Here is a 351,728-nt window from a genome sequence, read left to right on the forward strand (position 1 = left end):
CCTTCGCCGCACTGGGCGGGTTCCTGTTCCTGTCCACGCTCTACCTCCAGAACGAGCGGGGTCTGAGCGCCCTGGACGCCGGGCTGTGGATGCTGCCGATGGCCGTGCCGACGTTCCTGTGCGCGCCGCTGTCGGGGCGGCTGGTCGGCACCCGCGGGCCGCGGACACCGCTGGCGGTCGCCGGGGCGGCGATGACGGCGAGCGCGGTGATGTTCGCCCTCGGCGCGGAGACCTCGGACGCGGGGCTGTTCACCGGCTACGCGCTGTTCGGCATCGGCTTCGGCTTCGTGAACGCGCCGATCACCGACACGGCGGTGTCGGGCATGCCCAGGGCCCAGGCGGGCGTGGCCGCCGCGGTGGCCTCCACCAGCCGCCAGCTCGGGCAGACGCTGGGTGTGGCGGTCGTCGGAGCGGTCCTGGCCGCGGGCGCCTCGGCGCACCGGGACACGTTCGTCTCGGCGGCCCGCCCCTGCTGGTGGATCCTCGTCGCCTGCGGAGCCGCGGTGCTCGTGCTGGGCGCGGTGACCAGCGGGAGCTGGGCCCGGCGGACGGCGGAACGGACCGCCGAGCGGCTGGAGACGGCGGAGATCCGCGAGGTGCTGCGGGCGTGAGGCCGCACGGAGCGGTCCGGGAGACACCCGGACGGCAGACCCTCCTGCCCGCCCGGCCGGCCTGGGCGTACGGCCCGGGGAGAGACCGGGACGAGGAGGAGGCGCAGCCGCCGTGCCCGGCGACCGCTGCGAGATCGTCGTCGGCACCGGAGAACCGCCGGACGGACCGCCTCCGGGAGGCGCCTTGGGGAGGCGCCTTGGGAGGTGACCGCCGCATTTCTCGGCGCGGGCGGGGAGGGCGCCGTGTTCCACCGCCGCCGCGGCCTCCGGCTGCCGCCGGTGCCGCCCGGCCGGCGGCACGGCCGGGGCCGGACGGCCGTGCCGCCCCACGGCGACGGCGTCAGGGGCCGGTTCGTGGCGCGGGCGGCCCGACGGGCCCGGCGGCCCCGCGGGCTCGGTCCTCCCGGTCGAGGGCGATCTCCCGCAGCCGCTCCAGCCGCTCGCGGCTGACCTCGTCGGCGGGGACGTACGTCACCATCCGGGGCCCCACCTCCGGGCTGAGCCACAGATCGGTGTGGTCGACGGCGATCAGCCCGACATGGCGGTTGAGGAACTCCTTGCGCTTGGTGCGGTGCGCGACCACCTCGTGCCGGTCCCACACCTCGCAGAACTCCTCGGACTCCGTCCGCAGCCGCTTGAGCAGCATCTTCCAGGCCGGCTCCCCGAGATGCCCGGCCATCGCGGCGCGGAACCGCGCGGCCATCAGCCGCTGGGCCTCCGCGAGATGCACGATCGACGAGCGCCAGTCGTCGTTCGTGTACGACAGGACCAGGCAGTTGCGGTCCTGGGGCGGCACCGTGTCCAGGTCGCACAGCAGCAGCCCGTACGTGCGGTTGTGGGCGAGGATGTCGTACCGGCTGTTCTGCAGACACGCCGGGAACGGCTCCAGCTGCTCCAGCACCGCGCGCATGGCGGGCGTCACCGAGGGGCAGGGTGTGGCCGGTGCCGGGTCGACCGCCGCGGCCAGCTGGAACAGGTGGGCGCGTTCGCCGGGGTCGAGCAGCAGGGTGCGGGCGAGCGCGTCGAGGACCTGGACGGAGACCTGGATGGGCCGCGCCTGTTCGAGCCAGGTGTACCAGGTGACACCGACCGCCGAGAGCTGGGCGACCTCCTCGCGGCGCAGCCCCGGGGTGCGGCGCCGGCGGCCGCGCGGCAGGCCGACCTGCTCGGGGGCGATGTGCTCGCGCCGGTGGCGCAGGAAGGCGGCGAGCTCGTGGCGGCGGATCTCGGCGTCCGCCGGGCGCGGCGCCGCCCACCCGGGTGCCTGCGTGTCCTGGGCCATGGTGGTCATGGTCCCATCGTGCCGGGGCGGGAATCCTGTTTCCAGGTAGTCCTTGTACCAGGACAAGGACACTCTGGTACCAGGCTGGGCGAGGGAGCAGGCTCGACGGCGTGACCGAAACCATGACTTCACGTCAGGTCCGTTCGCCGGTGGGGGACCCCGCGCTGAGCGATCTCGGACTGTTCACGGTGCTGCTCGGCGCGGCACTGCCTCTCGTCGACTTCTTCATCGTCAATGTCGCCCTGCCGGACATGGGCCGTGACCTCGCCGCGGGCGAGGCCGTCCTGGAACTCGTCGTCGCCGGGTACGGGCTCGCGTACGCCGTGCTGCTCGTGCTCGGCGGCCGGCTCGGCGACCTGTTCGGCCGGCGCAGGCTGTTCCTCGGCGGTATGGCCGCGTTCGGGGTGACCTCGCTCGCGTGCGGGCTCGCTCCCGACGCCTGGAGCCTGGTGGCGGCCCGGATCGCGCAGGGCGCGGCGTGCGCCGTGATGCTGCCGCAGGTGCTGGCCACCGTGCAGGCGACCACGTCCGGGCCGCGCCGGGCCCGCGCGATGAGCCTGTACGGCGCGACGGCCGGGCTGTCCATGGTGGCCGGGCAGATCCTCGGCGGGCTGCTGGTCGCCGCGGACGTGGCCGGCCTGGGCTGGCGCACGGTGTTCCTGGTGAACGTACCGGTGGTGCTGGCCGGTCTGGCGCTGGCCGTGCGCACGGTGCCGGAGACCCGTTCGCAGCGCCCGGAGCCGGTGGACGGACCCGGCACGGTGCTGCTCGCGGTGTCCCTGCTGACGCTGCTGGCCCCGCTGACCGAGGGCAGGGCGGCGGGCTGGCCGCTGTGGACGTGGCTGTCGCTGGCCGCGTTCCCGTTCGCGGCCGCGGCGTTCTACGTGGTCGAGCGCCGGGCGGACCGGCGGGGGCGGACGCCGCTGGTGCCGCCGAGCCTGTTCGCGCTGACGTCGCTGCGGCGCGGGCTGGTGATGATCCTGCCCTTCTCGATCGGGTTCAGCGGGTTCATGTTCGTGGTCGCGATCGCGTTGCAGCGGGGAGCGGGCCTCGGGCCGGTCGCGGCGGGGCTGGCGCTGGCGCCGCTGGCGGTGTCGTTCTTCTTCGTCTCGCTCGCCGGGCCCCGGCTGGTGGCCCGGTACGGCACACGTGTGGTGACCGCCGGTGCGGTGCTCCAGGCGGTGGGCATCGGGCTGCTGACGCTGGCGTTCTGGCGGACCTGGCCGGAGCCGGGCCTTCTGGCGCTGCTGCCGGGCGGGATCGTCGCGGGGGCGGGGCAGGCGATGCAGCTGCCCGTCGTCTTCCGGATCGTGCTGTCCGAGGTGCCGCCGGCCCGGGCGGGGGTGGGCGGCGGCGTGATGACCACCACCCAGCAGGCGGCGCTGGCGCTCGGGGTGGCCACGCTCGGCTCGCTGTTCCTGTCGCTGGTCCCCTCGATGGGCATGCGCGACGCCCTGGTCGTCACGCTGCTGGTGCAGCTGGCCGGCATCGCGGTCACGGGCCTGCTGAGCCTGCGGCTGCCGAGGACGGTCGACTGAGGCGCCGGCCCCGCCTGTGACACGGCTGCGGCCAAAGGCGCGGCTTCCGTCACAGCCGCGGGTCCGCGGTCTCCTCCCTCAGGGGCGCAGGCCGCGCAGCACCAGGGCGACGACCGCGTCGAACTCGGCCTCGACGCCCGGCGCTTCCCAGTCCTGGGCGTAACAGGGGTCGTGGAAGCGGCCGGTGGCGTGGAAGACGGCGGCGGCGGTGGCGGCCGGGTCCGCGGCGGCGAAGGTGCCGTCGGCGGTGCCCGCCTCGACGATCCGGGTGAGCTGGCCGGTGAGGTCGGCGACGTGCTCGCCCACCGCGGCCCCGTTCTCCGCGGTCAGCACCATGTACGTGGCGAACAGTTCGGGGTCGTCGCCCGCCTTGCGGCGCTTGGCCGTGAACAGCGCCAGCAGCCAGTCGCGCAGCCGGGCCGCCGGGGCACGGTCCTCGGCGACGATCGCCGACAGGGTCTCGGAGGTGCGGTCCAGCCACCGCTTGGTGACCGCCTCGCGCAGCGCGGCCTTGGTGCGGAAGTGCCGGTAGACGCTGCCGTGGCTGACGCCGAGCGCACGGGCCACGTCCACCACGGTGGCCTTGGCCGGTCCGTGCCGGCGCAGCACCTCCTCGGTCGCCTCCAGGATGCGCTCGGCGGTCAGGGTCTCGCTGGTCGCTGCCATGGTCTAGACGGTACCCGGCGCCGTCACCTGGTCCCGAGGTGAGCCATCTGCGCGGCCGGGTAGCGCTCGCCCGCCGCCGCGCCGGCCGGCACGGCCTTCTCGATCGCGGCGAGGTCGGCGGCCTCCAGTGTCACGTCGAGCGCGCCCAGCGACTCGGTCAGCCGCTCGCGGGTGCGGGCGCCGACCAGCGGCACGATGTCCTCGCCGCGCGAGAGCACCCAGGCGATGGCGATCTGCGCGACGCTGACGCCCTTGTGCCCGGCGATCTCGCGCAGGGCCTCGACGAGGTCCAGGTTGTGCCGCAGGTTCTCGCCCTGGAAGCGCGGCGACACGGCACGGAAGTCGCCCGCGCCGAGCTGCCGGCCGGCGGTGAAGTGGCCGGAGATCAGGCCGCGGGAGAGGACGCCGTACGCCGTGACGGCGATGCCCAGTTCACGGGTGACGGGCAGGACCGACTCCTCGATGCCGCGGGAGATCAGCGAGTACTCGATCTGGAGGTCGGAGATCGGGGCGGTGGCCGCGGCCCTGCGGACGGTGTCGGCGCCGACCTCGCTGAGGCCGATGTGGCGGACGTAGCCCTTCTGGACCAGTTCGGCGACGGCGCCGACCGTCTCCTCGATCGGCACGTCCGGGTCGAGGCGGGCGATGCGGTAGACGTCGATGTGGTCGACGCCCAGGCGCTGGAGCGAGTAGGCGGCGAAGTTCCGCACCGCGGCCGGGCGGCCGTCGTAGCCGCTCCAGCCGCCGTCGGGGTCGCGCAGGGCGCCGAACTTCACGCTGAGCAGGGCCTGTTCGCGCGCGGAGGCCGGCGCGGCGCGCAGGGCCTCGCCGATCAGCAGTTCGTTGTGGCCCATGCCGTAGAAGTCGCCCGTGTCGAGCAGGGTCAGGCCGGAGTCCAGGGCGGCGTGGATCGTCGCGATCGATTCGGCCCGGTCCGCCTCGCCGTACAGCGCGGACATGCCCATGCAGCCGAGGCCGAGGGCGGAGACCTGGGGGCCGGTGGTGCCGAGGGTGCGTGTCTGGATCGTCATGACCTCCACCCTGTCATGACAGCTGACAGATTTCAATATCTGTCATTCGATACTTGTCAGCGCAACATGCACCGACGGCATCCCGGACGCCACGACCCTGGTCCAGACCTCTTGACGAAAGGTCTGGACCAGAGCATCGTCAGGGGCGAGCTCTTGTCATGCCTGCAACACCTCACCGACCCCACCGGGAGGCCCCGCATGATCCGCCGCACCGTGCGCCTGCTGGCCGCGGCCCTCGCCACCGCCTGTCTCGCCCCGCTCTCCGTCGCCCTCGCCCCCACCGCGGCGGCCGCCGAGACCTGCGCCGTGAAACCCAAGCCCGCGGGCAAGGTCCTCCAGGGCTACTGGGAGAACTGGGACGGCGCCGCCAACGGGGTCCACCCGCCCTTCGGCTGGACCCCGATCACCGACTCCCGCATCGCCGCCCACGGCTACAACGTGATCAACGCGGCCTTCCCCGTCATCCGCTCCGACGGCACCGCGCTGTGGGAGAACGGCATGGACACCGGCGTGAAGGTCGCCACCCCCTCGGAGATGTGCGCGGCCAAAGCCGCCGGGCAGACGATCCTGCTCTCCATAGGCGGCGCCACGGCCGGCATCGACCTCAACTCGACCGCCGTGGCCGACCGTTTCGTCGCGACGATCGTCCCGATCCTGCAGCGCCACAACTTCGACGGCATCGACATCGACATCGAGACCGGCCTGGTGGGCAGCGGCAACATCAACCAGCTGTCCACGTCACAGGCCAACCTGATCCGCATCATCGACGGGATCCTCGCCCGGATGCCGGCCGGCTTCGGCCTCACCATGGCCCCGGAGACGGCGTACGTGACCGGGGGCAGCGTCGTCTACGGCTCGATCTGGGGCGCCTACCTGCCCGTCATCAAGAAGTACGCCGACAACGGCCGCCTGTGGTGGCTGAACATGCAGTACTACAACGGCAGCATGTACGGCTGCTCCGGCGACTCCTACTCCGCCGGCACCGTCCAGGGCTTCACCGCCCAGACCGACTGCCTCAACCGGGGTCTGGTCGTCCAGGGCACGACGATCAGGGTGCCCTACGACAAGCAGGTCCCCGGCCTGCCCGCCCAGCCCGGCGCGGGCGGCGGACACATGTCCCCGAGCCTGGTCGCCCAGGCATGGCGGCACTACGGCACGGCCCTCAAGGGGCTGATGACCTGGTCGGTCAACTGGGACGGCTCGAAGAACTGGACCTTCGGCGACAACGTCAAGGCGCTCCAGGGCCGTTGACCGGTCCGGCGCGGCGCACCCCGAGCACGTCGAGCAGGGCGCGCGTGGCAGGGCTCGGGTTGAACCGGCTCCATGCCAGGCACTCGATCCGGCGCGGCCCGTCCGTCACCGGGACCAGCGCCAGGGCGGGGTCGCCCGCGGCCAGCGGCCGGACGAAGGCCGAGGGCAGCAGGGCGACCCCGAGCCCGCGCGCGGTCAGCCGTGTGATCAGCTCGACGACCCCCACCTCGTACGCCACGTCCCGCACCAGCCCCGCCGCGGCGAACGCCTGGTCGGACTGGGCCCGTGCGGGCGTGTCCCGCATGAAGTCCACGAACGTCTCCCCGGCGATGTCCGCCAGCGCCACCCGCGGGGCGCCCGCGAGCCGGTGTCCGGCCGGCACCACCAGCACATGCTCGTCGTGGTCGAGCACCAGCGACTCCACCCCGGCGGGCCGCTGGTCCTGCGGCAGGCCGAGGAAGGCGATGTCCAGCTCGCCGTCGCGGATCGCCGTCACCAGGTCGTCGCTGCGCCCGGAGCGCAGCGCCACCCGCACCTCGGGATAGCGGGCGCGGTACCGCTGGAGCAGTTCGGGCACGTCCACGGCGGCCGCGGTCACGATCACCCCGACGGCCAGTCTGCCGCGCACCACGCCCGCCGCCGCCGCGGCGTCCGCCATCGCCCGGTCGGCGGCCTCCAGGCACTCCCGGGCCCGCGCGACGAACGCCTCCCCGGCAGGGGTCGGCTCGACCCGGCGGCTGGACCGGGCGAACAGCCGCACCCCCAGCTCCCGTTCCAGACCGGCGATCCGGTGGCTCAGCGACGACTGCACCACGGAGCACCGTTCGGCCGCCCTGGTGAAGTTGCGGGTCTCGGCGACGGCGACGGCGTACCGCATCTGCTGAAGATCCACTCATCCATCGTCCTTGTTCATGGCTGTCATCGCAAGCATGCTTTGCGGCCATGGCCGGAGCGAGCCGAGACTGCGTCCCATGCAGAACTCCTCCGCGCGGTACGCGGCGACCGTCGCGCTGACCGCACTCGCTCCGGCCTCGTGGGGCACGACGTACGCCGTGACCACCCGGCTGCTGCCGCCCGGGCATCCGCTGTTCGCCGCGGTGATGCGGGCGCTGCCCGCCGGGCTGCTCGCGCTGGCGATCACCCGGGCGCTGCCGCGGGGCTCGTGGTGGTGGAAGGCCGCCGTGCTCGGCACCCTCAACATCGGCGCGCTGTTCCCCCTGCTGTTCGTGGCCGCCGAACGCCTGCCCGGCGGGGTCGCCGGCACCCTGAGCGCCGTCCAGCCGCTGCTGGTCGCCGGGCTGGCCGTCGCGGTGCTGCGCACCCGCCCCACGGTGTGGACCCTGGCCTGGGGCGTGCTCGGTGTCGTGGGGGTCGGGCTCGTCGTCCTCGGCCCCCAGGCCCGGCTGGACGCGGTCGGCGTCCTGGCGGGGCTGGGCGGCACGGCGGGCATGGCGGCCGGTGTCGTCCTCACCAAGCGCTGGGGCCGCCCGGCCGGAGCCGGTCCGCTGACCCTGGCGGGCTGGCAGCTGACCGCCGGCGGACTGGTGCTGCTGCCGCTGACGGCCCTGGCCGAGGGAGCGCCGCCGGCGGTCGACGCCGAGGCGGCCGTGGGCCATCTGTGGCTGGGCGGCATGGGCGGACTGGTCGCGTTCACGCTCTGGTTCCGCGGGATCGGCCGGCTCCCGGTCCGCGCGTCCGCCCCGCTGGTGCTGCTCTCCCCGCTGGTCGCGACCGTCGCGGGACTCGCGCTCGGCGAGACCCTCGGCCCGCTCCAGGTGCTCGGTTTCGCCCTCGCCCTGGCCGCACTGCTGGCCGCGCAGTTCACCGCACCCGATCTGTCACGCCTGTTCACAAGGAGAACCGGACCCATGACCACCGCAATGACCGTCACCGTGCTCGGCGCCACCGGCATGGTCGGCAGCCGCGTCACCGCCGAGGCGAGCGCCCGCGGCCACCGGGTCCGCGCCCTGGCGCGCAAGCCGGCCGCCGGCCGTCCGGACGTGACGGCGGTCCCGGTCGACGCGAGCGACCCGGACGCCCTCCGTGAGGCCCTGGCGGGCTCCGACGCCGTCGTGGTCGCCGTCCGCACCGACCCCGTCGACCAGGAGTTCCTGGTCGGTACGACCGTCGCGGTGCTGGAGCTGGCGAAGGAGGCGGGCATACGCGTCGTGGTGGTCGGAGGCGCCGGGGCGCTGCGCAGCCCGGACGGCCCCGGACTGCTGGTCGCCGACGACCCGGCCTACGTCCCCGCCGGGATCAGGCCGGTCGCCGCGGCGGGAGTGGCCCAGCTCAGGGCCTGCGAGGCGCACGGCGGCCGGCACTGGGTCTATCTGGGTCCGCCCGCCCTGCTGGAGCCCGGCGAGCGGACCGGCGGCTACCGGCGCGGCACCGACACCCTGCTGACCTCGGCCGACGGACGGTCCTGGATCAGCGCGGAGGACCTGGCGGTGGCGGTGGTGGACGAGCTGGAGACCCCGGGCGAGGAGCGGCTGGTCACGGTCGTGCACCGCGGGTGAGGAACGAGAGGTGCCGGGCCCCCGTGCGGGGACCCGGCACCTTCGTGCGCCGCGGAGATCAGCAGCCGATCAGACGCGCGGCCAGGTAGCCCTCGATCTGGTCCAGGGACACCCGCTCCTGCTTCATCGAGTCACGCTCACGCACGGTCACGGCGTTGTCGTCCAGCGTGTCGAAGTCGACGGTCACGCAGAACGGCGTACCGATCTCGTCCTGACGGCGGTAGCGGCGGCCGATGGCGCCGGCGTCGTCGAAGTCGATGTTCCAGTTCTGGCGCAGCGCCTGGGCGAGACCCTTGGCCTTCGGCGACAGCTCCGGGTTGCGGGACAGCGGCAGCACGGCCACCTTCACCGGGGCGAGGCGGTGGTCCAGCCGCAGCACGGTCCGCTTCTCCAGCTTGCCCTTGGCGTTGGGCGCCTCGTCCTCGACGTACGCGTCGAGCAGGAAGGCCAGCATGGTGCGGCCGACACCGGCCGCGGGCTCGATGACGTACGGAGTCCAGCGCTCGCCGGCCTCCTGGTCGAAGTAGGACAGGTCCTGGCCGGAAGCCTTGGAGTGCGCGCCGAGGTCGTAGTCGGTGCGGTTGGCGACACCCTCCAGCTCGCCCCACTCGCTGCCGCCGAACTGGAAGCGGTACTCGATGTCGGCGGTGCGCTTGGAGTAGTGGGAGAGCTTCTCCTGCGGGTGCTCGTACCAGCGCATGTTCTCTTCACGCATGCCCAGGCCGGTGTACCAGTTCCAGCGCTGCTCCATCCAGTACTCCTGCCACTTCTCGTCCTCGCCCGGCTTGACGAAGAACTCCATCTCCATCTGCTCGAACTCGCGGGTGCGGAAGATGAAGTTGCCGGGCGTGATCTCGTTGCGGAAGGACTTGCCCATCTGGGCGATACCGAACGGGGGCTTGCGGCGCGAGGTGGTCTGCACCTGGGCGAAGTTGGTGAAGATGCCCTGGGCGGTCTCGGGACGCAGGTAGGCGACGGAGCCGGAGTCCTGGGTCGGGCCGAGGTGGGTGGAGAGCAGACCGGAGAACTGCTTGGGCTCGGTGAACTGGCCCTTGTTGCCGCAGTTCGGGCAGTTGATGTCGGCCAGGCCGTTCTCGGGGGCGCGGCCCTTCTTCTCCTCGTACGCCTCCTCCAGGTGGTCCGCGCGGAACCGCTTGTGGCAGGAGGTGCACTCGGTGAGGGGGTCGGAGAACGTGGCGACGTGGCCGGAGGCGACCCAGACCTCGGGGGCGAGGATCACGGAGGAGTCGATACCGACGACGTCCTCGCGCGAGGTCACCATGTAGCGCCACCACTGGCGCTTGATGTTCTCCTTGAGCTCGACACCCAGCGGCCCGTAGTCCCAGGCGGCGCGCTGACCGCCGTAGATCTCACTGCAAGGGAAAACGAAGCCACGGCGCTTGCTCAGGCTGACGATGGTGTCGATCTTGTCGGCGGCCACGGTGCTCTCTTCATTACGACGACGGGCGACGAAGCGAGGTGCTTCCAGCGAATGCTTCAGGTTACCGGCGCAGCCTGCCCCTCGACCAAATCGGTCCGGCTTGCGGTCCGCTCGAAGGGCTTGTTGACAATGGTTTCCATCGTTGCTGAAAATGAGTGTCATGAACGTGCGACGACACCACATATCCGGGATCGCGATCGCGGCGGCCACCGCCCTCGGTCTCGGCGCCCTGTCCGCCTGCTCCACCGACAGCGCGGCCGCGGGCAACACGGACAAGTTCGACGTCGTCGCGTCGTTCTACCCGATGGAGTTCCTGGCCGAGCGCATAGGCGGCGCCCATGTGCACGTCACCACGCTCACCGAACCCGGCCAGGAACCGCACGACCTCGACATCAGCGCCCGCCAGCGCGGCCTGCTGGAGGAGTCCGACGCGGCCCTCTGGCTCTCCGGCCTCCAGCCCGCCGTCGACGAGGCGGTCGGACAGTCCTCGGTCGGCACGAAGATCGACGCGGCGGAGCTCACCGAGCTGCGGCACGCCGAGGGCGAGGACGGCCACGACCACGGCGACGACCACGGGGACCACGACCACGAGGGCGGCCTCGACCCCCATGTGTGGACCGACCCGGTCAAGTACGCCGAGATCGCCGAGGGCGTCGGCAAGGCGTTCGAGAAGGCCGACCCGGACCACGCCGCGGACTACCGCAGGAACACCGCCGCCCTGGTCGCGGAGCTCGGCCGGCTGAACACCGACATCGCGGACGGCCTGAAGAACACCCGGAGCAAGGTCTTCTTCACCAACCACGCCTCCTTCGGCTACTTCGCCGAGCGCTACGGCCTGACCCAGGAGGCCGTCTCCGGGCTCGACCCGGAGAGCGAGCCCAGCCCGGCCCGGATCAAGGAACTCCACGAGGAGGCCGAGGCCGACGGCGTCACCACCGTCTTCTACGAGACCCTGGTCTCGGGGAAGACCGCGAAGACGCTCGCGTCCGACGCGGGCCTCAGGACCGACGTCCTCGACCCGGTCGAGGGCATCACCGACCAGTCCCGCGGCGACGACTACGTCCAGGTCATGCGGGCCAACCTCAAGGCCCTGCAGACCGCGCTGGGCACCAAGTGAGCTTCACGGAGGACACCATGGGCGCGCACACCGAGCCCGTCATATCCCTGCGGGGCGTCCGCGCCGAACTGGGGTCACGCACCGTCCTGCGCGGCATCGACCTCACCGTGCACCGCGGCGAGGTCGTCGCCCTGCTCGGCGCGAACGGCTCGGGCAAGTCGACCGCCGTGCGCAGCGTCATCGGCCAGGTGCCGGTCGCGTCCGGCGAGATCGAGCTGTTCGGCACCCCGCGCCGCCGCTTCCGCGACTGGGCGCGCGTCGGCTACGTGCCGCAGCGCACCACCGCCGCGGGCGGCGTGCCCGCCACCGTCACCGAGGTCGTCTCCGCCGGCCGGCTCTCCCGTGCCCGCCTCGGCGTCCTGCGCCGGGCCGACCACGCCGCCGTACGCCACGCCCTGGAGCTCGTCGGCATGGCCGACCGGGCCAAGGACCCCGTCGACGCCCTCTCCGGCGGCCAGCACCAGCGGGTGCTGATCGCCCGCGCCCTGGCCTCCGAACCCGAGCTTCTGATCATGGACGAGCCCATGGCGGGCGTCGACCTCGCCAGCCAGGAGGTCCTCGCCGAGACCCTGCGCGGCCAGGTCGCCTCCGGCGCCACCGTGCTGCTCGTGCTGCACGAACTGGGCCCGCTGGAGCCCCTCATCGACCGGGCGGTCGTCCTGCGCGACGGCTGCGTCCTGCACGACGGACCCCCGCCCGAGGCCGTCGGCCAGCACGCGCTGCCCGGCCACGACCACGTCCACCCGCACGCGTCCCACGACGCCGGGCCGATCCGCACGGGACTGCTGAGCTGATGGAATTCCTGAACTACGCCTTCATGCAGCGGGCCCTGATCGCCGCCGTCCTCGTCGGCATCACCGCCCCCGCGATCGGCATCTACCTGGTGCAGCGCCGCCAGGCCCTCATGGGCGACGGCATCGGCCATGTCGCCATGACCGGCGTCGGCCTCGGCTTCATGCTCTCCTGGTCGCCGGTGTGGATGGCCACCCTCGTCTCCGTCGCCGGCGCCGTCCTCATGGAACTGATCCGCTGGTACGGCAGGACCCGCGGCGACATCGCCCTCGCCATGCTCTTCTACGGCGGCATGGCCGGCGGCGTGATGCTGATCAACCTCGCGCCCGGCGGCGCCAACGCCAACCTGATGTCGTTCCTGTTCGGCTCGCTGTCCACGGTGTCAGAGTCCGACGTGACCGCCATCTGCGTCCTGGCCGGGTTCGTGATCCTCACCACGCTGCTGCTGCGCCGCCAGCTCTTCGCCGTCAGCCAGGACGAGGAGTTCGCGCGGGTCACCGGGCTGCCGGTGCGCGCGCTGAACCTGCTCGTCGCCGTCACCGCCGCGGTCACCGTCACCGTCGCCATGCGCGTGGTCGGACTGCTGCTGGTGTCCGCGCTGATGGTGGTCCCGGTGGCCGCCGCCCAGCAGATCAGCCGCAGCTTCGCCGCGACCTTCGCCCTCGCCGTCGCCCTCGGGGTCACCGTGACCATCGGCGGCACCGTGACCTCGTACTACCAGGACGTACCGCCCGGCGCGACCATCGTGCTGCTGGCCATCGCCGCCTTCGTCGCCCTCACCGCGCTGGCCGCCCCGCTGGCCCGGCGCAGGGCCCGCGCGGCCGCCGCCGCACTGCCCGACGGGGACCCTGCGGAGTGCTTGATTCCGGCCGGAAGGGGCCCGGAGAAGGAAGTCGGCGTCTGACCGCCCTGGGTGCGGGCTGGCACAATGGCCCGGCAAGGCGAGACGTGAGGAGGCAACCGGTGACGACCGCTGGACCGCCCGTGAAGGGCCGCTCCACCCGGCAGCGTGCCGCGGTGGCGGCCGCCCTCGACGAGGTCGACGAGTTCCGCAGCGCGCAGGATCTGCACGACATGCTCAAGCACAAGGGCGACTCCGTCGGGCTCACCACGGTCTACCGCACCCTGCAGTCCCTCGCCGAGGCCGGCGAGGTCGACGTCCTGCGCACCTCCGACGGCGAGTCCGTCTACCGCCGCTGCTCCAGCGGCGAGCACCACCACCACCTCGTCTGCCGCTCCTGCGGCAAGGCCGTCGAGGTCGAGGGCCCGGCCGTGGAGACCTGGGCGGAGGCCATCGCCGCGGAGCACGGCTACGTGAACGTGGCGCACACGGTGGAGATCTTCGGCACCTGCGCCGACTGCGCGGCGAACGTGTGACGGCCGGGGGGCTCCGCGAGCCCCCCGCCGCTCCTTCTCCCGCGGAGATCCATCAGAAGGGCCCTAACCCTGGTCGCCCTCCATGGCCGCCAGCTCCTCGTTCGGGATGGCGCCGCCGAACCGCCGGTCCCGGGAGGCGAACTCCAGACAGGCCCGCCACAGGTCACGCCGGTCGAAGTCCGGCCACAGGACGTCCTGGAAGACCATCTCGGCGTAGGCGCTCTGCCACAGCAGGTAGTTGGACGTACGCTGCTCGCCGCTCGGCCGCAGGAAGAGATCCACGTCCGGCATGTCCGGGTAGTACAGGTACTTGGCGAGGGTCTTCTCGTTGACCTTCGACGGGTCGAGCCGGCCCGCCTTCACGTCCTGGGCGAGGGCCTGCGCCGCGTCCGCGATCTCCGCGCGGCCGCCGTAGTTCATGCAGAAGTACAGCGTGAGCCTGGTGTTGTCCTTGGTCTGCTCCTGGGCGATCTGGAGCTCCTTGGCGACCGACTTCCACAGCTTGGGCATCCGGCCCACCCAGCGCACCCGGATCCCCAGCTCGTCGAGCTGGTCGCGGGTCTTGCGGATGAAGTCCCGGTTGAAGTTCATCAGGAAGCGCACCTCGTCCGGCGAGCGCTTCCAGTTCTCGGTGGAGAACGCGTACAGCGAGATGGCCCCGACACCCATCTCGATCGCCCCCTGGAGGACGTCCAGCACGCGCTCGGCACCGACCTTGTGCCCCTCGGTGCGCGGCAGCCCGCGTTCCTTGGCCCAGCGGCCGTTCCCGTCCATCACGATCGCCACGTGGTTCGGGACCAGCTCACCGGGGAGCTTCGGCGGCCGCGCGCCGGACGGGTGCGGCTCCGGCGTCCTGTACTCACGGCGCTGGCGCCCCAGGAACCCGCGTACGACCATGTGCTTCTCGTCTCTCTCTTACTTTTCCACGTATCGAAGGGAACGCAGCCCGCGTTCCATGTGCCAGTGCAGATAGGCGGACACCAGCCCGCTTCCCTCCCGGACGTGACGCGGCTCGCAGGCGTCCGCGGTCTCCCAGTCCCCCGTGAGCAGCGCGCCGAGCAGTTCGAGCGTCTGCGGCGACGGTACGACGCTACCCGGCACCCGGCAGTCGGCACACACGGAGCCCCCGGAGGCGACGGAGAAGAACCGGTTGGGACCGGGCATGCCGCACTTCGCGCAGTCGCCGAAGCTGGGGGCGTAGCCGTTGACGGCGAGGGAGCGCAGCAGGAAGGCGTCGAGGACGAGGTGGGGCGCGTGCTCCCCGCGCGCGAGGGTCCGCAGCGCGCCGACCAGCAGCAGATACTGCTGCACCGCGGGCTCGCCCTCGTGGTCGGTGAACCGCTCGGCGGTCTCCAGCATCGCCGTCCCCGCGGTGTAGCGCGCGTAGTCGGTGACGATCCCGCTGCCGTACGGCGCGATGGTCTCGCTCTGGGTGCACAGCGGCAGCCCGCGCCCGATCAGCTCGCTGCCCCGCGCGAAGAACTGCACGTCGACGTGCGAGAAGGGTTCGAGACGGGCCCCGAACTTGGACTTGGTCCGCCGCACGCCCCGGGCCACGGCCCGCACCCGCCCGTGCCCCCGGGTGAGCAGCGTGATGATCCGGTCCGCCTCACCCAGCTTCTGGGTGCGCAGCACGATGCCGTCGTCGCGGAACAGGCTCATGCCGCCATTCTCTCGTACCCGTCCCCCTCCCCGTCCCCCGCGAGACCCAGCTCACTCGGGAAGCTCCCCGCCCGCGGGCGAAGGGGGGAGCCGCGGGGCGGGGGGCGCGGGCCGGGCCGGGGGGGCGCGGGCCGGCGTGCGGGGGAGGAACCAGGGGCGCCCCCGAGGGCCGTACTCGGGTAAACCCCCCTGGAAACAGGGCCGTTGCCCGGATGTGGCGGGCCGACGGGAGCGGCGAGGCTCGGAGCATGACGAAGCCGACTCGCACCACCCGTGTCCTCAGCCTCTCGGCGACCGCCGCCGCGGCGGCACTCGTGCTCGGTCTCACCCCCGCGGCGACGGCCTCCCCGGCCCCCGCCGCACCCACGACGGCCCTCCGCTGGGCCCCGTGCGACGGTCCCGGTCTCGACCCCCGCCAGCAGTGCGCCGACCTCCTCGTGCCGATGGACTACGCGGACCCGCGGGGGAAGAAGATCCGCATCGCCGTCTCCCGGCTGCCCGGCGAGAACCCCTCCGCCCGGCGCGGCGCGCTGCTGCTGATCCCGGGCGGGCCCGGCGGGACGAGCCTCGACCAGCCGTCGGAGAAGGCCCGGGTCCTGCCCAAGGAGGTCCGGGACGCCTACGACCTGATCGGGTTCGCGCCCCGGGGCATGGCCCCGTCCACGGCGGTGAGCTGCGGCCTCGCCCCCTCCGACCTCGCGGCGACCAAGCTGCGGCCCTGGCCCGGGCCCGACGGCTCGGTCGCGGGGAACATGGACAGTGCGCGCCGTATGTCGCAGGCGTGCGCGCGCAACGGCGGCGAGCTGATCCGGCACATCAGCACGGCGAACGAGGCCCGTGACCTCGACCGTGTCCGGGCCGCGCTCGGCGAGCGGCGGATCTCGGCGTGGGGCGTGTCGTACGGCACCTATGTCGGCGCGGTCTACGGCCGGCTGTTCCCGGGCCGCACGGACCGGTTCGTCCTGGACAGCAGCGGCAACCCCGACCACACCCGGGTCGGCCGCGCCTGGCTCGCCGGGTTCGAGCGGGGTGTGGAGGACACCTTCCCGGAGTTCGCGCGGTACGCCTCGGCGCCCGGCACCCCGCACCGTGTGGCGAGCACCCCCGCCGGGGTCCGGCGCGTCCTCCTGGAGCTGGCGGCCCGGCTGGACCGGGAGCCGCTCCCGTGGCCCGGCGCCAACCCGCCGGTGCTGGACGGCAACGAGCTGCGCCAGGCGATGCTGAACGCCTTCTACGACCCCGACGGCTTCCCCGCCCTCGCCGAGCTGATCGACGCCGCCCGCACGGGGAAGGTCCCGCCCGCTCCGCAGGCCCCGCCGCAGGACGTGATGCAGAACGTGACCGCGGTCGCCATGGGCACGATATGCAACGACGTCGCCTTCCCTGCCTCGGCCGCCGCGTACCAGGAGGAGGTCGACACCAGCCGGGCCGCGTTCCCGCTCACCGCGGGCATGCCCCGCTCCCCGATGGCGTGCGCGGCCTGGCCGTTCGCGCCGCAGGAGCCGCCGGTGCGGATCACCGACGAGGGCCGCTCGTCGTTCCTGCTCGTGCAGAACGAGCGGGATGTCGCCACCCCCCTCAGCGGGGCCCGCGCGATGCGTGCCGCCCTCGGCCGGCGGGCCGTGATGGTGACGGTGAACTCCACCGGCCACGACGCCTACCTCGGCAACGGCAACGCGTGCGGAGACGCGGCGGTCTCCCGCTTCCTGGCCACGGGCAGGCGTCCGGCCGCCGACCTGTACTGCCGCTGAGCCGCGCCGGGGCCTACCTCCCGAACCTCTCCGCGTAGCGCCGCTGCCAGGGTGTCTCCACCGCGCGGCGGTCGTAGTGGGCGCGGACGTACGCCACGGCGTCCTCGGGCGGTACGCCGTCCAGGACGGCGAGACAGGCCAGGGCCGTACCGGTGCGGCCCCGGCCGCCGCCGCAGGCGAGTTCGACGCGCTCGACGGCGGCCCGTTCCCACGCCTCGGCGAGCACGGCGCGGGCGGCCTCGCGGTCGGCCGGGAGGCGGAAGTCGGGCCAGCGCAGCCAGCGGCTCTCCCAGGGGACCTCGGGCGGGCGCCGGCCCAGCAGATAGACCCCGTGGGCGGGCGGCGGCGCCCCGGGGTCGAGCGGCCGGCGCAGCCCCCGTCCCCGTACGAGCCGGCCCGACGGCAGCCGCAGCACCCCGGCGGCACCCGCCTCCCAGGTCTCCCCCATGTCCGCACCTCCTCCGGGCCGCCGCGCGCGGACCCGGCTGCCATCCAAGCGCATCGCCCCCTTCCCCGGGCAACCGAATCCGTCGGACAGGTGGTCTGGAGGGCGAGGAGGAAGGAGCCTGATGCAGGCCGAACAAGAGGACCGGTTCCAGGAGTTCGTCCGGGCGCGCTGGTCGCATCTCGTCCGCACGGCGTATCTGCTCACCGGGGACGCCCATCTGGCCGAGGACCTGACGCAGACGGCGCTGGCGAAGGCGTACCGCTCATGGCGGCGGGTCTCGCGCAGCGACCACCCGGAGGCGTACGTCCGCAGGATGCTGGTCACCTGCAACAGCGACCGGTTCCGCAAGCGGCGGGTGCGTGAGGCGCTGACCGCGATGCCGCCGGAGCGGGCGGCCGGTGAGGACGCGGTGTCGCGGGCGGACGAGCGCGGCACGCTGCTGCGGGCGCTGGCCGAACTGCCGTCCCGGCAGCGGGCGGTGGTCGTCCTGCGCTACTGGGAGGACCTGTCGGAGGCGGAGGTGGCCGACACGCTCGGCTGCTCGCCCGGCACGGTCAAGAGCCAGGCGTCCAAGGGCCTGGCGAAATTGCGTGTGTATCCGGGGCTCGCCCAGGTCGTGGACCGGCCGGAGGCGAGACGTACGTCGACAGCGGGGCTGGGAGGCAACAGGTGAACCACGAGGAGCGAAGCGGGGACGGGCACGGCTTCGAGGAGCAGATGCGCGAACTGCTCACGGAGGACGCCTGCGCGCTCAGGCCGTCGGCGGTGCCGTACGCGGCGATCCGCCGGCAGGGGATCGCCGAGCGGCGGCGGCGTCTGGCGACGGCCGGGGCGGCGCTGGTCGCGCTGGCCGCGGCTCCGGTGGGGGCGTACGCGCTGAACGGTCCGGACGGCGGGGGCGGCGACACCGCGGCGCCCCGGCCCCCCGTCGCCGCGACGGTGTCCGGGAACCCGGCGAAGAGCCCGGCGGGTGCCCCCAAGGGGCCGGGACGCCCGGCGACGGAGGGGCAGTTGCTCGACGGCATCACCTACGAACAGGCGGCGTCCGCGCTGCGGGACTGCATCGCCCTGGACAAGGCGTACCGGGTGAAGGGGTCCCCGCGGCAGGACCTGGGCAGGGCTTCCGACTACCGCCTGCTGCTGGGGATGCGCAGCACCGGGGACAGCAACGCCCCGGGCGACGGCTTCTTCGTCGTGGGGGTGAAGGAACAGCCGCGGTCGTTCCGGCTGATCTGCAGCATCAGGGAGGGAGCCGCCTCCGGCGTCAACAGCGGCACGGTGGACGTCGTGCCGGGCGCGGGGCCGGTGGCGCCGGACATGAACGGCCGGAAGCTGTACTCGCAGTCGATCCTCGGGAACGGCGACTGGAAGCTGCCGTTCCGCTGGGGCTCCATCGGCACGGTGGAGGAGTCGGTGGACCGGGTGACCGTGTCCTACGGCGGCCGCACCAGCGAGGCGGCGCTGGACCACGGCTGGTTCGCCGCCACCGGCGAGCTGACCGAGCAGGTCACGAAGGCCCCGCGGATCAAGGGCTACGGCAAGGGCGGTGAACTCGTCTACGACTCCGACCAGGACCCGTCGTACGAGAAGACCGTCTCCTGAGGACACCCGGACCGGCCGGGGGCGGCGCCGTACAGGGGTCGGCGCCGGACCCGGCCGGTCCGGTCCGGAACGGGGACCGCCGCCCGGGCCGCCCGGACGGCGGTCCCCCGCCCCTCACACCGCTCCCGGTGTCACCAGCCCCGACTCGTACGCCACGATGACCAGCTGGGCCCGGTCGCGGGCGCCCAGCTTGCCCATGATGCGGCTGACATGGGTCTTCGCGGTCAGCGGGCTCAGCCCGAGGGACTCGCCGATCTCGGTGTTGTTCAGCCCCCGGGCGACCAGCGTGAGCACCTCGCGCTCACGGTCCGACAGGCACTCGGGACCGCCCTCGGCGGGGGGCGCGGTGGCGCTGCGCAGGAAGCGGGCGATGAGCCGGGCGGTCGGGCCGGGCGAGAGCAGGGCGTCACCGCCGGCCACCGTGCGGATGGCGTCCAGGAGTTCGGCGGGACGGGTGTCCTTGACCAGGAACCCGGAGGCTCCGGCGCGCAGGGCCTCGACGATGTTCTCGTCGCTGTCGTACGTGGTCAGCACGAGCACCTTCACCCCGGCCAGATCCTCGTCGGAGGCGATCAGCCGGGTGGCCTCGATGCCGTCGAGGTCGGGCATGCGGATGTCCATCACCACCAGGTCGGCGCGTTCGCTGCGGGCCAGTTCGAGAGCCTGGCGGCCGGTGCCGGCCTGTCCCACGACGGCCATGTCCTGAGCGGACTCGACGAGCATCGCGAACGCGGCCCGTACGAGGGTCTGGTCGTCGGCGAGCAGTACACGGATGGTCACGGGGTTCCTCCCAGCGGCAGTACGGCACTGACCTCGAAGCCCTGGCCGGGCAGCGGGCCGGCGTCCAGGGTGCCGCCGACGCTGCGCGCCCGCTCGCGCATGCCGACGAGCCCGAAGCCGGGCGTGCCCCCGGCGGTGCCGGCCCCGTCGTCGGTGACGGTGACCCGCAGGGCGCCCTCCCCGGCGCGGACCCCGACGCGGATGCCGAGGCCGTCGCGCCCGCCGTGCCGTACGGCGTTGGTGAGCGCCTCCTGCACGATCCGGTAGGCGGCTGCGCCGACGGCGGGCGGCACCTCGTCGGAGGTGACCGTCAGCTCGACCCTGGCGCCGGCGACCCGGGCGGCCTCGGCGAGGCCGTCCAGGCCGGGCAGCCCGGGCAGCGGGTCGCGGGTGTCGGGACTGCCGTGCTCGCGGAGCACCTCCAGGGTGGTGCGCAGCTCGCCGCGGGCGGTGCGGCAGGTCTCGGCGATGTCGTCCAGGCAGGTGGCGACGGCTGTGCGGTCCAGACGGCCGGGGTCGGCGTTCAGGACGTGCGCGGCGACAGAGGTCTGCACACCGATCAGGGTGATGCTGTGGGCGAGCAGGTCGTGCAGGTCGCGGGCGATGCGCAGCCGTTCCTCGGCGACCCGGCGGCGGGCCTCCTCCTCACGGGTGCGTTCGGCGCGTTCGGCGCGTTCGACGACGGCGGCGATGTACTGCCGGTAGAAGCGCACGTCGATGCCGACGAAGACCACGGCGATCACCCAGCCGGAGATCCGCAGCAGCTCCACGCCCTGGTGGTGGTTGACGATCAGCATGATCGTCACCGTCACGGCCAGGACCGCGCCGCAGGTCACGAGGGTGAACAGCGGGCGGCAGGTGACGGCGACGGTGTAGAGGGCGACGTACGCGGCCGGGGTGGGGGCCGCGTGGTTGAAGTCGAGGGCGTGGTACGGCCCGACCAGCACGACCACCGCGGCGAGCACGAGCAGCGGTCGGCGCCGCCGCCACACGATCGGCACCTGCGCGGCGAGCAGCAGGGTCCAGCCGAGGGCGTCGGGCCGTCGTCCCTCGTCGGTGAGGAGGGCGAGGGCGACGGCGTGGAGGGCGGTGGCGAGGGCGAGCAGGATGTCGTTGCGGACGGCGTGCGGGGCGGTCCGCGGGTCGCGGTTGACCGCCGCCATGATCCGTTCGCCTATGCGGGGTCTCGGGGCTGTCTGGGGCACGGGCTCATCCTCCGTGAGGAGGGCGCCCCTCCGGCAGGGAGGGGCGCCCTCGGGGCCGCACGGGCGCGTGGGGGTCACACGCGTTCCGGCTGCCGGACCTCCGGTGCGGGCTGCGGCGCCCGGGACATCGGGCCGGGCCACCACACCTTGCGTCCGAGGGCGACGCTCGCGCTGGTGACCAGGTAGGTGCGGACGAGGAAGGTGTCGAGGAGCACGCCGACGGCGATGACGAAGCCGAGTTCGACGAGCTGGACGAGGCCCATGTTCATCAGCACGCCGAAGGTCGCGGCGAGGACCAGGCCCGCGGAGGCGATGACCCCGCCGGTGGTGCGCAGGGCGGTGAGCGCGGCCGTGACGGGTTCGGCGCCGCTCAGGGACTCCTCGCGCATCCGGTGCATGAGGAAGATGCCGTAGTCGACGCCGAGGGCGACCAGGAACACGAAGGACAGCAGCCCGAGCCCCGGGTCGGTGCCCTCGAAGCCGAGCAGCGGCCCGAACACCAGGCCGCCGAGGCCGAGGGCGGCACCCCACACCGCGACCACGGCGACGACCAGGAGGAGCGGGGCGACCAGGGAGCGCAGCAGGGCGATCAGGATGAGCAAAACGGAGACGAGGACGATCGGCACGACGACCTTGCGGTCGCGGGCGTTGGTGTCCTTCAGGTCGATCTGCTGGGCGCTGGGGCCGCCGACGTAGGAGCCGTCGAGCTTGTCGCGCAGGGCTTCGATCGTGCGGGTCTCACCGGCGCTCTGCGGCGGCGCGGAGGCGAACACGGAGATCTCGGTCCAGCCGCCGCCGGTGCGTCCGGCCCGGGCGCTGCCGACGCCGTCGGTGGCGCGGACCGCGGCGAGGGCCTCGTCGGCGCGGCCGGCGGGGCTCATGACGGTGATGGGCTGGCTGGAGCTCTCCGGGTAGGCATCGGCCAGGGTCTGCAGGGCGGACACGGACTCCGGCCGGTCGACGAAGGAGTCCTCCTGCTTGACCGTGCCGGGCAGGTTGAGGGCGCCGAGGGCGAGCGCGCCGAGCAGGGCCGCGCCGGAGGCGAGGACGGTCACCGGCCGGCGGCCGGCGGAGCTGCCCATGGCGGCGAACAGCGAGCGGCGGGCCTTGGGGGCGGAGCCGAGGGCGGGGACGAGCGGCCAGAACACCCGGCGGCCGAGCAGGACCAGGATCGCGGGCAGCAGGGTCAGCATGGCGACCAGCGCGCACAGCACGCCGACGGTGCCGAGGGGGCCCATGCCGCGGTTGGAGTTGAGGTCGGCGGCGAGCAGGCACAGCAGTCCGGCGGCGACGGTGCCGGAGGAGGCCAGCACGGCGGGCCCGCAGCCGCGCAGGGCGGCCGTCATGGCGTCGTAGGGCCGTTCGAAGCGGCGCAGTTCCTCGCGGTAGCGGGAGACCAGGAGCAGGGCGTAGTCGGTGCCGGCGCCGAAGACGAGGATCGTCATGATGCCGGAGCTCTGCCCGGAGACGGAGGTGCCGAAGACGCTGTTGAGGCCGTAGGCGACACCCATGGAGAGGTAGTCGGCGATGCCGGCGACGACGAGCGGGACCAGCCACAGCACGGGGCTGCGGTAGATGAGGATCAGCAGGACGGCGACGACACCGACGGTGGTGTAGAGCAGGGGGCCGCCGAGGGAGTCGTAGACCTTGGCGGCGTCGGCGCTCAGTGCGCCGGGGCCGCCGACCTCGACGGTGAGGCCGCCGCCGGAGCGGGCGGTGTCGCGCACGTCGGCGACGAACGCGTTGCGCAGGTCCTCGTCGTCGCCGGGTTCGTTGGTGGTGACCGCGTACATGAGCGTGCTGCCGTCCTCGGACGGCACGCCCTGCGGGGCGGCGGTCAGTTCGTGCTCGCCGGCGATGGCGGCGACCTGCCGGCCGGCGGTGGCGCGGTCGGCCGTGGTGAGGCCGCCGTCGCGCTGGTACACGAGGACGAGCTGGGTGGTCTCGCCGCCCGGCAGCCGCTCCTGGAGCACGGCCACCTGGGTGGAGTCGGCGCTCGCGGGCAGATAGTCGGTGATGCGGTCGCGCTGCACGTCGGCGAGTTTCGCGGCGAACGGCGACGCGACGGCGAGCACGCCGACCCACAGCGCGAGCATCACCCACGGAACGGCTCGTCGCCTCGTCTGTGTCTTTCCGGCCCCCATGGATCGGGCCCTCCCTCCGGCACGGATGTCTGGATGCGGTTCCAGACTCCCGGCCGCGGGCCGCCGGATCGTCGGACGGGAGACCGAGTTCGGGGGTACTGCCCGGGGTGGCGCGGAGGGCGGATTACTCCCGTGGGAGTAACCAGGGCGGGCCCGGGCCCGGGCGGGGGCGGGGCCCGGGGTCAGGCGGCGGAGCCCGGGGTCAGGCGGCGGAGCCCGGGGTCAGGCGGCGGAGCCCGGGGTCAGGCGGCGGGGCCCGGGGTCAGGCGGCGGGGCCCGGGGTCAGGACGGTGTGCCCGCGGCCGCCAGCAGGCGGGTCACGTCGTCGGCCGTGATGGTCAGGGCGGAGCCGACCGTCGCGAGCACCTCCCGTTCGGCGGCGGTGTACGGACCGTCCGCGAGGGCGATCCGGGCGCCCTGGAGCAGGATCGCCTCACGGCCGGGCGGGGCGAGGTGGGGGGCCAGCGGGTCGAGGGCCTCGTGGAGCTCTATGGCCAGCCCGGGCCCGCAGGGAGCGCCGTACATCCGGCCGGTGTCCGCGGCGAGGGCCTCCACCAGCGCGTTGAGCTGTTCCTCCGTGCAGTCGTCGAACCCGGCCCGGCGGACGGCTCCGGCGGCGGCGGTCAGGGCGAGCCGGGCACGGGGTCCGCCGCCCGCGGCGAGGACCGCGAGGGCGACGGTGTGCACGGCGTCGCGGAGCATCGCGGAGAAGCGGCTGGTGGTGGGGTGGTCGAGGACGTCCGTGCCGTAGTGGCGCCGGCAGTCGGCGCATTCGACGGCCGGCCCGGTCTCGCCGCGCGGGAGCACGGGCACGCCCAGCAGGGTGAAGCGGCGGCGTCCGGTGAGCCGCTGGTAGTTGCGGTCGCCGCCGCAGCCGGGGCAGAAGAAATGCCCGTCGCCGACGGCGGTCCACGCGGTACGGATGCCCAGGATGGGCGCAGCCTTGTGGGCCCGGCCGTCTCGTCCCCGTCCTGGCAGCACGTCGCACCTCCGTAACCTCGCGGCAACATCGCCGCGCTGGCGTGATGTTAGCCACATTGCGGAGGCGGAGTCAGCACCCCGAACGAGACCTTTCCGTGATCTCGGGGCCTGCTTGGCCGGTATCCGACGGTGCCCCGCCCGCCGGAGGTCCGGCGGACGGGGCACTTCGGGCCGGTCGGAGCGGTCAGCGGGCCGCCCGGTTCACGGCGGAGACGACCGCCTTCAGCGAGGCGCGCGTGGTGTTGGCGTCGATGCCGATGCCCCACAGGACCTTGCCGTCGATCACGCACTCGATGTACGAGGCGGCCTGCGCGGAGGCGCCCTCGCTCATGGTGTGCTCCTGGTAGTCCAGCAGGCGGGCGTCGACGCCGATGCCCTGCAGCGCGTGGAAGAAGGCGGAGATCGGACCGTTGCCGGTGCCGACCAGGGTGGTCTCGCCGCCGTCGACCTCGGCCTCCACGGTCAGCGTGTCCACGCCGTCCTTGTCGGTGGTGGACTGGCCGGCCTTCAGCTGGATGCGGCCCCACGGGTTGTCCGGGTTCGGCAGGTACTCGTCCTGGAAGACCGCCCAGATGTCGCCGCCGGTGACCTCGCCGCCCTCGGCGTCCGTCTTGGCCTGGATCAGCTTCGAGAACTCGATCTGCATCCGGCGCGGCAGGTCCAGCTTGTGGTCGTTCTTCAGGACGTAGGCGATGCCGCCCTTGCCGGACTGCGAGTTGACCCGGATGACCGCCTCGTAGGAGCGGCCGACGTCCTTGGGGTCGATCGGCAGGTACGGGACCGCCCACTCGATGTCGTCGACGGTGACGCCCTTGGCCCGGGCCTCGTCCTCCATCGCGTCGAAGCCCTTCTTGATGGCGTCCTGGTGGGAGCCGGAGAAGGACGTGTAGACCAGGTCGCCCACGTACGGGTGGCGCGGGTGGACCTCCATCTGGTTGCAGTACTCCCACGTGCGACGGATCTCGTCGATGTCGGAGAAGTCGATCTGCGGGTCGACGCCCTGGGAGAACAGGTTCATGCCCAGGGTGACCAGGTCGACGTTGCCGGTGCGCTCGCCCTGTCCGAACAGGCAGCCCTCGACGCGGTCGGCGCCGGCCATCAGCGCCAGCTCGGCGGCGGCGACGGCGGTGCCGCGGTCGTTGTGGGGGTGGACCGACAGGACGACGTGCTCGCGGCGCGACAGGTTGCGGTGCATCCACTCGAAGCGGTCCGCGTGGGTGGAGGGCGTGGAACGCTCCACGGTGGCGGGCAGGTTGAGGATGATCTCGCGGCCCGGCCCCGGCTGGTAGGTGTCCATCACCGCCTCGCAGACCTCCAGCGCGAAGTCCAGCTCGGTGTCGGTGAAGATCTCGGGGCTGTACTGGTAGCCGAACTCGGTCTCGTCGCCCAGCAGTTTCTCGGCGTACTCCATCACCAGGCGGGTGCCGTCGACGGCGATCTGCTTGATGTCGTCCTTGGAGCCGCGGAAGACGACCCGGCGGAAGACCGGGGCGGTGGCGTTGTACAGGTGGACCGTGGCACGCCGGGCGCCCTTCAGGGACTCCACGGTCCGCTCGATCAGGTCCTCGCGGGCCTGGGTCAGTACGGAGATGGTGACGTCGTCGGGGATCGCGCCGGGCTCCTCGATGATGGAGCGCACGAAGTCGAAGTCGGTCTGGCCGGAGGCGGGGAAGCCGACCTCGATCTCCTTGTAGCCCATCTTGACCAGCTGGTCGAACATCCGGCGCTTGCGCTCGGGCGACATCGGGTCGATCAGGGCCTGGTTGCCGTCGCGCAGGTCCGTGGAGAGCCAGCGGGGGGCGGTGGTGATCCGCTGGTTCGGCCAGGTGCGGTCCGCGATGTCGACCTGGTCGTAACGGCCGTACTTGTGGATCGGCATGGAGGTGGGCTGCTGGCGGTTGGCCATGATGCGTAGGGCTCCTCTGGATGTCCGGAAGGACGGCCGACGACGCAACGCCAAAGCTCCGCGGGGAGGGGGTCGGCCTCGACTACAGGCCCTCGCCGCGGCAGCTAAGGAGAAGCAGCCCGAAACGCATGATGCGCAGCATGCTAGCCGAGCCGCCCCGGATGCGGAGGTCCGTATCAGTATGCGGGATACGGGAGCCATATCGGACAAAAAGTGCGCCATACCACTCCGGGCGGCCGATCCGGGCCGCTCGCGGGGCCTTTTCATCAATCATGGTTGCGGGTGGTGACAGCGGCGTGACTCAGTGCAAGGGTGCCCGGCATGACGACGAACGGGGGCTTCGAGCCCGTCTTCTGCACCATCGTCCCGCCCCATGTCCTCGACAAGCTCGCGCAGGCCGAGGATCCCGCGCTCGCCGGGCCCGCCCGCCGGACCCTCCAGCGCGACGCCTTCGAGCGCACCCAGCGCCGCCTGACCACGGTGATCGGCGCCCCGGCCCCGGCCGCGGCCGCCCTCGCCGGGCCCGGCAGCCCGAACCGCACGATCTACGACGCCCGGCACCGCACCGACCTGCCCGGGAAGAAGGTCCGCGCCGAGGGCGACGAGCCCGGCAGGGACGCCACCGTCAACCGCGCGTACGCCGGTCTCGGCGCCACCTACGAGCTGTTCCTGAGCGCCTTCGAACGCGACTCGATCGACGGCTCGGGCCTGCCGATGGACGCCACCGTCCACTACGAGAAGGACTACAACAACGCCTTCTGGAACGGCGAGCAGATGGTGTTCGGCGACGGGGACGGGGAGATCTTCCTCGACTTCACCCTCCCCATCGACGTCATCGGCCACGAACTCGCCCACGGCGTCACCCAGTACACGGCGAACCTCGCCTACTTCGGCCAGTCCGGCGCCCTCAACGAGTCGCTGTCGGACGTCTTCGGCTCGCTGATCAAGCAGCACACCCTCGGCCAGACCGCCGCCGAGGCCGACTGGCTCATCGGCGCGGGCCTGCTCGCCCCGCGGGTGACCGGCACGGCCCTGCGCTCGATGAAGGAGCCGGGCTCGGCGTACGACGACGACGTCCTCGGCAAGGACCCGCAGCCCGGCACGATGGACGACTACGTCCACACCGGCCGGGACAACGGCGGCGTGCACATCAACTCCGGCATCCCCAACCACGCGTTCTACCTGGCGGCCACCGCCCTCGGCGGCCACGCCTGGGAACGCGCGGGCCGGGTCTGGTACGACGTGCTGACCGGCGGCGAACTCACGGAGGACGCCCTGTTCACGGACTTCGCCGGCCTCACCGTCAAGGCGGCCAGGGCCCGCTTCGGCGAGGGCGACGAACTCACGGCCGTCACCAAGGCATGGGAACAGGTGGGCGTGCGCACGCTGTAGTTCCGTACTAGACAGGACCTCATGCGGATTCAGGTGAGACGCACGGGAGGCTTCGCGGGCATCGAGCGGCACGCCGAGGTGGACACCTCGGGACGCCCCGACGCCGCGGAGTGGCAGGCCCTGGCCGGGCGCGTGCTCGCGGACGGCCGGGGCACGCCCCCGATCGGTGTGCCCGACGGGTTCTCCTACGAGATCACGGTGGACGGCACGACCGTGCACTGCGCGGACCCGGGGCTGACCGAGGACCAGCGCACGCTCGTCACGAGGGTGCTCAAGGAAGGCGCGTGACCGGTCGCCGCCGACCCGTTGACTTCCGTTACCGCGGGTACGGATGATCCGGCGCATGGCGACTGAAGCGCGCGACCCGATCCCCCCGTTCCCGGCCGGTTTCCTGTGGGGCGTGTCCACCTCGGCCCACCAGATCGAGGGCGCGGCGGACCTGCGCACCCCGTCCGTCTGGGACACCTTCACGGCCGGGCCGGGACGGGTGAAGGACGGCTCCACGGCCGCGGTGGCCTGCGACCACTACCACCGCTACCGGGAGGACGTGGCGCTGCTGGCCGGGCTGGGCGTGGACGCCTACCGTTTCTCGGTCTCCTGGCCCCGGGTGCTCGCCGACGGCGGCCTCGGCTTCTACGACCGGCTGGTGGACGAGCTGTGCGCGGCGGGGATCCGCCCGGTGCCGACGCTGTTCCACTGGGACCTGCCGGCCGGGCTGGACTGGCTGGAGCGGGACACGGCCGCACGGTTCGCGGAGCACGTGTCGGTCGTGGCCGGGCGGCTCGGCGACCGCGTGGACAAGTGGATCACCCTCAACGAGCCCGCCGAGCACACCCTGCTGGGCCATGCGCTCGGCGTCCACGCCCCCGGCAGGCAGCTCCTCTTCGACGCCCTCCCGGTCGCCCACCACCAGCTCCTCGCCCACGGCCTGGCCGTACGGGCGCTGCGCGCGGCCGGCGCCGCGGACATCGGCATCGCCAACTCCCACGGCCCGACCTGGCCGGCCTCGAAGGAGCAGGCCGACGTCGAGGCGGCGGACCTCTACGACCTGCTGCTCAACCGGCTGTTCGCCGACCCGCTGCTGCTGGGCGCCTACCCCGACGGCCTCGGCGAGCTGATGCCCGGCGACGTCCCCGCCGACCTCAAGATCATCTCCGAGCCCCTGGACTGGTACGGCGTCAACTACTACGCGCCGGCCCGGGTGGGCGCCCCGCAGGGCACCGAGACCTCTTTCGGGGGCGTCCGGATGCCCGCCGAACTCCCCTTCTCCCTGCGCGAGATCGAGGGCGTCCCCACGACCGCCTTCGGCTGGCCGGTCGTCCCGGAGGGCCTGACCGAGCTGCTCACCGGCTTCCACGACCGCTACGGCGACCGGCTCCCGCCCGTCGTCGTCACCGAGAACGGCTGCTCGTACGACGGACTCGACGACCAGGCGCGCATCACCTACCTGGACGGCCACCTCCGCGCCCTGCACCGGGCCGTCGAGGCGGGTGTCGACGTACGCGGGTACTTCGTGTGGTCGCTGCTGGACAACTTCGAGTGGGCGGAGGGCTACACGCAGCGGTTCGGCCTGGTGCACGTCGACCCCGAGACCCAGGAACGCACCCCTAAGGCGTCGTACACCTGGTTCGCGGACATGCTGGGGCAGCAGCGCCTCTAGGGGCGCGGGGAACCACGACGGCGCCGCGGGCCGCCGCCGCACACCGGCCGGGACGGCAAAGGGCGCTACAGCGCCCCCGCCTCGCGCGCCGCGTACACGGACGGGAACAGCGGCCGGAACCCCAGCTCCCGCCGGAGGCGTTCGGTCGAGGTGATCCCGGCCCACGGGTCGGGATCGGCCCGCTCGTACAGCGCGTCCGGCACCTCGGCCCCGTTGAGCAGATGCAGCTCCACCGCCGTGACAGGACTGTCGTCGGCGATGTTGTACACCCGGCCGTCCACGCCCGGCGCGTGCAGCAGCCGCAGCAGCGCCTGCGCCACGTCGGCGTGGTGCACCATCTGGAGCCGCTGGGCCGCGGCCCAGTTCGCGGCCCACCTCAGCGACTGCGCGAGATGCGGATCGCCCTCGCCGTAGACGAAGGTGAGCCGGCCGATCCGCACCCCGGGCCCCTCCAGGGCGAGCAGCCCCTGCTCGGCCTCCAGTTTGGACGCCGTGTAGGCGCCCCACATCTCCCCGCCCGGCTCGCCGGGGTCGTCCTCGGTCAGCGGCCGCCCGCGTCCGGTCCCGTACACCAGTCCGGTGCTCACCTGCACGAACCGCCGTACGCCGGAGGCTGCCGCGGCCCGGCCCAGCGCCAGCGCGGCGTCGCGGTTGACCGCCCACGCCTCCTCGTCGGGCACGCCCCGGAACGCGGCGGCCGCGTTCACCACGGCGTCCGTCCCGGCCACCGCCCTGCCGAGCGCCTCCTCGTCCCGCAGGTCGCCGAGGACGACCTCGGCACCGAGCGCGGCGAAGGGTTCGCCGCGCTCCTGGTCGCGCACCAGGACGCGGACCCTCTCCCCCGGCCGGGACTGGGCGATCAGCCGGGGCACGAAACGCCGTCCGACCTGTCCTGTCGCACCGGTCACCAATGTCAGCACGATGTGCTCCTCTCGTCGCCCACCAGCCTCGGGCGGGCGGCCGGACGGCGGGAGAGACCTCTTGATCAGGGGATCGGCAGTGCCTGGATAAGCGGCCCGGCGTGCCGCAGGCTGGAGGGGTGGACCGCGCCGAACTCGCCGATTTCCTGCGCCGCAGCCGCGGCCGTCTCTCCCCCGCCGACGTGGGGCTGGCGGCGGGTGCCCGCCGCCGCACGCCCGGACTGCGCCGGGAGGAGGTGGCGTCCCTGGCCGGGATGTCGGTGGACTACTACACGCGCCTGGAGCAGTCGCGGGGGCCGCGGCCGTCCCGGCAGATGCTGACGGCGCTGGCGCGGGCGCTCAGGCTGGGCGAGGACGAGCGCGACCATCTGTTCCATCTGACCGGCGAGGAGCCGCCGCGCCGGGACACGGCGTCGGCGTACGTGCGTCCGGGGCTGCTGCTGATCCTGGACCGGCTGCACGACAGCCCGGCGCAGGTGGTGACGGACACCGGGGACGTGCTCGCGCAGAACGCGCTGTCCAAGGCGCTGACGGGGGACGCGGACGGGCGGCCGCCGCGCGAGCGCAATCTGGTCCGCCGTTTCTTCCTGGATCCGGCCACGCGTGAGCTGTTTCCCGAGGAGGACAGGCCGGATCTGGCGCGCGCCCATGTCGCGAGCCTCAGGGCGGTGACGGCGGCCCATCCCGGCGACCGGGAGGCGGCCGCGCTGGTGACCGGGCTGCGGTCCCGCAGCCCGGAGTTCGCCCGGCTGTGGGAGCGGCACGAGGTCGCGGTACGGCGGTCCTCGACGAAGCGGTTCCGGCACCCGGTGGTCGGTCTGCTGGAGCTGGAGTGCGAGACCCTGCTCAGCCCCGACCACCGTCAGTGGCTCGTCGTCCACACGGCCCGCCCGGGCACCGAGGCCCACGACCGGCTGCGGCTGCTGGGCGTCATCGGCCTCCAGGACATGTCGGCCGGACGGCCCTGAGCGGCACGGAGGTCCGGCGGTCCGGCCGGCGCGGAGGCCGAGCCGGCGCGGAGGCCGAGCCGGCCGGGCCGCTTCGGATCCGGTCCTCAGAACCCCAGCCGGCGCAGCTGCTTCGGGTCGCGCTGCCAGTCCTTGGCGACCTTGACGTGCAGGTCCAGGAAGACCGGTGTCCCGAGGAGGGCCTCGATCTGCTTGCGGGACTTGATGCCGACGTCCTTCAGGCGCTTGCCCTTGGGGCCGATGATGATGCCCTTCTGGCTGGGGCGCTCGATGTAGACATTGGCGTGGATGTCGAGGAGCGGCTTGTCGGCGGGGCGGTCCTCGCGCGGGAGCATCTCCTCCACCACCACGGCGATGGAGTGCGGCAGCTCGTCACGGACGCCCTCCAGCGCGGCCTCCCGGATCAGCTCCGCGATCATGATCTGCTCGGGCTCGTCGGTGAGGTCGCCCTCGGGGTAGAGGGCGGGGCCCTCGGGCAGCATCGGGATCAGCAGGTCCGCCAGCAGGTCGACCTGCTTGTTCGCGGTCGCCGACACCGGGACGATCTGCGCCCACTCGATGCCCAGCTCCTTGCCCAGCTGGTCGACGGCGATCAGCTGCTCGGCGAGGGTCTTGGAGTCGACGAGGTCCGTCTTGGTGACGATGGCGACCTTCGGGGACTTCCTGATCCCCGCCAGCTCCTTGGCGATGAAGCGGTCACCGGGGCCGATCTTCTCGTTCGCCGGGAGGCAGAAGCCGATCACGTCGACCTCGGCCCAGGTCGTACGGACCACGTCGTTCAGCCGTTCGCCCAGCAGGGTGCGCGGCTTGTGCAGGCCGGGGGTGTCGACCAGGATCAGCTGGGCGTCCGGCCGGTGCACGATGCCCCGCACGGTGTGCCGGGTGGTCTGCGGCTGGTCGGCGGTGATCGCCACCTTCTGCCCGACCAGAGCGTTCGTGAGGGTGGACTTGCCCGCGTTGGGGCGGCCCACGAAGCACGCGAAACCGGCCCGGTGGACCGCTTCGGCCGGCTGTTCGGATGACTGGGTGCGAACGCTCATGCCGCCCATTCTCCCTGATCCCCGGAGCCCCGCCGCACCAGGCGCCGCACGGTGAGTTCCCGGAAACCCGGCGGCAACGAAACGTCACGGAAACACACCCGTACGCGACCGGAAACCGCAAGCGGTGAATCTCTGACGCAACCCCCCACCCGTTGGAGACGACCGTGACTCTTGCCGCAGCGCACGTCGACACCGGCGACACCGCCTGGCTGCTCGCCGCGACCGCCCTGGTTCTGCTGATGACCCCGGGGCTGGCCCTGTTCTACGGCGGCATGGTCCGCACGAAGAGCGTCCTCAACATGCTGATGATGAGTTTCGTGTCGATCGCGCTGGTCACCGTGGTGTGGCTGGCGGCCGGCTACTCGCTCGCCTTCGGCGAGGACACGGGCGGCGGTCTCCTCGGCGGCCTGGACCATCTCGGCATGTCCGGCATCACACCGGACAGCGTGCAGGGCACGGTCCCGACCCTGCTGTTCGCCACGTTCCAGCTCACCTTCGCGGTCGTCACGGCGGCTCTGGTCAGCGGCGCGGTCGCGGACCGGACGAAGTTCGGGGCGTGGCTGGTGTTCGTGCCGGTGTGGACGCTGCTGGTATACGTTCCGGTCGCCCACTGGACGTGGGGGCCTGGCGGCTGGATTCTCGACGGTCTGGGCGCGCTGGACTTCGCGGGCGGTCTGCCCGTGGAGATCACCTCCGGTGCCTCCGGTCTCGCGCTGTGTCTGGTGCTGGGCCCGCGTCTGGGCTTCAAGAAGGACGCGATGCGCCCGCACAACCTGCCGATGGTCGTGCTCGGCGCGGGTCTGCTGTGGTTCGGCTGGTTCGGCTTCAACGCGGGCTCGGCGCTCGGCGCGAACGGCCTCGCGGCGGCCGTGTTCCTCAACACCCTCGCCGCCGGCTGCACCGGCCTGCTGGGCTGGCTCTTCGTCGAGCAGAAGCGCGACGGCCACCCCACCACCCTGGGCGCCGCCTCCGGCGCGGTCGCCGGCCTGGTCGCCATCACCCCGTCCTGCGGCTCGGTGTCCCTGCTCGGCGCGCTCGTCGTCGGACTCGCCGCGGGTGCCGTCTGCTCCTACGCCGTGAGCTGGAAGTTCCGGCTGAACTTCGACGACTCGCTGGACGTGGTGGGGGTGCATCTGGTCGGCGGGATCATCGGCACGCTGCTCATCGGCGTCTTCGCGGTGGACTCCATGACCGGCGGCCCGGAGGGCCTGCTGTACGGGGGCGGGTTCGGGCAGCTCGGCAGGCAGCTGGTGGCCGTCGCCGCGGTCGGGGCGTACGCCTTCGCCGTCACCTACGGGATCGGCAAGCTCATCGACAGGGTGCTGGGCTTCCGGGCGAGCGAGGAGCAGGAGCACACCGGCCTGGACCTTACGGTGCACGCGGAGACCGCATACGATCACGGCGTCCTGGGCCACGGAGCCCCGGTCACCCACTCCGTCGCCCCCACCGCCCAGAAGGTCAGGCCCCAGGGATGAAGCTCATCACCGCGATTGTGAAGCCGTACCGCCTCGACGAGGTGAAGACCGCCCTCCAGGAGCTGGGCGTCCAGGGCCTGACCGTCACCGAGGCGAGCGGCTACGGCCGGCAGCACGGCCACACCGAGGTCTACCGCGGCGCCGAGTACCAGGTCGACCTGGTACCCAAGGTCCGCATCGAGGTCGTCGTCGAGGACGCGGCCGCCGACGACGTCATCGACGCGATCGTGAAGGCCGCCCACACCGGCAAGATCGGCGACGGCAAGGTCTGGGCCCTGCCGGTGGAGACGGTCGTGAGGGTCCGCACCGGCGAACGAGGCCCGGACGCCCTCTGACCACCACACGCCCCCGGCCCCGCGCCCACGGAACTCGCTCAAGCACCAAGACACCCAGGGGCGCGGGGAACTGCGCGACCAGCCACCACGAACCCGCACCCGGTCACCGCCCGAAACCCCACCCCCCAGGGGCGCGGGGAACTGCGCAAACAACCGCCACGAACCCGCACCCGGTCACCACCCGAGGCCCCGCCACCGCCCCGCTCACTCCACGGTGAGAACCGCCCGCACCGTCCCGTCGGCCCCCGCGACCAGCACCGGCGTCCCGGCCCCGCCGAGATCCCGCACCGCGGCCACGTCCGCGTCCGGCACGGACTCCGCCCCGGTCACGACCGCCGCCGCCTCCAGGGACCTCGCCCCGGACGCCACCGCCATCGCGACGGCGGTCCGCAGCGCGCTGAGCTTCAGCGAATCCAGCTCCACCGTCCCGGCGACATACGTACGGCCGGTGTCGTCACGCACGGCCGCGCCCTCGGGCACACCGTTGCGGGCCCGGGCCGAGCGCGCCAGGGTGACGATCTTGCGGTCCTCGGGGTCGAGCGCGTTGCTGTCGGTCATGCACACGAGGATACGTACGCACCCGGACCCCGCCCCGCCACGGGGTACGTCATCCGGGCGGGCGGAACGCTAGGGCCGGTCGAGGCGGAGCCGGTCGGCCCGTGGCAGGCCCGCGACGACCAGGTCGTACGAGTCCTCGACGAGCTCCCGGACCAGACGGTCGGGAAGCTCGCCGTCGGCGGTGACGGTGTTCCAGTGGCGCTTGTTCATGTGGTAGCCGGGGACGACCAGCCCCGGGTGCCGCTCCCGCAGCCGGACGGCGTCGTCGGGGTCGCACTTGAGGTTGACCGTCAGGGGCCGCGCGCCCAGGTCGCTGAGGGCGAAGAGCTTGCCCTGGACCTTGAAGACGGAGATCTCCGGCCGGAACGGGAAGTCCTCCACGGCCGCGTTGAACGACAGGCAGAAGGCGCGCAGCTCCTGGGGCGTCACTCGGGTTCCGTCTCCTCGGTGGGGTCGGCGGGTCCGACCGGCTCGACCAGCACGGTCGCGATCCTGTTGCGGCGGCCCGCCGACGCCTCCGCGGTCAGCCGCAGTTCCCGGCCGTCGGGGAGGCCGACCACGGCGGAGGCACCGGCGATGGGGACCCGGCCGAGGGCCTTGGCGAGCAGGCCGCCGACGGTCTCGACGTCCTCGTCGTCGTACTCCTCCAGGCCGTACAGCTCGCCGAGGTCGGTGATGTCGAGGCGGGCGGTGACGCGGTGGCGGTCCTCGCCGAGGTCCTCGACGGGCGGCAGTTCCCGGTCGTACTCGTCGGTGATCTCACCGACGATCTCCTCCAGGATGTCCTCGATGGTGACGATTCCGGCGGTGCCGCCGTACTCGTCGATGACGACGGCGACGTGGTTGCGCTCCTTCTGCATCTCCCGCAGCAGGTCGCCGGCGTTCTTGGTGTCGGGCACGAAGAACGCGGGCCGCATCGCGGTGGAGACCAGCTCGGACTCGGCGTCGCGGTTGATGTGCGTCTTCCTGGCCATGTCCTTCAGGTACACGATCCCGACGATGTCGTCCTCGCTCTCGCCGGTCACCGGTATCCGGGAGAAACCGGAGCGCAGGGCGAGGGTGAGGGCCTGCCGGATCGTCTTGAACCGCTCGATGACGACCAGGTCGGTGCGCGGGACCATCACCTCGCGCACCAGGGTGTCGCCGAGCTCGAAGACGGAGTGCACCATGCGCCGTTCGTCGTCCTCGATGAGCGACTCCTGCTCGGCGAGGTCCACCAGCGCCCGCAGTTCCGCCTCGGAGGCGAAGGGGCCGCGGCGGAAGCCCTTGCCGGGGGTGAGGGCGTTGCCGAGGAGGATCAGCAGCGACGGGATCGGGCCCATGACCCGGGCGAGGGGCAGCAGGACGTACGCCGCGGCGGTGGCCGTGTTCAGCGGGTGCTGGCGGCCGATGGTGCGCGGGGAGACGCCGACGGCGACGTACGACACGAGGACCATGACCGCGATGGCGACCAGCAGGGCCTGGGCGGTGGAGGAGAACTCCTCCAGGCAGGCGTACGTGACGAGAGCCGCGGCGGCCATCTCGCAGGCGACGCGGACCAGGAGCGCCACATTGAGGTAGCGGGTGGGGTCGGCCGCCACCTGCGCGAGTTTCGCGCTGCCGCGGCGGCCGGACTTCACCGCCTCGTCGGCGCGGAAGCTGGAGACCCGCGCGATGCCGGCCTCCGCGCAGGCGGCGAGCCATGCGACGACGACGAGGAGGATCGCGCCGAGGACGAGTTGCGGACTCATGGCCGCCCTAGGAGACGGTCGGGGCCGGGGACGGGCCGGTCAGGCCCCTCTCCTGCCGCCAGCCGTCCACGATGGCCGCCTGGAGGCCGAACATCTCGGCCTTCTCGTCCGGTTCCTCGTGGTCGTAGCCGAGCAGGTGCAGCACACCGTGGACGGTGAGGAGCTGGAGCTCCTCGTCCATGGTGTGCTGCGTCTCCGCCTCGGCGCCCTGCCTGGTGGCGACCTCCGGGCACAGCACGATGTCGCCGAGCAGGCCCTGCGGGGGCTCGTCGTCGTCCTTGGAGGGCGGGCGCAGCTCGTCCATGGGGAACGACATGACATCGGTGGGCCCGGGCAGGTCCATCCACTGGATGTGCAGCTGTTCCATGGCATCGGCGTCCACGACGATCACCGAGAGCTCGGAGAGCGGGTGGATGCGCATCCGTGCGAGTGCGTAGCGGGCGATGTCGAGGATCGCCTGCTCGTCGACCTCGGTTCCGGATTCGTTGTTGACGTCGATCGACATGGTCCTGCTCGGTCTACTTCCCCTTGTGCCCGGCCTTGCCCCGGCCGCCCTTGTGCGTGCCGTTCTCCGTGCCGTGCTGGCTGTCGTACTGCTCGTACGCGTCGACGATACGGCCCACCAGCTTGTGCCGGACGACATCCTGCGACGACAGCCGGGAGAAGTGGACGTCCTCGACGCCGTCCAGGATGTCCTGGACCTGACGCAGGCCCGACTTGGTGCCGTTGGGCAGGTCGACCTGGGTCACGTCACCCGTGATCACGATCTTCGAGTCGAAGCCGAGGCGGGTGAGGAACATCTTCATCTGTTCGGGGCTGGTGTTCTGGGCCTCGTCGAGAATGATGAAGGCGTCGTTGAGGGTACGGCCGCGCATGTAGGCGAGCGGCGCGACCTCGATCGTCCCGGCGGCCATCAGCCTCGGGATGGAGTCGGGGTCGAGCATGTCGTGCAGCGCGTCGTAGAGCGGGCGCAGGTAGGGGTCGATCTTCTCGTAGAGCGTGCCCGGCAGGAAGCCGAGGCGCTCTCCGGCCTCGACGGCCGGACGGGTCAGGATGATGCGGTTGACCTGCTTGGACTGAAGGGCCTGCACCGCCTTGGCCATGGCGAGATAGGTCTTGCCGGTGCCCGCGGGGCCGATGCCGAAGACGATCGTGTGCTTGTCGATCGCGTCGACGTAGCGCTTCTGGTTGAGCGTCTTGGGGCGGATGGTGCGCCCGCGCGAGGAAAGGATGTTCTGGGTGAGAACCGAGGCCGGGGTCTCCTCCGGGCCTTCGCCGTTCTCGCTCGCCCTCAGCATGGCGATCGAGCGTTCCACTGCGTCCTCCGTCATCGGCTGTCCGGTGCGGAGCACCAGCATCATCTCGTCGAACAGGCGCTGTATCAGGGCGACTTCCGCAGGCTCGCCGACCGCGCTGATCTCGTTTCCCCGGACGTGGATGTCGGCCGCCGGGAAGGCCTTCTCGATCACGCGCAGGAGGGAGTCGCCGGACCCCAGCAAGGTGACCATCGGGTGCTGGGCGGGGACGGTGAACTGCGCTCGTGCCTGCCCCTGCGCAGGGCTGTGAGCTGTGGGTGTCTGAGTCATGGGCCGGCTCTGTAGGCCTGCGTTTCCTCCTCTTCACGGCCGCGTGGCTGAGGGCGGCCTCGCGTCTCCCAGGGTACGACGGTGGACCGTCGACGCCGTAGGGCTTTTCGCGGGCCGGCTCCTACGTGGATCTGCCGAAGCCGATCGTGGGGACGGCCCGGCGCAGGGGCCAGGGGCGCACGCAGTCCCCGGGGACCAGCGGGTCCAGGAACGCGTACCGCCGCAGCGCCGCCGGGTCCTGTCCCTCCAGGGACTGGACCTTGCGCCACCAGGCGGCGACCTCGCTCCAGCCGGGTGCCGACAGCGAGCCGCCGAACTCCTGCACGGACAGTGCCGCCGTCAGCCCGGCGAAGGCCAGCCGGTCCGCGAGGGGCCACCCGGCGAGGGTCCCGGTGACGTACCCGGCGACGAAGACGTCGCCCGCGCCGGTGGGGTCCAGTGCCTCGACGGCGATCGCGGGCACCTCCGCGGTCTCCCCCGTGCGACCGTCCACCGCGTAGGCGCCCTCCGCGCCCAGCGTCACCACGGCGACCGGCACGTGCTCGGTCAGGGCCCGGGCGGCCGCGCGCGGACAGCGGGTGCGCGTGTACCGCATGGCCTCCTCCGCGTTCGGCAGGAACGCCTCGCAGTGCTCCAGGTCGGCCAGCCCGGCGAGGTCCCACCGCCCGGTGTCGTCCCAGCCGACGTCGGCGAACAGCCGGGACCCCTTCGCCGCGGCCTCGGCGACCCAGGGAGCGCGCCGGCCCGGGGTGAGGGAGACGACCGCCGCGCGGGCCCGGGGCGGGCAGTCCGGTGCGGGCTCCTCGGGCGGGGGCTCGTGGCCGTGGGAGACCATCGTGCGCTCGCCCTCGTAGGCCATGGACACGGTGACCGGGGAGTGCCAGCCGGGCACGGTCCGCGACGGCCCGAGGTCGATGCCCTCGCCCTGTTCGAGGGCGTCCCAGCAGTACTCGCCGTAGTGGTCGTCGCCGAACGCCGCCGCGAGGGAGGTGCGCAGACCGAGCCGGGCCAGGGCGGTGGCCATGTTGGCGACGCCGCCGGGGCTGGAGCCCATGCCGCGGGCCCAGGACTCGGTGCCGCGCACGGGCGCGGAGTCGAGCCCGGTGAAGATGATGTCGAGGAAGACGGTGCCGGTGAGGTAGACGTCCCACGGAGGATCGGCGGGCGTGCGCAGCCCGGCGAGCGGGTCGACCTGGGACCGGCGCTGCGGGCCCTCTCCGATGGACACCTCGGACGCGATCACGGTGACGCTCCCTGACGCATGGTGCGGATTCACGCCAGTGTGCACCACTGCGGGCGGAAGAGGTCGGCGCTCGCGGCACCGCGGGTCCGCGCCGTCTGCGTCGTGGCACCCGGTGGCACGTGCCGTGGGGCGGGCCCCCTACCAGCGCGGCACCGCCGGTGTCACCCACCCCGGGTCGGCGGCACGCATCGCCGCCGCGTCGTCGCGCTCGCGCAGCCCGCCGTCGTCTTCGAGCCACCGCCGGTGCAGGAAGGCCAGCCGGTCGCGGTCGAGCTCGACACCGAGGCCGGGGGCGTCGGAGACGGTGACGCGGCCGCCGGTGAAGGGGATGCGTTCGGTGAGGACGTCCTCGGTCTGCCAGGGGTAGTGGGAGTCGCAGGCGTGGTGCAGCGCGGGCACGGTCGCGGCGACCTGGGTCATGGCGGCGAGGCTGATGCCGAGGTGGGTGTTGGAGTGCATGGACACGCCGACGCCGAAGGTGCGGCACACGGCGGCCAGGTGCTGGGTGTTGCGCAGCCCGCCCCAGTAGTGGTGGTCGGACAGCACGATCCGCACGGCGCCGCGGGTGAACGCCTCGGGGATCTCGCCGAAGGTCGTCACGCACATGTTGGTCGCGAGCGGCACATCGGTGCGGGCGGCGACCTCGGCCATCGCGGCGGTGCCGAGGGCCGGGTCCTCCAGGTACTCCAGGACGTCCCGCAGCGCGTCGGCGACCTTCACGGACGTCTCCACCGACCAGGCCCCGTTGGGGTCGAGGCGCAGCGGCCGCCCGGGGAACGCCTCCGCGAGGGCGCGTACGGCGGCGATCTCCTCGTCGGGCGGGAGGACGCCGCCCTTGAGCTTGAACGAGGTGAAGCCGTGGCGTTCGGTGAAGCGGCGGGCCTGTTCGACGATCCCGGCGGGGTCGAGGGCGGCGCCCCAGTCGTCGCGCTCGGCGGCGACGCCCTCCGGGTGCGCGGCCCACCGGTAGAAGAGGTAGGCGCTGTACTCGACGGAGTCGCGCAGTCTGCCGCCCAGCAGGGCGTGCACGGGCAGTCCGAGGACCTTGCCGAGCGCGTCGAGGCAGGCGACCTCGAAGGCGGACACGACGGACAGGCGCAGCTTGTCGGCGGTCTGGACGCCGCGGAGCCCGCCGACGTCGACGGCGTCGTCGACGCGTGAGGCATCCACCGCGACCTCGTCCACGAGTGTGAACAGTCCGTTGAGGTCGTCGACCCGCCGGCCGGTCAGCCGCGCGGCGAGCGGCCGGGCGAGCTCCAGGTACTTGGTGTCGCCGTAGGTCTCCCCGACACCGGTCGTGCCGTCGTCCGTCACCACTTCCACGATCAGGCGGGGGGTGTACGGCTGATGGACGCCCTGGGTGTTGAGCAGCGGCGGGTCGGCGACCAGGACAGGCGTCAGCCGGACCTCGGCGACGATCGGGGCGTGGGGCACGGGGCGCCTCCCAGAGGTTCACATACAGGAACTTCAGACGTGTCACTGAATTGCGTTCGCGCTCTTACCCGTCGGACCGCCCGGCAAACCGGAGTGTGCCCCAGATCACGTCATCCGCCCTCCCGTCGGGTCGCCCCCACTTGATACAAATTGCCCGCGCGTTCCTGTCCGTCGACGGTCGGCGCCCCCTTCCCCCTTTTTTTGTGCCGCTTCTTTCGCATGCCCCGGGAACGCCCGTGTCCGTCCCCCGCACCACACCCTGGCCCGTGCTCGCCCTGTTCACGGCCGGGTATCTCGCCCCGTACCTGCTGCCGACGGTCGTCGGCCGGCTCGACGCCCATCTGCCCGTGACGGCCACCGAGGCCGGCGCCATCGGCAGCGCGCTGCTGCTGAGTTCGGCGACGGCCGGCTTCCTGCTGGCCTCGCTCGTCGAGCGGATCGGCGCCCGCGCCCTCGCCCGCGTCGGACTGGCGCTCGCCGTGCTCGGATACGGCGGTGCCGCACTGACGCACACCGTGGCGGCCGTGGTCGCCGGGGCGGTCGTCGGCGGGTTCGGGTCCGGCGCCGTCACCGCGGTCGCCGCGACCCGGATCGCCGCCGAGAGAGACCCGCACCGCGCCTCCACGCTCGGACTGCTGGGCGTCTCCGCGCTCGCGGGCACGGTCTACCTGACGGTCCCGCATCTGGGACCGGGGCATGGGCAGCCGCTCGCGGCGATCGCGCTGACCGCGCTCGCCGTCTGGCCCCTCAGCGGCCGGCTGCCCGCCGCCGGAGCCGCCCGGCACACCCGGCGCGAACGCACCCCGCTCCCCCGTCCGCGCGCCGGGCTCGTCCTCGTCGCCGCGATGCCGTGCTGGTCGCTCGCGCAGAACGCCCTGTGGGGCGTCAGCGGCCGTATCGGCCTGACCCAGGCCCACCTCACCGAGGCGGCCGTCGGGGCGGTGTTCGCCGTCGCGCTCGGCGCGGGTCTGCTCGGGGTGCTCGGCGCCGGGGCGCTCGGGCCGCGGTTCGGCCGCGCGTGGCCCATCGGCGGGGGCACGCTGCTGATCGCCGGGTGCATCGCGGTGAGCGCGTCCGCCACCGATCTGACGGGCTTCGCGGGCGGCGAGATCGCCTGGAACACCTGCTACCCGATCGTCCTGTCGTACCTGATCGGTCTGGCCGCCTCGCTGGACCCGCGCGGCCGCTGGGCCGTGCTCGTCGGCTCGGCGTCCTCGCTCGGCACGGCCGCGGGCCCGCTGACCGGCAGCGTCCTGTCGGCGCAGGCCGGATTCCCCGCGATGGGCGCGATCCTCGCGGCGGGCCTGGCGGTCGTCGCCGTGCCGATGACGGCGGTCGCCCTGCGGGCGGGCCGGCAGCCGCTCCCGGTCGTCGAGATCCCCCTGGAGACCCCCGCCCCGCGGACCGCCGGAGCCACCCGCGGACGGACCACGACGGCCGCCTAGAACACGGCGGCCGTCCGGAACCCGGCGGCCGTCTAGAACCCGGCGGCCGTCTAGAACTCGTACGCCTCCACCTCGGCGAGGCAGCGTGCGCGGCGGTCCTCGTCGTCCTCCAGGAAGGAGGCGAGGAAGGAGTTGCGGGCCAGCTCGCGCAGCCGCTCCTCGGACAGGCCCAGTTCACGGCGCACGGCGTCGAAGTTGTCCCCGGCGTAGCCGCCGAAGTAGGCGGGGTCGTCGGAGTTCACCGTGCACAGCAGGCCGGCGTCCAGCATCGCGGGCAGCGGGTGCCCGGCAAGGGCGTCCACCGCACGCAGCCGGACGTTGGACAGCGGGCACAGCGTCAGCGGGATCCGCTCGCGGACCAGCCGGGCCACCAGCTCCGGGTCCTCCATGCAGCGCAGCCCGTGGTCGACTCGCTCCACGCCGAGCACGTCCAGCGCCTCGGTGATGTAGGCGGGCGGGCCCTCCTCACCGGCGTGCGCCACCCGCCGCAGCCCGAGCGCGGCGGCGGCCTCGTACACCGCGCGGAACTTCACCGGAGGATGGCCGGCCTCGGCCGAGTCCAGCCCCACGCCGGTGATCCGGTGCAGATACGGCTTCGCCTCGTCCAGTGTCCGCAGCGCCGACCCGGCGGACTCGTCCCGCAGGAAGCACATGATCAGCCGGGTCGAGACACCGTGGTTCTCCTCGCTGCGGCCCAGCGCCCGCCACAGGCCCTCGACGACCGTGCCCATGGGGACGCCGCGCGCGAGGTGGGCCTGCGGGTCGAAGAAGATCTCCGCGTGCCGTACGCCCTGCGCGGCGGCACGGGCGAGGTAGGCGTTCGCGAGGTCCGCGAAGTCCTGCTCGGTGCGCAGCACCGCCGTCAGCGCGTAGTAGAGGTCCAGGAAGGACTGGAGGCCGTCGAAACGGTAGGCCGCGCGGAGCGCCTCGGTGTCCTCGTACGGCAGGGCGACGCCGTTGCGGACGGCGAGCTCGAAGGCCAGCTCGGGTTCAAGAGTGCCTTCGATATGGAGGTGCAGTTCGGCTTTGGGGAGGGGCATCACGGCATCGTACGACCGGTTCGCCATTGTTTCGCAAACGGCATGATCATCTGCGCTTGGGCAGCGGCACCCGCAGCAGATCGTGCGCCACGGTCAGCTCGCCCTCGAACCCGGCCGCACGCGCCTGCCGTTCGAACTCCTCCGGGTCGGAGTAGCGCTGGCTGAAGTGGGTGAGCACCAGATGCCGTACGCCGCCGTCCCGGGCCACGCGCGCGGCCTGACCGGCGGTCAGATGGCCGTGGTCCTGGGCGAGCCGCTCGTCCTCGTCGAGGAACGTCGACTCGATGACCAGCAGGTCGCAGTCCTCGGCGAGCGCGTACGCCCCCTCGCACAGCCGGGTGTCCATGACGAACGCGAACCGCTGCCCGCGGCGCACCTCGCTGACCTCCTCCAGCGCGACTCCGCGCAGGACTCCGTCGCGCTGGATGCGGCCGACGTCCGGACCCTTGATGCCGTGCGCGGCGAGCCGCCCGGGCAGCATGCGGCGGCCGTCGGGCTCGACGAGCCGGTAGCCGAAGGACTCCACGGGGTGGGAGAGCCTGCGGGTCTCCAGCACATAGTCCCGCGTGGCCGCGATCACGCCGTCCCCGGTGACGGGGGCCTCGGTCAGCGGCACGGTCTCGCGGTAGGCGGTGGAGTACCGGAGCCGGTCGAAGAAGTGCTGTCCGGAGCCCGGGTAGTGCGCGGTGACCTCGTGCGGCACCTGGTCGAGGTTGATGCGCTGGATCACCCCGGCGAGCCCCAGGGAGTGGTCGCCGTGGAAATGCGTGACACAGATCCGGTTCAGGTCGTGGGCCGCGACCCCGGCGCGCAGCATCTGGCGCTGCGTGCCCTCGCCGGGGTCGAACAGGAGGCCCTCGCCGTCCCAGCGCAGCAGATACCCGTTGTGGTTGCGCTGCCGGGTCGGGACCTGACTGGCGGTGCCGAGGACCACGAATTCACGTACGGACACGGTGACTTCGCCGATCTAGCCGGGAGGCCACTGCAGACCGCGGCCGCCCAGGACATGGGCGTGGGCGTGCCACACCGTCTGCCCGGCGCCGCTGCCCGTGTTGAAGACGATGCGGTAGCTGTCCAGCTCCTCCGCGTCGGCGACGGCCTGCGCCTCGCGCAGCACGTCGGCGGCGATCTCCGGTTCCGCGGCGGCGAGCCGGGCGGCGTCGGCGTGGTGGACCTTGGGGATCACCAGGACGTGCGTGGGCGCCTGGGGGTTTATGTCCCGGAAGGCGACCGTGGTGTCCGTCTCACGGACGATCGTCGCGGGGACGTGCTTCGCGACGATCTTGCAGAACAGGCAGTCTTCCTGGGGTTCGCCCGCCATCCGGGTGCCTCCTCGTTCCGGTGATCTCTCTCGGGTCGCATCGTATCGCCGTCGTCCGCGGCACCGTCCTGCCCGGCCGCGTCCCAGGGCGTCATCCGACGGCCGGCGGCGTCTTCGCGGGCTGCTGCTCCAGGGCCTCCAGGGCGATCCTGATCGCCTCGTCGAGCTGGGTGTCCCGGCCCGCCGCCCAGTCCTGGGGGCGCTGCACCACCTCCACGTCCGGGTCGACGCCGTGGTTCTCCACCCCCCAGCCCGGACCCTCCAGCCAGAACGCGTACTTGGGCTGGGTGATCAGCGTGCCGTCGACCAGGCGGTAGCGGTTGTCGATGCCGACCACACCGCCCCAGGTGCGGACACCGACCACCGGGCCGAGGCCGAGCGCCTTGATCGCGGCGTTGACGATGTCGCCGTCGGAGCCGGAGAACTCGTTGGCGACGGCGACGACCGGACCGCGCGGGGCGTCCTGCGGGTAGCTGTAGGGCCGCATGCCGCGGGGGACGGCCCAGCCGACGATCCGGCGGGCCAGTTTCTCCACGACGAGCTGGGAGGTGTGGCCGCCCCGGTTCTCCCGCACGTCGACGACGAGGCCCTCGCGTGCCACCTCCACCCGCAGGTCGCGGTGGATCTGCGCCCAGCCGGGGGCCTGCATGTCGGGGACGTGGAGATAGCCGAGGCGGCCGCCGGAGGCCCGGTGGACATGGGCGCGGCGGTCGGCGACCCAGTCGTGGTAGCGCAGCGGCTCCTCGTCGGCGAGGGGGACGACCACGACATGGCGGGGGTCGCCGCCGCCGGACGGGGAGACGGTCAGTTCCACCGGCTGGTCCGCCGTCCCCACGAGCAGCGGTCCGGGGCCGGTGACCGGGTCGACGCTCTGCCCGGCCACGGCGACGATCGCGTCCCCCGGGCGGACGGCGACGCCGGGTGCGGCGAGCGGGGAGCGGGCGTCGGGGTCGGAGGTCTCGGTGGGCAGCACCCGGTCGACGCGCCAGGTGCCGTCCTCGTGGCGGGACAGGTCGGCGCCCAGCAGGCCCTGCCGGTCACCGCCGCCGAAGGCGCCGTGCGGGACGACGTAGGCGTGGGAGGTGCCGAGTTCGCCGTGCAGCTCCCACAGCAGGTCCACGAGGTCGTCGTGGGTGGCGACGCGGTCGACGAGAGGGCGGTAGCGGCCGAGGACGGCGTCCCAGTCGACGCCGTTCATGTCCTCGCGCCAGAACTGGTCCCGCATGATCCGGCCGGTCTCGTCGAACATCTGGCGCCATTCGGCGGCCGGGTCGATCACCCGGCGGACGCGGCCGAGGTCGACGGTGACGTTGCTGTCGCTGTCCGCGTCGGAGGAGGCCCTGCGGTCGCTGGGCACGACCCGCAGCCGGTCGCCCGTGCGGAGCAGGACCCGCTTGCCGTCGCCGCTGACCTCGAAGTGGTCGGCGTCGGCGGCGAGATGCTCGATGCGCTGCTGGGCGAGGTCGTAGCGCTCCAGCTCGGTGTGCGGGTCGGGCGAGTCGGGTGTGGCCCGGGAGGCGCCGAGCACTCCGCGCACGGGGTGGCGCAGCCACAGGACACCGTCCTTGGCGGCCCGCAGGTTGGAGTGGCGGGCGGCCTCGACCGGGAAGGGCACGATGCGGTCGGCGAGGCCGTCGAGGTCGACACGGGTGCTCGGGGTGCCCTCGCTGTCGGGTGTCTCGTCCTTGTCGGAGACCTCGAAGGGACGGCCGTGCCGCTGCGGGCCGAACGGCGAGGGCGTCGTCGCGGCGAGCGTGATCAGGTGCGGGCGCGAGCCGGTGACGAAGGCGAGGTCGAAGACGTGCTCGTCGTAGACCGGGTCGAAGGAGCGGTTGGACAGGAACGCCAGGTGCCTGCCGTCGAGGGTGAAGGCGGGCGAGTGGTCCTGGAAGCGCAGCGGGGTCGCCTCGGTGACGGTGAGGTCGGTGGTGTTGGCGAGCTTGAGGTGGCACAGCGGGTGCGGGCCGGGGTGGGACCAGGCGAGCCAGCCGGAGTCGGGCGAGAAGGTGAGGCCGGAGACGTCGCCGTGCTCGCTGCGGTCCAGCTCGCGGACCTCGCCGCTGTCGCGTTCGACGAGCAGGACGCGTCCGTCGTGCGAGGCGACCGCGGCCCGGGAGCCGTCGGGTGCCATGGCGAGGTCGAGGACCCGGCCGAGCCGGCCGGCGGCGATCCGGCGCGGGGTGACTGCGGGCGCGACTCCGGTGGCGGGCGCGAACTCCAGGGCGTCCTCGCCCTCGGCGTCCGTGACCCACACCGCCCACTCCTCGCCCTCGACCCGGAAGGCGCGGGGCAGCCGGGCCCGTACGCCGGGCTCTGCGGCGAGCGCGCGGACGGGCCCGGAGCGGTGGGTGACCCAGTGGACGGCGCCGCGCACGGCGACCGCGCTGCCGCGGGCCGTGTGGTCGGGGGAGGCGGACCCGAACCAGCGGGAGGCGTCCACCGGGTGCGGCCTGCGGTCGGTGCGCTGACCGCCCAGCCGGATGTCCAGGCGGCGCGGCTCGGCCCCCTCCAGGTCGTCCAGCAGCCACAGTTCACCGGCGCTCGCGTACACCACCCGGTGGCCGTCGCTCGTGGCGTGACGGGCGTAGAAGCCGTCGAGCGGGGTGTGGCGGCGCAGGTCGGAGCCGTCGGCGAGGGAGGAGTAGAGGGCTCCGGTGCCCTCGTGGTCGGACAGGAACGCGATGCGCCCGCCCGCCCAGCAGGGCTGCTCGATGTTGCCGTCCAGGGCTTCGTGCAGCCGGACGAACTCGCCGTCGCCGTCGGGGTCGATCCACAGTCTGCCCGCGGTGCCGCCCCGGTAGCGCTTCCAGTAGGCGGCCTCGCGGCCCATCGGCCCGGACAGCAGCACGGTGGCCGGGCCGAACGCCACGTCCCCGACCGGGCCGTGGGGCAGGGTCGTCGCCGGGCTGCCGTCGAGCGGGACCGCGTGCGCCCAGGTGCGGCGCAGGGTGGCCTGGCCGTGGGTGCTGACGGCGAGGACCCGGCCGTCGGGGGTCCAGCCGCGCACCTGGGTCTTCCAGCTCCCCCAGTGCGTCAGCCGCTCGGCGGGGCCGCCGGAGGCCGGGGCGACATGCACCTCGGGGGCGCCGTCACGGGTGGAGGTCCAGGCGACCGTGGCGCCGTCGGGCGAGATGCGCGGGGTGCTCACGGGCACGTTGTCGGCGCTGACCCGCCAGGCCCGGCCGCCGTCGAGCGGCGCGAGCCAGACGTCGTCCTCGGCCGTGAAGGCCACCGACTCGCCGTGCAGGTGCGGGAAGCGGAGGTACGCCGGTATGGCGGAGGTCTGCGTCACGCGATCAAGCCTATGCAGCCGGGGCTCGCGGGGCCGGGGGTTCGGATCACTTGCCCTCGACCGGACGGCACTGCGGGTAGCGGTCGCACCAGACGGTCTCGGTGACGGTCACCGTGACCCCGGGGCGCGGCACTCCCGCCGGCGGAGCGCCGGTCGCGTCGCAGTTGCCGAGCCCCTGGACGTGGAACCACTCCTTGCCGTCGATCTTCGCGGTGAGATCGCCGCGCACGCACGCGCCGTCGACGGCCCGGGTGACCTTGCCGGCCACCGTGATGTCCTTGCCGTCGCCGGTCTCGCCCTGGCAGTCGACGGTCGCGACGTCGTCGGCCGTCGCGGACGGGGACGCACCGCCGCCGTCGACGCGCGCGGTGCAGGTCAGCCAGCGCACGTCCGCCTTCCGGCGCTCCAGTTCACCGGTCGCCAGCTGGTCGGTGGTGTACGCCACCGTCGCCGTGCTCAGCCCGCCGACCGGGTCGCAGGCCGCCGCGCCGGCCGCGGACAGCACCGCGAGCGCCAGCGCGGCCGTCACCCGCCGCCCTCGCCGTCCCGGTGCTCCGCGCCCCGCGGGCCGCGCCTGCCGTCCGTTCCAAATCCGCCGCAATGCCCCCATGGAGGGCAGCGTCCCACTGTCCCGGCCGTCGCGGTAGACCGCATACGGTCACTCCTGTGCGGCCCGGCCCCGGTTCAGCCGCGCAGCAGCAGCCATTCCTGAAGCTCCACCAGGTTGCCCTCGGGGTCCTTGAGATGGGCGACCCGCATGCGGTCGGACAGGGGCGCCGGGCCGTGCAGCAGCTCCGCGCCGCGGCCGGTGATCTGCTCGCAGTACGCGTCGAGGTCGTCCACCCGCAGCACGACCAGGGAGCGGTGCCCGGCCGCCGGCTCGCCCAGCTCGCCCAGCACCGCGGCCATCATGGCCCGGTCCTGGAGCGCGATGCCCGCCGAACCGGTGGCGGGGCTGAACTTCTCGTACGGGCCGTCGGCCGCGCCGGACTGCGGCTTGAGGCCGAGGACGTCGGCGTAGAAGCGGTAGCAGGCGCCGAAGTCGGTGACCAGCAGCCTGACCTGTGCGAGCTCCACGGTGTTCCCTCTGTTCGTCAGGACCAGCGGCCGGTGCGTCCCAGCAGCAGGGCCGCGGCCGCCGTTCCCGCGGTCGATGTCCTCAGCACCGTACGCCCCAGGACGTACGCCTTCGCGCCCGCCTCTCCGAAGAGTGCCAACTCCTCCGGGGAGATGCCTCCTTCGGGGCCGACGACCAGCACGATCTCGCCCTCGGCGGGGAGTTCGGCGGTGGCGAGACGCTCCTGGCCGCTCTCGTGGAGCACGGCGGCGAAGTCGGCTTCGGCGAGAAGTGCGGCAACCTGCTTGCTCGTCGCGGCGTCCGCGACCTCCGGGAAGCGCACCCGGCGGGACTGCTTGCCGGCCTCGCGGGCGGTGGCCCGCCACTTGGCGAGCGCCTTCAGCCCGCGCTCGCCCTTCCACTGGGTGATGCAGCGGGAGGCGGCCCACGGCACGATCGCGTCGACGCCGGTCTCCGTCATCGTCTCCACGGCGAGTTCGCCGCGGTCGCCCTTGGGCAGTGCCTGGACGACGGTGATACGGGGCTGCTCGGCCGGCTCCTCCTCGACGGAGCGCAGCTCCACCACGAGCCGGTCCTTGCCCTCGGCGGCCCTGACCACGCCCTGCGCCCAGCGCCCGCGGCCGTCGGTGAGGACGACGTCCTCGCCGGGCCGCAGCCGCTTCACGGAGACGGCGTGCCTTCCCTCGGGGCCGTCGAGCACGAACTCGCGTCCGTGGTGGCCGAGTTGTTCGACGACGAACACCGGAGCCGTCATCAGAGTGCACCTCCTTGTGCCGGGTTCTCCGACAACGCTGTCCTCGCGGCGGCGAGTTCGCCGGCCAGCACCTCCACCAGCTGCCCCGCGGGCAGCTCGCGCGCCATGCGGTGCCCCTGTCCCGCCCACAGCGCCATGCCCTGGGCGTCACCTGCCTTCGCGGCCGCCTTGCGCAGCGGCGCGGTGAGGTGGTGGACGTCGGGGTAGGCGGCGGGCGCGTACGGGCCGTGCTCGCGCAGGAAGCGGTTCACCAGACCGCGTGCCGGGCGGCCGGAGAACGCGCGGGTGAGCTCGGTGCGCACGAACAGCGGGTTGGTCAGGGCCTCCTTGTGCACGGCGGGCGCGCCGGACTCGGGAGTGGCGAGGAACGCGGTGCCGAGCTGGGCGGCGCTCGCGCCCGCGGCGAGCACTGCGGCGATCTGGCTGCCGCGCATGATGCCCCCGGCGGCGACGATCGGCAGGGCGACGGCCTCGCGGACCTGGGCGACCAGGGACAGCACCCCGATGCCGCAGCCGTCCGTCTCGGACAGGTCGCGGTGGGTGCCCTGGTGGCCGCCGGCCTCGACGCCCTGCACGATCACCGCGTCGGCACCGGCCCGTTCGACCGCGAGGGCCTCGTCGACGGTGGTCGCGGTGACGAGGGTGAGGGTGCCGGCGCGGCGCAGGGCCTGGAGGGCCTCGGGGGTGGGCACGCCGAAGTGGAAGGAGACCGCGGGTACCGGGTTGTCGAGGAGGACGGCGAGCTTGGCGTCGTAGCCGTCGTCACGGCCGCTGTCCGGGTCGCCCAGCTCGGTCTCGTACCAGGCGGCCTCGCCGGCGAGCTGGTGGGCGTAGACGCCGACCGCGGCGGGGTCCGCGTGGTCGGGCTGGGGCATGAAGAGGTTCACGCCGAAGGGCCGGGAGGTCAGCCCGCGCAGCTGCTTGATCTCCTGGTACATGCCGTCCGCCGTCTTGTACCCGGCGGCCAGGAACCCCAGCCCGCCGGCCTCGGACACGGCGGCGGCGAGCTGCGGCACGGAGCCGCCGCCCGCCATGGGGGCCTGCACGATCGGGTACGGGAGAAATCCGGTCAGCGCGGAGGACATGAGCGCATGTTGTCACGTCCTCCGAACAAGTCCGAATCGGCCCTTCCGCACGGCATAGGCCGTTGGCACGGGTGACTTCGCCCGCTTGTGAACGTGCCTGCCCGGGGGTGATTCCCGGGTCCCCGGCAGCGGGCCCGGCACGTGTCAGCGGCCGCTGAACGCGCCCTTCGGCCGCGGGAACAGCCCCTGCCGTCCCGGCCTGCCGTGCCGGCCCGGGGGACGCGCCCCCGGATCCCCGGCAGCAGGCCGGCACGCGTCAGCGGCCGTTGAACGCGTCCTTCAGCCGCGAGAACAGCCCCTGCTGCCCCGGCTGGAACTGGCCCGTCGGGCGTTCCTCGCCGCGCAGTTTGGCCAGCTCGCGCAGCAGGCGTTCCTGCTCCGGGTCGAGCTTGGTCGGGGTCTGCACCTCGACGTGGACGATCAGGTCGCCCCGGCCGCCGCCGCGCAGATGCGTGACGCCCCGGTTGTGCAGCGGGATCGACTGGCCGGACTGGGTGCCGGGCCGGATGTCGACCTCCTCCATGCCGTCCAGCGTCTCCAGCGGCACCTTGGTGCCGAGGGCCGCCGCCGTCATCGGGATCGTCACCGTGCAGTGCAGGTCGTCGCCGCGCCGCTGGAACATCGCGTGCGGCAGCTCGTGGATCTCGACGTACAGGTCGCCGGCCGGACCGCCGCCGGGGCCGACCTCGCCCTCGCCCGCGAGCTGGATGCGCGTGCCGTTGTCCACACCCGCCGGGATCTTCACCGTGAGGGTGCGCCGGGAGCGGACCCGGCCGTCGCCCGCGCACTCCGGGCACGGCGTCGGCACGACGGTGCCGAAGCCCTGGCACTGAGGGCAGGGCCGCGAGGTCATGACCTGGCCCAGGAACGACCGGGTGACCTGCGAGACCTCACCGCGGCCGCGGCACATGTCACAGGTCTGCGCGGAGGTGCCCGGCGCGGCGCCCTCGCCGTTGCAGGTGTTGCAGACGACGGCCGTGTCGACCTGGATGTCCTTGGTCGTGCCGAACGCGGCCTCGTCGAGCTCGACGTCGATCCGGATCATCGCGTCCTGGCCGCGCCGGGTGCGCGAGCGCGGCCCGCGCTGCGACGCCGTGCCGAAGAACGCGTCCATGATGTCGGAGAAGTTGCCGAAGCCACCCGCGCCGAAGCCGCCCGCGCCGGCCCCGCCGGCCTGCGAGAGCGGGTCGCCCCCGAGGTCGTAGACCTGCTTCTTCTGCGGGTCCGACAGCACCTCGTAAGCGGCGTTGATCTCCTTGAACCGCTCCTGGGTCTTCGGATCCGGGTTGACGTCCGGGTGCAGCTCGCGCGCGAGCCGCCGGAAGGCCTTCTTGATCTCTTCCTGCGACGCGTCGCGACGCACGCCGAGCACGGCGTAGTAGTCCGTGGCCACTTACGACTCCGCCAGGATCTGTCCGACGTAACGTGCCACTGCGCGTACCGCTCCCATCGTTCCCGGGTAATCCATGCGGGTCGGTCCGACCACGCCGAGCTTGGCGACTGCCTCGCCGCCCGAACCGTAGCCCACCGAGACCACCGACGTGGAGTTGAGTCCCTCATAGGCGTTCTCGTGACCGATGCGCACGGTCATGCCCGAATCTCCCGCCTCGCCCAGGAGCTTGAGGAGCACGACCTGCTCCTCCAGTGCCTCCAGGACGGGACGGATGGTGAGGGGGAAGTCATGTCCGAAGCGGGTGAGATTGGCGGTGCCGCCGATCATCAGCCGTTCCTCGGTCTGTTCGACGAGCGTCTCCAGGAGGGTGGAGAGCACCGTGTGCACCGTGCCGCGGTCCTCCGGTTCGAACGCCTCGGGGAGATCCTGCACCAGCTGCGGCACATCCGTGAAGCGCCGGCCCGCGACCCGGCTGTTCAGCCGCGCCCGCAGGTCCGCCAGCGAGTTCTCGCCGAACGGCGCCGGGCAGTCGACCATCCGCTGCTCGACCCGGCCGGTGTCGGTGATCAGCACCAGCATCACCCGGGCCGGGGCCATCGACAGCAGCTCCACGTGCCGCACGGTGGACCGGGTCAGCGACGGGTACTGCACGACCGCGACCTGCCGCGTGAGCTGCGCGAGCAGCCGCACGGTGCGGGCCACGACGTCGTCGAGGTCGACGGCGCCGTCGAGGAAGTTCTGGATGGCACGCCGCTCCGGCGCGGTCAGCGGCTTGACCTCGGCGAGCTTGTCGACGAACAGCCGGTAGCCCTTGTCGGTCGGGATCCGCCCGGCGCTGGTGTGCGGCTGCGCGATGTAGCCCTCGTCCTCCAGGGCCGCCATGTCGTTGCGCACGGTCGCCGGGGAGACGCCCAGGCTGTGCCGCTCGGTGAGCGCCTTGGAGCCGACCGGCTCCTCGGTGCCGACATAGTCCTGGACGATGGCGCGCAGCACCTGGAGCCTTCGTTCACTGAGCATCGCGCACACCTCCAGAATTCGGTCGCCCTGGCCGTCCGGCCGCTCCCCTGGCACTCTGCGCATACGAGTGCCAGCCTTACCGGCCCAGTGTACGGCCGTCGGGTGGGCCTCCGGCAAGACAGGTCCTTCGCCGCCGTGCCGTGAGCGGGGGTCACCGCTAGCGTCGCCGTATGACGGTGACTTGGGAAGACCTGGGGTGGGAGCGGCTTGCGGCCGGGGTCGGCCGGTGCCGTCTTCCCGTGTGGGACTGCACCGCCGGGCTGGTCGTCGGGGACGGCGCCGCCCTGCTGATCGACGCGGGTTCGAGCCTGCGCGAGGGGGCCGCGCTGCGCACGCGGGCGGAATGGTTGTCCGGCTCGGGTGTGACTCATCTCGCGCTCACCCATCCCCACTTCGACCATGTCTTCGGCGCGGCGGCGTTCCCCGGCGCGGAGGTGTTCGGCGCGGTGGGCGCGGCCGGGGCCCTGACGGGGGCACACGCGCGTGAGGCGCTGCGGGCGGACGCGGTCGGCAACGGTCTGGACGAGGGCGCGGCGCGCGAGGCGGCGGACGCCCTGGTGGAACCGCGCCACCACGTCTCGGGCGAGTGGACGCTCGACCTGGGCGGCGGGCGGCAGGTCCTGCTGGCCAACGTCGGTCCCGGTCACACCGCCCACGACCTCGTGGTCCTCGTCCCCGGCTCCCCCGAGACGGTCTTCTGCGGCGACCTGGTCGAGGAGTCCGGCGAGCCCCAGGCTGGTCCGGACGCCGTGCCCTCGCGCTGGCCGGACGCCCTGGACCGGCTGCTGGCCCTCGGCGGGGAGGACGCGCTGTACGTGCCCGGCCACGGATCGGTGGTGGACGCCGGGTTCGTACGACGGCAGCGCGACGAGCTGGCGAAGCGCTTCGGCGTGTCGCCCTGACGGGCCCCGCGTTTCTCCTATCGTCATCCGAATGCGCGAGTACTCCACCGACCTGACTCCTCCCTGGAAGAAACCGCGCCCCGTGCAGGAGGTGGCGGCGGAGCCGGGTCTGGTGGTCGAGGAGCCCGGCACCGGCTTCTGCGGCGCGGTGATCCGCTGCGAGGCGGGCACGGTCACCCTGGAGGACCGCTTCGGCAGGCACCGGGTGTTCCCGCTGGAGCCGGGCGGCTTCCTGCTGGAGGGGCGTCCGGTCACGCTCGTACGGCCGCCGTCGGGGCCGGTACGTCCCTCCCGCACGGCGTCCGGCTCGGTGGCGGTGCCCGGCGCCCGGGCCCGGGTGGCGAGGGCGGGCCGCATCTACGTCGAGGGCCGGCACGACGCCGAGCTGGTCGAGAAGGTGTGGGGCGACGACCTGCGCGTCGAGGGCGTGGTGGTCGAGTACCTGGAGGGTGTGGACGACCTGCCGTCGATCGTGGCGGACTTCGCGCCGGGCCCCGACGCCCGCCTGGGCGTGCTGGTGGACCATCTGGTCCCCGGCTCCAAGGAGTGGCGCATCGCGCGGGAGGTCACCAGCGAGCACGCGCTGGTCGTGGGCCACCCGTACATCGACGTCTGGGAGGCCGTGAAGCCGTCCTCGCTGGGCATCCCGGGCTGGCCGAGGGTGCCGCACGGGCAGGACTGGAAGACGGGCGTGTGCCGGGCCCTGGGCTGGCCCTCGGACAACACGGGCGCGGTGTGGCAGGCGATCCTGAGACGGGTGGGGTCCTACAAGGACCTGGAGCCGGAGCTGCTGGGGCGGGTGGAGGAGCTGATCGACTTCGTCACGGCGCAGCGCTGAGCGGCGGAAGGGTTCCGAACCGGCTCGTGTCGAGATCGATGTCGATGATCGGCAGCGGCACCGGATCTCCGAACTTACGGGTACGCCCGCTCTGGTAGTCCGCCGTCGGGCCTGTGCCGACAGGTTCCGTCATCACCAGGCATGTGGCCTTGAAAGGGTCGATCAGCAGGTAGACGGGCACACCCCCGGCAGCGTAGATCGACCGCTTCTCCACGTAGTCCCGATGCACGCTGGTCCTCGAGACGACCTCGACGAGCATGGTGACGGCCGGGGACGGCACGAGGCGCCCGGGACCGTCGTCGGCGCCGATCTCCAGAACGACCAGATCGGGTTGAGGTTCGCTCTCCTCACGGGGGAAGGCGACGTCCTGCGTCTGGAGCCGCTCCCACCGGTCGGAGGGGATCTGGTCCTGCACGGACTGCACGATGCGGTTGTGGACCTTGTCGGGTCCGGCCATCATCACGATTTCCCCCCGGATGAGCTCAGCCTTGAAGCCCTCGGGAACCACAAGGTTCTCGAAGACGTCGTGCACCCGGCGATCATCCACAGCGGTCATCTCCGTGGCCCTCCGAATCCGCCGCGTCCTTTGGGCGGCAGCCTACGAACCAGGTTAGGGACCGAACCTCCGTTCCGCGGCGATTCACCCGCCGGGGTGATTCAGTCCACCAGGTCCCGTACGACCGCGTCGGCCAGCAGCCGCCCCCGCAGGGTCAGCACCGCGCGGCCCTCGTCGTACGGCCCCGGCTGGAGCAGTCCGTCGGACAGGGCGCGGCGGGCGGCACGCAGACCGTCCGCCTTCAGCAGGGACAGCGGTACGCCCTCGCGCAGCCTCAGCTCCAGCAGGATCCGCTCGACCCTGCGGTCCTCGTCCGTCAGCAGCTCGCGGCCGGCTCCCGGGGAGCGGCCCTCGGCGAGCGCCGCGGCGTAGGCGCCGGGGTGCTTGACGTTCCACCAGCGCACGCCGCCGACGTGGGAGTGCGCCCCCGGGCCCGCGCCCCACCAGTCGGCGCCGCGCCAGTACAGCTCGTTGTGCAGACAGCGGCCCGCCTCGGAGGCCGCCCAGTTGGAGACCTCGTACCAGTCGAAGCCGGCCGCCGACAGGGCCTCCTCCGCGATCAGGTACCGGTCGGCGTGGACGTCGTCGTCGGTCATGGGGACCTCGCCCCGGCGGATCCGGCGCGCGAGCTGCGTGCCCTCCTCGACGATCAGGGCGTACGCGCTGACGTGGTCCGGCCCGGCCCCCAGCGCCGCCTCCAGGGAGGCCCGCCAGTCGTCGTCGGACTCCCCCGGGGTGCCGTAGATCAGGTCGAGGTTGACGTGCTCGAAGCCCGCCGCGCGCGCCTCCGCGACGCATGCCTCGGGCCGGCCCGGGGTGTGGGTGCGGTCGAGGACCTTCAGCACATGCCGCCTGGCGCTCTGCATGCCGAAGGAGATCCGGTTGAAGCCGCCCGCACGGAGGGTGTCCAGGTACTCCGGGCCGACCGACTCCGGGTTGGCCTCCGTCGTCACCTCGGCGCCGGGCGCCAGGCCGAACTCCTCGCGGACGGCCTCCAGCATCCGTACGAGGTCGTCCGCGGCCAGCAGGGTCGGCGTGCCGCCGCCGACGAAGACCGTGCGGACCTCGCGGGGGTCGTCGCCGAGCACCTTGCGCGCCAGGCGGATCTCGTCGATCAGGGTCTCGGCGTAGTTGTCGCGGGAGGCGAGCACACCGCCGGTGCCGCGCAGCTCGGTCGCGGTGTAGGTGTTGAAGTCGCAGTAGCCGCAGCGGGTCGCGCAGTACGGGACGTGCAGGTAGAAGCCGAGAGGCCGGTCGGCGGCCCCGGCGAGCGCGGCTGCGGGCAGCGCGCCGTCGGCGGGGACGGGCTCGCCGTCGGGGAGTGCGGAAGGCATGTCCTCCAGTGTCCCTCATGCCCGGGCCTGCCCTGTCCGGGCCGGTCAGGGCAGGGCAGGCCGGTCAGGGCAGGCCGGTCAGGGCAGGCCGGTCAGGGCAGGCCGGTCAGGGCAGGCCGGGCGGTCGGGTCCGGGCCGGTCAGGGCAGGCCGGGCGGTCGGGTCCGGGCCGGTCAGGGCAGGCCGGGGCGGTCGGGTCCGGGCCGGTCAGGGCAGGCCCGGGCGGTCGGGTCGGGTCTCGATCGCCTCGGTCCGCCCGGCCCCGGTCTCCTCGGCCTGGAGCACCAGCAGGGCGAGGTCGTCCTCCGGGGGACGGCCGCCGAAGTCGTGCACGAGCCGGCGGATGCGTTCCGCGATCAGCTCGGCCTCCAGGCCCGCGCAGCCGGCGAGCGCGGCCGCGAGTCCGTCGCCGTCGTCGAACTGCCGGGAGCCGTCGCGGCGCTCGGTGACCCCGTCGGTGACGCACAGCAGGCTGTCACCGGGCCACAGCTCGAAGGTCTCGCTGGTGTACGTCTCGTCCTCGACGACGCCGAGCAGGGTCTGCGGCCGCGCGGCGGTGCGGACGCTGCCGTCGGGGCCGAGCAGCAGGGGCAGCGGATGGCCCGCGGAGGCCAGGGTGCAGCGCACCCCGCCGCCCCGCAGGGGCACGAGCTCGCCGAAGAGGAGGGACAGGAAGCGGGTCTGCGGGCCGTCGCCGGGCGCGGCCGGGCCGACCAGGGCGCGCGCGGCGGCGTCGGCGGCCTCGGTGGCGTCGTCGAGGAGGAGCTGGTTGAGACGGTCCAGGACGTCGGCGACGCGGTAGCCCTCGCGGGCCAGCAGCCGCAGCCAGGGCCGGGCCAGGCCGATGACGACGGCGGCCTCGGGGCCCTTGCCCTGGACGTCGCCGACGGCGAAGCACCAGCGGCCGTCGCCGGCCGGGAAGAGGTCGTAGAAGTCACCGCTCGGCCCGCCCTTGTCGCACGGCTCGTACACGAGCGCGCTGCGCACCCCGGGGATCGCGGCGACCGCGCCGGGCAGCAGTCCGCGCTGGAGGACGGCGCTGATGGTGGCCTGGCGGGCGTACTGGCGGGCCGCGCCGATCGCGAGGGCGACGCGCCGGGCGAGGTCCTCCACGAGGCCGGTGATCTCGTCGGGGAAGCGCAGGACGCCGGTGCGGCCGATGACGAGGGTGCCCAGCGGGCGTCCGCCGGCGATCAGCCGGTAGGCGAGCGCCGAGCCGTGCGGGGTGCCGGGGGCGAGGGCCGCGGCGGGCCACGGGTAGGCCACGGGCCCGGAGCGCAGGCCGCCGCCCGGGCGGGGCGGTTCCTTCTCCAGGACGCGGCGCAGTTCCTCGGCCCGGTCCTCGCTGCCGTGCCAGACCCGGCCGAGCCGGGGTCCGGGCAGGCCGCCGCCCTCGCTCCAGCCGCGTCCGGTGAGCTCGTCCTCCAGCCAGACCGCGCACCAGTCGGCGAGCCGCGGCACGATCAGCTGGCCGGTGAGCGCGACCACCAGATCCTCGTCGAGCTGTCCGGCGAGCAGATCGGACGCCTCGGCGAGGAAGGACAGCGCGCCCCGTCCGAGCCAGTCGCCCTCACGGTCCGCGCGCTGCGGCTCCGGGGCGAGCAGGGCGGCGGCGTCGAGCGCCGTGCCGGGATCGCAGCCCGTGTCCTCCCCGGCGGTCAGCCGCGCCCACACCGTCTTGGCGTCCCCGCGGTAGGTGACGCCCCACGCCTCGGCGAGGCCGGCGACCAGCCGCAGGCCCCGGCCGTGCTCCCGGGTCTCGGCGGGAGTGCCGCGCGGCGGGCGCACCGGGTGCCGGTCGGTGACCTCGACGACGAGGGCCGCGTCGTCCGGTTCCAGCCGGCAGTGCAGCTCGATGTCCGTCCCCGCGTGCACCACGGCGTTGGTGACGAGTTCGCTGACGACGACCAGCGCGTCCCCGGCCGCCCGCTCGCCGAACTCCTCGGCCCCCGGCAGTCCGCGTTCCTCCCATTCCCGGAACGCGCCCCGGGCCAGCGCCCGCGCCGTTCCCGGCGCGAGGGGGCCGCCGCCGAGCGTCGTACGGAAGCGCGCGCGGGCATCGGAGGCAACGGTTTCCCGTTGCACCGGAATGGCCCCCATGAACGGCTCCCGAGCGGTCGGACGACGACACCTGTATCGACCGCCAGCGTGACAGAAAGGGCTCGCTCATAAGCGCCGTGTCACCGATTCCGGCCACGCCTGCCGATATCCGTGCTACGGTGCCGCGCCCTTCCTCCTCGGGGCTCTTCCCGGGGGCTCCGCCCGGGGCGCCTGCCGCTACGCCTCGCGGGTCCCGGCGTACATCTCGTCCAGCAGGTGCTGGTACTCCCGCTCCACCACCGGCCGCTTCAGCTTGAGGCTCGGTGTGATCTCGCCGTGCTCGACGTCGAGGTCCCGCGGCAGCAGCCGGAACTTCTTGATGGTCTGCCAGCGCTGGAGCCCGGAGTTGAGCTCCTGGATGTACCCCTCGACCATCTCCACCGTGGCGGGCGCCGCCACGATCTCGGCGTACGGCCTGCCCTCCAGGCCGTGGTCCGCGGCCCAGCCGGCGATCGCGGCCTCGTCGAGCGCGATGAGCGCCGTGCAGAAGTTCCGGTCGGCGCCGTGGACGAGGATGTTGGAGACGAACGGACAGACCGCCTTGAACTGTCCCTCGATCTCCGTCGGCGCGACGTACTTGCCGCCGGAGGTCTTGAACAGGTCCTTCTTGCGGTCGGTGATGCGCAGGTAGCCGTCCGGGGACAGCTCGCCGATGTCGCCGGTGTGGAACCAGCCGTCGGCCTCCAGGACCTCGGCGGTCTTGTCCGGCAGCCCGTGGTAGCCCTCCATGATGCCGGGGCCGCGCAGCAGGATCTCGCCGTCGTCGGCGATGCGCACCTCGGTCCCGGGCAGCGGCTTGCCGACCGTGCCGGTGCGGTACGCCTCGCCGGGGTTGACGAAGGACGCCGCCGACGACTCGGTGAGGCCGTAGCCCTCCAGGATGTGGATGCCCGCGCCGGAGAAGAAGTAGCCGATCTCGGGGGCGAGGGCGACCGAGCCGGACACGCACGCCCGCAGCCTGCCGCCGAACGCCTCCCGGAGCTTGGCGTAGACGAGGGTGTCGGCGACCTTGTGCTTGGCCGCGAGGCCGAACGGGGCACTGGCGGTGCCGGTGCGGCGGAAGTTGTCCTGGGTGACCTTGGCGTACTCGCGGGCGACACCGGCCGCCCACTGGAAGATCTTGTACTTGGCCGCGCCGCCCGCGCGGGCCTTGGCGGCGACGCCGTTGTAGACCTTCTCGAAGATGCGGGGCACGGCCGCCATGTAGGTCGGCTGGACGATCGGCAGATTCTCGATGATCTTGTCGACGCGGCCGTCGACGGCGGTGACGTGGCCGACCTCGATCTGCCCGGAGGTGAGCACCTTGCCGAAGACATGCGCGAGCGGCAGCCACAGGTACTGCACGTCGTCCGGCCCGACCAGGCCGGTCGAGGCGATCGCCTTGGCCATGTACGACCAGTTGTCGTGCGGCAGCCGCACACCCTTGGGGCGGCCGGTGGTGCCGGAGGTGTAGATGAGGGTGGCGAGCTGGTCCTTGGTGATCGCCGCGACCCGCTTCTTGATCAGCTCCGGGTCCTTCTCCAGCCGGGCGGCACCGCGGCTCTCCAGCTCGGCCAGCGACAGGATCCAGTCGCCGGTCTCCACGCCCTCGGTGTCGATCACCACGACATGGGTGAGCTCGGGCAGCTCGGCGCGCTTCTCCCGGGCCTTGGCGAGCTGCTCGGCGTTCTCCGCGATCAGCACCCGGCTGCCGGAGTCGGCGAGGATGTACGCGGCCTCGTCGGCGTTGGTCTGCGGGTAGACGGTCGTGGTGGCCGCTCCGGCGCACATGATGCCGAGGTCGGCCAGCAGCCACTCCACGCGGGTGCCGGCGGCGAGGGCGACGCGCTCCTCGGGCTGGAGACCCAGCTCGACGAGTCCGGCCGCGACGGCGTAGACCCGTTCGGCGGCCTGGGCCCAGCTCAGCGACTTCCATTCGTCGGGGCCCTGCCCGGAGGCGGCGGGTACGGGGTACCGGTACGCCTCGGCATCCGGCGTTGCCGCGACGCGCTCCAGGAAGAGGCCCGCGACGGACGGCGGACGGTTCTCGATCAGGGTCTGTGTGTCGCTCACGACATCCTCCGGGGCCCGCGACGATGCGGCTGGCTCAGGGCGGCTTGCGCCGACACTGGGGGGCTGTTTTCACTCACGAGCCGTTGTTTAACTCGCGAGTAACTATCGAGCAGGGACAGAGTAAAGGCCGACCGGCCCCCGCGTAAGGGCCCGCACCCTGTCACTTCCCACCGACATCGAGCCGTGACATGCGAAGGGGCCCGCCGCGCTCCCGCACGACGGACCCCTTCGTACCCCATTTACCGGGGCCCGGCAGTGTGACCCGCGGTCACTTCTTGCCCTTGGCCGACCCCGCGCTCTCGTCGCTGGACAGGACCGCGATGAAGGCTTCCTGCGGGACCTCCACGGAACCCACCATCTTCATCCGCTTCTTGCCCTCCTTCTGCTTCTCCAGCAGCTTCCGCTTACGGGAGATGTCACCGCCGTAGCACTTGGCGAGGACGTCCTTGCGGATGGCGCGGATGGTCTCGCGGGCGATGACCCGGGAGCCGATGGCAGCCTGGATCGGCACCTCGAACGCCTGCCGCGGGATCAGCTCGCGCAGCTTGGCGACGAGCCGCACCCCGTACGCGTACGCGGCGTCCTTGTGGGTGATCGCCGAGAAGGCGTCCACCTTGTCGCCGTGCAGCAGGATGTCGACCTTGACCAGGCTGGAGGTCTGCTCGCCGGTGGGCTCGTAGTCCAGGGAGGCGTAGCCGCGGGTCTTGGACTTCAGCTGGTCGAAGAAGTCGAAGACGATCTCCGCGAGGGGGAGGGTGTAGCGGATCTCCACCCGGTCCTCGGAGAGGTAGTCCATGCCGAGCAGGGTGCCGCGCCGGGTCTGGCACAGCTCCATGATCGAACCGATGAACTCGGTCGGGGCGAGGATCGTGGCGCGTACGACGGGCTCGTACACCTCGTTGATCTTGCCCTCGGGGAACTCGCTCGGGTTGGTGACGGTGTGCTCGGTGCCGTCCTCCATGACCACGCGGTAGACCACGTTGGGCGCGGTGGCGATCAGGTCGAGGCCGAACTCGCGCTCCAGCCGCTCACGGATCACGTCGAGGTGCAGCAGTCCCAGGAAGCCGACGCGGAAGCCGAAGCCGAGCGCGGCGGAGGTCTCCGGCTCGTAGACGAGCGCGGCGTCGTTGAGCTGGAGCTTGTCCAGGGCGTCGCGCAGCTCGGGGTAGTCGGAGCCGTCGAGCGGATACAGACCGGAGAAGACCATCGGCTTCGGGTCCTTGTAGCCGCCGAGCGCCTCGGTGGCGCCCTTGTGCTGGCTGGTGACGGTGTCACCGACCTTCGACTGGCGGACGTCCTTCACGCCGGTGATCAGATAGCCCACCTCGCCGACGCCCAGGCCGTCGGCCGGAAGCATCTCGGGCGAGTTGGTGCCGATCTCCAGCAGCTCGTGGGTCGCGCCCGTCGACATCATCCGGATCCGCTCACGCTTGTTGAGCTGACCGTCGATGACACGGACGTACGTGACCACACCCCGGTAGGAGTCGTAGACCGAGTCGAAGATCATCGCGCGGGCGGGGGCGTCCTTGACGCCGACCGGCGCGGGGATCTCGGCGACCACCTTGTCGAGCAGGGCGTCGACACCGAGGCCGGTCTTCGCGGAGACCTTGAGAACGTCGCTCGGGTCGCAGCCGACCAGGTTCGCCAGCTCCTCGGCGAACTTCTCGGGCTGCGCGGCCGGCAGGTCGATCTTGTTGAGCACCGGGATGATCGTGAGGTCGTTCTCCATCGCCAGGTACAGGTTGGCGAGGGTCTGTGCCTCGATGCCCTGGGCGGCGTCGACGAGGAGGACGGTCCCCTCACAGGCGGCGAGCGACCGTGAGACCTCGTAGGTGAAGTCGACGTGCCCGGGGGTGTCGATCATGTTGAGGATGTGCGTCTGGCTCTTGTCGTGAGTGGGAGCCCACGGCAGACGCACGGCCTGGGACTTGATCGTGATGCCGCGCTCGCGCTCGATGTCCATGCGGTCGAGGTACTGAGCGCGCATCTGCCGCTGCTCGACCACGCCGGTCAGCTGGAGCATCCGGTCGGCGAGCGTGGACTTGCCGTGGTCGATGTGCGCGATGATGCAGAAGTTGCGGATCAGAGCCGGGTCGGTACGGCTCGGCTCGGGCACATTGTTAGGGGTCGCGGGCACGCAGGGTCCTGTCTCTTGAGGCGCCTTATGCCTCGGGTCGGATCGATACGTAGCCTCCATGGTCCCACGGGTGGAGAGCGAAAGCCGGTTTGGGCCACCTGGAGGGCCGCTGGTACTCTGGGTGGCTGTGCCTCATGCCCTCTCAGCGCGAGGCACGACCCCAAGTAATCACCTGGTACGGGTCCCGGACATCTCCTGCCCGGAGCACTCCTGGCCCCGCACCTGAACCTGAAAAGGCTCATTCGTGGCGAACATCAAGTCCCAGATCAAGCGGATCAAGACCAACGAGAAGGCCCGGCTGCGCAACAAGGCCGTCAAGTCCTCCCTGAAGACCGCGATCCGCAAGGCCCGTGAGGCCGCTGCCGCGGGCGACGTCGAGAAGGCCACCGAGTACCAGCGCGCCGCTGCGCGTCAGCTCGACAAGGCCGTCTCCAAGGGCGTCATCCACAAGAACCAGGCCGCCAACAAGAAGTCGGCGCTTGCTTCCAAGGTCGCGTCCCTCAAGGGCTGACACTTGATTTGACCGCCGGGAGGAATCAGGGCGGGCCCTCTCTCATCCGCCCCCGACCGGTGCCCCGAGCCTGTACGCGGCCTGCGTTCGCCACGCGGGTACGGGCTCAGACAGCTTGAACCGAAGGCCCCGGTGTCCTTCCTTCCCCAGGACGGACACCGGGGCCTTCGCTGTGCCCGTCACGACCAGAAGTCGTCGGCCTTCTGCATGTCCGCGACACACTCGTCGAGGTCGCTGATCTTGTCCCCGACGATCCGGAAGACGATGCCGCCCATCTCGTCGATGTGCTTGCCGGCCCGGTCCGCGGTGAAGTGGTGCACGGTCATCGCATGTCCACGGCCGTCCACGAAGATGTGGCGCAGCTCGACCCGGAACGAGCCGCCCGTCTCCGAGGCCAGCCGGGCGTAGTAGTCGCCGAGGACCGAGTCGATGCCCTTGAAGTCCCCGGAGAGCGGGTGCGAGCCGGGCACATGGTGGGTGCAGTCCGCCGTCATCATGCTGCGCAGCGCGTCCATGTCCCCGCGCTGGAACGCCTCGTAACCTTCTCGGACAAGCTTGGCGTGCGGGTGTTCAGCCATGGCGATCGCCACCTTTCCCTGTTCGGCGATGGGTGGCTGACACGCACGATTCTCCTCTTCGCGGGAGTCAGCGTCCTCTGGAACGGGCGGCCCGCGCGATGATCACCACGGCCTTCTCCAGCGCGTACTCGGGGTCGTCACCGCCGCCCTTCACCCCGGCGTCCGCCTCGGCGACCGCCCGCAGCGCGACCGCCACCCCGTCCGCCGTCCAGCCGCGCATCTGCTGCCGGACCCGGTCGATCTTCCAGGGCGGCATCCCCAGCTCACGGGCGAGGTCGGCGGGCCGGCCGCCCCGGGCCGACGCCAGCTTCCCGATCGCCCTCACCCCCTGCGCGAGCGCGCTGGTGATCAGCACCGGGGCCACGCCGGTCGCCAGCGACCATCGCAGCGCCTCCAGCGCCTCCGCGGCCCGCCCCTCCACCGCCCGGTCGGCGACGGTGAAGCTCGACGCCTCGGCGCGGCCCGTGTAGTACCGGCCGACGACCGCCTCGTCGATGGTCCCCTCGACATCGGAGATCAGCTGCGACACGGCGGACGCCAGCTCCCGCAGATCGCTTCCGATGGCGTCGACCAGCGCCTGGCACGCCTCGGGCGTGGCAGACCGCCCCTGTGCCCGGAACTCCTGCCGTACGAAGGCCAGCCGGTCCGCCGGCTTGGTCATCTTCGGGCAGGCCACCTCACGCGCCCCGGCCTTGCGCGCGGCGTCCAGCAGGCCCTTGCCCTTGGCCCCGCCCGCGTGCAGCAGCACCAGCGTGATCTCCTCGGCGGGCGCTCCGAGGTACGCCTTCACGTCCTTGATCGTGTCGGCGGACAGGTCCTGCGCGTTGCGTACGACCACGACCTTGCGCTCCGCGAAGAGCGAGGGGCTGGTCAGCTCGGCGAGCGTGCCGGGCTGCAGCTGGTCCGGCGTCAGATCACGGACGTCCGTGTCGGCGTCGGCGGCTCTGGCGGCGGCCACCACCTGCTGCACGGCGCGGTCGAGCAGCAGGTCCTCCTGCCCCACGGCGAGCGTCAGAGGGGCGAGAGGGTCGTCATTCGCAGAGTTCCTGGCCATCGGGACAAGCATGGCACGGGCCACTGACAACGGGAGAGCTGCGCCGGGGGCACGAGGTTTCGGGGCGGGAAGCCCCGGGGCGGGAAGCCCCGGGACGGGAAACTACGGGACGGGAAACTACGGGACGGGAAACTACGGGGCGGGAAACTACGGGGCGGGAAACTACGGGGCGGGAAACTACGGGGCGGGAAACTACGGCTCCTCGCGCCAGCCGTCCCACTCGCCCGCGAACTCGTCCAGCTCCCGGGGGGCGAGCCGTCCCTCGTCGTCGTGCAGGAGCACCAGCCACTGGGCGTCCTCGGCGTCGTCCTCCCCGGCCAGCGCGTCCCGCACCAGCCGGGGTTCCTCGTCGACCCCGAACCGCTCCCTGAGTGCCTCGGCGGCCTCCTCCGCGGCATCCCGGTCGGGCAGCACCAGCACATGTCTCACATCGCTCACGGCCCCATTTTCCGGCACCCCCGGCCGTGCCCCGGCACAGGCCCCGTCCGCAGCCTCCTCACTCGGCCCGACGTACCTCGGGCACTCTGTCCAGCTCGATCCCGAACCGCTCCCGGTAGACCGCGAGCACCTCCTCGTCCGTCACCAGCTCCCGTACGTCCCGCGTGCCGTCGGGCGCCGTCGCCGTCAGGCTCCGCCCGCTGAGCGTGATCCGCCCTCCGTCCTCCGTGACCCGTGAACACACCAGTGACTGCCGGAAGTGCGACTGCGGCGAGGTGCTGTGCCACCACGCCCCGATCACGAAGTCCCCGAACAGCCGGGGCCTGGTCTCCAGCCGGTACTCCGCCCCACCGTTTTTGACGACGTCCAGGTCCGCGAAGCCGGCCCCGCCGCCGCCCGCGCCCGCGGCGTCCGGCCCCGCCTCGACGATCCGGAAGACCCCGCCGGGGTCCCTCTGTTCGTCGCGCGACCCCAGCTCCAGGGGCAGATGGCTGTGCGCGCCGAACCCCACGTCCGCCAGCCACTCGCCCCCGTCCACCGTCCCCACCCGCAGCGCGAGATGGTCGTAGGGGATCCCCGGGCGCCCTTCCTTCCCGTACACCCGTGCCGCGAGGTACGTCACCTCGAACCCCAGTGCGGCCAGCAACGCCCCGAAGGCCCCGTTGAGTTCGTAGCAGAACCCTCCCCTGCGCGCGCCCACCACCTTGTCCAGCAGCCTCTTCTCCTCCAGTCCGATCCCCTCGCCGAGATGTATCGCCAGGTTCTCGAAGGGCACGGTCCGCAGATGCCGCAGATGCAGATCACGCAGGACGTCGGCAGTGGGCCGTGCCGGGCGCTCGGCCCCGATACGGCGGAGATAGGCATCGATCTGTGCGGAGTTCATGCCCTCAGTCTCGCGCCACCCTCATCTCCTCCCCCTCACCGGCCACCGCCACCGAACCGCCCCGGTCCGTCCTCAGCACCACCGCGCCCTGATCCTGCAGCGCGGCGACCGTGCCCGGGGCCGGATGCCCGTAAGGGTTGTCCGCCCCGGCCGACACGAGCGCGAGCCTCGGTGCCACCCGGCGTATCAGGTCCGGGTCCTGGTACGCAGACCCGTGATGGGCGACCTTCAGCACATCCACGCCCTCCAGCAGCCCAGCCGCCGGCGACCGTGACAACGCCCGCTGGGCAGGCGGTTCGAGATCCCCGAGCAGCAGCATCCGCAGCCCCGCCGACCGGACGAACAACGTCACACTCGCGTCGTTCGGCCCCTCCGGCACGAACGGCGGCGCCCCAGGTGACACGGCCCCGCCGCGCGGCCCCGCAGGTGCTGCCGGACCGGTGCGCGGCCCCACGGACGCCACCGGACCGGTGTGCCGCGCTGCGGGTGCCGCCGGCCGTGGCGGCCACACCACCTCCCATGTCAGGTCACCGCTGCGCCGCCGCTCGCCCGCCACCGCCCGTGTGACCGGGACACGCCGCGCGGCCGCCTCCCCGCGCACGAACCGCACCTGCCCGACCGGCTCCTCGAACCCCGTCGTCTGGATCTCCCCCACGGCACGGCCCCGCAGCACGCCCGGCAGCCCCGCCACATGGTCGGCATGGAAATGGGTCAGCACCACCAGAGGCACCTTCGTGACGCCGAGCGCCCGCAGACAGCGGTCGACCGGCTCCGGATCGGGCCCCGCGTCCACCACCACCCCGCTCCCCGCACCGGCCGCCAGCACCAGCGCGTCGCCCTGACCCACGTCGCACATCGCCAGCCGCCAGCCCGGCGGCGGCCAGCCGGTGATCACCCTGCCCAACGGCGGCGGCTGCACCACCACGAGCAACAGCAGCGCCCCGCACACGGCACACAGCCACGGCCGGACCAGCAACCGTCTGCCCACGACCAGGACCGTCGCCGTGACCAGCACGAGCAGTGCCGCCCCCGCCCAGCCGCCCGGCCAGTCCACTCCCCCGCCGGGCAGGGCCGCCCCGGCCCGGGCCACGTCCGCGATCCACCCCACGGGCCACCCCGCCAGCCAGGCCAGGAACCCGGCCACCGGCATCGCGGCCGGTGCCACCGCCAACGCGGCGAAGCCCAGGACCGTCGCAGGCGCCACCGCGAACTCCGCGAAGAGGTTGCACGGCACCGCCACCAGGCTGACCCGCGCCGACAGCACCACCACGACCGGCGCGCACAGGGCCTGCGCCGCCCCGGCCGCCGCCAGCCCCTCGGCCAGCCGTGCGGGGACCCCGCGCCGCCGCAGCGCCGCGCTCCAGTGCGGTGCGACCGTCAGCAGGGCTCCCGTGGCCAGCACCGACAGCAGGAACCCGTAACTGCGCGCCAGCCAGGGGTCGAACAGCACCAGCAGCAGCACGGCCGTCGCCAGAGCCGGGATCAGCGATCTGCGGCGCCCGGTGACCAGGGCCAGCAGAGCGACCGCTCCACAGGCCGCGGCCCGCAGCACGCTCGGGTCCGGCCGGCACACCACGACGAACCCCAGCGTGAGCACCCCTCCCAGCAGCGCCGTGGTCCGCAGCGGGATGCCCAGGCGCGGGGCGACACCGCGGCGCTCGGCCCGCTGGGCCAGGCCGGGCGGGCCGAGAAGCAGGGCCAGCACGATCGTGAGGTTGCTCCCGGACACCGCCAGCAAGTGCGCCAGGTCGGTCTCCTTGAACGCCTCGTCCAGCTCCGGCGTGATCCGTGAGGTGTCCCCGACGACGAGCCCGGGCAGCAGCGCCCGCGCGTCCGCCGGAAGCTCCTCGCTGGCCTCGCGCAGCCCCGCCCGCAGCCGGCCCGCCAGACGCTGGGTCCCGGACGGTCGTCTCGTCACCTCCAAAGGCGCGGTCCCCCGCACTCTCAGCACTCCCGCGATCCGGTCACCGCCCACGACAGCCGGGGCCAGCCGGCCCGTCACCCGCAGCCGCGTCGAGGGCAGGACCTCCAGCCACGGCGACGCCCTCGGCTCTCCCGCGTCCGCCTCCGGTCCGGTGCCGCGCTCCCCCTCGTCGGCCATCACGAGCACGGGAGTCCTGGTCACCGACACCGACGCCACGCCCGCACGCCGTACCCGGCGCACCTCCGCCGGCACCAGCACGACGCCGGGCGCCATGCGGTTCCCCCTGACCCGCGGGCGGGAGAGCCGGGGATCGGCGGTGACCTCGACCTCCGCGGTCACCGTGGCGAACTCCCGTACCAGGCCCGGCACGGGCCCGCGCCTCGGATCGGCCCCGTGCAGCCCCGTCGAGGCGGCAGCCGCGGCGACACAGAGCAGCACGGCGGCCACCGCCCCGAACGACCACGCCCGTGAGCCGGACGTCCGCTCCGGCCCTTTGACGCCCCGGCCGCGTCGCCGCATGCCCTGGTCCGAGGCTCCCTCGGCTCTCCTCCGGGTTCCCGTCCTTCGCCCCCATGACGTCAGCAGCACCCCGGCCGCCGCGAGACAGGCGATCGTCACGGCGACGACCCACTGCGGCGGCGCGTCGATCAGGAGCGCGGCTGTCGCCCAGGCGGCGAGCGCGGGCGGCACGAGCCGCAGGTCGGCCGGTGCCTCCTGCCGGGGGTGGGCGGCTCCGAGGCGCCCGCCCGACGCGGTGTGCACCGCAGGACGCGCGTCCGGGGCCGGAGCGGCGGGATCCCCGCGCCCCCGCGCGGGTCCCGCGCCCGAAGTCCCTGGGACGTCCTGACCGGTGTTCATGGCCGTACCAGGTTCCGCAGATCGGCGAACCGGCGCTCGCCGATGCCGTCGACCTCGCGCAACTCGTCGACAGAGCGGAAGCCTCCGTGCTGTGTGCGGTAGTCGACGATGTGCTGCGCGAGCACGGGCCCGACACCGGGCAGCACGTCCAACTGCTCGACCGTGGCCGTGCTCAGGGACACCGGCACCGTGGGACCGGCGGGTGCCCCGGGACCGGCGGGCCCCGGAGGCCCGGGTGCGGCGCCGCCGGGAGAGCCGCCCCCGCCCGGACCCGTCGGCTCACCGACGATCACCTGCTCGCCGTCCATCAGGAAGCGGGCGCGGTTGAGGCCGTCGACGTTCGCGCCGGGCCTCACCCCTCCCGCCGCCCTCAGCGCGTCCGCGACCCGTGATCCGGCCGGCAGCCGGTGAATGCCGGGCTCACGGACCTTGCCGCTGACATCGACCACGATCTCGGCGGACGGCACGGCGGTCGCGCCGGTACCGACCGGTGGAGAGTCGGGTCCGGTGGAGGCGCCCGCTCCCTGCTCCTCGTAGGAACCGGCCGCGCGCACGATCTCGGGAGCCCTGACCGACTGCGTACGCCCGCTCCAGAAGTGCTGCACGGCCAGTCCCCCGGCCACGACCAGCACCATCGCGAGTGCGGCCACGCTCCGGCGCTCCAGCCCGCACCTGGCCTGCAGCCACAGGGGCATCCGCTCCCGCAGCGCGATCCCGAACCGGCCCTGCCGGGCATCGCCGTGGAGGCCGGGAGCCCCCTCGGCATCTCCGACCGGGCCCTGCCGGGCCTCGGCGCCTCGGTCCGGAGTGCCCGTCCGTTCGTCGCTCCGGCCGTCCTCGGCGCCGGATCCTCCTCCAGGCCCCGCCCTGACGGCTCCCTGCACCGGCGGGCCGGCACCCGCCTCCCTCAGTGGTGTCGGCCGCCCGGCGAACAGCGACTCCGCACGGCGGCGGAGTTCGTCGGCGGGCCTGTTCCCCTGTCCCTGCACAAGCCTGTGCCTGTGTCCGTGCAGGGCGGCCCTGCGGCGGTGACGGGCACGGCTGTCCGAGGACGGTCCCCGGCCGGGGCCGCTGGTCGCGGACGGTGTACGCGGATGTGATCGAAGTGCCATGCGTCGAGGATCACGCAGGGCCAGAGCCTGTGACGGTCCCGCTCAAGTTCCGTGGACCGTTCACCGGTTGTGGACAACTCCGCCACCCGAACGGGTGCACCGCCCCGGCACAGCCGGGCCGACCACAACGCGGAGGCGGTGGAGGCGGAGGCGCGGCAGAGCCACGGCGACGGTGGCGGAAGAGCCGGTCAGCCCGCCTTCTCAGCGCGCCGAGACCACGACTCCCAGCAGACCGGGCCCCGTGTGCGCCCCGATCACGGCTCCGACCTCGCTGACATGCAGGTCGACCAGCCCGGGCACATGCTTCCGCAGCCGGTCCGCGAGAGCGGCGGCCCGTTCGGGGGCGGCGAGATGGTGCACGGCGATGTCGACCTGTCCGGCGCCGGCCCGGTCGACGACGATCTCCTCCAGCCGGGCGATCGCCTTGGACGCCGTACGGACCTTCTCAAGCGGGCCGATCCGGCCGCCTTCGAGCTGGAGCAGCGGCTTCACGGCGAGCGCGGAGCCGAAGAGCGCCTGGGCGGCGCCGATCCGGCCACCGCGGCGCAGAAAGTCGAGGGTGTCGACGTAGAAGTAGGCGGAGGTGCCGGCGGCCCGCTTCTCCGCGGCCGCGGCGGCGTCGTCCACCGTGCCGCCCGACTCCGCGGTCTCGGCCGCGGTCAGCGCGCAGAAGCCGAGCGCCATCGCGACCATCCCGGTGTCCACCACCCGCACCGGGACGGGCGCCTCGCGGGCCGCGAGAACCGCCGCGTCATAGGTGCCGGACAGCTCCGCGGACAGATGGAGCGAGATGATGCCGGTCGCGCCGGACTCGGCGACCTTGCGGTAGTGCTGCGCGAACAGCTCGGGGTTGGGCCGCGACGTCGTGACGGGGCGTCGCTTCTGCAGCGCCTGTGCCACGGAGCGGGTGGAGAACTCGGTGCCCTCTTCGAGCACCTGGTCGCCGAGCACCACGCTCAGCGGGACCGCGGTGATGCCATGACGCTCCATCGTCCGCTGCGGCAGGTAGGCCGTTGAATCAGTGACGATCGCGACATGGCGGGACATGAGCTGGAGGTTACCTGGCGTAGCGCCCGTGCGGCAGTCCGGCCCTGTCCCCAGGGCCTGTGTGGCGGCCTCAGGTGGTGCTCTCGGGGCGGGGCTTCTTCTGCCAGGAGTGGGTGAGGCGCTGTCCGGGCGGGGTGATGGCCTGCCGTGCCGGTTCCTCCGCGGGCTGCTGTCGTGCTTCTTCCGGCCGGGTCCCACCGGCTGCCGCGCCCTCGGTGTGCGGCGCGTCGGACCATGCCGGCGGGGGCGTCGCGGACTCCGTCGTCGTCCAGTGCCGCAGGGCTCCCGCCTCCAGGTCGATCTGGGTGCTCAGGGAGTCCAGATCGTCCTCGGCGAAACGGCGGGCCCGGTCGCGGGCGGCCCAGCGCAGGGAGTCGGCCGAGCTGACGATGCGCTCGGTGCGTTCGCGCAGCGCGGGCAGGCGCTCCCCGAGCGTGGTCCGGTCCGGCTCCGACTCCAGACGCCTGAGCTCGGCGTCCAGCTCGTGGCCGTGTGCGCTGAGGCGGTCGAAGAGGCCGAGGGACTCCTTCAGGGACTCGTCCTCGGCCACCCCCGCGTGCAGCGCGTCCTGGGTCGCGCGCATCGAGGTGCGCAGGGACAGCCGGAGCTGGGCGATCTCACCCGCCGGGCCCGGCCGGCCGAGGGACTTGGCCCGCAGGGTGTGGTCCTCGACCGTGCGGCGGGCCTGGGTGAGGGTGCGGTCCACGCCGCGCTTGGCGGCACCGACCGCCTTCACCGTGGCGTAGGCGCCCGCCGCCAGGAAGAGCGCGAAAAGCAGGACGACGACTGCGATCACTGCTTCCACGACGCGCCTCCTCGGACCTTGCGCGGCACGCTCCGCGCCGCACTTCAAACGGTAAACGCTACGGGCAGGCCCGGAGTTCCAGAAGAACCCCGAACCTGCCCGTAGGGGACTACCCGGAGCCGGCCTCGAAGGCCGCCCCGGAACCCCGCTCACCGGCACGGACGCCCTGCCCCGTACCGGTCAGGCGACACCGATCAGGCGACAGCGGCCACGCGACACCGGTCACGCCGTGACGATGTTCACCAGCTTCGGCGCCCGCACGATCACCTTGCGGATGCCGGCCCCGCCCAGCGCGGCGACGACCTTCTCGTCGGCCAGCGCCACCTTCTCCAGCTCGTCCTCGGAGATGGTCGGCGGAACCTCCAGGCGGGCCTTGACCTTGCCCTTGACCTGGACGACACAGGTGACCGTCTCGTCGACCACGTACGCGGGGTCCGCCACGGGGAAGTCCCGGTGCACGACCGAGTCGGCGTGGCCCAGCTTGCGCCACAGCTCCTCGGCGATGTGCGGGGCCAGCGGCGCGACCAGCAGCACCAGTGCCTCGGCCACCGACCGCGGCACGGCCGCGCCGGCCTTGGTCAGGTGGTTGTTCAGCTCGGTGATCTTGGCGATGGCGGTGTTGAAGCGCATGCCCTCCAGGTCGCCGCGCACCCCGTCGATCGCCTTGTGCAGGGCACGCAGCGTGTCCTCGTCGGCCTCGGCGTCGACGACGGTGACCTCACCGCTGTCCTCGCCGACGATGTTGCGCCACAGCCGCTGCAGCAGCCGGAACTGGCCGACCACCGCGCGCGTGTCCCAGGGGCGCGACACGTCCAGCGGGCCCATCGCCATCTCGTACAGGCGCAGGGTGTCCGCGCCGTACTCGGCGCAGATCGCCTCCGGAGTGACCGCGTTCTTCAGGGACTTGCCCATCTTGCCCAGCAGTCGGGAGACCTTCTCGCCCTGGTGGTAGAAGGCGCCGTCGCGCTCCTCGATCTCGGCGGCGGGCACCGCGATGCCACGGCTGTCGCGGTAGACGTACGCCTGGATCATGCCCTGGTTGAACAGCTTGTGGAACGGCTCGGCCGAGGAGACATGGCCCAGGTCGAACAGGATCTTCGACCAGAAGCGCGCGTACAGCAGGTGCAGCACGGCGTGCTCGGCGCCGCCGACGTACAGGTCGACACCGCCGTGCGGCCGGCCCTCGCGCGGGCCCATCCAGTACTGCTCGATCGCCGGGTCGACCAGCTCCCGCTCGTTGTGCGGGTCCAGGTAGCGGAACTCGTACCAGCAGGAACCGGCCCAGTTGGGCATGGTGTTGGTCTCGCGGCGGTACTTGCGGGGACCGTCGCCCAGGTCCAGGGTGACGTTCACCCAGTCCTCGTTGCGCGACAGGGGCGTCTCGGGCTCGGTGTCGGCGTCGTCCGGGTCGAAGGTGCGCGGGGAGTAGTCCTCGACCTCCGGCAGCTCCAGCGGCAGCATCGACTCGGGCAGCGCGTGGGCGACGCCGTCCTCGTCGTAGACGATCGGGAAGGGCTCGCCCCAGTACCGCTGGCGGCTGAACAGCCAGTCGCGCAGCCGGAAGTTGACGGTGCCTTCGCCGATGCCCCGGCCCGCCAGCCAGTCGGTGATGCGCGCCTTGGCCTCGACGACGCCCAGGCCGTCCAGGGAGATGTCGTCGTGGGTGGAGTTGACGATCTTCGCGTCGTACGACACGAAGGCGTCGTCCCATGCGGCGGTGTCGGTGCCCCGGCCGTCGGTGGGCTCGACGACGCACTGGATCGGCAGCTCGAAGGCGCGCGCGAACTCGAAGTCACGCGCGTCGTGGCCGGGGACGGCCATGATCGCGCCGGTGCCGTAGCCCATCAGGACGTAGTCGGCGATGAAGACCGGGACCTTCTCGCCGTTGACCGGGTTGGTCGCGTAGGTGCCGATGAAGACGCCGGTCTTGTCCTTGGCCTCGGCCTGCCGCTCCACGTCGGACTTGGAGGCGGCCTGCGCGCGGTAGGCGGCGACGGCCTCGCCCGGGGTGGCGTGGCCGCCGGTCCACACGTCGTGGGTGCCCTCGGGCCAGGCGGCCGGGGTGAACTTCTCCACCAGCGGGTGCTCGGGCGCCAGCACCATGTAGGTCGCGCCGAACAGGGTGTCGGGACGGGTGGTGAAGACGGTGATGCGCTCGCCGTCGATCGGGAAGTCGACGCGGGCGCCCTCGGAGCGGCCGATCCAGTTGCGCTGCTGCAGCTTGATGGCCTCGGGCCAGTCCAGCTCCTCCAGGTCCTCCAGCAGGCGGTCCGCGTAGGCGGTGATACGCATGTTCCACTGGCGCAGCTTGGCCTTGAAGACGGGGTAGTTGCCCCGCTCGGAGCGGCCGTCGGCGGTGACCTCCTCGTTGGCCAGCACGGTGCCCAGGCCGGGGCACCAGTTGACCGGGGACTCGGAGGCGTAGGCCAGGCGGAACTCGCCCAGGACGTCGGAACGCTCGGCGGCGGTCAGCTCGCTCCACGGGCGCGTGTGGCCGGGCACGGCGCGCTCACCGGACTCGAACCGGGCGATCAGCTCGGAGATCGGGCGGGCCCTGCGGGCCTCGTCGTCGTACCAGGAGTCGAAGATCTGCAGGAAGATCCACTGGGTCCACTTGTAGTAGTCCGGGTCGATCGTGGCGAACGACCGGCGCTTGTCGTGGCCCAGGCCCAGCCGGCGCAGCTGGGACTTCATGTTGTTGATGGCGGCTTCGGTGGTGATCCGCGGGTGCTCACCGGTCTGGACGGCGTGCTGCTCCGCGGGCAGGCCGAAGGCGTCGAAGCCCAGGGTGTGCAGGACGTTGTGCCCGGTCATCCGCTGGAAGCGGGCGGTGACGTCGGTGGCGATGTAGCCCAGGGGGTGCCCGACGTGCAGGCCCGCACCCGACGGGTACGGGAACATGTCCATGATGAACTTCTTGGGCTTGGCGACCAGCTCGGGGTCGCCCGCCAGGTCACCGCTCGGGTTCGGCGCCTCATAGGTGCCGTCGGCGTCCCAGAAGTCCTGCCAGCGTGCCTCGATCTCCGCGGCCATGACGGCCGTGTAGCGGTGCGGCGCTGCCACCTCGGCTGCAGCGGGGTTCGTCTCGCTCATGATCCTCAAAGCTCCATCGATCGTCTCTGCCAGCGGAAATGAAAAATCCCCTCGCACAGGAGGGGACGCCGCGCCGATTCCGGCCACTGTCTTCACCCGTGGCCGGGACTGATCAGCGCGGCTCGCTAAGCAGAAGGCGTACGGCACGCATGGCGTCAGGGTACCGCAGCGCCCGAGCCGGTCGCGACGAGAGGGAAACACGTTCCGCTTACACCACGTCACGCACAGGCGCCACCGCAAGCGCTCACTGGGACCAACATCACACCGGAGAAAGTTGAACCAAGGTCAAAAGTTACTTCGCGTAACGGACGCTAAGGGGGCAACACAACGAGCCGATTGTCCTTTGGTAACAACGCAATAACTCAAACCTGGTACTCGCCGGTATGACGCGACCTAGAGTTCGGCAGCGGGACCGCTTTCCCGAACCGCTCGGAGTTGCCCCCATGAACCCTCGACGTAGTACCACCTCGCTCCCCAAAGCCGGACGCTCGGCCTACGGGGCGGCGACGGCTGCCGTCCTATTCCTCATACCCGTGATCGTGCTGGTCGGAGGTGACCAGGTCCGGGACTTCCTCAATTTCGGCGCCGGCGTGCTGTCCCTCGTGTCGCTCAGCTGCTCGGTGATCTGGGGACTCGTCGCACAGGACCGCATCTTCCTGAACACGCGCCAGCGGATCGTCGGCCAGGCGGTGCACCGGAGCACCGCGGTCGCCTCGATCGCCTTCCTGCTGCTGCATGTCAGCACCAAGCTCGCCCTCGACCACGTCGACCTGGTCGCCGCGGTGATCCCCTTCTCGCTCGGCGTCACCGGCAGCGCGGGCCTCATCGGCCTGGGTTCCCTGGCCGGACTTCTGATGATCTTCGTGGGCATCACAGGTGCCCTGCGGAGCGCCTTCGCCTCCCCCGCCCCGGTCGCGGCCCGCTGGCGGGCCATGCACATGCTGGCCTACCCGGCCTGGTGCGCCGCCCTGCTGCACGGCCTCTACGCGGGGCGCGAGGCCAAGCCGATCTTCATCATCCTCTACGGCCTGTCCCTCACGGGCGTGATCGTCGCCCTCGCCCTGCGTGCCGCGCCGCGCCAGTTCAAGCGCAAGATCGCCGACCGGATCGCCGCGGTGCTCGGCACGGAGGGTCCGGGCCGCGAGGAGCCGCCCGCGGGCCGGGGCCGGACGACGGAGTCCGCGCTGCCGGGTTACGGGAACCGCGACGCGAAGCCGCCGCGGCCGCGCACGGCGCCCGAGCAGTACGAGGCCCCCGCCGAGCGCACCCAGGGCTTCGCGGCCGCCTACCGGGCCGTCACGCGACCGCCGCAGGAGGAACAGGCGTTCGCCGCGGCCGAGACCGCGCGGATGAACATCCCCGACTACCAGGGCGCGGACTTCCAGGGCACCCAGTCGCTCCCGCGCACGGAGGGCGTCTCCTCGACCTCCGGCACCTGGCCTGTCCCGTCCCCGCCGCCGGTCGGCGAGGCCCCGCCGTCGGCCTACGACCCGCTCACGGACACGGGATACACCATCCCCACCTATGGCAATCCGGGCACCGAAGGCTACGGGTCCAGTGACGTGTACGACACCAATGAGTCGAACGGCTCCTACGGCACGTACAACCCGAATGACACGTACAACAGCGGTCCCGCCACAGAACCATTCCCCGGTGCCTCCTACGACTACGAGGCACCGGGTTCGGGCGAACCTTGGAACACGCCTTCCGGAGGCTTTAAGTGAACGAGGCCCTGCCCGACGTCCCGGAAGTCCGCGTCGTCGGACTTCCACAGCTCACGTCTGGCTTCGACCTTGTCGAAAGGCTCGACCTGCCCATGCACCTCAAGGTGCACGGGCCGCTCGAGCCCATGGGCGGCGAGCAGCTCGCCCAGCTCGCCGAACGCATCAACCTCAAGGGCCGCGGCGGCGCGGGTTTCCCCTTCAGCAAGAAGCTGCGGTCGGTCGCCGAGTCGGCGATCCGCCGCGGCGTACGTCCGGTCGTCGTCGTCAACGGCAGTGAGGACGAACCGGCCTGCCGCAAGGACACGGTGCTGATCAACCGTGCCCCGCACCTGATCCTGGACGGTGCGCTGCTGTGCGCCGAGGCGCTCGGCGCCCGCACGCTCGTCATCGGGGTCACCCGCGAGTCCACCCAGCGCTCGATGGAGGCCGCGCTCGCCGAGCGCGGCCTGAGCAACGGGCGGAGGTCGGCGCTGCGCGCACGCGTGCAGCGCAATCCCGTGCGCATGGTCACCGGCGCCGCCGCCTCGCTGATCCGGTCCGTCGACGGCGGCCCGGCGGTCCCGCCGGGCCGCAAGATCAGCGCCTCGCAGAGCGGCGTGGGCGGCGCGCCCACCCTGCTGTCGAACGCCGAGACGTTCGCCCAGCTGGCCATCGCCGCCCGCATCGGCCCGGAGCGCTACGGCAACACGGGCCTGTACGACGAGCCGGGCACCGTCATGCTGACGGTCTCCGGCGCGGTCGCGCGCCCGATGGTGATCGAGGTCCCCACGGGCGTGCCGCTGCGCTACGTCCTGCAGCTGGCCGGCGCCCCGCCGGTCCCGCAGGGCGTGCTGACCGGCGGCTACCACGGCAAGTGGATCGACGCGGCGACCGTGAACGAGGCGATCGTCTCGCGCAACTCCCTGGACGCGGTGGGCGGTTCGCTGGGCGCCGGCGCCATCCTGCCGATCAGCCAGGAGACCTGCCCGCTGGGTGAGTCGCTGCGCGTGGCGCAGTGGCTGGCGGAGGAGAGCGCGGGCCAGTGCGGCCCTTGCTACCTCGGCCTGCCGGCCGCCGCGCGCGGGATGGAGGAGATCCTCAACGGCGGCGGACCCGCCGCCCTGGAGGCGGTGAAGCAGGTCGCCAAGAGCGTGAAGCGGCGCGGCGCGTGCTCGCACCCGGACGGCTCCGCGATGTTCCTGGAGTCGACCATCAAGGCGTTCACCGACGACCTCGCGGCGCACGTCCTCGGAAACGGCTGCGGAAGGCCCGTGGAAGGCGTTCTGCCGCTCTTCGAGGGCGGCAGGGCCCCTACGGGCATCCCCGGCGGCGCGGAGGCCGAGGAGACCGGCCCCAGCCGTCAGAAGATCTTCGTCGACTGGACGCTGTGCCGCGGCCACGGCCTGTGCGCGGACATCCTGCCGGAGGTCTTCGAGCTGGGCGCCGACGGCTTCCCCACCGTCGCCCAGGCATCGGTGCCCCGAGCCGCCGAGGCCAAGGCTCTACGCGCGGTGCGTCGCTGCCCCGCGCTGGCCCTGCGCCTCGAAGAGGACACCCGCTCGCAGCAGCCGGCCCGCAACAACCTGCCGGTCCTGTCGCAGGGCCGCGGACGGCGGGCCCTCGGCCGCTGAGCCCTCGGGCTCAGCGGCCGGGGCCTGCCCCGGCCCGTCCCTAGAAAACGAAAGATCCCGCCGGACCATTTCGGTCCGGCGGGATCTTGTCTGTGGAGCTAAGGAGAATTGAACTCCTGACCTCCTGCATGCCATGCAGGCGCTCTACCAACTGAGCTATAGCCCCTTGCGGTGTGCCGTCCGCTTCGTTTTCCCTTTCGGGCCCCCTCGCGGCGACACAGAGAACATTACACGGTCCCCCCGGTGGAACACCAAATCGTTTCCGCCCTGCGGCGTTACATCCCTCGATGTCCGATCCGCCCGGAGCGGCCCGACCCGGGATCGGCAGATCCCGGTGTCAGGCCGTGACGAACGAATAGAACCGTTTGAGCGTGCAGTGCTCCTCCAGAAGCCGGCCGTAGATCGGCTCGCCCTCCAGCTCACGGTAGGTCTCGATCGGGTCGCCTTTTATGATCAGCGCCCGCGCGCATTCCTCGCACCAGTACTGGTAGTCGGGATTCACCGGTTCCATGTCCCGGACGATCGGCGTACCGCTCCCGCACCAGTCGCACTTTCGCCTGTGTGCACCCATCGATCAGCTCCAGCTGTGGCCGCAGGCCGTGCACACGTACGAGATCCCGCCGTTGTCGCCGAGCACTTGGGCCACATGCGCGGAACCGCAGGAAGGGCAGCTGAGCCGGGTGGCCGTGTTCCGTGTCAACGCTGCTTCGCCGAGGAGGTGGTCGACCTCCTCGAGGATGCTCGCAGGCATCACCACTCCCTCCCGTCGGGCCGCGCCCCCTTCCGGCCGTTTGATTCTGCCACGGCCGGACCGATACGGTCAGCGACGCCGTGGTACCAGTCCGGCCACAGCACCCATAAAAGCGGTTCCGGCCAGCGCGCACATGCACACCCACAGCGCTTCTGCAGAGGTATACGCCCCCGGGGCCCCGAGTGACTCAAGCCGGTTCAGGAACAGTGTGCCGAAGGCCGCGACGCCGACGAGCTGACCGAGCTGGGTGACGGTGGCCAGCAGTCCGCTGGCGTCCGCGGCGTCCTCGGGCCGCACCGTGGACAGCGCCCGGGTCAGGGTCGGGCTGTAGGCGAGCGCGAGACCCACGCCCACGGCGGCGTACGCCACGAACACCACCGCTCCCCCGTCCCCGCCGCCCTTGAGCGCCCAGCCCGCCCCGGCCAGAGCGGCCGTGGTGAGCACGAACCCCGCCGGGACGAGCGCCCGCCGGAGGGAGGCGGGCCACCTGCTCCAGGTCAGCCCGACCGCACCGAAGACGACGGCGGTCGGCGCGAACGTGAGCCCCGCCCGCAGCGCGCCCTGTCCGAGGCCGCCCTGGAGATGCAGGGTGAGGGTGAACAGGAAACCGGCGTTGACGGCCATCACCGCCAGGATCCGTACGACGGCCAGGGCCATGCCCGGACGCCGCAGCACCCGCGGCGCGATCAGCGGGGCGCCGCCATGCCGGGCGAGCCGCACCTCGTAGCCGCAGAACAGCGCGAAGAGCACCGCGGCGGCGGCGAGCGACAGCCAGGACCACAGCGGCCAGTCCGTCTCCTGCCCCAGCACCAGCGGCACCGTGAACAGCGACACGGCCGCGCCCAGCAGCACCAGGCCGGGCACGTCGAGGGGGCGCACCCGCTCCTCGGCCGGGGCCTGGCCCCGCGGCAGGACCCGCCGGCCGGCGAACAGCAGGGCCACGCCCACCGGGACGTTCACCAGGAACACCGGCCGCCAGCCGGTGCCGAACAGGTCGGCGCTGACCAGCACGCCCCCGAGGATCTGGCCTGATGCCGCGCCGACCGCGAGGACGGCCGAGTAGGCGCCGAGCGCCCGCACCCGGGCCTCGCCGGTGAACGTCCGCTGGATCAGGCTCAGCACCTGCGGGATCATCAGCGCCGACCCGGCGCCCTGCACCAGCCGGAAGGCGATGAGCTGGCCCGCCCCCTGGGCCAGGCCGCAGGCGAGCGAGGCGGCCGTGAAGAGGGCCAGCCCCATGAGGTGGACGCGGCCGTGGCCCATCCGGTCGCCGAGCCGGGCGCCGGTGATGAGCAGCACGGAATAGGTGACGGTGTATCCGGCTATCACCAACTGCAGTTCGGCGCCGGAGGCGTCGAGGTCGGAACTGATCGTCGGGGCCGCGACGTTCACGATGAAGACGTCGAGCAGAGCCATGAACATGGCCACGAGCACGACAGCGAGCAGCGGCCGGGGGCCGTTGTCAGCGCCGGGCGCTTTACTGGACGCAGGAGTTGAGGCGGGCGGCGAAGCCGGACCCGTGTGCGGAGTCGTCGTCATGCCTGGAGCCTGACGACCCTTCGATACGGGTGCCGAGAGCCCGCCGATGCTGGTACTGGCAGCACCTGGCAAGGCCGGGCGCTGCGGGCCGACGATGGACGCGTACCGACGGGGGTCGTGACGATGGGGGACGTGACGGTGGGGAACGCGACAGCGGGAAACGGCACGAAGGGACACCCGGCGAGGGCGCGCTCGGGAGGGATGCCGGGGCCGGTGACGGCGGACACGGCGGCGGGGGCCGCACAGCGCCGCCGGCCCGAGCTCGCGGCCTTTCTGCGCGGCAGGCGTGCCCGGGTGACTCCGGCCGACGTGGGGATGCCACCGGGCCTGCGACGTCGCACCCCGGGGCTGCGCCGCGAGGAGGTCGCCCAGCTCTCGGGGGTGGGTGTGACCTGGTACACCTGGCTGGAGCAGGGCCGGCCGATCAACGCCTCGGCGCAGGTCCTGGACGCGGTGGCCCGCACCCTGCGGCTGGACGCGCCGGAGCGGGAGCATCTGTACCACCTGGCCGAAGTGCCGTACACGCCCGCGCCGGAGGCGATGACACGGGCCGTGGGCCCCGAGATCCAGGGCATCCTCGACGCCCTCGACCCGCGCCCCGCGGTGGTCTACAACGCGCGCTACGACGTCCTGGCCACCAACACCACCTATCTCCAGCTGTTCTTCGCCGACCGGCCTCGGCCCGACCGGCCGAACGCGCTGTGGACGCTGTTCCAGGAGCCCGAGGAGACCTGCCCGGTGCTGTTCCGGGAGGAGGAGCTGCCCTTCATGGTGGCCACGCTGAGGGCGGCCTACGGGACCCACGCCGGGGAGCCCGCCTGGGAGGACTTCATACGCCGGCTGTCGGCGGCCAGCCCGCTCTTCACCCGGCTGTGGGAGTCCGGTGACGTACGGCAGCCCGGGCAGCGTGTGAAGACGTTCCGGCACTCGCTGGCGGGCACCTTGCGGATGACGTCGCAGTCGTTGTCGATCGACGGGATACCGGAGTGCCGGATCGTCGTCTACACACCGGACGACGAGGAGACGGTCCGCGGCATGGCGCTGCTGCGGGAGCGGTGCCGGGAGGGGCAATGAAAAAATCCCGCCCCCTGACCGGGGACGGGATCTCATCCACTGTTCTTTGACAACTCGACAGAGTGTCGTTCTGTGGAGCTAAGGAGAATTGAACTCCTGACCTCCTGCATGCCATGCAGGCGCTCTACCAACTGAGCTATAGCCCCTTGCGTTCTTCCCGCTCGGCGGGGCGAACAAGAAGAACTTTAGCCTGCGACCTGCCGGAAAGTGAAATCCGGGTCTCCGGAGGGGTCGCGGGCCGTGGTGCGCGGGCTCAGTCGTCGTCGCCGAGGACCGGCTCGGGCAGGGTGCCGGCGTTGTGCTCCAGCAGGCGCCAGCCGCGGGCGCCCTCGCCGAGGACGGACCAGCAGCAGTTGGAGAGGCCGCCCAGGCTCTCCCAGTTGCGGGCCTCCAGGCCGAGGAGACGGCCGATGGTGGTCCGGATGGTGCCGCCGTGGCTGACGACGACGAGCGTGCCGTCCTCGGGCAGCTTCTCGGCGTGCCGCAGCACGACGGGGGCGGCGCGGTCGGCGACCTCGGTCTCCAGTTCGCCGCCGCCACGGCGGACCGGCTCACCGCGCTTCCAGGCGGCGTAGTCGGTGCCGTGCCGGGTGATGATCTCGTCGTGCGTCAGCCCCTGCCAGACACCCGCGTACGTCTCGCGCAGGCCCTCGTCCTTGGAGACGTCCAGGCCGGTGAGCACAGCGAGCTCGGCGGCCGTGTCCGCGGCCCGCTTCAGGTCGGAGGCGATGATCGCGTCGGGGCGCAGGGAGGCCAGCAGCCGGGCGGCGCGGCGGGCCTGGGCCACACCGGCCTCGGTCAGGTCGACGTCCGTGGTGCCCTGGAAGCGGCGCTCCACGTTCCAGGAGGTCTGGCCGTGCCGCCAGAGGATGATGCGACGGCCGCGGCCGGGCGTCCGGTCGGGTCCGGCACCCGGTGCGGTCATCGCCACTCACCGCCTGTCTCGGCCACGTCCTCGGCGGCCTGCAGCTTGGCGTGCTCCTCGGCCTTGCCGCGGGTGGCCTTGGCGTCGGCGGGCAGCTCGATCTCGGGGCAGTCCTTCCACAGCCGCTCCAGGGCGTAGAAGACGCGCTCCTCGCTGTGCTGGACGTGCACGACGATGTCGACGTAGTCGAGCAGGATCCAGCGGGACTCGCGGTCGCCCTCACGGCGCACCGGCTTGGCGCCGAGTTCCTTCAGGAGCCGCTCCTCGATCTCGTCGACGATCGACTTGACCTGGCGGTCGTTGGGTGCGGACGCCAGCAGGAAGGCGTCCGTGATCGACAGCACGTCGCTGACGTCATAGGCGATGACGTCGTGGGCGAGCTTGTCGGCGGCCGCCTGGGCGGCGATGTTGATGAGCTCGATGGAACGGTCGGTGGCGGTCACTACATGGCTTTCCGTCGGCGGTCACTGGACATCAAGGGTCTCACGGACCACCGACGGCACCCCACGCGAATAAATCCGGCCCTCCCGCCCGGCGCCGTGTCCGACGGCGCCGGGAGGTGGTTCTGCCGTCTAGGACGCCGACGCCGGGGTGTAGTCCTGGCCGAGGATCACCGTGACGTCCGCGTTGGCGGAGACGTCTCCCTTGGCGACGGAGCCCGCCGGCAGGCCGAGCGTCTTGGCGACCTCCGTGGCGTTCTCCTTGTCCGCGGCGTCGGAGTACAGGACCTGGGACTCGCTCTCGGTGGCGGAGGCCGTGCCGCCCGCCAGGAAGGTGAATCCACCGTTCAGCAGGACCACACGGGCGTTCTCGGTGCGGTCCTTCTCCCCGGTGGCGTTCTGGACGGAGACCCGGACGGCGGCGTCGGCTGCGGGGCTCTTCGCGGTGCCTCCGAGGACGTCCTTGACCACACCGGCGCTGGCCTGCGCGTTCAGTGTGCCGTCGTCCTGGACGGGCAGCATGGCGGTCTTGTAGTCGCCGCCCTTGGCCAGGTCGGAGAGCCTGGCGAGGAAGGTGCCGAGATCCTTGTCGGTGAGCGAGGGGTCGAGGATCTGCGCCAGGGTCTGCACGGTGATGGTCGCGGCCTGCGCGTCGGACGAGATCTTGCGCAGCACCCCCTGCATGACCTGGCCGAACCGCTGGAGCTGGGCGTTCTCGGCCTCTCCGGAGGCACGGTGGGTGGCGTAGGCGACCGCCATCTTGCCGCTGAGGGTCTGGCCCGAGCCCTTGTTGACGAGGGGGGCCTGGCCCTTGGACTTGGCGGCCGGGTCGGGCACGTCGGTGTCGGTGTCGACCTCGATGTTGCCGACCAGGTCGACGAGGTTCTGCAGGTAGGGCGTGTCCAGCCGCCAGGTGCCCTGGATCTGCGTGCCGAGGACGGTGTCCAGGGCCTCGCGGGTGCCGGAGGAGCCGTCGTCGTCGACCGACTTGGCGAGCGTCGTCGCGGCGCCGTCGTCCGAGGTCACGGAGAGGGAGTTGGGCAGCAGGACGGTGGTGCCCTGCTGGGTGGTGGTGTTGTCGACGAGCAGCGCCGTGGAGGTGCCGCCCTTCTTGGTGTTGTGCAGGTGGACGACGATCACGTCCCGCTTCTGCGCCGCCGTGGTGGTACCGCCGCCGCTGCCGCCGTCCGAGGAGGACACGCCGGGCAGTTTCCCGGCGTACCAGAGGTAGCCGACCCCGCCGACCGCGACGAGCGCGAGCGCCACGACGAGGGCTATGACGCGGCTGCGGGCGCGGCGCTTGGCCTCCTCCCGGCGCTCGGTGCGGTTCTCGGTGAACGCCAGCCAGTCGATGACGTCCTCGGAGTCGCCGTCGGGCTCCTCGACGAAGGCGAACTGCTCGGTGTGGTAGGCGCGGTCGTCGCCGTCGCTCTGATCGGCGCCCTCGGCCGCCCAGGCGCCGGCGCCCTGGTCCCACCGGTCTCCGCCGTCGGCGCCGTGGCCCGGCTGCGCGGGGGCGGCCGGCTCCTGGACGGGGGCCGCCTGCTGCGGGATGTAGGGGGTCTGCTCCGCGCCCCGGGGCTGACGGGCCTCGGCCGCGGTCCGGCCGTACGGGTCGTAGGTGCTGTCGGGCGCCTGGCCCGCGGCCGTGCCGTAGGGGTCGTACGGGTCGTAGGACGGGACCGGCGCCTGCCGGCCCGTGTCGTAGGCGTCGTACGGCGGCACGGGCTGCTGGACGCCCGTCGCGTACGGGTCGTAACCGTAGCCCTGCTGTGCGTAGGGGTCGTAGGTCTGCCCGGGACCCTGCGGCGACTGGGCGACCTGCTGGTACACAGGTTGGCCGTACTCGTCGTACCCGACGAGCTCGTACTGGTCGCCCCCGTGGCCAGCGTCGTATCGGTCGTTCACCGGTGCCCCTCTCGGCTCACTCGCCGCGGTACAGCTCTCGTTTGGCGATGTAGCGCACGACCCCGTCCGGCACCAGGTACCAGACCGGGTCGCCCTTCGCGACTCTCGCACGGCAGTCCGTGGAGGAGATGGCGAGGGCGGGCACCTCGACGAAGGAGACGCCGCCCTCCGGGAGGCCGGGGTCCGCGAGATGGTGGCCCGGCCGGGTGACGCCGATGAAGTGCGACAGGGAGAACAGCTCCTCCGTGTCGCGCCAGGTGAGGATCTGACCGAGGGCGTCGGCGCCGGTGATGAAGAACAGGTCCGTGTCCGGGTTGAGCGCGCGCAGGTCGCGGAGGGTGTCCACGGTGTAGGTGGGGCCGCCGCGGTCGATGTCGATACGGCTGACGGAGAACTGCGGGTTCTCTGCCGTCGCGATGACCGTCATCAGATAGCGGTCCTCGGCCGGGGAGACCGCGCGGTGGGTCTTCTGCCAGGGCTGCCCGGTGGGCACGAACACCACCTCGTCGAGGTGGAACTGCGCGGCGACCTCGCTGGCCGCCACGAGGTGCCCGTGGTGGATCGGGTCGAAGGTTCCGCCCATGACACCGAGCCGGCGCTTGCCGGTGCGGGCCGGGTCCTGCCCGGGGACGTCCGTGTGTCCGTGCTCCGGGTGGTGCCGGGTGTCCGGGGCGTCGGCCGCTTCGTGCGCCGGACCGGTAGGCATGTCCTGCTCTCCCATGCGTGCAGACCCTACCGGCCCGGCCTGTGGGCGTCGGCCGGCGGTTCCCTGCCGGCTGCTGTGCGGGCTCGGGCCGGGTTCAGCGGTCGCGGTTGAAGCGGGTGGTGATCCACAGAAGGAGCAGCAGGATGATGAACGCGCCGCCTCCGGTGACCAGGGGGTTGAGGCTGTCGTGGTTGCCACCGTGCTCCTCGCCCTCGGCGGCGAGGGTGACCAGCTGGGCGGCAGCGCTGTGGAAGCTCATCTTCGGCAGGACCTATCCGGTGTGGGCGGGATAAAGATGTCGGCCCATCGTAAGCGGGCGGCTCCGCGCGGCTCACGCCGACTCCGCCGTTGGGGACGTGCGGGGGAACCCCTAGGGGGAAGGTGGGGGTCGCCGGGTGCGCGGGGAGGAACTTCGAGGCGCCGTCAGTCGTCCTTCTGTCTGTAGCCCCGCAGCAGGAACCAGGCGGTCAGCGCAGAGCCCACGACCATCACGACCAGTACGACCCGGAGCAGATTTCCCGCTCCTTGCTGCTCCGCGGCAACGACGGCCTGGGCGGACCAGGCGGCTGCGGGACTGTGCTCCATGGCGCTGGGCTCCGTTCGCTGTACTGCCCGACCACGGTAACCCGGCCTAGGCTGGGCCCTGCTTCGGGGGCACGGAGGGTGCGGCACCCATGAAGGGCGCGGCGCTCCCCGGCAGGGACAGACACTCATACGTACATGGGGGACGACATGTCCGACGACAGCCGGAAGCACAACGGACACGAGCGCGTGCCGAGCAGGCAGCGCAGGCGCTTTCCGGGGATCTCCTCGCGTGCGTACGAACATCCTGCGGACCGCTCCGCGCTGGTGGCGCTGCGCAAGCTGAGCGGCTTCGACACCGTCTTCAAGGCACTCAGCGGGCTGCTGCCCGAGAGGAGCCTGAGGCTGCTGTTCCTGTCCGACTCCGTGAGGGTGTCGGACCGGCAGTTCACGCATCTCAACGACATGCTGCGGGACGCCTGTTACATCCTGGACCTGGAGAAGGTCCCGCCGATGTACGTCAATCAGGACCCGCAGCCCAACGCGATGTGCATCGGCCTGGACGAGCCGATCATCGTGGTCACCACCGGCCTGGTCGAGCTGCTCGACGAGGAGGAGATGCGGGCGGTGATCGGCCATGAGGTCGGCCACGCGCTGTCCGGGCACTCGGTCTACCGGACGATCCTGCTGTTCCTGACGAACCTGGCGCTGCGGGTGGCGTGGATCCCGCTGGGCAATGTGGCGATCATGGCGATCGTGACGGCGCTGCGCGAGTGGTTCCGCAAGTCGGAGCTGTCCGCCGACCGGGCCGGTCTGCTGGTGGGCCAGGACCTCCAGGCGTCGATGCGCGGGCTGATGAAGCTGGCCGGCGGCAATCATCTGCACGAGATGAACGTGGACGCGTTCCTGGAGCAGGCCGACGAGTACGAGGCCGGGGGCGACCTGCGCGACTCGGTGCTGAAGATCCTCAACATGCTGCCGCGCTCCCACCCGTTCCCGACCGTGCGCGCCGCCGAGCTGAAGAAGTGGGCGGCCAGCCGGGACTACCAGCGGATCATGGACGGGCACTACCCGCGGCGCAGCGAGGACAAGGACACCTCGGTCACGGACTCCTTCCGTGAGTCGGCCGCCAGCTACGCGGGGCATGTGAAGGGCTCCAAGGACCCGCTGATGAAGCTGGTCGCCGACATCGCCGGTGGCGCCGGGGACCTGGGCAGCAGGGTGCGCCGCGGCTTCGGCGGCTTCGGCACCCCGGGGAGCTCCTCGGACGGCTCCTCCGGCGGCTCAGGGGGTTCGGCCTCCTCCTCCGACGACTCCGGTCCGTCGGGCCCCGGCGGCTCCTCGGACACCCCGCCGAAGGACCGGCCCCCGCACGACGGGAGCTGAGCCCACGGGCCGGTGCACGGGCTCCTGGGCCGCTTTTGCCGGCCCGGGCCTCACACCTTCGGCTGGGCCTCCTGCGCCAGCGTGCCGCACAGCGCGGTGACCGCGTCGTTGGCGTACGGGTTGGTGCCGGCGGGGCCGCCCTCCTTGGCCGTCCGGCCGGCGAGGAGGGGGCGCAGATGGTTGGTGGAGTCCTCGGCGCAGGAGAGCGGTCCGGCCTGGACGGAGGAGAGCACCAGGTGGGCCTGGTGGAGGCGCAGGTCGTCGCGGTCGAAGCGGAAGCGCAGCTCACGCCGCACGGTGAACAGCGATGCCTCGGTGCCGTTCCCGGCTCCGACCGGCCGCAGGGCGTACACGAAGGTGTGGTCGGCGGTGACCTCCAGCGTGGACGAGTCCACCTCCGCGGCGTGGAGGGTGCCTCGCACCCGGATCCCCTGGTCGGCGAGCTGGGTGGCGGAGGGGTCGAAGCGGACCAGCCACCCGGTGGGGGTGTGGAGGCCGTCGGCGGCGGGGTGCGCGAAGCTCTCGTCGAACTGGGGCAGTTGATCGGGCGCGAGCAGCACCCGCACGGGTCGGACCTGCTGCCCGGTGAGGACGTCGGGATAGAGAGAGGAGCGGACGATGTAGTCCTTGGCGGTCGTCAGGGCGGAGACGACCTGTCCGTCGGAGAAGTGGGCGGTGCGCCGGGAGGCGGGCAGCGGGATGCCCTCGGCCCCGACACGGTAGGGGGCGGCGGGACTGCGGGCGAACAGGTCGGCCGGGTCGGCGGCGCCGGGCACCTTGCCGGAAGGGGCGAGGGGGACGACGGTCATCCGCAGGGGTTCGGCGGGCGGCGAGGCGGTGCGGGACGACTGATAGGGGTGGCGTACGCCCATGTAGATCGCGGTGCCGAAGGCCAGGGCGATCAGCAGGACCAGGAGGAGTGCCTGCCGGGACAGGCCGCGGTGCAGCGGCGGACGGCTGCGGACGGCGGGCGCGTGGTCGGCCATGCGCTCCTGCGCGGAGAATTCCTGGAGGCGGGCAGCCCGGACGAACGACTCGTCGAACACGACGGATCGGTACTCGTCGTCCGCACCGCCAGGGGCACCGTCGGGTGTCCCCTCCGGCGGGTCTCCAGGCCCTCCCATACCTTCAGGGTAGGTCTCCGGAAGGCCCGGTAAACGCCCTGGTGCACGACAAGTTCTGACAGCTTCTCACCCGTTCGGCCGAGGCCGTGGCGGTCGGCCGGAGGGGGTGCGGGGCCCGTCCGCGGCCGGGCACGGCGGCCTGGATCAGGGGGTTCGGGGGAACGCCGAGACGGCCGGCCGGGAGAAGTCGGCGGAGGCCGACGGAGTGGCTGTGCCGCCCTGCTCCAATCCGGTGGATGCGGGCGCGGGGACCTGGTCCTGGCGGCTGGAGGAGGCCCCCCGGTACACCGCTGCGAACGCCAGTGCGACCATGCCGACACCCATCACGAGGGCGAGCACCCAGGCGACGGGACGGTGCCAGCGGGCGGCTCTGCCGTAAGGGCCGACGAGGCCGTAGCGGCTGTCGAGGATGTCCGGGTCGTCCAGATCGTCGAGGTCCGGATCATGGCTGAATCCGGCGCGACCGCCGGGGCCGTAGCCGTCGTCGTAGTGCTCGCCTCCGGCGTGGGCGCGGCGGGCTTCGGCCTCGGCGGCCTCGGCTCTGGCCTGCGCGGCGGCCAGGAGACGTTCGACGGCGGTCGGCTCATGCACCTGGGCCGCGCGTACGAACGCCTCGTCGAAGACCACGGAGTCGAACTCTTCGTCCGACACTCCGCGGTCGTGGTCGTCGTCGGGCTCCCGGCCGTCCGGAAACGGCGTGCCCCCCACGTCCTCCGGCACGGATCCAGAGTAGACCTGGGGGGTCAATTTGGGCAGACGGTACGGAAATTATCCGCTGTGTGAGACGCCTCAGCGGCGTACGTGCCCGTCGCCGGTGACGATGTACTTCGTGCTGGTCAGCTCGGGGAGGCCCATCGGGCCGCGGGCGTGCAGCTTCTGGGTGGAGATGCCGATCTCGGCACCGAAGCCGAACTGGCCTCCGTCGGTGAAGCGGGTGGAGGCGTTGACGGCGACCGTGGTGGAGTCGACCAGCTGGGTGAACCGGCGGGCGGCCTGCTGGGAGGTGGTGACGATGGCCTCGGTGTGGCCGGAGGTCCACAGCCGGATGTGCTCGACGGCCCTGTCCAGAGAGTCGACCACCGCGGCGGCGATGTCGTAGGACAGGTACTCGGTCTCCCAGTCCTCCGGCGTGGCCTCGACCACGGTGGCGCGGGAGTCCTTGGCGTGGGCCATCACCCGTTCGTCGGCGTGCACGGTCACCCCGGCGTCGGCGAGGGCGTCCAGGGCACGGGGCAGGAACTCGGCGGCGATGTCCTGGTGGACCAGCAGGGTCTCGGCGGCGTTGCAGACGCCGACGCGCTGGGCCTTGGAGTTGATCAGGATGTCGACGGCCATGTCGAGGTCGGCCTGGGCGTCGACGTAGACGTGGCAGTTGCCGGTGCCGGTCTCGATGACCGGGACGACGGACTCCTGGACGACGGTGTTGATCAGGGAGGCGCCGCCGCGCGGGATCAGCACGTCGACCAGACCGCGGGCGCGCATCAGCTCACGCACGCTGTCACGGCTCTCGCCGGGCACGAGCTGGACGGCGTCGGCGGGCAGGCCGGCCCCGCCGACGGCGTCGCGCAGCACCCTCACGAGGGCGGTGTTCGACTGGTAGGCGGAGGAGGAGCCGCGCAGCAGGACGGCGTTGCCGGACTTCAGGCAGAGGGCGGCGGCGTCGACGGTGACGTTCGGGCGGCCCTCGTAGATGATCCCGACGACGCCCAGCGGGACGCGGACCTGGCGCAGGTCGATGCCGTTGGGCAGGGTGGAGCCGCGGACGATCTCGCCGACCGGGTCGGGCAGGCCGGCGACGTGCCGCACGTCGGCGGCGATGGCGCGCACCCGCTCCGGGGTGAGCGTGAGCCGGTCGATCATGCCCTCGCTCATGCCGCTCTCACGGGCCTTGGCGAGGTCCAGGGCGTTGGCCTCGACGATCTCGCTCGTGCGGACCTCCAGCGCGTCCGCGACGGCGAGCAGCGCGTCGTCCTTCTCGGCCCGCGGCAGCGGCGCGAGCGTGGCGGCGGCGCCCTTGGCCCGGTAGGCGGCCTGGGTGACCGGGGACATGGAGTCGTACGGGGAGAGCGTGGTCATGCAGAAAGGGTAGTGCGCCGACGACGCCGTTCCACGGCTCGTCCACAGCACGAGACACGCCGTCCACGCCTCCGCGGGCCGCCCCCGCATGCCCCGCGGGGGCGCGAGGAACCGCGCCACCGGCCGCGGACGGCCGACACCCGGCCACCCGGCACCCGGTGTCCCGGCCGCCCGACCCCGGCGGCCCGACACCCCGGCGCCCCGACACCCCGGCGCCCCGGCCGTCCGGCCCCGGCACCCGGCACCCGGCGCACCAGCCGTCCGACCGCCGGCGGCCACCGGCATCGACATCCAGCCTCCGGCTCCCGGCTCCCGGCATCGCCCGCGCGGCACGCCCGGCCGGCACCGCCCGCACGCTCAGTAGGGATGCACTCCCACCGGCGTGGCCGGCGGGGGTCCGTACCCTTCCGAGACCCGCTGGTGGTACGTGTCGCGGTCGATGACCTCCAGGCCGACGATCTCCCACGGCGGCAGCCCGGCGGTCTGCCGGTGCTCGCCCCACAGGCGCAGGGCGACGGCCGCGGCGTCGTGCAGATCGCGGGCCTCCTCCCAGTACCGGATCTCGGCGTGGTCGTCGGCGTACCGGCTGGTCAGCAGGAACGGGTGGTCGTGCGCGAGCTGTTCCAGCGCCCGGCGCACCTCGTGCAGCGGGGCCGCCTCGCCGGAGACGCTGAGGGTGATGTGCCACAGCCGGGGCAGATCCACCGGCTCCTCCGCCTCGTACCGCTCGCCGGCCGCCACACTCGTCAGGGCACGCTCCTCGCCGGCCGCGCGGGTCGCCGCCGCCCCAGGGCGCACTCGTCTCACGACGGCCTCCTTCTCCGCAGTCCCGTGCCCGGACGCCGCCCGGCGGGGACCGAGCGGGCCCCGGCAGGCCCATGCCGCGTCCGGGCGCGAATCTGCTCCCAGGACACGTCCCTGTGACAAAGTTGAGCAGGCCGCAAGCCTCTGTGGGGCGGTTTTACGGAACGTCCCCCGCCGGGGGCGGACGTTTCGGGCCTTTACGGGTGCAGGATGACGAGGTCGTCCCTGTGTACGACCTCGCGTTCGTACGCGGGTCCCAGCTCGGCCGCCAGCTCGTGCGTGGACCGCCCGATCAGGCGGGGGATCTCCCTGGCGTCGAAGTTGACGAGTCCGCGGGCGACCGGGTGTCCGGTGCCGTCGCGCAGCTCGACGGGGTCCCCGGCGCTGAAGTCGCCCTCGACCCCGGCGATACCGGCGGGCAGCAGCGACTTGCGGCGCTCCACCACGGCCCGTACGGCCCCGTCGTCGAGGGTGAGCGCGCCCTGCGGGGCGGAGGCGTGCTGGAGCCACAGCAGCCGGTCGGCGGAACGCTTGCCCGTGGGGTGGAAGTAGGTGCCGGTGTCCTTGCCGGTGAGGGCGTCGGCGGCGTGGACGGCGCTGGTCAGGACGACGGGGATGCCGGCCGCGGCGGCGATGGAGGCCGCCTCGATCTTGGTGACCATGCCGCCGGTGCCGACTCCGGCCTTGCCGGCGCTGCCGATCTCGACGTGCGCCAGGTCGGCGGGGCCGCGCACCTCGGCGATCCGTGAGGTGCCGGGCCTGCTGGGGTCGCCGTCGTAGACGCCGTCGACGTCGGACAGCAGCACCAGCAGATCGGCCCGCACCAGGTGTGCCACCAGGGCGGCGAGCCGGTCGTTGTCGCCGAAGCGGATCTCGTCGGTGGCCACGGTGTCGTTCTCGTTGACGATGGGCAGCGCGCCCATCGCGAGAAGCTTGTCGAGGGTCCGGGAGGCGTTGCGGTGGTGGGCGCGGCGGCTCATGTCGTCTGAGGTGAGCAGCACCTGGCCGACGCGGATGCCGTAGCGGGCGCAGGAGGCGGTGTAGCGGGCGACCAGCAGGCCCTGGCCGACGCTCGCGGCGGCCTGCTGCCGGGCGAGGTCCTTGGGGCGGCGGCGCAGTCCCAGCGGGGCGAGCCCGGCGGCGATGGCGCCGGAGGAGACCAGGACGATCTCCCTCTCTCCCCCGCTGCGGCTCTTGGCGAGGACGTCCACGAGCGCGTCGACGCGGTCGGCGTCGAGTCCGCCGGAGGCGGTGGTCAGCGACGAGGAGCCCACCTTGACGACGATCCTGTGGGCCTCACTCACGGCCTGCCTTGCCCCTGACACTCGCTGTCCGTCCCCTCGCATGGCTCTCGATGCCTCTCGACGAGCTGCCGATGACCTGTCGATGACTCCCGACGGCTCTCGCGCCGCTCTCCGGCTGTCCGGCTCTGTCCGCCCGCAATGTACGCGAAGGAGATCGCCGCACGCGCGGGCGTTTCAGCTCCCGGAACCACGCCCGGTCGCGGCCGGCCGTCCGGTCGGCCGCGACCGTCAGCCCGCGGCCGGGCCGTTCGCCTCGTGCTGGCCGGGAACGGCCTCGGCCAGCTCCGAGGCGGGCTCCGGTTCCGCCGCGGCGGCTCTCGCCGACTGCCCGAGGTTGCGGGACTCCGCCTTCAGGGCGAGGTTCGCGATCGCGGTGTTGAACCGGTCGATGGACTTCGGCTCGTCGGGACCGAGCAGATACCGCTTGAGCTCGTCACGCTCCCCGGCCAGCGGATCGGCCACCGGGTCGCGTACGGCGTCCAGCAGCCCGCTCAGCTCGGTGGCGCCGTTGGTGAGGATCACCGCGGCGCGCACGGCCGTGTTCTGCCGCCTGAACTCCTCCGCGCCGAGGCCGGCCGAGTCCGTGACGGCGTACGGCTTGCCGCTGGCGATGAAGTCGGAGACGACGGAGGAGATGTCGGAGACCATCGCGTCGGAGACGTTGAAGCAGTCGTACAGAGGCGGCTCGGCGCCCGTGATGACGCGGTGCTCCCAGGCGGGGAAGGCACGCCAGTGGGCGTCGTTCCACTCGGTGCGCAGCCGGGCGATCTCCTCGTGCTTCTCGACGTCGACGAGTCCCTCGCGGGTGGCCTCGGCCTCGTCGCGGGTCTCGGCGCTGCCCGTCAGCTCGGCCAGCCGGGCCTCGATGCGGACCAGCTCGGCCCGGGCGAGCGCCAGGGCGTCCGCGTCGGCGGTGAAGTCCTCGCCGGCGGCGCGTTCGGCGGCGGCCTGCTCGACCAGGGCGGTGATGCGCTGGTGGGCGGCCTTGGCCTGGGCGCTGACCGTGCCGGTGAAGGGGTGCGGCTTGTACAGGACACGGACCGGGGGGTCGGCCTGCACCAGCGCCTTGACGATGTTCTCGCCGGCCAGCACGAGCGAGGTGTTGCCGGGGTTGTCGTCCCAGCCCTCCCAGGTGGGCGCGTAGAGCACCGTGGGACAGCGTCCGTCCGCGGATCCGCCGCGGGCGTCGGCGGGCACGGCCTGTCCGGTCCGGATGGGCGCCAGCTGCGGGCGGCCGACCTCCACGATGTCCTCGTCGCGTACGCCGACGTCCGCTATGGCGTAGCGGTCGCGACCGGCCCGGCCCGCCGTCCACACCTCGTCGTAGACCTTGCTGAAGGGGTTGACGCTGGCGAGCTTGTCGCTGTCGCCGTGGCCGATGAAGACGTGCTTCATGGTGGGGACGCGCAGCATGTGGATGTTCTTGCCGACGTTCGCCGCGTACAGCGCGACCCGGACGGTGGACAGGTCCATGTTCATCAGGTGCACTCCGCCGGGCACGCAGACGACCGGCACGGTGGTGGGCGCGAGGCGTTCCATCATCGTGCGCTCGCGCAGGATGATCAGCGGGGTGGAGTCGAGCTGCTCCATGGTCTCCAGCCACATGTTGACCTGGTAGGCGGAGTCCTTGGAGCCGGAGAAGTAGAGCACCGTCTCGGGGCGGTGGGCGTGCAGCCAGTCGTCGACGGCCGCCAGCACCTTGTCGGCGCTCGGGGGGATCCTGTCGCCGCGCACGTACGGCATGAGCGCGAGGTCGTAGGCGGCGGCGAGGACGAGGGTGAGGGTGATGCCGACGAAGCCGACGAGGTCGCTGCCGGTACCGGCGCTGAGCAGTATCCCGACGACCGCGAACAGATCGAGATGGAGGACCTTCTCGGCCGACCGGTGCAGCAGGAGGCGCGGCGGGGCGTCGGGGATGCGGACGCGCGCGGCGAGGTCGACGTTGCGGGTGGCGACCGGCAGCCGGCGGCGGTTGCGGATCAGTGTGACCAGCGCTCCGTGCGGCGCCTGGAGACCGTAGAACGCGATGAAGCAGGCGACCGCACTGTAGAAGATCACACTGTCCGACAGGGACAGCCGGGCCAGCAGCAGGACGAGCAGCAGCTGCCTGATCAGGAAGCGGATCGACAGACCTGCCCGCACCTTGCTGAGGCGGTTGATCAGATAGCTGCCCTTGTGGTGCAGATAGTGGTCCGCCAGGTACGTCACGGCGGCCGCGGCCACGAAGGCGGGCACGCTCGGGACGAGCGCGGCCACCATGAGTGCCGGGAAGCCCAGCATCAGGAGGACCGCCGCGGCCAGCTCGGCCGCGCTGCCGACCCTGGCTACGCGAATAGCGGTGGTTATCACGGAGAACCTGCTCTGTGGGGTACCTGTGGTGTAAATCCTGCAAGCATCGACGGAGGCCGACAGCCCCCGCAAACATCGGAAAAGCATCAAGTGCACTTTCCCGAAATTTACGGATTCAGGCCCCTGCGAATACTCCCCGAACGGACATCACAGAGGCCTGAATGAAAGAAGGCTAATTGATCTCGATTATGACATGCCGTCCTGCCGGTCGAGGACGCTGGCCAGCGCCTGCTCGAATCCTGATGCCTCGCCCGCGGAGGCGGTCGGATCCTGCTGGCGCACGTCGATGACATGTCCGGTCAGTTCGGACAGCAGCACGTCGAGCGAGGTGCGGGCGACGGCCTCGGAGGAGAGCAGACTGCCCGACGGCTCCTGTCCGAAAGCCTTGGTGCGCATCGGCGTGGCGGTGCGCTCGGGGTTGATGCAGTTGACGCGCACCCCGTCGGTGGCCCACTCGTCCGCCAGGGCCTGGGTGAGATTCACCATGGCGGCCTTGGTGGAGGAGTACAGGCTGTACTCGGCACGGCCGCGGGTGTAGCTGCTGGAGGTGTACAGCAGCAGCTGCCCCTTGGTCTCGGCGAGGTACTTGTACGCCGACCGTGCGATCTGCACCGGGGCGAGATAGTTGACCTTCAGGGCCTCCTGGATGGTGGCGTTGTCGGTCTCGGCGAGTTTGCCGATGCGCAGCACACCGGCGGTGTTGACGACGTAGTCGACGCGGCCGGTCTCGGCGTACGCCCGGGACAGGGCGTCGTCCACCTCCTCCGGGTTCTCCACATGGGTCCCGGTGGTGGAGCGGCCCAGGGCGTAGACCGTGGCGCCGTAGCTCTCCGCGAGCTCGGCGATGTCGTGGCCGATGCCGTAGGAGCCCCCGAAGACCACCACGGTCCGGCCGGTCAGCAGTTCCCGGTAGGCGTCCTCGCCGTTCTGCTCGGGCGCGGCGGTGGAGCCGAGCTGGAAGAGCTTGTCGGCGATGAAGACGTCGACCGGCTGGGTGACCTTCATGTTGTACTCGTCGCCCGCGACGACGTGGATGGGCACGTCCGGCAGGTACTTCAGCACGACGGAGCAGTCGTCGGTGGCCTGGAAGTGGGGGTCGCCGGCGGCGATCTCGTAGGCGTGGCGGATGGTGGACAGCTTGAACGCCTGCGGGGTCTGGCCGCGGCGCAGCCGGGAGCGGTCCGGGATCTCGGTGATGAACTCGCCGTCCTCGCCGTGGGTGCGGGTCACGATGATGGTGTCCGCGGAGGGGATGGCGACGTCGACGGCCTGGTAGCGCTCCAGCGCGGCGACGCAGTCGTCGATGACGCGCTGCGACAGCAGCGGGCGTACGGCGTCGTGGAACAGGACGTTGGCGTCCTCGCCCTCGGCCAGTCCCTCGCTCAGGGCCTCGATGGCGCGCTCGGTCGTCTCGTTGCGGGTGGCGCCGCCCTCGATGACCCTGCGGACCTTGCCGAATCCGGCCCTGGCGACGATCCGCTCGACGTCGGGCACGTAGCCGGGCGCCATCAGCACGATGACGTCGTCGATCGAATCGGCCTTCTCGAAAGAGGTCAGGGTGTGCTCGATGACTGCCTTGCCTGCGATCTTCAGCAGCTGCTTGGGGATCGACAGACCCACGCGCTGACCGGTACCACCGGCCAGGACCACTGCGGTCGTACGGGGTTTGGCTGGGGGCTGGGACACAGGTGACCTACCTCGGGGCGACAGAGACTTCGAAATCGTCCCACTCTCCGTCACCGCGATGCAAGGCGGGTGTCCTTCACCTCATATGCGCGCGCAACCTGTCATTCACCTTGCACTCGCGGTGATTGACGGATCATTCCCGGACGGACCCATGAAATTGCTGTGAGTCACTCCACAGCAATGTTCGATTACACCGATCGGCCCAGTCGGCGGCGGCCGTACGGGTCTTCACATCGTGGCGTAAGGGTTCATATGCGTCAGCCCGTTCGTTGCGTACATGGCGAGAATGTCGTTGCGTACATGCCGAGAAATACGGCACGAACGGAGGGCCTATGCCACGGAATTCACGACCTCGATTCCGCGGTTTTACGGCGCTCCGTCTCACACCACCCGCACGCCGGGCCTCCCCGCGTCCACCCGCAGCCGGGCGAGCGTGCCCGACGCGGACCGGGGGCTGCGCACGGTGTCGACGACACGCACCCGGGCGTCGATGCCGTCGCGGCGGACGTCGAACAGGTGGTGGCCGCGACGGGCGTCGATCAGCTTCCAGTGCGGGTTGTCCGCCAGCCGCGGGCCCCACTCACGGCGGAAGGCGTCCTGGTCCTGGTCACCGCCGCTGGAGACGGAGGTGCCGACGAACTCGGCTCCGACGACCGGGGAGGCCGGATCCGCGAAGTCCGCCCTGAGCTCGCTGACCATGGTCAGATGCCGGTCCCCGGTGAGCACCACCGGGTTGCGCACACCGCGGAACGCCTTCAGGAACTCGTTGCGTTCGGCCTGGTAGCCGTCCCAGGCGTCGTAGAACCACTGCTTGCCCTCGCCGGCCAGCAGATCGGTCTCCGCCATCATGATCTGCGAGGCGATCAGGTTCCAGCGGGCCGGGGAGTCGCGCAGCCCCTCCAGCAGCCACCGCTTCTGCCGCGCGCCGAGCAGGGTCAGCGCCGGATCCCGGGCGCCGGCCTGACTGACGGCCTGGTCGCTGCGGTACTGCCGGGTGTCGAGCACGTCGAGCCGGGCGAGCCGGCCGAACTCCAGCCGGCGGTGCATCCGGATGTGCGGACCGTCCGGGATCGCGGCCGCCCGCACCGGCATGTGCTCGTAGTACGCCCGGCAGGCCGCGGTGAGCCGGGCCACGAAGGCGTCGTGGGTCTGCCTGTCGGGGTCCTGCGGGATCTCGCCGGCGAAGTCGTTGTCCACCTCGTGGTCGTCGAAGGTCACCACGAAGGGCGCGTTCGCGTGCATGGCCGCGAGATCCGGGTCGCTGCGGTACTGGGCGTACCGGTTGCGGTACTGGGCGTACCGGTTGCGGTACTGGGCGTACCGGTTGCGGTACTGGGTCAGGGTGTACGGCTCGCCGCTCCCCTCGTGCCGCCGTACGGCCGTCGCCGAGGGCGCCGACTCGTAGATGTAGTCGCCGACGAAGAGGACGACGTCCGGGTCCTGCGCCAGCATGTCGGCGTACGGGGTGAAGTACCCGTGCTGCCAGTTCTGGCACGGGGCCAGGGCCAGACGCAGGGCACCGCCCGCGGCGTACGGGTGCGGTGCGGTGCGGGTGCGGCCGACGGGCGAGATCCGGCCTCCGGCGCGGAAGCGGAACCAGTACGTACGGCCCGGGCACAGGCCCCGCACGTCGACGTGGACGCTGTGCCCGAGCTCGGGCCGGGCGTACGCCGTGCCGCGCCGCACCCGCCGGGCGAACCTCTCGCCCTCGGCGACCTCCCACAGCACCGGCACGGTCCGCTCGGGCATGCCGCCGCCGTCGAGGGGCTCGGGGGCGAGCCGGGTCCACAGGACCACCCCGTCCGGCAGCGGATCGCCGGAGGCCACGCCCAGGCCGAACACCCCCTCGGGCAGCGGGGCTTCGGCCCGCGCCGCGGCCGGCAGCCACAACTGGGCGGAGGCGGAGGCGCCCAGCACGGCGGTGCCCGCGGTCAGAAAGCGGCGCCGGTCGTGCGACCCGGGCCCGGTGACACGGTTCATTTCGGCTGGCTCCCTCGTCCTGTCCACCTCTTGGACTGCCGGGAAGTTCCCACAGGAGTGCGGTACGGCCGCCGAACACGCATGGACAAGGGCATGACAAATACGACAACAAAGGCGGGCGGCCCGTGACATGCACGGACCGCCCGCCGGAACCGCTCGGCGCCGGGCTGTCTAGAACGGCTCGAAGTCGTCGAACTCCTGCTGCGCGTCGTCCCGTTCGGCCTGCTTGTCGCGGCGTCGATGCACCGCGGGCCGCTGCTCCTCGAAGCGGTGGTCCTCACCGCGCCGGCCCAGCATCTCCGCGCCGGCGGTGACGGACGGCTCCCAGTCGAAGACGACCGCGTTCTCCTCGGGGCCGATCGCGACGCCGTCGCCGCCCCGGGCGCCCGCCTTCATCAGCTGGTCCTCGACACCGAGGCGGTTGAGCCGGTCGGCGAGGTAGCCGACGGCCTCGTCGTTGTTGAAGTCGGTCTGCCGCACCCAGCGCTCGGGCTTCTCGCCGCGCACCCGGAACAGCGGCTCCCCGCCGATCTCCTCGCGCGTCACGGTGAAGCCCGCGTCGTCCACGGCCTTGGGCCGGATGACGATCCGGGTCGCCTCCTCCTTCGGCTTGGCGGCACGCGCCTGGGCGACCAGGTCGGCCAGCGCGAACGACAGCTCCCGCAGACCGGTGTGCGCCACCGCCGACACCTCGAAGACGCGGTAGCCGCGCGCCTCCAGGTCCGGCCGCACCATCTCGGCGAGGTCCTTGCCGTCCGGCACGTCGATCTTGTTCATCACGACGATCCGCGGCCGGTTGTCCAGGCCGCCGTACTGCTTCAGCTCCGCCTCGATGATGTCCAGGTCGGAGACCGGGTCACGGTCGGACTCCAGCGTCGCGGTGTCCAGGACGTGCACCAGCACCGAGCAGCGCTCCACGTGCCGCAGGAACTCCAGGCCCAGGCCCTTGCCCTGGCTGGCGCCCGGGATGAGACCGGGTACGTCGGCGATGGTGTAGACGGTGTTGCCGGCCGTCACCACACCGAGGTTCGGCACGAGCGTCGTGAAGGGATAGTCCGCGATCTTCGGCTTGGCCGCGCTCAGCACGGAGATCAGCGAGGACTTGCCCGCGCTCGGGTAGCCCACCAGGGCCACGTCGGCGACCGTCTTCAGCTCCAGCACGATGTCCTGGAGGTCGCCCGGCTCACCGAGCAGCGCGAAGCCCGGCGCCTTGCGGCGGGCGGAGGCCAGCGCGGCGTTGCCGAGCCCGCCCCGGCCGCCCTGCGCGGCGACGAACGAGGTGCCGTGGCCGACCAGGTCGGCGAGGACGTTGCCCTGCTTGTCGAGCACGACGGTGCCGTCCGGCACGGTCAGGACCAGGTCCTGGCCGTCCTTGCCGGAGCGGTTGCCGCCCTCGCCGGGCTTGCCGTTGGTGGCCTTGCGGTGCGGGGAGTGGTGGTATTCGAGCAGAGTCGTCACCGACTGGTCGACGGTCAGGGTGACGTCACCGCCACGCCCGCCGTTGCCGCCGTCGGGGCCGCCGAGCGGCTTGAACTTCTCGCGGTGGACGGAGGCACAGCCGTGACCTCCGTTACCCGCGGCGACATGCAGTTCGACGCGGTCCACGAAGGTGGTCATGGTTCGGTGCCTCCAGGTTCGTACGGAATGTCTCTTGCTTAACACGCGAAAGGCGGACCCGCCTTCCCGATCGGGAAGTGAGGTCCGCCTCGCGGAACGTCCGGTCGGAGCCGGGAGCCGGGCTTCGCAGCCCGGGCCCCTGTCAGGCTCCGTGGCCTCGAATCAGAGGATTCAGGCGACCGGGACGATGTTCACGACCTTGCGGCCGCGGTGGGTACCGAACTGCACCGCACCGGCCTGCAGGGCGAACAGCGTGTCGTCGCCGCCACGGCCGACGCCCGCACCCGGGTGGAAGTGCGTGCCGCGCTGACGGATCAGGATCTCACCGGCGCTCACGACCTGACCGCCGAAGCGCTTCACGCCGAGCCGCTGGGCGTTCGAGTCGCGACCGTTCCGGGTGGACGATGCGCCCTTCTTGTGTGCCATTGCTCAGTCCCTCTTTACTTCGCGGCCGTCGGGATGGACGTGACCTTGATCGCCGTGTACTGCTGGCGGTGACCCTGGCGACGGCGGTAGCCCGTCTTGTTCTTGTAGCGCAGAATGTCGATCTTCTGGCCCTTGTGGTGGTCCACGACCTCGGCCTGGACCTTGATGCCGGCCAGCACCCACGGGTCGCTGGTCACGGCCTCGCCGTCGACAACGAGCAGGGTCGAGAGCTCGACCGTGTCGCCAACCTTGGCGGTGGAAATCTTGTCAACCTCGACGACGTCGCCGACAGCAACCTTGTGCTGGCGACCGCCGCTGCGCACGATGGCGTACACGCGGATCTCTCTTTCGCTCGGAACGGCACCCCGCAGGCCAGCCGTCCGGCGCACGACGCGGACGACCTCTCCCGACCACCGTGTGCTCGGGAGGAAGAGGTTTACGGGGATGTGGCGCGCTCATGTGACACGCCGACGGTCAAGGTTACGGGGCCGTGGCCGAGAGGGTCAAACCGGGCCGGGCCCCGCGGGAGTGCGGTCGGTCACGCCGGACCGGTGCCGCGCGATCCGGGACCCCGACGACAGGCCCCGGCGGTCGTGCCGCCGGGCGGGCACCTCCGAAGAGGCACCCGCCCGGCGGCCTGACGCGCTCAGCCCTCGTCGGTGGAGGCCGTGACGGTGGGCTGCGCCTGCTGCGCCGCCGCCGCGGTCTTCTTCGACGTGGTCTTCTTCGCGGCGGTCGACTTGGCCGCCGCCTTCTTGGCCGTCACCTTCTTGGCGACGGTCTTCTTCGCCGCCGTCTTCTTGGTGGCGGCCTTCTTGGCCGTGGCCTTCTTCGCCGTCTTGCGGGCGGCCGCCTTCTTGGCCGGAGCGGCTTCCTCGGCCTCGGTGACCTCGACGGGCTCGGCCTCGGTGACCTCCGCCGCCGGAGCCTCGGCCTCGGCGGCCGGGGCCTCGGCCGCGGGGACGACCACGACGGCCGCCTCCTCGGACGCGGTCGGCGCGGTGGCCTTGCGCACGGCCCGGCGCCGCGGACGGGCCGGGGCGCTCTCGGCGGGCGTCTCGGCGGCCGGTGCGGCCTCCTCGACGGCCGCGGGGACCTCCGGCTGCGGCTCCGGCGTCACCGGCGCCGTGCTCTCGCCGACCGTGACCACGGCGGCCTCGGCACCCGCGGGCGACCCGGCCGGCGCGGACACCTTGCGGGTGGCGCGGCGACGGGTGCGGCCCTTGGGCGCGGCCTCCGCGGCGGGAGCGGCGTGCAGGACGGGGTCCTCGGCGGCGGCCGGGTCGGCCTGGACCGCGGCGGCGGACTGCGCCTGCACCGGTCGCTCGGCCTCCTCGGCGAGGGTCACCTGCTGGGCGGTGGGCACGACGGCCTCCGCCTCGGCGGCGGCCTCGCGCTCCGCACGGCGGGCGTCGGACCTGGAGCCGCTCTCCGCCCTGGGCGCACCGGCCGGGGCGGACGCCCGGCGGCCGGCCCGGCGGCGGGAGCGGCCGCGGGACGCGGCGGCCTCCGCCTCGGCGACGCTGCTGTACAGCTCCTCGTCCGGCGCGAACTCGGGCGCGGGCAGCGCGACCGGCTCGGCCGTCTCCATGGCGACCTCGGCCTCGGTCTCCGCCTCCTGCTCGGCGGTCACCGCGGGCTCGGCGGCCACGGTCTCGTGCTCGTGCTCGTGGTCGGCGGCACCGGCGCGGCCGCGCTTGCGGCGCTTGCCGCCGCCACCGGCGGCGGTCGCCTGTTCCATGTGCACGATGACACCGCGGCCGTTGCAGTGGACGCAGGTCTCCGAGAACGACTCCAGCAGGCCCTGGCCGACCCGCTTACGGGTCATCTGCACCAGGCCCAGCGAGGTCACCTCGGCCACCTGGTGCTTCGTGCGGTCGCGGCCCAGGCACTCCAGCAGACGGCGCAGCACCAGGTCGCGGTTGGACTCCAGGACCATGTCGATGAAGTCGATGACCACGATGCCGCCGAGGTCGCGCAGCCGCAGCTGGCGCACGATCTCCTCGGCCGCCTCCAGGTTGTTCCTGGTCACGGTCTCTTCGAGGTTGCCGCCCTGACCGGTGAACTTTCCGGTGTTCACGTCGACCACGATCATGGCCTCGGTCTTGTCGATCACCAGCGAGCCACCGCTGGGCAGCCAGACCTTGCGGTCCAGCGCCTTGGCGAGCTGCTCGTCGATCCGGTACGTCGCGAAGACGTCGACCTCGGAGGTCCACCTGGACAGCCGGTCGGCCAGGTCCGGGGCCACGTGCGAGACATAGCCGTGGATCGTCGACCACGCCTCGTCGCCGCTGACGACGACCTTGGAGAAGTCCTCGTTGAAGATGTCGCGCACGACCCGGACGGTCATGTCCGGCTCGCCGTACAGAAGGGTCGGGGCGTTGCCGCTCTTGGCCTTCTTCTGGATGTCCTCCCACTGCGCCTGGAGCCGCTCGACGTCACGGCGCAGCTCGTCCTCGCTCGCGCCCTCGGCGGCGGTGCGCACGATGACGCCCGCGTCCTCGGGGACGATCTTCTTGAGGATCGTCTTCAGCCGGGCCCGCTCGGTGTCGGGGAGCTTGCGGCTGATACCGGTCATCGAGCCCTCGGGCACGTAGACCAGGTAGCGGCCGGGCAGCGAGACCTGCGAGGTCAGACGCGCGCCCTTGTGCCCGATCGGGTCCTTGGTGACCTGGACGAGCACGGACTGGCCGGACTTCAGCGCGGACTCGATACGGCGGGGGCCGTTGGCCAGGCCCAGCGCCTCGAAGTTGACCTCACCGGCGTAGAGCACGGCGTTGCGGCCCTTGCCGATGTCGATGAAGGCGGCCTCCATCGACGGCAGCACGTTCTGGACCTTGCCCAGGTAGACGTTGCCGACGTACGAGGTCGACTGCTCCTTGTTGACGTAGTGCTCGACGAGCACGTTGTCCTCAAGAACGCCGATCTGCGTGCGGTCGCCGTGCTGGCGGACGACCATCACCCGCTCGACGGCCTCGCGGCGGGCGAGGAACTCCGCCTCGGTGATGATCGGAACGCGGCGGCGGCCCTGCTCGCGGCCTTCGCGGCGACGCTGCTTCTTGGCCTCCAGACGGGTCGAGCCCTTGATGGACTGCACCTCGTCCGACGGCTCGGCGGGCTTGCGCGGCTCGCGGACCTTGACGACGGTGCGCTCCGGGTCGCCCTCGCCGGGCTCGCTGTCGGCGGAGCTGTCCCCGGCGCGACGACGACGGCGGCGACGGCGACGGCTGGAGGAGCTGGACCCGCCGGTCTCGTCGTCCTCGGCGTCCTCCTCCTCCTGCTCGGCGGTGTCCTCGGTGTCCTGCGCGGCCTGCTCGGCGGCGAGCTCCTCGGACTCGTCGGCGGAGTCGGCGTCGGCGGACTCACCACGGCGGCGGCGACGGCCTCCGCGGCGACGGCGACGACGGGAACCGGTGTCCTCGGCGTCCTCCTCGCCCTCGGCGAAGTCGTCGGCGGACTCCTCGGCGTCCTCGTCCTCGGCGACGGTCTCCGCCGCGCCGTCGGCGGCGACGGCGGTCTCAGGGGCGGCCGCGGGAGCGGTCTGCGGGGCGGCTTCGCTCTCCTCGCCGTACCCGAAGCCGGCGGACGCCTTGCGGCGGCGACGGCGGCGTGTGCCGGCCGGCTCCTCGGCGATCTCCTCGGGCTCGGCGGCCTCGGCCTCCTCCGCGGCCTCGGCGGCCGCTTGGGCGGCGGCACGCTCCGGCGTCTGGAACTTCGGCTCGGTGAAGACGGGCGCCTGGAACACGGCCACGGCGGGCCGCGCACGGCGGCGCGTCCCGGGCTCGGGCTCCGCCTCGGCGGCGGGCGCGGCGGCCTGGGCGGGCTCGGAGAAGCCGGTCGCGGCCTTGCGGACGACCCGGCGACGGCGACGCGGCGCGGCGGCGTCCTCCTGGCCCTGCTCGGCGACGGCCTCGGCCTTGGCCTTGGCCTTGACCTCGGTGGCGGGAGCGGTCTCGGCGACGGGCGCCTCGGGCGTCTCCACAGCCACGGGAGTCTCGGCGGTCGCACCGGAGTCCGCGGCCTCGGCGGACGCGGGCACCTCGGCCGTCTCCGCCGGGGCGGAGACACGCCGGGTCGCACGCCGACGGGTGCGGCGCGGGGCCTCCTCGGCGGCCGGCGTCTCGGCGGCGTCGGCCTCGACGGCCGCGGCAGGCTCCTCGACGGCGGGCGCGGGGGCCTCGGCGGCGGCTTCCGTGGGCTCGACCACCTCGGCGGTCTGCGGGGCACCGGCGGGCGCGGAGGCCCGGCGGGTGGCACGGCGACGCGGACGAGCCGCCGGAGCGGCCTCCTCGACAGCGGCCTCCTCGACGGCAGCGGGTTCCTCGACGGCGGGCGCGGCCTCTTCGGCGGCCTCCGGCGTCACGGCCGTCTCCTCGGTCTGCGGGGCACCGGCGGGCGCGGAGGCCCGGCGGGTGGCACGGCGACGCGGACGAGCCGCCGGAGCGGCCTCCTCGACGGCAGGCTCCTCGGCCACGGGCGCGGGGGCCTCGGCGGCGGCTTCCGTGGGCTCGACCACCTCGGCGGTCTGCGGGGCACCGGCGGGCGCGGAGGCCCGGCGGGTGGCACGGCGACGCGGACGAGCCGCCGGAGCGGCCTCCTCGACAGCGGGCTCCTCGGCCTCGGTCTCCGTGGCGGCCGGTACGGCCTGTGCGACGGTCTCCACCGGCGCGTCGGAGGTGCCGGACGGCGGACCCGCCGGGCGGGAAGCGGCACGGCGCCGACGACGCGGCGGCAGGGTGTCGCTCGGGGTGTTCTGTTCGGAACCCTCGGTGGGTTCGGTCGGTTCGAGCATGCGGGCGTATCTCCCGTCAGGCTCCCGGGCGCCGCGCATGGTCCGGCGGGGTGCCGGTGACGTCCGCGGCTCGCGCGGTGCGCGTGGGCCGCCGTCCGGGGCGCGGGCGCCGCACGGGAGCTCTCTGTGTCCTGTCTCGCCGGTTCCGTACGCCTTGTCGCGTACGGCCTGGCGAAAGTCTTCTGGTGGGTGCGCTGCCCGACCCAGGTGGCTCCCGAGTACGAGGGCGGCGCTTTCGACGTCCGTCCCTTCGCGGGACCTTCCTTACGCCGGCTCCTTCGCGGCGGCAGTCGCCGCGGCCGGTTGGGCCGCTGCTGCCTCGCGGTCGGGAGCGAGCGGGTCGGTCACCGAGCCGGTCTCTTCATCGAACAGCCCCTGCGCCAGCCTGGTCACCGCAGCGGGGACCGGCGGCGCCAGGTCGGCCACGGCGCGAAGACCGGACAGGACGTCGTCGGGTCGAACGGCAGGCGTCACGTGCCGAACAACCAGCCGCAGTATCGCACAGGGCTGGCCGGTCGGCCTATCAGCCGGCGAACTGTGTGTTTCCGCACTCTCCGCCACGCTCTCCAGAGCGACGACGGCCGAGCGGGCGTCGAAGGTACGGACGCCGTTCTTGGTCATCCTCTGGACCTCGACGGTCTCGGCCCCGTTGAAGGCGGCCGCCGCGCGGCTCGCGTCGGCGGGATCCACGCCGACCAGGCGCAGTTCCCACACCGAGGCCGTGAGCCGGTCGGCGAGCCCCGACGTGCGGACCTCGACCGCGTCGACGATGTCGAGCCCCGGGGGCAGCGACTCGTCGAGCAGGGCGCGCAGCTGTTCCGGGTCGCGCGCTGCGGTGAGCGCGATCTCCAGATACTCCGCCTCACTGCCCGTGCCGGTGGGTGCGGCATTGGCGTAGGACACCTTCGGGTGCGGCGTGAAACCGGCCGAATAGGCCATGGGGACCTCGGCGCGGCGCAGCGCACGCTCGAAAGCGCGCTGGAAGTCGCGGTGGCTGGTGAACCTCAGGCGGCCGCGCTTGGTGTAGCGCAGTCGGATGCGCTGCACCGCGGGTGCGGGCGGCGGGCCTTCGGGCTGTCGCTTGCCCAGTGTCCTAGTCCTTCGTGAGAGCGGTCGTACTTCTACCAAGAGTACGTGTCTCGCGGCCGCCAGGTTCCCGCCGGGCCACTTCCTGTGGCTCCCGCGGTTCCCCGAACAGCATGCGCCGGAAGTCCGCGCGCGCCTGCCGGGCGGATTCCCGCGCGGCCGTGAGGGCCTGGCGCGTGGCCCGGCCCACGGCGCGGGCGGCTTCGGCGGCGGGCCGCAGCACGGTGTCCCGTACGGCGTGCCCGACAGGGGTGAGGACCGTGCGGTAGACCCATCGCACCGGGTCGACGAGGATCCACCGGAAGAGGGTGGCGAGGAACCGGCCGACGGCGCGCGAGAGGTGCCCCGCGATCCGCCAGGCGTGCCCCAGGGCGTCGCCGATCTCCCGTCCGACGACCGCCAGGAAGCGGCCCACGGGGACGAGGAGATACCGCCACACACCGACCGCGGGCAGCACGAACAGCACCCGGGTGATCCAGTACAGGACGAACCCGATCCCGGTGACGCACCTCCCGACGGCCCAGGCCACCCCGCGCGCGCACCAGGCGAGCGCCTGCCCGACGGGCGCGAGCACCCAGGTGTACAGCCACACCGCGGGGACGACGACCAGGTACCGCGCGAGCCGGGCCAGGGCCGTCCAGACGCCCGTCCCGAGGGCGCCGAGCACCCGCCCGGTGCCGCGCAGCAGCCACATCACGGCGTGCCCGACGGGCGTCAGCACGCGCGCGTACACCCAGCCGAGCCCGGCCCCGACCCCTCGGGCCGTCCAGCCGAGCCCTGCCCCGATCCCCCGGCAGACCCAGGCGATCGCGTGTCCGGCCGGTGTGAGCACGTACGTGTACAGCCACACCGCGGGTACGACGAGCAGGACATGTCCCAGCAGACCGAGCGCCTTGCCCACGGGTACGACGACGTACCGCCACAGTCCCACGAACGGCCACACGAACACGGCCCGCCCCACCCACAGCAGGGCTCGTCCGGCCGGGCGCAGCACCGTGTCGCGCAGCACGCGCCCGCCGACGACGAGCGCGTCCCACACCATGCGGACCGGCACGACCAGCACGAGCACGACGATCCGCACGGGGATGCGGACGGCGGCGACGAGGCATCCCTCCGGTTGCCGGGGCTCGGGCAACGGCTTCTGCGTTTCCATGTCCGCAAGGACGCGACGGCGGGTGCCGTGGATTCACCCCACGGGTTGCGATGCCGTCACAGCGCGCCGCCCACGGCCGCACGACCTGCCGCCCCGCCGATTCTCCGGACTCCCGGCGCTCCGTGCCGCGACGGGTCCGGCCGCCGCCAGAAATCCCGCCGGGAATTCCAGCGATTAGCACAAGAATTTCTCCGGTCCGGCACCGTCGGTGGTTGCTTGTACGGGCTACCCGCGCCCGATAAATTCACCGGCCGACCCTTTTCCCCGGAGAAAAGAAAAAGCCATGAAATCGGTCTGCTTGAACATGATCGTCAAGGATGAGGCGCATGTGATCCGGCGCTGCCTCGAATCCGTGCGTCCTCTGGTCGACACCTGGGTGGTCCTTGACACGGGTTCGACCGACGGGACCCAGGACGTCGTCCGCGACGCCCTCGCCGACCTGCCCGGCTCGCTGTACGAGAGCCCCTGGAAAGGATTCGGGGCGAGCCGTACGGAGGCGATCGAACGGGCCCGGGACCGCGCGCGCCATCTGCTGTTCATCGACGCCGACGACGTGCTGGAGACCGACCCCGGTTTCACCTGGCCGGACCTGACCCACGACTGCTACGACATCGAGGTGCACCACGGCCCCGTGGTGCACCGGCGCCCGGCGATGGTGTCGACCCGGCTGCCCTGGCGCTACACCGGCGTGCTGCACGAGTACCTGGAGTGCGACACGCCGTTCAGCCGGGCACCCCTCGACGGCGTCCGCACGGTCGTCAAGGGCGGCGGGGGGCGGTCGCAGGGCAGCGTGCGCTCGAAGTACCTGCGGGACGCCGCGATCCTGAAGGACGGGCTCGCCGAGGAACCCGGAAACGCCCGGTACGCCTTCTATCTCGCCCAGAGCTGGCGCGACGCCGGTGAACCGGCGAAGGCGCTCGCCGCCTACGACCGCCGCACGGAGATGGCCGGATTCGACGAGGAGACGTTCTGCGCCCGGCTCTACGCGGCCCGGCTCGCCGTGACGCTGAGGCGCAGGGCGCCCGAGGTGACGGCCCGCTTCCTGGACGCCCACGCGTATCGGCCCACCCGGGCCGAACCGCTCGGCGAACTCGCCCGTCTCTGCCGTGTCCAGGGCGAACGCTGGCCGCTCGCCTACCTGTTCGCACAGCGCGCGACACAGATCCCGCTGCCCGACGACATCCTCTTCGTGGAACACGGCTGGTACGACTGGCAGTCCCTGGACGAACTGGCGGTGGCGGCCTACTGGATGGGTGCCTACCGCGAATCACTGGAGGCGTGCGAAGAGCTCCTGGACGGCGGAAGGCTCCCCGAGGCCCACCACGAACGGGTCGTCGCCAACCGCGACTTCGCCCGCGCCCGTCTCTCCGTCGGGGCCCCCCGCCCCCAGCCGGCCTGAGAACGGGCCTGCCTGCCGGGCGGCAGGCAGGAAGAAGGGGCCCTTCCCGGCCGGGAAGGGCCCCTCACCTCGGTGCGGGTGTCCGCTCAGTGCGTGTGTCCGCTCGCTGCGGGTGCCGCGTTCTTCACGGTCAGCGGCAGCAGCTTCTTGCCGGTCGGGCCGATCTGGATGTGGGTGTCCATGGCGGGGCAGACACCGCAGTCGAAGCAGGGGGTCCAGCGGCAGTCCTCGACCTCGGTCTCGTCGAGGGCGTCCTGCCAGTCCTCCCACAGCCAGTCCTTGTCGAGGCCCGAGTCGAGGTGGTCCCAGGGCAGGACCTCCTCGTAGGTGCGCTCGCGGGTGGTGTACCAGTCGACGTCGACGCCGAAGGGCTCCAGGGCCTTGTCGGCGCAGGCCATCCAGCGGTCGTAGGAGAAGTGCTCGCGCCAGCCGTCGAAGCGGCCGCCGTCGTCGAAGACCGCGCGGATGACCGCGCCGATCCGGCGGTCGCCGCGGGAGAGCAGGCCCTCGACGATGCCGGGCTTGCCGTCGTGGTAGCGGAAGCCGATGGAGCGGCCGTACTTCTTGTCGCCGCGGATCTTGTCGCGCAGCTTCTCCAGACGCGCGTCCGTCTCCTCCGCCGACAGCTGCGGCGCCCACTGGAACGGGGTGTGCGGCTTGGGCACGAACCCGCCGATCGACACCGTGCAGCGGATGTCGTTGGAACGGGAGACCTCGCGGCCCTTGGCGATGACGTTCATCGCCATGTCGGCGATCTGGAGGACGTCCTCGTCGGTCTCGGTCGGCAGGCCGCACATGAAGTACAGCTTCACCTGGCGCCAGCCGTTGCCGTACGCCGTCGCGACCGTCCTGATCAGGTCCTCCTCCGAGACCATCTTGTTGATGACCTTGCGCATGCGCTCCGAGCCGCCCTCGGGCGCGAAGGTCAGACCGGACCGGCGGCCGTTGCGGGTCAGCTCGTTCGCCAGGTCGACGTTGAAGGCGTCCACGCGGGTCGACGGGAGGGACAGACCGATCTTGTCCTCCTCGTACCGGTCCGCGAGGCCCTTGGCGACCTCACCGATCTCCGAGTGGTCCGCGGAGGACAGCGACAGCAGGCCGACCTCCTCGAAGCCGGTCGCCTTCAGGCCCTTCTCGACCATGTCGCCGATGCCCGTGATCGAGCGCTCGCGCACCGGACGGGTGATCATGCCCGCCTGGCAGAAGCGGCAGCCGCGGGTGCAGCCGCGGAAGATCTCCACCGACATGCGCTCGTGGACGGTCTCGGCCAGGGGGACCAGCGGCTGCTTGGGGTACGGCCACTCGTCCAGGTCCATGACGGTGTGCTTGGACACACGCCACGGCACACCCGACTTGTTGGGCACCACACGGGCGATACGGCCGTCCGGGAGGTACTCCACGTCGTAGAACGCGGGGATGTACACCGCGCCGGTCCTCGCCAGCCGGAAGAGGACCTCCTCGCGGCCGCCGGGACGGCCCTCGGCCTTCCACTCGCGGATGATCCTCGTCATGTCGAGCACGGCCTGCTCGCCGTCGCCGATGACGGCGGCGTCGATGAAGTCGGCGATCGGCTCGGGGTTGAAGGCCGCGTGGCCGCCGGCCAGCACGATCGGGTCGTCCAGCCCGCGGTCCTTGGACTCCAGCGGGATGCCCGCCAGGTCCAGCGCCGTCAGCATGTTGGTGTAGCCCAGCTCCGTGGAGAAGGACAGACCGAACACGTCGAACGCCTTCACCGGGCGGTGGCTGTCCACCGTGAACTGCGGGACGGCGTGCTCCCGCATCAGCGCCTCCAGGTCCGGCCACACGCTGTACGTGCGCTCGGCGAGGACGCCCTCCTGCTCGTTGAGCACCTCGTAGAGGATCATGACGCCCTGGTTGGGCAGCCCGACCTCGTAGGCGTCGGGGTACATCAGCGCCCAGCGGACGTCACAGCTCTCCCACTCCTTGACGGTGGAATTGAGCTCGCCGCCCACGTACTGGATCGGCTTCTGCACATGCGGCAGCAGGGCTTCGAGCTGCGGGAAAACCGACTCGGCAGACATCACGGAGGACCTTCGTGAGCAGGACTGAACTGACAGGGGTGACCATCTAGCCTAACGCGACCGTCACCGCGCCCCGCACGCTCAGATCCGCGCGGCCTTCCTCGCCGCGGCCCAGGCTCCCGGCAACTCCGCCTCGTCCAGCGCCGCCCGCAGCTCCTCCCGCCCGTACAGCACCCCGTATGTGAACCCGCTCTCCCCCGCCGTCTGCGCGTGAACCGCCAGCTCACGCAGGGCTCCACGGGCCATCACGCTGTCCTGGTGGTCGCCGAGGAGGTTCTGAAGCGACTTCATCGACCGTGCCAGCTCCGCCGCCGGGTCCCCGAGCGGCACGGTCGCCGTCTCCGCCGAGTACCTCGTCCGCTTGGCCTTCTTGCGTGCCTCGTGCAGCGCGAGATCGCGCTCCTGGCCGGGAGGCAGGTCCAGGGCCTGCTCCACCAGGCCGGACAGCTTCGCCAGATCCTTGCGGACCGCCTTGGCGATCACCTTCCGCGGATCCCCCGCCGCCGCCTTCCGCAGCGGCGGGGTGTCGATCAGCGCGTCCAGCGTGCCGAGCAGCGCCAGATACCGCTTCCCGTCGAGTACGGCGATCAGCCGTCTGCGGGATCCGCCGCGCCGGGCGTTGCTCCAGGTCCGCAGCCGGGTGCGCACCGGCCCCGCGACCAGATTGCGGGGCAGTTCGCCGAGGGCGCCGGTGATCCGCCCGGTCAGCACCTCCTGGTCGCGGTCGACGCCCAGCTCCCCCGCGAGCCATTTCAGTTCCTCGCCGACCGGGTCGGTCAGCGAGCGGTCGAGGACCGAGCCGAAGGAGCGCAGGGCGCTGCGCATGCGCCGGGTCGCGACGCGCATGGAGTGCACCGAGTCGTCCATGTCACGCCGTACCGCCGGATCGAGCGTGACGATCGCGTCCCGCTGGGCGCGCAGATACTCCAGGACGTGGTCACCGGCCGTCTCCGGCCCGGCCGGGCCCCGCTTCCCCTTGCGCCCGCTCTTCTTCTTCCCGGGGGCGGGCCCGGTCTTGGCGGGGGCGGTCTCCGCGAGCGCCCGGGCCAGCTTGGAGGAGGACGCCGACGGACGGACACCCGCCTTGCGCAACCGTTTCTCCACCTGGTCGAGGAAGACCGGGTCCCCGCCGTCGGCGAGTTCCACCTCGATCTCGGTCCACTGGGCCTGTCCGCCGCTCCCGTCGAGCCGCTCCGCGTACACGGCGTCCACGCCGACCTCGGCGAGCAGCCGGCCGTCGGCGTCGGTGAGGTCGCGCAGATCGCGGTCGGAGCGCAGCCGGACCACGGGTCCCAGCGCGGTGTCCCGGACCCGTGAGCGGACCAGCCCCGCCAGCGCGCGGGGCACGGTGTCGGACAGCGGGGCCCGGATCTCGTCCCGCACACCCGGCGCGACCGGGAACTTCAGATGCCAGCCGGCGTCGGAGCCGCCCGTGCGTCTGCGCAGCGTGATCGACGACGCGGCCAGACGCCCGTCGGCCGTGTCGTAGTAGGTGGCGTCCAGGTGTGCGACACCTTTGTCGATCACGGCCGCGACACCGGCGACGCCGGTGAGGTCGGGCAGCCCGCTGTCGTCGGACTCGTACTTCCGCTCGATCTCACGCTTGGTGTCCGCCATGCCCCGAATGTAATGGGCGCCACGGCAGGACAACAGAGCCCAACGGGTTCTGGAACTCCGGGGAAACAGGCCGGGCGGGTCAGGCCGACAGCGGCCGTTGCACCCGGATCGACTGCAGCAGTCCCACCGCCACCCACACCGCGAACATCGACGAACCGCCGTACGACACGAACGGCAGCGGCAGACCGGTGACCGGCATGATCCCGAGGGTCATGCCGATGTTCTCGAATGCCTGGAAGGCGAACCAGGCCACGATGCCCGCGGCCACGATCGTGCCGTACAGCTCGGTCGTCTCCCGCGCTATCCGGCAGGCCCGCCACAGCACCACACCGAGCAGCACGATGATCAGGCCGCCGCCGACGAAGCCCAGTTCCTCACCGGCGACCGTGAAGACGAAGTCGGTCTGCTGTTCGGGCACGAACTGGCCGGTGGTCTGCGAGCCGTGGAAGAGCCCGGAGCCGGTCAGCCCGCCGGAACCGATGGCGATGCGGGCCTGGTTGGTGTTGTAGCCGACGCCCGCCGGGTCCAGATCGGGGTTGGCGAACGCGGCGAAGCGGTTGATCTGGTACTCGTCGAGGATCCCGAGCTGCCACACCGCCAGCGCCCCCAGCGTGCCCGTGCCCAGCAGGCCGAACACCCAGCGGTTGGAGGCACCGGAGGCCAGCAGCACACCCAGCACGATGATCACCATGACCATGACCGAGCCGAGGTCGGGCATGAGCAGCACGACCGCCATCGGGACGGCGGCCAGCCCCAGCGCCTGGAGGACGGTGCGGTGGTCGGGGTAGGGCTTGTCGCCCGCGTCGACCCTGGCCGCCAGCAGCATCGCCATGCCCAGGATGATCGTGATCTTCACGAACTCCGAGGGCTGGACGGAGAAGCCGCCGCCGAGCACGATCCAGGAGTGCGCGCCGTTGACCGTGGAGCCCAGCGGGGTGAGCACCAGCAGGATCAGGAACACCGAGGCGCCGTAGAGGATGGGCACGGCCGTGCGCAGCGTGCGATGGCCGAGCCAGACGGTGCCGATCATCAGGGCGAACCCGATGCCGGTGTTCATGATGTGCCGCAGCAGGAAGTAGTACGGGTCGCCCTGGTTGATCTCGGTGCGGTTGCGGGTGGCCGAGAAGACCAGCAGCGAGCCGATCAGCGACAGCGCGAGCGCGGCCAGCAGTATCGGCCAGTCCAGCCGGCGGGCGAGCGAGTCCCGGGCGAACAGACGTGTCCAGCCGGCCCGCTCGGGTCCGTAGCCGGAGACCTGGAAGCTGTTGACGCCGCTCATGTGCACTTCCTCCGGCCGGGGCGGCGGGTACGCCGTCGGCGCCGTGTCTCTCGGTTGTCCGCCTCCGGGCTCGCGACCGTGCCCGCGGTCTGCTGCGGGTCGGCGGGGGCGGTGCCGTCGTCGGTCGGGGCGGCGGAGGCGTTCTCGACCGTGTCCCCGGCGGGCTTCTGGTACGCCTGCTGGTCCTTCGCCGGGTCCTTGGAGACCTTCGGGGCGGTGATGGAGCCGTCCGGCCGGATCGTCGGCAGGTTCTTCTGCGGCGTGGGCAGCAGGGCGTTCTTCCGGCTGATGACGCCGTCGTCGGAGATGCCGTAGAGAGCGTCGTATATGTTGCGCACGGCCGGTCCGGAGGCTCCGGAGCCCGTACCACCCTGGGAGATCGTCATCACGATCGCGTAGTCCTTGGTGTACGTGGCGAACCAGGAGGTCGTCTGCTTGCCGTAGACCTCGGCCGTACCGGTCTTGGCGTGCATGGGGATCTTGTCCTGGGGCCAGCCGCCGAACCGCCAGGCGGCCGTACCGCGCGTGGCCACGCCCGCGAGGGCTTCGTCCATCTGGGCGAGGGTCGCCCGGTTCACCGGCAGTCTGCCGTGCGACTTGGGCTTGATCGGGGTGACCTGCTTGCCGTCGGCGCTGATGACGGCCTTGCCGACCGTCGGGTCGTACAGCGTGCCGCCGTTGGAGATGGCCCCGTAGATCGTCGCCATCTGGATCGGCGTCACCAGGGTGTCGCCCTGGCCGATGGAGTAGTTGATCTCGTCACCGGCGCGCATCTTGTTGCCTTCGAGGCAGTTCTCGTAGGAGATGCGCTCGACGTAGTCGCCGTCCTTCTTGCCGGTCTTGCACCAGGCGTCCTTGTTGGCCTTCCAGTAGTCCTGCTTCCACCGGCGGTCCGGGACCCGGCCGGTGACCTCGTTGGGCAGGTCGACGCCCGTCTCGGCGCCCAGGCCGAACTGGTGGGCGGCTCTGAAGAACCAGTCCTTGGGCTTCTTCTTCGGGTCGATGCCGCCGTCCTTCTGCCACTGGGAGTGAGCCAGCCGGTAGTAGACGGTGTCGCAGGAGACCTCCAGGGCCCGGCCGAGGTCGATCGCGCCGTGGTTCTGGGACTCGAAGTTCTTGAAGACCTGACCGCCGACCGAGTAGGAGCTGGAGCACTCGTAGCGGCCGTCGAAGTCGTAGCCGGCCTGGACCGCGGCGGCCGTGGAGACCACCTTGAAGATCGATCCGGGTGCCGCCTGACCCTGGATGGCCCGGTTGAGCAGCGGATAGTTGGAGTTCTTGCCGGTGAGAGCGGCGTAGTCCTTGGCGGAGATGCCACCGACCCAGGCGTTCGGGTCGTAGGTCGGGTTGGACGCCATGGCGACGATCCGGCCGGTCCTTGCCTCCATCACCACGACCGCGCCCGCGTCGGCCTTGTAACGCTCCTGGGTGTTGCGGTCCCACTCCAGGCGGGCCGCCTTCATCGCCTCGTTCAGCTCGTACTCGGCGACGCGCTGCACCCGGGCGTCGATGCTGGTGACCAGGTGGGAGCCGGCCTGAGCGGCGTCCGACTCGGCCTGGCCGATGACCCGGCCGAGGTTGTCGACCTCGTAGCGGGTGACGCCCGCCTTGCCGCGCAGCGCCTTGTCGTACTCGCGCTCCAGGCCGGAACGGCCGACCTGGTCGGAGCGCAGGTAGGGCGAGTCGGTGTCCTTGGCCTGCTGGAGCTCCTGGTCGGTGACCGGGGAGAGGTAGCCGAGGACCTGCGCGGTGTTGGACTTGCCGGGCGCGGGGTAGCGGCGCACGGCCATCGGCTCGGCGGTGATGCCGGGGAAGTCCTCGGCGCGCTCACGGATCTGCAGGGCCTGGCGCGGGGTGGCCTCGTCGGTGATGGGGATGGGCTGGTACGGCGAGCCGTTCCAGCAGGGCTGGGGCGTCTCGGCGTCGCACAGCCGGACCTTCCCCTTGACCTCCTTCGGCTGCATGCCGAGGACGCCGGCGAGCTTGGTGAGGACGGCGTCCCCGTCGTCCGGCATCTTCAGCAGCTCGGTACGGGAGGCGGAGACCACCAGCCGGGTCTCGTTGTCCGCGAGGGGCACTCCGCGGGCGTCCAGGATCGAGCCGCGCACGGCGGGCTGGACGACCTGCTGGACGTGGTTGCCCGAGGCTTCCTTGGCGTATGCCTCGCCCTCACGGATCTGGAGATACCACAGCCGGCCGCCCAGTGTGCCGAGCAGGGAGAGGACGAGGATCTGGATGACGACGAGCCGGATCTGGACGCGTGGGGTCCGCCCGGTCTCGGGAATGTTGGTCACTGCTGTCTCCCCCTCTCAGCGTGTGCCTGCGGATTCCGGTGTGCGTACGAGTGATGAACGAGGGGCCGGCCCGGCCGGGTTCCGGCCCGCTTCCCCCGTCCGGGTGAACTCCGCTGCCGTCACAGCCGCTTGACCCCCTTGATGCGTCCGGCCCGCGCCGTGCGCGCCCGGGCCGCCTTCACCTTCAGTCCGCCCAGGCCCCCGCGCTGGCTGCCGATGCGCAGCCCGGTGCCGGAGGACAGCCAGCCGGAGGAGATGTCGGCCGACTTGGCGGAGGAGCCCGCCTCGGCGAGCGGGTCGTTGTCGGCACGCCGGGCCAGCGCCATGATGCCGGGCACCACGAACGGCGCGAGCAGCAGGTCGTACACGGCGGCCGTGAACAGCAGTCCGGGCAGGCCGACATGGCGGGCGGCGGTGTCACCGACGAGGGCGCCGACACCGGCGTACAGCAGGGTCGTGCCGACCGCGGCGGCGGCCACCACCGCCAGCGAGCCGGTCGCGGACTTCAGCCTGCCGTTCTCCGGTCTGACCAGACCGGCCAGATAGCCGATGACGCACAGCACGAGGGCGTAGCGGCCTGCCGCGTGGTCCGCGGGCGGCGCCAGGTCGGACAGCAGGCCCGCGCCGAAGCCGACGAGGGCGCCGCCGACGTGACCGTAGACCAGGGCCAGGCCCAGGACGATCAGGAGCACCAGGTCGGGCACCGCGCCGGGCAGGTGCAGCCGGGCCAGCACGCTCACCTGGAGGACCAGGGCCACGACCACCAGCACGGAGGAGAGCAGGATCCGGTTGAATCGCATCGAGTTCGGCTCCCCTACTGCTGCTGCTCTTGCTGGAACTGGCCGTCGGCGGGCGCCGACGGGGTGACCGTGACCGTCACGGTCGGCCTCGGAGTGGGCTTCGGCTTGGCGGGGAGCACGGTGTCGCGCGGATCCCGGTGGGGGGCCTGGACGACGACGCCGACGATGTCGAGCTTGCTGAAACCGACGTACGGCGTGACGTACAGGGTGCGGGTCAGACCACCGCCGGAGGGGTCGACGCGGGAGACGACACCGACGGGGACACCGGGCACGAAGGGCCGGTCGGCCTGGGAGCCGAAGGTCACCAGCCGGTCGCCCTTCTTGATGGCGGCCTTGCCGTTGAGGAGTTCGACGCGCAGCGGGCGGTCGCCCTGCCCCGAGGCGAAGCCGAGCTCGTCGCTGCCCTCCATCCGGGTGCCGACGGTGAAGTCGGGGTCGTTGGCGAGCAGCACGGTGGAGGCGTTCGGCCCGACGGTGGTGACACGGCCGACGAGACCGTCGCCGTTGAGGACCGTCATGTCGCGCTTGATGCCGTCGTTCGCGCCGACGTCGATGGTGATGGTCCAGGAGAAGCCCTGGGCCGCGCCTATGGCGATGACCTCCGCGCCCTTGATGCCGTACCGGCCCTCGCCGGCCACCTTCAGCATCCGGTCGAGCTGGCGGAGGCGGCTGCGGTTGCGGTCGTCGCTGCCCAGCTCGGCCTTGAGGGCGGCGTTCTCCTTCTCCAGTTCGGCGATACGGTCGTGCCGTTCGCCGGAGTCGCGGACGGCGGAGACGGCGTTGCCGACCGGGTCCACCGCGGACGCGACACCGTTCTCGATCGGGCCGAAGACGGAGGCCGCGGCGCGGCGGGCACCGTCGACCGGTGAGTCCTCCCCGCCGCGGATGTCCACCGTGATCAACGCGAACGCGATCGCGATCAGCAGCACCAGGAGCAGCCGGCTCTCTCGTGTGTCCCTCACGTGCGGCGGCCGTGCCCTTCATCAGTCGTCATTCGGGTAGCCCCTGGGAATTCCGAGGGGCTCGTTTTGTGGCAGCTTATGCCTCTATATCAACGATCCGCCGTACGAGAGGAGGTCATCTCGTACGGCGGAATCGAAGAGTTGCTTCATCTGCGCGGCTGGGCGTCCAGAACCTGCTGGAGCGCCTCGAACTCCTCGACGCACTTGCCGGAGCCGAGCGCCACGCTGTCCAGCGGGTCCTCGGCGATGTGGATCGGCATGCCGGTCTCCCGGCGCAGCCGCTCGTCGAGGCCGCGCAGCAGGGCGCCGCCGCCGGTCAGAACGATTCCGCGGTCCATGATGTCGCCGGACAGCTCCGGCGGGCACTTGTCCAGCGTCGTCTTCACGGCGTCGACGATGGCGTTGACGGGCTCCTCGATCGCCTTGCGCACCTCGGCGGCGGAGATCACGACGGTCTTGGGCAGACCGGAGACGAGGTCCCGGCCGCGGATCTCGGTGTGCTCGTCGGTGTCGAGGTCGTACGCCGAACCGATCGTGATCTTGATCTGCTCGGCCGTGCGCTCGCCCAGCAGGAGCGAGTACTCCTTCTTGATGTGCTGGATGATCGCGTTGTCCAGTTCGTCGCCCGCGACGCGGATGGACTGGGCGGTGACGATGCCGCCCAGGGAGATGACCGCGACCTCCGTGGTGCCGCCGCCGATGTCCACCACCATGTTGCCCGTGGCCTCGTGGACCGGCAGACCGGAGCCGATGGCCGCGGCCATGGGCTCCTCGATGATGTGCACCTGACGGGCGCCGGCCTGGGACGACGCCTCGATCACGGCGCGGCGCTCGACACCCGTGATGCCCGAGGGCACACAGACGACGACCCGCGGACGGGCCAGATAACGCCGCTTGTGGATCTTCAGGATGAAGTAGCGGAGCATTCGCTCGGTGATCTCGAAGTCGGCGATCACGCCGTCCTTCAGCGGGCGTACGGCAACGATGTTCCCGGGGGTGCGCCCGATCATCTTCTTCGCCTCGGCGCCGACCGCGAGAATCCCGCCCGTGTTGGTGTTGATCGCGACGACGGACGGCTCGTTGAGGACGATGCCGCGACCCCTGACGTACACCAGCGTGTTGGCGGTCCCGAGGTCGACAGCCATGTCACGGCCGATGAACGACATTGAGTTCCCCATCAGGATTCGTCTGGCCTTCCCACGAGCTTTTGAGGGCTTTTCAGGTAGGCGCGGTGGGTGCTGTGACGTGAAGTGCTTCCATCGTAGACGTGCCTTCACGGACCCTGGGTGAGGGTCTTCGCCATTGTCAGCAGATGATGTGTGGGTTCGCTTCTGGAGACGTGCGTTCGGGGAGACTCGTTCCCTCGATCGCCGCTCGCATGCCGGGGAAGTCCGGAGGTCGGCCCCCGGACTTCACTACGGCTTGCGGCGAAGAGTACGCGCTTACGCGCGGCCGGGGAAGAAGATCTTCACCTCGCGTTCGGCGGACTCCTCGGAGTCCGACGCGTGGATCAGGTTCTCCCGGACGATCACGCCGAAGTCGCCCCGGACGGAGCCGGGCGCGGCGGCGATCGGGTCGGTCGGGCCGGCCAGCTGGCGCACGCCCTCGATGACCCGCTCACCCTCGACGATCAGCGCGACGACGGGGCCGGAGGCCATGAACACCATCAGCGGCTCGTAGAACGGCTTGCCCTTGTGCTCGCCGTAGTGCTGCTCCAGCGTGTCCTGGTCCAGCTCGCGCAGTTCGAGCGCGGTGATCGACCAGCCGGCCTTGCGCTCGATACGGCTGATGATCTCGCCGGTCAGGCCACGACGGACGGCGTCGGGCTTGAGGAGGACGAGGGTGCGCTGGGTCACGGCAGGACTCCTTCTACCTACAGGTGTGCGGTGGCACGAGGCTACAGGGCCGTCGCGGGCACCTGTTACGCAGCGTCAGCCTCGGCGGTCCGCACCGCCGCCGCCGGGCGGCCCGGGCCGAGCAGGGCCGGGCCGCCCGGCGGTCGGGCGGCCGGGCGGTTGGGCGGCCGGGCGGTTGGGCGGCCGGGCGGCCCGGCAGTCGGGCGGCCCGGCAGTCGGATGGCCCGGCAGTCGGGCGGCCCGGCAGTCGGATGGCCCGGCAGTCGGGCGGCCCGGCAGTCGGATGGCCCGGCAGTCGGGCGGCCCGGCGGTCAGGCGGAGCCGGCGGTCAGGCGGAGCCGGCCTGAGCCGCGAATCTCGCCTTCGCCTCGTCGACCTTCCGGCCGAAGTGCACCGACGCCCACCACAGCGCCGCGAACATCGCGCCGAGGAAGAACATGATCGGCACGACGAACCCGGCCGCGATCAGGCCCAGCTGCAGCGCCCAGCCGAGCGCCACGCCGCCCGGCCTGGTCACCAGACCGCACAGCAGCAGGCACAGGAACATGGCGATGCCGCAGACCGTCCACACCGTGCCCATGGACAGGTCCGCGTCCTTCATCGCGACCAGCCCGGCGAAGCCGATCACGAAGAACTCACCGATCAGGGTCGAGGAGCAGAGCGTACGCATGTCGCAGGTCAGCCCTTCCCGAGAAGCAGGCGGGCCTCACCCACCGTGATGACGGAACCGGTGACCAGCACGCCGCCGCCCGCGAACTCGCCCTCCTCCTCGGCCAGCGTGATCGCGGCCTCCAGGGCGTCCGGCAGCCGCGGCTCGACCTGGACCCGCTCCTCGCCGAAGACCTCCACGGCGATCGCGGCCAGCTCGTCGGCGTCCATGGCGCGGTGGGTGGAGTTCTGGGTGACGACGATCTCGGCGAAGACCGGCTCGAACGCCTCCAGCAGCCCCCGCACGTTCTTGTCGCCGCTCGCCCCGACCACACCGATCAGCCGGCTGAAGTCGAACGCCTCCCCGATCGCCTCGGCGGTCACCCGGGCACCGGCCGGGTTGTGCGCGGCGTCCAGCACGACCGTCGGCGAGCGCCGCACGACCTCCATCCGGCCCGGTGAGGACACGGCCGCGAACGCCTTGCGCACGGTGTCGATGTCCAGCGGCTCGGCCCGCAGCGCACCGACGCCGAAGAACGCCTCGACCGCGGCCAGCGCCACGGCGGCGTTGTGCGCCTGGTGCGCGCCGTGCAGCGGCAGATACACCTCGGTGTACTCGCCGCCGAGCCCGCGCAGGGTGAGCATCTGTCCGCCGACGGCGACCTGACGGGAGACGACCCCGAACTCCAGGCCCTCGCGGGCGACGGTGGCGTCCACCTCGACGGCCTTCTTCAGCAGCACCTGTGCCGCGTCCACCGGCTGCTGGGACATGATCACGCCGGCGCCCTGCTTGATGATGCCGGCCTTCTCCCCCGCGATCTCGCCGGGTGTCTCGCCGAGCCGGTCGGTGTGGTCCAGGTCGATCGGCGTGACGACGGCCACGTCCGCGTCGATGACGTTCGTCGCGTCCCACGAGCCGCCCATGCCGACCTCGACGACGGCCACGTCGACCGGCGCGTCCGCGAAGGCGGCGTACGCCATGGCGGTGAGCACCTCGAAGAACGACAGGCGGTACTCCTGCTGGGCGTCGACCATCTCGACGTACGGCTTGATGTCGTTGTACGTCTCGATGAACCGCTCGGCCTGGATCGGGGCGCCGTCCAGGCTGATGCGCTCGGTGATCGACTGCACGTGCGGGGAGGTGTAGCGGCCGGTGCGCAGGTCGAAGGCGCCGAGGAGGGCCTCGATCATGCGGGCCGTCGACGTCTTGCCGTTGGTGCCCGTGATGTGGATCGAGGGGTACGCCCGCTGCGGCTCGCCCAGGACGTCCATCAGCGCGGCGATGCGGCTGACGGAGGGCTCCAGCTTGGTCTCGCCCCAGCGGGTCGCGAGGTCGGCCTCGACCTCGCGCAGGGCCTTGTCGACCTCGGGGTCCTCGGGGCGTGCCGGGACGTCGCCCTGCGGGGGGCCGCCCTGGGTGCGCAGGGTGCGGCTGCCTGCCTCGATGACGGCGAGGTCGGGGTCGCGGTCCGTCTCGGCCGAGACGATCTCGTCGAAGGAGTCGAGGGGGTCGGGCTGGTCGTGGGTGGGGTCGCTCACGGGGCCAGTCTACGGAGCGGGGGTGACAAAGCGTGCGCCGGAGGTGGGGGGTGGCCCGTACCGTCCGGCGGGCGCGGGGAACGCCGTGGCTCGTCGCCCGTTCCCCGCGCCCCTCGGGGCACTACTGCTGAGGCAGCTTGTCCAGCTGGCTCTGGATCCGGGCGATGTCCTCGTCCGCCTTGGCCAGGCGGGTGCGGATCTTGTCCACCACCTGATCGGGTGCCTTCGCCAGGAAAGCCTCATTGCCCAGCTTGGCCACGGCCTGCTGACGCTCCTTCTCCGCCGCCGCGAGGTCCTTCGCGAGGCGCTTGCGCTCCGCGGCCACGTCGATGGTGCCGGAGAGGTCCAGCGCCACCTCCGCGCCGCCGATCGGCAGGGTCGCCGTCGCCGTGAAGGAGTCGCCCTCCGGCTGCAGACGCAGCAGCTGGCGGATGGCGGCCTCGTGCGGGGCGAGGGCGGTGCCGTCGAGGGTGAGGCGGGCCGGGACGCGCTGGCCGGGCTGGAGGCCCTGGTCGGCGCGGAAGCGGCGGACCTCGGTGACGACCTGCTGGAGGTTCTCGATCTCCGCCTCGGCGGCGTCGTCGCGGAAGCCGCTGTCGGCGGGCCAGTCGGCGACGACGACGGACTCGCGGCCGGTCAGCGTGGTCCACAGCGTCTCGGTGACGAACGGCATCACCGGGTGCAGCAGACGCATCAGGACGTCCAGGACCTCGCCGAGGACCCGGCCGGAGACCTCGGCGCCCTCGCCGCCCGCCATGAACGTGGTCTTGGACAGCTCGACGTACCAGTCGAAGACCTCGTCCCACGCGAAGTGGTACAGCGCCTCGCTGAGCTTGGCGAACTGGAAGTCGTCGTAGTACGCGTCGACCTGCGCGACCGTCTTGTTCAGCCGGGACAGGATCCAGCGGTCGGTGGCCGACAGCCGCTCGGCCGACGGCAGTTCGCCCTCGACCGTCGCGCCGTTCATCAGCGCGAAGCGGGTCGCGTTCCAGATCTTGTTGGCGAAGTTCCGGGACGCCTGGACCCAGTCCTCGCCGATGGGCACGTCGGTGCCCGGGTTGGCGCCCTTGGCCAGGGTGAAGCGGACGGCGTCGGAGCCGTACTTGTCCATCCAGTCCAGCGGGTCGACCACGTTGCCGAAGGACTTCGACATCTTCTTGCCGCGCTCGTCGCGGACCAGGCCGGTCAGGGCGATGGTCCTGAACGGGGCCTCGCCGTCCATGGCGTACAGGCCGAACATCATCATCCGGGCGACCCAGAAGAAGATGATGTCGTGGCCGGTGAGCAGGACGTCGGTGGAGTAGAACTTCTCCAGGTCCGGGGTCTTCTCCGGCCAGCCGAGGGTGGAGAACGGCCACAGGCCGGAGGAGAACCAGGTGTCGAGGACGTCGGTGTCCTGGTGCCAGCCCTCGCCCGCCGGCGGCTGCTCGTCGGGGCCGACGCAGACGATCTCGCCGTCGGGGCCGTACCAGATCGGGATGCGGTGACCCCACCACAGCTGGCGCGAGATGCACCAGTCGTTCATGTTGTCGACCCAGTCGAAGTAGCGCTTCGACATGTCGGCCGGGTGGATGGCGACCCGGCCGTCGCGGACCGCGTCGCCGGCGGCCTGGGCGAGCGGGGCGACCTTGACCCACCACTGCATGGACAGCCGCGGCTCGACCGTGGTCCTGCAGCGCGAGCAGTGGCCGACGGAGTGCATGTACGGGCGCTTCTCGGCGACGATCCGGCCCTGGGCGCGCAGGGCGCCGACGACGGCCGAGCGGGCCTCGAAGCGGTCCTGGCCGAGGAAGGGGCCGTGGACGGTGATGATGCCGTGCTCGTCCATGATCGTCAGGGAGGGCAGGCCGTGGCGCTGGCCGATGGCGAAGTCGTTCGGGTCGTGCGCCGGGGTCACCTTGACGGCGCCGGTGCCGAACTCCGGGTCGACGTGCGTGTCGGCGACGACCGGGATGGTGCGGTCGGTCAGCGGGAGCTTGATCTGCTTGCCGACGAGGTGCTTGTAGCGCTCGTCGTCGGGGTGGACGGCGACGGCGGTGTCACCGAGCATCGTCTCCGCGCGGGTGGTCGCGACGACGAGGGAGTCATCACCCTCGCCGTAGCGGATGGAGACCAGCTCACCGGCGTCCTCCTGGTACTCCACCTCGATGTCGGAGATGGCGGTCAGGCAGCGCGGACACCAGTTGATGATGCGCTCGGCGCGGTAGATCAGCTCGTCGTCGTAGAGCTTCTTGAAGATGGTCTGGACGGCCTTGGACAGACCCTCGTCCATGGTGAACCGCTCGCGGGACCAGTCGACGCCGTCGCCGAGGCGGCGCATCTGGCCGAGGATCCTGCCGCCGTACTCCTCCTTCCACTGCCAGACGCGCGAGACGAACTCCTCGCGGCCCAGGTCGTGGCGGGACTTGCCCTCCTCGGCGAGCTGCTGCTCGACCTTGTTCTGGGTGGCGATGCCGGCGTGGTCCATGCCCGGCAGCCACAGCGACTCGTAGCCCTGCATGCGCTTGCGGCGGGTGAGGGCGTCCATGAGCGTGTGCTGGAAGGCGTGGCCCAGGTGGAGCGAACCGGTGACGTTCGGCGGCGGGATGACGATGGTGTACGCGGGCTTGTCGCTCTGCGCGTCCGCCGTGAAGTAACCCTTTTCTACCCAGCGCTCGTACAGCGGCCCCTCTACCTCGGCCGGCGCGTACTGGGTCGGCAGTTCGGTGGTGGGCGCTGGTGGCTGCTGCTGAGTGTTCTCGGTCACGGGCTCAGTTTAGAGGTGTCACGGGCCCGTCCCGAAACGCGATTCCTTTGTAACGGTGCGGACCCCGCCGCCGTGCATGCGGCATGTCTGCGTCAGGATGTCCGAAACGCATAAGCATCTGGAGGGGAACCCCGTAATGAGCTACAACCAGCCGGGCCCGTACGGCGGGCAGCCTCAGCAGCCGGGCCCGTACGGCGGGCAGCCTCAGCAGCCGGGCCCTTACGGCCAGCAGCCGCAGGCTCCGCAGCCCGGCTACGGGTACCCCCAGCAGCCGGCTCCGCCGCAGCCGGGTTACGGCTACCCGCAGCAGCCGGTGCCTCCGCAGCAGGGCTACGGCCAGCAGCCCCCGTACGGCCAGGCTCCCTACGGCGCTCCCCAGCCTCCGGTGCCGGGCGGCGGCAAGAAGAAGACGGGCCTGATCATCGGCGCGGTCGCGGTCGTCGCGGCGATCGCGGTCGGCGCGTACTTCGTCCTCTCGGGCAGCGGCAGCGGCGGCTCCGACGTCGCGGACGACGGCCCGCACAAGCTCACCACGCCTGCGACCGTCATGAACGACGAGTACAAGAAGGACAAGGGCGACTCCGACTCCATGACGAAGGACGACATCAAGGACGCCGAGAAGTGGGGGGTGAAGAACCCCACCGATGTCAGCGCCAACTACGTGTCGGGCAACGAGGACAACCCGCTCTCCCAGAAGATGCTCAGCTTCGGTGGCGTCTACGGGGAGATCGAGGACCCCGAGAAGGTCGTCGACGCCTTCCTCGCGTACATGAAGAACGACGCGAACGAGGAAGACGACGAGATGCAGGTCACCATGGTCGGTGAACCCAAGGCGTACGACAACGCGAAGGGCGCGGTCCTGAAGTGCCAGGACGCCAAGATGGAGCCCAAGGAGAAGGGCGAGGGCCCCAGCACGATGTACCTGACCTACTGTGCCTGGGGAGACCACAGCACCCTCGGCCTGGTGGCTCCCATCGACCTCGCCAACCTGGCGTCCGAGAAGAAGTCCGACCCTGCGGCCGCGGCCGACCTCACGGCCAAGTTCCGCGAGGAGGTCCGCGTCAAGGCCTGACGACGGCGCCACGCAACGGGGCGGGGCTTCCCGGTCGAGGCCGACCGGGAAGCCCCGCCCCTTCTTGCCCGCTCAGGCGCGGTAGCAGGCTTCGAGCGTGTGGGGCCCCTGACGTTGATCGCGATGAGGCGGGTCTGACACGTGATCCTGTCCGCGAGCGACTCCACGTTCGCGCAGGCCGACCTGACCCGCGGACCGATTGCATAGTCCTTGCTCCTGAGGTACTCGACGCAGGCGATCTGATCCGCCGGGCGGGTGCGGCTGTCACCAGCGGTACCACTCCGGCAGCCGCGACCACACTGAGCGCCGTGACGGCACACCTGATCTTCATCGGTGTTCCTCCCGTTTTCATGCTCGATCGCACGAACTTTTGATCGAATCGGTCGGGAGTCACCAGATCATTCGGCATGGAGCAGCGCCATGGACCACTGGGTCTTTGGCGTGATCACCACGGGGAATGGCTCAGAGGAGGGACGCGAAGGGGCCCGGCACTCGTGGTGAGTGCCGGGCCCCTGTGCTGTCGTGGGTGCGGAGCCCCTACGCCGACTTCGCCTCGCCCGAGCCGCGGCCGCGGGAGTCCCTCGGGATCAGGGTCGGGTTGACGTTGGAGCGGACGACGTCGGCGGTGATGACGACGCGGGCGACGTCCTTGCGGGACGGGACCTCGTACATCACCGACATCAGGACCTCCTCCATGATGGCGCGCAGGCCGCGCGCGCCGGTCTGGCGGAGGATGGCCTGGTCGGCGATGGCCTCCAGGGCCTCACGCTCGAAGTCCAGCTCCACGCCGTCGAGTTCGAAGAGGCGCTGGTACTGCTTGACCAGGGCGTTGCGGGGCTCCACCAGGATCTGGAGCAGGGCCTCGCGGTCGAGGTTGTGGACCGAGGTGATGACCGGGAGACGGCCGATGAACTCCGGGATCATGCCGAACTTCACCAGGTCCTCGGGCATGACGTCCTCGAACTGGTCCTTGGCCTCCAGCTCGCGCTTGGAGCGGATCGTCGCGCCGAAGCCGATGCCCTTGGCGCCGGCCCGGGACTCGATGATCTTCTCCAGCCCCGCGAAGGCACCGCCCACGATGAACAGGACGTTCGTCGTGTCGATCTGGATGAACTCCTGGTGCGGGTGCTTGCGGCCGCCCTGCGGCGGGACCGAGGCCGTGGTGCCCTCCAGGATCTTCAGCAGGGCCTGCTGGACGCCCTCGCCGCTCACGTCACGCGTGATCGACGGGTTTTCACTCTTCCGTGCGACCTTGTCGATCTCGTCGATGTAGATGATCCCGGTCTCGGCCTTCTTGACGTCGTAGTCGGCCGCCTGGATCAGCTTCAGCAGGATGTTCTCGACGTCCTCGCCCACATACCCGGCCTCCGTCAGCGCCGTCGCGTCGGCGATGGCGAACGGGACGTTCAGCATGCGCGCCAGGGTCTGCGCGAGGAGGGTCTTGCCCGAGCCCGTGGGGCCGAGCAGCAGAATGTTGGACTTGGCCAGCTCGATCGCGTCGTCACGCCCGCTGCCGCCGCCGTTCTCGCCGGCCTGGACGCGCTTGTAGTGGTTGTAGACCGCCACGGACAGGGCCTTCTTGGCGGCCTCCTGGCCGACCACATAGCCCTCGAGGAACTCGTAGATCTCGCGGGGCTTGGGGAGTTCCTCCCAGCGCACCTCGCTGGTCTCCGCGAGTTCTTCCTCGATGATCTCGTTGCAGAGATCGATGCACTCGTCGCAGATGTACACACCAGGGCCTGCGATGAGCTTCTTGACCTGCTTCTGGCTCTTGCCGCAGAACGAGCACTTGAGCAGATCGCCGCCGTCACCGATGCGTGCCACGGTGTGCTTCCCCTTCGCCTGGGAGACGCCTGGACGCTTTCGCCTCCAGCGGCTCCTGGTGCTGCCTTATTCCGACGGTACCTTGCCGGGCCCCCCGTTCGGGCCCCCCTTGGCAGGGTTCACTTTGACGTGCACCTTTCGCGCACCGGGTGAAACCGTGCCAAGGGGCGGCAGACGATACTCCTGTGCCCGCGTCAGCGGACAGCGGCGTTGTTCATCTTCCGGGTGGAGATGATCTGGTCGATCAGGCCGTAGGACAGCGCGTCCTCGGCCGTGAGGATCTTGTCGCGCTCGATGTCCTCGCGGATCTTCTCGATCGGCGTGGTGGAGTGCTTCGCCAGCATGTCCTCCAGCTGGGAGCGCATCCGCAGGATCTCGTTCGCGGCGATCTCCAGGTCCGAGACCTGACCGCGGCCGGTCTCGCTGTACGGCTGGTGGATCAGCACGCGCGCGTTCGGCAGGGCCATGCGCTTGCCGGGCGTACCGGCGGCCAGCAGGATCGCCGCGGCGGAGGCCGCCTGGCCCATGCAGACCGTCTGGATGTCCGGCTTCACGAACTGCATCGTGTCGTAGATCGCAGTCAGCGCGGTGAAGGAACCACCGGGGCTGTTGATGTAGACCGAGATGTCACGGTCGGGGTCCATCGACTCCAGGCACAGCAGCTGCGCCATGACGTCGTTGGCGGAGGCGTCGTCGATCTGGACGCCGAGGAAGATCACGCGCTCCTCGAAGAGCTTCGCGTACGGGTCGTACTCGCGGATGCCCTGCGAGGTGCGCTCCACGAAGCGCGGGATCACGTAGCGGGACTCGGCGGCCGGACCGGTGTACTGGGCGCGTGCGCGGTCGTACAGGCCGCTGCCGGGGAAGTCGTTCACTGTCTGTCTCCTAGGGGCTGGGCGGTCGGCTGGAGGGCTCTGGGAGGCTCGGGGGCCCTGGCGGGCCTCAGGCCGCCCCGGTGCCGCCGCCGCCCGGCATACCGGCGGCCGTGGGGATGACGTCGTCGATGAGGCCGTACTCCTTGGCCTCGAACGCGTCGAACCAGCGGTCGCGGTCCGAGTCGCGGGTGATCTGCTCGACCGACTGGCCGGTGTGCTGCGAGGTGAGCTCGGCCATGCGCTTCTTGGTGTGCAGCAGCCGCTCGGCGTGGATCTTGATGTCAGAGGCCGAACCGGCCAGACCCGCGGACGGCTGGTGGATCAGGATCTCGGCGTTCGGCAGCGCGAAACGCTTGCCGGGGGTGCCCGCGCTGAGCAGGAACTGACCCATCGAGGCCGCGAGGCCCATGGCGATCGTCACCACGTCGTTCTTGATGAACTGCATGGTGTCGTAGATCGCCATACCGGCCGTGATCGAGCCGCCGGGGCTGTTGATGTACAGGTAGATGTCCTTGTCCGGGTCGGCGGCAAGGAGCAGCAGCTGCGCGGTGATCTTGTTGGCGATGTCGTCGTCGACCGGCTGGCCGAGGAAGATGATCCGCTCGTTGAGCAGCCGGTTGTAGACCTGGTCGCCGAGGCCACCGCCGATGGAAGGCTCGCCGGCGGCGGAGGGCATCAGATTCGTCACGTATCCACCTGCTCGTCTTGCGACGGCGCCGGGCCGTCTCACGTGTACTACGTATTCATGGACCCTAACGCCGCAGCCCTCCCGGGGAATCCCGGTAAGGGGGGTGTTCGCCGGGGGCGTAGCGGGGTGTGATCCGGGGGTAGGCGAACGGACCCCGAGTTCGAAGTACTCGGGGTCCGTTGCGGGTGATCAGCGGGTGATCAGAGGCCGGCCGGAGCCGGCCGGAGGTGCCGTGCGGCTCAGGCCTCCGGCTTCTCCTCGGCCTCGGGGGTCTCGGTGCCCTCGGCGGCCTCGACGACCTCGGTGGCGGCCTCGACCTCGTCCTCGTCGTCGAGGTCGATGACCTCGCCGTTGGTGTCCTTGACCGTGGCGGCCTCGACGACGACGGCCAGGGCCTTGCCGCGGGCGACCTCACCGACGAGGAGCGGGACCTGGCCCTGCTCGACGACGGCCTGGGCGAACTGGTCGGGGGACATGCCGGAGGAGGCGGCACGGCGCATCAGGTGCTCGGTCAGCTCGTCCTGGTTGACGTTGAGCTTCTCGGTCTTGACCAGCTCGTCGAGGACGAACTGGGTCTTGATGCCCTTGACCGCGGCGTCGCGGGTCTCGGTCTCGAACTCCTCGGCGGTCTTGCCCTGGATCTCCAGGTACTTGTCGAGGGTGAGGCCCATCTGGCCGAGCTGGTGGTGCTCCAGGTTGTGCTTGCGGGTGTTGATCTCGTCCTCGAGCAGCTTCTCGGGGACGGGCACCTCGACGAGCTCCAGCAGCTTCTCCAGGACGCGCTCCTGGGCCTGCGTGGCCTGGTCGAACTGCTTCATGTTCTCCAGGCGCTTGCGGCTGTCGCCCTTGAGCTCGTCCAGGGTGTCGAACTCGGAGGCGAGCTGCGCGAAGTCGTCGTCCAGCTCGGGCAGCTCGCGGGCGGCGACCTGGGTGACCTTGACGGTGACCTCGGCCTCCTTGCCCGCCGCGGAGCCTCCCTTGAGCTCGGAGGTGAAGGTCGCCTCGGCGCCCGCCTCCAGGCCCTTGACGGCGTCGTCGATGCCTTCCAGCAGCTCGCCGGAGCCGATGGTGTAGGAGACGCCGTCGGCCACGCCGTCGGCGAGGACCTCGCCGTCGACCTTGGCCTGCAGGTCGATCGTGACGACGTCGCCGTCCTCGGCGGCGCGCTCGACCGGGGAGGTGGAGGCGAAGCGCTCGCGCAGCTGCTGCACGGACTTCTCGACGTCCTCGTCGGTGACCTCGACGGCGTCGACCTCGACCTCGATGCCGGAGTAGTCCGGGATCTCGAGGGCGGGACGGATGTCGACCTCGGCGGTGAAGTTCAGCGTGTCGCCGTCCTTCAGCTCGGTGATGTCGACCTCGGGCTGACCCAGGACGGAGAGCTCGGCCTCGTTGACGGCGGCGGTGTAGAACTTCGGCAGCGCGTCGTTGACGGCCTCCTCCAGCACGGCGCCACGGCCGAACCGCTGGTCGATCACCCGGGCGGGGATCTTGCCCTTGCGGAAGCCCTTCACCGTGACCTGCTGGTTGATCTTCTTGTACGCCGCGTCGAGGCTGTCCTTGAGCTCCTCGAAGGGCACCTCGACAGTGAGCCGAACCCGGGTCGGGTTCAGGTTCTCAACGGCGCTCTTCACGGTTCGGTCTCCTTGATGGCTGACTTCTGGATTCTGCCGGAGCCAGACGGTTCCGGCGGATTTCGCCGCCCGGAGGACATCGTGAGAGACATACGGGCGCGCAGCTTGCATAGTAACCGCAGGGGCCGAACGTCCCAAAAGGCGATCACCTGAGGCGATCGGGTGAGTGGTCGGGGTGGCGGGATTTGAACCCACGGCCTTCCGCTCCCAAAGCGGACGCGCTACCAAGCTGCGCCACACCCCGTCTGGTGCGACACGTAGGGTACATGCCCGCAGGCAGGGGGGCGGCCGGATTCCGCATGCGTCTCACGGTCCACCACGCCGGGCCGGAAAAGGGGGTGTGCGGCCGGGGGGCGCGACCCGCTACGATGCGTGCAGTGCCGCGGTCCTCCGGACCTGCGGCGCGTGCCGTGCGGGCGTAGCTCAATGGTAGAGCCCTAGTCTTCCAAACTAGCTACGCGGGTTCGATTCCCGTCGCCCGCTCCATATGGCTCAGGGCCGGTCCGAGGAGGATTCCTCGGACCGGCCCTGAGGCGTTCTCCCGGGAATTTCACCGCCCCGGGTCGGGCGTCACAGTTCGTTGACGTCGACGGTGTAGACCGACCGGGCGCCGTAGGGGACGTAGAGGGCGTCGCCGACGAGCAGGGGGGCCGCTCCCGTGAAGAGGAAGCCCATCTCCGTGACGGCGTCGTCGTAGCCGGGGCGGGTCGCCTCGACCTCGCCGGTGCGGATGTCCATGGAGGCCATGCGCCCGCTGGAGGACGCGACGTAGACATGGCGGGCGGACACGGCCGGCGGGCCGGGGTGCTCGACGGTGGAGTTGTTCTCCCACAGCCGCCGGCCGGTGTGCGGCGAGAACGCACGCACGGTGCCGCTGCTCCAGGTGAGGTACACCGTGCCGCCGGCGACGTGGACGCGGTACCCGTCGGGCGGGGCGGGCGACAGCCGGGTGGAGGTGACCGCGCGGGTGCCGGGGTCCAGCAGGGTGAGCACCGGCTCCTGGCCGCCCTGGTCGTCCTCGTGGGCCAGCACGAGACCGCCCCCGGACTCGCCCAGGAGCCGGATCCGGCCTTCGACGTCGGTCTTCCAGCGGGCCTCGCCGGTGGCGGGGTCGAGGCGGACCACCTCGGTGCGGGCGGCGTCGCCCTTGTCCCAGTCGTGCTGCACGAACAGGTACGGCGCCCCGGCCGCGGCCTCCAGCGTGTAGTCGGTGGCCGGCCCGCGGCGCTTCCAGCGGACCTCGCCGTCGTCGGCGTCGACCAGCGCGTACTGTCCGGCGTCGTCGCCGTAGAGCGTGAGGACGCCCTCGGGGACGACCGCGGTGTTCGCCGCCTGGGGCGCGATCGCCCACTCGCCCTCGCCCGTCACGGTCGTCCAGTTCACCCTGCCGGTGGCGGGGTCGAGCGACTGCAGGGTGTAGCGGGCCGGTGTCCCGGGCTCGTCGGACGCGGGGTCGTCGGCGCCGTAGACGAGGACGGCGCCCCGGTGGAGGCCGAGGACGGCGCCGCCCTGGCCCCGGCCCTCGTCGTTCGGGGTGGGGTCGATGTACCGGGACCAGGCCCGCTTCCCGTCGGACAGGTTCCAGCCGGCGGCCGTCAGGTCGTCCCCGGCGCACACCAGGGTCCTGTCGGTGGCGGCGCAGCTGCCGAAGGGGAATCCGGCGCCGGCCGGCTGGTCCGCGGCCCTGGCCCGCCACGGTCTCCAGCCCTCGGGCAGATCGCTCGCGGCCGTCTCGGCGCCGGGCCGGGCCGTACCCTGCCCGCCCTGGGAGGGCAGGGACAGGAGACTCACGGCGACGGCCGCCAGGACGACCGCCGCCGCGCCCCAGCCCAGCAGCCCGGGCCGGCCGCGCAGCCGGTTCCGCGCGGGCGCCGGCGCACCGGGCTCCTGCGGCTCCTGCGGGAGAGCGTTCGGGGCATCGGGGGTCCGTACGGCGTCCGTCCCGGCGGGGCCCTTGGGGACGGTCTCGGAGTCCGGCCACTCCGCCAGGGGCGGCGCGGGCCACTCGCGCGGGGCGGACGACGGGGACGCGGTGCGGGGGACGTCGGACCGCCCTCGCGGGGACGGCGCAGCGTGTCCGCCGAGCTTCGTCAGCAGCTCGTGGGCCGTCGGCCGGGACGTGGGCTCCTTCTCCAGGCACAGACGGATGCACGGGAGCAACTCGTCCGGTACGCCGTCCAGTTCAGGGTCGCCCTCGACCACGCGGACGGCCGTCTCGTACGGGCTCGCGCTGTCGAAGGGCCCGCGGCCCGTCGCGGCGTAGGCGAGGACCGCGCCCAGGGAGAAGACGTCGGCGGCGGGGCCCACGTGGTGCGGGGCGGAGAGCTGCTCGGGGGACATGAAGGGCGGAGTGCCCATGACGCGGCCGGTCTGGGTGAGGGCGTCGGAGGCGGCTATCTCGGCGGCGCGGGAGATGCCGAAGTCGATGACGCGGGGCCCGTCCTCGGCGAGCATCACGTTGGCGGGCTTGAGGTCGCGGTGGACGACGCCGGCGCGGTGGATGTCGCGCAGTGCCTCCGCGAGGCCCGCGGCGAGTTCGCGCAGCCTGGGAAGGGGCAGCGGGCCGTGCTCGCGGACGTGGTGGCCCAGGGTCTCGCCCGGGATGTGGAGCGTGGCCATCCAGGGGCGCGGCGCGTCGGCGTCGGCGTCCACCACGGGGGCCGTGAAGGCTCCGCTGACCTGGCGCGCGGCGGACAGTTCGCGGCGGAAACGGGTGCGGAACTCGTCGTCGTCGGCGTACTGGTCGTGCACGACCTTGACCGCGAGGCGCCGTCCGGAGGCGGAGCGGGCGAGGTAGACCACGCCCATGCCGCCGGAGCCGAGGCGGTCCTCGATGAGGTAGCCGCCCACCTCCGCCGGGTCCGAATCGCGCAGCGCCATCCCCGTGCCGTCCCCCGTTCCGCGTCGCCCGGCGATCCGGACGAGCGTAACCCCACCGGCCTGCGGCCTCGTCGGCCGCACCGGTGTCAGAAACTGATGGAGTTGATCGTCTCCGCTATCGAGTCGAGGAAGCGGTTGATCGACGGGGCCATCCCGGTCGAGGCGAGGAAGAAGCCGAAGAGCACGGCCACGATGGCGGGCCCGGCCTTGATCGACCCCCCTCGCATGAGCACCACCAGGATGATCGCCAACAGCAGCACCACCGACAGCGAAATGGCCACGACTGATCACACCCCTGGGTTCGGTCCGTACTCCTGCCGGAGGCACTGCCCTGTGCGCTCCGGCCTGAACCATCGTGCCACCAACCCGCCCGCCTCATGCCTCTCGTGACGCACCATCGGCGGCTCCGGTCGCTCCCGGGGCCACCCGCCGCGCCGCGCACGGGAATTCGAGCGCCTACCCGGAGGAGGAATTCTCACACCTTCCTACTCACATCATTTCCATACGCACGTTTCCCCTTCCACCCACCTCCCCCACATCGGGCACACAGGAATTCGAATTCGCCTGCATCGTCCGGAAGTTGAGTCACTATGGGGGGTTTAGTCCGCATCAATACGGACACTTCGGACCTAAGTCGGGGTACTCGGTGCGAAATTGGGCTCTGACATCAGGTGTTTTACGGAATCGCAAGAACGACGCTAGGCTGCCTCAGATGTTCCACGCTGTGACGACCCCGCTCCGAACGCACGGACACAACAGAACATCCCTTCCCCCACACCGCGACGCGTTCTTCGACAACGCCAAGTATCTGGCGATCGTGCTGGTGGCCATGGGCCACGCCTGGGAGCCGCTCAAGCACGACAGCCGCGTCCTGGAGGGCGTGTACACCCTGGTGTACGCGTTCCACATGCCGGCGTTCATCATCGTCTCCGGCTATTTCTCCCGCGGCTTCGACATGCGCCCCGACCGCCTCAGACGGCTGGTCACCGGGGTCCTCGTGCCGTACCTGGTCTTCGAGACCGCCTACTCGCTCTTCAGGCGCTTCGCCGGTGACGACCCCTCCCGGCCCGTCTCGTTGCTGGATCCCTGGTACCTCACCTGGTTCCTGATCGCCCTGTTCGTGTGGCGGCTGACGACCCCGCTGTGGAAGCAGATCCGCCACCCCCTGCCGCTGGCCCTCGGCATCGCCGCGCTCGCGTCCGTCACCCCCGAGATCGGCGACGACCTCGACCTCCAGCGCGTGCTCCAGTTCCTTCCGTACTTCGTGCTGGGCCTCTGCCTGAAGCCGGAGCACTTCCGAGGGGTCCGCCGGCGCGCGGTGCGGATCGCGGCGGTGCCGGTGTTCGCCGCCGCGTCCGCCGTGGCCTGGTGGAGCGTGCCGCGCATGAACACCGGGTGGTTCTACCATCGCGACTCCGCGCAGGAACTGGGCGCGCCCTGGTGGTGCGGACCGGTCATGGTGCTCGCCCTGTTCGGCTGCTCCCTGCTGCTGACGGCCTGCTTCTTCGCCTGGGTGCCCGGGCGCCCGATGTGGTTCACGGCACTCGGCGCGGGCACGCTCTGCGGCTATCTGCTGCACGGCTTCGTCACCAAGTCCGCCGAGTTCTGGGGCTGGTACGACGCTGCGTGGCTGCGCGGGCCGCTCGGCGCGGTCTGGGTGACGCTCCTCGCGGGCGCGGTCGTCACACTGCTGTGCACGCCGCCCGTGCGACGGGTCTTCCGGTGCGTGACGGAGCCGGGGATGGAGTGGGCGTTCAGGCGGGACGCCGCCGAGGCGGCCCGGGAACGGGAGCGGGCCCCTGAACGGGACCGCGGCCCGGAACGTGAGCAGGATCCCGGGCGGGAGCAGGAGCGTAAGCGGGACCCCGCACCGGAGCGGGAGAGGGAACCCGAGCGGGTCCGGGCGTGACGCCCGCCCGGGCAGAGGCTCACAGCCCCAGGAGCCCGCGCATCCTGGTGTACTTGGCGGTCAGCCGGGCCCGGGTCGCCTCGTCCAGGACCGCGAGCCGCGCCGGGTCCGCGTTGTGCGCCAGGTCGGCCCGCTTGACCAGCAGCGCGCCCGGGGTGGCGAGGATGCGTCCGGCGTACTCCTCGGGGCTCTCCCCCGCCCGCTTGGTGACCGCGAGCACGATGGCCTTCGTCCGGCCGCTCAGGGAGGCACCGGCCAGCCACCGCTGCGAGAGCGCGTCGTCCTCCACGGCGTCGTGCAGCCAGGCCGCGGCGATCTGGTCGGCGTCGCCGCCGAGTTCGCGCACCCCCCGTGCGACGGCGGCCAGATGCTCGGCGTAGGGCCGGCCCGCCTTGTCGGTCTGGCCCTCGTGCGCCGCGCGGGCGAGGGCCTCGACCTCGGTGAGCGTCAGCATGCGGCGTTCCCCTCAGCCGGCGGTCTGGGCCGTGGGGCCCTCGCGGCAGATCAGCAGCAGGGCCCGGTCGTCGTTGACGTCCTTGGCGACGGCCTCGATCAGATGCCAGGCGGCGCCCCGGAAACCGGCGGCCACATAGCGGTCGGCCTCGCCGGTGAGACGGTCGATGCCCTCGACGATGTCGCGGTCGGAGGTCTCCACCAGGCCGTCGGTGAACAGCATCAGCACGTCCCCGGGGCGCAGCACGCCCTTGACGGGGTCGAACTGGGCGCCGTCGTACACCCCGAGGAGGGGGCCCTCGGCGGCCTTCTCCTCCCAGCGGCCGCTGCCGGCGCTGAGCCGGAGGCCCGGCGGGTGCCCCGCGGAGTACAGCTCGTAGTCGCCGGAGTCGAGGTCGAGGACGAGATGGATGGAGGTCGCGAAGCCCTCCTCCCAGTCCTGGCGCAGCAGATAGCCGTTGGCGGCCGGGAGGAAGGCGTGCGGGGGCAGCGAGCCGAGCAGCCCGCCGAAGGCACCGGACAGCAGCAGGGCGCGGGAGCCCGCGTCCATGCCCTTGCCGGAGACGTCGGTGAGGACGACCTCCAGGGTGCGCCCGCCGTTGGTGCGGGCCGCGACGACGAAGTCACCGGAGAACGACTGGCCCCCGGCGGGGCGCAGCGCCATCTCGTGGTGCCAGCCCCGGGGCAGCTTGGGCAGCCTGCTCTGGGTGCGGATGCGCTCGCGCAGGTCGAAGAGCATGGTGCCGCCGCGCCGCCAGGGCACGCCGACCCTGCTGCGGAACTGCGCGATGAGCAGGCCGAAGAACCCGCAGGCGGCGACCACGAGGACGACGCCGGGGGTCACCCGGGCGGGACCGTCGGTGTACGGGCCGAGCTGGACCGACTCCACGATCAGGGCGGTGGCCGCGGCCGCGTACAGCCCGAGCAGGCTCGCCGGGCGCAGCAGCACCCCGCCGGCGACGATGGGCAGGACCAGCGCGACCGGGGAGCACCACACGGGGTCGGCGAGGGTGGCGGACGCGATCAGCGGCACGGTCAGCAGCAGACCGGCCAGCGCGACCCAGTCGGAGCCGTCGCCGCGGAAGTAGTCGACGGCGCTTCTGCGCAGGCCGACGCGGACCCGGTGCCACTGCATCCGCAACCGGGCCGGGAACGTCTCGGCGGCCGTGCGCCGCTGTCGTCCTGCTGCCATTAGTCCGGGACCCTATCCACCCGACCGGCCGCATGGCACGGGAGGTCCCACTTGTCCCCCGTCCGAGACCGGACTCCGCCGTCGCCCTCAGTGAACTCCACCGGCGGCACGGCCGTGACGTGACAGGGGAAATTGGCTGGCTCGTCCCGCATTGCGCTGGTAGGGATGGATCCATGGCGACTGACTACGCGGGCACGCGCCCGGAGCCGGTGATACGGGAGCTGCGGCAGGATGAGTGGGCTCCGTGGTACGACAATCTGATCCGTGCCTTCGGCGCGCAGCCGGAGCCTTCCGAGGAACGGGAGCTGTGGGAGGCGCTGACCGAGCGTTCCCGGTCCCTGGGCGCCTGGGACGGGCCGGACTGTGTGGGCACGGCCGGGGCGTTCTCGTTCCGGCTGACGGTACCGGGCGGCGCCTCGGTGCCGACGGCGGGCATCACGATGGTGAGCGTGGCCGCGACGCACCGGCGGCGCGGGCTGCTGACGGCCATGATGCGGCGGCAGCTGGACGACATCCGTTCCTGGGGCGAGCCGCTGGCGGCGCTGACGGCGTCCGAGCCGGACATCTACGGCCGGTTCGGGTACGCCGCGGCGACGTTCGGACTGCACGGCGAGATCGACACGAGCCGGGTGCGGCTGTCCGTGCCGGCCGGGACGGACGGCGTACGGCTGCGGTACGCGGCGCTGGCCGAGGTGCTCGACGTGTGCGAGGCGGTGTACGCGCGTACGGTGTCCGGGCGGCCGGGGATGCTCGCCCGGCGGCCCGGCTGGGAGCGGCTCGGGGTGCTGGACGCGCAGGAGCACCGGGACGGGGCGTCGCCGCTCCAGTGCGTGGTGGCCGAGCGGGACGGCGAGGTCACCGGATACGCGCGGTTCCGTACGAAGCTGGGCTGGAGTCCGTCGGGGCACGACGGGACGGTGACGCTGTCGGATCTGGCCGGGGCGGACCCGGTGACCGAGGCGGCGCTGTGGCGGTTCCTGTTCGGGATCGACCTGATGTCGAAGCTGGTGGTGCGGGGGCGGCCGGTCGACGAGGCGTGGCAGCACCAGGTGTCCGACCTCCGGCGGTGCCTGCTGCGGCTGCGGGACTCGCTGCATGTGCGGCTGGTGGAGGTCGGCGCGGCGCTGGAGGCGCGGACGTACCAGGCGCCCGTGGACGTGGTGTTCGAGGTGGACGACCCGTTCTGCCCCTGGAACGCCGGTCGTTGGCGGCTGACGGGCGACGCGAAGGGCGCGGTGTGCCGGCCCACGGCGGATCCGGCCGATCTCACCCTGTCCGTGCGGGAGCTGGGCGCGGCCTATCTCGGCGGGGTGAGCCTCTCGGCGCTGGGCGCGGCGGGGCGGGTGCGTGAGCTGCGCGAGGGCGCGCTGACGGAGGCGGCGGTGGCGTTCGGCTCCCCTGTGGCGCCGTGGCTGCCGCACGGGTTCTAGTTCCAGGGCCTGTCCGACCGTTCCCGTCTGCCGCGCGACGCGAATCGCCAGACAGGCCCCGGCGGCTGCCGTCCGCCCGGGGCCCCGGTCAGCTCCGCTGGCAGCCGGGGCACCAGAACAGGTTGCGGGCGGCGAGGTCGGCGGTGCGGATCCCGCTTCCGCAGATGTGGCACGGGAGGTTCGCCCGGCGGTAGACGTACACCTCGCCGCCGTGGTCGTCGACGCGCGGCGGGCGGCCCATCGCCTCCGGGGTGTGCTCGGGGCGGACGGTGTCGATGCGGTTGAGCCGGACGCCCTCGCGCATCAGGGCGACGAGGTCGGCCCAGATCGCGTCCCACTCGGCGGAGGTGAGGTCCTTGCCGGCCCGGTAGGGGTCGATGCCGTGGCGGAAGAGGACCTCGGCGCGGTAGACGTTGCCGACCCCGGCGACGACCTTCTGGTCCATGAGCAGCGCGGCGATCGTCGTACGGCTGCGGGAGATCCTGCGGAACGCGGCCTGCGGGTCGGCGTCCTCGCGCAGCGGGTCGGGGCCGAGGCGTCCGTGTATCGCGTGCTTCTCGCCGTCCGTGATCAGGGCGCAGGTGGTGGGGCCGCGCAGATCGACGTACGACGTGCTGTTCGCCAGGCGCAGCCGGACGGTGTCCGTGGGCGGCGGGGCGGGCGTGCCGCCGAAGTCCACCTTGCCGAAGAGGCCGAGGTGGATGTGGATCCAGGACCCGGCGAACCCCAGGAAGAGGTGTTTGCCGTGGGCGTCGGTGCCGTGCAGGACGCCGCCGTCGAGCAGGGCGGCGGCGTCGCTGAACTTGCCCTGGGGGCTGGTCACCCGGGGGGCGGTGCCGGAGAAGGCGGCTGCGTAGTCCTTGGCCAGCCGGTGGATCGTGTGCCCTTCCGGCACGGTGCCCTGCCTTCCTACTGCTGCGGGTGGTGCGCCGGGATCGGGGGCAGGTCGCCCGTCGCCTCGTACGCCGCGAGCATGTCGATGCGGCGGGCGTGCCGCTCGTCCCCGGAGAACGGCGTGTTCAGGAACGTCTCGACGAACTTGGTGGCCTCGTCCTGGGTGTGCATGCGCGCACCCACGGAGAGGACGTTGGCGTCGTTGTGGGTGCGGCCGAGCTCCGCCGTCTCCTCGCTCCAGGCGAGGACGGCACGCACGCCCTTGACCTTGTTGGCGGCGATCTGCTCGCCGTTGCCGGATCCGCCGATCACGATGCCGAGGGCGTCGGGGTCGGCGGCGGCGCGCTCCGCGGCGCGGAGGCAGAAGGGCGGGTAGTCGTCCTGGGCGTCGTAGATGTGGGGGCCGCAGTCGACGGGCTCATGGCCCGCCGCCTTGAGCCACTCGACGAGGTGGTTCTTGAGTTCGAAGCCCGCATGGTCAGAGCCGAGATACACGCGCATGGGAGGAGTGTGCCATGCGCGAAGGGGTGGCGGCGGAGCGGGTCGCGGCGGACAGAGCCGGGACCCAGACGTGTGACCAAGACTACAGAACCTCAGGAAAACCTCAAGTAACGATATGGATTCAAAGGTTCACGAATCTCTTTGCCTCCGTTTCACTGGACCAGCTCGTGAACCACTCCTCCCCGGAGTACGAGAAACCGCTCCCCACGGCGCAAAGGAAATCCATCCAATGACCTCGCAGCCGAACCCGTCGAAGACCGCGAACGGCGATCCCGGTACCGGACTCCACGCGGGCCTGAAGAACCGGCATCTGTCGATGATCGCCATCGGCGGTGTGATCGGTGCCGGACTGTTCGTCGGCTCCAGCTCCGGCATCGCGACCGCGGGCCCCGGCATCCTGCTGTCCTACGCCCTCGTCGGCACGCTCGTGGTGCTGGTGATGCGCATGCTCGGCGAGATGTCCGCGGCCAACCCGACGTCCGGCTCCTTCTCCGCGCACGCCGACCGGGCGCTCGGCCGCTGGGCCGGGTTCTCCATCGGCTGGCTGTACTGGTTCTTCTGGGTCGTCGTGCTCGCGGTCGAGGCGACCGCCGGCGCCGCGATCCTGGAAGGATGGATCCCCGCCGTGCCGCAGTGGGCGTGGGCGCTGATCGTGATGGTGGTGCTGACCGCCACCAACCTGGTGTCCGTCGGTTCCTACGGCGAGTTCGAGTTCTGGTTCGCCGGGATCAAGGTCGTCGCGATCGCCGCGTTCATCGTGGTGGGCGGCCTCGCCGTCTTCGGTGTACTTCCTGGGGTCGACAGCGACAAGGCGGGGCTGTCCAACCTCACCGAGCAGGGCGGCTTCCTGCCGCACGGGCCGGGCGCCGTCCTGACCGGTGTGCTGCTGGTCGTCTTCTCCTTCATGGGCAGCGAGATCGCGACGCTGGCCGCCGGTGAGTCGGAGGACCCGCAGCGCGCGGTCACCAAGTCCACCAACAGCATCATCTGGCGTATCGGCGTCTTCTACCTGGGCTCGATCCTGGTCGTGGTGTCGCTGCTGCCGTGGAACGACCCGTCCATCAAGGAGGACGGCTCCTACGTCGCCGCGCTGGACTCGCTCGGTATCGCGCACGCCGGTCAGATCATGAACTTCATCGTGCTGACCTCGGTGCTGTCCTGTCTGAACTCCGGTCTCTACACCGCCTCCCGCATGGCCTTCTCGCTGAGCCAGCGCGGCGACGCGCCGAAGGCGTTCTCCAGGACCACGGCCAACGGCGTGCCGCGCGTGGCGATCCTGGTCTCCGTGGTGTTCGGCTTCGTCGCGGTGTTCTTCAACTACAAGTTCCCCGACTCCGTCTTCCTCTTCCTGGTCAACTCCTCCGGTGCGGTCGCCCTGTTCGTGTGGCTGGTGATCTGCTTCTCGCAGCTGCGCATGCGGAAGATCATCCAGGCCGAGGCGCCGGAGAAGCTCGTCGTGAAGATGTGGCTGTACCCGTACCTGACCTGGGCCGCGGCCGCGCTGATCGTCTTCGTCCTCGGCTACATGCTCACCGACACCGAGCACGACGGCCGCGAGACCGTCCTGCTGTCGCTGATGGTCGCCGCGATCGTGCTGGTGATCGCCGTGGTCCGGCAGAAGCTGGGCGCCGGCGCTCCGGCCGCCGTGCAGCCGGGCGCCCCGGCCGAGCGGGCCGAGGACGCCGACGAGGTCAGCGTCGGCTGATCCCGGCCGACGCTGTCCAGGGGCCTCGCGGTGTCGTGCCGCGGGGCCCCTTCCGCGTCCGGCGGCCCTCGCTCACAGGACGGTGAAGCTCTCCCTGACCCTGTCGTACGTCGCCAGCGCCCGGTCCTCGACGGCCGGCCGGTACCACGTGTTCACCTGGTACGACGTGCCGTCCGCGTCGAAGCCGAGCAGCCGGGCGTGCCAGGCGGCGCCCTCCAGGGTGAAGGTGTACTCCCAGACCACGGCCGGGTGGTCCCGGAACGTCGTCTCCTCCAGGCGGATCTTGCGGTAGTCCCGGCCCTGGCGGGCGTTCTGCTCCGAGGTCCGCCAGGTCTCCATCAGGTCGCCGCGGGCGAGGGAGGACTTGGCCACCAGTTCCTGGGACCCGTCGGGCGAGGTGTAGTGCACCTCGGCCCCGGTCTTCACATCGCGCCGCCATCCCCGGGGCGGGGCCCACGCGTAGCCTCCGGCCTCCTGGTGGGCGCCGGGGGGCAGGCTGGGCGGACGGGCCGTGCCCTGCACGGTGGGCGCGGTGCTGCTGCTGCTGCTGCCGCCGGGGCCTGCGGCCCGCCGGCCGTCGGGCGGATCACCGGGGGCGGCGGTGAGCACGACGGCGACGACGACACCGGTCGCGACGACCCCGGCGACGGCGGCCGGCACGGTGCGCCACCGCCCCGGAGCACGCCCCCCGTCCCCGGCCGCCCGCAGAACCGGCCCCGACGGCGAGGAGTCCCCGGACCGCCGCGGCCCGCCCGGCGACAGCCGAGCTCCGTCCGCGGACGGCGAGGCGGGCCCCGGCCGGGCGGTCGGCCCGGGCTGCACGGCGGCTCCCGACCCGAAGGCCGCACCCGGCGCGGAAGCCGCCCCTGGCCGGGGGTCCGGGCCAGGACAGAGGTCCGGGCCAGGACGGAGGTCCGCGCCCGGCGCGGAAGCCACCCCTGGCGGGAAGTCCGAGCCAGGACGAGGATCCGCGCCAGGACGGAGGGCCGCGTCAGGACGGAGGTCCGCGCCCGGCGCGGAAGCCACCCCTGGCGGGAAGCCCGAGCCAGGACGGAGGTCCGCGTCAGGACGGAGGTCCGCGCCCGGCGCGGAAGCCACCCCTGGCGGGAAGTCCGAGCCAGGACGAGGATCCGCGCCAGGACGGAGGGCCGCGCCCGGCGCGGAAGCCGCCCCTGGCGGGAGGTCCGGGCCGGAACGGGGGGCCGCGCCAGGACGGAGGGCCGGGCCAGGATCGGGGGCCGCGTCAGGACGAGAGGTCCCGTCCGGCCGGGCGGGTGCCTCCGGCCGGGCGGGTGCCTCCGGCCATGCGGCGGGCCCCGGTTGCCGGGCCGCCTCCGGCCGGACAGGCGGTGTCGGCCCGGCGGCCGGTCCCGGCCGCAAGGCCCCGCCCGGCTCGGCAGGCGCCCCCGGCGGCGTGGACGGCTCCGGCGGCGAAGGCGGACTCGACGGCGAGGGCGACCCCGGTCCGGGGCGGGGGTCCGGCACCGGGTGCGGGACCCCGCCGGGCCGGGAAGGCGCCCCGTTCCCCGCAAGGGGCCCCTGCGGGGACACCGCTCCCCGCTGCGGGCCCGCCTCCGGCGGCGAAGGCGGCCCGGGCCGGGAAGGCGGCCCCGCCTGTGCGGCCCTCTCCGGCGGGGAGGCCGGACCCGGCTGCGCAGACGCCTTCGGCCAGGAGGCCGGGCCCGACGGAGAGGCCGGTTCCGGGTGCGCCGCCTCCTCCGGGTGCAAAGCGCCGTCCGGCCGGGTGGCCTGTCCCGGCGGAGGGAGCGGCTGCGGGTGAGGGATCCCGGCCGGGAAGGGAGGCGGTCCCGGCCGGCGGGGTGCCGGGGGCTGCTCGGGGCGGACGAGGGGACGGAGTGCCGCCTCCACGGCGTCCAGGTCCGGACGGTCCTGCGGTGTCTTGGCCAGCAGGGCGGCGAGGACGGGCCGCAACGGCCCCGCGGCGGCCGGGATCTCGGGCTCCTCGTACAGCACCGCGTGCAGGGTGGCGAGGGTCGTGTCGCGGGAGAAGGGGGAGCGACCGGTGCGGGCGGCCGAGAGGGTCGCGCCGAGGGACCACAGGTCGGAGGGCGGACCCTGCGGCCGGCCGGAGACCCGCTCGGGCGCCATGTAGTCGGGCGAGCCGACGAGCATGCCGACCATGGTGAGCGCCTTGGCGTCCTGGATCGCCGCGATGCCGAAGTCGGTGAGGACGACCCGCTGTCCGGCCGCCTCGACGATGACGTTGCCCGGTTTGATGTCGCGGTGCAGCACCCCGCGCTCGTGCACCTGGCGCAGGGCGGCGACGAGACCCAGCCCGACCCGGGCCGTCTCACGCACGGTCAGCGGGCCGTCCTCGCAGGTGATCCGCTCCAGGGACCGGCCGCTCACCAGCTCCATGACGATCCACAGATGTCCGCCCTCGTCCACCACGTCGTAGACCCGCACGACGTTGGGATGGTCGATGCGTGCCGTGGCCCGCGCCTCGCGCAGGGTGCGCTCACGGCGGGTGCGGGCGTCCTCCGCGTCGTCGCCCCGGCCGTCGATGCGGATCTCCTTGACCGCGACCGTCCGGTCGAGCATTTCGTCGGCGGCCCGCCACACCCGCCCCATTCCGCCCTGCCCGATGCTTTCGGCAAGCCGGTAGCGCCCGTTGACCAGCAGTCCCGCGCGCCCCATATCTCCCGGCAATTCGCTGCACCCCCTCAACGAAGCCCCGAACACCCCCCATTGAAACACAACGGTCACACATGGAGGCATATCCGCAGAGGCCGGAGAAATCTTGTGGTACCTCTTCGAGTACGCCGAATTCAGGCGCAGGCAAGGGGGGCGAACATGAGTTCTCGTCGCACGGCCGCGATCACGGGGTCGCTGGTCACGGCATCTTTCTCGGTGGTGATGATCCTTTCCTTCACCGCCTCCGCGGACGACCAGGGGCCCGCGAGCAGTAAAGGGGGAAAGGCGGTCGACCCGGCGCCGAAAGGCGTCGAACTGACGACCTCACTGCCCGAACGCATCTCCGTCGCGAACAGTTCGGGAAAGACCGGACTCACTGCCACGGTCAAGAACGAGGGCACCGTGGAAAGCGGCGACATCAGGCTTCTGGTCGTCGGATTCGACGGGCTTGAGGTGAAGGGAGTGAAAGGCTGTTCAGAAATTCCCGAGGGAGATCTTCCCGAAGGCTCGAACAGCGGTTTCAGCTGCGCCGTCGGCACGCTCGCCGCGGGGAGTTCGAAGTCCTACGCCGTCGAGGCGACGTACGACCTGGGCAGGCAGGGGAAGATCTGCCTGCCCGTGCAGACGGCCGACGGGAGCAGGACCTTCTGGCAGCAGGGGCCCGTGCCGTTCGGCACGGCCAACCCCTCGCCGAACGCCCCCGCCACCCCGCTGCTCCTCGGCACCGACAACCAGCCGGTGGCGCCCGGCGGCGACGAACTGCCGCGGACGGGAGCGCCTTTGCGCGAGGCCCTGCCCCTCGGGGCGGCGGGCGCGGCCCTGCTCGCGGCCGGCGCGGCCGGGATCCGGTGGACCCGGCGGCCCCGGACGGCGCCCGGGGACGGATGAGGCCGGGCGCGGGCTCCCCGTCCGGATGCAGGCGACCGGGCACGGGCCGCCCGGCGCACGCGGGGGCGGCGTCCTCGCCCCCGCCCGGCGCATGAGGGGCCCGACGGCCGACGCGGCCACGCGCACCGCCCGGATCGAGGCGGGCGATCGCGGCGAGGGGCTGTCCGGCGCCCGGACGCACGAGAGGCTCGCCGGGCTGGAGTCGCGGTACGACCCGGCGAGCCTCTTCGGCGGACGGCCGGGGGTCAGCGCTTGACGAGCTTCCAGGCGGTGGGCAGCAGGCCCATCGCCAGGGCGGCCTTGAGCGCGTCGCCGATCAGGAACGGCGTGAGGCCCGCGGCGATCGCCGCGGAGGCGGACATGCCGGTGGCCAGGGCCAGGTAGGGCACACCGACGGCGTAGATGATCGCCTCGCCGAGCAGCATCGCGCCGGCCGCCCGCAGCATGGTGCGGTCGGCGCCGCGGCGGGCCAGCGCGCCCACGACGGTGGAGGCGAGGATCATGCCGAGGATGTACCCGAAGGAGGGGGCGGTGCCGCCGGAGGTGCCGCCGGCGAACCACGGCACACCCGCGATGCCGGCCAGCGCGTACAGCGCGAGGGACAGGAAGCCGCGGCTCGCGCCGAGGCTGGTGCCCACGAGCAGCGCGGCGAAGGTCTGGCCGGTCACGGGGACGACGGAGCCCGGGACGGGCACCGAGATCTGGGCGGCGAGACCGGTGAGCGCGGCGCCGCCGACGACCAGCGCGATGTCACGGACGCGGGCGGAGCCGAGCGTCGAGGGGAGCAGGTCGGCGAGGACCTGCCCGGGGCGGGCGGGGGCGGCAGCGGTGCTCATGGGGACTCCGCGGGGTGAGGGCAGTTCGGGACACGGCGACGCTATCCCAGCGGACCTGGGCCGATCACCGTCAGCGATCGACAAACGCCGGATCATGGACTTGGTGGGCTCCCGACAAAGAAACCGGCCCGGCGTGACATCGATCACTGAGGTGACGGCTGTCCGGTCACAGGAGGGGTGATCCGGTTGCCTGTAGGGTCCCACCAAACGGATCCGGGACCCTGGCCGTACCCGGCGGGCAGGGCCTACCCTTCCAGGCATGGTCGCCCAGGCCCGGAACCTCACGTCGCGTCGCTACGTCGACCTGCGACGGCAGGGCACTGCCACCTGTCGCCCCCTCGGGTGAGGCGGCGGCAGCGGCTTCGGCGTCTCCTCGCCCGGTTCACGGCACAGTGTCGGACCGGCCCCTGAGGAACTGTCATGCCCCGTACCGCGGTCTCCCCTCCCTCCGTCCTCGCCTCCCCCGTGCCCCGCGCCGCCGACAGCGACCGGCGGCGCACCAGCGCCAGCGTCGTCCTGCGGTCCGTGCTGGAGCACGGGCCGGTGGCGCGCAGCACCATCGCCCGGCTGACCGGGCTCTCCCCGGCGTCGGTGACGGACTACTGCGCCCGGTTCGCCGAACTGGGCCTCGTCCGCGAGTCCGCGGAGCCCCGGCGGGCCGGCGGGGTGGGACGTCCGCATGTGCCCGTCGACCTGGACGTGTCCCGGTTCGTGGTGGGCGGGGTGCACATCGCCGTCCCGTACACCACGGTCGCGCTGCTGGACCTGCGCGGCCGGGTGCTGGCCGAGCGGCGGCTCCCGCACGAGGACACCGAGCCGTCCCGGGTGCTGGCGCGGGCCGCCTCGGGACTGGCCGCGCTGCTCGCCGGGGCGCCGGGCGGCCGGCCGCTGGGCATCGGGGTGGCGGTGGGCGGCTGGGTGGACCGGCAGGAGGGCACGGTCGTCGACCATCCCCTGCTGGGCTGGCGGGAGGTGGCGGTGCGGGAGCGGCTGACCGCGCTGACCGGGCTGCCGGTGCGGGTGGACGGGCACGCCCGTGCGCTGGTCGACGGCGAGCGGCTGTTCGGGCGGGCGCGCGGCAGCCGCAGTCTGCTGCATCTGTTCGCGGGCAACGTGGTGGACGCGGCGTTCGCCACCCATGACGAGGTGCATCACGGGCCGCGCTCGCAGGCCGGGGCGATCGCCCATCTGCCGCTGCCCGGGGGCACGGAGCGCTGCGACTGCGGCCGGACCGGCTGCCTCCAGGCCGAGTTGAGCGAGCGGACGCTGTGCCGCAGGGCACGCGCGGCGGGGGTCGTCGACGGGGTGAACCCGATGCGTGTCGTCGCCGCGGCGGCGGCCGGCGACGAGCGGGCCGCCGCGCTGCTGGTGCACCGGGCCCGGCTGACGGGACGGGCGGCCGGGCTGCTGCTCGACGTGCTCAACCCGGAGACCGTCGTGGTCACCGAGGTCGGGGTGATCCATCGCGCGGACTGCCTGACCGCCCTGCGCGAGGAGGTGGGGCCGCTGCGCGCGGCGGCCGTCCTCCCGACGAGTTTCCCGGATTCCGTTCTGGCGGTGGCGGGCGGTTCCGTGGTGCTCGACGCGCTTTACCGGGATCCGCTGACCCTGTCACCTGAGCTGAATTAATTCAGAAACTCCGAATGTTGACAGCGACCCCGATGGGCAAGGAACATGCTGGTCATGAGCGTTCGCCTGCACTGTTGTGCCCATTGTTGCTGACACGTTGCCCCGTGTGAAGCGCTCATTTCCTGCTGTTTGAATTTCCTTTTCCGGGCCGTCCGCGCCCGTGATTTCTCCTGCATTCCTCGCTCTATGCGCCAGGGAGTCCCGCCATGTCTTCTCCGCCGCTGTCCGGTCTCGACCGCCGTCTCTTCCTCACCTCCGTGCTCGGTGCCGCCGCCGCGGTCGCCGGGCTGAGCGGCTGCGCGGAGAGCAGCGCCGCCACCTCGTCGAAGGGCGCCTCCACGGCCCCGCTCGCCGACAAGGTCCCGGCGGGCACGAGCCTGAAGGTCGGTTCCTTCCAGGGCACCCAGCAGCTCCAGTTCGAGCTGGCGAAACTGGGTCGGCTGCCGTTCGAGGTGTCCGACTGGGTCAATGTCAGCGCGGGGCCCGATGTCATCAACGCGTTCCGCTCCGACTCCCTGGACCTCGCCAACAACGCGGGCATCCCGCCGATCCAGGCGCACTACCAGGGCTTCGACGCGAAGATCGTCGCGATCAACATCACCCGCAGGCCCAACTACGTCTTCGCCACCAAACCGGGCAGCGACATCCGCTCGGTGGCGGACTTCGAGGGCCGCAGGCTCGCCTTCTCCCAGGGCCAGGCCCAGGGCGTCGTGCTGCTGCGGGCGCTGAAGAAGGCCGGCCTCGCCTACGACGACGTGGAGCTGGTGCCGCTGACCAGCAACCAGTTCCTCACCGCCCTGCAGTCGGGCCAGGTGGACATCGCCCCGCTCGGCAACACCCAGTCGCCCGCCTACCTCGCCCAGTACGAGTCCAAGGGCGCGCGGGTCATCACCACGGACGTGGTCGACCTGCTCAACCTGCTGTGGGCGCCGGCCTCCGTGCTGAACGACCCGGCGAAGGCCGCCGCGGTCGCCGCGTACATCCCGTTCTGGGCGAAGGGTGCGGTGTGGACGTACGAGAACCCCGACATCTGGAACGAGGAGTTCTACGTGAAGACGCAGAACCTCACGCTCCCGCAGGCGCGCAGCATCAGCGAGCTGGCCAACAAGCCGCTGTTCCCGCCGAGCTGGGCCGAGGCGATCCGCTGGGAGCAGGAGACCGCCGATCTGCTGGCGGAGGGCGGGTTCGTGAAGAAGTTCGACGTGTCCTCGCTCTTCGACCACCGCTTCGAGGCCATCGCCGCGCGGTCCGTACCCGCGGAGTACCGGAGGTGAGCGCCGTGACCACGACCACGACCGCGCCCGTCGTCACCGAGGCGCCCCGGGCGGCACGGCGGAAACGCCGCAGTCTCGCGCCCGGCAGGCGGCTGCCCGCCACCCGGCTGATCGGCCCGCTGGTGCTGCTGGCGCTGTGGGCCGCGGCCTCCGCCGCCGGACAGCTGGACCCGAACGCGATCCCGGCGCCCTGGACGGTGGTGGAGACCGGCGCCCATCTGTGGACCGACGGCACCCTGACCACGGACGTCCTGACCTCGCTGCAGCGGGCGGCCTCCGGCTTCGCCATCGGGCTCACCGCCGGGGTCGTGCTGGCACTGGTGTCCGGGCTGAGCCGGACCGGCGAGGCGCTGATCGACGGGACCGTGAACCTCAACCGGGCGATCCCCACCCTCGGTCTGATCCCGCTGTTCATCCTCTGGCTGGGCATCGGCGAGACCTTCAAGATCGCCATCATCGCGATCGTCGTCTACATCCCGATCTACCTCAACACGCACGCCGCACTGTCCGGCATCGACAGCCGGTTCGTGGAGCTGGCCGAGGTGCAGGGCCTCAGCCGGCTCCGGTTCGTCCGCCAGATCGTCGTGCCCGGCGCGCTGCCCGGCTTCTTCGTGGGACTCCGGCTCGGTGTGACCGGCTCCTGGCTCGGCCTGGTGGTGCTGGAGCAGATCAACGCCACCAGCGGACTCGGCTACATGATGTTCCAGGCCCAGAACTACGGCCAGTCGGACGTCATCCTCGTCGGCCTGGTCGTCTACGGGATCTTCGGCCTCGCCTCCGACAGTGCGGTCCGCCTCATCGAACGGAGGGTGCTGTCATGGCGACGCACACTGAGCAGCTGACCCGCCCGGCCGTCCGGCTGCGCGGCCTGACCCGGTCGTTCGGCGGACGCACGGTCCTCGACGGCATCGACCTGGACATCCCGTCCGGCCAGTTCATCGCCCTGCTCGGGCACTCCGGCTCGGGCAAGTCCACGCTGCTGCGGGCCGTCGCGGGCCTGGACCACGACGTCACCGGCAGCGGGCAGCTCACCGCCCCGGAGCGGATCTCCGTGGTGTTCCAGGACTCCCGGCTGCTGCCCTGGCGCCGGGTGCTGGACAACGTCCTGCTCGGCCTGGACGGCCCCGACGCGGCGGACCAGGGGCGCGCCGCGCTGGAGGAGGTCGGGCTGAAGGGGCGCGAACGGGCCTGGCCCAACGAGCTGTCCGGCGGCGAGGCGCAGCGTGCGGCGCTCGCCCGGTCGCTGGTGCGCGAGCCCGAACTGCTGCTGGCCGACGAGCCGTTCGGGGCGCTCGACGCGCTCACCCGCATCCGGATGCACGGCCTGCTGCGGGAGCTGTGGGAGCGCCACAGACCCTCGGTGCTGCTGGTGACGCACGACGTGGACGAGGCGATCGTGCTCGCCGACCGGGTCCTCGTGCTGGACGGCGGCCGGATCGGCCTCGACCTGACCATCGACCGCGCGCATCCGCGGTCGTACCGCGATCCGCGGCTCGGCGAGTACCGGGAGCGGCTGCTGGCCGCCCTGGGTGTGACGGAGGACCATTCATGACCAGGCAGCTGCACCTCAACGCGTTCCTGATGAGCACCGGCCACCACGAGGCGTCCTGGCGGCTGCCGGAGAGCGATCCGCACGCCCATGTGGACCTGGCGCACTACGTACGTCTCGCGCGGATCGCCGAGCGCGGCACCTTCGACTCGCTGTTCCTCGCCGACGGCCCGCATCTGTGGGGCAGTGTGGCGCAGCGGCCGGCGGGGGCCCTGGAGCCGCTGACGCTGCTGACCGCGCTGGCGACGGCCACCGAGCACATCGGTCTGATCGCCACCGCGTCGACGTCCTACAACTCGCCCTACAACCTGGCCCGCCGGTTCGCCTCCCTGGACATCGTCAGCGGCGGCCGGGCCGGCTGGAACGTCGTCACCACCGCCGGCGCGGACGCGGCCCGCAACTTCGGCCTGGACGCCGAGCCCGCGCACGCCGAACGCTACGCACGCGCCGCCGAGTTCCTCGATGTGGCGCTGAAGCTGTGGGACAGCTGGGAGGACGACGCGATCGTCGCCGACAAGGCGGCGGGCGTGTGGGGCGACGACGCCCGGATCCATCCGCCCCGCCACAAGGGGACCTACTTCAGTGTGGAGGGCGCCCTCAACGTGCCGCGCTCGCCGCAGGGTTACCCGCTGCTGGTGCAGGCGGGCTCCTCGGAGGACGGCAAGGACTTCGCGGCCCGCTACGCGGAGGCGGTGTTCACCGCGCAGCAGACGATCGAGGACGCGCGGGCCTTCTACGGCGACCTCAAGTCCCGCACGGCGGCGGCCGGCCGCGACCCGGAGCACATCAAGGTGCTGCCCGGCATCGTCCCGGTGGTCGGCTCCACCGAGGCCGAGGCACGGGCCCAGGAGCAGGTGCTGGAGGACCACATCGTGCACACGCACGGCGTGGCCAACCTGGAGCGGCTGCTGAACCTGCCCGCCGGGACCCTGGAGCTGGACGGCCGGCTGCCCGGCGACCTGCCCCCGGACACCGCGATCGAGGGCGCCCGCAGCCGCTACACGCTCGTGGTGGAGCTGGCCCGGCGCGACCGGCTCACCGTGCGGCAGCTGATCGGGCGGCTCGGCGGCGGACGCGGCCACCTCACCTTCGCGGGGACGCCCGAGCAGGTCGCCGACACCATCGAGACCTGGTTCACGCAGGGCGCCGCCGACGGCTTCAACATCATGCCCGCGGTCCTGCCCTCCGGGCTGGACACTTTCGTCGACCACGTCGTGCCGGTCCTGCGCGGGCGCGGTCTGCTGCGCACCGCGTACGGACCCCGCCGGACCCTGCGCGAGCGCTACGGCCTGCCGCGCCCCGCCAACCAGCACACCCTCGCTCCCACTCCCGTCTGAGAGGAACCGTCGCCATGAGCATCGAGATCCGCAAGGTCACCGCCCGTATCGGCGCCGAGGTCACCGGCGTCGACATCACCCGGCCCCTCGACGAGGACACCGTCGCCGCGCTGCGGGACGCGCTGAACGTCCACAAGGCGCTGGTGTTCGACGCCCGCGGCCTGGACGACGAGGGCCAGCAGGCGTTCGCCCGGCAGTTCGGCGAGCTGACCACGGCCCATCCGACCGTGCCGGCCGTGGAGGGCGCACCGAACGTGCTGCCCGTGGACAGCGAGGGCGGCCGCGCCGCCAACCACTGGCACACCGACGTCACCTTCGTCCTCAACCCGCCGCAGGCCAGCACCCTGCGCAGCATCACGGTCCCGCCGTACGGCGGCGAGACGCTGATCGCGAACGCGGCGGCGGCCTACCGGGACCTGCCGGAGCCGCTGCGGCGGCTGGCGGACTCGCTGTGGGCGGAGCACACCAACGACTACGACTACGCCGTGCCCGCGGAGGAGGTCGACGAGGAGCAGGCCGCCCGGCGTGCCCAGTTCACGTCGATCAAGTACCGCACCGCGCACCCGGTGGTGCGGGTGCACCCCCTGACCGGGGAGCGGGGTCTGTTCATCGGCGGGTTCGCGCAGCGGATCGTCGGTCTGTCGGCGGCCGAGTCCCGCAAGATCCTCGACCTGTTCCAGGCGTACGTGGTGCGGCCGGAGAACCTGCTGCGGCACCGCTGGTCGCCGGAGCAGCTCGTGCTGTTCGACAACCGCATCACCCAGCACTACGCCGTCGACAACTACGACGGCCTGCCGCGGCGGCTGCACCGGGTGACGGTCGCCGGTGACGTGCCGGTCGGCATCGAGGGCAAGGAGAGCTGGTCGGTCGAGGGGGACGCGGCGCACTACACGCCCGTCGCCGGGTAACCGCACCGGCACGGTCCGCGTCGGGCGCGTCCGGAATGTGGTCGGCCTCCCCCGCTGGGCGGGGAGGCCGACCACACTGTGGACGTTTTTTCCGTTGTTCCCGTCTCACCCCATGGACGTGCCGCTCCCATGCCCAGCAACACCTCCGCCGGGACACCGCCGAAGGCGGACGCCCCGAACCCGGACGCCCAGGCCCCGTTGACGCACGGTCTGAAGCAGCGTCATCTGTCGATGATCGCCCTCGGCGGTGTCATCGGCGCCGGTCTGTTCGTCGGCTCCGGCTCGGGCATCGCCGCCGCCGGTCCCTCGATCGTCCTCGCCTACACCCTCTCCGGCCTGCTGGTGATGCTGGTGATGCGGATGCTCGGCGAGATGTCCGCCGCCCATCCGTCCTCCGGTTCCTTCTCCGCGCACGCCGAGCGGGCCTTCGGGCCCTGGGCGGGCTTCACCGCGGGCTGGTCGTTCTGGGTGCTGCTGTGCACCGCGGTCGGCCTGGAGGGCATCGGCGCCGCGAAGATCGTCACGGGCTGGCTGCCGGGCACCCCGGAGTGGGCGTGGGTGGCGCTGTTCATGATGGTCTTCTGCGGGGCGAACCTCGCCGCGGTGAAGAACTTCGGCGAGTTCGAGTTCTGGTTCGCCGCGCTGAAGGTCGGCGCGATCAGCCTGTTCCTGGTGCTCGGGGTGCTCGCGATCGCGGGCGTGCTGCCCGGCACCGACTCCCCCGGCACCTCGAACCTCACCGACCTGCTGCCCGGCGGCGGCGAGGGCCTGGTGATCGGACTGCTCGCGTCCGTGTTCGCGTACGGCGGTCTGGAGACGGTCACCATCGCCGCGGCCGAGTCCGAGGACCCGGTGCGGGGCGTGGCGAGCGCGGTCCGCACGGCGATGTGGCGGATCGCCCTGTTCTACATCGGCTCGATGGCCGTCATCGTGACGCTGGTGCCCTGGGACTCGAAGGCGGTCGTGGAGAAGGGCCCCTACGTGGCCGCCCTGGACACCCTCGGCGTGCCCGGCGCCGGTGAGCTGATGAACGTCGTCGTGCTGGTCGCCCTGCTGTCCGCGATGAACGCCAACATCTACGGCTCCTCCCGCATCGCCTACTCGCTGGTGCAGCGCGGCCAGGGCCCGAAGGCGCTCGCGAAGGTGTCCGGCGGGGTGCCCCGGACCGCGGTGCTGGTCTCCTGCGTGTTCGGCTTCGGCTGCGTGGCGCTCAACTACTGGCGGCCCGACGACGTCTTCTCCTGGCTGCTGAACATGATCGGCGGGGTGATCCTGGTCGTCTGGTTCTTCATCGCCGCCTCGCAGTTGAAGCTGCGCCGCCGGCTGGAGCGGGAGACGCCCGGGAAGCTGGTCGTGCGGATGTGGGCGTTCCCGGTCCTGACCTGGGTGGCGCTGGCGGCCATGACGGGCGTGTTCGTGCTGATGGCCCGTGAGCCGGACACCCGTGTGCAGCTGTACTCCACCGGCGCGATGACGCTGGCCCTGGCGGTCGCGGGCCGTGTCCGGCAGCGCCGGCGCAGCTGACCGACGCGCCGCCGAGAAGCCCCCGTGTGATCCGCACGGGGGCTTTTTGCTGCTAGCTTGTTATTGCGAATAAGTTGCAATAACAGTTCGGAGGGGGCCTCCATGCCCGTCTACACGCTGCCGGAACTGCCGTACGACTACGCGGCGCTGGCTCCCGTGATCAGCCCGGAGATCATCGAGCTGCACCACGACAAGCACCACGCGGCCTATGTGAAGGGCGCCAACGACACCCTGGAGCAGCTCGCCGAGGCGCGGGACAAGGAGCAGTGGGCGGCGCTGAACGGGCTGGAGAAGAACCTGGCCTTCCATCTGTCCGGCCACGTCCTGCACTCGATCTACTGGCGGAACATGACGGGCGACGGCGGCGGCGAGCCGCTGGAGAAGGACGGCGTGGGCGAACTGGCCGACGCGATCGCCGAGTCCTTCGGCTCGTTCGCCGCGTTCAAGGCACAGCTGTCCAAGGCGTCGGCGACCACCCAGGGCTCCGGCTGGGGCGTCCTCGCGTACGAGCCGGTCAGCGGGCGGCTGATCGTCGAGCAGGTCTACGACCACCAGGGCAACGTCGGCCAGGGCTCCGTCCCGATCCTGGTCTTCGATGCCTGGGAGCACGCCTTCTACCTCCAGTACAGGAACCAGAAGGCCGACTTCGTCGAGGCCATGTGGCAGGTCGTGAACTGGCAGGACGTCGCCCGCCGGTACACGGCCGCCGCGTCCCGCGCGGACGTGCTGCTGCTCGGTTCCTGAGTCCCCGCGCACCATGACGTCCTGCTCGTGATCGTCTTCTCACCGCTGACCGGGCAGGCGCGAAAAGAGGAAGGGGCCTCCCGCGAGGACGTGACTCGCGGGAGGCCCCTTCCGCACGGCTCAGAGGTTGCTGAAGTCCGGGCCCTTGGTGCGGCTGCGCTTCAGCTCGTAGAAGCCCGGCACCGAGGCGACCGCCAGGGTGCCGTCCCAGAGGCGGGCCGCCTCCTCGCCCTTGGGGGCCGGGGTGACGACCGGGCCGAAGAAGGCGATCTGCTCGCCGTCGGGGCCGGGCACGGCGATGACCGGGGTGCCCACGTCCTGGCCGACCTTCTCGATGCCCTCCTTGTGGGAGGCGCGCAGCTCGGCGTCGAAGTCGAAGTCCTTCTGCTCGGCGTACTCGATGAGGTCGGCCGGCAGACCCACCTCCGCCAGCGCGGCGGCGATCGCCTCCGGGGTCGGGCCCTCGCCGTTGTTGTGGAAACGGGTGCCGAGCGCGGTGTACAGCGGGCCGAGGACGTCGTCGCCGTGCTTCTGCCAGGCCGCGGTGACCACGCGCACCGGCTTCCACGCCTTGGTCGCGAGCATGTCCCGGTACTCCTCGGGCAGCTCGTCGAGCCGGTTCTCGTTGAGCACCGCCAGGCTCATGATGTGCCAGCGGACCTCGATGTTCCGGACCTTCTCCACCTCCAGCACCCAGCGGGACGTCATCCACGCCCAGGGGCACAGGGGATCGAACCAGAAGTCGACGGGGGTCTTCTCGGCCGCGCTCGCGGTCTCGGACATGGCTCTCCTAGGGATACGGGTCTCAGCCCTTCGCAACACCAGGCCCGGGTACCCCATTCCCGGCTGTCCGCTGTCAGGTGCACATGGCAGGATCGGTCCTGTTCAGCATCCGAGACGACGTGAGTTCCGTCACGACCCGAGGGAGTGCCGCCCGTGCCCGGTGAGAATCTGTCCCGCGACGAGGCCCGGGAGCGGGCCGCACTGCTGTCCGTCGACGGCTACGACGTGTCGCTCGACCTGCGTTCCGCGGTGGGCGAGCACACCGGGGACGGACCGCGGACCTTCCGGTCGGTCACCACCCTGCGGTTCCGCTGCGCCGAGCCGGGCGCGAGCAGCTTCGCGGACCTGATCGCCCCGGCGGTGACGGCGGTCTCCCTCAACGGCCGCGACCTGGACCCGGGCGCGGTCTTCGACGGCTCCCGGATCCTGCTGGAGGACCTGGCCGCCGACAACGAGCTGGTCGTGGACGCCCGCTGCGCCTACTCCCGCACCGGCGAGGGCCTGCACCGCTTCGTCGACCCGGAGGACGGCGAGGTGTACCTGTACACCCAGTACGAGCCGGCCGACTCCCGCCGGGTGTTCGCCAACTTCGAGCAGCCCGACCTCAAGGCGCCCTTCCGCTTCGAGGTGCGCGCGCCCGAGGGCTGGACGGTGTGGAGCAACGGCGCGGGCCGGCAGACGGACGGTGTCTGGCGGTTCGCCGAGACCAAGCCGATCTCGACGTACATCACCTGTGTGGTGGCGGGGCCCTACCACTACGTCACCGACTCCTACACCCGCACGTTCGACGACGGCACGACGCTGGAGATCCCGCTCGGCGCGATGTGCCGCAAGGGTCTCGCGCCGCACTTCGACGCGGACGACGTGTTCCTGGTGACCAAGCAGGGCCTGGACTTCTTCCACGACCACTTCGACTACCCGTACCCGTTCGGCAAGTACGACCAGGCGTTCGTGCCGGAGTACAACCTCGGCGCGATGGAGAACCCCGGCCTGGTGACCTTCCGCGAGGAGTACATCTTCCGCGGCAAGGTGACGCAGACGTCCTACGAGGCGCGGGCCAACGTCATCCTGCACGAGATGGCGCACATGTGGTTCGGCGACCTGGTCACCATGGAGTGGTGGGACGACCTGTGGCTGAAGGAGTCCTTCGCGGACTTCATGGGCTCCTTCTCGCTGGTGGGCGCCACCCGGTTCACCGACGGCTGGATCACCTTCGCCAACCGCCGCAAGGCATGGGCCTACCGCGCGGACCAGCTGCCGTCCACGCACCCGATCACGGCCGACATCCGCGACCTCCAGGACGCCAAGCTCAACTTCGACGGCATCACGTACGCCAAGGGCGCGTCGGTGCTCAAGCAGCTCGTGGCGTACGTCGGCCAGGACGCGTTCCTGGAGGGCGCGCGGCGCTACTTCAAGCGGCACGCGTACGGCAACACCCGCCTCGGCGACCTGCTGGCGGCGCTGGAGGAGACCAGCGGGCGCGACATGGGCACCTGGGCGCGCGCCTGGCTCCAGACGGCCGGGGTGAACTCGCTGACCCCGCAGGTGCTGCTCACCGCCGAGGGCCGGATCGACGAGCTGGCCGTGGTGCAGGAGGCGGCCGAGTCGCACCCCGAGCTGCGGCCGCACCGGGTGGCCATCGGTCTGTACCGGCGCAGCGAGGGCCCCGGGGGCCCGGTGCTGGAGCGGTACGCGCGGGCCGAGACGGACGTCGACGGACCGCGCACGGTGGTGGCGGAGCTGGCGGGTGCCGAGGCGCCGGACCTGGTGCTGGTCAACGACGACGACCTGACGTACTGCAAGACCCGGTTCGACGAGACCTCGCTGGCGGCGCTGCGCCGCGGGCTCGGGCACATGACCGATCCGCTGGCGCGGGCCCTGTGCTGGTCGGCGCTGTGGAACATGACACGGGACGCGCTGCTGCCCGCGCGGGAGTTCATCGGCCTGGTGCTGGAGTTCGCGGGCCGGGAGACCGACATCGGTGTGCTCCAGATGCTGCACGCGTGGGCGGAGTCGGCGGCGGTGCACTACGTCGCGCCCGAACACCGCGAGGAGGCCGGACGGGAGCTGTGCCAGGGTGCCTCGGTCCAGCTGCACTCGGCCGAGCCGGGCAGCGAGCACCAGCTGGCGTGGGCGCGGTTCTTCGCGCACACGGCGGACGTCCCGGCCGCCTTCGAGCTGCTGGCCTCCCTGCTGGACGGCACGGTGTCCCTGCCGGGTCTGGAGGTCGACCAGGAGCTGAGGTGGGCGTTCCTGGAGGCGCTCGCGGTGCACGCGGCGGCCGGGGAGAAGGAGCTGGCCGCGGAGCTCGCACGGGACGACACCGCCTCGGGCAGGCGGCATCAGGTGCGGTGCCTGGCCTCGCGTCCGCAGGCCGCGGTCAAGGCGCAGGCATGGGCGCAGGTCGTGGAGTCGGACGAGCTGTCCAACGCCCTGGTGGAGGCGACGATCGCGGGGTTCGAGCAGGCGTCCCAGCGGCATCTGACGGCGCCGTACGTGGAGAAGTACTTCGCGGCGATCGAGCGGGTGTGGGACGAGCGGTCGATCCAGATCGGCATGGACGTGGTGCGGGGGCTGTTCCCCTCGCTCCAGGACTCCGCCGGGACACTGGCCGCGACGGACGCGTGGCTGGCCGCCCACGAGGACGCGGCTCCGGCGCTGCGGCGCCTCGTGCTGGAGTCCCGGGACGATCTCGCCCGCGCGCTGCGCGGACAGGCGTGCGACGCCGCCGCGGCCGGCTGACCGTTACCGAACCCGGGTGAGCGGACCCGTGACCCCTGGCCCCTCCCGAAGGGACCAGGGGTTTTCCACGTCTACTCGGCATCCGAACACCCGTCCTTTAGTGCAGGCTTGTCCAGGTTTGTCGACAGACGTGTAACAGGGGTTCAAGGAGGGACCGGACACGGGAATCCCCCCGGCATGAACCACAACACCCCGCTCTCCCCCCGCCCCCTGCGTCACCTCGCCGAGGTGCACCGCCGTGTGCTGAGCACGGCCCAGCTGCGCGCCCACGGGGTCACGGCCGCAGAGGCGAGCGAGCAGTGCCGGGCCGGCGGCCCCTGGCAGCAGATCCTTCCGGGGGTGTTCCTGCTCCGCCCCGGCCCGCCGACCAGCGAGGAGCGGCTGCACGCGGTGCTGCTGTACGCGGCGCGGGAGGTTCCGCCGGCCGGAGTGCCGGCGCAGCCCGGCCCGGACGAGCCGCACCGCCCCGGCTACACGGAGGCGATGATCACCGGCCTGGCGGCGCTGAACCTGCACGGCTTCGCCGCCGCGCCGCCGCTGCTGTCGCTGGAGCGGATCGAGGTGCTGGTGCCGCGGCTGCGCCGGCTGCGGTCGACGGGCTGCGCCCGCATCGTGCGCACCCCGGCCCTGCCCGCCCCGTGCGTGCGCACCGGGCTGCCGGTGGCGCCCGTGGCGCGGGCGCTGGCGGACGCGGTGGCCGGGCTCTCGGACGCGGTCACGGTCCGGCGGCTGCTGACGGAGGCGGTGCGCGGCGGCCACTGCGAGGCGGCTTCGGTGGTGCGCGAGCTGACCCGGGCCAGGCTGCTGGGCCGGCCGCACGTGGTGGACGCGGTGGACTCGCTGCTGGCGGAGGGGCGGGCCATCACGGAGGAACGGCTGTACCGGATGGTGCGCGAGCACGGTCTGCCCGACCCGGCGTGGAACGTGGACCTGCGGCTGCCGGGCGGCCCGCACCTCGGCGGGGTGGACGCCTACTGGCCGGAACAGGCGGTCGCGGTCGAGCTGGACACCCGGGCGCCCCGCCAGGACGACGACGCGATGTGGTCGGAGTACGTCCGCAAGCGCGAGCATCTGGAGCGGCTCGGGATCACCGTCGTGCACATCACGCCGAGGAAGCTGCGGGAGACGGCGGAGCAGCAGGCGGCCGTGGTCCGTACGGCGCTGATGGCGTCCGGTGACCGCGATCCGGCCGCGTACGTCGTGGTGCTCCCCCGGTAGCGGGGTGCCGGGGACCGCGCCAGGAGGGGAGAGGAGGGGCCGCCGGACGACCGGCGGCCCCTCCTGCTGTCATCGCCCGGTCACCGCTCCTGCCCGTCCTTGCAGTACTCCGCCTCGATCACGGCCTGGCTGTCGCCCGCCCAGTCGCTGTTGAAGTTGAAGGCGAGCGAGTGCCGGCCGTCGGCGGTGGTCACGGCCTCCGAGGCGGAGCCGTGGATGCCGCCGCCGTGGCCCCAGACATGGACGCCGCAGCTGAGTTCACGGTCGATCAGACCGAGGCCGTAGCCCGCGCCGGGGGCCCCCTCGATCTTCACGGTGGTCTTCATCTCCTTCAGCTGCTCCGGCGGCAGCAGCCGTCCGCCGAGCAGGGCCCGGTAGAAGCGGCCCAGGTCCGCCGAGTCGGAGATCATCTCCCCGGCCGACCAGGCGAGCGAGGGATTGAGTGCGGTGACGTCGTACGTCGGTCCGGTCGTCTGCGTGGACAGCTTGCCGTAGGCGCGGCTGCTGGGCTTCGGGACGGTGACGCGGGTGCCGGGGACCGATGTGGCGGTCAGCCGCAGGGGCGCGATGACGCGGTCGCGGACCTCGGCGGCGTAGGGGCGGCCCGTCACCTTCTCGACGATCATCCCGGCGAGGACGTAGTTGGTGTTGGAGTAGCTCCAGTCGGTGCCGGGCGTGAAGTCGGGCGCGTGGCGCATGGCCACGGCGACGAGACCGGCCGGGGTCTGGGTGTCGTAGCGGTGCGCGAAGAAGCCGTCCTTGGCGAAGTAGGTGCGGGCGAAGTCCTCGTCGGAGGTGACGTCGAAGACGCCGCTGGTGTGGTTGAGCAGCTGGCGGACGGTGATCCTGGAGCCGTCGTGGCCGTTGCCGCGCACCACGCCGGGCAGCCACCGGTCGACCTTGTCGTCGAGCGACAGCCGGCCCTCGGCCTCCAGCTGGAGGAGCACCGTGGCCACGAAGGTCTTGGTGATGCTGCCGACGCGGTAGCGGTCCGCCACGGAGCGCGGGGCGCCGGTGCGCAGGTCGCCGACGCCCGCGGTGGCCCGCCAGGTGCCGCGCCCGTCCTTCGCGGTGGCGGTGACCCCGGGAACGCCGTCCTTCACCGCGGCGCGCATCGCCTCGTAGGCCGCCCTGTGCCCGTGCTGCGGCGCGGGCGCGGCCAGGGCCGGGCCGGCCAGGGCCGCGGACACCGCGGCGGCCGTGACCGCGAACAGTGCCGTGCGGGACCGTCGTACTCGTACCGTCATGTCCGTTTCCCCCTTCGCACCCGCACGCCGGAGCGGGCGGTGTGTCGGTCCGGTCGGGGGGAAGAACTCCCGGCGGGTCACGAAGGTTGCCCTGTCTGGGCCTGGTTGAGCACGATTCAGCCCTTCTTCGGCAGCACTCGGTGTCTCACCGTAGAGGGCGCCGGGCCGTTCCGCGAGAACCCGGCGAAGCCTCCCGGATCACCGCGCCGGGTCCGGGCCGGCCGGGGAGCGGGAGGGCCCGGACCAGCGCAGGGGTACGGCCGAAGGTGTCTCGATCACCTCCTTCAGCGTGAAGCGGACCGTGCGCTCGCCGTCGGCGGCGATGTCGGTGCGGGCCTCGCCGGTGATCCTCAGCGCCGTGCCCTCGGTCCAGTCCAGCAGGAGCAGGCCCGCACGCGGGTCGGCGGCGAGGTTGCCGAGGGTGAGGAACATGGAGTTGCCCGGATAGTCCCGCCAGGCCAGCTCGCGCGGGGAGACGACCTCGACGAAGCCGGGGTCGCCGCCGCGGTGGCTGACGTCGGCGCCGTCCTCGTGCACGCTGGCCACGAAGAAGGTGTCGGCCGCCGCGACGAACGCCCGCTGCCCCTCGGTCAGTTCGGCGCCGGACCGGGAGGAGCCGGGCGCACGGCCGGGCACGATCTCGTAGGAGTCTCTTCTCCGCAGGTACTTGGGGCAGTTGGAGAAGACACGGTCGGCGTCGACGGCGATGCCGCGCTCCGAGGGGCGGACCCGGCCGTTCAGGCGCATCCGGCGGCGGGTGCGCGGATCGAGCGCGAGGGTGCCGACGGGGGTGCCGGGGGCGGTGAGGGCCGTCGCGAGCGGGTCGTCCGGGTGCGGCCGGCCCGCGACGGAGACGCTGTGCGGGCCGGTGGCCCGGACGAAGCCGGGCGGGCCGGTGAGCGGGGAGGCCCAGACCGCGCCGGTCACCGGGTCGGCGGCACCGGCGATCAGCAGCGGCTGGAGCTCCAGGAAGGCCGCGGCCACCGGCTTGATGCCGGGCCCGACGGAGCGGCCGACGTGGTCGGCGAGGCCGCGCACCCCCAGGCGGTCCTGAAGGGCGCGCGAGGCGGCGTGGTAGAGGGCCATGGCTCTAGAAGAAGCCGCAGGTCGGGGCGGACGCGACGGGCGCGGGGGCCTCCTCGGCGCCGCTCGGCGCGGAGATCTCCAGCCGGGTGCCGTCCGGGTCGTGGAAGAAGATGCCGCCCGAGGAGGAGCCCTCCCGGTGGGCGACCACGCCGTCGTAGGCGAACTCGACGCCGTAGGTCTTCAGGGCCGTCTCGTACGCGCGGACCCGGTCGACGGACTCCGCCTCGAAGGCGAGGTGGTGCAGTCCGGCGCGGCCGGCGTCGAAGGGCTCGCCCGCCTGCTGCCAGAGGGTGAGCAGGAGCTTCTCGCCGTCGCCGAGGAAGGCGTACCGCCGGTCGTCCTCCTTGCCCTCGCCGAGCACCGCGAAGCCGAGGACGTCCCGGTAGAAGGCGAGCGAGCGGTCGAGGTCGGTGACGTTCAGGCCGATGTGGCCGGTGCGCAGGGCGGTGACGGTCATGGCTTCCCCTCCAGCTGACTGGTTTCCGCCGCGGAGACGTGGCCCGCGACATGGAATCTAACCTGTGACTGCCACGTTAAAGGTTAGGCTCGAAGGGTGTCAACCAGTCACGTACTCTTGAGCGGTTAGCTCGAAGGGAGCCTTCCGATGTCCGCAGACCCCCGCCCCCTGACCGGCGAGCCGCTCGCCCTGGATCTGCTGAACACCACCTGGATGCGCGAGGGCGTGCTGCAGAACCTGCTCGACGGCACCGACGGCCTCGCGGTGTGGCTGACGGCCAACGGGCTCCAGGACCGCTTCACCGCCGACGCGGCGACCCTGCGGCACACCCTGCGCGCCAGGGACGCGATCCGGGCCGCGGTGGACGGCTCCCTCGCCGAGAGCGCCGCGGCCGTGGACGAGGTGCTCGCGCACGGGCGCATCCGGCCCGTCCTCACCGCGGACGGCCCCGGCGAGCAGGCGGAGTTCACCGACCCCGCCTGGGGGCCGGCCTGGCTCGCCGCCCGCAACTATCTGGAGCTGCTCACCGCCGCCCCGGACCGCATCCGCGCCTGCGCGCACGAGAACTGCGTGCTGCACTTCTTCGACACCTCGCGCAACGGCACCCGCCGCTGGTGCCGGATGTCGGTGTGCGGCAACCGCGCGAAGGCGTCCCGCCACTACGCCAAGGGCCGCGAGGACTGACCCGGACACGGAAAGGAGAGGGCGGACCCCGTCACGGGGTCCGCCCTCTCCTTTCCGTGTCCCTGTGCGACGCCGGTACCGGCCGGTCAGTCCTTGGCCCGGACACCGCCGATGTTGATCTCCTCGCAGCTGCGCTCGATGAACTCCCCGACCGTGACGCTCGCCTCGCGGGCGTCCTCCTCGTCCTCGGGGTCGAAGTGGTCGTACCAGTCGAGCAGGGTGTCGAAGTCGCCGCGGACGCCGTCCGGGGCGGCCTCCCGGACGTCCTCCAGGATGTGGTGCTTCTCGTGGAGCGTCAGGTCGTGGCCGACCTGCAGGTCCAGCGGGCTCGCCGCCTCGCAGAAGGCGGCCTGGGCCTTCGCGTCGGCGAAGTCGTCCGCCGTCGCCCACCGGTGGCCCAGCAGACCCACGCCGAGGACCGCGACGACCGACGCGACGGCCACCCGCAGACCCGTGCGCCGTGTCATCACGTTCCTGCCTTGATCGCGTTCAGGTCGTGGGAGTCGAACTTGACGTAGGCGGTCTCGACGGTGCTGCGCATGCAGGAGTTGTTGTCCGTGTCGTTGCTCTTCGAGCGGTGGCCCAGGTCACCGGTGTGGCCGAACTCGTGGCAGCCCATGACGAGCCATTCCCAGTCGGTGTGGTACATCGCGGTGTTGAACTGGATGGTCAGGACGTCGCAGGACGTGAACAGCGCGTTCCAGTCCTTGCAGCGGGTCTGGCCCGCCCAGTCCACGCCGGTGGTCTTGTAGTCGTGGACCTCGATGTCGCCGCCGCCCCAGGACGTGGTGATGACGCTGCGTTCGAGCTGCTGCTTGCCCCACTCCATGGCCCCCTGGCCCTTCGTGGTCAGGTTGAAGCCCTTCACCGCCTGGCTGCGGTTGTCGGGGTCGAACCCGTCGTCGTCGTGACCGGCGTGGGCCGGCGAGGACAGGGAGGCGGCCAGCAGCACTCCCGCAACCGCCGTCCAGGACGAGCGTGTCAGACGTGGCATCTTCTTCTCCCGGAGTTCGTCAGTCGGAGGAGGGGTAGGGCGTGGGCTCCGAGCCGTCGCCGGTGCCCAGGTCGGTGGGCTCCGCCGTCGGCGTGGCGATCGGCGCGCTCTCGTATCCGGTGGGCCCGGCCACGGGCATCTGCGCGGGGGCGGGCAGATCCTCGGGCGGGTTCTTCGTGTCGTAGATGCGCCGGAGGTAGAACGGCAGCGAGAACGCGTCGTAGCTCGCGAGGTCCTGCGCCAGGGGCGAGTCCGGCTCCGCAGAGGTGTGGAAGAAGCCCCATTCGTCGATCTCCGCGCGGCCTTCCGTGGAAATCACGTTCCAGCGCAGCGGGTCGTCCGTCCGCGCCAGGAAGAACAGATACTCCTTGCCGACCTCGCTCCAGGAATAGTTGTTGACCTGGTAGCCGTCACCACTGGCGTCCCAGCCCCATTCCTCGACCTTGATGGGATTCGGGAACTTGTACCAGTTGTTGCGCGAATACGCCTCGGTGACCTGGAGCGTGACGTCCCTGGCCTGGGTGGCCGCACTCTCCTCGCCCGGCTCGGCGGTCTCCTCCGCACCCACGATGCGCCCCGGGTTCACCGCGGTCACCTTCGCCCGCACCACGGCGACCGAGGTCATCGCCATCTGCCCGACACTGTCGAACTCCACGATCTCGACGGCGTGGGCGACGACTTCGGGCTGCTTGTCGAGTTTTCTCCCCCCGGCCTCCGCCGGGAGCATGGCCACCCCGCCGACGACGCCGCCCGCGACGGCCAGGACCGCCAGCGCGGCCGCCCAGACTCTCCCTCTGCGGACAGGTGATTCCGGCATTTGTTCGCCCCTCCGACCGACCCGACACACCAAGATCAACTGAGCGCGCATCCTATGGTTTTGACGCGAGCACGGCAAGAAGAAAAGGGGCCGCCCTTTACCGGAGTCTCATATTCCGATCCCCCGCGGCCACGACGGGCGGCGACCGCACGGAGGCATCCCGCCACCGGCCGCGCGACGAGGGCCTCCGGCCACAACGGGAGCTAAGGGGACCAACCTCCGCACACCGCATAGCGGGTTTTCCCCATACATCCATTTCGGTTCGGCCAACTCTCCCCAAAAGCCCTTCCCTTACGAAAGGCTGAGCGACCGTCCGGGACCGCATTCCGGACTCCTCTGTCCTTTACGTGCAAGGGATGCCGATGACCAACACCCCCCGGCGCGAGTCGATATCGGCCACCAGACGCACGGCTCGCATAGCCGTCGCCGCAGGTCTGGTGGCCGCGCTGTGCGCGCCGATCCCGGTGGCCTTCGCCGACGACTCGAGCCCGCTCGCCGCCGACTCCGGTGTCAAATCCGCCCAGGCCAAGCTCGGTTCGGACGACGCCGACCTGCTGGCCGAGGCCAAGGCGGACGGCGACAAGACCGTCACGCTGATGGTCGCCACCGCGCCCGGCCAGACCGAGCAGGTCGCCGGCCAGCTGGACTCCCTCGACGGCGGCCTGGTCGGCCGCACCGACGACAGGCTCGGCTACGTCCGGGCCACCGTCCCCACCGCCAAGGCGGACGCGGCCATCTCCGCCGCGGCCAAGCTCTCCTCCGTGCACGGCATCGACCTGCGCCAGGAGATCGCGCTGGACGACCCGACGCCTGCCGCCGACAAGGCCAAGGGCGCCCCCGCCGCGACGGCGGGCAGCTACCCGGCCCCGGGGAAGAAGACCCCGGCCGAGAACCCGTACAACCCGTCCTTCGAGACGGGCGCGGTCGACTTCGTCGAGGACCACCCCAAGGCCGACGGCCGCGGAGTCACCATCGGCATCCTGGACTCGGGCGTCGACCTCGGCCACCCGGCCCTGCAGAAGACCACCACCGGCGAGCGCAAGATCGTCGACTGGGTGACCGCCACCGACCCGGTCAACGACCAGGACCTCACCTGGCGCCGGATGAACACCCCGGTCAGCGGCCCCGCCTTCACCGTCGCGGGCGCCGACTGGAAGGCCCCGGCGGGCAGCTACCAGTTCAACCTGTTCCGCGAGTCCTACACCGCGGGCGGCGACGCCAAGGGCGACGCCAACCGCGACGGCGACACCACCGACGTCTGGGGCGTGCTCTACGACGCGGCCGCCGGCACCGTGCGGGTCGACCTGGACAACAACAACGACTTCAGCGACGACGAGGCGATGAAGCCGTACAAGGACGGCTTCCAGATCGGCTGGTTCGGCACCGACGACCCGGCGACCGACGTCGCCGAGCGTCAGCCGTTCGTGGTCGAGATCCGCAAGGACGTCGTCTACAACGCGGCCGGCGCCAAGGCCGACTACGTCAACATCGGCGTGATCGAGTCCGAGCACGGCACCCACGTGGCCGGCATCACCGCCGCCCACGGCCTGTTCGGCGGCCGGATGAACGGCGCGGCCCCCGGCGCGAAGATCGTCTCCTCGCGCGCCTGCACCTGGACCGGCGGCTGCACCAACGTCGCGCTCACCGAGGGCATGATCGACCTCGTCACCAAGCGCGGTGTCGACATCGTCAACATGTCCATCGGCGGTCTGCCGGCGCTCAACGACGGCAACAACGCCCGCGCCGAGCTGTACACCCGCCTGATCGACACCTACGGCGTCCAGCTGGTGATCTCCGCGGGCAACTCCGGCCCCGGCACCAACACCATCGGCGACCCCGGTCTGGCCGACAAGGTCATCTCGGTCGGCGCGTCCATCTCCAAGGAGACCTGGGCCGCCAACTACGGCTCGGCCGTGGAGACCAGGTACGCCATGCTGCCCTTCTCCTCGCGCGGCCCGCGTGAGGACGGCGGCTTCACGCCGACCCTGGTCGCCCCGGGTGCCTCGATCAACACCACCCAGACCTGGCTGCCCGGCGGCCCGGTCACCGAGGCGGGCTACCAGCTCCCGGCCGGCTACTCCATGCTCCAGGGCACCTCGATGGCCTCCCCGCAGGCCGCCGGCGCCTCCGCGCTGCTGCTGTCCGCCGCCAAGCGCAAGGGCGTCGAGCTGACCCCGGCCACCCTGCGCACCGCGCTGACCTCGACCGCCGACCACATCCCCGGTGTGCAGGCGTACGCCGAGGGCGCGGGTCTGATCAACATCCCGGACGCCTGGGACGCGATCCTGGACGGCGCCACCGCCCACCAGTACACGGTCAAGGCGCCGGTCGACACCGCGATCGACCAGTTCCTGAAGACCCCGGGCTTCGGCACCGGTCTCTACGACCGTGAGGGCGGCCTGAAGGCCGGCCAGAAGAAGACGTACGAGATCACCCTGACCCGTACGACGGGCGAGGACCGCGCGATCCGCCACGAGCTCCACTTCGAGAACAACGCGGACCGCACCTTCCGGATCGTCGGCTCCGACGAGATCCGGCTGCCGCTGAACCAGCCGGTCACCGTCAAGGTCGAGGCCGCCCCCCGCTCCGCCGGTCTCAAGAGCGCCATCCTGGAGCTCGACGACCCGCGCACCGAGGGCATCGACCGCCAGATCCTGTCCACGGTCGTGGTCTCGGCGCCGCTGAACCACACCTACTCGGCGTCCTCCTCGGTCCAGCGCAACGCCCACAAGTCGTACTTCGTGACGGTGCCCGAGGGCGCGAAGGCGCTGGAGGTCGCGATCGGCGGTCTGTCCGGCAAGAGCCAGACCCGCTTCGTCGCCATCCACCCCTACGGCGTCCCGTCGGACAACACCGGCACCCCGTACTGCTACAACAACTACCTCGACGGCAACGGCTGCAAGCCGGACGTGCGTTCCTACGCCGACCCGCAGCCGGGCGTCTGGGAGATCGAGGTCGAGTCCCGGCGCACGTCGCCGCTGCTGGACAACCCGTTCAAGCTGGACGTCGCCGTCCTCGGCGCGGCCTTCGACCCGGAGACCGTGACCCTTCCCGAGGCCAAGGTCGGCACGCCCGCCCCCGCCTCCTGGAAGGTGACGAACAAGTTCGCCGCCCTCGACGGCAAGCTGGTCGGCGGCCCGCTGGGCTCGTCCAAGTCCACGCGTCCCGCCATCAAGCAGGGCGAGCTGCACGTCACCACGGTGGAGGTGCCCGCGGGCGCCGCCTCGCTGGACGTCGCCATCGGCAATGTCTCCGACGCCGCCGCCGACCTGGACCTGGCCGTCTACGACGCGGCCGGCACCAAGGTCGCCAGCTCCGCCGACGGTGACTCGGAGGAGGCCGTCTCCGTCAAGAACCCGGTGGCGGGCACCTACCGCATCGAGGTCGACGGCTACTCCGTCCCGGCCGGCACCACCGGGTACGACTACCTGGACGTGTTCTTCTCCAGCGCGCTCGGCTCGGTCTCGGTGGACGCCACCGACCCGGTCCGGCTCGGCACGGGCGCCTCGGCGACCTTCACGGGCAAGGTCACCGCGGCCGCCGCGGCCCCCGAGGGACGTGCGTTCTTCGGCCAGGTCTCGCTGGTCAACGCACGCGGCACCGTCGCGGGCCTCGGCCAGGTGAAGATCGAGAAGGTCACGCCGTAACACCTGTGGCACGACCGGGGGCGGGCGTCCGTGACGGGCGCCCGCCCCTTTCCCGTCCTTCGGCCGCGGGAAGCGCGGCCCCGGGTCAGCCGGTGCCGGAGCAGGTGAGGTCCCGCGCGCCCGCCAGGGACCGCTCGACCGTCCGCCGCCCCTGGTCGAGGGCGTCACGGCCCGTTCCGGACCCGCCCTCGGTCCAGGGGTCGCCGGCCCGGTAGGTCTGCGGCGGCTCGCCGGACTCGCCGGACACCAGGACCAGCATGCGCGCCCCGGTCGTGTAGTAGTCCGGGACACCGGGCCCCTCGTCGGTGAAGACCAGGCGCTCCTTCTTCTCCGCCGGTCTGTAGGACCGCTCCACGTCGAGAACGATCCTGAACCGGTCGCCCCCGCCCAGCCGCCGGACGTCCGCCACGGTGCCCTCGGCGATGTCACGGGAACAGGCGATCAGCCCCTCCTCGGTGAGCAGGGCGTCGCCCCCGCCGTCCAGGCTCCCGTTGTGGGCCACGAGATACGCCGCCCCGGTCCCCAGCAGCGCCACGGCCACGGACGCGGCGAGGACGAGCGCACCCAGCCGGCGCCGCCTGCGCGACCGCCCGGAGCGCTCCGGCTGCTCCTGCCCCTGCTCCTGTTGCTCCGGCTGCTGCTCCTGCTGCTCCTGCTGCTCCTGCTCCGGCTGCCGGTCCTGCGGCCCCTGCCCCGGCTGCCGTTCCCGCCGGTCCCGCGGCTCCGGTCGCCGGGGCGCGGCGGCGCTGCGGACCAGTCCGTCGCCGATCCACCGCAACTGCTCCCGCACGACGGCCATGTCCCGCTCCGCGGCCGCATGCCGCTCGGCGGCCGCTCCGTCCTTCCCGCGAGCGGGCTCGCCCAGCAGGACCGCCATCAGCTCGTCGTCCTCGTCCATCCTCACACCGTCTCTTCCGCGCACAGCCGCTGCCGCAGGAACTTCGCCGCCGCGTAGAGCCGGCTCTTGACCGTGCCCAGCGGGACACCGAGCTGCTCGGCGATCTGCGGCACCGACAGATCGGCGTAGTAGCGCAGGACCAGCACCTGCCGCTGCGCCGCGGGCAGGGCGTCGAGGCCCTCGGCGACCGTGAGGGCCACCAGGCCGTTCTCCGGGCCGTCGGCGACCAGCGTGTCCGGCGCGGTCAGCAGGGTCAGCCGTTCGCTGACCCGTTCCTGCCGGTGCCTGCCGCGGTGCCAGTCCACGGCGAGGTTCGAGGCGACGGCCGCCGCCCACGCGCCCACGTCACGCGGCGGTTCCTCGCCCCGTGCCCGGCGCTCCAGCAGTCTCAGCCGCACCTGCTGGAGCCCGTCCTGGAGGTCGTCCTGGGGAACTCCGCCGAGGGCCAGTACGGCACGGACCCGGTCCGCCTGCACCGCGTCCAGCGGATCGCTGTCCGCGTCCCCGAGACTCCTCGTCGGCACCGTGTTCCTCTCGATCGTGTTTCTCCTATGACGCGGGAGCCGCACGGATCGTTCGATCACCGTCAGGGACGGTCGCAGGCGAGGTCGCGGGACTCCGGCAGCGCCTCGCCGATCCAGGCGCGGCTGCTCGCCACGTCCTGCGTGCCGACGCTCCAGATGTCCGGCGAGGCGGCACCCCCCGGGATGCTGACGAGGGCGTGGTCGCCCTCGCGCAGACGGGGGTCGACGTCACGGTCCATGACGAAGGTGACCTCCGGCCGCCCGCCGCGCTCCGGCTTGAGGTAGCGGGTGACGCGCAGGGTGATCCGGTCCCGGGCGGCGCCGGGGACGGGGTCCACGGCCGTCACGTCGCCCTCGGCGATGAGCCGGGCGCAGGCGACGTACCCGGGGGCGGAGAGGTCCTCGGCGGCACCGGGGCCGGACTTCTCGTCCGCCGCGGCGCTGCTCGCCGTGCCGGAGTCCGCGGCCCCGTCGCCCGCTCCCGACCCCGCCACGAGCCAGCCCAGGAGGGAGAACACGCCCACCGCGCACGCCACCCCCACGGCGCGCACCCCGAGGACGAAGGGCCGGCGGCGGCGCACGGGGACCCGGACCGGGACCGGCTCGGGTGCGGTTTCGGATACGGATGCGGATACGGATGCGGATGCGGATGCGGCCTCGGGTGCGGGTTCGCCGAGGGCATGGCCGATCAGGCCCAGGTGCTCGCGCAGCAGCGCCACATCGGCCTCGGCCGAACGGTGTTCGGCCATGAAGGCGGCGTCCGCGCGGACCTCGTCCGGCAGTTGCTCGCCGGCGATGACGGCCATCAGCGGATCGGGGCCTTCTCCGTCGATGCCTCCGAAGGCCCCGTGGCCGTCGTAGCCGTCGTAGCCGTCATGTTCGACGGACACGTCACACCACCTCGTCCTCGTGCAGCCGGGCGCGCAGGGCCCGGACCGCCGTGTGCAGCCTGCTCTTGACCGTGCCCTCGGGGATGCCCAGTTCCTCGGCGATCCCGCGCACGGGCAGATCGGCGTAGAAGCGCAGGACGATCACCTGACGCTGGGCGTCGGGCAGTTCGTCCAGGCCCCGGGCGACGGCGAGGGAGAGCAGGCTGGTGTCCTCGCCGGAGGGGAGGTCCGTCTGCCGCAGGGACGCCAGCCGCTCCCCGAGCCGCTCCTGGCGGCGCTTGGCCCGGTGCCAGTCCATCGCGAGGTTGGAAGCCACCACGGCCGCCCACGCGGACACGTCCCGGGGCGCCTCCCGCCCGCTCGCCGCCCGTTCCAGCAGCCGCAGACGGACCTGCTGCACCCCGTCCATCAGGTCCGTCTGCGGCACCCCGCCGAGCGCGAGCACGGCTCGCACCCTGCGTTCCTGGGCCGCGTCCAGCGGATCGGCCACAGCGTGGTCCGCCCCCTGGACGCGGCGGGCCTTTCTGCGCAGCACAGCGCCCCCTCTTCTCGCCGCGTTTCCTCTACGACGCGCGAGGGGGCGGGAACGTTCGGACCGGTCGGCGGAATGTTTTCCTCACTTCCTCCCCGCTGTCAGCATGATCCCCATGACGCACCTCACCAAGGGGGCCAACGCCCCTGTCCCCGCCGCTCTCCTGGGAGTCGCGGTCGGCCGCGACGCCGTCCCCGGGGCTCCGTCCGTGGCGGCCTCGGCCCTGCTCCTGGACGCCACCGGCCGGGTACGGGGCGACGCCGACCTCGTTCTCCACCGCAGGCCGCTGCACCGGTCGGGCGCGGTGCGTCACCTCGGATCCGGTCCGGGCGAGGGCCGGTTCACCGAGTGGCTGGAGCTTGATCTGCCGGCCGTGGAGCCCGAGGTCCGGCGCGTGGTGATCGCGGGCTCCTGCGACGGGGGCACCTTCGGGGAGATATCCGGACTGCACGTGCGGGCCGTCGCCGTCGACGGCACCGTCGCCGCCCACTACGCGGTGACCGGCGCCTCCAGCGAGACGGCCTTCGTCCTCGGCGAGTTCTACCGGCGCGACGGGGCGTGGAAGTTCCGCGCGGTGGGCCAGGGCTACGACTCGGGGCCGGCCGGGCTCGCGGCCGACTTCGGGGTGGACCCCGGGGCGGCGGCGTCCTCGGGCCCGGTCCCGCTGACGGGCGTGGCGAAGGCCGGCTCGGCCCCGCCGGGAGTGCCCTCGGGACCGGCCGGGGCCGGGGCGCCCGCCGTGCCCGCCGTGCCCGCCGTGCCCGCCGTGCCGGAGCGGGCCGTGGGCGGGCTCTCGAAGACCCGGTCCGACGCGGCGCGGCCCGCCGCGGAACCGGCCCCGGCCCCGGAACCGACCCTGGAATCGGCCCCGGTCCTGGAACCGGCTCCCGCAGAGCCCGCCGCCCGGGAGGAGTCCCCGTTCCACGGCCCCGGCTTCTTCGACTTCGAGCCGTACACGGTCTCCGGCGCCGGATCGGACACCGGCGTCGAGAAGGTCATGGTCACGGTGGACATCCCGTTCCCGCCGGAGTGCGCGCCCGTGATCATGGAGGCGCAGGTGGCGGAGGGCCGGCACCAGTCGATCTACGTCCAGATGCCCGGTCGGGCCGACCACGTCTTCGGCCACGATCTGCCCGACCGGCGCGGCAGCACCCTGTTCGTGCCGCCCCGCAAGGGCGGCCCGGTGAAGCTGATCGTGCGCAGCAACGGGGAGTGGACGCTCACCGTGCGCCCCCTGTCGACGGCCCGCGGGATCGGCCCCGGGACGGTACGGGGGCGCGGCCCCGAGGTCTTCGCCTACGGAGGCGGCACCGAGGCCGAGGTGAAGATCCGGGTCAGGGACCGCGAGAAGCAGTGGTTCAGCCTGAACTACTACAAGGCCGACGACAGCACCCCCCTCAAGAAGGACCGGTACCTCCACGCCGGCGACGGCAGGATCAAGAAGACCGTGCGGATTCCCGAGGGCCCGCTCCTGCTCGTCGTGGAGCACGGCGTCAACGAGTGGGACCTCACCCTCGACCCGCTGCCCGCCCGCGCGCCGGAGCCGGAACCGAAGGCCCCCGCGCCCCGCCGCGCCGAGCGGACGGGCCCACGGCCCTTCCACGACGCGGAGACGGGCCGCAGGACCGGTGTCTACGCGGGACGGGGCACGCAGACCGTCACCCTGGTCAACCCGCGGCCGGGCCGGCCGGCGCTGGTGCGGTACGCCTTCGAGGGCGAGGTGAGACGCCTGATGCTCGCGGTGGTCGGCATCGACGCCTACGGCGACGAGGACGAGTGGCTCAACGGCGTGCACCACGGCGTGCGGGGCGTGCGCATGCTGTTCGCCCGGGGAGAGGCCGAGCAGACCCTGCGGGTGGAGCACGGGGGCGGGTGGAGCCTGACCCTGCTGCCCGAGGAGGAGGCGCCGCTGCTCACCGGCCCGGCCGAGGGCCAGGGCTCCAGCGTGCTGCGCTGGCCCGGGCCGCCCACGCTGATGACGCTCCAGCGGACGTCCACCCGCGGAAAGATCCACCCGCTGGCCGCGGACGCCATGAACCACCCCCTCGGCAAGCGGGCCTCGATCGCCGACACGGTCGGCCGGGGCCGGCCCGTGACGGGGCCGGTGTGGGTGGACCCGGGCGGGACCTGCTTCGTGACCGTGACCACGGCCGAGCACACGACCTGGCGGCTGGAACCGGTCCCCCTCGACGCGGCCCCCGTGCTCGGCGCGCGCACCGAGGGCGGCTGGTACGGAGTCGTACGTCACACCGGACCCGAGACGGAGCTGTCGGTCGCCTCGACGAAGGACGGGACACAGATCTACGAACTGGACGAAAACCTGTTCCCGATCCGGAAAATCACCGGATCTTCCGGCCCGTACCGTGTCCGGAGCGCGATCCTCCAGGTCCGCTCGCACGGCGAGTGGGTGCTCGGGCTGCGCCCGTGACAGGAGTGGCGGTCCACCCCTCGGGCAAACGATTGGACATATACGCCCCGGTCCCCCGCATGATGGAAGAGTCCCGGCCGTCTGGGCGCACACAGGCACGTCACGCAGAGGAGTCCCCGTGAAGGTAGGAATCGTCGGAGCCACCGGCCAGGTCGGCACGGTCATGCGCAGGATCCTCGCGGAGCGGGACTTCCCCCTCGACGAGCTGCGCCTGTTCGCCTCGGCCCGCTCGGCGGGGACGGTCCTGGACGGTGTCACGGTGGAGGACGCCGCGACGGCCGACTACTCCGGCCTGGACATCGTCCTTTTCTCGGCGGGCGGCGCGACCTCGAAGGCGCTGGCCGAGAAGGTCGCCTCGCAGGGCGCGGTCGTGATCGACAACTCCTCGGCGTGGCGCAAGGACCCCGAGGTGCCGCTGGTGGTCTCCGAGGTCAACCCGCACGCGATCGCCGACCGCCCCAAGGGCATCATCGCCAACCCGAACTGCACCACCATGGCCGCCATGCCCGTGCTGCGCCCGCTGCACGAGGAGGCCGGTCTGGAGGCGCTGGTCGTCGCCACCTACCAGGCGGTCTCCGGCTCCGGCGTGGCCGGTGTCGCCGAGCTGCACGGACAGGCGCTGAAGGTGATCGCCGACGCCGACAAGCTCACCCACGACGGCGCGGCCGTCGACTTCCCGGAGCCGGGTGTCTACAAGCGGCCCATCGCCTTCAACGTCCTCCCCCTCGCGGGCTCGGTCGTGGACGACGGCCTGAACGAGACCGACGAGGAGCAGAAGCTCCGCAACGAGTCCCGCAAGATCCTGGAGATCCCGGAGCTGAAGGTCTCCGGCACCTGTGTGCGCGTGCCGGTGTTCTCCGGCCACTCCCTCCAGGTCAACGCCCGTTTCGCCCGCCCGATCAGCCCCGAGCGCGCCGCCGAGCTGCTCGGCGGCGCCCCCGGTGTGGCCCTCAGCGACATCCCGACGCCGCTCCAGGCCGCCGGCCAGGACCCGTCGTACGTCGGCCGCATCCGCAGGGACGAGACCGTCGAGCACGGCCTCGCCCTGTTCATCTCCAACGACAACCTCCGCAAGGGCGCCGCGCTGAACGCCGTCCAGATCGCGGAGCTGGTCGCCGCCGAACTGAAGGCGGCCCGCGCCTAGGGGCTGTCGGGCCCCGGGGGTCCGCAGGTCCTAAAGTCTGCGGACCTCGTAGAGGAAGCAGCCGTACTCGACGGCCCGGACGTGGACCAGTGCCACGGCCGGGTCGTCGAACGCTTCCCGGAGGGCCTTCTCGAAGCCGCTCTCCACGAGCCGTCCGCCCAGGATGCGGCCGTCGGCGGAGTAGCGCCGCAGCACCCGGCGGGCCTGGGTGAAGGGCAGGTTCCCGCCCTCGAAACCCGTGCACTCCCCGGCGTGGACGAAGACCGGGCCCTGCTCGTCGTACGCGCCCGGGTCCACGCCCGTCTCCGCCGCCCAGCGCCGCAGCGGGGCGTACGCGACCAGCGCGATCCGCTCCCCCGGGCGGCTTCTGCGCAGACAGCAGCGCAGCGGCGCGCCTCCCTCCTCGTCCGTCACGGGAACCGTCTCGCGCCCCGCGTCGTCGGCGGAGCACAGTTCCTTCAGGACCGATGCCTCCACGGGCCGTGCGCTGTAGGTCGTCATGTACCCAGCGTCACCGCGAGGCGCCTCGCGCACCGGCGGAATCCGGACATCGTGCTCCCCGTGTCCCTGTGCCGGCGGCTGTGCGGTTCACCCGGCAGAGGGTTTCCCCTCGCCTCGCCCGGGACGGGCCTCGGCCAGCCCGGATCGGCCCACGCGCATGGAAGGATGGCCGGACCGACACATACGAGGTGGACCGAGGAGATGACCGCGTGCCTGGCACAAACCTGACTCGCGAAGAGGCGCAGCAGCGGGCGGAGCTGCTCACCGTTGACTCGTACGAGATCGATCTCGACCTCTCCGGCGCGCAGGAGGGCGGCACCTACCGGTCCGTGACCACGGTGCGCTTCGACGTCGCCCGTGACGGGGCGGAGTCGTTCATCGACCTGGTGGCGCCCGCCGTCCACGAGGTCACGCTCAACGGCGACGTGCTGGACCCGGCCGAGGTCTTCGCGGACTCCCGGATCGCGCTGCCCGGTCTGCTCCGGGGCCGCAACGTCCTGCGGGTGGCCGCGGACTGCGCCTACACCAACACCGGCGAGGGCCTGCACCGCTTCGTCGACCCGGTCGACGACCAGGCGTACCTGTACACGCAGTTCGAGGTGCCGGACGCCCGGCGGGTGTTCGCGTCCTTCGAGCAGCCCGACCTGAAGGCCACCTTCCAGTTCACGGTGAAGGCGCCCGAGGGCTGGACGGTCGTCTCCAACTCGCCGACGCCGGAGCCGGCGGACAACGTCTGGGTCTTCGCGCCGACGCCGCGGATCTCGTCGTACATCACGGCGCTGATCGTGGGCCCGTACCACTCGGTGCACAGCGTGTACGAGAAGGACGGCCAGAGCGTGCCGCTGGGCATCTACTGCCGCCCGTCCCTCGCGGAGCACCTGGACTCGGACGCCATCTTCGAGGTGACCCGGCAGGGCTTCGAGTGGTTCCAGGAGAAGTTCGACTACGCGTACCCGTTCGAGAAGTACGACCAGCTGTTCGTGCCGGAGTTCAACGCGGGCGCGATGGAGAACGCGGGCGCGGTGACCATCCGTGACCAGTACGTCTTCCGCTCCAAGGTGACGGACGCGGCGTACGAGCTGCGCGCGGAGACCATCCTGCACGAGCTGGCCCACATGTGGTTCGGCGACCTGGTCACCATGGAGTGGTGGAACGACCTGTGGCTGAACGAGTCGTTCGCCACGTACACCTCCATCGCCTGCCAGGCGTACCACCCCGAGTCGCGCTGGCCGCACTCGTGGACGACGTTCGCGAACTCCATGAAGACGTGGGCGTACCGCCAGGACCAGCTGCCCTCCACGCACCCGATCATGGCCGAGATCCGTGACCTGGACGACGTGCTGGTCAACTTCGACGGCATCACCTACGCCAAGGGCGCCTCGGTGCTCAAGCAGCTCGTCGCCTACGTCGGCATGGACGAGTTCTTCACCGGCGTGCAGACCTACTTCAAGCGCCACGCGTTCGGCAACACCCGGCTCAGCGACCTGCTGACCGCGCTGGAGGAGACCTCCGGCCGCGATCTGAAGACCTGGTCGAAGAAGTGGCTGGAGACGGCCGGCATCAACATCCTGCGCCCGGAGATCTCCACGGACGCCGACGGGGTCGTCACCTCCTTCGCGATCCGCCAGGAGGCCCCGGCCCTCCCGGCCGGCGCGCAGGGCGAGCCGGTGCTGCGCCCGCACCGCGTCGCGGTCGGCCTGTACGACGTGAACGAGGCGGGCAAGCTGGTGCGCACCGACCGCGTCGAGCTGGACGTGGACGGCGAACTGACCGCGGTGGCGGAGCTGGTGGGCCGGGCGCGCCCGGCCGTCGTGCTGCTCAACGACGACGACCTGTCCTACGCCAAGGTCCGCCTGGACGCGCAGTCGCTGGCCTTCGTCACCGAGCACCTCGGCGACTTCGAGGCGTCCCTGCCGCGTGCCCTGTGCTGGGCGTCGGCCTGGGACATGACCCGTGACGCGGAGCTGGCCTCCCGCGACTACCTGTCCCTGGTGCTGTCCGGCATCGGCAAGGAGTCGGACATCGGTGTGGTGCAGTCGCTGCACCGCCAGGTGAAGCTGGCGATCGACCTGTACGCGGACCCGGCCGCCCGGGAGGCGCTGCTGACCCGCTGGACGGACGCCACGCTGGCCCATCTGCGCTCGGCCGAGCCGGGCGGGGACCACCAGCTGGCCTGGGCGCGTGCCTTCGCGGCGACGGCCCGCACCCCGGAGCAGCTGGACCTGCTGGAGGCTCTGCTGGACGGCTCCCAGACGGTCGAGGGCCTGGTCGTGGACACCGAGCTGCGCTGGACGTTCGTCCAGCGGCTCGCGGCGGTGGGCCGGTTCGACGAGACGGAGATCGCGGGCGAGTACGAGCGGGACAGGACGGCCGCCGGCGAGCGGCACGCCGCGACCGCCCGTGCCGCGCGTCCGACCGCGGAGGCCAAGGCGGAAGCCTGGGCGTCGGTCGTGGAGTCCGACAAGCTGCCCAACGCCGTGCAGGAGGCGGTGATCGCCGGCTTCGTGCAGACCGACCAGCGTGAGCTGCTCGCGCCCTACACCGAGCGCTTCTTCGCCTCGGTGAAGGACGTGTGGGAGTCCCGCTCGCACGAGATGGCCCAGCAGATCGCGGTCGGCCTGTACCCGGCGGTCCAGGTCTCGCAGGACACCCTGGAGCGCACGGACGCGTGGCTGGCGTCCGCCGAGCCGGGCGCCGCGCTGCGCCGTCTGGTCTCGGAGTCCCGCTCGGGCGTCGAGCGCGCCCTGCGCGCCCAGGCGGCGGACGCGGCCGCCACCGCGTAACCCCTTCGGAGGGCGCCCGGCCCCGGTCACCGACCGGGGCCGGGCGCCCTCCGTCGTGCCGGGGTCGTGCGCCGCGGCCCCGGAGTCGCCGTCATGGTCGGGGGGCGTCCCCACGGGTCCGGTACGCGTTCGTGCCCGGCTGACCGCGGGAGCCGGGCCGCGCGCCGTCGGCCGGGCCGCGCGAGGCGGCGGGACCGCCGAGCGGGGCGGGAGCGAGTCCGCGGACGGATGCCGGCCGGCTGGATCTACCGCCGCAGCGCGGCCTTCGTCATGGCCGCCGGAGGCTTTTGGTCGTTCTTCCCGGCGGGACCGGACGGTCGCGGGGTGCGCGCGGACCGTCCCGCGCCGAGCTGTCCGGTGATCGTCGCCCCGAACGCCAGTGCCATGCCCGCCAGTTGCACCGGGGTGAGCGCCTGGCCGAGCGCCGCCCAGCCGACGACCGCGGCGGTCAGCGGGGAGAGCGGGCCGAGGAAGGTGACCTGGGTGGCGCTCAGCCGGCCGATGCCGCGGAACCACAGCCAGTACGACACCGCCGTGTTGCCCAGCGCGAGGTAGAGGTAGCCGCCGATCGCGGGGCCGTCCAGCGCGGGCGGGGCACCTTCGACGAACAGGGCGAGCGGGGCGATGAGCAGGCCGCCGGCGGTCAGCTGCCAGCCGGTCAGGGCGAGCGGGCCCACGCCCTCGGGGCGGCCCCACCTCTTGGTGAGCACCGTGCCGGCGGACATCGACGCGGTCGAGGCGACGGCCGCCAGCACACCGACGGGATCCAGCGCCCCGGCCGCCTTCAGCACGACCAGGCTGACGCCGGACGCCGCCGCGATCCCGGCGAGCACCGCGCGCAGCGTGGCCCGCTGCCCGAGCAGCACCGCCGAGAGCCCGACCACGAACAGCGGGCCGGCCGACCCGACGACCGCGGCCATGCCGCCCGGCAGCCGGTAGGCCGACAGGAACAGCAGCGGGAAGAACGCCCCGATGTTCAGCGCGCCCAGCACCGCGGCCTTCCCCCACCAGGCGCCGCGCGGCAGCACCCGGGCGAGGGCCAGCAGGAGCAGCCCGGCGGGCAGGGCCCGCACGAGGCCGGTGAACAGGGGGCGGTCGGCGGGCAGGAACTCGGTGGTGACGGCGTAGGTGGTGCCCCAGGAGACCGGGGCGAGCGCGGTGAGCAGAACGGTCGCGGACCGCTTCATGACGGGTGGTCCTTCCTGTGCGGCGGGAAGTCGGGGTCAGACGGTGACCGGTGCGGCACCGGCGGCACCGGCGGCACCGGCGGCACCGGCGGCACCGGCGGCACCGGCGGCACCGGCGGCGGGCTTCGCCGCCGCGGGGCCGGCGGCGACCGTGACCGGTGCCGGCCGGACCGCCTCCGCGGGCAGCCGGCGCTCGGCGCGGACCAGCAGGGCGGCGGCGACGGCCGAGGTGACGATCAGGACGGCCCAGGGGGCGCGGCCGTCGAGGGCGAGCAGGGCGGTGAACAGCGAGGGCGCCACGGCCTTCGCCAGCGACCAGGACATCTGGTAAGCCGCCATGTACCGGCCGCGCACCGCCTCGGGGGCCGCCGACACCGCCAGCACCTCGGCGGCCGGGCTGTGGATCAGTTCACCCAGGGTGTAGACGACGACCACCACCGCCAGCGCGGCACCCAGCACGGTGTCGTCGGCGGGCCGTACGGTGCCCAGCACGATGTTCGCGGCGAACGCGGCGGCGAAGAGGGCGCCGCCCAGCGCCGCGGCCCGGGTGCGCCGGGCGCCGGTCCGCCGGACGCGGGAGCCGACGTACACCCCGGCGGCCGCGCACAGCACGGTGTTGACGGTGAAGGCGGACCCGGTGAGGACGTCGGGGCCGTTCAGCCACTGGACGATGAAGAGCGGGAAGAGCACCGACAGGGCCGAGTAGTTGAGCGCGTTGAGGAAGTTGGCGCCGGTGACGACCAGGAAGGGCCGGTCGGCCAGCACGAGCCGGTAGCCGGCACCGGACCGGGGCGCGGGGCCCTCCCCGGTGGAGCGCACCGGCTTCAGCGGGCGGACCAGCAGCGCGGCGAGCGCGAACGTCAGGGCGTTGCCCCAGGCCGCGTAGGTGTAGCCGACCGGGCCCGCGAGGGCGACGACCACGGTGGCCAGCAGGGCTCCGGCACCGTTGCCGCCGTTCTGGAGCGCGCGCGTGGCGGCCTGGAGCCGGTCACGCGCCTCACCGCGGGCGATCTCGCCGATCAGCGACTGGTTGACGGCCGGGAAGGCCCGGTCGGCGGCCGCGGTGACCAGGGCGACCGCGGCGAAGGCGGCCGGGGAGTCCGCGAAGGGGTACAGCGCGAAGCCCACCACCCGCACCGCGTACAGCGCGTACAGCATCCGCTTGGCGCCGTACCGGTCGATCGCCGCCCCGGCCAGCGGGAGCGCGCCGAGCCCGGCCAGCCCGGTGATCGTGAGGACCGCGCCGACGGCGGCGAAGGACAGCCCGGTGACGTGATGGAAGAACACCAGGGTGAAGGGGATGTACAGGCCCGTTCCGACGCCGTTGACGGCGGCGGCGACGGGCAGCGCCCACTCCCCCGGTACGCGCTGGTCCTTGTGACGCATGTCGGCCCCCTGCGACGGTCCGGCGCGAGACCCGCCGGAATGACTTGACGGAAAGTAGCTTAGCTCTAAGCAACTCTCAGTCAAGCTACTTTCCCCTAAGCAACTTCCTGCCCATCTACTTTCTCGTGAGCCACTTTCTTGCAGCCCACCGAGCGGAAGCGGATACTCCTGCCATGAACCCGAACCCCGACCCCCAGGACCGTCCCCGGGACGCGGTCGACGCGATCATCGGCCAGTGGGCGGCCGTCCGGCCCGACCTCGACACCAGGGCGATGGAGGTCTTCGGCCGCATCTACCGGCTCTCCCGTGCCATGGGCGACCGGATGGAGAAGAGGTACGGACAGTTCGGGATCTCCCGCGGCGAGTTCGACGTCCTCGCCACCCTGCGCCGCGCCGGCGAGCCCTACACCCTCTCGCCGCGCCGGCTGTCCTCCACCCTCATGCTCACCACCGGCGGCATGACCGGCCGGCTGGACAAGCTGGAGCGGGCCGGCCTGCTGCGCCGCTCCCCCGACCCGCACGACCGCCGCGGCCTCCAGGTCACCCTCACCGAGCAGGGCCTCACCCTGATCGACCAGGCGGTCGGCGCGGGCCTCGACCTCCAGACCGAGGCGCTGTCCGCCCTGGACGACGCCGAGGCGGAACGCCTGGCCGGCCTGCTGCGCAAGCTGCTCGCGGGCACGCAGGACAGCCGGGACTAGCGGGATCAGGAGGACTCGTGACGGACTGGGAGATGCGGCCGGCCACGGCGGCGGACGTCGAGGCGGTGGCCGAGCTGCGGGCCGTGGTCATGCGGCCCGACCTGGAAAGACTCGGCCGCTACGACGACCACCGCGTCCGGCAGCGGCTGCGCGACGGCTTCGAGCCCGCGCACACCTGGACGATCGAGGCCGCCGGCGCCTTCGCCGGCTGTGTGGCCCTGCGCCCGGCCGGCGACGCCCACTGGCTGGAGCACTTCTACCTCGACCCCGCCCTGCACGGCCGTGGCGTCGGCACGGCCGTCCTGCACACCCTGCTGGACCGCTGCGACCGCGCGGGCACGCGCGTGCGGCTGAACGTCCTCAGCGGCAGCGCGGCCCGGCGGCTCTACGAGCGCGCGGGGTTCGTGACGGAGAGCGAGGACCCGGTGGACGTCTTCATGGTCCGCGAGCCGGCCTGAACCGCGCTCGGCCCACGCGGGCGGCGAGAGCGGCCTCGGTCTCCTCCGGGGCCGCCCGGCCCCCCGCCCGGACGACGTACCCGTCCGGCCGCACCGGCGGCGTCGTACGGCGGTCGCTCGACCGGCGCTCCGGCGCTCCACGGCCGGCAGGCGGTGCAAGCGGGAGGGCGGAGCGGGCCGGCGGGGCCGGAGCCGGAGCCGGCGACGGTCACGGCGGGGCCGGAGCCGACGACGGTCACGGCGGGGCCGGAGCCGGAGCCGGCGACGGTCACGGCGGGGCCGGGGGCGGTGCCGGCGACGGTCACGGCGGGGGCGGTGCCGGCGACGGTCACGGCGGGGGCGGTGCCGGCGACGGTCACGGCGGGGCCGGGGGCGGTGCCGGAGGCCCCGCGGCAAGAGGCCGGGAAGGACCGAGGGCGCCGGTCCCTGCCGTGCGTACGGCGGGAGCGGCGCCCTCGGGAAGAGCGGGTGGCAGGTCGGGTCAGGCTCGGGCCTTGGCCTTGGGCTTGGTGACCCGGTAGGCGGACCGGTCCAGGACCATCACGAGGCCCACGATCGCCGCGAAGATGGCGATCGGGAGGATCACGAACAGGCCCAGCGTCTCGATGACGCTCAGGCCCGTGCCGGGGTCGTCACCGTCGTCACGCGTCAGCGCGAGCGCGGGGGACGACATGAGCAGCATCATCAGCGTCGTACCGGCGGCCAGGGCGCCGGCGCGCAGGGCGTTCTTCTTGTCCACGGTGCCAAACTAGCGAACGCCGGTCGGGGCCGCGCGCCCGGGGGTCCGTTATGAGGACCGGACCCCGTCGCGTGCCCCTCCCGCCCTCACTCCCCCGGCCGCCGGATCCCCTCCCGCAGCACCTCGGCCAGGGCGCGCAGCCGCTGTGACCCGGCCAGTTCCTCCAGGGGCACCGGCCGCCCCGCCGCGTCGGCGACGGGCAGACGCCAGTTGGGGTACTCGTCCCAGGTGCCGGGCAGGTTCTGCGGGCGCCGGTCGCCGACGCCGTCCGGCAGCCAGACGCCGACCAGCCGGGCGGGTGTGCTCAGCAGGAAGCGGTGGACGGCCCGGACCTCGGCCTCCTCCGACGAGACCGTCCCCGCCTCCTCCGCCGAGACCGTCCCCGCCTCCTCCGCCGAGACCGTCCCCGCCTCCTCCGCCGGGACCGTCCCTGCCTCCTCCGCCGGGACGGCTCCGGTCCCCTGCGGCCCGCCGCCGTCCAGCAGGCCCAGCCGGGTGAGCACCGCCAGCCACTGGGCGACGTCGGTGGCGGCCTCGTCCCGTTCGTCGGCCAGCGGCCGGGCCAGCAGCCCCAGCCGGTCGCGGAGTTCGACGTGCTCACCCGTGAGGCGGGCGGCGGTGGGCGGCAGATCGTGCGTGGTGGCGGTGGCCAGACAGTCCGCCCGCCAGGCCGAGGGAGGCAGCGGCAGCCCGTCCCCGTCCCAGTCCCGCTCGAACCACAGCACCGACGTCCCCAGCACCCCCCGTTCGCGCAGCGCCTCCCGCACACCCGGCTCGACGGTCCCGAGGTCCTCCCCGATGACCACCGCGCCCGCGCGGGACGCCTCCAGCACGAGCACCGCGAGCATGGCCTCGGCGTCGTAGCGGATGTACGTGCCCTCGGTGGGCGGCAGCCCCTGCGGCACCCACCACAGCCGGAACAGGCCCATCACATGGTCGATGCGCAGGGCGCCCGCGTACCGGAAGAGGGCTCTGAGCAGGGCCCGGAAGGGCGCGTAGCCGGACGCGGCCAGCCGGTCGGGCCGCCACGGGGGCAGCCCCCAGTCCTGGCCGCGGGCGTTGAAGGCGTCGGGCGGGGCCCCCACCGACATGCCGGCGGCGAAGAACTCCCCGAGCGCCCAGGCGTCGGCTCCCCCGGGATGCACCCCCACGGCGAGGTCGTGCACGATCCCGACCTCCATCCCCGCCTCGCGTGCGACGCGCTGCGCGGCGACGAGCTGGGTGTCCGTCAGCCAGGCCAGCCAGGTGTGGAAGTCCACCCGGTCCCGCAGTTCGGTCCGGGCGCGCGCGGTGCCGGCCGAGCGGGGATCCCGCAGCGCCTCGGGCCACAGCTGCACGTCACCGCCGTACACCTCGGCGAGCGCGTTCCAGGTGGCGTGGTCCTCCAGGGCGGGCCCCTGCCCGGCCAGGAAGTCGCGGTAGGCGGCGGCCCGTCCGGGTCCGAGCGGCACGGCGTGGACGAGTTCCAGGGCCTCGCGCTTGAGCTCCCACACGGCGTCCCGGTCGATCAGCGCGCCCTTGTCCAGCACGGACTCCCTGAGCCGGGCGGCCCGTTCGAGCAGGCCGGCGATCCGCTCACGGTCCTCGACATGGGCGAACTCGGGGACGTTCTCGACGCGCAGATGCACGGGGTCGGGGAAGCGGCGGGAGGAGGGCCGGTAGGGCGAGGGGTCGGTCGGCGTACCGGGCACGGCCGCGTGCAGCGGGTTGACCTGGACGAACCCCGCTCCGAGCGTCCGCCCGGCCCAGGCGGTCAGCTCCTCCAGGTCCCCGAGGTCGCCCATCCCCCAGGACCGTCGCGACAGCAGGGAGTAGAGCTGCACGAGCAGGCCGTACGACCGCCCGGAGGGCGCCGTCAGCCGGGCTGGGGCGACGATCAGCCACGCCTCGGCGGCACGCCCGTCGGCGGCGTCGGCCGTCAGCCGGTGCACCCCGCACGGAAGTCCCGCGAGCCCGTCCCCGGCCGGTCCGGCGTCGCCGGGTGCCTCGAACGTCCGCTCCCGGCCGTCCTCCGTCCCGATCCGCAGACGCGTCCCCGGCGGGAGCGCGGTGACGGCCTCGGGCGGGGCGCCGCCCTGCCAGGCGACCACGGCCGGCGGGAGCAGCCGTGCGGCGCGTTCCCGCTCGCGGGCGGCGAGGGCGGCGCGTACGGCCTGCGGTGTGTCCGCGTCGACGCCGAGGGCGGCGAGCGCCCGGGTGACGGCGACGGGCGAGGCCGTCACCGTGCGGTCGGGGGAGGGACGGTAGGAGGTGGCGACGCCGTGCAGTTCGGCGAGTCGGGCCAGCTCCTCGTCCAGGGGCCGGTCCGGGCTGGATGCGGTCATCTACGGCCTCGTGGAGTGGGCGTCCGGGACGGCGAGCGGCGGTTCGCTGGTGAGGGGTTCGGCGTCGGGCAGCGGGGGTTCGCTGGTCAGCGGGGTCTGGGAGCAGACGCTCTCGGCGGAGAACACACGCACGGGCTCGGCGGTGGGCTCCGCCGGGCGTTTGGACGGGGCCGGGAGCAGAAGGTACGCGGATGCGGCCACGGGGGGCCTCCTTGGTCCATAGCGGGACATGGGACTAACGCTTGCCCTACCCAGCGGACACGACCGCAGACGTCACGGACGACGACTACCGCGTGTCGCCCCCCCCTCCCCGCCCCCTCCCCGCGCCGGCCTCGCGCCGACACCGCCCCCCCCCACTATGTACTCAGTACATGTACTGAGTACATAATGATCCTCATGAGCACCCGTCACATCCTGCTCGGGCTGCTCGCCGCGGGTCCCAGCCACGGCTACGACCTCAAGCGACGGCACGACGAACGTTTTCCGCAGGCCCGCCCGCTGGCCTACGGGCAGGTGTACACGACGCTTCAGCGCCTGGTCCGCGACGGACTCGCCGAGGTCGAGGGCACCGGATCCGAAGGAGGCCCGGAGCGCACGCTGTACCGGACCACCGGGCCCGGCGCGCACGAGCTGGCGCGCTGGGCGGCGGAGGTCACCCCGCCCGCGCCCTTCGTCGTGAACGAGATCTTCGCCAAGGTCGTCGTCGCGATCCTCACGGCCGGGGACCCGGCGGCGTACCTGCGCGACCAGCGGGCCGCGCACATGGTCCGGATGCGCGAACTCACGGCGGTCAAGACCGCCCCCGGCGCGGATCTGTCGACAGTGCTGTCGGCCGACTACGCCCTGACCCATCTCGACGCCGATCTGCGCTGGATGACCACCACCGGCGCCCGGCTCGCTTCCCTCACCGCGGAGGTCGACACCGTATGAGCCCCGACAACCGTCCCGCCCACGCCCCGCTGCTGGCGGCCCGTGGCCTGGTCAAGGCGCACGGCCCCACCCGGGCGCTGCGCGGCGCCTCGGTGGATCTGGCGGCCGGCGAGATCCTCGCGGTCACCGGCCCGAGCGGCAGCGGCAAGTCGACGCTGCTGCACTGTCTGGCGGGCATCGTCCGCCCGGACGAGGGCGAGGTGACGTACGGCGGTGAGCGGCTGGACCGGCTGCCGGAGGCACGGCTGAGCGAGCTGCGGCGCACCGAGTTCGGGGTGGTGTTCCAGTTCGGGCAGCTCGTCCCGGAGCTGACCGCCGCGGACAACGTGGCACTGCCGCTGCTGCTGGCCGGGCAGGGCCGCAGGCAGGCGCGGGCGGTGGCCGTGGAGTGGCTGGAGCGGTTCGGGGTGCGCGGGCAGGAGGAGCTGCGGCCCGGCGAGATGAGCGGCGGCCAGGCCCAGCGGGTGGCGATGGCGCGGGCCCTGGTGACCGGTCCGAGGGTGGTCTTCGCCGACGAGCCGACCGGTGCGCTGGACTCCCTCGCCGGGGAGCGGCTGATGACGGCGCTGACGCACACGGCCCGTGAGTCGGGCACGGCCTTCCTGCTGGTCACGCATGACGCGACGGTGGCGGCGTACGCCGACCGCGAGGTGTCGCTGCACGACGGCGCGGTGGTCGCCGAGGGCGCGGACACGGCGGTGCCGCGGTGAGGCGCGGGCACGGGGGCGTGCGGGTGCGGATGCGCCGGAGCCGGTCGGCGCTGGAGACCGATCTGCGGCTGGCGCGGCTGCTGGTGTCCGCGTCGGACCGGCACGAGTGGTGGCGGATCGCGCTGACCGCGTCCGGCGCGCTGCTCGCGACCGGGTTCGCGCTGGCGGCCGCGGTGCTGGCCACGCTGGAGGGCCAGTACGACGTGTCCGTGGGGGGTGGTCTGCTCGACCGCCCCGGTGAACGGTCGGGCGTGATCGTCGCGCTGCTTCTGCTGCTGGTGCCGGTGTTCGGGTTCCTCGGGCAGTGCGCGCGCGTCGGCGCCGTGCACCGGGACCGGCGGCTGGCCGCGCTGCGGCTCGCGGGGGCCTCGCCCTGGCAGGTCCGCAGGATCGCGGCGGCCGAGACGGGGCTGGCGTGCGCGGTGGGCTCGGCGGTGGCGACGGTGTTCTCGGTGCTCATGCTGCTGACGCAGTGGCACAACCCGCCCGCTCTCGCCTGGGCCGGGGTCACGGCGGTGGCGGTCGCGGTGCCGGCGGCGGGGGTGCTGGTGAGCGTGCTCGCGCTGCGCCGGGTGGTGGCCTCGCCGCTGGGCGAGGTGCGCCGGGTGCGGCGGCAGGCCCGGCCGGGACTGCTGTTCCTGCTGGCGGCGGCCCTGTTCACGGCCGGGGTGGCGGTCGCGCCCCTGCTGTCGGCCGAGCCCGTCGCGCAGGCTCCGCTGATGGTGTGCGCCGGGGTGCTCGCCGTCGGCACGGGCGCGATGTGGCTGGTCGGGGCGACCTCCCGGCTGACCGGACGGCTGCTCGCGGCGCGCACCGGCAGCCCGGCCGTGCTGATCGCGGCGGAGCGGCTGCGGGACGACCCGTGGGCGGCGGCCCGTACGCATGCGGCGGTGCTGCTGGTGACGGTCGTCGGCACCGGGTTCGCCGGGGTGCGGCACGCCCTCGTCGAGGTGCTGGAGTCGGGGGCGGACCTGTCGGAGGACGCGTCCTTCTACATGACGGGCCTGAACCTGACGGCGGCCGCCATCGGCGCGGCCCTGCTGATCATGCTCGGCGCGCTCGCCGTGGGCACCGCGGAGTCGGTGTCCGTCCGGCGCCGGGGGCTGGCCGCCCAGGCCGCCGCCGGAGTGCCCCACGGCACGCTGGGCCGGGCCATGCTGCTGGAGACCGCGCTGCCGCTGGCGCCCGCGGTGCTGCTGGCGGGCCTCGGCGGCATGGTGATCGGCACGGGCTACGCGTCGCTGGTCGGCGGCCCCGGCCGCTCGCTGCCCTGGGAGGCTCTGCTGGTCCCGGTCGCGGTGTACGGCGTGTGCCTTCTGGCCGCGGCGGTCTCACTGCCGCTGCTGCGCCGCTCGCTCCGTCCGGCCGAACTCAGATACGCCTGAGCGGGGCCGGCCGGCCGCGCGTGCCGAAGCGGCCCGCGGCACCGGGGCGGGCCGGACGAGCCGGGGTGGACGGGGGTCTCCCCGGCCTGTCCGGCCCGCCCCGGTCCTTCCCGGGCCCGGTCCCGTACGCCCCTCCCGGGGAATGCGAAGGCCCGGATCCTCAGGCGGAGATGCCGTCGATCCGGGCCAGGGCGTCGTCCGCGCCGTACGGCTGCAGGTACGGCAGCCAGCGCGGGTCCCTATGGCCGGTCCCGATGATGCGCCAGGCCAGGCCGGTGGGCGGAGCGGGTTTGTGGCGCAGCCGCCAGCCGATCTCGCCGAGGTGACGGTCGGCCTTCACGTGGTTGCAGCGGCGGCAGGACGCCACCACGTTGTCCCAGACGTGTTTGCCCCCGCGGCTGCGCGGGATGACGTGGTCGACGCTGGTTGCGACGCCACCGCAGTACATGCACCGGCCCCCGTCGCGTGCGAACAGCGCACGGCGGGTGAGAGGAACGGGCCCCCGGTAGGGAACCCGCACGAAACGCTTGAGCCGGACCACGCTGGGTGCGGGGAGTGTGACGGTTGCGCTGTGCAGGAAGGCGCCGGACTCCTCGAGGGACACAGCCTTGTTCTCGAGGACGAGGACGAGCGCGCGGCGGAGCGGTACGACGCCGAGGGGCTCGTACGACGCGTTGAGGACCAGGACATGCGGCACGGATGCCTCCTTGTACGCCGGCGGCGCGTGGCTCGCGCCGGGACGATCTGCAGTCAGTCTCCCCTCATGCCTGGTGAACGCGCCACCATGTCCCGGTAACGGGCTGGGAGTGTTTTCGACCACATCTGAATCGTCCCCGGGATCGTGAACGGTTCATCCCCCCTGTTCATCCCCGGGTGAGTGTTCTTTCTCCCTCGAACATCGCGACGATCCACACGCGATGCACCGATAGTGTGGTGGACCTTCCCTCCGGTGACCTTTTCGTGACCTTGAACCACTTGACCGCCTGCCGGAGGGCGGACCGTTGCACCTGGAGGTACCCGACGTGTCGTCCCTGCCCGTCCTGCTGGCCGCCGCGAGCCCGTCCCCGTCACCGACGGAGACGGTCCCCGCGGTCCCCACGATCCAGGACGCCCAGGAGAGCGCGAGCCAGGCCGCGAGCTGGGTCGAACAGAACTGGTCGACATGGCTGGCGATCGGGCTGCGCGTGCTGCTGATCGTCGTCATCGCGGCGGTGCTGAGAGTGGTCGTGCGGCGGGCGATCACCAAGCTGATAGACCGGATGAACCGCACCGCGCAGGCGGTGGACGGCACGGCGATCGGCGGGCTGCTGGTCAACGTGGAGCGGCGCAGGCAGCGTTCGCAGGCGATCGGCTCGGTGCTGCGCTCGGTGGCGAGCTTCCTGATCCTCGGCACGGGCGCGCTGATGGTCCTGTCGACGTTCGAGATCAATCTGGCCCCGCTGCTGGCCTCCGCGGGTGTCGCGGGTGTCGCGATCGGCTTCGGCGCACGCAACCTGGTGACCGACTTCCTGTCCGGCGTCTTCATGATCCTGGAGGACCAGTACGGCGTCGGCGACCAGATCGACGCGGGCGTCGCCTCCGGCGAGGTCGTCGAGGTGGGCCTGCGCGTGACGAAGCTGCGCGGCGTCAACGGCGAGATCTGGTACGTCCGCAACGGCGAGGTCAAGCGGGTCGGCAACCTCTCCCAGGGCTGGGCCACCGCCGGTGTCGACGTCACGGTCCGCACGACGGAGGACCTGCACAGGGTGAAGACCCTGCTGAACGAGGTCGGCGAGAAGATGAGCAAGGAAGAGCCCTGGAACGAGCTGCTGTGGGGCCCCGTCGAGGTGCTGGGCCTGGACAGCGTCCTGCTCGACTCCATGGTCGTCCGGGTCTCCGCCAAGACGATGCCGGGCAAGGCCCTCACCATCGAGCGCGAACTGCGCTGGCGCATCAAGCAGGCGTTCGACAGCGAGGGCATCCGCATCATCGGCGGTCTGCCCGCCCAGGTGGAGATCGACGAGGAGGACCCCACGGCCGGCATGTCCGCCCCGTCGGCCTTCTCCAACTCCTCCTCCCCCCAGTCGGCGGCGGCCTCCCCGCTGGAGCGCCCGAGCACGACGAAGTAGTAGAGGACGTCCCCGCCGGGAGGCGGTGTCCCGGCCCGGCCGGGACACCGCCTCCCGCCCTGCCCGGCCCCCTCACCCGCCCGTCCCCTCCGGGCCATCACCCGCAGGTCCCGGCACCGCCTCCCGCCCCGTCCGGGCCATCACCCGCAGGTCCCGGCGCTGTCGCCCGGCCTGCCAAGGGCCACCACCCGGCCCTCCCGGGACCATCGCCCGGCCCGTCCCGGCGCCGCCTCCCGCCCTGTCCGGCGCCACCCCGGCCCGTCCTGGGCCGCCACCCGGCCCGTCCAGACACCACCTCGCAGCCCGTCCACACACCACCACCCGGCCTGTCCAGGACCACCACCCGGGCCCTCCCGGGACCATCGCCCGGCCCGTCCAAGGCCATCACCCGCCCGTCCCGGCACCATCTCCCGCCTTGTCCGACGCCACCCCGGCCCGTCCGGCGCCACCCCCCAGCCCGTCCTGGGCCGCCACCCGGCCCGTCCGGCGCCACCCCCAGTCCGTCCTGGGCCGCCGCCCGGCCCGTCCCGGCACCGCCGCGTGCCCTCCCGGTATCGCCGCCCGGTCCGTCCCGGCGCGGCCGTTCGCGCGTCCCGGCGCCGCCTCTTGACTGGCCCGGTACGTCGGCCTTACGTTCCTGCCACTGATAGGAAACCTTCCTAACAGTGATCTTCCGCGGTCCGTCGGTGCCGTGAGAAGCTGGCTCCGAGAGGCAGGTGTCGCGAGCATGGCAGGAACAGCCGGAACGCCGGGTACCCCGCGCGTGCTGCGTGCCATGAACGACCGGGCCGCCCTGGACCTGCTGCTGGAGCACGGGCCGCTGACGCGGACGAGGATCGGGAAGCTGACCGGGCTGTCGAAGCCGACCGCGTCGCAGCTGCTGGCGCGGCTGGAGGCCGCCGGGCTGGTGCGGGTGAGCGGGACCAGCGAGGGCCGGCCGGGCCCCAGCGCCCAGCTGTACGCCGTCGACCCGGGCGCCGCGCACGCCGCCGGACTCGACGTCAGCCCCGACCGCATCCGCGCCGCCGTCGCCGACATCACGGGCCGGACCGTGGGCGAGTTCGAGCTGGCCACCCCCGGCCGGCGCCCCGCCCAGCCGGTCGTCCAGCAGGTCACCACCGCCCTCGACGGCGCGGTGAAGGCCGCGGGACTGACCCGGGACGACGTCCACCGGCTCGTCATCGGCACGCCGGGCGCCTTCGACCCCTCCACCGGCCGGCTGCGCTACGCCTCCCATCTGCCCGGCTGGCACTCCCCCTCGCTGCTCGACGAACTCGCCGCCGCGCTGCCGATGCCGGTCGAGTACGAGAACGACGTCAACCTCGCCGCCGTCGCCGAGCAGCGCGGCGGTGCGGCCCGCGGGCACGAGGACTTCGTCCTGCTGTGGAACCAGGAGGGCCTCGGCGCCGCCCTGGTCCTCGGCGGACGGCTCCACCGCGGCTGGACGGGCGGTGCCGGAGAGGTCGGCTTCCTGCCCGTGCCGGGCACGCCCCTGGTCCGCCAGGTGACCCGGGCCAACAGCGGCGGCTACCAGGAGCTGGCCGGCTCCCAGGCGGTACCGGAGCTGGCCCGGGAGCTGGGCGTCACCGACATCCCCTCAGGTCCGTACGCGGAGGTCGCCGCCGCCCTCGTCGCCCGCGCCGCCGATCACGCCACCGGCCCCCACCGCCTGCTGCTGGAGACCTACGCGACACGCCTCGCCACCGGTCTCGCCTCGCTCGTCTCGGTCCTCGACCCCGAACTCGTCGTGCTCAGCGGCTCCTGTCTGACCGCCGGCGGCGAGGTGCTGCGCGGCCTGGTCCAGGCGGAACTGGCCGAACTGGCCGCTGCCCGGCCGCGCCTGGTCGTGGGAGAAGTGACCGGGCACCCCGTCCTGCGCGGCGCACTGGAGAGCGCGCTCGCGACCACGCGCGACGAGGTCTTCGACACCTCCCGCTGACCCGTCGGCCCCTCCTTCCCGATCACCTCTTCGCCCCTGCCCTGCCTCCGTCCGCCCTTTGGGAGCCTCGCCATGCCCGGAATATCCAGAAACGTCATGCTCGCGCTCGCCGCCTCGGCCTCCCTGGCCCTCCTCGCCACCGCCTGCACCGGCTCCCCCGACGCGGGCGCCTCCGACGACCCCTCCCAGGAGACGACCCTCACCTTCTGGCACGCCTGGAGCGCGCCCTCCGAGGTGAAGGCCGTCAAGGACCTGGTGGCAGGCTTCGAGAAGGCGCACCCGAACATCCACGTCTCCGTCGTCGGCGGCATGACGGACGACAAGATCAACCAGGCGCTGCGGGCGGGCGGCAGCAAGGCCCCCGACGTGATCTCCTCGTTCACCACCAACAACGTCGGCAGGTTCTGTTCCTCCGGCGCCCTGGCCGACCTCGGCCCGTTCTTCGAGAAGTCCGGCATCGACCCGGCGAAGACGTTCCCGAAGGCGATGAACGAGTACACGCAGTTCGAGGGCAACCGCTGCGCGGTCCCGCTGCTCGGCGACGCCTACGGCCTCTACTACAACAAGACGGCCTTCGAGAAGGCCGGGATCACCGCGCCGCCGAAGACCTGGTCCGAGTTCGCCGCGACGGCCGAGAAGCTGACGGTCCCCAAGGGCGGCACGTACGAGCAGCTCGGCTTCATGCCGAACTACCACGGCTGGGAGAGCACCACCGAGCACTACTTCGGGCAGTTCTCCCCCGCCTACTTCACCGCCGAGGGCAAGTCCAACCTCGCCGGCGACCCCGCCTTCGAGGCCGGGTTCACACTCCAGAAGAAGCTCGTCGACGACCTCGGCGGCTTCCGGAAGCTGGAGTCCTACCGCACCGGCCTCGGCGACGAGTGGGGCCCCAGGCACCCCTTCCACACCGGTCAGGTCGCCATGCAGCTCGACGGCGAATGGCGCCTGGGCATGGCCGAGGAGGCCGGGGTCGACTTCGAGATCGGCGTCGCCCCGCTGCCCGTCCCCGACGACCAGGCCGACCAGTACGGGAAGGGCTACATCACCGGCACCGTCGCCGGGATCGCCGCGACCGGCAAGAAGCAGAACGCGGCCTGGGAACTGGTGAAGTACATGACCACCGACACCGACGCGGTGGTGGGCTTCTCCAACGCCATCCACAACGTGCCCTCCACCCTGGAGGCGCTGAAGTCCCCGAAGCTGAAGTACGACCCGCGCTTCAAGACGTTCCTGGACATCGCCGCCGACCCGAACTCCACCACCACGCCCGCCTCCGTCAACGGCGGCCAGTACCTGGTGACCGTCCAGCAGCTCGGCTACGACTACGAGAGCGGCAGGGTCACCGACCTCAGGGCCGGCCTGAAGAAGGCGGCACAGCAGATCGACACGGACATCGCGCAGGCCAGGTAGCCATGAGCACGCACACCCTGGGCGCGAAGCGCCGCCGGGCGGCACTGCGCACCGCCGCCTTCATGTCGCCCTGGATCATCGGGTTCTCGGTGTTCTTCGCCTACCCGATGCTCTCCACCCTCTACTTCTCCTTCATGCACTACGACGGCTTCCGGCCGCCGGTGTGGACCGGGACACGGAACTGGGTCTACGTCTTCGAGCACTACCCGCTGTTCTGGCCCGCCCTGCGCAACACCCTGTGGCTGGTCGTGGTCATGGTGACCCTGCGGGTGGCGTTCGGCCTCGGCATCGGCCTGCTGATCACGAAGGTCCGGACCGGGACGGGCGTCTTCCGCACCCTGTTCTACCTGCCCTATCTCGCCCCGCCCGTCGCCGCCACGATGGCCTTCGCCTTCCTGCTCAACCCCGGCACCGGGCCGGTGAACGCCCTCCTGGAGGACATCGGCCTGCCGGCACCCGGCTGGTTCGGCGACCCCGGCTGGTCCAAGCCCGCCCTCACCCTGCTCGCGCTGTGGGGCATCGGCGACCTGATGGTGATCTTCATGGCCGCCCTGCTCGACGTACCGAAGGAGCAGTACGAGGCCGCGGAGCTGGACGGGGCCTCGGCGTGGCAGCGGTTCCGGTACGTGACGCTGCCGAACATCTCCCCGATCGTGATGTTCGCCGTGGTCACCGGCGTGATCCAGACCATGCAGTACTACACCCAGCCGCTGGTCGCCGGGAAGGTCGCCTCCGGTGTCATCCAGGGCGCCGGCACCCAGTTCGAGCCCGGCTTCCCCGACAGGTCCACCCTCACCCTCCCCCAGCTCGTCTACAACCTCGGCTTCCAGCGCTTCGACTACGGGTCGGCGTGCGTGGTGGCGCTGGTGCTGTTCGCGCTGTCGATGGCGTTCACCGCGCTGCTGATGCGCCGCCGGGGCGGTCTGATCCAGGCAGGTGACCGATGACCCAGGTACTGACCCCCGCCGTCCGGCCCCCGGCGCCGCCCGTGGAGCCGGCGACGCGCGCCGCACGCCGCCGGGCCGCCCTGGAGTGGATCGCGGTGCACTCCCTCGGGGTCGCCGCCGCGCTGTTCTTCACCCTGCCGTTCGTGTTCGTGGTCCTGACCTCGCTGATGAGCGACAGCCAGGCACTCAGCCGCGACCTCGTCCCCGACACCTGGGAATGGGGCAACTACCGGCGGGTGTTCGACACCCCCGGCTTTCTGACCTGGTGGCGCAACACCCTGCTGTACGCGGGCCTCGGCACCGTGCTGACGGTGGTGTCGTCGGTCCCGGTCGCCTACGCGCTCGCCAAGTTCCGCTTCCGGGGCCGGAATCTGTCGCTGATGCTGGTCATCTCGATGATGATGCTGCCGCCGCAGGTCGTCGTCATCCCGATGTACCTGTTCTGGGCCAAGCAGCTGGACCTGTCGGGCACCCTGTGGCCGCTGCTGATCCCGATGGCGTTCGGCGACGCGTTCTCGGTCTTCCTGCTGCGGCAGTTCCTGCTCACGATCCCCGACGAGTACCTCGACGCGGCCCGCGTGGACGGCTGCGGCGAGCTGCGCACCCTGCTGCGGGTCGTGCTGCCGATGGCGAAGCCGGGCATCGCGGCCGTCGCCCTCTTCCAGTTCTTCTACGCCTGGAACGACTACTTCGGCCCGCAGATCTACGCCTCGGAGAACCCCGGCGCCTGGACGCTGTCCTACGGCCTGGAGTCCTTCAAGGGCGCGCACCACACCGACTGGAACCTGACCATGGCCGCCACCGTTCTGGTCATGGCCCCCGTGATCCTCGTGTTCTTCCTCGCCCAGAGGGCGTTCGTCGAGGGTGTCACGCTCACCGGAGTGAAGGGTTAGACACGTGAAACTCACCGTGGTCGGCGGCGGTTCGACCTACACACCCGAACTGATCGACGGCTTCGCCCGGCTGCGCGACACCCTGCCGGTCGAGGAACTGGTGCTGGTCGACCCGGCCGCCGGACGCCTGGAACTGGTGGGCGGGCTGGCCCGGCGCATCTTCGCCCGCCAGGGCCACCCGGGCCGCGTCGTCACCACCGCCGACCTGGACGCGGGCGTGGACGGCGCCGACGCCGTGCTGCTGCAACTGCGCGTCGGCGGACAGGCCGCCCGCGAGCAGGACGAGACCTGGCCGCTGGAGTGCGGCTGCGTGGGCCAGGAGACCACCGGCGCGGGCGGCCTCGCCAAGGCCCTGCGCACCGTCCCCGTCGTCCTGGACATCGCCGAGCGGGTCCGCCGCGCCAACCCCGACGCCTGGATCATCGACTTCACCAACCCCGTGGGCATCGTCACCCGCGCCCTGCTCCGGGCCGGCCACAAGGCGGTCGGGCTGTGCAACGTGGCGATCGGCCTCCAGCGCAAGTTCGCCACGCTGCTGGGGACCGAGCCGGGCGAGGTGCACCTCGACCACGTCGGCCTCAACCACCTCACCTGGGAGACGGGCGTGCGCCTCGGCGGCCCCGAGGGCGAGGACGTCCTGCCGCGGCTGCTCGCCCGGCACGGCGAGGCCGTCGCCGCCGATCTGCGGCTGCCGCGCCCGCTGCTGGACCGGCTCGGCGTCGTCCCGTCGTACTACCTGCGCTACTACTACGCCCACGACGAGGTCGTGGAGGAACTGCGCACCCGTCCCTCGCGGGCGGCCGAGGTGGCCGCGATGGAGAAGCAGTTGCTGGAGATGTACGGAGATCCGGCGCTGGACGAGAAACCGGAGCTGCTCGCCCGGCGGGGCGGGGCCTACTACTCGGAGGCGGCCGTGGACCTCGCGGCCGCGCTCCTCGGCGGCGGGGGCAGCCCCTACCAGGTGGTCAACACCCTGAACCGCGGCACCCTGCCGTTCCTCCCGGACGACGCGGTGATCGAGGTGCAGGCCGCCGTCGGCCCCAAGGGCCCGGTCCCGCTGCCGGTGGCCCCGGTGGACCCGCTGTACGCGGGCCTGACGGCGAACGTGAGCGCGTACGAGGACCTCGCGCTGGCGGCGGCCCTGCACGGGGGCCGCGAGCGGGTGTTCCGCGCGCTGCTGGCACATCCGCTGATCGGGCAGTACGCGTACGCCGAGCGGCTCACCGACTCGCTGGTCGCGCACAACCGGGAGCACCTCGCGTGGGCGTGAGAGCGGCCGTGCTCGCCGTCGACGCGGGCAACAGCAAGACCGACGTCGCCGTCCTCACCGCCGGCGGCCAGGTGCTGGCCGCCGCCCGCGGCGGCGGGTTCCGGCCGCCCGCCGTGGGTGTGCGGGCGGCGGTCGACAACGTCGCCGACGCGGTCGCACGGGCCTTCGCGGACTGCGGTGCGAGCGGCGTGGACCATGTCTCCGCCTGCCTCGCCAACGCCGACTTCCCCGTCGAGGAGGAGGAACTGGCGGCGGCGCTGCACGCGCGCGGCTGGGGCGGCACCGTCGAGGTGCGCAACGACACCTTCGCGATCCTGCGCGCCGGGGTCGCCGAGCCGCGCGGCGTCGCGGTGGTGTGCGGGGCCGGCATCAACTGCGTCGGCATGCGCCCCGACGGCCGCACCGCCCGTTTCCCCGCGGTCGGCCGGATCTCCGGCGACTGGGGCGGCGGCTGGGGCCTGGCCGAGGAGGCGCTGTTCCACGCCGCACGCGCGGAGGACGGCCGCGGCGGCCCCACCGCCCTCGCGCGCACCCTGCCCGCGCACTTCGGCCTCGGCTCCATGGGCGCGCTGATCGAGGCCCTGCACCTGGAGCACATCGACCAGGCCCGGCGCCATGAGCTGACCCCGGTGCTGTTCGCGACCGCCGCCGGCGGTGACCCGGTCGCCCGCTCGCTCGTCGACCGGCTCGCCGACGAGGTCGTCGCCATGGCCGGCGTCGCCCTGACCCGGCTGGACCTCCTCGGCGAGGAGACACCCGTCGTCCTCGGCGGCAGCGTCCTCGCCGCGCGCCACCCCCTGCTCGACGACCGCGTCCGCGCGCTGCTCGCCGCCCGCGCGCCCAAGGCGGTGCCGCTCGTCGTCACCGCCCGCCCGGTGCTGGGCGCGGCCCTGCTGGGCCTGGACCGCGTCGGCGCGTCCGCCGACGCCCTGGGGAGGCTGCGCGAGCACTTCGCCTGAGCGCCCCGCCGCGCGCCCTGGGTACGCCCCGCGCACACCGGGCGGGACACCCCGCCTCGGGGGAACCGAACCGGTGCGCGGGGCGTATTCATGGGCAGGCGGTGCTGTCGGGACCTCCCCGCCCGCGCCTTCGTGTGCACCGGGGGACGCACGGCCCGCTGCGATCCGATCAAGATCCAGACAAGGCCGGTGCGAATGTCGGCCACGGCAGCGATACTTGCGGCGACGGATGACCATGGGGGAGGTCAGCAGTGACACAACCGCCGAAGAGCAGCGCGGCGCCACCGGGGCGGCCCGCCGCTCCGACGGTCCCGGCCGTGCCGTCGCAGCCCGGACCGGCCGGCCGCCCCGGCGCTCCCGCGGGCCCCGGGCCCGCCTCCGCCCCGCGCCGTACCGCGTTCGCCGAGGGCGTCGACCGGGTGCGCGCCGCCGCGACCACCGAGCCGGGCCGGCTGCGCATCATCGGCGCCGTCCTCGCCGCCCTGGTCGTCGCGTTCGGCGCCGTCACCGCCTGGCAGACCAGCGACCGCGCGGCCGCCGCCGACGCGGTGCTGCACGAGAGCCAGCCGCTCAGCTCCGCCGCGGCCGACATCTACCGCTCGCTCGCCGACGCCGACACCGCGGCCTCCAGCGGCTTCCTGGCCGGCGGCCAGGAGACCGAGGCGTCGCGGGAGCGCTACGAGAAGGACATCCGCACCGCCGCGTCCGGCCTGGTGCAGGCCGCCGGGAGCTCCGACCCCGACTCCCCCGCCGCCGCCACGATCGCCGAACTCAACCGGCTGCTGCCCGAGTACAAGGGCCTGATCGAGCGCGCCCGCGCCAACAACCGGCAGGGCTACCCGCTGGGCGGCGCGTATCTGCGCTACGCCAACGACACGATGCAGACGAAGATGCTCCCGCAGGCGGAGAAGCTCTACGTCTCGCAGAACGAACGCCTGCGCGACGACTACGCGGACGCCACGCCGTACCCGTGGATCGCGATGGCCGTCGGCCTGGCCGCGCTCGGCGCGCTCGGCTGGGCGCAGCGCCGCAACTACCTGCGCACCAACCGGGTCCTGAACCACGGCCTGGTCGCGGGCTCGGCCGCCACCGCGGTCGTGCTGCTGTGGCTGGTGGCCGGACACAGCGTGGCCCGCGCGGACCTGAACGACTCCTACGACCACGGCGTGCGCTCGCTGAACGTCCTCAACGACGCCCGGATCGCGTCCCTGAAGGCCCGCGGCAACGAGAACCTGACCCTGGTGAACCGGGGCGCGGAGACCGTCGAGGTGCGGCCCGGCGAGTTCCGGGACAAGTTCGACGTCGCCTTCGAGGAGTCCATGGAGGACCTCGCCGACGGGCTCGCCGCGGCCGGGGGCCTCGCCGACGACACGGCCGGCGCCGAGCCGGTCGAGGCGGCGGGCGGCAGCATGAAGGAGTGGCGGACCCGGCACGAGGAGGCCCGGGACGCCGACGACGCGGGCGACTACCAGACCGCGCTGGACCGGATCATCGGCGCCGCGGCCGACAAGCCGACGGGTGAGTGCTTCGACGCCGTCGACCACAACCTGGACGTGGCCCTCCGGCACGAGCAGCGCGAGTTCCGGCAGGCCGCCGACGGCGGCCGGGCCGCCATGACCGGGCTGACGGTCGGCGCCGCCGTCCTCGCCGTGCTGGGCGCGGCGGGTGCCCTGCTCGGCATCGGCCGCAGGCTGTCGGAGTACCGGTGAGAGGGGGCGTGACGATGCGGGCACGACGGTTGCGGGCCGGCCTGAGGGGCTGGGGCGGTGTCGGGGCGATGGCGCTCGTGTGCGCCCTCGCGGCGGTGTTCGCGCTGCTGCTGCCGCTCACCCAGCAGCAGCACGACGGCAGCACCGGCGTCGGCGGACCCGGCCTCGCCGAGGGCACCCGTGTCAGGGCCGAGGACTGCGAGGCCCCCCAGGACCGGAGCCTCGCCCCGTCCGGGGCCGAGGGCGCGTCCGTCGCGGCGATCAGGCAGCGCGGCTATCTGTCGGTCGGAGTCGACCAGAACAGCTTCCGCTGGGGCTACCGCAACCCCAACAGCACGGCACGGACCGTGCAGTTGGAGGGATTCGACATCGACCTGGCCCGCCGGATAGCCGACGACCTGCTCGGCTCCCCGGACAAGATCCGCTTCAAGGCCATCCCCACCAACCAGCGTGTCCCGGCGATCAAGAGCGGCCGGGTCGACCTGGTCGTGCGCACCATGACCATCACCTGCTCCCGGCTGAAGGACGTGGCGTTCTCCGCCCCGTACTTCCTCACCGGCCAGCAGGTCCTCGCGCCGGTCAGCTCCGGCGTCAAGGGCTACGACGGCTCCCTCGCGGGCCGGCGGATCTGCTCGGCCGCCGGTTCCACGGCCCACGACAAGCTGGACGCGGACAAGAAGGCCGGGAAGCTGGACGCGTCCGCGGACATCTCCACCACCGTCCCCAACCAGCTCGACTGCCTGGTGCGGCTCCAGCTCGGCGAGGTGGACGCCGTGGTGACCGACGGCGCCCTCGCCGCCAGTCAGGCCGCCCAGGACCCGACGGTCGAACTCAAGGGCCGCCGCTTCACGACCGAGTACTACGGCGTGGCGATGAACCAGAAGGCGACCGACCTGGTCCGCCGGGTCAACCGGATACTGGAGCAGTACCGCACCGACCCGGACGGCTGGCGGGCGTCCTACGACAAGTGGCTGCGGCCCACGCTGGGCGCCGACTCCGAGTCGGCGACCCCGCCGGTGCCGAAGTACAAGTGAGCTTCGGCGGGCAGGACTTGAGGGACAGCGGGCGGACATGGGCCGGAACACGACAGCGACGAGGGGTGATCGATGGGCGCGGGACCCACCGGGCCGGTGCTGGACCGGGACGAGGTGGACCGTGCGCTGGCGCGGCTCGGCGCGGAGCACGAGGCGATCGAGACCTCGCTCCTCGCCCTCCAGGACCACGCGGGCCGCAGACTGCTGGAGGGCGCGGAGCTCACCGGCGTCACCAAGGAGCGGTGGGCCTCGGCAGATGCCTCGATCAGCCTGCTGTGGTCGTACTTCGACGCGTACGCCGGCGCCCTGCGCACCGCGCGGGAGATCCGCTCCCGGCGTCGCTGGTCCAGCCGTGAGGACCTGGCGGAGCTGACCGAGCTGCTGCGCGGCGAGTCCGTCGCCGTGCCCGGCCCGGCGAAGCTCAGCGAGGCGTTCTCGCTGGCGGGCCTGGTCGACCGGATGAACGACCTGTACGCCCGGTCGCTCGACATGATCGTCGCCGCCGACGCCGTCTGGTCGGCGCTGCCCGCCCGGATCGATCTGCTGGCCGCCGAGCTCCAGCGCACCCGGCAGCTCGCGCACTCCGTGGGGGTGCGCCCCGGCGAGCACCCGGCCGGCGACGACCTGGAGCGCATCACCCGCACGCTCACCCGGCTGCGCGAGCAGGTGGTGTCCGACCCGCTGGCCTTCTGGGTGCGCACCGAGGGCAGTTCCGCGCCGGGCGGCGGCCGCCCGGACACCACCGTGTACGACCGTGAGGCGCGCGACCTGGAGGAGGTGCGCCGGGAGATCGACGCCGTGCTCACCGTGCGCCAGGACGCCGAGCAGCGGCTGATCCGGCTGCGGGACGTGCTCTCGCGCGCCGACCGCACCCTGGCCGAGGCGCGGACCGCGCGCGGGGAGGTGCTCGCGAAGATCGCCGCGACCGAGGTGCCGGTGGTCAGCGGACCGCCGACGGTGCTCCAGGAGCAGCTGGCCACGGCCGCCGAGTACCGCCGGCAGGCCCGGTGGCACCGGCTGTCGCCGCTGCTGGAGTCGCTGGAGCAGAAGGCCGAGGACGAACTGCTGCGCGCCCGCGAGTCGTTGACGGCGGTCACCGCGCCGCTGGCCGTGCGCGCCGAGCTGCGGGGCCGGCTCGACGCGTACAAGGCGAAGGTCGCCCGGCACGGCTTCGCGGAGGACCCGCTGCTGGTCGAGCGGTACGACGCCGCGCGGCGGATGCTGTGGAGCGCGCCGTGCGACCTGCGGGTCGCCGAGCAGGCCGTGCTGCGCTATCAGCACGCGGCGGCCGAACTGCTGGGCGCCCCGCGGGTGCCCGGGCAGGGCGGGCCCGAGGACCGCAGAGGGTAGGGGGGAATCATGAGTGAGGCACAGGGGAGCTGCCAGCGGCCGGGCTGCGACGGTTCGTACGAGGACGTGGGCGGCGGGGAGCTGTACTGCGACACCTGCGGTCTGGCGCCGGTGGTGTCGTCCGGCGGCACGGCCGGTTCGGCCCCGACGGGGGCGTCCGGCGGCAGGGGCTCGTCGGGCAGCGCCGGTTCGCGTTCCAGCGGCCGTACCGGCTCGCGCACGTCGTCGCAGTCGTCGAAGTCGCGGCGCTCGGTGTCGGGCAGGCTCTCGCGCTCGCTGCCGGGTGCCTCCACGGGCCGTTCGGTGTCGGTGCGCAGCTCCGGCTCCGCCTCCGGCTCCTCGGGCCGCGGCCGGCTGGGCGCGGGCCTGGTGCAGGTGCCGCAGGTCCCGCGGCCCGACCCGCGCGTGATGGTGCTGGAGAACCCGGAGGTGCCCGAGCGCAAGCGGTTCTGCTCGCGCTCGGACTGCGGGGCGCCGGTGGGCCGGTCCCGCGGCGACCGGCCGGGGCGCACGGAGGGCTTCTGCACCAAGTGCGGCCACCCGTACTCCTTCGTCCCGAAGCTGCGCTCCGGCGACGTGGTCCACGGCCAGTACGAGGTCGCGGGCTGTCTGGCGCACGGCGGGCTCGGCTGGGTCTATCTGGCGGTGGACCGGGCGGTGTCCGACCGGTGGGTGGTCCTCAAGGGCCTGCTGGACACCGGTGACCAGGACGCGATGGCGGCGGCGATCTCCGAACGGCGTTTCCTGGCCGAGATCGAGCACGCGAACATCGTACGGATCTACAACTTCGTCGAGCATCTCGATCAGCGCACCGGCTCCCTCGACGGCTACATCGTCATGGAGTACGTCGGCGGCAAGTCCCTCAAGGAGATCGCCAACGACCGCCGCACGCCCGACGGCCGGCGCGACCCGCTGCCGGTGGAACAGGCGTGCGCGTACGGCATCGAGGCCCTGGAGGCGCTCGGTCATCTGCACAGCCGCAATCTGCTGTACTGCGACTTCAAGGTCGACAACGCCATCCAGACCGAGGACCAGCTCAAGCTGATCGACATGGGCGCGGTGCGCCGCATGGACGACGAGGAGTCGGCGATCTACGGCACGGTCGGCTACCAGGCGCCCGAGGTCGCCGACATCGGCCCGTCGGTGGCCAGCGACCTGTACACGGTCGGCCGCACTCTCGCCGTGCTCACCTTCGACTTCCAGGGCTACACCGGCGTCTGGGCCGACTCGCTGCCCGACCCGGACACCATCGAGGTGTTCCGGCGGTACGAGTCCTTCTACCGGCTGCTGGTGCGTGCGACCGACCCCGACCCGGCCCGCCGGTTCGCCTCCGCGCAGGAGATGAGCGAGCAGCTGACGGGCGTCCTGCGTGAGGTGGTCTCCCTCCAGACGGGCCGCAGCCGCCCGGCGCTGTCGACCCTGTTCGGCCCGGAGGTGCGGGTGACGGAGACGGAGCTGGTGCCGAAGCTGGAGGGCGAGGTGTCGCGGCTGGGGGCCCGGGCCGTACCGGGCCGGCGCTCCGGAGCGGGGGCCGGGTCCGCGCCGCACGGTTCGCTCCCCCTGCCGGCCGGTCTGGTCAAGCCCGTCGGCACTCCCGCCGCGGCGCTCGCGCTGCCCGTGCCCCGGATCGACCCGGCCGACCCCAACGCGGGTTTCCTGGCCGGTCTGCTGGCCACGGCGCCGACGGAGCTGCTGGGCGCGCTGGCGTCCGCCCCGGCCCCGTCGGTCGAGACACGGCTGCGGCAGATCCGCGCCTGGCTGGAGAACGGCGACTCGGCGGCGGCGCTGAACGCCCTGGCGGGGTGCGAGAAGGAGCGTCCCGACGACTGGCGGGTCGTCTGGTACCGGGGTGTGGCCTGCCTGGTCACCGGCGACCACGAGGGCGCGGCGCTCGCCTTCGACGCGCTCTACGACGCGTTCCCGGGCGAGACGGCGCCCAAGCTGGCGCTCGGCCTGTGCGCGGAGGTGCTGGGCCAGCTGGACAACGCCGCGGAGTACTACCGGCTGGTGTGGACGACCGATCCCGGTTGTGTGAGCGCCGCGTTCGGGCTGGCGCGGGTGCAGCTCGCGACGGGCGACCGGGGGGCGGCCGTGGCCACGCTGGAGTCGGTGCCGGAGTCGTCCATCCACTACACGGCCGCCCGTGTCGCGGCCGTGCGGGCCCGGCTGCGGCAGCGCACGGCGACGGCCGCCGACGTACCGTTCCTGGACGATCTGACCGCCGCCGCGCGGCAGGTCGAGGCGCTGGACGCCTACGGCCTGGACCCGACGCGGCGCGAGCAGTTGTCCGCCGAGGTGCTCGGCTGTGCCCTGGACTGGATACTCTCCGGTGGCCAGGGTTTTGTCCCTCCCGCCTCCGGGGGACGGACGCTGCTCGGCAGCGAACTGGACGAGCGGGGCCTCAGGTTCGGCCTGGAGCGCTCGTACCGCACGCTGGCCCGGCTGGCGCCGGGCGGCGAGGAGAGGATCGACCTGGTGGAACGTGCCAACCGTTACCGCCCCCGGACGTGGGTGTAATTGATGTCGCAGATGCCTCAGCATGCCTCCTTGTCGAGGTGTCCGAGCTGTGCGGAGCCGCTGGAGCCGGGTGACCGTTTCTGCGGCGCGTGCGGACACGACCTGTCCGCCGTGCCCGAACCGCCCGGTGACCAGCCGACGCTGACCATGAACGGTTCCGCGCCGCACGCGCCGGCCGCCGCCGCGGGCTGGCCCTCGGCCGGGGGGCCGGGCTCCGCGGGCTCCGCGACGCCGGTGCACCTGCCGGCGGATCTCGCGGGCACGGACTCCGGCGGCGGCCCGCTGCCCTCCGCCGGCCGTCCGCAGGGTCCGGACGGGACCGGGGGGCCGGGCCCGGCGGCGCAGCCGTCGTACGCCCCGGCGCCGTCCTCGTCCGTTCCCGCGCAGCAGCCGGCCGTGCCGCCGCCTCCGGCGCAGGCGCCGGCCGCTCCCGCCGCGGGGGTCCGCTTCGACCGTCCCGCCGGCGAGCCGGACGAGTACCCCCTTCAGGCTCCCGACCCGCGGGTGGCCGAGCCGGACGACGTGGGCGGCGAGCCGACGCTGTGCGTGGCCTGCCGGGCGGGCCGGGTGGACGGCGACGGCTACTGCGAGAACTGCGGGCACGCGCAGCCGCGCGAGCGCGACCACATGGAGCAGGAGTGCGGCCCGGTGGCCGCCGTCAGTGACCGGGGTCTGCGCCACCACCGCAACGAGGACGCGTTCGCCGTGGGCCGCACCGCGCTGCCCGACGGCTCCCCGGCCGTGCTGGCGATCGTCTGCGACGGCGTCTCCTCGGCCACCCGCCCCGACGAGGCGTCGCTGGCCGCGTCGCAGGCGGCGAGCGAGGTCCTGCTGGACGCCCTGCCGCGGGGCACGCATCCGCAGACGGCGATGCACGAGGCGATCGTCGCCGCGTCCCGGGCGGTGAACTCCCTCGCCGAGGAGCCCGCGACGGCCCGGGAGCACGCCCCGCACCAGAACGCCCCGGCCTGCACCCTGGTGGGCACGGTGGTCACCGCCGGCCTGCTGGTCGTCGGCTGGGTCGGCGACAGCCGCGTCTACTGGGTGCCGCTGGACCGTTCCGCGCCCGCGGCCCGGCTCACCGAGGACGACTCCTGGGCGGCGCAGATGGTCGCCGCGGGGCTGATGAACGAGGCCGAGGCGTACGCCGACGAACGTGCCCACGCCATCACCGGCTGGCTCGGCGCCGACGCCTACGAACTGGAGCCGCACACCGCGTCGTTCAAGCCGGACCGGCCCGGCGTGGTGATCGTCTGCACCGACGGGCTGTGGAACTACGCCGAGGCGGCGGAGGAGATGGCCGACGCCCTGCCCCTCGACGCGGCCGTACGCCCGCTGCACAGCGCCCGGGTCCTGGTCGGCCACGCGCTCGACGGCGGCGGCCACGACAACGTAACAGTGGCGGTCGTGCCGTTCCCGGTCCCTCCCCAGGGGGCAGGATCGGCCTGAGGCCGCACCACAGGGCGCCGTAGTGCCGGCGCTCCGCAACGGGGAAGCAGCGGCGGACCGGAGGGGACCGGTCCGCCCACAGTCATCGCCCCGCCACGGCGGGAGCGTCGAGGGGGAAGTCACCAGGCATGGCCAATTTCTCGAAGTCGAACGTGCCGCAGTTCTCGGTGGACGTGTACCAGAACGAGTACCTGCCGGAGGGCGGCCGGGAGGTCAACGCGATCGTCACCGTCACCGCCACGGGCGGCGGGACGATCGGCGGCGCGGTCGCCGCGCCCCATGTCTTCACCCCGGGGCGGAGCCCGTCCGCGGCGGTGGCGCTCATGGTCGACTGCTCGGGCTCGATGGACTACCCGCCGACCAAGATGCGCAACGCCCGCGACGCGACGGCCGCCGCGATCGACACGCTGCGCGACGGCGTGCACTTCGCGGTGATCGACGGCACGCACGTCGCCCGGGAGGTCTACCCCGGCGGCGGCCGGCTCGCCGTCGCCGACGCCACCACCCGTGAGCAGGCCAAGCAGGCGCTGCGCCGGCTCGCCGCGGGCGGCGGCACCGCCATCGGCACCTGGCTGCGGCTCGCCGACCGTCTGCTGTCCTCGGCGGACGTCGCCATCCGGCACGGGATCCTGCTCACCGACGGCCGCAATGAACACGAGTCACCCGAGGACCTGCGCGCCGCGCTGGACGCGTGCGCCGGGCGTTTCACCTGTGACGCGCGGGGTGTGGGCACCGACTGGGAAGTGAAAGAGGTCACAGCGATCGCCTCGGCGCTGCTCGGCACGGCCGACATCGTCGCGGACCCGGCCGGGCTCGCCGCCGACTTCACGGGGATGATGGAGACGGCCATGGGCAAGGAGGTCGCGGACGTCGCCCTCAGGCTGTGGACCCCGGTCGGCACGACCATCAGGTTCGTCAAGCAAGTGGCGCCCACGGTCGAGGAGTTGACGGACCGGCGCACCGAGGCGGGGCCGCGTGCGGGGGACTACCCCACCGGCTCCTGGGGGGACGAGTCCCGGGACTACCACGTGTGCGTCGAGGTCCCGGCGGCGAACCTCGGCCAGGAGATGCTGGCCGCGCGGGCGTCCCTGGTGGTCCCGCAGCCCGACGGCAGCGTCCGGAACCTGGGCGCGCAGGGTCTCGTCCGGGCCGTGTGGACCGACGACATGGCCGCCTCGACGTCGATCAACCCCCAGGTCGCCCACTACACCGGGCAGGCGGAGCTGGCCCAGGTCATCCAGCAGGGCCTGGACGCTCGCAAAGCGGGCGATTTCGACGGAGCAACGGCCAAACTGGGCCGTGCCGTTCAGCTCGCGAGCGCCTCGGGGAATGCCGATACTGCGAAACTCCTTTCGAAGGTGGTGGACGTGGTCGACGCGGCGACAGGTACTGTGCGACTGAAGGCGAAGGTCGCGGAGGCCGACGAGATGACCCTCGAGACCCGGTCCACAAAGACTGTTCGTGTAAAGAAATGACGCAGTACGACCCCGGTAGTACACCGCAGGAGAGAGGGACGCGCCGACATGCCGACCTGCCCGAACGGACACCAGTCGGGTTCCGACGACTGGTGCGAGGTCTGCGGTCACCGCATGGCCGGTGCCGTGCCTCCGCCGCCGCCCCCGCCGCCGCCCCCGGCGACCGGTGGCTACGGCTTCCCGCAGCCTCCCGGCCCCGGCGGCGGGCCCGCCCCGCACCTGTCCGGGTTCCCGGACCGCGAGCCGGAGCTGTGCCCGCAGTGCCGTACGCCGCGTGAGGGCGGCGCTCCGTTCTGCGAGGAGTGCCGCTGGAACTTCCTCACCAACACGGCGACCTCGTACACCCCGGCCGCCCCGCGGCCGCCGGCCGGCGGTCCGGGCGCGCCGTTCCAGCGGCCGCCCGCGGGGCCGTCGTACGGCGGCACCGACTCCTTCGACTACCAGGGTTCGCGGCCGTCGCAGATGAACCGCCCCGCCGAGCCGATCCCGCCGGGTCCGCCCTTCGGCGCCGAACCGTCCCGCCCCGTCCCGCCCCCGCCGGGCCCGACGCCGGGCGGTCCGGGCGCTCCGGGCTTCGGTCCCGGCGGCCCGGGTCAGGGCTTCGGTCCGGGCGGTCCGGGCGCGGGCCACGGCGGCCCGGGCGGTCCCGGCCCGGGTCCGGGCGGTCCGGGTGCGCCCGGTGGCGGGCACGGTGCTCCCGGTGCCCCGCAGGCGTTCCAGCCCGGCCCCCCGCCTCCCCCGGCGTTCCCGCAGGAGACCGGCCACCCCCGGCAGGGCGGCGTCCCGGCCGCCGACGACTGGCTGCTCTCCCCGCCCTCGTCCGCGGGCCCGGCCGGCCCGGGAGGTCCGGGCGCTCCGCAGGGCGGCTACGGCTACCCGCAGCCCGGCCCCGCTCACACGGCGCCGCCCGTCCCTCAGCGGCCGGCGACGTGGACGGCGACGATCGGCCCGGACCGCGAGTACTTCATGGCGATGATGCACCGCTCCGGCCCCGAGGCCGCGGGACTGAACCTGCCCGCGTACTCGCCGGAGCAGCAGCGCACGCTGACCGGCAACCAGCTCACCATCGGCCGTCGCCGCCACTCCACCGGCGAGACGCCCGACATCGACCTGTCGGTGCCGCCGGAGGACCCGGGCGTCTCGCACCAGCACGCCGTCCTGGTCCAGCAGCCGGACGGCGGCTGGGCGGTCGTCGACCAGAACTCGACCAACGGCACCACGGTGAACGGTTCCGAGGAGCCGATCCAGCCGTTCGTGCCGGTGCCGCTCCAGGACGGCGACCGGGTGCACGTCGGCGCCTGGACGACCATCACGGTCCGCCGGGGCTGAGCGACCCGGCGGGCCGGGCCGCCGGTGCCGTGACCGGAGAGGTTCACCGGCTCGCGACGACGCGGCACGGCACTCCCCCGGCCTTGGGCCGGGGGTACCCCCATGCCGCGTCGTCGCATCACCCGAGTACATCCGGTGCGCGGGTGATGCTCCGCCTCGCGATGCTCCCCCACTGCCCGAAAGGCGTGGGGGTACCCCCGGCACCGGACGCCGCGAGCCTTCCGGCGGGCCTCTCCGGCCACAGCCCTAGGGACTCCCCGGCAGGGGCCACGCGTAGGGGCCCGCCGGGTCGTCCAGCCACGCCCAGGCGCGGTCGCCGGTGACGGTGATGCCGTAGCGCCGCCGTCCCGGTCTGCCCTCCCGCTCCCACAGGGCGTACGCCTCCCGTGGGTCGAGGCTCTCCCGGGTGAGTGCCAGCAGGAAGCGGAACAGGTCGTGCTGCCTGCCCCGCCGGGGCACCCCGGCCGGCACGGCGGGCCCCGGCGGGACGGGCCGCGTCCCGCCGCGCAGCGGCACGAAGTACGCGGGGGTGTCCAGGAAGCCCCCTTCGGCGTGCGCCGCACCGCTCACGTCCAGCGCGACCAGTCCGGTGGCGAGGGGCGTCAGCACCCGCCCGCCGGGCCGGCACTGCGCCAGCCACACGCGCGGAACGGTCGGCAGGGCGCAGGTGGCGAGGATCCGGTCGAAGGGCGCCCGTTGCGGCACCCCGCGTGCCCCGTCCCCGGTGACGACCCGGGGGTGGTACCCGGCGGCGGCCAGGTGCCGACGCGCGGACTCGGTGATCTCCGGGTCCAGGTCGACGGTGGTGACGAGCCGGTCGTCGCCGAGCCGGTGTGCCAGCAGGGCGGCGTTGTAGCCGGTGCCGGCGCCGATCTCCAGCACCCGGTCGCCGTCGCGCACCCCGAGTTCGGCGAGCATCGCCGCCATGAGGGAGGGCTGGCTGCTGGAGGAGACCAGTTCGCCGTCGCGCAGCCGGGTGGCCAGCGGAACGTCGGCGTACGCGCCGCGCAGCCAGCGTGCGCGCGCCGCGGGGTCGGGATGCTCGGCCCAGCGCCGTTCGAAGCCGCCCGCGACGGTGACGTAGTAGTAGGGCACGAACAGATGCCGCGGGACCGCGAGGAACACCTCCCGCCACACCGGGTCCGCGGCCCAGGCCCCGCCGCGCTCGATCTCCCGCACCAGCTCCGTCCGCGCGGCAGCGGCGGGATCCTCCGGTCGCCGGTCGCCAGTGCCCATGGCTCCACTGTCCTGCGCATCCCGCCGCCCGGCGAGCACCGCAGGTCCGGAGGGTCCGGGGCCGGGCGGGACCCGGGGGCCCGGAGGGGGCCGGAGGAGCCTTCGGGGAGGGGTCCTAAGCCTCGGGTCCTCGGCCGTGCCGTCTGAGAGCATGGAGGGCGTGAGAGAGATTAGGCGCGGCACGCTTCAGGAGCAGACCTTCTACGAGCAGGTCGGCGGGGAGGAGACCTTCCGCCGCCTGGTCCACCGGTTCTACGAGGGAGTCGCCGAGGATCCGCTGCTGCGGCCCATGTACCCGGAGGACCTGGGTCCGGCCGAGGAGCGCATGGCGCTGTTCCTCATGCAGTACTGGGGCGGTCCCACGACGTACAGCGAGAACCGCGGCCACCCCCGGCTGCGGATGCGGCACGCCCCTTTCAAGGTCGACCGCGCCGCGCACGACGCGTGGCTGAGGCACATGCGGGCGGCCGTGGACGGGCTGGGCCTGTCCGAGGAGCACGAGCACACGCTGTGGAACTACCTGGAGTACGCGGCCGCGTCGATGGTGAACACCGCCGACTGATCCGCTCCACCGCACACTCGGCAGCACAGAATCCCGAATTCCGGTCACGGAACGCCGATTTCCGGTCACGATCCGGTCAAACCTGATCTACAGGCGCTTACCCCCGCCGTCACGCTCTGACAGCATCGCCCGAAGGTCCGGACAACAGGAGTGACTCGACGGCGGGGGGGCCGGGTGACGGGGTTCACGGGGGCTGCGGGATTCGTGCTGCTGCGTGCGCGGGCGCACCGGCTTCTGCTGGCCGCCGCGCTGCTCACCGTCCTGCTGACCACCGCCGTCCTGGCGACCCTCACCGCCTACTCGGGCGCGATCGGCGACGCCGCCCTGCGGCACGCCCTGGCCGATCCCCGCAACTCCGCCGACACCGCCCTGATCGTCAAGGCGGACGTGCCACGTGCGGACCGCACCGCCGCCGACACCGCCGTACGCGACGGGGCCCGGCGCACCTTCGACGGCTTCCCCGCGAGCGTGCGCACCCTCCACCGCTCCGGCTCCTACGCCCTGCCCGGCGGGCACGACGCGCAGGAGAACCCGGATCTGGCGTACTTCGCCGCGCTGGAGACGGCACAGGTGCGGCTGGTGTCCGGGCGGCTGCCGAAGCCGACCGGCGACGGCACGATCGAGGTGGCCGTGCCGCAGACCGCGGCCGAACGCCTGGGGCTGCGGGCCGGCGAGCGCCTCACCCTCACCGACCGGCTCGACGGCCCCGCCGCCCGCGTCCGTGTCACCGGTGTCTACCGGCCCTCGGACACGGCGGACCCGTACTGGGAACTGGACGACCTCGGCGGCCGCGGGGTCAAGCAGGGCGGCTTCACCACGTACGGGCCGCTGCTGGCTGCCCCGGACGTCCTGGCCGGCGGCCGGGTGAGCGAGGGCGCCACCGGCTGGGTCGCCTCGCCCGACTTCTCCGCGCTGACCGCCGGCCGGATCGGCGCCCTGCGCGAGTCGGCCGCCACCCACAGCGGCTCCCTGCGCGAGGTACCCGCGCTGCGCGGCGCCACCGCCGCGACCACCGAGCTGCCCGCCGTCCTGGACCGGGTGGAACGCTCCCTGCTCGTCTCCCGCTCCACCCTGCTGATCGTCGCCCTGCTGCTGGTGCTGCTCGCCCTGTACGCGCTGCTGCTGGTGGCGCGGCTGCTGAGCAGCGAACGCGCGGGCGAGACCCGGCTGCTGCGGGCCCGCGGCGCCTCCCGTGCCCGGATCGCGGCCCACGCCGCCCTGGAGGCGCTGCTGCTGGCGCTGCCCGCCGTGGTGGCCGCGCCGCTGCTCGCCGGATCGCTGACCCGGCTGCTCGCCGGACAGGGCGCGCTCGCCCGGATCGGCCTGCACCTGGAGATCCCCGGCGACGGCATGCTCGGCGTCCGGCTGGTCGCGGGCGGCACGGCCCTCGGCTGCGCCCTCGCGGTGACGCTGCCCGCGCTGACCTCGCAGGGGCTGCGGCCCGGCCGGGCCCGTGCGCTGCCCGCCCCGCTGCGCGCGGGCGCGGACGTGGCCCTGCTGGTGGTGGCCGCCGTCGCCTACCGGCAGCTGGACCGGCAGGACTCGGGCGCGGTCACCGACGACGCCTCCGGCACCCTCGGCGTCGACCCGCTGCTGGTGGCCGCTCCCGCCCTCGCGCTGCTCGCGGGCACGGTGCTGACGCTGCGTCTGCTGCCGCCGCTGGCCCGGCTCGCCGAACACCGCGCGGCCGGCGGGCGGGGCCTCGCCGCGGCCCTGGCAGGCTGGCAGCTCAGCCGCCGCCCGATGCGCGGCGCGGGCCCCGTGCTGCTGCTCGTCCTCGCCATCGCACTGGGCATGCTGGCGCTCGGCCAGGGCGCCTCGTGGGAGCGCTCGCAGGACGACCAGGCCGACTTCCGCGCCGGTGCGCCGGTCCGTGTGCTGGCCGCCGGGGACGCCGGGCTCGGCCGCACCGAGGAGTACGCGGCCGTCCCCGGCGTCGACGCCGTCGCCCCCGCCGTCCGCACCACCCAGTCGCTGTCCGGCAACCGTACGGCGACCGTGCTGGCGCTGGACACCGCGCACGCCGCGGACGCGGTGCTGCTGCGCCCCGACCTCGCCTCCGAACCGGTGCGCCCGCTGCTGTCCCGGCTCGGCCCCAAGGGCACCACGGCCGGCACCCGGATCCCCCCGGGCACCACCCGGCTGCGGCTGTCCCTGGCCCTGGACTCCGCCCCGAGGGCCGGTACGACCGCCGATGTGACGGTCACCCTGGAGGACGGCCACGGCACCCCCCACGACCTCCCGGCCGGCACCCTCGCCTCCGACGGCCGCGCCCGCGTCCTGACCCTCGACCTGCCCGGCGTCCGCGGCACGCTGCTGCTCACCGGCGTACAGCTGACGATGTCCCAGCCGTACGGCGTCAGCGAGCGGCACCGCGTCACCGTACGGGAGCTGACCGCGCGGACCGGCGACGGCACGGAACGGCGCCTGGAACTGCCCGCCTCCTGGAGCGCGCGAGCCGGGGTCGACGGCGTGGAGGCCGTGCCGGGCTCCCTGGCCAACCCCACCCAACCGAAGATCACCTCGCGGCGGCCGCCGACCGTCGAGTACGGCACCGGCCACCTCCCGGACGACGGCTACATCGTCCCCTCGGCGGTGACCGTCCGACTGCAGGCCCGGCAGCCTCCCACGCCCCGCATCGCCGCCGTCGCCACCGACAGCTACCTCGACTCCACCGGAGCGCACACCGGCGACCGCGTCGGCCTCGCCTTCGGCGGCCGGACCCTCCCCGTCACGATCGTGGCCTCCGTCCGGGCCCTGCCGACCACCCCCGACGACCACACGGGCGGAGCGGTCCTGGTCGACCTGCGGGCGGTCAACCGGGTCCTCCAGGCCGCCCGGACCCCCGGCGTCGTCCCCACCGAGTGGTGGCTCGCCACGGACGCGCCCCACGGGACGGCGGCCGCGCTGCGGGCCCGGCCCGACATGGACCCCGCCCAGGTGGTGGTGCGCGAGGAACTCGCCGGGCAGCTGCGCGACGACCCCTTCGGCGCCGGACCGGGCGCCGCGTTCGCCGCCGCGGCCCTCGTGGCGGCGGCGCTGGCCGCGGTCGGATTCGCGGTGAGCGCGGCCGGATCGCTGCGGGAGCGGGACGCCGAGTTCGCCGTGCTGCGCGCGCTCGGCGCGGGCCGGCGCGGACTGGCCCGCACGATCGCCGCCGAGCAGGGCGTCCTCGTCGGGCTCGGGCTGGTCGCGGGCACGGCGCTCGGCGCGGTCCTGACCCGGGCGGTGATCCCGCTGATCGTGCTCACCTCGCAGGCCACCCGCCCGGTCCCCGAACTGCTCGTGGAGCTTCCGCCCGGCCGGGTGGCGCTCCTGCTCGCGGCGGTGGTCCTCACCCCGCTGCTGGTGACGGCCGTACTCGCGCTGCGCCGGGCGGACCCCGCGACGGCGCTGCGGCAGGGAGGCGAGTGACGTTGCGTCCGGACGAAGCCGTACAGGTGCCCTGGGTGCGCACCCGGCTGCGGGCCGCGCCCGGCGCCGCGTGGGCGCTGGCCGTGCTGGTCGCGCTGACCGCGTGCCTGGCCGCCGCGTTCCCGCGCGCCCTCGACCGCCACCAGGACGCCGGTCTGCGCCGGGCCGTCGCCGACGCCCGGCCCGACCGCACCACCTTCAGGCTGTACGCGCCGCCGCCCGGGTCCCAGCTGCCCCAGGGCGACCGCGAGAGCGCGATGCGGCCCGCGCGGCTCGCGGCCGGCCAGTCCGCCGTCCTCGACGCCCTCCACGCCCCGTTCGCCGCCGATCCCGAGCAGTCCTCGTACGGGGTGCGCACCGACACGCACATGGAGGTCCCCGACACCTTCCTCGCCCGGCCGAGCGGACTGCCCGCGCATGTCACGCTCGTCGCCCAGAACGCGCTGGCCCGCCACTCCCGTACGGCCGAGGGCCGGCTGCCGCGCGCCGCGGCCGGCTCGGTGACCGCCGGGACCGCCGAGGTGGAGGCGGCGGTCACCGCGGAGACCGCGAAGCACCTGCGCATCCGGGTCGGTTCGGTCATCCACGTCCCCCGCCCGGGGCGGCCCCTGGCCGTACGGATCACCGGCGTCCTCACCCCGCGCGAACCGTCCGGCGCCTACTGGTCGACCCAGCCGGTCCTGCGCACCCCCGCGCTGATCTACGTCCCCGACGACCCCGACCACAGCGCCTACTGGCTCGGCGCCCTGCTGCTCGCCCCCGAAGCCGGCCCGGCGCTCCTCGGCACCGCCGGAGACCCGGTCCGCTACTGGCAGCCGGCTCCCGACCCGGACGCCCTGCACAGCCACGACCTGGACCGGCTGAGGTCCGCGGTGGCCTCGCTGGAGGCCGGCCCGTCCCTGAGCGAGGTCCGCTCGTACACCGACGACCGCACCGAGGCGTCCACCGACCTCGACGAGATCCTCGGCGCCTACGAGGGGCTGCGCGACAGCATCACCCCGCTGATCGCGGTCGCCGCGTTCGGCGCGGGCACGGTCGCGCTGGTCGTCCTGGTGACGGCGGGCGGCCTCGCCGCGGACCGCCGCCGCCACGAACTCGCCCTGCTGCGCGCCCGCGGCGCCTCCCTGACCGGTCTGGCCCTGCGGCTGCTCGGCGAGACCACGACCGTGGCGCTGCCCGCGGCCGCCGCCGGCCTGGGCACCGCCGTCCTCGCGCTGCCCGGCGCCCGTCTCGCCCCCGCGGCGGCCGCCGCCCTCGCGGTCACGGCGGTCGCCTGCCTCGCCCTGCCGCTGCGCGCCGCGGCCGCCCACGCCACCGTCGGCGTGCACACCGTACGGACCGACGTGACCGCCGTACGGCCCTCCCGGCGCCGTACCGTCGCCGAACTGACCCTCGTGGTGCTGGCGGCGGGCGCCGTGGAGACACTGCGCCGGCGCGGTCTGTCCGGCGAGGACGCCGGCGGGGACCAACTGATGTCCGCCGCGCCGGTGCTGGTCGCCGTGATCGCCGCCCTGGTGCTGGTCCGCCTCCATCCGCTGCCGCTGCGGTTCCTGGCCCGCCCGGCCGCCCGGCTGCGGGGCGCGGTCGGGCATCTGTCGCTGGCCCGCGCGGGCCGCGGCTCCGCCTCCGCGGTGCTGCCGCTGCTGGCGCTGTCGACCGCGCTGACCACGGCCGCGTTCGGCGGCTCGGTCCTGGCCGGCGTGCGCGAGGCCCGTGACGCCGCCGCGCTGCTCGCGGTGGGCGCCGACGCCCGCGTCGAGGCCGTCGAGGGCCTGCCCGCCTCGGTGCCCGCGCAGGTCCGCCGCACGGCGGGCGCGGACCGGGTGACCGAGCTGAGCATCGCCTACCAGGCCCGGCCCCGCGGCCGCCAGCAGACCCTGCCGGTGGCGGGCGTCGACCCGGCCTCCTACGCCGCCCTCGCCGGCCGCACCGGCCTCGGCGCCTTCCCCGCGGGGCAGTTGCGCCGGCCCGCCGCGGGGAACGCCCCGCTGCCGGCGTTGGCCTCTCCCGGCGTCGCCGAGTCCTACGGGACCGGGCCCTTCCCGGTGCGGATGCAGGACGGCACGATCGTCACCGTCCGCATCGCCCTCGTCCGGGACCGCACCCCGGCCCTGGGCGGCACCGACTTCCTGGTCGTGGACCGCGCCGGACTCAGCCCCGAGGCGGCCCGGCCGACCGTGCTGCTGCTGACCGGCGGCGTGGACGGGGCCGCGCTGCGCCGGGCGGCGGAACCCCGCGCTGACGTCCGGCTGCGCTCCGAGGAGCGGGGACGCTGGGTCGACTCGCCCGTGCAGTCGGGGGCCGAACGCGTCTACGCCGCCGCGGTCGCCGCCGGATCCGGCTACGCCGTCCTCACCCTGCTGCTGTCGCTGCTGCGCTCGGCCCCCGAACGCCGTGCGCTGCTCGCCCGGCTGCGCACGATGGGCCTCACCCGCGCCCAGGGCCGCCGGCTGCTGGTCCTGGAGTCCCTGCCGCAGGCCGTGCTCGCCGCGCTCGGCGGGGTGCTCACCGGCTGGGCCACGATCCGGCTGCTCGCGCCCGGCGTCGACCTGACGGTCCTCGCCCTGTCCTCCGCCCCCTCCGCGCCGATCCCCGCGGAACTCCGCACGGACGCGGTGTCCCTGGCCGTCCCCGCGGTCGCGGTGCTGCTGGTGACGGTGGGCGTGGCGGCGGCCCAGGCATGGTGGACGGGGCGCCGCGGATCGGTGACGGAACTGAGGGCGGGAGACAGCCGATGACCGGAAGGGACATGATGACGACGGATCCGACGCTCGCCGAGCTGGCCCGGCGGGCCACCGCCGCCCGCGCCACCCCCGCCTTCGGGCACGACGCGCTGATCACCTGCGACCGGCTGGTGCGCATCTTCACCACGGACGGCGTCGAGGTGCAGGCCCTGCAGGGACTCGACCTGCTGGTCCGTGAGGGCGAGCTGATCGCCCTGGTGGGCGCCTCCGGCAGCGGCAAGTCCACGCTGATGAACGTCCTGGCCGGCCTGGACACCCCCACCGCGGGCGCGGCCCGGGTCGCGGGGCGCGATCTGCTCGCCATGACGGCCGGGGACCGCCTCGCCTACCGCCGCGAGGTCGTCGGCTTCGTGTGGCAGCAGACCTCCCGCAACCTCCTGCCGTATCTGACGGCCGCGCAGAACGTGCTGCTGCCCATGCGGCTGTCCGGCTCCCGGCGCCGCCGCAGGGACCGGACCGGACGCGCCCTGGAACTGCTGGATCTGCTCCGGATCGCCGACTGCCGCGACCGCCGCCCCCACCAGATGTCCGGCGGCCAGCAGCAGCGCTGCGCGATCGCGGTGGCCCTCGCCAACGACCCGGCGGTCCTGCTGGCCGACGAACCCACCGGCGAACTGGACTCCCAGACCGCCGAGCAGGTCTTCGGCGCCTTCCGCACCGCGAACGAGCAGCTCGGCACGACCGTCGTCATCGTCACCCACGACCAGGCCGTCGCCACCGAGGTCCGCCGCACGGTCGCCATCCGCGACGGCCGCACCTCCACCGAGGTGCTGCGCCGCAGCCGCATCGACGAGGAGACCGGCCACGAGACCGTCGTCGCCCGCGAGTACGCCATGCTCGACCGCGCGGGCCGGCTCCAGCTCCCGGCCGAGTACACCAGGAGCCTGGGCATGCGCGACCGGGTCGCCCTGGAACTGGAGGAGGACCACATCGGGGTGTGGCCGGACGACTCGGCGGACTGAGGTCCCCGCCGCACGACCGGCCGGACCGGGGCCCGGACCCGTCGGGCGCCGGTCAGCGCACGCTGAGCCCGAGCGCACCGGCTCCCGCGCGCCGTACGGCGACGGAGCCGAAGGGGGTGCGCAGCCGCAGCCACGCGCCGGACGAGAACAGCACGGGGTCCGCGCCCCGCAGGAAGCCCAGCGACTGCGCGGCGTGCACGGCACGCACCGGCAGCCCCGTCTCCCCGACGGTCCGCGACCAGATCTCCCGGCCGATCCGGTCGAGTTCGGCGCGCGTACGGCTCTGCGGCGCGAGTTCCTCCGTGCGGGAGCGGAACTCGGCCACCGCCGCGGCCACCATGGCCCGCAGCGCGTCCGTGGCGGGCAGGCCCGGTTCGGGCTTCCAGCCGCCGCGCGGCGGCAGCACCCCGGCCCACGGCGGCCCGGTCACCGCGGCCGGGACGGCGGCCGTGGCCGCCGACTCCCGGACGCCGTCGAGGAGTTCACCGGCGGAGACGGTGATGTCGAGCGTGACCTCCAGGCCGTCCTCGTACGGCTTGGCCAGGCGCACCGCGCGGATCGCGAGCACCTCGAAGGACGGCGGCCGCCCGAAGACGGCCAGGGCCGTGCCGGCCGCCTGGAGACGCACCGCGGCCGCACGGTCGTAGTGGAGCAGCCGGGAGAGGAAGGCCGCGAGATCCGCCGCCTCCCCCTCGTCGGCCAGCTGGAGCACCGTCATGCGGCGACGGCCTCCTCCTCGGCCCCGGCGTCGGCCCCGGCGTCGTCCGTGTACTCCAGGAGGAACGCGCGTTCCTCCGCGGTGATCCGGCGGGGGCGCTGGGCCTCGAAGTCGAACGGCACGATGACCGTCGCGGCGCGCACGTAGACCAGGTCGCCGTCCTTCACCTCGTAGGAGAGGGTGAAGGACGCCGCTCTGATCTCGGTGACCCACAGCTCGATGTCCACGGGCGTCTGCCGGTGGACGAGCTGCCGTTTGTAGTCGATCTCGTGGCGTGCCACCACGGACCCCTGCTTGAAGTCCTTCTCCGGGCGGAAGAGGAAGTCGATACGGGCTTCCTCCAGGTAGCGCAGGAACACCACGTTGTTGACGTGGCCGTACGCGTCCATGTCCGCCCAGCGCAGCGGGCAGCGGTAGAGGTGGCGCAAGAGATCAGCCCCGGGTCAGCTTCTTGTAGGTGGCGCGGTGCGGGCGCGCCGCGTCCGGGCCGAGCCGCTCGATCTTGTTCTTCTCGTACGACTCGAAGTTGCCCTCGAACCAGAACCACTTGGACTCACCCTCGTACGCGAGGATGTGGGTCGCGACCCGGTCCAGGAACCAGCGGTCGTGGGAGACGACCACGGCCGCACCCGGGAACTCCAGCAGCGCGTTCTCGAGCGAGGACAGCGTCTCGACGTCGAGGTCGTTGGTGGGCTCGTCGAGGAGCAGCAGGTTGCCGCCCTGCTTGAGGGTCAGCGCGAGGTTCAGGCGGTTGCGCTCACCGCCGGAGAGCACACCGGCCGGCTTCTGCTGGTCCGGGCCCTTGAACCCGAAGGCGGAGACGTACGCGCGGCTCGGCATCTCGACCTGGCCGACGTTGATGTAGTCCAGCTCGTCGGAGACGACGGCCCACAGCGTCTTCTTCGGGTCGATGTTCTCGCGGCTCTGGTCGACGTACGAGATCTTGACGGTCTCGCCGACCTTGATGGAGCCGGAGTCGGGGGTCTCCAGACCCTGGATCATCTTGAACAGGGTGGTCTTGCCGGCGCCGTTCGGGCCGATGACGCCCACGATGCCGTTGCGCGGCAGCGTGAAGCTCAAGTCGTCGATGAGGACCTTGTCGCCGAATGCCTTGGAGAGGTTGTTGACCTCGACGACGATGGAGCCCAGACGCGGGCCCGGCGGGATCTGGATCTCCTCGAAGTCCAGCTTCCGCATCTTGTCGGCCTCGGCCGCCATCTCCTCGTAGCGCGCGAGACGCGCCTTGGACTTGGCCTGACGCCCCTTGGCGTTGGACCGCACCCACTCCAGCTCTTCCTTGAGCCGCTTGGCGCGCTTGGCGTCCTTCTGGCCCTCGACCTTCAGGCGGGATGCCTTGTTGTCGAGGTACGTGGAGTAGTTGCCCTCGTACGGAATGGCGCGGCCGCGGTCGAGCTCCAGGATCCACTGGGCGACGTTGTCGAGGAAGTACCGGTCGTGGGTGACCGCGACGACGGTGCCGGGGTACTTGGCCAGGTGCTGCTCCAGCCACTGCACGGACTCGGCGTCCAGGTGGTTGGTGGGCTCGTCGAGCAGCAGCAGGTCGGGGGCCTCCAGCAGGAGCTTGCACAGGGCCACGCGGCGGCGCTCACCACCGGAGAGGTTGGTGACCGGCCAGTCGCCGGGCGGGCAGCCCAGGGCGTCCATGGCCTGCTCCAGCTGGGTGTCCAGGTCCCACGCGTTGGCGTGGTCGAGGTCCTCCTGGAGCTTGCCCATCTCGTCCATGAGCGCGTCCGAGTAGTCGGTCGCCATCAGCTCGGCGACCTCGTTGAAGCGCTTGAGCTTGCCCATGACCTCGGCGGCGCCGTCCTGGACGTTCTCGAGAACGGTCTTGGACTCGTCGAGCGGAGGCTCCTGGAGGAGCATCCCCACGCTGTACCCGGGCGACAGGAAGGCATCGCCGTTGGAGGGCTGCTCCAGCCCCGCCATGATCTTCAGAACGGTGGACTTACCGGCACCGTTCGGTCCGACCACACCGATCTTCGCGCCGGGCAGGAAGCTCAGGGTTACGTCGTCAAGGATGACCTTGTCGCCGTGTGCCTTGCGCGTCTTGCGCATGGTGTAGATGTACTCAGCCAAAGGAAACCGTCCGGCAGCTTGAAATCTGGCAGTGGGCAGATACACCCCATCTTGCCGGACGGCTACCCCTGGGGGGAAATACGTATGGCTGGGGGGCTGTGACCTGCGCTTTCCCGCAGCCGGCGAAAGGTGCATCCCGGGCGGCACCGAACCGGGCCGCCGTGCAGCCATGATCAGGGCGGCGAAGCGGCCTCTTCTCTTCCTCGACGTCGACGGTCCGCTCGTGCCGCTCGTGCCGCTCGGGTAGCTCGGGTAGCTCGGGTCGCCGTCGGCGGACCGCGTCCCGGCGGCCGGCGATCACGGGAACCCTCTGCCGGCACGGCTGGACCCGGGCATCGGGGCACGTCTTCTGGCTCTGGGCTGCGACCTCGTACGGGCCGCGACCTGGCAGGACGAGGCGAACGAGATCATCGCCCCCCGCCTCGGGCTCCCGGAGCTGCCCGTCCTGCGGTGGCCGGACACCGAAGCCGGGGAAGGTCCGCACGGCCTGCACCGGAAGACCCGCCCGCCGGTCGAGCGGGCGGCCGGGCGGCCGGCCGGGCGGGCGGCCGTTCGTCCGGGTGGACGACGGGATCGGTGCCATGGACCGTCAGCGGGTCGCAGCCGCCCACCCCGGCCCGGCCCTGCTCCACCGCACGGACCCGGCCGAAGGTCTCCGGGACACCGGCTTCTCGCAGCCGGCCGACCGGCTCCGCGCCCTGCCGCCCTGGTGACCCGGGGCACCGGCCCCGCCGTGCCGCGGGCAGGGGACGGCGTCAGTCGCGGGGGGCGGGGTGGCGGTCGCGGAGCAGGAGAAGAACCGTGCCGCCGATCAGGACCAGGGCGATGGCCGCGCCGCCGATCAGGGGCGTGGTGTCGGAACCGCCCGTCTCGGCGAGGTTGACGTCGGCCGGGACGCCGCCGACGGTGGCCGGGCTCGGGCCGGTCATCAGCTGGGGGCGCTCGTCGGCCGTGGTGTCGCCCTTGGTGCGGCAGTCGAGGACACCGGTGAAACGCCAGGCCGGGCCGCTCGGGGCCGTGATCGTGAAGTCGTACGCCTGGTCCTCCCGGAGCGGGACGGTCACCGTCTGCGAGGCCCCGGCGGGGATGCTGTGCTCGATGCCCAGCAGCTCGAAGACGAACGGCTCGTCGCCCGGGTTCCGCACGGCGATGTCCACCGCGTCCTCGGCGCAGTTCTCCCGCGCCGAGAGCGCCGGTATCGCCCCGGACCGCGCCCAGACCGCGCTCGCCGTGGCCGACACGGTCGACTCGCTGGAGCCGGCCAGGATCTGCGTCTGGCTGCGGCTGTCGGCGGCGAAGGCCCGCCCGACCGGGACGGTGGTGGACGCCTGCACGGTCAGCTCGGCGGAGCCGTCCGCCGCGTCCTCGGGCACGTCGAAGAACAGCTGGGTGCCGTTTCCGGCCTCGGTGACGTCCTTGCCGTCCTTGCCGACGATCCGCACCCCGCTCGCCACCGCCTCCGCCGGCGGCGTCAGCGTCACACCCTGCGCGTTGGTCCGCACGGTCACCGGGCCGAGCAGCTCGCCGGGGTGCCCGGAGACCGCGGGCGGCTCCAGGGTCAGCGAGGCGCGGGGCTCCGGCAGGGAGCGGGCGCTCTTCTGGAGGTAGTCGGCGAGGCGTTCGGCCTGCGGGTCGAGCGCCTCCACGTCGGCCCCGTCGGACCAGCGCCAGATCGCCACCTGGGTGCCCGCCGCCGCGTCCTGCTCGGTCAGGCCACCGCTGATGCCCGCCCGGCGGGCCAGCGCCGCAAGGTCGTTCACCTGCGGATAGGAGTTCCGCAGGATCCAGCCGATCCGTCCGGCGTCCTTGTTGCCGCCCAGCGAGGTGCCGCTCCAGGACGTCTCGCGGTACCGGGCCTCCCGCTGCGCCGGGCTGTACAGGTCGACGCAGTACGTCTGCAGGGTGCCGCCGCCCTCGACGGACATCTCGAACAGGCCCGCCGGGACCTCCTGGTCCCCGCCCTCGGCGTGGACGACGGCCGTGCCGTAGGTCTCCAGGCCGTCCATGGTGGCGACCGCCCCGCCCTGCTCGCGCGCCCCCGAGTCGGCGGCGGCCGGACCCGCACCGGCCAGCACAGCGGCCACGACGAGCCCGGACGCCAGCGTCGTGGCGGCCAGGCGTGCCGGGCCCCGCCGACGGGCGGTCACCGCGACCGGCACGGAGAGCGAAGTCATCACACGATTCCCCTTCGAGCAGGACCGGTTGCGACGGATCAGGCCGGACGGGGACCCACCAGCAGCACCAGAAGCCCCGAGAGTTACCCCGGCATCCTAGGGAGGCGGCACACCGCACCCGCCCCGTCATATCGTCGGATGATCGATCCGAATCGCAATCGTTATCGCCCGAACCGGCCCGCGAGCAGGGCTCATCGACAAATCCACCGGTTCCTTCACCGCGAGTTCCCCGGCCGGCCACAGCTTCTCCCCCGTCGGCCTGATGTCACGTCACCGATGCCGTGCCGGGATCCGGTTGAGGCTCCGGCCCGCCGTCGGCCCCGGCCGACGCGGCCGCCGTGTCACCCGTCGGCGTCTCCCAGTCGGGCTCCGGCCCCTGCCGGTCCCCGCCGGACTCGCCCGCCTCCGCCCTGGCGCCGCCCCGCCGGAAGGCCGACGTGCCCCGTGCCAGGTCGTGGCCGATCGCCACCGCGTCGATGTCGGCGGACGTCCAGTTCTGCCCGTCCCGCACGTCCTGGCGCACCTTCAGCCGGCCCTGGACGACGACGGGGTCGCCCACGCCCAGCGAGGCGGCGGCGTTGGTGGCCAGCTGGCGGTTGGCCCACACCGTGAAGAAGTTGGTGTGCCCGTCCGTCCACGCGCTCTTCTCGCGGTCCCAGTAGCGCGCGGTCACCGCCAGCCGGAACCGCGCCGACGCGCCCGCCGCCAGCTCCCGGTACACCGGCTGCGTCGCCACCCGGCCGACCGCGCAGATCATCGTCTCGTTCATCGCGAACCCCTCCCGTGCCCGGCCTCGACCGCCGGGCGGACTCCCGTACGGGCCCGCCCCGTACGGCTGCGCCCAGACTGCCGCGCCCCGTCCGTCCGCACCGCGCCCTGTGGACCGTCGAGCGCCCTGTGGAGAACCCCGCCACCCGCTCGGGCGACCCGCCCGGCCCCACGGGGTCGCCCACGGGGTCGCCCGCGAACGCCCCGACCCGGGACAAGGGGCTCCCGATCCGGAAAGGGGCCTCACGCCTGTTCGCGCGAGACCCCTGGTCACACCCCCGTCCACCCGGCACCCGTCCGCCCGGCACCCGTCCGCCCGGCACCCCGGGCGTCGGCGCCCCGGGCGTCAGCCCACCCCCACCCCCAGCACCCTCCCGTACTGCTCCCGCACCTCCCGGTACCGCAGCAGCTCGGCCGCCACCGGGTCCAGCACCCGCGCCCTCCCGCACCCCGCGGCCGCCTCCCGCAGACGGCGTTCCGCGTCCTGCCCGTAGCGCCGGGCGGGTCCCCGGGCGGCCATCCGGCAGCCCCACTCCACCAGCGGGCCCCCGACGATGCCGAGCACCATCAGCAGCACCGGCACCCCCAGGTTCGGGGACATCACGCCGATGATCTGGCCGAGCAGCCACAGCCCGCCGACGACCTGGAGGATCGTCATCGCGGCCTGGGCCAGCACGGCCACCGGCCACCAGCCGGGGCGCGGCGGCCGGCCCGTCGGCAGGGCCGCCCGGGCACCGAGTTCGTCGAGCGCCTCGGGCAGCCCGTGGGCACCCCGCGCCGCCGCCTCCCGGACGGCCTGCGCCCACGCCGCGGGCAGCCCGGCCGCGGCCCGGTCGGCCACGATCCGCACCGCCTGCTCCACGCGCTGCCGGGCGGTGGCCTCCTCGTCGGCCTGGTCGCGCAACGACAGCCGTCCCGTGGGGGATTCGATCCGGCCCTGGTACCAGCGCCACAGCCGCAGCCAGGGCGTCCCGCACGCCCGGTTGGCGTTGCGCAGCCAGGCGCGCTCGGCCGCCTCGCCCGCCGCCCCCGCGCCCACGGCGTCGGCGAGCCGGGCGGCGAACTCCTCGCGCGCCTCCTCGCTGAGCCCGGCCGTCCGGCCGGTGGCGTACACGGGCCGCAGTCCGGCCGCGGCCGCGTCCAGATCGGCCGCGACCCGCCGGGCGGGGGCGCCGCGCTCGGCGACGAACCGGCCGAGCGACTCGCGCAGTTCACCGAGCCCGTCCCCGGTCAGCGCGGACAGCGCGAGCACGTGCGCGCCGGGTTCGCCGTACTCGCCGAGGGCGATCCCGTCCTCGTCCAGCAGTCTGCGCAGATCGTCGAGGACCTGCTCGGTGGCCTCGCCGGGCAGCCGGTCGACCTGGTTGAGGACGACGAACATGACCTCCGCGTGTCCGGCCATCGGCCGCAGATAGCGCTCGTGCAGGACCGCGTCGGCGTACTTCTCCGGGTCCACGACCCAGACGACGGCGTCCACCAGCGCCAGGACCCGCTCGGCCTGCTCACGGTGCTGCACGGCCGCCGAGTCGAGGTCGGGCAGGTCCACCAGGACGAGCCCGTGCAGCTGGGCCTCCGCCTCCGGGCTCTGCACCGGCCTCCGGCGCAGGCGCCCCGGGATGCCGAGACGGTCGATGAGGGCCCCCGCCCCGTCGCTCCAGCTGCACGCGATGGGCGCGGACGTGGTGGGCCTGCGCACCCCGGTCTCCGAGATGGTCACCCCGGCGAGCGCGTTGAACAGCTGGGACTTGCCGCTGCCGGTGGCACCCGCGATGGCCACGACCGTGTGCTCTCCGGAGAGCCTGCGCCGTGCCGCCGCCTCGTCCAGGACCCGGCCCGCCTCGGCGAGCGTGCGGCTGTCGAGCCGGGCGCGGGAGAGTCCCACCAGCTCGCGCAGGGCGTCCAGCCGCGACCGCAGTGCCCCGTCGTAGGCCAGCGGGGCCGCGGTCTGCGGGACGGCCGTCCGGCTCTCCGCCGTCGCGGCCGCCTGCTCGCCCTCGTTCACCCGCCGCGCGATCAGCCCGTCGTCCCAGGCACCCGCGTCCTCACCCCGACCGGCGTCGTCGCCGTGGCCGTGGCCGTCGCCCGCTTCGCCGCCCGTACGACGTGACGCCACGGCACCGTCCACGGGCGCGCGCCCGTCCCCGGACGGCTCCGCGGGGCCTACGAGCGGGGCGGACGGGGCGGAGGCATCGGACGCCTCGGCGGCGGCACCGCCGGACAGCCGCCCGTCCCCGCCCGAGGAACCCCCGGAGGCGGCGGAACCCATGGACCCCGCAGAACCCCCAGAACCCCCAGAACCCACGAGACCCCCGCGTTCCCCGGAATCCCTGGAACCTCCGGAATCCCTGGAACCTCCGGAATCCCTGGAATCCCGGAAATCCCCGGAGCCCGTCACCGCGCCGGTGTCCTCCGCGGCCCGCGCGCTCTGCCGGTTCCCCGTGTGGTCACGCTCGTGATCCTGGTCAGTGACGGCGGTCACCGGTCACCTCTCCTTCTGCAGTACGGACAGCGCGGCGATGAGCTCGGCCTGGGGCCCGGGGTGGACGTCGAGCCCGTCGAGGGGGGCGAGACGCCGCTCGCGTTCGGTGTGCAGCACACGGTCGACGGACTCGGCGAGCAGCCGGCCGCCCCGGTCCCGCAGCCGCAGCGCCCCGTGCGCCCCGAGCCGTTCGGCGAGGCCCTCGCCCGCGGAGCGCGCCCGGCGGCCGCCGAGCAGCACGACGGCGACCAGTGCGGCGATCGCCTCGGGGTCGGGGGCCTGCCCCCGGTCGAGCTCGCGGACCTCCTCCTCGGCGTACTCCTCCAGCTCGCGCCGCCAGCGCCGTACGGCCAGGCCGATGCGGTGCTCGGCGCCCTCCAGCTCCGGGTCGCGGGACTGGAGCTCGGGAGCGAGCGCGGCGGGTTCGCGCCGCCAGGTGTCGTCGACGCGTTCGTCGGCGGCGGTGACGGCGCACAGCAGCAGGGCGCTCAGGCTGTCGACGAGGGCGTCCACCAGCTCCCGCGCGGTGCAGTCGAGGGGGAAGGCCCGCCACCGCTTCAGCGCGCCGCCGGCGAGGACCGCTCCCGACTGCAGCCGGCCGCGCACGCGCGCGTGCTCGCTGTCGTAGGCCGTCTCGACGGCCGCGGTGAGCCGGAGCGCGGCCGCGTGCTGCGCGGCGGCGGCACCGGCCAGCTCGGGCATGCGGGACCTGAGCGAGTCGAGGACGCCGTACGCCGTGCGGGCCATGGCGTGCTCGCGGGCGGCGGCGTCCTGGGTGTGGTGCACGAGCCAGGTGCGCAGCTGGGCCACCGCGGTGGCGGGCAGCAGCCCGCCGCCCCAGGCCGACTCGGGCAGCTCGGGGACGGTGAAGCGGGGCACCTCGCCGAGGCCCGCCTTGGTGAGCAGGGCGCCGTACTGCCGGGACACCTCGGAGACGACCTGATGGGGCACCCGGTCGAGCACGGTCACCAGCGTGGCGTCGTACTCCTTGGCGGTGCGCAGCAGGTGCCAGGGCACGGCGTCGGCGTAGCGGGTGGCCGTGGTGACCATGATCCAGATGTCGGCCGCGCAGATCAGCTCGGCGGCCAGGACCCGGTTGTCGGCGACGAGGGAGTCGACGTCGGGCGCGTCCAGCAGGGCCAGGCCGCGCGGGAGGGTGTCCGCGGTCTCGACGCGCAGCACGCGCGCGGGATGCCCGCCGGGCAGCAGCAGGTCGTCGCCCGGCTCCTGCTGGGGCACCCACATACGGGTGAGGTCGGGCAGCACGCGCATCCCGCTGAACCAGTGGTGATCCTCCGGATGGCACACCAGCACCGGTGTGCGGGTGGTCGGCCGCAGCACTCCGGCCTCGCTGACGCGGCGCCCCACCAGGGAGTTGACGAGGGTCGACTTGCCCGCCCCGGTGGATCCGCCCACGACGGCCAGCAGGGGTGCTTCGGGATCTCTGAGCCTGGGCACCAGATAGTCGTCCAGCTGCGCGAGCAGGTCGTCGCGGTTGGCACGCGCGCGTGGGGCCCCCGCCAGGGGCAGCGGGAAGCGTGCGGCGGCGACACGGTCGCGCAGCGCGGAAAGTGCGTCGAGCAGTTGAGGCCGTACGTCCAAGGTCACCACATGCGAAGAATGCCCAATTTCAGGGGAATTCTGAAGCATATAGGCATCTCTGCGCGCCGACAGGACACAAGGGACGGAAGGTGCGACCGGGACATCGGCCGAGGCCAGGCATAACGAGTGCACAACACCAGTGGCGCCGGACGTCAAAAGCGATGCACGATTCGTAACTGCCTGCGATTATCAGGACCGCTTCACCGAACCTCCACATCGAGCCACGGAGGCGAGGCGACAGGGACATGGATCGGGGAGCCCTATCCTTGTCCCCGGCGATGTCAGGGATCAGCCCCGCCGGGGCCCCCGGACAGAGGCCACCGCACCGGCCCCCGTAGCTCAGTGGATAGAGCAGGCGCCTTCTAAGCGCTTGGCCGCAGGTTCGAGTCCTGCCGGGGGCGCCCACCACATCCGACCAGCGGAAACGCTGGTCCTGTTCTTTTCCGGCCGGATGCGCGTCGCGCTCAGGCCGAGCGCCTGTAGACGCCCTCGCTGCGGTCCAGGTGCTGAAGATCGACCAGATATCGCCGTAGCGTCACATGGTCGACGTCCCCGTTCTCGCACCAGGCGCGGAGTTTGCCGTCGACCACGCGCTCCGGGTAGTCGACGTCCGGGACGAAGGTCTGCTCGGCGATGTACCGCAGGACCAGTTTCTTGCGGCCCCACTGGGCGGGCAGCCTGAGCAGCCGTCCGTCGCGCACGAAGGTGCGCAGGACCATGTCGGTGCGGTCGTCGCCCGTCCGCGGGGCGGCGGCGGGCTCGGGGCGTCCCACGCGGGCCAGTTCGCGGAAGAGGCCGTAGCCGACGCCGAGGGCGCCGTCCTCGCCGGTCGTCACCGCGCCCTGTTCGCACAGCCGCAGCAGCGCGCCCGCGGCCCCCTTCGCGGTCAGCCCGGCCCGCTCCGCGACCTCCTCGGGGCTCGCCGCCCCGAGCACCACGGCCGCGAAGGCCCGCGCCCGGCTCTCCTCCGCCAGCAGCCCGGCAAGCCGGGCCCCGGTCACGTCCGGTGCCGTCCGTGCACTCGTCGTCGTCATCCCGCGAGGCTAGTCGAGGGCTTTCGCCGCGACGGAGCGAATTTCGCGGCCCGCTCCCGCCCCGCCACCCCGGACTCTGTTCAGAACGAGTGATCCATCCTTCTGCGCCGTGACCCGCCCACACCGCCCGCGTTGAACGGGAAGTGCGGCGGCGAGCCCCGTCGTCGCGCTCATCGAGTCAAGAAGGAGAACGTGATGTCTCGCATCGCTAAGGCGGCCGGAGTCGCTCTCGGCACGGGTGCCGTGGTCCTCGGCGGCGCCGGCATGGCCCTGGCGGACTCGGGCGCCCAGGGCGAGGCCGTCGGTTCGCCGGGTGTGCTGTCGGGCAACCTCGTCCAGGTCCCCGTGCACGTCCCGGTCAACCTGTGCGGCAACACGGTCAACGTGGTCGGCCTGCTCAACCCGGCGTTCGGCAACACCTGCGCCAACATCGACGGTCACCACCACCACAACGGCGGCTACGGCGGCTGACGCCCGCGCACACACGAGAGCCCCGGCACTCCGAGCGCCGGGGCTCTCGTCCGTCCCGGCACGCCTCACGCGTACCGGTAGATCCGGCTGACGTCCTCCAGCTGGTCCGGCGTCAGGTTCCATGGCGGCAGCTTCTGGTTGCGGGCGACGACCCGTCCGTGCTGGGCGTGGCCCGCGGCCGGCGGGCGGGCCGGCAGATAACGGTGCACGCTGTGCCGTCGCTGCCAGCGCTGCCACTGGAGGTCGACGAAGGCGTGATGCAGCCAGAACACCGGGTCGTTGACGGAGGCCCCGCCGACCATCGCCCCGCCGACCCAGCGGTGCACCCGGTTGTGGGTGCGCCAGGCGGCACTGCCCCGGCCGCTCCCCCAGCCCTCCAGCTTGTTGCGGAAACCCCGCGCGGCCGTGGAGTCCCAGGGCGAGACGTCGTACACCGGGTCGCTCAGCGCCCCCTCCAGATCGCTCCTGGTGGGCAGGGCGATCGGGTCGCGAGCGCGGCCCAGGTCGCGGGTGAGGAACTTCCCGTCGGTCACACCCTCCTTGAGCGTCCAGTTGCCCGTCCGGTAGGCGAACGGCCCCGTCGTCACCTGCCGGTCCCGGCTGCGGCCGTTGCCGCCGAGCAGGTCGGCCGTCCAGGGCGCCGACGACGCCGTGCGGTCGCGCGTCCAGTCCCAGTACGGCAGCGACACCGACGCGTCGACGCGCCGCAGCGCCTTCTCCAGCTCGATCAGGAACTGGCGGTGCCAGGGCAGGAAGGACGGCGTCATGTGGGCCGTGCGCAGTCCGCCCTCCCCGTCGGCGACGTAGTGCTCGATGTGCATCCGCACGAACTCGTCGTACTCGCCGCGCCGTTTGATCTCCAGCATCGCCTTGACGAACCGGCGCCGCTCGGTGCTCGTCAGGGTGCTGACGTCCTTACGGACGTACGCCATGGTGTCCCCCCTCATGGGTGTGGTGCCCCGTGCCGGCGGAGCGGCCCGCCGCCTCGCGCAGCTTCTGGACCGGGCCGAGTTCGTCGACCGCCGCGCGGGCGGCCTCCAGCGGGGTGGGGTAGGACGCGTAGTGGTCGACCATGGTCAACCAGGTGCCGTCCGCGCGGCGCATCAGGTGCAGCGGGCGGCCGTCGACGGTGACATGCCACTCGCCGTCGCCGAAGGTGCGCCCGGGCAGGTTCCTGACGCCCCGGATGTGATGGCCCTGGTAGACCTCGTCGAACGCCTCGCCGCCGGGGCGGGCGTCGTCCGGCCGCTCCCGGTGCACGGGCCGGGAGGCCGCGACCACCGGGGCGAGCGCCAGGGCGCCCGCCGAGGCGAGCAGCCCGCGCATCACGTCGCGGCGCGTGCCGCTCGCCGGTGCGGGACCGGGCGGGCCCACGGGTCTCGTGGGTCCCTGGTCCGGCCCGACCGCCACTCCGCCGACATCAACGACCATCGCGTTCTCCTCGTCCGGTTCGGTCCGCTCGCTTCCGTACCGGCTAACCGCCGGCGACCCCGACCGGTCACCGTCGGTACGCCCCTCCGAGGAACGGCCCGCCGACCCCGCGGGCCCGGACCGGGCACTCCGTCCGGACCCCGGTGCACAGCCGCCGTCGCCCGCCCCTTCCCCCGTGGACTCTCCGCCGCCGTCCGTCCGCGCCGGCACGGCCGTATCCGTACGGCCGTACCCGTACGACCTGGCTCGTACGGCCGTGCCCGTACGGGTTACCTGCCGTCGTCCAGGCCCAGGTCCGCTCCCGGGACGGTCTGGAGGACCGGGGTGAGGACGCCGGCCTCGGGCAGCTTGAGGCCGGGCAGACCGAAGGCGTCCGGGTTCGGCGGGGTCAGCGGGGCGTCCAGGGTCAGGCCGGGGGCCAGGGTCCGCAGGCCGGACGCGGGGGCGTCGACGGCGAGGTGGTCGAAGCCCTCACCGAGGACGTGCGGCAGCGGCGCGTGCAGGCCGAGGCCGGGCAGTCCGCCGCTGACCGGCAGTTGCGGCACGGCCCGCTCGGGCAGCAGCCGGCCCTCCACGTGCCGCGGCCCCGCCGGATCGCCCGGCATCGGCACGGGCACCTCCCCGCCGACCTCGGGCAGCTCCAGGCCCAGGGAGCTCTCGGCGCCCTCCAGCGGCACGGGGACGGGGACCGTGCCGGCCGCGGCGGCGGGAGTCGCGGCGGCGCCGACGGCGGCCGCCACTCCGGCGAGAACGGCGGCGAGGGTTCCTCTGGTGGTCGGCTTCATGTCAGGCACGGTCCCTTTCCGGGTGGGCTTTCCAACGTCCGTACCTCGTAACGACTCCGGGCGCGCCGACAGCCGACAATTCCCCCGGCAGCCTTAGTAGTACGACTGATCAGCTTGTCCAGAAGTCCCACCAGCGCGTCAGCACCAGCATGCCGATCACCCCCAGATGCAGCACCGGCGGAACCCAGGTGAACTCGTCGAGGAAGGCCCTCGCCCGGCCCGGCGCGGGCAGGAGACCCCGGCGGACGGTGAACGAGAGGACGTACCAGAACAGGACGACGGTGGCGATCCACGCCAGACAGCACCACAGACACAGCGCGTTGATCCGGTACAGCGACTGGAACTGGAGCCAGGTGACGAAGCCGACGCCGAACAGACAGCCCGCGAGAAAGGTCAGCCAGTACCAGCGGGGAAAGGCGGCGCCCGCGAGCAGGCCGGCTCCGACGCAGACGACGACGGCGTAGGTGACCAGACCGAGCATCGGGTTGGGGAACCCGAATGCCTCGGCCTGGTCGCTCTCCATGACGCTGCCGCAGGACACGACCGGGTTCAGGCTGCATCCCGGGGTGAAGCCGGGATCCTCCAGGAGCTTGAACTTGTCGAGGGTGATGACCCAGGAGGCCAGCAGCCCCGCCGCTCCGGCGATCACCAGCAGCAGGGCGAAGGCACGGGAGCTGCCCGCGGAGCCGCCCGCCCGCGGTCCCGCGGTGGCGCTCACGCCGGTCAGGCGCGCAGGCTGCGCGCGGGCAGGACGATGTGCGCGGCGGCGGTCAGGGTGGCGTCGGCGCCCGCGAACGCGGCCAGCGCCTCGGGCTCGACCGGCTTGCCCGGCTCGGCCTCGGGCCAGGGCCGGGTGGTGAACACCAGGTAGGCGTAGCCGCGTTCACCGACGGCGGCGAGCCACTCCGGGGGCGCCGGGCACTGGGCGGTCAGGGGCGGCATGGTGAGGACGGCCTGGCCGGCCTCGACGAGGAGGCTGACGGGCAGGCTCGGCTGGGCAGTGCCGTCGACGACGTCGCCGCCCACGGGCAGGTTCCGGTCGGCGAGCAGCCGCTCGACGGCGGCGCTGGTCGCCTCGGGGCCGTCGGGTCCGTCACCGAGGGTGTAGGCGAGCAGGTAGGGCATGTCGCCGCCGTCGGGGGACTCACCGCTCCAGGTCATCACGACGAGCGTGCCGAAACCGGCGGGGCGGAAGGCTGTGCTGGGGGTTGTGGTCACCGCGCGACCATATCGGCGGGTCCGAACGCCGCCCGGCGCGTTCTCACCCGCCCGGGGGACCCTTTCCGCGTGCTCCACACGAACGAGGGAAACAGCCTCGAACAGAGCCGCCGCGGACCGGTCCGGAAGCCGATTCCGCACCCTCGCGGCGGATGCACGGAACCGGTTCCCCCGGCGTTCTCCTCGAATTCCTCGGAATCGGCGGAATCCTCGATCTCCTCGGAATCGGCGGGGAAAGGCGTCAGCCCTGGAGCGGCAGGCCGCCGAGCAGACCGCCGCCCGCGTTCAGGGCGGTGGTCGCACCCTTGACGGTGTTCAGCACGGAGTCCTTGTTCTCGGTGTTGAGCGCGTCCGACTGGTGCTGGAGCGGCATCACGTCGGCGGGCTGGAGATTGCCGCTGGTGAGGGTGTTCACGGCGCCGTTGAGGCTGGTGGGCGTGAGGTCGGCGGTGCTGTGGGCGAACGCGGGAGCGGCGGCACCGGCGAGGGCCAGGGAACCTGCGACGACAGCGGCAGCCTTCAGGGACTTCATCGTGTTCCTTTCTTCGACGACGCGCACCGTCTGGTTCCGGCGCGTGTCGCCAGCGGGAATTCTGACGCCGTGCACAACGAATCAGCACCGGGCCGGAAACCCCGTGGACGGAAGAATTTCCGCACCGCACCGCCCCGTCCTGAACCGCACCGCCCCTCCCCGCCCCGCCTCTCCCCGCCCCGCACCGCCCCTCCCCGCCCCGCCCCGGAACGACGAACCGGCCGCTCCTCCCCGGGGGAAGAGCGGCCGGCCGCGCTGGACGCGTCGCGACGTCAGTCGTTGACGCAGGTGTTGCCGAAGGCCGGGTTCAGCAGGCCGATGATGTCCACGGTGTTGCCGCAGACATTGACCGGCACGTGAACCGGAACCTGGGCGACGTTGCCCGACAGCACACCCGGGGAGTGGGCGGCGCCGCCCGCGGCCTCGGAGTCCGCGGCGGCGACACCGGCGCCGCCGGCGACGGCCGCGACGGCGGCGGAGGTCAGGACCAGGCCCTTCGCGATACGCGACATGGAGAAATGCTCCTTGGGGGTTGACGCAAACATCCGGGCGGGGATGCCCGGCGCTGTGAAAACGCACGGCACGCCGGTGAGTTGTGCCGCCAATGGGGTGATGTCACCGAGACTCCGGGCCACCATTCCGACACACATACCCGGATTGTGACGATTAGTACGGATAGCGGCTAGAGTTGCGGACCTCCCGACGCACCCCTACAGCAAGCAAATCGCACGAAAGGGTCGGCCGGTCATGTGCACTCCTCAGGGTTTCCTGCAGCTCCGTGCCGCACATCCGGCCGTCACCGGCGCACAGGGGGCGCGCGTGCCGGCGTACACGCGCGCATCCCGCGACGACCGCGCGCGCACGCCCGGACGCGCCGTGAAGGTGTTCGAACCGGGCAGGGGTCCTCGGCGCGGCGGTGACCAGCCGGCCTTCCGGCTCGTTCCCTCACGGGACGCGGCATGGGCCGGCGTGCTCTTCGTCACCGTCAAAGCCCTGCACTGAAGCGCGTTCCCGCACGTTCCCAGCGTCACCCGTGAGCGAGGAAAGCCGCGCATGCACCAGTCATCACACGACCCTCCGCCGCGGGTCCTCCACATCACCCAGCCCGTGGACGGCGGGGTCGCCCGCGTGGTCGTCCAGCTGGTCCGCGCCCAGGTGGCGGCGGGTGCGCACCTGACCGTCGCCTGCCCCGGCGGCCCGTTCGCCGACGGGCTCGCGGCCGCCGGCGCCGAGGTCCGGCACTGGGCCGCAGGCCGTTCCCCCGGGGCCTCGCTGGCCCGCGAGGTGCGCTCCCTCGCCCGCCTGGTCGCGGAGGTACGGCCCGAACTGGTGCACGCGCACAGCGCGAAGGCGGGGCTGGCCGGCCGGCTCGCGGTGCGCGGGCGGATCCCGACCGTGTTCCAGCCGCACGCCTGGTCGTTCGAGGCGGTCGGCGGCACCACCGCGGCGCTCGCCCTCAAGTGGGAGCGTCTCGCGGCCCGTTGGGCCCACCGGACGGTGTGCGTGAGCGCCGCCGAGCGGGAGCGGGGGGTGCGCGCCGGGATCGCCGCGCGGTGGAGCGTCGTACCGAACGGCGTCGACCCCGAGGTCTTCCGTCCGGCCGCCCGGGACACCGTACGGGCCGTCCCGCTGCCCGGGATCGGGCCCGGGGCGCCGCTCGTGGTGTGCGTGGGGCGGCTGTGCCCGCAGAAGGGGCAGGACGTGCTGCTCCGGGCGTGGGGCGAGGTGGCGCGGCGGGTGCCCGGTGCCCGGCTCGTGCTCGTCGGGGACGGGCCCGACCGGCGGCGACTGGCCTCCTCGGCACCGGAGTCGGTGCTGTTCGCGGGCGCCGTCGGCGACACCCTGCCCTGGTACCGGGCCGCCGATCTGGTGGTCCTGCCCTCGCGCTGGGAGGGCATGGCACTGGCGCCGCTGGAGGCGATGGCCTGCGGACGGCCGGTGGTCCTGACGGACGTGGACGGCGCCCGCGAGAGCCTCCCGCCGGACCTCGCACCCCGCTGTCTGGTGCCCCCGGGCGACCCCGCGGCGCTCGCCGCCGCCCTCGGCGGCCTGCTGCTGGACCGGCACGCGCGCGAGTCGCTCGGCGACCTGGGGCGCCGGCACGTCCTGGCCGCGCACGACGTACGGCACACCGCCGGGGCGGTCGAGGGCGTCTACCGCGAGCTGCTGGGCGGCGCATGGCCTGCGGCGCGCGTCGCGCCCACCGAGTACAGGGAGTCCATCCACTCGTGACCGCGGAAAGCACCTTCCCCACACCCGGCGCACCGTCGCGCGACCACCGGTCCTCGCCCCTGTCGGTGCTGCCGCCGCGCGGCCGCGCCGCCGGTTTCCACTTCCCCGTCCGCAGACGCCGGGCCCGCCCCCTGTCGCCCCTGCCGCTGCTCCTCGCCGACGGCACCGCCGCGCTGGCCGGCGCGCTGGCGCTCACCCACCGCCGCCCGGTCCTGGTGGCCCTGCTGGTGGCCGCGGCGGTGCTGCTGCGCCCCCGCCGGCCCCACCGTGTGCAGGGCGTCCTCGACGAACTGCCCGCCGTGTGCGGCCGGGTCACGGTGGCCTGGCTGGGGCTGGCCGCGCTGCTCGCGGCGCACTCCCCGCACACCGCGCTGTCCGCCCGCACCCTCGCCACCGGTGTCGCGGTGCAGTGCGCCGCCGCCGTCTGCGGACGGGCGTTCGTGCACCGGCGGCGCCGTGTCGCGCTGCTGCGCCGCCCGCGCTCCGCGCTCGTGGTCGGCCCCGCGGCGACCGCGCAGCGGGTGGCCGCCGCCGTGCTGCGCCACCCGGACTGCGGGGTGCGGCCGGTCGGCGTCGTGGCCGCGCGCCCCGACGACACCGACGGGCTGCCGGTGCTGACCAACGGCTCCGAGGTGCAGCGGGCCCTGATCCAGAACGCCGTACGCGACGTCCTCGTCGTGCACCCCTCGGCGCGGGTGCAGCAGGCGCCGCTGCTGCGGGCGCTCGCCGAGTCCGGGTGCGAGGTGTGGGAGCTGGACGCCGACTCGCCCTCCCACGAAGCCCCCGAACTGCTGGCCGGGTTCGCCTGCCGCAGGCTGCGGATCGGCTCGCGGCAGCGCGGCAGCATCGGCAAGCGACTGCTCGACGTGGTCGCCTCCGGGGTGCTGCTGCTCGCGGTCAGCCCGCTGCTGCTCGCCTTCGCGACAGTGCTGCGGTTCATCGACGGACCCGGGGTGGTCTTCCGCCAGGTGCGCATCGGCAAGGACGGACGCCCCTTCACGCTGCTGAAGCTGCGCACCCACCGCCCGGCCGACGAGCACGAGTCGGCGACCCGCTGGAGCGTGGCGGGCCAGCGGGACATGCCGTGGTTCTGCCGCTTCCTGCGCCGCACCTCCCTGGACGAGCTGCTCCAGCTGTGGAACGTCTTCCGCGGCGACATGAGCCTGGTCGGCCCGCGTCCCGAACGCCCCTTCTTCGTCGGCCAGTTCAGCCGGACCCATCCCGGCTACGCGGCCCGTCACCGCATGCGCACCGGGATCACCGGCCTCGCCCAGACCAACGGGCTGCGCGGCGACACCTCCATCGAGGACCGGGCCCGCTTCGACAACGCGTACATCGACAACTGGTCGCTGTGGCAGGACATCTGCATCCTGCTGCGTACCGCGGCCGCGCTCGTGCGTCCGACGGGGAGCTGACCCGATGACCCTCGCCCTGCCGCTGACCGCCCGCCGGGCCCCGTCGCCGGTGTGGCCGGTGGTGGCCGTGGTCGCCCTGCTCGGTCTGCCGGCCGCCCCCGGCGGGGACGGCGGCGCGGGCCCGGCCGACGCGCTGTCGGCACTGGTGGTCGGCTTCTGCGTGCTGCGGCTGCTGCGGCAGCGGCGGCGCCCGCTGAGCCGCACCGCCGCGGTGGTGCTGGCACTGCCGGTGGCCGGGCTCGCGCTGGCCGCGGCCGGCGCGTCCTCGCCGGGAGCCGCGCTGACCGGCTTCGGCCGCTGTCTCCAGGTGTTCGTGCTGGTCCCGGCCGCGGTCGTGCTGCTGGTCCGGGACCGGACCGACTTCCGGCTGCTGGCCTGGTCGTTCGTCGGCCTGGCCGGCTGGGAGGGGGCGGTCGGCGTCCATCAGTACGTCACCGCGACCGGCGCCTCGTACCAGGGCGAGCCGATCCGGGCCGTGGGCACGTTCGGCGCGCAGGACGTGATGGGCATGGCGACCGTGGTGGCGTTCGGCCTGATGTGCGCGCTCGGTCTCGCCCTCGGACGCTCCGCCCCGCGGCAGCGGGCCGTCGCCGTCGTGTGCGCCCTCGCGCTGCTGGTGCCGCTCGCGCTGTCCTTCAGCCGGGGCGCCTGGATCGCCACGGCCGTGGCCTGCACGGCGCAGCTGTGCCTGGCCGGGATGCGGCGGGCCCTGACGACGGCCGCGGTCGTGCTCGCGGCGGGTGTGCTGCTGGTCGGCGGGTTCGGCATCGGAACGGCCCTGCTCCAGGAGCGCATCGCCAGCATCACCCAGGTCGCCGACGCCCCCGACCAGTCCGTCACCGACCGGTACACCATGTGGGCCGCGGCCGGCTCCATGTGGCGCGAGCACCCGCTGACCGGCGTCGGCCTCAAGGGCTTCCCCGAGCACCGCGACAGCCATGCCTCGCTGGCGCTGTCCGCCGGCAGCGACACCGAGGGCGCGGGCTCGGCCTTCCGTGTCCAGCCTCTGCTGTCCCCGCACAACATGTACCTGCTGGTCCTCGCCGAACAGGGCCTGATCGGACTGGTCTGCCTCGCCGGGAGCTGGCTGGCCCTGCTGGTGTGCGCCCTGCGCGGCCTGCGGCAGACACGCCGCACCGGCACAGGCCCCGGCCCCGCCACGGACTGCGCTCTGGTGTCCTGCGGACTGCTGGTGTGGCAGCTCACCGACTTCGTGTACGCCGACATCGGCGGCCCCTCCACGGTGCTGACCGCCGTCTGCCTCGGCCTCGCGGCCTGGTGGGCTCTGGTCGGCGCGCGGGAGGCCGCGGCCCCGGGCGGCGGGCCGCCGCGCGGGCGCGAGGCCACCGGGGCGGAGGCCGCGGCGCGATGACGGTGACGCCCTCCCAGCCCTCCCAGCCCTCCCAGCCCCCCGATTCCTCCCGGCCGCCCGAGTCCCCCCGGCCCCCCGAGTCCCCCCGGCCGCCCGAGTCCTCCCGGTCCGCCGGCCCCTCCCCGTCTCCCGATCCCTCCCGGCCCCCCGAGTCCCCCCGGCCGCCCCGGCCGCCCGAGTCCTCCCGGTCCGCCGGCCCCTCCCCGTCTCCCGATCCCTCCCGGCCCCCCGAGTCCCCCCGGCCGCCCCGGCCCTCCCGGTCGCACCGGTCGTCCCGGTCGTCCCGGTGGCCCCGGTCCGCCGCGTCACCCCGGCCGCCCCGGCCGCCCCGCCCCCAGGGCGCGGCGACCGTACCGGCGGCCCGGTCCGCCCCGCAGGCCGAGGAGGCCGCCGAGCTCTCCTCCTCCGGCCGGTTCCTCGCCCGGGCCGCCCTGCTCACCGCGGCCCTGTCCATGGCCGGGGCCCTCCTCGGCCTGGTCCGCGACCAGGCGCTGGCCCAGCTGTTCGGGGCGGGCAGCGACACGGACGCCTTCCTCGTCGCCTGGACCGTGCCGGAGTTCGCCGCGACGCTGCTGATCGAGGACGGCCTGGCGTTCGCGCTCGTCCCCGCCTTCAGCGTGGCCCTGGCCCGGCGGGCCCGGGGCGGCGCCGGGGACCCGGTGCGGGCGCTGGTCACGAGCACGCTGCCCGGGCTCGTCCTGGCGCTCGTCGCCGCCGGCGGCCTGACCGTGCTGACCGCGCCGTACCTCGTCGAGGTCCTCGCGCCCGGCCTGCCCGATCCCGGCCTCGCCGTGGACTGCACCCGCCTCACCGCGACCTGCGTGATCAGCTTCGGGCTCGCCGGGTACTGCAGTGCGGCCCTGCGCGCCCATCGCCGCTTCCTCGCCCCGGCCGCGATCTACGTCGCCTACAACGTGGGGATCATCAGCGGCATGTTCCTCCTCGGCGACCGCTGGGGGGTGCGCTCGGCGGCGCTGGGCGTGGCGGCGGGCGGCTGTCTGATGCTCGCCGTGCAACTCCCCTCTCTGGTCAGGCAGTTGCGCCACCGGACCAAGGCGCCCGAGGGCGATCCGCGGGAGAACGGCCGCCCGGTGCGCCTCGCGCTGATCGCGGCCGTGCTGCTGTTCGCGCTGTGCCGGCAGTCCCAGGTCCTCATCGAGCGCTTCCTCGCCTCCGGCCTGCCCTCCGGCGCCATCTCGCACCTCAACTACGCCCAGAAGGTGGCGCAGATGCCGATGGTGCTGTCGCTGATGCTGTGCACGGTCACCTTCCCGGTCGTCGCCCGCGCGCTGGCCGACGGCGACACCGAGCGGGCCCGTGTCCGGGTGGAGCGCGATCTGGCGCTGGCCGCGTGCGTGGTGCTGCTCGGCACGGCCGGGGTCGTCGCCTGCGCCCCGCAGATCGTCGAACTCCTCTTCCAGCGGGGCGCGTTCACCGCGCAGGACACCGAGGCCACCGCGGCCGTGATGCGGGTGTACGCGCTCGGACTGCTCGGCCAGACCCTGGTCGGTGTCCTGGTCCGGTCCTACTTCTCCGCGGCCCGGCCCAGCTGGTACCCGGTCGGCGCGATGGCGCTCGGCATCGTCGCCACCTCCTGGATCGGTGCCGCCGCGACCGGCCCCTTCGGCGTGCTGGGCATCGCCGCCGCCAACGCGGCGGGCATCACCGTCACCGCCGTGCTGCTGCTGGCCGGCATGCGCCGCCGCAGTGTCCCCGTCCGGGTCGGCCCGGTGCTGCGCGAACTGAGCCGTCCGGTGCGCGCGGCGTCGGCCGCCGTCCTCGCCGGCGCGTTCGTCGCGAGCCGCTTCCAGGACCCGCTCGCGGCGCTCGCCTCGGGCGGCGCCACCGTCACCGCCGTCTTCGTCCTGCTGGGCTGGGCGCTGGACGCCCAGGGCATCGCATCCGCACTCCGATCCGTACGTTCCGCGACCCGAAGGCTCCCGTATGGCCGTAACCGTTGACCTCGACAGACCACCGACGCGGACCCCGGCCCCCTGGGTGGCGATGTACCACTCGGTGGACGACTGCGCCGACGACCCCTATCGCATCACCGTCACCCCCGACCGGCTGGACGGACAGCTGGCCTGGCTGCGCCGGCGCGGCCTGACCGGTGTCTCCGTCCGCGAGCTGCTCGCCGCCCGGGCCCGGGGCCGGGCCGACGGCCTGGTCGGTCTGACCTTCGACGACGGCTACGCCGACTTCGTCACCGCCGCCCTGCCGGTGCTGCGCCGCCATCGCTGCAACGCCACGCTGTTCGTCCTGGCCGGCCGTCTCGGCGGCGAGAACGCCTGGGACCCGCTGGGCCCGCGCAAGCCGCTGCTGACCGCGGACGGCATCCGGCGTGCCGCCGCTCAGGGCGTGGAGATCGGCTCGCACGGCCTGGCCCACCTCGACCTCACCGAGGTGCCGGCCCCCGTCCTGGAGGCGGAGGTCCGTGAGAGCAGAGCACTGCTCTCGAAGCTGACCGGCGCTCCGGTCTCCGGGTTCTGCTATCCGTACGGCTTCGTCGACGCCCGCGCCGTCGCCGCCGTCGCCGGAGCCGGATACACCTACGCCTGCGCCATCGACCCCGGCCCGCTCACCGGGCCCTTCGCCCTGCCCCGCGTCCACATCGGGCAGCGCGACACCGCCGTACGGCTCTATCTCAAGCACCGGCTGCACAGGCTGCGCCGCCGACCCGTAGGAGGGGGACCGAGGTGAAGGCACTGCATGTGATCACCGGGCTCGGTGTGGGCGGCGCGGAGCAGCAACTGCGGCTGCTGCTGCGGCATCTGCCCGTGGACTGCGACGTCGTGACGCTCACCAACCCCGGCCCGGTCGCCGACGGTCTCACCGCGGACGGGGTGCGGGTGACCCATCTCGGCATGAACGGCAACCGCGACCTGGCGGCCCTGCCCCGGCTGGTCCGCCTGGTCCGCGCCGGCGGCTACGGCCTCGTCCACACCCACCTCTACCGGGCCTGCGTCTACGGACGCCTCGCCGCCCGGCTCGCCGGCGTGACCGCGATCGTCGCCACCGAGCACTCCCTGGGCGACTCCCAGATGGAGGGCCGCAGGCTCACCCGGGGGGTGCGCGGCCTCTACCTGGCCACCGAGCGCCTGGGCCGCTCCACCGTCGCCGTCTCCCCCACCGTCGCCGACCGTCTCCGCCGCTGGGGCGTGCCCGCGCCGCGCATCGAGGTCGTCCCCAACGGCATCGACCTGGCCCGTTTCCGCTTCGACCCGCTCCAGCGCCACCGCACCCGCCAGCGCCTCGGCCTGCCCGAGGACGCCTATGTCGTCGGCGGTGTCGGCCGCCTCACCACCGGCAAGCGCTTCGACGTCCTCGTGCACACCCTCGCCCTGCTGCCCGGCGACCACTGGCTGCTGCTGGTGGGCGGCGGCCCGGAGGAGAACGTGCTGCGCCGCATCGCCCACGAGGCCGGGGTCGCCGACCGGGTCCTGTTCACCGGGGAGCGCCCCTACCTTCCCGACGGCTCGCCCGGCCCCGACCTGCCCGCCCTGACCTCCGCCATGGACCTGCTGGCCTCGCCGTCCCCCGAGGAGGCGTTCGGGCTCGCCGTCGTGGAGGCCCTCGCCGCCGGGCTGCCCGTCCTCTACGCCTCCTGCCCCGCCGTCGAGGACCTGCCCGCGCAGGCCGCGGCCGGTGCCCGGCGGATCGTCGGCGGCCCCGCGGAGTTCGCCCGGGCCGTCGCCGCCACCCGCGCGGCCGGGGCCGTGCCCCGCGCCGTTCCCGAGGCGGCCCGCCACTACGACATCACCCGCAGCGCCGCCCGGCTCATGGACGTGTACGCGGCAGCGGTCGCCCCCTCCACGTCCTCGTCACCTCAGGGAGTGAGCTCCTCATGACCGACAAGACCACCGCGCAGCACCGCGCGGCCCGCCCGCTGGCCCGCGTCAGGGCCCTGCCGCCCTGGAGCCTGGTCGCGGCCGGTGTCCTCGCCGGCGGTGTGCTGGGCGGCACGTACGGCGCCCTGAAGACCCCGGTGTACACCGCGACCAGCTATGTCGTCGCCGTGCCCGCCGAAGGGTCCGACCCGGCCGCGGCGCTCGGCTTCGCCCAGGCGTACGGCAGGGTCGCCACCCAGCTCGCGGTGCTCGGGGACGCGCAGGTGTGGGCGGGCGTGCCGGCCCGGACACTGAGGTCGAACGTGTCGACGGCGACCTCGCCGGACGCCCCGATGGTCGCCGTCACCGCCACCTCCTCGCGCCCCGACGTGGCCGCCGACATGGCCAACGCCGTCTCCCGCGCGCTGACCCGGCACGCCGACGACAGCGTGAAGTCCACCCATGTCCGGCTCCGGCAGTTCGCCCGCGCCGTCGAGCCCGCCGCGCCGTCCTCGGCGTCCCCCGCGCTCACCGGCCTGGTCGGCACCGCCGCGGGCGGCCTGCTCGGCGGCATGCTGCTGCTGGTCCGGCCCCGCCGCCCCGGACAGCCCGGGACGCCTGCCGCGTCCCTGCCCGGCCCGGCCGTCGCCGTCGAGACCCGCGGCACGCTGTGAACGCCCCGTACACCACGGAACTCGTCACCGACGCCGCCGCCTTCACGGAACTGGCCCCCGCCTGGGCCCGCCTGTACCGGCGCTGCACGACGGCGACGCCCTTCCAGAGCCACTCCTGGCTGCACTCGTGGTGGCTGTCGTACGGGCGGCCCGGCCGGCTGCGTCTGGTCGTGGTGCGCCGCGCCGGCGAGGTCGTCGCCGTCGCCCCGCTCACGGCCGTACGCCGTCCGCTGCCCGCGCTGGTGCCGCTCGGCGGCGCGATCTCCGACTACGGCGACGTCCTGCTGGACGACGAGCACGCCGACGGCGCGGCCGACGCGCTCACCGACCGCCTCACGGCGGCCGCCCGCACCGCGCTGATCGACTTCCGCGAGGTGCGACCGGGCGCGGCCGCCGAACGGATCTACGACCGCTGGAGCGGTCCGCGCCGCCGCGTGGGCGACTCCGTCTGCCTGGAGCTGCCCGCCCTGCCCATGGACGAGCTGGTCGCCCGGCTGCCCTCGGCCAAGGCCCAGCAGCGGGTCCGCGCCAAGCAGCGCAAGCTGCGCTCCCTCGGCGTCCGGCGCACGGTCGTCCGCCCCGACGGCGTGGACGCGGCGCTGCGCAGGCTCCTGGAGCTGCACCGGCTCCAGTGGCAGGACCGCAAGGTGACCGGCGAGCATCTGCGGCCCCGCTTCGGTGAGCACCTGACCCGCTCGGTCGTGCCGATGGTGCGCTCCGGGGACGCGGTCGTCACCGAGTTCCGCCTCGACGACGACGTGGTCGCGGTCGACCTGACCCTGATGTCCCCGCGGCTGGCCGGCGGCTACCTCTACGGCGCCCATCCGAGGCTGCGCGAGCACAAGGCGGACGTGGCGGTGATGCTGCTCGACGCGTGCGCCGAGCACACTCGCGACGGTGGCCGGGGCACGCTGAGCCTGCTGCGCGGAAACGAACCGTACAAGCATCACTGGCGGCCCGAGCCGGTCGTCAACCAGCGGCTGCTGCTCGCCCGGCGGCGCACCGCCCCGCTGCTCGGGGCCGCCCTGGCGGAGGCGGCGGCCCGCCGGCGGGCCGGGGAGGTGCTGCGCCGCCGGGAGCGCGAGCCCGGCGGCAGGTCCTGAACGGCCCCGCCGCCACGCCGGCGAGCGAAGGTCAGCCCACCCGCGACCACCAGTCGGACTTCATGCACAGCCTCCCGCCGAGCCAGTTCTCCACCCAGTCGCCCAGTTCCAGCGGCGAGCAGTCCGCCGGCGGCTGCGGGGGCTCGGCCGGCTGCGGGGGCTCGGCCGACGGCGTGGGCGGCGCCGGCTCCGGGCCGGGCCCGGGCGTCGTCGGCCCGGGAGCCGGTTCCTGTCCACGGCCCGAGAGCATCGACCGGTACACCTGCGACGCCTTCGGGTTCTGCGAGCACTGCCACACGCCGTGCGGGCAGTAGTCCGTCAGCGTGTTGTAGAGCGGCCGGTGCTCGTCCATCCAGGCGAGCATCCGCCGCATGTACTCGGCGTTGTCGCCGTTGCGGAACAGCCCCCATTCGGGATACGAGATCTCCTTGCCGTGGGCCCTCGCGAAGTCGACGTGCGCCCGGAGGCCGTACGGCTCCTTCACCTGCTGGTCGAACGACAGTCCCTCCGGCTGGTCGTAGGAGTCCATCCCGACGATGTCGACGGTGTCGTCGCCGGGGTAGCACTCGGTCCAGGGAACGGCGTCCCGGCCGCGGCTCGGGGTGAAGTCGAACCGGAACCTCTGGCCCGGCACGGACCGCATGGCGGTGACGATCCTGTTCCAGTACGCCTTCCACGCCTGCGGGTCCGGCCCGCAGCGGTGGGTGTAGGTGATGCCGTTCATCTCCCAGCCGAGCACCAGCACCGTGTCGGGCACGTTCAGCCCGACCAGCCGCTCGGCCAGCGCCCGGAAGTGGTGGTCGAACTCCCCGGCCGCGCCGCGCCGCAGCAGGGTGCGCACCTCGGCGTCGGAGACACGCTCCTCGTTGCGCTCCAGCATGGGGACGTTGAGGACGAACATCCGGTCGGCCCGCCCGGTGCGCCAGTCGGCCCACACGTCCAGGAAACCGGGCCGTCCCTCGATGTTGCTCCAGCGGTCGCCGGGCAGATAGGTGTGGCCGACGCGCAGGTCGGCGCCGTCCAGCCAGTCGCTCAGCTCGGCCATCCGGGTCACGCCGCGGGGACCGTAGTCGAGGTAGGCGCCGAACGCGGACCCTCGTGGCGCGGCGGGCGGCGTGGACCCGTCCGGCGGCGCGGGTACGGCCGGTGCCGACGGCATCGGGGGCAGGGGGTCCGGGGACGTCGCCGCTCCGGGGGACACGGCCGGCTGGTTCGCCGCTGACGCCGGGGACGTCGGCGTGGGAGCGGGAGGATCGGCGACCACGACCACTCCCAGTCCCGCGGCGAAACCGGGACCGGACGCCAGGACGGCCGATGCCGCGACCGTCGCCACGACCAGCGCCAGTCGCCGGGACGGGGACCGACGTTGCTGTGGGGCCATGCCTTGCTCCTCTCTCCGCTCTCACTTCTCCACTGTCGGACGAATCACTGACACTCAGTCATACGAACGGGTGTCGCGCCAGCGTCACTACGGCGTCCGGGTGCCCCGCTCGTCCGTGCGGGGGAGCGGGACGGGCGGACGCACGCACAGGCGCCCCGGGTGACGAGGCGAGGTCGTCACCCGGGGCGCGGGATGCGGTCGGGGTGACGGGCACCCCGGGGATCACCGGCGGGAGGCGGACCGGCCCCGTCGGTAGAGGACCGCGCCGGCGACGATCAGCGCGGCGCTGACACCCGAAGCGGCGATCATCGCCTCCGCACCGGTGTCGGGCAGGTGCGGCGGGTGGGTCGGCGGCTTGGTGGGCGGGGTCGTCGGAGGCTTGGTGGGCGGAGTCGTGGGCGGCTTCGTCGGAGGCTTGGTGGGCGGCTTGGTCGGGGGCTTCGTCGGCGGGTGGGTCGGGGTCTCGCCGTAGCCACCGCCGGGGGTCTCCCCATAGCCACCGCCCGGCGTCTCGCCGTAGCCACCGCCCGGGGTCTCCCCATAACCACCGGGGGTCTCCCCGTAACCACCGCCGGGGGTCTCCCCATAGCCACCGCCCGGCGTCTCGCCGTAGCCGCCGTCCGGGGTCTCCCCGTAGCCGTCGTCCGGGGTCGGGGTCTCCCCGTAACCGTCGTCCGGGGTCTCGCCGTAACCGTCGTCCGGGGTCTCCCCGTAGCCGTCGTCCGGGGTCGGGGTCTCCCCGTAACCGTCGTCCGGGGTCTCGCCGTAACCGTCGTCCGGGGTCGGGGTCTCCCCGTAACCGTCGTCCGGGGTCTCGCCGTAGCCGTCGTCCGGCGGCCCCCCGTACCCGTCGTCGCCGTGGCCGTCGTCGCTGTGCTCGTCGCCGTGGCCGTAGCCGCCGTGCTCGTCGTCGCTGTGCTTGTCGCCGCGCTCGTCGCCGCGCTCGTCGCCGTGCTCGTCGCAGGCGTGGTCGAAGGCGCCGTTGCCCGCGCCGATCGCGTCGAAGGCGTTCCTGCACAGTGCGGCCGGGAGGTCGGCCGTCATGCGCGCCCGGTCTCCGGCCTCGGAGCCGGACGAGTCCGAGCTCCGCCCCTGGGCGGAGGCAGTCGTCCCGGGTGAACCGGTGGCGGCCCCGCCGGACGTGTAGTCGGCGAGCGCGGGGCTGCCGCACAGAGACAGGATGCTCGTCGCGGCAGCGGCCGCGACCATCCCCCTACTCAGGGTCTGTCGCACTCTCGTTGTCTTCCTGCTCGATGAAGATGGGAAAGGCCGGCCCCGGGACGCTGTTGGGAAACGGTCCGGGGCCGGCCGTGCGCAGCCGCGCGGTCGAGTGACTCGACGAGGTCAGCGGTTGAGGCAGACGTTGCCGAAGGCCGGGTTCAGCAGTGCGACCACGTTGATCGAGTTGCCGCAGACGTTGATCGGGATGTTGATCGGCACCTGGACGACGTTGCCCGAGAGGACACCCGGCGAACCGACGGCCGCACCCGCGGCGTCGGCGTCGGCGAAGGCCGGAGCGGCCCCGCCGAGAGCCAGGATCACGCCCGCGACGACGGCAGCGGTCTTCTTCATGGACTTTCCCTTCTCTGCGGTCATGCCCTGATGACGGCCGAAGCCGAGCGAGCTCAACTGTGGTGGCCCGCACCATGACCGGCAGGCTGTAGAACGAGGGATAGACAGCGGAAGAAACTAATGAACGCGAGTCGCGGGGGAATTCACTCGAACGACTTCAGAGAATCGACACCGAGCATTCGCAAGTGAGGAAACGCTTCGCCTGAGCGGAGGAAATTCATCGAGAGGCAGTTTTGAAGCCGACGGGGCCGCCCGGGAGGAGGCGGTCCAAGCGCCTTTTCCCGGGCGGCCCCTGACATCCGGTCAGCCGTTCTGCACGCCGTTCCCGGACAGGGCCGAGATGTCGCTGAGGATGTGCGACAGCGGCTCGTCACCCTTGGCCTGGGTGGAGTTCTCGGCGCACTGCTGGTTCTGCGCCGCGGACAGGACCGGCACGTCCTGGGCCACGCCGACGGCGGCGAGGATGCCCACGAGGCCCTGGAGGTTCGCCTTCACGGGGACACCCGCGCACAGCTTGTTGACGGAGCCCTGCACCAGGGTGGCCTGGGGGCTCATGTCGCCCTTGGTCACCTGGTTGCCGAACGCGGACGTCGCGCCGTTGCCGCTGGCGGACTGGGTGCCGTCGCCGTCACCGATGGCAAGCGCCTGGGGGGCGGCCGCCGCCGACGCACCGACGACGGACGCGGCGACCGCCGCGACGGCCATTGCCTTCTTCAGCATTTCGCTTTCCTTTCCTGACCCACCATGCCGGTTTCTGCCGACCCTTCAGCGGGTGCCTGCTCCCGCATCAACCCGGTGCCGCGGGATTGGTTGCGGCCATTCACCCGTAAGGATCGATCGAGCACGGATTGGGCCATCGGAGTGAATGGGGGCAACCAAGCGGGTCCGCGGCATGTTGTCAGGGCGCTCCGGTGGACGGGGTTTCTCCAGAAGGGACTAGCTAGTGATCAAGAAGGTTCTGGCCACCGCCGCGGTCGCCGCCTCCGTTGTCGGCGCCGCCTCGCCGGCCATGGCGATCGGCAACAACGACGGCACCCAGTCCGCCAGCGGCAACGGTGCCTCGCAGTCGTTCGGCAACTCGGCGACCTACGGCAACATGAGCCCGCAGATGGCGCTCATCCAGGGCTCGCTGAACAAGCCCTGCATCGGCCTGCCGGCCAAGGCCAACCTCCAGGGCCTCGTCGGCCTCGGGGCCGTCGGTGTCCTGCAGGACGTGCCGATCCTGTCGGCCCCGCAGAACCAGCAGTGCGTCGAGAACTCCACCCAGGCCAAGGGCGACGAGCCGCTGTCGCACATCCTGGACGACATCTCGGTCCTCGCGGGCAACGGCGCGGGCAACAGCTGACGTCGCACGAGGCGAACGGGTTCTTCCATTGAGCCCAGGGGCTGTATTTCACGGTCCCGGCCAGCGGGCCGCCGGATTCCCGGCGGCCCGTTCGCCTACGTTCCCCCGCGTGACGATCAAGAGAAGCCTCCGGGTCGCCGTCCCCGCACTCGCCCTGGCCGCGACGGCGGGCCTGATCGGCGGCGCCGCGCTGCCGGAGCGGCAGGCTCCGCGCGCCATGAACTTCCTGCTGATGGGCACCGACGGCCGGGACACCATCACCGCGGCCGAGAAGAACAAGTTCCACGCCGGCGGCATCGCCTGCGGCTGCACGGACGTACTGATGCTGGTGCACGTCTCCGCGCGCCGGGACCGGGTCAGCGTCGTCAGCCTCCCGCGTGACTCACTCGCCCAGATCCCCGCACACCGCGACCCCGTGACGGGCAAGAACGTCCCGCTCCACCCCGCGAAGATCAATGCCGCGTACGAGGAGGGCGGGCCGGAGCTGGCCCTCGCCACCGTCGAGTCGATGACCGGCATGGAGATCGACAGCTATCTCCAGGTGGACTTCCGCCGGTTCATGGACACCGTCGAACAGGTCGGCGGGGTCGAGGTGTGCACCGCGCGCCGGCTGGACGACCCGGCCACCAAGCTCAGCCTGGCCCCCGGCACGTACCGGCTGAACGGCGGGCAGTCGCTCCAGTACGTACGGTCCCGGAAGGTGGACACCAGCGCCGACCTCGGGCGGATCCAGCGCCAGCACCGGTTCCTGGTGGCGGCGCTGCGCGGGCTCCAGGCGGACGGACGGCTGACCGACCCCGACGCGATGGGACGCGTGGTGCGGACCCTGCTGGGGTCCGGGCGCGTGGAGCAGGGCTTCGCGGCCTTGGATCTGCTGGAGCTCGCGGCCGAGCTGAACCGGGTGCCCGCCTCGGCGACGGAGTTCACGACCGTGCCCGTCGCCGGGTTCAACCCGGACCTGCCGGGGATCGGCTCGACACTCAAGTGGGACCGCGACAAGGCCGCCCGGATGTTCGACGATCTGCGCCGGGACCAGCCGCTGGTCGCCCCCGGCACCGACCCCCGGCCCCAGGACCCGCCCGGCTTCGCACCGGCTCCCGCGGTGCGCGGCAGTGCGCTCGCCTGCGCCTGACCCGTCCTCGGGGGCGTTCGTCCCATGATCCGAATGCGCTGCGCCGATCGGGCCAATTTCCGCAACCCGCGCCGCACGCGTGCAGTTGACGATCACGCAACTCCTCATCCGGAGTCCGCTTCTCGAAGGGAAAGAACATGAAGAAGCTGTGGGCCACCGCGGCTCTCGCCGCCGCCGTCGCCGGTATCTCGGCCACGGCCGCCCCTCAGGCCCTGGCCATCGGGGACGGTGACGGCACCCAGTCCGCCAGCGGCAACGGAGCCTCGCAGGAGTTCGGCAACTCGGCCACGTTCGGCGACATGAGCCCGCAGCTCTCGCTGGTCCAGGGCTCGCTGAACAAGCCCTGCGTCGGCCTGCCGGCGAAGCTCAACGCCCAGGGAATCCTCGGCGCCCTGGCCCTCGGCATCGCCCAGGACGTGCCGATCCTGTCGGCCCCGCAGAACCAGCAGTGCGTCGAGAACTCCACCCAGGCCAAGGGCGACGAGCCGCTGTCGCACATCCTGGACGACATCTCGGCCCTGTCCGGCAACGGCGTGCAGAACGGCTGAGTCACCCCGCCGCTTCATCACGGCGGGCCACCGGATCCATCGGTGGCCCGCCGTCCGCGTGTCCGCGCTCAGCCGCCGTAGAGCTGCTCGATCTGCTCGGCGTACGCCCGCAGCACCGCCTGCCGTCTCACCTTCAGCGACGGGGTGAGCATGCCGCCGGCCGCCCAGACCGCGAAGTCCAGGACCGTCCACTCGTAGCGGGTGCGGGACATCACCGCGCCCCGTCCGCCGGGCTCCAGGCCCGCCGCGACGAGCCCCTTGGCGGCGGCCGTGACCTCCCGGGCGAACACGGCGGCGGTGACCGGCCGCCGGCCGCCCCGCTCACGGCGGCGCAGCACCACGGCGTCGGGTGCCTCGGCCGCGTTGACGTACGGGACGTCCGCGATGCTGCCCTCGCCCGGCGCGGCCAGCGGGGCGGTGCGGGCCTCGCGCACCGCCCCCGTCCCGTCCCGGACCAGCTCGGTCCGGGCGCGGCGGCGGCCGTTCACATCAGCCGGTCCGCCTGCCGGACGGCCTCGGCGAGCTGCTCGACCGCCGGGTCGTCGGTGCGGCCGGCCAGTTCCTCGGTGACCTCGGACAGCCGGGTGAGGTCCGCCGCGCCCGGCAGGGGCCGGAAGCGGCCGGAGTCGCCGGAGGAGCGCAGCGCGTCCGCGAAGTACGCGGCGGCCACCGTCACCTGGAAGCGCGGCGCGGCGGCCCGCACCGAGCGGTGCAGCGAGGCCGTCTCCAGCTGCCCCGCGCGCTCGTGCGGGGTGCGCGTCCTCGGGTCCAGCCAGCGGACGGTGGCCGTGGCCAGGTGGCCCGAGGCGCCCGGCGCGGTGCGCACCGCGTACAGCGCGGTCACGGTGTGGCCGGGGCCGACCTCGCCGCCGTCGACCCGGTCGTCGCGGAAGTCCTCGTCGGCGACGGCCCGGTTGTCGTAGCCGACCAGGCGGAACTCCTTCACCGTCGCCGGGTCGAAGGCGACCTGGGCCTTGGCGTCGCGGGCGGTGAGGTCGACATGGCGCGGGAGCTGCTCGCAGAACACCTCGCGGGCCTCTTCCGTGTCCGAGACGTACACCGTGTGGCCGTCGCCGCGGTCGGCGAGGCGCTCCATCAGGGCGTCGCCGTAGTCGCTGCCGACCCCGACGCCGAAGAGGGTGATGCCGTGCTCCCGGCGGGCTCCGGCGATCTTCTCCAGGATGCTGTCGGCGTCCGTGTCGCCGGTGTTGGCGAGGGCGTCGGAGACGAGCACGACCCGGTTGGTCGCGCCCTCGCGCAGGCCCTCCTCGGCGGTGGCGTAGCCGCTCTGCACGCCCGCGCCGAGGTTGGTGGACCCCCGGACCTCCAGGCTGTCGACGGCCGCGTGGACCTCTTCGCGGTTGCCGCCGAGCCGGGTCATCGGCAGCACGGTCTCGGCCTCGTCGGAGAAGGTGACCAGGGCGACGGAGTCGTCGTCGCGCAGCCGGTCCGTCATCACGCCGAGGGACTTCCTGGCGAGGTCCAGCCGGCCGGGCTCCGCCATCGAGCCGGAGACGTCGACGACGAAGGTGAGCGCGGCGGGCGGACGTTCGCCCTCCCCCTCGGGCAGACGGGTGGCGAGGCCCACCCGGACCAGCGACCAGTCGTCCTCGCCGGTGCGGGCGCCGTCGACGGTGACCGTGAAGCCGTCGCCGTCGGGGCGTTCGTACTCCTGGCGGAAGCTGTTGACGAACTCCTCGGGCCGCACCTGCGACGGGTCGGGAGCGCGGCCCTCGGCGAGGACGCGGCGGGTGTAGCCGTAGGAGGCGGTGTCCACGTCGAGCGCGAAGGTGGACAGCAGGTCGGGCGCGCGCTCGGTGTCGTCCCACAGGTCACGCTCGTCGCCCGTGGGCTGCCGCGGCGCGGGCGCCGGGAAGCCCTCGGCCTTCGAGCCGTCGCTGCTGCGGGCGGAGTCGGCCGCGCCGCAGCCGGTGAGCAGCAGACCGCCGGCCGCCGCCAGGGCGGCCAGCGCACCGCCGATCCGCCGTCGCGGCGGGCCCGTCCGCCGGGCTCCCGCCGTACCCGGCCGCCGCCCCGTCGTCCTGTCGTGCTCCATCTGCCGTGCCCCCTCCGTCAGTTGACGCCCCGGTCTTCTGCGACTGTGACGGCGCGGGGGCCCGGAACGTGCGTGACGGAGCATTGCGGATGGGTCTCGAAGCGGGCACGGCGAGGGCCCGCCGAGACCACCGGGTGATCTGCCGGTGACCTAGGAGACGATGTCCTTGCGGGCGAAACCGCGGAAGGCCAGCGCGAACAGCACCAGGGCGTACGTTACCGACAGCGCGGCGCCCTGGATCATGCCGGACCACTCCATCCGGGGCTGGACGGCGTCGGCCCAGGCGAACTGCCAGTGCGCGGGCAGGAAGTGGCGCCAGTCGCCGAGGGCGGTCACCGCGTCCAGCACATTGCCGACGATGGTCAGGCCGACCGCGCCGCCCACCGCGCCCAGCGGGGCGTCGGTCCGGGTCGACAGCCAGAACGCGAGCCCGGCGGTGACCAGCTGGGACACGAAGAGGTAGGCCACGACCACCACGAGCCGCTGCGCCGCGGTCGCCGCGTCCAGCTCGCCGCCGGTCGGGATCTCCAGCGGCCCCCAGCCGTAGGCGGCGGTGCCGACGACGAGGGCGACGACCGGCAGCAGGACCATCGCCGCGAGGCTCATGCCCAGCGCGACGGCCAGCTTGGACCACAGCAGGCGTGCCCGGGGGACGGGAGCCGCGAGCAGATAGCGCAGGGACGACCAGCCGGCCTCGCTCGCCACCGTGTCCCCGCAGAACAGGGCCACGGGGATGACCAGCAGGAACCCCGCCGACACGAACAGGTTGACCGCGGCGAAGTTGGCACCGGACGCGGTGGCCGTGTCCAGCAGGGTCACCCGGCCGTTGCGGGCGCCGGGCTCTCCGCCGATGGCGAAGGCGACTACCAGCACGAACGGCAGGGCGGCGAGGACCGCGCCCATGACCAGGGTGCGGCGGCGGCGCAGCTGGCGGACCAGCTCCACGCGCAGGGGCAGAGTGCGGGCCGGCCGGTAGCCGGAGGCCGTCTCGGTGAGCGTGCTCATGCGGTACCTCCGATCAGGGTGAGGAAGGCGTCCTCCAGGCGGCGGTGCGGGCCGACCGAGGTCACGGGCACGTCCAGCCGCACCAGCTCGGCGACCAGGCGCTGCGGGGTGCCGTCGGTGTCCTCGCTGTCCAGCCGGACCAGCAGGCCCTCCTCGGTGCGGGTGGCGGTGGCCACGCCGGGCAGTGCGGCGACCTTGTCCACGACCGCCTCCTCCAGGGGCGCGGGCGTGCCGACCAGCAGCGTGTCGCCGTTGCCGGTGATCTCGCCGACCGGGCCGGCCTGCACCAGACGGCCGCGGTCCATCACCACCAGGTGGGTGCAGGACTGCTCCACCTCGGCGAGGAGATGGCTGGAGACGATCACGGTGCGGCCGGCCGCCGCGTAGCGGATCATCACCTCGCGCATCTCGCGGATCTGGGGCGGGTCCAGGCCGTTGGTCGGCTCGTCCAGGATCAGCAGGTCGGGCAGACCCAGCATGGCCTGGGCGATGGCGAGCCGCTGGCGCATGCCCTGGGAGTAGGTGCGCACCGCGCGGGCGAGCGCGTCGCCGAGCCCGGCGATCTCCAGGGCCTCCTCCATGCGGGCGTCCTCGGGCGGGCGGCCCGTGGCACGCCAGTACAGCTCCAGGTTCTCCCGGCCCGACAGATGCGGCAGGAAGCCGGCGCCCTCGACGAACGCGCCGACCCGGGAGAGCACGGGCGCGCCGGGGCGGATCGCGTGGCCGAAGACACGGATCTCACCGGCGTCGGGCCGGATGAGACCCATGAGCATGCGCAGGGTGGTGGTCTTGCCCGCGCCGTTCGGCCCGAGCAGGCCGAGGACCTGGCCCTTCTCCACACGGAAGGACAGCTCGCGCACGCTGTAGCGGTCGCCCCTGGCGTACTTCTTGCTCAGGCCGGTGATCTGGAGCGGCACCTCGGCCAGCCCGGGATCGGGCGCGGGGGTGAGGGTGCGGCGGCGGGCGCCGAGCAGCAGGACGAGGGCCGTGACCGCGCCTGCGGCGGGCAGCCACCACACCCAGCCGGGCAGCGGCGCGGCGGCGGTCTCCACGCGGGGCGCGGTCGGCACGGACAGGCCGCCGCGCAGGGAGACGGTGTAGGTCGCGGGGGCCGCCGGGGAGGCGTAGCCGAGGTCGGTGGAGGCGAGGACGAGACGCAGCCGGTGGCCCTTCTCGACCTCGTGGTCGATCGCCGGGAGGGTCAGCGTGACGTCCTTGCCGCCGGTGACGGCCCTGCCGTCCGTACCGGAGCCGGCGTCCGTGCCGCCGGGGACGGTCTCGCCGTCCGTGCGGGGGGCGGCGTCCCGGCCGGGGGCGACGTCCGTGCCGCCGGGCGTGGTCTCGCCGTCCGTACCGGAGCCGGTGTCCCGGCCGGGGGCGGAGTCTGTGCCGTCGGAGGCGACGGTCGTGCCGCCGGGGGCGGTCTCGCCGTCCGTACCGGAGCCGGTGTCCGTACCGGAGCCGGTGTCCGTACCGGAGCCGGTGTCCGTACCGGAGCCGGTGTCCCGGCCGCCGGGGGCGGAGTTTCGGCCGCCGGGGGCGGAGTCTGTGCCGCCGGGGGCGGTGTCCGTACCGGGAGCGGTGTCCGTACCGGGGCCGGTGTCCCGGCCGGGGCCGGTGTCCGTACCGGGGCCGGTGTCCGTACCGGGGCCGGTGTCCGTACCGGGGCCGGTGTCCGTACCGGGGCCGGTGTCCCGGCCGGGGGCGGCGGCCGGGTCGCCGGGGGCGGCGGCCGGGTCGTCGGGGGCGGTCTCGCCGCTTCTTGTGCCGTCCACGCGGACCGGGGCCACCAGCTGGGCCGGCAGCACCTGCTGCCGGCCGTCGGGCCCGACGTCGTAGACCTTGGCGAACAGGACGGTGTCCGCGCTGCTGGAGGCGACCCGCACGGCGACGGTGGGCGAGCCGGTGATGTGCAGGTCCTCGCCGACGGGCGCCGAGTCGAAGCGGGCGTACTGGCCGGGGAAGTCGAGGGAGACGCCGACGCCGAGCGAGGACAGCTGGGCGAGGCCGCCGCCGGTGCCGAGGCCGGGCAGGGCGGACACGGCGGGCGGGCTGGCGCCGGCCGGGTTGGCGAAGGTCTGCTCGCGTCCGCTCAGCGCGATCTCGCGCGGGGCGGAGCGCAGGCCCGGGTAGGTGTCCGCGCTCGCGCCGCGCAGCTGGGCGGTGCCGTCGGTGGAGTCGATGCCTCCGGTGCGGCTGACGCGGAAGGCGGGTCCGGTGCCGGCGCCCTCGTCGTCCTTGAGGTAGCGGTCGAACCAGGCCGTGACCCGGGAGCGGACGCGGTCCTCCTCCAGGTCGCCGCCGTCGTGGCCGCCGGCGATCCAGTCGACGGCGGCCGGGGCGCCGTTCGCCCGGATCGCCCGGGCCGCCGCGTCCGCGTGGCCCAGCGGGAAGAGGGAGTCCGACTGGCCCTGCACCAGGAGGGTCGGCACGTCGATGCGGCCGGCGACGGCGGACGGGGAGCGTGCCTCCAGCAACGCGCGGGCCTCGGCGTCGGGGACGCCCGACTCGGCGACCCGCTCGTACATCGCGCACAGCCGTGGCTCGAACGCCTTGCAGCCGCCGCCGGTGTTGACGAAGATGCCCGCCCACAGCTTCTTGAAGACGCCGTCGGGGAACAGGGCGTCGGCGAGGTTCCAGTAGGTGATCGCCGGGGCGACGGCGTCGACGCGGTCGTCGTGCCCGGCGGCCAGCAGGGCGGCCGCGCCGCCGTAGGAGGCGCCGGTGACGCCCACGCGCGGGTCGCCCGCCTTGTCGAGCCGGACCTGGGGCCGCCCGGCGAGCCAGTCGATCAGCCGTGAGACGTCGGCGACCTCGCCCCCGGGGGCGTTCAGCCCGATCCTTCCCGTCGACCTGCCGAAGCCGCGCGCGGACCAGGTGAGGACCGCGTAGCCGTCGCGGGCGAGTGCCTCGGCCTGCTCGCGGACGCTGTCCTTGCTGCCGCCGAAGCCGTGCGCGAGCAGCACCGCGGGGCGGCGGCCGGCCGTCGCGGACGTGAAGTACGACGTGTCGACGCGCACTCCGTCCGCCAGGGGCAGCACCTGGTCGGTGCGGTTCACCCGGGGCGCGTCGTCGGAGGCGACGGCCGTCCAGGTGCCCGCGCCGGCGAGCACGACGACGGCGGCCACCGCGGACGCCAGCCGCCGCGGACGCCGCAGCAGCCTCCGCCCGCGCACTCGAAGATCCATGCGCCAACGGTACGGGCCGCCACCGGAAGCCGGAACAGACTCCGGTCTGACTACCCGACCTCCCACGGGCGTACGGGCCCTGCCCCGTGTACCGCGGCCGTGGTACGAAGGCCCATGGAGATTCGCCGCGCCACCTCGGTCGCCGAACTGCTGGCGGCCGAACACCTCTTCGATGCTCCGGTGCGTCCCGGGTTCGCGGAGCGGTTCCTCGCCGCCGCCGGCCACCATCTCCTCCTCGCCTACGCCGAGGGGGAGCCCGCCGGTTTCGTCAGCGGGGTGGAGACGGTCCACCCCGACAAGGGCACCGAGATGTTCCTGTACGAGCTGGGTGTCGCCGAGGCCCACCGGCGCCGGGGCGTCGGGCGGGCCCTGGTGGAGCGGCTCGCCGCACTCGCCCGCGAGCGCGGCTGCCACGGGCAGTGGGTGCTGGTGGACACCGGCAACGACGTGGCCCTGGCGGCGTACCGCAGCGCGGGCGGAACCGAGGAGGGCACCTGCACCGTCATGACCTGGGAGTTCACCTGAGCAAATCCGTTTGTCCACGGGGTTGTCAGTGGGCTTCGATACATTCGCCGTTCACAACTGACACACAGGTACGGGGTGGGAACACATGAAGCTGCGGCACACGGCTGTCTGGGTGGGGGTCACGGCGGTCGCGCTCGTGACGACCTCGGCGTGCGGGGCGGACAGCGCGCGGAAGGCCGCCGACGCGGTCGACGGAACAGAAATGATCATGGCCGCGCTGGCCCGGGCGACGGACCGGACGGAGGAGGTCGGCTCGGCACAGGTCGACCTGACCGCCGACATCGGCACGGGCACGCCGGTCAGCATGGACGGCACGTACTCCTGGGGCGACGGCTACGCCTTCGACGTCGAGATGGACACCGCGGCCGTCCAGATGCAGACGCTCCAGGACGCGCCGACGACCCGCATGCTCTTCGTGGACGGCGCCTACTACTACGACGTGGACCCGCAGCCCTCCGGCCCGCTGGCGGGCAAGGAGTGGATGAAGATCGACGCGTCGGCGGTGTTCGGCGAGAAGGGGGCCGAGGCCCTCGACGGCAGCGCCGGCACGGGCAGCCCGGCCGCCTCCATGCGCAGCCTGAAGTACGCGAACGACGTCTCCGACCTCGGCGAGGAGACCGTCGACGGGAAGTCCACCGTGCACTACCGCGCCGAGCTGGGCCAGAAGGAGCTGGGCAAGTTCGCGGACGCCTACAGCGGCGAGGACAACCCGTTCAACGCGATGACGGGCGGCGTCGACAGCGTCGTCATGGACATCTGGGTGGGCGAGGACGACCTGCCGGTGCGGCTGAAGCAGGACATGGGCAGAGCCAGCGTGACCATGGACTTCAAGAAGTTCGGCGCGACGGCCGCGGTGAAGGCTCCGCCCGCCGCGCAGACCGGCGACATCACCGAGCAGATGAAGGAGATGCAGCAGGGCTGAGCCCGGACACCTGGGTGTCCGGGCTCGTGAGGGGCCTCAGTGGTTGCGCGGGAAGCCCAGGTCGACGCCCGTCGGGGCCTCGGAGGGGTCCGGCCAGCGGGTGGTGACGACCTTGCCGCGGGTGTAGAAGTGCGTGCCGTCGTTGCCGTAGACGTGGTGGTCGCCGAAGAGCGAGTCCTTCCAGCCGCCGAAGGAGTGGTAGCCGACCGGGACCGGGATCGGCACGTTCACGCCGACCATGCCCGCCTCGATCTCCAGCTGGAAGCGGCGGGCCGCGCCGCCGTCCCGGGTGAAGATCGCGGTGCCGTTGCCGAACGGCGAGGCGTTGATCAGCGCCACGCCCTCCTCGTAGGTGTCCACGCGCAGCACGCACAGCACCGGGCCGAAGATCTCGTCCTGGTACGCCTTGGCGGAGGTGGGCACCTTGTCGAGCAGGGAGATGCCGATCCAGTGGCCGTCCTCGAAGCCCTCGACGGTGTGGCCGGTGCCGTCCAGCACGACCTCCGAGCCCTCGGCGGCGGCACCGGAGACGTAGGAGGCGACCTTGTCGCGGTGGGCGGCGGTGATCAGCGGGCCCATCTCGGACGCCGGGTCGTTCCCGGGGCCGATCTTGATCTTCTCGGCACGCTCACGGATCTTCTCCACCAGCGTGTCGCCGATCGCGCCGACCGCGACGACGGCCGAGATGGCCATGCAGCGCTCGCCCGCCGAGCCGTACGCGGCCGACACGGCGGCGTCCGCGGCCGCGTCCAGGTCGGCGTCCGGGAGGACCAGCATGTGGTTCTTGGCGCCGCCGAGGGCCTGGACCCGCTTGCCGTTCGCGGAGGCGGTGGTGTGGATGTGGCGGGCGATCGGGGTGGAGCCGACGAACGACACCGCCTTGACGTCCGGGTGCTCCAGCAGCCGGTCGACGGCCGCCTTGTCGCCGTGGACGACGTTGAAGACACCGTCCGGCAGGCCCGCCTCGGCGAGCAGCTCGGCGATGCGGACGGACGCCGAGGGGTCCTTCTCGCTCGGCTTGAGCACGAAGGTGTTGCCGCAGGCGATGGCGATGGGGAACATCCACATCGGCACCATCGCCGGGAAGTTGAACGGGGTGATGCCGGCGACCACGCCGAGCGGCTGGCGGATCGCCGCCACGTCGACCCGGCTGGCGACCTGGGTGGACAGTTCGCCCTTGAGCTGCACGTTGATGCCGCACGCCAGATCGACGATCTCCAGGCCGCGGGCCACCTCGCCGAGGGCGTCGGAGTGCACCTTGCCGTGCTCGGCGGTGATCAGCTCGGCGATCTCGTCGCGGTGGGCGTCCAGCAGGGCGCGGAAGCGGAAGAGGACGGTGGTGCGCTGGGCCAGCGAGGACTGGCCCCAGGTCGCGTATGCCTCCTTGGCGGCCTGGACCGCGGCGTCGACCTCGTCGACCGAGGCGAAGGCGACCTTGGTGGTGACCGCGCCGGTGGCCGGGTCGGTGACCGGCCCGAAACTGCCCGACGCGCCTTCGACGGACTTGCCGCCGATCCAGTGGTTGACGATCTTCGTCATGCCCAGTGCTCCTTCACAGATGGCGGCGTCGGGTGGAGACGTGCCGGTCGTACTCCTCGCGGGCCTTCACCGCGGACGGGCGGGTCGCGGTCTCGGCCACAGGAACATCCCACCAGGCCGGCGCGGGCGGCGCGCCCGACACTGTGTCTGCCGTTTCGGTCTCGACGTAGACACATGTGGGAGTGTCGGCGGCCCGGGCCTCGGCGAGGGCGATCCGCAGGTCGGACACGGTCCTCGCGCGCAGCACCCGCATGCCGAGGCTGGCGGCGTTGGCCGCCAGGTCCACCGGGAGCGGGGCCGCGCTGAAGGTGCCGTCGTCGGCGCGGAAGCGGTAGGCGGTGCCGAACCGCTCGGCTCCCACCGCCTCCGACAGGCCGCCGATGGAGGCGTAGCCGTGGTTCTGCACGAGCAGGATCTTGATCGCGATGCCCTCCTGCACGGCCGTGACGATCTCTGTCGGCATCATCAGATACGTGCCGTCGCCGACGAGGGCCCACACCGGCCGGTGGGGCGCGGCCAGCTTCACCCCGATGGCCGCGGGGATCTCGTAGCCCATGCAGGAGTAGCCGTACTCCAGGTGGTACTGGTCGGCGGACCGGGCCCGCCAGAGCTTGTGCAGGTCGCCGGGGAGCGAGCCGGCGGCGTTGATCACGATGTCGGTGGCGTCGACGACGGCGTCCAGGGCGCCCAGCACCTGCGGCTGGGTGGGGACCGCGTCGGGGCCGGCGGCGAAGGCGGCGTCGACGCGGCGCTCCCAGTCCGCCTTGCCCGCGGTGTACGCGGCGACATGGGCGTCGCTCACCCGGTGGCCGTGCATCGCCAGCGCCTCGCCGAGTTCCTCCAGGCCGCTGCGGGCGTCCGCGACGAGCGGGAGGCCGGAGAGCTTGTGTCCGTCGAAGGGGGCGATGTTGAGGTTGAGGAAGCGGACGCCCTCGTCGGCGAACAGGGTCCCCGAGGCGGTGGTGAAGTCGGTGTAGCGCGTGCCCACGCCGATCACCAGGTCGGCGGTGCGGGCCAGCGCGGCGGCGGTGGCGGTGCCGGTGTGGCCGACGCCGCCGACGTCCTGGGGGTGGTCGTGGGGCAGGGAGCCCTTGCCGGACTGGGTGGAGGCGACCGGGATGCCGGTGGCCGAGGCGAACTCGGCGAGGGCCCGCTCGGCGCGGCTGTGGCGGACCCCGCCGCCCGCGATCAGCAGGGGCCGGCGCGCGGAGCGGACCGCGCGGACGGCCTGGGCCAGCTCGGCGGGGTCGGCCCCCGGGCGCCGTACGGCCCAGGTCCGCTCGGCGAACAGTTCCTCGGGCCAGTCGTACGCCTCCGCCTGGACGTCCTGCGGCAGGGCCAGGGTGACCGCACCGGTGTCGACGGGGTCGGTCAGCACCCGCACGGCCTGGAGCAGGCTGGGAATCAGGGCCTCGGGCCGGTGGACGCGGTCGAAGTACCTCGACACCGGACGCAGGCAGTCGTTGACCGACACGTCGCCCGCGTACGGCACCTCCAGCTGCTGGAGGACCGGGTCGGCGGGGCGGGTGGCGAAGATGTCGCCGGGCAGCAGCAGGACCGGCAGGTGGTTGACCGTGGCGAGGGCGGCACCGGTGACCAGGTTGGTGGCGCCGGGGCCGATGGACGTGGTCACCGCGTGGGTGGACAGCCGGTTGGACTGGCGGGCGTACCCGACGGCCGCGTGCACCATGGCCTGCTCGTTGCGGCCCTGGTGGAACGGCATGACGTCGGCGTGCTCGACGAGCGCCTGGCCGATCCCGGCGACGTTGCCGTGGCCGAAGACGCCCCAGGTCGCGGCGATCAGCCGGCGGCGTTCGCCGTCGCGCTCGGTGTGCTGGGCGGCGAGGAAGCGGACCAGCGCCTGTGCGACGGTGAGCCTGACGGTCATCGGTACCCCTCCGTGTGGTCCGGGTGGAAGCGGATCCGCCACTCCCGTGTCTCGCCGGGGCCCGCCATGACGTTCAGGTAGTACATGGCGTGGCCGGGCTGGGCGACCGACGGGCCGTGCCAGCCGTCGGGGACGAGGACGGCGTCGCCGGAGCGGACCTCGGCGAGGACGTCCGCCCCGCCCTCGCGCGAGGGGGACACGCGCTGGTAGCCGAAGCCGTGCGGGCCGTCGATCTCGAAGTAGTAGATCTCCTCCAGCTCCGCCTCCTCGCCCGGCCGGTGCTCGTCGTGCTTGTGCGGCGGGTACGACGACCAGTTGCCGCCCGGTGTGATCACCTCGACGGCGATGAGCCGGTCGCACGCGAAGGCGTCGGCTGCGGCGAAGCCCCGCACCTGCCGGGCGCAGGTGCCGCTGCCGCGGTGCTCGACGGGTACCTCCGGCGCGGGGCCGTAGCGGGCGGGGAGTCGACGCTCGCACTTCGCTCCTGCCAGGGCGAAGCGGCCTCCCGCGCCGGAGGCGATCTGGACCCGGGTCTGACGGGGCGCGTACGCGAAGTCGGTGGCCGACGCGAACACGCTTTCCCTGCCCAGGAGTTGGATAACTTCGTCCGCTATGTGCACGCTACAGCCGCCGTGGAGCGGAAGCACGATCCACTCGCTCTCACCGGTGGTGAACGTGTGTGTGCCGCCCGCCTCCAGCTCGACCACCCGCAGACTGCTGTAGGTCCAGCCGGCCCGCTCGGGGCCGATGTCGAGGGCGTACGCGCCCTGCGCCCCTGCGCCCCGGGGAATGTGCAGCTCCTTGCTCATGCGGGCCTCACAGCAGTCCTACGGCGGTGTCCACGGCGGCGGCCACGTCGCCGTCCGCCGGGTACAGCAGCGAGCGGCCCACCACCAGGCCGCGCACGGTGGGCAGCCTGAGCGCGCGACGCCAGTTCTCGTACGCCCCGGCCTGCTCCTTCGCGGAGCCCGCCACGTCCCCGCCGAGCAGCACGGCCGGCAGGGTCGTGGTCTCCATGACCCGGGCCATGTCGTCGGGGTCGTCGGTGACGGGCACCTTCAGCCAGGTGTAGGCCGAACTGCCGCCCAGGCCCGAGGCGATGGCGAGGGACCGGGTGACGGCGTCGGCGGACAGATCGTTGCGCAGCTGTCCGTCCGCGCCGCGTCGGCTGATGAACGGCTCGACGAACACCGGGAGTCGGCGGGCGGCCATGGCGTCGACGGCGCGGGCCGCGGACTCCAGGGTGGTGAGCGAGCCCGGGTCCTCGTAGTCGATGCGCAGCAGCAGCTTTCCCGCGTCGAAGCCGAGGCGCTGGATGTCCTCGGGGCGGTGGCCGGTGAACCGGTCGTCCAGCTCGAAGCGGGCGCCCTGGAGGCCGCCGCGGTTCATCGAGCCCAGGACGACCTTGTGGTCGAGGGCGCCGAGCAGCAGCAGGTCGTCCAGGACGTCGGCCGCGGCGAGCACCCCGTCCACGCCGGGCCGGGACAGCGCCAGGCACAGCCGGGCCAGCAGATCGGCCCGGTTGGCCATCGCCAGGCCGCGCTCCCCGGCGCCGAGCGCACCGCGGGCCGGGTGGTCGGCGGCGACGATCATCAGCCGCCCGCCCTCGCCGAGCAGGGGCCGGCGCGGCCGGCGTGCGGCGGCCTCGGCGACGGCCACGGGGTGATGGGCCCGCAGCCGCACGAGTTCGGCGACATCGACGTCCGGCAGCTCCGCGGCAAGACCGACCGAGGACCGCCGTCCCGAGCCGCCACCCCACCCACCACCGGGTGCCTCCTTCGAGACGGCAGCCCGCCCGGCGCCGGGCGCCTCCCCCGGGGGAACAGCCCGCTCGACGCCGGACGGCTCCCCTGGAACGGCGGCCCGCCCGACGCCAGGCCCCTCCCCCGCGGCAACCCGGCCGGAACCGGACAGCCCCTCCGAGGAGACGGCACCGCCGACACCGGGCGCCTCCCCCGGGGCGGTGGTCCGGCTGGTGTCAGGCGCCTTCTCCGGGGCGGCAGCCCGCTCGATGCCGGGTGCCTTCTCCGGGGCGGGGGCCCGCTCGATGCCAGGCGCCTCCCCCGGGACGGCAGCCCTTCCGACACCAGGCCCCTCCCCCGGGGCCGCGCCCCGACCGGCGCCAGGTGGCTCGTCCGGGGCGGGGGTCCGTTCGGGCGGGGGCGGGGGGTCGGGGGTGGTGGCCCGGGGGGTGCGCGCACCGGTCACCCGGCCGCCCCTCATCGCACCGCTCCCGCCCCGAGCGCCGCCTCCACCTCGGCGGCGGTCGGCATGGCCGAGGAGCATTCCAGGCGGGAGGCGACGATCGCGCCGGCGGCGTTGGCGTGGCGCACGACGGTCTCCAGGTCCCGGCCCGCCAGCAGGCCGTGGCACAGGGAGCCGCCGAACGCGTCCCCGGCGCCGAGGCCGTTGAGGACCTCGACCGGGAGCGGCGGGACCTCGGCGGACTCTCCGTCGGCGCTCACCGCGAGGACGCCCTTGGGGCCCTGCTTGACGACCGCGAGCCGGACGCCCGCGTCCAGCAGTGCCCGTGCCGCGGCGTGGGGTTCGCGGACCCCGGTGGCGACCTCCACCTCGTCCAGGTTGCCGACGGCGACCGTGGCGTGCCGCAGGGCCTCGGCGTAGAAGGGGCGGGCGGCGTCGGGGCCGCCGTGCCAGAACATCGGACGCCAGTCCAGGTCGAACACGGTCGGGCCGGCCCCGGCGCGGTGGGCGAGCGCCGCGAGGGTCGCCGTACGGCTCGGCTCCTCGCTCAGACCGGTCCCGGTGACCCAGAAGACACGGGCCGCGCGCACCGCGTCGAGGTCGAGGTCGTGCGCGTGGATCTCCAGGTCGGGGGCCTTGGGGTGGCGGTAGAAGTAGAGCGGGAAGTCGTCGGGCGGGAAGATCTCGCAGAAGGTGACCGGTGTCGGCAGGGCGGGCACCGGGGTCACCCAGCGGTCGTCGACCCCGAACTCGCCCAGTGCCTGGTGGAGATACTCCCCGAAGGGGTCGTCGCCGGTCCGGCTGATCAGCGCGGTGCGGCGGCCCAGGCGCGCGGCGGCGACGGCGACGTTGGCCGCGGAGCCGCCGAGGAACTTGCCGAAGGCCGTCACCTGCGCCAGCGGGACGCCCGCCTGGAGCGGGTACAGGTCCACCCCGAGCCGTCCCATGGTGATCAGGTCGTACGCCATCGCCTTCCCCTCACGCCGTCGCCTTCCCTCGCGCCGCCGGACCGTCCCTCTCCGTACTTGTTCCGGTTTCTAGACCCGTCGGGGCGGGCCTGTCAATGTTTTGTCCGGACATTCGGACCAGTCCTTGACACCCTTTGCCCGCCCCCGCACGCTGGCGGCCATGACGTCGCTGTCGCCTCAGTCCCCACTGTCCCGCATCCGTATCGGTTCGGCGCCCGACTCCTGGGGCGTGTGGTTCCCCGACGACCCCCGTCAGGTGCCCTGGCGGCGTTTCCTCGACGAGGTCGCCGCGGCCGGCTACGAGTGGATCGAGCTGGGCCCGTACGGGTATCTGCCGACCGACGCGGCCGTCCTCGCCGAGGAGACCGCGCGGCGCGGCCTGAAGGTGTCGGCCGGCACGGTCTTCACGGGCCTGCACCACGGCGAGGCCGTCTGGGAGAAGACCTGGGCGCACGTCGCCGACAACGCGGCACTGGCGCAGGCGATGGGCGCCCGGCACCTGGTGGTCATCCCGTCCTTCTGGCGCGACGACAAGACCGGCGAGGTGCTGGAGCCGAGCACGCTCACGCCGGAGCAGTGGCGCAGCCTCACCTCCCTGACCGAACGCCTCGGCCGTGAGGTGCGCGAGCGCTACGGGCTGCGGATCGTGGTGCACCCGCACGCCGACACCCACATCGACACCGAGGAGAACGTGGTCCGCCTCCTCGACGGCACCGACCCCTCACTGGTGTCCCTGTGTCTGGACACGGGGCACTACGCCTACTGCGGCGGCGACAGCGTCCGGCTCATCGAGACCTACGGCGAGCGCATCGGCTATCTGCACCTCAAGCAGGTCGACCCGGAGATCCTCGCCGAGGTGCGGGAGCGGGAGATCCCGTTCGGCCCCGCCGTGGCCAGGGGCGTGATGTGCGAGCCGCCGACCGGGGTGCCCGCGCTGGGTCCCGTGCTGGAGGCGGCGGGGAAGCTGGACGTGGACCTGTTCGCGATCGTCGAGCAGGACATGTACCCCTGCGAGCCGGACCGGCCGCTGCCGATCGCCCGGCGCACCCGCGCCTTCCTGAGGTCGTGCGGGGCCTGACGGGTCCGACCCGGGGCGCGTCACGGAGCCGGGGGGCGCGTCGCGGAGCCGGGGGCGCGTCACGGAGCCGGGCGGGGGCGCGTCCGCGCATGTTCTCCCATGCATCACTTCTGTCACGAACGCCACCCTCTTGTCACACATGTCACGTATACGTGGACCCTTCGTCACACAAGGCACACAGCCGCCTCCCCTCGGTAACTCTGTGTCGCTCACGGGGCACAGGCTGGGTGATCGCCAGCAAGCGCCCGGCTCCCCCTGCGGCCACCCCCCGGCCGCGCCGCGGCGCGGCGCAGGGAGGTGCGAGTCATGACCGACCGACGGCTGTGGTCCTACAAGGAGATCGCGGCGCACATCCGGGTCCAGCCCGACACCGTGCGCTCCTACCGCAAGCACGGGCTGCTGCCGCCGCCCGACCACGTGGAGGCGGGCAAGCCCTACTGGTACGCCGACACGGTGCGCGCCTGGGTCGCCTCCCGGCCGGGCAACCGGGGGCGCCGGGCCGACTGACCTCGCGGAAAACGGGCTGTGCCCCACCCGGCGGGTGGGGCACAGTGCCGTGCATGGACTTCTCGACCAAGCCGGTGCTGACCGGCACCCGGACGATCCTGCGGCCGTTCACCGCGGCCGACGCGGACACGATGTGGGAGATCATCGGCGATCCCGAGGTCGTCCGCTTCACCTACGAGCCCGGTACCGACCTGGACCTGGAGCGGACCCGCTCCTGGTACGCCACCCGCGCCGAGCAGGACGACCGGCTGGATCTGGCCGTCACCGACCGTACGAGCGGCGAGGTCGTCGGCGAGGTGGTCCTCAACGAGTGGGACCCGCGCACCCGCAGCTGCACCTTCCGCACCCTGATCGGACCGCGCGGCCGCGGCCGGGGGCTCGGCACGGAGGCGATGCGGCTGATCGTCGGCCACGGTTTCGAGCGGCTGGGCCTGCACCGCATCGAGCTGGTGGCCTACGGGCACAACCTCCGGGCCCTGCACGTCTACGAGAAGGTCGGCTTCACCGTCGAGGGAGTCCGCCGCGAGGTCGCCCTGCGGGACGGCGCGTGGACCGACGAGGTGATCATGGCCATGCTGGACCGGGAGTGGGCCGCGCTCAGCGCCACGGCTCGATGACCGTCACGCCCGTCCCCGCCGCCGTGCCGAGCCGCGCGAGCGCCTCGGTGCGGCGTCCGGGCCGATCCTCCCGGTGACCAGCAGGTCCGGCCCCAGGACGCCTCTCCGCCTCCTCCACGGGAACGCCGGCCCCCGCACCCGCCGACGCGCCGGGCACCGCCTTGGCGGAATACCCCCTAGGGGTATAGTGTGAGGAGTGCGGGTCCCCCCGGGGCCCCGACAGCCCCATACGCCTCGACGAGGAGTAACGACATGACCGCCCAGACCGACACCGTCACCGCCGTCTACAAGGTCAGCGGTATGAGCTGCGGCCACTGCGAGGGCGCCGTCTCCGGCGAGCTCTCCCAGCTCGCCGGCGTCACCTCGGTGAAGGCCGTCGCCGCCGCCGGCGAGGTCACCGTCGTCTCCGCCGCCCCGCTCGACGAGGAGGCCGTGCGCGCCGCCGTCGACGAGGCCGGCTACGAACTGGTCGGCCGCGTCTGATCCCCACCCCTGTGCCCCACGGGCCGTACCGGCCGCCGATACTGGCCCGGTACGGCCCGGACCGTTTTTCTGGAGTACGGCGATGACCAGCACCCCCCAGGCACCCCCGGCCGAGGCCACGGTCGAACTGCTGATCGGCGGGATGACCTGCGCCGCCTGCGCGGCCCGCGTCGAGAAGAAGCTCAACCGCATGGAGGGCGTGACCGCCACGGTCAACTACGCCACCGAGAAGGCCCGGATCAGCTGCCCGCCCGGCACCGAGGTCGCCGACCTGATCGCGACCGTGGTGCGGACCGGCTACACCGCCGAGGAGCCCGCGCCCCCGGAGCCGCGGACCGAGGACGAGGGCGGGGGCGGGGGCGGGCCCGGGCAGGATCCCGAACTCGCCGCCCTGCGCCGGCGGCTGACCGTCTGCGCGCTGCTCGCCGCGCCCGTGGTGCTGCTCGCGATGGTGCCCGCCCTCCAGTTCGACAACTGGCAGTGGCTGTCCCTCACCCTCGCCGCGCCCGTCGTCGTCTGGGGCGGACTGCCCTTCCACCGGGCGGCCTGGACCAACGTCCGGCACGGCTCCTCCACCATGGACACCCTGGTGTCGCTGGGCACCCTCGCCGCGTTCGGCTGGTCCCTGTGGGCGCTCTTCCTGGGCGACGCGGGCATGCCCGGCATGCGGCACGGCTTCGCGCTCACCGTCTCCCGCGCCGACGCCTCCTCCACCCTCTATCTGGAGGTCGCCGCCGGAGTCACCGCCTTCCTCCTGCTGGGCCGCTTCCTGGAGGCCCGCGCCAAGCGGCGTGCCGGAGCCGCCCTGCGGGCCCTGCTGGAGCTGGGCGCCAAGGACGTGGCCGTGCTGCGCGAGGGCCGCGAGGTGCGGGTGCCCGTCGCCGGGCTGGGCGTCGGCGACCTGTTCGTCGTGCGGCCCGGGGAGAAGATCGCCACCGACGGCGTCGTCACCGAGGGCACCGGCGCCGTCGACGCCTCGATGCTCACCGGGGAGTCCGTGCCGGTGGACGTGGGCCCCGGGGACACCGTGACCGGGGCGACCGTCAACAGCGGCGGCCGGCTCGTCGTACGGGCCACGCGCGTGGGCTCCGGCACCCGGCTCGCGCAGATGGCGCGGCTGGTGGAGGAGGCGCAGAGCGGCAAGGCGCAGGTGCAGCGGCTGGCCGACCGGGTCGCGGCCGTGTTCGTGCCCGTCGTCCTGCTGATCGCCGCCGCCACCTTCGGGGGATGGCTCGGCGCCACGGGCGACACCGTCGCCGCCTTCACCGCCGCCGTCGCGGTGCTGATCATCGCCTGCCCGTGCGCGCTGGGGCTCGCCACACCGACCGCCCTGCTGGTGGGCACCGGCCGGGGCGCGCAGCTCGGCATCCTCATCAAGGGCCCCGAGGTGCTGGAGTCCACGCGCCGGGTCGACACGGTCGTGCTCGACAAGACCGGGACGGTCACCACCGGCCGGATGACCCTGCACGAGGTGTACGCCGCCGACGGCACCGACGAGAAGGAGCTGCTGCGGCTCGCGGGCGCCCTGGAGCACGCCTCCGAGCACCCCGTCGCCCGGGCGATCGCGTCGGCGGCGGAGGAACGCGTGGGGCCGCTGCCCGCGGTCGAGCGGTTCGAGAACGTCCCCGGACGGGGTGTGCGCGGACGCGTGGAGGGCCGCGAGGTGACGGTGGGGCGGCTCTTCGACGCCGTGCCGGACGACGTGGCCCGCGCACTGCGGGAGGCCCGCAGCGCCGGGCGTACGGCGGTGCCGGCCGGCTGGGACGGAACGGCCCGCGGCGTCCTCTCCGTCGCCGACGCGGTGAAGGACACCAGCGCCGAGGCGGTGCGCGGGCTGCGGGCCCTCGGACTGACGCCGGTGCTGCTCACCGGGGACAACCGGGCGGTCGCCGAGGCCGTCGCCCGTGAGGTCGGCATCGACCGGGTGGTCGCCGAGGTGCTCCCCGAGGACAAGGTGGACGCCGTGCGGCGGCTCCAGGCCGAGGGGCACGTGGTCGCCATGGTCGGCGACGGCGTGAACGACGCCGCCGCGCTGGCCGCGGCCGACCTGGGTCTGGCGATGGGCACCGGGACCGACGCGGCGATCGAGGCCGGTGACCTGACGCTGGTGCGCGGGGACCTCCGGGTGGCCGCGGACGCGATCCGGCTCGCCCGGCGCACCCTCGCCACGATCAAGGGGAACCTCGTCTGGGCCTTCGGCTACAACGTGGCCGCGCTGCCGCTGGCCGCCGCCGGACTGCTGAATCCGATGATCGCGGGTGCCGCGATGGCCTTCTCGTCCGTATTCGTCGTCACCAACAGTCTTCGGCTGCGGACGTTCCGTGCAGCATCGAAAGCGGGGGTCCCTCTGGAGTCCGGGGCGCCCCTCACATAAGCTCTTCACAAGTCTCGCGCATCTCCCTTACGGGGGAGGCGGCGTTCCTAAAACATGCCTCTTGGGACATTTGCAAGAGACGCAGATCACAGTGATGTGAACGTAACCATCGAAGGGGTTCGAAGGTCTAAGTTGGCGATGTCGGTAGGCGTCTTGGGGGGCGCCGACCCGACGGTCTGAGGTCGTCTTGGGGGACTTCCTCAGAGTTTGCGTTGCCGGGGCACGCACACCGGGAAGCTTTGAGCGGCCCTCCCAGCGTGCATGTCCCGGCAGACCGCAGCCCCGCAGGGCGGGGCGGGCAGTTCTGCTCGTACCGCTCGACAGCGAATTCAGGCGCTGTCTCCTCTGAGCGCCCGGCCGGATCCCGTGGGGGGAATCCGCACCGGGACATGGGAAGGCGCCCTGGTCGTCGGCCCGTGGGGGGACCGGCGCCGGGGCGCCTTCTGCTTTCCCGCCTCTCAACCCCGGGCACGGCCTCCTCGACCCCGGACACGACGAGACCCCGCGCCCGGGGAACGGGGCGGGGTCCGGTGTGCTGCGGCTCGGCGGAAGCGACGGGGCGCCGGAGACGGCGCCCCTCACCGGCAGAGGTCAGCGCTCCTCGACCGGGACGAAGTCGCGCTCGACGATGCCCGTGTAGATCTGGCGCGGGCGGCCGATGCGGGAGCCCGGCTCCTTGATCATCTCGTGCCACTGGGCGATCCAGCCCGGAAGGCGGCCGAGGGCGAACAGGACCGTGAACATCTCGGTCGGGAAGCCCATGGCCCGGTAGATCAGACCGGTGTAGAAGTCGACGTTCGGGTAGAGGTTGCGCTGGACGAAGTAGTCGTCGGCGAGCGCGTGCTCCTCCAGCTTCAGCGCGATGTCCAGCAGCTCGTCGGACTTGCCGAGGGCCGACAGGACGTCGTGCGCGGCGGCCTTGATGATCTTGGCGCGCGGGTCGAAGTTCTTGTAGACCCGGTGGCCGAAGCCCATCAGGCGGACGCCGTCCTCCTTGTTCTTCACCTTGCGGATGAAGGTGTCGACGTCGCCGCCGTTCGCCTGGATGCCCTCCAGCATCTCCAGGACGGACTGGTTGGCGCCGCCGTGCAGCGGGCCCCAGAGGGCGGAGATGCCGGCCGAGATCGACGCGAACATGTTCGCCTGCGACGAGCCGACCAGACGGACCGTCGACGTCGAACAGTTCTGCTCGTGGTCCGCGTGCAGGATCAGCAGCTTGTCCAGGGCCGAGACGACCACGGGGTCGAGCTCGTAGTCCTGGGCCGGGACCGAGAAGGTCATGCGCAGGAAGTTCTCGACGTAGCCGAGGTCGTTGCGCGGGTAGACGAACGGGTGGCCCACCGACTTCTTGTAGGCGTACGCCGCGATCGTCGGAAGCTTGGCGAGGAGGCGGACCGTGGAGAGGTCGCGCTGCTTCTCGTCGAAGGGGTTGTGGCTGTCCTGGTAGAACGTGGACAGCGCCGAGACCACCGAGGACAGCATCGCCATCGGGTGCGCGTCCCGCGGGAAGCCGCGGTAGAAGTTCTTGACGTCCTCGTGCAGCAGGGTGTGCTGCGTGATCTCGTTCTTGAACGCGGTGAGCTGGTCGACCGTCGGCAGCTCGCCGTTGATCAGCAGGTAGGCCACCTCCAGGAAGGTGGAGCGCTCCGCGAGCTGCTCGATCGGGTAGCCGCGGTACCGCAGAATCCCCGCTTCACCGTCCAGGTAGGTGACGCCGGATTTGTACGCAGCAGTGTTGCCGTACCCGCTGTCCAGCGTCACGAGTCCGGTCTGGGCACGCAGCTTCCCGATGTCGAAGCCCTTGTCCCCGACAGTGCTGTCGATCACCGGGTAGGTGTACTCGTCGCCGTTGTACCGCAGTACTACAGAGTTGTCGCTCACGTCTTCCCTCACCGACTTGTGCCTCATCTTCGAGGTGCCCTGACTGTCTCTACCATCCCCCATTTGGCGCAGGAGAGTGCACTCGGGGTCGACCATTGGGCTTATCGGCGGCACTCAGTGCCGCCAACTTGCCCATCCTGCCCCGTCCGCCGGGCCACGGGAAGTGCTCTGTGACCTACCCGACTCGTTTGATCGATCATTTTTCGTCGCATGGCGGACAGAGCGTGGTTCTGCGGTGGTCCGGGCGGTTCTCACCGGGCGCCGGAAGGGCCCGTGAGCGGTCGCCCCGCTCAGCCGCCCGCGAGCCGGAAGTCCAGTGCCGTGCAACGCCGTCCCGCCGACACCGTGCGCACCGCCTGGCCTATCGCCCTGCGCGAACCGACGAGGACGACCAGCTGTTTGGCCCGGGTCACCGCCGTGTACAGCAGGTTCCGCTGGAGCATCATCCACGCGCCCGTGGTGACCGGGATCACCACGGCGGGATACTCACTGCCCTGCGAGCGGTGGATGGTCACGGCGTACGCGTGGGCCAGCTCGTCCAGTTCGTCGAACTCGTAGGGGACCTCCTCGTCCTCGTCCGTCAGCACCATGAGCCGCTGGTCGACCGGATCGAGCGAGGTGACCACGCCCACGGTGCCGTTGAAGACACCGTTGCTTCCCTTCTCGTAATTGTTGCGGACCTGGGTGACCTTGTCCCCCACCCGGAAGACACGCCCGCCGAACCGCTTCTCGGCCAGGTCCGGCCGCCCCGGGGTGATGGCCTGCTGGAGCAGCCCGTTGAGCGTGCCCGCGCCCGCGGGGCCCCGGTGCATCGGCGCCAGCACCTGCACGTCCCGGCGCGGGTCCAGCCCGAACCTGGCCGGGATCCGCCGTGCCGCCACGTCCACGGTGAGCCGGCCGGCCTCCTCGGTGTCGTCCTCGACGAACAGGAAGAAGTCCTTCATGCCGTCGGTCAGCGGATGCTGTCCGGCGTTGATCCGGTGGGCGTTGGTCACGACGCCCGACTGCTGCGCCTGCCGGAACACGCGCGTGAGCCGCACCGCGGGGACCGGGCCGCCGTCGGCCAGGAGGTCCCTGAGGACCTCCCCCGCGCCGACGCTGGGCAGCTGGTCCACGTCGCCGACGAACAGCAGATGGGCGCCGGGCGGCACGGCCTTGACGAGCTTGTTGGCCAGCAGCAGGTCGAGCATCGACGCCTCGTCCACCACGACGAGGTCGGCGTCCAGCGGCCGGTCCCTGTCGTACGCCGCGTCGCCGCCCGGCTTGAGTTCGAGCAGCCGGTGGACCGTGGACGCCTCGGCGCCGGTCAGTTCGGCCAGCCGCTTGGCGGCCCGGCCCGTGGGGGCCGCGAGCAGCACCTTCGCCTTCCTGGCGCGCGCCAGCTCCACGACCGACCGCACGGTGAACGACTTGCCGCAGCCCGGCCCGCCGGTGAGCACGGCCACCTTCTCCGTCAACGCCAGCTTGACGGCGGCCTCCTGCTCGGGCGCCAGCTCGGCCCCCGTGCGGGTCCTCAGCCAGCCGAGCGCCTTCGGCCAGTCCACCGACCGGAAGCCGGGCATGCGGTCCTCGTCCGTGCGCAGGAGCCGCAGCAGCTGGGCGGAGAGGGACAGTTCGGCGCGATGGAAGGGGACGAGGTAGATCGCGGCGACGGGTCCGGCCCCGGGGTCGGACCCGGGGACCTTCTCCCGCACGACACCGGGGTCGCCGCCCTCCTCGTCCGGCTCGGCCAGCTCCGCGAGGCACTCGATGACCAGGCCCGTGTCGACCTGGAGCAGCTTGACCGCGTCCGCGATCAGCCGCTCCTCGGGGAGGTAGCAGTTGCCCTGGTCGGCGGACTGCGACAGCGCGTACTGGAGGCCGGCCTTCACCCGCTCCGGGCTGTCGTGCGGGATGCCGACCGACTGGGCGATCTTGTCGGCGGTGAGGAAGCCGATGCCCCAGACGTCCGCGGCGAGGCGATAGGGGTGGTTCTTCACGACGGAGATCGAGGCGTCGCCGTACTTCTTGTAGATCCGGACGGCGATGGAGGTGGAGACCTCGACCGTCTGGAGGAAGAGCATGACCTCCTTGATCGCCTTCTGCTCCTCCCAGGCGTCCGCGATCTTCTTCGTCCGCTTCGGCCCGAGCCCCGGGACCTCGATCAGCCTCTTGGGCTCCTCCTCGATGATCCTCAGCGTGTCCACGCCGAAGTGCTGCGTGATCCGGTCGGCGAACACCGGCCCGATGCCCTTGACCAGGCCGGAGCCGAGGTAGCGGCGGATGCCCTGCACCGTGGCGGGCAGCATGGTGGTGTAGTTCTCCACCGTGAACTGCTTGCCGTACTGCGGGTGGCTGCCCCAGCGGCCCTCCATCCGCAGGGACTCCCCCACCTGCGCGCCGAGCAGCGCCCCGACGACCGTCAGCAGATCACCGGCACCTCTGCCGGTGTCCACGCGGGCGACCGTGTAGCCGTTGTCCTCGTTGGCGTACGTGATCCTCTCCAGGACGCCTTCGAGGACGGCGAGCCGCCGCTCGCCCGCCGGATTCGCCGTGTCGTTGGACATGCCCCGACGTTACCCGTGACCGCTGACAGCGCCCTACGCCTTGAGCTCCTGGAGAAACCGGGCGAAGACGGAGCGGGGGAAGGTGAGGGTGCCGGTGACGGGGGTCTTGGAGTCACGGAGCGAGACGTGGGTGACGCCTGTGGCGAGCACGCCCGGGCACGCATGAGGGGCGTGTGCCGGACCAGAGCCCGGCGCACGCCCCTCAGGGTTCCCTCCCCTGCCAGAACCCCGTCGATTCCGGATCCCCCCGGATCCCCCCAAGGGTTCTGACGCCGTGTATGACACACGAGTGCGGCGGAGGGTTGCACAGGGGTGAGGAAAATTTTCCGGGCCTCTTTCCGGGGGGCTACTCCCTAGGATGTTGCATGCTCAAGCGGTAGCCGTGCGGTACGCGTTGGGGGCGTGTCCATGCTGGTGAACGAGTACCGGACCGATGTCGTGCCGGCTGCCGAGCGCTGGGAGCTGTGGCACGACATCGTGTCGCGCACCCACACGCCGAACCTGCTGCGCAGCGAGCGCGACGACGACTTCCGGGCCGTGATGCGGGTGCTGACGCTGGGCGAGGTGCAGGTCGCCCGGCTGGCCTTCCCCGACCTGGAGTCGGTGCGCACACCGCGTGCCATCCGGCGGTCCGACCCGGAGGTCTACCAGATCGTCTGCCCGTACACCGGCACGGGCCGGATCGCGCACAACGGACGGCAGAGCGCCTTCGGTCCGGGCGACCTGGTCGTCGTCGACAGCAGCCTGCCCTACGAGGCCCGGTTCGTCCCGTCCGGCACCGGCACCCACTCCACCTGCGTGGTCGTCACCCTCCCCCGGTCGCTGCTGTCCCTGCCGCCGAGGACCTTACGCAAGGTCCTGGCGGTGCCGATCCCGGTCGGCCGGGGCATCGGCGGGGCACTGCACCGCTGGCTCGCCGATCTCACGGCGCGGGCCGGGGAGTTCGAGGAGGCCGACGCCGCGACCCTGGGCGGGGTGACCACCGCCCTGCTGACCTCCGTGCTCGGCCACGCCCTGGAGGCCGAGGACGCGATGAGCCCGGAGTCACGGCGCCGGGCGCTGCACACCCGGGCCCTGGACTTCATCGACCGCAACCTCGGGGACCCGTCGCTGTCGCCGGCCAGCGTCGCCGCCGCGCACGGCGTCTCCGTACGCCATCTGCACCAGCTGTTCGCGGAGGGAGGCGCCACCCCGGCCGCCTGGATCCGCCATCGCCGGCTGGAGCACTGCCGCCGCGACCTCGCCGATCCGGGGCTGCGGTCCCGGCCCATAGCCGCCCTCGCCGCACGCTGGGGGTTCCGGGACCCGGCGGCGTTCAGCCGGCAGTTCCGGCGGGCGTACGGCGTGTCCCCCAGGGACTACCGTCACCACCCGTGACAGCACAGGAACGTGCAGAAATCGACAAGATCCGTGCAGTCACGGCCAATGAACTACGCCGCCCCGCGCGGCCATGCTTTTTTTCCGCACCACTTCTTCCCCGTACGCCGGGGGAAGCAGGGGGGAAGCCGGTGTGCGGCGCCCGTGGATCTCTCCGGGGGCGGCGCGCGCCACCGTACGGGGTGATGAGCATGCGTGTGGGGATCACCGTGGAGAGCCGCGCGAGCGGGACCGGCGTCCATGAGCTGTGGCGCCGGCTGGCGACCGAGCCGGCCCTGCGCGGCCGGGTCCGCGCCGACAGCTCGCTCGTCCTGCCGCCCGGCGCGGGCGAGACACGTCCGCAGGTGCTGCTCGCGGTGCTCGAACCGGGCGCGGTCACCGAGGCGTTCGCCGGGAGCCTGGTCGCCTGGCTGGCGGCACGCCGGGAGTGCACTGTGTCCCTCACCCGGGCCGACGGCACCCGGATCGTGCTGACCTCGGCGATCGTGCGCCGGTTCACCTTCCTGGAGCGGGCGGCCTTCGTCCGTGACCTCGGCACGGTCCTGGACGCGGCCGCCCGCGGCAGTTCGGAGACCGACGGGGGCGACCGGGTCCGCTGAACCCGGCGCCCGGGACCGCACCGGCCCCGCCGCGAACACCACCGCGGGCACCTTCGGGTGAATATTCCTCCGACACGATCATGCTGCCCGTGCCGATGGCAACGTGGGCCGGAATCTTGGCGCATCGCCGGAGGCGACCGTGGTGCGGACTGCCGCCGGTCGCGACGGTGCCCCGGCTCCGATTCCCCCATTCCAGAACAGGTGCACCATGCGCTTCTCGATCCGCCGCACGCGGCGGCCGCTTGCCCTGCCCCCTCTCCTGGCGTTCGTGATGCTGGCCGTCCTCGCCGTCGTTCCCGCCGAGCGCGCCCAGGCCGTCAACGGGAGCACCTCGCCCTGCGCGCTGCGGGGACGGGGAAACGCCGTCGACGAGGGCCAGAACACCGACTACACCCAGTTCCTGAATCCCCTCGGCACCAAGAAGATCGGTGTCGTGTACGTGGACTTCCCCGACATGGCCGGTGCCGGTGATGTCGCGGACTACTACAACCTCCTGTCCCCGGCAGCCAACTGGGTGTGGGACGCCTCGTACGGCAAGACCTGGCTGAACATGCGTACGACGTTGAACCGGTGGGTGCGGATGCCGTCCGCCTCCGGCACCTACGGCTTCCCCTCGCCCACCTACCAGCAGCACTCGCGGTATGTGACAGACGCGCTGAAGGCCGCGGCGGGCGGCGGCGCCGACCTGTCCGGGTACGACATGTTCTATATCGTCTCGACCGCGCATTCCCAGGTGTCCCGCTCCACCGCCTGGTTCGGGACACCCTCGGCTCTCCCCGTCGTCAACGGCACCAGGATCCGCTGGGCGGTGACGTTCGGCACGGACATGTGGCACTGGGGGCACAAGGTGGCCGCCCACGAGACCGCGCACGCCTTCGGAGCACCGGATCTGTACGCCTTCAGCGGCGATTCCCACCAGTACACCAGCGGCTGGGACCTCATGGGCTACCTGGGCGGCCGGGCCCCGCAGTACTTCGGCTGGACCTCCTGGAAGTTCGGCTGGACCACCGACGAACAGGTCGTGTGCGTGTGGCAGCCCAGAACCCAGAACACCGCCACCCTGAACGGGGTGGAGTACACCGGCGGAACCAAGCTGCTCGTGGTCCAGACCGGCCCGACCACCGCCTACGTCGCCGAGGCCCGCAGAAAGGTCTACAACGACTCCGACCTCTGCTCGTCCGGCGTGCTCATCTACAAGGTCGACACCTCCGTGGCCAGCGGCCAGGGACCGATCCGGGTGGTGCCCAACCCGAACGCCGCGGCCCCGCCGTCCGGGTGCGGCACCCTGGACATGGCGGCCTGGCAGCCGGGCCAGACGTTCGTCGACCGCGCCGCCAACGTCGAGTTCACCGTCCGGTCCGCCGACGCCTACAACAGCACGGTGAACGCCATCAAGTGGTGATCCCGGAGGGTGGTCGGTGGTTCCGTCGTCGTCCGGCGGCACGAACACGGCTGAACCCTCCGTTCCTCCCGTGAACGCGCCCGGTCCACGGGGGCGGCCACACCGCTCGCGCTTCCGGCGGGGTGGCCGCCCTGCGCGGTCACACCGACCACCGCCCGTTCAGCCGGCCACATGCCGTACGAAGCGCTCGGCCGTCTCCGCCAGGACCTCGCGGCCGTCGCGCGCCCAGAGCCCGTCGTTGAACAGCTCGACCTCGATCGCCCCGGTGTACCCGGCCTTCTCCACGTGGCCGAGCCACTCCCGCATGTCGATCGAGCCGTCCCCGATCTGCCCCCGGCCGGTCAGCACGCCCCGCGGCAGCGGGGTCGTCCAGTCGGCGAGCTGGAAGGTGTGGATACGGCCGGACGCGCCCGCGCGGGCGATCTGCCGGGGCGCGGTGTCGTCCCACCAGATGTGGTACGTGTCCACGGCGACGCCCACCTGCGCCGCGGGGAACCTCTCCGCCAGGTCGAGGGCCTGCGCGAGGGTGGAGACCACACAGCGGTCGGCCGCGTACATGGGGTGCAGCGGCTCGATGGCGAGGCGGACGCCGCGCTGTTCGGCGTACGGGCCCAACTCGGCCAGGGCGCCGGCGATACGTTCCCGGGCGCCGCGCAGGTCCGTGGACCCGGCGGGCAGTCCGCCGCAGACCAGGACGAGCGTGTCCGTGCCGAGGGCCGCCGCCTCGTCCACCGCGCGGCGGTTGTCGTCCAGGGCGCGGGACTGCACCTCGGGCTCGATCGCCGTGAGGAAGCCGCCCCGGCACAGGGTCGTGACGGTCAGACCGGCCTCCCTGACGAGTCTCGCCGTCGCGTCGAGGCCGTACTCCTGGACGGGCTCGCGCCACAGGCCGACGTTGTCGATGCCCAGGTCCAGGCAGGCGCCGACGAGTTCGGGCATCGACAGCTGCTTGACCGTCATCTGGTTGATGCTGAACCGCGCGAGATCGCTCACTGCTCGACTCCGTACATGTACAACAGGCCCTTCATCCGCTCCTCGGCGAGTTTCGGGTCGGGGAACAGTCCGAGTCCGTCGGCGAGCGCGTAGGCGCGGGCCAGATGGGGCAGGGAGCGGGCCGACTGGAGGCCGCCGACCATGGTGAAGTGGCTCTGGTGGCCGGCCAGCCAGGCGAGGAACACGACCCCTGTCTTGTAGAAGCGGGTCGGGGCCCGGAAGAGATGCCGGGACAGCTCGACCGTGGGGTCCAGCAGACCGCGGAAGCCCGCCGTGTCGCCGGTGTCCAGGACGCGGACCGCCTCCGCCGCGAGCGGGCCCAGCGGGTCGAAGACGCCGAGCAGGGCGTGACTGAACCCCTTCTCGTCGCCCGCGATCAGCTCGGGGTAGTGGAAGTCGTCGCCGGTGTAGCAGCGCACGCCCTGCGGCAGCCGGCGGCGCAGGGCGACCTCGCGCCCGGCGTCCAGCAGCGACACCTTGATGCCGTCGACCTTGTCCGGGTGGGCGGCGACGACCTCCAGGAACGTCCCGGTCGCCGTGTCGAGGTCGGCCGAGCCCCAGTAGCCCTCCAGGGCCGGGTCGAACATCGGGCCCAGCCAGTGCAGGATCACCGGCTCGGCGGCCTGGCGCAGCAGGTGGCCGTAGACCTCCAGATAGTCCTCGGGTCCGGACGCGGCGGCGGCGAGGGCGCGGGAGGCCATCAGGATCGCCTGGGCCCCGCTCTCCTCGACGACCGCGAGCTGCTCCTCGTAGGCCGCGCGGATCCGGGCGAGGGACCCCGCGGCGAGCTGGTCGGTGCCCACCCCGCAGGCGATGCGGCCGCCGACCGCCCTCGCCTCGGCGGCGCTGCGGCGGATCAGCTCGGCGGCGCCCGCCCAGTCCAGGCCCATGCCGCGCTGGGCGGTGTCCATCGCCTCGGCCACGCCGAGCCCGTGGGACCACAGATGGCGGCGGAAGGCGAGAGTGGCGTCCCAGTCGATCACGGCGGGCGCGTCGGGAGAGACGTCGGCACGGGGGTCGGCGACGACGTGCGCGGCCGAGAAGACCGTGCGGGAGGTCAGGGGCGCGCCGGAGCGCACGGTCAGGGGCTCGGTGCGGGGCTCGTAGGTGCGCAGGCCCCCCGCGCCGTCGGGCAGCCGGATGCTCACAGCACGATCTCCGGGACCTCCAGGCGGCGGCCCTCGGCCGAGGAGCGCAGGCCCAGTTCGGCGAGCTGGACGCCGCGGGCGCCGGCCGACAGGTCCCAGTGGTAGGGGGCGTCGGCGTGGACGTGGCGCAGGAACAGCTCCCACTGCGTCTTGAAGCCGTTGTCGAAGTCCCCGTTGTCGGGGATCTCCTGCCACTGGTCGCGGAAGACCTCGGTGGCGGGGAGGTCGGGGTTCCAGACCGGCTTGGGGGTGGCGGACCGGTGCTGGACGCGGCAGGTGCGCAGACCCGCGACGGCCGAGCCCTCGGTGCCGTCGACCTGGAACTCCACCAGCTCGTCGCGGTGGACACGCACCGTCCAGGAGGAGTTGATCTGGGCGACGGCGCCGCCCTCCAGCTCGAAGATGCCGTACGCGGCGTCGTCGGCGGTGGCGTCGTAGGGCTTGCCGTGCTCGTCCCAGCGCCGGTGGACGTGCGTGGCGGTCAGCGCCTGCACGGAGGTGACGCGGCCGAACAGCTCGTGCAGGACGTACTCCCAGTGCGGGAACATGTCCACGACGATGCCGCCGCCGTCCTCGGAGCGGTAGTTCCAGCTCGGACGCTGGGCCTCCTGCCAGTCGCCCTCGAAGACCCAGTAGCCGAACTCGCCGCGCACCGACAGGATCCGCCCGAAGAAGCCGCCGTCGATCAGCCGCTTCAGCTTCCGCAGGCCCGGCAGGAACAGCTTGTCCTGGACGACGCCGTGCTTGATCCCGGCCTCCCGGGCGAGCCGGGCCAGGGCGAGGGCGCCGTCGAGGCCGGTCGCGGTGGGCTTCTCCGTGTAGACGTGCTTGCCCGCGGCGATCGCCTTCCTGATCGCCTCCTCGCGGGCGGAGGTGACCTGCGCGTCGAAGTAGATGCCGACCGTGTCGTCGGCGAGGACCGCGTCGAGGTCGGTGGAGATGTTCCGCGGGTCCAGACCGTGCCGCTCGGCAAGCGCCCTCAGCGCGTGCTCGCGGCGGCCGACCAGGACGGGCTCGGGCCACAGCACGGTGCCGTCGCCGAGGTCGAGCCCGCCCTGGTCGCGGAGGGCGAGGAGGGAGCGGACCAGGTGCTGGCGGTAACCCATGCGCCCGGTCACGCCGTTCATGGCGATACGCACCGTCTTGCGTGTCACGTCGTTCCCTTCGTCGGCGGCGTACGGACCGTCGATCTCGCCGGCGAGCCCGTGCAGCAAGCGCTTTCTATGTGGAAAGAAGCTAGCCTCTGATCAGCGGCCGGACAAGGCCGCGGTCACCTCGGCTTGTTCGAGGGGGCGAACGACGGGGGGCGTGGGTCGTAAGGTCGGCGTGCAACCGCTGCCCCCGCAGGCACGTGTACGACGACGTACGACGAATGCGCGACCGGAGGACTACGAGATGACGGTGACCCTGGCGGACGTGGCGGCCCGCGCCCAGGTCTCGCCCGCGACGGTGTCGCGCGTGCTGAACGGCAACTATCCCGTCGCCGCCTCCACCCGTGAGCGGGTGCTCCGGGCGGTGGACGAGCTGGACTACGTCCTCAACGGCCCCGCGAGCGCGCTCGCCGCCGCCACCTCCGACCTGGTCGGCATACTCGTCAACGACATCGCCGACCCGTTCTTCGGGATCATGGCCGGGGCGATCCAGTCGGAGATCGGCGGTCCCGGCGGCCGGGCGGGCGGCGAGCGGCTGGCCGTCGTCTGCAACACCGGAGGGTCTCCCGAGCGGGAGCTGACCTATCTGACCCTGCTCCAGCGGCAGCGGGCCGCGGCCGTGGTGCTGACCGGCGGGGCCGTGGAGAACGCGCCGCACGCGGCGGCCGTGGCGGCGAAGCTGCGCAAGCTCGCGGACGCCGGGACACGGGTCGTGCTGTGCGGGCGCCCGCCGGCCGACGACACCCAGGCCGTCGCGCTGGCCTTCGACAACCGCGGCGGCGCGCGGCGGCTGACCGAGCACCTCGTCGACCTCGGCCACCGCCGGCTCGGCTACATCGCCGGCCCCGAGGAGCGCACCACCACCCGGCACCGGCTGGAGGGCCACCGTGCCGCGCTGTCGGCCGCCGGGATCGAGGAGGATCCCGCCTGGACGGTCCACGGCCGCTACGACCGCCAGTCCGGCTACGACGCCACGCTCGAACTGCTGCGCAGGGACCCCGGCCTGACGGCCGTCGTCGCCGCGAACGACTCCGTCGCGCTGGGCGCGTGCGCGGCGCTGCGGGAGTCGGGGCTGCGGATCCCCGAGGACGTCTCGGTCGCCGGCTTCGACGATCTGCCCTTCAGCGTGGACGCGGTGCCGTCCCTGACGACCGTACGGCTGCCGCTCGCCGAGGCGGGGGCACGGGCCGGGCGCATCGCCATGGGCCGCGAGGAGCCCCCGCCGGGCGGGATCGCGACCGTGCGGGGCGAGCTGATGGTGCGCGACTCGACCGGGGTGCCGAAGGGCTGAGCCCGCCGGGCCGTCCCGCTCAGGGCCGTTCCATGCCGGGCCGTTCTATGCCTGTCGTGCCCGCTCTCCGGCGCTGCGTTCCACGCAGAACTCGTTGCCCTCGGGGTCGGTCAGGGTGACCCAGCCGCTGCCGTCGGGGCGGCGGTGGTCGCCGTGGAGGGCCGCGCCGAGGGCGAGCAGACGGTCGACCTCCTCGTCGCGGGTGCGGTCCTGGGGCTGGAGGTCGAAGTGGATCCGGTTCTTCACGGACCGGGGGTCGTCCACGCGGACGAAGAGCACGTCGACCGCCGGGGTGGACACCAGCGCCTCGGGGTCACCGGGGGAATCGTCCGCGCCGAGCGTGCCGCCCAGGGTCTCCGCCCACCACACGGCGAGGGAGTAGGGATCGGCGCAGTCCAGGGTCACGTGACGGATCAATGAGGTCATGCGGCCACCGGACCACGGCCCGGGCGGCGGGGCAAGCGAATTCCCGCGCCGGTCACGACGCCCAACACCCTTGACCTCAAGTCCGGTTGAGGGCGAAGGCTGGCGCCCATGAGCACGCACACAGAGATCGAGACCCTGGTCCACCGCATGTTCCGCGTCCTGGACACCCGCCCGTTCACGCCCGGCCTGATGCGGGCCTACGTCACCGCGGACGCGCGGATGGAGACACCGCTCGGCGTCAGCACGGGGGAGGCGGCCGTGCGGAACTCCGAGGTGGCGCTCGGGCGGTACGTCCGCACCCAGCACATCGCCTCGGGGATCCTGACCGAGGTGGACGGGGACCGGGCCACCGCCTCCTGGAACGCCCTGATGACCCACGTCCACGCCGACGAGTCGGTCTTCATGGTCGGCGGCCGCTGGGAGGGCGACCTGCGCCGCACCGAGGACGGCTGGCGGTTCGGGCGGCTCGCGGTGCAGGCGGTGTGGACGCAGGGGCAGCCGCCGGTGGGGGTGTGAGGTTCCTTCGCACGAGGACGACGGGCGACGGGCGACGGGCGACGGGCGACGGGCGACGGGCGACGGGCGACGGCGGATTCGCGCACGGCGGGTGGACGGACGCGCCCCTGCGCGTCCCCGGAGGTCGTCGGCGTGGCCGGAGCGGGCCGGGAGCCCTCCCCCGCGGGCGGGGACGCCCCGGCCCCGGCCGGACGAACGCGATCCGCGGGTACAGCGCCCCTGGACCCCGGCGGACACCGGCCTGACCCGGGCGACGGCAGCCGCGTCCCGGTCGCGGGCGCCGTCACCGCGATCCGCGATCCGCGATCCGCGGGAGGACGAGGACCCCGGGGCTGCCGGGGTGGTGCCCGGCCGCGGCAGGACGATCCTCCGCAGGGGCGGCGGCAGGTTCCCGTACGGGCCGGTGTCTCGCCGGTGTCCTCGCCGGTGTTCTCAAGCAGGGCGGCCACAGACATGCCGGTGGACGTCCGCCGCTGCCGGGATGGTGCCCTGCCGCGGCAGGCGGCGGCAGGTTCCCGTACGGGCCGGTGTCTCGCCGGTGTCTCGCCGGTGTTCTCAAGCAGGGCGGCCACAGACATGCCGGTGGACGTCCGCCGCTGCCGGGATGGTGCCCTGCCGCGGCAGGCGGCGGCAGGTTCCCGTACGGGCCGGTGTCTCGCCGGTGTCCTCAAGCAGGGCGGCCACGGGCACGCCGGTGGACGTCCGCCGTGCGGCGGACTCGGGGCGTGGCGACCGGATCCCGGGCCGGCCGTTCGACAGCACCGCGAAGCCGACACGGGGCGCCGCGACCGGATCCCGGGCCGGCCGTTCGGCGGCGCTGCGGGGCCGACGCGGTTAAGGTCGCAAGCATGAAGCTGGCCTTCTCCACGCTCGGCGTTCCCGGTATGCCCCTGTCCGACGTCCTGCGGCTCGCCTCCGCGCACGGCTTCCACGGTGTGGAGCTGCGCGCCCATCCGGAGGAGCCCGTCCACCCCGGCCTCGGCCGGGCCGAACGCACCGCGGTGGCCGCACAGTTCGAGGCGTCCGGCATCGAGCCGCTCGCCGTCGCCGGATACACGCAGGTGGCCTCGCCGGGCCCCGACGAACCGGTGATCACCGAGCTGCGCGAGCTGGTGGACCTGGCGCACGACCTCGGTGCGGGCCACGTCCGGGTGTTCCCCGGCGCGGACGTCGGCCAGCCCGTCGAGGAGGCCGACGCCACGGCCGCGCGCCGGCTGGGCACGGCCGCCGAGCACGCCGCGGACGCCGGCGTGCGCATCCTGCTGGAGACCCACGACTCGCACCGCCGCGGCGCGGACGCCCTGCGCGTCCTCGGCCTGGTCGGCCACCGCAACGCGGGCGCCCTGTGGGACGTGATGCACACCTGGCTCGGCGGCGAGCAGCCCTCCGAGTCCTTCGCCGCCCTCGGCCCCTATCTCGGCTACGTCCAGGTCAAGGACATCGCCTCCGCCGACGACACCACCCCGCTCCCCCTCGGCGCGGGCATCCTGCCCCTCACCGACTGCGTCGACGTGCTCTCCCGGCACAACTGGGACGGCTGGCTGTGCTGGGAGTACGAGAAGCGCTGGTACGACGCCGTCCGGCCGCTCCCCGACCTCCTCGCCGAAGGCCACGACCACCTGGGCCGGCTGCTCAACGACTCGGCGTGAGGAGGCGGCCCCGTCAGCGCCGCAGTCTCGCCTCCAGCCGCTCCCGGCATGCCGGCCACTCGTCCTCGGTGACGGAGAAGACCGCCGAGTCACGGAGCAGACCGTCCTCGCCCGGGGCCCAGGAGCGCGACCAGTTGCGCAGGACGCCCTCGAAGCGGGCGCCGGTCTTCCCGATGGCGGCGCGGGAGCGGGCGTTGCGGGCGTCGGTCTTGAGGTCGAGCCGGGAGACCCGCCACTGCTCGAAGGCGTGACGGAACAGCAGGAACTTGGACTCGGTGTTCAGGCCGGTGCCCTGGGCGGAGGAGGCGAGCCAGGTGAAGCCGACCTCGACGGCGTCCAGGCGGTCCTCACCGCGCCAGGCGCGGGGTTCCAGGTAGGCCGTCGCGCCGACGGCCCGGCCGGTCGCCAGGGAGATCTGGGCGTAGGGCGCGACCAGGCCCGTCGCCGCCCGGGCCAGCTGGGCGTCGACGTACGCGCCGGTCTCGGCCGCGCGGGGCACCCAGGTGAAGGAGTAGGCCGAGCGGTCCTCCTCCGCCGCCTCGGCCAGTTCGGCGGCGTGCCGGTGGGCCAGCGGTTCCAGGCGGACCAGGCCGCCCTCCAGGACGGGCCCCTCCAGGGTGAACGTCATCGTCGTCCCAGGTCCTCTCTCAGCCGCGCGAACGCCTCGTGGAAGTCCGGGAAAGTCTTGCGGACACAGCCCGGGTCGTCGAACGAGATTCCGGGGGTGCGCAGACCCGTCACCGCGAAGGACATGACCATGCGGTGGTCGCCGTACGTCCTGATCCGGGTGCCGGCGGCGAGCGCGGACCCGGCCTCGCCGCCGCGCCCCGGCCGCACCTCGATCCAGTCCTCGCCCGTCGCCACCTCCACGCCGAGCCGCCGCAGGTTCTCCGCGCACGCCTCCAGACGGTCGCACTCCTTCACCCGGGTGTTGGCGACGTCCTCGATGCGGACCGGGCCGGCGGCGTAGGGGGCGATGGCGGCGAGGGTCGGCATCGTGTCGGAGATGTCCCTCATGTTGACGGTGACGCCGCGCAGCACGCCCGTGCCGCGGACCGTCGTCGCCCCGGCCCCGACCTCCACGTGCGCGCCCATCCGCGCCAGCACCTCCACGAACCGCAGGTCGCCCTGGAGCGCGTCGCGGCCGAGGCCCGGGACGGTGACCTCGCCGCCGGTCAGGGCGGCCGCCGCGAAGAAGTAGCTCGCCGTCGAGGCGTCGGGCTCCACCTCGTACGTCGTGGCGCGGTAGCCGCCGCCCTCGACGGCGAAGACGTCGCCGTCCCTGGTCACCCGTGCGCCGAACGCCCGCATCATGGCCGTCGTGATCTCGACGTACGGCACGGACACCAGGTCCGTGACCCGGATGCGCAGACCCGTGCGGGTCAGCGGGCCGAGCAGCAGCAGGGCGGTCAGGTACTGGCTGGACTGGCCCGCGTCCAGGACCACCTCGCCGCCCTCGACGCCGGACGCCCGGACGGTGAGGGGGTGGTGGCCCTCCTTCTCCTCGTGCGTCACGTCCACGCCCAGGTCGCGCAGGGCGCGGGTGAGCGGCAGCAGGGGGCGGCGGCGCATCTGGGGCGAGGCGTCGAAGCGGTAGGTGCCGTGGCCGGCCGCCGCCAGGGCGGGCAGGAAGCGGGCGGTGGTGGCGCCGTCGCGGCAGTAGACGTCGGCCTCGGGGACGGCCGGGCCCTCGGGGCGGCCGTCGATCTGCCAGGTGCCCGGGGTGCGGCCGACGCGGTAGCCGAGCCGGGCCAGTCCCTCGGCGAAGCCCTCGGTGTCGTCGGAGCGCAACGGCCGTACGAGGGTCGTGACACCGTCGGCGGCGGCCGCGAGGAAGAGCGCGCGGGCGGTGATGGACTTGGATCCGGGGATGTCGGCTACGGGCATGCGCTCATGATCGGCCGACGGCCGCCCCGGGTGCCGGGACGTCCACGGGGTGGACCGGCGCGGCGCCGCGGGCCGGGGCGAGCGACATCAGCGCCACACCGCCGACCGGCACCGAGGCCACCGGCCCGGACGGTTCCGGCTTCGGGGCGGCCGGGAACCCCGGGCCGGCCGCCTCCGTCCGAGCGGCAGCCGCCGGGGAGTCACCCGGTGCGGTGCCGGGCCCGCCGTCGGCGGCGAGGCCGGTCACCCTCTCCGCCGTACCGCGGCCGGTGGCCCACCGCCGTCGGCGCGCCCCCCTCCAAAGCGTCGGCGGCGGTCCCTTCTCGGTTACTGTGCACTCCCTTGACCGGCAGAAACTTCCCGGATATTGGTGACTCCTCGGAAGTTTTTTTCAGCGGACCACTTGCAGCCCTCCGGAAGGAGCGCACGTGCACGACACCAGCACGGAAAGCACCGCGAAACCCTCCAGACGCACGGTCCTCGCCGCCGGCGCGGGCGTCACCGCGGCCCTCACGGTCGGCACCGACGCCCGGGCGGCCGACGCCCTCGGCCACAGGAAGCTGCGCGCCCTGATCTCCCGGATGACCCTGGAGGAGAAGGTCGGCCAGCTGTTCGTCTCCCGTGTCCACGGCCACTCCGCCACGGACCCCGACCAGGCCGACCGGGACGCCAACCTCCGGGAGTTCGGCGTCGGCACGGCCGCCGAGCTGATCGCGAAGTACCGCCTCGGCGGCGTCATCTACTTCGTGTGGGCGCACAACACGCGCGACCCGCGGCAGATCGCCGGGCTGTCCAACGGCATCCAGCGGGCGTCGCTGGACCTGCCGCGCGGTCTGCCCCTGCTGATCTCCACCGACCAGGAGCACGGCATCGTCTGCCGGGTCGGCAAGCCCGCCACGCTGTTCCCCGGCGCGATGGCGGTCGGCGCGGGCGGCTCGCGCACGGACGCGCGCACGCTGGGCCGGATCGCGGGCAAGGAGCTGCGCGCGATGGGCATCCGGCAGGACTACTCGCCGGTCGCCGACGTCAACGTCAACCCGGCCAACCCGGTGATCGGCGTACGGTCCTTCGGCGCGGACCCCGCGGCGGTGTCCCGGCTGGTGGCCGCCGAGGTGGACGGGTACCAGCACTCCCGGGTCGCGGCGACGGCGAAGCACTTCCCCGGACACGGCGACACCGAGGTCGACAGCCACTACGGCTTCCCGACCATCAGGCACACCCGGGAGCAGTGGGAGACGCTGGACGCCCCGCCCTTCCGGGCCGCGATCGAGGCCGGCATCGACTCCATCATGACCGCGCACATCCTGGTCCCCGCGCTGGACGACTCCGGCGACCCGGCCACGCTGTCCCGCCCGATCCTCACCGGCATCCTGCGCGAGGAGCTGGGCTACGACGGGGTCGTGGTCACCGACGCCCTGGACATGGCGGGCGTACGGCAGAAGTACGGCGACGACCGGGTCCCGGTGCTGGCGCTGAAGGCGGGCGTCGACCAGCTGCTGAACCCGCCGAAGCTGGACGTGGCGTGGAACGCGGTGCTGAAGGCCGTGCAGGACGGGGAGCTGACGGAGGAACGGCTGGAGGAGTCGGTCCTGCGGGTGCTGCGGCTGAAGGCGAAGCTGGGGCTGCTGGACGAGCCGTACGTCCGGCCGTCCGGCACGGACCGGGCCGTCGGCAACGGGGCGAATCTGGCCGCCGCCGACCGGATCGCCGAGCGCACCACGACCCTGCTGGTCAACGAGGGCGGCCTGCTGCCCCTCTCCCCCGGGTCGCACGGCAGGGTCCTGGTGCTCGGCGCCGACCTGGCCTCCCCGTCGGGCACCACCGGGCCGCCCACCGGTGTCCTCGGCGCGGCGCTGGGCGAACTGGGTTTCACCACGACGGTGATGTCCACCGGGACGGCCCCCTCGGCCGCGGTGATCGACCGCGCGGTCGCGGCGGCCGGCGCGGCGGACGCGGTGGTGGTCGGGACCTACAACGTCTCGGCGACCAGCAGCCAGAAGGTCCTGGTGGAACGGCTGCTGGCGACGGGCCTGCCGGTCGTGGCGGTCGCCGAGCGCAACCCGTACGACGTGGCGCACCTGCCCGGTGTGCGCGCGTACCTGGCGGCGTACTCCTGGACCGACGTCGAACTGCGCGCGGCCGCCCGGGTGATCGCCGGAGCGGCGAGGCCGCGCGGGAAGCTGCCCGTGCCGGTGCAGCGCGCGGACGACCCGGCGAAGGTCCTGTATCCCATCGGCCACGGGCTGACGTACTAGGGCCTGTCCGACCATGCGCGTCGTCGCCCGAAGGGCGGCCGCGCGCCGTCAGGTGCGTGCTCTCGGCGTGCCGGCTCCAGGCCCTCGTACCGGACGCACCCGGGTCCGGGGCCGGTGCGGCGAGAGCGCGTGCACGGCGTCGCGCGGCAGACGGGAACGGTCGGACAGGCCCTGAGGCCGTTCGCCGGTGCACCGGCCGGTTCCTCGGCATACCCGCCCCGCCCCGGGCGTACGCCGCGTACGCTGTATGGCCGGCGCACAACCGCCATAAGGCGCAAAGCGCCCTTGCGCGTCTGGCGTGCGTCCGTCTCCGCGGGCCACGCTGGACGGGGGTGGGGGGATGGCGATGCGTGCAGGACGGTCCGTGCGGGTGCGGTGCGCGCCGGTGCTGCTGCTGTGCGGCGTGCTGCTGACGGGCTGCCAGGGCTTTCCCGGGTCCGGCGGCGCCCGCGCGTCCGCGCCGTCGCCCCGGCCCGCCGGGTACGGCGCGGAGTTCCTCGCGGTCGGCGAGTGCAGCTCGTTCGGCACGACGCACTTCACGGAGGTGTCCTGCGCGGGCGAGCGGGCGGCCGCGCGGGTCGTGGCGCGGCACGGCGGCCGGGCCGGCGGGGGGCCGCCCTGCCCGGGCACCACCGACTTCGTGCTGCACATCAGCCCGCGGGGCTACGCCTGCATGCGCGGTCTCCAGCCGCCCCACCCCGGCGACCCGGGCGCCGGAGGCGGCCCCCGTACCGTCGTCGGCGACTGCGTCTACTCCTCCGGCGGCGGCCAGGTCCGCGAGACGCGGTGCGACGGGAAGGGCGGACGGGCGCCCGAGTTCGAGGTGACGGCGGCGGTCCGGCGTCGCGCCGACTGCCCGGCTTCGACCGCGCTCTACGTCCAGCTGGGCGGCGGGGACCCGGTGGGCTGCGCCCGGCCGGTGTGAGGAACACCGGCGGCGGGCCACCGCGGCCCGCCGCCGGCACAGCGCGGTGAAGCTGCCCGGCCGTTACGGCCGCAGGCCCCGCTCGGGCATGCGGCGGTCCAGCTTCGCGTCGAACCTGGCGAGCGGCTCGGCCTTCGACACGGCGGCGGAGGACAGCCCCGCCCACTGGAGGATCCTGGCGGTGGCCAGGTTCTTCTCGCCGTCGGTCAGGCCGGCCACACGGGCGCCGTGGTTGGCGCCGGGAGCCGTGAAGACGTAGGAGTCACGGGCGCCCGCGCCGAGGCGGAAGCGCTCCGCGCCCCACGGGTCGTTCTGGCCGTAGACGAACATCATGTGGTGCGCGTGGTGGCGCACCCAGGTGTCGACGTCCCGCATCGCCCACGGCTGGAAGGACATCGGGATGTCCCGGGGGACGAAGTTGCGCGGCGGCTGGTAGCCGTAGCGGACGTACTTCCGCTCGATGTGCGGGAAGTGGATGGTGGGCGCGCCGAGCTGGGTGCCCGCCTGGTAGTAGTACGGCGTGTACGGCTCCAGGCCCTGGTCGGTGTAGAAGGAGAACCCGGAGATCGTGTCGATCGAGGTCCAGATCTCCTCGTCGGTGGCCTTCGCCGCGTCCGCGGGGATCGTCCCGCAGTCGGTGAGCAGGCTGTACTGCCAGAAGCCCCAGACGTAGTCGAGGACGACGGCCTCGTAGGCGCGGTCGAGGCTGCCGATGGTCTTGAAGGTGTAGCCGTTCTCGGCGGCGTACGCCTCGTACTTCTTCTCCAGCGGCTCACGGCGTACGAGGGCCTCGCGCTGCACCGCGTTCAGCCGGTCGCGGCACTCCTCGGTGCCGACGGCCGTGAAGAAGCGGTCGTAGGCGGAGTCCTCCTTGTTGACCACGTCGTTGGGGGCGACGTAGGCGACCACGCCGTCCATGTCGCGCGGGTAGAAGCGCTCGTAGTACGTGGCGGTCATACCGCCCTTGGAGCCGCCGGTGGAGATCCACTTCTTGTCGTAGAGCGGCTTGAGCGCCTTGAAGATGCGGTGCTGGTCGCTGGCGGCCTGCCAGATGTCCAGCTTGCTCCAGTCGGCCGGGGCCGGCCGGGACGGGGTGAAGTAGCGGTACTCCATGGAGACCTGGTTGCCGTCGACGATCTGGGTCGGCTCACGGCGGCTGGGGGTCGTGGAGACGCTGTAGCCGCCGGTGTAGAAGACCGTCGGGCGGCCGGCGTCCTTGTGGAGGACGGTGATCCGCTGCTGGAACGTGCCCGCCTTCGGGTTCCGGTGGTCGACCGGCTGGGTGTAGTTGAGGACGAAGAAGCGGTAGCCGGGGTACGGCTTCTCCTCGATCAGGCTCATGCCCGGTACGGAGAGGAGCCGGTCCTTGATGTCGCCGGTTCCGGTGGCCTCCGGCTGGGCGGCGGTGGCCGCCCCGGCCGTGCTCAGCGTGCCGATGAGCACGGTGAGCGCGAGCAGCCATCTGAGCGCCTTGCGCATGCACCCTCCCTGGGAAACAGATGTGCGCCGGAAGCTATCGGAGCAACACCGTTCACACCAGGGGACGTTGAGCGAACTTTTACCGCGTCAGCACAGGATCCAGCCGGAACTCACCGATCCGTTCCCGCGCGAGCCCTTCACCCAGACGCAGCGCTGTCCGGCGTAGGTGCGCACGGGGCCGACGAGGCGCGAGCGCATGCCCTCCTTGTGGGCGGGCCGGAAGCCGCGGGCCTGCACGCTCACCGTCATCCAGCGCTGCGGTCCGGGATGCCGGGCGTGGGTGACGGCGCAGACCATGCCGCCGCTCCGGTAGACGTGCACGGAGCCGGTGGAGAACGACAGCGTGCGCACCTTGCGTCCGGCACAGTTCTGCGCCGCGGCCGCCTGGGCCGGGCCGGGCGCGCCGAGCGCGAACAGTCCGGACGCGGTCAGCACGGCCATGCAGAGCGCGAGTCGTCGGCGTATCGCGCTCCTGCCACCCCTGTCCACTGCCGCCCCTCCCGCGCCACGGGTTCTTCCGTACTGATGTACGGACGCCGGACATGTGCCGGATGGTTGCACGGCCGGCCGTCTCAGCTCGTCGCCGGGACCGGCTCTCCCACGAAGGTGGCCCACAGCGCGGCGTACCGTCCGCCCAGTGCCAGCAGCTCGTCGTGCGTGCCGTCCTCGGCGACCCGGCCGTGGTCCATCACCACGACCCGGTCCGCGCGGGCGGCGGTGGACAGCCGGTGGGCGACGACCAGCGTCGTACGGCGGCCCGCGAGCCGGTCGGTGGCCTGGTTGACCTGGGCCTCGGTGGCCAGGTCGAGCGCGGCGGTGGCCTCGTCGAGCAGCAGGACGTCGGGGTCGACCAGCTCGGCGCGGGCCAGTGCGATCAGCTGGCGCTGGCCCGCGGAGAGGTTGCGGCCGCGCTCGGCGACCTCGTGGAGGTAGCCGCCCTCCAGGGTGGCGATCATCTCGTGGGCGCCGACCGCGTGCGCGGCGGCCTCCACCTCGGCGTCGGTCGCGTCGGGCCGGCCGTAGGCGATGGCGTCGCGGACCGTGCCGGGGAAGAGGTACGCCTCCTGCGGGACGACGCCGAGCCGGTGCCGGTAGGAGGTGAGGTCGAGGTCGCGCAGATCGGCGCCGTCGACGGTGACCCGGCCGCCGGTCGGGTCGTAGAACCGGGCGACCAGCTTGACCAGCGTCGACTTGCCCGCGCCGGTCTCGCCGACGAACGCGACGGTCTGCCCGGCCGGGATGCGCAGGTCGATGCCGGTGAGGGCCTCCTCCTCGGCGCCGTACGCGAAGTGCACGTCCTCGAAGGCGATGTCGCCCCGCAGCGAGGGCACCTCGCGCGGCTCGTCCGCCGCCCCGGTGGAGGTCGGCTCCCGCAGCAGCTCCTGGATGCGGCCGAGGGAGACGGACGCCTGCTGGTAGCCGTCGAAGACCTGGGAGAGCTGCTGGACCGGCGCGAAGAACAGGTCGATGTAGAGCAGGTACGCCACCAGCGCACCCGTGGTCAGCGTGGCCTCGGAGACCCGGCCGGAGCCCGCGATCAGCACACCGGCCGCGGCGGCCGCGGACAGCAGCTGCACGAACGGGAAGTAGACGGAGATCAGCCACTGGCCGCGGATCCGTGCCTCGCGGTAGCTGTCGCTGCGCTCGGCGAAGTGCCGTGCGCCGTCGTGCTCGCGCCGGAACGCCTGCACGATCCGCAGCCCGGCGACGGTCTCCTGGAGTTCGGCGTTGACCACCGACACCCGCTCACGGGCCAGCTCGTACGCCTTCACGCTCGCGCGGCGGAAGAAGAAGGTGGCCACGATCAGGGGCGGCAGGGTCGCGAAGACGACGAGGGCGAGCTGGAGGTCGATCACCAGCAGGGCGACCATGATGCCGAAGAAGGTGACGACCGAGACGAACGCGGTGACCAGGCCGGTCTGCAGGAACGTCGACAGGGCGTCCACGTCGGTGGTCATCCGGGTCATGATCCGGCCGGTCAGCTCACGCTCGTAGTAGTCGAGGCCGAGCCGCTGGAGCTGGGCGAAGATCTTCAGCCGCAGCGCGTACAGCACCCGCTCGCCGGTGCGGCCGGTCATCCGGGTCTCGCCGGTCTGCGCGGCCCACTGGACCAGGACGGCGAGCAGCCCCAGCAGAGACGCCGCCCAGACCGCGCCGAGCGCGGCCTCGGTGACGCCGCTGTCGATGCCGTGCCGGATCAGGACCGGCAGCAGCAGGCCCATGCCGGCGTCGAGGGCGACCAGGCCGAGGCTGATCAGCAGGGGCAGGCCGAACCCGCCGAGCAGCCGGCGCAGGCCGTAGTGGACCTCGGGGCGCACCGCGCGCGCCTCGTCGACGTCGGGGGTGTCGGTGGCCGGGGGCAGCGCCTCGACCTGGGCGAGCAGCTCCGGGGTGGCGGGGGTGCCGGACAGCGCCGCGTCGCGGGGGGCGCGCTCGCCCGCCCACAGCCTGGGGGTGATGCCGCGCTCGGCGTCGAACTCGGCGTCCAGCTCGTCGCGGACGGAGGTGTCCTCGGCGGGTGCGGCGGGCGGGGTGTGGCCCGGGGAGACGCCGCCGAGCTCGTCGGGGTCGGTGAGCAGACGGCGGTAGAGGGCGGAGCGTTCCTGGAGCTCCTCGTGGGTGCCGAGGTCGGCGAGGCGGCCGCCGTCGAGGACGGCGATGCGGTCGGCGAGGTTGAGGGTGGAGCGGCGGTGGGCGATCAGCAGGGTGGTGCGGCCCCGCATGACCTCCTTGAGCGCCTCGTGGATCTCGTGCTCGACGCGGGCGTCGACGGCGGAGGTGGCGTCGTCCAGGACGAGCAGCCGGGGGTCGGTGAGGATCGCCCGGGCGAGGGCGACGCGCTGGCGCTGGCCGCCGGAGAGGGTGAGGCCGTGCTCGCCGACCTTGGTGCCGTAGCCGTCGGGCAGCTCGCTGATGAAACGGTCCGCCTGGGCGGCGCGGGCGGCGGCCTCGATCTGCTCGTCGGTGGCGTCGGGACGGCCGTAGGCGATGTTGGCGCGGACGGTGTCGGAGAAGAGGAAGGAGTCCTCCGGCACCAGCCCGACGGCGGCGCGCAGGGAGTCCTGGGTCAGCTCGCGCACGTCGTGGCCGCCGACGAGGACGGCGCCGTGGGTGACGTCGTAGAAGCGCGGCAGCAGCAGGGAGACGGTGGACTTCCCGGAGCCGGAGGAGCCGACGACGGCGAGGGTCTCGCCGGAGCGGATCTCGAAGCTCAGTCCGTCGAGGACCGGGCGGTCGGTGTCGTAGCCGAAGGACACGTCGTCGAACTCGACGGTCGCGGGGGCGTCGGCGGGCAGTTCCACCGTGCCGTCGGTGAGGGACGGCTCGGTGTCGATCAGCTCCAGGACGCGCTCGGTGCCGGCGCGGGCCTGCTGGGCCACGGTGAGCACCATGGCGAGCATGCGGACCGGGCCGACGAGCTGGGCGAGGTAGGCGGAGAAGGCGACGAAGGTGCCGAGGGTGATGCCGCCGCGCACGGCGAGCCAGCCGCCGAGGGCGAGCATGGCGACCTGGCCGAGCGCGGGGACGGCCTGGAGCGCGGGGGTGTAGCGGCTGTTCAGGCGGATGGTGCGCAGCCGGCCGGCGAACAGCCTGCGGCCGACCTCCCTGAGCTTGCCGGTCTCCTGTTCCTCCTGGCCGAAGCCCTTGACCACGCGCACACCGCTGACGGCCCCGTCGACCACCCCGGCCACGGCGGCGGCCTGGGCCTGGGCGTACCAGGTGGCGGGGTGGAGCCGGGAGCGGCTGCGGCGGGCGATCAGCCACAGGGCGGGCGCGACGGCGAGCGCGACCAGGGTGAGCGGGAGGGACAGCCACGCCATCACGATCAGGGAGATCACGAAGAGGGCGAAGTTGCCGATGGTCATCGGCAGCATGAAGAGCAGGCCCTGGATCAGCTGGAGGTCGCTGGTGGCGCGGCCGACGACCTGGCCGGTGGACAGCTCGTCCTGGCGGCGGCCGTCGAGCCGGGTGATCGTCCCGAACATCTCCGTGCGCAGGTCGTGCTGGACGTCGAGGGCGAGGCGGCCGCCGTAGTAGCGGCGGACGTAGGTGGCGGCGTAGACGAGGAGGGCCGCGCCGATCAGGGCGGTGGCCCAGGGGGCCATGTCACGGGTGCGGCCCCCGATGACGTCGTCGATGATCACCTTGGTGATCAGCGGGACGACCGCCATGACGGCCATGCCCAGCAGGGACGAGGCCAGGGCGAGGACGACGTCCTTCGGATACCGCCAGGCGTACGCCGCCAGTCTCCGTGCCCATCCCCGCTGCGGTTCCACGCCGGTGCCCTCCAGTCGTCCTGATCTTCCGGAAGGCACCAACACGGACGGAAGCGGATTTCATCCCTCCGCAACAATCAGATGCGGACCCGCAGCCGGTAGAAGCGGGTGATCTGCGCCGCGTTCTGGTTGTCGTCGCTGGCCAGGAGCACACGCAGGCTCTTCCCCGCGTGCCCGGTGACCGTCATCGCCTCGATGTTGTCCAGCAGCGGATTCGGCTGGGGCTGCCTGGCGGTCGCTCCGAGTGACGGGCAGTCCACCAGGTCGGCCAGGAGCTTCTTGCGGGCCAGGCGGACGCCGTCCCGGCCGGTCAGCGTCTCGACGCCGCCGGTGTCGGTGGCGCGGCGGGGGTCGGCGAGGTAGAGCCGGACGGTGTTGCCGACCCCGGCGGTGAAGCCGCGTTCGAGGACGAGGAGGCGGCCGTCGGCCAGGGCCTGGATCTCGGGGACACCGAGACCGGTGTCGGCGCGGTAGCCGTACTGGGCGGAGAGGCGGAAGCCCCGTCCGTCCCGCGTCCAGGTCTGGAACCGCACGACGCCGTCCGCGTCGCCGGTGATCGCGTACTCCATGGCGGCGGTCAGGGTGCGCCCGCCGGGCCGGAGCGTGAGCCCCTCGAAGGTCTGGTTGGCGCGGGCACGTCCGGCCGGGGCGACCCGCAGGGCCTTCGGCACCGGGAGGCGGTCGAGGACCGCCCCGTCGGGGCCGTGGCGGCGCACGGCGGGCTCGGTCTCGGACGAGACCAGATGGGTGCCGTCCCGGTCCGCGACGAGCCCCTCGGAGTCCAGCGCCCCGCCCTGCTCGTCGGCGAGCGGGACGACGGCCCGGGGCCGCAGGGTCCGCGCGTCGAGCGTGAACAGGGCCGAGCGGTCGGAGACGGCGGCGAGGGTGCCGTCCCGGCCGGCGGCGAGGGCGGAGAGGTTGCCGACGAAGGTGCCCTCGTACGTCGTCTTGTCGAGGGCGTCGGAGAAGCCCTCGACGGCGGCGTACGGCGAACAGGCGTGGTCCTGTGCGGATGCGGCGGGCCCGGCGGCGGTCAGGCAGCCGGCCGCCGCCAGGGTCGCGGTCAGGGTCGCGAGTACGGTTCCGGTGCGCATGGACGTCACCGTAGGGCGGGCCGGTGACGTGCGGGAGACCGCCTCGTGAAGCGTCAGCTCGCGTGCAGGTCGCGGTGGACGACCTTGGCGATGCCCTGGATCGTGTTGATGCCGTACTGCATCGTGCTGCCGCTGCCGTTGAGGGTGAGCACACTGATGAAGTAGTCGTGGCCGTTGCCCTTGAAGGCACCGACGCTGTGCACGCGCCAGCGGTGGTCGTAGGTGCGCTGCAGCCAGCCGTTCTTCAGGGCCTTGGTGACGGTGGAGGGGGCGCCGTAGGGGGTGCCCCAGCGCTGCGAGGGAACGACCTCGCGCATCAGCTTCAGGGCGTAGGCGCGGCGGGCGTCGCTGAGGACGGTCCCGGGCGCGGTGAGCAGCTTCATCAGCTTCTGCTCGTCGGTGACGGTGATCTGGGTGAGGCCCCAGTGGCCGGTCGGGTCGGGGACGGTGTGCGTCATGCCGGCGGCGGTCAGGAACCGCTTGATCTTCGTGACGCCGAGCTGGTTCCACAGGGTGGTGGTGGAGGCGTTGTCCGACTTGGTGATCATGGCCCGGGCCAGGGTCATCTCACGGGTGGTGAGCCCGCGGCCCTGCTTCTGCGACTCGTACAGCAGGGCGCCGAGGACGGTCGCCTTGACGACGCTGGCCGAGTCGAACCGCGTGGTCGGGCGCAGGGTGCAGACGGTCTTCGTGCTGCGGTCGTAGACGCCGACGGCGATCGTGCCGCCGCGGGCGTTCACGGCGGCCTGGATGTCCTTCTTCAGCTCGGCCGCCAGCCCGGCCTTCGCCGAGGTGCAGCTGACGGTCGGGGTGGCTGCGGCCGCGGGTGAGGCGGCGAAGGGTATGAGAAGCCCGGCGCCCAGCACGCCGGTGAGCACTCTTGCACGTCTGCGATGAGTCATGCCCTGTTGACTCATGGAACTGACGGATAGTTGCACACTTCCGACCGGAAGAACCGCGGAAGTCCGGCCGCGACTCGTCCGTCATTCAACCGACACCGTTCGTTCACCCGTTTGAGTACATGTCCATGTCACTCTCCGGTCTGCCGCTCCATCAACTCGCGTAGATCGGACCCCACATGCCGTCTTCACGCGCCCGCCACTGGAGGCCGGTGGCCCTCGCCACCGCCGCCCTGCTGGCCGGCCTCACCGCCCCCACGCTCACCGCGACCCCCGCCGCGGCGACGACGACCGCGTACGACGCGACGTACTACAAGAACGCGGTCGGCAAGACCGGCACCAGCCTGAAGTCCTCCCTGCACACGATCATCAGCAGCCAGTCGAAGCTGTCGTACGCGGCGCTGTGGGAGGCCCTGAAGGTCACCGACCAGGACCCGAACAACAGCAGCAACGTGAGGCTGCTGTACTCGGGCATCTCCCGCAGCAAGTCCCTCAACGGCGGCAGCACCGGCAACTGGAACCGCGAGCACGTGTGGGCCCAGTCCCACGGCGACTTCGGCACCTCCGCCGGCCCCGGCACCGACCTGCACCACATCCGGCCCGAGGACGTCGCCGTCAACGCCCGGCGCGGCAACCTGGACTTCGACAACGGCGGCAGCAGCTTCACCAACAGCGGCGGCAGCCTGGTCGACTCCGACTCCTTCGAGCCGCGCGACGCCGTCAAGGGCGACGTGGCCCGCATGATCCTCTACATGGCCGTCCGCTACGAGGGTGACGACGGCTGGCCGAACCTGGAGCCCAAGGACGCGGTGAACACCGGCGGCACCCCGTACCACGGCCGCCTCTCCGTGCTGAAGGCGTGGAACGAGGAGGACCCGCCGGACGCCTTCGAGGAGCGGCGCAACCAGGTCGTCTACGACACCTACCAGCACAACCGCAACCCGTTCATCGACCACCCGGAGTGGGTCGAGGCGATCTGGTGAAACAGCAGGGCCACCCCCGGACGCCCTGCTCCGGGGGTGGCCCGCCGTGCGGCGTCAGCCGCCCGGACGCCCGACCGCTCGACCGCTCAGCTGCACCAGCGGAACGAGGCGTTGTTGTTGTACGTGTTGTACAGCCGCCGCATGCTGGACCCGGCGGCGACGGTGTCCGACGCCCCCGCGTAGTTGCTGTTGTAGTACAGCCGCCCGCACCGCTCGGTGTAGTTGTAGGCGCTGGCCGCGTTGTTCTTCACCGGCTCGCCGTTGTTCCACGTCCAGCCGGCGAAGTTGGCCACGTTGGCGTTGAGGGCGACCATGTCGCCCCCGAAGTCGGAGTTGTAGAAGATGCAGAAGTTCAGGCCGATGGGCACGTTGACCGCCTGACACCGCTGGAGCGGCGTGGCGGCCTCGGCCGTGCCGCTCATGAGTGCGGTGCAGGCGGCGAGGCCGAGCAGGACCGTGCCGATCTTCTTGAAACGCATGAGTCTCCCCCTTGGTCATGATCAGAATCCGGCCTGATCGTAGACGAGGGAACCGCGACAACTACAGCAATATTCAGGCCACTTCGGCTCAGATGCGTCGGTGCGGGCATCCGCGGGGAGCCGGGAGCGGCAGTACTCCGTTCCTCATCCCGGGGTGCTCGGGGTCCCCGATCCGGTCGGGCGGCCGCGTTCGGCGACGGCGATCAGGGCGAGCGTCACCGCGATCACCGCGCAGCCCGTCATCACGGGCGTGAGGAAGCCGGGGACGGCCGCCGCGTAGGAACCGCCCGACGACAGGTGGCAGTCGAGGGAGGGCGGCAGGTAGGACACGCTGTAGCCGCTCACCTGCCCGTACAGCGAAGGGTTCGCGTCCTGGCAGACATGGGCGGTACCGCTCTCGTCGAGGAAGAGCGACACCAGGCCCCAGGTGTAGGCGACCGCGGCGAGGGCTCCGACGAGCGCGGCGGCACCGCGCGCCAGGGCCCCCCGGCCGCTCCTGCCGATCTCCGAGAAGCCGTATCCGACGAGGCCGAAGGCGGTCACGGCGGCGGTGACGATGCCGAGCAGCAGGGGCACGGGAGCGGGAGAGGAAGAGGACATGACGGCCGTCACCCCGGCGCGGTCCACCGCGTCACGACCCTGGTGCGGCCTGCGGAAGTACGGCCCTTCGCCGATGCCCGTGGAGCGGCCGCAAGGACGGCGGCGGGAACGGCGGCCGGGGCCAGGACGCGTGACAGCGTCGGCATGGACATCGAGGGTTCCTTCCCTGAAGCATGTCGCGTGACCGGTGGGGCGGCCGGTGCGTCGGCCGGACATGGGTGAGACGGCGATCCGGCCCGAGGGGCGGAGGGGGCCGCAGACACAGCCGGGGCCTTCGGGCCGGCGTTCGACCGAGAATGCCCCGTGTGCGGCGCCACCCGGTAGGCATTCCGTCCACAGTTCGTTGGCCTCGGGTCCACACCGCCCGCGACCGGGTGCCCGGCAAGGGCGGTCACGTCCGCTCGGCCGGCAGCCCGCCCGCACACACCCACGTCCGCTCGGCCGGCCGCTCCCGGAGGAAGGATCCGTCGCGGCCGGTGCCCGGCCCGGGCCGTCTCAGCCCAGGTGCGTGGGCGCGAACATCCGCAGCACCGCCGGGAGGACGACCACCGACGGTCCCGGCGCGGCCAGTGCCTTCGACAGGTCCGCCTCCAGGGTCTGCGGGGTCGTGCGGACGCCGGGCACACCGAAGGACTCCGCGAGGGCGGCGAAGTCGGGACGGGCCAGCTCCGTGCCCGTGGCCGCGCCGAAGGAGTCCGTCATGTACTCGCGCAGGATGCCGTAGCCGCCGTCGTCGACGATCAGCCACGTCACCGGAAGGTCGTGCTGCCTCGCGGTCGCCAGCTCGGCGATCGAGTAGAGCGCGCCTCCGTCGCCGGACACCGCCAGGACCGGGCGGGTCGGGTCGGCCACGGCCGCGCCGAGGGCCGCCGGGAAGCCGTAGCCGAGGCCGCCCGCGCCCTGGGCGGAGTGCATGCGGTTGGGGCCCTTGGCGTCGAAGGCCGACCACGCCCAGTAGGCCAGGATCGTCATGTCCCAGAAGGACGGGGAGTCGGCGGGCAGCGCGCCGCGGACCGAGGCCAGCACCTGCTGCTCCAGGGTCAGTTCCTGGGCGTCGATGCGCTCACGCACCCGGGCCAGCAGCTCCCGTACGCGCTCGGGCGCGGTGTCGTCCTCGCGTCGCTCCACCGTCTCCAGCAGGGCCTGGAGGGCGAGGCGGGCGTCGGCGTGGATGCCGAGGGCCGGGTGGTTGGACTCCAGCTTGCCGAGGTCGGCCTCGATCTGGATCACCCGGCCGCGGGGCTCGAACGTGTGGTAGTTCGAGGACAGTTCACCGAGGCCCGAGCCGACGACCAGCAGGACGTCCGCGTCCTCCAGGAAGTCGGTCGTGTGACGGTCCTCCAGCCAGGACCGGAGGGAGAGCGGGTGCGTCCAGGGGAAGGCGCCCTTGCCGCCGGGCGTGGTCACCACCGGCGCCCGGAGCCGCTCGGCCAGCAGCTTCAGCTTGCCCGAGGCGTCGGCCCGTACGACACCGCCGCCCGCGACGACCGCCGGGCGGACCGCGTTCGACAGCAGGTCGGCGGCCACCGCGGTCAGCTCGGGGCGCGGCGGCAGATCCTCCGGCGTCGCGTCCACCCCGGTCACCACCGGCAGTGCGGTCGGCGCCAGCAGCACGTCCTGCGGGATCTCCACCCACACCGGCCCGTGCGGCGCGGTCAGCGCCGACTTCCAGGCGGCCGCGACGGCGGACGGGATCTGGGACGGGGTGCGGACGGTGTGGACGGACTTGACCACACCGCGGAACGAGGCCGCCTGGTCCGGGAGTTCGTGCAGATAGCCGTGGCGGCCGCCGCCCAGGCCCGCGACCGGGATCTGGCTGCTGATCGCCAGGACCGGCGCGGAGGCGGCCGCCGCCTCGTGCAGGGCGGCCAGGGACATCAGCGCGCCCGGGCCCGTGGACAGCAGCAGCGGGGCGGCCTCACCGGTGATCCGGCCGTAGGCGTCGGCCGCGAACCCGGCGTTGTTCTCCGTGCGCAGACCGACGTACCGCAGGTCCGAGCGGCGCACCGCGTCGAACAGCCCCAGGGCATGCTGTCCGGGCAGGCCGAACACGGTGGTGGCACCGAGCCCGGCCAGCGTCTCCACGACCAGGTCCCCGCCGGTTCGGCCGGGGGGCGGGCTCAGCGCGGCCTGCGTCTGGGCCGGCGTCGGGCGGAGCACCTGGTCGTGGTCGTGAGTCACTTCGAGCGAGCCTCGGCAATCTGGCGGGACATGATGGTGGTGAGCTCGTAGGCCGTGTGCGAGGCCGCCACCGACGTGATCTCCGCGTGGTCGTACGCGGGGGCCACCTCGACGACGTCCGCGGAGACCAGGTTGCACGATGCCAGACCGCGCAGGATCTCCAGAAGCTCCCGGGAGGTCATGCCGCCGGCCTCCGGCGTGCCCGTGCCGGGCGCGTGGGCCGGGTCCAGGCAGTCGATGTCGATGGAGATGTACAGCGGGCGGTCGCCGATGCGCTGGCGCAGCTGGTCGGCGACCTCGTCGGCGCCGCGGCGGTAGATGTCCGCGGAGGTGACGATGCCGAAGCCCATCTTCTCGTCGTCGGTGAGGTCCTGCTTGCCGTACAGCGGGCCGCGCGTGCCGACGTGGGAGAGCGCCTCGGTGTCGAGGATGCCCTCCTCCACCGCGCGGCGGAACGGCGTGCCGTGGGTGTACTCGGCGCCGAAGTAGGTGTCCCAGGTGTCCAGGTGGGCGTCGAAGTGCAGCAGCGCCACCGGGCCGTGCTTCTTCGCCATCGAGCGCAGCAGCGGAAGCGCGATGGTGTGGTCGCCGCCGAGGGTCATCAGACGGGCGCCCGTGCCGAGCAGCTCGTCCGCCGCGGCCTCGACGGTCTCCACGGCCTCGTGGATGTTGAACGGGTTCACGGCGATGTCGCCGCCGTCCGCGACCTGGGCGAGGGCGAAGGGCGAGGCGTCCTGGGCCGGGTTGTAGGGGCGCAGCAGGCGCGACGCCTCACGGATGGCGTTGCCGCCGAAGCGGGCACCCGGCCGGTACGAGACACCGGAGTCGAACGGCACGCCGACCACGGCGACATCGGCGCGGCCGACCTCGTCGAGGCGGGGCAGCCGCGCGAAGGTCGCGGGGCCGGCGTACCGCGGGATGCGGGACGAGTCGACAGGGCCGCGGGGCGTCTCGTTGCTGCTCATGGTGGAATGCCTTCTTTCCTACGCTTCGTCGCGTATGCACTGCTTGTCATACGACTCTACTGGCGGTCCGGGTCCGGTACCGGGGCGGAGCGGGTGCGGGGCCCTGTCTTCGCGCGCTCGACAGTAGGGGGGCGGAGGGCTGCTGCGAAGTGTACCTTTTATCCATTCGAGCCCTGCGGGATGGAGGAACTGCACACCATGCCGGATCCGGCCTTCCCTCCGACTCCTCCGGTGCGCCTCGCCTCGCTCCTGGCCCGGGAGGACCTCGCCCTGCGCCAGATCGCCGGGCCGGCGGCGGCCGGGGTCGCCGTCCGCTGGGCGCACACCTCGGAGATGGCCGACCCGTTCCCGTATCTGCTGGGCGGCGAGCTGCTGCTGACGGCCGGGGTCCACATCCCCGAGCGGGCCGGTGCGGACACCGGTCCGGGGGACTACTTCGACGGCTACGTCTCCCGGATCGTCGCCGCGGGCGGCGCTGCCCTCGGTTTCGGGCTCGCGCCCGTGCACGACCGGGTCCCCCGCGCGCTGGCCGACGCCTGCGAGGCCCACGGGCTGCCGCTGCTGGAGGTGCCGCCGCAGACCACGTTCTCCGGGGTCGCCCGGGCCGTGTGGCAGCTGATGGCGCAGGCCCGTACGGCGGAGCTGCGCCGGGTCACCGAGGCCCAGCAGTCCCTGGCCGCCGCCGCGGCCCGCACCGACCCCGTCCCGTCGGTGCTGCGCCGGCTCGCCCGGCGGGTCGGCGGCCGCGCGGTGCTGTACGGGCCGGAGGGCGCCGAGATCGCGACGGCGGGCCGGACACCCCGGGGCGAGGCCGCCGCACCGGGAGCGCACGCCGGGCCCGCGGGAGCGCCCGGGAGCGGACCACCCGGGACGGCCGGACCGCCCGGGACACCCAGGACCACCGGGACCACCGGGACCACGAAAAACGCGGAGACCGGGCCGAACGGACCGGCCGGGGCGGCCACGCCCACGAGGGCGGCGCGGGACGCAGAAGCCGGGCCGGCCGGGCCGGCGAAGGCGCCTCCGGAAGCGGACGCAGGGCCGACGGGGACGGCGCAAGGCACGGAGACGCGACCGGCCGGGACGGCGGAAGCCATGGAAGCGCGACCGGCCGGGGCGGCGTACGGACCGGGGGCCGGGGCGGCGAAGGCGTCTCCGGAAGCGGACGCAGGGCCGACGGGGACGGCGGAAGGCACGGAGACGCGACCGGCCGGGACGGCGGAAGCCATGGAAGCGCGACCGGCCGGGGCGGCGTACGGACCGGGGGCCGGGGCGGCGAAGGCGTCTCCGGAAGCGGACGCAGGGCCGACGGGGACGGCGCAAGGCACGGAGACGCGACCGGCCGGGGCGGCCACGTCCCCGAGGGCGGCGCGGGACGCAGAGGCCGGGGCGGTGCGGGGTGTCGACGCCGCGCTGGCGGAGCTGGCGGGGGCCGTCGTCGCGCGGGCCTCCGCGAGTGCCAGTGACAGTGTCGCCGGGGTCCACCTCACCGCCTACGCCCTCGGCGCCGGACAGGGCTTCGTGCTGGGCGTGGCGGCGCCCCGCCGCGACTCCGGCGACCACACCATCGCCTCGGTCGCGGCCGTCCTGCTGTCCCTGCTGACCGGCGAGCACCGGAGCGGCGCCGGCGCGGCCCGCTCCTCGGCCCTCGTACGGCTGCTGCTCGGCTCGGCGCCCGCCGACGTGGCCGCGCTGCTCGGCGCCGGGCCGTGGCACGTGGTGCACGCCCGCCCGGACGGCCCGGCCGCCCCCGACCCGGTCGCCGCGTCCGCGCTCGGGGCGGCGCTGGGCTCCCCGCTGGTCGACCTGGCGGACGACGCCGTACGGGTGCTGCTGCCGGGTGGCCGTGAGCCCGGCCCGCAGCAGGGCTGGACCCTCGGCGTCAGCGCGGCCGTCGAACCGGCGCGGTGGCCGGCCGCCGACGTCCAGGCGGGACGCGCCCTGGCCCGGGCCCGGGCCACGCGGACGGCCCTGGTCCGGCACGGCGGCCGTCCCGCGCTCGCCGACCTGGTGCCCCGGGCGGAGGCCGAGACGCACGCCGCCGTGCTGCTCGCCCCGCTCGGGGACGGCGCCGCCCTGCGGGAGACCCTGCGCACCTGGCTGTCCCTGCACGGCAGTTGGGACCGCACCGCGGTCGCCCTGTCCGTGCACCGCAACACCGTCCGTCAGCGCGTCGCCCGCTGCGCGGCCCTGCTGGAGGCGGACCTGGACGACCCCGACGTACGGATGGAGCTGTGGTTCGCGCTGCGGGAGGGGTGAGGTGAACGGGAGTGCGGCGGTTGCTTGATCGGAAAGTGATGCACGTCCCAGCGTGCGGGACGGCGGGAACCGGCCGGGAGGTCTGCCTCACAATGGGTTTCATGCCGATACCAGGGACACCCAGCCGCGCCGAGCTCGTCGAACACCTCGTCAGAACCCGTATCGCGGGCGACGTCGCCACCCCGCGCGAGAACAACCTCTCCCACTACCGCCAGCTGGCGAACGGCAACCGCCACTACTGGCTCGGCCTGGAGCTCGGGGAGCGCTGGACCGACGAGCAGGACGTGCTCGCGGTGATGGCGGAGCGCTGCGGTGTCAACGACGACCCGGAGTACCGGTACGGGCAGGACACCATCGACCCGGAGCTGACGGTGGACGCGCTGGAGCGGCTCGCGGGCCGGCTGCGCAAGGCGGCCGAGGACCGGCAGCGGGTGCTGTTCGCGACCGGCCACCCGGGCGGTCTGCTCGATGTGCACCGCGCGACCGCCTCCGCCCTGCGCGCGGCCGGCTGCGACATCGTCGTCATCCCGGACGGGCTCCAGACGGACGAGGGCTATGTGATGCAGTTCGCCGACGTGGCGGTCCTGGAGCACGGCGCCACGCTCTGGCACACCCACTCGGGAGAGCCGATGAAGGCCATCCTCACCGGCCTGGAGCGGGCCGGCGGCGCGCCGCCCGACCTGGTGGTCGCCGACCACGGCTGGGCGGGCTACGCGGGACAGCACGGCGTGGACTCCGTCGGCTACGCCGACTGCAACGACCCGGCCCTGTTCGTCGCCGAGGCGGAGGGCACCGTCCAGGTGACGGTCCCGCTCGACGACCATGTGGTCAGCCCGCGCCACTACGACCCGATGACGGCGTATCTGCTGTCGGAGGCGGGGCTGGCCTGAGTCACGGCCCCGGCGCCGGCCCGCCGCCGCCGGGGTGTGCGTCCGCCGCTCCCGCCGTGCCCCGGCTCTCACCGGGGCACGCGCACCACGCCCTCCTGGATCACCGAGACGGCCAGGCGGCCGTCCTGGGTGTAGATGCGGGCCTGGCCGAGGCCGCGGCCGCCGTACGCGGACGGGGACTCCTGGTCGTACAGGAGCCATTCGTCGGCGCGGAAAGGGCGGTGGAACCACATCGCGTGGTCCAGGGAGGCGCCCACGACGTCACCGACGGCCCAGCCGCCCCGGCCGTGCGCGAGCAGCACCGAGTCGAGCAGGGTCATGTCGGAGACATAGGTGGCGAGGACCACGTGCAGCAGCGGGTCGTCGGCGAGCTTGCCGCTGGTGCGGAACCACACCTGGGAGTGCGGCTCGCGGGGCGTGCCGTACTGCCCGTACGGCGGCTCGTCGACGTAGCGCAGGTCGATCGCCTCGCGTGCCTCCAGGAAACGCTCGACGACCTGGGGGTCGAGGTGGCCGTAGCCGCGCAGCCGTTCCTGTGAGGTGGGCAGGGTCGCCGGGTCGGGCGAGGCCGGCATGGGCGCCTGGTGGTCCAGGCCCTCCTCGTACGTCTGGAAGGACGCGGACAGGGAGAAGATCGGCCGGCCGTGCTGGACCGCGACCACCCGGCGGGTGGTGAAGGAGCGGCCGTCGCGGAGACGCTCGACGTTGTAGACGATGGGGGCGCCCGGGTCGCCCATGCGCAGGAAGTACGCGTGGAGCGAGTGGGCGGGACGGTCCGCGGGCACCGTGCGGCCCGCGGCGACCAGCGCCTGGGCCGCCACCTGCCCGCCGAAGACCCGCGGGACGACGGCGGACCGGGACTGGCCGCGGAAGATGTTCTCCTCGATCTGTTCGAGGTCGAGCAGATCGAGGAGATCCTGGAGTGCCTGGCTCATGAAGTCAGTTGTATAGGCCAGCGATCGCCGGAGGCGATGCCCGGTCCTACAGGCCCATGTCCTTGGCGATGATCGACTTCATGATCTCGCTGGTGCCGCCGTAGATGCGGTTGACGCGGTTGTCGGCGTACAGGCGAGCGATCGGGTACTCGTTCATGAAGCCGTAGCCGCCGTGCAGCTGGAGGCAGCGGTCGATCACGCGGTGGGCGACCTCGGTGCAGAACAGCTTCGCGGAGGCGGCCTCGGCGGGGGTCAGCTCACCGGCGTCGAGGGCCTCGGTCGCGCGGTCGGCGACGGCCTCGGCCGCGTCCACCTCGGCCTGGCAGGCGGCCAGCTCGAACTTGGTGTTCTGGAAGGAGGCGACGGTCTGGCCGAAGACGGTGCGCTGCTGGACGTACTCCTTGGCGAACCGGACAGCGGCCTTGGCCTGCGCGTAGGCGCCGAAGGCGATGCCCCAGCGCTCGGAGGCGAGGTTGTGGCCGAGGTAGTAGAAGCCCTTGTTCTCCTCGCCGAGGAGGTCCTCGACCGGGACCTTGACGTCGACGAAGGCCAGCTCGGCGGTGTCGGAGGTCTTCAGGCCCAGCTTGTCGAGCTTGCGGCCGACGGAGTAGCCCTCGGCCTTGGTGTCGACGACGAAGAGGGAGATGCCGTGGCGGCGGTCCTCGGCGGTGGGCGCGGAGGTGCGGGCGCAGACGATCATGCGGTCGGCGTGGACGCCGCCGGTGATGAAGGTCTTGGCGCCGTTGAGGACGTAGTGCGTGCCGTCCTCGGAGAGCTTGGCGGTGGTCTTCATGCCCGCGAGGTCGGAGCCGGTGCCCGGCTCGGTCATCGCGATCGCCCACATCTCCTCGCCGGAGACGAACTTCGGCAGGAAACGCTTCTTCTGCTCGTCGTCGGCGAGCAGCTTGATGTAGGGCAGGCCGAGCAGCACGTGCACGCCGGAGCCGCCGAAGTTGACACCCGCGCGGGCGGTCTCCTCGTACAGGACGGCCTCGAACTTGTACGAGTCGATGCCGGCGCCGCCGTACTCCTCGTCGACCCGGATGCCGAAGACGCCGAGCTCGGCGAGCTTGTAGTAGAACTCGCGCGGCGCCTGGCCGGCGGCGAACCACTCGTCGTACACCGGGACGACCTCGGCCTCGATGAAGGCCCGGAGGGTCTCCCGGAAAGCCTCGTGATCCTCGTTGAACACCGTACGGCGCACGCCGCCACCTCCGCGGTCACATGTCTAAGCGCTTGCTCACTCAACCGTACCGGCCGGTAGGGGGCCCGTCCAGGGTTACCCCTCCGTAACGCTCGTCACGCCCGCGCCGCGCGCCGGGATCACTCCGCGCCGGCCGCCGCGCCGAACGCCCCCCGCGCCATCCGGTGCAGCAGCTCCGCCGTGGCGACCCGGCCCGGCAGGGAACCGGCGCGGCCGAGGTGGGGGGTGGAGTTGAGGAGACCGAAGACGGAGTGGACGGCCGAGCGGGCGGCGGGCTCGGTGAGGTCCGGGTAGACCTCGCGGACGACCTGCACCCACAGCTCGACGTACTGCCGCTGGAGCTGGCGCACCAGCTTGCGGTCGCTGTCCCGGAGGCGGTCCAGCTCACGGTCGTGCAGGGTGATCAGAGGCCGGTCGTCGAGGGCGAAGTCGATGTGTCCCTCGATCAGGGAGTCCAGCAGCCCGCCCGCGGGGACGCCGTCGGCCTCGGCGACCCGGAGCTTCGCGCCGGTCAGGAGGCGGCCGCTGATGCCGACCAGCAGCTCCGCGAGCATCGCGTCCTTGCCCGGGAAGTGGCGGTAGAGGCCGGGGCCGCTGATGCCGACCGCGGCGCCTATCTCGTCCACGCCGACACCGTGGAAGCCGCGCTCGGCGAACAGCCGGGCGGCCTCCTTGAGGATCTGCTCACGGCGGGTCGGGGCGTCGGTTCTGGTGGCCATGAAAGCAATTCTAGACAGGGAGGTTAGCGCTCGTTAACCTGGAGGAAATGCGTTAACGCTCATTAACAAGGTGAGGGGTTCCGCAGGATGGATGAGGCACCGGAGCTTCAGAGCGCGGTCGATCCCGCGTCGGAGGCCTTTCGGGCCAACGAGGAGGCCCACCGGGCGCTGGCCGGGGAGCTGCGTGACAAGCTCGCCGCGGCCCGCCTGGGCGGCGGCGAGAAGGCGCGGGCACGGCACACCGCGCGCGGCAAACTGCTGCCGCGCGACCGGGTGGACACCCTGCTGGACCCCGGCTCGCCGTTCCTGGAGCTGGCTCCCCTCGCGGCCGACGGGATGTACGACGGACAGGCACCGGCCGCCGGGGTGATCGCCGGCATCGGGCGGGTCTCCGGCCGTGAGTGCGTGGTCGTCGCCAACGACGCCACCGTCAAGGGCGGCACGTACTACCCGATGACCGTGAAGAAGCACCTGCGCGCCCAGGAGGTGGCCCTGGAGAACCGCCTGCCGTGCGTGTACCTGGTCGACTCCGGCGGCGCCTTCCTGCCCATGCAGGACGAGGTGTTCCCCGACCGCGAGCACTTCGGGCGGATCTTCTACAACCAGGCCCGGATGTCGGGCGCGGGCATCCCGCAGATCGCGGCGGTGCTCGGCTCGTGCACGGCGGGCGGCGCGTACGTGCCCGCGATGAGCGACGAGGCGGTGATCGTGCGCAACCAGGGCACGATCTTCCTCGGCGGTCCCCCGCTGGTGAAGGCCGCCACCGGCGAGGTCGTCACGGCGGAGGAGCTGGGCGGCGGCGAGGTGCACTCCCGCGTCTCCGGCGTCACCGACCACCTCGCGGAGGACGACGCCCACGCGCTGCGGATCGTGCGCAACATCGTCGCCACGCTCCCGGCGCGCGGGGCCCTGCCCTGGCAGGTACGGCCGTCGGTGGAGCCGAAGGCCGACCCGTACGGGCTGTACGGCGCCGTCCCGGTCGACTCCCGCACCCCCTACGACGTCCGCGAGATCATCGCCCGCATCACGGACGGCTCCCGCTTCCAGGAGTTCAAGGCCGAGTTCGGGCAGACCCTGGTCACCGGCTTCGCCCGGATCCACGGCCACCCGGTCGGGATCATCGGCAACAACGGCATCCTGTTCGCCGAGTCCGCCCAGAAGGGCGCGCACTTCATCGAGCTGTGCGACCAGCGCGGGATCCCGCTGCTGTTCCTCCAGAACATCTCGGGCTTCATGGTCGGCCGGGACTACGAGGCGGGCGGCATCGCCAAGCACGGCGCCAAGATGGTCACGGCCGTCGCGTGCACACGCGTGCCGAAGCTGACCGTGGTGGTCGGCGGCTCGTACGGCGCCGGCAACTACTCCATGTGCGGCCGGGCCTACTCCCCCCGCTTCCTGTGGATGTGGCCCAACGCCAAGATCTCCGTGATGGGCGGCGAGCAGGCCGCCTCGGTCCTCGCCACCGTCAAGCGGGACCAGCTGGAGGGCCGCGGCGAGTCCTGGCCGCCGGAGGAGGAAGAGGCGTTCAAGGCGCCCGTCCGCGAGCAGTACGAGCGGCAGGGCAACGCCTACTACGCGACCGCCCGCCTGTGGGACGACGGGGTCATCGACCCCCTGGAGACCCGGCAGGTGCTGGGCCTGGCACTGACCGCCTGCGCGAACGCCCCGCTGGGAGACCCCCAGTTCGGCGTCTTCCGGATGTGAGGACCCATGTTTGACACAGTGCTTGTCGCCAACCGGGGCGAGATCGCGGTCCGCGTCATCCGCACGCTCCGCGCGCTGGGTGTGCGCTCGGTGGCCGTCTTCTCCGACGCCGACGCCGACGCGCGGCACGTCCGGGAGGCCGACACCGCCGTACGGATCGGCCCGGCACCGGCGGCCGAGAGCTATCTGTCGGTCGAGCGGCTGCTGGAGGCCGCCGCCCGCACCGGCGCCCGGGCCGTGCACCCGGGCTACGGCTTCCTCGCGGAGAACGCGGGCTTCGCGCGCGCCTGCGCCGAGGCGGGCCTGGTGTTCATCGGTCCGCCCGCGGACGCCATCTCCCTGATGGGCGACAAGATCCGCGCCAAGGAGACCGTGCAGGCGGCCGGGGTGCCGGTCGTGCCCGGCGGCCGTGACCCGGAACTGGCCGAGGCCGCCCGGAAGCTGGGCGCGCCCGTGCTGCTCAAGCCCAGCGCGGGCGGCGGCGGCAAGGGCATGCGGCTGGTGCGGGACCTGGCCGTGCTGGACGAGGAGATCGCGGCCGCCCGCCGTGAGGCCCGTGCCTCCTTCGGCGACGACACGCTCCTCGTCGAGCGCTGGGTCGACCGGCCCCGGCACATCGAGATCCAGGTCCTGGCCGACGGCCACGGCAACGTGGTGCACCTGGGCGAGCGCGAGTGCTCCCTCCAGCGCCGCCACCAGAAGATCATCGAGGAGGCGCCCTCGGTCCTGCTGGACGAGGCCACCCGCGCGGCGATGGGCGAGGCCGCGGTCCAGGCGGCCCGCTCCTGCGGCTACCGGGGCGCGGGCACGGTGGAGTTCATCGTGCCGGGCGGCGATCCGTCCTCGTACTACTTCATGGAGATGAACACCCGTCTCCAGGTGGAGCACCCGGTCACCGAGCTGATCACGGGGCTGGACCTGGTGGAGTGGCAGCTGCGGGTGGCGGCCGGTGAGCGGCTCGGCTTCACGCAGGAGGACGTCCGGCTGACCGGGCACGCGGTCGAGGCCCGGATCTGCGCGGAGGACCCCGCGCGCGGGTTCCTGCCCTCCGGCGGCCGGGTGCTCAGGCTGCGCGAGCCGCAGGGCGAGGGCGTGCGCACCGACTCCGGGCTCAGCGAGGGCACCGAGGTGGGCAGCCTGTACGACCCGATGCTGTCCAAGGTGATCGCGTACGGCCCCGACCGTGCGACGGCGCTGCGCAAGCTGCGGGCGGCTCTCGCGGAGACGGTCACGCTGGGGGTGCAGACCAACGCCGGGTTCCTGCGGCGGCTGCTGGCGCACCCGGCGGTCGTCGCGGGCGAGCTGGACACGGGCCTGGTCGAGCGCGTCGTCGACGACCTGGTGGCCGGCGACGTGCCCGAGGAGGTCTACGAGGCCGCCGCCGCGGTGCGCCTGGAGGCGCTGAAGCCCGCCGTCACGGGCTGGACCGACCCGTTCTCGGTGCCGAGCGGCTGGCGGCTGGGCGGCGAGCCGCAGCCGGTCGCCTTCTCCCTGCGGGTGACCGAGCCGCTGCGGTACACCCCGCGCGGCGCCCACACGGTCGCCCCCGGCGAGGTCTCCGTGACCCTGGACGGCGTCCGGCACACCTTCCACCGCGCCGGCGACTGGATCGGGCGCGACGGCGACGCCTGGCACGTGCGCGACCACGACCCGGTCGCCGCGTCGCTGGACCGGGCGGCCCACGCGGGCGGCGACTCGCTGACCGCGCCCATGCCCGGCACGGTCACGGTCGTGAAGGTCGCGGTGGGCGACGAGGTGACGGCCGGCCAGAGCCTGCTGGTGGTGGAGGCGATGAAGATGGAGCACGTCATCTCCGCCCCGCACGCCGGCACCGTCACCGAACTGGACGTCACCCCCGGCACCACGGTCGCGATGGACCAGGTGCTGGCCGTGATCGCCCCCGTCGAGGAGGAGACGGAATGACCGTGCAGGGGCTTCCCATGGCCGTTCCCGCGCCGGGCCTGCCCGCGCGGGTGCGGATCCACGAGGTGGGCGCGCGCGACGGCCTGCAGAACGAGAAGGCGACCGTCCCGACCGACGTCAAGGCGGAGTTCGTGCGCCGCCTCGCCGACGCGGGCCTGACCACGATCGAGGCGACGAGCTTCGTGCACCCCAAGTGGGTGCCCCAGCTCGCGGACGCCGAGCGGCTGTACCCGCTGCTCGGCGGCCTCGAAGGCGTCGAGCTGCCCGTGCTCGTGCCCAACGAGCGCGGTCTGGAGCGCGCCCTGGCCCTCGGCGCCCGGCGCGTCGCCGTGTTCGCCAGCGCCACCGAGTCGTTCGCGAAGGCAAATCTCAACCGCACGGTCGACGAGGCGCTCGCCATGTTCGCGCCGGTGGTCGCGCGGGCGAAGGCGGAGGGCGGCCATGTGCGCGGCTATCTGTCGATGTGCTTCGGCGACCCCTGGGAGGGCCCCGTCCCGGCCTCCCAGGTCGTCCGGGTGTGCAAGGCGCTCATGGACATGGGCTGCGACGAGCTGAGCCTCGGCGACACGATCGGGGTCGCGACCCCGGGCCAGGTCACCGCGCTGCTGCGCGCGCTGGACGCGGCGGGCGTCGCCACGGACCGGCTGGGCGTGCACTTCCACGACACCTACGGCCAGGCGCTCGCCAACACCTACGCGGCCCTCGTGCACGGCGTGAGCACCGTCGACGCCTCGGCCGGCGGTCTGGGCGGCTGCCCGTACGCGAAGTCCGCCACCGGAAACCTCGCCACCGAAGACCTCGTGTGGATGCTGCAGGGCCTCGGCATCGACACCGGGGTCGACCTCGGCCGCCTCGTCGCCACCAGCGCGTGGATGGCCGGACAACTGGGCCGACCCAGCCCGTCCCGCACCGTCCGAGCCCTCTCCCACCAGGAGCAGTGAACGTCATGGACTACCGTCTGACCCCCGAACTGGAAGAACTCCGCCGTACCGTCGAGGAGTTCGCGCACGACGTGGTGGCGCCGAAGATCGGCGACTTCTACGAGCGGCACGAGTTCCCCTACGAGATCGTGCGCGAGATGGGCCGGATGGGCCTGTTCGGGCTGCCGTTCCCCGAGGAGCACGGCGGCATGGGCGGCGACTACCTCGCCCTCGGCGTGGCCCTGGAGGAGCTGGCCCGGGTCGACTCCTCGGTCGCCATCACCCTGGAGGCGGGCGTCTCGCTGGGCGCGATGCCGATCCATCTGTTCGGCACCGAGGAGCAGAAGCGGGAGTGGCTGCCGAGGCTGTGCGCGGGCGAAGTGCTCGGCGCGTTCGGCCTGACGGAGCCGGACGGCGGCTCGGACGCGGGCGCGACCCGTACGACGGCCCGGCTGGACCCGGAGACGGACGAATGGGTGATCAACGGCACGAAGTGCTTCATCACCAACTCCGGTACCGACATCACCGGTCTGGTGACGGTCACCGCGGTCACCGGCCGCAAGCCGGACGGCAGGCCGCTGATCTCGGCGATCATCGTCCCGTCGGGCACCCCGGGCTTCACGGTGGCGGCCCCGTACTCGAAGGTCGGCTGGAACGCCTCGGACACCCGTGAGCTGTCCTTCCAGGACGTCCGGGTGCCCGCGGCGAACCTGCTGGGCGAGGAGGGCCGCGGCTACGCCCAGTTCCTGCGCATCCTGGACGAGGGCCGGATCGCCATCGCGGCCCTGGCGACGGGTCTGGCGCAGGGCTGTGTGGACGAGTCGGTGAAGTACGCCGGACAGCGGCACGCGTTCGGCCGTCCGATCGGCGCCAACCAGGCGATCCAGTTCAAGATCGCCGACATGGAGATGAAGGCCCACACGGCCCGCCTCGCCTGGCGCGACGCGGCCGTCCGCCTGGTGACCGGCGCCCCGTTCAAGAAGGAGGCGGCACTCGCCAAGCTGCACTCCTCGACCGTCGCGGTGGACAACGCCCGTGACGCCACACAGATCCACGGCGGCTACGGCTTCATGAACGAGTACCCCGTGGCCCGCATGTGGCGCGACTCCAAGATCCTGGAGATCGGCGAGGGCACGAGCGAGGTCCAAAGGATGCTGATCGCAAGGGAGTTGGGGCTCACGGGCTGATCGCCCAAGGACCGGGAGGCGATCGGGGGAGGGCCCGCCCTCTGGACAAGATCTGAGGTTAGGCTAACCTACCCTCGAATCGTCCTTCGGGCCCTCCGCCCTGTCCGAAAGCAGTCACCCATGCCCAACGCCCGTGCCACCCACCTCACCCGCCGCGGCATCCTGGCCGCCGGTGGCGCCCTCGGCCTCGGCGCCGTCCTCGCCGCCTGCGGCGACGACGACGCGAAAAGCGGTGGCTCGGACACCAAGGCGTCCGCCAAGGCTTCGGGCCCCTGGACGTTCAAGGACGACCGCGGCACGACCGTGAAGCTGGACAAGGTCCCGGCGAACATCGTCGCCTTCACCGGTGTCGCCGCGGCCCTCCACGACTACGGCATCGCGGTCAAGGGCGTCTTCGGCCCGACCAAGACGCAGGACGGCAAGCCGGACGTCCAGGCGGGCGACATGGACATCACCAAGGTGAAGATCCTCGGCAACGTCTGGGGCCAGTTCAACGTCGAGCAGTACGCGGCCCTCGCCCCCGAGGTCCTCGTCACCACCACCTTCGACGCCGCCGGCGGCCTCTGGTACGTCCCGGAGGAGTCCGCGGACAAGATCGCCAAGCTCGCCCCGAGCGTGGCGATCTCCGCCTACGACCGCAAGCTCGACGTCTCCCTCGCGAAGATGCTGGAGCTCGCCAAGTCCCTCGGCGGCGACGTGACCTCCGCGGACGTGACCGGTGCGAAGAAGCGCTTCGAGGAGGCGTCCGCGCGGCTGCGCGCCGCCGCCAAGGCCAAGCCGAACATCAAGGTGATGGCCGGCTCCGCCAGCCAGGACCTGTTCTACGTCTCCGGCAGCAACCTCTCGCTGGACCTGGAGTACTTCAAGGCCCTCGGCGTGAACTTCGTCGAGCCGCCGGAGAAGGCGAAGGCCGAGGGCGGCGGCTGGTACGAGGGCCTGAGCTGGGAGAACGTCGACAAGTACGCGGCGGACATCATCATGATGGACGACCGCTCCTCGACGATCCAGCCCGCCGACATCACCGAGGGCACGTGGAAGAAGCTGCCCGCGGTCAAGGCCGGACAGGTCATCGCGCGGTCGCCCGAGCCGATCCTGTCGTACGACAAGTGCGTCGCGCTGGTGGAGAACCTTGCGGGAGCGCTGGAGAAGGCCAAGAAGGTCAGCTGACCCCTTCCTTCCACCGCGGGGAGCCGCGCGCCGCCTGTGGCCGGTCGCGCGGTTCCCCGCGCCCTTCGGGAACCCGACCCCAAGGAGCCTCCATGGCCACGCCCGACGCCCTCGCCTTCCGGTTCTTCTCTCTTCAGGTCGTGCGGACCGAGTCGCTCGGCCCCTCCCTCGTCCGGGTCACCTTCGCCGGTGACGACCTCGCGCACTTCCACTCCGACGGGCGCGACCAGTCGCTGTCGCTGTTCCTCCCCGCCGAGGGGCGGAGCAAGCCGGCGGTGCCCTTCGAGGAGGGCGAGAACTGGTACCAGGCATGGCGTGAACTGCCCGACGACGTACGGGCCGTGATGCGGTCGTACACGCTGCGGGCACTGCGGCGGGACCCGGACGAGATCGACATCGACTTCGTGCTGCACGGCGTGGAGCCCGGTGCCGCCGTGGCCGCGGGGCCCGCCTCGCGCTGGGCCGCCGACGCGAAGCCCGGTGCCGAGGTGGTGCTGATCGGGCCCGCCGTCGCCGACAACCGCGCCATCCGGTTCCGCCCGGCCGAGGGCACCGACCTGGTGCTGATGTGGGGCGACGAGACCGCCCTGCCGGCCCTGCTGGCCAGCCTGGAGAGCCTGCCGGCCGGACTCCCGGTGCGTGCCTGGGTGGAGGTCCCGCACGCCGGGGACGTCCAGGACGTCGTCACCGCGGCCGACGCGGAGGTGACCTGGCTGGTGCGCGACGAGAGCTCCGCCGAAGGGGCCTTCCCGGCCCTGGACGCGATCAGGGCCGCCGGGCTCCCGTCCGCCCGCAAGCCGTACGTGTGGCTCGCGGGCGAGGCCGGCCGCATGAAGGAGCTGCGCCGGCACTTCGTGGGCGAGCGCGGCGTCGACCGCCGGCAGGTCACGTTCGTGGGCTACTGGCGGCGCGGGCTGACCGAGGAGCAGTTGCGCGAGCAGCCGCAGGAGTGAACTGCCCTTCCCGGCAGGGCAGTCACGGCTGCGACCGAAGTGACGGCAGTCACTTGAGGGGTGGACTACTGATCCTTCAAATTAGGTTAGGCTAACCTAAGTTTGAAGACGGGGTCCGCCCCTCTTCGCTTTCTGTCGCGAAATCCTCACGGATTCCCTCACGGTCCATCCCCACCCGGAGGCCCCCCGCATGCGCTCGCACCTGCTCAATGACACGACCGCGGAGCAGTACCGCCGCTCCGTGACCGAAGGAGTCGAGCGGGTGGCGGCCAAACTCGCCACCACCGACCGTCCGTTCACCGGCGTGACGGCCGACGAGCTCGCACCCCGCATCGAGCGGATCGACCTGGACCGGCCGCTGCACGACACCACGGCCGTCCTGGACGAGCTGGAGGACGTCTACCTCCGGGACGCGGTCTACTTCCACCACCCCCGCTACCTCGCGCACCTCAACTGCCCGGTCGTCATCCCGGCCGTGCTCGGCGAGGCCGTCCTGTCCGCCGTCAACTCCTCCCTGGACACCTGGGACCAGTCGGCCGGCGGCACCCTCATCGAGCGCAGGCTGGTCGACTGGACCGCCGAGCGCATCGGCCTCGGCCCCGCCGCCGACGGCGTGTTCACCTCCGGCGGCTCGCAGTCCAACCTCCAGGCGCTGCTGCTCGCCCGCGAGGAGGCCAAGACCGACTCCCTGGCGAAACTGCGCATCTTCGCCTCCGAGGTCAGCCACTTCAGCGTCAAGAAGTCCGCCAAACTGCTGGGTCTCGGCCAGGACGCGGTCGTCTCCGTCCCCGTCGACCACGACAAGCGCATGCAGACGGTCGCGCTCGCCCACGAGCTGGAGCGCTGCCGTGAGGCCGGCCTCATCCCCATGGCCGTCGTCGCCACCGCGGGCACCACCGACTTCGGCTCCATCGACCCGCTGCCCGAGATCGCCGAGCTGTGCGAGCAGTTCGGCACCTGGATGCACGTCGACGCCGCCTACGGCTGCGGACTGCTCGCCTCGCTCCGGCGCCGCGCCCTGCTCGACGGCATCGAGCGCGCCGACTCGGTCACGGTGGACTACCACAAGTCCTTCTTCCAGCCGGTCAGCTCCTCCGCGCTGCTGGTCCGCGACGCGGCCACCCTGCGCCACGCCACCTACCACGCGGAGTACCTCAACCCGCGCCGCGCCGTGCAGGAACGTATCCCCAACCAGGTCGACAAGTCCCTCCAGACCACGCGCCGCTTCGACGCGCTCAAGCTGTGGGTGACCCTGCGCGTGATGGGCGCCGACGGCATCGGGCAGCTCTTCGACGAGGTCTGCGACCTGGCCGAGGAGGGCTGGAAGCTGCTGGCCGCCGACCCGCGCTACGACGTCGTCGTGGAGCCGTCGCTGTCCACCCTGGTCTTCCGCTACATCCCGGCCGCCGTCACCGACCCGGCCGAGATCGACCGCGCCAACCTCCACGCCCGCAAGGCCCTGTTCGCCTCCGGTGACGCGATCGTCGCGGGCACCAAGGTCGGCGGCCGCCACTACCTGAAGTTCACCCTGCTCAACCCCGAGACGCAGGCGTCCGACATCGCCGCCGTCCTCGACCTGATCGCCGGCCACGCCGAGCAGTACCTGGGAGAGTCCCTTGACCGCGCTTGCTGAATCCACGAACAAGACCTACGACTTCGTGGGCATCGGGCTCGGCCCCTTCAACCTCGGCCTGGCCTGTCTGACCGAACCGATCGCCGAACTCGACGGCGTCTTCCTGGAGTCCAAGCCCGACTTCGAGTGGCACGCCGGCATGTTCCTCGACGGCGCCCACCTGCAGACGCCGTTCATGTCGGACCTGGTCACGCTCGCCGACCCGACCTCCCCCTACTCCTTCCTGAACTACCTCAAGGAGAAGGGGCGGCTGTACTCGTTCTACATCCGCGAGAACTTCTACCCCCTGCGGGTCGAGTACGACGACTACTGCCGCTGGGCGGCCGGCAAGCTGAGCAGCATCCGCTTCTCCACGACCGTCACCGAGGTGACGTACGAGGACGAGCTGTACGTGGTGCGGACCGCCGGCGGCGAGACCTACCGCGGCCGCCGCCTCGTCCTCGGCACCGGCACGGTCCCCTTCGTCCCCGAGGCGTGCCGGGACCTGGGCGGCGACTTCTTCCACAACGCGCAGTACATGCACCGCAAGGCGGAGCTGACGGGCAAGAAGTCGATCACGATCGTCGGCAGCGGCCAGAGCGCCGCGGAGATCTACCACGAGCTGCTCTCCGAGATCGACGTCCACGGCTACCAGCTCAACTGGGTCACCCGCTCCCCGCGGTTCTTCCCGCTGGAGTACACCAAGCTGACCCTGGAGATGACGTCCCCGGACTACATCGACTACTTCCGCGCGCTGCCCGAGGACACCCGCTACCGGCTGGAGAAGCAGCAGAAGGGCCTGTTCAAGGGCATCAACGGAGATCTGATCGACTCCGTATTCGACCTGCTCTACCAGAAGCACGTCGAGAGCGGCGACCGCCCGGTCCCCACCCGGCTGCTCACCAACTCCACCCTGCACAGCGCCTCCTGGGAGGACGGCCGCTACCGCCTGGGCCTGCGCCAGGACGAGCAGGGCAAGGACTACGAGATCGACACCGAGGGCCTGGTCCTGGCCACCGGCTACCACTACCGGGAGCCCGCCTTCCTGGAGCCGGTCCGCGACCGCATCCGCTTCGACGGTCACGGCCGCTACGACGTCGCCCGCAACTACGCCGTCGACGTCACCGGCCGCGGCATCTTCCTGCAGAACGCCGGCGTGCACACCCACAGCATCACGTCCCCGGACCTGGGCATGGGCGCGTACCGCAACAGCTGCATCATCAAGGAGCTGCTCGGCTCCGAGTACTACCCGGTCGAGAAGTCGATCGCCTTCCAGGAGTTCGCCGTATGAGCGACATGACCTTCACGTTCCGCCCCCTCGACCCCCTGCGGGACGCCGAGCTGCTGCACGCCTGGGTCACCCACCCCAAGGCCGCGTTCTGGATGATGCAGGACGCCCGCCTGGAGGACGTCGAGCGTGCCTACATGGAGATCGCGGCGGACAAGCACCACCACGCCCTGCTCGGGCTCCGCGACGGCGTGCCCGCCTTCCTGATGGAGTACTACGACCCCCGCCACCGCGAGCTGACCGGGCTGTACGAGCCGCGGCCCGGCGACATCGGCATGCACTTCCTGACCCCGCCGACGGACACGCCCGTGCGCGGGTTCACCCGGGCCGTGATCACCGCGGTGATGGCCCGTCTCTTCGAGGACCCGGCCGTCGAGCGCGTGGTCGTCGAGCCGGACGTGGACAACAAGGCGGTGCACACGCTCAACGAGGCCGTCGGGTTCCTGCCCGAGCGGGAGATCGACAAGCCGGAGAAGCGGGCCCTGCTGAGCTTCTGCACCCGTGAGCAGTTCCTCGCCGCGACGGCGGTGGCCGCATGAGCCCCGCCGACGCCGTCGCCCACCTCACCCCCGAGCGCTGGGACCTCGCCAACCGGCTGCTGATCCGCAAGGCGCTCGCCGAGTTCGCCCACGAGCGGCTGCTCATGCCCGAGCAGGACGGGGACACGTACACCGTCCGCAGCGACGACGGGCTGACGGGCTACCGCTTCGCCGCCGTCCGCCGTGCCCTGGACCACTGGCAGGTGGAGGCCGGCTCGATCACCCGGCACCGCGACGGGGCGGAACTCCCCCTCGCGGCCCTGGACTTCTTCATCGAGTTCAAGGACTCCCTGGGTCTGAGCGACGAGATCCTGCCGGTCTACCTGGAGGAGATCTCCTCCACCCTCTCCGGCACCTGCTACAAGCTCACCAAGCCGCAGATCCCGGTCGCCGACCTCGTGGACAGCGGGTTCCAGGCCATCGAGACGGGGATGACCGAGGGCCACCCCTGCTTCGTCGCCAACAACGGCCGGCTCGGCTTCGGCGTCCACGAGTACCTGGCGTACGCGCCGGAGACCGCGAGCCCGGTCCGTCTGGTGTGGCTGGCCGCCCACCGCTCACGGGCCGCGTTCACGGCCGGCGTCGGCATCGCGTACGAGACCTTCGTCCGGCAGGAACTGGGCGAGGCCACGGTCGAGCGGTTCGGCCGGCAGCTGTCGGACCAGGGCCTGGACCCGGCCGACTACCTGCTCATCCCCGTCCACCCCTGGCAGTGGTGGAACAAGCTGTCCGTCACCTTCGCCGCCGAGGTCGCCCGCCGCCATCTGGTGTGCCTGGGCGAGGGCGAGGACGAGTACCTGGCCCAGCAGTCCATCCGGACCTTCTTCAACTCCTCGCAGCCCGAGAAGCACTATGTGAAGACGGCCCTGTCCGTCATCAACATGGGCTTCATGCGCGGGCTGTCGGCCGCCTACATGGAGGCCACCCCGGCCATCAACGACTGGCTGGCCCAGCTGATCGAGAGCGACCCGGTGCTGAGGTCCACGGGCCTGTCGATCATCCGTGAGCGGGCGGCCGTCGGCTACCGGCACCTGGAGTACGAGCGGGCGACCGACCGCTACTCGCCGTACCGCAAGATGCTGGCCGCGCTGTGGCGGGAGAGCCCCGTGGCCTCCCTCCAGGACGGCGAGTCCCTCGCCACGATGGCCGCGCTGCTGCACGTCGACCACGAGGGCCGCGGCTTCGCGGCCGCGCTGATCGAGCGCTCGGGGCTGACGGCCGAGGACTGGCTGCGCGGCTATCTGCGGGCGTACTACGTGCCGCTGCTGCACAGCTTCTACGCCTACGACCTGGCGTACATGCCGCACGGCGAGAACACGATCCTGGTCCTGAGGGACGGCGCCGTGCAGCGCGCGGTCTACAAGGACATCGCCGAGGAGATCGTGGTCATGGACCCGGACGCGGTGCTGCCGCCCGAGGTCGCCCGGATCCGGGTGGAGGTCCCGGACGACCAGAAGCTGCTGTCGGTGTTCACGGACGTCTTCGACTGCTTCTTCCGCTTCCTCGCCGCGAACCTCGCCGACGAGGGGGCCGTCGACGAGGACGTCTTCTGGCGCACGGTCGCCGGGGTCACCCGCGAGTACCAGGAGGCGAACCCCGGACTGGCCGACAAGTTCCGCCAGTACGACATGTTCGCCCCCGAGTTCACCCTGTCCTGCCTCAACCGCCTCCAGCTGCGCGACAACCGGCAGATGGTGGACCTGGCGGACCCGTCGGCCGCGCTCCAGCTGGTCGGCACGCTGCGGAACCCCCTCGCCGGGTTCTGACGGGCTCCCCTCACGCGCGGGCGCCCCGGAGACGGTCCTCCGGGGCGCCCGCCGGATTCATCCGGTCACCGGGCCGGCCACGGCACCTGCGGGGCCCGGTGGTAGCCGATGCCGAGGGCGTCCCAGCGCGGGGCCTGCGCCGCGAGCCGCACCCGGTAGCCGTCCCAGTCGTGGGTGGCGGCCGGCGACCAGCCCAGCTCGGCGACGCCGGGCAGCCGCGGGAACGCCATGTACTCGATGTGCGCGGACGTCAGCAGGGTCTCCGACCACAGCGGCGCCTCCACGCCCTTGACCACCGAGGCGGGCACGCCCGGCAGATAGGCGCCCGGGTCCCAGTCGTAGGAGCGCCGGACGTCGACGTAGCCCGCCCAGGACAGCCCGAGCGGGGTGGACGCGTCGTACTTCATGTCGAGGTAGACCCGGTCGGCCGGGGAGAGGACCAGCCCGGTGCCGGCGCGCGCGGCCGCGGCCACCCGCTCCTTCTCCGCGGCGCCCGTGCCGTCCAGCCCCCAGTACTGGGCGAGGGCGCCCGGCGCCGGAGTCGCCCCGGTCAGCTGGTGCCAGCCGACCACGCTCTTGCCGTACTTCGCGACGACCGGCTGCACCCGCTCCATGAACCGCACATAGTCCGCGTGGCTCGTGGAGTGCGCCTCGTCGCCGCCTATGTGGAGGTACCGGCCCGGGGTGAGGGCGGCCAGCTCGCGCACGACGTCGTCCACGAAGTCGTAGGTGATGTCCTTGCCCGCGCACAGCGAGCTGAAGCCGACCTCGATGCCGGTGTACAGCGGGGGCGCGACGCCGTCGCAGTTCAGCTCGGCGTAGGAGGCGAGGGCGGCGTTGGTGTGGCCGGGCATGTCGATCTCGGGGACGACCTCCAGATGGCGGGAGGCGGCGTACCGGACGATCCGCCGGTAGTCGGCCTTGGTGTAGAAGCCGCCGGGGCCGCCGCCGACCTGGGTCGAGCCGCCGTAGGGGGCCAGGCGCGGCCAGGAGTCGATCGCGATGCGCCAGCCCTGGTCGTCGCTGAGGTGCAGATGCAGCTTGTTGATCTTGTAGAGGGCCAGCTGGTCGATGTACCGCTCGACCTGGGCGACGGTGAAGAAGTGCCGGGAGACGTCCAGCATGGCGCCGCGCCAGGCATAGCGCGGGGCATCGGTGACGGTGCCGCCCGCGACCGTCCAGGGGCCGGGCTGCCGGGAGTCCCTCTCGACCGCGGCGGGCAGCAGCTGACGCAGGGTCTGGACACCGTGGAACAGACCGGCCGGGGTGCCCGCGCTGATGGTGAGCCGCTTCGGTCCGCTGTCGAGCCGGTAGCCCTCGGCGGGGAAGGCTCCCTTCACGATCCGCAGCCGGATGTCGCCCCCGCCGCCGGTCACGACCGGCAGCCGATAGCCGGTGGAGGGCCGCAGGAGGCCCGCGAGGTACTCGCCGGCCTCGCGCGCCCCGCGGGAGTCCGTCACCCGGATCCGTGAGCGGTCGGTGAGGCGGTACGGCGCTCCGCCCGGCTCCACCGAGACCGGCGCCGGGATCACCTGGTCGAGCGGGGTGGGGGCGGCGGTGCGCCCGGCGGGCGCCGCCCCGGTGGCGGACGTGCCCGCCACGGCGGCGAGCAGCAGGGCCCCGAGCAGGCGCAGTGTTCTGTGGTGCTGTCTCACGAACGATTCCTCCGTACCCACGAAAGGTCTCTCCGTCGAGCTCCGACAGGTACGGACCAACTCTCTCGCGAGACGGGTGGAACAATCCCCCGCATGGCGGAAATCATCCAGAGGGACGGGACGTGGATCTTCGACGGCGACGTGCTGCGCCTGACGCCCGGACGGGACAAGGGTGTCGGCCTGCTGCGCCGGGAACTGGGTGAACTCGTCGTCCCGCTGCACGCGTTGGCGGGGATCTCGTTCGAACAGGGCAGGAGGAACGGGCGGTTGAGGCTGCGGCTGCGGGAGGGCGCCGACCCGCTGCTCCAGGCGACGGGCGGCCGGCTCACCGAGTCCCACGACCCGTACCAGCTGCTCGTCGAGTCCGACCGCTACGGCGTCGCCGAGTACGTCACGGACGAGGTGCGCAACGCGCTGCTGCTGGACGAGGTGCCGTCCGCGCCGGTGGACCGCTATCTGCTGCCGGGGCCGGCCGTCCCGCTGTCGGCGTCCGCCGGGGACGGCACGGCCGCCTTCGACGGCGAGCACGTGCGCCTGGAGTGGAACTGGAAGACGGAGGACGCCAAGGCGTCCTCCGGCACCCGGACGATCCCGGTCTCCGACATCGCGGCGGTGGAGTGGCAGCCGGCCGTCGGCCTGGAGAACGGCCATCTGCGCTTCGCCCTGCGCCACTCCCCCACCAAGGCCCCGCCGAAGTACGACCCGAACGCGGTCGAGCTGTGGGGCTTCAGGAAGGACCCGCTGATGGCGCTGGTGGCGGCCGCCGTACAGGCCCGTCTGCCGCACCCGGCCGCACCCGTGGACGATCCGCCGTCCGCGCCGCCGGAGTCCCGCGCGGCGCTCCCGGCCGCCGCCGAGGACGATCACGACGCCCTGCTGCGGCGGCTGCGCGAGCTGGGCGAGCTGCGTCGCGACGGGGTGCTGACGGACGAGGAGTTCTCCCTGGCGAAGCAGGCGATCCTGAAGCGAATGTGACAAAAAAGGTCACCCGTCGCGCCTGCCTGCCCGAAATCGGGCAAGATTGTTGCGTAAGGCGTTCCCCTCATCCAGGATCTACGGGTGCACGACGAACTGGTCGATCATCTGACGCGCTCCACCCCCCTCAACCGGGGCGAGGCGCTGCGGGTGATCCAGGACGTACTCGCCTACTTCGACGAGACGACCGCGGAGTTCGTCCGACGCCGCCACCGCGAGCTCCAGGCCCAGGGCCTGCTGAACGCGGAGATCTTCGAACGGATCGAGGCGGACCTGAAGTACAGGGCGGTGGCACCGCCGGAGCTCACGCTCCGGCAGCTCCGCCGGATCGTCTACGGCTAGGAATACCTCTGTATGTGCGGAATCGTCGGATACATCGGCAAGCGTGACGTCGCCCCCCTCCTCCTGGAGGGTCTGCAGCGCCTGGAGTACCGCGGCTACGACTCGGCGGGCATCGTCGTGTCCTCCCCGAGGTCGGCCGGCCTGAAGATGGTCAAGGCCAAGGGCCGGGTGCGCGACCTGGAGGCCAAGGTCCCGGCGCGCTTCAAGGGCACGACCGGTATCGCCCACACCCGCTGGGCCACCCACGGCGCCCCGTCCGACGAGAACGCCCACCCGCACCTGGACGCCGAGGGCAAGGTCGCCGTCGTCCACAACGGCATCATCGACAACGCCTCCGACCTGCGCCGCAAGCTGGAGGCGGACGGCGTCGAGTTCCTCTCCGAGACCGACACCGAGGTGCTGGTCCACCTCATCTCCCGCGCGCAGGGCGAGAAGCTGGAGGACAAGGTCCGCGAGACCCTCCGGGTCATCGAGGGCACCTACGGCATCGCCGTGATGCACGCCGACTTCCCGGACCGCATCGTCGTCGCCCGCAACGGCTCGCCGGTCGTCCTCGGCATCGGCGAGAAGGAGATGTTCGTCGCCTCGGACATCGCCGCCCTGGTCGCCCACACCCGCCAGATCGTCACCCTCGACGACGGCGAGATGGCCACGCTGAAGGCCGACGACTTCCGCACCTACACCACCGAGGGCACCCGGACCACGTCCGAGCCCACCACCGTGGAGTGGGAGGCCGCCTCCTACGACATGGGCGGCCACGACACGTACATGCACAAGGAGATCCACGAGCAGGCCGAGGCGGTGGACCGCGTGCTGCGCGGCCGCATCGACGACCGCTTCTCCACCGTGCACCTCGGCGGCCTGAACCTGGACGCCCGGGAGGCCCGCCGCATCCGCCGTGTGAAGATCCTCGGCTGCGGCACCTCGTACCACGCGGGCATGATCGGCGCCCAGATGATCGAGGAGCTGGCCCGCATCCCCGCCGACGCCGAGCCGGCCTCGGAGTTCCGCTACCGCAACGCGGTCGTGGACCCCGACACCCTGTACATCGCCGTGTCGCAGTCCGGTGAGACGTACGACGTGCTGGCGGCCGTGCAGGAGCTGAAGCGCAAGGGCGCCCGCGTCCTCGGCATCGTCAACGTCGTCGGTTCGGCGATCGCCCGCGAGGCCGACGGCGGCATCTACGTGCACGCCGGCCCCGAGGTCTGCGTCGTGTCGACCAAGTGCTTCACCAACACCTGCGTGTCCTTCGCGCTGCTGGCCCTGCACCTCGGCCGCACCCGTGACCTGTCCGTCCGGGACGGCAAGCGGATCATCGAGGGCCTGCGCAAGCTGCCCGCCCAGATCGCCGAGATCCTGGAGCAGGAGGCGGAGATCGAGCAGCTGGCCAAGGCGTACGCCGACGCCCGCTCGATGCTCTTCATCGGCCGCGTCCGGGGCTACCCGGTCGCCCGCGAGGCGTCCCTGAAGCTCAAGGAGGTCTCCTACATCCACGCCGAGGCGTACCCCGCCTCCGAGCTCAAGCACGGCCCGCTCGCCCTCATCGAGCCCGCCCTCCCGACGGTCGCCATCGTCCCCGACGACGACCTGCTGGAGAAGAACCGGGCCGCGATGGAGGAGATCAAGGCCCGCAGCGGCAAGATCATGGCGGTCGCCCACCAGGAGCAGGAGAAGGCCGACCAGACGATCCTCGTGCCCAAGAACGAGGACGAGCTGGACCCGATCCTCATGGGCATCCCGCTCCAGCTCCTCGCGTACCACACGGCCCTGGCCCTCGGCCGGGACATCGACAAGCCGCGCAACCTGGCCAAGTCGGTCACCGTGGAGTAGGGAACCCCGCTGCCGGACAGGCCCCAGGGGCGCGGGGAACCGCGCGACGAGCCATGACGCTCCGGCACGGACAGGACGGACAGAACGGCCCCCCACGTACGCCACCGATACGTGGGGGGCCGTCTCCACAGGGGCCGGGGCGAGCGCCGCGGCCCCGCGCTGACCTCAGCCGGCGGCCGTCACACCCCGGCCCGCAGCGCGCCCGGGAAGCGCGGTCGGCCAGTGCGCGAGAGCCGCCGTCGCCGCGTACCACGCCACCGCGCCCGCCGCGACGGCGAACCAGCCGCCCGCCTCGGCGAGCCTCTCGCTGTCGGCGAGGACGCCGACGGCCGTCAGCACCAGCCCGACCAGGAACAGCCCGTACGTGCCCTGCGAGAGCCGGTCCCCGCCGGCGACCGCGAGCGAGAGCACCACGAGGGCGAACAGCAGATAGAACAGCCCCGCCGCGTTCGCGGAACCCGCTTCGGTGACGGCCCAGGTGAACCACAGCGCACCGAGGACCGAGAAGGCCGTGCCGGTGCCGGTGTCCCGGTCCCGGAAGGCGAACAGGCCGGCGACGAACAGCGCGACGCCGCCGACGTAGTGGGCGATGGATACGGCGTCGGCCGCCGTCACGTCGTCGATCACACCGGTGGATCCCAGCCCGAAGGCCAGGAGGGTCGTCCCCAGGGCGAGTCGGCCGGCGGCGGTGGTGGTGCCTCCCGCAGAGACGTCGTTGTCCACGGCGGGCTCCCTTCATGCATGTGCAGTTGTACGGTGACCGATATATGCCCTTCACAAGGGCACAAACACCTCTGCGCGCGAATTGACCCGCACGCTGCACAAAGGGAGTTGAGCCGGCGTACGCCGCATCTCACCTGGGACGGAAGTGAGTTACGGGATGACGATGACCGGCCGCTTGGCCCGCTTGGCGAGCCGTCCGGCGACGGAGCCGAAAATACGCCCCACGATGCCGTGGGTGGAGCCGACGACGATCGCGTCGGCCTCGTACTCCCGGCCGACCTCTTCGAGTTCGTGGCAGATGTCACCACCGCGCTCGACGAGGATCCACGGCACCTCGGCGAGGTATTCGGCGCAGGCGAGCTCCAGGCCGAGCACCTCGGTGCGGTGGTCCGGCACGTCCACGAAGACGGGGGGCTCGCAGCCCGCCCACACCGTGGTCGGCAGCCGGTTGGCGACATGGACGATGATCAGGCCCGAACCGGAGCGGTGGGCCATGCCGATGGCGTACGCGAGGGCACGCTCACTGGAGGTCGAGCCGTCGAAGCCGACGACCACGCCGTGCTTGAAGGCGGGGTCGCAGGGATGGCGTGACTCTTCCGCCGCCAGGGGCTCGGCCGCCGTGGGATCGGCGACGGGCCGCTTGCGGTCCGCGGGTTCGAAGAATTCGTGACCGGCCATGGCTGTCTCGGCGTCGTGATCCTTGTGTGGGTGGGGACGAAGTGTGCGGCGGAGCTGTGTCCGGGAAACATCTTCCCGACCCCATACCCCCAAGGGTACGGCGGCACGCCTCCTTAGCCCAGATCCCGTGCGAACCGCACGGGGTTCCAGGGAGCATGCACGAGGGGGCGCCCGTAACGCAACGGTTGCTGGCCTGTACAGGTGCTTCGGTCAGGATTCAAGTAATTTTCGTGCGGGCGGCCGACGGGCGGCCGGGCGGACGGCGTGCGGCCGACCGGTCCCCCGCACGGCGGGACAGGCAGTGACCCACCGGCCGGACGGGCGTTGACCGGGGTGATCCACCGCACAGGGAGCACAGGGAGCACCCGATGCACTCGTCCCGCACACCCCCACCCGGCGCGGCCCAGGAGTCCTCGACCGCCGTGGTCCGCTGGGCGGCCTTCAGCTGCGTCCTCGTCCCGGTGGTCCTCGTCGGGTACGGCACCTCGCTCGCGGGGGCCGCCGGCGCCGCCTCCGGTCTCGCGGCGGTCACCGCCGCGTGCCGGGTCCTGCTGCGCCGTTCCGAGCGCCGGGCCGGGGAACGGACGGGCCGCCCGGAGCCGGGCGAGGCGCCGCGACAGCACGGTGGGCACTCGCCCGGTGGCACGGTGTCACATCGCCAGGGCCGCCGGGCGGGCGAGAATTCACCGGTTGACTGACCGGTTTTCGCACCCCCGCCCACCTCTTTTCAGCCAACTTCCCAAAGCCGTCCAACCCCCTGTCCGAACACCCCCCAACCACCGTTCGACCTGCACGGAAAGGGTCTCCGGTGCCTCGCGCACCCTACGTGGATTGGCCACCGCGACGAGGCGCACTTCCCTACGCGGCCCGCGAGTGCAACCCTTCGTGATCGAATGCTTTACGCCAAGTTGCCATGTCGACAATGTGCCGGGTGCCGAGACTGGTCACCGAGGTACGGCGTGACGCAGTAGATTCGATCTTGATTTGTCTTACGGCGGGGGACTCGTGCAGGACCGAGGGGAAACGTGCAGGAGCGACACAACCGAGGAGCCGCGACCACCGAGGGGGGCTTAGCAGTATGAGCCACGACTCCACTGCCACCGCGGACGCCGCAGCCCGGAAACTGTCCGGGCGACGCCGCAAGGAGATCGTCGCGGTGCTGCTGTTCAGCGGCGGCCCCATCTTCGAGAGTTCCATCCCGCTGTCGGTGTTCGGCATCGACCGCCAGGACGCCGGCGTACCGCGCTACCGGCTGCTGGTCTGCGCGGGAGAGGACGGCCCGCTGCGGACCACAGGGGGCCTGGAACTCACCGCGCCGCACGGCTTGGAGGCGATCTCGCGGGCAGGCACCGTCGTCGTGCCCGCCTGGCGGTCGATCACCTCCCCGCCGCCGGCGGAGGCGCTCGACGCGCTGCGCCGGGCGCACGAAGAAGGGGCCCGCATCGTAGGACTGTGCACCGGGGCGTTCGTGCTCGCGGCGGCCGGCCTGCTGGACGGCCGGCCCGCGACCACCCACTGGATGTACGCGCCGACGCTGGCCAAGCGCTATCCGTCGGTGCATGTCGATCCCAGAGAACTGTTCGTCGACGACGGCGACGTGCTGACGTCGGCGGGCACGGCGGCCGGGATCGACCTCTGTCTCCACATCGTGCGCACGGACCACGGCAACGAGGCGGCGGGCGCGCTGGCCCGCCGGCTGGTGGTCCCGCCGCGCCGCAGCGGCGGCCAGGAGCGCTATCTCGACAGGTCTTTACCCGAAGAGATCGGCGCCGACCCGCTGGCCGAGGTCGTCGCCTGGGCGCTGGAGCATCTCCACGAGCAGTTCGACGTGGAGACGCTGGCGGCACGCGCCTACATGAGCCGCCGCACCTTCGACCGCCGCTTCCGCTCGCTGACGGGTTCGGCCCCGCTGCAGTGGCTGATCACCCAGCGGGTGCTCCAGGCGCAGCGGCTGCTGGAGACGTCGGACTATTCGGTGGACGAGGTGGCGGGCCGCTGCGGCTTCCGCTCCCCCGTCGCGCTGCGCGGGCACTTCCGCCGCCAGCTCGGCTCGTCCCCGGCCGCGTACCGGGCGGCGTACCGGGCGCGCAGACCGCAGAGCGAGCGCACGGAACCCGCCGAGGTCGCGCCGGTCACGGCCGCCGCCCTGTCGGGTCCGTCCACGCAGCTCGTCCCGCCGCCGGGACCGCCGCCGGGCCTCCACCCGGACAGTCCCGTCCCGATCCAGTCCCGTCGCGCGGCGCACGCGGGAGCGGTCCCGCTGGCCAGCCTGCCGGGGCAGCGCACCGGTATGTGACACGGATCCGCCGCCACGGCCCGGCGCCCCCGGACACCCCGGGGGCGCCGGGCCGTACGCGTCGCCGGGGGTGCCGCGGCCACTCCTCAGGGCGCCCCGGCGCCCCGTAAGGTGAGACACATGAACGACCGTATGGTGTGGATCGACTGCGAGATGACCGGCCTCTCGCTGTCCGACGACGCGCTCATCGAGGTGGCCGCCCTCGTCACCGACTCCGAGCTGAACGTGCTGGGCGAGGGCGTGGACATCGTCATCCGTCCGCCGGACTCCGCGCTGGAGACGATGCCGGAGGTGGTGCGCCAGATGCACACCGCGTCCGGGCTGCTCGCCCAGCTGGCGGACGGCACGACGCTCCGGGACGCCGAGGAGCAGGTCCTGGCGTATGTGCGGGAGCACGTGAAGGAGCCGGGCAAGGCCCCGCTGTGCGGCAACTCGGTCGGCACGGACCGCGGCTTCCTGCTGCGTGACATGCCGACGCTGGAGGACTACCTCCACTACCGCATCGTCGACGTCTCCTCCATCAAGGAGCTGGCCCGGCGCTGGTACCCGCGGGCCTACTTCAACAGCCCGGAGAAGAACGGCAACCACCGCGCCCTAGCCGACATCCGCGAGTCGATCGCGGAGCTGCGCTACTACCGCGAGGCGGTCTTTGTGCCGCAGCCCGGCCCGGACTCCGACACCGCGAAGTCCATCGCCGCCAAGCACGTGCTGCCCGCGCAGTAGAGGCCGCCGGGAGGCCCCTCACGGGGCCCCGCGAAAAGGCGTGCGCGAGCACCCCTTCGGACCCTGTACACTTTTTCTCGGCCGGTCGGGGAAGAAACTGATCCAACCGCCGGTCATGGTGGGTGTAGCTCAGCTGGTAGAGCACCTGGTTGTGGTCCAGGATGCCGCGGGTTCGAGTCCCGTCACTCACCCTGATCAGTCAGGCGGTGACCTCGCAGGAGGTCACCGCCTGAACTGTTTTCCGGGCGCCCTCACGCCCCGGAGGGCGGGGCGTGAGGCACGCCACATCCCTCAGGACGACGCCCGCTCCACGAGTTCCGCCGGCAGGACCACCTGACGGCGCTCCAGTCCCCGCGACGCGGCCGGGCGCCGGTCGGCGATCTCCGTGAGCAGGAGGTCGATCATCCGGCGGCCCATCTCCTCGATGGGCTGGCGGACGCTGGTGAGGGGCGGCTCCATGTGGCGGGCTATGGCCGAGTCGTCGTAGCCGATGAGCGCCACGTCCTGCGGGATACGGCGGCCGGCCGCGCGCAGTGCCTGGCGGGCGCCCGCCGCCGCCACGTCGGACGCGGCGAACACCGCGTCCACGTCGGGGCAGCGCTCCAGCAGGGCGGTCATCGCCCGCACGCCGTCCTCCTCGGTGAAGTCGCTGGGCTCCACGAGCCGTTCGTCCACCTCGTGGCCCGCGTCGGCCAGCGCGTCCCGGTAGCCGACCGCACGCCGCTGGGCGCCGTAGACGTCCAGACGGCCGGTGATGTGCGCGATCCGGCGCCGGCCCCGGGAGAGCAGGTGCTCCACCGCCGAGCGGGCGCCGCCGTAGTTGTCGGAGTCGACCGAGGGCAGCGTCTCCGCCTCGGACCTCGGACCGCTGATCACCGCCGGGATCTCCAGCTGGGCCAGCAGATCGGGCAGCGGGTCGTCGGCGTGCACCGACACCAGCAGGACCCCGTCCACGCGGTGCGCGGCCAGGTACTGGGCGAGCCTGCGCCGCTCCCGGTCGCTGCCCGCGAAGATCAGCAGCAGCTGCATCTCCGTGTCGGACAGCTCCGCGCCCACGCCCTTGAGCATGTCGGAGAAGTAGGGCTCGGCGAAGAACCGGGTCTCCGGCTCGGGCACGACGAGCGCGATGGCGTCGGTGCGGTTGGCCGCGAGGGCGCGGGCCGCCGTGTTCGGGACGTACCCGAGCTCCGCGACCGCGGCCTCCACCGCCGCCCGGGTCGCGTCACTGACCCGGGGGGAGCCGTTGATCACCCGGGAGACCGTGCCGCGGCCCACGCCCGCCCGCGCGGCGACCTCTTCGAGGGTCGGCCTGCCGCCGCTGCGGCCTCGTGCTCCGTGGCTTGCCATGCGATCAGCCCTCCGTCACATCACGTCGGCCAGGAATCTAACAGCCCGGCCGGACAGGGCCTTCTCCCAGCATTCCGCTTCCGGCCCCCGAGCGGGCGGAGGGCTGGGTTCCGGTACCGGTCCGCGGGCCGGTTATCGTCCTCCACGAGGCCACACCCGGGCGGCTGACCGTCGCACGGACCGCCGGATCCCGGCACATCGGCCGCCGTGTCCCGGCCCACCGGCCGCGGATTCCGGTCGCAGGGACCGCGGATTCCGGTCACGTCCGGACACCGCGGCCCGGCCCCCGGGCCGGACCTCACCCCCGCCCCCCGTTCCAGTTAACAGCCCGATAACCGAACGCATCTGACCCTGCCCACCGTCTTGACACCCTCGCCCGTAGCCACGAACCTTCAACACATCACCGGTGGGAGCGCTCCCACACTACCTGGGTCATACACATCCCGCACGTTCCCCGCCCGAGCCGCAGCGAGTCACAAAGGGCCCGAGCACCACATTTTCAGGCCGGGGGGTCGGCACGTCAGGGCAACAGGAGGACGCAATGCGAGCACGTATCGGTACCCGCCGCAGGGCGGTAGCCCTCGCGGCTGTCGCGACGCTGGGCGCCGGCCTGCTGGCAGGCTGTGCCGACGACGGCGACAAGGGGTCGGACACCTCGGGCGACGGCGGCGGCAAGGGCAGGACCACCATCACGCTGGGACTCTTCGGCACGTTCGGCTACAAGGAGGCCGGCCTGTTCGACGAGTACGAGAAGCTCAACCCGAACATCAACATCGAGCAGAACGTCATCGAGCGCAACGAGAACTACTACCCCGCGCTCGTCAACCACCTGACCACCAACAGCGGCCTCATGGACATCCAGGCCGTCGAGGTCGCCAACATCTCCGAGGTCGTCCAGACCCAGTCCGACAAGCTGCTCGACCTGTCGAAGTACGGCAAGGAGAGCGACTACCTGGACTCGAAGTGGGCGCAGGCCACCACGGGCAGCGGCCAGACCGTCGGCCTCGGCACCGACGTCGGCCCGATGGCCATCTGCTACCGCAAGGACCTGTTCCAGAAGGCGGGCCTGCCCACCGACCGCGACGAGGTCGGCAAGCTGTGGGCGGGCGACTGGGCGAAGCTCGTCGACGTCGGCCGCGACTACCAGAAGAAGGCGCCCAAGGGCACCACCTTCATGGACTCTCCCGGCGGTCTGCTGAACGCGATCCTCGGCAGCGAGAGCAAGAAGTTCTACGACGAGTCCGGCAAGGTCGTGTACAAGACCAACCCGGCCGTCAAGGACGCCTTCGACCTCACCTCCGAGGCCGCGACGGACGGGCTGGTCGGCAACCAGACCCAGTTCCAGCCGGCCTGGGACCAGACCATCGCCAACAGCAGGTTCGCCGCGATCTCCTGCCCGCCGTGGATGCTCGGCACCATCAAGGGCAAGTCGAAGCCGGAGGCGAAGGGCCAGTGGGACGTGGCCCAGGCCCCCAGGTCCGGCAACTGGGGCGGCGCCTTCCTGGCCGTGCCGAAGTCCGGCAAGAACGCCGAGGAGGCCGCGAAGCTGGCCGCCTGGCTGACCGCGCCCGCGCAGCAGGTCAAGCTGTTCGCGGTACAGGGCAGCTTCCCGAGCACCCCGGGCGTGTACACCTCCTCCGAGGTGACCGGCGCCAAGAACGAGATGACCGGTGACGCCCCGATCGGCACGATCTTCGCCGAGGCCGCGAAGAAGAGCCCGGTCCAGATCATCGGCCCGAAGGACCTGATCATCCAGCAGGGCCTGACGGACAACGGTGTCGCCCTGGTCGCCCGCGGCAAGTCGGCCGAGGAAGCCTGGGAGGCCGCTGTGAAGACCATCGACAACAAGCTGGAGCAGTGACCGGCATGGCCACCCGGCACGAAACCGCCGCGCCCCCCGTGAAGGGGGGCGCGGCCCCGGTCCGCCCGTCCTCCTCCTCGCCCGAGCAGGAACGGCACCGGGCCCGGCTGTCCCGCCGCTGGCAGCGCGACGTGCGCTGGAGCCCGTACGCGTTCGTCGCCCCGTTCTTCCTGCTCTTCGTCGCCTTCGGGCTGTTCCCGCTGGTGTACACCGGCTGGGCCTCGCTGCACCAGGTCGAACTGACCGCGCCGACGGACATGACCTGGGTGGGGCTGCGCAACTACACGCGGATCTTCGACGACGAGTTCTTCTGGAACGCGGCGCAGAACACCCTCACCATCGGCATCATCTCCACCGTCCCGCAGCTGCTGATGGCCCTCGGCCTGGCGCACATCCTCAACTACAAGCTGCGCTCCTCGACCTTCTACCGGGTCGCGATGCTCGCCCCGTACGCCACCTCGATCGCCGCGGCGTCGCTGGTGTTCGTGCTGCTGTTCGGCCGTGACTACGGCATGATCAACTGGGCGCTGGGCACGGTCGGGATCGACAACATCGACTGGCAGAACGAGAAGTGGCCCTCGCAGATCGCGGTGTCCTCGATCGTCGTGTGGCGCTGGACCGGCTACAACGCGCTGATCTACCTGGCGGCGATGCAGGCCATCCCGCAGGACCTGTACGAGTCGGCGGCGCTCGACGGAGCGAGCCGCTGGCGGCAGTTCCTGCACGTCACGCTGCCGTCGCTGCGTCCGACGATCCTGTTCACCTGTGTGGTGTCGACGATCGGCGCCTCCCAGCTGTTCGGCGAGCCGCTGCTGTTCGACGAGACCAAGGGCGCGTCCGGCGGCAGCGAGCACCAGTTCCAGACGCTCGGCCTGTACCTCTACGAGCAGGGCTGGGTCAACCAGCACCTGGGCCGCGCCTCCGCCATCGCCTGGACGATGTTCCTGATCCTCATCGTGATCGGGATCGTCAACTACGTCATCTCGCGCCGGCTGCGCGCCAGTAGTTAGGAGAACCGGCCGTGACGACGACCCTGACGAAACCCCCGGCCCAGAAGGCCGGGCCGACACGGCGGCCGAAGTCCGCACGGGCGGGCGGCCAGCTGCACGCCGGGCCCGTGGCGTACATCGTGCTCGCGCTGTTCACGCTTGTCTCGCTGTTCCCGCTGGTGTGGACCGCGATCGCCGCCTCCCGGGACAACCAGCGCCTGGCGCAGACCCCGCCGCCGTTCTGGTTCGGCTCCAACCTCTTCGACAACCTCGAACTGGCCTGGACCGACGCCAACCTGGGCGAGGCGTTCCTCAACACCACGTTCGTGGCCGGGGTGTCCGCGGCCACCATCGTGTTCCTGTCGACGGTCGCCGGGTTCGCCTTCGCCAAGCTGCGCTTCAAGGGCCGCAACGCCCTGATGCTGATCGTCATCGGCACCATGATGGTTCCGCCGCAGCTCAGCGTGATCCCGCTGTACATGATGGTCGCCGAGCTGAACTGGTCGGACCAGCTCCAGGCGGTGATCCTGCCGTCGATCGTGAGCGCGTTCGGTGTGTTCTTCATGCGGCAGTACCTGCTCCAGGCACTGCCGGACGAGGTCATCGAGGCGGCCCGAGTGGACGGCGCGAGCAGCTGGCGGGTGGTGTGGCACGTGGTGTTCCCGGCGGCCCGGCCGGCGATGGCCGTGCTCGGCATGCTGACGTTCGTGCAGACCTGGAACGACTTCCTGTGGCCGTTCCTGGTGCTGAGCCAGACCGGGAACCCGACCGTGCAGGTCGCCGTGGCGGGTCTGGGCCGCGGCTACACCCCCGACCAGTCCCTGATCATGGCGGGGGCGCTGCTGGGGACGCTGCCGCTGCTGCTCGTCTTCGCGGTCTTCGGCAAGCAGATCGTGGGCGGCATCATGCAGGGCGCGGTCAAGGGCTGACCCCGCGGCGCCCCGCGAGCCCGGGGGGCGGCGCGGCACCGGGGCCTCGCCGCCTTGAGGGCCCGGGGCGGCTCCGGAGCACCCGGGCACGGTGTACGGCGTCCCGGTTCCCGCAGCCCGGTCCCCGACGTCCTGACCGTCGGGGCCGGGACGAGGGAACCCCGACGCTCCCGGGGGCCGGGGGCGCCCGGTGCTCCCGGGCCCGGCGCGCACAGCACCCCCGACCCCCGGGCCCTGGGCTCCGGGCTCCGGGGTGGCTCCGGTCCCCGGGAGGGCCGGGCCCGGGAGGCGTTCCGGGCCCGGCGCCCTCACGGCACCGGGTGCGCCGCCCCCGGTCCGTCCGGGCCGAGGAGCCGCCCTCGGGCCGACGCCCGCACCCGCGCGATCCACCGGCCGGGCCACCGCCGCCCCGGCCGCCTTCCCCTCCTCACTCCTACCTCTGTCCCTCCTCAGGTCTCACCGACCACCGATGGGAGCGCTTCCATGCCCGAGTCCGTACAGCCGGCGACCCCGGCGACCTTTCCTCCCGCCTTCCTCTGGGGCGCGGCCACGTCCGCGTACCAGATCGAGGGGGCGGTGCGGGAGGACGGCCGCACGCCGTCGATCTGGGACACCTTCAGCCATACGCCCGGCAAGACGGCCGGCGGCGACCACGGCGACATCGCTGTCGACCACTACCACCGCTTCCGCGACGACGTGGCCCTGATGGCCGAGCTGGGCCTGAACTCCTACCGCTTCTCGATCTCCTGGTCCCGGGTGCAGCCGACCGGCCGGGGGCCCGCCGTCCAGCGCGGCCTGGACTTCTACCGCAGTCTGGTGGACGAACTGCTGGCGCACGGCATCAAGCCGGCGGTCACCCTCTACCACTGGGACCTCCCGCAGGAGCTGGAGGACGCGGGCGGCTGGCCGGTGCGGGACACCGCCCACCGGTTCGCCGAGTACGCGCAGATCGTCGGCGAGGCCCTCGGCGACCGCGTCGAGCAGTGGATCACCCTCAACGAGCCGTGGTGCAGCGCCTTCCTCGGCTACGGCTCGGGCGTGCACGCCCCCGGCCGGACCGACGGCGCGGCCGCGCTGCGCGCCGCCCACCACCTGAACCTGGCGCACGGTCTGGGCACCGTCGCCCTGCGCTCGGTGATGCCGGCCCGCAACTCGGTGGCGGTCAGCCTCAACTCCTCGGTGGTGCGGCCCTTCTCGGACGACCCGGCCGACCTCGCGGCCGCGCAGCGGATCGACGACCTGGCCAACGGCGTCTTCCACGGCCCGATGCTGCACGGCGCCTACCCGGAGTCGCTGCTGTCGGCGACCTCGTCGGTCACCGACTGGTCGTTCGTCCAGGACGGCGACGTGCGCACCGCGCACCAGCCGCTGGACGCGCTGGGCGTGAACTACTACACCCCGGCACTCGTCTCCGCCCCCGAGCGCGCCCCCCGGGGCCCGCGCGCCGACGGCCACGGCGCGAGCGAGAGCTCTCCCTGGCCCGGCTCGGAGGACGTGGCGTTCCACCAGACGCCCGGCGAGCGCACGGAGATGGGCTGGACCATCGACCCGACGGGTCTGCACGACCTGCTCATGCGCTTCTCCCGGGAGGCGCCCGGCGTGCCGCTGTACGTCACCGAGAACGGCGCGGCCTACGACGACAAGGTCGACGCCGACGGCCGGGTGCACGACCCCGAGCGCATCGCCTACCTCCACGGCCATCTGTCGGCCGTGCGGCGCGCGATCACCGACGGCGCCGATGTGCGCGGCTACTACCTGTGGTCCCTGATGGACAACTTCGAGTGGGCCTACGGCTACGGCAAGCGTTTCGGCGCGGTCTACGTGGACTACGCGACGCTGTCCCGGACCCCGAAGTCGAGCGCCCACTGGTACGGCGCCGCGGCCCGGACCGGGGTGCTGCCGGAGGTGGACTCGATCTGACATGGGCGGGGTGCGGCACCGTCGTGGTGCCGCACCCCTGACCGTGATGCGGACCCTCGACGGCCGCACCGCGGCCCGTGTGTGCGCGCCCCGGCCGGGATGTGGGGGGGAAGACCGGCCGGGGCGCGCTCCCCGTTTTCCGTGGTGGTTCTTCGGCCGGCCGCCGGTTCTCCCGCCGGCCGACGGTTCTTCGGTTCTTCGTTTCTTCCGCCGGCCGGAGGTTCCTCCGCCGCGGCCGCCGTCAGTTGTAGGCGGCGAACGCCTTCGAGAAGGCGAACCTGTCCTGGACGATCGAGCTGCACGTCGCGTCGGCGACGTTCTTGGCGCCGCCCGCGCACTGCTGGTCGCGGGTGGCCGACCACATGGCCAGCCAGCCGATCCCCTTGGACTTGGCGAAGTCGACCAGCTGGGTGGCGTCGTCGACCTTGAAGATCTCGGACGTGACGTCGTTGACGCCGATCATGGGCGTGACGGCGACGGCCTTCCAGGCGGCGCTGTCGGACAGCTTGAGGACGCTCTTGATCTGCGCCTGGGTGGCGGTGGCGGCCTGGACGGCGTAGGTGCCCATGTCGCCGCTGTAGGCCGGGCCGTAGTCCATCGCCATGATGTTGACCGCGTCGATCTTCACGCCGTTGCCCTTGGCGTCGGCCAGCAGGTTCACGCCGTCCTGGGTGAGGCCCTCGGGCATCACCGGGAGGGTGAAGGAGACGTCCAGCCCGGGGTGCTGCTGCTGGAGCCTGGCGATGGCCTGGGCGCGGCGGGTGTTGGCGGCCGTGTTCGGCAGGGCGCCGCCCTCGACGTCGAAGTCGACCTTGGTGAGCTTGTAGGTGTCGACGACCTTGGTGTAGGCCGCCGCGAGGGCGTCCACGGAGGTGCAGGCGGTGGCGAGTTCGTTGCCGGCCGCGCCGCCGAAGGAGACCCGGACGTCGCCGCCCTTGGCGCGCAGGGCGCCGATCTGCGCGGCGACCGCGTCGCTCGCCAGGTCAGTGACGCCGCCCCACTTGGGGGTGCAGCCGCCGCCGTCGGTGACGAAGGCGAGGTTGTACTGCTTCACCCCGGTCGCCTGGGCGCTCGCCAGCAGGTCGTAGGCCGGGTAGAGGCTGGTGTCGACGTACGGGGCGAAGCCGGCGCCGGCCGGGGTGCCGGTGCCCGTGCTCCCGGTGGGCGTCGGGGTCGGGGTCGGGGTGGGGGTGGCCGTGGCGGTCGGCGTGACGGTGACGGTGGCCGTCGGGGTGGGGGTCGCCGTCCGCGAGGGGGTCGCGGTGGGGGTCGGGGACTGCGTGGGGCGGCCGGTGGGCTCGGGGGTGGCGCCCGTGTCGGTCGAGCAGGCGGCCCCGTCGACGCGACAGCCGGTGGGGTCGGCCGTGCCGTTGACGACGAAGCCGACGGTGACGGCCTCGCCGGCCGCGAGCCCGTCGGTGTCCCACTTGGGCGGGGTCACGGTGACGTGCTGTCCCGTCACCTTCGACTCCGCGTTCCACAGCGAGCCCAGCCCGGCGCCGGCCGGCAGGTCGAACTCCAGCTTCCAGTCGGCCTTCTTCTGGCCGCTGTTGTTGGTGACGACGTACTGCGCGGTGTAGCCGGTCGACCAGTCACTGGTCCGGGTGTACGCGGCGGCGACGCCCGCGGCCTGGGCGGTGCCGGTGAACAGGAACGCGCCGCCGCCGACCACCGCCGCGGCGACCAGCCCGCCGATCGCCTTGGTCCTGCCGCCGATCCTGCGCCGGTGCGTGCTCATCGCGTGTCTGCCTTCTGCTGTTCGGGTGCCTCAAGGGCTGGGTGCGGCAGCACGCTAGCGGGCCAGAATCCGGCAAACTACCTGATCCGGGCGGGGGTTCAGGATCTTAGGGCGGGCTTAAGGAAGGGATCGGGGCGGGTTAAAGGTCGAGACCGGTGAGGTCCGCCGAGGACTACCGAGCGTCGCCGTCGGACTGCCCCTGGTGCAGGACGCCGGGTCGCCCGGGACCCGGAGTGTCCGGTCGGCCGGGGTCCGGAGCGTCCGGTCGGCCGGGGTCCGGAGCGTCCGGTCGGCCGGGGTCCGAGGTGTCCGGTCGGCCGGGGCGCAGACGGCGCAGACGGCCCGGACGGCGGGAGGTGGCTCTGCGCCGTCGCACGGAGCCGCGGTGTCCGCGCCGCCGCTCGGGGGTTCCCTCGGGGCCGGTCGGCTGGAACCAGATCCGCACCTCGGTGCCGCCCAGCACCGACGCGCCGATCCGTACGTCGCCGCCCGTGGACTCGGCGAGCCTGCGCACGATGTCCAGGCCGAGGCCGGTCGAGCCGTCGCTGCCGGAGCCGCGTCCCCGGGCCATGGCCGCGTCGGGGTCGGGTATGCCGGCACCCGCGTCGGAGATCAGGACGATCACCGCGTCCTCGCCGTTGTGCACGTCCACCGCGAAGGCCGTGCCCTCCGGGGTGTGCCGGAAGACGTTGCCGAGGAGGGCGTCCAGCGCGGCGGCCAGGTCGGCCCGGGCCACGGGCAGCCGCACCGGCCGGTCCACGCCCGCCACCCGCCACTTGCGGCCCTCGTCCTCGGCGAGCGCGGACCAGAACTCCATGCGCTCGCGCACCACTTCGGCGGCGTCGCAGCCGGCGCCGGGGCCCACGGCGGCGGTCTGCGGCTTGGCCTCCCGCGCCGTACGGATGATGGTGTCGACCTCCCGCTCCAGCTGCGCGACCGCGGCCCGGGTCTGCTCGGCGGCCGGGCCGTCGCCCAGCGAGGCCGCGTTCAGCCGCAGCACGGTCAGCGGGGTGCGCAGCCGGTGGGAGAGATCGGCGGCCAGTTCGCGCTCGTTGGCGAGGAGCTGGACGACCTGGTCGGCCATGGAGTTGAACGCGACCGCGGCCAGCCGCAGTTCGGTCGGCCCCTCCTCGGGCACCCGGGCGCCCAGTCTGCCCTCGCCCAGCTCCCGCGCGCCCCGGACCAGTCGCTGTGCGGGCTGCACCATGCGCACCCCCAGCCGGTCGGCGACGGCCACCGAGCCGACGATCAGGGCGAGTCCGACGCCGGCGAGCACGGCCCAGGCGGTGCCGAGGCCCTTGCCGACGGCGGCGTCGGGGACGTACACCTCGACCACCGCGATCCGGCCGGAGCTGAGCGCGACCGGCTGCAGCAGAACCGAGCCGCCGGGCGCCCCGGCGACGGAGGCGCGGCCCGTCCTGCGGGTGGCCTCGATGTCCTCGGCGGCGGCCCGTCCGCGTCCGATCTCGACGGGCGGGGCGCCGTCGGCCTCGGGTATGTGCAGCGCGGTGCCGCCGGCGTCGGAGCCGGCGGAGGCGACGAACCGCTCCAGCTTGTCGCGGTCGGTGGTGATGGACAGCGCGGGAGCGATCTCGGCGGCGTCCCGCTCGGCGCTGGAGAAGGCGCGGTCGCGGGCCATCTCGCGGATGACGAGGCCCAGCGGCACGGCGAAGGCGACCACGACCATCGCGGTGACCGCGAGCGAGACCTTGACCAGGGCCCACCTCATCGCAGCGGCTCCCCTCCGGGCGGCTCCAGCTTCACGCCGACACCGCGCAGGGTGTGCAGATAGCGTGGGCTGGCCGCCGTCTCGCCCAGCTTCCGGCGCAGCCAGGACAGATGGACGTCGATGGTCTGGTCGTCCCCGTAGGACTGCTGCCACACCTCGGCGAGCAGCTCACGGCGCGGGACGACGACACCGGGGCGGCCGGCGAGAAAGGCGAGCAGGTCGAACTCGCGGCGGGTGAGGTCGAGGCCGACGCCGTCCAGCGCGGCCTGGCGGCGCAGCGGGTCGACGGTCAGCCCGCCCACCCGGAGCACGCTGGAGGGCGCGCTCTCCCCGGCGGCGGCGCGGGAGCGGCGCAGCACGGCGGCGATCCTCGCCGAGAGGTGCTCGACCGAGAACGGCTTGGTCAGATAGTCGTCGGCGCCCGCGTTGAGCAGGCGGACGATCTCCGTCTCGTCGTCCCGCGCGGTGGCGATGATCACCGGGACGTCGGTGATGCCGCGCAGCATCTTCAGTGCCTCGGACCCGTCCAGATCGGGCAGGCCGAGGTCCAGGATGACCACGTCGAAACGGTGATGGGCGACCTCGCGCAGCGCTTCCAGCGCGGTGCCGACGCTGCGCACCGCGTGGGCGGCGTCGGTCAGCTGCCGGATGAGCGCCGAGCGTACGAACGGGTCGTCCTCGACGACGAGCACACTTGCCATGCGCCGCACCGTACGCCATGCGGGTGAGGCGCAAGAGGGCCTGTGGACAACCGCGGCACTGTGGACGGCGGGGCGACACCCGTGGGGCGGGTGAGGCAGTATGGCCCGCGATGCGCAGAGGACTCGTACACGCACTGGCTTGGTCGCTCGCCACGGGCGCGGCGGTCACGCTGTCGTGGTGGGGTGTGCGCACGGTCCTGGACAGCACGGCGTACGACCCGCCGCGCGCCCTGCCGATCTCGGCGGACGCGACGACGCAGGAGTCGAAGCCGCTGGCGTCCTCGTCGAGCACGCACCGCCCGCAGCCGTCGCCGAGTCCGCCGGCGAGTGCCTCCTCCCCCTCTCCTCGGGAGCCCGCCGGGACGAGCGCGCCGCCGTCCTCGCCGGCCCCGTCCTCGGCCACCACCGCTCCCGGCCCCTCCCCCACGCCCTCCTCGGGGCAGGTCAAGAGCTATGCCACCGACGGCGGGCGGGCGGTGTTCGACCTGCGTGACTCCTACGCGACGCTGGTCACGGCGACGCCCGAGACGGGCTGGTCGATGCAGGTGTGGAAGACGGAGTCGTGGATCCGGGTGGAGTTCAGCGCCGGGGCGGAGCGGGTGTCGGTGTTCTGCACCTGGCACGACGGCCCGCCGCGGGTGGAGGTCGGCACCTACTAGGGCGTCTGCCGGGCACCTGCCCACGGCGGGCCGGCCCGGCGGAACACGCTCAGCGGAACACCGAGGCCGGCGGCGCCGGGGAGGCCACGGCGGCCGCGTCCGTGACGGGTACGGCGCCTCCGGCGAAGTCGGTGAGGGCCCGGCCGTGTTCCACCCGGCCCGGGTGTGGGTCGGAGGCGGTACGGCGGGTCAGTTCGGCCAGCGGCAGGGGGTGGTCCGCGGCCACGAGGACGGCGTTGCCGAAGCGCCGGCCGCGCAGCACGGTGGGGTCGGCGATCAGCGCCAGCTCGGCGAACCGGGAGGCGGCGGTGGCGATCTGGCCCCGCAGATGGGTGAGCGGCGGGCCGTCGGCGAGGTTGGCGGCGTACAGCCCGCCCGGCCGGAGGGTGCGCCGGACCTCGTCGAGGAACTCCGTGGAGGTCAGATGGGCGGGGGTGCGGGCGCCGCTGAAGACGTCGGCGACGACGAGGTCGGCCCAGCCGTCCGGCACCTTGGCGAGTCCCTCGCGGGCGTCGGCCGAGCGCACCCGGATGCGGGCGCCCGGCTCCAGCGGCAGCTCGCGGCGCACCAGTTGGACGAGCGGGGCGTCGAACTCCACGACCTGCTGGGTGGATCGGGGCCGGGTCGCGGCGACGTAGCGGGCGAGGGTGAGGGCGCCTCCGCCGAGGTGCACGGCGTGGACGGGCCGGCCGGGCGGGGCGGCGAGGTCGACGACGTGGCCGAGGCGCCGCTGGTACTCGAAGGAGAGATGGGCGGGGTCGTCGAGGTCGACGTGGGACTGCGGCGCGCCGTCGATCAGCAGGGTCCAGGCCCGTGCCCGGTCCCGGTCGGGTATCAGCTCGGCGAGCCCGCCGTCGACGGCCTCGACGACGGCCTCGGCGTCGGCCCGACCGCGCCGGGGGTTCCTGGGCTTTCCCATGGGGCCATTGTCCCAGCACCCGCCCGGACCTCGCGCGCCCTGGAGCCGCCCCGCTCACAGCACCAGGGCCCTAGCGGCAGCTGTCCGCCGCCTCGATCATCCGCGCCGCCTCGCCGAGCGCGGCCCGCAGGACCGCGGGGTCGGTGGCGAGGTCGGCCTCGCCGGGCGGGAGGAGCCAGTCGGAGCCCTCGACGGGCGGTTCGGGGGCGACGAGGCTCAGGCCGCGCCCGTCGGTGCGGGTGCAGGTGCTGCCGGGTACGTCCCAGGCGGCGGCGGTGCCGGGCGGCACCAGGAAGCCGAGGGTGCCGCAGCCGTCGTCGTGGAGGACCGGTCCGATCCCGTCCCCGGTCCCGCGGCGCAGGATGTCGACCGCCTCCAGGCCCTGCCTCGCCGGGACGGTCACCAGGTCCCAGGCGGACGGCGTGACGGTCGACGGCGTACTGGCGTGCATCCCGGCCTCCACTACGAACCTCCTCGTTCGTGCGGGTCGGGAGTCGGGCGGCTCCCGGTCCGCAGGGTTCAACGCCGGGCGGTGTCAACGGCTACGGCGAAAGTCAGCCGCAAAGGATGGCAGTTCATGGCAGATCCTGGATGAGATATCCGGTTTGTAGCCAAACACCACGTGGCGGGCTTCTCGCAACAGGTACGTTCTTGCCCGCCGGAGACAGGGCGTCACTGTGACAAATCAGTCAAGTCGCCCGGCGTCCGGCATGGTTCGACGGTTCGCACGAGAGGACCCGGCCATGACGTCGTCCACGGTGACCTCGTCCCAGCCCCATCGGCCGCCACGGCCGAACCTCGCCTTCCGCCGGCTGCGCGGCCGGCGTTCCCCGGCCGAGTTCGCCGCGGAGGTACGGCGGGCCGCCCGCGAGATCGGCGAGCAGGTCAGCTGTGACGCGCGCTACATCGGGCGGGTGGAGGCGGGTGAGATCCGCTGCCCCAACTACGCGTACGAGCGGGTGTTCCTGCACATGTTCCCCGGCCGCACGCTCACCGACCTGGGCTTCGTCCCGCGCTCGGCGGTCCGCGGGCGCGGCTCGCTGCCCTTCCCGGACCCCCCCGTGCCGCTCCCGGGCCCGGATCCCGGCGGTGAGACGCCCGGGGCCCGCGATCCGTATGACACGCAGGACCCCTACGAGACGTACGACCACGAGGAGAGCGACGTGCTGCGTCGCGCATTCATGACCGGCGGGGGCGCCACGGTGGCCGCCGCCTCACTGGGACCCTTCGGGCTCGCCCTCGACGCGACGGCCGCGCCGCGCCCCGTCCGCCGGGTGGGGTCGAGCGAGGCGGGCGCCCTGGAGGAGGCCGTCCGCAGGATCCGGCTGCTGGACGACCGGCACGGCGCCGACGGGCTCTACCGGCGCGCGGCCGCCCCGCTTCGCGCCGCGTACGCGCTGCTGGACGCGGGCGCGACCCGGCAGGCGACCACCGACCGGCTCCACTGCGGTGCCGGTGAGCTGGCGATCTCGGTGGGCTGGCTGGCGCACGACTCGGGCCGCTTCGACGACGCCCGCTCGCACTACGCCGAGGCGCTCGCGACGGCCCGGGTGACCGGCGACGCGGGCCTGGAGGCGCACGCCTTCTGCAACACCGCGTTCCTCGCGCGTGACACCGGACGTCCGCGTGAGGCGGTGCGCGCCGCGCAGGCAGCCCAGCGCATCGCCCGGCCGCTCGGCTCCGCCCGGCTGATGTCGCTGCTCGCGCTGCGGGAGGCGGGCGGCTGGGCGGGACTCGCCGACCGCACCGGCTGCGACCAGGCCCTCGCACGGGCACAGGCCCTCTACGAGCGGGGCCCCTCGGACGCCGATCCCGAGTGGATGAGCTTCTACGGAGAAGCCGAACTGGAGGGCCTGGAGGCGCAGTGCTGGTCCGCGCTGGGCGACTGGCCGCGCGCGGCCCGGCACGCGGCGCGGGCGGCGCATCTGCAGGACCCGCACTTCACCCGGAACATCGCCCTGTACACGGCCGAACTGGCGGACGACCTCGCGCGCGGGGGACGCCCGGACGAGGCGGCGGCCGCCGGTCTGCGGGTGCTGGACCTGCTGGGCGAGGTCCAGTCCTCGCGCATCCAGACCATGCTCGCGGGCACCGCGCGCGTGCTGCTGCCGCACCGGCGTGCCTCGGGGGTGTCCCGGTTCCTGGAGAAGCACGCCTCGACGCCGCGCACCGCGTGAGACCGGGGCGGGCGGGGGTCAGCCCGCGATGTGCCCCAGGTCGTTCCAGCTCTCGACGGCCGGCTCGCCGTAGGCCCAGCCGAGGACCGACAGCGAGGTCGGGTTGAGGCGGATCCGGGCGGCGAAGTCGATCGGCAGACCCAGCCAGCGCGCGCCTATGGAGCGCAGGATGTGCCCGTGGGCGAAGACCAGGACGTCCCGGTCGGCCTCACGGGCCCAGGCGACGACCTCGTCCGCGCGGGCGGCGACCTCGGCGAGGGTCTCGCCGTCCGGGACGCCGTCGCGCCAGATCAGCCAGCCCGGGCGGATCGCCTGTATCTCGGCGGGGGTCATGCCCTCGTAGGCGCCGTAGTGGAACTCCATGAGGGCGTCCCAGGTGGTCGCGCGGTCGCCGAAGCCGGCCAGCTCGCACGTCTCCTTCGCGCGGGAGAGCGGGCTGGTGCGCACCTCCGCACCGGCCAGCCCCTCGTACGGCGCCCGGTGCAGCCGCTCGCCGAGCAGCTTGGCGCCGCGCCGGCCCTCCTCCAGCAGCGGCACGTCCGTGCGGCCGGTGTGCTTCCCGGACAGCGACCACTCGGTCTGTCCGTGCCGGGCCAGCAGGATGCGCGGTGCCATGGGGGACCTTTCGGGGAGAGCCACAGGCGGGGACCAGGGGCGGGGTCCTTCCATCATCGCGCACACCGGGCCGGGGCAACCCGGGGGGCGAGGACTGCGTCTTTGAGGGCCGGGGGCCCACGCAGGCGTGGCGTACACCGTAGAGTGACCGGCCGGGCGGCCGGCGCCGCGTGGAGACAGGGGGAGGGCGATCGGATGCCGCAGTCCGAGAGGTTGCGCGGGGAGACGGCTCCGCCGCACCGCCTGCGCTGGTGGACCGAGCTGCCGCTGATACTGCTGGTGTACGCCTGCTACTCGGCCGGCCGGCTTCTCGCCCGGGACGACGTCTCCACGGCCGTCGACCACGGCCTGGCGATCCTGCGCATCGAGAAGGCCCTGTACCTCAACGCGGAGCACCCGCTCAACCGGCTGTTCACGCGTGAGGCATGGATCGGTGTGCCGGCCGACTTCTGGTACGCCTCGCTGCACTACCTGGTCACCCCCGTGCTGCTGGTGTGGCTGTTCCGGTCGCGGGCGGTGCGCTACCGGGCGGCCCGGACCTGGCTGATGACGTCGACGTTCCTCGGCCTGATCGGCTTCTCGCTGCTGCCGACCTGCCCGCCGCGGCTGCTCGACGCGAGCCACGGCTTCGTCGACACGATGGCCCAGTACAGCTCGTACGGCTGGTGGGGCGGCGAGGCGAGCGCCCCGCGCGGCATGGGCGGCCTGACGAACCAGTACGCGGCGATGCCGAGTCTGCACGTGGGCTGGGCGCTGTGGTGCGGGGTGATGCTGTGGCGTCACGGCCGCACCCCGCTGGCGAGGACGGCCGGGGTCGTCTACCCGCTGGTGACCACGATCGTGGTGATGGGCACCGCCAACCACTACTTCCTCGACGCGGCCGCGGGCGCCGCCGTGATGGGCGTCGGCCTGCTGCTGACCCCGCTGGTGCTGCGTGCGGCGGACCGCGTCCGCGCGTTCACGGCGACCCGCTCCGGCCGGTTCCCGCGGACGTCCGAGAGCACACATGCCTCGAATGTCAGTGGTGGGTGCGAGACTTCGGCGGGTGAGCGAATTCCACGGCAGCGCGAGTCCGCCCTCCCCACGGGAGCCGAGCCGGACACCTCCCCCGCGGACGCGGGCGACGGGGCTCCGGCAGCGGCTCGCTGAGCTGCGCGGACCCGAGGTCGCGGCCAGGGCACTGGACGCCCGCGCCCTCGCGGCCCTCGCCGCCAACCCCGGGTGCAACCGACGCGCGATCCTCGACGGCGCGGGGGTGGACAAGGCGGCGCTGGCGAGCGCGCTCGGCTCCCCCTCGGGCTACGGCCAGTCCCAGTTCGCGCTCACCCGCGGCAACGCCTTCGAGGCGAAGGTCAAGGCGGACGGCGGCGCCGAGCTGCTGCGGCTGGTGCACCACCGGCTGGACCCGGGCGCCGAGCCGCCGCAGGGGGCGTGGGTGCCTGACCTGTCGGCGCCGGGCCCCGAGGGGCGGACCGCGCGTACGGCGCTGGCGCTGCGCGAGGCGGCCGCGTCGCCCGGCCGGTGGACGCTGCTGGACCACCCGATGCTCGCGCTCGACGTGGCGGGTTCGCCCGCCTTCCTGGAGCCGGACGCGGTCGTGGTGCACCCCGACGGCTCCTGGTCGGTCGTGGAGATCAAGTCCTTCCCGATGCTGGACGGCTCGGCTGACCCGTCGAAGGTGGGCGCGGCCGCGCGGCAGGCGGCGGTGTACGTGCTGGCGCTGGAGGAGGTCGCCGCGCGGCTGGACCCGGCGCCGCGTGTGCACGCCCGCGTGCTGCTGGTGTGCCCCAAGGACTTCTCCAACCAGCCCACGGGCTCGGCGGTCGACGTGCGCAAGCAGCGCGCGGTCACCCGCCGCCAGCTGGCGCGGCTGACCCGCCTCGACGAGATCGCCGACGCCCTGCCCGAGGGGATCTGCTTCTCCCCCGAGCTGCCCGCCGGGGAACTGGCGGCGGCCGTCGCCTCGGTCCCCGCGGCGTACGCGCCGGAGTGCCTGGCCGCCTGCGAGCTGGCCTTCCACTGCCGTGACCGGGCCCGCGCCGCGGACGCGGTGACCGCGCTGGGCCGCCCGGTCCGCGCCGAACTGGGCGCGCTGACGACGGTCGCCGACGTCCTCGCGGCCGCGCGGGGGCGGACCGGCGATCCGGACGACCCGACGGTGGCGGCGCTGCGCAGGGCGGCACGGCTGCGCGCGGAGGCGCTGCACGGGGCGGGGACGGCGGGCACGGAGGCGGCCGTATGCCGCTGACCACCCCGTCCGGACGGCGGGAGGCCGCCGTATGTCGCTGATCGCCACCCTCGCGCGGCTGGAGGCCGTCGACTCCGGGGTCGCACAGCCGCTGGCCACGGTCCGGCACCGGCATCTGGCCGAGCGGCCGCTGGTGTTCGTGCCGCTGACCACCGCCGGTGAGGCGGGTGCCCCGCTGGGCGCACTGGTGGGCACCGACCGTGACGCGCCCCGGCTGCTGGTGGTGCCGCAGCCGCGCGACCGCGACCTCAGGGCCGCGTTCCTCGCCGACCTGGCCGATGCCGTCCTGCCCTACATCGAGTCGTACGCGGACACCGTGGAGGCCGCCGAGCGCACGGAGACCGACCCGGAGACCGGCAGGCGGGTGAAGGTCGAGGTGGACCTGTGCGCGGACGCGCCGCAGCTGGTCGTGCCGAGCCGGGCCGGTGTGGAGTACGTGCGGCTGCTGGGCCGTTCGATGCGTTTCAGACGGACCGCCGAGCAGGACCCGGAGACGCCGTACCCGGCACCGCCGCGCATGCCGCTGCTGGGCCGCTGGCTGACCCACTTCGGGGAGCGGGCCCGGGTGCCGGGCTCCTCGCTGCTGCTGGCGCTGACGGAGGTGCTGGCCCGGCACTGGGCGACCGGGCAGTCCGTGCTGGAGGACCAGCACCTGGGCGCCCTGCTGTCCTGGATCGACCCGCCCGAGGGCATGACCGGCGCGCAGGCCGCGCTGCGGGCCGAGGGGGCACGCGACGCCGACGGCCAGCTGGAGTGGCCGCCCGCGGGCCCGGCCACCGACCCGGTGTTCGACAACAGGCTGCTCGCGCCGGCGATCGAGCGCTACGACCGGGCGCGCGGCGCGCTCGCGGCCGCCCAGGACGGCCTCCAGGCCGACGACCGGCTCGGGGAGCTCACGGCGGCCGAGCAGGAGATCCGCGCCCTCGTCCTCAGCCGCACCCGCCCCACCTGGGACGCGGTCTGGCGGGGCCTGGACCTGCTGCGGGCCCTGCCGGAGGCGGCGCGTGCGCAGGAGCGCTGGACGCGTGACCGCTGGTCGTTCACCGGCCACCGCGACCGTGTCCTGGCCGGCGAGCCCCCGCAGCCGCGCCGCGACGACGCGGTGACGGCGGCGAACAAGCTGGCCGCGCGCGAGCGCGAGCAGGCCCGGCTGGAGGCGCAGGAGGCGCTCGACGACCCGCTGGTGATGGCGGGGCGGCGGCTCGCGGGCGAGGCGTTCGCCGGGGAGGTCGTCGAGGTGGTGATGACGTACTCCGAGGGCAGACGGCCGAGCCCCCGCCCGCTGGTCACCCTGCGCACCGACGACCGGCCGCATCTGGGCGAGCGGGCGCGGGTGCACCGCTCGCTGGACGGCAGGCCGCAGACCGCGGAGTTCGTCGGGTACGAGGAGGAGGGCGCCCTGGTGGTGGTCCGCGTCCTCGACAAGATGGGCCGCGGCAAGGAGCCGGAGGCCGGTTCGGTGCCGGAGAAGGGCGACCGGCTCTGCTTCACCGTGTTCGAGCACGAGCAGCGCGGCGGCGCGAAGCTGCCCGACCCGGAGAACACGCCCTGGACGCACGGCGGGCCGCCCGGCGAGCAGCCCGTGCCGGTGGCCGACCCCGTCACCGAGGAGGACGTCCTGTGAGCACGCAGACCGCTTTCGACCCCGGCGCCGCCGCGGCCCGGGCCACCGGGGCGATCCTGCACGACACGCTGCACGGCACCGACCGCGGTGTCGTCGTCGACTCCCCGCCCGGCGCGGGCAAGTCCACCCTCGTGGTGCGGGCCGCCCTGGAGCTGGCCGACGCCGGACGCCCGCTGATGGTGGTCGCGCAGACCAACGCCCAGGTCGACGACCTGGTGCTGCGCCTCGCCGAGAAGAGCCCCGGGCTGCCGGTCGGGCGCCTGCACAGCAGCGACTCCGACCCGTACGACAAGGCGCTGGACGACCTGGCGAACGTACGCAAGTCGGCGAAGGCGGGAGACCTGGCGGGCCTGCCGGTGGTGATCTCCACGGCGGCCAAGTGGGCGCATGTGAAGGTGGACGAGCCCTGGCCGCACGCGATCGTCGACGAGGCGTACCAGATGCGTTCGGACGGGCTGCTGGCCGTGGCCGGGCTGTTCGAGCGGGCGCTGTTCGTGGGCGACCCGGGGCAGCTCGACCCGTTCGCGATCGTCGGCAGCGAGCAGTGGGCGGGGCTGTCGTACGACCCCTCGGCCTCCGCGGTGACGACGCTGCTGGCGCACAACCCCGGTCTGCCGCAGCACCGGCTTCCGGTGTCCTGGCGGCTGCCCGCGTCGGCGGCGCCGCTGGTGTCGGACGCGTTCTACCCGTACACCCCGTTCCGCAGCGGCACGGACCACGGCGACCGTCGGCTGACGTTCGCCGTGCCGTCGGACGGTTCGGGCCCGGACCGGGTGATCGACGAGGCGGCGGAGTCCGGCTGGGGCCTGCTGGAGCTGCCCGCCCGGCACACCCCGCGCACGGACCCGGAGGCGGTGCGCGCGGTGGCGGCGGTGGTGCGGCGTCTGCTGGACCGGGGAGGAGCGGCGCTCTCGGAGCGGTCCGCCGACCCGGCGCCCGTGACGGCCGACCGGATCGCGGTCGGCACGGCCCACCGCGACCAGGCGGCCGCGGTGCGGGCGGCGCTCGCCGAGCTGGGCGCGGCCGATGTCACCGTCGACACGGCGAACCGTCTCCAGGGCCGGGAGTTCGACGTCACGGTGGTCCTCCACCCGCTCTCCGGCCGGCCCGACGCGACGGCGTTCCATCTGGAGACCGGACGGCTGTGCGTGCTCGCCTCGCGGCACCGTCACGCCTGCATCGTGGTCTGCCGGGCGGGTGTGTCGGAGCTGCTGGACGACTACCCCTCCACCGAGCCGGTCCAGCTGGGCACGGTCGTGAAGTTCCCGGACGGCTGGGAGGCCAACCATGCCGTACTGGCCCGCCTCGCGGAACACCGCATCCCCTGGCGCCCCTGAAAGCGCACGGCCCCGCCGGCACACCCGCCGCACACCCACCACCCCGCCCGCCGGACGGAGTCCGGCATGCCGCCGGAGGCGGCCGACAGACACAGCCCGGACGGCTGGGAGGCCAACCACGCCGTACCGGCCCGCCTCGCGGAACACCGCATCCCCTGGCGCCCCTGAAAGCGCACGGCCCCGCCGGCACACCCGCCGCACACCCACCACCCCGCCCGCCGGAC

General features: G+C 72.8%; 294 protein-coding genes, 6 tRNA genes and 3 pseudogenes (1 of these 303 only partly in view). 130 read left to right on the forward strand and 173 right to left on the reverse strand.

Going from position 1 to position 351,728, the window contains the following annotated elements; translation table 11 throughout:
• Positions 1–611, forward strand: partial view of an MFS transporter gene (locus tag ACIQGV_RS03610; RefSeq protein ID WP_402489896.1) — the 3' end only. The gene continues 820 nt to the left of window position 1, outside the view; 611 of the gene's 1,431 nt are visible here — the last part of the coding sequence; its start codon lies off the left edge, out of view; the stop codon is at positions 609–611.
• A gap of 340 nt (positions 612–951) precedes the next feature.
• On the opposite strand, the gene ACIQGV_RS03615 is transcribed toward ACIQGV_RS03610, so the two are convergent.
• Positions 952–1,902, reverse strand: a complete 951-nt coding sequence (locus tag ACIQGV_RS03615; protein WP_402489899.1) for a helix-turn-helix transcriptional regulator — start codon at positions 1,900–1,902, stop codon at positions 952–954.
• Between the two features lie 101 nt (positions 1,903–2,003).
• On the opposite strand from ACIQGV_RS03615, the gene ACIQGV_RS03620 reads away from it, so the two are divergent.
• Positions 2,004–3,431: an MFS transporter gene (locus tag ACIQGV_RS03620; RefSeq protein WP_402489902.1), complete on the forward strand. Its 1,428-nt coding sequence runs from the start codon at positions 2,004–2,006 to the stop codon at positions 3,429–3,431.
• A gap of 78 nt (positions 3,432–3,509) precedes the next feature.
• Here the strand turns inward: ACIQGV_RS03620 and ACIQGV_RS03625 are convergent, their stop codons facing one another.
• Positions 3,510–4,097 carry a TetR family transcriptional regulator gene (locus tag ACIQGV_RS03625; RefSeq protein ID WP_402489904.1) on the reverse strand — a complete coding sequence of 196 codons (588 nt, stop codon included), beginning with the start codon at positions 4,095–4,097 and terminating at the stop codon, positions 3,510–3,512.
• Between the two features lie 23 nt (positions 4,098–4,120).
• Positions 4,121–5,128: an aldo/keto reductase gene (locus tag ACIQGV_RS03630; RefSeq protein WP_402489906.1), complete on the reverse strand. Its 1,008-nt coding sequence runs from the start codon at positions 5,126–5,128 to the stop codon at positions 4,121–4,123.
• Between the two features lie 198 nt (positions 5,129–5,326).
• Between ACIQGV_RS03630 and ACIQGV_RS03635 the strand changes: the two genes are divergently transcribed.
• The gene (locus ACIQGV_RS03635; RefSeq protein ID WP_402489909.1) at positions 5,327–6,379 is read left to right on the forward strand and encodes a chitinase; all 1,053 of its coding nucleotides are present in this window, start codon (positions 5,327–5,329) and stop codon (positions 6,377–6,379) included.
• On the opposite strand, the gene ACIQGV_RS03640 is transcribed toward ACIQGV_RS03635, so the two are convergent.
• Positions 6,357–7,271, reverse strand: coding sequence for a LysR family transcriptional regulator (locus ACIQGV_RS03640; protein WP_402489910.1), 915 nt, complete (start codon positions 7,269–7,271; stop codon positions 6,357–6,359). The two genes, ACIQGV_RS03635 and ACIQGV_RS03640, sit on opposite strands and share 23 nt — an antisense overlap.
• A 79-nt stretch (positions 7,272–7,350) precedes the next feature.
• Here ACIQGV_RS03640 and ACIQGV_RS03645 point away from each other — a divergent pair, with 79 nt between their 5' ends.
• Positions 7,351–8,895 (forward strand): EamA family transporter, encoded by a 1,545-nt coding sequence (locus tag ACIQGV_RS03645; protein ID WP_402489913.1) that lies wholly within the window; start codon positions 7,351–7,353, stop codon positions 8,893–8,895.
• A 58-nt stretch (positions 8,896–8,953) separates the two neighbouring features.
• Here ACIQGV_RS03645 and ACIQGV_RS03650 read toward each other — a convergent pair whose 3' ends face one another.
• Positions 8,954–10,336, reverse strand: a complete 1,383-nt coding sequence (locus ACIQGV_RS03650) for a glycine--tRNA ligase (RefSeq protein WP_402489916.1) — start codon at positions 10,334–10,336, stop codon at positions 8,954–8,956.
• Between the two features lie 160 nt (positions 10,337–10,496).
• Between ACIQGV_RS03650 and ACIQGV_RS03655 the strand changes: the two genes are divergently transcribed.
• From ACIQGV_RS03655 to ACIQGV_RS03670, 4 genes are read left to right on the forward strand one after another with little or no spacing between them, the layout of a single operon-like run.
• On the forward strand, positions 10,497–11,453 hold the full coding sequence (locus ACIQGV_RS03655; RefSeq protein ID WP_402489919.1) for a metal ABC transporter substrate-binding protein: 957 nt from the start codon (positions 10,497–10,499) through the stop codon (positions 11,451–11,453).
• A 17-nt stretch (positions 11,454–11,470) separates the two neighbouring features.
• Complete coding sequence (locus ACIQGV_RS03660) at positions 11,471–12,247, forward strand: metal ABC transporter ATP-binding protein (protein WP_402489921.1); 777 nt, start codon at positions 11,471–11,473, stop codon at positions 12,245–12,247.
• Positions 12,247–13,149: a metal ABC transporter permease gene (locus ACIQGV_RS03665; RefSeq protein ID WP_402489925.1), complete on the forward strand. Its 903-nt coding sequence runs from the start codon at positions 12,247–12,249 to the stop codon at positions 13,147–13,149. Before ACIQGV_RS03660 ends, ACIQGV_RS03665 begins: the two co-directional genes overlap by 1 nt.
• Positions 13,150–13,208: 59 nt before the next feature.
• Entirely contained in the window at positions 13,209–13,622 is a 414-nt protein-coding gene (locus ACIQGV_RS03670; RefSeq protein ID WP_402489928.1) for a Fur family transcriptional regulator, read from the forward strand.
• Between the two features lie 63 nt (positions 13,623–13,685).
• Here the strand turns inward: ACIQGV_RS03670 and ACIQGV_RS03675 are convergent, their stop codons facing one another.
• Both ACIQGV_RS03675 and recO read right to left on the reverse strand, forming a co-directional pair.
• Positions 13,686–14,519, reverse strand: coding sequence for an isoprenyl transferase (locus tag ACIQGV_RS03675; RefSeq protein ID WP_402489931.1), 834 nt, complete (start codon positions 14,517–14,519; stop codon positions 13,686–13,688).
• A gap of 18 nt (positions 14,520–14,537) precedes the next feature.
• Entirely contained in the window at positions 14,538–15,284 is a 747-nt protein-coding gene (gene recO / locus ACIQGV_RS03680) for a DNA repair protein RecO (protein WP_402489934.1), read from the reverse strand.
• Between the two features lie 248 nt (positions 15,285–15,532).
• Between recO and ACIQGV_RS03685 the strand changes: the two genes are divergently transcribed.
• Positions 15,533–17,035 carry an alpha/beta hydrolase gene (locus ACIQGV_RS03685; protein ID WP_402489936.1) on the forward strand — a complete coding sequence of 501 codons (1,503 nt, stop codon included), beginning with the start codon at positions 15,533–15,535 and terminating at the stop codon, positions 17,033–17,035.
• Positions 17,036–17,048: 13 nt separating this feature from the next.
• Here the strand turns inward: ACIQGV_RS03685 and ACIQGV_RS03690 are convergent, their stop codons facing one another.
• Positions 17,049–17,483 carry a protein phosphatase gene (locus ACIQGV_RS03690; protein WP_402489939.1) on the reverse strand — a complete coding sequence of 145 codons (435 nt, stop codon included), beginning with the start codon at positions 17,481–17,483 and terminating at the stop codon, positions 17,049–17,051.
• 121 nt (positions 17,484–17,604) lie between these two features.
• Here ACIQGV_RS03690 and ACIQGV_RS03695 point away from each other — a divergent pair, with 121 nt between their 5' ends.
• Positions 17,605–18,156, forward strand: coding sequence for a SigE family RNA polymerase sigma factor (locus ACIQGV_RS03695; protein ID WP_402489942.1), 552 nt, complete (start codon positions 17,605–17,607; stop codon positions 18,154–18,156).
• A complete protein-coding gene (locus tag ACIQGV_RS03700; protein ID WP_402489945.1) occupies positions 18,153–19,085 on the forward strand; it encodes a hypothetical protein in 933 nt (310 codons plus the stop codon). The genes ACIQGV_RS03695 and ACIQGV_RS03700 overlap by 4 nt, the downstream gene beginning before the upstream one ends.
• A 114-nt stretch (positions 19,086–19,199) precedes the next feature.
• Here the strand turns inward: ACIQGV_RS03700 and ACIQGV_RS03705 are convergent, their stop codons facing one another.
• The 5 genes from ACIQGV_RS03705 to leuA form a co-directional block, all read right to left on the reverse strand.
• A complete protein-coding gene (locus ACIQGV_RS03705; RefSeq protein ID WP_402489948.1) occupies positions 19,200–19,865 on the reverse strand; it encodes a response regulator in 666 nt (221 codons plus the stop codon).
• The gene (locus tag ACIQGV_RS03710; RefSeq protein ID WP_402491024.1) at positions 19,862–21,028 is read right to left on the reverse strand and encodes a sensor histidine kinase; all 1,167 of its coding nucleotides are present in this window, start codon (positions 21,026–21,028) and stop codon (positions 19,862–19,864) included. Before ACIQGV_RS03710 ends, ACIQGV_RS03705 begins: the two co-directional genes overlap by 4 nt.
• A 116-nt stretch (positions 21,029–21,144) precedes the next feature.
• The gene (locus tag ACIQGV_RS03715) at positions 21,145–23,214 is read right to left on the reverse strand and encodes an MMPL family transporter (protein WP_402489950.1); all 2,070 of its coding nucleotides are present in this window, start codon (positions 23,212–23,214) and stop codon (positions 21,145–21,147) included.
• Positions 23,215–23,496: 282 nt separating this feature from the next.
• Entirely contained in the window at positions 23,497–24,195 is a 699-nt protein-coding gene (locus ACIQGV_RS03720; RefSeq protein WP_402489953.1) for a TerB family tellurite resistance protein, read from the reverse strand.
• A gap of 184 nt (positions 24,196–24,379) precedes the next feature.
• Positions 24,380–26,101: a 2-isopropylmalate synthase gene (gene leuA / locus ACIQGV_RS03725; RefSeq protein WP_402489956.1), complete on the reverse strand. Its 1,722-nt coding sequence runs from the start codon at positions 26,099–26,101 to the stop codon at positions 24,380–24,382.
• A 321-nt stretch (positions 26,102–26,422) separates the two neighbouring features.
• Here leuA and ACIQGV_RS03730 point away from each other — a divergent pair, with 321 nt between their 5' ends.
• Genes ACIQGV_RS03730 through ACIQGV_RS03740 form a run of 3 tightly spaced genes read left to right on the forward strand, consistent with a single transcriptional unit; the run spans position 26,423 to position 29,153 of the window.
• Complete coding sequence (locus ACIQGV_RS03730) at positions 26,423–27,493, forward strand: M4 family metallopeptidase (RefSeq protein ID WP_402489959.1); 1,071 nt, start codon at positions 26,423–26,425, stop codon at positions 27,491–27,493.
• A 21-nt stretch (positions 27,494–27,514) separates the two neighbouring features.
• A complete protein-coding gene (locus ACIQGV_RS03735) occupies positions 27,515–27,781 on the forward strand; it encodes a protealysin inhibitor emfourin (protein ID WP_402489962.1) in 267 nt (88 codons plus the stop codon).
• 55 nt (positions 27,782–27,836) lie between these two features.
• A complete protein-coding gene (locus ACIQGV_RS03740; protein WP_402489965.1) occupies positions 27,837–29,153 on the forward strand; it encodes a GH1 family beta-glucosidase in 1,317 nt (438 codons plus the stop codon).
• A 65-nt stretch (positions 29,154–29,218) separates the two neighbouring features.
• Here the strand turns inward: ACIQGV_RS03740 and ACIQGV_RS03745 are convergent, their stop codons facing one another.
• On the reverse strand, positions 29,219–30,073 hold the full coding sequence (locus ACIQGV_RS03745) for an NAD-dependent epimerase/dehydratase family protein (protein WP_402489968.1): 855 nt from the start codon (positions 30,071–30,073) through the stop codon (positions 29,219–29,221).
• A gap of 119 nt (positions 30,074–30,192) precedes the next feature.
• Here ACIQGV_RS03745 and ACIQGV_RS03750 point away from each other — a divergent pair, with 119 nt between their 5' ends.
• Positions 30,193–31,041: a helix-turn-helix transcriptional regulator gene (locus ACIQGV_RS03750; RefSeq protein WP_402489971.1), complete on the forward strand. Its 849-nt coding sequence runs from the start codon at positions 30,193–30,195 to the stop codon at positions 31,039–31,041.
• 86 nt (positions 31,042–31,127) lie between these two features.
• Here the strand turns inward: ACIQGV_RS03750 and era are convergent, their stop codons facing one another.
• Complete coding sequence (gene era, locus ACIQGV_RS03755) at positions 31,128–32,081, reverse strand: GTPase Era (protein WP_402489974.1); 954 nt, start codon at positions 32,079–32,081, stop codon at positions 31,128–31,130.
• A 164-nt stretch (positions 32,082–32,245) separates the two neighbouring features.
• Here era and ACIQGV_RS03760 point away from each other — a divergent pair, with 164 nt between their 5' ends.
• A complete protein-coding gene (locus tag ACIQGV_RS03760; RefSeq protein WP_402489976.1) occupies positions 32,246–33,556 on the forward strand; it encodes an ammonium transporter in 1,311 nt (436 codons plus the stop codon).
• Entirely contained in the window at positions 33,553–33,891 is a 339-nt protein-coding gene (locus tag ACIQGV_RS03765) for a P-II family nitrogen regulator (RefSeq protein WP_402489978.1), read from the forward strand. Before ACIQGV_RS03760 ends, ACIQGV_RS03765 begins: the two co-directional genes overlap by 4 nt.
• A 204-nt stretch (positions 33,892–34,095) precedes the next feature.
• On the opposite strand, the gene ACIQGV_RS03770 is transcribed toward ACIQGV_RS03765, so the two are convergent.
• From ACIQGV_RS03770 to ACIQGV_RS03800, 7 genes are all read right to left on the reverse strand, one after another.
• A complete protein-coding gene (locus ACIQGV_RS03770) occupies positions 34,096–34,449 on the reverse strand; it encodes a cytidine deaminase (protein ID WP_402489980.1) in 354 nt (117 codons plus the stop codon).
• A gap of 69 nt (positions 34,450–34,518) precedes the next feature.
• Positions 34,519–34,878, reverse strand: a complete 360-nt coding sequence (locus tag ACIQGV_RS03775; RefSeq protein WP_402489982.1) for an MmcQ/YjbR family DNA-binding protein — start codon at positions 34,876–34,878, stop codon at positions 34,519–34,521.
• Positions 34,875–36,179 (reverse strand): hemolysin family protein, encoded by a 1,305-nt coding sequence (locus ACIQGV_RS03780; protein WP_402489985.1) that lies wholly within the window; start codon positions 36,177–36,179, stop codon positions 34,875–34,877. The genes ACIQGV_RS03775 and ACIQGV_RS03780 overlap by 4 nt, the downstream gene beginning before the upstream one ends.
• A gap of 7 nt (positions 36,180–36,186) precedes the next feature.
• On the reverse strand, positions 36,187–36,684 hold the full coding sequence (gene ybeY, locus ACIQGV_RS03785; protein ID WP_402489988.1) for an rRNA maturation RNase YbeY: 498 nt from the start codon (positions 36,682–36,684) through the stop codon (positions 36,187–36,189).
• Positions 36,685–36,697: 13 nt separating this feature from the next.
• On the reverse strand, positions 36,698–37,765 hold the full coding sequence (locus tag ACIQGV_RS03790; protein ID WP_402489991.1) for a PhoH family protein: 1,068 nt from the start codon (positions 37,763–37,765) through the stop codon (positions 36,698–36,700).
• 121 nt (positions 37,766–37,886) lie between these two features.
• Entirely contained in the window at positions 37,887–39,008 is a 1,122-nt protein-coding gene (locus ACIQGV_RS03795; protein WP_402489994.1) for a carbohydrate kinase family protein, read from the reverse strand.
• A gap of 138 nt (positions 39,009–39,146) precedes the next feature.
• Positions 39,147–40,442 (reverse strand): glucarate dehydratase family protein, encoded by a 1,296-nt coding sequence (locus tag ACIQGV_RS03800; protein WP_402489996.1) that lies wholly within the window; start codon positions 40,440–40,442, stop codon positions 39,147–39,149.
• Between the two features lie 236 nt (positions 40,443–40,678).
• Between ACIQGV_RS03800 and ACIQGV_RS03805 the strand changes: the two genes are divergently transcribed.
• Positions 40,679–41,887, forward strand: coding sequence for an MFS transporter (locus tag ACIQGV_RS03805; RefSeq protein WP_402489999.1), 1,209 nt, complete (start codon positions 40,679–40,681; stop codon positions 41,885–41,887).
• A 50-nt stretch (positions 41,888–41,937) separates the two neighbouring features.
• Here the strand turns inward: ACIQGV_RS03805 and ACIQGV_RS03810 are convergent, their stop codons facing one another.
• From ACIQGV_RS03810 to hrcA, 10 genes are all read right to left on the reverse strand, one after another.
• Entirely contained in the window at positions 41,938–42,927 is a 990-nt protein-coding gene (locus tag ACIQGV_RS03810; RefSeq protein WP_402490001.1) for an adenosine deaminase, read from the reverse strand.
• A gap of 46 nt (positions 42,928–42,973) precedes the next feature.
• Complete coding sequence (locus tag ACIQGV_RS03815) at positions 42,974–43,879, reverse strand: ribonuclease Z (protein WP_402490003.1); 906 nt, start codon at positions 43,877–43,879, stop codon at positions 42,974–42,976.
• Positions 43,880–43,894: 15 nt separating this feature from the next.
• Positions 43,895–44,248 carry a histidine triad nucleotide-binding protein gene (locus ACIQGV_RS03820; protein WP_402490005.1) on the reverse strand — a complete coding sequence of 118 codons (354 nt, stop codon included), beginning with the start codon at positions 44,246–44,248 and terminating at the stop codon, positions 43,895–43,897.
• A gap of 91 nt (positions 44,249–44,339) precedes the next feature.
• Positions 44,340–47,540, reverse strand: coding sequence for a S41 family peptidase (locus ACIQGV_RS03825; RefSeq protein WP_402490008.1), 3,201 nt, complete (start codon positions 47,538–47,540; stop codon positions 44,340–44,342).
• A gap of 46 nt (positions 47,541–47,586) precedes the next feature.
• Positions 47,587–48,150, reverse strand: a complete 564-nt coding sequence (locus ACIQGV_RS03830; RefSeq protein ID WP_402490011.1) for a hypothetical protein — start codon at positions 48,148–48,150, stop codon at positions 47,587–47,589.
• 74 nt (positions 48,151–48,224) lie between these two features.
• Positions 48,225–48,617 carry a VOC family protein gene (locus ACIQGV_RS03835; protein ID WP_402490013.1) on the reverse strand — a complete coding sequence of 131 codons (393 nt, stop codon included), beginning with the start codon at positions 48,615–48,617 and terminating at the stop codon, positions 48,225–48,227.
• Positions 48,618–48,634: 17 nt separating this feature from the next.
• Positions 48,635–49,372: a 16S rRNA (uracil(1498)-N(3))-methyltransferase gene (locus tag ACIQGV_RS03840; RefSeq protein WP_402490015.1), complete on the reverse strand. Its 738-nt coding sequence runs from the start codon at positions 49,370–49,372 to the stop codon at positions 48,635–48,637.
• Positions 49,372–50,457, reverse strand: a complete 1,086-nt coding sequence (locus tag ACIQGV_RS03845) for a nitronate monooxygenase (protein WP_402490018.1) — start codon at positions 50,455–50,457, stop codon at positions 49,372–49,374. Before ACIQGV_RS03845 ends, ACIQGV_RS03840 begins: the two co-directional genes overlap by 1 nt.
• A 256-nt stretch (positions 50,458–50,713) precedes the next feature.
• Positions 50,714–51,850, reverse strand: coding sequence for a molecular chaperone DnaJ (gene dnaJ / locus ACIQGV_RS03850; RefSeq protein ID WP_402490021.1), 1,137 nt, complete (start codon positions 51,848–51,850; stop codon positions 50,714–50,716).
• Complete coding sequence (gene hrcA, locus ACIQGV_RS03855; protein ID WP_402490024.1) at positions 51,851–52,867, reverse strand: heat-inducible transcriptional repressor HrcA; 1,017 nt, start codon at positions 52,865–52,867, stop codon at positions 51,851–51,853.
• Positions 52,868–53,037: 170 nt separating this feature from the next.
• Between hrcA and ACIQGV_RS03860 the strand changes: the two genes are divergently transcribed.
• Together ACIQGV_RS03860 and ACIQGV_RS03865 are read left to right on the forward strand one after the other, a co-directional pair.
• Positions 53,038–53,769, forward strand: coding sequence for an MBL fold metallo-hydrolase (locus tag ACIQGV_RS03860; RefSeq protein ID WP_402490027.1), 732 nt, complete (start codon positions 53,038–53,040; stop codon positions 53,767–53,769).
• Between the two features lie 31 nt (positions 53,770–53,800).
• Entirely contained in the window at positions 53,801–54,607 is an 807-nt protein-coding gene (locus ACIQGV_RS03865; RefSeq protein WP_402490030.1) for a DUF3097 domain-containing protein, read from the forward strand.
• On the opposite strand, the gene ACIQGV_RS03870 is transcribed toward ACIQGV_RS03865, so the two are convergent.
• The 5 genes from ACIQGV_RS03870 to lepA all read right to left on the reverse strand — a co-directional run bounded on the left by ACIQGV_RS03870 (position 54,591) and on the right by lepA (position 62,785).
• Positions 54,591–55,163: a Uma2 family endonuclease gene (locus tag ACIQGV_RS03870; protein ID WP_402490033.1), complete on the reverse strand. Its 573-nt coding sequence runs from the start codon at positions 55,161–55,163 to the stop codon at positions 54,591–54,593. The two genes, ACIQGV_RS03865 and ACIQGV_RS03870, sit on opposite strands and share 17 nt — an antisense overlap.
• Positions 55,164–55,264: 101 nt before the next feature.
• On the reverse strand, positions 55,265–56,497 hold the full coding sequence (hemW, locus tag ACIQGV_RS03875; RefSeq protein WP_402490036.1) for a radical SAM family heme chaperone HemW: 1,233 nt from the start codon (positions 56,495–56,497) through the stop codon (positions 55,265–55,267).
• 206 nt (positions 56,498–56,703) lie between these two features.
• On the reverse strand, positions 56,704–58,596 hold the full coding sequence (locus tag ACIQGV_RS03880; protein ID WP_402490039.1) for a SpoIIE family protein phosphatase: 1,893 nt from the start codon (positions 58,594–58,596) through the stop codon (positions 56,704–56,706).
• A gap of 177 nt (positions 58,597–58,773) precedes the next feature.
• Positions 58,774–60,648, reverse strand: a complete 1,875-nt coding sequence (locus ACIQGV_RS03885; RefSeq protein ID WP_402490041.1) for an AMP-dependent synthetase/ligase — start codon at positions 60,646–60,648, stop codon at positions 58,774–58,776.
• 268 nt (positions 60,649–60,916) lie between these two features.
• Positions 60,917–62,785 carry a translation elongation factor 4 gene (lepA, locus tag ACIQGV_RS03890; RefSeq protein WP_402490044.1) on the reverse strand — a complete coding sequence of 623 codons (1,869 nt, stop codon included), beginning with the start codon at positions 62,783–62,785 and terminating at the stop codon, positions 60,917–60,919.
• A 244-nt stretch (positions 62,786–63,029) separates the two neighbouring features.
• Here lepA and rpsT point away from each other — a divergent pair, with 244 nt between their 5' ends.
• Positions 63,030–63,296, forward strand: a complete 267-nt coding sequence (gene rpsT / locus ACIQGV_RS03895; protein WP_015660447.1) for a 30S ribosomal protein S20 — start codon at positions 63,030–63,032, stop codon at positions 63,294–63,296.
• Positions 63,297–63,475: 179 nt separating this feature from the next.
• Here rpsT and ACIQGV_RS03900 read toward each other — a convergent pair whose 3' ends face one another.
• The 9 genes from ACIQGV_RS03900 to leuS all read right to left on the reverse strand — a co-directional run bounded on the left by ACIQGV_RS03900 (position 63,476) and on the right by leuS (position 75,088).
• Positions 63,476–63,874, reverse strand: coding sequence for a nuclear transport factor 2 family protein (locus tag ACIQGV_RS03900; RefSeq protein ID WP_402490046.1), 399 nt, complete (start codon positions 63,872–63,874; stop codon positions 63,476–63,478).
• A 67-nt stretch (positions 63,875–63,941) separates the two neighbouring features.
• A complete protein-coding gene (holA, locus tag ACIQGV_RS03905) occupies positions 63,942–64,928 on the reverse strand; it encodes a DNA polymerase III subunit delta (protein WP_402490049.1) in 987 nt (328 codons plus the stop codon).
• 192 nt (positions 64,929–65,120) lie between these two features.
• The gene (locus ACIQGV_RS03910) at positions 65,121–65,366 is read right to left on the reverse strand and encodes a hypothetical protein (protein ID WP_402490052.1); all 246 of its coding nucleotides are present in this window, start codon (positions 65,364–65,366) and stop codon (positions 65,121–65,123) included.
• A gap of 58 nt (positions 65,367–65,424) precedes the next feature.
• Positions 65,425–66,249 (reverse strand): arylamine N-acetyltransferase, encoded by an 825-nt coding sequence (locus ACIQGV_RS03915; RefSeq protein WP_402490055.1) that lies wholly within the window; start codon positions 66,247–66,249, stop codon positions 65,425–65,427.
• Between the two features lie 4 nt (positions 66,250–66,253).
• Positions 66,254–68,935: a ComEC/Rec2 family competence protein gene (locus ACIQGV_RS03920; protein WP_402490058.1), complete on the reverse strand. Its 2,682-nt coding sequence runs from the start codon at positions 68,933–68,935 to the stop codon at positions 66,254–66,256.
• A 92-nt stretch (positions 68,936–69,027) separates the two neighbouring features.
• The gene (locus ACIQGV_RS03925) at positions 69,028–70,143 is read right to left on the reverse strand and encodes a helix-hairpin-helix domain-containing protein (RefSeq protein WP_402490061.1); all 1,116 of its coding nucleotides are present in this window, start codon (positions 70,141–70,143) and stop codon (positions 69,028–69,030) included.
• A gap of 201 nt (positions 70,144–70,344) precedes the next feature.
• Positions 70,345–71,190, reverse strand: a complete 846-nt coding sequence (locus tag ACIQGV_RS03930) for a DegV family protein (RefSeq protein WP_402490063.1) — start codon at positions 71,188–71,190, stop codon at positions 70,345–70,347.
• Positions 71,191–71,260: 70 nt separating this feature from the next.
• Positions 71,261–71,995, reverse strand: a complete 735-nt coding sequence (locus ACIQGV_RS03935) for a hypothetical protein (RefSeq protein WP_402490066.1) — start codon at positions 71,993–71,995, stop codon at positions 71,261–71,263.
• A 222-nt stretch (positions 71,996–72,217) separates the two neighbouring features.
• Positions 72,218–75,088: a leucine--tRNA ligase gene (gene leuS / locus ACIQGV_RS03940; RefSeq protein ID WP_402490069.1), complete on the reverse strand. Its 2,871-nt coding sequence runs from the start codon at positions 75,086–75,088 to the stop codon at positions 72,218–72,220.
• Positions 75,089–75,531: 443 nt separating this feature from the next.
• Between leuS and ACIQGV_RS03945 the strand changes: the two genes are divergently transcribed.
• Both ACIQGV_RS03945 and ACIQGV_RS03950 read left to right on the forward strand, forming a co-directional pair.
• Positions 75,532–76,812 (forward strand): cytochrome b/b6 domain-containing protein, encoded by a 1,281-nt coding sequence (locus ACIQGV_RS03945; protein ID WP_402490072.1) that lies wholly within the window; start codon positions 75,532–75,534, stop codon positions 76,810–76,812.
• Complete coding sequence (locus tag ACIQGV_RS03950) at positions 76,809–78,422, forward strand: NADH-ubiquinone oxidoreductase-F iron-sulfur binding region domain-containing protein (RefSeq protein WP_402490074.1); 1,614 nt, start codon at positions 76,809–76,811, stop codon at positions 78,420–78,422. Before ACIQGV_RS03945 ends, ACIQGV_RS03950 begins: the two co-directional genes overlap by 4 nt.
• A gap of 93 nt (positions 78,423–78,515) precedes the next feature.
• Here the strand turns inward: ACIQGV_RS03950 and ACIQGV_RS03955 are convergent.
• The 4 genes from ACIQGV_RS03955 to ACIQGV_RS03970 form a co-directional block, all read right to left on the reverse strand.
• A tRNA-Ala gene (locus ACIQGV_RS03955) sits at positions 78,516–78,588 on the reverse strand.
• A 171-nt stretch (positions 78,589–78,759) separates the two neighbouring features.
• Positions 78,760–78,993 (reverse strand): hypothetical protein, encoded by a 234-nt coding sequence (locus ACIQGV_RS03960; protein WP_003976229.1) that lies wholly within the window; start codon positions 78,991–78,993, stop codon positions 78,760–78,762.
• A gap of 3 nt (positions 78,994–78,996) precedes the next feature.
• Positions 78,997–79,173, reverse strand: coding sequence for a hypothetical protein (locus ACIQGV_RS03965; protein WP_402490077.1), 177 nt, complete (start codon positions 79,171–79,173; stop codon positions 78,997–78,999).
• Positions 79,174–79,242: 69 nt separating this feature from the next.
• Positions 79,243–80,595 carry an MFS transporter gene (locus ACIQGV_RS03970; RefSeq protein WP_402490080.1) on the reverse strand — a complete coding sequence of 451 codons (1,353 nt, stop codon included), beginning with the start codon at positions 80,593–80,595 and terminating at the stop codon, positions 79,243–79,245.
• A 318-nt stretch (positions 80,596–80,913) separates the two neighbouring features.
• Between ACIQGV_RS03970 and ACIQGV_RS03975 the strand changes: the two genes are divergently transcribed.
• The gene (locus ACIQGV_RS03975) at positions 80,914–81,786 is read left to right on the forward strand and encodes a helix-turn-helix transcriptional regulator (RefSeq protein WP_402490083.1); all 873 of its coding nucleotides are present in this window, start codon (positions 80,914–80,916) and stop codon (positions 81,784–81,786) included.
• Between the two features lie 73 nt (positions 81,787–81,859).
• On the opposite strand, the gene ACIQGV_RS03980 is transcribed toward ACIQGV_RS03975, so the two are convergent.
• From ACIQGV_RS03980 to ACIQGV_RS04010, 7 genes are all read right to left on the reverse strand, one after another.
• Positions 81,860–81,932: transfer RNA gene (locus tag ACIQGV_RS03980), tRNA-Ala, on the reverse strand.
• Positions 81,933–82,039: 107 nt separating this feature from the next.
• Positions 82,040–82,711, reverse strand: a complete 672-nt coding sequence (locus ACIQGV_RS03985) for a histidine phosphatase family protein (RefSeq protein WP_402490086.1) — start codon at positions 82,709–82,711, stop codon at positions 82,040–82,042.
• Positions 82,708–83,154, reverse strand: a complete 447-nt coding sequence (gene rsfS, locus ACIQGV_RS03990) for a ribosome silencing factor (protein ID WP_402490089.1) — start codon at positions 83,152–83,154, stop codon at positions 82,708–82,710. The genes ACIQGV_RS03985 and rsfS overlap by 4 nt, the downstream gene beginning before the upstream one ends.
• A gap of 129 nt (positions 83,155–83,283) precedes the next feature.
• Complete coding sequence (locus ACIQGV_RS03995) at positions 83,284–85,059, reverse strand: LytR C-terminal domain-containing protein (RefSeq protein ID WP_402490092.1); 1,776 nt, start codon at positions 85,057–85,059, stop codon at positions 83,284–83,286.
• A 16-nt stretch (positions 85,060–85,075) separates the two neighbouring features.
• The gene (gene nadD, locus ACIQGV_RS04000) at positions 85,076–85,780 is read right to left on the reverse strand and encodes a nicotinate-nucleotide adenylyltransferase (RefSeq protein WP_402490095.1); all 705 of its coding nucleotides are present in this window, start codon (positions 85,778–85,780) and stop codon (positions 85,076–85,078) included.
• A 79-nt stretch (positions 85,781–85,859) separates the two neighbouring features.
• Positions 85,860–86,024 carry a hypothetical protein gene (locus ACIQGV_RS04005; RefSeq protein WP_202919654.1) on the reverse strand — a complete coding sequence of 55 codons (165 nt, stop codon included), beginning with the start codon at positions 86,022–86,024 and terminating at the stop codon, positions 85,860–85,862.
• A gap of 164 nt (positions 86,025–86,188) precedes the next feature.
• A complete protein-coding gene (locus tag ACIQGV_RS04010; RefSeq protein WP_402490099.1) occupies positions 86,189–86,350 on the reverse strand; it encodes a hypothetical protein in 162 nt (53 codons plus the stop codon).
• A gap of 147 nt (positions 86,351–86,497) precedes the next feature.
• On the opposite strand from ACIQGV_RS04010, the gene ACIQGV_RS04015 reads away from it, so the two are divergent.
• A complete protein-coding gene (locus ACIQGV_RS04015) occupies positions 86,498–87,673 on the forward strand; it encodes a M48 family metallopeptidase (RefSeq protein WP_402490102.1) in 1,176 nt (391 codons plus the stop codon).
• Between the two features lie 50 nt (positions 87,674–87,723).
• Here ACIQGV_RS04015 and ACIQGV_RS04020 read toward each other — a convergent pair whose 3' ends face one another.
• The 14 genes from ACIQGV_RS04020 to ACIQGV_RS04085 all read right to left on the reverse strand — a co-directional run bounded on the left by ACIQGV_RS04020 (position 87,724) and on the right by ACIQGV_RS04085 (position 108,070).
• Entirely contained in the window at positions 87,724–88,797 is a 1,074-nt protein-coding gene (locus ACIQGV_RS04020; RefSeq protein ID WP_402490105.1) for a hypothetical protein, read from the reverse strand.
• 144 nt (positions 88,798–88,941) lie between these two features.
• On the reverse strand, positions 88,942–89,517 hold the full coding sequence (locus ACIQGV_RS04025) for a hypothetical protein (RefSeq protein WP_402490108.1): 576 nt from the start codon (positions 89,515–89,517) through the stop codon (positions 88,942–88,944).
• A gap of 69 nt (positions 89,518–89,586) precedes the next feature.
• Positions 89,587–90,873, reverse strand: coding sequence for a glutamate-5-semialdehyde dehydrogenase (locus ACIQGV_RS04030; RefSeq protein WP_402490111.1), 1,287 nt, complete (start codon positions 90,871–90,873; stop codon positions 89,587–89,589).
• A gap of 357 nt (positions 90,874–91,230) precedes the next feature.
• Positions 91,231–91,671 (reverse strand): hypothetical protein, encoded by a 441-nt coding sequence (locus ACIQGV_RS04035; RefSeq protein ID WP_402491027.1) that lies wholly within the window; start codon positions 91,669–91,671, stop codon positions 91,231–91,233.
• A gap of 203 nt (positions 91,672–91,874) precedes the next feature.
• Positions 91,875–93,002, reverse strand: coding sequence for a glutamate 5-kinase (gene proB, locus ACIQGV_RS04040; RefSeq protein ID WP_402490113.1), 1,128 nt, complete (start codon positions 93,000–93,002; stop codon positions 91,875–91,877).
• Between the two features lie 207 nt (positions 93,003–93,209).
• Positions 93,210–95,330, reverse strand: coding sequence for a hypothetical protein (locus ACIQGV_RS04045; RefSeq protein ID WP_402490116.1), 2,121 nt, complete (start codon positions 95,328–95,330; stop codon positions 93,210–93,212).
• A gap of 186 nt (positions 95,331–95,516) precedes the next feature.
• Entirely contained in the window at positions 95,517–97,016 is a 1,500-nt protein-coding gene (locus tag ACIQGV_RS04050) for an SDR family NAD(P)-dependent oxidoreductase (RefSeq protein ID WP_402490119.1), read from the reverse strand.
• 381 nt (positions 97,017–97,397) lie between these two features.
• Positions 97,398–98,996 (reverse strand): alkaline phosphatase D family protein, encoded by a 1,599-nt coding sequence (locus ACIQGV_RS04055; protein ID WP_402490122.1) that lies wholly within the window; start codon positions 98,994–98,996, stop codon positions 97,398–97,400.
• A 171-nt stretch (positions 98,997–99,167) separates the two neighbouring features.
• Positions 99,168–100,613: a GTPase ObgE gene (gene obgE, locus ACIQGV_RS04060; protein WP_402490125.1), complete on the reverse strand. Its 1,446-nt coding sequence runs from the start codon at positions 100,611–100,613 to the stop codon at positions 99,168–99,170.
• Between the two features lie 171 nt (positions 100,614–100,784).
• A complete protein-coding gene (rpmA, locus tag ACIQGV_RS04065; RefSeq protein ID WP_402490128.1) occupies positions 100,785–101,039 on the reverse strand; it encodes a 50S ribosomal protein L27 in 255 nt (84 codons plus the stop codon).
• Positions 101,040–101,053: 14 nt separating this feature from the next.
• On the reverse strand, positions 101,054–101,374 hold the full coding sequence (gene rplU / locus ACIQGV_RS04070) for a 50S ribosomal protein L21 (RefSeq protein WP_402490130.1): 321 nt from the start codon (positions 101,372–101,374) through the stop codon (positions 101,054–101,056).
• A gap of 311 nt (positions 101,375–101,685) precedes the next feature.
• Positions 101,686–105,831 carry a ribonuclease E/G gene (locus ACIQGV_RS04075; RefSeq protein WP_402490133.1) on the reverse strand — a complete coding sequence of 1,382 codons (4,146 nt, stop codon included), beginning with the start codon at positions 105,829–105,831 and terminating at the stop codon, positions 101,686–101,688.
• A gap of 264 nt (positions 105,832–106,095) precedes the next feature.
• Positions 106,096–106,878 carry a TIGR03936 family radical SAM-associated protein gene (locus ACIQGV_RS04080; RefSeq protein WP_402490136.1) on the reverse strand — a complete coding sequence of 261 codons (783 nt, stop codon included), beginning with the start codon at positions 106,876–106,878 and terminating at the stop codon, positions 106,096–106,098.
• Between the two features lie 46 nt (positions 106,879–106,924).
• Positions 106,925–108,070, reverse strand: a complete 1,146-nt coding sequence (locus ACIQGV_RS04085) for a hypothetical protein (protein ID WP_402490138.1) — start codon at positions 108,068–108,070, stop codon at positions 106,925–106,927.
• A gap of 304 nt (positions 108,071–108,374) precedes the next feature.
• On the opposite strand from ACIQGV_RS04085, the gene ACIQGV_RS04090 reads away from it, so the two are divergent.
• Positions 108,375–109,469: a glycosyltransferase gene (locus ACIQGV_RS04090; protein WP_402490139.1), complete on the forward strand. Its 1,095-nt coding sequence runs from the start codon at positions 108,375–108,377 to the stop codon at positions 109,467–109,469.
• An 86-nt stretch (positions 109,470–109,555) separates the two neighbouring features.
• Here the strand turns inward: ACIQGV_RS04090 and ACIQGV_RS04095 are convergent, their stop codons facing one another.
• The 11 genes from ACIQGV_RS04095 to ACIQGV_RS04145 form a co-directional block, all read right to left on the reverse strand.
• Positions 109,556–111,511, reverse strand: a complete 1,956-nt coding sequence (locus ACIQGV_RS04095) for a TIGR03960 family B12-binding radical SAM protein (protein ID WP_402490141.1) — start codon at positions 111,509–111,511, stop codon at positions 109,556–109,558.
• Between the two features lie 81 nt (positions 111,512–111,592).
• Positions 111,593–113,128: a CHAD domain-containing protein gene (locus ACIQGV_RS04100; RefSeq protein ID WP_402490144.1), complete on the reverse strand. Its 1,536-nt coding sequence runs from the start codon at positions 113,126–113,128 to the stop codon at positions 111,593–111,595.
• Positions 113,129–113,207: 79 nt separating this feature from the next.
• Positions 113,208–114,407 carry a rod shape-determining protein RodA gene (rodA, locus tag ACIQGV_RS04105; RefSeq protein ID WP_402490146.1) on the reverse strand — a complete coding sequence of 400 codons (1,200 nt, stop codon included), beginning with the start codon at positions 114,405–114,407 and terminating at the stop codon, positions 113,208–113,210.
• A complete protein-coding gene (gene mrdA / locus ACIQGV_RS04110; protein WP_402490148.1) occupies positions 114,404–116,701 on the reverse strand; it encodes a penicillin-binding protein 2 in 2,298 nt (765 codons plus the stop codon). Before mrdA ends, rodA begins: the two co-directional genes overlap by 4 nt.
• Positions 116,702–116,820: 119 nt before the next feature.
• Complete coding sequence (mreD, locus tag ACIQGV_RS04115; protein WP_402490150.1) at positions 116,821–117,501, reverse strand: rod shape-determining protein MreD; 681 nt, start codon at positions 117,499–117,501, stop codon at positions 116,821–116,823.
• 14 nt (positions 117,502–117,515) lie between these two features.
• Positions 117,516–118,463 (reverse strand): rod shape-determining protein MreC, encoded by a 948-nt coding sequence (gene mreC / locus ACIQGV_RS04120; RefSeq protein ID WP_402490152.1) that lies wholly within the window; start codon positions 118,461–118,463, stop codon positions 117,516–117,518.
• 146 nt (positions 118,464–118,609) lie between these two features.
• On the reverse strand, positions 118,610–119,629 hold the full coding sequence (locus ACIQGV_RS04125; protein ID WP_006133575.1) for a rod shape-determining protein: 1,020 nt from the start codon (positions 119,627–119,629) through the stop codon (positions 118,610–118,612).
• A 276-nt stretch (positions 119,630–119,905) separates the two neighbouring features.
• Positions 119,906–120,319, reverse strand: coding sequence for a nucleoside-diphosphate kinase (ndk, locus tag ACIQGV_RS04130; protein WP_402490155.1), 414 nt, complete (start codon positions 120,317–120,319; stop codon positions 119,906–119,908).
• Between the two features lie 328 nt (positions 120,320–120,647).
• On the reverse strand, positions 120,648–120,989 hold the full coding sequence (locus tag ACIQGV_RS04135; protein WP_402490157.1) for a DUF4233 domain-containing protein: 342 nt from the start codon (positions 120,987–120,989) through the stop codon (positions 120,648–120,650).
• Positions 120,990–120,997: 8 nt separating this feature from the next.
• Positions 120,998–122,506, reverse strand: coding sequence for a bifunctional folylpolyglutamate synthase/dihydrofolate synthase (locus ACIQGV_RS04140; RefSeq protein ID WP_402490160.1), 1,509 nt, complete (start codon positions 122,504–122,506; stop codon positions 120,998–121,000).
• Positions 122,507–122,627: 121 nt separating this feature from the next.
• On the reverse strand, positions 122,628–125,252 hold the full coding sequence (locus tag ACIQGV_RS04145; protein WP_402490163.1) for a valine--tRNA ligase: 2,625 nt from the start codon (positions 125,250–125,252) through the stop codon (positions 122,628–122,630).
• A gap of 136 nt (positions 125,253–125,388) precedes the next feature.
• On the opposite strand from ACIQGV_RS04145, the gene ACIQGV_RS04150 reads away from it, so the two are divergent.
• The gene (locus tag ACIQGV_RS04150) at positions 125,389–126,324 is read left to right on the forward strand and encodes a hypothetical protein (RefSeq protein ID WP_402490165.1); all 936 of its coding nucleotides are present in this window, start codon (positions 125,389–125,391) and stop codon (positions 126,322–126,324) included.
• A gap of 537 nt (positions 126,325–126,861) precedes the next feature.
• Here ACIQGV_RS04150 and clpX read toward each other — a convergent pair.
• The 5 genes from clpX to ACIQGV_RS04175 all read right to left on the reverse strand — a co-directional run bounded on the left by clpX (position 126,862) and on the right by ACIQGV_RS04175 (position 131,589).
• A complete protein-coding gene (gene clpX, locus ACIQGV_RS04155) occupies positions 126,862–128,148 on the reverse strand; it encodes an ATP-dependent Clp protease ATP-binding subunit ClpX (protein ID WP_402490168.1) in 1,287 nt (428 codons plus the stop codon).
• 194 nt (positions 128,149–128,342) lie between these two features.
• Complete coding sequence (locus ACIQGV_RS04160; RefSeq protein WP_402490171.1) at positions 128,343–129,023, reverse strand: ATP-dependent Clp protease proteolytic subunit; 681 nt, start codon at positions 129,021–129,023, stop codon at positions 128,343–128,345.
• A gap of 67 nt (positions 129,024–129,090) precedes the next feature.
• Positions 129,091–129,699: an ATP-dependent Clp protease proteolytic subunit gene (locus ACIQGV_RS04165; RefSeq protein WP_055570713.1), complete on the reverse strand. Its 609-nt coding sequence runs from the start codon at positions 129,697–129,699 to the stop codon at positions 129,091–129,093.
• Positions 129,700–129,950: 251 nt separating this feature from the next.
• Complete coding sequence (gene tig, locus ACIQGV_RS04170; protein ID WP_402490173.1) at positions 129,951–131,345, reverse strand: trigger factor; 1,395 nt, start codon at positions 131,343–131,345, stop codon at positions 129,951–129,953.
• Positions 131,346–131,512: 167 nt separating this feature from the next.
• Positions 131,513–131,589, reverse strand: a tRNA-Pro gene (locus tag ACIQGV_RS04175).
• Between the two features lie 168 nt (positions 131,590–131,757).
• Between ACIQGV_RS04175 and ACIQGV_RS04180 the strand changes: the two genes are divergently transcribed.
• Positions 131,758–131,831 (forward strand) — tRNA-Gly (locus ACIQGV_RS04180).
• An 84-nt stretch (positions 131,832–131,915) separates the two neighbouring features.
• Here ACIQGV_RS04180 and ACIQGV_RS04185 read toward each other — a convergent pair.
• Positions 131,916–134,225, reverse strand: a complete 2,310-nt coding sequence (locus ACIQGV_RS04185) for a protein kinase (protein WP_402490176.1) — start codon at positions 134,223–134,225, stop codon at positions 131,916–131,918.
• An 86-nt stretch (positions 134,226–134,311) separates the two neighbouring features.
• Positions 134,312–134,506, reverse strand: coding sequence for a hypothetical protein (locus ACIQGV_RS04190; protein WP_402490178.1), 195 nt, complete (start codon positions 134,504–134,506; stop codon positions 134,312–134,314).
• Between the two features lie 431 nt (positions 134,507–134,937).
• On the opposite strand from ACIQGV_RS04190, the gene ACIQGV_RS04195 reads away from it, so the two are divergent.
• Positions 134,938–136,134 carry an acyltransferase family protein gene (locus ACIQGV_RS04195; protein WP_402490181.1) on the forward strand — a complete coding sequence of 399 codons (1,197 nt, stop codon included), beginning with the start codon at positions 134,938–134,940 and terminating at the stop codon, positions 136,132–136,134.
• A 19-nt stretch (positions 136,135–136,153) separates the two neighbouring features.
• On the opposite strand, the gene ACIQGV_RS04200 is transcribed toward ACIQGV_RS04195, so the two are convergent.
• Together ACIQGV_RS04200 and ACIQGV_RS04205 are read right to left on the reverse strand one after the other, a co-directional pair.
• Positions 136,154–136,588 carry an HD domain-containing protein gene (locus ACIQGV_RS04200; protein WP_402490183.1) on the reverse strand — a complete coding sequence of 145 codons (435 nt, stop codon included), beginning with the start codon at positions 136,586–136,588 and terminating at the stop codon, positions 136,154–136,156.
• A 12-nt stretch (positions 136,589–136,600) separates the two neighbouring features.
• The gene (locus tag ACIQGV_RS04205; RefSeq protein WP_402490186.1) at positions 136,601–137,779 is read right to left on the reverse strand and encodes a PP2C family protein-serine/threonine phosphatase; all 1,179 of its coding nucleotides are present in this window, start codon (positions 137,777–137,779) and stop codon (positions 136,601–136,603) included.
• 173 nt (positions 137,780–137,952) lie between these two features.
• Between ACIQGV_RS04205 and ACIQGV_RS04210 the strand changes: the two genes are divergently transcribed.
• The gene (locus tag ACIQGV_RS04210; RefSeq protein WP_402490189.1) at positions 137,953–139,209 is read left to right on the forward strand and encodes a GNAT family N-acetyltransferase; all 1,257 of its coding nucleotides are present in this window, start codon (positions 137,953–137,955) and stop codon (positions 139,207–139,209) included.
• 88 nt (positions 139,210–139,297) lie between these two features.
• Here ACIQGV_RS04210 and ACIQGV_RS04215 read toward each other — a convergent pair whose 3' ends face one another.
• Positions 139,298–140,104, reverse strand: coding sequence for an Fpg/Nei family DNA glycosylase (locus tag ACIQGV_RS04215; protein ID WP_402490192.1), 807 nt, complete (start codon positions 140,102–140,104; stop codon positions 139,298–139,300).
• Between the two features lie 14 nt (positions 140,105–140,118).
• Positions 140,119–140,604 carry a ribose-5-phosphate isomerase gene (locus ACIQGV_RS04220; protein WP_402490194.1) on the reverse strand — a complete coding sequence of 162 codons (486 nt, stop codon included), beginning with the start codon at positions 140,602–140,604 and terminating at the stop codon, positions 140,119–140,121.
• Between the two features lie 229 nt (positions 140,605–140,833).
• Here ACIQGV_RS04220 and ACIQGV_RS04225 point away from each other — a divergent pair, with 229 nt between their 5' ends.
• On the forward strand, positions 140,834–142,309 hold the full coding sequence (locus ACIQGV_RS04225) for an amino acid permease (protein ID WP_402490197.1): 1,476 nt from the start codon (positions 140,834–140,836) through the stop codon (positions 142,307–142,309).
• Positions 142,310–142,381: 72 nt separating this feature from the next.
• Here ACIQGV_RS04225 and ACIQGV_RS04230 read toward each other — a convergent pair whose 3' ends face one another.
• Positions 142,382–144,967, reverse strand: coding sequence for a protein kinase (locus ACIQGV_RS04230; protein WP_402490199.1), 2,586 nt, complete (start codon positions 144,965–144,967; stop codon positions 142,382–142,384).
• 156 nt (positions 144,968–145,123) lie between these two features.
• Here ACIQGV_RS04230 and ACIQGV_RS04235 point away from each other — a divergent pair, with 156 nt between their 5' ends.
• Positions 145,124–145,852 (forward strand): hypothetical protein, encoded by a 729-nt coding sequence (locus ACIQGV_RS04235; protein WP_402490202.1) that lies wholly within the window; start codon positions 145,124–145,126, stop codon positions 145,850–145,852.
• Positions 145,853–145,943: 91 nt separating this feature from the next.
• Positions 145,944–146,108 (forward strand): hypothetical protein, encoded by a 165-nt coding sequence (locus ACIQGV_RS04240; protein WP_402490204.1) that lies wholly within the window; start codon positions 145,944–145,946, stop codon positions 146,106–146,108.
• Here ACIQGV_RS04240 and ACIQGV_RS04245 read toward each other — a convergent pair.
• The gene (locus ACIQGV_RS04245) at positions 146,098–146,688 is read right to left on the reverse strand and encodes a biotin transporter BioY (protein ID WP_402490207.1); all 591 of its coding nucleotides are present in this window, start codon (positions 146,686–146,688) and stop codon (positions 146,098–146,100) included. The two genes, ACIQGV_RS04240 and ACIQGV_RS04245, sit on opposite strands and share 11 nt — an antisense overlap.
• A 420-nt stretch (positions 146,689–147,108) precedes the next feature.
• Between ACIQGV_RS04245 and ACIQGV_RS04250 the strand changes: the two genes are divergently transcribed.
• From ACIQGV_RS04250 to ACIQGV_RS04285, 8 genes are all read left to right on the forward strand, one after another.
• Entirely contained in the window at positions 147,109–148,317 is a 1,209-nt protein-coding gene (locus ACIQGV_RS04250) for an ROK family protein (protein WP_402490209.1), read from the forward strand.
• A 206-nt stretch (positions 148,318–148,523) separates the two neighbouring features.
• The gene (locus ACIQGV_RS04255) at positions 148,524–149,591 is read left to right on the forward strand and encodes an ABC transporter substrate-binding protein (RefSeq protein ID WP_402490211.1); all 1,068 of its coding nucleotides are present in this window, start codon (positions 148,524–148,526) and stop codon (positions 149,589–149,591) included.
• Positions 149,588–150,433 (forward strand): ABC transporter permease, encoded by an 846-nt coding sequence (locus ACIQGV_RS04260; RefSeq protein ID WP_402490214.1) that lies wholly within the window; start codon positions 149,588–149,590, stop codon positions 150,431–150,433. The genes ACIQGV_RS04255 and ACIQGV_RS04260 overlap by 4 nt, the downstream gene beginning before the upstream one ends.
• On the forward strand, positions 150,409–151,143 hold the full coding sequence (locus tag ACIQGV_RS04265) for an ABC transporter ATP-binding protein (protein ID WP_402490216.1): 735 nt from the start codon (positions 150,409–150,411) through the stop codon (positions 151,141–151,143). Before ACIQGV_RS04260 ends, ACIQGV_RS04265 begins: the two co-directional genes overlap by 25 nt.
• Positions 151,140–152,477: an LLM class flavin-dependent oxidoreductase gene (locus ACIQGV_RS04270; protein WP_402490219.1), complete on the forward strand. Its 1,338-nt coding sequence runs from the start codon at positions 151,140–151,142 to the stop codon at positions 152,475–152,477. Before ACIQGV_RS04265 ends, ACIQGV_RS04270 begins: the two co-directional genes overlap by 4 nt.
• Positions 152,478–152,491: 14 nt before the next feature.
• Positions 152,492–153,385 carry a TauD/TfdA dioxygenase family protein gene (locus ACIQGV_RS04275; protein ID WP_402490221.1) on the forward strand — a complete coding sequence of 298 codons (894 nt, stop codon included), beginning with the start codon at positions 152,492–152,494 and terminating at the stop codon, positions 153,383–153,385.
• Between the two features lie 129 nt (positions 153,386–153,514).
• Positions 153,515–154,909 carry an amino acid permease gene (locus tag ACIQGV_RS04280; protein ID WP_402490224.1) on the forward strand — a complete coding sequence of 465 codons (1,395 nt, stop codon included), beginning with the start codon at positions 153,515–153,517 and terminating at the stop codon, positions 154,907–154,909.
• 102 nt (positions 154,910–155,011) lie between these two features.
• Positions 155,012–155,653, forward strand: coding sequence for a superoxide dismutase (locus tag ACIQGV_RS04285; RefSeq protein ID WP_402490227.1), 642 nt, complete (start codon positions 155,012–155,014; stop codon positions 155,651–155,653).
• A gap of 120 nt (positions 155,654–155,773) precedes the next feature.
• Here the strand turns inward: ACIQGV_RS04285 and ACIQGV_RS04290 are convergent, their stop codons facing one another.
• A complete protein-coding gene (locus ACIQGV_RS04290) occupies positions 155,774–156,436 on the reverse strand; it encodes a DsbA family protein (RefSeq protein WP_402490230.1) in 663 nt (220 codons plus the stop codon).
• 153 nt (positions 156,437–156,589) lie between these two features.
• On the opposite strand from ACIQGV_RS04290, the gene pepN (ACIQGV_RS04295) reads away from it, so the two are divergent.
• Positions 156,590–159,178 (forward strand): aminopeptidase N, encoded by a 2,589-nt coding sequence (pepN, locus tag ACIQGV_RS04295; RefSeq protein ID WP_402490232.1) that lies wholly within the window; start codon positions 156,590–156,592, stop codon positions 159,176–159,178.
• Between the two features lie 177 nt (positions 159,179–159,355).
• Positions 159,356–160,396 carry a hypothetical protein gene (locus ACIQGV_RS04300; RefSeq protein ID WP_402490234.1) on the forward strand — a complete coding sequence of 347 codons (1,041 nt, stop codon included), beginning with the start codon at positions 159,356–159,358 and terminating at the stop codon, positions 160,394–160,396.
• Between the two features lie 80 nt (positions 160,397–160,476).
• On the opposite strand, the gene ACIQGV_RS04305 is transcribed toward ACIQGV_RS04300, so the two are convergent.
• From ACIQGV_RS04305 to ACIQGV_RS04315, 3 genes are all read right to left on the reverse strand, one after another.
• Positions 160,477–161,643, reverse strand: coding sequence for a serine hydrolase domain-containing protein (locus tag ACIQGV_RS04305; protein ID WP_402490236.1), 1,167 nt, complete (start codon positions 161,641–161,643; stop codon positions 160,477–160,479).
• A 198-nt stretch (positions 161,644–161,841) separates the two neighbouring features.
• A complete protein-coding gene (locus tag ACIQGV_RS04310; protein WP_402490238.1) occupies positions 161,842–162,729 on the reverse strand; it encodes a pyridoxamine 5'-phosphate oxidase family protein in 888 nt (295 codons plus the stop codon).
• Between the two features lie 4 nt (positions 162,730–162,733).
• On the reverse strand, positions 162,734–163,186 hold the full coding sequence (locus ACIQGV_RS04315; RefSeq protein ID WP_402490240.1) for a VOC family protein: 453 nt from the start codon (positions 163,184–163,186) through the stop codon (positions 162,734–162,736).
• Between the two features lie 147 nt (positions 163,187–163,333).
• On the opposite strand from ACIQGV_RS04315, the gene ACIQGV_RS04320 reads away from it, so the two are divergent.
• Positions 163,334–163,870, forward strand: a complete 537-nt coding sequence (locus tag ACIQGV_RS04320) for a CGNR zinc finger domain-containing protein (protein ID WP_402490242.1) — start codon at positions 163,334–163,336, stop codon at positions 163,868–163,870.
• Positions 163,871–163,956: 86 nt separating this feature from the next.
• Here the strand turns inward: ACIQGV_RS04320 and ACIQGV_RS04325 are convergent, their stop codons facing one another.
• From ACIQGV_RS04325 to ACIQGV_RS04335, 3 genes are read right to left on the reverse strand one after another with little or no spacing between them, the layout of a single operon-like run.
• Entirely contained in the window at positions 163,957–164,337 is a 381-nt protein-coding gene (locus ACIQGV_RS04325; RefSeq protein ID WP_402490244.1) for a hypothetical protein, read from the reverse strand.
• Positions 164,337–164,864, reverse strand: coding sequence for a hypothetical protein (locus tag ACIQGV_RS04330; RefSeq protein WP_402490246.1), 528 nt, complete (start codon positions 164,862–164,864; stop codon positions 164,337–164,339). The genes ACIQGV_RS04325 and ACIQGV_RS04330 overlap by 1 nt, the downstream gene beginning before the upstream one ends.
• A gap of 19 nt (positions 164,865–164,883) precedes the next feature.
• A complete protein-coding gene (locus tag ACIQGV_RS04335) occupies positions 164,884–165,681 on the reverse strand; it encodes a hypothetical protein (protein WP_402490248.1) in 798 nt (265 codons plus the stop codon).
• Positions 165,682–166,043: 362 nt separating this feature from the next.
• Between ACIQGV_RS04335 and ACIQGV_RS04340 the strand changes: the two genes are divergently transcribed.
• Positions 166,044–169,328 carry a S8 family serine peptidase gene (locus ACIQGV_RS04340; RefSeq protein WP_402490251.1) on the forward strand — a complete coding sequence of 1,095 codons (3,285 nt, stop codon included), beginning with the start codon at positions 166,044–166,046 and terminating at the stop codon, positions 169,326–169,328.
• An 85-nt stretch (positions 169,329–169,413) separates the two neighbouring features.
• Here ACIQGV_RS04340 and ACIQGV_RS04345 read toward each other — a convergent pair whose 3' ends face one another.
• The 4 genes from ACIQGV_RS04345 to ACIQGV_RS04360 all read right to left on the reverse strand — a co-directional run bounded on the left by ACIQGV_RS04345 (position 169,414) and on the right by ACIQGV_RS04360 (position 172,175).
• Positions 169,414–170,226, reverse strand: coding sequence for a hypothetical protein (locus ACIQGV_RS04345; protein WP_402490254.1), 813 nt, complete (start codon positions 170,224–170,226; stop codon positions 169,414–169,416).
• 2 nt (positions 170,227–170,228) lie between these two features.
• Positions 170,229–170,750, reverse strand: coding sequence for an RNA polymerase sigma factor (locus tag ACIQGV_RS04350; RefSeq protein WP_402490256.1), 522 nt, complete (start codon positions 170,748–170,750; stop codon positions 170,229–170,231).
• 62 nt (positions 170,751–170,812) lie between these two features.
• Positions 170,813–171,640 carry a hypothetical protein gene (locus ACIQGV_RS04355; RefSeq protein WP_402490259.1) on the reverse strand — a complete coding sequence of 276 codons (828 nt, stop codon included), beginning with the start codon at positions 171,638–171,640 and terminating at the stop codon, positions 170,813–170,815.
• Position 171,641: 1 nt separating this feature from the next.
• Positions 171,642–172,175: an RNA polymerase sigma factor gene (locus tag ACIQGV_RS04360; protein WP_402490262.1), complete on the reverse strand. Its 534-nt coding sequence runs from the start codon at positions 172,173–172,175 to the stop codon at positions 171,642–171,644.
• A 112-nt stretch (positions 172,176–172,287) separates the two neighbouring features.
• Here ACIQGV_RS04360 and ACIQGV_RS04365 point away from each other — a divergent pair, with 112 nt between their 5' ends.
• The gene (locus ACIQGV_RS04365; protein WP_402490264.1) at positions 172,288–174,600 is read left to right on the forward strand and encodes a TerD family protein; all 2,313 of its coding nucleotides are present in this window, start codon (positions 172,288–172,290) and stop codon (positions 174,598–174,600) included.
• A 118-nt stretch (positions 174,601–174,718) separates the two neighbouring features.
• Positions 174,719–175,744, forward strand: coding sequence for an aspartate-semialdehyde dehydrogenase (locus ACIQGV_RS04370; RefSeq protein WP_402490266.1), 1,026 nt, complete (start codon positions 174,719–174,721; stop codon positions 175,742–175,744).
• 30 nt (positions 175,745–175,774) lie between these two features.
• Here the strand turns inward: ACIQGV_RS04370 and ACIQGV_RS04375 are convergent, their stop codons facing one another.
• Positions 175,775–176,245 (reverse strand): DUF1203 domain-containing protein, encoded by a 471-nt coding sequence (locus ACIQGV_RS04375; protein ID WP_402490269.1) that lies wholly within the window; start codon positions 176,243–176,245, stop codon positions 175,775–175,777.
• 209 nt (positions 176,246–176,454) lie between these two features.
• Here ACIQGV_RS04375 and pepN (ACIQGV_RS04380) point away from each other — a divergent pair, with 209 nt between their 5' ends.
• A complete protein-coding gene (gene pepN, locus ACIQGV_RS04380) occupies positions 176,455–179,028 on the forward strand; it encodes an aminopeptidase N (protein ID WP_402490272.1) in 2,574 nt (857 codons plus the stop codon).
• A gap of 245 nt (positions 179,029–179,273) precedes the next feature.
• Here pepN (ACIQGV_RS04380) and ACIQGV_RS04385 read toward each other — a convergent pair whose 3' ends face one another.
• The gene (locus ACIQGV_RS04385) at positions 179,274–180,215 is read right to left on the reverse strand and encodes an EamA family transporter (protein ID WP_402490275.1); all 942 of its coding nucleotides are present in this window, start codon (positions 180,213–180,215) and stop codon (positions 179,274–179,276) included.
• A gap of 36 nt (positions 180,216–180,251) precedes the next feature.
• Positions 180,252–181,601 (reverse strand): MFS transporter, encoded by a 1,350-nt coding sequence (locus ACIQGV_RS04390; RefSeq protein WP_402490277.1) that lies wholly within the window; start codon positions 181,599–181,601, stop codon positions 180,252–180,254.
• Positions 181,602–181,774: 173 nt separating this feature from the next.
• On the opposite strand from ACIQGV_RS04390, the gene ACIQGV_RS04395 reads away from it, so the two are divergent.
• Together ACIQGV_RS04395 and ACIQGV_RS04400 are read left to right on the forward strand one after the other, a co-directional pair.
• Positions 181,775–182,302, forward strand: coding sequence for a MarR family winged helix-turn-helix transcriptional regulator (locus ACIQGV_RS04395; RefSeq protein ID WP_402490280.1), 528 nt, complete (start codon positions 181,775–181,777; stop codon positions 182,300–182,302).
• 17 nt (positions 182,303–182,319) lie between these two features.
• Complete coding sequence (locus ACIQGV_RS04400) at positions 182,320–182,760, forward strand: GNAT family N-acetyltransferase (protein ID WP_402490284.1); 441 nt, start codon at positions 182,320–182,322, stop codon at positions 182,758–182,760.
• A 481-nt stretch (positions 182,761–183,241) separates the two neighbouring features.
• On the opposite strand, the gene ACIQGV_RS04405 is transcribed toward ACIQGV_RS04400, so the two are convergent.
• The 3 genes from ACIQGV_RS04405 to ACIQGV_RS04415 all read right to left on the reverse strand — a co-directional run bounded on the left by ACIQGV_RS04405 (position 183,242) and on the right by ACIQGV_RS04415 (position 186,024).
• Positions 183,242–183,499: a hypothetical protein gene (locus ACIQGV_RS04405; protein WP_402490287.1), complete on the reverse strand. Its 258-nt coding sequence runs from the start codon at positions 183,497–183,499 to the stop codon at positions 183,242–183,244.
• A gap of 86 nt (positions 183,500–183,585) precedes the next feature.
• Positions 183,586–185,823 (reverse strand): 4-alpha-glucanotransferase, encoded by a 2,238-nt coding sequence (malQ, locus tag ACIQGV_RS04410; RefSeq protein WP_402490290.1) that lies wholly within the window; start codon positions 185,821–185,823, stop codon positions 183,586–183,588.
• Positions 185,824–186,024, reverse strand: a complete 201-nt coding sequence (locus ACIQGV_RS04415; protein ID WP_402490293.1) for a hypothetical protein — start codon at positions 186,022–186,024, stop codon at positions 185,824–185,826. It abuts the gene before it with no gap.
• A 195-nt stretch (positions 186,025–186,219) separates the two neighbouring features.
• On the opposite strand from ACIQGV_RS04415, the gene ACIQGV_RS04420 reads away from it, so the two are divergent.
• The 3 genes from ACIQGV_RS04420 to ACIQGV_RS04430 are packed head-to-tail and all read left to right on the forward strand — an operon-like array spanning position 186,220 to position 188,848.
• Positions 186,220–186,753, forward strand: a complete 534-nt coding sequence (locus ACIQGV_RS04420; RefSeq protein WP_402490295.1) for a PadR family transcriptional regulator — start codon at positions 186,220–186,222, stop codon at positions 186,751–186,753.
• Positions 186,750–187,463 carry an ABC transporter ATP-binding protein gene (locus ACIQGV_RS04425; RefSeq protein ID WP_402490298.1) on the forward strand — a complete coding sequence of 238 codons (714 nt, stop codon included), beginning with the start codon at positions 186,750–186,752 and terminating at the stop codon, positions 187,461–187,463. The genes ACIQGV_RS04420 and ACIQGV_RS04425 overlap by 4 nt, the downstream gene beginning before the upstream one ends.
• Positions 187,464–187,492: 29 nt before the next feature.
• Positions 187,493–188,848, forward strand: coding sequence for an FtsX-like permease family protein (locus ACIQGV_RS04430; protein ID WP_402490301.1), 1,356 nt, complete (start codon positions 187,493–187,495; stop codon positions 188,846–188,848).
• A gap of 160 nt (positions 188,849–189,008) precedes the next feature.
• On the opposite strand, the gene ACIQGV_RS04435 is transcribed toward ACIQGV_RS04430, so the two are convergent.
• Positions 189,009–189,545, reverse strand: coding sequence for an HNH endonuclease (locus ACIQGV_RS04435; RefSeq protein ID WP_402490304.1), 537 nt, complete (start codon positions 189,543–189,545; stop codon positions 189,009–189,011).
• Between the two features lie 325 nt (positions 189,546–189,870).
• Here ACIQGV_RS04435 and ACIQGV_RS04440 point away from each other — a divergent pair, with 325 nt between their 5' ends.
• From ACIQGV_RS04440 to ACIQGV_RS04505, 14 genes are all read left to right on the forward strand, one after another.
• Positions 189,871–190,956 (forward strand): mechanosensitive ion channel family protein, encoded by a 1,086-nt coding sequence (locus ACIQGV_RS04440; protein ID WP_402490307.1) that lies wholly within the window; start codon positions 189,871–189,873, stop codon positions 190,954–190,956.
• 727 nt (positions 190,957–191,683) lie between these two features.
• Entirely contained in the window at positions 191,684–192,895 is a 1,212-nt protein-coding gene (locus ACIQGV_RS04445; RefSeq protein ID WP_402490309.1) for an ROK family protein, read from the forward strand.
• Positions 192,896–192,967: 72 nt separating this feature from the next.
• On the forward strand, positions 192,968–194,305 hold the full coding sequence (locus ACIQGV_RS04450) for an ABC transporter substrate-binding protein (protein WP_402490312.1): 1,338 nt from the start codon (positions 192,968–192,970) through the stop codon (positions 194,303–194,305).
• A gap of 2 nt (positions 194,306–194,307) precedes the next feature.
• Positions 194,308–195,252, forward strand: coding sequence for a carbohydrate ABC transporter permease (locus ACIQGV_RS04455; RefSeq protein ID WP_402490314.1), 945 nt, complete (start codon positions 194,308–194,310; stop codon positions 195,250–195,252).
• Positions 195,249–196,145: a carbohydrate ABC transporter permease gene (locus ACIQGV_RS04460; RefSeq protein WP_402490316.1), complete on the forward strand. Its 897-nt coding sequence runs from the start codon at positions 195,249–195,251 to the stop codon at positions 196,143–196,145. The genes ACIQGV_RS04455 and ACIQGV_RS04460 overlap by 4 nt, the downstream gene beginning before the upstream one ends.
• A gap of 4 nt (positions 196,146–196,149) precedes the next feature.
• Positions 196,150–197,415: a 6-phospho-beta-glucosidase gene (locus ACIQGV_RS04465; RefSeq protein WP_402490318.1), complete on the forward strand. Its 1,266-nt coding sequence runs from the start codon at positions 196,150–196,152 to the stop codon at positions 197,413–197,415.
• Positions 197,406–198,374 (forward strand): N-acetylglucosamine kinase, encoded by a 969-nt coding sequence (locus tag ACIQGV_RS04470; RefSeq protein WP_402490321.1) that lies wholly within the window; start codon positions 197,406–197,408, stop codon positions 198,372–198,374. Before ACIQGV_RS04465 ends, ACIQGV_RS04470 begins: the two co-directional genes overlap by 10 nt.
• Before the next feature lie 251 nt (positions 198,375–198,625).
• Positions 198,626–200,083 (forward strand): hypothetical protein, encoded by a 1,458-nt coding sequence (locus ACIQGV_RS04475; protein ID WP_402490323.1) that lies wholly within the window; start codon positions 198,626–198,628, stop codon positions 200,081–200,083.
• A gap of 14 nt (positions 200,084–200,097) precedes the next feature.
• A complete protein-coding gene (locus tag ACIQGV_RS04480) occupies positions 200,098–201,117 on the forward strand; it encodes a glutamate ABC transporter substrate-binding protein (RefSeq protein ID WP_402490325.1) in 1,020 nt (339 codons plus the stop codon).
• A 72-nt stretch (positions 201,118–201,189) separates the two neighbouring features.
• The gene (locus ACIQGV_RS04485) at positions 201,190–202,467 is read left to right on the forward strand and encodes a hypothetical protein (RefSeq protein WP_402490328.1); all 1,278 of its coding nucleotides are present in this window, start codon (positions 201,190–201,192) and stop codon (positions 202,465–202,467) included.
• Positions 202,468–202,476: 9 nt separating this feature from the next.
• Positions 202,477–204,984, forward strand: coding sequence for a tetratricopeptide repeat protein (locus tag ACIQGV_RS04490; protein ID WP_402490331.1), 2,508 nt, complete (start codon positions 202,477–202,479; stop codon positions 204,982–204,984).
• A gap of 3 nt (positions 204,985–204,987) precedes the next feature.
• Positions 204,988–206,433: a PP2C family serine/threonine-protein phosphatase gene (locus tag ACIQGV_RS04495; RefSeq protein ID WP_402490334.1), complete on the forward strand. Its 1,446-nt coding sequence runs from the start codon at positions 204,988–204,990 to the stop codon at positions 206,431–206,433.
• A 128-nt stretch (positions 206,434–206,561) separates the two neighbouring features.
• On the forward strand, positions 206,562–207,908 hold the full coding sequence (locus tag ACIQGV_RS04500; RefSeq protein WP_402490337.1) for a VWA domain-containing protein: 1,347 nt from the start codon (positions 206,562–206,564) through the stop codon (positions 207,906–207,908).
• Between the two features lie 48 nt (positions 207,909–207,956).
• On the forward strand, positions 207,957–209,237 hold the full coding sequence (locus tag ACIQGV_RS04505; protein WP_402490340.1) for an FHA domain-containing protein: 1,281 nt from the start codon (positions 207,957–207,959) through the stop codon (positions 209,235–209,237).
• Positions 209,238–209,483: 246 nt separating this feature from the next.
• On the opposite strand, the gene ACIQGV_RS04510 is transcribed toward ACIQGV_RS04505, so the two are convergent.
• A complete protein-coding gene (locus ACIQGV_RS04510; RefSeq protein WP_402490343.1) occupies positions 209,484–210,473 on the reverse strand; it encodes a methyltransferase domain-containing protein in 990 nt (329 codons plus the stop codon).
• Between the two features lie 151 nt (positions 210,474–210,624).
• On the opposite strand from ACIQGV_RS04510, the gene ACIQGV_RS04515 reads away from it, so the two are divergent.
• The 4 genes from ACIQGV_RS04515 (at position 210,625) to ACIQGV_RS04530 (ending at position 218,155) form a co-directional block, all read left to right on the forward strand.
• Positions 210,625–211,035, forward strand: a complete 411-nt coding sequence (locus ACIQGV_RS04515; RefSeq protein ID WP_402490345.1) for a globin — start codon at positions 210,625–210,627, stop codon at positions 211,033–211,035.
• 174 nt (positions 211,036–211,209) lie between these two features.
• A complete protein-coding gene (locus tag ACIQGV_RS04520) occupies positions 211,210–214,449 on the forward strand; it encodes an FtsX-like permease family protein (protein ID WP_402490348.1) in 3,240 nt (1,079 codons plus the stop codon).
• Positions 214,446–217,187, forward strand: a complete 2,742-nt coding sequence (locus ACIQGV_RS04525) for an FtsX-like permease family protein (RefSeq protein ID WP_402490351.1) — start codon at positions 214,446–214,448, stop codon at positions 217,185–217,187. Before ACIQGV_RS04520 ends, ACIQGV_RS04525 begins: the two co-directional genes overlap by 4 nt.
• Positions 217,188–217,201: 14 nt before the next feature.
• Positions 217,202–218,155: an ABC transporter ATP-binding protein gene (locus ACIQGV_RS04530; RefSeq protein WP_402491030.1), complete on the forward strand. Its 954-nt coding sequence runs from the start codon at positions 217,202–217,204 to the stop codon at positions 218,153–218,155.
• 52 nt (positions 218,156–218,207) lie between these two features.
• On the opposite strand, the gene ACIQGV_RS04535 is transcribed toward ACIQGV_RS04530, so the two are convergent.
• The 3 genes from ACIQGV_RS04535 to ettA are packed head-to-tail and all read right to left on the reverse strand — an operon-like array spanning position 218,208 to position 220,970.
• On the reverse strand, positions 218,208–218,873 hold the full coding sequence (locus ACIQGV_RS04535) for a hypothetical protein (RefSeq protein ID WP_402490354.1): 666 nt from the start codon (positions 218,871–218,873) through the stop codon (positions 218,208–218,210).
• The gene (locus ACIQGV_RS04540; RefSeq protein ID WP_402490357.1) at positions 218,870–219,301 is read right to left on the reverse strand and encodes an acyl-CoA thioesterase; all 432 of its coding nucleotides are present in this window, start codon (positions 219,299–219,301) and stop codon (positions 218,870–218,872) included. Before ACIQGV_RS04540 ends, ACIQGV_RS04535 begins: the two co-directional genes overlap by 4 nt.
• A gap of 4 nt (positions 219,302–219,305) precedes the next feature.
• Positions 219,306–220,970: an energy-dependent translational throttle protein EttA gene (gene ettA / locus ACIQGV_RS04545; protein ID WP_402490360.1), complete on the reverse strand. Its 1,665-nt coding sequence runs from the start codon at positions 220,968–220,970 to the stop codon at positions 219,306–219,308.
• A gap of 169 nt (positions 220,971–221,139) precedes the next feature.
• Between ettA and ACIQGV_RS04550 the strand changes: the two are divergent.
• A pseudogene (locus tag ACIQGV_RS04550) lies at positions 221,140–221,683 on the forward strand (hypothetical protein).
• Positions 221,684–221,725: 42 nt separating this feature from the next.
• On the opposite strand, the gene ACIQGV_RS04555 reads toward ACIQGV_RS04550, so the two are convergent.
• The 4 genes from ACIQGV_RS04555 to ACIQGV_RS04570 form a co-directional block, all read right to left on the reverse strand.
• Complete coding sequence (locus tag ACIQGV_RS04555; RefSeq protein WP_402490362.1) at positions 221,726–223,144, reverse strand: TQXA domain-containing protein; 1,419 nt, start codon at positions 223,142–223,144, stop codon at positions 221,726–221,728.
• A 265-nt stretch (positions 223,145–223,409) separates the two neighbouring features.
• Positions 223,410–223,913, reverse strand: coding sequence for a single-stranded DNA-binding protein (locus ACIQGV_RS04560; RefSeq protein WP_402490365.1), 504 nt, complete (start codon positions 223,911–223,913; stop codon positions 223,410–223,412).
• Between the two features lie 345 nt (positions 223,914–224,258).
• Positions 224,259–226,391, reverse strand: a complete 2,133-nt coding sequence (locus tag ACIQGV_RS04565) for a GTPase (protein WP_402490368.1) — start codon at positions 226,389–226,391, stop codon at positions 224,259–224,261.
• Between the two features lie 3 nt (positions 226,392–226,394).
• Complete coding sequence (locus tag ACIQGV_RS04570) at positions 226,395–228,002, reverse strand: dynamin family protein (protein WP_402490370.1); 1,608 nt, start codon at positions 228,000–228,002, stop codon at positions 226,395–226,397.
• A gap of 319 nt (positions 228,003–228,321) precedes the next feature.
• On the opposite strand from ACIQGV_RS04570, the gene ACIQGV_RS04575 reads away from it, so the two are divergent.
• Positions 228,322–228,394, forward strand: a tRNA-Arg gene (locus ACIQGV_RS04575).
• Positions 228,395–228,457: 63 nt separating this feature from the next.
• On the opposite strand, the gene ACIQGV_RS04580 is transcribed toward ACIQGV_RS04575, so the two are convergent.
• Entirely contained in the window at positions 228,458–229,027 is a 570-nt protein-coding gene (locus ACIQGV_RS04580) for a DUF2087 domain-containing protein (protein ID WP_402490373.1), read from the reverse strand.
• Between the two features lie 195 nt (positions 229,028–229,222).
• Between ACIQGV_RS04580 and ACIQGV_RS04585 the strand changes: the two genes are divergently transcribed.
• Entirely contained in the window at positions 229,223–229,498 is a 276-nt protein-coding gene (locus ACIQGV_RS04585) for a chaplin (RefSeq protein ID WP_402490376.1), read from the forward strand.
• A gap of 65 nt (positions 229,499–229,563) precedes the next feature.
• Here the strand turns inward: ACIQGV_RS04585 and ACIQGV_RS04590 are convergent, their stop codons facing one another.
• The 7 genes from ACIQGV_RS04590 to ACIQGV_RS04620 all read right to left on the reverse strand — a co-directional run bounded on the left by ACIQGV_RS04590 (position 229,564) and on the right by ACIQGV_RS04620 (position 233,976).
• On the reverse strand, positions 229,564–230,430 hold the full coding sequence (locus ACIQGV_RS04590) for a tyrosinase family protein (RefSeq protein ID WP_402490379.1): 867 nt from the start codon (positions 230,428–230,430) through the stop codon (positions 229,564–229,566).
• A complete protein-coding gene (locus tag ACIQGV_RS04595; protein ID WP_402490382.1) occupies positions 230,414–230,929 on the reverse strand; it encodes a tyrosinase family oxidase copper chaperone in 516 nt (171 codons plus the stop codon). Before ACIQGV_RS04595 ends, ACIQGV_RS04590 begins: the two co-directional genes overlap by 17 nt.
• A gap of 269 nt (positions 230,930–231,198) precedes the next feature.
• Positions 231,199–231,714, reverse strand: coding sequence for a hypothetical protein (locus ACIQGV_RS04600; protein ID WP_402490384.1), 516 nt, complete (start codon positions 231,712–231,714; stop codon positions 231,199–231,201).
• Positions 231,715–231,823: 109 nt separating this feature from the next.
• Entirely contained in the window at positions 231,824–232,432 is a 609-nt protein-coding gene (locus ACIQGV_RS04605; RefSeq protein ID WP_402490386.1) for a vitamin K epoxide reductase family protein, read from the reverse strand.
• A gap of 5 nt (positions 232,433–232,437) precedes the next feature.
• Positions 232,438–232,875: a DUF5949 family protein gene (locus tag ACIQGV_RS04610; RefSeq protein WP_402491033.1), complete on the reverse strand. Its 438-nt coding sequence runs from the start codon at positions 232,873–232,875 to the stop codon at positions 232,438–232,440.
• A gap of 298 nt (positions 232,876–233,173) precedes the next feature.
• Entirely contained in the window at positions 233,174–233,464 is a 291-nt protein-coding gene (locus tag ACIQGV_RS04615; protein WP_402490388.1) for a hypothetical protein, read from the reverse strand.
• A 272-nt stretch (positions 233,465–233,736) separates the two neighbouring features.
• Positions 233,737–233,976 carry a chaplin gene (locus ACIQGV_RS04620; protein ID WP_402490391.1) on the reverse strand — a complete coding sequence of 80 codons (240 nt, stop codon included), beginning with the start codon at positions 233,974–233,976 and terminating at the stop codon, positions 233,737–233,739.
• A 541-nt stretch (positions 233,977–234,517) separates the two neighbouring features.
• On the opposite strand from ACIQGV_RS04620, the gene ACIQGV_RS04625 reads away from it, so the two are divergent.
• The 8 genes from ACIQGV_RS04625 (at position 234,518) to ACIQGV_RS04660 (ending at position 244,087) form a co-directional block, all read left to right on the forward strand.
• Positions 234,518–235,696, forward strand: coding sequence for a glycosyltransferase (locus tag ACIQGV_RS04625; protein WP_402490393.1), 1,179 nt, complete (start codon positions 234,518–234,520; stop codon positions 235,694–235,696).
• Positions 235,693–237,111, forward strand: a complete 1,419-nt coding sequence (locus ACIQGV_RS04630; protein ID WP_402490396.1) for an exopolysaccharide biosynthesis polyprenyl glycosylphosphotransferase — start codon at positions 235,693–235,695, stop codon at positions 237,109–237,111. Before ACIQGV_RS04625 ends, ACIQGV_RS04630 begins: the two co-directional genes overlap by 4 nt.
• A 4-nt stretch (positions 237,112–237,115) precedes the next feature.
• The gene (locus ACIQGV_RS04635; protein ID WP_402490399.1) at positions 237,116–238,483 is read left to right on the forward strand and encodes an O-antigen ligase family protein; all 1,368 of its coding nucleotides are present in this window, start codon (positions 237,116–237,118) and stop codon (positions 238,481–238,483) included.
• Positions 238,484–238,935: 452 nt separating this feature from the next.
• A complete protein-coding gene (gene murJ / locus ACIQGV_RS04640; protein ID WP_402490401.1) occupies positions 238,936–240,444 on the forward strand; it encodes a murein biosynthesis integral membrane protein MurJ in 1,509 nt (502 codons plus the stop codon).
• Positions 240,428–241,183, forward strand: coding sequence for a polysaccharide deacetylase family protein (locus ACIQGV_RS04645; RefSeq protein ID WP_402490403.1), 756 nt, complete (start codon positions 240,428–240,430; stop codon positions 241,181–241,183). Before murJ ends, ACIQGV_RS04645 begins: the two co-directional genes overlap by 17 nt.
• Positions 241,180–242,331: a glycosyltransferase gene (locus tag ACIQGV_RS04650; RefSeq protein WP_402490406.1), complete on the forward strand. Its 1,152-nt coding sequence runs from the start codon at positions 241,180–241,182 to the stop codon at positions 242,329–242,331. The genes ACIQGV_RS04645 and ACIQGV_RS04650 overlap by 4 nt, the downstream gene beginning before the upstream one ends.
• On the forward strand, positions 242,328–242,984 hold the full coding sequence (locus ACIQGV_RS04655) for a lipopolysaccharide biosynthesis protein (protein WP_402490409.1): 657 nt from the start codon (positions 242,328–242,330) through the stop codon (positions 242,982–242,984). Before ACIQGV_RS04650 ends, ACIQGV_RS04655 begins: the two co-directional genes overlap by 4 nt.
• Positions 242,981–244,087 (forward strand): GNAT family N-acetyltransferase, encoded by a 1,107-nt coding sequence (locus tag ACIQGV_RS04660; RefSeq protein WP_402490412.1) that lies wholly within the window; start codon positions 242,981–242,983, stop codon positions 244,085–244,087. The genes ACIQGV_RS04655 and ACIQGV_RS04660 overlap by 4 nt, the downstream gene beginning before the upstream one ends.
• A gap of 31 nt (positions 244,088–244,118) precedes the next feature.
• On the opposite strand, the gene ACIQGV_RS04665 is transcribed toward ACIQGV_RS04660, so the two are convergent.
• From ACIQGV_RS04665 to ACIQGV_RS04680, 4 genes are all read right to left on the reverse strand, one after another.
• Positions 244,119–245,468: a glycoside hydrolase family 26 protein gene (locus tag ACIQGV_RS04665; protein ID WP_402490414.1), complete on the reverse strand. Its 1,350-nt coding sequence runs from the start codon at positions 245,466–245,468 to the stop codon at positions 244,119–244,121.
• Positions 245,469–245,690: 222 nt separating this feature from the next.
• A complete protein-coding gene (locus ACIQGV_RS04670) occupies positions 245,691–246,677 on the reverse strand; it encodes a chaplin family protein (RefSeq protein WP_402490417.1) in 987 nt (328 codons plus the stop codon).
• Positions 246,678–246,812: 135 nt separating this feature from the next.
• The gene (locus tag ACIQGV_RS04675) at positions 246,813–247,040 is read right to left on the reverse strand and encodes a chaplin (RefSeq protein ID WP_402490419.1); all 228 of its coding nucleotides are present in this window, start codon (positions 247,038–247,040) and stop codon (positions 246,813–246,815) included.
• A gap of 303 nt (positions 247,041–247,343) precedes the next feature.
• On the reverse strand, positions 247,344–247,760 hold the full coding sequence (locus ACIQGV_RS04680) for a rodlin (RefSeq protein WP_402490422.1): 417 nt from the start codon (positions 247,758–247,760) through the stop codon (positions 247,344–247,346).
• 223 nt (positions 247,761–247,983) lie between these two features.
• Between ACIQGV_RS04680 and ACIQGV_RS04685 the strand changes: the two genes are divergently transcribed.
• From ACIQGV_RS04685 to ACIQGV_RS04695, 3 genes are all read left to right on the forward strand, one after another.
• Entirely contained in the window at positions 247,984–248,385 is a 402-nt protein-coding gene (locus ACIQGV_RS04685) for a rodlin (RefSeq protein WP_402490424.1), read from the forward strand.
• A 109-nt stretch (positions 248,386–248,494) separates the two neighbouring features.
• On the forward strand, positions 248,495–249,517 hold the full coding sequence (locus ACIQGV_RS04690) for an LCP family protein (RefSeq protein WP_402490427.1): 1,023 nt from the start codon (positions 248,495–248,497) through the stop codon (positions 249,515–249,517).
• A gap of 137 nt (positions 249,518–249,654) precedes the next feature.
• A complete protein-coding gene (locus ACIQGV_RS04695; RefSeq protein WP_402490430.1) occupies positions 249,655–250,065 on the forward strand; it encodes a rodlin in 411 nt (136 codons plus the stop codon).
• Positions 250,066–250,205: 140 nt separating this feature from the next.
• Here the strand turns inward: ACIQGV_RS04695 and ACIQGV_RS04700 are convergent.
• The 4 genes and pseudogenes from ACIQGV_RS04700 to ACIQGV_RS04715 all read right to left on the reverse strand — a co-directional run.
• A pseudogene (locus tag ACIQGV_RS04700) lies at positions 250,206–250,553 on the reverse strand (AMP-binding protein); the annotation flags it as partial.
• A complete protein-coding gene (locus ACIQGV_RS04705; RefSeq protein ID WP_402490432.1) occupies positions 250,550–252,121 on the reverse strand; it encodes a von Willebrand factor type A domain-containing protein in 1,572 nt (523 codons plus the stop codon). The pseudogene ACIQGV_RS04700 and the gene ACIQGV_RS04705, both read right to left, overlap by 4 nt.
• Positions 252,122–252,271: 150 nt before the next feature.
• Positions 252,272–253,126, reverse strand: a complete 855-nt coding sequence (locus ACIQGV_RS04710) for an ABC transporter permease (RefSeq protein ID WP_402490435.1) — start codon at positions 253,124–253,126, stop codon at positions 252,272–252,274.
• Positions 253,123–256,314, reverse strand: coding sequence for an alpha/beta fold hydrolase (locus ACIQGV_RS04715; protein WP_402490438.1), 3,192 nt, complete (start codon positions 256,312–256,314; stop codon positions 253,123–253,125). Before ACIQGV_RS04715 ends, ACIQGV_RS04710 begins: the two co-directional genes overlap by 4 nt.
• Positions 256,315–256,428: 114 nt before the next feature.
• On the opposite strand from ACIQGV_RS04715, the gene ACIQGV_RS04720 reads away from it, so the two are divergent.
• A complete protein-coding gene (locus tag ACIQGV_RS04720; protein ID WP_402490441.1) occupies positions 256,429–256,839 on the forward strand; it encodes a GNAT family N-acetyltransferase in 411 nt (136 codons plus the stop codon).
• 85 nt (positions 256,840–256,924) lie between these two features.
• Positions 256,925–257,761: a hypothetical protein gene (locus tag ACIQGV_RS04725; RefSeq protein ID WP_402490444.1), complete on the forward strand. Its 837-nt coding sequence runs from the start codon at positions 256,925–256,927 to the stop codon at positions 257,759–257,761.
• 36 nt (positions 257,762–257,797) lie between these two features.
• On the opposite strand, the gene mmsA is transcribed toward ACIQGV_RS04725, so the two are convergent.
• The 5 genes from mmsA to iolC form a co-directional block, all read right to left on the reverse strand.
• Positions 257,798–259,300 (reverse strand): CoA-acylating methylmalonate-semialdehyde dehydrogenase, encoded by a 1,503-nt coding sequence (gene mmsA / locus ACIQGV_RS04730; RefSeq protein WP_402490446.1) that lies wholly within the window; start codon positions 259,298–259,300, stop codon positions 257,798–257,800.
• A gap of 13 nt (positions 259,301–259,313) precedes the next feature.
• Positions 259,314–261,188, reverse strand: coding sequence for a 3D-(3,5/4)-trihydroxycyclohexane-1,2-dione acylhydrolase (decyclizing) (gene iolD / locus ACIQGV_RS04735; protein ID WP_402490449.1), 1,875 nt, complete (start codon positions 261,186–261,188; stop codon positions 259,314–259,316).
• Positions 261,185–261,997 carry a 5-deoxy-glucuronate isomerase gene (iolB, locus tag ACIQGV_RS04740; protein WP_402490452.1) on the reverse strand — a complete coding sequence of 271 codons (813 nt, stop codon included), beginning with the start codon at positions 261,995–261,997 and terminating at the stop codon, positions 261,185–261,187. Before iolB ends, iolD begins: the two co-directional genes overlap by 4 nt.
• A gap of 7 nt (positions 261,998–262,004) precedes the next feature.
• Positions 262,005–262,898 carry a deoxyribose-phosphate aldolase gene (locus ACIQGV_RS04745; RefSeq protein WP_402491036.1) on the reverse strand — a complete coding sequence of 298 codons (894 nt, stop codon included), beginning with the start codon at positions 262,896–262,898 and terminating at the stop codon, positions 262,005–262,007.
• 509 nt (positions 262,899–263,407) lie between these two features.
• A complete protein-coding gene (iolC, locus tag ACIQGV_RS04750) occupies positions 263,408–264,361 on the reverse strand; it encodes a 5-dehydro-2-deoxygluconokinase (protein WP_402490454.1) in 954 nt (317 codons plus the stop codon).
• A 160-nt stretch (positions 264,362–264,521) separates the two neighbouring features.
• On the opposite strand from iolC, the gene ACIQGV_RS04755 reads away from it, so the two are divergent.
• The 5 genes from ACIQGV_RS04755 (at position 264,522) to ACIQGV_RS04775 (ending at position 269,420) form a co-directional block, all read left to right on the forward strand.
• Positions 264,522–265,439 carry a sugar phosphate isomerase/epimerase family protein gene (locus ACIQGV_RS04755; RefSeq protein ID WP_402490456.1) on the forward strand — a complete coding sequence of 306 codons (918 nt, stop codon included), beginning with the start codon at positions 264,522–264,524 and terminating at the stop codon, positions 265,437–265,439.
• Between the two features lie 306 nt (positions 265,440–265,745).
• Positions 265,746–265,946, forward strand: a complete 201-nt coding sequence (locus ACIQGV_RS04760) for a helix-turn-helix transcriptional regulator (RefSeq protein ID WP_402490458.1) — start codon at positions 265,746–265,748, stop codon at positions 265,944–265,946.
• Between the two features lie 53 nt (positions 265,947–265,999).
• Positions 266,000–266,563: a GNAT family N-acetyltransferase gene (locus ACIQGV_RS04765; RefSeq protein WP_402490461.1), complete on the forward strand. Its 564-nt coding sequence runs from the start codon at positions 266,000–266,002 to the stop codon at positions 266,561–266,563.
• Between the two features lie 252 nt (positions 266,564–266,815).
• Entirely contained in the window at positions 266,816–267,046 is a 231-nt protein-coding gene (locus tag ACIQGV_RS04770) for a heavy-metal-associated domain-containing protein (RefSeq protein WP_402490464.1), read from the forward strand.
• A gap of 82 nt (positions 267,047–267,128) precedes the next feature.
• The gene (locus ACIQGV_RS04775; RefSeq protein ID WP_402490466.1) at positions 267,129–269,420 is read left to right on the forward strand and encodes a heavy metal translocating P-type ATPase; all 2,292 of its coding nucleotides are present in this window, start codon (positions 267,129–267,131) and stop codon (positions 269,418–269,420) included.
• Between the two features lie 591 nt (positions 269,421–270,011).
• Here the strand turns inward: ACIQGV_RS04775 and ACIQGV_RS04780 are convergent.
• The 3 genes from ACIQGV_RS04780 to ACIQGV_RS04790 all read right to left on the reverse strand — a co-directional run bounded on the left by ACIQGV_RS04780 (position 270,012) and on the right by ACIQGV_RS04790 (position 273,997).
• The gene (locus ACIQGV_RS04780) at positions 270,012–271,301 is read right to left on the reverse strand and encodes a citrate synthase (RefSeq protein WP_402490469.1); all 1,290 of its coding nucleotides are present in this window, start codon (positions 271,299–271,301) and stop codon (positions 270,012–270,014) included.
• Between the two features lie 290 nt (positions 271,302–271,591).
• Positions 271,592–273,847, reverse strand: coding sequence for an ATP-dependent RecD-like DNA helicase (locus tag ACIQGV_RS04785; RefSeq protein WP_402490472.1), 2,256 nt, complete (start codon positions 273,845–273,847; stop codon positions 271,592–271,594).
• A gap of 33 nt (positions 273,848–273,880) precedes the next feature.
• On the reverse strand, positions 273,881–273,997 hold the full coding sequence (locus tag ACIQGV_RS04790) for a DUF397 domain-containing protein (protein WP_402490475.1): 117 nt from the start codon (positions 273,995–273,997) through the stop codon (positions 273,881–273,883).
• A gap of 258 nt (positions 273,998–274,255) precedes the next feature.
• On the opposite strand from ACIQGV_RS04790, the gene ACIQGV_RS04795 reads away from it, so the two are divergent.
• From ACIQGV_RS04795 to ACIQGV_RS04805, 3 genes are all read left to right on the forward strand, one after another.
• Positions 274,256–275,224 carry a helix-turn-helix domain-containing protein gene (locus ACIQGV_RS04795; protein ID WP_402491039.1) on the forward strand — a complete coding sequence of 323 codons (969 nt, stop codon included), beginning with the start codon at positions 274,256–274,258 and terminating at the stop codon, positions 275,222–275,224.
• 185 nt (positions 275,225–275,409) lie between these two features.
• Positions 275,410–275,823, forward strand: a complete 414-nt coding sequence (locus tag ACIQGV_RS04800; RefSeq protein WP_402490478.1) for a hypothetical protein — start codon at positions 275,410–275,412, stop codon at positions 275,821–275,823.
• Between the two features lie 208 nt (positions 275,824–276,031).
• Positions 276,032–277,225 (forward strand): peptidase M6, encoded by a 1,194-nt coding sequence (locus tag ACIQGV_RS04805; RefSeq protein WP_402490481.1) that lies wholly within the window; start codon positions 276,032–276,034, stop codon positions 277,223–277,225.
• 159 nt (positions 277,226–277,384) lie between these two features.
• On the opposite strand, the gene ACIQGV_RS04810 is transcribed toward ACIQGV_RS04805, so the two are convergent.
• The 3 genes from ACIQGV_RS04810 to ACIQGV_RS04820 are packed head-to-tail and all read right to left on the reverse strand — an operon-like array spanning position 277,385 to position 280,520.
• The gene (locus ACIQGV_RS04810; protein WP_402490484.1) at positions 277,385–278,218 is read right to left on the reverse strand and encodes a sugar phosphate isomerase/epimerase family protein; all 834 of its coding nucleotides are present in this window, start codon (positions 278,216–278,218) and stop codon (positions 277,385–277,387) included.
• Complete coding sequence (locus ACIQGV_RS04815) at positions 278,215–279,366, reverse strand: dihydrodipicolinate synthase family protein (protein ID WP_402490486.1); 1,152 nt, start codon at positions 279,364–279,366, stop codon at positions 278,215–278,217. Before ACIQGV_RS04815 ends, ACIQGV_RS04810 begins: the two co-directional genes overlap by 4 nt.
• Positions 279,363–280,520 (reverse strand): Gfo/Idh/MocA family protein, encoded by a 1,158-nt coding sequence (locus ACIQGV_RS04820; protein ID WP_402491042.1) that lies wholly within the window; start codon positions 280,518–280,520, stop codon positions 279,363–279,365. The genes ACIQGV_RS04815 and ACIQGV_RS04820 overlap by 4 nt, the downstream gene beginning before the upstream one ends.
• 241 nt (positions 280,521–280,761) lie before the next feature.
• Here ACIQGV_RS04820 and ACIQGV_RS04825 point away from each other — a divergent pair, with 241 nt between their 5' ends.
• Positions 280,762–281,808, forward strand: coding sequence for a LacI family DNA-binding transcriptional regulator (locus tag ACIQGV_RS04825; RefSeq protein ID WP_402490489.1), 1,047 nt, complete (start codon positions 280,762–280,764; stop codon positions 281,806–281,808).
• A 45-nt stretch (positions 281,809–281,853) separates the two neighbouring features.
• Here the strand turns inward: ACIQGV_RS04825 and ACIQGV_RS04830 are convergent, their stop codons facing one another.
• Positions 281,854–282,234 (reverse strand): VOC family protein, encoded by a 381-nt coding sequence (locus tag ACIQGV_RS04830; protein WP_402490491.1) that lies wholly within the window; start codon positions 282,232–282,234, stop codon positions 281,854–281,856.
• Positions 282,235–282,342: 108 nt separating this feature from the next.
• Here ACIQGV_RS04830 and ACIQGV_RS04835 point away from each other — a divergent pair, with 108 nt between their 5' ends.
• Entirely contained in the window at positions 282,343–282,750 is a 408-nt protein-coding gene (locus ACIQGV_RS04835) for a nuclear transport factor 2 family protein (RefSeq protein WP_402490494.1), read from the forward strand.
• 848 nt (positions 282,751–283,598) lie between these two features.
• A complete protein-coding gene (locus ACIQGV_RS04840) occupies positions 283,599–284,399 on the forward strand; it encodes a sugar phosphate isomerase/epimerase family protein (RefSeq protein WP_402490497.1) in 801 nt (266 codons plus the stop codon).
• A gap of 13 nt (positions 284,400–284,412) precedes the next feature.
• On the opposite strand, the gene ACIQGV_RS04845 is transcribed toward ACIQGV_RS04840, so the two are convergent.
• Together ACIQGV_RS04845 and aroA are read right to left on the reverse strand one after the other, a co-directional pair.
• Positions 284,413–285,027, reverse strand: a complete 615-nt coding sequence (locus ACIQGV_RS04845) for a GNAT family N-acetyltransferase (protein ID WP_402490500.1) — start codon at positions 285,025–285,027, stop codon at positions 284,413–284,415.
• A complete protein-coding gene (gene aroA / locus ACIQGV_RS04850) occupies positions 285,024–286,286 on the reverse strand; it encodes a 3-phosphoshikimate 1-carboxyvinyltransferase (RefSeq protein WP_402490503.1) in 1,263 nt (420 codons plus the stop codon). Before aroA ends, ACIQGV_RS04845 begins: the two co-directional genes overlap by 4 nt.
• A 428-nt stretch (positions 286,287–286,714) precedes the next feature.
• On the opposite strand from aroA, the gene ACIQGV_RS04855 reads away from it, so the two are divergent.
• A complete protein-coding gene (locus tag ACIQGV_RS04855; protein WP_402490506.1) occupies positions 286,715–288,541 on the forward strand; it encodes a glycoside hydrolase family 3 protein in 1,827 nt (608 codons plus the stop codon).
• A 346-nt stretch (positions 288,542–288,887) separates the two neighbouring features.
• Positions 288,888–289,466, forward strand: a complete 579-nt coding sequence (locus ACIQGV_RS04860; RefSeq protein ID WP_402491045.1) for a hypothetical protein — start codon at positions 288,888–288,890, stop codon at positions 289,464–289,466.
• A 63-nt stretch (positions 289,467–289,529) separates the two neighbouring features.
• Here the strand turns inward: ACIQGV_RS04860 and ACIQGV_RS04865 are convergent, their stop codons facing one another.
• The 5 genes from ACIQGV_RS04865 to ACIQGV_RS04885 all read right to left on the reverse strand — a co-directional run bounded on the left by ACIQGV_RS04865 (position 289,530) and on the right by ACIQGV_RS04885 (position 297,218).
• Positions 289,530–290,945, reverse strand: a complete 1,416-nt coding sequence (locus ACIQGV_RS04865) for a S28 family serine protease (protein WP_402490509.1) — start codon at positions 290,943–290,945, stop codon at positions 289,530–289,532.
• A gap of 87 nt (positions 290,946–291,032) precedes the next feature.
• Positions 291,033–291,386 (reverse strand): hypothetical protein, encoded by a 354-nt coding sequence (locus tag ACIQGV_RS04870; RefSeq protein WP_402491047.1) that lies wholly within the window; start codon positions 291,384–291,386, stop codon positions 291,033–291,035.
• Between the two features lie 131 nt (positions 291,387–291,517).
• Positions 291,518–295,222, reverse strand: a complete 3,705-nt coding sequence (locus ACIQGV_RS04875) for an ABC transporter ATP-binding protein (protein ID WP_402490512.1) — start codon at positions 295,220–295,222, stop codon at positions 291,518–291,520.
• A gap of 77 nt (positions 295,223–295,299) precedes the next feature.
• Positions 295,300–296,316 carry an esterase-like activity of phytase family protein gene (locus tag ACIQGV_RS04880; protein WP_402490515.1) on the reverse strand — a complete coding sequence of 339 codons (1,017 nt, stop codon included), beginning with the start codon at positions 296,314–296,316 and terminating at the stop codon, positions 295,300–295,302.
• A 53-nt stretch (positions 296,317–296,369) separates the two neighbouring features.
• Entirely contained in the window at positions 296,370–297,218 is an 849-nt protein-coding gene (locus ACIQGV_RS04885; protein WP_402490518.1) for a serine hydrolase, read from the reverse strand.
• 176 nt (positions 297,219–297,394) lie between these two features.
• On the opposite strand from ACIQGV_RS04885, the gene ACIQGV_RS04890 reads away from it, so the two are divergent.
• The gene (locus tag ACIQGV_RS04890) at positions 297,395–298,198 is read left to right on the forward strand and encodes an endonuclease I family protein (RefSeq protein ID WP_402490521.1); all 804 of its coding nucleotides are present in this window, start codon (positions 297,395–297,397) and stop codon (positions 298,196–298,198) included.
• A gap of 86 nt (positions 298,199–298,284) precedes the next feature.
• Here ACIQGV_RS04890 and ACIQGV_RS04895 read toward each other — a convergent pair whose 3' ends face one another.
• The 4 genes from ACIQGV_RS04895 to speB form a co-directional block, all read right to left on the reverse strand.
• A complete protein-coding gene (locus tag ACIQGV_RS04895; protein ID WP_402490524.1) occupies positions 298,285–298,677 on the reverse strand; it encodes a peptidase inhibitor family I36 protein in 393 nt (130 codons plus the stop codon).
• Positions 298,678–298,821: 144 nt separating this feature from the next.
• Positions 298,822–299,277, reverse strand: a complete 456-nt coding sequence (locus ACIQGV_RS04900; protein ID WP_402490527.1) for a hypothetical protein — start codon at positions 299,275–299,277, stop codon at positions 298,822–298,824.
• A gap of 495 nt (positions 299,278–299,772) precedes the next feature.
• Positions 299,773–301,458, reverse strand: a complete 1,686-nt coding sequence (locus tag ACIQGV_RS04905; protein ID WP_402490530.1) for a thiamine pyrophosphate-binding protein — start codon at positions 301,456–301,458, stop codon at positions 299,773–299,775.
• Entirely contained in the window at positions 301,455–302,423 is a 969-nt protein-coding gene (speB, locus tag ACIQGV_RS04910; protein ID WP_402490533.1) for an agmatinase, read from the reverse strand. The genes ACIQGV_RS04905 and speB overlap by 4 nt, the downstream gene beginning before the upstream one ends.
• Positions 302,424–302,621: 198 nt before the next feature.
• Between speB and ACIQGV_RS04915 the strand changes: the two genes are divergently transcribed.
• Positions 302,622–304,682: a PucR family transcriptional regulator ligand-binding domain-containing protein gene (locus tag ACIQGV_RS04915; protein WP_402490536.1), complete on the forward strand. Its 2,061-nt coding sequence runs from the start codon at positions 302,622–302,624 to the stop codon at positions 304,680–304,682.
• Between the two features lie 101 nt (positions 304,683–304,783).
• On the forward strand, positions 304,784–305,572 hold the full coding sequence (locus tag ACIQGV_RS04920; protein WP_402490538.1) for a phosphatase: 789 nt from the start codon (positions 304,784–304,786) through the stop codon (positions 305,570–305,572).
• 68 nt (positions 305,573–305,640) lie between these two features.
• Here ACIQGV_RS04920 and ACIQGV_RS04925 read toward each other — a convergent pair whose 3' ends face one another.
• From ACIQGV_RS04925 to ACIQGV_RS04935, 3 genes are all read right to left on the reverse strand, one after another.
• Positions 305,641–306,507, reverse strand: a complete 867-nt coding sequence (locus ACIQGV_RS04925) for an acyl-CoA thioesterase (RefSeq protein WP_402490541.1) — start codon at positions 306,505–306,507, stop codon at positions 305,641–305,643.
• 46 nt (positions 306,508–306,553) lie between these two features.
• A complete protein-coding gene (locus ACIQGV_RS04930) occupies positions 306,554–307,711 on the reverse strand; it encodes an acyl-CoA dehydrogenase family protein (protein ID WP_402490544.1) in 1,158 nt (385 codons plus the stop codon).
• Between the two features lie 119 nt (positions 307,712–307,830).
• Positions 307,831–308,430 (reverse strand): TetR/AcrR family transcriptional regulator, encoded by a 600-nt coding sequence (locus tag ACIQGV_RS04935; protein ID WP_402490545.1) that lies wholly within the window; start codon positions 308,428–308,430, stop codon positions 307,831–307,833.
• A gap of 87 nt (positions 308,431–308,517) precedes the next feature.
• Between ACIQGV_RS04935 and ACIQGV_RS04940 the strand changes: the two genes are divergently transcribed.
• From ACIQGV_RS04940 to ACIQGV_RS04985, 10 genes are all read left to right on the forward strand, one after another.
• Positions 308,518–310,134: a carboxyl transferase domain-containing protein gene (locus ACIQGV_RS04940; RefSeq protein WP_402490548.1), complete on the forward strand. Its 1,617-nt coding sequence runs from the start codon at positions 308,518–308,520 to the stop codon at positions 310,132–310,134.
• Positions 310,135–310,140: 6 nt separating this feature from the next.
• On the forward strand, positions 310,141–312,057 hold the full coding sequence (locus ACIQGV_RS04945; protein WP_402490551.1) for a biotin carboxylase N-terminal domain-containing protein: 1,917 nt from the start codon (positions 310,141–310,143) through the stop codon (positions 312,055–312,057).
• Entirely contained in the window at positions 312,054–312,998 is a 945-nt protein-coding gene (locus ACIQGV_RS04950; RefSeq protein ID WP_402490553.1) for a hydroxymethylglutaryl-CoA lyase, read from the forward strand. The genes ACIQGV_RS04945 and ACIQGV_RS04950 overlap by 4 nt, the downstream gene beginning before the upstream one ends.
• A 5-nt stretch (positions 312,999–313,003) precedes the next feature.
• Complete coding sequence (locus tag ACIQGV_RS04955) at positions 313,004–314,164, forward strand: acyl-CoA dehydrogenase family protein (protein ID WP_402490556.1); 1,161 nt, start codon at positions 313,004–313,006, stop codon at positions 314,162–314,164.
• 120 nt (positions 314,165–314,284) lie between these two features.
• Complete coding sequence (locus ACIQGV_RS04960) at positions 314,285–315,331, forward strand: ABC transporter substrate-binding protein (RefSeq protein ID WP_402490559.1); 1,047 nt, start codon at positions 314,285–314,287, stop codon at positions 315,329–315,331.
• 92 nt (positions 315,332–315,423) lie between these two features.
• Entirely contained in the window at positions 315,424–316,284 is an 861-nt protein-coding gene (locus tag ACIQGV_RS04965; RefSeq protein WP_402490561.1) for a siderophore-interacting protein, read from the forward strand.
• Positions 316,285–316,474: 190 nt separating this feature from the next.
• On the forward strand, positions 316,475–317,917 hold the full coding sequence (desA, locus tag ACIQGV_RS04970; RefSeq protein ID WP_402490564.1) for a lysine decarboxylase DesA: 1,443 nt from the start codon (positions 316,475–316,477) through the stop codon (positions 317,915–317,917).
• Complete coding sequence (locus ACIQGV_RS04975; protein WP_402490567.1) at positions 317,901–319,187, forward strand: lysine N(6)-hydroxylase/L-ornithine N(5)-oxygenase family protein; 1,287 nt, start codon at positions 317,901–317,903, stop codon at positions 319,185–319,187. The genes desA and ACIQGV_RS04975 overlap by 17 nt, the downstream gene beginning before the upstream one ends.
• Before the next feature lie 5 nt (positions 319,188–319,192).
• Positions 319,193–319,723: a GNAT family N-acetyltransferase gene (locus ACIQGV_RS04980; protein WP_402491049.1), complete on the forward strand. Its 531-nt coding sequence runs from the start codon at positions 319,193–319,195 to the stop codon at positions 319,721–319,723.
• Positions 319,720–321,489 (forward strand): IucA/IucC family protein, encoded by a 1,770-nt coding sequence (locus ACIQGV_RS04985; protein WP_402490570.1) that lies wholly within the window; start codon positions 319,720–319,722, stop codon positions 321,487–321,489. Before ACIQGV_RS04980 ends, ACIQGV_RS04985 begins: the two co-directional genes overlap by 4 nt.
• A 65-nt stretch (positions 321,490–321,554) precedes the next feature.
• Here the strand turns inward: ACIQGV_RS04985 and ACIQGV_RS04990 are convergent, their stop codons facing one another.
• A complete protein-coding gene (locus tag ACIQGV_RS04990; protein ID WP_402490572.1) occupies positions 321,555–323,144 on the reverse strand; it encodes a beta-N-acetylhexosaminidase in 1,590 nt (529 codons plus the stop codon).
• 93 nt (positions 323,145–323,237) lie between these two features.
• Here ACIQGV_RS04990 and ACIQGV_RS04995 point away from each other — a divergent pair, with 93 nt between their 5' ends.
• From ACIQGV_RS04995 to glmS, 3 genes are all read left to right on the forward strand, one after another.
• Positions 323,238–324,119: a DUF4429 domain-containing protein gene (locus ACIQGV_RS04995; protein ID WP_402490575.1), complete on the forward strand. Its 882-nt coding sequence runs from the start codon at positions 323,238–323,240 to the stop codon at positions 324,117–324,119.
• A gap of 84 nt (positions 324,120–324,203) precedes the next feature.
• Positions 324,204–324,461 (forward strand): hypothetical protein, encoded by a 258-nt coding sequence (locus ACIQGV_RS05000; protein WP_402490577.1) that lies wholly within the window; start codon positions 324,204–324,206, stop codon positions 324,459–324,461.
• Between the two features lie 12 nt (positions 324,462–324,473).
• Complete coding sequence (glmS, locus tag ACIQGV_RS05005; protein ID WP_402490579.1) at positions 324,474–326,291, forward strand: glutamine--fructose-6-phosphate transaminase (isomerizing); 1,818 nt, start codon at positions 324,474–324,476, stop codon at positions 326,289–326,291.
• A 165-nt stretch (positions 326,292–326,456) separates the two neighbouring features.
• Here the strand turns inward: glmS and ACIQGV_RS05010 are convergent, their stop codons facing one another.
• On the reverse strand, positions 326,457–327,014 hold the full coding sequence (locus ACIQGV_RS05010) for a GPR1/FUN34/YaaH family transporter (protein WP_402490582.1): 558 nt from the start codon (positions 327,012–327,014) through the stop codon (positions 326,457–326,459).
• Positions 327,015–327,164: 150 nt separating this feature from the next.
• Entirely contained in the window at positions 327,165–327,692 is a 528-nt protein-coding gene (locus ACIQGV_RS05015) for a universal stress protein (RefSeq protein ID WP_402490585.1), read from the reverse strand.
• A gap of 368 nt (positions 327,693–328,060) precedes the next feature.
• On the opposite strand from ACIQGV_RS05015, the gene ACIQGV_RS05020 reads away from it, so the two are divergent.
• The 4 genes from ACIQGV_RS05020 to ACIQGV_RS05035 all read left to right on the forward strand — a co-directional run bounded on the left by ACIQGV_RS05020 (position 328,061) and on the right by ACIQGV_RS05035 (position 330,902).
• Positions 328,061–328,390, forward strand: coding sequence for a hypothetical protein (locus ACIQGV_RS05020; protein ID WP_402490586.1), 330 nt, complete (start codon positions 328,061–328,063; stop codon positions 328,388–328,390).
• Positions 328,391–328,770: 380 nt separating this feature from the next.
• Positions 328,771–329,988 carry a helix-turn-helix domain-containing protein gene (locus tag ACIQGV_RS05025; protein ID WP_402490589.1) on the forward strand — a complete coding sequence of 406 codons (1,218 nt, stop codon included), beginning with the start codon at positions 328,771–328,773 and terminating at the stop codon, positions 329,986–329,988.
• Between the two features lie 120 nt (positions 329,989–330,108).
• The gene (orn, locus tag ACIQGV_RS05030) at positions 330,109–330,711 is read left to right on the forward strand and encodes an oligoribonuclease (RefSeq protein ID WP_402490592.1); all 603 of its coding nucleotides are present in this window, start codon (positions 330,109–330,111) and stop codon (positions 330,709–330,711) included.
• 118 nt (positions 330,712–330,829) lie between these two features.
• Positions 330,830–330,902: transfer RNA gene (locus ACIQGV_RS05035), tRNA-His, on the forward strand.
• 100 nt (positions 330,903–331,002) lie between these two features.
• Here the strand turns inward: ACIQGV_RS05035 and ACIQGV_RS05040 are convergent.
• Positions 331,003–332,058 carry a LacI family DNA-binding transcriptional regulator gene (locus ACIQGV_RS05040; RefSeq protein ID WP_402490594.1) on the reverse strand — a complete coding sequence of 352 codons (1,056 nt, stop codon included), beginning with the start codon at positions 332,056–332,058 and terminating at the stop codon, positions 331,003–331,005.
• Between the two features lie 541 nt (positions 332,059–332,599).
• Here ACIQGV_RS05040 and ACIQGV_RS05045 point away from each other — a divergent pair.
• From ACIQGV_RS05045 to ACIQGV_RS05060, 4 genes are all read left to right on the forward strand, one after another.
• On the forward strand, positions 332,600–333,919 hold the full coding sequence (locus ACIQGV_RS05045) for an extracellular solute-binding protein (RefSeq protein WP_402490597.1): 1,320 nt from the start codon (positions 332,600–332,602) through the stop codon (positions 333,917–333,919).
• Positions 333,920–333,924: 5 nt separating this feature from the next.
• On the forward strand, positions 333,925–334,929 hold the full coding sequence (locus ACIQGV_RS05050) for a carbohydrate ABC transporter permease (protein WP_402490600.1): 1,005 nt from the start codon (positions 333,925–333,927) through the stop codon (positions 334,927–334,929).
• 11 nt (positions 334,930–334,940) lie between these two features.
• Positions 334,941–335,837 (forward strand): carbohydrate ABC transporter permease, encoded by an 897-nt coding sequence (locus tag ACIQGV_RS05055; RefSeq protein WP_402490602.1) that lies wholly within the window; start codon positions 334,941–334,943, stop codon positions 335,835–335,837.
• A 483-nt stretch (positions 335,838–336,320) separates the two neighbouring features.
• Positions 336,321–337,757, forward strand: a complete 1,437-nt coding sequence (locus tag ACIQGV_RS05060) for a GH1 family beta-glucosidase (RefSeq protein ID WP_402490605.1) — start codon at positions 336,321–336,323, stop codon at positions 337,755–337,757.
• Positions 337,758–337,998: 241 nt separating this feature from the next.
• On the opposite strand, the gene ACIQGV_RS05065 is transcribed toward ACIQGV_RS05060, so the two are convergent.
• The 3 genes and pseudogenes from ACIQGV_RS05065 to ACIQGV_RS05075 all read right to left on the reverse strand — a co-directional run bounded on the left by ACIQGV_RS05065 (position 337,999) and on the right by ACIQGV_RS05075 (position 341,925).
• Entirely contained in the window at positions 337,999–339,495 is a 1,497-nt protein-coding gene (locus ACIQGV_RS05065) for a cellulose binding domain-containing protein (RefSeq protein WP_402490607.1), read from the reverse strand.
• Positions 339,496–339,829: 334 nt separating this feature from the next.
• Positions 339,830–341,224 (reverse strand): annotated as a pseudogene (locus tag ACIQGV_RS05070) (sensor histidine kinase); the annotation flags it as partial.
• Positions 341,221–341,925, reverse strand: a complete 705-nt coding sequence (locus ACIQGV_RS05075; RefSeq protein WP_402490610.1) for a response regulator transcription factor — start codon at positions 341,923–341,925, stop codon at positions 341,221–341,223. The pseudogene ACIQGV_RS05070 and the gene ACIQGV_RS05075, both read right to left, overlap by 4 nt.
• 110 nt (positions 341,926–342,035) lie before the next feature.
• Here ACIQGV_RS05075 and ACIQGV_RS05080 point away from each other — a divergent pair, with 110 nt between their 5' ends.
• The gene (locus tag ACIQGV_RS05080; protein ID WP_402490612.1) at positions 342,036–342,584 is read left to right on the forward strand and encodes a hypothetical protein; all 549 of its coding nucleotides are present in this window, start codon (positions 342,036–342,038) and stop codon (positions 342,582–342,584) included.
• A 49-nt stretch (positions 342,585–342,633) separates the two neighbouring features.
• Here ACIQGV_RS05080 and ACIQGV_RS05085 read toward each other — a convergent pair whose 3' ends face one another.
• Together ACIQGV_RS05085 and ACIQGV_RS05090 are read right to left on the reverse strand one after the other, a co-directional pair.
• The gene (locus ACIQGV_RS05085; RefSeq protein WP_402490614.1) at positions 342,634–343,503 is read right to left on the reverse strand and encodes a spermidine synthase; all 870 of its coding nucleotides are present in this window, start codon (positions 343,501–343,503) and stop codon (positions 342,634–342,636) included.
• A 70-nt stretch (positions 343,504–343,573) separates the two neighbouring features.
• Positions 343,574–343,954 carry a hypothetical protein gene (locus ACIQGV_RS05090; protein ID WP_402490616.1) on the reverse strand — a complete coding sequence of 127 codons (381 nt, stop codon included), beginning with the start codon at positions 343,952–343,954 and terminating at the stop codon, positions 343,574–343,576.
• Between the two features lie 292 nt (positions 343,955–344,246).
• Here ACIQGV_RS05090 and ACIQGV_RS05095 point away from each other — a divergent pair, with 292 nt between their 5' ends.
• Positions 344,247–345,680, forward strand: a complete 1,434-nt coding sequence (locus ACIQGV_RS05095; protein WP_402490619.1) for a tetratricopeptide repeat protein — start codon at positions 344,247–344,249, stop codon at positions 345,678–345,680.
• 18 nt (positions 345,681–345,698) lie between these two features.
• On the opposite strand, the gene ACIQGV_RS05100 is transcribed toward ACIQGV_RS05095, so the two are convergent.
• The gene (locus ACIQGV_RS05100) at positions 345,699–346,295 is read right to left on the reverse strand and encodes a histidine phosphatase family protein (protein ID WP_402490622.1); all 597 of its coding nucleotides are present in this window, start codon (positions 346,293–346,295) and stop codon (positions 345,699–345,701) included.
• Positions 346,296–346,490: 195 nt separating this feature from the next.
• Between ACIQGV_RS05100 and ACIQGV_RS05105 the strand changes: the two genes are divergently transcribed.
• From ACIQGV_RS05105 to ACIQGV_RS05120, 4 genes are read left to right on the forward strand one after another with little or no spacing between them, the layout of a single operon-like run.
• Positions 346,491–347,444 (forward strand): phosphatase PAP2 family protein, encoded by a 954-nt coding sequence (locus tag ACIQGV_RS05105; RefSeq protein WP_402490624.1) that lies wholly within the window; start codon positions 346,491–346,493, stop codon positions 347,442–347,444.
• Entirely contained in the window at positions 347,341–348,543 is a 1,203-nt protein-coding gene (locus ACIQGV_RS05110) for a hypothetical protein (protein ID WP_402490627.1), read from the forward strand. The genes ACIQGV_RS05105 and ACIQGV_RS05110 overlap by 104 nt, the downstream gene beginning before the upstream one ends.
• A gap of 31 nt (positions 348,544–348,574) precedes the next feature.
• Positions 348,575–350,167 (forward strand): hypothetical protein, encoded by a 1,593-nt coding sequence (locus ACIQGV_RS05115; protein ID WP_402490629.1) that lies wholly within the window; start codon positions 348,575–348,577, stop codon positions 350,165–350,167.
• On the forward strand, positions 350,164–351,504 hold the full coding sequence (locus ACIQGV_RS05120; protein ID WP_402490632.1) for an AAA domain-containing protein: 1,341 nt from the start codon (positions 350,164–350,166) through the stop codon (positions 351,502–351,504). The genes ACIQGV_RS05115 and ACIQGV_RS05120 overlap by 4 nt, the downstream gene beginning before the upstream one ends.
• Positions 351,505–351,728: the final 224 nt, after the last annotated feature.

The organism is Streptomyces sp. NPDC093094, assembly GCF_044754345.1.
GTDB lineage: Bacteria > Actinomycetota > Actinomycetes > Streptomycetales > Streptomycetaceae > Streptomyces.

What these genes read in the sequence shown, in the direction of transcription:
- ACIQGV_RS04695 (WP_402490430.1), top strand. Translation starts at nt 249,655, where the DNA reads ATGAAGAAGCTGTGGGCCACCGCGGCTCTCGCCGCCGCCGTCGCCGGT.
- era (WP_402489974.1), bottom strand. Translation starts at nt 32,081, where the DNA reads ATGAGCGTTCGCACCCAGTCATCCGAACAGCCGGCCGAAGCGGTCCAC.
- ACIQGV_RS05115 (WP_402490629.1), top strand. Translation starts at nt 348,575, where the DNA reads ATGTCGCTGATCGCCACCCTCGCGCGGCTGGAGGCCGTCGACTCCGGG.
- ACIQGV_RS04830 (WP_402490491.1), bottom strand. Translation starts at nt 282,234, where the DNA reads ATGACCTCATTGATCCGTCACGTGACCCTGGACTGCGCCGATCCCTAC.
- ACIQGV_RS03730 (WP_402489959.1), top strand. Translation starts at nt 26,423, where the DNA reads ATGACGACGAACGGGGGCTTCGAGCCCGTCTTCTGCACCATCGTCCCG.
- ACIQGV_RS04420 (WP_402490295.1), top strand. Translation starts at nt 186,220, where the DNA reads ATGAGCACCCGTCACATCCTGCTCGGGCTGCTCGCCGCGGGTCCCAGC.
- ACIQGV_RS04395 (WP_402490280.1), top strand. Translation starts at nt 181,775, where the DNA reads ATGAACCCGAACCCCGACCCCCAGGACCGTCCCCGGGACGCGGTCGAC.
- ACIQGV_RS04365 (WP_402490264.1), top strand. Translation starts at nt 172,288, where the DNA reads ATGACGCACCTCACCAAGGGGGCCAACGCCCCTGTCCCCGCCGCTCTC.
- ACIQGV_RS03790 (WP_402489991.1), bottom strand. Translation starts at nt 37,765, where the DNA reads ATGACTCAGACACCCACAGCTCACAGCCCTGCGCAGGGGCAGGCACGA.
- ACIQGV_RS03685 (WP_402489936.1), top strand. Translation starts at nt 15,533, where the DNA reads ATGACGAAGCCGACTCGCACCACCCGTGTCCTCAGCCTCTCGGCGACC.
- murJ (WP_402490401.1), top strand. Translation starts at nt 238,936, where the DNA reads ATGGCCGGGGCCCTCCTCGGCCTGGTCCGCGACCAGGCGCTGGCCCAG.
- ACIQGV_RS04625 (WP_402490393.1), top strand. Translation starts at nt 234,518, where the DNA reads ATGCACCAGTCATCACACGACCCTCCGCCGCGGGTCCTCCACATCACC.
- leuA (WP_402489956.1), bottom strand. Translation starts at nt 26,101, where the DNA reads ATGGCCAACCGCCAGCAGCCCACCTCCATGCCGATCCACAAGTACGGC.
- ACIQGV_RS04775 (WP_402490466.1), top strand. Translation starts at nt 267,129, where the DNA reads ATGACCAGCACCCCCCAGGCACCCCCGGCCGAGGCCACGGTCGAACTG.
- ACIQGV_RS04325 (WP_402490244.1), bottom strand. Translation starts at nt 164,337, where the DNA reads ATGACACGGCGCACGGGTCTGCGGGTGGCCGTCGCGTCGGTCGTCGCG.
- ACIQGV_RS03960 (WP_003976229.1), bottom strand. Translation starts at nt 78,993, where the DNA reads ATGGGTGCACACAGGCGAAAGTGCGACTGGTGCGGGAGCGGTACGCCG.
- ACIQGV_RS03695 (WP_402489942.1), top strand. Translation starts at nt 17,605, where the DNA reads ATGCAGGCCGAACAAGAGGACCGGTTCCAGGAGTTCGTCCGGGCGCGC.
- ACIQGV_RS04870 (WP_402491047.1), bottom strand. Translation starts at nt 291,386, where the DNA reads ATGGCCGTGCTGACCGCGTCCGGACTGTTCGCGCTCGGCGCGCCCGGC.
- ACIQGV_RS04825 (WP_402490489.1), top strand. Translation starts at nt 280,762, where the DNA reads ATGACGGTGACCCTGGCGGACGTGGCGGCCCGCGCCCAGGTCTCGCCC.
- ACIQGV_RS04075 (WP_402490133.1), bottom strand. Translation starts at nt 105,831, where the DNA reads ATGCTCGAACCGACCGAACCCACCGAGGGTTCCGAACAGAACACCCCG.
- ACIQGV_RS04205 (WP_402490186.1), bottom strand. Translation starts at nt 137,779, where the DNA reads ATGGCAGCAGGACGACAGCGGCGCACGGCCGCCGAGACGTTCCCGGCC.
- ACIQGV_RS04430 (WP_402490301.1), top strand. Translation starts at nt 187,493, where the DNA reads ATGCGCCGGAGCCGGTCGGCGCTGGAGACCGATCTGCGGCTGGCGCGG.
- ACIQGV_RS04280 (WP_402490224.1), top strand. Translation starts at nt 153,515, where the DNA reads ATGCCCAGCAACACCTCCGCCGGGACACCGCCGAAGGCGGACGCCCCG.
- recO (WP_402489934.1), bottom strand. Translation starts at nt 15,284, where the DNA reads ATGAGCCTGTTCCGCGACGACGGCATCGTGCTGCGCACCCAGAAGCTG.
- ACIQGV_RS04960 (WP_402490559.1), top strand. Translation starts at nt 314,285, where the DNA reads ATGCCCAACGCCCGTGCCACCCACCTCACCCGCCGCGGCATCCTGGCC.
- ACIQGV_RS05100 (WP_402490622.1), bottom strand. Translation starts at nt 346,295, where the DNA reads ATGGCACCGCGCATCCTGCTGGCCCGGCACGGACAGACCGAGTGGTCG.
- ACIQGV_RS03645 (WP_402489913.1), top strand. Translation starts at nt 7,351, where the DNA reads ATGCAGAACTCCTCCGCGCGGTACGCGGCGACCGTCGCGCTGACCGCA.
- ACIQGV_RS03965 (WP_402490077.1), bottom strand. Translation starts at nt 79,173, where the DNA reads ATGCCTGCGAGCATCCTCGAGGAGGTCGACCACCTCCTCGGCGAAGCA.
- ACIQGV_RS04185 (WP_402490176.1), bottom strand. Translation starts at nt 134,225, where the DNA reads ATGGCGCTGCGCGATTCGGACCCGGCGGAGGTGGGCGGCTACCTCATC.
- ACIQGV_RS05085 (WP_402490614.1), bottom strand. Translation starts at nt 343,503, where the DNA reads ATGGGAAAGCCCAGGAACCCCCGGCGCGGTCGGGCCGACGCCGAGGCC.
- ACIQGV_RS04240 (WP_402490204.1), top strand. Translation starts at nt 145,944, where the DNA reads ATGAGGGGCCCGACGGCCGACGCGGCCACGCGCACCGCCCGGATCGAG.
- ACIQGV_RS04335 (WP_402490248.1), bottom strand. Translation starts at nt 165,681, where the DNA reads ATGCCGGAATCACCTGTCCGCAGAGGGAGAGTCTGGGCGGCCGCGCTG.
- ACIQGV_RS04480 (WP_402490325.1), top strand. Translation starts at nt 200,098, where the DNA reads ATGCGGGCACGACGGTTGCGGGCCGGCCTGAGGGGCTGGGGCGGTGTC.
- ACIQGV_RS04600 (WP_402490384.1), bottom strand. Translation starts at nt 231,714, where the DNA reads ATGAAGCCGACCACCAGAGGAACCCTCGCCGCCGTTCTCGCCGGAGTG.
- ACIQGV_RS03915 (WP_402490055.1), bottom strand. Translation starts at nt 66,249, where the DNA reads ATGAACTCCGCACAGATCGATGCCTATCTCCGCCGTATCGGGGCCGAG.
- ACIQGV_RS03975 (WP_402490083.1), top strand. Translation starts at nt 80,914, where the DNA reads ATGCCGGGGCCGGTGACGGCGGACACGGCGGCGGGGGCCGCACAGCGC.
- ACIQGV_RS04590 (WP_402490379.1), bottom strand. Translation starts at nt 230,430, where the DNA reads ATGGCGTACGTCCGTAAGGACGTCAGCACCCTGACGAGCACCGAGCGG.
- ACIQGV_RS04500 (WP_402490337.1), top strand. Translation starts at nt 206,562, where the DNA reads ATGGCCAATTTCTCGAAGTCGAACGTGCCGCAGTTCTCGGTGGACGTG.
- ACIQGV_RS03865 (WP_402490030.1), top strand. Translation starts at nt 53,801, where the DNA reads ATGCGCGAGTACTCCACCGACCTGACTCCTCCCTGGAAGAAACCGCGC.
- ACIQGV_RS04005 (WP_202919654.1), bottom strand. Translation starts at nt 86,024, where the DNA reads ATGAGCTTCCACAGCGCTGCCGCCCAGCTGGTCACCCTCGCCGCCGAG.
- ACIQGV_RS04950 (WP_402490553.1), top strand. Translation starts at nt 312,054, where the DNA reads ATGACCGTGCAGGGGCTTCCCATGGCCGTTCCCGCGCCGGGCCTGCCC.
- ACIQGV_RS03970 (WP_402490080.1), bottom strand. Translation starts at nt 80,595, where the DNA reads ATGTTCATGGCTCTGCTCGACGTCTTCATCGTGAACGTCGCGGCCCCG.
- speB (WP_402490533.1), bottom strand. Translation starts at nt 302,423, where the DNA reads ATGAGCAGCAACGAGACGCCCCGCGGCCCTGTCGACTCGTCCCGCATC.
- ACIQGV_RS04785 (WP_402490472.1), bottom strand. Translation starts at nt 273,847, where the DNA reads ATGTCCAACGACACGGCGAATCCGGCGGGCGAGCGGCGGCTCGCCGTC.
- ACIQGV_RS04015 (WP_402490102.1), top strand. Translation starts at nt 86,498, where the DNA reads ATGTCCGACGACAGCCGGAAGCACAACGGACACGAGCGCGTGCCGAGC.
- ACIQGV_RS04485 (WP_402490328.1), top strand. Translation starts at nt 201,190, where the DNA reads ATGGGCGCGGGACCCACCGGGCCGGTGCTGGACCGGGACGAGGTGGAC.
- ACIQGV_RS04955 (WP_402490556.1), top strand. Translation starts at nt 313,004, where the DNA reads ATGGACTACCGTCTGACCCCCGAACTGGAAGAACTCCGCCGTACCGTC.
- ACIQGV_RS04125 (WP_006133575.1), bottom strand. Translation starts at nt 119,629, where the DNA reads ATGTCGTTCATCGGCCGTGACATGGCTGTCGACCTCGGGACCGCCAAC.
- ACIQGV_RS04615 (WP_402490388.1), bottom strand. Translation starts at nt 233,464, where the DNA reads ATGAAGTCCCTGAAGGCTGCCGCTGTCGTCGCAGGTTCCCTGGCCCTC.
- ACIQGV_RS04620 (WP_402490391.1), bottom strand. Translation starts at nt 233,976, where the DNA reads ATGTCGCGTATCGCGAAGGGCCTGGTCCTGACCTCCGCCGCCGTCGCG.
- ACIQGV_RS04455 (WP_402490314.1), top strand. Translation starts at nt 194,308, where the DNA reads ATGAGCACGCACACCCTGGGCGCGAAGCGCCGCCGGGCGGCACTGCGC.
- ACIQGV_RS03880 (WP_402490039.1), bottom strand. Translation starts at nt 58,596, where the DNA reads ATGGGGGCCATTCCGGTGCAACGGGAAACCGTTGCCTCCGATGCCCGC.
- ACIQGV_RS03830 (WP_402490011.1), bottom strand. Translation starts at nt 48,150, where the DNA reads ATGGGGGCATTGCGGCGGATTTGGAACGGACGGCAGGCGCGGCCCGCG.
- ACIQGV_RS04585 (WP_402490376.1), top strand. Translation starts at nt 229,223, where the DNA reads ATGTCTCGCATCGCTAAGGCGGCCGGAGTCGCTCTCGGCACGGGTGCC.
- ACIQGV_RS03715 (WP_402489950.1), bottom strand. Translation starts at nt 23,214, where the DNA reads ATGGGGGCCGGAAAGACACAGACGAGGCGACGAGCCGTTCCGTGGGTG.
- ACIQGV_RS04880 (WP_402490515.1), bottom strand. Translation starts at nt 296,316, where the DNA reads ATGCGCACCGGAACCGTACTCGCGACCCTGACCGCGACCCTGGCGGCG.
- ACIQGV_RS04030 (WP_402490111.1), bottom strand. Translation starts at nt 90,873, where the DNA reads ATGACCACGCTCTCCCCGTACGACTCCATGTCCCCGGTCACCCAGGCC.
- ACIQGV_RS04270 (WP_402490219.1), top strand. Translation starts at nt 151,140, where the DNA reads ATGACCAGGCAGCTGCACCTCAACGCGTTCCTGATGAGCACCGGCCAC.
- ACIQGV_RS05060 (WP_402490605.1), top strand. Translation starts at nt 336,321, where the DNA reads ATGCCCGAGTCCGTACAGCCGGCGACCCCGGCGACCTTTCCTCCCGCC.
- ACIQGV_RS05020 (WP_402490586.1), top strand. Translation starts at nt 328,061, where the DNA reads ATGCACTCGTCCCGCACACCCCCACCCGGCGCGGCCCAGGAGTCCTCG.
- iolD (WP_402490449.1), bottom strand. Translation starts at nt 261,188, where the DNA reads ATGACCGTCAGGCTCACCGTCGCACAGGCGCTGGTCCGCTTCCTCGCC.
- leuS (WP_402490069.1), bottom strand. Translation starts at nt 75,088, where the DNA reads ATGAGCGAGACGAACCCCGCTGCAGCCGAGGTGGCAGCGCCGCACCGC.
- ACIQGV_RS04920 (WP_402490538.1), top strand. Translation starts at nt 304,784, where the DNA reads ATGCCGATACCAGGGACACCCAGCCGCGCCGAGCTCGTCGAACACCTC.
- ACIQGV_RS04765 (WP_402490461.1), top strand. Translation starts at nt 266,000, where the DNA reads ATGGACTTCTCGACCAAGCCGGTGCTGACCGGCACCCGGACGATCCTG.
- ACIQGV_RS03765 (WP_402489978.1), top strand. Translation starts at nt 33,553, where the DNA reads ATGAAGCTCATCACCGCGATTGTGAAGCCGTACCGCCTCGACGAGGTG.
- ACIQGV_RS03665 (WP_402489925.1), top strand. Translation starts at nt 12,247, where the DNA reads ATGGAATTCCTGAACTACGCCTTCATGCAGCGGGCCCTGATCGCCGCC.
- ACIQGV_RS04890 (WP_402490521.1), top strand. Translation starts at nt 297,395, where the DNA reads ATGCCGTCTTCACGCGCCCGCCACTGGAGGCCGGTGGCCCTCGCCACC.
- ACIQGV_RS04320 (WP_402490242.1), top strand. Translation starts at nt 163,334, where the DNA reads ATGTCCGCAGACCCCCGCCCCCTGACCGGCGAGCCGCTCGCCCTGGAT.
- orn (WP_402490592.1), top strand. Translation starts at nt 330,109, where the DNA reads ATGAACGACCGTATGGTGTGGATCGACTGCGAGATGACCGGCCTCTCG.
- ACIQGV_RS04505 (WP_402490340.1), top strand. Translation starts at nt 207,957, where the DNA reads ATGCCGACCTGCCCGAACGGACACCAGTCGGGTTCCGACGACTGGTGC.
- ACIQGV_RS04450 (WP_402490312.1), top strand. Translation starts at nt 192,968, where the DNA reads ATGCCCGGAATATCCAGAAACGTCATGCTCGCGCTCGCCGCCTCGGCC.
- ACIQGV_RS04670 (WP_402490417.1), bottom strand. Translation starts at nt 246,677, where the DNA reads ATGGTCGCGGCCGCTGCCGCGACGAGCATCCTGTCTCTGTGCGGCAGC.
- ACIQGV_RS04885 (WP_402490518.1), bottom strand. Translation starts at nt 297,218, where the DNA reads ATGACTCATCGCAGACGTGCAAGAGTGCTCACCGGCGTGCTGGGCGCC.
- ACIQGV_RS04665 (WP_402490414.1), bottom strand. Translation starts at nt 245,468, where the DNA reads ATGGCCCCACAGCAACGTCGGTCCCCGTCCCGGCGACTGGCGCTGGTC.
- ACIQGV_RS03615 (WP_402489899.1), bottom strand. Translation starts at nt 1,902, where the DNA reads ATGACCACCATGGCCCAGGACACGCAGGCACCCGGGTGGGCGGCGCCG.
- ACIQGV_RS04250 (WP_402490209.1), top strand. Translation starts at nt 147,109, where the DNA reads ATGCCCCGTACCGCGGTCTCCCCTCCCTCCGTCCTCGCCTCCCCCGTG.
- ACIQGV_RS04860 (WP_402491045.1), top strand. Translation starts at nt 288,888, where the DNA reads ATGCGTGCAGGACGGTCCGTGCGGGTGCGGTGCGCGCCGGTGCTGCTG.
- ACIQGV_RS03690 (WP_402489939.1), bottom strand. Translation starts at nt 17,483, where the DNA reads ATGGGGGAGACCTGGGAGGCGGGTGCCGCCGGGGTGCTGCGGCTGCCG.
- ACIQGV_RS04225 (WP_402490197.1), top strand. Translation starts at nt 140,834, where the DNA reads ATGACCTCGCAGCCGAACCCGTCGAAGACCGCGAACGGCGATCCCGGT.
- ACIQGV_RS04845 (WP_402490500.1), bottom strand. Translation starts at nt 285,027, where the DNA reads ATGACGTTCACCCTGGAGGGGCCCGTCCTGGAGGGCGGCCTGGTCCGC.
- ACIQGV_RS04770 (WP_402490464.1), top strand. Translation starts at nt 266,816, where the DNA reads ATGACCGCCCAGACCGACACCGTCACCGCCGTCTACAAGGTCAGCGGT.
- ACIQGV_RS03860 (WP_402490027.1), top strand. Translation starts at nt 53,038, where the DNA reads ATGACGGTGACTTGGGAAGACCTGGGGTGGGAGCGGCTTGCGGCCGGG.
- ACIQGV_RS04490 (WP_402490331.1), top strand. Translation starts at nt 202,477, where the DNA reads ATGAGTGAGGCACAGGGGAGCTGCCAGCGGCCGGGCTGCGACGGTTCG.
- ACIQGV_RS04940 (WP_402490548.1), top strand. Translation starts at nt 308,518, where the DNA reads ATGGATGAGGCACCGGAGCTTCAGAGCGCGGTCGATCCCGCGTCGGAG.
- ACIQGV_RS04705 (WP_402490432.1), bottom strand. Translation starts at nt 252,121, where the DNA reads ATGGAGCACGACAGGACGACGGGGCGGCGGCCGGGTACGGCGGGAGCC.
- malQ (WP_402490290.1), bottom strand. Translation starts at nt 185,823, where the DNA reads ATGACCGCATCCAGCCCGGACCGGCCCCTGGACGAGGAGCTGGCCCGA.
- ACIQGV_RS04020 (WP_402490105.1), bottom strand. Translation starts at nt 88,797, where the DNA reads ATGGGAGGGCCTGGAGACCCGCCGGAGGGGACACCCGACGGTGCCCCT.
- ACIQGV_RS04680 (WP_402490422.1), bottom strand. Translation starts at nt 247,760, where the DNA reads ATGCTGAAGAAGGCAATGGCCGTCGCGGCGGTCGCCGCGTCCGTCGTC.
- ACIQGV_RS04375 (WP_402490269.1), bottom strand. Translation starts at nt 176,245, where the DNA reads ATGACGACCTACAGCGCACGGCCCGTGGAGGCATCGGTCCTGAAGGAA.
- ACIQGV_RS03625 (WP_402489904.1), bottom strand. Translation starts at nt 4,097, where the DNA reads ATGGCAGCGACCAGCGAGACCCTGACCGCCGAGCGCATCCTGGAGGCG.
- ACIQGV_RS04150 (WP_402490165.1), top strand. Translation starts at nt 125,389, where the DNA reads ATGAGCTACAACCAGCCGGGCCCGTACGGCGGGCAGCCTCAGCAGCCG.
- ACIQGV_RS04865 (WP_402490509.1), bottom strand. Translation starts at nt 290,945, where the DNA reads ATGCGCAAGGCGCTCAGATGGCTGCTCGCGCTCACCGTGCTCATCGGC.
- ACIQGV_RS05045 (WP_402490597.1), top strand. Translation starts at nt 332,600, where the DNA reads ATGCGAGCACGTATCGGTACCCGCCGCAGGGCGGTAGCCCTCGCGGCT.
- ACIQGV_RS04385 (WP_402490275.1), bottom strand. Translation starts at nt 180,215, where the DNA reads ATGAAGCGGTCCGCGACCGTTCTGCTCACCGCGCTCGCCCCGGTCTCC.
- ACIQGV_RS04390 (WP_402490277.1), bottom strand. Translation starts at nt 181,601, where the DNA reads ATGCGTCACAAGGACCAGCGCGTACCGGGGGAGTGGGCGCTGCCCGTC.
- ACIQGV_RS04725 (WP_402490444.1), top strand. Translation starts at nt 256,925, where the DNA reads ATGAAGCTGCGGCACACGGCTGTCTGGGTGGGGGTCACGGCGGTCGCG.
- ACIQGV_RS04195 (WP_402490181.1), top strand. Translation starts at nt 134,938, where the DNA reads ATGTTCCACGCTGTGACGACCCCGCTCCGAACGCACGGACACAACAGA.
- ACIQGV_RS03985 (WP_402490086.1), bottom strand. Translation starts at nt 82,711, where the DNA reads ATGACCGCACCGGGTGCCGGACCCGACCGGACGCCCGGCCGCGGCCGT.
- mmsA (WP_402490446.1), bottom strand. Translation starts at nt 259,300, where the DNA reads ATGACGAAGATCGTCAACCACTGGATCGGCGGCAAGTCCGTCGAAGGC.
- ACIQGV_RS05050 (WP_402490600.1), top strand. Translation starts at nt 333,925, where the DNA reads ATGGCCACCCGGCACGAAACCGCCGCGCCCCCCGTGAAGGGGGGCGCG.
- ACIQGV_RS04580 (WP_402490373.1), bottom strand. Translation starts at nt 229,027, where the DNA reads ATGACGACGACGAGTGCACGGACGGCACCGGACGTGACCGGGGCCCGG.
- ybeY (WP_402489988.1), bottom strand. Translation starts at nt 36,684, where the DNA reads ATGTCGATCGACGTCAACAACGAATCCGGAACCGAGGTCGACGAGCAG.
- ACIQGV_RS03710 (WP_402491024.1), bottom strand. Translation starts at nt 21,028, where the DNA reads ATGGCGGCGGTCAACCGCGACCCGCGGACCGCCCCGCACGCCGTCCGC.
- ACIQGV_RS04925 (WP_402490541.1), bottom strand. Translation starts at nt 306,507, where the DNA reads ATGAGCCAGGCACTCCAGGATCTCCTCGATCTGCTCGACCTCGAACAG.
- ACIQGV_RS04515 (WP_402490345.1), top strand. Translation starts at nt 210,625, where the DNA reads ATGGAGGGCGTGAGAGAGATTAGGCGCGGCACGCTTCAGGAGCAGACC.
- ACIQGV_RS04200 (WP_402490183.1), bottom strand. Translation starts at nt 136,588, where the DNA reads ATGCTGACGCTCACCGAGGTCGAGGCCCTCGCCCGCGCGGCGCACGAG.
- ACIQGV_RS04760 (WP_402490458.1), top strand. Translation starts at nt 265,746, where the DNA reads ATGACCGACCGACGGCTGTGGTCCTACAAGGAGATCGCGGCGCACATC.
- ACIQGV_RS03945 (WP_402490072.1), top strand. Translation starts at nt 75,532, where the DNA reads ATGAACCCTCGACGTAGTACCACCTCGCTCCCCAAAGCCGGACGCTCG.
- ACIQGV_RS04095 (WP_402490141.1), bottom strand. Translation starts at nt 111,511, where the DNA reads ATGTCTGCCGAGTCGGTTTTCCCGCAGCTCGAAGCCCTGCTGCCGCAT.
- ACIQGV_RS04710 (WP_402490435.1), bottom strand. Translation starts at nt 253,126, where the DNA reads ATGAGCACGCTCACCGAGACGGCCTCCGGCTACCGGCCGGCCCGCACT.
- ACIQGV_RS04495 (WP_402490334.1), top strand. Translation starts at nt 204,988, where the DNA reads ATGTCGCAGATGCCTCAGCATGCCTCCTTGTCGAGGTGTCCGAGCTGT.
- ACIQGV_RS04315 (WP_402490240.1), bottom strand. Translation starts at nt 163,186, where the DNA reads ATGACCGTCACCGCCCTGCGCACCGGCCACATCGGCCTGAACGTCACC.
- ACIQGV_RS05080 (WP_402490612.1), top strand. Translation starts at nt 342,036, where the DNA reads ATGCGCAGAGGACTCGTACACGCACTGGCTTGGTCGCTCGCCACGGGC.
- nadD (WP_402490095.1), bottom strand. Translation starts at nt 85,780, where the DNA reads ATGGGAGAGCAGGACATGCCTACCGGTCCGGCGCACGAAGCGGCCGAC.
- desA (WP_402490564.1), top strand. Translation starts at nt 316,475, where the DNA reads ATGCGCTCGCACCTGCTCAATGACACGACCGCGGAGCAGTACCGCCGC.
- ACIQGV_RS04165 (WP_055570713.1), bottom strand. Translation starts at nt 129,699, where the DNA reads ATGCCCTCCGCCGCCGGCGAGCCTTCCATCGGCGGTGGCCTCGGCGAC.
- ACIQGV_RS05065 (WP_402490607.1), bottom strand. Translation starts at nt 339,495, where the DNA reads ATGAGCACGCACCGGCGCAGGATCGGCGGCAGGACCAAGGCGATCGGC.
- glmS (WP_402490579.1), top strand. Translation starts at nt 324,474, where the DNA reads ATGTGCGGAATCGTCGGATACATCGGCAAGCGTGACGTCGCCCCCCTC.
- ACIQGV_RS04555 (WP_402490362.1), bottom strand. Translation starts at nt 223,144, where the DNA reads ATGACTTCGCTCTCCGTGCCGGTCGCGGTGACCGCCCGTCGGCGGGGC.
- ACIQGV_RS04805 (WP_402490481.1), top strand. Translation starts at nt 276,032, where the DNA reads ATGCGCTTCTCGATCCGCCGCACGCGGCGGCCGCTTGCCCTGCCCCCT.
- ACIQGV_RS03630 (WP_402489906.1), bottom strand. Translation starts at nt 5,128, where the DNA reads ATGACGATCCAGACACGCACCCTCGGCACCACCGGCCCCCAGGTCTCC.
- ACIQGV_RS04835 (WP_402490494.1), top strand. Translation starts at nt 282,343, where the DNA reads ATGAGCACGCACACAGAGATCGAGACCCTGGTCCACCGCATGTTCCGC.
- ACIQGV_RS04230 (WP_402490199.1), bottom strand. Translation starts at nt 144,967, where the DNA reads ATGGGGCGCGCGGGACTGCTGGTCAACGGGCGCTACCGGCTTGCCGAA.
- ACIQGV_RS04945 (WP_402490551.1), top strand. Translation starts at nt 310,141, where the DNA reads ATGTTTGACACAGTGCTTGTCGCCAACCGGGGCGAGATCGCGGTCCGC.
- ACIQGV_RS04510 (WP_402490343.1), bottom strand. Translation starts at nt 210,473, where the DNA reads ATGGGCACTGGCGACCGGCGACCGGAGGATCCCGCCGCTGCCGCGCGG.
- obgE (WP_402490125.1), bottom strand. Translation starts at nt 100,613, where the DNA reads ATGACCACCTTCGTGGACCGCGTCGAACTGCATGTCGCCGCGGGTAAC.
- ACIQGV_RS03675 (WP_402489931.1), bottom strand. Translation starts at nt 14,519, where the DNA reads ATGGTCGTACGCGGGTTCCTGGGGCGCCAGCGCCGTGAGTACAGGACG.
- ACIQGV_RS04345 (WP_402490254.1), bottom strand. Translation starts at nt 170,226, where the DNA reads ATGGACGAGGACGACGAGCTGATGGCGGTCCTGCTGGGCGAGCCCGCT.
- ACIQGV_RS04655 (WP_402490409.1), top strand. Translation starts at nt 242,328, where the DNA reads ATGACCGACAAGACCACCGCGCAGCACCGCGCGGCCCGCCCGCTGGCC.
- rpmA (WP_402490128.1), bottom strand. Translation starts at nt 101,039, where the DNA reads ATGGCACACAAGAAGGGCGCATCGTCCACCCGGAACGGTCGCGACTCG.
- ACIQGV_RS05075 (WP_402490610.1), bottom strand. Translation starts at nt 341,925, where the DNA reads ATGGCAAGTGTGCTCGTCGTCGAGGACGACCCGTTCGTACGCTCGGCG.
- aroA (WP_402490503.1), bottom strand. Translation starts at nt 286,286, where the DNA reads ATGCCCGTAGCCGACATCCCCGGATCCAAGTCCATCACCGCCCGCGCG.
- ACIQGV_RS05090 (WP_402490616.1), bottom strand. Translation starts at nt 343,954, where the DNA reads ATGCACGCCAGTACGCCGTCGACCGTCACGCCGTCCGCCTGGGACCTG.
- ACIQGV_RS04895 (WP_402490524.1), bottom strand. Translation starts at nt 298,677, where the DNA reads ATGCGTTTCAAGAAGATCGGCACGGTCCTGCTCGGCCTCGCCGCCTGC.
- mreD (WP_402490150.1), bottom strand. Translation starts at nt 117,501, where the DNA reads ATGCGATTCAACCGGATCCTGCTCTCCTCCGTGCTGGTGGTCGTGGCC.
- ACIQGV_RS04645 (WP_402490403.1), top strand. Translation starts at nt 240,428, where the DNA reads ATGGCCGTAACCGTTGACCTCGACAGACCACCGACGCGGACCCCGGCC.
- ACIQGV_RS04255 (WP_402490211.1), top strand. Translation starts at nt 148,524, where the DNA reads ATGTCTTCTCCGCCGCTGTCCGGTCTCGACCGCCGTCTCTTCCTCACC.
- ACIQGV_RS03870 (WP_402490033.1), bottom strand. Translation starts at nt 55,163, where the DNA reads ATGACCGCTGTGGATGATCGCCGGGTGCACGACGTCTTCGAGAACCTT.
- ACIQGV_RS04425 (WP_402490298.1), top strand. Translation starts at nt 186,750, where the DNA reads ATGAGCCCCGACAACCGTCCCGCCCACGCCCCGCTGCTGGCGGCCCGT.
- ACIQGV_RS05095 (WP_402490619.1), top strand. Translation starts at nt 344,247, where the DNA reads ATGACGTCGTCCACGGTGACCTCGTCCCAGCCCCATCGGCCGCCACGG.
- ACIQGV_RS04305 (WP_402490236.1), bottom strand. Translation starts at nt 161,643, where the DNA reads ATGACGGTACGAGTACGACGGTCCCGCACGGCACTGTTCGCGGTCACG.
- ACIQGV_RS03740 (WP_402489965.1), top strand. Translation starts at nt 27,837, where the DNA reads ATGGCGACTGAAGCGCGCGACCCGATCCCCCCGTTCCCGGCCGGTTTC.
- ACIQGV_RS04985 (WP_402490570.1), top strand. Translation starts at nt 319,720, where the DNA reads ATGAGCCCCGCCGACGCCGTCGCCCACCTCACCCCCGAGCGCTGGGAC.
- ACIQGV_RS04010 (WP_402490099.1), bottom strand. Translation starts at nt 86,350, where the DNA reads ATGGAGCACAGTCCCGCAGCCGCCTGGTCCGCCCAGGCCGTCGTTGCC.
- ACIQGV_RS04310 (WP_402490238.1), bottom strand. Translation starts at nt 162,729, where the DNA reads ATGGCCCTCTACCACGCCGCCTCGCGCGCCCTTCAGGACCGCCTGGGG.
- ACIQGV_RS04720 (WP_402490441.1), top strand. Translation starts at nt 256,429, where the DNA reads ATGGAGATTCGCCGCGCCACCTCGGTCGCCGAACTGCTGGCGGCCGAA.
- ACIQGV_RS04055 (WP_402490122.1), bottom strand. Translation starts at nt 98,996, where the DNA reads ATGAACCGTGTCACCGGGCCCGGGTCGCACGACCGGCGCCGCTTTCTG.
- ACIQGV_RS03635 (WP_402489909.1), top strand. Translation starts at nt 5,327, where the DNA reads ATGATCCGCCGCACCGTGCGCCTGCTGGCCGCGGCCCTCGCCACCGCC.
- ACIQGV_RS04220 (WP_402490194.1), bottom strand. Translation starts at nt 140,604, where the DNA reads ATGCGCGTGTATCTCGGCTCTGACCATGCGGGCTTCGAACTCAAGAAC.
- ACIQGV_RS04285 (WP_402490227.1), top strand. Translation starts at nt 155,012, where the DNA reads ATGCCCGTCTACACGCTGCCGGAACTGCCGTACGACTACGCGGCGCTG.
- ACIQGV_RS04290 (WP_402490230.1), bottom strand. Translation starts at nt 156,436, where the DNA reads ATGTCCGAGACCGCGAGCGCGGCCGAGAAGACCCCCGTCGACTTCTGG.
- ACIQGV_RS03780 (WP_402489985.1), bottom strand. Translation starts at nt 36,179, where the DNA reads ATGAGTCCGCAACTCGTCCTCGGCGCGATCCTCCTCGTCGTCGTCGCA.
- ACIQGV_RS04445 (WP_402490309.1), top strand. Translation starts at nt 191,684, where the DNA reads ATGGCAGGAACAGCCGGAACGCCGGGTACCCCGCGCGTGCTGCGTGCC.
- ACIQGV_RS05015 (WP_402490585.1), bottom strand. Translation starts at nt 327,692, where the DNA reads ATGGCCGGTCACGAATTCTTCGAACCCGCGGACCGCAAGCGGCCCGTC.
- ACIQGV_RS04675 (WP_402490419.1), bottom strand. Translation starts at nt 247,040, where the DNA reads ATGAAGAAGACCGCTGCCGTCGTCGCGGGCGTGATCCTGGCTCTCGGC.
- ACIQGV_RS04995 (WP_402490575.1), top strand. Translation starts at nt 323,238, where the DNA reads ATGGCGGAAATCATCCAGAGGGACGGGACGTGGATCTTCGACGGCGAC.
- ACIQGV_RS04965 (WP_402490561.1), top strand. Translation starts at nt 315,424, where the DNA reads ATGGCCACGCCCGACGCCCTCGCCTTCCGGTTCTTCTCTCTTCAGGTC.
- ACIQGV_RS03900 (WP_402490046.1), bottom strand. Translation starts at nt 63,874, where the DNA reads ATGGCTGAACACCCGCACGCCAAGCTTGTCCGAGAAGGTTACGAGGCG.
- iolC (WP_402490454.1), bottom strand. Translation starts at nt 264,361, where the DNA reads ATGGCGTACGACCTGATCACCATGGGACGGCTCGGGGTGGACCTGTAC.
- ACIQGV_RS04900 (WP_402490527.1), bottom strand. Translation starts at nt 299,277, where the DNA reads ATGTCCTCTTCCTCTCCCGCTCCCGTGCCCCTGCTGCTCGGCATCGTC.
- ACIQGV_RS04560 (WP_402490365.1), bottom strand. Translation starts at nt 223,913, where the DNA reads ATGAACGAGACGATGATCTGCGCGGTCGGCCGGGTGGCGACGCAGCCG.
- ACIQGV_RS03810 (WP_402490001.1), bottom strand. Translation starts at nt 42,927, where the DNA reads ATGCCCCTCCCCAAAGCCGAACTGCACCTCCATATCGAAGGCACTCTT.
- ACIQGV_RS04135 (WP_402490157.1), bottom strand. Translation starts at nt 120,989, where the DNA reads ATGCGTACGCTCTGCTCCTCGACCCTGATCGGTGAGTTCTTCGTGATC.
- ACIQGV_RS04245 (WP_402490207.1), bottom strand. Translation starts at nt 146,688, where the DNA reads ATGAGCACCGCTGCCGCCCCCGCCCGCCCCGGGCAGGTCCTCGCCGAC.
- ACIQGV_RS04210 (WP_402490189.1), top strand. Translation starts at nt 137,953, where the DNA reads ATGGCGACTGACTACGCGGGCACGCGCCCGGAGCCGGTGATACGGGAG.
- hemW (WP_402490036.1), bottom strand. Translation starts at nt 56,497, where the DNA reads ATGCCTTCCGCACTCCCCGACGGCGAGCCCGTCCCCGCCGACGGCGCG.
- iolB (WP_402490452.1), bottom strand. Translation starts at nt 261,997, where the DNA reads ATGAGCAAGGAGCTGCACATTCCCCGGGGCGCAGGGGCGCAGGGCGCG.
- ACIQGV_RS04100 (WP_402490144.1), bottom strand. Translation starts at nt 113,128, where the DNA reads ATGGCGGACACCAAGCGTGAGATCGAGCGGAAGTACGAGTCCGACGAC.
- ACIQGV_RS05105 (WP_402490624.1), top strand. Translation starts at nt 346,491, where the DNA reads ATGCCGCAGTCCGAGAGGTTGCGCGGGGAGACGGCTCCGCCGCACCGC.
- ACIQGV_RS03735 (WP_402489962.1), top strand. Translation starts at nt 27,515, where the DNA reads ATGCGGATTCAGGTGAGACGCACGGGAGGCTTCGCGGGCATCGAGCGG.
- hrcA (WP_402490024.1), bottom strand. Translation starts at nt 52,867, where the DNA reads ATGCTCAGTGAACGAAGGCTCCAGGTGCTGCGCGCCATCGTCCAGGAC.
- ACIQGV_RS03930 (WP_402490063.1), bottom strand. Translation starts at nt 71,190, where the DNA reads ATGTCCCGCCATGTCGCGATCGTCACTGATTCAACGGCCTACCTGCCG.
- ACIQGV_RS04795 (WP_402491039.1), top strand. Translation starts at nt 274,256, where the DNA reads ATGCTGGTGAACGAGTACCGGACCGATGTCGTGCCGGCTGCCGAGCGC.
- ACIQGV_RS04265 (WP_402490216.1), top strand. Translation starts at nt 150,409, where the DNA reads ATGGCGACGCACACTGAGCAGCTGACCCGCCCGGCCGTCCGGCTGCGC.
- ACIQGV_RS04085 (WP_402490138.1), bottom strand. Translation starts at nt 108,070, where the DNA reads ATGGAAACGCAGAAGCCGTTGCCCGAGCCCCGGCAACCGGAGGGATGC.
- ACIQGV_RS03845 (WP_402490018.1), bottom strand. Translation starts at nt 50,457, where the DNA reads ATGTCCTCCGCGCTGACCGGATTTCTCCCGTACCCGATCGTGCAGGCC.
- ACIQGV_RS03840 (WP_402490015.1), bottom strand. Translation starts at nt 49,372, where the DNA reads ATGACGGCTCCGGTGTTCGTCGTCGAACAACTCGGCCACCACGGACGC.
- ACIQGV_RS04610 (WP_402491033.1), bottom strand. Translation starts at nt 232,875, where the DNA reads ATGACCTGGAGCGGTGAGTCCCCCGACGGCGGCGACATGCCCTACCTG.
- ACIQGV_RS04530 (WP_402491030.1), top strand. Translation starts at nt 217,202, where the DNA reads ATGACGACGGATCCGACGCTCGCCGAGCTGGCCCGGCGGGCCACCGCC.
- ACIQGV_RS03925 (WP_402490061.1), bottom strand. Translation starts at nt 70,143, where the DNA reads ATGGCACTTCGATCACATCCGCGTACACCGTCCGCGACCAGCGGCCCC.
- ACIQGV_RS03655 (WP_402489919.1), top strand. Translation starts at nt 10,497, where the DNA reads ATGAACGTGCGACGACACCACATATCCGGGATCGCGATCGCGGCGGCC.
- ACIQGV_RS04235 (WP_402490202.1), top strand. Translation starts at nt 145,124, where the DNA reads ATGAGTTCTCGTCGCACGGCCGCGATCACGGGGTCGCTGGTCACGGCA.
- holA (WP_402490049.1), bottom strand. Translation starts at nt 64,928, where the DNA reads ATGGCCAGGAACTCTGCGAATGACGACCCTCTCGCCCCTCTGACGCTC.
- ACIQGV_RS05040 (WP_402490594.1), bottom strand. Translation starts at nt 332,058, where the DNA reads ATGGCAAGCCACGGAGCACGAGGCCGCAGCGGCGGCAGGCCGACCCTC.
- ACIQGV_RS04460 (WP_402490316.1), top strand. Translation starts at nt 195,249, where the DNA reads ATGACCCAGGTACTGACCCCCGCCGTCCGGCCCCCGGCGCCGCCCGTG.
- ACIQGV_RS04980 (WP_402491049.1), top strand. Translation starts at nt 319,193, where the DNA reads ATGACCTTCACGTTCCGCCCCCTCGACCCCCTGCGGGACGCCGAGCTG.
- ACIQGV_RS04935 (WP_402490545.1), bottom strand. Translation starts at nt 308,430, where the DNA reads ATGGCCACCAGAACCGACGCCCCGACCCGCCGTGAGCAGATCCTCAAG.
- ACIQGV_RS04915 (WP_402490536.1), top strand. Translation starts at nt 302,622, where the DNA reads ATGCCGGATCCGGCCTTCCCTCCGACTCCTCCGGTGCGCCTCGCCTCG.
- rodA (WP_402490146.1), bottom strand. Translation starts at nt 114,407, where the DNA reads ATGAGCGGCGTCAACAGCTTCCAGGTCTCCGGCTACGGACCCGAGCGG.
- ACIQGV_RS04755 (WP_402490456.1), top strand. Translation starts at nt 264,522, where the DNA reads ATGACGTCGCTGTCGCCTCAGTCCCCACTGTCCCGCATCCGTATCGGT.
- ACIQGV_RS04595 (WP_402490382.1), bottom strand. Translation starts at nt 230,929, where the DNA reads ATGGTCGTTGATGTCGGCGGAGTGGCGGTCGGGCCGGACCAGGGACCC.
- ACIQGV_RS04535 (WP_402490354.1), bottom strand. Translation starts at nt 218,873, where the DNA reads ATGACGGTGCTCCAGCTGGCCGACGAGGGGGAGGCGGCGGATCTCGCG.
- ACIQGV_RS04340 (WP_402490251.1), top strand. Translation starts at nt 166,044, where the DNA reads ATGACCAACACCCCCCGGCGCGAGTCGATATCGGCCACCAGACGCACG.
- ACIQGV_RS04635 (WP_402490399.1), top strand. Translation starts at nt 237,116, where the DNA reads ATGACCCTCGCCCTGCCGCTGACCGCCCGCCGGGCCCCGTCGCCGGTG.
- ACIQGV_RS04800 (WP_402490478.1), top strand. Translation starts at nt 275,410, where the DNA reads ATGAGCATGCGTGTGGGGATCACCGTGGAGAGCCGCGCGAGCGGGACC.
- ACIQGV_RS04330 (WP_402490246.1), bottom strand. Translation starts at nt 164,864, where the DNA reads ATGCCACGTCTGACACGCTCGTCCTGGACGGCGGTTGCGGGAGTGCTG.
- ACIQGV_RS03660 (WP_402489921.1), top strand. Translation starts at nt 11,471, where the DNA reads ATGGGCGCGCACACCGAGCCCGTCATATCCCTGCGGGGCGTCCGCGCC.
- ACIQGV_RS03820 (WP_402490005.1), bottom strand. Translation starts at nt 44,248, where the DNA reads ATGGCGGGCGAACCCCAGGAAGACTGCCTGTTCTGCAAGATCGTCGCG.
- ACIQGV_RS05025 (WP_402490589.1), top strand. Translation starts at nt 328,771, where the DNA reads ATGAGCCACGACTCCACTGCCACCGCGGACGCCGCAGCCCGGAAACTG.
- ACIQGV_RS04275 (WP_402490221.1), top strand. Translation starts at nt 152,492, where the DNA reads ATGAGCATCGAGATCCGCAAGGTCACCGCCCGTATCGGCGCCGAGGTC.
- ACIQGV_RS04715 (WP_402490438.1), bottom strand. Translation starts at nt 256,314, where the DNA reads ATGGATCTTCGAGTGCGCGGGCGGAGGCTGCTGCGGCGTCCGCGGCGG.
- ACIQGV_RS04840 (WP_402490497.1), top strand. Translation starts at nt 283,599, where the DNA reads ATGAAGCTGGCCTTCTCCACGCTCGGCGTTCCCGGTATGCCCCTGTCC.
- ACIQGV_RS04090 (WP_402490139.1), top strand. Translation starts at nt 108,375, where the DNA reads ATGATCGTCAAGGATGAGGCGCATGTGATCCGGCGCTGCCTCGAATCC.
- ACIQGV_RS04300 (WP_402490234.1), top strand. Translation starts at nt 159,356, where the DNA reads ATGAACCACAACACCCCGCTCTCCCCCCGCCCCCTGCGTCACCTCGCC.
- ACIQGV_RS03770 (WP_402489980.1), bottom strand. Translation starts at nt 34,449, where the DNA reads ATGACCGACAGCAACGCGCTCGACCCCGAGGACCGCAAGATCGTCACC.